This window comes from Streptomyces xiamenensis, from assembly GCF_000993785.3.
Lineage (GTDB): Bacteria > Actinomycetota > Actinomycetes > Streptomycetales > Streptomycetaceae > Streptomyces > Streptomyces xiamenensis.
Genome location: NZ_CP009922.3, coordinates 3,793,239 through 4,242,423, shown reverse-complemented (window position 1 = coordinate 4,242,423; position 449,185 = coordinate 3,793,239). Strand labels below are relative to the sequence as shown.

Genomic DNA, 449,185 nt, shown 5'->3' with positions numbered 1-449,185 from the left:
GGGCGACTCGATCGTGGCCAACAACCTGGTGCTCACGCTCTACAAGCACATCAACTCCCCCGAGGCGCGGCTGTACCTGTCGCGGCAGCTGTTCGAGGAGGCGGTGCATGTCCAGTTCTATCTGACGCTGCTGGACACGTACCTGCCCGACCCGGACGACCGGGCCGAAGCCTTCGCGGCGGTCGAGAACATCCCGTCCATCCGGGAGAAGGCGCAGTTCTGCTTCCGCTGGATGGACTCGGTGGAGAACATCGACCGGCTGGAGAACCAGGCCGACCGCCGGCGCTTCCTGCTGAACCTGATCTGCTTCGCGGCCTGCATCGAAGGGCTGTTCTTCTACGGGGCGTTCGCCTACGTGTACTGGTTCCGCTCGCGCGGTCTGCTGCACGGCCTGGCGACGGGCACCAACTGGGTGTTCCGTGACGAGACCATGCACATGAACTTCGCGTTCGAGGTCGTCGACACGGTGCGCCGGGAGGAGCCCGAGCTCTTCGACGACGAGCTGGAGCGCCAGGTCACCGACATGCTGAAGGAGGCCGTCGAGGCGGAACTCCAGTTCGCGCGGGACCTGTGCGGCGACGGCCTGCCGGGCATGAACACCGAGTCGATGCGCCAGTACCTGGAGTGCGTCGCCGACCAGCGGCTGCTGCGGCTCGGGATCAAGCCGGTGTTCGGCTCGGAGAACCCGTTCGCGTTCATGGAGCTCCAGGACGTCCAGGAACTGACCAACTTCTTCGAGCGCCGGGCCTCCGCCTACCAGGTGGCGGTCGAGGGGAACGTGTCGTTCGACGACGACTTCTGATCCGGATACGAGAGCGCCGGACCGGCGCTTTCGTATACAAGAGGCCGTCTGGCGCTAATTGATCGCCGCACCACAAGACGGTTTGTGCTCGCTCCGGCTGCTCCTCTCGGATGAGGACTCATCTCATCATCCGAGAGGAGCAGACCCATGATGATCGTGCGATGGCACATCAGCAGCTACAGCAGCACGGGCAACAACTGCCTGGAACACGCCCCCCTGCCGACCGGCCTCCAGGCCGTACGCGACACGAAGGCGCGCACCTGCGCCACGTTGCTGCTGCCTGCGGCGTCCTGGCAGTCCTTCGTCACGGCCACCAGGACCGACTCCTTACGCCCCCGCGGACGCTGACCGCCGCCGGATCACCACCCATCCGGTCACGGCGACGACCAGGACGACGGCGGTGCCACCGAGGATCCACGGCAGCGGGCCGCTGTTCTCACCGGTGGCGGCGGCTTCCGCCTCGGGTCCGGGGGCGGGCTCGGCACCGTCCGCCGGACCGGTCTCGGCCTCCGGTTCGGGAGCGGGGGTGGCAGCAGGATCGAGGGCCGCTTCCCAGTCGCGGAAGATGGGCGGGCTGTCGGGGTCGCCGGGGTCGCCTTCCCCGTCGATGACGACGCGGTCGGGCCGGACGATGCCGTACCCGGTGTAGTCATCGCGTCGCTGGTCATCGGGGCGTTCGGCGGTGTTGAGCATCACGCGCAGGACCTGGTTCTTGGTCCAGTTCGGGTGCTGCGACCAGATCAGCGCGGCGGAGGCGGAAGCGAGAGCGGTGGCGGAACTGGTACCACCCTCCTCACGGATACAAGCCGGGCTGGCAGGACCATCGCAATGGCCAGGGACGTTGCCACCCGGGGCTGCAATGGCGACCTGAGAGCCGTGAGTCGAGTATCCCTCTCGCTCGCCATCACCGTTCACGGCTCCAACTCCCACGATTCCGTCGAGAGCCGCCGGGAACTTGGCCGTGTTGTAAGTGTCACCGTCGTTTCCGGTGCCGGCAAAGATCAAGACGCCTTGACGCGTTGCCTCAGCAATGGAATCACCCATGCTGGTGGCCGCAGTTCCGTTGTCCGTGGCTGCCAGCGATATGTTGATGATCTGGGCGCCCTCGGCCACCGCGAAGTCGATGGCCTCGGCCCAACGATCTCCTCCATCAAAATCAAGTTGATTGGTACTGGCGCGAATGGGGAGGATCTTTGCCCCCGGGGCCAACCCCTGTACTCCGTTCCCCCCTGATCCAGCGATCAAGGAAGCCATGTCGGTCCCGTGCCCGTCATCATCCGCGTGGGATCCCCTGGCATCTCTCATGACGTCGGTGCCGTCGAGGACTTGGCCTTGGAGTTCGGGGAGGGTCGGGTCGACGCCGGTGTCGATGACGGCGACAGTGATGCCTTCGCCGGTGGTGTGTTCCCAGATTTCTTCGACGCGGAGGGTGTCGAAGTACCAGGGGTGTTGGGGGGTGTCAGCTGCCTGGGCGGTGGGTGCGGTGGCGAGTAGGGCGGTGAGGGCAAGGGTGGTGGCGAGGGCCCGGCGGGTGGGGGTCATGGCTGCCTGTCGTCCTTGCTCTCGTTCTTCTTTTTCTTCTTCTTGCCGTTCTTCCTGCCCTGACCGGGCAGGCCGATCACACCGGTGGGTTTGGGCAGGGACCGCCCGCGCTCCCCACGGCCTGTGGGACGTCCGTCGACCTTCGCCTTCCCATACGTGGGACGCGGCGTGGTGTTGGGCTGGTCGTTCCTGGTCGGAGTGAGACGTGAGTTGGCGGCGTTCATACCGGGCTGGATCACCCCACCCGGAGGGATACGTGACGCCACCGTGGGTTTCGCGTTCGGTACCGGCTTGCCCCCGAGAAGGCCGTAGTTGTTCGCCCTGCCCCAGGGATTACCCCCACCCGGGCCACCACCTCCCGTAGACGGACGCCCCACGGGAGGCTGCTGACCACCCGGCATCCCAGGCCCGGCAGGGCGCCCCACCGGTGGCTGTGAACCCGGACCGGACGGCGGACCAAAGGGCCGCACCACAGGCGCCTCACCCGGACGCAGACCCGGGCCACGCACCAGCGGCACCTGACCCCCACCCCCACGCCCCTGACCGGGCTGGGCCGGTGACGGCCAGCCCGGCACCGGACCCACCACCGGCTGCTGTGGCGGACCGCCACCCACAGGACGCTCCACCACCACCGGCGGAGGAGACCCGGACGGAGCCACCGGAGGAACCCCACCATTCGGCACCACCCCCACCGAATCCAACGACGTCCCCACACGATCACCCTCAACGCCCAGGCCCGGCGCTGTAGGCGTCGTAGGAACCGCCAGGGACGCCTGTGACACATGCCCCGGCTCGGGGAAAGGCGTCTCCGGACGTGACGTCGGACCGGCCACCGGCGGCATGGACCGGTGCTTTTCGCCACCGTATGGCTGCCCGGTAAGGGATGGCTGATCAGGACCGACGATGCCTTCCCCCTCCAGGGGGACGAATCGAGGCTCGGGCAGAATCCTGATCGTCGTCGCCGCGACCTGGTACACCTGCCCCACCCGGGAGATGACACCGATCGCTTCCTGGCGCAGCTGCTCGTGCTCGCTCGTCGCGGCGGGACCCAGGTAGGCACCGAATGCCTGCTGCGAGGCGGAGTCCGGAAGCCCCGTGTCCGCAGGAACCGGCGGCATGCTGCTGACCGCCTCCTTCAGTGCCTGACCGGCTCCCTTCATCGCCTGGCCGATGACCTTCGTGTAGCTCTTGAAGTGGTCGGAATCCTGCTCGAAGCGGGTCACCCACTCCCGCAGCGCCGTCGCGGACTCGCCTTCCCACTCCAGGTTCCGCATGTGGTGGGCGACCGCCGCGCCCACCTGGGACACTGCCCGGGCTGCGTTCTGGAGCGTGTCCCCGCGCTGAATCAACGCGTCCGGGTTCGCCCCGGCCAGCAGCGCAGCGAGCTGTTCGTGCGACGCGTTCTCCAGGTCCTCGAATTGCATCGTCGGCCTTCCCCGTACCCCTCCCGGCCAAGTGCATACCAGAACAGGATACTTACCGCCTGCAGCGCCCGATCAACAGGTTGCTACCGTGTGCATCCGGACACCAACAAGCGGGGGGTCATGTCCATTCCAGAAGACTCCGTGTCGACCCGGCTGAACAGCACGGTGGTGCCGGACGGTGAAACCATGCAGGACTGGGATCAGCCACAGGCGGACCTGGTGGTCGATCCCGAGGAGTTGCGGGCCATGGGCGAGGACGCCCACGCGCTGTCCCGCATTCTGACGGCCGGCCCCCAGGCCTCCGGCACCACCTACTCCGCCGCCGCGGCGCTCAGCAACGACGGATTCGCCACCGGCTCCGCGCTGCACAACACCATGGCGCGCTTCTTCCGGCAGTCGATGAATCTGCACAACGACTGTGTGCGCGTCGGAGATCATCTCACCGGCACCAGCACGGCACATGCCACCCTTGAGGAAGACATCTCGACCCAGCTCCGGTCGGCCACCCAGGACCTGCAGTATCCGGGCACTCCGTCGATCGTTGCTCTCGCCGATGTCCAGCCCACGGAGATCGCCGGCGTATGGGGCGGCGAAGGCGGTGCCGATGCCCGGGTATGAGCAGTTGAACAACGTCGACTTCCGCTCGCTGGACGCGGCGATCGAGGACTGGCGGCAGACGAAGGGGGACCTGGACGCGCTGGCCGCCGAGGCGGCCCAGGGGCTGCTGTCCAAGATCGAGGCATCACAGTGGAGGGGCGAGAACGCCACCGTCAGCCGGGAGTTCATCATCCGCGCCGGCTCCGAGTTCGAGTACGCCCATCAGCAGGCCCAGGCCGTTTTCACGATTCTCACGGACTTCCGCGCCGTCCTGGCGGCTCACCAGCGGTCTCTTCAGGAACTCGCGCAAGAGGCGAGGCAGCAGGGTCTGTACGTCCAGGCCAACGGCACGGTCATCGAGCAGCCGGACGGACCGTACAGCGACCTGGGCCTGGAGCAGTCCGGCCCGTTGCTCGGCCCCGGGACCTCCTCCCGCCAGGCTGACATCGACCACTTCGCCGCCCGGATCCAGGCCGTGCTGGCCGAGGCGGCCACACAGGACGAGACCACCGCTCGCGCGCTGCGCGAGAACATCGGTGAAGAACGGGAACACTTCGCCCCCGTCACGGCGGAGAGCCTGTTCGACGGTGCACGGGCCCAGGGCATAGCGGATGCCCAGGAGTATCTGGACCTCATCGAGTCGGAGGCGTACAACACCCAGGAGGGCATCGACCGTCTCAACGAACTGGCGGCGGCCCAGAGCCACAATGAGCACTTCGCCACCTATCTCGCGACGGGTCTCGGGGCGGAGGGAACGCTGGAGTTCTGGGCGGACGTGCTGGACGGCCCCGAATCCGGCGAGGTCAGTGACGCCTACCGGGAGTCGGTGCTCCAACTCCGGGAGAACCTTGGCGTGACGTTCGGCACCGCGTCGGAAAGTCATCGCGATGGGATGGATGCGTGGCGGAACGACATGATCGCTCTGGGATCCGAGCGGATCGGCACCGGCGCCGCCATGAATCCTTACGGGTTCCAGATCATGAGTGATCTCATGATGCACGGAAACTACAACAAGGACTGGCTGGTCGACTACGGTGCCGGCCTGGTGAATGCCGAGCAGGAAATGGCCTTTGACACGGCGCAGTTCTGGGCCAATGCGGCACCCGTCGAGGAGTATCGCCGGGTCATCGGTGATGAGTACCGCGCTGACCCGTTCACAGGCTTCATGCGCGCCCTGGGCAACAATCCGGACGCGGCGACCGCGTTTGTCCTGACTGAGGAACCGCAGGACTACGCCGAGTACATCGTCACGGTGCGGGAGACTCCGAGGACTGACGGGGACGCTGTCCACGAGGAGACCGGTCAGGCCCTGTTCGCCGCCGCCACCGGTATCAACCCGCATGATCCGGCCGCCCTGTACGTCGAACACACCGCCGACCACGACGCGGCCCGCGACCGCGTACTCGCACTGGGCTCCGGCCTCGGCGACGACTTCCCGCCGGAGTTCCGCTCCCCCATGGCCAAGATGCTGGTCAACCATGGGGACGCCGTCATCGACACAGCCGGAACCCAGTGGGAGCACCCGCCCCTGGACGACCGCCACCTGTCGAATGTGGCTACTCAGATATCCCGCGATCAGGAATCTTACGGGTACTTGAGCGAAGGGATCAATTACCTTCTCGCTGACTCCTTCGCTGACACCGAGACCACCTTCGGGCAAGAACTGAGCCCCAGTGACACTCTCAACCGCGCGGGACAGACCTTGGGATTTCTTGAGCAGGCACGATACGACGCACTGGTCGGCGAGAGAGCCGACGAGGAATCACAGGCCGTTTGGGACGCTCGGTGGCAGTACCATGCGGTCGGCTCGCTGGCGAATTTCATTCCGCAGGCCGGCGACCTGACGCAGCGCGGAGTGGATGTCTATACACAGGCGTGGCTGGACGATGAAATGAATAGAATTGGCGATAAATACTCCGAAGAGGAATACGATCTTTCGAAAGTGAGAAAGAGTCAGCTGGGGGCCCTTTCGGACGCTTGGTACGAAGTGCATCGCGATTGGGCCGATGCAACGACTGGATACGACACGGTACTCGGACGCAGAACACAGATAGCCGGAGATGCGATGTTGGGCGGGCACTCCAAGTAGGAGCTGCCACAGAGAGACAGGGCGAGATCACATGAGAACCTCTTGGCGCACGCCCCTGTGCATGCTTCTCACTTCCAGTGCACTTCTCTTCGGGTGCAGTGGGGGGCCACCGGAGCAGAACTACAGAGTCCCTGACAATGCCTGCGGAATATCCGTGGATCGATCCGTCTTCAAAGGTCTCCTACCTCCCGGGGAGGAATATTCTGAAGATGTGGACGAATCCATTGAGGGAATTCACCAGTGCACGCTCATCGTCGATTCCGAGGCGACCGCCTATTTCGACATATACATGCTGTCGCATCTTGAGTCCCCACGCAGGCCGGACAAGGCGACGACCTTCCTCAAAGAAGCAGACTTCGAGGGAGAATTCCTGGTCTGGGAAAAAGGTGCCGGGATTTCCTTCCGGTGTGCAGCGGACGAGGACAACATCTACGCTTACCCGAGAATATCCATCAGGTTCTCCCACGCGCCGATAACAGACGACGAGGAACGTCGGGACGCCATCGAAGCCTTCGCCCGCAGCTACGTCGAAGGCGTCAAGGAGTACCAGCAGTGTGACTACGTCTGAGGGGCGGACCGGGGGGCGGTCCGCCCCTCAGGGGTGCGCTGGGTGGCGGGAGGTCAGGCGTTGGGGACCGTCTCGTAGCGGGGGGTCCCCTCCTCCATCATCTTCAGGGCCTTCTTCCGCTCCCGCTTGGAGAGGCGGTCGATGTACAGGCGGCCGTACAGGTGGTCCGTCTCGTGCTGGAGGCAGCGCGCGAAGTAGCCGGTGCCCTGGACGCGGATCGGCTCGCCCGCCGCGTTCTGGCCGGTGACCACCGCGTAGTCGGGGCGGGCCAGCTCCGCGTAGGCGGTCGGGACGGACAGGCAGCCCTCGTTGTTGTCGTCCAGCACCCGCGACTCGGCCGGCAGTTCCTCCAGGACGGGGTTGCACACCACCCCGACGTGCCGCACGCCCTCGTCGTCGTGGCAGTCGTACACGAACACCTTCAGATCGACACCGATCTGGTTCGCCGCGAGACCGACACCCTCCGCAGCCCGCTGGCTGGCGAACATGTCGTCGATCAGCGCCGCGAGACCGTCGTCGAACTCGGTGACGTTCCGGCACTCGGAGTGCAGTACGGGGTTCCCGACGACCGTGATGGGGCGGGCGGTGCCGCGCGCCCGGTACGCCTGCTCCCGCTCCTCGCAGTCCTGCGTGTCATCGATGAACTCATCCACACGCTGATCGATCTCTTGCGTCATGTCTTACAGCTTACGGTCCGATCCGGACAGCCTCAGCAGACCTCTTCCAGGTCCCGCCATTCCCGGGTGTCCGGGCTGTCCGCGACCCAGCCGTCCAGCAGGCCGCGCACCAGTGGCTCGGGGGCCGCCAGGCCGCACTCGCGCTCCGGGGTCCACAGGCCGTCCGGGGCCACGTGCCCCAGCGGCCCGGGGCTGCCCGGCACGCTGTGGTCGTGCGGGTCGTGCCGCACCGCTCCGTCTCCGTCCTCGGTGGGCATCCGCGACTCGGAGCAGGCCCGGCACAGCAGCCGCACCGAGGAGGACCAGTCCTCCGCCGCGTACCCGGCGTCCGCGGCCAGCCGCTCCAGGGCGTCCCGGTCCCGCGCCGAGGCGGCCTCGATCAGCACCACCCAGGTGGGGATCGCCGAGGGCGCCCACAGCTCTATCTCGTCGAAGACCGGGAACACCGCGTCACCGGTGCTGCGCTCCCCGTGCGGGACGCCGTCGTGCAGCACGACCTCGCCCCAGCGCCGCCCGGAGGACGGCAGCGGGATGTTCTGCACCTCGATCCGCGCCGGGTCCAGCCGCCGGCCCCACACCACCTCGGCCTCGCCCTCGGGGGACAGCCGTACGGCCGCCCCGCCCAGGTCCATGCCCAGCGGTTCGTCGGCGACGGTGCCCGCGCCGGGGACGGCGAGCCCGTACGCCTGCCACGCCCGGCGGGCCAGTGGCCAGTCCTGGAGGGCGGTGGCGGCGATGCCGACGTTCCACCAGTCCGGGGCCCCGGTGTCCCGCTCCAGCAGCGCGACGGCCCGCAGCCCGGCGGAGCGCGCCTGTTCCCAGTCGTGCCGGAACTTGTGCAGCAGCGCCAGGTTGAACCAGGACTCGGACAGCCATGGCTCCAGGTCGGCGGCGCGGGTGAGGAGCGCGCCGGCGTCCTCGTAACGGCCGTCGTCGATGAGGGTGAAAGCCCGGTTGGTGGCCAGCCGCCAGTCGGTGGACGGCCGCTGCCGGACCCTGCCGAAGATCCTCACGATGTCCTGCCCGATTCCCGCTTCGTGGTGTGCACGTCGTCGTTCTCCTGTCCGCCCTAGGCCGCATCCAACCATGCACGGGCCAAGGCCTGCTCACAGCATGGGTCAGCCGACCGTCCCGCGCGAGACGATCTGTTGCAGGGCCCGGACGACCTCGGGGTCGTACTCCGTGCCCGTATCGCGTTCCAGCGCGCTCAGGGCCTGCCCCGGGCCGGGGCGGTCCGGGGGGCTCAGATCGGCGTACGCGTTGGCCGTGCGCACGATGCGGGCCGCTATCGGCTGGTCCCGGTACGGCTCGGCCTGCAGCTCCAGGGTGTGCGCGATGGCCTCGCCCGCCCCGGCCTCGCGGGCCACCCCCGCCCCCAGCGCGGCGATGGCGCGGCGCCGGGCGGCCGGCAGGGCGGTGGTGGCTCCGTCGGGCAGTGGTTCGAAGAGGGAGAGCTGTCCGATGTCATGGAGCAGGGCGGCGTACTCCAGTGCGGTGAGTTCACGGCCGGGCAGCCGCAGCGCGCGGCCGGTGGCGCGGGCGAGCGCGGCGACCCGCTGGGCGTGGCCGGGCGGGGTGTAGCCGGCGACCTCGGTGGCGAGGGCCAGCGCGGTGACCGTCTGGCGGTAGGTGGCGCGGACCACCGCGTAGCGGCGGAAGACGAGGGTGGTCAGCAGCAGCGGCACGCAGGAGATCGGGAGTGCCCACCAGTGCAGGTACGCGGCGCCCAGGGCCAGCGCGATGACGCCGCCCGCCACGGCCGCGGCCAGGGCGGTGGCGGCGGGCGGGTCGGCGCGCAGCAGCCGTAACGCCGTCCCGTTCATGTGCGCGCGCCCGGCTGCTCGTCGGGTACCTGCCGGTCGGCACTGGACCGGGTGGCGGGGATGTCCCGGCTCGTCGCCTCGGGCGCCGGGGGCTCGGTGTACGGCCAGCCGTACCGTTCCAGGGCGGTGTCCAGGGCCGCCACCATCCGCGGGTCGAACTGGGTGCCGGCGCAGCGGCGCAGTTCGGCGAGGGCCTCGGGCACCGGGCGGGCGCGCCGGTAGCTGCGGGTGGAGGTCATGGCGTCGAAGGCGTCGGCGACCGCCACGACCCGGGCGGCCTCGGGGATCCGCGGGCCCGCGAGCCCGGCCGGGTAGCCACTGCCGTCGTAGCTCTCGTGGTGGTGGAGGGCGGCGTCCACGGCTTCGCCCAGGACGCGGATGCCGCGCACGATCTGGTACCCGTACTCGGGGTGCCGGCGGATCTGGTGCCACTCCTCGTCGCTGAGCGGGCCCTCCTTGCGCAGGGTACGGGTGGGCACGGCGAGTTTGCCGATGTCGTGCAGGGCGCCCGCGGTGCGCAGGGCGTGGACACGCTCCGTGTCCAGGCCGAGTTCGCGGGCGATGAGGGCGGCGGCGTGGCCGACGCGTTCGCTGTGGCCGCGGGTGTAGCGGTCCTTGAGGTCGACGGCCTGGACGAGCGCGGCGACGGTGGCGCGATGCGCGGCGTCCAGTTGCCGGGAGCGGGCCATGATCCAGCAGCAGATGTAGCCGGGGGCCAGCACGGGGAGCGCGCCGAGCAGTCCGGGCCCGGGGACGGCGTGCCACAGGGTGGCGGCGAGCAGCCCGAGCAGACCGTAGGGCAGGTGCCCGAGCAGGACGGCGGCGGCGCTGCGGCTGCCGCCCAGCGCCCGGTCGGCGGCGGCGCAGGTGAGCACGGCGATGAGGGCGGGCAGCAGCGTGATGGTCAGCGGCGCGGCGGCGGGCTGCGCGTGCCCGGGGTCGGCACCGGTGGCGGGCAGCGCGTCGCCGAGCAGCCCTTCGGTGAGCAGCCGGAAGCAGTACGCGGCGGCCGCGGCGGTGACCATGAGGCGGATGGCGTGCCGGGTCCTGCCCTCGGCGGGGCGGGGGCCGAGCAGGGCGCCGGGCAGCGGGGCGAGCGCGGCCAGACCGGGGGGCAGCAGGAACACGCCGGTGAACAGCAGTGCCCCGTAGGCGCCGGTCTCCCGTGGTACGCGGTGGCCCAGGAAGCGGCAGCGGGGCAGGTAGGCGCACAGGGCGCCGAGCAGGGCGAGCGGAAGGAACTGGGTCCACGGCAGGGCCGCGACGGCCTCCCCGAATTCCCGCATGGTGATCCTCCTCCCCTGGGTGTCCCGGGGAGGATAGAGCGCGCGCCGGAGGACGCGGGGGGAGTTTGCGGGTCAGTCCTGGCAGAACGCCGCCATACTCACCCGATCGAGTGAAAGGGGGGTGAAGGAAGTGAAAGTAGGGCGGAGGGCGCGAGGGGCGCGCCCTCGGGATGCGTGCGGCGGACGGGCCGCACGGCGCGGGCGCGTCAGTCCGCGGTCGCCGCCGGCGGAGCGGTGGCCCCACCCGGCTGCCCCGTACCCGCGACCGAGCCGGCGGCGCCCGTGCCCGTACCCCTGATCAGATCGATCCGGTCCAGCACCTTGGCCCGCAGGTCGGCGGGTACCTCGTCCTGGCCGCAGCAGCGCTTGACCAGCTTCTTCACCGACTCCTCGAGGCCGTACTCGGCCAGGCACGGCCGGCACTCCTCGATGTGCTCCTGGAACTTCGCGGAGTCGACATCGGGCATCTCCTTGTCGAGATACTCGTACAGATGGCCCAGGACCTCCGAACAGTCCGTGGGGCGCGACGGGTCGCCACTCATGAGCCTGAGCCTTCCTGTGCCCCGCCCGTGCCGGCCGGGACAAGGCCACGCTCACGGGCGTAATCACTGAGCATGTCGCGCAGCTGCCGACGGCCGCGGTGCAGCCGGGACATCACCGTGCCGATGGGGGTACCCATGATGTCGGCGATCTCCTTGTAGGCAAAGCCCTCGACATCCGCGAGATAGACGGCGATGCGGAATTCCTCCGGGATCGCCTGGAGTGCCTGCTTCACGTCGGAGTCGGGCAGGTGATCCAGCGCCTGCGACTCGGCCGAGCGCAGCCCGGTCGACATGTGCGACTCCGCCCGCGCCAGCTGCCAGTCCTCGATGTCCTCGGCGGCGCTGCGCTGCGGTTCCCGCTGCTTCTTGCGGTACGAGTTGATGAAGGTGTTGGTGAGGATGCGGTACATCCACGCCTTGAGGTTGGTGCCTTCACGGAACTGGTGGAACGAGCCGTACGCCTTCGCGTAGGTCTCCTGCACCAGGTCCTCGGCATCGGCGGGGTTGCGCGTCATGCGCAGCGCGGCCGAGTACATCTGGTCGAGGAAGCCCAGGGCGTCCCGCTCGAAGCGCGCGTTGCGCTCCGCGTCCGTCTCCCGCGCGGCCTCGTCCCGCGACGAATCGTCCGTACCGGTGACCTGACCCACCTCCTCCTTCCGAAAGGCGACGAACCCGGGCATGGGCCCGTCCGTTTCGGAGGATAGACGACGGAAGGGCCCGTCCGCCGGTCGGGAGGACCGCTCGGAGGCCAGTGCCAGCGTCGCCCAGTCCACCTCGGCGGCGGCCGGCCGCCGCGGTCGGGTCGGGCAGCTGATGGATCCCATGGGGGACGTCTCCGCTCTCTCGTCTGCAGTGCGTGCTGTACAGCCCGTACGCATGGCACAACACGGCGGGTGCGCGCCGCATTCCTGCGCGCCGCGGTGATCACGCTCACGTGGGCGGAGCGGGCCCCGCGGGGCCCGGCGCGCCGCGCGCCCCGGCTCAGAAGAGCGTCTCCTCCTCGGGGGCCGGCAGGGCGGCGACCAGCTCGGGGCCGTTGTTCCGTACGTTGCTGACGTCCGTGGTGACCGGGTACGCACGCACCGTGCCCGGCGGGGGCGGCGCCAGCAGCTCCCGGATGTCCTCGGGGTCGGTGCGCGAGGGGTCCAGCCAGGCGTCCCAGCGGTCGGGCAGCAGCATGAGCGGCATCCGGGGGTGGATGTCGGCCAGCGACCTGGGCCCCTTGGCGGCGGCTCCCACCGCGGGGCCCGCGGGCTGCGGATTCCCTTGCGGCGCGTCCGCCAGCGGGGTGTCCTCCGCGTCGGTGGTGAGGACCGTGCAGGTCACCCACCAGGCGCGCGGATGGTCCTCGGGAAGGGTGCTGTCGCGCCAGAACTCGTACAGTCCGGCCAGCGCCATCACCGAGCCGTCGGCCGGGGTGACGAAGTAGGGCTGCTTGCGCTGCCGCTTGCGTTTGCCCTTCTCCTCCTCGGCGCGCTCGTCGCCTCCGGTGGCCCATTCGTAGTAGCCGTCGGCGGGGAGCAGGCAGCGGCGGGCGGCGAAGGCCCGGCGGTAGGAGGCGCGCTCGTGGACGGTCTCCGAGCGGGCGTTGATCATCTTGGCAGCGGATTCCGGGGACTTGGCCCAGGAGGGCACCAGGCCCCAGCGCAGCACCCGCAGCTGGCGCACCGGCTCGGGGCCGCCGCCCTTGAGGGGGCGGTCGAGGACCGCGTACACCTCTTTGGTGGGGGCCACGTTCCAGTCGGCGGGCAGCGCCTCGGACGGCTCCCAGCGCTCGATGTCGAAGATCGTCGCGAGATCCTCCGGGCTTCTGCTGGCCGCGTACCGTCCACACATGTGATCAAGCGTAGTGCGCCGGGGCCCGTGCGGTGACGGGCCCCGGCGGCATCGTGGTGCGGTGGTCGGAGCGGACCGGGGGCGGACGCTCCCGGCCCGGTCAGACCGGGTCGGGCCGCGTCACGGGGTCGGTCACAGGGGCGGGTAGGCGTTGGCCATCAGCTGCTGGAACTGGGCGGAGAACCAGTGTCCGGAGACCGGGGCGTCCGGCAGGGCACCGGACATGTTGTTGTTGTTGCGGGGGTTGCCCTCGTAGGTCGGGTCGCACATGCGGTCGAAGCCCTTGCCCTCGTCGTTCGGGATCTCGGTGCTCGAGCCGTCGGACTCGCCCGGGGGCTTCATCCACACGTACGCGTCGATCCCGGTGGCGGGAGCGGCGGTCGGGCGCTCACCGAGGCCGGCGCCGGCCTGGTTGCACCAGTTGCCCTGGTGGATACGGCCATCGACGCGGCTGCCCTCGACGAAGGCGTCCAGGCTGGTGCGCGGACCGGGGCCGGAGGGCCGGTCGGAGCCGCCCCAGCCGCTGCGGGAGGTGTCGATCAGCATGCCGATGCCGGAGTTGAAGCCCTGCCGGACCAGCTCGGTGCGGAAGGCCTGGGCGAAGCCCTGGTTGTCGACGTAGCGGTTCCAGTCGACCCACTTCGACTCACGGACCGAGGCGCCGTTGATGGAGTCACTGATGGAGTAGTACGGCTCGACCGCCGGCCCGAAGTTGGCCGTGTTCACGATGAAGCCGTGGACATCGTCGACGGAGGCGCCGGCGGTGGTGGCGGCCGTCTTGAACAGCTGGGCCGAGGCGGTGAAGTTGTCGTCCCAGCCGATCCAGCCGTAGTGCCCGGCGTCGACGTAGTTGTAGACGTTCGGGATGGCACCGAGCTTGCCCAGCGCGTACCCCACGCCCTCGACATAGTTGCCGTTGGCCTTCATCACGTCGCACTCGGGGGTGGCCGTGGGCCGCGGGGTGACGTTGGTGACGAGGTTGGGCAGCGAGTCGATCTCGATCGTCGTCACGATCCGCAGATCCGCGTAGGCCGGATCGGCGAGGATCTCCGCGATCGGATCGATGAACTCGGACTTGTACCGGTCGATCTCGGTCGGGCCCAGCTCACCGTTGGACGCCAGAGCCGAACAGTCACGGCCCGGCAGGTTGTAGACGACGACCTGGAACACGAACTCGCTGTGGCTGCGGGCCTGGACCACGGCGGCGTCGAGGTGGTCGCGCAGACCCATCGTGCGGCCGGCGCCCTGACCCGTGCCGTTGATGGCGGCGGTCCGGTCCAGCCACACACCGGTCGGCTGGTTGGCGATCCGGCTGCCACCCGGTTCGGCGGCGGCGTTGGCCGACCACTCCGGATTCACATACACACCGGCGCCCACGTACGGGTTGTCGACGCGGTCACCGGGCGGGTTGCCCGGCTCACCGGGTCCGCCCGGCCCACCCGGGTCCTCGCCGCAGGTGACACCGTTGACCGCGAAGCTGGTGGGCGCCGCGTTGGAGCCGCTGTAGGTGAACTGCGCGCCGGTGCTGACACTGCCGCCGTTGGCGGCGATGCCTGCATTGTGGGCGGCGTTGCGGACGGTGATGTTGCGTCCGGACTGCGACCACTGGCCGTTCCAGCCCCCGCTGAGGGTCTGGTTGCCGGCGTAGGCGTAGCTGAGGGTCCAGCCGTTGACGGCCGTGGTCCCGGAGTTGGTGATGGTGACATCGGCGGTGAAGCCCGAGCCCCAGTCATTGGTGCGGTAGTCGACGGAGCAGCCCACGGCGGCGGCGGAGGCCGTGCCCTGGAGCATGCCGCCGGTGCCCAGCGCAGTGGCGATCAGCGCCCCTGCTGCCAGCAGGGCACGGCCGCGTCTGCGCCGGCGGGGAAGTGGGGAGGTGCTGCGGCTCATCGGAGTCCCTTCGTCCTTGAAAGGTCCACACCCCACGGCCGGTGGCCCGGAGTGCGGTGCGATGCGATGCGGTGCATGGAAGCGCTCCCACTAGCTGAGGGGAAGGTAGCGCCTCCGACTCCGGTGCGCCAGATGTCTGTTCAGAAATTGTGCCCATGAAGTCACCAGAAGGTCAGATACTGCAAGGAAATCACCGGACAGTCATGACCTGGCGTCCAAAGTCTTGACACATACGCGTCATAGACACATCGTTGGGAGCGCTCCCACTAGCTACGGAGCTCGCGTCACTTTGCTCCCACAGAACCGCCCGTACCGCCCGGCACGTCCACGTCGCTAAGGTGTCTCGCGCACCACCCACCCCCCTCGCACGAAGCCGGGTAAGCCCGTGGACTACTGCATAACCTGCCGTCGGCACCTCAACGGAGCTTTGACATGTCCAGGATGCGGCGAAGTGACCTCTTGGCAGCAGCCGCACCAGGACCCTCCCGCGTCACCGATGGCGGTCGGCGGACGCGGCAGTGACCACGCCACGCCCGGCGGACACTCCGGCTCGGCCCCCGGCTCCGGCTCGCGGGGCCGGCGCGTACCGGAAGACGGCCACGACGGGGGCGACGATCCGGCACGCCCCGGACAACTGGACGACTCCCCCGCCCCTCCTCCCGCCGGCGGCGGGCGCGCCGACCGGCGCGGCAAACGCCACGCCTCCCGCCCCCGCAAGGGCCGCCGCTACGTGCTCGGCGCCGTCCTGGGCATCGTCGCCGTCGGCGTGCTGGTCGCCGAGGTCGGTGAAGTACGGCTGCCCCTGCAGCGCGAACAGCCGGCCGACTCCGGCCGCGCCACCGATGCCGCCTCCGAGTCCTCGGGCACGGAGGAGGACGGGGAGACCACGGACGACGCCGCCGAGGGCGGCGACACGGCGGCCGGCCCGAGCGGCGACGCCACCGTCACCGCGGGCGAGAGCGGCTCCCCGTCGGAGGGGGACGACGGCGACGCCGCGGGCGGGGACGAGGACGACCCGGACGCGGACGAGGACGCGCGGGACGGTGACGAGGAGAGCGCGGGTGAATCCCCACCCCCGGACGCCTCCAGCTCGGGCAGGGTGAGCCCTCCTCCCAGTGACACCGGTGCCCCTACCGAAGGGGCCTCCCCCGATCCGACCGAGACCGCGCCGGGCGAGGAGGAACCCTCCTCGCCGCCGCCCCCGGACGACAGCGCCGGCGGTGGTGACGGCGACGGAGACGACGGAGACGACGGCAACAACGGGGGTGGCGGCAGCTGCTGGCTGTGGTGGTGCTCCTGACCCCGGCCCGGGCCCCGGAACCACCCTCGATGGGCCCCCGGCCACGGCACCGCCCCCGCACCCCGCCGCACACGCCGGAAGCCCCGGCCGGCGCTGTGGCGCCGACCGGGGCTCCGGGCGTGGGTGCGTGGGTGGGTCTCCCGTGGTGATCCTGCCCGCTACGCGCCGTCCCCGAACAGTTCGGAGTACGTGGCCATCGCGATGGCGATGTCCGCCTGTGCCCAGAAGCGGTGGTACTCGAAGGTCGGCGCGGGACCCCCGTCCAGGTGGGCCTGCACCTTCGCCCAGTCCGGGTCGTCCTGGTAGAAGGACCGGATCGACTCGAAGGTGGCGCCGGACTCGATGACGTCCCCGTTGGGCATCTCACCGCTCCAGCCGGACGGGATGTACACCGGATCGTCGAAGCGCGAGAAGTCGCCGCGCTCCTCGGGCACCGCGATGCCCAGACCGTCGGAGTTCTCCCACAGCGCGTCCAGCAACCCGGCCGCCGTGTCCCGCGCGGCCGTGTCACCGCTGGCCGCAGCGTAGTACGACAGGGCGTTGGCCAGCGAACCGGTCACCCCGACGTCCTGGGTGTACTCGGTGACCGTCACGTGCAGCCCGGAGTTGCTGCCCGGGTTGGAGGGGTTCCAGGTGTCGGGGCTGCCCGACCACGACAGGGTGGACGGGATCTGGAAGTCCCCTCCGCTGCCGATGGTCACATGGTCCAGCACCCAGCCGACCCACTTGTCGAGCACTTCGCCCGCCATCGTGTCACCGGACTCGTGGTAGTACTCGGCGAGCCGCTGCATCGACCAGGCCTGCATGCCGAACCACTGGTTCGACGGCGGGTCCCGGTAGACGGGCGCCTCGTCGTAGAACAGCCCGTAGAAGGTGGGGGTGCCGGCCGGCGGGGTCGCGTAGGAACCCTCCCAGCTGTTCGTGGCACCGCCCGCGATGCCGCCCTCGGCCGACTGGAGCCAGCGGTAGAACTCCACCATCCGGTCCAGTGACTGCCCCCAGTCCTGCCCGGCGCTCGGGGAGTTGGGGATGAGCGCGGCGTCGGTGCTCAGCGCGTAGGCGGCCAGCGGGTTCTGGTACCCGAAGTGGGAGTGGCTGCTGCCGATGCGGTACGCCCAGCCCGCGTTCGGGTCCAGCGCGCCGCCCCAGCTGTAGTACCAGGACATCAGGTAGTGGGCACTGTTCTTGCCGCTGCCCGCCGGGCAGGAGGTGGCGCCGACGCAGTTACCCGCCCGCTTGAAGTACTTGTCGTACATCGAGTAGCGCAGGTAGTCGCCCATCTTGGACGCCTTGTCGACCGTGCCCGCCACGGCCGAGGCGTTGCCCTGCTCGGCAGCCCACTGGTTGGCCCAGTACGCGGCCTGCACGGCGCGGGCGTCGGCGTCGGGGGCGTTGGTGTAGCGCCACTGCTCGGCGTACCCCTGGTCATCGATGAACAGATCGAGGTAGCCGTTCTGCCCGCCGTAGGTGAAGTCCTCGCAGGAGGGGTGAGGCACGGTTTCCCATACCGATTCCTGCGAGCCGCGCTGGAAGGTGTTGATGAACGACGGCCCCTCGGTCTCCGGGCCGCCGCCGCAGGGATTGCCGGGGCTGTTGCCGAACCCGTAGACGTTGTCCACGTCCTGGAGCCAGTGCATCCCGTAGATGTCGGCGGTGCCGTACGTGTTGGTCAGCTCGCCGGCGATCGGATCCTGCCCCACGGACACGCCCTGGTTCATGGGGGACGGGTACGCCGAGGGGTCGGTGTGCTCCGCGGCGTACGTGGCCGGGCTCGACGCGTTGTAGAAGCTGTTCGTCGGCTGGTCGACGGAGCCGGGGATCATGTACTGCTCCATCAGCTCCCAGGCGTCGTTGAACGGGGCCCAGTCGCCGGTGACCTTGCCGTACTGCGCCTCCAGCCAGATCAGGTACGAGTACGCCTCGGAGGTCGTCTCGTGCCCGTGGTCCGGCGCCTCGACGATCAGCGTCTCCACGGAGTGGTACGGGATCCCCTCCGGTGAGAAGTACCCGTTCGCGGGGTCCTTGATCGTGGCGTAGAGGTCGAGGAACTGGCTCTCGAAGCGCAGCGCGCCGGGGCCGTCCGCGAGCGGGACGGGCGCGGCGCTGCTCTGCGCGGCGGTGGCGGTCAGCCCCAGGGGAAGGGACAGCGCCACCAGGCCGGCGATCCACAGCCGGCGGGTTCTGCGCGCGGCTCGGGTCGGGTGGGGGTCTTGTGGTCTCGCTCTGGTCGGGGTCCCGATGGGTGATCCGGTCCGGATACGCATCGTGCCTCCTCGCGGCTCGGTGGGGGGTGAGAGGCCGTGCTGTTCGTACGGAGGTGCTTGATCGAACCAAACCAGTGGGAGCGCTCCCAAGGATTCTGTCTACGAGGTGTGCACGTCAACCCCCTGGAGTACCGCCTCTGACGGTTATTTCTCGAACGCCCCCTTGGCGAATGGGGGCTTCGTGTCCTACGGTCCCTTCAACCAGTGGGAGCGGTTCCAAGCCCAAGGGCGCTCTGGACGACGCGTCACGAGGCAGCGGACACCGTTCCGTATCCCCATCCCACCCCCACGACCCCACACGCCCCCACGACCCACCCGCCGCACCCGTCACACCCACACCGGCCCCGCGCACCGCGGGGCCACCGGCGGCGGGCCGGCCACCGGGTACGACCCTCGTGGTCGCGCCACCGGCCGAACCGGCACAGGCACACCTTTCAGCAGAACACTCCAACCCCCACAACGGAGGAAGACTGCGATGAGCCGCACCATGAACCCCCCGCACGAGCATCCGCCGCACCGCCGCGGACGCCGGATCGCCCTGGCGGCGGGCGCCCTTCTCGGCGCCGGCGCACTGACCGTCGGCACCCTGGGTGCCGCCTCGGCCAACGAGGAGCCCAGCACTCTGGACCGGGTGGACAACCCGTATGTCGGTGCTGGTGTGTATGTGAATCCGGAGTGGTCGGCCAACGCCGCCGCCGAACCGGGTGGCAGTCAGATCGCGGATCAGCCGACGGGTGTGTGGCTGGACCGGACGGCTGCGATCGAGGGTGATGGTCAGGGCGGGGGCCGCACGATGGGTCTGCGCGACCACCTCGATACGGCGGTGGAGCAGGCGGCCGGGAGCGACGCGTTCGTCTTCCAGGTCGTCGTCTACAACCTGCCGGGCCGTGACTGTTCGGCTCTGGCGTCCAACGGTGAGCTGGGCCCGACCGAGATCGACCGGTACAAGTCCGAGTTCATCGATCCGATCGCGGAGATCCTCGCCGATCCGGCCTACGCGGATCTGCGGATCGTGACGACGATCGAGATCGACTCGCTGCCCAACCTCGTCACCAACGTCACCCCGCGGCCCACGGCCACCCCCGAGTGCGACGTGATGAAGGCCAACGGCAACTATGTCGAGGGCGTGGCCTATGCCCTTGACCAGCTCGGTGCCATCCCGAACGTCTACAACTACATTGACGCCGGGCACTACGGCTGGATCGGCTGGGACGACAACTTCACCGCCTCCGCCGAGCTGTTCAAGACGGCCGCCACCACCGGCGGCGCCACCGTCGACGACGTCCACGGCTTCATCGTCAACACGGCCAACTTCGGGCCGGCGGTCGAGCCGTACTACTCCATCAGTGACTCCATCAACGGCGCCTCGGTCCGTGAGTCGAAGTGGGTCGACTGGAACCGCTACGTCGACAACCAGGGCTTCGCCCAGGCCTTCCGCACCGAGCTGGTCCGGCAGGGCTTCAACTCCGGCATCGGCATGCTGATCGACACCTCCCGCAGCGGCTGGGGCGGCTCCGACCGGCCCTCCGGCCCCGGTCCGCGCACCAGCCTGGACGCCTTCGTCGAGGGCAGCCGCGTCGATGGCCGTATCCACCAGGGCAACTGGTGCAACCAGGCCGGCGCCGGCCTCGGTGAGCGCCCGACCGCCGCTCCCGCCACCGGGATCGACGCGTACGTGTGGATGAAGCCCCCGGGCGAGTCCGACGGCTCGAGCACCGAGATCCCGAACGACGAGGGCAAGGGCTTCGACCGCATGTGCGACCCGACCTACGAGGGCAACCCCCGCAACAACAACAACATGTCCGGTGCCCTGCCGGACGCCCCGGTCTCCGGACACTGGTTCTCCGCCCAGTTCCAGGAGCTCCTGGCGAACGCCTACCCGCCCCTGTGACCTGACCGCACAACGCACCACCGGTTTCACCCCCTCCTGAACGCACCCGCCCCCGGCGCCCCCTGCGGCCCGGGGGCGGGTTGCTGCCCGCCTATCCGGGCGGCGTACCGACCCGCACGCGATTTCCGTCCGGATCGGTCAGCTCCATCTCGCGCCCCCACGGCTGTTCCGTGACATCGACCGCGAACTCGGCGGCCACGGCGTCGATGTCCCGCAGCCGCAGATGCACGAGCCCGCCGGGCGGGGCGTCACCGGTGTGCTCGGACAGAAACACCTTCACCCGCCCGCGCACCACCTCCACGAAGGCCGGAAATCCCGGCTCGAACCGGTGCTCCCACACCTTCGCGAAGCCCAGCCGCCCCCACCACTCCACCGCGAGACCGGCATCGGCCACCCGCAGCACCGGCACGATCTCTTCCGCCACCTCGTCCATGCTCCGATGGTGTCACCGGCCACTGACAATCCGTGACGAACGGCAGCCGCGCGGGTTCCCGCGGCGGGTACGGCACACGCATCCGAGCCGGCCCACCGGCAGCTGTGCCCCGAGGCGGGTGGACCGGAGGGCGGCCGGCCGCACGCGAGCGATCGGGGTGGACGGTTTCCCGGTGACGACGCGGAGTCGCTCACGTCCCCGGGCCGAGCCCGCACACCGCCCGCTCGCGTTCACTTCTTGAACAGTGACCCCCCCACGCATCCCGGAAATGGCAACAGAAGTTGTCGCTGACGCATCGCGCTTCGCATGCTCGGTCGCGGAGGTGGTCAGGATGACCGACGACGCGTACGACACGCTGATCATGGGCGGCGGTGCGGCCGGGCTCAGTGCCGCGCTGGTGCTGGGGCGGGCCCGCCGGCGGGTGGCCGTGGTGGACGGCGGGGCACCCCGCAATGCCCCCGCCGCCCATATGCACGGCTTCCTGTCCCGGGACGGCCTGCCCCCGGGTGAGCTCCTGGCGATCGGCCGGACCGAGGTCGCCGGGTACGGCGTGAATCTGATCGATGCCCTGGTGGAGGACGTGCGGGCCGCGGGTGACGGGTTCGCGGTGCGGCTCGGGGACGGGCGGCGGCTCACCGCGCGCCGGCTCATCCTGGCGACCGGCTTGCGCGACGAACTGCCCGGCATCCCCGGTGTGCGGGAGCGCTGGGGCAAGGAGGTGGCGGCCTGCCCGTACTGCCACGGGTACGAGGTCAGGGACCGCCCGATCGGCGTCATCGGCAGCGTGCACCTGGCGCTGCTGCTCGGTCAGTGGTCGGGCGACATCGCCTACTTCCCGCACGACGTGCCCGTCGCGCCCCAGGAGCGGGAGCAGTTGGAGGCGCGCGGGGTCCGGATCGTCACGGGCCGGGTCAACCGGCTGGCCGTCGAGGACGACCGGCTGCGCGGAGTGGAGGTGGACGGCACAGGTTCGGTGGTACGGGAGGCCGTGTTCGTGGCGCCGGCCTTCGTTCCCCGGGACGAGGTCCTGGTCGCACTCGGCGCGCGGCGCCGGCCGAACGGCTTCATGGCGGTCGACGCGAACGGCCGCACCGACGTGCCGGGGGTGTGGGCGGCGGGCAATGTCGTCGACCCGCGCGCCCAGGTCATCACGGCCGCCGGGCAGGGCTCGGTGGCGGCGGCGCAGGTCAACGCCGATCTGCTCGCCGAGGACATCGCCGCGGCCGTGGCCTCCCGGCGCGCCGCCGGCGCGCTGTCCGGGGCGGGCGAACGCGCGGCCCACGCGGCACGCCACCACGCCGCCGATCCGCTCGGGTAGCCCGCCGGAGGATCGCGCAGGCCGTACGGCGCCGTACCGCCGGGCGGCCCGGTGGTGCCCATCCGGGCACCGCCGGGCAGTGGACGCGGTCAACCGGGCAGCCGGAGAAGGCAGAAGCGGGCTTCCCCCCACGCCACGCCACAGCGGGCCACCGGACTCTCCCCGGTCCGGCGCCCCTGCCACAAGAGGCCCCTTCGGCCCCGCTTTCCCGCCTGCGGTTGCGCCGCGAGCCTGTCCGCGCGGTCTGACAGCACAGCGCGCGGTGCCCGGAAGGACCATCGGCCGCTGCCCACGCGCTTGCCCGGAACGGTCATTCGGCCACCACTGGATGTCTCGTACGGGCATCCGTCCACGCTCCCCCACGGCCTGTCGTCAAGGCATCCCAGTCCGACCGAAGGGCGCGCCCGTTGCGTCTGGTGCTGGGGAGCGCCCAGGCCGAAGACTGGGGGGAGCACCGCACGGCGGAGGGTCGCCCTCGTAGCGGGCTGGTCGGGCAGTTCGACAACACAGCGAGGTGGCGGGCCGCGGGCCGGGCGGATCCGTCGGACAGGACTCAGGACGACGAGCGGCGCACCAGTTCGGTCGGCAGGACCGTGTGCGCCCGCTCCGGGCCGCCCTCCGTGATCTCCGCGAGCAGCGCCCGGGTCATCGCCCGCCCCATGCCTTCCATCGGCTGCCGGACGCTGGTCAGCGGCGGGTCCATGTGCCGCGCCATGGAGGAGTCGTCGAACCCGACGAGGGCGACGTCCCCCGGCACCGTACGGCCCACCTCCCGCAGCGCCCGGCGGGCACCGATCGCCATCAGGTCGGAGGCGCAGAACACCGCGTCGAGGCCGGGGCGCCGGCGCAGCAGCGCGCGCATCGCCGCGTGCCCGCTCTCCTCGGTGAAGTCGCCGTGCGCGATCAGCTCGTCGTCGGCCTCGCGCCCGGCGGCCCGCAGGGCCTCCTGGTAGCCGGACAGCCGGCACTGGGCCGCGTACATGTCCAGCGGTCCGGTGATGGTGGCGACCGTGCCCCGGCCGCGACCCAGCAGGTGTTCGACGGCGAGCTGGGCGCCGCCGAGGTTGTCGCAGTCGACGTGCGGGAAGGTCTCCTGGGCCGAGCGGCGGCCGTTCATGACCGCGGGCATACCGATCTCGGTGAGCAGGTCGGGCAGGGGGTCATCGCCGTGCACGGAAACCAGCAGGACGCCGTCCACCCGACGGCTGGAGGCGTACTGGCCGAAGCGCTGGCGTTCCTTCGGGGTGCGGATCAGGGTGAGCAGCAGCTGGATGTCGGTGTCGGCGAGTTCGGCGGTGACGCCGCGGATGATGCCGGAGAAGTACGGTTCGGCGAACAGCCGGGCCTCGGCCTCGGGGATGACGAGCGCGATGGCGTCGGCGCGGTTCGCGGCGAGGGCACGGGCCGCGCGGTGCGGCACGTAGCCCAGGTCGGCGATCGCCGCCTCCACCGTGGCACGGGTGCGGTCACTCACCCGTGGGGAGCCGTTGATCACACGGGACACCGTGCCCCGGCCGACGCCCGCGCGGGCGGCGACCTGTTCCAGGGTCGGTCTGCCGTCGCGGCCACTGCCGCGTCCTGTACGAACCATCGCTTTTCCTCCCGTTCGCCCGCCCCGTTCCAACTACATCACGGAAACCGAGTCGTCGTGTCCGATGCCTTGACACCCGCCAAGGGCTCGGGGAGCCTTCAACCCATCACAACTGGGAGCGCTCCCACACATCAGAAACCCTACAGACCCCGTACGTTCCGAACCCAGGCCCCACCCCCACACACGCGCGCCGCACCACCCCGGCCGGGAAGGCAACGTCAGTGCGCCAGGAGGACGACCCGCTATGCGCAACACACCCCAAGTCCAAGTGTCATACCGCCGGCGCGGCCGGACCGCCAGAGCGATGGCGATCGGTCTTGCCGCGACCCTCGCCACCGGCCTGCTCGGCGCGTGTTCGAGCAGTGGCGACGGAGGTGACGACGGCCAGGTCACGCTGACCGTGGGCGTCTTCGGCCAGTTCGGATACGAAGAGGCCGGCCTGTACCAGGAGTACATGGACGCCAACCCCCACATCAAGATCCAGCAGGACTCGATCACCGAGAACAAGGACTACATAGCCCAGCTGCTCACCCGCCTCTCGCAGGGCAGCGGCCTGGCCGACATCCAGGCCATCGAGGTCGCCAACATCGCCGACATGGCGGGCGACCTGAACACCCGCTGGGTGGACTTCAACGAGTACGAGGACGTCGACACCAGCCACTTCGCCCCGTGGAAGCTGGTGCAGTCCACCAGTGCGGACGGCCGTCTCATCGGGCTCGGCACCGACATCGGCCCCACCGCCATCTGCTACCGCAAGGACCTCCTGGAGGAGGCCGGGCTGCCCACCGACCGGGACGAACTCGGCGCGCTGTGGGCCGGCGACTGGACCGCCTACATCGAGGCCGGTGAGCAGTTCCAGGAGAACGCCCCCGACGGCGTCTCCTGGGTGGACTCCCCCGGCGGCGTGTACAACGGTGTCGTCTCCAGCTACGAGGAGCGCTACTACGACGGCTCGGGCGAACTGGTCTACGAGACCAGCGAAGCCGTGCAGGCCGCCTGGGAGCTGGGGGTGCGCACCGAGGAGAGCGGCCTGAGCACCCGGCAGAAGCAGTTCACCCCCGAGTGGGAACGCGCCATGGCCAACGGCGACTTCGCCACCATCTCCTGCCCCGCCTGGATGCTCGGCTACATCCAGGAGAAGGCCGGGGACGCCGCCGAGGGCCTGTGGGACGCGGCGCCCGCGCCCGTGCCGTCCAACTGGGGCGGCGCCTTCGTCGGCGTGCCCGAGGCCGGCAAGAACCACGAAGAGGCCGTCAAGCTCGCCGCCTGGCTGACCGCCCCGGAGCAGCAGGCCAAGCTCTTCACCGAGCGCGGCAGCTTCCCCTCCTCCCTGGAGGCGCAGAGCACGCCCGAGGTCCAGGACGCCACGCACCCCTACTTCGAGGGCATGCCGATGGGAGAGATCTTCTCCGGCGCCGCCGCGGAGATCCCGCCCACCATCATCGGTCCGCGTGACCAGCTGATCCAGGAGGCCTTCGCTGACGGTCTGCTCCAGATCGCGCAGCAGGGCGAGTCGCCGGACTCCGCGTGGAGCAACACCCTCAGCAGGATCCAGAACGCCCTCGACGAGTAATCGGAACAGGTGCGGATCAATGACGACCGATAACGTCCCGGCCGCGCCCCCCGTTTCCACGGGGGGCGCGGCCCCGCCCGGCGACGCTGCCAAGGAGCAGCGCCGGGCCAACCGCCGTTCCCGCCGCTATCAGCGGGACACCAAATGGAGCCCGTACGGCTTCATCGCGCCCTTCTTCGTCTTCTTCGCCGCCTTCGGGCTCTTCCCTCTGCTGTACACGGGCTGGTCCGCCCTGCACCGGGTGTCCCTTCACAACCCGAACGAGCTGGAGTGGGTGGGGTTCCAGAACTTCACCCGGCTGTGGGAGGACGAGTTCTTCTGGAACGCCCTGGGCAACACCTTCACCATCGGCGTCATCTCCACGGTGCCGCAGCTGCTGATGGCCCTGGGTATCGCCCATCTGCTCAACTACAAGCTGCGCGGCTCGATGATGTTCCGGGTCGCGATGCTCACGCCGTACGCCACCTCCATCGCCGCCGCCACCCTGGTCTTCGCGATGCTGTACGGCCGGGACTACGGGTTGATCAACTGGGCGCTCGGCCTGGTGGGCATCGACCCGGTCTCCTGGGAAGCGGGCAGCTGGAGCAGCCAGTTCGCGGTCTCCACCATCGTGATCTGGCGCTGGACCGGCTACAACGCGCTGATCTACCTGGCCGCGATGCAGGCGGTCCCGCACGATCTGTACGAGTCGGCCGCGCTGGACGGGGCCAGTCGCTGGAAGCAGTTCATCCATGTGACGATCCCGTCGCTGCGCCCGACCATCATCTTCACCGTCGTGGTCTCGACCATCGGCGCGACCCAACTGTTCGGTGAGCCACTGCTGTTCGCCGGGTCGCCCGCGGGTGGTTCGCAGTCCCAGTACCAGACGCTCGGTCTGTACATGTACCAGATGGGCTGGTTCAACTTCCATCTCGGCCGGGCGGCGGCGATCGCCTGGACCATGTTCATGCTGCTGATCCTCATCGGCCTGGTCTATTGGGCGATCACCCGCTGGGTGAACCGCGACACCGCCGGCAAGGAGGCGTGACCGTGCCAATCACTGAGGTCGAGGCGGGCGCCAAGCCGGCGTCGCCGGCCACGGACGCGAAGAGCCCGGGCGGGAACGGCACGGGCCGTTCCGCCGGGCGCGGGCGCGGGCGCCGGGCGGGCAGCGCCGGCCGGCAGATGCACGGCGGCTGGCTCACGTACACCATCCTGGCCATCTTCACGGTGGGCTCGCTGATCCCGCTGGTGTGGCAGATCATCGCGGCGTCGCACTCCTCGGGCAGGCTGGCGCAGACCCCGCCCCCGCTGTGGTTCGGGGACCGGCTCTTCGACAACCTGGGCAGCGCCTGGACCGATGCCAATCTCGGTCTGGCGCTGCTCAACACCACCTTCGTGGCGGGCACCATCACCTTCTCCACGGTGCTGTTCGCGACGCTGGCCGGGTTCTCCTTCGCCAAACTCCGCTTCCGGGCGAAGAATCTGCTGTTCCTGCTGGTGATCGGCACCATGATGGTGCCGCCGCAGCTGACGGTGGTGCCGCTGTTCATGGCGGTCTCGGAGGTGGGGTGGACGGATCACCTCCAGGCCGTCATCCTGCCGATGATGGTGAGTGCCTTCGGGGTGTTCTTCATGCGGCAGTACCTGTCGCAGGCGCTGCCCACCGAGCTGATCGAGGCGGCTCGGGTGGACGGCGCGCACAGCCTGCGGGTGGTGTGGCACGTGGTCTTCCCCGTGGCGCGGCCGGCGATGGCCGTGCTGGGGATGCTCACCTTCGTGGCGGCCTGGAACGAGTTCTTCTGGCCGATCATCGCCCTCACCCAGCGCAATCCCACCGTTCAGGTGGCGTTGACGAACCTGGGGCGTGGGTATGTCCCCGATCAGGGCGTGATCATGGCGGGCGCGCTGCTGGGCACGCTGCCGCTGCTGATCGCGTTCGTGCTGTTCGGCAAGCAGATCGTGGGCGGCATCATGCACGGCGCGATCAAGGGCTGAGCATCGGCCGCGTACGCGGTCGGGCGGCGGCGCCGGTCCCTCCGGCGCCGCCGCATCAGCACCGTCCGGCGAGGTCAGTTACCCTCTGAACAAGCAAAAATGGGAGCGCTTCCATGACTGAAAACAAACCACGAGTGTTTCCACCGGACTTCCTGTGGGGGTCGGCCACGGCCGCCTATCAGATCGAGGGAGCCGCTCGCGAGGGCGGTCGCACGCCCTCGATCTGGGACACCTTCAGCCATACGCCCGGCAAGGTCCTGGCCGGCGACACGGGGGACGTGGCCTGCGACCACTACCACCGCTGGCGCGACGACCTGGCGCTCATGTCCGAGCTGAACCTGCGTTCGTACCGGTTCTCCGTCTCCTGGCCCCGGGTCCAGCCCACCGGGCGCGGCCCGGCCGTGCAGGCCGGGCTCGACTTCTACCGCGAGCTGGTGGACGGCCTGCTGGAGCGGGACATCACCCCCATCGTCACCCTCTACCACTGGGATCTGCCCCAGGAGCTGGAGGACGCGGGTGGCTGGCCGGAGCGGGAGACGGCCGAGCGGTTCGCCGAGTACGCGGGGATCGTCGGCGAGACGCTCGGCGACCGGGTGCAGCTGTGGACCACGCTCAACGAGCCGTTCTGCAGCGCGTTCCTCGGCTACGGCTCCGGCGTGCACGCCCCGGGGCGCACCGACCAGGAGTCGGTGCTGCGCGCCTCGCACCACCTCAACCTCGCGCACGGTCTGGGGACCCAGGCGCTGCGCTCGGTGCTGCCGCGCTCCGCCGAGGTGTCGATCAGCTTCAACCCGGGCGTGGTCCGTCCGCTGGACCCCTCCTCGGAGGCGGACCGCGACGCGGCGCGCCGGATCGACAACCTGCACACCCGGATCTTCTCCGACCCGGTGCTGCACGGTTCGTACCCCGAGGACCTGAAGCAGGACACCGCGCGGGTGAGCGACTGGTCCTTCGTGCGCGACGGCGACGAGGCGATCATCCACCAGCCGCTGGACTCGATCGGGATCAACTACTACACGACGACCATCGTGTCGGGTCCGCTGAACGAGGAACTGCCGGAGAGCAAGCTCTCCAGCAACCACGGCAAGTCCGAGCACTCCATGTGGGTGGGCGCGGAGGACGTGGTCTTCCACCGGCCGCCGGGCGAGGTCACCGAGATGGGCTGGACGGTCGACCCCTCGGGACTGACCGATCTGCTGCTGCGCTTCTCCCGCGAGGCTCCGAAGCTGGGTCTGTACGTGACCGAGAACGGCGCGGCGTACGACGACAAGCCCGACGCCACCGGAGCGGTGCACGACCCGGAGCGCATCGCCTACCTCCACCAGCACTTCGCCGCCGTGCACGAGGCGATGGAGCAGGGCGCGGACGTCCGCGGCTACCAGGTGTGGTCGCTGCTGGACAACTTCGAGTGGGCCTTCGGGTACAGCAAGCGGTTCGGGATCGTGCACGTGGACTTCGACACCCTGGCGCGCACCCCGAAGTCCAGTGCCCGCTGGTACGCCGGGGTGATCGCCGCCGGTGAGCTGAGCGCGGAGCCCGCCACAGGCGCCCCCCAAAGCGACTAGCCGCCGCCCGTCGTCTGGCGTCGCTTTCCCGGAAGGGGGGACGGGGGAGCCTGGTGCCTGGTCCGCCGCCGTGTTGCCGCACGGCGCCGGGCCGGGCCCGGGTTCGTCCCGGCGCCGCCGGCCGGGCCGTCCAGCGCCAGCCACAGCCGGATCTCGGTGCCGCCCAGCACCGAGCGGCCGATCCGCAGATCGCCGCCGGTGGACTCCGCCAGCCGGCGCACGATGTCCAGGCCCAGCCCGGTGGATCCGGGCCCGCCGTGGCCGTGGCCGCGGCGCAGCGCCGCGTCCGGGTCGGCGATCCCCTCCCCCGCGTCGGAGACCAGCACGATCACGGCGTCGTCGGTGCTGGCGTGGTGCACGTCCACGGCGAAGGCGGTGCCCTCGGGGGTGTGCCGGAAGACATTGCCGAGCATCGCGTCCAGAGCCGCGGTGAGTTCGGCGCGCGGCACCGGTACCCGTACGGGCTCCTCCGCCCCGGACAGCCGTACCTCGCGGCCCTCGTCCTCGGCCAGCGCCGACCAGAACGCCATCCGGTCCCGGATCACCTCCGCCGCGTCGACCTCGCCGCGCTCGGCCGCGGTGCCTCCCGCGGGCTGGTGGGCGCGCTGTTCGCGGACGGTGCGGATGATCTGGTCGATCTCCGCCTCCAGCTGGTCCACCGCGTGCCGGGTCTGGTCGGCGGCGTCGCCCTCGCCGAGGGTGGCGGTGTTCAGGCGCAGGACGGTGAGCGGGGTGCGCAGCCGGTGCGAGAGGTCGGCGGCCAGTTCGCGCTCGTTGGCGAGCAGGCGGGCGACCTGGTCGGCCATGGAGTTGAACGCCACGGCTGCCTCGCGCAGTTCGGCGGGCCCGGCCTCGGGCACCCGTACCTCCAGGCGACCCTGGCCCAGTTCGCGGGCGGCGCCGGCGAGTTCCTCGGCGGGGCGCACGGTGCGGCGGCCGAGCCGGTCGGCGATCACGAGGGAGCCGGCCACCAGGGCGATGCCGACGGCGGCGAGCACCAGCCAGGCGGTGGTGACGCCGGTGGCGAGTTCGGCGTCGGGGACGAACACCTCGACGACGGCGATGCGCTCGCCGGAGACGGCGGTGGGCTGGAGCAGGATGACACCGCCGGGGATCTCCAGGGTGGCGGCGCGGGCGAATTCGGTGAAGGAGCGGAACTCCTCGTCGCTGGTGTGCGGTTCGCCGATGACGATGGCCTCGTCGGGCGATTCGGTGGCGGCGGGCAGCCAGATGGCGATGCGGCCGGCGGCGCCCGCCTCCGTGCTGGCGACGGCTCGTTCCAGCTGGTCGCGGTCGCCGGTGATGGCGAGGACGGGGCCGATGGCGGCGGCCTGCCGTTCCGCGTTGCCGATGGCCCGGTCACCGGCCATCTCCTGGACGACCAGGCCGAGCGGGACGGCGAAGGCCAGCACCACCATGGAGGTGACGGCGAGCGAGATGCGCACCAGCGCCCATCTCATAGGGGCGCTTCCAGCTTCACTCCGACGCCGCGCAGGGTGTGCAGGTAGCGGGGCTTGGCGGCGGTCTCGCCCAGCTTGCGGCGCAGCCAGGACAGATGGACGTCGATGGTCTGGTCGTCGCCGTAGGACTGCCGCCACACCTGGGTGAGCAGCTCCTTGCGCGGGACGACGACGCCGGGGCGCTGGGCGAGGAAGGCCAGCAGGTCGAACTCGCGCCGGGTGAGGTCGAGTTCCATGCCATCGAGACGGGCCCGGCGGCGCAGCGGGTCCACCGACAGGCCGCCGACGCGCAGTTCGGCGTCCTGGGGTGCGCCGGGGCGCCCGCCCCCGGCGCGGACTCGGCGCAATACCGCCGCCATCCGGGCCGAAAGATGCTCTGCGGAGAAGGGTTTGACGAGATAGTCGTCGGCGCCGTCGTTGAGGAGCCGTACGATCTCGGTCTCGTCGTCCCGGGCTGTGGCGATGATCACGGGCACGTCGGTGATGCCGCGCAGCATCTTCAGGGCTTCCCGGCCGTCCAGGTCCGGCAGGCCGAGGTCGAGAATCACCAGATCGAAGCCGATCTGGGCCACTTCCCGCAGCGCTTCGAGCGCGGTACCCACGCTGCGCACGGTGTGTGCGGCATCGGTGAGCTGACGGATTAAGGCTGACCGTACGAAGGGGTCGTCTTCCACCACGAGCACATGCGCCATGCGCGGCACCGTACGCCATTAGGGTGATGCTGATGCAACGTCTCCTGGTGCGCGCGGGTGTATGGGCGGTCGCGACCGGCTTGGCCGTCACGTTCTCCTGGTTCGGGGTGTATTCGGTGCTGCGCGGGACGGTGTACGACCCGCCGCGGGCCGTTCCGGTGCGGGACGCCTCGGTGTGGACGGAGCCGGCCGCGTCCTCCACGCACCGGCCGCCGCAGGAGCCGGCCGGAACGGCGGGAGCGGAGGGATCACCGCCCGACGCGTCGCCGGACCCGGAGCCGGATCCCACTGCGGATCGCGCTCCCGGGTCGGGGGAGGAGTCCGGATCCGACCCCGGTCAGGGAGGCGAGGGGGAACCGCCGCCGGCGGTGGACCCGGAGCCGGTGGATCCGCCACCGGCCGGGGGCGGGGTGGAGACGGTGACGCTGGACGGCGGGCGGGTGGTCTACGAGCTGACGCCGGACCGCTGCGAGTTGGTGTCGGCGACTCCGGAGGCCGGCTGGGAGATGCAGGTGTGGACCACCGAGTCGTATCTGCGGGTGACCTTCGCCGGGCACGGCCGGGAGCTGTCGGCGTTCTGCACCTGGCACGGGTACGAGCCGGTGATCGAGGTCCACGAGCAGTGACACGCCACGAGGGGCCCCGGGCGCGCGGTGTCCCGCTCAGTCGAACAGGCCCTCCGGCGGGGCCGGGGACGGTTGGGCCGTGGCGTCGGTGACCACCGCGGCGCCGGCGGTGAAGTCGGTCAGCGCGGTGTCGGTGAGCAGCCGGGTGGGCTGGGGCTCGCGGGCCAGGCGCTGACGCAGGGCCTCCAGGGGCAGCGGTCCGTCGGCGGCGAGCAGGATGCCGTTGCCGTAACGGCGGCCGCGCAGCACGGCGGGTGCGATGCTGAGGGCGGCGGTGCCGAAGCGGCTGAGCGCGGTGGCGGTCTGGCCGCGCAGATGGGTCAGCGGGCCGCCGTCGGTGATGTTGGCCGCGTACGTTCCGCCGGGGGCGAGCACCCGGCGTACGGCGTCGAGGAATTCGGCGCTGGCGCAGTGGGCGGGGGTGCGGGCGTGGGCGAAGATGTCGGCGATCACGAGGTCGGCGGAGTGCTCCGGCAGCCGGTCGAGCGCCTCGCGTGCGTCCAGGGCGCGCACTTTGACGCGCGCGCCGGCGGGCAGCGGCAGGTGCCGGCGTACGAACTCGGTGAGCGCCGCGTCGGGCTCGGCCACCTGCTGTCCGGAACGCGGCCGGGTGACGGCGACATAGCGGGCCAGAGTGAGCGCGCCACCGCCGAGGTGCACGACCCGGAGCGGGGCGCGGGGCGGGGCCAGTACGTCGATCACATGGCCGAGCCGGCGCTGGTACTCGAAACCGAGCCGGGTGGGCTCGGCCAGGTCGACGTGCGATTGCGGCGCGCCGTCCAGCAGCAGTTCCCACGCCTCGGCGCGATCGGCGTCGGGCAGCAGTTCCGCGCGCCCGCCCGCCACCTGCGCGGTGGTCGTCTCCGCCGCCTGCCGTCCTCGTCGTGCCATCCGACCAGTATCGCCCGGGTACCGGTCAGGGCTGACAGCGGTCGGCCGCGGCGAGCAGCCGGGCCGCGTGCCGCAGCGCGGTACGCAGCCGCTCGGGCGGGGTGGCGTGCGGGACGGAGCCGTCCGGCGGGACCAGCCAGCCGGTGCCGGTGACCGGCGGGCGCCCCACGCCCTGCGGCTGGCCGTAGGTGGGAGTGCAGGCGCTGCCGGGCAGATCCCAGCGCTCCGCGGTGCCCGGCGGTACGAGAAAGCCCAGGGTGTCGCCATTCCTGTCGTGCAGGACGGGTCCGGTGCCGTTCAGCAGCCGCACCATCAGGTCCACGGCTTCCAGGCCCTCCCTGGCCGGTACCGTGACCAGATCGCACGGCTGTGCTCCGCCGCCGTTCACCATGGGGATTCACTCCTCACGTCACATCGGTGTGTGAGGTACAACGCCGCACAGGCGTCAATGGCTACGGGCATGTGCCGCTGAAACGAGTGGCAGTTCATGGCAGATCGCGGGCGGAATATCCGATCTGTACGTACATCGACGCCCCTTGCGCGCTATGCGGCGGGTACGGTCCCGATATGGCCATGTCACCGAACCGAGCCTTCCGGGCGCTGCGCGGCACCCGTTCGGCCGCGGAGTTCGCCACGGCGGTACGGCGGGCGGCTCGGGAGATCGGCGAGACCGTCAGCTGCGACGCCCGGTACATCGGGCGGGTGGAGTCGGGCGTCATCCGCTGTCCGAACTACGCCTATGAGCGGGTATTCCGCCATATGTTTCCCGGCCGCACCCTCGCCGACCTGGGCTTCGCCCCCCGGGACACCGTGCGCGGGCGCGGGGCGCGCGCCGGAGTAAGTACATCAGTACGAATCAGTGGGTACACCACCAGGGACCGCACCGGCACCGACCACCGTGAGGAGAGCGACGTGTTGCGCCGAGTGTTCATGGCCGGTGGCCCGGCCGCCGTGGCGTCCCTCACCCCCCTCGCCGTCCTGACCACCGCGGCGGCCGCCGGCCCGGCCACCGCGACCGCGACGCCGCATCACGTCGGCGCCACCGAGGCCGCGGCGGTGGAGCAAGCGGTCACCGACATCCGGGACTTCGACGACCGTTACGGCGCGGACGAGCTGTACGGCCCGGCCGGTGAAACGCTGCGCGCCGCCCAGGAACTGCTGGACGCGGGCACGGCCCGCGCCTCCGTCAGCGCCCGGCTGCACGCCGCCGCCGGCGAACTGGCGCTGTCGGTGGGCTGGCTGGCGCACGACTCGGGGCGCCACGCGGACGCGCGCTCGCACTACGCCGAGGCCCTGGCCACGGCGCGCATGAGCGATGACCGCGCGCTGGAGGCGCACGCCTTCTGCAACACGGCATTCCTCGCCCGCGACACCGGCCGCCACCGGGAGGCGGTCCGCGCCGCACAGGCCGGCCAGCAGGCCGCCCGTGCGGCCGGCTCGCACCGGCTGCACTCGCTGCTGGCGCTGCGCGAGGCCGGCGGCTGGGCCGGCCTCGGCGATCGCCGCGGCTGCGAACTCGCCCTGGCCCGGGCCCACACCGCGTTCGGACACGGTCCGGACGACACGGACCCGGCCTGGATGACCTTCTTCAACGAGGCGGAACTGGCCAGCCAGGAGGCGCACTGCTGGGCGGCGCTGGAGGACTGGGAGCGCGCGGGCGACGCGGCACGCCGGGCGCTCACGGCGCGGGAACCCCACCTGGTACGCAACCGGGCGCTGTACCTCGCCGAACTGGCGGACCACCTGACGCACGGCGGCCGGCCCGAAGAGGCCGCCTCGGCCGGCCGCCAGGCGCTCGACCTCCTGGACCGCGTCCGTTCCTCCCGCATCAGCACCCTCCTGCGCCGCACGGCGCAACGCCTGGCCCCGTACGAAAACACCCCGGAGGTAGCCACCTTCACCGCCCGCGCGGCGTAGCCCGCGCGGGCGGGCGGCCGTCAACGGCCGGCACCACCGAAGGCCGGCCCAGCGCACAGGGAGCAGGAACCCAAGCACCTCCACGCATGTGGAGGTGCCGGACCATCCCCGCGTGTGCGGGGAGCACTCTTTTTGACCGGTGGCTTTGTCCTGGCGTCGGCCGGACTTCGTTCACCTCGTGCAGTGCGCCCCCGCGCGGGGACGGCCCGAACGCGCGGGTGCGCGGGTGCGCGGGTGCGCGCTCAGTGTTCCAGGTGGCCCGTGTCGTTCCAGCGGGCCAGGACCGGTTCGCCGTGGGCCCAGCCCAGTTCGGACAGCGAGGCAGGCGCGAGGCGGATGCGGGAGGCGAAGCGCACGTCCTGACCCAGCCAGCGGGCCGCCACCGAGCGCAGGATGTGGCCGTGCGCGAACAGCACCGCGTCACCCTCGGCCTCCCGTGCCCATGCCACCACCTCGTCGGCCCGCGCCGACAACTGCGCGAAGGTCTCGCCGCCGCGCACCCCGTCGCGCCACAGCACCCACTCACCGCCCCGGGCCTCGGCCATCTGTTCGCCGGTGCGGCCCTCGGCGTCGCCGTAGTCCCACTCCTTGAGCGCGTCCCAGTCGCTCGCCCGGTCGCCGAATCCGGCCAGCTCGCAGGTCTCCTTGGCGCGCGACAGGGGCGAGGTGCGCACCTGCGCGCCGTGCAGCCCGTCCCACGGCGCGCGGTGCAGCCGCGCGCCCAGCGCCTTGGCGTCCGCCCGGCCCTCGTCGAGCAGCGGGACGTCGGTGTGCCCGGTGTGCCGTCCATCCACCGACCAGGCGGTCTGCCCGTGCCGTACCAGCAGAATGCGCGCGGTCATGATTCTCACTTCTCTCACGGTGTACCGGGTGATACGTGGCTGATTTTCCCATCCTCCCGCATGGAACCATGGGCACCGACCGAGCGTCTGTTCCCTTACGTCCCGCTGTCCGCGGGGTGAACTGTCCCTGCCCGAACACTGGAGTCCGACCCCATGCCCCGAGTCCGGCCCCGCTGGTGGACCGAGCTGCTGCTGATCGTGGTTGTCTACGGGGCGTATTCCGGCGCCCGCCTGCTGGCCAGGGGTGATGTCAGTACGGCGGTGGAGAACGGACTGGCGATCCTGCGTCTGGAACGGTCCCTGTTCCTCAATCCGGAGGAGCCGCTCAACGACCTGTTCACGCAGGAGGCGTGGCTGGGGATACCGTCCTCCTTCGCGTACGCGTCCCTGCACTATCTGGTCACGCCGGCGATCCTGGTCTGGCTGTTCAGGCGCCGCGCCGCGCACTACCGGCTGATGCGGACCTGGCTGATGGGGTCGACCCTGATGGGGCTGATCGGGTTCACCCTGATGCCCACCTCGCCGCCCCGGCTGCTGCACGACCGGCACGGTTTCACCGACAGCCTCTCCCAGTACAGCGAGTACGGGTGGTGGGGTGACGAGGCGAGCGCGCCCAGCGGGATGGGCGACATGACGAACCAGTACGCGGCGATGCCGAGCCTGCACGTCGGCTGGGCGGTGTGGTGCGGGGTCGCGCTGTGGTACTTCGGGCCGCGCACCTGGTGGATGCGCTCCCTCGCGGTCGGCTACCCGCTGATCACCGTGATGGTGGTGATGGGCACCGCCAACCACTACTTCATCGACGCGCTGGCCGGCATCGCGGTGATGATCGCCGGGCTGCTGCTGACCCGGCCCCTCATGCGGCTGGCCGAGCGGTTCCAGGAGCGCCTGGGGCTGGTACGGAGCGTGTCGGCGTCCCGCGACGGGTCCGTGCCTGCGGGGCCGTACGCCCCGGAGCGTACGGACGGCGCGCGGAGTGGCGACCGGAGCGAAGCGGAACTGGCCCGGACCTCGGGTGGCTCGCGGACGTAACCTGGGGAGGATTCCCGCGTCCCCACGTCCCCGATCCGCACGCGCATCCGATCGCGCGTCCCAGCACCTCTCGCGTCCCAGCACCCCCGCACCCGCCGCTCAGCAGCCGTGGAGGCTCCCGCATGACCGATTCCGGACCGGCACCCGAGTCGCCCCGCTTCCGCCGCCCCGCCGGGCTGTTCTTCGAACCGCCCACGGATGCCCCGGAGGAGGAGCACTTCTTCGATCTGGAGTCCATCTCCGAGCCGGATCTGCTCCTGTCGCGCGCCACCGAACTCGCCGTGGCCTTCCAGGCCGCGGCGGACCGCGCGGTGGAGTACCAGGCCGTCGCGGCCGCCCAGCTGGCGGACCCGCGCCGCTTCGACCGGCTGTCGGCGGCCCAGATCGCCGAGCGGGCGGAGTGGACCGAGGACTACGCGGTGAAGATGATCGAGTTCGGCCGGCGGCTCCAGCGGCGGCAGGCGCCGCACGGTACCGGAGGCCACCCCCCGCTGTCCTGATTTCCCGGAGATGCAGCGGGGGCGGCACCCGATCCCGTACATCTGGGTGTCATGACGGAACCCGCGGTTCTCCCGACACCCACCCCGGCGCCTGTGCCCGCACCGACACCGACCCCCTCCGGGGCCCGGTGGCTGGCCTCGGCGCGCTGCGGCACGGACTTCGATGTGATCAGCGCGCCGGGTCTGTTCGGGCGGCGCGTGCTGGAGCAGCTGTGGTCGGCGGGTCCGGGCCGGGGTCCGGTGGCGGCGTACCGGGGCCGGCTGCTGCTGTTCGCGGCGCCCGGCACCGCGGCCAGGCTGCCGGCGCTGCTGCGCTGGGAGGAGTGGAGCCGCGGCACCCGGCTGATCCCTCCGCTGCTGTGTCACGGCGTGGGGGACGTGGTGACGGTGCCGGAGGGCACGACGGCGGCGGACGGTCACTGGCTGGTGGCGCCGGAGAGCCGTCATCCCTGGCTGCCGGGCCCCGAGGTGCTGCTGTGGGCCTGTGTCCGGGCGGCCAGGGAAGGGGCCGGGTGGGGGCGGGAGGAAGCGATTTTTGCTGATGACCGGCGGGGTGCTAATGTCTATGACGTCAGCAGGCGCCGCTAGCTCAGTTGGTTAGAGCAGCTGACTCTTAATCAGCGGGTCCGGGGTTCGAGTCCCTGGCGGCGCACCGACACGGAAGGCCCCTCGCAGCAGCGGGGGCCTTTTCCGTACCCCCCGAACCGGCGGCTCCTACCGCATCCCGGGGTGGTTCGGAAGGGGGCGCGCGGGGTGCTAATCTTTACGACGTCAGCAGGCGCCGCTAGCTCAGTTGGTTAGAGCAGCTGACTCTTAATCAGCGGGTCCGGGGTTCGAGTCCCTGGCGGCGCACCGACACGGAAGGCCCCTCGCAGCAGCGGGGGGCCTTTTCCGTACCCCCCGAACCGGCGGCTCCCCCACCCCGCGGCCCTTCCCCCACCCACACCTCACCCCCTCACTCCTTGACGATCTTGAGATTCCAGCCGCCCGCGGGCGTCCGGTCCCCCACCTCCACCCGTACGCCGTGTTCCCTGTCGTGGTAGCTCTCCCCGGTCCCCAGCGGGGCGTCCGCCAGCCGTGGGTGCACGGAGCTGCCGTGGCAGGCGCCGGTGCCCGGGTGGCCGTCGATGACCTGGATCGGGCCGTCGGCGGAGGCCACGTCACTGCGCACCTTGTAGAGCAGGACACCCTGGGTGCAGGCCCGCTTGTCGTTGCCCTCCCGGGTGCGCGCCTCGGCGACCAGGACCTCGGTGCGGCCGAGGCGGATGACGGCCAGACGGGTGTCGGCGGCGGGGTTGGCGGCGTCCAGGGGCGCGGTGAGCGGCTGGAGCGTGTGCCGGGTGGTGCCGGGGGACCGTACGCAGTCGACGTGCTCGGTGGTGAGCCAGCCGAGTTTCCACTTGTGCCAGGCGAAGGGCTCGGGGGCGAGTCCGAACTGGCTGCCCATGAGGTCCCAGTCCCCCACGTGGGTGTCCCAGTCGCCGTGGTCGCCGACGGGCCGGTTGTACAGGTCGGGCAGGTCGAAGATGTGCCCGGTCTCGTGGGCGAGGACGTTGCGGTCCGGCGGCCGCTTCTCGAAGACGGTGACGACCCGGCTGATCTCCGTGTCGCCGACCCGCAGCGGCTCGTGGAAGTTGACGACCTTGGTGGCGTCGGAGTCCACACCGGGCGCATGGGGGTCGGCGACCAGGTAGATGACGTCGTACGCGCCGAGGTCCTCGACGACCGGGGCGAGGACGGTCAGGGCGTCGCGCAGGTAGGCGGTGCGCAGCTGAGCGTCCCAGTCGCGCTGGACGGCGTAGTGGGTGGACGGGGCGGGCATCTCGGTCCACCGGGGCACCACGTCCATCGCCAGTTCGAATTGGCCGTAGGAGGCGCGCCGGAAGAAGTCGTCGGTGGCGGGGGTGTGGTCGGCGGCGATGACGGCCGGGTCGAGCAGGTCGCCGGAGTCGGGGAAGGAGAGGAAGACCATCACCGCGTCGAGGGCGCCCACCGGGCGCGGGTATGCCTCGTTCCAGGTGTCGATGCCTTCGGAGTGGTGGTGCGCGGAGCGCGGCAGGCCGCACGGCTCGTCGGCGAGCGCGGCCGTGCCGGGTCCCGCGGTGAGAGTGCTCCCCATGAGGGCGGTCAGCGCGGTGAGGACGGCGGCGGGCCGCAGGAGGGCGCTCCGTGACACGTCTGCCTCCCATGGGGTCTGCGGGAGCGGGGAGATGCCCTCACCACTGTGTTCACTTCTGTCCCGCTGTGCCCCATGGGGTTGGGCCGGCCGGCGTAACGAGCAGTACGATTACCCTGCGTATATGTCTTTCGGGAACGATCGCTACCTTGCCCCGGGTGGGCAGAATCGATCAGCTCCTCGCAAACGTGTGCGGGGCGGTGGAGTCGGGGATCGAGACAGGCCCGGAAGGAGCTGGCTCCGGCCACGGATCAGCCTCTATGATCGGCACATTTCCAGCGGATTCCCCCGGCCGGCAGCCCAGGAGCGATCGGTGAACGGACCCATCCCAGGACCGGGCGGCCCACCCGGCGGCGCCCAGGACATCCCCCGGCCGGTCATCACGGAGCGTGATGTTCAGGCCGGCTACCGGGCCGACCAGCAGACCGATTCCCGGGCCGGTCACCGGGCCGATCATCGGGCCGACTACCGAGCCGCGTTCCGGATCGCCTCCGCGCCGATGGCGCTGATCGCCCCCTCCGGCCGGATCACCGCCGCCAACACGGCGCTGGAGACCTTGCTCGGACACGGCCCCGGCGAACTGGCGGGCCTCCCCGCCGACGCCGCCACCGGGCTCGACCTCGGCCTGGACGGCGACACCCGGGGCCCGTACCACGCGGTGCTCAGCGGGCGGCGCGAGCAACTGCGCTGCACCCGGCGGCTGAAACACGCCGACGGGCACACCGTCTGGGCGGAGGTCACCGTACGGCCGTCCGGGCCGGACGGCGGCGCCCTGCTCTCGGTGCTCGACATCACCGAACGGCGCGAACTGCGCGAGAAGCTGTGGCACCTCCAGATGCACGACCCGGTCACCCGGCTGCCCAACCGCTCGCTGTTCGTGGAACGCCTCACCGCCGCCCTGAACGACTCCGCCACCGGCCGCATCGGCCTGTGCTACCTGGACCTGGACGGCTTCAAAGCCATCAACGACACCCACGGCCACCGGGTCGGCGACGAACTGCTGAGCGCCGCCGCCCGGCGGCTGAGCCAGTGCACGAACGGCACCACCGGGACCGGCACCCTGGTGGCACGGCTGGGCGGCGACGAGTTCGCCGTACTGGTGGAGAGTTCCGCCGGCACGGATCAGCTCACCGGGCTCGCCCAGGCGATGCTGGCCGCCCTCCAGCGCCCCTTCGACGTGGCGGGACAGCGGCTGTCCGTCTCCGCGAGCATCGGCGTCGTGGAGCGCGAATGCGCCGGCGTCAACGCCACCTCCCTCATGCAGGCCGCCGACACCACGCTCTACTGGGCCAAGGCGGACGGCCGGGCCCGCTGGACCGTCTTCGACCCCGAGCGCAACGCGCACCGCATGACCCGCCAGTCGCTCACCGCCACGCTGCGCCCCGCCATCGAACGCGGCGAGTTCGTCCTCGAATATCAGCCGATCGTGGCACTCGCGGACGACACCCTGCGCGGCGTCGAGGCGCTGGTGCGCTGGCAGCACCCGCAGTTCGGGCGGCTCACCCCGGACCGTTTCATCGGCCTCGCCGAGGAGAACGGCGCCATCGTGCCGCTGGGCCGCTGGGTGCTCACCGAGGCATGCCGGCAGGCCCGCGCCTGGCAGCTCAGCCACCAGCACCGCCCGCCGCCGTTCGTCAGCGTCAATGTGGCGGTGCGGCAGATGTGGGACTCGGACGTCGTCGCGGACGTCACCCGGGTGCTCGCCGAGACCGGGCTGCCCGCCGGGCTCCTCCAGCTGGAACTCACCGAATCCGCCGTCATGGGCCCGGCCGGGCGACCCCTCCAGGCACTCCAGGAACTGTCCGAGATGGGGGTACGGATCGCCATCGACGACTTCGGCACCGGCTACTCCAACCTCGCCTACCTCTCCCAGCTGCCGGTACGCGCCCTCAAGCTCGACGGGACGTTCGTCAAGGGGTTCAGGACCGCCCGCCACCTCAATCCGGCGGACGAGACCATCGTGACCGCCCTGGTGGACCTCGCGCACAAGCTGGGCCTGACCGTCACCGCCGAATGCGTGGAGGGCCAGGCCCAGGCCGACCGGCTGCGCCGTATCGGCTGCGACACCGGTCAGGGCTGGCTGTACGCGAAGCCGCTGCCGCCGGAGCGGATCACCGCCATGATCGGCGGGACGACGGGGTTCGCGGACGGTTCCTGACCGTCCGATCGGCCGGGGCCGGGCTTCGGGCGCCCGGTAGCCGGACCTGCCGTCGGTGCCGACGGATACCGGCGCCGGACGCCGGGCGGTCAGGCCCGGTCGAACAGCGCGCCGAGCGCGGGCACCCGTACCGTACGGCCCAGCAGCCGCAGGCCCTCCCACGCCGTCACCTGGTTCGCGGTGAGCACCGGCTTGCCCAGCTCCGACTCCAACTCCGCCACCCACGCCGCCGTGTGCAGCGCCGTGTCCGGCAGCAGCACCGCCTGCGCCGCCGGGTCATCGCCCTCGCGGGCGATCCGCAGCACGTCCTCGCGCCCCCAGGTGCCGACCTCGGCGGCGGTGATGATGCCGCTGCCCCGGGTACCGACCACCTCGGCGCCCGCCACCTTCAGGAACTCGGCGAACAGCCCGGCCACGTCCTCCGGGTACGTCGCCGCGATCGCCACCCGGCTCACCCCCAGCTCGGCCACCGCGTGCGCGAAGGCGAAGGAGGTACTGGAGGCGGGCAGCCCGGCCGCCTCGGAGAGCGCCGTCACCTGCTGGCCCGCGCCCTCCCAGCCGTAGACGAAACTGGCGCTTGTGCAGGCCCACACCACCGCCCGCGCGCCCGCGCGCTTCAGCTCGCCGACCCCCGCCGCCAGCCGGGGCACCGCGCCCATCTCCAGCAGTGCGTCCACGCGGTGGGCGTCCGTCCCCATGTCGGTGTGGACCAGCGGCAGCCGCACCCCCGCGGCGCGGGGGTCGCCGCTGTCCCGCAGCAGGGCCTCCATCCGGGGGTAGTCGTCCTCCGCCGAGTAACCGGGGTAGAGGAATCCGACGTGGCCGTCGGCCGTCGTGTCCGTGCCGTCCCTGCTGTCGTCCATACGGCGCTCGCTTCCTGCTCGTGCTCGTCGTGGTCACCCTCAGCCGGGCGGCCGGCCACCGCCGAGGTCGTCCGGGAAGACCATCCCGCCGGTCGTCTCCAGCGGGCTCTCCTCCCCCGCCGTCGCCGCCGCGGCGGTCGGCTCCGGCGCGGTGACCGTGGGCAGCGGCGGGATGGCGGACAGCGCCTCCAGCGAGGCCCGCGCGGCCGGGTCGAGCAGCGCCTGGTACGGGCCCACCGCTTCCTTGCCGATCATCCGCAGCGCCTTCCAGACCGTGACCTGGTTCGCCGACAGCACCGGAATCCGCAGTTCCGCCTCCAGCTGCGGGATCACATCGTAGGTGGCGAGGTTGGTGCAGCTGATGAACAGCGCGTCCGGGGCGTCGGCCGCCGTCGCCTCGCGGGCCATGTTCACCACGTCGCGGTAGCCGACCCGCCAGATCTCCCGGGTGAGGCCCAGATAGCTGCGTCCGCTGACCTCGACCCCGGCCGCGTGCACGAAGTCCTCGAGGGAGTCGGTGACCGAGCGGGTGTACGGGGTGATCACCGCGACCCGCCGCACCCGCAGCTCGCGCAGCGCCTCCAGCAGCGCCCCGGAGGTGGTCATGGCGGGGGCTTCGCCCGCCTGGGTCATCGCGGTGGTCATGGCCATCTCGCCGGCCACCCCGCCGACGAAGCTGCCGGAGGTGCAGGCGTAGGCGATGACCTCGGGGGACACGGCGGACAGCGCGCGTACCGCCTCCCGCAGGGTCTCGTGCTCGGAGACCATCCGGGCCAGGTCGAGACTCACCTCCACCGGCACGAACGGGGTCCGTGTCACATGCAGGGAGATGTCGTCGGGCACCCACCGCCACAGTTCGCGATCGAGCGCGAAGTCGAACGGCGCCACGACTCCGATCCCACGCTGCGGCTGCGGGCCGCCCAGGAAGGAGACATCCATTTCACACCCCATATTCAAACGCAGGGGCGGCGCAGAACCAGTCTGGCCGGACGATGACATATACAGAAACGCACTACCGGTCGGCGAATCTTCCGGTACCGGGACGCCGGGAGTCGATGGCCTTCGTTGACGAAGGTAGTTTCTTCTCCCTACCGTGGTCAATCCTCGACCGCACCTCCATTGGCACCACCTTCTCCCCAGCCAAACACGCCCTCGTTTCGAAACGGTTTCGCCGGATGCCCGAATCCTGTGTCCTGGTCCTTGACGCCGACCCTCTCCCCCGCCTCGACCGGCTCGCCGGGCGGGCACGCGTCCTGCACGCCGACGGCGCCGCGGCCCTTGCCCGGCAGCTGCCCCAAGCGGATGTACTTCTCGTGTGGGACTTCGGCTCCGACGCGGTGCGGGAGGCCTGGCCAGGCGCCGGAGCGCACCCGGCGTGGGTGCACACCGCGAGCGCCGGCGTGGACCGGTTGCTCTTTCCCGAACTGCTGTCCGCCCCGACGATCATTACCAATGCTCGGGGCGTCTTCGACCGGCCGATCGCCGAATATGTTGCGGGCCTGGTCCTGGCCATGGCAAAGGATTTCCCGGGCAGCTGGAAATTGCAGCAGGAGCGCCGCTGGCGGCACCGGGAGACATTCAAGGTGTACGGAAGCCGGGCGGTTGTCATCGGATCGGGTCCGATCGGCCGGAGAATCGGTTCGACGCTCATGGCACTGGGTGTCGATGTGACACTCACCGGCCGCCGGGAACACCCCGGCGACCCGGAATTCGGCCGGGTGCGGGCCGCCGACGACCTGCCCGTTCTGCTGCCGGAGGCCGACTGGGTGGTGTGCGCGGCACCGCTGACCGAGGCGACGAGGGGTCTGTTCGACGCGGACGCGTTCGCCCGGATGAAACCGACCGCGCACTTCATCAACATCGGACGGGGCGGCCATGTGGTGGAACCGGACCTGGCGGCGGCCCTGCACGCCGGGGCGCTGGCGGGCGCGGCGCTGGATGTCTTCGCCACCGAACCGCTGCCAGCCGACAGCCCGCTGTGGGACGCGCCGGGGCTGATCGTCTCGCCGCACATGAGCGGGGACACCTTCGGGTGGCGCGATGACCTGGCGGAGCAGTTCCTGGACAACTTCGACCGCTGGGCGGCGGGGGCACCGCTGTTCAACGTGGTCGACAAGCGGCTGGGCTATGTGTCGGGCGACAGCCCGGGCACCGGCGCGGCCACCGACGGAGGGGAAGGGAAGCCCACGTGACGGCGGACGAGGAACTGACCGGCTGGACGGCGACGGAACTCACGCGGGCGTACGCGGCGGGCGAGGTCTCCCCCGTGGACGCGACGCGCGCCACGCTCGCCCGGGCCGAGGCCGTACAGCCCGAGCTCAACGCGTTCGTCCTGCTCGATCACGACGGCGCCCTGGAGCAGGCGCGGGCCGCCGAGGACCGCTGGCGGCGCGGCGCGGCGGCCGGCCCGGTGGACGGCGTGCCCGTCACGGTGAAGGACATCCTGCTGATGCGCGGCCACCCCACGCTGCGCGGCTCGGCCGCACTGTCGGCCGAGGGCGTGTGGGACGAGGACGCGCCGGCGGTGGCCCGGCTGCGGGAGTCGGGGGCGGTGTTCATCGGGAAGACGACCACGCCCGAGTTCGGCTGGAAGGGTGTGACCGACTCGCCGCGACACGGCGCGACGGGCAATCCGTACGCCCCGGAGCGTACGGCCGGCGGATCCAGCGGGGGCAGTGCTGCGGCGGTACGGGCCGGGGCCGGGCCGCTGAGTCTGGGCACGGACGGGGGCGGCTCGGTGCGCATCCCGGGGTCCTTCTGCGGGGTCTTCGCGCTGAAGCCGACGTACGGACGGGTCGCGATCTATCCGGCGAGCGCGTTCGGGACGCTGGCCCACGTCGGCCCGATCACCCGGGACGCCCGCGACGCGGCGCTGCTGATGGATGTGATCGCCCGCCCCGACCCGCGCGACTGGTCGGCGCTGCCCGCCACGGGCGGCGCCCACGGCTTCCGTACGGCGGTGGCCGAGGCCGGGGACACCGTCCGGGGACTGCGGGTCGCCTACTCGCCACGGCTCGGCTTCGACGGGGTGCGGGTCGAACCGGCCATCGCGGCGTCCGTGCGGCGAGTGGCCGAGCGGCTGGCCGACCTGGGCGCGGTGGTCGAGGAGACCGACCCGCCGCTGCCGTCGCTGGACCAGCTGCGGGAGGCGTTCCACGTGCTGTGGTTCGCGGGCGCAGCCCGGGTGATCCAGCCCTTCGACGAACGGCGGCGGGCGCTGCTCGACCCGGGGCTGCGGGAGATCTGCGGTCAGGGCGCCGGGTACGGGTCGCTGGACTACCTGGCGGCGGTGGACGTGCGGATGGGCCTGGGCAAGGCGATGGGGGGCTTCCACGAGGCGTACGACCTGCTGCTGACGCCGACGATGCCGATCGCGCCGTTCGCGGCGGGGGCGGAGGTGCCGGCGGCCTCCGGTATGACGCGGTGGACGGAGTGGACGCCGTTCACCTACCCCTTCAACATGACGCAGCAGCCCGCCGCGACCGTGCCGTGCGGCACGGACGCGGGCGGACTGCCGATCGGCGCCCAGCTGGTCGGGGCGCGGCACACGGACGAACGGGTGCTGGCGGTCGCCCACGCGCTGGACGCCTCGGGCGCCACCCGGATCGAGGACCCCTACGCGCGCCGGAAGTTGAGCGACTCACCGAGCGCGCCGGCCCGCCACAGGTCCTGACAGGCGTCGGCCATCCGGTCGAGCCCGTCGACCACGGTCCCCCACACGATGCCGGGCACCCAGCCGGCGTCGCCGTTGATGAGGAGGTTGTTGCGCTCGTAGAAGAGCGCGAGATCGACGACGGTCGCCTTGCCCTGGTGGGCGGCGTGCGTCTCGTACCCGTAGGCCTTGGTGCCCAGCTGGGTGTCGGAGAAGGTGAAGTAGCACAGGTCGCCGGGGATCGGCGTGATGGTGGGGTTCTCCAGCGGCGGCTCCTCGGGGGCGAAGGGCGGCACGAGGGTGTAGATCTCATTGCGGGCGTACTTGGCGTGATAGACGTCGCCACCCAACGGCAAGGCGTCCCACACGGCATGGCAGGTGATGGGCGCCCGGTCACTGAGCAGCTTGGCGGTACAGCTGACCCCGCGCTTGTCCAGCGAGACGGTGATGAACCGCTCCGAGTCCGACATGGGACATCCCTCCTGATCCGCACAATGTTCTGCTGCTGGCATGGTGGCACACCGGAGCGTGTCGGCAGCGGAACGTATCCTGAGGCCCGAACGTCTTGGCGGGGAGAGGCCGACGGGGAGGGGATCGGGCCGTGGAGGATCGTGGGACGTATCGGGGCACGTACAGGGGTCACGGCTCCGAGGACTACGCGGCGGAGCAGTTACAGGCGATGACCCACAGGGAGTTGGAGGGTCTGCTGGCGGGGGCACGGCCGGACATGCTGATCCAGCGGGGGGAGACGCTGGAGGCCGTGGCCGAGGCCGTGGAGTGGATGGGCGAGCAGATCTGGTCGCGGGCCGGTGAGTTGGAGTGGCAGGGTCAGACGGCGGACGAGTTCCGCGAATGGATCCGCCACTTCCATCACGCGTCGGTGGATCTGAAGACGTACGCCAGTTTCATGGCGAGCGCGATCACCAACGCGGGCGTTGCTCTGCGCCAGGCCCAGAGTGAGATACCACCCGCCCCGCCCCAGGAGATGCCGGCGACCGCTCTCGACGTGGCCTACGACACGGGCGACGGGGAACGCCCCATGACGATGACCGAAGCGGAATCCAGCCGCCAGGAAGCGATCGCCGTCATCAACCGCCTGGGCTCGGTGTACAAGACATCGGCGGGGACGATCCAGTACGTGAACGAGCGGGAACCGCTCTTCCAGCAATTCGGAACAGATCCGGGTGTGCTTCCCTTCCCTGAGCTGCACAGCCCCGCGCCGAACCCTCCGGGAGCATTTCCACCGGCCGCTGCGGCGACGCATCCCCCTATTCAACAGGAGATGCCGGCATGGAACAGCTCAGCGATCGCCCCCTCCTCCCATCAACCACCGCAGCAACCCTCGGGGGTAACCCCTCAGCCTGACTTCGGTGATGACGGTACGAGGACGTCGTTGGATTCGGTGGGGGTGGTGCCGAATGGTGGGGTTCCTCCGGTGGCTCCGTCCGGGTCTCCTCCGCCGGTGGTGGTGGAGCGTCCTGTGGGTGGCGGTCCGCCGCAGCAGCCGGTGGTGGGTCCGGTGCCGGGATGGCCGTCACCAGCCCAGCCCGGTCAGGGGCGTGGGGGTGGGGGTCAGGTGCCGCTGGTGCGTGGCCCGGGTCTGCGTCCGGGTGAGGCGCCTGTGGTGCGGCCCTTGGGTCCGCCGTCCGGTCCGGGTTCACAGCCACCGGTGGGGCGACCCGCCGGGCCTGGGATGCCGGGTGGTCAGCAGCCTCCCGTGGGCCGTCCGCCTACGGGAGGTGGTGGCCCGGGTGGGGGTAATCCCTGGGGCAGGGCGAACAACTACGGCCTCCTCGGGGGCAAGCCGGTACCGAACGCGAAACCCACCGTGGCGTCACGTATCCCTCCGGGTGGGGTGATCCAGCCCGGTATGAACGCCGCCAACTCACGTCTCACTCCGACCAGGAACGACCAGCCCAACACCACGCCGCGTCCCATGTATGGGAAGGCGACGGTCGACGGACGGCCGGCCACCGGTCGTGGGGAGCGCGGGCGGTCCCTGCCCAAACCCACCGGTGTCATCGGCCTGCCCGGTCAGGGCCGCAAGAACGGCAAGAAGAAGCAAAAGAAGAACGAGAGCAAGGACGACAGGCAGCAGCCATGACCCCCACCCGCCGGGCCCTCGCCACCACCCTTGCCCTCACCGCAGCCCTGGCCACCGCACCCACCGCCCAGGCAGCTGACACCCCCCAACACCCCTGGTACTTCGACACCCTCCGCGTCGAAGAAATGTGGCAACACACCACCGGCGAAGGCATCACCGTCGCCGTCATCGACAGCGGAGTCGACCCCACCCTCCCCGAACTCCAAGGCCAAGTGCTGGAAGGTGCCGACTTCACAGCGGGAGCAGAAGGCGCACACGTCGACTCCGATGGACACGGCACCGACATGGCCGCACTCATCGCAGGAACCGGAGCAGGTGAGGGAATCCAGGGGCTGGCCCCAGGTACAAAGATTCTTCCCATCCGAGTCACCAGCGGCGGCATCACAGCTAATATCTCCAGCCGATGGGCCACAGCGGTAGGCCATGCAATTGATTCGGGTGCCAAGGTCATCAATATCTCCCAGACCGATGCCCAGGTCGAGGCAGCCAGACAAGAGATGACTGAGGCGCTCTCCCTGGCCGCCCGCCACGATGTGCTCATCTTTGCCGGAAGTGGAAATGACGGTGCTACCTCCAACATTTCCACTGCACCAAACTCACTGGACGGCGTCGTAGGAATCGGTGCGGCGGACAAGGCAGGCGAGCGGATTCCTTATTCAACCTTCGGCCCGCAGGTATCTCTGGCTGCACCCGGTAACGATGTGCCCGGCCACTGCGACGGCCTCTCCGGCCCCGCCTGCCTCCGTGAGGAGGGCGGTACCAGTTCCGCCACCGCTCTCGCCTCCGCCTCCGCCGCGCTGATCTGGTCGCAGCACCCCGACTGGACCAAGAACCAGGTCCTGCGCGTGATGCTCAACACCGCCGAACGCCCCGATGACCAGCGACGGGATGACTACACCGGGTACGGCGTCGTCCGGCCCGACCGCGTCGTCATCGACGGGGAAGGCGACCCCGGCGACCCCGACAGCCCGCCCATCTTCCGCGACTGGGAAGCGGGCCTTGTGCCGCCCGTCACACCCGGGCCGACGCCCGAAACGACTCCGGACGACAGCGCCGAGCCCGCCCCCGGACCCGAGGCGGAAGCCGCCGCCACCAGCGAGAACGGCGGTTCGCTGCCGTGGATCCTCGGCGGCACCACCGCCGTCCTGCTCGTCGCCGTGACCGGATGGGTTCTGTACCGGCGACGCGTCTGATCGGATGATGTACCGAAATGGAGTCGCATAAGTTCGTTGAGGCTGGGTAGCCGCGCCGCCATGGCTCCACCGCAACGGACAAAATCGACACCTTACGAAAGACGGACGTCAAACGGCATCAGTCGGCGATCACTCCTCGCCGGTGCCGCCGCCTTCGGCGCCTTCGGCGCCCTGGCTGCCGCGTGCAGCCGGATCCCCCCGGAGGGCAGCGTCGAGGGCGGCGATCTGCTGGAGCGGCTCCGCTCCCGTGGCTCCGTCAAGGTCGGCATCGCGAGCGAGCCGCCGTTCGGCTACATCAACAAGGACGGTGAGCCCGACGGCGAGGCCCCGGCCATCGCCAAGGTGATCTTCACCAGGCTCGGGATCGACAACGTCACCCCGGTGCCCGTCGAATTCGGCGCACTCATTCCCGGGCTCAAGGCGCAACAGTTCGATGTGGTCTCCGCCGGGATGTACATCAATCCCACCCGGTGCGCCCAGGTCCTGTTCTCGGACCCGGACTACCTCATGCTGGACTCGTTCATCGTGCCCGCCGGAAACCCGCACAACATCCAGCGGTACGAGGACATCGCCGAGCAGAACCTGGTGCTCGCCACCGGCACCGCGTACGCCGAGATCGACTACGCGCTCGCCGCCGGCATCCCGGACAGCAGGCTGCTGATCCTCCCCGACCAGGTCGCCGGCCTCGACGCCGTCGTCCAGGGGCGGGCCGCCGCGTTCGCCGGGACCAATGTCACCGTCACCGGCGTCGTGGAGAATTCCCCCCGGGCCGAGGCCACCGAACCGTTCCAGCCCTATGTGAACGGCGAGCCGGCCTACGGCGCGGGCGGCTTCGCCTTCCGTCGCTCCGAAAAGAACTTCCGCGACGCCTTCAATGTGGAACTGCACAAACTCAAGGACAGTGGCGAGCTGCTCGACATCGTCAGCCCCTTCGGTTTCACCGAGGCCGAGATGACGGACCTCACGGCCGAGGAGCTTTGCTGATGATGACCTCAGGAATGTTCCAGAACTATTTCCTCCCGGGGATCTGGATCACCATTCAGGTGACCCTCTACAGCGCCGCGCTCGCCGCAGTCGTCGCGTTCACCATCGGCACGCTGCGCACCTCGCGCCTGTGGATCGTCCGTTTTCTCGCCGGCGCCTATTTCGAGATCTTCCGCGGGATGTCCGCGCTCGTGATGCTGTTCTGGCTGGCGTTCTCCCTGCCGCTGATCCTCCAGTGGCAGCTCGTCCCGATGTACGCCGGCGTGCTCGCGCTCGGCCTCACGTACGGGGCGTACGGGTCCGAGGTAGTACGCGGAGCGCTCGCCGCCGTGCCCGTCGCCCAGCGCGAGGCGGGGGTCGCGCTGGGCTTCTCCCGGGCCCAGCGGCTGCGCCGTATCGAGATTCCGCAGGCCTGGCCCGAGATGGTCCCACCGTTCAACAACCTGCTGATCGAGCTGCTCAAGGGCACCGCGCTGGTCTCCGTGATCGGCGTCGCCGACATGACGTACGCCGGCAACCTGGTCCGGCTCGGCAGCAATGAAAGCGCGCCCGTGTACACCCTGCTGCTGGTTCTCTACTTCGCGATGGCGTTCGTCCTCACCCGCGGCATGCGGGTCGTGGAGCGGGCCGCCAAGGCGGGGGTGGGCCAGGCGCCCGCCCTGAAGTTCCCGCTGCGTGTGGGGGGCGGTGCCCGATGAGCTGGAGCTGGGACGTCGTCTCCGACTTCATGCCCGACTTCTGGAAGGGCCTGCTGGTCACCCTCCAGGCACTCGCCCTGGGGACCCTGATCGCCTTCTCCCTCGGCCTGGTGTGGGCGATAGCGCAACGTTCGCGCTTCCGCGCCGTGCGCTGGCCGGTGAACGCGGTCACCGAGTTCATCCGCAACACGCCTCTGCTGGTGCAGTTGTTCTTCCTGTACTTCGTGGTGCCCGAGTGGGGTCCGTCCATGTCGGCGCTGACCACCGGCATCGTGGGCCTGGGGCTGCACTACTCGACGTACACGGCCGAGGTGTACCGCTCCGGCATCGGCGGCGTGCCGCCCGGCCAGTGGGAGGCGGCCACCGCGCTCAGCCTGCCGCGGGTGCGCACCTGGACCGCGGTCATCCTGCCGCAGGCCATCCGGCGGGTGGTCCCGGCGCTGGGCAACTACGTCATCGCCATGCTCAAGGACTCGCCCATGATCGCGGTCATCGGCGCCCTGGAGATGCTCGGCGAGGCACGCAGCTTCAGCAACGCCACCTTCACCTCCGAGGCGTACACCATCGTCGGCATCGCGTTCCTGGTGATCGCCTACCCGGCCTCGCTGCTGATCCGCGCCCTCGAACGCCGGCTCGCGCTCACCACCTGATCCGACTGCATTGAGAGACCCCAAGCCATGAGCAACGATCCCAGCCGTGCGAACGGCACCGAACTCGTCCGGTTCGACAAGGTCACCAAACGCTTCGGCGAGGTGACTGTCCTCGACGAACTCGACTTCTCCGTCGCCACGGGCAAGCACGTCACCCTCATCGGCCCCTCCGGATCCGGCAAGACCACGATCCTGCGGCTGCTGATGACCCTGCTGCGGCCCGAAGAGGGCACCATCACCGTCGACGGCGACCTGCTCACCCACGAGGAGAAGAACGGGAAGCTGGTACGCGCCGGGGAGCGGCACACCCGCGAGGTCCGCAAGAAGATCGGCATGGTCTTCCAGCAGTTCAACCTCTTCCCCAACATGAAGGTGCAGCGCAATGTGATGGAGGCGCCGGTCCATGTCCTGGGCATGGACAAGGACGAGGCGGCGCAGCGGGCCAGGGAATTGATCGAGCTGGTCGGGCTGACCGAGCATCTCGACAAGTACCCCAGTCAGCTCTCCGGCGGTCAGCAGCAGCGGGTGGCGATCGCCCGCGCGCTGGCGATGCGCCCGCAGGTGCTGCTGCTGGACGAGGTCACCTCCGCCCTCGACCCGGAGCTGGTGGCCGGTGTGCTGGACGTGCTGAGCGACATCGCGCACAGCACCGACATCACGATGATCTGTGTGACGCACGAGATGAGCTTCGCGCGCGACATCTCCGACCGTGTGCTGATGTTCGACAAGGGCAAGATCGTGGAGTCGGGGTCGCCGGAGAAGATCTTCAGCGATCCTGAGAACGACCGGACCCGGGAGTTCCTGAGCACCGTGCTGTGATCGCGGGGTGGTCCGGCACCGGAGGAGTCACTTGTGCCGGACCGCCTCCCTGGTGGCCGCATCGTCGCTACCCTGGGTCCGAGCTGGCACAACTCCCCCTCCAGGAGGACGAAGTGGCGATCACACCCGGGCTGACCGCCCCCTTCCACTCCGTGCAGTACGCGCTGCGGCTGCTGGAGACCGTCGCGGGCCATCCCGACGGCATCCCGGAGAACGAGATCGCCGAACATATCGATCTGCCGCCCGGTCAGCTCTCCCACCTGCTGCTGATGCTGACCCGCGAGGGGTACGTGCACCAGCTGCGGGACGGCGCGTACCTTCCCGGCGAGGCGCTGATCCTGCTGAGCCGGGGCGGGGACCGGCAGCGGGTGCGGCACGAGAAGCTCCAGGAGGCGCTGGACGCGCTGCGCGTGGCGCTGGGCGCCGCCGTGTACATCGGGCTCTACCGGGACGGCGAGCTGGAGGTGCCGCACGTCTCGGACGCGCCGGAGACGCCCCCGGTGCACCAGTGGGTGGACTTCCGGTCGGCGGCACACGCGACGGCCATCGGCAAGTGCCTGCTGAGCCAGCTCGATCACGACGGGCGGCAGGACCACTTCTCGCGGCACCGGGCGGCGCGGCTGACCTCGCGGACGATCACCGACGCCCGGGTCCTGCTGAACTCGCTGGAGCGGCAGCCGGCCACCATGCCGGTGCTGGATCTCCAGGAGTACGCGGTGGGTACGCTGTGCGCCGCGGTGCCGTTGACGGCCGGGGCGACGGTGGGCTGTCTGGCGCTGTCGCTGCCGGTCGGTGAGGCGCACCGGCTGCGGCAGGCGGCGGAGACGCTCAACCGCAAGGCGGCTCCGGCGCTGCTGTCACTCGCGCTGTAGCCCGGCGGCGCGTTCGCCACTGCCGCCTTCTCTCCCCGCGACTCTCCCACGGCCCGCACCGAGACGGGTGAGGGCGCCGCCGGCCCGGTACCGGCCCTGGCCGCGGCACGGCACACCAACTCGTCATGACCGTGCACCTCCAGGTCGGCGAGGGCTACACCCCGCTTCGCACCGGCCTCACCATGGTCGCCTTCACCGTGGGCGTCGGCATCGGCTCCGGATTCGCGCCCGGACTGATGCCGCTGGGCCGCCGGGGCGTCCTCCTGGGCTGCTCCTTCATGGCCGCCGGGATGGTGCCCATCACCGCCACCGTCGACCGGTACGCCGGCACGCTGGAGCCGTGGCATCCCGTCCCCGGCATGGTCGTCTCCGGGCTCGGCATGGCGATGATGGCCGGCACGCTGGTGAACATCGTGCTCGCCAAGGTCCCGCGCTCGGCCTCCGGTTCGGCCTCCTCACTGGTGAACACCGCCATCCAGGTGGGTGTCGCCACCGGCATCGCCATCGTCGCCACCGTCTACTTCTCGGCGCTGGACGGTGGCGACCCGCCCGCCGACGCGGCCGTCACCGGACTGTGGAGCGTCGTGGCGCTGTACGCCCTGGCCGGCCTGTCCGCCTTCGTCCTGCCGCCCGGGAGAGTCGAACCGGCCGGGGACGACCGCGAGGACGACCAGGACAACGGAAACGCCGGACGCACCACCTCCGCCGGGGGACGGCTTCGCCCGCTCCCCCGGACACGGGCCACGCTCCGGCCCCGGGCACGCGGAGAACCGCAGGGCACGTGACCGGCCCGCGCCCCTCTCCGCACCACCGGCCCCGTCACCACCGGGGGCGGCAGCGTCCCGGCGGAACACACCCGCACGTACGCAGCCGTTCCCGCGTCATCAAGCGGGACGATCCCCGCTGACCGGCGCCGCCTGCTGGACCACCTCGAAGGACCACAGCTCTGAACCGGAGGCGGCGGGCCTGCGACCCTCACCGCCGGAGCCACCAGAGCCACCGGAACCGCCGTGTGCCTGCCGCATGGACCCCTTCATCCAGTTCTGGAAGTCCTCCTCACTGCGCCAGCGCGTGTACACGAGGTACGTGTCCGTACCCTCCACCGGCCGCAGCAGCTCGAACCACTCGAACCCGTCCTGCCCCTCCACCGCACCGGCCCGCGCGGCGAACCGGCGCTCCAGCTCCTCGCGCTGCTCGGCGGGAACGGTCAGAACATTGATCTTCACCACGCTGGCCATCGGCGCGCCTCTCTCCGGGGGTACGAACCACCGCCCAGCGTACGGCGGCCCCGGCATCCTGGAATGCCGGGGCCGCACGCGTCGGATCAGGCCAGCAGCTCGGCTTCCAGGGTGATCGTGACACCGGCCAGCGCCTTGCTGACCGGGCAGTTCTCCTTGGCGGTGGTGGCCGCCTCCTGGAACGCCTCCGCCGACAGGCCGGGCACGCGCGCCTTGACGTTCAGCACGATGCCGGTGATCCCCTCACCCGGCTGGAAGGTGACGGACGCCTGCGTCTGCACGGTCTCCGGCGGCGTGCCGGCACCGGCCAGGCCGTGCGAGAGGGCCATGGAGAAGCAGGAGGAGTGCGCGGCGGCGATCAGTTCCTCGGGGGAGGTCCGCCCGTTGGGCGTCTCGGCCCGCGAGGGCCAGTTCACCTCGAACGTCCCGATCCCCGAGGACTCCAGCGCGACGGTCCCCGACCCCTCCATGAGAGAGCCGGCCCAATTGGTCGTGGCGACACGGGTGGTTGCCATGGTCGATCCTCCAGAGAATCAGCTGAAAGCAATACCCCCACACGCTATCGGGGCACACAGCTGATGGCCCGGATCGACCCCGGACACGATGACGGCCCGGCTCTTCGGGGAGCCGGGCCGGGTCGATTGCGCGGAGTGCGGCCGGAGGGAGTCGAACCCTCACGCGCGTGAGCGCACCGGGACCTAAACCCGGCGTGACTGCCATTCCACCACGGCCGCAAGGTGCACCAATCCTACGGCCCGAAGCGGGCTCCCCTCACTCCCCCCGTCGCTCCGCCCTGCCGCCCCGGCACCAGGTGTCCGTCACCGCATGGCAGTTCGGACACAGCAACCGCAGGTTCTCCGCGCGGTCGTCGCGCCAGTCGCCGTTCCTGTGATCCACCTCCAGCGTCATGGGTTCCCCGAGCCAGACCGGCCCCGTGCCACACTCCGCACAGATCTCCGGGCGGCCGATGTCGGCCAGCGCGCGGCGCAGCAGTACGGTCGTGGTCCGGCGGGCACCCGAGTGCTTGACCAGAGTCTGCTCGGCCGGGCGGCGTGCCGGACTGCGGCGCCCACGACCGTGGGCCTGACCGAGCAATCGCGAGGTGTCGCAGCCCGAATCCGTGAGTGCCCGTCGGAAGCGGGCCCTCGATCGGGCGGTGTCGGGCTGTTTCAGCCTGCGCATGACGGCCGCGATGGAGGGGGACATCTGTGCGGCCAGCGCCCATTCCAGCGTCGTGGGTTCCGGACGCTTCCCGGAACTGCGGGAGCCTTGGCCCGCGAAATGCGAGATGTCGATCCCGAAGTGGGCGAACCGCTTCCTCAGGTAGGTCTTCTGTTTCTGATAGCGCCGTGCACCGAAGAAGACAATGACCTCGTCCATGTTCCGGCAACGCGCCGCCGCCTCGGCCAGCCGTTCGCGTGAGTAGGTCCGCGCGCTCATGCGGCCCGCTTGCCCCGGCCCCGGTAGGCCGCCGTAGTCGCGTGGCAATTGGGGCACAGCAGACGGAGATTGGCCGCCTCGTTGTTCCGGCGGTCGCCGTCCACGTGATCCACCTCCAATGTCAGCGGCTTGCCGCGCCACTGCGGCGGGGTTCCGCACCGGGCGCACCGGTGGGGGACGCCCACCGCAAGCAGAGCGCGGCGGAGCCGCTCACCCGGGCAGCGGCGGGTGTCAGCGGCATCCTGGCGGACGAGGATCTCCTGCGGCGTCCGGCGCCTGGCGGCTCCGGGAGAAGCCTGGCGCCCGGTGAAGTGTGAGGTGTCGATGCCCAGTGCCTTGACCGTGCGGCTGAGATGCGTGTGCTGGCCGCCCACCAGTGGCACGCCGAGGTGGTAAAGCACCTCGGCCATGTTCCGGGAGTCCGCCACGGCGGCCGTCAGCGCGTGTACCGTCCAGCGCCGACCCTCACGCGCGAAGTGCGAGGTGTCCACCCCCAGGGCGCGCATCCGCTCGCGGAGGTAACGCCGTGATCCGCTCCTCGGGTCGGCGCCCAGTTTGGTGATCGCCTCCGTCAGCGTCGTCGAACCCGCGGCTGCCTCCGCGAGGCGCTCCCGTGTGTACCGGCTGGCCATGCACGCTCCCCTTCGACCGTCCGTCCTGGTCTCGCACGGATCAACGATCCGGGTGCCCGGCGGTTACGCCGGTCAGGTGAGGAGCTGGGTCACCGTGTGGATCACCAGGCCGGCCAGGGAGCCGATGATCGTGCCGTTCAGGCGGATGAACTGAAGGTCCCGGCCGATGTGGAGTTCGATCTTGCGGGAGGTGGTGCGGGCGTCCCAGGAGGCGACCGTGTCGGTGATCAGCGAGGTGATCTCGCTCCGGTAGCCGGACACCACGTGCAGCGCCGCGTCCGTCACCCAGCCGTCCAGCTTGGCGCCCAGGCGGTCGTCCGTCGCCAGGCGCTCGCCCAGTGAGAGCAGCGCCGCCCGCGCCCGCAGCCGCAGCGCGCTGTTCTCGTCCTCCGCCGCCGCCATGATCATCGCCCGGACCGCCGCCCAGGCGGAGGCGATCAGGTCCTGGACCTCGGGCCGGCGCAGCAGGTCCGCCTTCAGGCGTTCCACCCGCGCCCGGGTGTCCGGGTCGTCCTTCAGCTGCTGGGCGAAGTCCGCGAGGAAGCGGTCCAGTGCGCCGCGTGCCGGGTGCTGGGGGCTGTCGCGCATCTCGGTGACGAAGCGGAGCAGCTCGCGGTAGACACGTTCGCCGATTCTGCGGTCCACGAACCGGGGTGTCCAGCCGGGGGCGCCGCCCTCCACCGCTTCCATGACCGCGTCGCGGTGCAGGATCAGCCAGTCGGCGGCGCGGGCGCACACCAGGTCGACCATGCGGTGGTGGGCGCCGGCCGCGACGGTGCGGCCCAGCAGGTCGCCCAGCTGCGGGGAGATCTCGCGGCGGCCGGCCTGGCGGGTGATGGCTTCCCCTATCACGGCCTGGACGTCGGCGTCGCGCAGCACGGTCAGTCCGCCGCGTACGGCGGTGGCCAGTTCCGCGGTGACCCGGTCGGCGCTCTCCGGGCGGGCCAGCCAGATACCGGCGCGCCGGGACAGGCCCAGGGAGCGGAGTTTGTCGCGCACCACGCTCTCGGAGAGGAAGTTGTCGCCGACGAAGTCGCCCAGGGACTGGCCGAGCTGGTCCTTCTTGGTCGGGATGATGGCGGTGTGCGGGATGGGCAGGCCCAGCGGGTGGCGGAAGAGGGCGGTGACCGCGAACCAGTCGGCGAGCGCGCCCACCATGCCGGCCTCCGCCGCGGCGGCCACGTAGCCCGCCCAGGCGCCCGCTCCGCTGTGCTCGGCCCAGGTGGCGAGCGCGTACACGACGGCGACGGCCACCAGCAGGCCGGTGGCCACTCCCTTCATGCGGCGTAGGGAGCGCTGTTTCGCCACATCTGCTGCCGTGAAGCTCATGTCCCCCATTGTCGGGGGTGGGGTGATCCGAACGGACGAGCCCGTGCCGTCCGATCGTGGGATCATGTGCGGGTGGGTGTGGGAGTGGTGGGTGTACGGCGGGCTCCGGCATGGTGGGCGGCCGGGGTGGTGGCGTTGCTGGTGATCGTGTCGGCGGTGCTGTCGGGGCTGCCGGGTGATGACGGCCGGGCGGTACGGGCCGCCCCGGGTCCGCCGGGCGCGGTGGTGCCGGCGTCGCAGGGCGCGTGGGTGGGTGCCTGGTCGGCGGCGCCGACGGGGTCCGAGCCGGGCACCCGGGACGGTCTGGGCGGGCAGTCGCTGCGCAATGCGGTGCAGGTGTCGGCGGGTGGCACGGCGGTGCGCGTGGAGTTGTCCAACCGGTACGGGAGCCAGCCGGTGACGTTCACGCGTGCCTCGGTCGGGCTCGCGGTCGGGCCGGGCAGCGCGGAGGCGGTGGCGCACAGCGTGGTGCCGCTCGCGTTCGGCGGCGGGGCCGCGGTGACCATACCGGTGGGGGGCGTGGTGTTGAGCGACGCGGTGTCGCTGGCGGTGGAGCCGGCGACGCGGCTGCTGGTGTCGGTGTACGCGCCGGGCCCGTCGGGGCCCGTGACGTACCACCGGCACGCGCGGGAGACGAACTTCGCGGCGCGCGGTGAGCACACGGCGGAGGTGTCGGGGGCGACGTACACGGCGACGACCGAGCACTGGCGTTATCTGACGGGGGTGCAGGTGTTCTCCCCCGCGTCGCCGGGTGCGGTGGTGGTGCTGGGCGATTCGCTGACGGACGGCATCTCCTCGACGCCGGGGGCGGGGCATCGCTGGACGGATTTCCTGGCCGCGCGGCTGGAGGGGACGCCGGTGCTCAATCTGGGGATCAGCGGCAACCGGCTGCTGCGCGACGGTTCGCCCGGCAGGTCGTACAACGGGGCGAGCGGGCTGAGCCGGCTGCACTCGGACGTGCTGCGCCAGGAGGGCGCGACGGTGCTGGTCGTGCAGTTGGGGATCAATGACATTCTGCGGGCGCCGCGCGAGCCGGACGCCGGGGAGATCGTGGCGGGTCTGGAGCGGCTGGCCGCCGAGGCGCGGGAGAACGGGCTGCGGGTGGTCGGGGCGACGCTGATGCCGTACGAGGGGCACTACGCGTGGAGCGACCGGGGTGAGGCGGTCCGGCAGGAGGTCAACGAGCGGCTGCGGGCGGGCGGTGTCTTCGACGGGCTGATCGATCTGGATGCCGCGCTGCGCGATCCGGCGGACCCGTCGCGACTGCTGCCCGCGTACGACTCGGGTGATGCTCTGCATCCGACGGACGCGGGGTTCCGGGCGATGGCGGAGGCGGTGGATCCGGCGCTGCTCATGGGGGTGGAGCCGGCCGCGGTGCTGTAGGGCCGTTCGGGGGAGGCCGGGGGCGTACCGGTGGTGTGCGGGGGGCGTGCGGGGGTCGGGTTGCGACAGTGTGGCCCATGGGCGTTGACCGATGGCCGGGGTGGCCGGCGAAGAGCGCGGGGGCGCGCCGGCCGCGCCGCAGGGGTCTGCGGCGGCTGCTGCCCACCTGGCGGGTGCTGCTGGGCGGGCTGATGGGCGCTACGGTGCTCGGGCTCGGCGCCCTGGTGGCGGGCTACCTGCTGGTGGAGATCCCGGAGCCGAAGTCGGCGGCCGCCGCGCAGGCGAATGTCTATCTGTACGCGGACGGTTCGCAGCTGGCGGCGGTCGGTGAGGTGAACCGGGCGAACGTGTCGCTGGATCAGGTGCCGGAGCCGGTGCGGCACGCGGTGCTGGCGGCGGAGGACCGGGATTTCTACGACTCCTCGGCGGTGGATCTGTCGGCGATGGTGCGGGCGGGCTGGAACATGCTGCGCGGCGGGGGCCGGCAGTCGGGTTCCACGATCACTCAGCAGTTCGTGAAGAACTACTACCTGGATCAGCGGCAGACGGTGACCCGCAAGGTCAAGGAGCTGTTCATCGCGGTGAAGCTGGGGCGGGAGACCAGCAAGGAGGAGATTCTCCAGGGGTATCTGAACACCAGTTACTTCGGCCGCAACGCGTACGGCGTCCAGGCGGCGGCGCAGGCGTACTACGGGAAGGACGCCGCGCGTCTGGACGTGGCGGAGGGCGCGTATCTGGCGGCGCTGCTCCAGGCGCCGAGCGCGTACGACGTGGTGGCGGATCCGGGCAGTGCCGGGCGGGCGGTGGCCCGCTGGGAGTACGTGCTGGACGGCATGGTGTCGCAGGGGTGGCTGGACGCGTCGGAGCGGGCGGGTCTGGTGTTCCCGTGGCCGGGCCCGTACGAGCCGTCGGATCTGCTGTCGGGCGAGCGGGGTTATCTGGTGGAGGCGGTGAAGGGGCATCTGACCGGGCGGGGCATCGTGGGCGAGGACGAACTGGCTGCGGGCGGGTACCGGATCACCACGACGATCGATCCGGTGCGGCAGGAGGCGCTGACCCGGGCGGTGGGCGAGCAGTTGCTGGACGGTCTGGGGACGGAGCCGCCGGACGCCTTCGTGCGGGTGGGGGCGACGTCGGTGGAGGTGGCCACGGGCGAGGTGGTGGCGATGTACGGGGGCCGGGACTACACGGAGCAGTTCGTCAACAACGCGACGCGCCGGGACTATCAGGCGGCTTCGACGTTCAAGCCGATCGTGTACGCGGCGGCCCTGGAGCACGCGGCGCTGACGGTGGACGGGGAGCGGATCGGTCCCGCGACGGTGTACGAGGGGGACAGCGGCCGGGAGGTGGTGAACCGGGACGGTACGGGTTCGGGCTGGTCGCCGCAGAACGAGGGCGGGAAGGACTTCGGCACGGTGACGGTGGCCGAGGCGATGGATCAGTCGGTGAACGCGGTGTTCGCGCAGCTGGGGCAGGACGTGGGGGCGGACCGGGTGCGGGAGACGGCGGTGGCGCTGGGTATTCCGGGGGACGTGCCGGGGCTGGCGGAGGCGCGCGGTTCGATCTCGCTGGGGACGGCGACGCCGAGCACGCTGGATGTGGCGCAGGTGTACGCGGCGCTGGCGGGGCGGGGGACGTACCGGGAGGCGGTGCTGGTGCGGGAGGTGAGCCGGGACGGGGAGCCGGTGCCGGTGCCGGGGGCGGTGGAGCGGCGGGCGGTGTCGCCGGAGGCGGCGGACGGGGTGACGGCGGTGCTGCGCGGGGTGGTGGAGCGGGGTACGGGGACGGCGGCACGGTCGGCGGGGCGGCCGGCGGCGGGGAAGACGGGGACGGCGGAGGAGGACCGGGCGGCGTGGTTCGCTGGGTTCACGCCGGAGTTGGCGACGGTGGTGGCGGTGTTCGGCCAGGACTCGGAGAGCGGGGAGCAGCAGTCGCTGTACGGGGCGGCGGGGCAGGAGCGGATCAGTGGTGGGGGGTTTCCGGCGCGGATCTGGGGTCAGTACACGGCGGCGGCGTTGGAGGGGCGGCCGGTGGTGGAGTTCGAGGGGGCGGCGGAGCCGGTGCCGCCGGCGACCCCGGACGGGGAGCGCGATCCGGAGCCGGACCGGGAGCCGGGGCCGGTGCCGGATGGGGAGCGGGAGCGGGAGGACGGCGGGCGGGAGGGGTCCGGGGAGCCGGAGGCCGAGCCGGGTGGGTCGGCGGTGCCGTCCGCGCCGGGTTCGGCGGCGCCGTCGACGGGGCCGCCGCCGGCCGATCCGTCTCCCTCCGCGCCGCCCGGGGAGCCCTCGGTGGTGCCGTCGGGGACGGGAGAGCCGGACCGGGAGCCGGCGCCGGGCCGCTGAGTGGAGTCAGCGGCCCGGGTCGGCGGCGGTGATCGGCGGTGCGGGTCGGTGGCCCTGACCTGCGCTGCGGCAGGTGGCGCGGTCGGAGCGTGGGCCGGGTGCCCGGGTCAGAGGTAGAGCCCGGTGGAGTCGTCGGACCCCTGGAGCCGTTCGGCGGCCACCGCGTGCAGGTCGCGTTCGCGCATCAGGATGTAGGCGACGCCGCGTACTTCCACCTCGGCGCGGTCCTCGGGGTCGTACAGCACCCGGTCGCCGACTTCGACGGTGCGGACGTTCTGTCCCACGGCCACCACCTCGGCCCAGTCGAGCCGGCGGCCGACCTGGGCGGTCGCGGGGATGACGATGCCGCCCGAGGAACGGCGTTCGCCGCCCTCGCCGTCCGCCCGGACCAGGATCCGGTCGTGGAGCATGCGGATCGGCAGTTTGTCGTGGGTGGGGTTCGAGCTCACGGGGATGACCGTATCTCAGGTGGTTGAACGTTCGGCTACCGGTTCCGCCGCCGGCCCTTGGGGCGCTCGGCCTCGGAGGAGCGGGAGGAGGTGACCAGCAGGCCCACCACGACCACTGCCATGGCGAGCGGGATGATCCGGCCCATCCGGTAGCTGCCGTCCTCGTGGGTCAGCTTCTCGCGGAAGCCGCCGACCGTGCGGTCCACGCTGGCGGCGGCGCGGGCCTTGGCGTCGCCGACGATGGTGCTGGGGTGGACCCGGACACCGATCTCTTCGAGGGTGCCCCGCAGGCTCTCCCGCCGCCTGTGGATCCGCGCCTCGATCGCCGCGGGGTTCTCGGCTGCTTGCGACACGCTCACGCCTCCATCGTCCAATCCCGGATCGGGTTCACGGGACAGTGTGTCAGCTCCGCCGGGCCACTGCCTGTCGCAGGCCACGATTAGGCTGGGTGGCGCAGTGCTGGAAATGACCGAACCGTGAGGATCCGCGATGAGTGAGCGCCTTCAGCCGGGGGATCCCGCCCCCGCCTTCTCCCTGCCCGACGCCGATGGCAAGCGGGTGTCGCTGGCCGATCACGCCGGGCGCAAGGTCATCGTCTACTTCTACCCGGCGGCGCTGACCCCGGGCTGTACCAAGCAGGCGTGCGACTTCACCGACAATCTCCAGCTGCTGGCCGGCGCCGGCTACGACGTCATCGGGATCTCGCCCGACAAGCCGGAGAAGCTGGCGAAGTTCCGGGAGAAGGAGAGCCTGGGCATCACGCTGCTGAGCGACCCGGACAAGGCGGTGCTGGAGGCCTACGGGGCGTTCGGCGAGAAGAAGCTGTACGGCAAGACGGTGACCGGGGTGATCCGTTCCACGGTGATCGTGGGCGAGGACGGCAAGGTCGAGCGGGCGCTGTACAACGTGAAGGCGACCGGCCATGTCGCGAAGCTGATCCGTGACCTGGAGCTGGCTGCGGGGGGCGAGCAGGGTGAGTGAGCGCAAGCCGATCGAGTCGTGGCTGACCGACATGGATGGGGTGCTCATCCATGAGGGCGTGCCGATTCCGGGCGCGGACCGTTTCCTGAAGCGGCTGCGGGAGTCGGGCCGGCCGTTCCTGGTGCTGACGAACAATTCGATGTACACCCGGCGGGATCTGCACGCGCGGCTGTCCCGGATGGGTCTTGAGGTGCCGGTGGAGAGCATCTGGACCTCGGCGCTGGCCACCGCGCAGTTCCTGTCGGAGCAGCGGCCCGGCGGCAGCGCGTACGTCATCGGTGAGGCCGGGCTGACGACGGCGCTCCACGATGTGGGCTATGTCCTGTCGGACTCGGGGCCGGACTACGTGGTGCTGGGTGAGACGCGGACGTACAGCTTCGAGTCGCTGACGAAGGCGATCCGGCTGATCAACGACGGTGCGCGGTTCATCGCGACCAACCCGGACCACACGGGTCCCTCGACGGAGGGGGCGCTGCCGGCGACGGGTTCGGTGGCGGCGCTGATCACCAAGGCGACGGGGCGTGAGCCGTACTTCGTGGGCAAGCCGAATCCGCTGATGATGCGGGCCGGGCTGAACGAGATCGGGGCGCACTCGGAGACGAGCGCGATGATCGGTGACCGGATGGACACCGATGTGCTGGCGGGTCTGGAGGCGGGGATGGAGACGTTCCTGGTGCTGACGGGGCTGACGCGGCCCGAGGAGATCGACCGGTATCCGTTCCGGCCCTCCACGGTGGTGGACTCGATCGCGGATCTGGTGGACCGGGTCTGAGTCCTCGGTGACGCGTCCGGGTGATCCGGGTCCCCCAACGGCGTAAGGGGCGGGGCCTGCGGGTGCGGCGGTGCGGGTGGCGGGTGACCTTCGGAGGGAGCGATCCGGAGGTTCCGCCATGAGCATCGTCAGGCCCGCGGGGCTCGCCCTGTGCACGTTGTCGATGACGCTGGCCGTGCTGGCGCCGGCCGGCGCGGCGTTCGCGGCCGGTGGGGGTGCTGAGGGGGAACGGGAGCGGGGGCACGGCGAGGTGCGGATCTCGCCGGCCGCGCCGCGCCCGGGTGAGGAAGTGGTGCTGCGGGTGACGGGGTGCCGGGGGAAGAGCGGCACGGCGCACTCGGAGGCGTTCGTGGCGGAGGCGGTGCTGGCGCCGTCGACCGAGGGCGGGCTGTTCGGCGAGGCGCGGGTCTCTTCGACGGTCGCGGCCGGTACGTACCGGGTGGATGTGTCGTGTGACGGCGAGGACCGGGCGGTCACGGGTGAGCTGACGGTCGCGGGGAGCGGCGGGGGCGGCCACGACAAGGAACGCGAGCACGAGCGGGAACACGAGCGGGAGCAGGGCCGCGAGCACGAACGCGAGCGTGACCACGAGCAGGAGGCCGCCCCCTCGCTGCCGTCGCGCCCCTCGGCGCCGGTGCGGGCGGGTGGCGGCGGTACGGCGACGGCGGTGGCGGGCGAGCAGGACCGGGTGCCGACCGCGCCCACGGCGCTGACCGTGCTGTCGGGGGTGCTGGCGGCGGCGGCCGCGCTGACCGTGCGGCGGCTGCGCGCCCGGGAGAGGTGATGGAGGACGAGCCGAGCGCTTCGGGCACCGGCCGTCTCGTCTCCTGTGTCGCCTGGACGCTGCTGCTGGCGGGTCTGTGGCTGTGGGGCCGTCAGCTGACGGAGGGCGGCGGCTGGTTGCCGGGGTCCTCCCCCGGTGCGGCGCAGGCCCAGGCGGCGGGGGCGCGCGGGTCGCTGCCGCCGGCCGCCGATCCGCTGGCCGCGGGGGTGGATCCGGCGGTGCTGGAGATCGAGGCGATCGGGGTGCGCGCGGACATCATGGCGCGCGGGATCGACGAGGGCGGCGGGGTGGCGCCGCCGCCGTACGGTGAGCCGGGTCTGGTGGGGTGGTACGCGGGCGGCCCGGTTCCGGGCGCGGAGGGGGCGGCGGTGCTGGTGGGGCATGTGGACACGGAGACGGATCCGGCCGTGTTCTACGCGCTCAGCTCCGTGGAGCCGGGTGACGGGGTGCGGGTGGTGCGGGACGACGGCTCGGTGGCGGCGTTCACGGTGAGCGGCACCGAGGTGGTGGAGCGGGCGGACTTCGACCCCGAGCGGGTGTACGGCCCGCGGCAGGACGGGGCGGCGGAGCTGCGGCTGATCACCTGTGGCGGGACGTACGACGCGGAGCGCCGGGAGTACTCGGCGAATGTGGTGGTGTCGGCGTATCTGACGGACAGCGCCGGCGGCCGGGGCGGCGCTGTGGACGGCGCCGGCCCGGCCTGACGGCTCAGCCGGCCTGCCGGGCGGCCCGGCGCTGCCGCTTGCCCAGTGGCGCCTGGGAGAGGTCCTGGGCCTGGGAGCGCAGGTTCTTGTATCCGTAGCCCCGGTCGGACAGCCACTGGCGGAGCACCGTCTCGGCGTCCTCGGTGGCGGTGAGGATGTCCTCCTCAGCCTCGCCCTCGCGCGCGATCCGGAAGGTGAAGGCGTCGCGGGCGGCGATGTCGTAGCTGAGGTGCCCCTGGGGGGTGAAGGCGGCGCGCAGCACGTCGTGCTCGGGGGCGCGGGCGAGGAGTTCGGCGCGCTGTTCTCCGGTGAGGCCGGAGAAGGCGCCCCGGACCGTGACACGGAAGGTGCGGGTGCTCATCGGGGGACCGTAGCCGCCCGGTCCGGGGCGTTGCCAGGGGTTTTCAGCGCAGCAGTTCGGCGATGACGGGGGCGAGTGCCTGGAAGGCGTGGGCGCGGTGGCTGATGCGGTTCTTCTCCTCGGGGGTGAGCTCGGCGACGGAGCGGGTGTCGCCGTCGGGGGTGAGGATCGGGTCGTAGCCGAAGCCGCCGTCGCCGGCCGGGGTGTGCCGCAGTGTGCCGCGCAGCCGGCCCTCCACGACGCGTTCGGTGCCGTCGGGGAGGGCCAGTGCGGCGGCGCACGCGAAGTGCGCCGCGCGGTGCGGGTCGGCGATGTCGGCGAGCTGGGCCAGCAGGAGTTCCAGGTTGGCCCGGTCGTCGCCGTGCCGGCCGGCCCAGCGGGCGGAGAAGATGCCGGGTGCGCCGCCGAGGACGTCCACGCACAGCCCGGAGTCGTCGGCGACGGCGGGCAGTTGGGTGGCCCGGGCCAGGGCGTGTGCCTTGAGCAGCGCGTTCTCGGCGAAGGTGACGCCGGTTTCCTTCACGTCGGGGATGTCGGGGTAGGCGTCGGCTCCGATGAGTTCGACGTCGAGTCCGGCTCCGGTGAGGATGGCGCGCAGCTCGGTGACCTTGTGGGCGTTGCGGGTGGCGAGGACGAGACGGTGCATGGCGGTGATTATCCGTGTTCGGCGAGGACGCGGACGTCCCAGGGGCCGAGGTCCAGTGCGGTGCCGGCGGCCAGTTCCTGCCCGGAGAGCACGTCGCGGGCGGCGGCGGGCAGCGGGAAGGTGCTGGGGGTGAAGGACCAGTTGTGGACGAACCGCAGCCGGGTGCCGTCGCCGGCGGTGGCCGCGGTGACGGTCTGGCTTTCGGCGGCCGGGCGCCAGGCGCCGTGGGGGCCGGGGCTTTCGGCGGCGGCCCATTCCAGGACGGCGGCGGCCAGCGCCGGGTCGGGCACGGTACCGACGTAGGTGACGCGTCCGGCGCCGTGGGCGCGGGTGGTGACGGCGGGCCAGCGGGAGAAGTGCGGGTGCCGGTAGGCGGCGAGCACCTGGGCGTCGTCCACGTGCAGGCCGTCGGCCCAGCGGGTGGCGGTGGCGTGTTCGGGCAGCCGCAGCGGGGAGTCGTCGGGGGCGTGGACGGGCAGCGGGCGGCGCAGGGTGGAGAACTCGTCGTAGCGCACGCCGGCCGCCTCGCCGAGGTGGGCGGGTTTGCGTTCGGTGCGGGCGCGGGCCTCCTCGTCGCCGTAGCCGGTGTGGATGCCGAGCACCAGGTGGCCGCCGGCCGCCGCGTATGCGCGCAGCCAGCGCAGTTGGTCGTCGTCGGCGGTCATCAGGGCGGCGGCGACCAGGAGCGGCTGGGTGCGCGCGTACGCGGCGGGGTCCTGGGTGAACAGCTGGCCGGGGTGGATGAGCCGGGCCTGGAGGCCGCTGTCGAAGGCGCCGCGCTGGAAGGACTCCAGGACGGTCTGGTACGAGCGCCGGTCGGGGCCGCCGTCCTCGGCGGCGAGCATGGGGTGTTCGGTGAGCGCCCATTTGCTGTCGACGCTGTAGAGGAGGGCGAGGTCGGCGTCCGGGGTGAGGGCGGCGACGAGTTCCCCGGCGCGGTCGAACTCGGCGCCGAGCGCGGCGAGCTGTTCGTAGGTGCGGCCGGGTTCCTGGCTGTGCGGGAGGATGCCGCCCCAGAAGGTCTCGGCGCCGTAGTGCAGGGTGTGCCAGTGCCAGTACTCGATCATGGTGGCGCCGCGGGAGACGAGGGCCCAGGCGGCCTGCCGCCACTGGCCGTCGTAGGCGGGTTCGTTGATCCAGGTGGGGCCGATGGCCTGGGCGTTGGTCTCGGTGACCAGGAAGGGTTCCTGGCGGGAGGCGTACATGCGGTCGGCGGTGGCGTACAGCGCCCAGGTGCCGTGGGTGGTCCAGGTCTGGCCGGGCTCCTGGGGGTCCGGTGGCAGCTGGAGGCTGTCCTGCATGCGGTAGTAGGGGTTGCCGGCGGTGACGTCGAGGCGCGCGGTGAGGGCGTCGTCGCGGACGCCGGGGCGTTCGTAGGAGATGCAGGTGGTGACGAACTGGCCGGGGTGGGCGTACTCGCGCACGATGTCGGCCTGCCAGCCGATGAACTCGGTGGTGAGGCTGTCCTGGAAGCGCCGCCAGGCGAGGGCGTACTGGGGCTGGGCGTTGCCGTCGGGGGTCCACAGGTCGGCCCAGGTGGACAGCCGGTGGGACCAGTAGGTGAGGCCCCAGGCGCGGTTGAGTTCCTCGACGGTGCCGTACTGGTGGCGCAGGTGGTCGGTGAAGCGCTGGAAGACGCCGTGGTTGTGGAAGATCTCGTTGCCGGGCTCGTTGTCGACCTGGTAGCCGATGACGGCGGGGTGGTCGGCGTAGCGCTGGATGATCTTGCGGATGACGCGTTCGGCGTGGAAGAGGAACGCGGGGTGGGTGTAGTCGATCTCCTGGCGGGCGCCCCAGCCGGCGCGCTGTCCGGTGCGGCGTTCGGTGTTGATCTCGGGGTAGGCGCGGGCGAGCCAGGGCGGGGCGGCGTAGGTGGGGGTGCCGAGGATGACCTGGATGCCGCGCCGGTGGGCGCCGTCGAGGACGGGCTGGAGCCAGTCGAGGTCGAAGACGCCGTTCTCCGGTTCCCAGGTGGACCAGACGGATTCGCCGACGCGGATGACGGTGAAGTGGGCCGCGGCCATCAGGTCGAGGTCCTCGTCCAGGCGCGGGGTGGGCTGGTACTCGTGGTAGTACGCGGCGCCGAAGAGGACCCGGTGGGGCAGGACGGACATGCGGAACCTTTCTGGGGTGCGGGCGGTGCGGGAGGTGCGGTGCCAGTGGCGTGGCGTCAGCCTTTGACCGCGCCGGCGGAGAGTCCTTCGAGCAGTTGTTTGCGCAGCAGCAGGAAGACGGCGATGGTCGGTACGGAGGCGAGGACGGCGCCGGGGAGGACCAGGTCGAAGGCGCGGGATTCGGCGCGGAAGAGGATGTTGAGGCCGAGCGGCAGGGTGTACTGGTCCGTGTCGGAGATGAGGACCAGGGGCCACAGGAAGCTGTTGTAGCTCTGGAGGAACTGCCATACGCCGAGGGCGCCGAGGGAGGGCCGCAGCAGTGGCAGGACGACGCGGCGGAAGATGCCGAACTCGCTGTTGCCGTCGAGGCGGGCGGCTTCGAGGATCTCGTCCGGGATGGACTGGATGATGTACTGCTGCATCATGAAGATCCCGAAGGCGGGGGCGACCCAGGGGACGATCAGTGCGAACCAGGGGTTGGCGAGTCCTGACTTGACCACCAGGATGAACAGCGGGACCAGGATCACCGCGAACGGCACGGACAGCGAGCTGAACATCACGTTGAACAGCACCTTCTTGCCGGCGAACCGGTATTTGGCGAAGGCGAAGCCGGCCAGGGCGCAGACGAAGACGGCGATGGTGGTGGCGGTCAGGGCGGTGACGACGGAGATGGCGAACCAGTTCCAGAAGGGCTGGCCGCCGAGCAGGTTGCGGTAGTTCTCGGTGGTGGCGGGGTCGGGGACGAGGGTGGGTGGGTAGTCGAAGATGTCGCCGCGCGGCTTGAAGGAGCCGGACAGTGCCCACAGCAGGGGCGCGGCGAAGACCAGCAGGAGCAGGCCCAGGGTGCCGTACAGGGCGATCCGGGCGGGCAGGGAGCGGCGGCGGCGCGGCCGGTGGGGCGGAGTGGGGCGGGTGGCGGCGGGGCCGGGTGCGGTGGTGGTGCGGGTGGCGCTCATGCGGTCCTCCCGATGCGCAGCAGCCGGTTGAGGAGCTGGCTGAGGCCGAACACGATGACGAACAGGACGAGACCGGCCGCCGCCGCGTAGCCGAACTGCTGGCGTTCGAAGGCGGCGCGGTACACGAACTGGGCCACGGTCAGGGTTTCCTCGCCGGGTCCGCCGCCGGTGATCAGGTAGGGCTCGTCGAAGAGCTGGGCGGCGCCGATGAAGGAGGTCACCACGACGAAGGCGGTGACGGGGCGGATGGAGGGCAGCGTGACGGTGGTGAACTGCCGCACTGTGCCCGCGCCGTCCAGTTCGGCGGATTCGTACAGTTCGCGGGGCACGGCCTGGAGGGCGGCGAGGAAGAAGATGGTGAGGTAGCCGGTCCAGCGCCACAGCAGGACGAAGCCGATGGAGACCTTGGCGAGGGTGGGGTCGCCGAGCCAGTCGGCGCCGCCGAAGCCGAACAGGGCCCGCAGTACGGAGTTGACCAGGCCGTACTCGCGGTCGAGCAGCAGGCTGTACAGCAGCGCGATCACGATGGGTGACAGCACCATGGGGAGGAAGAAGGTGACCCGGAACAGATCGCGGGCCCGCAGTCCCCTGGTGTTGAGGAGTTGGGCGATGAGCAGGGCGCAGGGCACCACGAGGAAGAGCGAGACGAGGATGAAGATCAGGGAATTGCCGAGTGCTTTGTGGAAACTCGTGTCGCGGGCGAGATCGGTGAAATTGTCGAATCCGATGAAGGTGGGTGTGCCGAGCCCGACCCATTCGGTGAGGCTGAGATAACAGGCGACGCCGATCGGCACGACCATGAACAGGCCGTAGAGCACGTAGAAGGGGGCGATGAACGCGTACGGCGCGAGGTTTCTGCGGGAGGTCATCGGGATCCTCCCCGGGTTCGGGTCTGGCCGGCGAAATCGCGTGCGGCGGAGCGCAGCGCTTCACGCGGTGAGGTGCGGCCCTGATAGGCGCGCAGCAGATATCCGCTGAGGACGGTGTCGAGTATGGAGCGGTCGGCGCTGAGGTAGAGCACGGGCGCTTCGTCGATGACGTCCCGGTAGACCTCGAACATGCGCTGGCCGCCGCAGTATTCGTCCTCGATGAGGGAGAGCGCCGGGTCGTTGAAGACGGAGCGGAGGCTGGGGAGGTAGCCGAGCACCTGGTAGCGGCGGACCTGTTCGGCGGGGTTGAGGTAGGCGGCCTTGACGAGTTCGACGCCGGCGAGGGTGTTGCGCTTGCCGCGCAGGGCGGCGAATCCGGTGCCGCCGGCGAAGGAGGTCCGGCCGCCGCCGCCCGTGAAGACGGGCAGCGGGCGGATCCGCCACTGCCCCGACTGTTCGGGCACGTTGGCGATGAGCCCGTACACCTTGTACCAGCTGGCCATCCACTGGCCGATGACCTTTCCTGTCTTCAGGGCGGCCTGCATGCTGGGGCCGTAGTAGTCGGAGACGGTGGTGAGGTAGCCGCGCTGGACGCCCTCGGCGAGGAAGCGCAGGGTGTCCTCGGCCTCGGGGGTGTCCAGGGTGAGGGTGCCGTCGGCGTCGAAGAGCCGCCCGCCGCGCTGGAGCAGCAGCATTTCGAAGGACTGGAGGATCTGCGGCAGGTCGCTGCCGGTGGGGACGGCGGCCAGCGCGATGCCGTGCCGGTCGGCGAGGCGGGTGCCGGCTTCGGCGAACTCCTCCCAGCTGCCGAGGTCGGTGGGTATCCCGTAGCGGGCGAACTCCGGCTCGCGGTAGTAGTACACGACCAGCGGGGCGTCGGAGTCCAGCGCGTACAGGGCGCCGTCCTTGCTGAACGGTTCGGTGCGCACCGTCAGCAGGTCCTCGCGGACGGCGGGGTCGAGGTGTCCGGTGAGGTCTTCGAGGAGTTCGGGGGCGATGTCGCCGCGCAGCAGGCGGGTGAAGGCGCCGAGTTCGAAGCCCGCGACGTCGGGGGTGCCGCGTCCGGCGATGGCCTGGGCGATGGTCTTGGTGACCACGTCGGCGGCGCCGGCCCGGGTGGGCCGCAGGTTCCAGGTGAAGGGGGAGCCGGTGGCGGCGTCGGCGGCGGCGCGGAAGAAGTCGACGTAGGCGTCGTCGTGGGTCCAGAAGGAGATGTCGGCGCGGCCCGAGGTGAGGGGTTCGGCGGTGGGCGTGGCGGCGGCGCAGGCGCCGAGGGCGGGGGCGAGCGCGGCGGCGGCGCCCAGGCCGCCGGCGGCGCGCAGCAGGTGGCGGCGGGAGATGCCGGGGGGTTGTGGGTGGGGGCCGGGGGTCGGGGCGGGCCGCCGGCCAGGGGTTGGGGTCATCGTCGTCCCTGTTCCTGGTGTGCTGTGCTCAGGCCGGGCCGGCCGCGGGCGGGGGCGCGGTGGAGGCACGGTGGATGAGCTGGGCGGGGATGGTGGCGCCGGCGGGGCCGGGGTCGGCGGGTCGGGCCGTGGTGCCGAGGGCGGCGACCAGCCGGTGCATGCCCTCGGCGGCGATCCGGGCGAAGTCCTGCCGGACGGTGGTCAGCGGGACGGAGAGGTAGGCGGCCTCGGGGATGTCGTCGAAGCCGATGACGCTGACGTCCTCGGGGACCCGCCGGCCGCTGCGTTCGATGGCGTGGACCGCGCCGATGGCCATCTGGTCGTTGGCGGCGAACAGAGCGGTGAGGGTGCCGTCCCTGAGCAGTTCGCGGGTGGCGTGGTAGCCGGAGGCGGGGCTCCAGTCGCCGCGGCGTACGTCGGGGCAGGGGGCGCCGGCCAGCTCCAGGGCGGTGCGCCAGCCGCGTTCGCGGTAGCCGGTGACGGCCCAGCGGGGCGGTCCGGCGAGGTGGTGCACGGTGCGGTGGCCCAGGCGCAGCAGGTGGGAGGTGGCTTCGGTGGCGGCGGAGATGTCGTCGTTGCCGACGAAGAGCACGTGGTGTCCGTCGGTGCCGGTGCCGGCCGGGCTCTCGGGGAGGTCGACGCGCAGGACGGGAATGTCGTGGGGAATGTGCCGGGCGATTTCGGCGGAGCCGATCGGGCCGCACAGCGCGATGGCGTCGATGCCCTGGCCGACCAATTGCCATACGGCGCGGCCGGCTTCTTCCGGGTCGTGTTCGTCGGCGTGGATGACGCTGACGTCATAGCCTTCGGCGTGGGCGGCGCGCTGCAGTCCGCTGAGGAGTGACGCGGGGCCGAAATAGCCGCTGCCGGTGGAGATGAGGCCGATTCTGCGGGACCTTCTGGTGACCAGCGCGCGGGCGAACGTATTGGGCCGGTAACCGAGTTGTTCTATCTCCTGGCGGACGCGCTCCCGCAGTTCCGGGGAGACGTGGGGTTCGTCGTTGACGACACGGGAAACGGTTTTCTGGGACACCCCGGCCCGGCGGGCGACATCCCTCATGGATATGCGGCTCGACATGCACCAGCTCCTTTGCCAGCGACCCCCGTTGACTGCGTAGTCAAGCGGTGCCGGATACGCTAGGGAGAGCCGATGGGGGCGTCAAGACTTTCTGCCGGATTGTGTTCGGAATCCTGAAATCCGTTCGGAATACCGGACAACGGAAAGGGGCGGCCACCTCACCATCACTGTGGGTAGCCGCCCCTTCGGCGGAGCGCGCGCTCGCCGTGCGCTCAGTCGGCGGCCAGCGCCGCCCGCTGCGCCGTGTCCAGCTCGGCGCAGCCGGCCACCGCGAGATCCAGCAGCGCGTCCAGCTCGTGCCGGGCGAACGGGACCCCCTCGGCGGTGCCCTGCACCTCGATGAACCGGCCGTCCCCGGTGCACACCACGTTCATGTCGGTGCCCGCCCGCACGTCCTCCTCGTAGGCCAGGTCCAGCATCGGCACCCCGCCGATGATGCCGACGCTCACCGCGGAGACGGTGCCGGTCAGCGGCTGCCCCTTGCCCTTGACGAGCTTGCGGGTGCGCCCCCACGCGATCGCGTCCGCCAGCGCCACGTAGGCGCCGGTGATGGCGGCGGTACGGGTCCCGCCGTCGGCCTGGAGCACGTCGCAGTCCAGCACGATGGTGTTCTCGCCCAGGGCCTTGAAGTCGACGACGGCGCGCAGCGAGCGGCCGATCAGCCGGGAGATCTCGTGGGTGCGTCCGCCGATCTTGCCGCGGACCGACTCACGGTCGCCCCGGGTGTTGGTGGCCCGGGGCAGCATCGCGTACTCGCCGGTGACCCAGCCCTCGCCACTGCCGCGCCGCCAGCGCGGCACGCCCTCGGTGAAGCTGGCGGTGCACAGCACCTTGGTGTCCCCGAAGGACACCAGCACGGAACCCTCGGCGTGCTTGCTCCAGCCGCGCTCGATGCTGACGGGTCGGAGCTGGTCGGCCTGGCGGCCGTCGATACGAGACATGCGGCGAGCCTAGTGTGCGGCCTCAGATCCGGTAGACCGCCCCTGGCCTGGCCAGTTCCACCGGCCCCTCGAAGACCTCCCGGGCGTCGCGCAGATTGGTCAGCGGGTCCGTCCACGGCGGGATGTGGGTGAGCACCAGTTGCCCGGCCCCGGCGCGCCGCGCGCACTCCCCGGCCTGCCGGCCGTTGAGATGCAGTTCGCCGATGTCCTCCTTGCCGTGGGTGAAGGACGCCTCGCACAGGAAGAGATCGGCGTCCCTGGCCAGCTCGGTGAGGTTGCCGCACTCCCCGGTGTCACCCGAATAGCACAACGCGCGGCCGCGGTGTTCGATGCGGAAGCCGTAGGTCTCCACCGGGTGCGTCACCCGGTCGGTGCGCACGGTCAGCGGGCCGAGCTGATAGGTGCCGCCCGCGCTGAGGGAGCGGAAGTCGAAGACCTCGCTCATCGACTTCTCCGACGGCGTGTCGTCGTACGCCGTGGTCAGCCGCCGCTCGGTGTTCTCCGGCCCGTAGACCGGGATCGGCTCGCAGCGACCGCCCTCGTAGCGGTAGTAACGGGCGACGAAGTACGCGCACATGTCGATGCAGTGGTCCGGATGCAGATGACTGATCGCGATCGCGTCGATGTCATACAGACCCGTGTATTTCTGCAGCTCGCCGAGGGCGCCATTGCCCAGATCAAGGAGCAGCCGGTAGCCCTCGGCCTCGATGAGGTAGCTGGAACAGGCCGAGTCCGCGGACGGGAACGACCCCGAGCAGCCGACGACGGTGAGCTTCATGGACGGGGGAACCTCCGTGGTGGGGTTCGAATGACTGTAAGTCGCACGGGGGCCGCCCGCTCCCCGGCCGCAGCGCGGTGTGGGCGGAATCACCGTGGCGGGGTACGGTCGGAGTGTGGACGTCTTGTGGTGGATTGTCCTGTTGGTGATCGCCGGCGTGGCGCTGGTCGCCGCGCTCGTCGACGGTGTCGCCCGGCTCGGCACGCACGGCTCCGGCCGGGCGCGCCGGCGGCGGCCGTGGGGCCGCGGCGGACGCCGGGACGACGGGAACGACGGGGGCGACGGGGGCGACGGGCCCGCCGGCCGGGGCCGAGCGCGCTAGTTCAGTTTCGTCTTGCGGCGCACCTGGATGGCCAGCAGCAGCCCCACCGCGATCCAGATCGCGAAGGTGGAGGAGCCCCCGTAGGACAGGAACGGCAGCGGCACCCCGGTGACCGGCATGATGCCCAGGGCCATACCCATGTTCTCGAAGGACTGGAAGGCGATCCAGGTGACGATGCCGCCGGCCACGATCGTGCCGTACACGTCCGGGGACTTCATGGCGATCACGCAGCCGCGCCACATGATGACGCCGAACAGGCCGATGACCGCCGCCCCGCCCACGAAGCCGAGCTCCTCCCCCACCACCGTGAAGATGAAGTCGGTGTGCTGCTCGGGCACGAACTGACCCAGCGTCTGGCTCCCGTGGAACAGGCCCTGTCCGAACAGTCCGCCCGAACCGATCGCGATCCGCGCCTGGTTGGTGTTGTACCCGACCCCCGCCGGGTCCAGGGCGGGGTTGGCGAACGCCGCGAACCGGTTGATCTGGTACTGGTCGAGCACGCCCAGCAGCCACACCGCGACGGCCAGCAGCAGCCCGGCCGTCACCAGGCCGATGATCCAGCGGCGCGCGGCGCCGGAGGACATCAGCACGCCGAGCGCGATGGCCGCCAGCACCAGGGTCGTCCCCACGTCGGGGGTGGCCAGGATGAGCACCGCGGGGACCGCGACCAGGCCCAGCGCCCGCAGCACGGCGGGGGTGTCGGGCACCGAGTTGTTGTCCCCCTCCACCCCGGCGGCCAGCAGGGTGGCCATGGCCAGGATGACGGACACCTTCACCAGTTCGGAGGGCTGGAACGCGAAGCCGCCGCCCAGCTGGATCCAGCTCTGGGAGCCGTTCACATTGCTGCCCAGCGGGCTGAGCACCAGCAGGCACAGCAGCAGGGTGCCCGCGTACAGCACGGGGACCAGGTCGCGCAGTCTGCTGTGCCCCAGCCAGACCACGAGGGCGGCCAGGCCGCAGCCGATGCAGATGTTCAGCAGGTGCCGCATCAGGAAGAAGTACGGGTCGTCGCCGGTGAGGTCGGTACGGGCGCGGGTGGCCGAGTAGACCACGGTGGCGCCGAGCAGGGACAGGGCCAGCGCGGCGCCCAGCAGCGGCCAGTCCAGGCGCCGCGCGATCGAGTCCCGGTCCGTGAACCAGCGCCACATGGGCCGCTGGGCCTCGCTCTGCCGGCCGGTATAGCTGTGCACACTCACGTCATGGACTGTACGTGAGCATACCGACACTCAGCGTGAACCGAGCGCGGGGGCGGCTGTCAGGCCCAGAGCTGGCCCTTGAGCAGTTCCACGGCCTCCTCGGTGCTGGCTGCCGTGTAGATGCCGGTGGACAGGTACTTCCAGCCGCCGTCCGCGACGACGAAGACGATGTCGGCCTCGTCCCCGGCCCGTACCGCCTTGCGGGCGACGCCCAGCGCGGCGTGCAGCACCGCGCCGGTGGAGACCCCGGCGAAGATGCCCTCCTGCTCCAGCAGCTCACGGGTGCGGCGCACCGCGTCCTCGGAGCCGACCGAGAAACGGGTGGTGAGGACGGAGGCGTCGTACAGCTCGGGGATGAAGCCCTCGTCCAGGTTGCGCAGCCCGTACACCAGGTCGTCGTAGCGCGGCTCGGCGGCCACGATCCGCACGTCCGGGCGCTGCTCGCGCAGATAGCGGCCGACGCCCATCAGGGTGCCGGTGGTGCCCAGACCGGCAACGAAGTGGGTCACGGAGGACAGGTCGGCGAGGATCTCCGGGCCGGTGGTGGCGTAGTGCGCGCCGGCGTTGTCCGGGTTGCCGTACTGGTAGAGCATCACCCACTCGGGGTGCTCGGCGGCCAGTTCCTTGGCGACCCGCACGGCCGTGTTGGAGCCGCCGGCCGCCGGGGAGGAGATGATCTCGGCGCCCCACATGGCGAGCAGCTGGCGGCGTTCGGCGGAGGTGTTCTCCGGCATGACGCACACCATCGAGTAGCCCTTGAGCTTGGCGGCCATGGCCAGGGAGATCCCGGTGTTGCCCGAGGTGGGCTCCAGGATGGTGCAGCCCGGGGTGAGCCGGCCCGCCTTCTCCGCCTGCTCGATCATGTGGAGGGCGGGCCGGTCCTTGACGGAGCCGGTCGGGTTGCGGTCCTCCAGCTTGGCCCAGACCCGGACCGTGTCGGAGGGGGAGAGCCTCGGCAGCCGCACCAGGGGGGTGTTGCCGACCGAGGCCAGCGGGGAGTCGAAGCGCATCAGCGCGCGCCCCCGGCGACGGCGGGCAGGATGGTGACCTGGTCCCCGTCGCCCAGCTCGGTGGAGATGCCGGACAGGAAGCGGACGTCCTCGTCGTTCAGATAGACGTTGACGAAGCGGCGCAGTTCGCCCTTGTCGTCGATCAGCCGGGCCTCGATGCCGGGGTGCCGGGACTCCAGGTCCGTGATCAGCTCGGCCAGGTTCGCACCGGCCCCGTTCACGGCCTTCTCGCCGTCGGTGTAGGTGCGCAGGATGGTCGGGATGCGGACCTCGATGGCCATGAAAGCTCCAGATCAGATGGTACGGCGGGCCGTGTGCGCGCCCGGTCGGGGCCCGCGCACGCCTGGGACAACCATGCGGTCATCGTATCGATTCCCGGTCAGCCGCCGTAGGCGTCCACGATGCGGACCTCCTCCTCGGTGACCTGCTCGTCCACGATGCGGAAGGAGCGGAAGGAGAAGGGGCCTTCGTCGTTGCCGCACTCGGCGGTGGAGACCAGCACGTAGTGGGCGCCGGGCTCGCCGGCGTAGGAGATGTCGGTGCGGGAGGGATACGCCTCGGTGGCGGTGTGCGAGTGGTAGATGACCACCGGCTCCTCGTCGCGGTCGTCCAGCTCCCGGTACAGGCGCAGCAGATCACCGGAGTCGAACTCGTAGAACGTGGGCGAGCGGGCCGCGTTGAGCATCGGGATGAAGCGCTCAGGGCGGTCGCCGCCGGCCGGTCCGGCGATGACGCCGCAGGCCTCGTCCGGGTGGTCCCTGCGGGCGTGGGCGAGGATCGCGTCGTGCAGCTCCTGGGTGATGGTCAGCATGCGGCCCACCATACGACCGCCCCCGGCCGCCGTGGCGGGCCGGGGGCGGGTGGTGCATGCCCGGGGTCAGTCCTTGACCAGGGAGTCCTTGCCGGCGGTGCGGGCGGCGGCCTCGGCGGCTTCCGCGGCGCGCTCGTCGGCCTCGATCTCCTCCTCGGTGTGCCCGGCGTCGCGGCGCCGGACGTACTCCAGGACCTTCTTCAGCTCCCGCTTCACGACCGGGGCCAGCAGGTAGAGCCCGATGATGTTGAAGACGGCGGCCAGGAACAGCGCGCTGTCGGAGAGGTCCACCAGGGAGCCCAGCGACATCATGGCGCCGATGATGACGAAGAAGCAGAACACCAGCTTGTAGAGGGTGTCGCTGACCTTGGAGGCGCCGAAGAGGTAGTGCCAGGACTTCTGTCCGTAGTACGACCAGGTGATCAGCGTGGAGAAGGCGAACAGCAGCACCGCGACGGTGAGGATGTTCGGGAACCAGGGCAGCGCGGTGGCGAACGCGTCGGAGGTGATGGAGATACCCACCGGCTCGTCGGACTGCCGGGCGGCCTCGTAGACCGGGCCGCTGGCGATGATGATGGTCAGGGCGGTCATGGTGCAGATGATGACCGTGTCGACGAACGGCTCGATCATCGCCACCAGGCCCTCGGTGGCGGGACGCTTGGTCTTGACCGCCGCGTGGGCGATGGGGGCGGAGCCCACGCCCGCCTCGTTGGAGAAGGCGGCCCGCCGGAAGCCCTGGATCAGCGCGCCGATCACACCGCCGGTGACGCCCTCGGGGCTGAAGGCGCCCGTGATGATGGCGTTGATCGCGTCGGGCACCTGGCCGATGTTGAACAGGATGACGATCAGACAGGCGGTGACGTACAGGATCGCCATGCCGGGCACGAGCCGGGAGGTGAGCGCGCCGATGGACTTGATGCCACCGATCAGCACCAGGGCGACCAGCGCGGCCATCAGCACGCCGAAGAGCAGCGAGCCGGCGGAACCGGCGAAGAAGTCGGTGGAGTCCTGGGTGACCGAGACGATCTGCTCCAGGGACTGGTTGACCTGGAGGACGTTGCCGCCGAAGAGCGCGAAGAGCAGCACCATCAGCGCGGCGGGAGCAGCTATCAGCCGGCCGAGCTGGGGCAGGCCACGCTCGGCGAGGCCCTTGCGCAGGTAGAGCATGGGGCCGCCGGTGACCCGGCCGTTCTCATCGATCTCGCGGTATTTCACCCCAAGGGTGCATTCGACGAATTTCGTCGCCATGCCGAGGAAGCCGCACAGAATCATCCAGAAGGTGGCACCCGGGCCACCCAGGGAGACGGCGACGGCCACACCGGCGATATTGCCGAGGCCGACGGTGCCGGAGACCGCAGAGGTCAGCGCCTGGAAGTGACTGATTTCGCCGGGTGCATCCTTTTGCTCATACTTCCCGCTGACAAACTTGAGGGCGAGCTTGATGTAGCGGATCTGGGCGAAGCCGAAGTAGATGGTGAAGACGAAGCCGGCGATCGCCAGCCAGGCCACGATCACCGGGAATTCGGCCCCGAAGACCGGGACGTTGTAGAAGACGATGTCCGACAGCGTGCTGCTGAGCGGATCGAAGAAGTCGCTGATCGCCTTGTCGACGTCATCAGTCCAGGACATGGGTGGGGATTCCTCTGGCTGCTGGTGGGGAAGAAAGGCACTGCGCGTCGTGCGCCGGGGCCATTTCAGATGGGGAATTTCCTACCACGCAACACTGTGAACACGATGTGGCACACATCACACGGTGGGCAATGGTCACATTACCCACACTCAATGCCGGAACCTCTCAGGGCAACAGAGTGGCGATCAGCGATTCCTGAAGGCCCCCCAGCCACAGATAGGCCATCACCAGAGGCTTGTCCGGGTCCTCGTCGGGGAGGTGGAACAGCCGGTCGCTGTCGTCGTCCTTGCTGATGTCCAGCCGCACACCGATGGCCAGCCGGAGATCGTTCAGGGCGCGCAGCCACGCCTGCGATTCCTCCGGCGTGAGAGTGAGAACTGCCCCGCCGGGCCCGTTTTCCTGCCCGGAGAGACCGTCCAGTGCCCGGATGACGGTCAGCAGATTCTCCCGCTTGCCCGCCCGCAGATCGTCCTCGGTGAAGCGGCGGAACTCCGCCGAGTGCTCCCGGGAACGCTCGTCCTGATCGCCGTCGTCGGGGCCGTGATAGGCGTCCGGGAACAGCCGGGCGAGAGCGGGATCCGTGGGCGCTTCGCTCGGCCCCTCGGAAAACAGCGCGTCGAGTTCGTCACCGACGCTCTCGGCCCGCCCGCCGGGACCGATCAGTTCCACCAGCTGGACGGCGAGGCTGCGCAGAATGGAGATCTCGATCTCGTCCAGCGCGACCGCCGCGCCGCCGTCCGGACCACCCGCGCGTTCGAAGTAACCCGTCATCACCGGTCCTGGGAGAGCGTCGCCCACAGGCCGTAGCCGTGCATCGCCTGCACGTCCCGCTCCATTTCCTCGCGGCTCCCTTCGGAGACCACGGCCCGGCCCTTGTGATGTACGTCGAGCATCAGCTTCTTGGCCTTGTCCTTCGAATAGCCGAAATACGCCTGGAAGACGTAGGTCACATAACTCATCAGGTTAACGGGGTCGTTGTGCACGATCGTCACCCACGGCACCTCGGGCTCGGGCACCTGCACCGGAGCTTCCTCGGACTGGGTGCGCTCGACCTCCATGGGGATGGCACTCACAGGTCCCATGCTGCCACACACCCCAATATCGTCACTCTGACGAGATGGGGGGTACGCTGTCCCCATGGATGACTTGGAGCTGGGACTGCCGGTGGCGGTGCCCTCGACCGCGCTGTTCACCGATCAGTACGAGCTGACCATGCTGCAGGCCGCGCTGCGCGCCGGAACCGCGCACCGCCGCACCGTCTTCGAGGTCTTCACCCGGCGCCTTCCCGAAGGCCGCCGCTACGGTGTGCTGGCCGGCACCGGCCGCGTGCTGGACGCCGTGGAGAACTTCCGCTTCGACCCACCCCTGCTGGACTATCTGCGCGAGGCGCGGGTCGTGGACGAGCCCACGCTGCGCTGGCTGGCCGACTACCGCTTCACCGGCACCGTGCGCGGCTACCCCGAGGGGGAGGTGTACTTCCCCGGCTCGCCCGTCCTGCAGGTCTCCGGCACCTTCGCCGAGTGCGTCCTGCTGGAGACGGTGATCCTGTCGATCCTCAACCACGACTCGGCCATCGCCGCCGCCGCCTCCCGGATGGACGTGGCCGCCGCCGGCCGCCCGCTGATCGAGATGGGTGCCCGGCGCACCCACGAGCTGGCCGCCGTCGCCGCCTCGCGCGCCGCGTACGTCGGCGGCTTCTCCTCCACCTCAGACCTGGCCGCCGGCTTCCGCTACGGCATCCCCACCGTGGGCACCAGCGCGCACGCCTTCACCCTGCTGCACGACAGCGAGCGGGACGCCTTCGTCGCCCAGGTCGACGCGCTGGGCACCGGGACCACCCTGCTCGTGGACACCTACGACGTGACCGAGGCGGTGCGCACCGCCGTGGAGGTGGCCGGGCCCGGTCTCGGCGCGGTCCGCATCGACTCCGGCGACCTGCTGCTGGTCGCCCACCGGGTGCGCCGCCAGCTGGACGAGCTGGGCGCCCGGGACACCCGGATCGTGGTCACCAGCGATCTGGACGAGTACGCGATCGCCTCGCTGGCCGCCGCACCGGTGGACGCGTACGGGGTCGGCACCCGGCTGGTGACCGGCAGCGGGCACCCGACCTGCTCCATGGTGTACAAGATGGTCGCCCGCGCCACCGGGGACGGGCCCCACGCGCCCCTGGAGCCGGTGGCCAAGAAGTCCTCCGGCGGGAAGCTGTCCATCGGCGGGGTGAAGTGGGCGGCGCGCCGCCCGGACGCGGACGGGATCGCCGAGGCCGAGGTCATCGGCACCGGCGAGGTGCCGCCCGAGCTGTCCGGACGGCTGCTGAGCGTGGACCTGATGCGGGAGGGGCGCGCGGTCGCGCGCGAGCGGCTGGACGCCGCCCGTGACCGGCACCGGGCGGCCCGTGACCTGCTGCCCCTGTCGGCCACCCAGCTGTCCCAGGGGGAGCCCGTCCTGCGCACGGAGTACATCTGAGGCCAAAGCACGACCGCAGGCTGTGACCGTGCCCCCGGCGTGAGCCCTCGCCCCCGGCACGCCTGGAGCCTTAGCCTCGGAAGTGGTCGGCCTTGCACCCGATACCGTTCGAGACCGGAACCAGCGAAAGGGTGTTCGTCATGCACCGCGCACTCATCGTCGTCGACGTACAGAACGACTTCTGCGAAGGGGGTGCCCTGCCGGTCGCCGGCGGAGCCGACGTGGCGGCCGCCATCACGGATCTGATCGGGGACAGCACTCCCGGCTACCGGCACGTGGTGGCCACGCGTGATCACCACATCGATCCCGGTGGCCACTTCTCCGACACCCCGGACTTCCGGGACTCCTGGCCGCGGCACTGCGTGGCGGGCACGGAGGGGATCGGTTTCCACCCGAACTTCGCCCCCGCCGTCGCCTCCGGCGCGATCGACGCCTGTTTCGACAAGGGGGCCTACGAGGCGGCGTACAGCGGCTTCGAGGGCGCCGACGCCGATGGCAACACGCTCGCGGACTGGCTGCGCGCCCACCAGGTGACCGAGGTCGACGTGGTGGGGATCGCCACCGACCACTGTGTGAAGGCCACCGCGCTGGACGCGGTGCGCGCCGGGTTCCGCACCCACGTGCTGCTGGACCTGACCGCCGGGGTCAGCCAGGAGACCGTGGAGGCGGCGCTGCGGGAGCTGGAGAACGCCGGGGTGGAACTGTCCGGCAAGGCGATCGTCGCCGGCTGAGCCGCGCCCTCAGGGGCGCGCGGGGGTGCGGGGGCGGGGTGAGCGGCGTGCGGGGCGGGCGCGGGCTCACGCCGCCCAGATGTGTGCCTCCTGCGAGGTACGGGCCCGGGTGGCGCCCCACAGCGCCGCCATCGGGCGCCAGCGCTCCGTCTCGTGGTGCGGGCTGCAGCGCCACAGAGCCCCGTCGGGGTGGTGCAGCACGGCGGTGATCTCGTCCGGGGTCGGCGGGGCCATGTTGCCGCGCAGATACACGGCGCGCAGCCCCAGGTTCCGCAGCCTGGTCAGCGCCCTGGCCCGGTTCGCGGCGTGCACCAGCACCCGGATCCGGTCGTGGGTCGCCGGGCGCGGCAGCTGCAGCGCGACCACGACGCTGCCGTCGGGCAGCCGGACAAAGCCTCCGTCGGCCATGAGACACCTTTCTTCGAGGTCCCGGTGAGTGGGGGGGACCCCGCCATACTCACCCGACCGGCCGCCGCCCTACAAGGGGCGACGGCCGGAAGACATCAGGTGATCGTGCGACTACGCGGGGTCATCGGGTGCTGGGTGCCACCTGGAGGACCATCGGGATCTTGCCGCTGCCGGTGGGCGACTGCGTCAAGATGGTGATCTTGGTGTTGGTGTCCGGCACGACCACGCTGTTCCACGGGTTCGCCGGGTCCCAGTAGTCGCCCTTGCGGTCGTCGAAGACCGGCACGCCGCGGTGCCCGGGCAGCGTGGTGGCCACGCTGTCCTTGTGCAGCGTCAGCTTCGGCGTCGAGTACAGGCTGAAGGTGGCGTCCCGGGACTGGATGCGGTTGCGCAACAGCGTGCCGTCCGACCACTTCTCGGCCACCGGGGAGGCGTCGACGGGCAGGATCAGGCCCTCGCCCGGGTGCTGGCGGGTGTTGTTGTTGCTCTGCGAGGTGTCCCACAGCCACACCAGCAGGCCCGACTGGTAGGCGTAGTGCTCGACCCAGTCGTCCTTCGTGTCCAGGAAGCCGAAGTTGTACGGGCCGTGCTTCAGCGTCCGGTCGAAGCCGGTGTACTGGCGGTTCTCCGCGATGTAGAACTGCGGGTAGTCGTCGGTGATCGAGGCTCCCACGAGGGAGAAGCCGTTCACCTTCCAGTCGCCCTCGCCGTTCTCGGCGTCGTCGGAGAAGACGGTGGCGCCGTCGGCGGTGATGGTGATCTCGTCGGCGGTGAAGCCGAGTTCGGCCAGCGCACCGTCGGTGAGGTAGCGGAAGCGCAGTTCGATGGTCTGCCCGGCGAAGGCGTCCAGCGGGTAGGACAGGGCCACCTGGCCGCCCGACTCACCGTGCAGCGCGGTGCGTCCGGCGCTGTCGGTGGGCAGCGGCGCGCCGTCGCCCGTACCGGCCAGCGGGGTGAAGGTGGCGCCGCCGTCGGTGGAGGCCTCCACGTACAGGAAGTCGTAGTCCTCCTCGATGCTCCACCAGCCGCTGAGGTCCAGGGAGGCGGTGGACGCGCCGGTCAGGTCGACGGTGCGGGTGAGGGTGTTGGACAGGCTGTCGCCGCTGCCGCTCCACCACTGGGTCTCGCCCTGGGCGGGGGCGACCAGGTCGGTGGTGACGGTCTTGGCGGGCAGCTCGACCACCAGCGCCTGGGAGTCGAAGCGGCGGTTGCCCTCGGGGAACTGGTCCGCGGAGGCGCCCAGGACGTGGGTGGAGCGGGTCGCGGCCCGGGCCACGTCGTAGTCCAGCCAGCCCAGTTGCAGCTTCTCCCACGGGCCCATGTCGTTGGGCAGGGTGCCGATCGCGCCGTCGTTCTTGTCGCTCAGCCACGAACCGGAGGACATCGCCGACCAGAAGCCGGTGCCGTTCTCGCCGCCCGAGGTGTCGTACAGGTCGGGCAGGCCCAGGTCGTGCGCGTACTCGTGGGCGAAGACGCCGACGCCGCCGTTCTCGGGCTGGATGGTGTAGTCGCCGACCCAGATGCCGCTGTCGCCGATCTCCACGCCGCCGGCGAGGTTCTGCGGCGGCCCGGTCAGGCCGACCTGGTCGGCGTAGGCGTACCAGCGGTGTGCCCAGATGGCGTCGTCACCCTGCGCCCCGCCGCCGGCCGAGGCGTCCTCACCGGCGTGCACGATCTGGAAGTGGTCGAGGTAGCCGTCCGGCTCGTTGAAGTTGCCGTCGTTGTTGTAGTCGTAGCGGTCGTACTGGTCGTACTCGGAGAGGATCTCGCGGACCTCGTCCGGGGAGAGACCGCGGGCGATCTGGTCGTCGTACCAGGCGTTGACGCCGTCGGTGACGACCTCCCACACGGAACGGCAGACGTTGGAGCCGCAGGCGCTGTTGCCGTACCGCGCCTCGTTGTAGTCGACCTTGACCCAGTCGGTGACGGTGCCGTCGATGGAGTAGCGGCCCGAGGACTGGCTCTCGAAGTACTGCTTGACCGACGGGACGGCGGGGTCCGTGCCGTAGTACAGCTCCTGGTAGTGCTCCCGGCTGAAGTCCTTCTGCCAGATGGTGCTGTTGTCCACCGAACGGTCCGGCTCGGCGATCTCGTTGGCCAGCGGGCCCCGGGTGCCGCCGAACTCCGGGTGGATCTCGTCGCCGAACTCGACCAGGATGGTGAAGATCTTGTCCGTGCCGGTGGTGGCCACCTCGACGAACTCGCCGTCGCTCAGCTCGACCACCTCGGAGCCGTGCTGCGCGCGGGGGCGGGCCTGACCGGTGATCAGCTGCTGGTGGGCCTCCTGCTTGAGCGCTTCGCGCTTCTCGCCGAGCGGGTTCTCCAGATGCGGTTCCGCGGCGAAGAGTTGCTGGTCGGCGGGGACTCCGGTGGCGTCGTCAGCGCTGGTGGCGGCCGCCTGGGCGGTGCCGGCGGGGACGAGGACGGCGGCGGTCAGGGCAGCGATGGCCGTAGCCGCGGCGAGGGTGGTAGATCTTGTGGATCTGCCTCGAATGTTCACTCTGATGTCTGTCCTTTGTCGCGAACATGGTCTGTGATCACAGGCATTGGACACGAGGTCACGTCAAAAAGACAGATCCTGCCGAGAACGATCACGGAATCTCATGTTCATTTCACGATCTGTTGATATATGACTCCGTGCGCCCCCCATGCTCCGGTCCGACGGCACCTGCCGGAGGCATCAAGCTCGTAGCGTGCGGGCATGCACGCCCGTAGCACCCCGACCCACGAACGGCACCCCAGGCACCAGCACCCCACCCTCAGGACGGACTTCGCCATGCCGCTTCCGCATCCGACCCCCGTGCAGATCGCCTACGGTTCGGGCACGGTCCTGGTCACCACCCTCGTCCTGCTCCTGACCACCGGAGCGGAGACCATCCCGGCGCTCGTGGCGATCGCCGCGCTGGCACTGGTGCTCGGCATCAGCGTGACGATGATCGCGCGGGCCCGCTCCGGGCCCCGGTCGCAGCCGTCGGCTGCCCGTTCCGAGCCCGGGCCCCCGCCTGCCGAACGAGCCGCGGAGCGCCCGGCGCACCGGCCCGTGGAGCGGTCGCACGCGCGCGTCTGAGCCGGCCACCCGGGCGACCCCCGCCCACCAACGGCGCCCGCACCGGCATCGGCACGACCCGATCAGGCGGTCGAGACCACAACGGTCCTGGCCGCCTTGTCGTGCAGACACTGCCGGTAGGGCTTGTCCCAGGTGCAGTTGAGCACGTTGACCAGCCAGAAGATGAAGCCGAAGCAGGGCAGCAGCTCCGGCAGGGAGTACACCGCGGCCCGGAACCACCCGGGACTGCCGTGCGGCACAGCCCCGTTCTCCAGCATCGCCACCCGGATCCGCATGGCCATCTTGCCGAGCGTCTGCCCCCGCGCGCTGAGCATCGCGCCCTCGTATACGAAGTACACGATGATGATGGCGGCCTGCTGGAGGTAGTTGCTGCTGGAGGCGGTGTCGTAGTTGCGGTCGCCGGTGATCGCCCACAGCAGCAGGGACATCGGGATGCCGATGATCAGCGCGTCGATGATCCGCGCCACCAGCCGCCGCCCCCGGGAGGGCAACGGCGGCATCCCCGCCAGCGGATCGGCCTCGCCGTACGGGCCCGGGCCGCCCGCCGAACCGGGCACCTCACCCGATGGCGGCGGCGCACTGGGAAAGCCGGGCCCGGAGGGCGGAGGAGGCTCGGCGGGCCCGGAGGGCGGCGACGCCCCGGACCCCGGACCGCTGGGGGGCTGCGCCCCGGTACCCGGACCACTCGGGGACTGTCCCCCGGACCCCGGACCGGCGGCCGGTTCGCCCGTACCGCCACCGCTGGGGGGCGGCACCGCGGAAGGGCCCTCGGCCCCCTCCTGAGGTGACGCGCCACCGGCCGGCCCGTGCTCCGGAGGACCGCCGTCACGCCCCTCCGGCCGGTCCGGCGGACGGGGCTCGCCGGCGGACTCCCGGCCGTCGTCGGCCGGCGGGTCCGGCTCGTCACCGGGCGGTGGCTGGGGCTGGTCAGTGTTCATGGCCCGAGTCGACCCCGGCCGTGCGCCCCACGCATCCGGCGTGGGGCGTTCGGGGGACACATTGCGCCGTGGGGGTACCCGCGGACCGGTACGGGCCCGGGCGTGAGCGGCCCCACCGACGAGCACCGGTCGTACCGGTCCCGCACACGGGAGGGCCCCCGATGACCTCCGCCCGGAGGTCATCGGGGGCCGCGACCGGGTCAGCGTGCGACGAAGGTGCCCGCCGCCTTGTCGTGCCAGCACTGGTGCCAGGGGCGATCGCGCACACCCCACAGCACGTTGACGATCCCGATCACCAGGATCCCCAGGACGCTGTACAGGAACCAGCGCGACAGCGCGGCCCCGAAGGTGGGCTTGACCTGGCTCTGGAGGTCCAGCACCCGCAGCTTGCACAGGGCCTTGCCCGGGGAACGGCTCCACAGCGCCGTGGGCAGCGCCTCGAAGAGGAAACCCGCCACCAGGAAGACGCCCAGCACCATGGCCAGGTAGCCGCCCGTGGTGCCGTCGATCAGCCAGATCTCCCGGGTCACCCCGGCCTCGTTGGCCGCGTCGATCTGCTGCTGGATGTGGTCCCTGGCGTCTCCGATGACCATGGCCGCCATCGCGGCGGCGGCACCCACCGGGAGCAGGGAATCGATCAGCCGGGCCAGCAGCCGGCGGCCGAGACCGGCCGGGTACAGCTGGTCGCCCGCGCCGAAGATCGCGTCCTTGCTGAAGGGCAGCGGGGTGAGCGGGTCCGCCTGGTGCGACCGCAGGAACGGCGACTGGGCGGACGCGGCCTGGAGTTGCGGTGCTGCCTGCTGCGGCTGGGGCTGCGGCTGGGCCACCGGCAGGTGCTGTTGTTGCTGCTGCTGCGGGACCGGGAGGGGCGGCAGCGGCTGCGGGGCCTGCTGCTGCGGTGCCTGCTGGGCGAGTTCGCGCACCTGGTGCTGCCAGGACTCCCCCTTGGGCAGCCGCAGTTGGGCGGTCTGCTCGTGCGGCCGCTCCGGCGGCACCGAACGGGCCTGCGCGGGCTGCACCGGCCGGGCCTGCTGCTCGGGCACGGCGGGCAGCGCGGCCGGCGCGGCGGCGGCCGGCCGCTGCTGTTCCGGCACCCGCTCCGGTTCGGCCCGGGCCTGCTGCCGCGGCTGCGGTTCCGGCTGGGCCTGCGCCTGCAGCTGGGGCTCACGCCCCGGCGTCGCACGCAGGAACTGGCCCCGGGGGTCGATGCGAGGGTCGGGCTTCTGCGCGGGCGCCACGGGCGCGGCCTGCGCGTCCTCCTCCCCGGCCCGGCGCGCGGGCTCCAGCTCGGGCAGCGCCCGTGCCTCGGGAGCCGGCTCCGGAAGGGCGGGCGCGGGTGCCCCGGGCGGCGGTGCGGGCAGCTGCTCCCCGTCCCGTGGCTCCGGGCGGCTGGTGCCGGGCATCCAGGCGGCGCCGTTCCAGTACCGGATGTAGCCGGGAATCGACGGGTCCGGATACCAGTTGGGCCCCGGGCTTCCGCCGGCGCTTCCTGCGGGTGGGGAGCTCATGAGCGGTCCTGAATCTCCTCGTCCTACTGGGCTGTCTGCGGGCCGTCGCCGGGTATGCATGGTACGTCCCCCGGCGGGGCGGCAGATACAGCTACGTCGACGACAGTGTCCCGTACGGCAGGCCACCGGCGGTGCGGCGGCCTGCCGACACGCACCCTTCGCAGAAAAATCTCCAAAGCGGCGTAAGGATCGGCCCGCTGCTCCCTCTCCCCCTGTGCCTGACTGACAGGAACGCATGTGAAGGGGCGACGCAGCGCATGAACACCACCGTCGAACGGGACGTCGAACTCCAGCTGGTGCTCTCGCCGGAGCGCAGCATCCCGGTACCGGCCCGCTTCGTGTACAGGTCCGATGACCCGTACGCCGTCCACATCACCTTCCACTTCGGCTCGGACACCCCCGTGTACTGGACGTTCTCCCGCGAGTTGCTGGTGGAAGGTGTCTTCCGGCCCTCCGGGCACGGCGATGTGCGGGTGTGGCCGACGAAGATCGACACGCGCAGCGTCATCTGTGTGGCGCTGAGTTCACCCGACGGCGACGCGCTGATCCAGGCGCCCGCGGTGGCGGTGTCGGCGTGGTTGGAGCGCACGCTGCGCCTCGTACCGCCGGGCACCGAGTCCGAGAACACCGATCTGGAGGAGGAGTTGTTCGCCCTGCTGACCCCGGCGCCGGGTGACGACTGCTACCCGGGCGGCGGCGACCTGTGGGGGCCGCTCGACGGGCTGTCCGACGGTGACAGGTGAGCCTGCGGCCGGGGACGCGGGTACGGGTGCGGGTGCGCGGCGTGCCGCACGAGCGGGGTGGTGCGGTAGGGCACCGGGTTCTCCATGACGATGGCGGTGGCGGAGCGGACGATGCCGTCGAAGCCCACGACCTCGTCGATGACGCGCTGGAGATCGGCGTTGGAGCGGGCGACGAGGCGGCACAGCATGTCGCCCTGGCCGGTGATGGTGTGCAGTTCCAACACCTCGGGAACGGAGGCGAGATGGGCGCGCACCTCTCCCCCGCGTCCCTGCTTGATCTCCAGGGTGGCGAAGGCCGTCACCGGGAAGCCGATGGCCGCCGGGTCCACCTCGGGTCCGAAGCCCCGGATCACCCCGGTGGCGCGGAGCTTGTCCAGACGCGCCTGGGCGGTGCCGCGTGCGACCCCCAGCCGTCTGGATGCCTCCAGTACACCGATGCGCGGCTCGCGCGCGAGCAGTTCCAGCAGCCGGCCGTCCAGTTCGTCGATCGCCATGCGGGGCTCCTCTCCACTGGGCAACCTGTACACACCGTACGGAGCTACGCGCGTGGGGCTGTACGGGATGTCCAGCACTCGCGACAACTATTGCGCACCTTGCGGAGGGGGCGCACCCTGCGCATATGACTGAGCACACTCCGGCCGATCCGTTCCCGGTACAGGGGATGGATGCGGTCGTCTTCGCGGTGGGCAATGCCAAACAGGCAGCGCATTACTACTCGACGGCGTTCGGGATGACCCTCGTCGCCTATCAGGGCCCGGAGAACGGCAGCCGGGAGACCGCTTCGTACGTGCTGGAATCCGGAAGCGCCCGGTTTGTCTTCACCTCGGTCATCACTCCGACGGGCGAACGCGGGAAGGAGCTGGCGCGGCATGTCGCCGAGCACGGGGACGGGGTGATCGATCTGGCGATCGAGGTACCCGACGCCCGGGCGGCGTACGCGCACGCGGTGGCGCGGGGCGCGCACGGTCTCGCGGAGCCGTACGAGCTGTCGGACGACGACGGGACGGTGGTCCTGGCGGCGATCTCGACCTACGGGGAGACCCGGCACACGCTGGTGGAGCGCTCCGGCTACAAGGGGGCTTACCTGCCGGGGTTCACGCCGGCGCGCCCGATGGTCGCGCCGGCGGAGGGGCGGCGCCGGGTGTTCCAGGCGATCGACCACTGTGTGGGAAATGTGGAACTCGGCCGGATGAACGAGTGGGTCGAGTTCTACAACAACGTCATGGGCTTCACGAATATGAAGGAGTTCGTGGGCGACGACATCGCGACGGAGTACTCGGCGCTGATGTCCAAGGTGGTGGCGGACGGCACCCGCAAGGTGAAGTTCCCGATCAACGAGCCGGCGCCGGGCAAGAAGAAGTCGCAGATCGACGAGTACCTGGAGTTCTACGGCGGCCCCGGCGTCCAGCACATCGCCCTGAACACCGGGGACATCATCCACACCGTGCGCACCATGCGGGCGGCGGGCGTGGAGTTCCTCGACGTGCCGGACTCGTACTACGACACACTCGGCGAGTGGGTCGGCGAGACGCGGGTCCCGGTGGACACGCTGCGGGAGCTGAAGATCCTGGCCGACCGCGACGAGGACGGCTACCTGTTGCAGATCTTCACGAAGCCGGTACAGGATCGGCCAACGGTCTTCTTCGAGATGATCGAGCGGCACGGATCGCTGGGATTTGGCAAAGGGAACTTCAAAGCTCTCTTCGAGGCAATCGAGCGTGAACAGGCGCGGCGGGGGAATCTGTAAGAACACCACCCCCCACAACCGCCCCCGCGACCTGCACTCGCGGGGGCGGTTTTTTGCCGCCGGGGCTCGTGCGGGGTCGCCAGGCGCCCCCCGGGCCCTGGGCTAGCAACCCGGTACGGACTCCCCCGCCGCGAGCGCGCGCAGATCGTCGATGGCGCCGGACAGGGTGGTCACCGGGATGAGGCGCAGTCCGTCGGGGAGGTTGGCGGTGGCGGCGTCGCACTCGTCCCGCGGGACGAGGAAGACGGTGGCGCCGTCGCGCTTGGCCGCCTGGGTCTTCAGCGGCACGCCGCCGACCGGGCCGACGGTGCCGTCCGCGTCGATGGTGCCGGTCCCGGCGATGACCGCGCCGCCGGTGAGGTCGCCGCCGTGACCGTCGCCGTCCAGCAGGTCGACGATGCCGAGCGAGAACAGCAGTCCGGCGCTGGGGCCGCCGACCGAGTCCAGGCTGAGGGCGATGTCGATGCCCTCGTCGGCGCGGCCGAGGTGGCCCAGGGCGGCGGTGACGGCGGAGTGCTGGGACTGGGTCATCTGTTCGCGGTTGTGCTGCTGGATCTCCTGGACCGAGTCACCCACCGGGTAGACCGCTTCGGTGGGCAGCACCGCCTGGTCGGAGGCGAAGTAGCCGCCGAGGACATCGGTGAGATGTACGGAGGCGTCCGGTGCGGTGGCGGTGATGGTCGTCATCCGCAGCTCGCCCTCGGGTTCGCGCACCGGGGCGCCGGTGATGGTGATGACGGGCTTGCCGTCGCTGTCGCCCAGCACGTCGGCGGTGGGGCCGGGGTGCGCGACGGCGAACGGCAGCGGCGCGAAGGCGGCGACCGCGAGCAGCGCGGCGAACAGCGCGCCGCACGCGGCGAGCGCCCAGGTACGGCGCCGGCCGGTCAGCGACTTGGTGAGGGCGGACATGCCGCCGAATCTAACGCACGCGGCGGGCCCCCTCCCGCCGAGGGCCGGGACGGTGGCGGCACCGGCGTGCGGCGGGCCGTGGACGGCGCCGGGCCCGGCGGGTACGGCCGGACCGGCGGACGAGGGTCGCCGCTGGGCGGCGCCGGGTGGTCCTGCCCGCGCCCGGCGCGGGCGGTCAGCGCAGCACGGCGGCGACTTCGAGGGCGGCGCGGACGACGCGGGGGCCGACGTCCGGCGGGACGGATTCGTTCAGCATGACGACCCCGACGCTCCCCTCGATGCCGCAGTCGCGCGGCAGCGGGGCGGCGGCACCGCTGGCGCCCGCCTCCAGTTCGCCGTGGGTGAGGACGAACCCCTCCTCGTCCTGGATGTCCTTGCAGCGGCCGGTCAGTATGGCGCGCCCGGCCGCGCCCCGGTCCAGGGGGTGACGGAAGCCGGCCCGGTACGCCACGTGGTAGTCGGTCCAGCTCGGTTCGACGACGGCGACGGCGAGGGCGTCACTGCCGTCGACCACGGTGAGATGGGCGGTGGCTCCGACGTCCTCGGCCAGGGCGCGCAGCGCGGGCAGCGCGGCTTCCCGTACCAGCGGGTGCACTTGGCGGGTGAGTCCCAGGACGCCGACGCCGACCCGGGCCCGGCCGCTGGTGTCGCGGCGGACCAGGGCGTGCTGTTCGAGGGTGGCCAGCAGGCGGTAGACCACGGTGCGGTTGACGCCGAGCTGTTTGGACAGTTCGGTCACGGTCAGACCGTGATCGGTCTCGGCGAGCAGTTTGAGAACCCGTAGTCCACGGTCGAGCGTCTGAGAGGTCTCCGCAGTCACGACGCCCCCCTTTCGGCTGCCAACGCGTGACCGGGAACTTATCCAGCGTTACCGCTCAGCGGAAGGGGTTGTCCAGTATTCGAGCACCGAACCACCCTTTTTCGACCAGTTTTGCGCCACGTCCGGTCCACGGCCGAGGCCGAACCGCCGGATCACCGCCGCCGCGCCCCGTCCGGTCCTCACCGGGCCGGGACCGGGCAGGGACCGGGCAAGGCCGGGCAGATCCTCAGCGCATCCGGGTGGCCCACTCCTTCACCTTGGCCATCCGCTGACGCAACTGCCCCGCCGTCGCCTCCGCCGTCGCCGGCCCGCCACACACCCGGCGCAGCTCGGTGTGGATCACCCCGTGCGGCTTGCCCGACTGGTGCACGTACGCCCCCACCAGCGCGTTCAGTTCGCGCCGCAGGTCCATCATCTCCTTGTGGGTCACCACCGGGCGCCGCTCGGCCGGCACCTCCAGCAGGTCGGCCTCCTCGTCCGGCCGCTTCTTGCTGTGCGCGATCTGCCGCGCCTGCCGCTTCTGGAGCAGCATCTGCACCTGATCCGGTTCCAGCAGACCGGGGATGCCGAGATAGTCCTGCTCCTCGGCGCTCCCCGGGTGCGCCTGCATCCCGAACTCGGCTCCGTCGTACATCACCCGGTCGAAGACGGCTTCCGACTCCAGTGCCTCGAAGGGCAGTTGGTCATCCGTTCCGTCGGGCTCGTTCTGCTCGCGCTCCGCCTCGGCGAGGAGGTCGGCCTCCTCCGCGTACGGGTCCTCGTCCTCGCCGCCCTTCTTGGGCTTGTCCAGGATGTGGTCGCGTTCGACCTCCATCTCGTGCGCGAAGCCGAGCAGGGTGGGGATGGTGGGCAGGAAGACGGACGCGGTCTCGCCGCGCCGCCGCGAGCGCACGAAGCGGCCCACCGCCTGCGCGAAGAACAGCGGCGTGGAGATGGTGGTGGCGTACACGCCGACCGCCAGCCGCGGGACGTCCACCCCCTCGGAGACCATGCGCACCGCCACCATCCAGCGGTCGTCCGACGTCCGGAAGTCGTCGATGCGCTGCGAGGCGCCGCCGTCGTCCGACAGCACGAGCGTGGCGCCCTCCCCCGTGATCTCGCGGATCAGCTTGGCGTACGCGCGCGCCGACTCCTGGTCGGTGGCGATGACCAGGCCCCCGGCGTCCGGGATGGCCCGCCGCACCTCCGTCAGCCGCCGGTCGGCGGCGCTCAGCACGGCCGGCATCCAGGCGCCCTTGGGGTCGAGCGCGGTGCGCCACGCCTGCGAGGTGGCGTCCTTGGTCATGGGTTCGCCGAGCTTGGCGGCGAGTTCGTCGCCCGCCTTGGTGCGCCAGCGCATGCTGCCGCTGTAGGAGAGGAAGATGACGGGCCGCACCACGCCGTCGGCCAGCGCGCTGCCGTAGCCGTACGTGTAGTCGGCGACGGAGCGGCGGATGCCGTCCCCGTTGTCCCCGTAGGCGACGAACGGGATGGGGTTGGTGTCGGAGCGGAAGGGCGTACCGGTGAGGGCGAGCCGGCGGGTGGCGGGCTCGAACGCCTCCAGGCACGCCTCGCCCCAGGAGCGGGAGTCACCGGCGTGGTGGATCTCGTCGAGGATGACGAGGGTCTTGCGCTGCTCGCAGCGGTTGCGGTGCAGCATCGGCTTCACGCCGACGCCCGCGTACGTGATGGCCACGCCGTGGTACTCCGCGCCGAGCCGCCCGGAGCTGTACTCGGGGTCCAGCCTGATGCCTATCCGGGCGGCGGCCTCGGCCCACTGCTTCTTCAGGTGCTCGGTGGGGGCCACCACGGTCACCTGCTGCACGACGTGGTGGTGCAGCAGCCAGGAGGCGAGGGTCAGCGCGAAGGTGGTCTTGCCGGCGCCGGGGGTGGCGACGGCGAGGAAGTCCTGGGGCTGGGCCTGCACATAGGCGTCCATCGCCGCCTGCTGCCAGGCGCGCAGCTTGCTCGCGGTGCCCCAGGGGGCACGGCCGGGGAAGGCCGGGGAGAGGTGGGAGGACGCGGTGGTTGTGGCGGAAGCGGCGGTGGTAGTCACGGTCTCCGGGGCTGGGACGGTGGGCGGATGTGGTGGGAACCGCGCCAGCGTACCCGGCCCGCCGGCCGCTCCGGAGTCCGGTATTCAGTTCGCTATGTCCCCCTTTGCCGTCACTCGCCCGCCGGTGATGACGGCCAGCACGGCGACGATGGTGGCCGCCGCGTAGACCACCACGAAGGCGCCGGGGCCCACCGCTGCGGTGTCCTCGGCCGCGGTGGTGCTGCCGCCGAGGGCGGCGAAGGCGCTTCCGACGGCAGTGAGCATCACCACATTCGACAGCGCGTCACAGACCTGGAGCGAGGCCACGTTTCCGCCCGCCTCCTCGGGGCGGGAGAGCCGCAGCACGAGCACGCCGACCGAGGAGACGACCATGCCCATGCCGAAGCAGCCGACGGACAGGGTGAGGGCGGGCGTCCACACCGGTACCGCGTCGATGAGGACGAGCGGGGTGGTGAGCACGGCGAACAGGATCAGCACCGTGCCGGAGCGCACCATCGTGAACCGGTACGGCTCAAGGCGCGGCCGGGACTGCGCGTAGGAGCCCAGGGCCCACACCGCGCCGGAGACGGCCAGGGCGAGCCCGGCCTGGGTGACGGACAGGCCGCGCTGGGTCACCAGCATCAGCGGCAGGAAGGTCTGGGTGGCCATGAAGGCGCCGGAGATCAGTCCGCGCAGCATGATGACGGACGGCAGGCCCCGGGCGGCGCGGAACGTCCCGGCGGGCAGCAGCCGGCGGGCGGAGGGCGCGACGAGGGCGAGTCCGGCGACGACCGGGAGCACGGAGATCCACCGCAGCTCCTGGCCGCCGAACTGGAGCAGCCCGGCGCCGATGGCGACGGCCGCGGCCAGCCGCAGGGTGCGGGCGTCGAACTTCTTCGCGCCGGTGTCGGGCGGCCCGGACGCCTCGCGGCGCAGCGGCGGCAGCATGATCAGCAGCGGCAGCACCACCAGGACGGTGATGCCCAGGAACACCCAGCGCCAGCCGAAGTGTTCGGTGACGACGCCGGCGATGACCGGGCCCAGCAGCGAGGGCACCACCCAGGCGGCGGAGAACGCGGCGAGGGCGGCCGGGCGCAGATGTTCGGGGTAGGCGCGGCGCACGGTGACGTACAGCGCGACGATGACCAGGCCCCCGCCGGTGCCCTGTGCGGCGCGGCCGGCCACGAAGGTGAGCATGTTCTGGGCGACGCCGGAGAGCAGCAGTCCGGTGGAGAAGACGGCGATCCCGCCCACCACGGGCCCCATCGGCCCGCTGCGGTCGCACCACTGCCCGGCCACCACCATGCCCAGCAGGGAGGTGGTGAAGTACGCGGAGAAGGCGAACGCGTACAGCGCGACCCCGTCCAGGGCCTCGGCGGCGGCGGGCATCGCGGTGCCGACGGCCATGGCCTCGAAGGCGATGAGCAGGATGGTGCTCACGCATCCGAGGGTCAGCGCCCGGTGGGGCCGGCTGAGCACGCCCCCGGGCGGGGGCGGGGTGGACGCGGGCGGGGCCGGGGCGGATGGCGACGGCGTTGTCGCCGGTACGGGGTCGGTCATACGTCACACGGTAAGGAACGACCGGCCCCGGGCCCATACCCGATACGGCCGAGGACCGGGGAAGGAGAGGCGACCGGTCAGGCCGGTACGCGCGGCGGCGCCAGCCGGCGGGCCGCGACGATCTCGGCCAGGTCCGCCGGGGCCCGGGCGAAGTCGGGGAGGGCCAGCATCGCGAGCCGGGCGGCACGCGACCGGGCCGTGGTGGCCCGGTCCTCCAGGACGGTCCGGCACGCCCGCGCGAGGAGCTCCGGGGCGGGGGTGCCGGTGAGGTGCCGGCCCAGGCCCAGCTCGGTCACCCGGCGCGCGTTGTGCGGCTGGTCGCCGAAGTTGGGCACGACCACCATGGGGGTGGCGGTGCGCACCGCCTCCCGGATGCTGTTGTACCCGCCGTGGGTCACGAACAGGTCGGCGCACTCCAGCAGCAGCGGCTGCGGAACGCGGTCGGTGAGCAGGACGTTGGGGCCCGGCTCGGCGCCCTCCAGCGGGATGCCGCCGGTGGCCACGACCGCCGTGACGTCCAGCAGGGACAGTCCGGTGACGATGGTGCGCAGCATGGCCGCCGGATCGCTCGCCTCGGGCGGCAGCGGCACTTTCCACCCGGCCTCGCGGAAGGTGGGCAGGACGGTGCCGAGGGCGGCGAGTACGAGGGGCCGGTCGCCCGGCAGCCGGGCGGCCCAGGGCGGGAGTTCGCCGCTCACCTCGACCGCCGTGGTCTGCCGGTAGGCGAGCGCGGCGGTGGGGTGGCGGGCGAAGCCGTACGCGGGCGGCATGTAGTCGAACCGGCCGTACGGGTACAGGCTCGCCGGGTCCTCGCGGGCGGGCACGCCGGCGGCGGTCCGCAGGGCGTTGAGCGGCGGCAGCAGCGGTGCGGGGTCGATCAGGTTGAGGAAGCCGCTGGGGAAGGGGAGTTGCGGGATGTCCCGGTCCTCGGCGAGGACGACGGCGGCGAAGTCCATGCCGTCCCGGACGACGGCCTCGGGCCGTACCTCCCGTGCCACCTCCCGCAGAACGGCCAGCACGGTGTGGGCGTACGGGCCGGCCAGCAGCGCCGTCAGCGGGTGGTCGGGCGAGGACATGTCCTGCGCGGGGTCGAACACCACGTCCCGGCCCGGCCGGGGAACGTCCGGCAGGACGGCGCGGACGGCGAGCCGGTCGGCGGCGAACACCGGGGCGACGGCCTCGGTGGTGAGGACCGTGACCTCGTGCCCGGCCGTGGCGAGTGCGCGGGCCAGGGGCAGCAGGGCCCGGCCGTGCGAGGGGGAGGCCATGGCGGTGCACAGGACGCGCATGGGGTTCCTTCCGGGAGGGGCGGGTGGCGGGTGACCTGTGCAGATGTACCCCGGCCGGCGGCGTCGGATGGGCGTCCGGCCGCGAACTCACCCGTTCCGGTGGACGTTTGTCCCGCCATCCGCGCGATGCCCCGGGCGCGGTGCGCCGTTGTGCGGTCGTGCACGCGCGCGCCGGGCCACCGTCTCGCCGTGCCGTTGGCCGCGCTGTCCGCCGTGGCGTCAACACCGGGAGCGTCATGCGTACTCCAGCCGTCGCCCTCGCGCTCACCCTCGCGGTATCGCCGCCGGGGGCCGGGTCAGCTCAGCGGCTGCTTGAAGCGCAGCAGGTTGCCGGCCGGGTCGCGGAAGGCGCAGTCGCGGACGCCGTAGGGCTGGTCCATCGGCTCCTGGAGCACCTCGCCCCCCGCCGCGCTGATGCGCTCGAACGTCGCGTCGCAGTCGTCGGTCGCGAAGATCACGCCGCCCAGCATCCCCTTGGCCATCAGTTCGGCCATGGCCTGCCGGTCCTCGGGCGAGGCGTTGGGGTCGGCGAGCGGGGGTTCCAGGACGATGGAGACGCCCGGCTGGGCGGGCGAGCCGACGGTCACCCAGCGCATCCCCTCGAAGCTGACATCGTTGCGTACTTCGAGGCCGAGCGCGTCGCGGTAGAAGGCGATCGCCTGATCGTGATCGTCGACGGCGATGAAGCACTGGGAGATCGTGACATCCATGCCGCCCACGCTACGGGCGGGCGGCGCCGGTGGCTTCTCCGTCCCTGACCGGCCGGGTGTGGATCTTCGCCATGCAGGCGGGGATGGCGGCGCCCGCCTCGTGGCCACGGGCCCGGTAGGCGCTGGGGCTCTCGCCGACCAGCTGGGTGAAGCGCGTGCTGAAGGACCCCAGCGACGTACAGCCGACCGCCATGCACACCTCGGTCACCGACAGGTCGCCGCGCCGCAGGAGCGCCTTGGCGCGTTCGATGCGGCGGGTCATCAGATAGCTGTACGGGGTCTCGCCGTACGCGGCGCGGAAGCTGCGGGAGAAGTGGCCAGGCGACATGAGGGCTCCGCGCGCGAGCGCGGGCACGTCCAGCGGCTCGGCGTAGTCGCGGTCCATCCGGTCGCGGGCCCGCCGCAGCCGGACGAGGTCGTCGAGGTCGGGCTGTCTCACCCGTTCAGTGTCCCAGACGGGTCAGGTATGGAGAAGCGGCGGCGACGGGGCCCGACTAGCGTGACAGACCAGACAATACCGATCAGAAATGATCAGAACCATCAGCTCAGGAGTGATCATGTCCGCCGCACCGCACATCGCCGACCTCCACGGACTCATCCGGGTGCACGGAGCGCGCGAGAACAACCTGCGCGACGTCAGCGTCGAGATCCCCAAGCGCCGGTTGACGGTGTTCACCGGGGTCTCGGGTTCGGGCAAGAGCTCGCTGGTCTTCGACACGATCGCCGCCGAGTCGCAGCGGCTGATCAACGAGACCTACAGCGCGTTCGTCCAGGGCTTCATGCCGGCCCAGGCGCGGCCCGAGGTCGACGTGCTCGAAGGGCTGACCACCGCGATCATCGTCGACCAGCAGCGGATGGGCGCCGACCCGCGCTCCACGGTCGGCACCGCCACCGACGCCAACGCGATGCTGCGCGTCCTCTTCAGCCGGCTCGGGCAGCCGCACATCGGCCCGCCCGGTGCGTACGCCTTCAACGTGCCCTCGGTCCGGGCGAGCGGGGCGATCACCGTGGAGCGCGGCGCCAAGAAGGCCGTGAAGGCCACCTTCACCCGCACCGGCGGCATGTGCCCGCGCTGCGAGGGCCGCGGCACCGTCTCCGACATCGACCTCACCCAGCTCTACGACGCGGACAAATCCCTCAACGAGGGGGCGCTCACCATCCCCGGTTTCACGGCCGGCGGCTGGAACCACCGGCTGTACGCGTCCTCCGGCTTCTACGACCCGGACCGGCCGATCCGCGCGTTCACCACGACCGAGCTGCACGACTTCCTCCACCGCGAGCCGACCCGGATGAAGATCGAGGGCATCAACATGACCTACGAGGGGCTCGTCCCCCGGGTCCGGAAGTCGATGCTCGCCAAGGACCCGGAGGCGATGCAGCCGCACATCCGGGAGTTCGTGGAACGGGCCGTCACCTTCACCGCCTGCCCCGAGTGCCACGGCACCCGGCTCAGCGAGGCCGCCCGCTCCTCCACGATCGGCGGCGTCAGCATCGCCGACGCCTGCGCGCTGCAGATCAGCGACCTGGCGCAGTGGGTGGGCGGCCTCACCGAACCCTCGGTGGCGCCCCTGCTCACCGCGCTGCGGCACACCCTGGACTCCTTCGTGGAGATCGGCCTGGGCTACCTCTCCCTCGACCGGTCCTCGGGCACCCTGTCGGGCGGCGAGGCGCAGCGCGTGAAGATGATCCGCCAGCTCGGCTCCTCGCTCACCGACGTCACCTACGTCTTCGACGAGCCCACCACCGGACTGCACCCGCACGACATCCAGCGCATGAACGACCTGCTGATGCGGCTGCGCGACAAGGGCAACACCGTCCTGGTCGTCGAGCACAAACCAGAGGTCATCCGCATCGCCGACCACATCATCGACCTGGGCCCCGGCGCCGGCACCGCCGGCGGCACGGTCTGCTTCGAGGGCACCGTGGCGGGGCTGCGGGCCAGTGACACGGTCACCGGGCGCCACCTGGAGGACCGGGCCGCGCTCAAGGAGCGGGTGCGCACCCCGAGCGGGACGCTGGAGATCCGCGGCGCGGACGCGCACAACCTGCGGGACGTGGACGTCGACATCCCGCTCGGGGTGCTCACGGTCGTCACCGGCGTGGCGGGTTCCGGCAAGAGCTCCCTCGTGCACGGCTCGCTGCCGCCGCGCTCGGGCGCGGCCGGCGAGGGCGTGGTCTCCATCGACCAGAGCCCGATCCGCGGCTCGCGGCGCTCCAACCCGGCCACGTACACCGGGCTGCTCGAACCGGTCCGCAAGGCGTTCGCCAAGGCCAACGGCGTCAAGCCCGCCCTGTTCAGCGCCAATTCGGAGGGTGCCTGCCCGAACTGCAACGGCGCCGGGGTGATCTACACCGACCTCGGCATGATGCGCGGCGTCTCGACCACCTGCGAGGAGTGCGAGGGCAAGCGCTACCAGGCGGCGGTGCTGGAGTACCACCTGGGCGGCCGGGACATCAGCCAGGTACTGGCCATGCCGGTGGCCGAGGCGCGGACGTTCTTCGGCGGCGACGGGGAGGCCCCGCTCCCGGCCGCGCACCGGATCCTGGACCGGCTGGCCGCGGTGGGGCTCGGCTATCTGACCCTGGGCCAGCCGCTGACGACCCTGTCGGGCGGCGAACGGCAGCGGCTCAAGCTCGCCACCCACATGGGCGACAAGGGCGGGGTGTACGTCCTGGACGAGCCCACGGCCGGGCTGCACCTGGCGGATGTCGAGCAGCTGCTCGGCCTGCTCGACCATCTCGTGGACTCCGGGAAGTCGGTGATCGTCGTCGAGCATCACCAGGCGGTGATGGCGCACGCGGACTGGATCATCGACCTGGGACCCGGCGCCGGACACGACGGCGGCCGGATCGTCTTCGAGGGCACCCCGGCGGAGCTGGTCGCCGCGCGTTCGACCCTCACCGGCGAGCACCTGGCGGCGTACGTCGGCGCCTGAGCCGGGCCCGGTGGGGCGGGCGCCGGGCCCGCCCCACCCGTCCGTCCGCGCGGGGGTCCGCGCCGTTACGCGGGGACGCCGGCCGGTCCCGGCACCGCGCCCGCCGCACCGGCGGCGCCCGCCTGGCCCGCGGTGACCACCGCCGACTGCGGGCGGATCGGCAGCCGGTTCACCGGCCGCCCGGTGGCCGCCCGTACGGCCGCGGCCACCGCCGCCGGGGACACCACGACGGGCGCCGCGCCCGCCGCCTTGGCCCCGAACGGCGCGACCACGTCCCGCTCCTCCAGCAGCTTCACGATCCGGATCTCCGGCACGTCCAGCGCGGTCGGCAGCGCGTAGTCGGCGAAGTCCGGGCGCCGCACCACGCCGCGCGCCACCCGCAGATGCTCCATCAGCGCGGTGCCCACGCCCTGCGTGACGCCCGCCTCGATGCGGGCCCTCAGCTGCGCCGGGTTGAGGATGCGGCCCACGTCCTGCGCGATGGCCATCTCCACCACCCGCACCGAACCCAGCTCGACATCCACGTCCACCACGGCCCGTACCGCCGCGAACGCCAGGCCCACGAAGGCGTCGCCCTGACCGGCGGCGTTCAGCGGCTCGGTGGGGTGCGGGCGGCACTGCGCCGTCGCCCACAGCTCCTTGCCCTCCAGGGCCTCCGCCACCGTCGTGCTCAACACCCCGTCATAGGAGGTGATCTTGCCGTCCGCGATGGTCAGCAGCTCGGCCGACATCCCGAAGGTCGCGGCCAGCGGCTGGAGCAGCTGGGTGCGGACCATCTTCGCCGCCCGCTCCACCGCCCCGCCCGAGACCCAGGTGTTGCGGCCGCGCAGCCCGGGACCGGCCGGCGGCTGATCGGTGTCGACCGGTGCGACATGCACCTCCTCGACCCCCAGCACCTCCTGCACGATCTGCCGCGCCAGCGTGGCGAACCCCTGCCCCGTCTCCACCGCCGCGCACAGCACGGTGGCCACCGAACCCTCCACCTTGACGGTGGCCGTGGACACCTCGTCGGCGCCCTCCGCGCCGAGCATGTGCACCATGCCCAGGGCGTAGCCCACGCCACGGCGCACCGCCCCCGGATCGGCGGCGCCGTCCGGGCCGCCGGGCAGCACCCAGTCCTCGTCGGGCGGCGGCGGGAGCGGGGACTCCCGTACCGCGCGCAGCAGTTCGGCGACCGGCGCCGGGCAGGTGACGGCCTGCCCGGTGGGCAGCGGGTCACCCGTACTCAGCACGTTGCGGGCCCGCACCTCGGCCGGGTCCAGGCCGAGCCGGGCGGCCAGCTTGTCCATCTGGCCCTCGTACGCGGCGCACACCTGGAGGGCGCCCTCGCCCCGCAGATGGCCGGAGGGCGGGTTGTTGGTGCGCACCGCCCAGCCGTCGACGACGGCGTTCGGGACGCGGTACGGGCCGGCGGCGAACGACACGGCCGCCGCCAGCGCTTCGGCAGAGCCGTCGGCGTACGCGCCCGCGTCCATGAGCAGTTGCGCCTCGACCTTCACCAGCTTGCCCTCGCGGTCGGCGTGGTGCCAGTAGCGCAGCATGGTGGGGTGCCGGTGCGGGTGGCCCAGGAACGACTCCTCGCGGGTGGCCGCCAGCTTCACCGGGGACGCGGTGCGGATGGCGAGCAGGGCCAGGGGCAGTTCGAAGCCGAGGTCCTCACGATCGCCGAACGCGCCCGGCACACCCGTCACATAGACCTTGACCTGCTCCTGTTCCAGCCCCAGGCAGGCGGCCAGCCGGTCGCGGTCGCCGTGCGGGTCGGTGCTGCCGGTGTACACCTCGACGCCGCCGTCGGGGCGGGGCACCGCGAGGCCGGCCTCGGCCCCTATGGGGGCGGGGTCCTGGCGCCCGATGCGGTAGACGCCCTCGACGACGATCTCGCCGTTCATGTTCGGGTCGCCGTGGCGCAGCGGGATGTGCCGGATGATGTTGCCGTCCGGGTGGAGCGGTTCGGCCTCGAACACCTTCTCCGGGTCGGTGACGGGCGGCAGTACCTCGTACTCGACGGCGATCGCGGCGGCGGCCAGCCGGGCCGTCTCGGGGTGATCGGCGGCGACGGCGGCCACCGGCTCACCGTGGTAGCGGACTTCGTCGGCGGCCAGCGGCGGCCGGTCGCCCGGGGGTGTGCCGCCCACGTCGAGGTGCGTGACGACGGCGCGCACGCCGGGCAGGGCGGCGGCCTCGGACGTGTCGATGCCCCGGATCCTCGCCCGCGGGTGCGGGGCCCGCAGCACCGCCGCCCACAGCAGCCCTTCGGCCCACAGGTCGGCGGTGTACGGGTAGACGCCGGTGGTCTTGGCGGCGGCGTCGGCCGGCGGAACGGAGGCGCCGAGGCCGAGCGCCGGGGCACCCTCGGCAGGGCCCGGCGCGGGCTCGGCACCGGCGACGGTGACGGCGGTGATGCCGTCGATGGGCTGCTCGCTCATCGTGTCAGGCGTCTCCCTCGGACGGACCGGACTGCTGCGGAATACGAGGCGGCTCGGCGGCGGTCCTGGCGGCCCGTTCGATGTGCTCGGCCCGTTCGGCCCGCTCGTCGATCACGGTGCGGACGGCGTCCAGCACGCCACGGTAGCCGGAGCAGCGGCACAGGTTGCCGCACAGCGCCTGGCGGGTCTGGAGCTCGGTGGGCTGGTGGTTGCCCTCCAGGAGATCGTGCACCGTCATGGCCATGCCGGGCAGGCAGAAACCGCACTGCACCGCGCACGAGGAGAGGGCGCGCTGCACGTCGGAGGGTTCCTCCTCGGTACCGAGCCCTTCGACCGTGCGGATCTCGCACCCGGCGGCGGTCGCGGCCGGAACCAGGCAGGCCGCGACGAGGCGCCCGTCGACCTGCACGGAGCAGGCCCCGCACTCGCCCTGCGAGCAGCCGTCCTTGGCCCCGGCGAGGCCGAGGCGCTCGCGCAGGACGTAGAGCAGGGACTCGCCGATCCAGGCGCTGCTGACGGCACGGTCGATGCCGTTGACGCGCAGCACGTAGGAGGTCTCGGGGTGCTCGCTGTCGGTGGGGGGCGGCGGGGGCGCGATCTCGCTCTCGCCGTGGGTGGGGTCGGTGACCTCGGAGGGGATCACCCAGGACCCGGACTCGTCCCCGCCTCCGCTGCCGCCGAAGGTGGCGGGCCGCTGCACGGGGCCGCTCTCGGCGGCCGGGGGCGGCGTGGAGGTGAGGTGGGCGTCCGGGCCGGGGCCCGGGGCGATGGGCCCGGCGGCGCCGCCGTCCGGCGGGGGGGCGGAACCCTCCGGGGCCGGGGCGTGCGCGCCGGCCTCCGCTGCCGCCGGGGCGTCGCCGCCCGGCGCCGCGTGGACGGCCGCGCCGGGTGCCTCGGGGCCGGCCCCGGTGGCGCCGGGAGCGGCTTCGGCGTCCGGGCCGGCCGCCACGTCGACCCCTGCGGGTGCGGGCGGCGAACCGGCGGGGGCGGCGGGCGCCTGGGCGTGGCCGTGTTCCGGCCCGGCGGCGCCGGAAGCGGCAACGGCTGCGGCCGGTACGGGAATCGCCTCGGCCTCCGGCCGGGCGGCGTCGGCCGGACCGGCCCCGCCGGGCCCCGGTTCACCGGGGAAAGAAACCGTTTCCGCTGAAGGCGCGCCCGGGGATTCCGGTCCTGCCCAGGCACCGCCGCCCGCTCCGGGCTGCCCCGGTACTGGGCCCCGGTCGGTCGCCGCGTCGCCGTCCCGGGCACCGGCGTGCGGTGCTCCGTCCTGACCGTGCTGGGCGTGCTGGCCGTGCTGCTGCCAACCGGCGTCCGGTGCGGCCCCGTTCTCGACGCCGGGCTGCGGACCCCGTCCTGCGGTGTCGCCCGCGTCGGGCGCCACTGGTCCGTCCCAGCCGGCCTGCGGAGCGTGCTCCGCGCCCGGCGGCAGCGGGACACCTCGCCCGTCGGTGCCATCCGGCACCGGACCGCCCTGAGCGGGAACCCCCGCCACCGCAGGCCCATTCCGGTCGGAGGGCGCGGCGCTCGGGGCGCCGGGGTCGGCGGCGTCCGCCGCCTCGCCGTGAGCGGACGCGGGCACCGTCGCGGGCACACCGTTCGGCGCCTCGGCCGTACGGACGTCGCCCGGCGCCGCGTTGCCCGAGGCGTCGGTCCACGCCGCCGGTGGCGCGCCATGCTGCGTCGCGCCGGCAGCAGCGTCCAGCGGCGCGGGGGCGCCCGATGACGCCTCCGGCCATGTCCCCTGCGGGACTCCGTTGTGCGTGGCGTTTCCACCGGCTTCCGGCCGCACGCCCTCGGGCGCACCGTGCCCGCCCGCAGCACCGTGGGCTTCGGACGCGGGGGCGGCACCGGCCGGCACGTCGGACCGCGCCGCCTGCGGCGCGCTGTCTCCGGCGGAGGCGTCGGTCCACTCGGCATGTGGGGCGCCACCGCCCACGGGGCCGGCTCCGGCGGTCGGCTGCACGCCGTGCGCCGCTCCGGCCGTCCCTTCGGGCGCACCGTGTTCACCCGCGCCACCCGGTGTTTCCGGCGCTGGGGCGCCACCCGCCGAAGCGTCGGACCGCGCCGCCTCCGGCGCACCGTCTCCGGTGGAGGCAGCGGGCACGCCGCCCGTCGCCGCAGGCCCTGTGGTGTCGGGCCACTGCGCGGGAGGCGCGCCGCCCTCCACGGGGGCGGCCCCGGCCGCCGGCTGTAGGTGGTGCGCCGGTGCTGCCGCACCGTGAGGCCCGCCGGGCACGTCGGCGCCGTTCTGCGCCCCGGCCCCACGGGCACCGCTCGTCGCGGGGTTGCCCGGTGTGTCGGGCCACGCCGCCTGCGGAACCGCCCCGTCCGGGGCGTCGCCGTGGGCGACGCCCGCTCCCGTGGTGCCAGGAGTGTGCGGCCAGGTGCCCTGCGGGGCATGGCCGTTCGTGGCGTCGTCACCGGCGGCCGACCGCGTGTCGGCGACCGGACCGGCGGGACGCGCGGCGGAGCTGTCCGCGCTCGCCACGTCGGACGGAGCGGGCACGCCTGAGCCGCCGGCACCCGGCCAACCCGCCTGGGACGCACCGTCGTGCGGGCCACCGCTCACGCCGGACGGAACCGGTACCCCGGCACCGTCGGACCAGTCCGCCGGCGGTGGGCCACCCGGCACGACCTCACCCGGACCGGCGGGACCCGCAGCCGCACTCGGGGCGCCGGTCGGCGTGGTCACACCACCGTGTGTCTCCGGCCATCCCGCCGGAGGCGCGGCACCGGTCTCCGGCGCCATCGAACCGTGCTGAGCGGGGAGTTCGCTTCCCCCGGTGGCCGGCCAGCCGGCCTGCGGCGCGCCGCCCGCGGGCTGGGCGCCGCTCACCGGGGTACCTCCCGTGTCCGGTGCGGCGGACGGGCCACCGGAGGCACTGTCGGACCAGGACTGCCGCTGTGCGTCGCCGTGGCCAGCCTGGACAGCGTTGGCACCGCCGGCAGTGCCGGAGGGCGCGTCGAACCAGCTGGGGCGCCTGGCCTCGCCGGCCTGGGCGTTCGGCGCCCCGGACGGGGCGGGCGCTCCGTTGCCGTGCGCCTCGGTCCAGGGGGCAGCCGCGTTGTCGCCGCCGTCCACAGGCTGTGGGGATGCGGCCGGACCGTGCCCCGTGTCAGGCGCGACAGCGGTGGCCCGGTGCGGCCATGATGTCTGGCCCGTGGCCTCGTTCGGGGCCGCGTCCCCGGGGTTCCCTGCCGGGGCCGCCCCGTTGGCGCCGTTGTGGGGCCATGTCGGCTGGGCCTCTTGGCCGTTCGTGGCGGCCGGTGCCTGCGTTCCCGGGTCGTTCCAGCCCGTGCCGTGCGGTGGTGTCGCTCCGCCGGCCTGCTCGGGCCAGCCCGGCTGCGCGGCCCGGTCCATGGCGACGTCGGTGGGCACCGCGCCGGTGGCGGCGAGGGTGGCCGCCGCGCCCGGCCAGCTGCCGGTGCGTCCGTTCTCCGTCGTGTCCGGCCAATCGTTGTGCGGCGCGGCACCGTTGGCCGCGCCGGGCGCCTCGGCCCCCGGCCCGGCACCGGTGGATGCGGCGGCGTCCTGCCAGCCCTCCCGCAGCGTGGCGCCGCCGGTGTGCACGTCGCCCTCTGCGCCCGTCCCCGCGCCGGCCGCGGCCGGCCAGCGGGCGGCTGCCGCGCCGGGCCAGGAGGCGGTGCCGCCGCCGGTCTGCTGCGCGCCCGGCCAGCTCGTCTGCTGGGGGGCGGTCCAGGGGCCGGACTCCGGCAGTTCGCCCTGACCGCCCTGCTGCGCCGGCGGCGCCTGCTGCATCTGCTGCGTGTGTTGCGTCTGTTGCGTCTGCTGTGCGAAGGGCAGGGACCACGCCCCGGTCGCACCGGGGTCGGTGACCGGGGAGCCGCCCCCACTCACCGAGAGCGGGTCCGCCCCCGGCACCGGCTGGGGCGGCAACTGCACGAACGCCGTCGCGTCCGCGTCGTAGTCGCCGCCGTACTCCCCCGCGGCCCAGCCACTCTGTGGCCGTGGCCGCCGCTGATCGTCGTTCATCGCAGCGCCCTTCCGAGTCCACGGCGGGCCAGTGTCGCCACGGTTCGCCTCACATGCAGCACAGCAGCCGGCAGTTGCGCCTCCCCCGGCTGCGGATCGGGAACGCAGGCCAGGCCCACGTAGTCGCCGAACGCGGTCAGCGCCTCGGGCGCCAGCGCCCGCCCGTGTTCGCCGTCCCAGTCGACCAGCGACGCCACCCACCGCTCGGCGTCCAGCGGGCGCAGTGGCATCGGCGCGACGCCGCCCACCGCGCACCGCACCTCGCGCCGTATCGGGTCGAGCACCACCGCCACCGATGCCAGCGCCCGCCCGGGGCCGCTGCGCGCGGTCGCCTTCAGGAAGGTCTGGGGAGCGTGCAGCAGCGGAACCCTGACGTGGGCGAGCAGTTCGGCGGGGCGCAGGTGGTCCATGCCGGCCAGCAGGTTGCTGACGGGGATCTGCCGGCCCTGACCCTCGGGACCGGCCACCAGCAGCGTCGCCTCCAGTGCGGCGAGCACCGGCAGGGTGTCGCCGGAGGCCGCCGCGGAGATGATGTTGCCGCCCAGCGTCCCGGCGTTGCGCACCTGGGGCGGCCCCGCCGAGCGGGATGCCGCGGCCAGGGCCGGGATGAGGGCGGCGAAGTCGGGGCGGCTCATGCGCGCGTGCGTGAGGCACGCGCCGAGCAGCGCGTGCCCGTCCTGGTACTCCCAGCCGCGCAGTTCACCGAGCCGGCCGAGACTGACCAGGGCGGCGGGCCGCAGCAGCCCGGCGTTGACCCCGGCCATCAGGTCGGTGCCGCCCGCCACGGGTACGGCGGCCGGGGTGTCCACCAGCGCTGCCACGGCGTCGTCCAGGGTGGCGGGCAGCGCGACGAGTTGGGCGCCCTGGTTCCGCGGCGCTTGCGCCCGAGAGGCCTGAGGTGCGTGCGTGCTCAATCCAGCTGCCCCTTTCCGGCTGTCCCGGCTGCCCAGCCGTACGGTCTGCGAGGCAACTCTGGCACATTTTCCCGCTCCACCGGTGCCGGGGTCACCCTCATTCCGGAAGCGCGTCACGCCCGTTGCGAACTCAGCCGGGCTCGCCGTCGACGGGACGCCCGAGTTGTCCGGAGTGCCCGGCGGGCATCGGCCGCCGCTGCCAGGGGTGCGGGCCGCCCGGCGGCCGGTACGCGACACCCAGCGCGTCGAGCCGCGCGTAGTGCGCGCGTGTCATCCGCTGTGCGAAGTCGGGCCACGAGCGCCGCCCGGGCGCGCTCCACGCCACCTCCGCGAGCGCGCACAGCCGCGGGTAGGTCTGGTAGTCGGCGCGGGCCTCGCTGTCGACGAGTTCGGTCCACAGGTTGGCCTGGGTGCCGATGACGTGCCGCTCCGCCTCCTGCCCTGCCAGTGCGGGCGGCACCGGCTCGAACTCGTATACGTCGCGCAGCGTGCGGACCCAGCCGACCGGCATCGGCTCGTCCTCCCCCGGTGCCTGCCGGTGGTCGAGGTAGACGAACTGTTCGGGGCACATCACCACGTCGTGCCCCGCCGAGGCCGCCGCGATGCCGCCCTCGTAGCCGCGCCAGGAGGAGACCGCGGCGCCCGGCGCCAGTCCGCCCTCCAGGATCTCGTCCCAGCCGATCAGCCGCCGTCCGCGCTCGCTCAGCCAGCGGTCGAAGTGCCGGATGAACCACGACTGGAGCCCGTCCTCGTCCCGCAGTCCCTCCCGGGCGATCCGCTCCTGGGCCACCGGTGAGGTGCGCCACTGGTCCTTGGGGCATTCGTCGCCGCCGATGTGGATGAAGCGCGAGGGGAAGATCTCCAGGACCTCGGCCAGGACGTTCTCGTAGAAGCGCAGCACCTCGTCCGTGGGGGCGAGCACGTGCGGGCTGATGCCCCAGTCGGTCCACACCCCGGGGGAACCGTGCCCCTCGTTGCCCAGCCAGGGGTACGCGGCGATGGCGGCCTGCGAGTGCCCCGGCAGTTCGATCTCGGGGACGACGGTGATGTGCCGCCCGGCGGCGTAGGCGACGATCTCCCGCAGGTCCTCGCGGGTGTAGAAGCCGCCGTGCGGCCGTTCGTCCCACAGCGGGGAGTGGCGGTGCCCGTAGCGGGAGCGGGGCCGCCAGGCGCCCGTCGCGGTCAGTTCGGGGTAGCGGTCGATCTGGACGCGCCAGCCCTGGTCGTCGGTGAGATGCAGATGGAGCACGTTGAGCTTGTGGGCGGCCATCAGGTCCAGCTGGCGCAGCACGCCCGCCTTGGGCAGGAAATGGCGGGAGACGTCCAGCATGAAGCCGCGCCAGGCGAAGCGCGGGGCGTCCTCGACGGTGACGGCCGGCAGCCGCCACTCACGTCCGGTGAGCGGGGCGTGACGGTAGGCGTCGGATCCGGCGAGCTGGCGCAGCGTCTGGGCGCCCCAGAAGACCCCGGCCGGGCCGCCGCCCGTGATGAGCACCCCGTCCTCGTTCGCGATCAGCCGGTACGCCTCGGGGCCGCCGGCCAGCTCCGGGTCCACGGTCAGCCGCACCCGTGGCCCATGCTCGGCGCCGGACGGCTCCAGGCCCAGGAAAGCCCGCAGCAGGCGGGCCGTCCCTTCCGTACCGGGGGCGGCGTGGAGTACGGCCCCCGGCCCCAGTGCGGGCCCGGCCCCCGGGCCCGGCGTGTACGTCAGCGGTGCCGGTACGAGATCGGCGCCCGTGGTCCCGGGAGCCCCGGCGGTCTCGGCGTTCTCAGCAGTCATGGAGGGATGGTTCCCGCCACGGCGGCGGCCTACTTCTTGCCGCCGCCCTTGCCGTCCTTGCCGCCCTTGCCACCGCCGCCGAAGGCGCCCATGGACTCGTAGATCTCCTTGCACATGGGGCAGACGGGGTACTTCTTCGGGTCCCGGCCCGGTACCCACACCTTGCCGCAGAGCGCCACGACGGGCGTGCCGTCCAGCGCGCTCGCCATGATCTTGTCCTTCTGGACATAGTGGGCGAAGCGCTCATGGTCGCCATCGCCGTGCGATGTCTGCGGGACGGGCTCGACGAGGGTGCCGGTGCCCTCCCCCAGCCTCCGGCCGGGGGTGCCCCCATCGCTCTCTAGCCGCTGCTCTGGTTCAAGGGTGCTCATGACCACCAAGCCTAATTGAGCGAGGGGTCATCCGGGTAAGTGGCGAGCAGCGCCAGTTTGCCGCGCTGGCGGCGGAGCACCGCCCGCCACAGGCCCTCGGGGCGCGGGGCGGACACGTCCCCCGGTTCGGACTCCACCACGTACCAGGCGCCCTCCTCCAGCTCGGCCTCCAGTTGCTCGGGCCCCCATCCGGCGTAGCCGGCGAAGACCCGCAGGGAGCCGACCTCGGCGGCCAGCACCTGGGGCGGCGCCTCCAGGTCCACCAGGCCGATCGAACCGTGCACCCGACGCCAGCCCAGCGGCCCGGTGCCGGGCACGACGGCGAGGGCGAGGGCGGCGTCCAGGGCGACGGGGCCGCCCTGGAAGACGACGCCGGGATCGCCCGCCAGCTCGGCCCAGCCCTCCAGCACCTCGGAGACGCCGACCGGGGTGGGACGGTTGAGGACGACCCCGAGGGCTCCGTCGGAGTCGTGGTCGAGCATCAGCACCACGGCGCGCTCGAAGTTGGGGTCGGACAGCGCGGGGGTGGCCACCAGCAGCCGCCCGGTGAGCGAGGACACCTCGGTCATGAGGACATGATTCCCCATCGGGAGGGCGGTGGGGAGTGCCGGGTGCGGACCGTGTGGAGCATTACCATTTCGATTACCTCCGCTCGATTCCCCCGGCCCTCTTGGAGATCGCGAGTTCCATGACTGACGACGTCCTGATTGTTCATGGCGGCACCCCGATCGAGGGCGAGATCAAGGTGCGGGGCGCCAAGAACCTCGTGCCGAAAGCCATGGTGGCGGCGCTGCTCGGCAGCAGTCCGTCCCGGCTGCGCAATGTCCCCGATATCCGTGATGTCCGTGTTGTGCGCGGGCTGTTGCAGCTGCACGGTGTGACCGTGCGCACCGGCGAGGAGCCCGGCGAGCTGTACATGGACCCCTCGCGGGTCGAACGCGCCAACGTGGCCGACATCGACGCGCACGCCGGCTCGTCCCGCATCCCGATCCTGCTCTGCGGCCCGCTGCTGCACCGGCTCGGGCACGCGTTCATCCCCGGCCTCGGCGGCTGCGACATCGGCGGCCGCCCGGTCGACTTCCACTTCGACGTGCTGCGCCAGTTCGGCGCCACCATCGACAAGCGCGCCGACGGCCAGTACCTGGAGGCACCGCGCGGGCTGCGCGGCTGCAAGATCCGGCTGCCGTACCCCTCCGTGGGCTCCACCGAACAGGTGCTGCTGACCGCCGTGCTGGCCGAGGGTGTGACGGAACTCTCCAACGCCGCGGTCGAACCGGAGATCGAGGACCTCATCTGCGTGCTCCAGAAGATGGGCGCGATGATCTCCATGGACACCGACCGCACCATCCGCATCACCGGCGTGGACCGTCTGGAGGGGTACACCCACCGGGCCCTCCCGGACCGCCTGGAGACCGCCTCGTGGGCGAGCGCCGCCCTGGCGACCAAGGGCAGCGTCTACGTACGCGGGGCCGCCCAGCGGGAGATGATGACGTTCCTGAACGTCTACCGGAAGGTGGGCGGTGCCTTCGAGATCGACGACGAGGGCATCCGCTTCTGGCACCCGGGCGGCCCGCTCAACGCGATCGCGCTGGAGACGGACGTCCACCCCGGGTTCCAGACCGACTGGCAGCAGCCGCTGGTGGTCGCCCTGACCCAGGCGTCGGGGCTGTCCATCGTGCACGAGACGGTGTACGAGTCGCGGCTCGGATTCACCAGCGCGCTCAACCAGATGGGCGCGCACATCCAGTTGTACCGCGAGTGCCTGGGCGGCTCGGCCTGCCGGTTCGGGCAGCGCAACTTCCTGCACTCGGCCGTGGTGTCGGGGCCGACCACACTCCAGGGCGCGGATCTGGTGATTCCCGATCTGCGCGGCGGGTTCTCTTATCTGATCGCGGCGTTGGCGGCGCAGGGCACCTCGCGGGTGCACGGCATCGACCTGATCAACCGCGGCTACGAGAACTTCATCAAGAAACTGGAGGATCTGGGCGCGAAGGTCGAGCGCCCCGCGTAACCCGGCGCCCCGCGGCGCCCGTCCCGCGTCCCGCCCCCGGCCGCACGGCCAACCGTCATCCGGGGGTGGGACGCGGGACACGCGCCGTACACGGACGACGAAGAGGGTGGCCCCCTGGCTGGGGGCCACCCTCATACGTTCACCACCACGGTCAGCGGCTCCTCGCGGTGCCTACTGCCGGTGGTACTGCCCAGAGCCTGCGCTCAGGGTCACTTGCCCTTGGCGGCTTCCTTGAGCTTGGAGCCCGCGGAGACCTTGACGCTGTACCCGGCGGGGATCTGGATCGGCTCGCCGGTCTGCGGGTTGCGGGCGGTACGCGCCGCGCGGTGGGTCCGCTCGAAGGTCAGGAAGCCGGGGATGGTGACCTTCTCGTCGCCCTTGGACACGATCTCCCCGGTGATCTCCGCGAAGGCCGCCAGTACAGCGTCGGCGTCCTTCCGGGTCACCTCGGCACGCTCGGACAGAGCGGCCACCAGCTCACTGCGGTTCATATTTCGTACTCCCGTGTTCTTCCTTGCCGATGAGGCGTGAGATCGAAGCCGATGCTGCCAGGACCCTCGGACAGTTCCCGGACCCGGGTCAGCTTTGGTGACCCTCGCGCCCGGATACGCATCCTGCCCCCACCAGTGGTGTGAAGGCCAATCCGGCGCCCGCGGTGTCACACGAAGAGTCCTGGCGTCCGTCCCGGGGCTCAGCCTCCGCATCACCCTACGGGGGGCGCCGGTGGCCCCGGCAACCGACTCGCCGGGGGCGGGCCGGTGCCGGGGCCGTACGGAGCCGTGTGCGGGCCGCTGCGGGCCGCGCGGTGTGGCCTACGCCTCGGCGGCGTGGGTGGCCTGGGCGGCCTCGCGGACGGCGCCGGAGACCGCGCCGGAGACCTTCTCGTTGAACACCGACGGCACGATGTAGTTGGCGTTCAGCTCGTCCTCGCCCACGACATCGGCCAGCGCGCGGGCGGCGGCCAGCATCATCGCGGTGTTGACGGTGCGTGACTGCGCGTCGAGCAGACCGCGGAAGACCCCGGGGAAGACCAGCACGTTGTTGATCTGGTTGGGGAAGTCCGAGCGGCCGGTGGCCACCACGGCGGCGGTCTGCCGCGCGATGGCCGGGTCGATCTCCGGGTCGGGGTTGGCGAGCGCGAACACGATGGAGTCGTCGGCCATGGCCGCGACGTCGTCGGCGTCCAGCACGTTGGGGGCCGAGACCCCGACGAAGACGTCGGCGCCGACGATGGCGTCCTTGAGGGTGCCGGTGACGCCGTCGGGGTTGGTGTTGTCGGCGATCCAGCGCAGCGGGGTGCCGGGTTCGGCGTCCACCAGGTCGGTGCGGCCCGCGTGCACGACGCCGTGGATGTCGGTGACGACGGCGTGCTTGACGCCGGCCGCCAGCAGCAGCTTGAGGATCGCGGTGCCGGCCGCGCCGGCGCCGGACATCACCACGCGGACGTCGGCGAGTTCCTTGTCGACGACGCGCAGCGCGTTGTGCAGCGCGGCGAGTACGACGATGGCGGTGCCGTGCTGGTCGTCGTGGAAGACCGGGATGTCCAGGGCCTCGCGCAGCCGCGCCTCGATCTCGAAGCAGCGCGGGGCGGAGATGTCTTCGAGGTTGATGCCCGCGAAACCGGGGGCGATCGCCTTGACGACCTCGACGATGGCGTCGGTGTCCTGGGTGTCCAGGCAGATCGGCCAGGCGTCGATGCCGGCGAACCGCTTGAAGAGGGCCGCCTTGCCCTCCATGACGGGCAGCGCGGCCTGCGGGCCGATGTTGCCCAGGCCCAGGACGGCGGAGCCGTCGGTGACCACGGCGACGCTGTTGCGCTTGATGGTCAGGCGCCGGGCGTCCTCGGGGTGGGCGGCGATCTGGGTGCACACCCGGGCCACGCCGGGGGTGTAGATCATCGAGAGGTCGTCGCGATTGCGAATCGGGTGTTTCGACGTCATCTCGATCTTGCCGCCGAGGTGCATCAGAAACGTACGGTCGGAGACCTTGCCGAGCGCGACGCCCTCGATGCCCCGGAGCTTTTGCACGATCTCGTCCGCGTGCGCCGTGGAGGAGGCGGCGATCGTGACGTCGATACGCAGCTTCTCGTGGCCGGACGCGGTGACGTCGAGACCGGTGACGGAACCCCCGGAGGACTCCACGACCGTGGTGAGCTGACTGACCGCCGTGCCGCTGGCCGGAACTTCCAGCCGAACGGTCATCGAGTACGAGACGCTGGGCGCCGTTGCCATGAGCCGACTTCCTTCACTTTCACCTTCACGCGTGCCCCCGAATGGTCGCACCTACCGTGGAGTAGCCGGTAACCCAGGGGGATCGACCTATATGACCGTAACAACGCAAGGGGTGCGTACGGCACCGGGGTGAGGGAGAGAGTGTGAGAAAAGTCTTGACACCGACCCGCCAGCTCGCCTCGCGGCAAGTGGTCGCTCGTAGCGACAATGGTTGGGCCCGGGGGCATGGATCGGGCCGGTGCCACCTAAAGCGTAACAAACCACAGCAGAACACAACTAGAGCGTTCCGCCGCCGAATCGCTCGTTCCTCGTTCTACCTCATACGCGCGGCGCATATGCCTGTCAGGTCTCCCTGAGCAGATCGGGCACCCCGTCCCCGTCGGGGTCGTCCGCGGCACCGGCCAGGACGGTCAGCCGCTGCGTCGCCCGGGTGAGCGCCACGTACAGCACCCGCAGCCCCACCGGGGACTCGTCCGCGATCTCCGCCGGGCTCACCACCAGCGTGGCGTCGTACTCCAGCCCCTTGGCCTCCAGGGAGCCGAGCACCAGCAGCCGCTCCCCCGCGCCCGCCAGCCAGCCACGCACCTGCGCGCGGCGGCCCATCGCCACCACCACGCCGACGGTGCCCTCCACCTCCGCCAGCAGCCGCTCGGCCGCCGCCCGCACGGCCGCCTCGCCCGGGCTGCGCTCCGGCGCGCCGTCCCGGCCCACCGCCACCTCGTACACCGGGCGCACCCCGGTGGCGCGCACCGCGCGGGGCGGCACCGTGCCCGGCATGGCCAGCGCCAGCACCCGGTCGGCGACCTGGGCGATCTCGGCCGGGTTGCGGTAGTTCACGGTCAGCTCGAAGCGGCGCCGCGGGCGGGTGCCCAGCGCGCCGTCCTTCTCGGCCGCCGCCTCCTCGGGCGCCGACCACGAGCTCTGCGCCGGGTCGCCGACGATCGTCCAGGTCGCCTGGCGGCCCCGGCGGCCCACCATCCGCCACTGCATCGGGGTGAGGTCCTGCGCCTCGTCCACGATGATGTGCGCGTAGTCGGCGCGCTCCCCCTCCTGCTCGCGGCGCTCGCGCCGCTCCCGGCGTGAGGGGCCGAGCCGGTCGGCGTACGTGCTCAGCTCCTCCAGGCCGGTGAGCAGGTCCAGCGGGTCGGCCTCGCGCCGCTCCCGTTCCCTGGGCCGGGAGGGGGTGCCCAGCAGCTGCCGCAGTTCGTCCAGCAGCGCGATGTCGTGGACGGAGAGGCCGCCGCCGTCGGGGGTGACGCGGCGCAGCGAGCGCGCCAGCTGGCGCACCTCGCGCGGGCGCAGCAGGCGGCGTGCCCAGCGGCCGAGCCGGGACTCGTCCGCCATGGCGCGCAGCACCTGCAGCGGGGTGACCTCGGGCCACCAGGCGTCGAGGAAGTCGGTGAAGGCGTCCTCGGTGGAGATGTCCTCGTTGAAGCCGTCGCGGGCCTCCTGGGCGAGTTCGGCGTCGCCGTAGCGGCGGGCGGCGGCGCCCGACTTGTGCCACAGGGCGTCCAGCAGGAGACGGCGGGCGCGGGGCCGGAGCAGGTTGACGGGGGCGGTGCCGCCGAGGGCCTGCTGCCGTACGCGGTCGAGGTCGGCGGCGTCGAGTTCGACGCGGGCGTTGAAGGCGACGACGCGGAGCCGCTCGGGCGCCTTGGGCGTGTCCACGGCGCCGCGCGCCGCGCGGGACAGCACGCGCGCCATGGCGGCGGAGCCCTTGACCCGGGCGACGGGCGGCTCGTCGTACGCCTGCGCCTCGACGCCCTCCACCAGCGAGCCCAGCGCCCGGATGACGACCTGGCCCTCCTCACCGAGCGCGGGCAGCACGCCCTCGGTGTACGAGACCAGCAGCGGAGTGGGCGAGACGATCAGGATGCCGCCCGCGTAGCGGCGCCGGTCCTGGTACAGCAGGTAGGCGGCGCGGTGCAGGGCGACGGCGGTCTTGCCGGTGCCGGGGCCGCCGGTCACCTCGGTGACGGAGACGGCGGGGGCGCGGATCACCTCGTCCTGCTCGGCCTGGATGGAGGCCACGATGTCGGTCATCCGGTGGCCCCTGGTGCGCCCCAGGGCCGCCATCAGCGCGCCGTCGCCGACCACCGGCAGTTCCTCGCCGGCCAGGGTGGCGCGCAGCTCGGGGCGGAGCAGGTCGTCCTCGACGCCCAGGACGCGGCGGCCCTTGCTGCGGATGACGCGGCGCCGCACGACGCGGCCGGGGGCGACCGGGGTGGCGCGGTAGAACGGGGCGGCGGCGGGGGCGCGCCAGTCGATGACCAGCGGGACGTACTCGGCGTCGAGCACGCCCAGCCGTCCGATGTGCAGGGTCTCGGCGATTTCGGCGGCCGGCTCACCGTCGGGGCCCGGGCGGACGGCGTCCTCGGCGGGGTCCACCGAGGTCAGCGCCCCGTCGGGGCCGCGCCGTCCGTCCTGGCCGGCGAGCAGGTCGATGCGGCCGAAGAGGAAGTCCTCGAACTCGTTGTTCAGCCGGGACAGGTGCATCCCGGCCTGGAAGACCTGCGCGTCGCGCTCGGCCAGCGCGCCCGGGGTGCCGACCTGCACGCGCTTGGCGGCATCCGCCATCAGGAACTCGGCCTCGTGGATCTTCTCCTCAAGCCGCCCGTACACGGTGTCGAGGTGCCGTTGCTCGCCAAGGACCTCCCGTTCCCGTACGTCCACGACCTCGGCCCCCTTCTGACCTGCGCACTGGCATATGCACTGCACTGAAGAACGGCGCACTACGGTACGCGAAGCCTGCGGCGCGCTTGTCTCAGGCCGCCCCCAGAAGCACCGGATTGCTCAGCGCCGCCATCGCGCCGTCCGCGTCGCGCACCTCGGCCCGCACGAACCCCGACTCCCGTGGCCCGGTGTGCCATTCGACGGTGCCGGTCCCCGAGGCGGGCAGTGTGGCACGGTGCGCGGCGCCCAGCTCGGTGTGGAAGGTGACCGTCGCGTGCGGCACGCCGTGTATCGCCGCCCTGACCAGGCAGGGCTCATCGACGGCCGCCGTCAGCCGGTCGCCGGGGCCCGCGCGGCGTGCCGTGTCCCCGGCCCCCGCCACGGCCGAGAAGTCCAGCGTGACCGCCGCGGAGGCGGCGATCCAGCTGTGCCCGGCACGCAGCCCGGCCAGCAGCGCTGCCTGGCCGGGCGACTCGGCGCGTACGACGGTGTGCGGGATGCCGAGCTGCCCCTCCAGGTGGGTGTCGCTGCCGCCCAGCGCGGGCCGCCACCGGCCGCCGTGCACGCCGGCCGCCAGCCCCCGGCCCCATTCGGCCAGCGCCGCCTCGTTGTCGGCCTGCCACGGCACCCGCGAGGTCCACGGCCCGTTCCACACCTCGACGGCGTCGAAGCCCTCGTAGGGATACATGAACGTGCCGGAGGGGTAGGGCGCGTGGGGGTGGGCGGCCACGCACAGGCCGCCGACGGCGTGCACCTCGTCCAGGTGCCGGTGCAGGACGCCGTCGCGCACGCCGTAGCGCCAGTCGATGAGCCGGCCGGGCGGCAGGCCGAGTGCCAGCCAGTGGCCGGTGGCGGTGGTGACCTCCTCCCCCGGGATCACGAGCGGGTCGCCGGGGGTGCGCGGCCAGGCGCCGTGCGCGTCCGCGGTGTTGTGGTCGGTGCCGGCCAGGAAGTCGAGTCCGGCGGCGCGGGCGGCGGCCAGCAGCAGCCGGGGGGTCAGCGTGCCGTCCGAGTACACCGAGTGCACATGGCAGTCGCCCCGGTACCAGCGGTGCCCCATGGTCCCTCCCGCGTCCCTCGTGCCGCCGCCTCGCGCCGCACTGCACCGCGCTGCGCTGCGCCGCGCTGCCATGGTGATGGCCTCGGCCTGTGCCCGGGCAAACATGGCGGGTGTGGAGCGGGCGGTTCGGTGTGCCCGGCCGCCGGGCCGCGCTGCGGTCATCCGGCGTACTTGTCGCCGTCCCCCGCCGTGGGGTCGAGCGCCAGGCGGTACCCGCGCTTGACGACCGTCTGAATGATCGTCGGGGCACCGAGCGCGGTGCGCAGCCGGGCCATCGCCGTCTCCACCGCGTGCTCGTCGCGGCCCGCGCCCGGCAGGGCCCGCAGCAGTTCACCGCGCGGCACCACCCAGCCGGGGCGCCTGGCCAGGGCCCGCAGCAGCGCCATCCCGGCGGGCGGCACCGGCCGCAGTTCGCCGTCGATCACCGCCGCGTGGCCGCGTACCTCCATCCGCCGTCCGGCCACCGGCAGCACCCGTGCGCGGGTGGGGAGTTCGGTGCACAGCAGTTGCACCAGGGGGCCCAGCCGGAAGCGTTCGGGGTGCCGTACCGGTACGTCCCGTGATTCCAGCGGCAGTGCGGTGACCGGGCCCACGCAGGCCGCCAGCACGTCCCGGCGAAGGGACTCCAACAGGGGTTCCAGCAGCCCGCGTTCCTCCGCCCGGCGCAGCAGGGAGGCCGCCGCCGGGGCGCTGGTGAAGGTCAGGGCGTCCAGGCCGCCCGCCAGGGCCACGTCGATGAGCCGGTCCACGGGGGCGATGTCCTGCGGCGGCATCCAGCGGTAGACGGGGACCTCCACCACCTGTGCCCCGGCCTCGCGCAGCGCCTCGATGAAGCCGGGCAGCGGCTCGCCGTGCAGCTGGAGCGCGATCCGGCGGCCCTGGACGCCGCCGTCCAGCAGCCGCGCGAGGACCTCGGCCATCGATTCGGAGGCGGGTGACCACTCCTCGGTGAGCCCGGCCGCCCGGATGGCGCCGCGCACCTTGGGGCCGCGCGCCAGCACCTCGGAGCGTCCCAGGGTGGCGAGCAGTTCCTGCCCGACGCCCCAGCCCTCGGCGGCCTCCACCCACCCCCGGAAGCCGATCGCGGTGGTGGCGATCACCACGTCCGGCGGGTGGGTGGTCAGCTCCCGGGTGGCGTGCAGCAGTTCGTCGTCGTCGGAGAGCGGGACGATCCGCAGCGCCGGGGCGTGCACCACCTCGGCGCCGCGCCGCCGCAGCAGGGCGATCAGTTCCTCCGCCCGTCGTGCGGCGGTCACCCCGACCGTGAATCCGGCCAGGGGGTCGATCGGCTGGGGGTCTCGCTGCATCTGGTGGTTCCCAAGGGGCAAGAGGGTGTCGAGCCTGGCGGACCAGCCTGTCAACGGCCGGTGACAGGGCTGCTCCCGTCAGGTTTCCCGGGTGTAACGCCGCGGGCCGCCGTCACACCCCCGCGTAGGCGGGTTGTGCGCGCTGTCCGCCGGTATCGGCCGTCCCGCCGTCCTGCGGGCGGCCGGTGCCCGTGCCGCGCAGGTATACGACCCAGGTGACCACGCAGCATGCCACGTAGAAGGCGAGGAAGGACACGAACGCGGCGGTGCCGGTGCCGGTGGACAGGAAGGACTGGCGGAAGGCGAGGTTGATGCCGAGGCCGCCGAGCGCGCCCACCGCGCCGATCAGCCCGATGGCCGCGCCGGACAGCCGCCGCCCGTAGGCCGCCGCGGCCTCGCCGGTGAGGCCGAGCGCGTGCGCCTTGGCGTGGTAGATGCCGGGGATCATCTTGTACGTCGAGCCGTTGCCGAGTCCGGTGAGGACGAACAGGGCGATGAAGCCGACCAGGAAGACCGGCAGCGACTCACTCCCCGAGGCCAGGATCACCACGCCGGTGGCCGCCGCCATGCCACAGAAGGTGTACAGGGTGATGCGCGCCCCGCCGAACCGGTCCGCCAACGCGCCGCCGACGGGCCGGATGAGCGAGCCGAGCAGCGGGCCGAGGAAGGTGATGGAGGCGGCCTGGAGCGGGGTGCGGTCGAACTGGTTCTGGAGCACGAGCCCGAAGGCGAAGCTGTAGCCGATGAACGAGCCGAAGGTGCCGATGTACAGGAACGACATGATCCAGGTGTGGCCGTCGCGCACCGATTCGCGCGCGGCGCCGGTGTCGTTGGTGACGGTCTCCAGGTTGTCCATGTGGCGCCAGGCGAGGACGGCGGCGAGCACGATGAGCGGGGCGTAGACGGCGAGCAGCACGCGCGGGCTGCCGTCCCCCGCGGTGGCGATGACCAGCAGGCCGGCGAGCTGGATGACGGGCACGCCGATGTTGCCCCCGCCCGCGTTGAGGCCGAGCGCCCAGCCCTTCTTCCGCAGCGGGAAGAAGGAGTTGATGTTGGTCATGGAGGAGGCGAAGTTGCCGCCGCCGACGCCGGTGAGGACTGCCACCAGCAGGAAGGTGGTGTACGAGGTGCCCGGTTCCATCACGATCCAGGCGGCGGCGGTGGGCAGCAGCAGCATGGCGGCGGAGACCACCGTCCAGTTGCGGCCCCCGAACCGGGCGACGGCGAAGGTGTACGGGACGCGGACGATCGCGCCGACGAGGGTGGCGACCGAGACGAGGAAGAACTTGCCGGCCGCGTCGATGCCGTACTCCGGGCCCATGAACAGCACCAGGACCGACCACAGGGTCCAGATGGAGAAGCCGATGTGCTCGGAGAGGATGGAGAAGGCGAGGTTGCGGCGGGCGATGCGTTCGCCCTTCTCGGCCCAGAACCGCTCGTCCTCGGGGTCCCAGTCCTGGATCCAGCGCCCGCCGGGGCGACGGGTGCGGGCTCCGGCGGCCGGGGCCGGCCCGGCTCCCGCCTGTGGTGCTGGTCCTGTCATGGCGCCTCCCTCGGGGGTGTGTCTGCACGGGCACCGTAGACGGGCCGGATGTCCGTGGCGATTGCCTCAGATGTCACGCAGGCAACCGCGCACTCACGGCGGGCCCGCTGGCCCGGTGAGCGGCCCCGGCCCGCCTGTCTGCTAAGCATGGAGGGGTCCGAACTCCCGTACTGCACAAGGCGACAAGGACCTTTACATGCCCGAATCCCCCACATCCCCCACACCCCCGCCTCCCACCGGCCCGCCTCGCGGGTCACCCGCCGGGCGCTGATCGGCACCGCCGGCGCGGTGGCGGCGGGCGCCGTGGTGACCCCGGCGGTCATCGCGGCGACGGGCGGCTCCGGTGACGGCGACGGCGACGGCGCCGGCAAGGCCGGTGACGCGGCACCGGCCGGTACGACGCCGCAGTCGTTCCCGAAGACCCGCAGCGCGGCGGCCACCGGCGAGGAGGCGGTGCGCACCGCCTTCCCGATCGGCTTCGTCGGTGTCGCCTGGGCCGGCGCCCGTCACGCCACCGGCGGCGGCATACGGTTCACCGGCGCGGACGGTGACGAGGCCGGCGCGACGTGGACGCCGCTGAGCGGCGGCGGCTGTTCCGACAGCAACGGCGGCCGGCTGCTGGTGGCCGCCCGGCAGGCCACCGGTTACGAACTGCGGGCGCCACAGGGGGCCACCGACCTGGTGTCGGTGGCCCTGGACACCGCGCGCGGCCCGCGCCACGAGATCCCGGTGCCCACGGACCCGACCCGGGTGCGCGGCGTGGAGTACCTCTCCCGGGCGGCCTGGGGCGCGGACGAGTCGCTGCGTTTCCTGCCGGACGGCAGCGAGAACACCCCCACCGCGTTCTACGCGTTCCAGACCCTGACGGTGCACCACACCGTCACGCCGAACGACGACCCGGACCCGGCGGCCACGGTGCGCGGGATCTACGAGTTCCACGCGATCACCAACGACTGGGGCGACATCGGCTACCACTTCCTCATCGACGAGGAGGGCCGGATCTACGAGGGCCGTTACTCGGGCGAGGGCGGCCTTCCGGCGCACAACGAGGACGGCGACCTGGTGACCGCCTTCCACGTGGGCGGCTTCAACTCCGGGAACCTGGGCATCGCGCTGCTCGGCGACCTGACGGAGCGGCCTCCGACGGACGCGGCGCGCGCCTCTCTCACGCGCCTGGTGCGCACGGCGTTCCGGCTGCACGGCCGTGACCCGCTGGCGGACGTCACCTACGTGAACCCGGTCAACGGTGTCGAGAAGGACGTCGCGGAGATCAGCGGGCACCGTGACTGGCTGGAGACGGACTGCCCCGGTGAGGTGATGTACGCGGAGCTGGCGGCGCTGCGCGAGGCGGTCGCCTCGCAGCGCTGACCGCCGCCCGCGACCAGGGCCCGGCCGGCCCCCCGTAGGACCCGTAGTGCCCTACGGCCCGCACCCCGGTGACGCCCAGCGTGCCGCCCTCGCGTGTTCACGCGGGCGTCGCCGGGGGCCGGCCGCTGCGGCGCGCCGTGTTCATCCCCGCTCCCCAGGATCGGGATGTCGCGGTACAACGTGTCCGAGGAGGCCCCCATGATGCGAAAGCTCGCCGTCCTTGCCGTACTGTCCGGGCTGCTGTTGACCACCGTCACACCGGCGGTGGCGGCGGTGGCCGAGGAGGATCGGGGCAGGCCGCCGCTGCCCGCGCTCCCGAACGAGATCAACGGCGGTGCCTGGCCCACCTCCCACCTCCAGGGAGTGGCGGTGGACCGGGAGAAGGGCTTCATGTACTGGTCCTTCACGCAGATGCTGGTGAAGACGGATCTGCGCGGCGACGTCATCGGCACGGTGGAGGGCCTGACCGGGCACCTCGGGGATCTCGACCTGAACCCCCGGGACGGCCGGGTCTACGGCTCGCTGGAGTACAAGGCGGAAGAGGCGTTCTACATCGCCATCTTCGACGTGCGCAAGGTCGACCGCGTCGGCATGAACGCCGAGCGGGACGGCGTGATGACGGCCGTGTATCTGCCCGAGGTGGTCGAGGACTTCACCGCCGACATGGATGGTGACGGCCATTTCGACGGTGACACGGGCGACACCGCCGACCACCGGTACGGGTGCAGCGGCATCGACGGGGTGGCGTTCGGGCCGGGGTTCGGCAAGCGGTCCGGGCAGGGCCGGGACACCCTGAAGGTGGCGTACGGGGTCTACTCGAACACGGAGCGGACCGACAACGACCACCAGGTGATCCTGGAGTACGACGTGCGCGACTGGCGGCGGTACGAGCGCCCGCTGTCGCAGGCGGCCCCGCACCACAGCGGCCCGTCCCGTACGGACGGCAAGTTCTTCGCGTACACCGGCAACACCCGGTACGGGGTGCAGAACCTGGAGTACGACCCCCACACCGGCGACTGGTTCCTGGCGGTGTACGAGGGGGCGAAGGCCGGTTTCCCGAACTACTCGTTCTTCGTGGTCGACGGCACGGCGCGGCCGGTGCGCGGGGAGATCAAGGGGCAGCCCGAGCGTGAGCGCGGTGAACTGCTGAAGGTGAGTGACGGCTTCGACTTCCACGGCCAGTACGGCTTCGAGGCGCTGGGCGACGGCACGTACTACGTGGCCGACAGCGTCCGGGTGGTCGGCCCGGACGGGGTGGCCCGGCAGGAGGGCTTCGCCGAGAAGTACCGCTGGACGGGGCGTTCGGCGGGCGCGGAGCGCGACCGGCCGCCGTTCTCACCGGTGGCCGCGGGCTGATTCGGCCTTCCGCCGGCTGCGGGCACGGTGCCGGGCGACGTTGGCGCGGTTGCCGCACAGCTCCGGCATGCAGTAGCGGCGGCGCCCGGCACGGCTGGTGTCCACGAACAGACCGTCGCAGGTGGGCGAGGCGCAGGGCCGGAAGCGGGTGTGGCCCAGGGTGCGCAGGGTGCCGAGCAGGCCGGTGCCGGTGAGCACGGCGAGCCGGTCGGCGAGGGGAGTGGCGGGGTCGGTGGCCACGTACCACTGCCACTCCCGGTCGGCGTCGCGTTCCAGCACGGGGGCGGTGGTGGCGCGGGTGAGCAGGGCGTTGGCGCCGGCGGCGGTCGCGTCCTCGGTGCCGGCTTCCAGGACGGCGCGCAGGTCATCGCGCAGGTGGTGGACCTGGCGGAGGTCGGCGGCGGTGGGGGTGGGGTGGTCGATGCCGTGTTCGTTGAGGAAGTCGGCCAGCCCGGCGGGGTCGCCGAGCATCTCGCCGGCGCTCTTCCACACCAGGGGCGAGGTGTTGACGAGGTCGGTGGCGAGTCCCGCCCCGGCGGCGTAATCGGAAAAAGAGACTTTCATGCCTTACCTCGTCCTGGTACGGTAACCGCTGTAACTCCTCTACACACCTTAACGCGGAGGTGGCGGTTTCCCATGCGGACCTCGACTCGGGCTCAGGCACGGATACGGCACGGCTGGCGCTGGCTGCGCCGGGTCGGCGCGGACGCGGCGTACGGCATCGACGCCGGCAACGCGATCCGGCACGGCCATCAGCCCACCCAGCGGCGGCGCCCCGCGTAGCCTGGGGCAGCATGATCGTCTGGCTGAACGGCACCTTCGGGGCCGGCAAGACCACCACCACCCGGCACCTGGCCGGCCTGCTCCCGGGGTCGTACGTCTTCGACGCCGAGCAGGTCGGCTATCTGCTGCGAGGTGTCCTGGCCGGCCGGCACCCGGCACGGAACTTCCAGGAGTGGCACCCGTGGCGTTCGCTGGTCGTGGCGACCGCCCGGGAGCTGCTCGGCTTCACCGGCGGCGGGCCGCTGATCATCCCGCAGACGGTGCTGACCCGGGCGTACTGGGACGAGCTGGCGAACGGCTTCGCCACCGAACCCGCCGTCCCCGTGCACCACTTCGTTCTGCACACCGACCCCGGCACGCTCGCCCACCGGATCAACGCCGACACCGCCCCGGAGACCAGCACCCCCGAGGCCAGACAGTGGCGGCTGGCCCACATCGAGCGGTACACGGCGGCCCTGCCCTGGCTGCGGACCGAGGCACACGTCCTGGACACCACCCGCACACCCCCGGCGGAGGTCGCGCGCACCATCGCCGGACGGCTCTAAAACGTTCGACGCCCGGGGCCTGACCCGGGCAGCATCACACGATGGAACCGCACCAGATCTGGCCGCTGTACGGCCTGCGCCTGACCACCCCCCGCCTTGAACTGCGCCTGCCCGGCCTGGAGGAGCTGGCCGAGCTCGCGGCCGTGGCGGGGAACGGGGTGCACGAGGACGGCGCCATGCCGTTCAGCTTCCCCTGGAGCGACGCCGCCCCGCAGCAGCGGGCGCGCGCCACCTTCCAGCATCTGCTGGGCACCGTCGCCGCCTGGCGCCCGGAGGCGTGGGCGCTGAGCCTGGCGGTACGGCACGAGGGCCGCGTCATCGGCCGCCAGGACCTCATGGCCACCGACTTCGCGGTGACCGGGGAGGCCGAGACCGGCTCCTGGCTGGGCCTGCCGCACCAGGGCCGGGGCCTGGGCACCGAGATGCGGGCGGCGGCTCTGCACCTGGCCTTCGAGGGTCTGGGCGCGCGCTCGATGACCTCCGCGGCGATGACCGACAACCCGCGTTCACTCGGCGTCTCGCGCCGGCTCGGCTACCGCGACGACGGCATCACCACCGCGTCCGTGCAGGGCCGCCCGCGTACCCTCCAGAGGCTGCGGGTGGACCGCGCCGACTGGCAGGCGCACCGTACGGTCCCGGTGACGGTGCACGGGCTCACGGACGGCTGCCGGGAGCTGTTCGGCCTCAGCCTTCCCTGACCGCCAGCAGATAGCCCTGGTGGCGGCGGGAGTCGGCACCGGGCTCGCGCAGCGAACGCAGGCCGACGGTGAACCCGGCGGCGGTCAGCGCGTCCGCGAAGGTGTCCACCGGCCACAGCCAGCCGGGCGTCACCTTGTGATCGAAGGGCACCGGCTCGGGCGCCGCACCGGCCGCCGTGGACTGGAAGCCCAGCAGCAGCTGCCCGCCCGGGGCCAGCACCCGGTGGAACTCGGCCAGCGCGCGCGGCACCTGCGCGGGCGGGAGGTGGATGAGCGAGTACCAGCCCAGCACGCCGGCCAGCGAACCTCCCGCGGGAACGTGCGAGCGCAGGTCCAGCATGGTGCCGGTCTCGAACCGCAGCCCCGGGTACGCGGCGCGGGCCAGCGCGATGAACTCCGGGGTCAGGTCGACCCCGAAGGCGCGGACGCCGAGCCCGTCCAGATGCGCCGTCACATGACCGGGCCCGCACCCGATGTCGGCCACCGGACCGGCGTCCCGGACCAGATCGGCGAAGACGGAGAGCAGGGCGAGGTCGTACGCCTGCCGGGGGAACTGCTCCTGGACGAACTCCAGGTAGCGGCCGGACATCGCCCCGTAGGCGTCCCGGGCGGCGGCGGCGGTGGCTTCTTCTGAGGTGGCCATGGCCGCGGACTTTACGCGTCCGGGCGAGGCGATGCCGGAAGAGGTCCTGATGTTTTGCGGATGAGTGTCTAACCTGACGATCAGGACTGACCGTTCATTGAGTGGGGGCCCATGCACGGCAACGAAACGGGGGCGGGAAGCGGCGACGCCGAAGAGACCAGACGGCTGCGCCACGAGCCCGACCCCGACACGTACAAGCTGCCCGGCCGAACCCGGCCGGACCAGCCGGAACCCGTCGAGACCCCCACCACCGCCACCCAGCCCCTGCCACCACCCGGCCCGTACCCGGTGATCGCCGGCCGCTACCAGCTGCGCAGACAGCTCGGCCGCGGCGGGATGGGCGTGGTGTGGGAGGCCATGGACACCCGGCTGGGGCGGCCGGTCGCGGTCAAGGGCGTGCTGCTGCGCGGCGGTATCGACCCGTCCACCCAGGCCGAGCTGGTCGAACGCGCCCGCCGCGAGGCCCAGGCCATCGCCCGCATCGGCCACCAGAACGTCATCGCCGTCCACGACATCATCGAGGGCGCGGCCGAGATGGTGGAGGCGGAGGACGGCACCGGCGCCGAGGGCGAGGTGTGGATCGTCATGGAACTGCTCGACCCCCGCTCGCTCGCCGACATCCTGCGCGAGGAGGACCGCCTCCCGGTGCACCGCGCGGCCCGGATCGCGCTCCAGGTGCTGCGCGGCCTGCGCGCCGTACACGCGGCCGGAGTGCTGCACCGCGACGTCAAACCGCACAACATCCTCTTCCGGCGGGGCGGCAGGGCGCTGCTGATGGACTTCGGCATAGCCACCTTCGAGGGGGCGGCCCAGGTCACCCGCTCGCACTCGGTCATCGGCACGCCGCGCTATCTCGCCCCCGAACTGGGCCACTTCTCGCCCGGGCCCGAACGCAGGGCCTCACAGGCCTCCGACCTGTGGTCGCTGGGCGTCACGCTGTACGAAATGGTGGAGGGCCGACCGCCGTTCGGCGGCCTGGACGCCCTGGAGATCCAGCAGGCGGCGCTCAACTCCCCGACCCCGCCCATGCGGTACGCGGGTCCGCTGGCACCGCTGATCGAGGGCCTGCTGCGCAAGCTGCCCCGGCACCGGATATCGGCGCAGGAGGCGGAGGACGGGCTGCGCCGGATCGCCCGCGAGGAACCGCCCGCGATCCCCGGACCGCCGAAGGAGCCGCCACCGGAACTCCCGCCGCCGGTGGGCTCCCGCCGCCGGTGGGCGCCGGCCGCGGCGATCGCCCTGGTCCTCGCGCTGCTGGCGGGCGGCGGCTGGCTGCTGTGGGGCCCCGGAGGCGGGGGCGGGCTGTCCCACACCTCGCCCACCATCCAGGGCGCGGAGACCCGGGGTCTGCTGCGGATCGGCGTGAAGTCGGGGCAGCCCGGTATGAGCGAGCTGGTCGACGGCGAATGGCGCGGCTTCGACATCGAGTTCGCCAAACTGATCGCCACGGACCTGGGCTTCGACCCGGACACCGAGGTGCAGTTCGTGCCCGTGTCGAGCGTGAACCGGGAGAAGCTGCTGGGCCAGCGGCAGCTGGACCTGGTCGTCGCCACGTACAGCATCACGCCCGAACGCCAGGCGGAGGGCGTCACGTTCGCCGGCCCGTACTTCATCACCGGCCAGACGATGCTCATGCGACAGGGCATGTACGAGGACGTCTCGGGTCCGGCGGACTTCCCGCAGGGCACCCGGGTGTGCACCGGCGACAACTCGACATCGGTGGGCGCCCTGGAACAGGACTGGCCGGGGAGGTTCGTGGTGGACACCCGGTCGGACTACGACACGTGTGTGAACCTGCTCCTGGACCGCACCTACGACGCGGTGATCACGGACGATCTCATCCTGGCCGGATTCCAGGCCCAGCACCCGGACGAACTGGAGATGCTCCCCCGCTCCTTCACCACGGAACGCTACGGCGTCGGCCTCCAGTCCGACGAGGGCGCACTGCGCGACACGGTGTGCGGGGTGATCCGCGACGTGATCCGGGACGGGCGCTGGCAGCAGCTCTACCAGAACGAATTGCAGGACCTCCTGGGCGGCGAATCCCGCGACAGCCCGTCCCTCCAGGACCTGGAGCGGTGCGAGGACGGTTAGCGCTCCGGAGGTCCGCAGGGTCATGGCACCGTCGGCTCGCCGCCGCCCAGGCGCCAGCCCGGGGGCGGGGCGAGCCGGGCGGTGCGCACGGCGTCCTGATCGAGGACGAACTCGCACCACACCACCTTGCCGGGGTCCCGGGTCCCCACCCCCCAGCAGTCCGACAGCGCCTCCACCAGCCACAGCCCGCGTCCGGTCTCCCCGCCCTCGTCCAGGTCGCGCACCCGTGGCCGCCCGTCGCCGCTGTCGTGCACCTCCAGGCGCAGGACGGCGTCGGTGGTGAGCCAGAGATGGAGGGAGAAGCCACGGCCCGGTGGCACGCCGTGCGTGATCGCGTTCGTCGCCAACTCGCTCACACACACCAGTACCTCGTCGGCCCGCCGCTCGATCCGCCAGTCGCTCAATGCTTTTCGGACAAACCGACGAGCCGCGAAGACGTTGCGCTTGTCGCGCCGGAAGAACCGCTCGCGTACACAGATCTGATGAAAGTCCTCATCCACGCCCCCAACGGTGGTGTTGCGTGCATAAGCTCCAACAGTGCGTGAAGCCGTACGGCGTGAGCGTACGGGCGGATTTCGGTCAGGTACGGAACCCGGTGGGGAGTGGGATCACATGGCCCCGAGGAGCAGTCAGCGCAAGAAGCACACCACGACGATGAAGACGGTCGGCGCCGTCCTCAGCCGACTCCGCACGCACGCCGGCCTCTCCCAGAGCGCCCTCGCGGAGAGGGCGTGCGTGGCCCAGGAAACCATCGCCTCCGTCGAACAGGGAAGAAGGCCCCTGCTCCCGCACCTGGCGGAGCGGCTGGACGATGTCCTGGAGACCAAGGGGGTGCTCTGGGTGATGGTGGACAACCTGCCGGACGAGGCCAAGTTTCCGATCTGGGTCCTGGAGTTCGTGGCCCACGAGCAGGAGGCCGTCTCCCTTTCCACGTACGAGAACCAGGTGGTTCCCGGACTGCTCCAGACCGGGGCTTACGCGAGGGCCGTCTTCCAGAATGCCCTCCCCACATTGACCGACGAGGACATCGAGACCAAGGTCGCTGCCCGACTGCAGCGGCAAGCAGTACTTCGCCGTGACACGGATCCGCTGTACGCCAGCTTCATCCTCTCGGAAGCGGTGCTGAGCGACAGGATCGGTGGCCAGGAGGTATACCGCGACCTGATCCGTCATTTGCGGGAGTGTGCTGATCTGCCCGGGGTGGCGATCCAGATCATGCCGCTTGGCCGAGAGCACCATGCGGGCCTGGACGGCCCGTTCGTTCTGCTGGAAACACCTGATCACCAGCACCTCGGCTACACCGAGACACAGCGCGGCAGCCATCTCTTCCAAGATCCCTATGAGGTGAGCATCCTGTCGCAGAAATATGCAATGCTGCGGTCACAGGCTCTCAACCCGGAGGAGAGCAAGCGCCTGTTGGACCGGTTGCTAGGAGAGTCATGAACAGCACACTGACCTGGTTCAAGAGCAGCTACAGCGGCACTGAGGGCGGCAACTGCCTGGAGGTGGCCTACACCTGGCAGAAGTCCAGCTACAGCGGCGACAACGGCGGCGCCTGCGTCGAGGTGGCCCGCTGCCCGGGTGACACCGTGCACATCCGTGATTCCAAGAACCTCACTGGCCCCATCCTCACCGTAAGTCCGGACTCATGGTCGCACTTCACCGCATCCGTAGCGCGCATCAGCGACTGAAGCCGATGTTCGGCGGTGTGGGGATTCTGATCGCGGTCAGTCTCATCGCCCTCGCCGCCGTTCTCGGTTACCGGACCGGACGTGACCAGGAGCAGGGGCCGACCGTTGCCTCGCTCATGCGTGAGCGCGCGCAGGCGACGGCCGAGGAGTACCGGTCCGTGTACCCGGACGACGAACTGGCGCAGAAGGTGGCCCGTATTCACGTCACCCTGGACAACTCGGGTGCCCCGTACTTCATCGCCGTGCTGAGCGACAGCAGGGACGTCGACTCCGAGGCGCTGTGCGCGCAGGTGACGGACTTCCTCTCCCACCAGCGCGGGCTCGACTTCTCCCCCGGCCACACGGAGTTGGTGTTCACCGCCGAGGGCGAGATGCTGCGCAACTTCACCACCGTTCTGTCCAGGGTGACCGTCGAGACCGGCGGCGACTCCTAGCCCTGGACCGTCACCAGGTAACGGCGGCCGGTCAGTCCACTGCCGGGGGCTGCTCGGCGGCAGCCCGCGTGAACCCATGGCTCCGCTCCACCTTCGCCACATGCAGGGTGTCGCTCTGATTCCACGCTCGGCGCACCGCACGAGTACGGGTCCGCGCAGGTCCGGGCGGTGTCGCACCGGGGTGTTAGGGTCCGGCCATGCCGCGCACGGACACAGCGTCACGAGTCATCACCGCCCCGCTCGATCGCGTCTGGGACGCCCTTGTCGACCCGGCGGCGCTCGCGGTGTGGCTCCCACCGGCCGGAATGACGGGCAGGTTCGAGCGGTTCGACGCCCGGCCGGGCGGGTCGTACCGGCTGGTGCTGACCTACGCCGACGCGTCCGGCGCGCCGGGCAAGGCGACCGCGGACTCCGACATCGTCGAGGCGCGGTTCGTCGACATCGTCCCCGGGGTGCGGGTGGTGCAGGCGGTGGACTTCGTCTCCGACGATCCCGCCAACGCGGGCACCATGACCATGACCTGGCAGGTCACCGCGGTCGCGGCGGGAACACGGGTCGACATCGTGGCAACGGATGTCCCGGACGGCATCACGGCGGAGGATCACGCCGAGGGCCTCGCCTCCTCGCTGGCGAACCTCGCCGCCCACACGGAGCGGTAGCCCTCCACCGGGGCGCCCGTGGCGCCTCGGCCGAACAGCCGTGCCGCGACCGTGAAGGCGCATCGCATCGATCACGAATGCCGCCGCCCGGCGCCAGCTGCCCCCGGAAGGTCGCCGACAGCGCGGTAACGGTGCTCCGTGTCCGTTGGTCCACCGGAGCTTTGGCAAAGGTTCATGCCCTGCACCCTTCGGGCGGCGGGCCCCGGCCTCCTGATCGGCTAGCTTCTGCGGAAACCCTCGCCCCGGCCGGAAGGTCCGTCATGAGCCCGTCCCCGTCCCCCTCCCCAGACACCGGGCTCCGGCGGCGGCTCGGAGTGTTCGACGCCGTCGTGATCGGACTCGGGTCGATGATCGGGGCGGGGATCTTCGCGGCGCTCGCCCCGGCCGCCCGTGCGGCCGGGGGCTGGCTGCTGCTGGGGCTTGGGCTGGCGGCCGTGGTCGCGTACTGCAACGCGATGTCGTCGGCGCGGCTGGCGGCGAGGTACCCGGCCTCCGGGGGACGTATGTCTACGGGCGCGAGCGGCTCGGACCGTTCTGGGGCTATCTGGCCGGCTGGGGGTTCGTGGTCGGCAAGACCGCGTCCTGCGCGGCGATGGCCCTGACGGTGGGTGTCTACGCGTGGCCGGGACAGGCGCACGCGGTGGCGGTGGCGGCCGTGGTGGCGGTGACGGCCGTCAACTGTCTCGGGGTGCGGAAGTCGGCGCTGGTCACCCGCGTGGTGGTGGCCGTGGTGCTGGCGGTGCTCGCGGCGGTGGTGACGGCGTGTCTGGTGCCGGGGCGCGGTCCGAACGTGGCGGGCGGGGTCCCGGCGGCGGCGGTCGGTTGGGGCGGGGTGCTGGAGGCGGCGGGGCTGCTGTTCTTCGCCTTCGCGGGGTACGCGCGCATCGCGACGCTCGGGGAGGAGGTGCGGGATCCGGCGCGGACGATTCCGCGCGCGATCCCGGTGGCGCTGGGGATCACGCTGGTGGTGTACGTGCTGGTGGCGGTGGCGGTGTTGACGGCGCTGGGGGCGGGTGGTCTCGGCGCGTCCGGCGCGCCGCTGGCGGACGCGGTGCGGGCGGCGGGGTCCGGCTGGCTGGCGCCGGTGGTGCGGGTGGGGGCGGTGCTGGCCGCGCTCGGTTCGCTGCTGGCGCTGCTGCTCGGGGTCTCGCGCACGGTGCTGGCGATGGCGCGGGACCGGCATCTGCCTTCGGGCCTGGCGGCGGTGCACCCGCGGTTCGGGGTGCCGCAGCGGGCGGAGCTGGCGATCGGCGCCGTGGTGGCGGTGGCCGCGGCGACGGCGGATGTGCTGGGGGTGATCGGGTTCTCGTCGTTCGCGGTGCTGGTGTACTACGCGATCGCCAACGCCTCGGCGTGGACGCTGAGCCCGGCGGAGGGGCGGCCGGTGCCGCTGATTCCGGTGGTCGGCTTCGTGGGCTGCGCGCTGCTGGCTGCGGCGCTGCCGGTGGCCTCGGTGGTGACGGGGGCGGCGGTGCTGACGGCGGGGGCGGTGGCGTACGCGGTACGGGGCCGGTGGCGCTGACGGCGCGCGCCCGGCCGTTGTCAGTGGCGCGTGCGAGGGTGACGGCATGCTGGGGATCAGGGTGCGGACCGAGGACGGGCGGTCGCGGGACCGGCTGACGGCCGGTGAGCTGGCCGCGCTGGTGCGGCGGATCGGCGGCGCGGGGGACCGCTTCGTGGTGGTGGAGCGTCTTCCCGATGTGCCGGATGTCTACGTCCAGGTGTGGCACGAGGAGGGCGGGGCGTACACGCTGGAGCACCGGGACGGGGATCCGGAGCGGCACTTCACGACGACGGTGGACGCGCCCGGTCCGGTGGCGAAGGCGCTCACGGGCTGGGCGCGGTCGGCCGGGGGCTGGGACGCCGGGCTGGCGTGGGAGCGGCTGACGTTCCCGCAGGAGGCGACGGACGGCGAGGGCTCGCAGGAGATGGAGGACGCGCAGGCATCGCCGCTGACCCTGGCGTTCGCCGAGCTGGAGGCGGCGGGCATCACGGCGCGGGAGAACTTCGCCTGCTGCCGCGCCTGCGGCCTCGCGGAGATCGGCGGGGCGGGCGAGCCGGACGCCCGGGGGTTCGTCTTCCTCACCTCCGAGCCGTACCGCGACGCGTCGCTGCTGTACGGCGGGTTCGACGGCTCGGCGCAGACCACGGCCGCCATCGGCCGGGAGGTGGTGGCCGGGCTGGAACGGCGGGGGCTGAGCGTGGTGTGGGACGGGGATCCGGGCTCGGCGATCACCGTGCGCACGCCCGCCGCGAACGGCGCCCCCGGCGGCGCGTGAGGCGCCGGGGGCACCGGGGGCACCGGGGGCACCGGGGGCACCGGGGGCACCGGGGGTCCCTTTGCCGGGGTGCGAGGGGATTCCGCTGCGACGGTCCGGCCGGGACGAGTGGTCCATCGGCGGTGAGGGCGGCCGGACGCACGGGGCGATCCGGACGGAGGCGCTGCGCGCGGGCGCTCTCAGTCGCGCGGTGCCGACACCTGGCCTCTGGTGACGAGCCACCACAGGGCGAACGCGCCCAGCGCCGCCGTCTTGAGCGCCGGCCACCAGTCCCACTCCTGTGGCCAGGCGCTCAGGGTGAGCCCGGCGACGACAGCGGCGGAGGCGAGCGGCAGTTGGGCGGTGGCGGCGAAGGTGGTGCGGGTGCCGAGGTCACCCGCACCCATGGCGCGGGCGGCGGCCCACGGCAGCGGGGCGGTGGCGAGCAGCAGAACGGTCACCCACGGGGTCACCAGGCCGCACAGGCCGAGCGCGGCGACCGCGCCGTACACGCCTGCCTGGCCGGCCGCGTAGAGCCGGACGGTGCGGCGCGGGCCGAGCAGTCCGGTGACGGTGAGTTTGCCGACGGCGCGGTCACCGTCCAGGTCGGCCAGGTTGAGCACGAGCAGTTGCAGGAACTGCAGGGCCGCCAGGACGGCGACGCAGGCCCATGCCTGGGCGGTGACGCCCCCGAGCTGGGCGAGGCAGGCGAGCAGCGGCAGCAGCCCGTGCAGTGAGAGCGCGCAGGCGAGTTCGCCGCCGGCCCGGTAGTTGAGGCGGAACGGGGGCGCGGTGTAGAACCACGCGAGCAGCAGGAAGCCGACCGCCAGCAGCCGGGTGCCGGGGGTGGGCAGCAGGGCGAGCAGGAACACCGTGCCCAGCAGCAGCACGAACGCGGCGGCCAGCCCGGTGGTGGGGGCGAGGGTCCGCTCGGTGAGCACGCGGCTGCCGCCGGACCAGGCGGTGGGGGCGGGGTTGGCGCGGTCGGCGTCCAGGTCGAAGTAGTCGTTGCAGTAGTACGTCATGAGGTGGGCGCCGCAGCCGAAGGCGAGCACCAGGGTGAACAGGCCGGCGTCGAACCGTGCCCCGGCGTGCACCGCGAGTTCCGTTCCGGCGCACAGCACCAGCAGGCTGTGGAAGAGGAACTTCGGCCTGCCGAGCCGGATCAGTGCCCCCAGCCGCCGTCCGGTTCCCCGTTCTGGCCGCGCGGGTGCCTGTGGGACCGCTGTCACCGTCAACTCCTCTGTTCCTCGGGTGTGTTGAGGCCCAGTGAAGCCGGGTGGGACGGGTGTCGAGCAGGGGGCACGCAGGGGCGCCTGGGGTGGGAGGGGCCTGAGTTACGCGCGGGTGCGCCGCGCGCGTTACGGCGTGCGCCGGTCGATCAGGGCGGCGAGGCCGTCCAGGACCCGGGCCAGGCCGAAGGCGTAGCCGTGGTCGGGGGCGTTCGCGCTGCGGTACGCCTGACCTGCGGCCGTGCCGACCCGGCCGGCGAGCGGGAAGCGTTCGGGGTCGTGGATCTTGGCCAGGACGGGGGCGTGGGCGTCCCACCACTGCTGGTCTGTGAGGGCGCTCCCCGCTTCGGTGGCGCGCTGGTCGAGGGCGGCGCGGGCGGTGCTCTGGACGAAGGCGAGGAGGTGGGTGAGCGCGGCGTCCATGTCGAGGTCGTCCAGCCCCAGACCGTCGAGGGCGCGCAGTTCGTGCTCGTACTTGGCGATCACTCCGGGGCCCAGGGGCGGGCGGCTGGTGGGGAGCCGGGCGACCCAGGGGTGGCGCTCGAAGAGGTCGCGGTTGGCGTCGGCGACGGCGGTGACCCGGTCGCGCCAGGGGGTGTCCGGCGGCCACGGCGGGCGGGGCATGTCCTGGTAGACGGTGTCGAGCATGAGGTCGAGGAGGACGGCCTTGCCCGGGATGTAGGTGTAGAGCGTCATGGGGGTGACACCGAGTTCCTGGGCGACGCGGCGCATGGTGACGGCGTCCAGGCCGGCCGGGTCGGCGTCGGCCACGGCGATGGCGGCGCGGATCACCCCCTCGACGCTGCGTGCCGGGCGGGGGCCGCGGCCGACCGGCCCGGAGCCGGGTTCGCGCCACAGCAGCCGGAGGGCGCGGCCGGCGTCGGTCTCCCTGTCGGTGTCCATGGCCGTCATTTTCTCCCGCCCGCGCGCGCACTGCGTACAGCGTACTTTGTACTGTGTATAGAGTACGCTGTACGCGCGCCGTGTCCCCCCGCGCCCACCCCTGCACCGTCCCCGCGCCGTACCACCCACTCACCGAGGAGACCGCCCGCCATGCACCACGCCACCACGCCCGCGGACAGCCATGACGTCATCCAGGTCCGCGGCGCCCGGGAGAACAATCTGCGCGGCGTGGACGTCGACATACCCAAGCGCCGGCTGACCGTCTTCACCGGCGTCTCCGGCTCCGGGAAGTCCTCACTCGTCTTCGGCACCATCGCCGCCGAGTCCCAACGGCTGATCAACGAGACGTACACGGCGTTCGTCCAGTCCTACATGCCGAGCCTGGGCCGCCCCGATGTCGACGGGCTGCACCACCTCACCGCCGCGATCGTCGTCGACCAGGAGCGGATGGGCGCCAACTCCCGTTCCACGGTGGGCACCGCCACCGACGCGTACACCATGCTGCGGATCGTCTTCAGCCGCCTCGGCGCCCCGTACGTGGGCACCTCCAGCGCCTTCAGCTTCAACAGCGCCGAGGGCATGTGCCAGCGCTGCGAAGGGCTCGGCGAGGTCTCCGAGATCGACATCGACCAGCTCGTGAACCGCGAACTCTCCCTCAACCAGGGCGCCATCACCGTCCCGAACTTCACCGTCGACTCCTGGTACTGGCAGACGATGGTGCTGTCCGGGTTCTACGACCCGGACGTCCCGCTCAAGGACTTCACCGCTCAACAGTGGGAGGACTTCCTCCACAAGCCCGCGACCAAGGTGAAGATCAGCACCAACAACATCACCTACGAGGGCCTGCTGGTGAAGGTCCAGCGGGTGATCCTGGCCAAGGACCGCGACGCGATGCAGCCGCACCTGCGGGCGTTCGTGGACCGGGCCGTGCGGTTCGCCCCCTGTCCCGGGTGCGGCGGTGCCCGGCTGAACGCCGCCGCGCTGGGCGCCCGGATCAACGGCTGGAACATCGCCGACTGCTCCTCCGCCCAGATCAGCGAACTCGCGAAGTTCCTGCGCGACGTGCGGGACCCCTCCGTCACCCCGCTGCTGGAGAGCCTGCGCCATCTGCTCGACTCACTCGTGGAGATCGGCCTGGGCTACCTCTCCCTCGACCGCCCCTCCGGCACCCTCTCCGGCGGCGAGGCGCAGCGCGTGAAGATGGTGCGGCATCTGGGGTCGAGCATCACCGATGTCACCTACGTCTTCGACGAGCCCACCACCGGGCTCCACCCGCACGACATCCAGCGCATGAACGACCTGCTGCTGCGGCTGCGCGACAAGGGCAACACCGTCCTGGTCGTCGAGCACAAACCAGAGGTCATCCGCATCGCCGACCACATCATCGACCTGGGCCCCGGCGCCGGCACCGCCGGCGGCGAGATCTGCTACACCGGGGACGTGCCGGGGCTGCGGGCCTCGGGGGCGCTGACCGGGCGGCACCTGGAGCACCGGACGCGGCTGCGCGAGCCGGGACGGCTGCGCACCCCGCGCGGGCACATCGCGGTGCGCGGCGCCGACCGGCACAATCTGCGCGGGGTGGACGTGGACGTGCCGCTGGGCGTGCTGACCGTGGTCACCGGGGTGGCCGGGTCGGGGAAGAGCTCGCTGGTCCACGGGTACGTGTCGGGCCGGGAGGGGGTGGCGGTCGCCGACCAGTCGCCGATCCGCGGCTCGCGGCGCTCCAACCCGGCCACGTACACCGGGCTGCTCGGCCCGATCCGTACCGCTTTCGCCAAGGCGAACGGGGTGAAGGCCGCGCTGTTCAGCGCCAATTCGGAGGGCGCCTGCCCGAACTGCAACGGTCTGGGGCTGGTGTACACCGACCTCGCGATGATGGCCGGGGTGGCGTCGGTGTGCGAGCGGTGCGAGGGGCGCCGGTTCACGGACGAGGTGCTCACGTACACGCTGCGCGGCAAGAACATCAGCGAGGTGCTGGGGATGTCGGTCGCCGAGGCGTACGACTTCTTCCCCGGCGGGCAGGCGCACGCCGTGCTGGGCCGGCTGGCCGATGTGGGGCTGGGCTATCTGCGGCTGGGGCAGCCGCTGAACACCCTGTCGGGCGGGGAGCGGCAGCGGCTGAAGCTGGCGATCCACATGGCGGAGAAGTCGGCGGTGTACGTCCTGGACGAGCCGACGACCGGGCTGCACATGGCGGATGTGGACAAGCTGCTCGCGCTGCTGGACCGGCTGGTGGACAACGGGAACACGGTGGTGTGCGTCGAACACCACCAGGCGGTGATGGCGCACGCGGACTGGATCATCGACCTGGGGCCGGGCGCGGGTTCGGACGGCGGGCAGGTGGTTTTCACGGGAACGCCGGCGGAGCTGGTGGCGGCGGCCGACGGGGAGCGGGCGTCGCTGACCGGACGGCATCTGCGGGAGTACGCCGGGCGGTAGCGGCCGGCGTTCACGCGGGTGGGGCGGGGCGGGGCCGCCCGGCCCCACCCCGCCCCACCGCACAGCGGTCCGCCCTCAGCCGAGGTGCTGCGTCACCCGGTTGAGGGTCTCGGCCAGCACGACCTGGCCGTCCCGCGACCACAGGACGTCGTTGAACAGCTCGACCTCGGTCCAGCCGGTGTAGCCGGCCTTGCCGACCTCGTCCGCGAACCAGCGCATGTCCACCGAACCGTCGCCGATCTGGCCCCGGCCGGTGAGCACACCCGCCGGCAGCGGGGTCACCCAGTCGGCCAGCTGGAAGCTGTGGATGCGGCCACCGGCCCCGGCCCGCGCGATGCCCTGCGCGATCCGGTCGTCCCACCACAGGTGGTAGGTGTCCACAACCACGCCCACCTGCTCGGCGGGGAAGCGCTCCGCGAGGTCCAGCGCCTGGTCCAGCGTGGAGACGACGCAGCGGTCCGCCGCGTACATGGGGTGCAGCGGCTCGATGGCCAGCCGCACACCGCGCTCCGCCCCGTACGGGCCCAGCTCGGCGAGCGCGTCGGCGACCCGCTCGCGGGCCGCGACCAGATCACGGTCCCCGGCCGGCAGCCCGCCGGAGACCAGCACCACCGTGTCGGTGCCCAGCTCGGCCGCCTCGTCGATCGCCCGCCGGTTGTCGTCCAGCGCGGCGGCCCGCTCGGCCCGGTCGGTGGCGGTGAAGAACCCGCCCCGGCACAGCGTGGTGACCGTCAGCCCGGCCTCGCGCACCAGGCGCGCGGCGGCGGCCACCCCGTACTCCCGCACCGGCTCGCGCCACAGGCCCACGCCCTCGATGCCCAGGTCGGTGCAGCCCTTGACCAGCTCGGGCAGGCTGAGCTGCTTGACGGTCATCTGGTTGATCGAGAACTTCACGGCTGCTCCACCCCGTAGACCGACAGCAGGGACTTCATCCGGGCCTGCGCGAGCGCCGGGTCCGGGAACAGGCCCAGGCCGTCTGCCAGTTCGTAGGCGCGGGCGAAGTGCGGCAGGGAGCGCGCCGACTGGAGCCCGCCGACCATGGTGAAGTGCTCCTGGTGGCCCGAGAGCCAGGCCAGGAAGACCACGCCGGTCTTGTAGTAGCGGGTCGGGGTCTGGAACAGGTGCCGGGACAGCTCCACGGTCGGGTCCAGCAGCGCCCGGAACCCGGCCGTGTCGCCGGTGTCCAGGGTGCGCACGGCCTGCGCCGCCACCGGGCCCAGCGGGTCGAAGATGCCCAGCAGCGCGTGGGAGAAGCCCTGTTCGTCGCCGGCGATCAGCTCGGGGTAGTGGAAGTCGTCGCCCGTGTAGCAGCGCACGCCCTGGGGGAGGCGGCGGCGCAGCGCGACCTCGCGGCCCGCGTCCAGCAGCGACACCTTGACGCCGTCCACCTTGTCGGGGTGGTCGGCGATGATCTCCAGGAAGGTCTCGGTGGCCACGTCCAGGTCCTCGCTGCCCCAGTAACCGGTCAGCGCGGGGTCGAACATCGGGCCCAGCCAGTGCAGGACGACCGGCTCGGCGGCCTGCCGCAGCAGCTCGCCATAGATCTTCAGATAGTCGTCCGGACCGGTGGCGGAGGCGGCCAGCGCGCGCGAGGCCATCAGGATGGCCTGCGCGCCGGTCTCCTCCACGACGGCCAGCTGTTCCTCGTAGGCCGCGCGCACCTGGTCCAGGGTGTACGGGCCCACGCCTTCCCCCGGGCTCCGCCCGGGAGGTGCCCCCAGCTGGTCGGTGCCCACGCCGCAGGCGATCCGGCCGCCCACGGCCTTGGCCTCGGCGCCGGAGCGGCGGATCAGCTCGGCGGCACCGGCCCAGTCCAGGCCCATGCCGCGCTGCGCGGTGTCCATCGCCTCGGCCACGCCGAGCCCGTGCGACCACAGGTGGCGGCGGAAGGCGAGGGTGGCGTCCCAGTCCACGGCGGCCGGGCCGTCGGGGGTGGTGTCCGCGAACGGGTCGGCGACGACATGCGCGGCCGAGAAGACGATGCGGGAGGTCAGCGGGCCCTCACCGGCGGCGGGGAGAGCGGGGGCGGTACGGGGCGTGTAGTCCCGTACGGTGCCCGTCGCGTCGGGGAGTCGGATCATCGGTTCGGTCTCCCCGTCCTTACAGGCTCAGCTCGGGAACGTCCAGGCGGCGGCCCTCGGCGGAGGACTTCAGGCCCAGCTCGGCCAGCTGCACACCGCGCGCGCCGGCCAGCAGGTCCCAGCTGTAGGGCTCGTCCAGCACCACGTGGCGCAGGAACAGCTCCCACTGGGCCTTGAACCCGTTGTCGAACTCGGCGTTGTCCGGCACCTCCTGCCACTGCTCGCGGAAGGTCTCGGTGGCGGGCAGGTCCGGGTTCCACACCGGCTTGGGGGTGGCGGAGCGGTGCTGCACGCGGCAGTTGCGCAGCCCGGCGACGGCGGAGCCGTGCGTGCCGTCCACCTGGAACTCCACCAGCTCGTCGCGGTTGACGCGCACCGACCAGGAGGAGTTGATCTGGGCGACGGCGCCGCCGGCCAGCTGGAAGATGCCGTACGCGGAGTCGTCGGCGGTGGCCTCGTACGCCTGGCCGTTCTCGTCCCAGCGGCGCGGGATGTGGGTGGCGGTCAGCGCCTGGACGGTCTCGACGCGGCCGAACAGCTCGTGCAGCACGTACTCCCAGTGCGGGAACATGTCCACGACGATGCCGCCGCCGTCCTCGGAGCGGTAGTTCCAGGACGGGCGCTGGGCGGGCTGCCAGTCGCCCTCGAAGACCCAGTAGCCGAACTCGCCGCGCACCGAGAGGATCTCGCCGAAGAAGCCGCCGTCGATGAGCCGCTTGAGCTTGAGCAGGCCGGGGAGGAACAGCTTGTCCTGGACCACGCCGTGCTTGATGCCCGCGTCGCGCGCCTGGCGGGCCAGCGCGAGGGCGCCGTCGAGGCCGGTGGCGGTGGGCTTCTCGGTGTAGATGTGCTTGCCGGCGGCGATGGCCTTCTTCAGGGCCTCCTCGCGGGCGAGGGTGATCTGGGCGTCGAAGTAGATGTCGACGCTGTCGTCGGCCAGGACGGAGTCCAGGTCGGTGGAGATGTTGGAGGCGTCCAGGCCGTGCTGGTCGGCGAGCGCCTTGAGGGCGTGCTCGCGGCGGCCGACGAGGATCGGCTCGGGCCAGATCACGGTGCCGTCGGCGAGCGGGAGGCCGCCCTGTTCGCGCAGGGCGAGGATCGAACGGACCAGGTGCTGGCGGTATCCCATGCGCCCGGTGACGCCGTTCATGGCGATGCGGACGGTCCTGCGGTTCGGCGTGTCGGTCATGGGCCGGATTCCCTCCCGGAGTGGCAGCGCGGCGGCGGCACCGTTAGTAAGCGCTTTCTATCAGGGGAGACGCTAACCTGCCCACAGCGGATGGGACAAGTGGCAGCACGGAAAGCGGGGCGGAGCATGTCGGTGACGCTGGCGGATGTGGCGGCGCGGGCGGGGGTGTCCGCGGCAACGGTCTCCCGGGTGCTCAACGGCAACTACCCGGTGGCCGGTTCCACCCGCTCCCGGGTGCTGCGCGCCGTGGACGAGCTGGAGTACGTGGTCAACGGCCCCGCCAGCGCGCTCGCCGCCGCCACCTCGGACCTGGTGGGGGTGCTGGTCAACGACATCGCCGACCCCTTCTTCGGGGTGATGGCCTCCGCGATCCAGTCCCAGATCGGGCCGGACGGGGAACACGACGCGCCGCACAGCCAGAAGATGGCCATCATCTGCAACACCGGCGGCTCCCCGAGCGCGAACTCACCTACCTCACGCTGCTGCTGCGCCAGCGCGCCGCGGCCGTGGTGCTCACCGGCGGCACGGTCGAGGACCCCGAACACCTGGCCGCCCTGGCCACCCGGCTGCGGCGGCTGGAGGCCGGGGCACCCGGGTGGTGCTGTGCGGCCGGCAGCCGCTGGGGCCGGTGGCGGCCGGCGGGGGCCCGGCGGGCGCCCGGGAGACGGAGCGGGAGACCGCGCGGGAACCGGAGCAGGATGCGTCCTGGGGCCCCTCCCCCGTGGCGCTCACCTTCGACAACTTCGGCGGCGCGCGCCGCCTCACCGCGCACCTGCTCTCCCTGGGCCACCGCCGGATCGGCTACCTCGCCGGGCCGGCCGCCCGCACCACCACCCGGCACCGGCTGGAGGGCCACCGCGCGGCGCTGGCCGAAGCGGCCGGGGCGGGCGCGGGAGGCCCGCAGGACACGGACCGGCTCACCGTGCACGGCGGCTACGACCGGTCGTCCGGCTACGACGGCGCGCTGGAACTGCTGCGCCGCGAGCCGGAGCTGACCGCCGTGGTGGCCGCCAACGACACGGTCGCCCTGGGCGCCTGCGCGGCGCTGCGCGACCGGGGACTGCGCATCCCCGAGGACATCTCGGTGGCCGGCTTCGACGACCTCCCGTTCGCGATCGACGCGGCGCCCGCGCTGACGACGGTACGGATCCCGCTGCACGAGGCCGGGGCGCGCGCCGGCCGGCTGGCGCTCGGCCGCGAGGACGCCCCCGCCGGCCGGGTCGCCACGCTCCCGGCCGATCTGATGGTCCGCGCCTCCACCGCGCCGCCCCGCGCCACCGCCTGATCCGGCCGCACCCTGCGGCGGGCTCCGGCCCTCCCGCACCGAAGGTGCGGCATTCCGCATCCACGCTACGGTGGATGCGGAGGGTGACCACATGGCTTCCTTTCGACCCCGTTTCCGTCGCCTCCAGGGCGCCTCCGTCCTGGTCCTGCTGCTCGTCTACATCGGCGCCATCACCGTGGTGCAGTACCAGACGTCCTCCGGCCACCTCGCCCGCTGGGCCAGCTTCTCGCTGCTCGCCCCGCTCGCCGCCGCCGGCCTGCTCGCCTTCCGGCAGGCACTCGTCATCGCCGTGGTCACCTTCGGTGCCGCCCTCACCGTGTACGGGTTCCACGTCCCCAACCTGTCCATCGGCGGTCGGGTCACCGTGCTGGTCTCGGTGGCACTCGCCTGCCTGTTGTCGCTGCTGGTCACCCGCATCCGGGAGGACCGCGAGCGGCGCGTCGCCCGGCTGACGGTGGCCAGGGAACGGCTGACCCTGCTCAGTGACGCCAGCAGCCGGATCGGCAGCACCCTGGACGTGCGCCGCACCGCCGACGAGCTGACCGAGGTCGCGGTCCCCCGACTGGCGGATCTGGTGACGGTGGATCTGTACGACTCGGTGCTGCGCGGCGAGGAACCCCGCACCCAGCGTTTCCCCGGCCCGGTCACGCTGCGCCGGGTGGCGCAGCGGTCGGTGCTGGACGGGATCCCCGAGGTCATGCTGGACATCGGCGAGTCGCTGGAGTACCCGTCGGAATCGCCGCACGGGCGCGCCGTGGCGGCCAGCGGGGAGTACCGGGCGCGGGTGCTGGACGCGGAGGCGGTCGCCGACTGGTTCGCGAGGGATCCGGAGCGGGCGGAGCGGGTGCGCGAGTACGGCGTGCACTCCGGCGTGGTGGTACCGCTGCGCGCCCGGGGCGCGACGCTGGGCGTGGCGATGTTCGTACGGCACCGCCGTCCGGAGGACTTCGACCAGGCCGATCTGCTGCTCGCGGAGGAGATCGGCGCACGGGCGGCCGTATGCCTGGACAACGCGCGCCGCTACACGCACGAGCGGTCCACCTCGCTGACGCTCCAGCGCAGTCTGCTGCCGCGCGGCCGGCCCGATCTGGCCGCCGTGGAGGTGGCCTCGCGCTATCTGCCGGCCGACTCGATGGCGGGGGTGGGCGGTGACTGGTTCGATGTCATCCCGCTCTCGGGGGCACGGGTGGCCCTGGTGGTGGGCGATGTGGTGGGGCACGGGCTGCACGCCTCCGCCACCATGGGGCGACTGCGGGCCACGGTGCGGACCCTGGCCGACATCGACCTGCCGCCCGACGAACTGCTCACCCACCTCGACGATGTCGTGATCCGGATGCGCGGCGAGAACGAGCAGCCGGACGACTGGCCGGAGGAGCCGGGGGGGCCGGGTGAACCGGGCGGTGTGGTGACCCCGGAGACCGGCGCCACCTGCCTGTACGCGGTGTACGACCCGGTGTCGCGGATCTGCGCCCTCGCCAGGGCGGGGCACCCGGCCCCCGCCCTGGTCCGTCCCGATGGCGCGGTGGAGATGATCGATCTGCCGGCCGGGCCGCCGCTCGGGCTCGGCGGCCTGCCGTTCGAGTCGGTGGAGATCACGCTGCCCGAGGGCAGCGTGCTGGCCCTGTACACGGACGGCCTGCTGGAGTCGTACCGCCAGGATCTCGATCAGGGCCTGGCCGAGCTGAGCCAGCTGCTGGCCCGGCCCGCCGCCTCCCTGGACGCGACCTGCGACATGGTGCTGAAGTCCCTGGTGGACGAACACCACACCGACGACATCGCGCTGCTGCTGGCCCGCACCCGCGCCCTGTCCCCGGCCCAGGTCTCCACATGGGAGGTCCCGGCTGAGCCCACGGCCGTGGGCCGGGCCCGCGAACTGGCGGCCCGGCAGCTGACCAGCTGGGGCCTGGAGGACGCGGTGTTCACCACCGAACTCGTCGTCAGTGAGCTGGTCACCAACGCCATACGGCACGCGGGCGGCCCGATCCAGCTGCGGGTGATCCGCGAGCGCGGCGTGATCTGCGAGGTGTCGGACGGCAGCAGCACCTCGCCCCATTTGCGCCGGGCGCGGGCGTACGACGAGAACGGCCGCGGGCTGTTCATCGTCGCCCACCTCGCGCAGCGGTGGGGCAGCCGGCAGAGCAGTACCGGCAAGACGATCTGGGCCGAGGTGCCCGAGGAGCCGGACGACTTCCCGGGCGTCGCCGGGGTACCGGCCCTGTGAGGGCCGCGGCGCGGAGGTGACGAACTCCGGCTGCGCCGTACCCGTCGGCCTTCGCTCCCCCGCGGTCCGGGCCGGTGCCCTGACCCGCGCCTCCCTGCGGGCCCCGGCGCCCGCACGGGGGCTCCGCCGTTGTCCGTGCCCGGCAGTAGGGTCGGCGGCATGACGGAGGATCAGCGCGAGACCCTGCCCGAGCCCTTGGCGACCGGCCCCCTGGACGTACGGCTGCTCGCGCTCGAACAGGTGCCGGAGGAGACCACGTTCGACGACGCGCCGATCACGTACAGCCTGGTGGCGCTGTGGCACGGGGAACGGCTGCTGCTGGTCCTGGAACGCAAGCGCGGGACGTGGGAGCTGCCGGGCGGCGGCATCGACCCGGGCGAGACCCCGCGCGTGGCGGCGGCCCGCGAACTGCGCGAGGAGGCCGGCCAGCTGATCGCGCCCGAGGCGCTGCGTTTCGTGGGCTTCGCCAAGACCGCCTTCGGGGACCGTCCCATGGCGTACGGGGCGGTGTACGAGGCGGAGACGGCGGCACCGCAGCCGTTCGCGCCGAACGAGGAGATTGAGGCGATCCACTGGTGGTCGGGCGAACCCACCCTCCCCGGCGGCTCCCTGCAGACGGTGGACACCTATCTGGGCGAGCGCAGCCGGGCACCGGGCCCGGCACGGCCCTGATCCTCAGCCGGCCTTGCGCGGTTCCCCGTCGTCGAAGCTGACGCGTCCGCTCACTGCCCGTTCTCCCTCTTCCGCTCCGCGAGGTACTCCGGGTACCGCCGCTCCGGATCTCTCCTGCGTTCAGCAGGAGTCGACCATGCCGAGTGGCCCGCTCCACGCCCTTCGGCTGTCACCACGCGCGGGAGTGACGGCGTACGCTGCCGCCCATGGGGAGAGCAGAGGGTTTCACCTATCGCGAGCTGGGCGACGGGACGGTGCGGATCACGCACCGGGAGCGGCCCGCGGGGACGCTGCGGGGGGAGCGGGCCGCCGCGTTCCTCGCCGAGATCGCCGGCGGCGCCGACCCACAGCTGGTGATGGCGCGCTGGACCGGCAACTACCGGCGCGGCAACGAGCGCACGGCGAAACAGCACCCGCGCAACCGCTGACCGACGTCCCGGTGACCGGCGCCGCTAGCCCGCCACCGGCGCCGTTTCCTCCTCGCCCGCGTAGGTGCGCCACAGCGCCGCGTACCGGCCGCCGCGTGCCAGGAGTTCGGCGTGGGTGCCGTCCTCCACCACCGCGCCGTGGTCCAGCACCACCACCCGGTCGGCGCGGGCGGCGGTGGTCAGCCGGTGGGCGACGACCAGGGTGGTGCGGCGCACCGCCAGCCGGTCGGTGGCCTGGTTGACCAGGGCCTCGGTCGCCAGGTCCAGGGCCGCCGTGGCCTCGTCGAGCAGCAGGATGTCCGGGCGTACCAGCTCGGCGCGGGCGAGCGCGATCAGCTGCCGCTGACCCGCCGACAGGGCGCGGCCCCGCTCCCCCACCTGCTGCCGGAAGCCGCCGGGCAGCGCGGCGATCATGTGGTGGGCGCCGACCGCGCGGGCCGCCGCCTCCACCTCGGCGTCGCTCGCGTCGGGGCGGCCGTACGCGATGGCGTCCCGCACCGTCCCCTCGAACAGGTACGGCTCCTGCGGGACGACGCCGAGCCGGTGCCGGTAGCCGGGGAGGTCGAGGGTGCGCAGGTCGGCGCCGTCCACCCGGACCGCGCCCGCGGTCGGGTCGTAGTAGCGGGCGACGAGCTTCACCAGCGTGGACTTGCCGGCGCCGGTCTCGCCGACGAAGGCGACGGTCTGGCCGGCCGGGATGGTGAGGTTCACCCCGCGCAGGGCCTCCTCGCCCGCCTCGGTCCCCCGGTAGGCGAACCGGACGTTGTCGAACTCCACCTCCCCGCGCAGCCGCTCGGCCACCGCACGGGGCCGTTCGGCGGCCGGGGTGGTGGTGGGCTCGGCGAGCAGTTCCTGGATGCGGCCCAGCGAGACCACGGCCTGCTGGTAGCCGTCGAAGACCTGGGAGAGCTGCTGCACGGGGGCGAAGAACAGCTCGATGTACAGCAGGTACGCCACCAGCGCGCCCGCCGTGAGCGTCCCGGCGCCGACCCGGCCGGCGCCCACCAGCAGCACTCCGGCGGTGGCCAGGGTGGCCAGCAGCTGCACGAAGGGGAAGTACACGGAGATCAGCCACTGGCCGCGCAGCCGCGCCCGGCGGTAGCCGTCCGAGCGGTCGGTGAACCGCTCGTACCCGTCGCTCTCGCGCCGGAACGCCTGCACCATCCGCAGCCCGGCGACGGACTCCTGGAGGTCGGCGTTGACGCCGCTGACACGCTCGCGGGCCAGCTCGTACGCCTTGACGCTGTGCCGCCGGAAGACGACGGTGCCCACGGTCAGCGGGATCAGGGTGGCCAGGACGACGAGGGCGAGCTGGAGGTCGATGGCGACGAGGACGCCCATGATGCCGAAGAACGTCATCACGGCCACCAGCGCCTGCACCAGGCCGGTCTGGAGGAAGGAGGTGAGGGCGTCGACATCGGTGGTCATCCGGGTCATGACCCGGCCGGTCAGCTCGCGCTCGTAGTAGTCCAGGCCCAGCCGCTGGAGGTGGGCGAAGATCTTGACGCGCAGGGAGTACAGGGCGCGTTCACCGGTGCGGCCCACCGCGCGGATGGCACCGGCCTGAGCGGCCCACTGGGTGAGCACGACCAGCAGCGCGAGGACGGCGGCGGTCCACACCGCGCCGTAGGCGGCCTTCTCCACGCCCTGGTCGATGCCGTGCCGGATGAGGACGGGCAGCAGCAGCGCGGCGGCGGCGTCGGCGACCACCAGCAGGAGGGCCAGGAGCAGCGGGACGCGCAGTCCGGCCAGCAGACGGCGCAGTCCGTAGCCGCCGGTCTCGGCGCGGGCGGCGGCGTCCTCGTCGATGTCGGGGGTGTCGGTGGCGGGCGGCAGGGCGGCGACCTGGGCGAGCAGTTCGGGGTCGGCGGCGGTGCCGCCCATCAGGGCGGTTGCGGCGGTGTCGGGGCCGCCCGCCGTGCGCTGCCACAGGCCGGGGGTGGTGCCGTCCGCGCCGGGGCTCTCGTCCGCCCGGCCGTCGTCGGCGCCGTCGTCGTCACCATCGGCGAGCGGGGCGGCCGGGGCGAGCCCGGCCGGGTCGCGGGGGGCCGTGCCCCACTCGTCGGGGTCGCTCAGCAGCCGGCGGTACAGCTCGCTGCGGGCGGAGAGTTCGGCGTGGGTGCCGGTGTCGGCGAGGCGTCCGCCGTCGAGGACGGCGATGCGGTCGGCGAGCTGGAGGGTGGATTGCCGGTGGGCGATGAGCAGGGTGGTGCGCCCGGCCATCACGGAGCGCAGCGCGTCGTGGATCTCGCGCTCCACGCGGGCGTCGACGGCGGAGGTGGCGTCGTCGAGGATGAGCAGCCGGGGGTCGGTGAGGATGGCGCGGGCGAGTGCGACGCGCTGGCGCTGGCCGCCGGACAGGGTCATGCCCTGTTCGCCGACGACGGTGTCGTAGCCGTCGGGCAGGGCGCGGATGAAGTCGTCGGCCTGGGCGGCGCGGGCGGCGGCGGTGATCTGCTCGTCGGTGGCCTCGGGGTGACCGTAGGCGAGGTTGGCGCGGATGGTGTCGGAGAACAGGAAGCTGTCCTCGGGGACGAGACCGATGGCCGCGCGCAGCGAGTCGTAGGTCAGCTCGCGGGTGTCGTGGCCGCCGACCCTGATGGTGCCGCTGTCGGGGTCGTAGAAGCGGGGCAGCAGCAGCGAGACGGTGGATTTGCCGCTGCCGGAGGGGCCGATGACGGCGAGGGTCTCGCCGGGTTCGATGCGCAGGCTGAGGTCGGTGAGGACGGGGTTGGCCTCCCCGTAGCCGAAGCCGACGCGGTCGAACTCGACGCTGGCGGGGGCGTCGGCGGGCAGCGCGCGGGCGTCGGGGGCCTCGGTGATCTCGGGTTCGGCGTCGATGAGTTCCAGGACGCGTTCGACGCCGGCGCGGGCCTGCTGGCCGACGGTGAGGACCATGGTGAGCATCCGGACCGGGCCGACCAGCTGGGCGAGGTAGGTGGAGAAGGCGACGAAGGTGCCCAGGGTGATCTCGCCGCGGGTGGCGAGCCAGCCGCCGAGGGCGAGCATAGCGACCTGGCCGAGTGAGGGGATGGCCTGGAAGGCGGGGACGTAGCGGGCGTTGAGCCGTACGGTGCGCAGCCGGGCGGCGAACAGTTCGCGGCTGATGGCGCGCAGTTTGCCGCTCTCCTGCTCCTCCTGGCCGAAGCCCTTGACGACGCGGACGCCGGTGATGGCGCCGTCGACGACGCCCGCGACGGCGCCGGCCCGGTTCTGGGCGTGCCAGGTGGCGGGGTAGAGCCGGCGGCGGCTGATGCTCGCGATCCAGGCGAGGAGGGGGATGACGGCGAGGGAGACGAGGGTCAGCAGGGGGGACAGGACGAGCATCACCGCGAGGGAGACGGCGAAGAGCATGAAGTTGCCGATGACCATCGGCATCATGAAGAGCAGGCCCTGGATGAGGCTGAGGTCGCTGGTGGCGCGGCCGACGACCTGCCCGGTGGAGAGCTGGTCCTGGCGGCGGCCGTCCAGGCGGGTGAGGGAGCGGAACATCGCGGTGCGCAGGTCGTGCTGCACGTCGATGCCGAGGCGTCCGCCGTAGTAGCGGCGGGCGAAGGTGAGGCCGTAGATCACGGCGGCCGCGGCGAGGAGCAGGCCGATCCACAGGCCGAGTCCGCCCTGGCCGCCGACGACGATGTCATCGATGATGATCTTGGTGATGAGCGGCATGAGGGCCATGACGCCCATGCCGGCCAGGGAAGCGCCGAGGGACAGCAGCATGTTGCGGCGGTGACGCCAGCAGTACGCGGTGAGCCGTCGTATCCAGCCCCTGGTGCCGCTGTGGTCGGTGTCCGCCACGTGATGCCTCCCGTTGATCAGTGCCGGAGTGCTCAACACCAGCGTCGGGTCATTTCATCCCACCGCAACAGTGTGAAGAAAGGGATTTGCACGCTCCGCGCGACGATCCGTATCGTCTTACTCATGTCAGCTTCCCAGGCAATCACGAAGGGGCTGTGCGCCGCCGCGCGGCAGTTCCAGCTCAGCCCCCGCCCGCGCGTGCGGCGTCCGGCCCTGGTCCGCCAGGACTCGCCCGACGTCCCGACCGTCTGACCACAGCTTTTCCGAGTCCTCACGCCACCAGGGCCGTCCGGTGTCAGCTCATCGACACGGACAGGCCCGCCGCCTTGGCGCTGCCTGTCCTCACACCCGAGGACCTCACCCGTGGCACGCCGTCGTCTCGCCCTTTCACAGAACTTTCTGCATCACGCCCCCAGCATTCGTACGATCGTGCACGCCTCCGGCGTGCGCCCCGGCGAACTGGTCGTGGAACCCGGCGCCGGGGAGGGTCACCTCTCGCGCGCGCTGGCCGCCGCCACCGGCCGGGTCATCGCCTACGAGATCGACCGGACACTGGCCGGCCGGTTCCCCGACCACCCCCGCATCCGCCTCGTCCAGGGAGACTTCCTGCGCGCCACGCCACCCCGCGAACCGTTCGCGGTGGTCGGCAACATCCCGTACTCACGGACCACCGACATCGTCCGCTGGTGCCTGGCCGCGCCCCGGCTGACCTCGGCCACCCTCCTCACCCAGCTGGAGTACGCGCGCAGGCGCACCGGGGACTTCGGCAGCTGGCCGCTGCTGACCGTCCGCAGCTGGCCCCGGTACGCGTGGCGGCTCGGGCCGCGCGTCCACCGGCGGCACTTCGTCCCGGTACCGCGCGCCGACTCGGCCGTGCTGCGCCTGGAACGCCGCCCCGAACCGCTGCTGCCGGCGGCGGACCTGGGACCGTACGGCGCGTTCGTCGACCTGGGATTCACCGGCCGGGGCGGCTCCCTGCACGCGACCCTGACCCACCACTACGGCCGCCGCCGTACCCGCGCCCTGGACCTGGACCGCTCCCTGCCGTGCGGTCTGGTGCCGCCGGAGGTCTGGGTGCGGCTGTACCGGGAGCTACGCTGCCGGGCATGACGGACGAGGGGCGGACGGACGAACGGCTCGCGGGCGGACTCGGCAGCGGCGGAGAGGTGATCCGCCGGGGCCCGGTGGTGAACCGCCCCGCCCCGCCGAACGCGCCCGACCTGCACCGGTACCTGCGCGCCCTGCGCCGGGCCGGGTTCACCGGGGCGCCGGAGCCGGTGCGGCTCACCCCGGACGGCCGGGAGGAGGTCACCTTCCTGCCGGGCGAGGTGGCCGTGCCGCCCTTCCCCGCCTGGTCGTGGACGGCGGGCGCGCTGCGTTCGGTGGGCGCGCTGCTGCGCGCGTTCCACGAGGCGAGCGCGACCCTCCCGACCGCCCCGGACGCCGGATGGTCGCGGGAACTGGCCGACCCCGAGGGCGGCCCGCTGCTGTGCCACAACGACGTCTGCCGGGAGAACGTCGTCTTCCGCGACGGCCGGGCCGCCGCCCTCATCGATTTCGATCTCGCCGCGCCCGGCCGGCCGCTGTGGGACGTGGCGATGACCGCCCGCTACTGGATCCCGATGCGGCCCGGCGAGACCTCCGACGCACCGGCCCGGCTGCGCGTGCTCGCGGACGGCTACGGCCTGGCGGCGGAACGCGCCCAGCTCCCCACCGTGATCGAGCAGGCCACAGCCGTGGGCCGGGCCTTCGTGACCGGCAGGGTGACGGCGGGCGAGCAGGGTTTCGTCCGGCTGGTGGCCGACCGGGGCGGCTGGCCCTACTGGGACCACCTCCAGGAATGGCTCGTCACCCACCGCGCCGCCTTCACCACCGCCCTCACCCGCGACACCTGAGGGCCGGCCCGCGCCGGCGCCCGCGCCGGGTCAGCGCGCCCGCAGCGCGCGGCCCAGGGCGGCCATGCCCTCCGCGATCCGGTCCTGACCACTGGCCGCGTAGCCCAGCACCAGGCCGGGCGGCCCGGCATGGCGCCGGTGCCAGGCCAGCGGCTGCACCTTCACCCCGTGCGCGAGCGCGAGCGAGGCCAGCTCCAGGTCGCAGCGGCCCCGCACCAGCGGCGCGTCCGGCGGGAAGGTGATCATCAGATGGACGCCGGCCGCCGCGCCGTGCACCACCGCGCCCGGCAGGTGCCGCCGGATGCCCTCGATCATGGTGTCCCGGCGCCGCTGGTGCCGCCGCCGCAGCATCCGCAGCTGCCGCTCCAGTTCCCCCGACTCCATGAGGCGGGCCAGCACCAGCTGCGCCAGCACCCCGTTGCCCAGATCCGTGAACCGCTTCGCCGCCACCAGCGCCTCGCGGTACGCGGGCGGCGGCAGCAGCCAGCCGATCCGCAGCGCCGGGGCCAGCAGCTTGGAGACACTGCCGGTGTACGCGACGGCCTCCGGCAGCATCGCCCGCACCGCGGGCACCGGCGGCCGGTCGTAACGGTGCTCGGCGTCGTAGTCGTCCTCCACGATCAGCCCGCCGCTCTCCCGCGCCCAGGCCATCAGCTCCCGCCGCCGCTCCCCACTGAGCACCACCCCGGTGGGGAACTGGTGCGCCGGGGTGAGCAGTACGGCTCGGGCGCCGCTGGCCCGCAGCGCGTCCACCCGTATCCCCTCCCCGTCCACCGGCACCGCGGGCATCGCCATCCCGCCGTACCGCAGATGCTGCCGGGCGCCCAGTGACCCCGGCTCCTCGACGGCGAGATCGCCGATGCCGCGCGCCCGCAGCACGTGGGCCAGCAGGATCAGCGCCTGGGAGACCCCGGCCACGATCAGGATGTCGGCCGGGTCGGCGGCGATGCCCCGGTTCCTGGCCAGCCAGTGCGCGACGGCGGCACGCAGCGCGGGCGCACCGCGCGGATCGCCGTACCCGAGATCGGAGGCGCACAGTCCGGCGAGCACGGCACGCTCGGCGCGCAGCCAGGCGGCGCGCGGGAAGGCAGCCAGATCGGGGACGCCCGGGGTGAAGTCGAACGGAGCCTCGACGGCCCGCAGCGAGTCGAAGACGTCGGTGCCGGGCGCCGCCCCGAACAGCGCGCCCTCCGGCAGCGCGCCGCACGGCCGGGCCGGGTCCCGGGCCGCCCCGGACTCCGGCACCGGTACGGGGGCCGCGACCACCACGGTGCCCGCCCGCCCCCGGCCCGCGACATGGCCGTCCTCGGTGAGGCACTGGTACGCCTCGGTCACCACCCCCGCGAGACCCGCAGTTCGGCGGCGAGCACCCGGCTGGCGGGCAGCTTGCTGCCGATGGGCAGCCGGCCGTCCGCGATGGCGGCCCGGATCTCCCGGGACAGCCAGTCGGCCCGGCCGCCCGGCGGGGCTTCCTCGATGCGCAGCTGAAGGAAGTCGGAACCCGTTTTGGCCCTGCCAACCGGCCCTTCATTGGCTCTGTCCACCGGGCCATTGTGCGTCCGACGCTGGGGCCATGAACAGTACGACCGTCACAGCCCGTTATCTGCACGGCTATTCGGCCGGCGAGACCCGCCGGCTCGGCGACCAGGCGAACAGCCTCGCGGACCTGCTGCACCACGACACCCGCTACCCGGCCGGCAGCCGCGTACTGGAGGCGGGCTGCGGGGTGGGTGCCCAGACCGTGCACCTGCTGGCCGGCAGCCCCGGCATCCGGCTGACGGCGGTGGACATCTCCGCCGAGTCGCTGGCCACCGCCGGGAGCCGGGTCGCGGCCGGATTCCCCGACGCCCGGGTGGCCTGGCTCCAGGCCGATCTGCACGAGCTGCCCTTCCCGCCGGACACCTTCGACCACGTCTTCGTGTGCTTCGTCCTGGAGCACCAGAGCGATCCGGGACGCACCCTGGCCGCGCTGCGCCGGGTGCTGCGCCCCGGCGGCACCCTCACCGTGATCGAGGGGGACCACGGCACCATCGTGGCGCACCCGGAGAGCGCCGCGGCCCGGGCCGTGATCGGCCATCTCGTCCGCCTCCAGGCGGCGGCCGGCGGGAACGCGCTGCTGGGGCGCACGCTCCAGCCGCTGCTGACCGCCGCCGGCTTCACCGGGGTCGAGGTCACCCCGCGCACCCTGTACGCCGACAGCACCCGGCCGCGGCTGGTGGACTCCTTCACCCGCGACACCTTCATCGCGATGGCCGGCTCCTTCCGGGCCGACGCCCTCGCGGCCGGTCTGACCACCGGGGCGCGGTGGGACCGGGGCATCACGGAGCTGCACCGCTGCGCGACGGAGGGCGGAACGTTCCAGTACTCCTTCTTCAAGGCCACCGCGACCGGCCCGGCATGCTGATCACCGCCGCCGCCGTCCTGCTGGCCTGGGCCGCCCTGGAACGCAACCACCGCCGCCACCGGCGCCCCACCCGCGACCTGGCGGGCAGCACCGACCTCCGCGACCGCGACGCCGAACGCACCACGGCGGACCTGCGGGTCGCCAAGGAGTGTCCGACCCATGGCGCGCGACCCGGGCCGGGTGGGCCGTCCAGACCCTAGGCGGCCACCGGAGCCGGCTCCGGCTCGGCGCAGCGTGCCACCACCTGATCCAGCGGCAGCTCCAGCGCCTGCGCCAGCGCCGCGACGGTGAAGAAGGCGGGGGTGGGGGCGCGGCCGGTCTCGATCTTGCGCAGGGTCTCGGGGGAGATTCCGGCGGCCGCCGCCACCTCCGCCATGCTGCGCGGGCCGCGCGCGGCGCGCAGCAGCAGCCCGAGCCGCCGGCCGCGTTCGCGCTCTTCGGGGGTCAGAGGAGTACGTACCATGCCTGTGATACTAATACCGGTATAAGAATTGGGCACGCGTGTGCAGCGCCCGGCCGGCGGAGATCACAGCTCGGCGACAGGAGCCCCGTACCGGACCGCCGGGGGCGATACTGGGCCCTATGCCGTCCCTGTCCTTGGTGCCCTCCCGTCCGGAACTGATCGAACACCTCATACGCTCCCGGATCGCCGGGGAGGTGGCCACGCCGCGGGAGAACAATCTCGCCCACTACCGCGAACTGGCCAACGGCAACCGGCACTACTGGCTCGGCCTGGAACTCGGCGACCGCTGGGTGGACGAACAGGACGTGCTCGCGGTCATGACCGAGCGCTGCGGCGTCAACGAGGACCCCGAGCACCGGCAGGGCCAGGACACCATCGACCCCGAGCTGACCCTCGACGCCCTGGAGCGCGCCGCCGACACCCTGCGCAAGGCGGCCGACGGACGCTCCCGGGTGCTGCTGGCCACCGGGCACCCGGGCGGCCTGCTGGATGTCCACGCCCGCACCGGCTTCGCTCTGGCGGCGGCCGGCTGCGACATCGTCAAGGTGCCGATCGGGCTCACCGCCGACGAGGGCGTGGTGGCCCAGATGGCCGGGGTGGCGATGTACGAGCGCGGCGCGACCCTGTGGCACACCCACTCGCCGCACCCGATGGCCACCATCCTCGACGCGCTGGCGGCGGACGGCCAGGCCCCGCCCGATCTGGTGGTCGCCGACCACGGGTGGGCGGGCTGCGCGGCGCAGTACGGCATCGACACCATCGGGTACGCCGACTGCAACGACCCGGCGCTGTTCCTCGCGGAGGCCGAGGGCACCCTCTCGGTCTGCGTACCACTGGACGATCACGTGACCAATCCCCGCTATTACGAGCCGATGACCGCTTATCTCCTCCACGCCGCGGGGCTGCTGCCGTAGGCTCCGGCCGTGACGCCCGTGACCCGTACGAGCACGAACACGACCACCCCCATGGAGACCCGGCTGCGGGTCCTGGACCCCCTGCTGCCCTCCGTGCACGCGCTGCCAGCACCCGTCGAGGGCGACATCACCTTCACCCTCCCGGGCGCCGAGGGCCGCTACCGGCGGCGGCGCGTCGATCCGCAGGCGTACGAGGCCAGCTGGGCGGCGCTCGATCAGCATCAGCTGTACGCCCGGCTCACCGGCCCCGACCCGGCCCGCGCCCTGGACACGCTGCTGACCGCCTGGGACCGGCGGATGGCCGCCGCCCGCCCGGCGCCGGGCGACAGCGAGGCCGTGTTCACCTGGCCCAGCCGCGACACCGAGGTCACCGCCACCCTGCTCGCCCACGGCTTCACCCCGAAGACCGTCACCGCCGTGCGCGCCGCCACCACCGGACCGCCGCCGGGCCGCGCCGCACGGGCCGGCGATCTCCTGGTGCGCCCGCTGGCGCCGGCCGACGCCGGCGATCTCGACCGGGCGGTGGCCCTGTGGCTGGACGAGCTGCGCTGGGACGCGCAGTTCGGCTCGACGATGCCGCGCGAGTCCTCAGCGCACCACGCCCGGCAGCGGCTGGCCGCTCCCGGCGCCTGGGTGTGGCTGGCCGAGCGCAACCGCCGGATCACCGGACTGCTCTCGGTCGAACCGCCCGAGGAGGCCGCCTGGGCCGCCCGGCAGGTCGCCGCCCGGCGTGTGGGCTATCTCTCCACCCTCATGGTCGAGGCGGCCGAGCGCGGCTGCGGCACGGGTACGGCGCTGGTCCGCACCGCGCACCTGGCCCTGGCCGAGGCGGGTGCCACCCACACCCTGCTGCACTACGCCGCGCTCAGCCCGCTCTCGGGCCCGTTCTGGCACCGGGCGGGCTACCGACCGCTGTGGACCACCTGGGCCCGGCGCCCGCCGGCCCACTGAGAGGCCGCCGGGCACACACGTGCCCGGGCGATCACTCCTGCTCGCGCCGGGGCACCCGGACGACGCCCTCCTGGATCACCGAGACCGCCAGCCGGCCGTCCCGGGTGAAGATCCGGCCCCTGGCCAGCCCGCGCCCGCCGCCCGAGGTCGGCGATTCCGTGTCGTACAGCAGCCACTCGTCGGCCCGGAACGGCCGGTGGAACCACATCGCGTGGTCCAGGCTCGCGCCCACCACGTCGCCCACCGCCCAGCCGCCGCGCCCGTGCGCCAGCAGCACCGAGTCCAGCAGCGTCATGTCCGAGACGTACGTGGCCAGGCAGATGTGCAGCATCGGGTCGTCGCGCTCGCCGTCCAGCTTCCCGTTGGTGCGGAACCACACCTGCGAGCGCGGCTCGCGCCGCTCCCCCGCCGTCGCGAACGGCGGCTCCGCCACGTACCGCAGGTCCACCGCCCGCCGCGCCTCCAGCAGCAGCTCGGCCACCGCCGGGTGCGCGAACCGGTCCGCGTACCGGTGCAGCACCTCTTCCCCGCCCGGCAGCGTCTCGGGGTCCGGGGCCTCGGGCATCGGCTCCTGGTGTTCGAGCCCGGTCTCCGGGAGCTGGAAGGACGCCGACAGATGGAAGATCGGCTGCCCGTGCTGGATCGCCACCACACGCCGGGTGGTGAAGGAGCGGCCGTCCCGGATGCGGTCCACGGTGTAGACGATGGGCGCGCCGGGATCCCCGCCGCGCAGGAAGTAGGAGTGCAGCGAGTGCGGCAGCCGGTCCGGCGGCACCGTGCGGCAGGCGGCGACCAGGGCCTGCGCCGCGACCTGCCCGCCGAAGACCCGGGGGATGACCGAGGGGTGGCTGGCGCCCCGGAAGATGTCCTGCTCGATCGGCTCAAGGTCGAGCAGGTCCAGAAGATACTGAAGAGTAGCGTCCATGGCGTTGATTCTCCCCGTTCGCTCCCGGAACGTGCGAAGGGCCCGGATCCTGATCGGATCCGGGCCCTTCGGCTTCCGTAGCGGGGACAGGATTTGAACCTGCGACCTCTGGGTTATGAGCCCAGCGAGCTACCGAGCTGCTCCACCCCGCGGCGATGGCTTAACTCTAACCCCACGCTGCCGAGCAGGGCAAATCAGCTGCGAACAGGGTTCGAACAGCTCGGGCAGCGCCCGTAGTACGTGACCGCGACCTCCGAGACAGTGAAGCCGAACCGCTCGTCCTCCGGCAGCGCCCGCAGCGGATCGGTAGCAAGCCGGACATCGCGGATGGTGCCGCAGCCGGAGCAGACCAGGTGCTGATGGGGGTGGTGCGCGTTGGGGTCGTACCGCTTCGCGCGCCCGTCCGTGGTGACCTCGATGATCTCCCCGAGGGCGACCAGCTCACCGAGGGTGTTGTAGACGGAGGCGCGCGAGATCTCCGGCAGGCGCGCGACGGCGCGGGCGTGCACCTCTTCCGCCGTGTAGTGCACATGCTCACCGTCCAGCACCTCGGCGATGACACGCCGCTGCGCGGTGAGCCGCCAGCCACGGTCCCGGAGTCGTTGTAGCAGGTCACTCATGGTTCCACCCTAGCGCGAGCCTCCCGGTGGCCCGACTTCGTATGACTTCGGGCCACGTCTTGACTTGGACTAAGTCCAATATAGGATCGGATTCAGCGGAGGCCAAGAGTCCGCACCGAAGCCGCTTGAGGATGCATGAACGAAGGGCGTGAAGAGGGATGACCGACCAGACCGCGGCGGGACCGCTCACCACGGAGGCCGGCGCACCGGTAGCCGACAACCAGAACAGCCAGACGGCGGGCGCGGGCGGCCCCGGCCTGATCCAGGACCAGCACCTCATCGAGAAGCTGGCCCACTTCAACCGGGAGCGCATCCCCGAGCGCATCGTGCACGCGCGCGGCGCCGGCGCCTACGGCACCTTCACCGTCACCGCGGACGTCACCCCGTACACCCGGGCGAAGTTCCTGTCGGAGATCGGCAAGGAGACCGAGGTCTTCCTGCGCTTCTCCACCGTGGCCGGCAACCTCGGCTCCGCCGACGCCGTCCGCGACCCGCGCGGCTTCGCGCTGAAGTTCTACACCGAGGAAGGCAACTACGACCTCGTCGGGAACAACACCCCGGTGTTCTTCATCAGGGACGCCATCAAGTTCCCGGACTTCATCCACACCCAGAAGCGCGACCCGTACACCGGCTCCCAGGAGGCGGACAACGTCTGGGACTTCTGGGGCCTGTCGCCCGAGTCCACCCACCAGGTGACCTGGCTGTTCGGCGACCGGGGCATCCCGGCCTCCTACCGCCACCTGGACGGGTTCGGTTCGCACACCTTCCAGTGGGCGAACGAGGACGGCGAGGTCTTCTGGGTCAAGTACCACTTCAAGACCGACCAGGGCATCAAGAACCTCACCTCCGAGGAGGCGGCGGTGCTCGCGGGCCAGGACCCCGACAGCCACCAGCGCGACCTGCGCGTCTCCATCGAGAACGGTGACTTCCCGAGCTGGACCGTGCAGGTGCAGATCATGCCGGCGAACGAGGCGGCCACCTACCGCTTCAACCCGTTCGACCTCACCAAGGTGTGGCCGCACGCGGACTATCCGCCGATCACGATCGGCAAGCTGGAGCTGAACCGCAACCCGCAGAACATCTTCGCCGAGGTCGAGCAGTCGATCTTCTCCCCGCACCACTTCGTGCCGGGCATCGGCCCGTCCCCCGACAAGATGCTCCAGGGCCGGCTGTTCGGGTACGGCGACGCCCACCGCTACCGCGTCGGCATCAACGCCGACCACCTGCCGGTGAACCGTCCGCACGCCACCGAGGCCCGCACCCACGGCCGGGACGGCGTCATGTACGACGGCCGGCACGGCGGCGCGAAGAACTACGAGCCGAACTCCTTCGGCGGCCCGGCCGAGACCGGCCGCCCGCTGTGGGAGCCGGTCACCGTCACCGGCACCACCGACGGGCACGCGACGCCCTCGCACGCCGAGGACGACGACTTCGTGCAGGCCGGCAACCTCTACCGGCTGATGTCGGAGGAGGAGAAGGAACGCCTGATCAACAACCTGGCCGGCTTCATCGCCCAGGTGTCGCGGGACGACATCGCCGAGCGGGCGATCGAGAACTTCCGCCGGGCGGACGAGGATTACGGCAAGCGGCTGCAGACCGCGGTACAGGCCCTCCGTGGCTGACCGGCGCCTGCCGTAACAAAACCGGAGCGGCCGGACCCCGTGGGCGGGGACGGCCGCTCCGGCCTGTGCGGAGAACGGAACGGACGCGGCGTGGCTACGCGGCGCCCGGCACGTACCCCAGGTGCGCCAGCAGCGCGTCGTGCAGCAGCCCGTTGGAGGCCGCGCCGTCCGCGCCGAGGGGACCGTCCGTGCCGTCCAGCGCGGTGAACCGGCCCCCGGCCTCGGTGACGATGATCGCGTTGGCCGCCATGTCCCACACCGACAGCTCCGGCTCGGCACACAGATCGACCGAGCCCTCGGCGACCATCATGTACGGCCAGAAATCCCCGTAGGCGCGGGTGCGCCACACCTTGCGGGACAGTTCCAGGAAGCTGCCCAGCTTGCCGCGCTCCTGCCAGCCGGTGAGCGAGGAGTAGGCGAACGAGGCGTCCGCCACCTCCCCCACCTGCGAGACCCGCATCCGGGTCGCGGAGGCCAGGTTGCGCCCGGTGTACGCGCCGGACCCCAGCGCCGCCCACCAGCGGCGGTGCAGCGCCGGGGCGGAGACCAGGCCGACGACGGGACGTTCCACGCCGTCCGCGTCCCGCTCCAGCAGCGCGATCAGGGTGGCCCACACCGGGACACCGCGCACATAGTTCTTGGTGCCGTCGATGGGATCGATGATCCAGCGCCGGGCGGTGTCCGCCCCCTGGCTGGTGCCGTACTCCTCGCCCAGGACGCTGTCGCGCGGCCGGGCCCGGCCCAGCTGGGAGCGGATCAGCTCCTCCACCGCGCGGTCCGCCTCGGTGACGGGCGTCATGTCGGGCTTGGTGGCCACCTGGAGGTCGATCGCCTTGAAGCGGTCCATGGTGAGCGCGTCGGCGGCGTCCGCCAGCACATGGGCCAGCCGCAGATCGTCGTGGTAGTCGGCCATACGGACCAGTATCCCCGGCGGATCAGTACACCTGAGCGTCGCCCCGGTCGCGCAGCATCCACAGGCCGATGCCCGAACCGATGAGCACCACCCCGGAACAGACGCTCAGCAGAATCTGCAACGCCCCCTCGTCGACGACGAAGTTGACGCTCAGATTGACGGTCAGGGAAAGGAGAAGCACACACCAGAGCAGCGGTTTCATGGGCCCCAGTCTGGTTTGCACACCGCGGCGTGCCGAGCGTGCGGACCCCCCGGAGCATGGTGGAGCGGGCTCCACCGCGCCCGCGCCGTCCGCTCCCCTACGCTGTGCGGGTGCCTGAGCTGCTCCGGACGACCTGGCGGGCCTCGATCCATCTGCTGATCGGCGGCGCGCTCGGTCTGTTCAACTATCTGATGGTCGGCGTGGGGCTGACGGCGGCCGGCGCCTCCCTGCTGGTGATCGGCGCGGCGGCACTGCCGGAGTTCGTCCTGCTGCTGCGCCGGGTGGCGCACTTCGAGCGCACCCGCAGCGCGCGGTGGAGCGGCGTCCCGGTCCCCGAGCACTACCCGCCGCTGACCGGCAACCTGTACGAACGGGTACGGCTGTCCGTCACCGACCCCAGCACCCACCGCGACCTGCGCTGGCTGGGCGCTCACCTGCTGTACGGGCCCGCCCTGAGCTACGCGGTCCTGCTGCTGTGGCCCATCGGGCTGCTGGCGGACGGCGTCTGGCACGGCCTGCTGCGCCGCCCGCCCCTGGTCCTGCCCCTGATCACCCGGCTCGCCGACCTCTCCGCGCGCTGGTCCCGGATCCTGCTGCTGCCCTCGCCCACCGTCCGGCTCGCCGAACGCGTGGAACAGCTGACCGCGACCCGCGCCGGCGCGATCACGGCGCACGGCGCCGAACTGCGCCGGATCGAGCGCGACCTGCACGACGGCGCGCAGGCCCATCTGGTGGCGCTGTCCATGCGCCTGGGGCTGGCCCGCCGCGCCTACGACCGCGACCCGGAGACCGCGCGGCGGCTGCTGGACGAGGCACAGGACCAGGCGGAGGAGGCACTGGGCGAACTGCGGCACGTCGTCCGCGGCATCCACCCGCCGGTGCTCACCGACCGCGGCCTGGCCGGCGCCGTGCGGGCGCTGGCGGCCGGCAGCGGCCTGGAGGTCGCCGTCACGGTCGCCGACGCCCTGGAGACCGGGCCGCGCGCCCCGGCCTCGGTGGAGACCGCCGCGTACTTCACCGTCGCCGAATCGCTGACCAACGCCGCCAAGCACAGCGGTGCGCAGCACGCCACCGTGGACCTGGACCTCACCGGGGACGCCGGGCGTACCGTGCTGCGGGTGCGGGTGCGCGACACCGGCCGGGGCGGCGCCGACGAGACACGGGGCACCGGCCTGAGCGGCATCCGCCGCCGGGTGGCAGCCCTGGACGGAACCGTGCGGGTGCAGTCGCCGGCCGGAGGACCGACCGAGATCGAAGTGGAGCTGCCGTGCGTGTGGTGATCGCCGAGGACAACGCCCTGCTGCGGGAGGGCATGGTCCTGCTGCTGCGCTCGGCCGGTCACGAGGTGGCCGGGGTTGCGGCCACCGGGCCCGAGGTGCTGCCCCTCCTCCTGGAACACCGCCCGGACGTGGCGGTCCTGGACGTGCGGCTGCCGCCCGGCTTCCGCGACGAGGGCCTGCGGGCGGCGCTGGCGGCCCGCGAACAGCTGCCGGGGCTGCCGGTGCTGGTGCTGTCGCAGTACGTGGAGCAGACCTACGCCGCCGAACTGCTCGGCGGCGGCGCACGCGGCGTGGGCTATCTGCTCAAGGACCGGGTGGGCCGGGTCGACGACTTCCTGGACGCCCTGGACCGGGTGGTGGCGGGCGGCACCGCGCTGGACCCCGAGGTCGTCACCGAGCTGATGTCCCGGCAGCGGCGCGGCGACCCGCTGGGCGAACTGACCCCGCGCGAGCGGGAGGTCCTCCACCTGATGGCGGAGGGCCACGACAACGCGACCATCGCCGCCGCCCTCGTCATCACCGAACGCTCGGTCCACAAGCACATCGGCAACGTCTTCGTGAAGCTGAATCTGCCGCCCACCGACTCCGGACACCGCCGGGTCAGGGCGGTGCTCGCCTATCTCAACGCCTGACCCGCAGCGCCCGCCGGGCCGGCAGCAGCGCCCCGGCGGCCGTGGTGAGGAGCACCGCCGTGCCGATCAGCGCCGCCTGGAGCGGCGGCAGCCACGGCAGCGTGTGCAGCACGGCCCAGCTGAAGCCCAGCAGCGGCACGGCGGCCACGGCGACCCCGAGCAGCGTCCCGGTCAGGGCCACCAGGGCGGCTTCCAACACCAGCATCGTCCACAGCTGCCCGCGCCCGGCACCCAGCCGGTGCAGCAGTTCCAGCTCGGGGCGGCGGCCCACGGCGGAGACCGCGAGGGTGGAGAACACGGCGAGCAGCGCCAGCGCGCACAGCCCGGCCACGGCGGTGGCCGAGAGCCCGCTCTCCAGCGCGGCGCCCTCCAGGGCCACCGGGGTGCGTACGGCTGCCGCCGGTGCGGCCGGGTCCGCGACATGGGCGGCGAGTTGCGCGCGGTCGAAGAGGAAATCGCCCACCGCGAGGGAGCGCGTGTAGAGGGCCACGATCCGCAGGCTCTCCTCCACACCGTCGCCGTACCGCAGCGTGACGGTGTCCCCGACCCCGGCGCCGAGCGTGCGGGCCCGGTCCGCGCCGACCGCGACCGTCCCCGTCCCCAGACCGGCGAGGTCACCGTCGCGCACCCCGGGGTCGAAGGCCGGGTCCCCGGGGGTGACCCCGAGCACCGGCAGCCGGTCGAGCACGGCCTCCCCCAGCTCGCTGCGCGCGACCAGCACGGTGCTGTGGATCCCTTCGGCCGGGCCGGTGGCGCGGGCCTGTTGCTCCCCGGCGCGCTGCGCGGTGGCACCGGCCGCGAGCTGGACGACGGCGAAGGCCGTCACCAGCACGATGGACACGACGGCGGCGCCGAGCCGGGGGGCGCCGGCCCGCCCCTGCGCGGCGGCCAGCCGGCCGCCCACTCCGCCGAACCTGCGCAGCGCCCCGCCGGTGACCGCCACCATCCACGCCGCGATCCACGGCCCGAGCAGCGCGCAGCCGATGACCATGACCACCACGGCGGCACCGGCCGCGGCGGCGGCTCCCTCCCCCGGCAGCACGGCACCACCGGCGGCGGACATCAGCCCCATCCCCAGCAGCACCAGCCCACCGGCCTTCCGCCCACCGGGGCCGGGGGGCGGGACGGGCGAGGCGGCGGAGCCGACGAGCCGGGCCGCCGGGGCGGGAACCGCCGGACCGGCCTCGCCGAGCCGGGGGCCGGCCTGTCGGCCGGTGGCGGCGGGTATCGGTCGGGGGGCACCGGCCGGGCGCGCGGTCCGGGAGCGCGGGGCCCCGGTCGCCCCGCCGGTGGCGGGCAGCGTGGCCAGGACGGCCGTCGCCACGGTCAGGCCCGCCGTGATCAGTGGTGCCGGGAGCGTCCAGGGGAGGACCGGCAGCGCCAGACCGTACGGCGCGGCCTCCGCCGTGACCAGCGGCCACAGCACCACGAACAGCGGTACGGAGGCCACCGCCCCCAGCAGCGCGGCGCGCGCCGCGACGACGGCCACCTCACGGGCCACCGCACCACGCAGCTGCCCGGCGGTGGCCCCCACCGCGTGCAACAGCGCCAGCTCCCCGGCGCGTTGCCGCAGCGCCCGCGCCACCAGCGTCGCCAGGACCAGTCCTGCGATCAGCAGCACCGATCCGCCGATCGCGCCGAACAGCGCCAGCAGCCCCGTCCGCACCGGCTGCGCCGTCAAGAACTCCGCCGCGCCGCGTCCGTCGCCGATCAGGGCCCGCAGCGTGCCGGAATCCCCGGCCGGGCGCACCTCCTGCGGCCGGGCGTCGACCGCGCCCGCCGCGTCCAGTGCCTGCCGCACCGCCGTGCGCACCGCGCCCGCGCCCACGCCCGGTTCGGCGAGCAGCCCGATCGCGTCGACGGAGTCCGGGTGGCCCGCCAGCGCGGCGGCCTCCGGCGCCGTGAACCACAGCGCCGCCGGGCCCTCGGCCAGGCCCACCACCCGGCGTACGGACGTGTCCTGCCCGACCCGCACGTCCAACTCGGCGCCGAGCGGCACCCCCAGCCCGGCCGAGGCGACGACCTCGTCCGCGGCGACCGGCTCCCGCCCCGCCACCAGCCCCCAGGGGGCCAGCGCGGCGGCCGGCCACGGCCGGCCCGGCAGCTGGGCCACGGTGTCCGTCCGTACCGTGAACTCCTCGTCCGCGACGGCACGCGCCACCCCCGGTACGGACTCCAGCAGGTCCACCACCGTCCGCGGCACCCGCACCCGTTCCGTCAGCGGCGCCGTCGCGCCGCGGTGGCGGGTGTGCTGATCCGCCGCCACCACGACCTCGGCGCCCGCATAGCGTTCGGGTTCCGGGTGCCCGAACGCGGTGGTCAGCGCGGCGAGCGCGAAGCAGCCGAGCAGCAGCGAGGTCGCCGCCAGCGCGAGGGACACCGCGCGCCACGACCGCCGGTGGTACCGCCCGGACGCCCGGGCCAGCAGCGCGAGGGACTCCTTCACGCGGCCACCGTCCGCAGCGCGCCCAGCACCTGGCCGGCGGACGGCCGTTCCAGCCGCCGTACGATCCGGCCCCCGTCCAGGACGATCGCCTCGTCCGCGTGCCCGGCGGCGACCGGGTCGTGCGTCACCATCACCACGGTGTGCCCGTGCGCGTCCACCGCCCGGCGCAGCAGCGCGAGGACTCCCTCGGCCGTCACCGGGTCCAGCGCGCCGGTGGGTTCGTCCGCGAAGATGATGTCCGGCTCGGTGATCAGGGCGCGGGCGATGGCGACCCGCTGCCGCTGTCCGCCCGAGAGCCGGCCCGGTGGTTCGGCGGCGCGGTCCGCCAGCCCAACCTCCTCCAGCACCCGCAGCGCCCGCGCCCGCGTGGCCTCCCCCTCGCCCGCCCCGGCCAGCAGCAGGGGCAGCGCGGTGTTCTGGAGGACCGTCAGCGAGTCCACCAGGTTGAGTTCCTGGAAGACGAAGCCGATCCGGTCGCGGCGCAGCCGGGTCAGCGCTGTCGCGCGGAGCCCGGCCAGCGGCACCCCGCCCAGGTGGACCGCGCCGCCGGTGGGGCGTTCCAGACCGGCCGCGCACCGCAGCAGCGTGGACTTGCCCGAGCCCGAGCGGCCCAGCACGGCGAGGAACCGGGCGCGCGGCACCTCCAGGTCGATCCCGTTCAGCGCGGGGGCCCGCCCGCCCGGGTACGTCCGGCTCACCCGGTCGAGCCGCAGCGCCGGTTCCCCGGGCGCCGCGCTCACCGTTCTGTCGTCCTCTCGCATAACCGGCACGCTACGAGCGGCGGATGCCCGGCCACGAGCGTGCTGCCACCCCTGCCGGGGTGGAGCCCGCTCCACCGTGCGGGGCGGCGGCTACGCTGCCGCCATGTTCTCCGTACTCCGGTTGCCCGTCCCGATCGTCCAGGCCCCGATGGCGGGAGGGCCGGGCACCCCGGAGCTGGTGGCGGCGGTGGTCCGGGCGGGCGGGCTCGGTTTTCTCGCGGCCGGCTATCTGAGCCCCGGGGCGCTGGGGGAACGGATCGCGCGGACCCGGGAGCTGGTGGGCCCGGGGCCGTTCGGCGTCAACGTGTTCGTGCCCCGCCCGCTGCCGGGCGATCTCGCCCCGGTGTACCGCTACCGCGCCGAACTGGCGGTGGAGGCCGAGCGGTACGGGGTGGCGCTGCCCGAACCCGATGTCCAGGACACCGATCACTGGGAGCGCAAGCTGGAGCTGCTGCTCGCCGACCCGGTGCCGGTGGTGTCCTTCACCTTCGGCCCGCCGCCGGCCGCGACGGTGGAGGCGCTGCACGCCGCCGGGACGGCCGTGGTCGCCACCGTCACCTCACCGCGGGAGGCGGCGGAGGCGGCCGGGCTGGGGGTGGACGCGCTGTGTGTGCAGGGCCCGGAGGCCGGGGGTCACCGGGGCTGCTTCGATCCGGAGGCCGACCCGGACGACACCCCGTTGCCGCTGCTGCTGGCACGGGTGCGGGAGCGGACCGGCCTGCCGCTGATCGCCGCCGGTGGCCTGGCCACGGGCGCGGACATCGCGGCTGTGCTGCGCGGCGACACCACGGCGGCGGCTCAGCTGGGCACGGCGTATCTGCGGACCCCGGAGGCGGGTACGGGCGCGGCGTACCGGGCGGCGCTCGCCGATCCCGGCGCGTTCGGGCGGACCACGGTCACCCGGGCCTTCTCGGGCCGCCCGGCGCGGGGCCTGCGCAACCGTTTCATCGAGGACCACAGCGCCACCGCCCCGGCCGGCTACCCGCTGCTGCACCAGCTGACGAAGCCGCTGCGCGCCGCTGCGGCCGCCGCGGGTGACCCGCACGGGCTGAGTCTGTGGGCGGGCACCGGGCACCGGCACACCACGCGGGAGGGCGCGGAGGAGCTGACGCGCCGGCTGTGGCGGGAGGCGGAGGGTGTACGTGGCACCACCCCCTCCTGACGCCCCAGGCCGCTGTTGAACTGCGGTTCGCGGCAAGAGGATTGGTCCCATGAGCACACCGACTTCCTCCGCCCGTGGCCGTTTTCCGCGCGAACTGTCGTTTCTGCTGCGCGGGTTGCCGGTCGGCATCGTGGCCTTCACCGTCGCCGTCACCGGCTTCGTCCTGGGCGTCGGCACGCTGGTGATCGTGTGCGGCGTCCCGGTCCTGGCGGGTACGCTGCGGGCCGCCCGGGGCATGGCCCGCGTGGAGCGGCGCGAGCTGGAGGCCCTGGCCGGGCGCCCGCTGCCGCCGCACCACTACCGGGTCGCGGGCGGTACCGGCTTCGCCCGGACGGCCCGTTCGCTGGCGGACCCGCAGTCGTGGCGCGACCTGGCGCACATGGTGGTGTCGTTCCCGCTGCGCGTGGTGAGCTTCTGTCTGGCCCTGGTCTGGACGGTGGGCGGGGCCGGCGGGCTGCTGTACGTCGCCTGGGCCTGGGCGCTGCCGCGCGGCGAGGACAACCAGGGCCTGTACGAGCTGATCACGGGCAACGACTCCTTCGCCGCCGATGTCGCCTTCACCACCGCCGTAGGGGTGTTCCTGCTGGTGACCGCGGTTCCGCTGGTCCGTGCGCTGGCCGCGCTGCACCGCTCGCTGGCCAGTGTGCTGCTGACCAACCGGACCGCCGCCGCCCGCGCCGCCGCTGTGGCGACGGCCGGCTCCGGTACCGCAGCGCAGCCCACCGAGCCGCTGACAGCCGCTTTGTGAGGGCGGCGTTCCGCGCGGGAGCGGTGCGTCAGTCCCCGGCGGTCCGCTCCCGGGTGGCCAGCAGCCGGCGCAGCGAGTACAGCCGGGCCGGGTCCGCGTGGCCCTCGGCCACCCACGCGTCCAGGGCGCAGTCCGGTTCGTCGTGACTGCACGCCCGGGGGCAGTTGGCCGCGCCCGGCTCCAGGTCGGGGAAGGCACCGATGACCCGCGAGGGGTCGACGTGGTGGAGGCCGAAGGACCGCACGCCCGGGGTGTCGATGACCCAGCCCGCCGAGTCGGGCAGCGGCAGGGCCAGGGCGGAGACGGTGGTGTGCCGGCCCCGTCCGGTGACCGCGTTGACGTGGCCCGTCGCCCGCTGCCGTTCCGGCACCAGGGCGTTGACCAGCGTCGTCTTGCCGACGCCGCTGTGCCCCACGAACGCGGTGGTCCGGTCCGCGAGCAGTTCCAGGACCGGCTCCACCGATTCCGCGTCCTCGAACCGTTCGGCGCTGGTCACCACATGGCGCACCCCCAGCGGCGCGTACGTCTCCAGCAGCGGCCCGGCCGGGGCCAGGTCCGCCTTCGTCAGGATCAGCAGCGGCTGAAGCCCGGCGTCGTAGGCGGCCACCAGGCAGCGGTCGATCAGCCGCGGGCGGGGCTCGGGGTCGGCGAGGGCCGTGACGACGGCCAGTTGGTCGGCGTTGGCGACCACCACCCGCTCGAACGGATCGTCGTCGTCGGCCGTACGCCGCAGCACCGACGTGCGTTCCTCCACCCGCACGATCCGTGCCAGGGTGTCGCGCTTGCCCGACAGGTCGCCGACCACCGCGACCCGGTCGCCCACGACCACGGCCTTGCGGCCCAGTTCGCGGGCCTTCATCGCGGTGACGGTCACCTCGCCCACCAGGCAGGTGATCCGGCCCCTGTCCACCGTCAGAACGAATCCCTCGGCCGCGTCCTCGTGCGCGGGGCGCCGGTGGGTGCGGGGGCGGCTGCCGTGCCGGGAAGGCCGGACCCGTACATCGTCCTCATCACTGTGCTTGCCGTACCGGCGCATCGCGGTGCCGCCCGGCCCTAGCCGCGTCCCGCCAGCATGCCGTGCCACAGTTCGGGGAAGTCGGGCATGGTCTTGCCGGTGGTGGCGATGTCCTCCACCTCCAGGTCCTTCACCGCCAGCCCCAGAACGGCGCCCGCGGTCGCCAGCCGGTGGTCCTCGTACGTGTGGAACACGCCGCCGTGCAGCGGGCGCGGCCTGATCCGCAGCCCGTCCTCGGTCTCGGTGACATCGCCGCCCAGCGCGTTGATCTCCCGGGTGAGGGCCGCGAGCCGGTCGGTCTCGTGCAGCCGCAGATGGGCCACTCCGCGCAGCACCGACTCGCTCTCCGCCAGCGCCGCGACGGCCGCGATGCCCGGGGTGAGTTCGCCGACCTCGCCGAGGTCGATGTCGATACCGAGGATCCGGCCGCTGCCGGTCAGGGTGAGACCGCGGTCGTCCAGCACGCAGTCGCCGCCCATCGCGGAGAAGATCTCCCGCAGGGCGTCGCCGGCCTGGGTGGTGTGGAAGGGCCAGTCGGGGATGGTCACGCTGCCGCCGGTGACCAGCGCGGCGGCCAGGAACGGCTGGGCGTTGGACAGGTCGGGCTCGATGACCAGGTCGCGGCCGAGCAGCGCGCCGGGTGCGACCCGCCACAGGTGGGGCTCGCCCCCGATTCGGGGGAGTCCACCTGGGCGCCGGCCCGGCGCAGCATGTCCACCGTCATCCGGATGTGCGGCAGCGAGGGCAGGACGGCACCGGTGTGCCGCACCTCCACGCCCTGGTTGAAGCGCGGCGCCGACAGCAGCAGGGCGCTGATGAACTGGGAGGACGAGGAGGCGTCCACCTCCACCCGTCCGCCGTCCAGCGAGCCGGCGCCGTGCACGGTCAGCGGCAGCGCGCCGCGCCCGTCGTCGTCGATGCGGGCGCCCAGCACGCGCAGCGCGTCGATGACGCCGTGCAGCGGGCGTTCGTGCGAACGGGGGTCGCCGTCGAAGCGCACCGGCCCCTCGGCGAGGGTGGCCAGCGGCGGCAGGAAGCGCATCACGGTGCCGGCGTTGCCGACATCGACGGTGGCCGGGGCCTGCGGGGTGGCGGGGATGATCCGCCAGGATTCGCCGCCGGCCGCGGGGGTGCCGGTGACGGCGGAGCTGGAGGAGGAGGTGATGGTCTCCTCGATGCCGATGCCCAGCGAGCGCAGCGCCTCCGCCATCAGCAGGGTGTCGCGGGACCGCAGCGGGCGGCGTACCCAACTGGGGTCGGCGGCGAGCGAGGCGAGGATCAGCGCCCGGTTGGTGACCGACTTGGAGCCGGGCACCGTGACGGTCGCCTCGACCGCGCCGGAGGCGAGCGGGGCGGGCCAGTGGTCGGCGGTCAGACTGTGGTCGGTCATGGTTCTCACTTTAGTGCGCGACGGAGGGTGATCGGCGGGGACGGGGCCCGGTCAGGGGGCGGCGGCGTCCAGCAGGCTGCCACCGCCGGCTATCAGGCAGGCGAGCACGACGGCGTGGAAGAACAGCAGCCAGATCAGCGCGGGCATCCTGGTCAGCCGGGCCAGCTGGTCGGCGTCGGAGTCCCCCGCTCCGCCGCGCCGCCGTTTGGCCTGGAGCTCCCACACCGGGCGGACCCCGCCCAGCAGCAGGAACCACACCACGCCATAGGCGAAGGCGGCCTGCACCTCGGGGTCGGTGAGCCAGGAAACCAGGATGAACAGCGCGCCGGTGAGCAGCACGGTGAGCATCCCGTACGCGTTGCGCACCATGACGAGCAGGGCGAGCAGCAGCGCGGTGGCGCCCCACAGCAGGGCGGTGATGCGGCCCGAGGCCAGCAGCGCGGCGCCGCCCAGGCCCAGCAGGGAGGGGGCCGTGTACCCGGCGGCGGCGGTCAGGATCATGCCGAGGCCGGTGGGCCGGCCCCGGGAGACGGTGAGCCCCGAGGTGTCGGAGTGCAGCCGGATGCCTTCGAGCTTGCGGCCGGTGAGCAGCGCGACCAGTCCGTGACCGCCCTCGTGGGCGATGGTGATGGTGTTCCGGGCGACCCGCCACACCCCGTACGGGGTGACAACGGCCAGTGCCACGGCGGCGGTCGCCAGCACCAGCCACAGCTCGGGCGCGGGCTGCGTCCCGGTGACCCGGTCCCACAGCTCCCCGATGTCAGCGATCTCCACGGCTTCCCGTCCCCTCTCCTCGGTCTCCGCCCGAATCCCCCGGCCTTGCGGAGCGATCCTATGGGAGGCTGCCCCCAGCCCGTCCGGGCCTGTGGACAACGCGTGAACGTGTGAAAACGCACGAGGGGGAGCGGAACTCATGGTGATAGTGATCGGCGTGGTGCTGGTGCTCGTGGTGGGATCCATCGCGCTCCGGGCCTTCCGGAGCGGTTTCAGCGCGCCCCGGGGTGGGCGCGGGGGCGGATCACCGGCGCACACGGACCACCACGGCGGTAACGGTGGTGACAGCGGAAGCGGCTGGGGCTGGGGTGGCGGCGACAGCGACAGCGGGAGCGGCGGAAGCAGCGGCGACAGTGGGGGCGGCGGAGGCGACGGCGGCGGGGGCGGCGGCGACTGAGCCCACCGGACGCCTCACCGCCCAGGCCTGCGGCGTTCGCGGATCCGGGTCCCGACGAGGCTGCCACCGCCGATGGCCGCGATCCCGAGCACGGCCTGCCGCGGCCCGTCCTCCAGCAGCAGGGCGATCACTCCGACGACCAGCAGAATCCCCGCCAGCAGCAGAGCGTCCGACCACCTCGCGCCCACGCCCATGCCCGCACACCGGCCCTTCTCTTCCCGCCGGACAACACCCCGAACGCCCCCGGTGCGCCCGGGAGCAGGACCATGATGCGCCCTCTCCCGGCGGGGACGGACCGCCGGGCAGCGCCGAGCGGTCCGCCCGGCCGGGGCGGACCGCTCGGCACGGTCGGTCAGGGCAGGTAGTTGGCGAACCGCTTGAACGCGGCCTGGGTTCCGGAGCCCGCGATCCCGTCGATCGCACCGGTGTAGCCCCAGCCCGCCTTCAGCCAGCGCTGCATGGCCTTCACCGTGTTGGGACCGACGATCCCGTCGATGGCGTCGTTGTAGTTCCAGCCTCCCCGCAGCATGCGCTGCAGGGCCTTCCAGCTCTCGGTGCCGAGCTGCCCGTCGATGGCGCCCCGGTAACCCCAGGTGTCCCTCAGCCACCGCTGGACGCTCTGGGCCTGGCTCGTGCTCAGGCCGAGGTTGACCACGGCGAGCGAGGCGACGGACTCGGAGGCCACCACCTGCTGCTTACCGGACGGTGCCGCCACCGCCGTACCCGCGGTCACCAGACTCCCCGCACCGACCGCGCAGATCGCGGTCATCGTGACGAATGTCCTGGTCATGTTCTTCGTACGCACGTCCTTCTCCTTCTTCGTCGTGCGGGGCGGCACCCGACGCCGTCGCGGCGCCGCCCCCTCATGAAGGGCACACGCCGGGGCGGCCCCGGCCAGGGGCCGCCCCGTTCCCCGCGCGCGGGCAGAAATCTCCCCCGGAGCACTTCTGCCGTCCCTCGCGGCCCGCCCGTGGCACCCCCCGGTCCCGGGCGCGCCCCTCCCGGCGGACCGTCAGGAAAGCCCGTTGGCGAACCGCTTGAACGCCGCCTGGGTGCCGGAACCCGCGATCCCGTCGATCGCACCGGTGTAGCCCCAGGCCGACTTCAGCCAGCGCTGGAGTGCCTTCACCGTGTTGGGACCGACGATCCCGTCGATCGCGTCGGTGTAACCGGAGCTCTGCCGCAGGAACCGCTGCAGGGCCTTCCAGCTCTCGGTACCCAGCTGCCCGTCGATCGCGCCGGTGTAGCCGAAGTACGTCTTCAGCCAGCGCTGGAGCTTCTGGGCCTCGGCGGAGGTCAGACCCAGGTTGACCACGGCGAGCGGGGCGACGGACTCGGCAGCCACCACCTGCTGCTTCCCGGACGGCGCGGCCACCGCCGTACCCGCGGTCACCAGACTCCCCGCACCGATCCCCGCGACCGCCACCAGGGCGACCAGGGGCTTCGTGAACGTCATCGATCGCATGCTTCTCTCCTCTTGAGTCAGCCGAGTCCGTTGGCGAACCGCTTGAACGCGGCCTGGGTTCCGGCACCGGCGATCCCGTCGATGGCACCGGTGTAGCCGTTCGCCTGTCGCAGCCAGTACTGCAGCGCCCGGATGGTGTTGGGCCCGACGATCCCGTCGATCGCGTCGGTGTAACCGGCCTGCTGCCGCAGGAAGCGCTGCATGGCCTTCCAGCTCTCGGTGCCCAGCTGCCCGTCGATCGCACCGGTGTAGTTGAAGTACGTCCTCAGCCAGCGCTGGACCTTCTGGGCCTCGGCGGAGGTCAGACCCAGGTTGACCACGGCGAGCGGGGCGACGGACTCGGAAGCCGCCGCCTGCTGCTTCCCGGACGGCGCCGCCGCGGCGGTGCCCGTGGTCACCAGGCCGGCCGCACCGACAGCGCAGATCACGGTCGCCGTGACGAGGGTCCTCGCCATGCTCTTCGAGCGCATTCTTTCCCCCTTTTTCCGACACGGGGAGCAGCACCGCGCGGCTCGCAACGCCTCCCCCTCGTGAGCGCCGCGCTCTGGTCGGCGCGCCGCTCACCTGCTGATACGTGTCATTCCACCGGCGCGCGCCCTGATCCGCCAGAGCCTTGGGGCCGGTTGGCGGGGAGAGTCAAGATCCCGGGCACTGCGGGTCAAGAACGAGCCGTCTGGCCTCGCTGGGGGTGCGGCCGAACTGCCGCGCGTAGGCCCGGGTGAAGTGCGCGTGCGAGGCGAAGCCCCAGCGGCGGGCGACGGCGTGCACGGGGACGCGGGTGCGCGTCGGGTCGGTCAGCTCACCGTGGGCGCGTTCGAGACGACGGCGCCGGATGTGGGCGGCGGGCGTCGTGCCCTGCCGCTCAAAGATCCGGTGCAACTGGCGTACGGAGACATGGTGCTGGGCCGCGACTACGGCGGGCTTCAGAGTGGGGTCGGTGAGATGCCGCTCGATGAACATCTTGACGGCGAGCAGCAGGGTGCGCTCCGCGCTCTCCTCGTCCCGCGGCGGGGCGCTGTCGAGCGTGTGGGTGATCAGCCCGGTGACCAGGTCGGCGAGCGTGGTGGCGAGCCGGGGAACGTCGGCCGGGCGGTAGGTGCGGTACTGCTGCCGCAGATGGATGACGTAGTGGGCGAGCAGCGCGCCGAAGCCGTGCCGGGAGGACAGCGCGTGCCCCAGGATTTCGCCGGTCGGGGTGTTCGGGGGCAAGCTCAGCCGGCTCTTGGGAATCTCGACGCAGTCCCCGCCGAACGGCAGGTCGGGGGTGGTGGCGCCGACGGTGAAGGGCCGCGAGGTGTCCACCAGATACAGCTCGCCCGGGCCGGTGACGTGCTGCCCGCCGCTCTGGCTGACGACCAGCGGAGAGGCCCCGGGGGTGGGCAGCGCGATGTGCAGGAGTTCGGGGTCGGAGTGCCGGATGAGGCGGGGAGTACGGCGCGCCTCGACGGCCCGCATGGTGATCGGCAGCACCCGGATGTCCTCCAGCGTGATCAGCCGCGACCGGCCCTGGAAGTCGGTGGTGATGTCGCTGGTGATCTCCATCGGGGCGATGAGCGAGATGAGGGTCTGGCGCCAGTACTCGAAGCGGTCGTGGGGCGCGAGGTGACGACTGTCGAGCACGGTCGTGGGCAGCATGCGGCTCTCCTGGGCTGGTCGGGCGTGGAGTCGCGGTGGGTGATGCGCCATGTACGGCGCGGGGCCGGACCCGTCCGGTGGCCCGCCCCCGTCCCCGGCCCCCCGGAGCGGCCCGCGGGTGGGCCCCGTCCGGCGGCATGCCGGCCCACCCCCACGGCACCCACCCCCGGTGCGCCGAAAATCGTCTTCATCCTCCCCGCCCCGCCCACCGGGGATGCTGTGGCACGCGTCTCCCGCCTCCGTGCCCGTGATCCGCCCGCTTCGCGGAACCACCGCCCGGGCTGCTGCAGCGGCCGGCGGCCCGCATAATCCGGCCGGGGCGAGGCGCCGCGGAGGGCGCCCACCCGCGCCCTGCGGGCCCCACTCGCGACGGACGGCGGGGCGAGGACCACCGACACCGGCCCCGGGGGGAACGCCCGGGTGACCAAGGCGACTTGCCAGCCGAACGGTCGCTGCGCCCCGGTCCGCCCGTGATGCGCCCGTTCCCGGACCGGCCACGGGCCCCACCGCATCCGCACGACAAAGGGCCCGACCCGCGTTTCCGCAGGTCAGGCCCTTAATCTAGAGGGTGAGTGACGGGACTTGAACCCGCGGCCACCTGGACCACAACCAGGTGCTCTACCAACTGAGCTACACCCACCATGACCGACTCGGGAGGCTTTTTACGGCTCTCCCCGCTCGGCCGTATTGAGTGTACAGGGTGCGCGGGGCACTTCGCTCCCGCGTTCCCCGCGGCCCACCCGGGTCACTGCGCGGCGTGCCGCGCCGCGATCCTCTTGGCCGTGTCGGAGTCGGGTCCCGGCTGCGGCACGAAGAGCGCCTCGCGGTAGTAACGCAGCTCCGCGATGGACTCCTTGATGTCCGCCAGCGCCCGGTGCTGTCCGCCCTTGGGGGGGCTGTTGAAGTAGACCCGCGGGTACCAGCGGCGGGCCAGCTCCTTCACCGAGGAGACGTCCACGATCCGGTAGTGCAGGTGCCCCTCCAGGGCCGGCATGTCCCGGGCGAGGAATCCCCGGTCGGTGCCGACGGAGTTGCCGCACAGCGGGGTGCGGCCGGCCTCCGGCGCGTACGTGCGGACGTACTCCAGCACCTGCCGCTCGGCGTCCTCCAGCGTCGTGCCGTCGTCCAGCTCGTCCAGCAGCCCCGAGGTGGTGTGCATGGTGCGCACCACCTCCGGCATGGTGGCCAGCGCGGCGGCGGGCGGGCGGATCACGATGTCCACGCCCTCCCCGAGTACGTTCAGCTCAGAGTCGGTGACCAGCGCGGCCACCTCGATGAGCGCGTCGTCGATCAGCGAGAGACCTGTCATCTCGCAGTCGATCCACACCATCCGGTCGTTCATGCGGGCAACCCTACGCCGGGCGTTCGGGGCCCACGGGACGGCCCGCCTCCCGGTGTCCCGGGCGGCGGGCCGCCGTGTACCTGTGGGTGGTGCTCCCGTTCAGGCCACCGGCCGGCCCCGCTGCCCCGGCACTCGGGGCGAGAAGCCGTCGGTGACGGGCTTGGCGCGCCCGGCCGCCGACTCCTGCTGCCGGGCCCGGTAGGCGGCCCGGTAGGCCGCCGGGGAGGCCCCCAGCTGGCGCCGGAAGTGCCCGCGCAGGGCGACGGGGGAACGGAAGCCGCAGCGGCCCGCCACCTCGTCCACCGAGTAGTCGGAGACCTCCAGCAGGCGCTGCGCCTGGAGCACCCGCTGCGTGATCAGCCACTGCAGGGGAGCGCTCCCAGTAAGGGACCGGAAGCGCCGGTCGAACGTGCGGCGGCTCATGTACGCGCGGGCCGCCAGGGTCTCCACGTCGAACTGCTCGTGGAGGTGCTCCAGCGCCCAGGCCACCACCTCGGCCAGCGGATCCGCGCCGATGTCCTCTGGTAAAGAGCGGTCCAGGTGGCGCGGCTGGCCGCTCTCGGCGCCGTTGCCGGCACCCCCTCTCCTGGTGGGCAGCACCAGCCGTCTGGCCAGGGCCGCCGCGGCTTCGGGGCCGTGGTCCATGCGGACGATGTGCAGACACAGATCGATCCCCGCGGCCGTGCCGGCCGAGGTGAGGATGTCACCGTCGTCGACGAACAGCTCCCGCGGGTCCACATGGACCGACGGATAGCGCTTGGCCAGCGTGGGGGCGTACATCCAGTGGGTTGTCGCCGGCCTGCCGTCCAGCAGGCCGGCCGCTCCGAGCGCGAACGCACCGGTGCACAACCCGACAATGCGGGCACCCTCACTGTGCGCCCGGCGCAGCGCGGCGAGCGCGGCGGCGGGCGGCGGTCCGGTGATCGACCGCCAGGCGGGGACGATGACGGTACCGGCCCGGGAGATCGCCCCCAGACCGTAGGGCGCGCGCAGTTCCAGTCCGCCCGTGGTGCGCAGCGGTCCTTCCTCCCCCGCGCACGCCAGCAGGCGGTAGCGCGGTACTCCGGCGTCCTGACGATCGACGCCGAAGACGGAGAGCGGGATGGAACTTTCGAACATGGGGCTGCCACTGAACAGCAACACCGCGACGATCTCGCGGCGGCGCCGGGCAGCGAGCTTGACGGCGGGCTCGGGGCCGTGCGTTGGGTCCTGGCTCATGCTCCTCAGTTCCCTCGGTCGTCGCATCCTCTCGGTCCTGCACGTTTCCCCCGACGTGATTGCCAAGATCGAATCTACTGTGTCGGATGAGGTCGGCGGGACAAGTTCATCACTCGGCGCTAAATCGACATGACAACGTGGCGCGAAGCAGTCGATCAGGAAGCGTTACACGTACGAGCAGTTGGGGGAAGTGCGCCTTCTCGTCGTGCTCCGCACCGCCGGTGGCCGGGCCCCCCGGTGCCTCGCCGTTTCCCCGTGGGGCCGTGGGGTTGGCGGGGCGGGTGGGCAAGGTGTTTCAGCAGTGGGGAAGTTGGCTGAAAATAAAAGTCGTCAACAAGACTCCCGGCCGGTGATCGGACGTTCCGGCGGGTCGCCGGCAACGCCACAGACACCGTATCGTTACGCTCCGGCATCGGTCGCACACAAGGGCGCGGCGACCATTGCGCCCCGCCCCGCGGTGCGGCATGCTGCTCGGTCACGGTTCGCGGGGTTGACAACGCCGTCAGCGGGAACCAGCAATGTACGACGTCATCTGGAGGTGGGCTTGTGGCTGACGAAACAGCCTTGACGTGGGCCCTTCCGTGTCCCACACCCGTCCCTGCCGTGCTCACGAGGTCTCCTCGCTGACCGCCCGCCGAGGCACTGATGGCTGGATACGAGCTCCCAGAACCCACGGACCGCAAGCGTCTCGCGGATCCGTCCACTCCCCCCGCGCCCGCCGACGATGAGCGGTACGCACGCGACCCCGCATTTCAGCATGGTGTCGTAGTCGGATTCGACGGATCGACCACCAGTGAGCGTGCTCTCGCATACGCCATTGGCATGGCTCACCGCGCCGGCTCCGGGCTGATCATCGTTCATGTGGCGAACCGACTGCCGACCACCGTATGGGCGGGATGCGAACCCCCCGCCCTGGTGGACATCCCCGATCACCGCACCGAGGTCATCGGTCTGGAGCTGGCGTGCTCGGACCTGCTGGCCGACCTCCCCTGGGTCCTGCTGGAGCGTGGCGGCGACATCTGCCACGAACTGGAGGAGGTGGGCCAGGAGTACGAGGCGGACGCCATCGTCGTGGGCACCACCCAGGGGCTGCTGGGGCGGCTGTTCGGCTCGGTGTCCGGGCGGCTGGCCCGCCGGGCCCGGCGGCCGGTCATCGTCATCCCGTAGCCTCCGGGGCACCGCGCGCGACCGCCGGCGCGCGCCGTCGTGCTCCCGTGCGCCCCGCTGCCTCCGCCGGCCGCACGGCAGGGGTCGTCTGCCCGCTTTTCACCCGGCCACTCCCCCGGGGGTCGTTCCCCGGCCACCGGCGCCCGCCCCGGCGCGCCCGGTCGCGCGCCGCCGGGACACCGCCGCAAATTGCTGCCCCTCGCGGGGTGGATTGTGCGCTTGTGAGGGGCATACAGGGAGCAAGACCTCTGGCTGCCGCCGGGAGGTGACGGACCCGGCGGCGGCTGTCCCCGACGCCGGCGTAATGGGCGACGCCGGCGCGAGATGGCGGCCCCCGGGGGTGCGTATGGTGGCACGCACCCCGTCCGGGGGCCGCCGCTCTGTCCGCTTCGCCGCGAGGACGCCGCGGTGAGCGCGCCTACTCCACGGTGACGGACTTGGCCAGGTTGCGCGGCTTGTCGATGTCCCGGCCCAGCGCCAGCGCCGTGTGGTACGCCAGCAGCTGCAGGGGGATGCCCATCAGCACCGGGTCCAGCTCGGGCTCGTTGCGCGGCACCACGATGGTGTCGTCGGCCTTCTCCTGCTCGCTGTGCGCCACCGCCAGGATCCGCCCGCTGCGGGCCTTGATCTCCTCCAGGGTGGCCCGGTTCTTCTCCAGCAGGTCATCGTCCGGGATGATCGCGACGGTCGGGGTCGCGGGCTCGATGAGCGCCAGCGGGCCGTGCTTCAGCTCGGAGGCCGGGTACGCCTCGGCGTGGATGTAGGAGACCTCCTTGAGCTTCAGGGACGCCTCCTTGGCCACCGGGTAGCCGCGCACCCGCCCGACGAACATCATGCTCTTGGCATCGGCGAAGTCGGCCGCCAGCTTGGCGATGCGCGGCTCGTCCGCGAGGACCTCGGCGATCTGGGCGGGCAGCTTGCGCAGCCCCTCGATGATCCGCTTGCCGTCGGAGACCGACAGGTCCCTGATCCGGCCCAGGTGCAGCGCCAGCAGCGCGAAGGCCACCGCCGTGTTGGTGAAGCACTTGGTGGACACCACGCACACCTCGGGCCCGGCGTGCACGTACACGCCGCCGTCCGTCTCGCGGGCGATGGCCGAGCCGACCACGTTCACCACGCCCAGCACCCGGGCGCCCTTGCGCTTGAGCTCCTGCACGGCGGCGAGGGTGTCGTACGTCTCGCCGGACTGGCTGACCGCGATGTACAGGGTGTCGGGGTCCACCACCGCGTTGCGGTAGCGGAACTCGCTGGCCGGCTCGGCGTCCGCGGGGATGCGGGCCAGCTCCTCGATCAGCTGGGCGCCGATCTGACCGGCGTGGTAGGCGGAGCCGCAGCCCAGGATCTTCACCCGGCGCATGGTGCGCGCCTCGCGGGCGTCGAGGTTGAGGCCACCGAGCCGCACGGTCGCGAAGCGGTCGTCGATCCGGCCGCGCAGCACGCGGTCCACGGCGTCCGCCTGCTCGGCGATCTCCTTGTGCATGTACGTGTCGTGGCCGCCCATGTCGTAGCTCTCGGCCTCCCACTCGACGGTGGTGGGCGCGGCGGAGGTACGGGAGCCGTCCGTGGTGTACGTGCGGTAGTCGTCGGCCTTGAGGGTGGCCATCTCGCCGTCGTCCAGGGTGATCACCTGGCGGGTGTGGCTGATGAGCGCGGCCACGTCGGAGGCGACGAACATCTCCTTCTCGCCGATGCCCAGGACCACCGGGGATCCGTTGCGGGCGACCACGATGCGGTCGGGGAAGTCGGCGTGCAGCACGGCGATGCCGTAGGTGCCCTCGACGTAGCGCAGCGCCTCGCGGACCTTCTCCTCCAGCGTCTGCGACTGGGCGCGGGCGATGAGGTGGGCGAGGACCTCGGTGTCGGTGTCGGAGATCAGCTCGACGCCGTCCGCGGTGAGCTTGGCGCGCAGGTCGCCGGAGTTGTCGATGATGCCGTTGTGGACGACGGCGACGCGCTGTGCGGCGTCGGTGTGCGGGTGGGCGTTGATGTCGTTGGGGGCGCCGTGGGTGGCCCAGCGGGTGTGGGCGATACCGGTGGTGCCGGCGAACCGGGCGGGGACCTTGGCCTCCAGGTCGCGGACCCGGCCCTTGTTCTTGACCGTCTTGAGGCCGCCGCCCTTGCCGCTGCTGTGGATGGCGATGCCGGCGGAGTCGTACCCCCGGTATTCGAGGCGCTGCAGCCCCTCCAGGAGGAGGGGGGCGACATCCCGCTTCCCGATGTATCCGACGATTCCACACATAAGGGGTGTCCTCCTGGCTGGTTGGTTCCGTGCTGGGCGGGCGGGTGAGCGGCACGTACGGTGTACGGGGCCCGGCGGGCGCGATACGGCGGCGGTCAGCCGTACACGATCCGCCGCAGCTGTCGTATCGACAGTCGCGGCGGGGCCACCGCCCGGTGCGTCAGCTCCTCGGCGATCCGCTCGAAGATCACCGGATTGGTCAGTCCGTGTCCCTGGAGCTCGCGGTGCCGACGGCGCGTGTACTCCTCGATGGTCTCGTCGAAGTACGCGAGCACATCGAGGACGACACGCGCGGCCTCACCCCTGGCGAGCGGCGTGCTGCGCACCAGGTGATCCACGAGGTCCTCGTGCGAGGACGTCCGACGTTCGAGCACCCCTCGATAGTGCGGATCAAGGACGGTTTCCGCAACAAATCTGCCCGATATCGGGCAGGGAGGTGGCGTTTCTCATTCCCGGGCGGCCAGCTCGGGGATGACCAGCGGGGTTCCGGCGACCGGGCACGCGATCACGGCGGCCCGCAGCCCGAACACCTCCCGCACCAGCTCGGGGGTGACCACCTCGGCCGGCGGGCCGGCCGCCGCCACCTTCCCGTCCCGCATGGCGATCACATGATCGGCGTACCGGCAGGCGAGGTTCAGCTCGTGCAGCACCATCACCACGGTGCGTCCGCGCTCCCGGTTGAGCCGGGCGACCAGCTCCAGCACATCCACCTGGTGGGCGAGGTCCAGATAGGTGGTGGGTTCGTCCAACAGGAGCACCCCGGTGTCCTGGGCCAGCGCCATCGCGATCCACACCCGCTGCCGCTGGCCCCCGGACAGGGCGTCGAGGGAGCGCTCGGCCAGCGCCGTCGCCCCGGTGGCCGCCAGCGCCGCGTCCACCGCCTCCTCGTCGGCCGCCGACCACTGCCGCCACCAGCGCTGGTGCGGGGTACGGCCGCGGGCCACCAGGTCCCGTACGGTGATGCCGTCCGGGGCGGCCGGGGACTGCGGCAGCAGCGCCAGGCGCAGCGCCACCTCCCGGGCGCCCAGGGCGGCGATGTCCCGGCCGTCCAGGTGCACCGCCCCGGCGGCCGGCTTCAGCAGCCTGGCCAGGGCGCGCAGGGCGGTGGACTTGCCGCAGGCGTTCGGCCCGACCAGCACCGTCACCTTGCCGTCCGGGATCCGCAGATCGAGGTCCTCGGCGACGACGTGGTCCCCGTACTCCAGGCGCAGCCCGGTCGCACCGAGGTGCGCCGCCCCGGTGTCCGCGGCGTCCGTCGTGGTGGTCTCGGCGGGCATCTCAGCCTCCCCTTCCGGCCCGGTTGGAGCGGGCGAGCAAGAACAGCAGGTACGGGGCGCCCACGGCGCCGGTGACGATGCCGACCGGCAGTTCGGTCGGGGCGAGCACCAGCCGCCCGGCGAGGTCGGCGGCCAGCATCAGGACGGCGCCCATCAGCCCGGAGGTGAGCAGCGGCACCCCGGCGGTGCCGGCGACCCGGCGGGCGATCTGCGGGGCGCCCAGGGCCACGAACGCGACCGGGCCCGCCACCGCGGTCGCCACCGCGGCCAGGCAGGTCGCGGCGATCAGCAGCACGACGCGCGCCCGGTGCAGCCGCATGCCCAGGCTCAGCGCGGTGGAGTCGTCGAACTGGAGCAGCTGGTAGGGACGGGCCAGCGCGAAGGTGAGCGGCACCAGGATCAGCAGCGCCCAGCCGACCCACGCGACGTGCGACCAGCTGCGGCCGTTGAGCGAACCGGTGAGCCAGACCATGGCGCGCGCGGCCTGATCGATGTCGGCGCGGGCCAGCATCCAGCGGGTGAGCGCGGCCAGCGCCCCGGCGGCGGCGATGCCCACCAGGACGAAGCGGTAGCCGGTGATGGTGCCGCCCCGGTAGGCGAAGGCGTAGATCACGGCGGCGGTGAGCAGCGCGCCGCCCAGCGCCCCGAAGGGCACGGCGCCGAAGGTTCCGGCGCCCGCCGCGGTGACCCCGCCGAACAGGATGGTGGCCACCGCGCCGGCCCCGGCTCCGGCCGAGATCCCGATGAGGTCGGGGGAGGCCAGCGGGTTGCGGGTGACGGCCTGGTAGACGGCGCCCGCCATGCCGAAGGCGAGCCCGGCCAGTACGGCGGTCAGGGCACGGGGCAGCCGCAGCTTGTGCACGACGAGATCGGCGGCCCCGTCCCCGTACCCGAACAGCGCGCCCAGCACGTCGCCGGGCGGGATGGCGTAGGTGCCCAGGGAGACGGAGGCGGTGAAGGCGGCGAAGCCGGCGAGCAGCAGCGCCAGGACGGTGGTGGCCACCCTCACCGGTACGCGCAGCCCGAGGGGCCCGGCCTCGGCGGTCAGCGCGGTACGCGGGCCGGTACGGGTCCAGGGCTTCGGCGGGGCGCCGGTGCGGCTCATCGGGTGTGCTCCCGCAGCTTGCCGCGCTTGACCATGACGGCCAGGAAGGGGGCGCCGATGACGGCGGTGATCACTCCGGCCTCCAGTTCTCCGGGCCTGGCCACCACCCGGCCGATGACGTCGGCGGTCAGCAGCAGGACGCCGCCGCCCAGCGCCGAGCAGGGGATCAGCCAGCGGGCGTCCGGGCCGGTGACGGCGCGGACCAGATGCGGGATGACGAGGCCGACGAAGGTGACGGGGCCGGCGGCGGCCACCGCGGCGCCGGTCAGCACGATCACGGCGACCGCGCCCAGCGCGCGGGTGGTGCGCACCTTGGCGCCGAGGGTGGTGGCGAGGTCGTCGCCGAGCGCGAGGGCGTTGAGCCGCCCGCTGAGCGCGATGGCCAGCACCAGACCGATGACGACGAACGGCGCGAGCTGCGGACCGAGTGCGGCGTCGCGCCCGGCGAGCGAGCCGACGGCCCAGGAGCGGTACTGGTCCAGGGTGTTGACGTCGAGCAGGACCAGCGCGCTGGTGAACGAGCCGAGGAAGAGCGTCACGGCTGCGCCGGCCAGGGCGAGTTTGGCGGGGGTGGCGCCTCCGTAGCCGGTGCCGCCGACGGTGTAGGCGAGCAGTCCGGCGAGGGCGCCGCCGAGAAAGGCGAACCAGATGTACTGGTAGGAGTGGGTGAGCGAGAACAGTCCGATGCCGGCCGCGACGGCGAAGGCCGCCCCGGCGCTGACCCCGATCAGGCCCGGGTCGCCCAGCGGGTTGCGGGTGATGTCCTGGGCCACGGCCCCGGCGGCGCCGAGCGCGAGACCCACCAGCAGGCCCAGCACGGTACGCGGGAGACGCAGGTCGCGCACCACCACGGCGTCGCCCTCGCGGCTTCCGGTGAGCGCGGCCAGCACATCGCCGAGCGCGACCGGTTTGCTGCCGATGGCGAGGGAGGCGAACACGGCGGCGACCAGGGCGAGCAGCAGCACGAGCAGCGCGACCGTGCGGGCCGGGCGGCCGCGGCCGGGCGGGGGCGGGGCCGGCGGCGCCTGGACGGCGTCGGCGGTACTGGCGGAGGTGTCGGACACGCCCACAAGGTAAGGCAAGCCTGACTTGTGCGGTTCGCCACCCCCGTCTTCCGCCGGTCACCGAACGCTGGCTATGCTCACACCGCCCTTACCAAGGCAAGCCTTACCTAAAACGAAAGAGGGACCCGTGACCACCCCCCTGCGGCGCCGCTGGCGCCTCCGCGTCGGCGCCTTCGCGCTGATGACCGCGCTGGCCGCCGGGCTGGCCGGCTGCGGGTCCGACGGCGGATCCTCGCCGGCCGACAGTGACGACAGCGCCACCGGCGCCGGCTCCGGCGACGCGTCGTTCCCGCGCACCATCACCCACGACAAGGGCAGCACCGAGATCCCGGCCGCACCGCAGCGGATCGTGGCGCTGGACAACAGCCTGGTCGAGGCGGTCGTAGCCCTGGACGGCAACCTCGTGGCCGGCGTCGGCGGCTACCGCAACCTGGACGGCTTCCCCGCGTACCTGGGCGACGCCGTCAAGGACACCGTGGACGTGGGCCCGCTGGAGAGCCCCAACCTGGAGCAGATCATGCTCCTGGAGCCCGATCTGATCATCTCCGCGACGGTGCGCCACGACGAGCTGTACGACACGCTCTCCGACATCGCGCCCACCGTGTTCGTCGCCACCACCGGGCCGACCTGGAAGGACAACATCGCCCTGGTCGGCGAGGCGCTGGGGGCGGAGGACCGGGCGGCGGAACAGATCACCGCGTACGAGACCCGGGCGGCGGCGATCGGCGAGGCGGTCAACGCCGCGCACGACAATCCGACCGTCTCGGTCATCCGGTTCCTCGACGGCCCCACCCGGATCTATCTGCCGCACACCTTCTCCGGCATCATCCTGGCCGACATGGGGCTGACCCGGCCGGAGAACCAGCGCGATCCCGAGGAGTTCACCCTGGAGATCAGCGAGGAGCAGATCGAGCAGGCCGAGGCCGATGTGATCTTCTACACCACGTACGCGGGGGGCGAGGACCGCAAGGAGCGGTTCCTGGCGAACCCGCTGTGGGAACGGCTGAGCGCGGTACAGAACGGCGCCGTGTACGAGGTCGAGGACGCCATCTGGATGACCTCGGTGTCCCTGCAGGGCGCGGACCAGGTGCTGGACAACATGGCGGAGATCTTCGGCGTCGACGCGGCGAAGTAGTCCCGGGGACGGACGGCGGGCGGAGAATACGGGCATGATCCCCCAGCGCTCGGCCCGCCGCCGTCTGACCACGACCGTTCTGCTGCTTCCGCTGCTCGCGCTGCCGCTCACCGCCTGCGGCAGCGAGGGCTCGGCCGCCCCCGCCGCCGAGGCCGCCGACCCGACGCCGGCCGACACCTCCGCCGCGCCCGACGCTCCGGACCCGTCCGAGCCCGCCGACCCGGCGGACCCCTCCGCCCCCGCGGAGTTCCCCGGCGTGGCCCCGGAGCTGATCTACCTGACCGAGATCCCCGGCCACACTCTGGCGCCGCAGTCGGCGGGGGTCATCGGGGAGGACGGCTGGGGCTGCTCCTACGTCTCCGCCACGGGCGGGACGATCGAACTGCGGGTGGAACGGGCCGAGCCCGGCGCGGCCGACACGGACATCACCGCCGACCGGGCGGCGGGCATCACCGAGTTCCACCGGATCCGCGACGGCGTGCGGATCTCGGTTGTCACGACCGACCCGGACGCCGACCCCGACCTGCTGCGCGCCGCACTGGAGGCCGCGCATCCCGCCGACGCCGCCGAACTGGCCGAGGCGCTGCCGCAGGAGGACGGCGGCGCCCCGGTACGGCGCGGCGATCTCCCGCCCAACGGCGACGGCGCCCCCCTGGATCCGGAGGGCGCCGCCGGCTGAGTCACCGGCCCGCCGGGGCCGCTCGGCCGGAACGGCCGCACGTCCCGGCGGTCGGCCGGATGGTGCTGTCCTACAACCGGTTGAGCAGGGCCTTCTTCGCCGCGCCGAACTCCTCGTCGGTCAGGACCCCGGTGTCGTGCAGTTCCCCCAGCTCCCACAGCCGGCGCAGCACCGCGTCCTGCTCGCCGCCCGCGTCCCCGCTCGCCACCAGCGGCGGCTCGGGCTGCGCGGGCACCGGCACGGGGACGGTCCCCTCCCCGGTGGAGGGGTGCGGCAGCCGGGCGGCCAGCGCGGCCACGAACAGCGCCGACTCGGTGACGTCCTTCACCTCGCGCCAGCCCCACATCACCACGCAGTTGGGGTCGTGGGAGGGCTTGGAGGTGGAGTGCGCGCCCTTGGGGTGCAGCCGGACGAAGCCGTTCTCTATCCGCGGCGGCGCCCACTCGACGGCGGCCAGATCGCTCAGCGCGATGACCCGGGCGCCGCTGTTCTTCTTGATGTCGTCCGCGCCCCAGCCCCAGTCGATGCGGATCTGTGCGCCGTCGAAGGTGGCCTCACCGTCCGAGGCGTGCAGCGTGATGGGCACCTGGGGCCCCGGCAGCAGATAGCGGTCGGTGGCGGTCGCGGGCACCTGCGCGGTCCGCACTGCCTCGGTGATCTCGGCCGCCAGTTCCCGGGCGGCGTCCGCCCGGTCGTGCGGCACCTCCAGCAGGTACGGATCGGCCACGGCCGGCAGCTTGCCGCCGGTCGCCTGTGTCAGCGGATCCGCGCCCTCCCTCAGGCGCAGCCGCAGTCTGTCGTGCTTGCGCCCGGGCTCGAAGGAAACCTCCGCCACCGCCTCCAGCGGCACGGTCAGCTCCCCCAGAGCGGTGCGGAGCGCATGCACCCCCTTCCCTTGCCCGGGCACGATGCGCAGCACCGAGCCGTCGAAATACCAGTTACCGGCTCGCTGGGTGATCTCAGCCATGTCACCAGATTGTGCCAGCAGGCCGCGAACGCCAAATTCCCCCCACCACCTACCCCACGGACCCCGCCGTGGGGCAGGCGCACCACCGTCCCGCGAAGGGTCAGACAAGCCCGAGTTCCCGGGCGATCAGCATGCGCTGGACCTCGCTCGTGCCCTCCCCGATCTCCAGGATCTTCGCGTCGCGCCACATCCTGGCGACCGGGTACTCGTTCATGAAGCCGTAGCCGCCGTGGATCTGGGTGGCCTCCCTGGCGTTGACCACGGCCACGTCCGAGGAGTGCAGCTTGGCCATCGCCGCCTCCTTCTTGAACGGCTCGCCCGCCATCAGCCGGGCCGCCGCGTCCCGCCAGGCCAGCCGCGCCGTGTGCGCCCGCATCTCCATGTCGGCCAGCTTGAACTGGATGGCCTGGTTGGCGCCGATCGGGCGGCCGAACGCCTCCCGCTCCCCCGCGTACCGCACCGACTCGTCCACGCAGCCCTGCGCGAGCCCGGTGCCCAGCGCCGAGATGGCGATCCGGCCCTCGTCCAGGATCCGCAGGAACTGGGCGTACCCGCGGCCCTCCTCCCCCAGCAGGTTCTCCACCGGCACCCGGACGTCGGAGAAGGACAGCTCCCGGGTGTCGGAGGCGTTCCAGCCGACCTTGGAGTAGGCGGGGGCCACCGTGAAGCCGGGGGTGCCGGAGGGCACGATGATGGTGGAGATCAGCGGGGAGCCGTCCGGCTTGCGGCCGGTGACGGCGGTGACCGTGACGAGCCCGGTGATGTCGGTCCCGGAGTTGGTGATGAAGCTCTTGGTTCCGTTGATCACCCACATGTCCCCGTCCCGCACCGCAGTGGTACGGGTGCCCCCAGCGTCGGAGCCGACGCCGGGCTCGGTCAGCCCGAAGGCGCCCAGCATCTCGCCCGAGCACAGCTTCGGCAGCCAGCGTTCCTTCTGGTCGGCGGTGCCGTAGCGGTAAATCGGCATGGCCCCCAGCGAGACCCCCGCCTCCAGGGTGATGGCCACCGAGGAGTCCACCCGCGCCAGCTCCTCCAGGGCCAGGCACAGCGCCAGGTAATCGCCGCCCATGCCGCCGTACTCCTCGGGGAACGGCAGCCCGAACAGCCCCATGGCGGCCATCTCGCGGACGATCTCGTACGGGAAGGCGTGGCGTTCGTAGAACTCCCCGATCCTCGGGGCCACCACGTCGTGGGCGAACGCCTCCACGGTGCGGCGCAGTTCTTCGTGCTCCGGGGTCAGGCGGTGGTCCAGTGCCATGGGTCAGGACTCCTTGTGGGAGAGCGCGCGTACGGTGCGCGAAGGGCTGGGCCGGCCGAGGTGTGAGGCCAGCCAGTCGCTGGTGGCGACGAGTCGCCGCAGGTCGACGCCGGTGTCGATGCCCAGGCCCTGGAGCATCCACAGCAGGTCCTCGGTGGCGAGGTTGCCCGTGGCGCTCTTGGCGAACGGGCAGCCGCCGAGACCGCCCGCGGAGGCGTCGACGGTGGTGACGCCGTGCCGCAGGGCGGTGAGGGTGTTCGACAGGGCCTGGCCGTAGGTGTCGTGGAAGTGGACGGCGAGCCGGCCGGGCGGCACCCCGGCCTCCCCCAGCGCGCCGAGCAGCGCGGTGACCTGCCCCGGGGTGGCGACCCCGATGGTGTCCCCGAGACTGATCTCCTCGCACCCCAGGTCGAGCAGGCGCAGCACCACGCGCACCACCTGCGCGGCCGGTACCGGCCCCTCCCAGGGGTCGCCGAAGCACATGGAGAGGTAGCCGCGCACCGGGACCTCGGCGCGCAGCGCGCGGCTCACCACCGGCTCGAACATGGTGAGGGTCTCGTCCACCGTGCGGTTGAGGTTGGCCTGGGCGAAGGACTCGGTGGCGCTGGCGAACACCGCGATCTCGCGGACTCCGAGCGACAGTGCGCGGTCCAGGCCGCGTTCGTTGGGGACCAGTACGGGCAGCCGGACGGCGCGGTCGCCGAGGTCCTCCAGCAGTGGCATCAGCTCCGCCGCGTCCGCGAGCTGAGGGACCCAGGCGGGGTGGACGAAGCTGGTGGCCTCGACGGTGGTGAGCCCGGCGTCGGCCAGCCGGTGGATGAACTCGGCCTTGACGGCGACGGGGACGATCGTCTTCTCGTTCTGCAGGCCGTCCCGGGGGCCCACCTCGTGGATGCGGACCCGGGCGGGCAGACCCGCGTCGGGGACGCGCATGGGGAGTTCGCCGGTCACGGGGCCTCCTCGTCCTGGTGGGCGGCGACGACGGCCAGCACCTGGTCCATGGCGACGGTGCTGCCGGCGGTGACGTCGAGGGCGGTGACGGTGCCGGCGTGCGGGGCGGTGATGAGGTGTTCCATCTTCATGGCCTCGACGACCAGCAGGGTCTGCCCGGCGCTCACCTGGTCGCCGGCCGCCGCCTTGACGACGGTGACGGTGCCGGGCATCGGCGCGGTGAGGGCGTCGGCGCCGGCCTCGGTGCCGCCGCGCGCCGCGGCGGCCAGCGCGTCGTAGGGGCGCGGCTGCCAGCTGTCCCCGTCCCGGCCGAGCCATCCGTCGGCGTGCGCGAAGTGATACGTGTACCCCTCATATTCGAGGTGGACGTCCGGCTCGCCGGGCGCCGACAGCAGCCGGGCGGGTACGGGGTCGGCGTCCCCGATCCGTACCTCCCCGGGGCGCACGCACACCGTGACGGGCTCCCGCCCCGGCACCCGCAGCGGATGCGGTGTCCAGGCGGGTTCGGCGCCCAGCCGCCACCCGGACGGCGCGGCGAACGGGTCGCTCCAGCCGGTGTCGGGATCCGGGGCCGGCTCCAGCGCGGCGTGCGCCAGCAGCGCCGCCGCCGCGTACACCTCCCGCGGCACCTCCTGCGGTACGAGCGCCGCAGCGTCCGCGTCCACCAGCCCGGTGTCCAGGGCGCCCGCCACCACCCGCTCGTCGGCCAGCAGCCGGCGCAGGAAGCCCGCGTTGGTGTCCACGCCCAGCACCACCGTGGCGCCCAGGGCGGCCCGCAGCCGGCCCAGCGCGGTGGCCCGGTCGGGAGCGTACGCGATGATCTTGGCGAGCAGCGGGTCGTACGCCGTGCCGACCTCGCCGCCGGCGCCCGCGCGCAGCCCGGAGTCCACCCGTACCCCCTCCCCCGCCGGCTCGCGCAGCAGCAGCACCCGCCCGGCCGAGGGCAGGAAGTCCACGTGCCGCCGCCCGTCCGCGTCCTGCGCGACGCGCGGCGTCTCCGCGCACAGCCGCGCCTCCACCGCGTGCCCGGTGAGCGTGATCCGGTCCTGGCCCAGCGGCAGCGGCTGCCCGGCGGCGACCCGCAGCTGCCACTCCACCAGGTCGATCCCGGTGACGAGTTCGGTGACGGGGTGCTCGACCTGCAGGCGGGTGTTCATCTCCATGAAGCAGTACGCGCCGGGGTCGGCGCCGGGGACGATGAACTCCACCGTGCCCGCGCCCCGGTAGCCGCAGGAGCGGGCGGCGGCGACGGCGGCCTCGCCCATGGCGGCGCGGGTGGCTTCGTCCAGCAGCGGGCTGGGCGCCTCCTCGATGATCTTCTGGTGGCGGCGCTGGAGGGAGCACTCGCGTTCGCCGAGGTGGACGACGTTGCCGTGGTCGTCCGCGAACACCTGGATCTCGATGTGGCGGGGCCGGTCGATCCAGCGTTCCACCAGCAGGGTGTCGTCGCCGAAGGCGGCCAGCGCCTGCCGCCGGGCGGCGCCGATCTCCTCCTCCAGGCGGGCCTCGTCGCGCACCAGCCGCATGCCTTTGCCGCCGCCGCCCGCCGACGGTTTCAGCAGCACCGGCATGCCCAGCTTGCGGGCGGCGGCGGCCAGTTCGGCTCCCGAGGCACCGGGTACCACCGGGACCCCGGCCGCCGCGACCGTCTCCTTGGCGCGGATCTTGTCGCCCATCAGCGCGATCGCCTCGGCCGGCGGGCCCACGAAGGTGAGCCCGGCGGCGGTCACGGCCCGCGCGAAGGCGGCGTTCTCGGCCAGGAAGCCGTAGCCGGGGTGGACAGCCGCGGCCCCGGTGCGGCGCGCCGCCGCCAGCAGCGCCTCGATCGACAGATAGCTGTCCGCGGCCGGGGCCGGGCCGATGCGGACGGCCGTGTCCGCCTCCCGCACGTGCCGGGCGCCGGCGTCCGCGTCGCTGTACACGGCGATGGCGCGGATGCCCAGCCGGCGCAGGGTGCGGATGATCCGCACCGCGATCTCGCCCCGGTTGGCGACCAGCACGCTCTCCATCATCACGTTCGCTGCCACTGCTGCTCCCTCACTCACATCCGGAAGACGCCGTAGCCGGGCTCGCCCAGCGGGGCACCCGCGCACACGGTGAGCGCCAGGCCGAGGACCGTACGGGTCTGCAGCGGGTCGATGACGCCGTCGTCCCACAGCCGGGCGGTGGCGTAGTAGGCGTTGCCCTGGGCCTCGTAGCCGGCCCGGATGGGCTCCTTGAACGCCTCCTCCTCGGCGTCCGGCCATTCCTCGCCGCGCGCGGCCAGCTGGTCGCGCTTGACGGTGGCCAGGACGGAGGCGGCCTGTTCGCCGCCCATCACGGAGATCTTGGCGCCGGGCCACATCCACAGGAAGCGCGGGCTGTACGCCCGGCCGCACATCGAGTAGTTGCCGGCCCCGTAGCTGCCGCCGATGACGACGGTGAGCTTGGGGACGCGGGCGCAGGAGACGGCGGTGACCATCTTGGCGCCGTGCTTGGCGATGCCGCCGGCCTCGTACGCCCGCCCCACCATGAAGCCGGAGATGTTCTGCAGGAACAGCAGCGGGATGCCGCGCTGGTCGCACAGCTCGATGAAGTGGGCGCCCTTCTGGGCGGATTCGGAGAACAGGATGCCGTTGTTGGCGATGACGCCGACCGGGTGGCCGTGGATGCGGGCGAATCCGGTGACCAGGGTGGGGCCGTAGCGTTCCTTGAACTCGTGGAAGCGGGAGCCGTCCACCAGCCGGGCGATGACCTCGCGCACGTCGTAGGGGGTGCGCGGGTCGGCGGGGACCACCCCGTACAGGCCCTCCTCGTCGGCGGCCGGCGGCTCGGGCGCGGTGACCTCCCAGGGCGGCGCGGGCGCGGCGGGGAGGGTGGAGACGATGCTGCGGACGATGCGCAGCGCGTGGGCGTCGTTCTCGGCGAGGTGGTCGGTGACGCCGGAGGTCTTGGTGTGGACGTCGCCGCCGCCCAGTTCCTCGGCGGTGACGACCTCGCCGGTGGCGGCCTTCACCAGGGGCGGGCCGCCCAGGAAGATGGTGCCCTGGTCGCGGACGATGACGGCCTCGTCGCTCATGGCGGGGACGTAGGCGCCGCCGGCCGTGCAGGAGCCGAGCACGGCGGCGATCTGCGGGATGCCCGCGCCCGACAGCCTGGCCTGGTGGTAGAAGATCCGGCCGAAGTGGTCGCGGTCGGGGAAGACCTCGTCCTGCATCGGCAGGAACGCGCCGCCGGAGTCGACGAGGTACAGGCACGGGAGCCGGTTCTCCAGGGCGATCTCCTGGGCGCGCAGATGCTTCTTGACCGTCATCGGGAAGTACGCGCCGCCCTTGACGGTCGCGTCGTTGGCAACGATGACGGCCAGCCGTCCCGAGACCCGGCCGATGCCGGCGATCACCCCGGCGGCGGGGGCCTGGCCGTCGTACATGCCGTCGGCGGCGAGCGGGGCCAGTTCCAGGAAGGGCGAGCCGGGGTCCAGGAGGGCGTCCACCCGGTCGCGGGGCAGCAGCTTGCCGCGGGCGGTGTGCCGGGCGCGGGCGCGTTCGCCGCCGCCGAGCCGGGCGGTGGCCAGTTTCTCGCGGAGCCGGGCGGCCAGTTCCCGGTGGGCGGCCTCGTTGGCGCCGTACGCCGCCGAGGCGGGGTCTGCGGCGCTGGTGAGCACCGGTGCCTGCGGAGTCTGTGCCTGCCGCATGATCGCTCGGCCTCCCTTACCAGCTGTGCGGAGCGGTGTGCCGAGCGTCAGGTTAACGCTCGCTAACCGGACTGTCTACAATCGGACCCATGAACACGCACGCCGGACCCGCCGGAACCCGCAGAGAACAGATCCTGCGCGAGGCGTCCCGGCTCTTCGCCGAGCACGGCTTCCTCGGCATCGGGGTCGACCAGATAGGGGCGGCAGTCGGCATCAGCGGACCGGCCCTGTACCGGCACTTCGCCGGCAAGGAGGCCATGCTCACCGAGCTGCTGGTGGGCATCAGCAGCCGGCTGCGGGACGGCGGACGGCAGCGGGTGGCCGAGGCCAGAGCGGCCGGGCTGCCGCCGCGCGAGGCGCTGGACGCGCTGATCGCCGGGCACATCGACTTCGCGCTGGACGACCGCGCGCTGATCACCCTGCACGACCGGGAGCTGAACCGGGTGCCGGAGGCGGACCGCAAGCAGGTGCGGCAGCTTCAGCGGCAGTACGTGGAACTGTGGGTGGAGATCGTGCGCGAGGTGCACCCCGGACTGGCCGAGGCGGAGGCGCGGACAGCCGTCCACGCGGTCTTCGGCCTGCTGAACTCCACCCCGCGCCTGGTGCGGCCGGGTGCCGCTCCGGACCGCGAGACGACAGCGGCCCTGCTGCACCGGCTGGCGTCGGGCGCCTTCGAGGCGGCGGGCGGGGCCGCCGCCTCGCGCTGATCGCGGCGGCGTGAGCCGCGGCGCGTCAGAGCCGCAACAGTTCCAGGGAAAGCTTGCGGGCCGCCTCCGCGAGCTCCTCGTCCGTCGCGTCCAGGTCCCGGCCCGCGATCATGCTCATCTGCACGGTCAGCAGCGCGAGCCGGGCGCGCAGCTTCTCCTCCAGCGGGGCGTCCGGGTCGGTGACCGCGTCGAACAGCAGCTGGAAGCGCTGGAACATACCCTCCCGGCCCGGCTTCAACTCGCGCAGGGTGTGCTGGTTGGCCATGGCGAAGCGGAACATCCGCACACCCTGCCGGGCGGTCAGCGCGCTCCAGCGCTCGATGACCTCGCGGCGCAGCTCGGGGCCGCGCGGCTGCTTGCCCGCCCAGTCGATGAGCTCGTCGACGGCGGCCAGCTGCCGGCTGAGGAGCGAGACGACGATGTCCTCTTTGTTCGTGAAGTGGTAGTACAGGGCGGCCTTGGTGATGCCGAGCCGTTCGGCGATCTCCCGCATCGAGGTGGCCTCGTAGCCCCGCTCGGTGAAGAGGTCCAGGGCGACCTCCTGGATCCTGGCCTTGGTGTCCTGCCCCGACCGGCGCCCCGCGCCTGCCATGACTACCGCCCTTCGCCGCTTCTTTACCGGCACCTTGCCCGAACGCCTGTTGCACACCCTATCGGCCTCGGCTAACTTACTGACCGACCGGTAAGTGCGAGTCAGCTGGACGGACCACCCTCATGGCTTCACCCACGCCCCAGGAAACCCCCGCGCCTCCCTCCTTCACGCCCCGCGAGATCATGCTCACGATGAGTGGTCTGATCATCGCCATGACGCTGGCGATGCTCGACAACATGATCGTCGCCCCGGCGCTGCCCACCATCGTCGGCGACCTCGGCGGGCTCAACCACCTCGCCTGGGTCACCACCGGCTACCTGCTGGCCTCGACCGCCGCCACCCCCCTGTGGGGCAAGCTCGGCGACCTCTACGGCCGCCGGATCACCTTCGTCACCGCCGTGGTGATCTTCCTCATCGGTTCCGTACTGGCCGGCGCCGCCCAGAACATGGCCGAGCTGATCGCCTTCCGCGCCCTCCAGGGCCTGGGCGCCGGCGGCCTGATGGTGGGCGTCCTGGCCGTCATCGCCGAGATCGTGCCGCCGCGCGAACGCGGCAAGTACCAGGGCATGATGATGGCCGTCATGCCGGTGGCCATGATCGGCGGCCCGCTGGTCGGCGGCTTCATCACCGACAACTTCAGCTGGCGCTGGGCCTTCTACGTGAACCTCCCGCTGGGCCTCGTCGCCCTCGTGGTCTGCTGGCTCACCCTGGCCCGGCTGCCGCGCGGCGCCGCCGCCACCGGCGCGGCCCGCCCCCGCATCGACTGGAGCGGCGCGGCGCTGCTCACCACCTGGATCACGGCCCTGGTGCTCATCACCAGCTGGGGCGGCACCGAGTACGCCTGGGGCTCCCCGCAGATCCTCGGCCTCGCGGCGCTGACCGTGCTCGCCTTCGCCGCTTTCGTCACGGTGGAACGCCGGGCCGCCGAGCCGGTGATGCCGCTGTCGGTGTTCACCAGCCGCAACTTCTCCCTCGCCGGAACACTCGCCCTGGTCGTCGGCTTCGTGATGTTCGGCGGGGTGACCTTCCTGCCGCAGTACCAGCAGTTCGTCCAGGGCTCCTCCGCCACCAACAGCGGGCTGCTGCTCATGCCGATGATGATCGCCGCGATGGTGATGTCCCTGGCCGGCGGCCAGCTCATCAGCAGAACCGGCCGCTACCGCGCGCTGCCGATCGCGGGCACCGCCCTGATGGCGGTGGCCCTGCTGCTGTTCACCACCATCGGCACGGACACCTCCAAGACCACCGTCGCCCTGTACATGGTGCTGATGGGCCTGGGCATGGGCTGCCTGATGCAGACCACCACGCTGATCGCCCAGAACAGCGCCCCCGCGAAGGACGTCGGCGCGGCGACCGGCGCGGTGACCTTCCTGCGCAACATGGGCGGTTCGCTCGGTGTCTCGCTGCTCGGTGCCGTCTACACCTCGCACGTCACCGGCAACGCCGGAGAACTCGGCTCCGACGTCACCCAGATGACCCCCGACCTGCTGAAGTCCCTCCCGGAGCAGTCCCGCGAGGTCTTCCAGCGGGCGGTGACGGACGGCGTGACCGCCACCTTCTGGTGGGCGGCGGTGATCGCGGCGGCCGGCTTCGTGCTCGCCTGGTTCATCCGCCAGGTGCCGCTGCGCGGTTACGACGCGCCCGCGTCGTCCCCGGAGCGCAGGAAGTCCAGCACCAGGGGCGAGGAGATGGCCGAGAACTCCTCGAAGTAGGCATGCCGCGCCCCCTCGATCAGCTCCAGGTGGGCCCCGGGGATCCGGCCGGCGAGCAACGGGGCGTTGGCCACGGGGTTGAACCGGTCCTCGGTGCCGTGCAGGACGAGCGTGTGCGCGCCGATGGCGGGCAGCACGTCCCAGGCGTCGTGCCCGTTGCTGGCCAGCAGATGGCGCCGCCTGGCGTACCCGGGCATGGCGCCGTCGCCGAGCGTCGCGTACGGACCGGGGTGGGCGGCCGTCCAGCCGGGGGTGTACATCAGGTCGATGAGCGCGCGCCGGATCTCGGCGGGGGTGCCCTGAGCCAGCGAGCGGCGTACGTCGTTGCCGCGTTCCACGGCGTGCGGCCCGCCGGGCGAGGTGCAGCCCAGCACCAGCGACCGCACCCGGTCCGGGTACGCCGCCGCCACCCACTGGGCCACCCGGCCGCCCATGGACGTCCCGTAGACGTGGGCCCGTCCGATGCCGAGTGCGTCCAGCACGGCGATCACATCGCCGGCGAACCCCCGGGTGCTGTACGGCACATCGGGCTTGTCACTGTCACCCGTCCCGCGCCAGTCGAGGGTGACGGTACGGTGCGCGGCGGCGAAGTCCGCGCGCACCGGGTCCCACCACCCGTGGCTGTTGGACTGCCCGGCGAGCAGTACCAGCGGCTCCCCGGCGCCGGACACCTGATACGCGATCCGGACCTCGTCTGCGGCAACGGCGAACTCACCCACTCCGCCATTCTCCCGCACCGGTGAGGATGAGCGGTATGACGATCACCGGCGAGGCCGATGCCGCGCAGCCGGCCGGGCCTGCGCCGGACCACCGTACGGGGCCCGGCCCAGGGCGTCAGGCCGTCAGCTCCTGGCGCAGCGCCTCCCGCAGGCGGGCGGCGCGCTCCGCGACCTCCGGCGGGCCCAGCTCCATCGCGCGGGTGCACCAGATGCCGCCCGCGTCCAGGTCGCCCCTGCGCGACGCCAGCAGGGCCAGGCGCAGCGCGGCACGGCCGTGGCCGGCCTCCGCCGCCCGCGTCCACCACAGCGCCGCCTCCGGCTCGCTGCCCTCCCTGGCCAGCAACAGGCCCAGGTTGAACGCGCCGTTGCGGCTGCCGGCCTCCGCCGCCGCCCGGTACCAGCGGGCCGCCGTCACCACGTCGCCCCGCCCCGCCGCGCACATGCCCAGCCGCACCTGCGCACGCCGGTGGCCGCGCTCGGCCGCCCGCTCGTACCACTCCTCGTGCTCGGTGCCCGGCCGCGCACCCGGCTCGGCAGGGCCCGGCTCCGCGTCCTGCTCCGGTCCGGCGGCGCGCAGCGCGCGCCGCTCCAGCAGCACCGCCAGCCGGAACGCGCCCTCCACGCTCCCGCCGTCCGCCGCCACCCGCAGCTGCTCCTCGGCCCGCCGCAGGTCGGCCTCCGAGGAGCCGGGACGCAGCAGACCGACCGCGATCTGCAGCGCCGCCTCCGCGTGCCCGGCCGCCGCCGCCTGCTCGTACCAGCGCCGCGCCAGGGCCGTCTCGCCGCGCCCGGCGTGCAGGATGCCCAGGTTGAACGCGGCGTCGACGCTGCCCGCCTCGGCCGCCTTGGAGAACCACGGCTCCGCGCCGGCCGCGTCGCCGCGCTGCAGCAGCAGCACGGCCAGCGCGTTGGCCGCCTCCCGGTGGCCCGCGTACGCGGCCCGCCGGTACCACTGCTCGGCCTGCGCCATCCGGTTGGCCTCGACGCTCAGCAGCGCCAGGTTGAAGGCGCCGTTCATGTCGCCGGCCTCGACCGCCGCCCGGTACCAGCGCTGCGCCTCCTGGCGCTCGCCACGCTCGGCGTGCAGCGCGCCCAGCGCGTTGGCCGCCGGGCCGTCACCGTCGCGGGCCGCGCGCCGCCACCAGTGCTCGGCACCGTCCGCCTCGTCGGCGTCCCGCAGCAGGAAGCCCAGCGCACTGGCCGCCTTCGCCTCGCCGGCCTCGGCCGCCTCCTGGTACCAGCGGCCCGCCTCGGCGAGCGCGCCGTCCGCCTCCAGCAGCGCGCCCAGACGCAGCGCCGCGCCCCGGTGCCCGCGCGCCGCCGCCTGCCGGAACCACGGCTCGGCGGCCGGGCCGCCTTCGGCCCGCGCCAGCAGCGTGGCGTAGCGGTACGCGCCCTCCCGGTGCCCGCGCTCGGCGGCCATCCGGAACCAGCGCGCGGCCTCCGCGGCGCCCCGGTGGTCCAGCAGCGCGGCCAGCGCGAACGCGCCCGAGGCGTGGCCGCTCTCGGCCGCCTGCCGCAGCCAGAACTCGGCCGCCGTCTCGTCGCCGCGCTCGCGGTGGTGCCGGCCCAGCGCGTGCGCGGCCGGTGCCGAACCCGCGACGGCCGCGATCCGCCACCACTCGGCGGCCTCGTCCACCCGCCCGGACTGGGCGAGCAGCACGCCGAGATTGTTGGCGGCCGATCGCTCCCCCTCCGCCGCCGCGGCCCGCAGGCGCGGCTCGGCGGTTTCCAGCTCGCCCAAGCGCAGCAGCCGCGCGCCCTCCAGCGCGGCCGCATGGCTGCTCTCGAACCCTGCCTTGTCCCCCATAAGGTCCATAATCGCACCACCTGAAACCTGCGTACACCTGGTATACCGCAGCCAGTGAAGTCACTTGAGCGTTTTGTCGACTTCCCGATATGGATACATCCAAACGCCTCAGCAGGAGTGGAGTTGGGAGCGAATCCGGATGCATCGGTCCGTCGCCACGCAGTATGCCGTCAAGCACTGACAGAACGGCCGCAACGACACAGCGAGTTGACCAGCCTTGACCAGCCATGGAGGAACAACTGGCGTACGACGCGCGCCGGTCGCACCCGCACGCGCCCCAAGTGCCGCCGCACGACAACGAAGAGGGCCCGGGAACCATTTCTGGTTCCCGGGCCCTCAGGCAGTAGCGGGGACAGGATTTGAACCTGCGACCTCTGGGTTATGAGCCCAGCGAGCTACCGAGCTGCTCCACCCCGCGCCGTTTTGTGTTTCTTTGCCCCCTTGCGGGAACAAGTAGAACACTACCACGGGGTGGAGACGCTCCTTCACCGCCGACTAGCCGTCGGTCTGCTCCTCGTCCTCGTTCCGCGCCGCGGAGTCGCCGGACTGCAGCTGCTCCAGCTCGTTCAGCGCCTCCTCCAGGCGCGCCTGCGCCTCGCCGTACGCCGCCCAGTCGCCGTTCTGGAGCGCCGTCTGGCCCTCCTCATAGGCGTCCTGAGCCTGCTGCACCAGCTCCTCGGCGGTCCCGCCACTGGGCGGCGGAGGCGTCTCCTCGCCCTCCTCCGGCGGCGGCTCCTCCGACGGCGGTGTGGGCTCGGCGACCCCGAACACCACGTCCAGCGCCTCGTCCAGCGTGTCCTCGAACGCGGTCTGCTCGCCGTAGGTCACCAGCACCTTCCGCAGCAGCGGATAGTTGGTGCCGGCACCGCGCACGTACACCGGCTCGGCGTACAGCAGCCCGCCTTCCAGCGGCACGGTCAGCAGGTTGCCGTACTCGATCTCCGAGTCACCGCGCTGGAGCAGGTTGATCTCCTGCGCGATGGTCGGGTCCGAGTTGAAGCGGCTCTGCACCTGTTGCGGACCCCACACCGTCGTGTTCGACGGCAGCGTGAGGATTCTCATCGTCCCGTACTCGTCGCTCCTGGTGTCGGCGTCCACCGCCATGTACGCCGCGAGCGTGTCACGGCCGAGCGGCGTGAAGGTGGTGGTCAGGGAGAACGTCTGCTCGTCCTGGTCCGGCATCTTCATGCTCAGGTAGTACGGCGGCACCGACTGACCGCGGTGGGTCGGGTCGTCCGGCACCTGCCAGCGCTCGGAACCGCTGTAGAACTGCGAGGCGGTGTCCACGTGGAAGCGCTGGAGCAGATCGCGCTGGACCTTGAACAGATCCTGCGGGTACCGCAGGTGGTCCATCAGGTCGTCACTGATCTCCGAACGCGGCTCCACCGTGCCCGGGAAGGACTTCATCCAGGTCTTGAGCACCGGGTCGTCCTGGTCCCACTCGTACATGGTGACCTCACCGTTGTACGCGTCGACCGTGGCCTTGACCGAGTTGCGGATGTAGTTGACCCGGTTCTCCTGGGCGACGACCTGACCGCGCTCGTCGGTCAGCGAGGTCTCCGTGGCCTCACCCAGGGTGGTGCGCGAGGCGTACGGGTAGCCGTTGGTCGTGGTGTACGCGTCCACGATCCACATGACCCGGCCGTCGACGACCGCGGGATACGGGTCGCCGTCGATCGTCAGCCACGGCGCGACCGCCTGGACGCGCTCCTTGGGCGTGCGGTTGTACAGGATGCGCGAGCCGTCGCCGATCGCCCCGGAGTACAGGATCTGCGGCTCGCTCATGGTCAGCGCGTACGCGGCACGCTTGAAGTAGTTGTCCAGCGGCACACCGGAGTCCCCGCTGTAGCTGTACTCGACCTCGCCGTCCTCGCCGGCGTAGTCGATCTCCTGCTGCGGGCCGCCCACGATCGAGTACTGGGTGGTGTACTCGCCGTAGTAGATGCGCGGCTCGTACTCACCGAGGTCACCCTGCGGGGGCAGGTCCTGCTCGATGAAGTCCGGCTGACCGTTGCTGAGCACGTCGGTGCCGCTGGCGGCCACCACGCCGAAGCCGTGGGTGTAGCGGAAGTGGTCGTTGATCCAGTTCCGCTCCGGAACGTTGTTGACGTTCATCTCACGCAGACCGATGACGGTGTCCGTCTCGCCGCCGTCCGCGTTCGGGTAGCGGTCCACGTCCAGGGTCGCCGGGAACTGGTAGTACCCGCGGACCTGCTGGATCTGCTGGAACGCGGGCGAGACGACGCTCGGGTCCAGCAGCCGGATGCTGGCCGTGGCGGACACGGCGCCGCGCAGCGTCTCCGGCTCGGCGTCGCTGATGCCGGTGTAGTCCTGCATCTGCGCGTCGTCGATGTCGTAGGACTGCTTGGTGGCATCCAGATGCTTCTGGATGTACGGCATCTCCTTGGCCTGCTCGTTCGGCTTGACCTGGAACTGCTGCACCAGTGCCGGGTAGACGCCGCCGATCAGCACGGCGCACAGCACCAGCAGACCCAGGCCCAGCACCGGCAGCTGCCACACCCGGCGCCACAGGGTGGCGAAGAACAGCACCGCGCAGATGGCGGCGATGATCGTCAGGATGGTCTTGGCCGGCAGGTACGCGTTGGCGTCGACGTAGCGCAGGCCCGTCCAGCCGGCGTTGTCCCGGAAGTCGCCGCCCTTGAGCGCCAGACCGTAGCGGTCGAACCAGTACGCGACCGCCTTCAGCGACACGAACAGGCCCAGCAGCACGGACAGGTGCCCGGTGGCCGCCGGGGTGATCCGGTTGCCCGGGGTGGTCACCCGCAGCCCGCCGTACAGGTAGTGCACGAGAGCGGCGGCGATCAGCGACACCACGACGACGGCGAAGCCGAAGCCGATCAGGAAGCGGTAGAACGGCAGGTCGAACGCGAAGAACGACACGTCCTTGTTGAACTGCGGGTCGGTGACCCCGAAGGAGGTGCCGTTGACGAACTGCAGCCAGGTGCGCCACTGTCCGGATGCCGAACCGCCCGCGATCAGACCCACCAGGATCGCGACCCCGAGCAGCACCCACTTCTTGTAGGGGGCGATACTCATCCGGTAGCGGTCGAGGTTCTGCTGCTCCATCGACATCGCGCTCAGCGGCGGGCGCAGCCGGTGGGCCAGCCAGATGTTCAGCCCCACCGCCAGCGCCATGAGGATCCCGAAGGCCGCGAACATCACGACCCGGGTGACCAGCTGGGTACGGAAGACGCTGGTGTAGTCGACGGACCTATACCACAGCCAATCCGTCCAGAACCCCGCGAACATCGCGAAGAGAATGGCCAGACCGGCCAGGATGGCGGCGGTGATCAGCAGGCTCCGGGCGCCCTTGGAGGGGCGATTGAACCCCCGTCCGCCCGGACCTCGGGGGCCTCTGGGCCCGTTCGGACCGCTGGGGCGGCCCGAGCCCCGGTCCGGCATCTGGAAAGCCAAGGTGCGCACCTCAAAGATTCGCGGGTGGATGAAGCCGGGCAACCCAGGGGTTGCCCACTGAACTAACTTACTCAAGCTTTACTCGGTTCCCGTTTCCGGGGCCCGGGAAGGCACGATATGCCCATGGACAACACGCCCCACATGCCCGCGGCCGCGAACCCCCTGACGCGGGCCGTACTGGAGATCGATCAATACAGCGCAGGACTGGGGTGGGACCGGCCCGCGGTGCTCTTCGCCCTCGTCGACACCGCCCGGCTGCGTGCCAGCGAACCGGGCCTCGCCGACCGCCTCGAACTCGCGGAGGGCGCCGAACTCACCCCCATTGAGCAGGAAGAACTTCCGGACGGCGTGCCGCTGGACGAGTTCTTGGCGACCATCGCCTGGCCCGGGGCGGTGGCCGGATGCGCACTGACGCTGGAGCGGCTCATGCTGCCGGCCTCGGCCGAGGCGAAGGTGCCCGAGGAGCTGTCCGGGGAAGAGCTGACGCGCTGGGTGGCCGAACACCCCGAGCGCAAGGAGGTCCGGATGACGGTCGCGGTGCTGCGCGACGGCGGCCGTGAATCGGCGCTGCGATTCCGGGAGAAGGACAGCGACACCGAGGTCCTGACCGGCGCCGATCTCGTACCGGGCCTGGCGGAGGCGCTGTCGGCGACGTTCGAGGAGTGAGCCCGGCGCCCGGCGTCATAACAAAGCCGTAACAACACCGGGCGGGTGGCACGGCCCGCGGGGGCGTAGGGGGGCGTCAGCCCTTCGCGCACCGCGGCAGCGCGTCCGTGTCGCCCGTCCTGATCAGCTCCAGGGCGTCCAACGCGCCCTGGAGGTTCTCGACCTCCACGAGGGTGAGCCCGCCCGGCGTGTCGGCGGCGGCCGCCGCGCAGTTGTCCTTCGGGGTCAGGAAGTACTCCGCGCCCGCGTCCCGGGCCGCGATGGTCTTCATGGTGACGCCGCCGATCGGGCCGACCGTCCCCACGTCGTCGATGGTCCCGGTGCCGGCCACGAACGCGCCGCCGGTGAGGTCCTCGGGGGACAGCTTGTCGATGAGGCCCAGGCTGAACATCAGCCCGGCGCTCGGACCGCCGACATCGGCCAGCTCGATGTCGATGGTGAAGGGGAAGGTGTGCGCGACCCCGGCCACGATCCCGACGATGGCGCGCCCGTCGTCCTGCGCCCCGCCGGTGGTGATGGTGACGTCCCGCGTCTGCGAGGGCAGCTCCCGCCCGGCGTCGCGGGCGGCTTCCGCCTCGTCCGCGGGAACGATGGTGAACACCACGTCCTCGCCCGCCGTGTGCTTGGTGACCTCCTCGGCGACCTGCCCCGGGTCGCTGATCTTCGTACCGTCCACGGCCACGATCGCGTCGCCCGCGTGCAGTTTGCCCTCGGAAGGGCTGTCCTTGACCACCGAGTCCACGATGGTCTGGGTGGTGAAGTCGATACCCAGTTCGTTGAGGGCGGCGACCTTGGCGCTCTCCTGGGAGCGGCTGAACTGCTCGGCGTTCTCCTGCTCCACCTCGTCCGCGCTGACATCGTCCGGATACAGGGTGCGGTGCGGGACGACGGCGCGGTCGTCGGCGAACCAGCCGGCCATGGCCTCCAGCAGGTTCATCCGGTAGTTGATCCCGGTGACCCGGACGGTGGTCATGTTGAGGTGACCGGTGGCCTCGTACGTCTCGTGGCCGTCGATGCTGAGCACCGGCTCGTCCGAGTAGTCGCCCAGCGTGTTGACGGTCGGCCCCGGAGACAGCTCCGAGTAGGGCACCTTGGCCAGCACTCCGGCGGTCAGCAGAGCTATCAGCAGCAGAGTGGACGTCAGCAGCGTCGCGGTGCGGCGTGGCATGCCTTGACAGTACGTGAGGGACCGCTCAGCCGTCGGCCGGGGCCCGCTCCCCGGAGGCCGGGCGGAACGTGGACACCGGGATCGGGGAGCGCTCCATGGCGGAACGGAACCGGTCATAGCGGCGGACGCCGGCGGCGTCCGCGATACCCCCGACGCCGGTCTGGCGGCGGGTGGCCCAGGTGCCCCACACACCGGCCACCAGCCCACCGGCGACCGGGATCAGCAGCCACACCAGCACGGCCACGACCGACCACCTCCCACCTCGGCGAGCGCTGAATGCTTCGGCAAGACAACGCTCGGGGGAGCGCGGGGGTTACGCAACTGGAGCAGCGCACGCCCCCAGGCGTGTGATCATCCGCACGCGCCCACCCAGTCGTCGGTGCCGTCGTCGAACGTCTGACGCTTCCAGATCGGCACCTCCCGCTTCAGATCGTCGATCAGCCGGCGGCAGGCGGCGAACGCCTCGGCCCGGTGCGGACAGGCGACCGCCACCACCACGGCGATGTCACCGACCTCCAGCGCACCGGTGCGGTGCACGGCGGCCAGCGCCCGCACCGGGAAGTCGGCCACCACCTTCTCGGCGACGGCGCGCAGGGCCGCCTCGGCACCGGGGTGGGCGGAGTACTCCAGAGCGGTGACGGCTGCGCCGGACGGGTGACCGTCGTGGTCGCGGACCGTCCCCACGAACAGCGCGGTCCCGCCGGCGGCGTCGTCCCCCACCGCCCCGAACACCTCGTCGACGGACAGCGGCGCCTCGCGTACCGCGAGCAGCCGCACCGGATCGGACCGGCTCATGATGGCTTCGCCTGCCTTCCTGGATCCGCGCGCGCGTGCGCACGCGCTTCCGGCCCCCACCCAACACCAAGGCTCCCGCGCCACACCACCGCCCCACTCGTACCGGGGCGGACGACGCGGCGGCGGACGGCGGAGCGGCGGGGCGCGGCGGGCCGCCGTACCCCGGCCCGCCGCGGGCGGTCAGCGTCTGCGGGCCTTGCGGGCCCGGCGGACCAGCGCGGCCGTACCGACCAGCGCCACGGTGGCGCCGGCCGCGCCCAGTGTGGTCGCCGCGTCCTTGCGGCCCAGCCGCCGGCCGGCCACCGTGTGCCGGCCCGCCACCTCGGTGAGCAGTTCGGCCAGCACCTCCTCGTTGGTCCATTCGGGCCGCCAGCCCGCCTCGTGCAGCTTGCTGCCGCTGACCACCCACGGATGCATGGTGTACGCCAGGTCCCCGGCCGGGGACGGGGTCAGGCCCAGCCGGTGCAGCCGGCCCGCCGCGCCCAGGGCGACGGCCGGGGGCAGCTCCATGCGGCGGATGCCGGACAGCTCCTCGACCTCCTCCTGTTCCAGCCAGCCGTCACAGCCCACCGCCAGCTCACCCTCGACCCGCTCCAGCGCCGCGTACTCCAGCGCGCCCACCAGGTCCTGCACGTGGCAGAACTGCCAGCGCGGCCGGGAGCCGGCCACCACCAGCAGCCGGGGCGACTCGAAGTACCGGGTGAGGGCCGTGTCCATGCCGCCCACCAGGACGGCGGGACGCAGCACGGTGACGTTGAGCCCGGGGTGGGCACGCGGCGCGCGGCGGGCCAGGTCCTCGATCTCCAGGAAGTCCCCGACACAGGTGGCCTCGGCCGTGGCCCGCAGTTCGGCGTCCTCGGCGAGCGGCAGATCGTTGTCCGGCAGCGCCCCGTAGACCATGGCGGAGGTGACCAGCACCACCCGCCGCACCCCCGCCGCGGCGGCCGCGGTGAGCACGGTCTGGGTGCCGCGCACGTTGTACGCGGTACGGATCGCGGGGTCCGACTCCAGGTCGAGGTCGAGCGCGAGGTGGACCACGACGTCCACCGGGCTTTCGTGCTCGGCGGACTCGCGCGAGATGCCACGGGTGCGCAGCAGCTCGGCGATGGCCGGGTCGCGGACGTCGAGGGTGTGCCATTCGGCGCCCTTGGCGTCCCCGAGGCGCTCATCGAGCGCCAGCACACGGTGGACGTCCGGCGTGGCCAGCAGCCGCTCGGTGAGCAGCGCCCCGACCCCGCCTGCGGCGCCGGTGACCGCGACGGTCAGCGGCGCCTTGGGGCCGTTTCGCGCTGCGCGAACGGTTGGCTCCGGGGAACTCACAGGACTTCTCCAGCGGTTGTTTCAGTACGACGTGCGCAGGCCCCATCCTGCCTGAGAGGTGTCTAGGCTGGAGGCAGAGACCAGCGATTCAGGCACGTTGGTTCCGTCCGACGACACAGAGCCGAGGATTCCCGTGAGTAACTTCCCCTTCGGATTCGGCCTCCCGGATGACCCCGACGACGACCCCGGCAAGAAGAAGGACGGCCAGGGCGGCGGCGAGCTGCCGGGCGGCGATCCGCTGTCGGCGATGTTCGGGTCGCTGGGCGCGGGCGGCCAGATGAGCCCGCAGGATCTGGGCGCCGCGTTCCAGCAGCTGGGACAGCTGCTGTCCTACGAGGGCGGCCCGGTCAACTGGGAGCTGGCCCAGAACGTGGCGCGCCAGACGGTCGCGCAGGGCGCGGCCGACGGTTCGAAGGACACCAGCGTGGGCCGGCACGAGCGTGAGCAGGTCGAGGAGGCCATGCGGCTGGCCGACCTGTGGCTGGACGGGGTCACGGCGCTGCCCTCGGGGGCCGGCACGGCGGTGGCGTGGAGCCGCGCCGAGTGGGTCGAGGCGACCCTGCCGGTGTGGAAGGAGCTGGTGGACCCGGTCGCGGAGCGCGTGGGCGCGGCGATGAGCGATGTCCTGCCCGAGGAGATGCGGGCCATGGCGGGCCCGCTGCTGGGCATGATGCGCTCGATGGGCGGGGCGATGTTCGGCACCCAGATCGGGCAGGCGGTGGGGGTGCTGGCCGGTGAGGTGGTGGGTTCCACCGACATCGGGCTGCCGCTGGCGCCGGCGGGCAAGGCGGCTCTGCTGCCGGTCAATGTGACGGCGTTCGGTGCGGGCCTGGGGGTCCCGCAGGACGAGGTACGGCTGTATCTGGCGCTGCGGGAGGCCGCACACCAGCGGCTGTTCGCGCATGTGCCGTGGCTGCGCTCGCACCTGTTCGGCGCGGTGGACGGGTACGCGCGCGGTATCCAGGTCGACACGGAGAAGCTGGAGGGCCTGGTCGGGCAGCTGGACCCGAGCCGGCCCGAGGAATTGCAGGAGAAGCTCCAGCAGGGTCTCTTCCAGCCGGAGGACACGCCGCAGCAGAAGGCGGCGCTGGCCCGGCTGGAGACGGCGCTGGCGCTGGTGGAGGGCTGGGTGGACGCGGTGGTGCACGCCGCCGCCGAGCCGCACCTGCCGGCCGCCTCCGCGCTGCGCGAGACGCTGCGGCGGCGCCGGGCGACCGGCGGCCCGGCGGAGCAGACGTTCGCCACCCTGATCGGTCTGGAGCTGCGGCCCCGCCGGCTGCGGGACGCGGCCCGGCTGTGGGCGTCGCTCACGGACGCGCGCGGGGTGTCGGGGCGGGAGGCGCTGTGGGCGCACCCGGACCTGCTGCCCACGGCGGAGGACCTGAACGACCCGGACGGTTTCGTCCACCACGAGCAGCCGGACTTCTCCGAGCTGGACCGGATGCTGGGCGAGGCCTCGCAGGACGGCCAGGAGTCGCGGGACGGCCAGGAGTCGCAGGACCGCCCGCGTCTGGAGAAGGACGGCGACGACGGGGACGGCGACAAGGACAAGGGCGGGGACGACACCAAGTGAGTTCCCTGCACCAGGACGCGGCGCGGGTGCTTGAGGCGTGGCCCGCGCCGGACGGCGCACAGGACAAGCTGCGCGCCGAGTACGCCGCCCATCTCGCGGCGCACCCGGACGGCATGTGGAAGGCGTGCGCCGCCGGTCATCTCACCGCGAGCGCGTTGATCATCGACCCGGAACGGCGGCAGGTGCTGCTCACCTTGCACCGCAAGCTGCGGATGTGGCTGCAGACCGGCGGCCACTGCGAGCCGGGCGACCCGACCCTGGCGGACGCGGCGCTGCGCGAGGCGACGGAGGAATCGGGTGTCCCGGGCCTGCGGCTGCTGCCCCAGCCGGTCGGTCTGGACCGGCACAGCACGCCGTGCGCCGTCCATCTGGATGTGCAGTACGCGGCTCTGGCCCCGTCCGGCGCGCGTGAGTCCATCAGTGAGGAATCACTGGAGCTGCGCTGGTTCGACTACGAAGAGGTCCAGGAGATCGCGGACGCCTCGGTGGTCCGCCTGCTGGACCGCACCCGCGCCGCCCTGCGCTAGACCGTGGCCGGCCCCGCCGCGACGCCCCCGGCCCACCCGGCGCCGTGGCCGTCGTGGCAGTGCCGGCCGTGAGGGGCGCTAACGCGGCCCCCAGGCGCCGCCCTGGTGCAGGCCGGGGCCCGCCCCGACGCGGCCGGCCGTCGGGAGACGCTGGCCGAAGGAGGTGTGCTGGGGCGGCAGCAGTTCGCTGGGCTGCACCACCGCGTACCCCGCCCCCATGAAGCTCAGCTCCCAGCCCTCGCCGGTCGCCCCGCGCCGCCGCCAGATGGAGCGGGAGGCGGTCTGCGCCTGCATCTGCACCCGCAGCCCGGTGCTCCAGGCCACCACGGCGTCCGCGTCGGCGCTCACGTAGCGGTCGGGGGTCACCGGCATCACCAGCGGCGCGTCCGAGGTGGTGATGGCGACCTTGCCCTGCCCGCTGATGACGAGGTTGTACGCGCCGGCCCCGGCGATGCCGTGCTGGCTCTCCACCGAGATGATCTCCCAGTGCAGATGGGAGTCGAAGGCCAGCACGTAGGCGCTGTCCACGGTGAGCCCGTCGTGGCCGACGTCCAGGACGTGGATGTGCTGGGCGAGGTTGGCGAGGTAGACGGTGCCCTGCCCGAAGCAGCGCATGAGCGGCAGCACCTCACCGGTGGCCCACTGCGCGTACTGCTGGTGGCGGCTCAGGTATTCGCCGTCGAACTCGACCATGCCCTCGAAGGCCACCATGGAGCCGGCCCTGGCCACCAGGTCCTCGCCCTCGCTCAGGTTCACCCGCAGCATCCGGGCGTTCTGCGAGGCGAAGCGCTCGGCGGACTGCGTCACCGTGTGGTTGAAGATCGTGCTCTGCATGTCCCGCTCTCCCCGTTAGGACGGCTGCTGCTGCTCGGTGAGCCGCTCGGTGCTGTCCTCACTGGGCTGGACGACGACGAAGCCCTCGCCGCTGAACCCCAGCTGGTACGCCTCGCCGCTGCCCCGGCCGATCAGTGAGGACGCCTTGAAGCTGCGTCTGCCCTTCATCTCCAGGCCGGTGGACCAGGCGACGAGCGCGTCGGGGTCCACGAAGATCTCGCCGTCCCGCGCGCAGTCGATGACCACCGGGACGCCGCGGCTGGTGACGGCGACCCACCCCGTACCGGAGATCCCGAAGTTGAACAGGCCCTGCCCGGCGAACTTGGCCATGCCCTTGACCCGCTGCACGCCCCAGGTGAGATGGGCGTCGAAGGCGAGGACGTTCGTGGCGTTGACGGACAGGTTCTCGTCGTTGAGGGGGACGCAGACCACGTTGGCGCCGTAGTCGGCCAGGTAGAGGATGCCGTCGCCGTGGCAGCGCATCAGCGGGACGCTCTCGCCGCTGAGCCACTGCGAGGCGACCCGGCGCAGCGCTGCCGGGTTGGACTCGTACTGGATGAAGCCCTCGTAGGCGACCATGGAGCCGGTCCTGGCGAGGAGTTCCGCGCCGGTCCGCATGGCGATCTTGGCCATGGTGGGGCCGTGGTTCTCCATCCGCGCGGTCGGCGGGGTCGGGGCGTGGCCCGACACCATGTGCTGATCCATCATCGCTCCGTCAGATCTCGAACGGCTGGACGATCACAAAGTTCCCCGGGGCACCGCGGAACTGGAGCTGGGTGGTCTCCCCGCTGTCGCCGGGGTAGGCGTGGCGGCGCAGGCGGACCTGATGGGCCACCAGCACCTGGGCGGCCGCCGACCAGGCGATGGTGGCGTTGGCGTCGGTGAAGGTCATGGGGGTGACGGGCAGGACGAGGGGTTCGCCGCGCGTGGTGATGACGACGGTGCCGTGGCCGTGGAACTGGAGGGCGTAGAGCGAGCCGCCCGGGATGCCGTGGCCGTCGATGCGGCGTACCTCGTGGTCGAGGGTCTCGTCGAAGGCGAGGACGTGCTGGGAGGCCACGCACAGGGCGTCGCCCTGGAGCTCGACGGGGTGCAGGCGGGTGGCTTCCTCGGCGAGGTAGACCTGGCCGGTGCCGCTGACCCGCATGAGGGAGCCGAAGCCCTCGCCGGTCATGCCGCTGACCAGGCGGCGCTTGATACCACCGCCCTTGTAGGCGAAGTCGACGTCGCCCTGGTAGAGCACCATGGAGCCGAGCCTGGCCATGATGGGGCGGCCCTCGTCGGCGGCGAGGTCGATGCGGACGAGCTGGGGGTTCTGGAGGCTCCAGCGGCCGGCCTCGGAGCCGAGCGCGCCGTAGGCGTCGAGGGCCGTGCGTATCCCGCCGGCGGGTGGGGCGGGCAGCGGTTCCTGCGGCTGCGGCGGTGCCTGCCCGAACCCGGCGGCCGGAGCCGCGGCCGGGGGTGGCCCGGTGGGGACGGGGGCGGGTGGCGGTACGGGCGCGGGTGGTCCGACCGGTGCGGCCGGCGGGGGGACGGCCGGTGCGGGTGCGGGCGGTGCGGGTGCGGGCTGCGGCGGGGCGGGCGCCGCGACCGGAGCGGCCGGGGCCGGGGCCGGGGCCGCGAACGTGACGGGCGCCGGCGCGGGTGCGGGCGCGGATCCGGGTGGTGGCGCGAAGCCGGGCACGGCGGCGGGCTGCTGCGGCTCGGGCGCCGCCTCCGCCTCCGGCTCCTCCTCGACCTCGCCGCCGAAGTGCCGCAGCAGCGCCTCCAGTCCACCGTCGAAGCCCTGGCCGACCGCGGCGAAGCGCCAGCCGTCCTTGCGGTAGAAGTCGCCCAGCATCACGGCCCGCTCGGTGGTGAACTCCGAGCCCTCGAACGCGTACCGGACCACCTCCTCGCCACCCGCCACGATGCGCAGATAGCCGGGCGCCGCCTGCGCCATGGTGCCGTCGCCGTCGATGGTGGCGGTGAAGGCGAGCCGGTCGATGGCAGGAGGCACCCGGTCCAGGGTGATCCGGAAGGACTCGGTGTCCCCGGCCTGCGCGCCCAGCAGTTGCAGGGACTCCTCGGGCGAGGCGATCTGGTTGTAGAAGATGAAGTACCGGTCGTCACTGAGGCGTTCGTCGGCGTCGAGGCCGAAGCAGCTGATGTCGAAGGTCATCCCCGGACCGGAGATCTGGACGCCGACGTAGAGGTCCGTCCCCAGGGTGAGGTCACTGAGTCTGGCCTTCTGGCCGCGTTGGAATTGCCTGACCATGCGTATCCGACCGTCCCCCGGTCCCGATCCGAACGAACTGTGTCGATCAGCCTAGTCGTTGCCGCCGACAGCGGGACGGCGGAGTGTCAGTCGGGGGCACCGCAGGGGATGTACGGCAACCGCTCGGCGGCCACCACCCCCTCCAGGAACCCGCGGGCCCGCTCGGTGCGCGGGTAGGCGTCCAGCAGCCGCCAGAAGCCCTCGCCGTGACCGGGCACCAGGAGATGCGCCAGCTCGTGGAGGATGACGTAGTCGATGACGTACTCGGGCATGCCCTGGAGCCGGTGGGAGAGCCGGATACTGCCCATGGCGGGGGTGCACGAGCCCCAGCGGGAGTTCTGGTTGGTCACCCAGCGCACACTGTCGGGGCGGGCCCGGCCGCGCAGATAACGGGCGGAGAGCTCGGCGGCGCGCTGCCCGAGCGCGTCGTCGTCGAGCATCCGGCGGTCTTCCTGGGCGGCGAGCTTCTCCAGCATGACCGAGACCCAGCGTCGCTCCTCGTCGGCCGACATCCGGGCGGGGATGAGGACCACGGTGCGGTCGCCCTCGCGGTAGGCGGAGACCGTACGCCGGCGGCGGGTGGAGCGGCGCACCTCGACCGCCCGGTCCACCGGGGGGCTGATCCGCGGCGGGCCGGCGCTGCTGTTCAGCGGATCGGCGGTCACCCTTCGACGTTACCCGCTGACAGGCGGAAATGTCCCCCCTGGCGGCTCCGGAGCGGGCAAGCGGCGTGGAGCAGGGCCGCTTATCGGACCATATCCCTCACATGTGGATAACTTTTCGCTCCGCCGTCGCCTGATCGTGCACTCTGAGTCACGAACGGAGTGCGACAGGTGAAAGTGACAGTGAAAGCGGGGATGACCCACATGCATCCGATGATCAAGCCGGCCCTGCGCCGTGGCTGGCGGGACGGACACACCCTGCGCTTCGGGGTGACCCCCGCCCACGCGGTACTGCTGGGGCCGGTGGACACGGCCACCCAGAGCTTTCTGACCCTGCTGGACGGCACCCGGGGGCTGCCCGCGTTGCGGGACGCGGCGGCGGCACTGGGGCTGGGCCGCGCCGCCGCCGACCGGATCGCGCACCGGCTCACCGACCTGGGCGTGCTCGACGACGCGGCGGCCGACCGTACGGCGGCCTCCCGGGTCACCGAGGCCGCGCGGCCGGACCTCGCCTCGCTGTCCCTGGTGCATCGCGAACCCGGCCGGGGGCTGCGCCGGCTGCTGGAACGCCGCCGGGCCTGGGTGCGGGTGCGCGGCGCCGGCCGGGTGGGCGCGGCGGTGGCGGTCACGCTGGCCCAGGCGGGCGTGGGCCGGGTAGAGGTGGTCGACGGTGGCCGGGTGTCGGCCGCCGACACCTCGCCGGGCGGGGTACGCGCCGACCGCAAGGGGGAGCGCCGCGCCGAGGCGGCGGCCTCGGCGGTGAGCGCCGCCGTCCCCTGGCAACGCGAGGGTGGGCCGCCCCCGCCCGGGGAACGGCGGGAAGGGCCGCATCTGGTGGTGCTCGCCCCGCGCGACGGCATCACCGCCTACGCCCCCGACCCGGCGGCGGCCGCTCAACTGCTCGCGGCCGGCACACCGCATCTGTACGCGGGGGTGGTGGAAGCCACCGGCTTCACCGGTCCCCTGGTACGGCCCGGGCGCACAGCCTGTGCGGAATGTCTGCTGCACACCAGGGCCCGGGGCGAACCGGGCTGGCCACTGCTGGTGGCCCAGTGGCGCAACGCCCGTCCCGGTACCACCCCGTCCTGCGACGCCGCCCTGGCCCAGACGATCGCGGGACTGACGGCGGCCACCGTGCTCTCCTACCTGGACGGCACGGCCCCGCCCCCGCTGAGCACCCGGACGGAACTCTCCCTGCCCGACCTCTCCTTCACCACGACCACCCATCCGCCGCACCCCGACTGCCCCTGCGGAGCCTTCAGGTCCGGTACCCATCCCGCGCCCTCACCCGCACCCGACGCGGAAGACGTCTCCGGCTCACCGGCCCAGGGCCGCGCCGCCTCCCCGGCAGGGGCTCCCCCGTGAAGGTCGGGACGAGGCCGGGCGATGGTCCGGCGGCCGGAGGCCGGTCCGCCGCACGGCCCCCGGAACGCGGGCCGCAGGCCCACCGGATCACACCGCCCCGTACGCGACGGGAAGGCACCGTGCCCCGTCGGGGCGGGGCGGCCCGCTAAAGCCGACCCCCTGATCGTGTACCCGGGCCGACCGCGCGCCGCGGGAACGCGGGAACGCGGGAACACGGGAACGCGGGAACACGGGAACACGGAAGCCCCCGCCGGGGCGGGGGCTTCGGTCGAAGGTGGACGGCCGCTGACGAGGTCAGCGCTGGTGGAGCACCGCCTGGGCCAGAGCCCGGCGGGCCCGGTTGGAGGCCCGCTCCGCACGGGCCTGGAGGCGGCGGGACTTGCGGTGCAGCCGGTCGGCGATGGCCACCTGCCGCGACATGCGTTGGGATTCGGCTTCGCGCACGCGTTCGCTCATATGGGAGCGGGCCAGCGCTTCTGGGATGAGATACAACTCGGTGATCCTGTTCTGGTCCTGGCGCGGTGCGACCGCGGCCAGATCTGCGGTGTTGTCGTTCAGTGGACGGATCCGTGAGATCCGCCGGGGGCCATGGGCGGCCGGGTTTCCGATGGTGCCGTTGGTGTTCATGAGGCGAGGACCGGGTTCTTGCGCGGGCGGCCACGGGGCCGCTTCCTCGGCACCACCACACCCTGGACGAAGAGCTCGCCGCCCCAGACGCCCCACGGCTCACGCCGCTCCTTGGCGCCGGCCAGACATGCCTCGCGCAGCGGACAGGCGCCGCACAGCGACTTGGCGTATTCGACGTCCTCCGGGGACTCGGCGAAGAACACCTCGGGGTCGTAGGAACGGCACGGCACGGTGGCGTCGAGTCGCTCGATGGCCTCGTCGAGTTCGTTGAGGCTGTACAGCGGGGTCACAGAAGTCTCCGGATCGGGTGGTGAGTTCAGGTCAGGTCGGGCGGACGGCGCGATGGGCACGGTCATGTCTTCGTTCTTTTCTGTTGTCGTGGGCAAAACAGAAGGGCCGCGGATCCCGAAGTGGGTTCCGCGGCCCTGGAAGGTGCCGACCTGATCTGTGCCGATCAGGCTGGGTGCGTCCAGGGTTTGAGCCCGCGGAGGGCCCACATCGTGTGGAGCTGGGTCTTCTGCTGTCCGAACAGCTGATTCGCTGCCACTGCTGCCGCGCCGGCACCGTTGGCTGCTGCTGCTGCGATCGCGTCATAGGCATCCGATGCCTGTGCCGCTGCCACTGCCGCTACCGCGGGCGCCTGGGTCGGTCGCTCACTGCGCTCGACGCGCTCAATGCGCACCTCACGCACGGCTTCGGCACCAGAGACACCGGTGGCGAAGAACAGGTGGGAACCGCCCGGCAGGCAGGAGGAGACGACGTCATGGCCGGACAGCCCGGACAGTTTCGTCAGAGTGATGGTCGCCACTGGAATCGCCTCCCCTAAGGAGTCTCGGCGGGTACAGGAATCACATCCTGACCCGAGGCATACAGAATCGGTACAACTCAGTACAGCACGGCTCGTCCGGAAGCGAAAGCCTCCCTCGACGCCGTGTGCAGCACGCTATGCGTATCGCTCGGGGCCGCGCAAACTATTTTCCCGAGGTTTCCCCGTCGGGGTGATCGGCGGCCTCCTCCGCCGCCTCCCCGTCCCGCTCGGGAAGCTCCTGACCTGCGCACAGGGCCAGTACGTCGTCGCCGAACTGAGCCAGTTTGTGGGCTCCGACACCCGAGATCCGCGACAACTGGGCCCGGTCGCCCGGCACCGACTCGGCGATCGCCATCAAGGTGACATCGGTGAACACCGCGTACGCCGGGCGTCCCAGCTCCTTCGCCTGCTCCAGGCGCCACTCCCGCAGCCGCTCGTACAGCGCCTCGTCCATGGTGGAGGGGCAGTCCACGCAGCGCCGCAGCTTCATCTCGGTGGCCTCGGTCAGCGTCCGCCCGCACACCCGGCACGGCACCGGGCCGCGCGGCTTGCGGCGGCGTCCGCCCTCGCCACCGCCCTCGACGCCGCCCGCCCCGCCCTTGCGGCGGGCACCGGCGGGACCCGAGCCGGGCCGCAGCCCGTCCAGGAAGCGGCTGGGCCGCCGGGAGGCCCGGCCGCCCGGGGCGCGCGCCAGCGACCACGACAGCGTCAGATGCAGCCGGGCCCGGGTCACCCCCACGTACAGCAGCCGCCGTTCCTCCTCGATCTGCTCGGCCGTCTTGGCGTGCGTGATGGGCAGCATCCCGTCGGTGAGCCCGACCAGGAACACCGCGTCCCACTCCAGGCCCTTGGCGGTGTGCAGGGAGGTGAGGGTGACCCCCTCCACGGTCGGGGCGTGCTGGGCGTTGGCCCGCTCGTCCAGTTCGGCGACGAAGGCGACCAGCGTGGCGCCCGGGGTGGCGCGCTGGAAGTCCTCGGCAAGCCGCACCAGGGCCGCCAGGGACTCCCACCGGTCCCGGGCAGCGCCCGAGCCGGCCGGCGGCTCCGGCGTCCAGCCGGTGGTGGCCAGCACCGCGCCCACCTCGGCGGCCAGGCCGTCCGCCCCCACCAGGGCCTGGTCGTTGCCGCTGCCGGCCCGCGCCGCCCCGCGCAGCGCCATCCCGGCCTGCCGGATCTCGGGGCGTTCGAAGAACCGCTCGGCGCCCTTGAGCTGGTAGGGCACCCCGGCCTCCGCCATGGCGGCCTCATAGCTCTCGGACTGGGAGTTGGCCCGGTACAGCACAGCGATCTCGCTGGCGGGCACGCCCTCCCCGCCCTGCTCGACCGGGGTCATCAGCTGCCGGATCCGGCGGGCGGTCGCGGCGGCCTCGGTCGGCTCGTCCGGGTGCTCGGAGAACTCCGGCTCGGGCCCGGCCGGACGCTGCGAGATCAGCTGGAGCCGGGACTCGGCGGCCCGGCCCTTCGCCTGGTCCAGCAGACCGTTGGCCAGCTGCACCACCTGCGGGGTGGAGCGGTAGTCCCGCACCAGCTTCACCACGGTGGCGTTGGGGTGCAGGGTGCGGAAGTTCAGCAGGTGGTCCGGGGTGGCCCCGGTGAAGGAGTAGATGGTCTGGCTGGCGTCCCCGACCACGCACAGGCTCTCCCGGTCCCCCAGCCACAGCTGGAGCAGCCGCTGCTGGAGCGGGCTGACGTCCTGGTACTCGTCGACGACGAAGTGCTGGTACTGGCGGCGCACGGTCTCGGCGATGTCGGCGCGGTCCTGGAGGATGCCGACGGTGAGCAGCAGCACATCCTCGAAGTCGATGGCGCCCCGGTCCTGCTTGAGCTGTTCGTAGGTGGCGTAGATGCGGCTGGTCTGCGCGGGGTCGCGCGGCGCGTCCTTGCCTGCCTTGACGACGGCCGCCGGATAGTCGTCCGGAGTGGTCTGGGTCACCTTGGCCCACTCGATCTCGCCGGTGACATCGCGCAGCTCGTGGCCGTTGAGGGAGATCCGGCAGCGCCCCGCCGCCTCCGAGATCAGTTTGATCTTGCGGTCCAGCAGGCGGGGCACCTCGCCGCCCACCGCCCTGGGCCAGAAGTACTGGAGCTGGCGCAGCGCGGCCGAGTGGAACGTCCGGGCCTGGACCCCGCCCGCGCCCAGGCCGCGCAGCCGGCCGCGCATCTCGCCCGCCGCCCGGTGGGTGAAGGTGACCGCCAGCACCGTGCTGGGCTGGAAGACCCCCGAGCGCACCCCGTAGGCGATGCGGTGGGTGATCGCCCGGGTCTTGCCGGTGCCGGCCCCGGCGAGCACGCACACCGGGCCGTGCAGGGTGGTGGCCACCGCGCGCTGTTCGGGGTCGAGCCCGTCGAGCACGGCGTCGGCGGAGTCCGGAACGGTCGGGAAACCGGAGGAGCCGGGGAGGCCGGGGGAGCCGGGGAGTCCTGGGGGCGGGGTTGCTGCTGTCACGCCCGTCATGCTGCCAGGTCCCGCGCCGGGATGCGGGTCACTTGTCCACAGGCTCGGTCATACCGTCACACCATTCCTGGGGATTACGCACCCCACCGTCGGCGTTGTCCCTTCAGCGATGATGGGATCGCCACCGAGACGCACATCCGCACACGACCAAGGAGCGCACACGATGCTGGGCACCGTGACGATGTACAGCACCACCTGGTGCGGCTACTGCCGCCGCCTGAAGAGCCAGCTGGACCGCGAGGGGATCGCCTACACGGAGATCAACATCGAGGAGAACCCGGAGGCAGCCACCCTGGTGGAGAAGGCCAACGACGGCAACCAGACCGTGCCCACGGTCGTCGTCGCCCCCAACGGCGGGGCCGAGGTCACCATGACCAACCCCTCCCTCGCCCAGGTCAAGCAGGCCCTGGTCCCGGTCTCCTGACCGCACCCGGTCAGGCCAGATCGGCCAGCGGTTCGCCGTACCACATCTCGATCAGCCGGGCCGCGATGGAGACGCCGGACGGGGGCAGTACCTCGCCGGCCTCGATCGCGGCCCGCAGCTCGTCCCGCGAGAACCAGCGGGCCTCCTCGATCTCCTCGCCGTCCACCTTGACGGCCGAGGTGACGGCCCGCGCCATGAAGCCCAGCATCAGGCTGGAGGGGAAGGGCCACGGCTGGCTGGCGACGTACTCCACCTCGCCCACCACGATCCCGGCCTCCTCGGCGACCTCCCGGATCACCGCCCGCTCCACCGACTCCCCCGGCTCCACGAAGCCGGCCAGCGTCGAGTAGCGCCCCTCCGGCCAGTGCATCTGCCGCCCCAGCAGTGCCCGGTCCTCCCCGTCGGTGACCAGCATGATCACCGCCGGATCGGTGCGCGGATAGTGTTCTCCGCCACACGCCGGGCAGCGCCGGATGTGCCCGGCCGCCGCGATCACCGTGCGCTCCCCGCACCGCGAGCAGAAGCGGTGCGAGCGCTGCCAGTTCTCCAGCGCCACGGCGTGCACCAGCAGTTCGTTGTCGCGTTCCGACAGCAGCGGGGCGGCCTCGCGCAGCCCGGCCGGGCGCGCGGCGTCGTCCATCCGGCCCGGCAGCGCGTCCTTCTGGAGCGCGAAGTAGCGCACCCCGTCCGGGTCGGTGCCCAGGAAGTAGCGGTGCGCCTCGGTGAACGGCGCGTCGAAGGACGGCATCATCACCAGCTCGGTGCGGCCGTCCTCGGTCTCCTCGATCAGTGCTTGCCCGCCCGACACCACGAACACCCTGGTGGTGGGGTGGCTCCAGGCCGCCCCCAGCCAGGCCTCGTCGAGACGGTGCTCGCCGCCCCGGTCGATGCCGCCGTTGCCGGTGAGCGCGATCGGCTGGACGCCGTTGTCCGAGGTGCTTGCCATACCGGAAGCCTATCCGGGGTCGTTCGGCTCCCAGGACTCCTCCCCCAGCAGCAGCCGCTCAAGGCCGGCCCGCCCCGGCAGCACGGTGGGCCGTACGACCTCCCCGCTGCGTACGTACAGGAACGCCGCCGTCACCCGGTTCAGCGGCAGACCGCGCCGCTCCGCCCACGCCAGCCGGTAGATCGCCAGCTGGAGCGGGTCCGCGTCCTGCCGCCTGGCGGTCTTCCAGTCGATGATCTCGTACCGCTCGCCGCCCTGGTCGTCGGTGCGGTAGACGGCGTCGATCCGGCCCCTGATCACCCGGCCGGCCAGGGTCAGCTGGAACGGCGCCTCGATGCGGTACGGGGTGCGGCGCGCGTACGGGGTGCGGCCGAACGCCTCCTTCAGCGCCGCCAGCTCCCGCTCGTCCGCGATCACGTCCGCGTCGCCGCCCTCCTCCGCGGCGCCCGGCAGCTCGTCCGGGCCCAGCATCGGCAGCGGAAGCTCCTCGAAGCGCGACTCGACCCAGGCGTGGAAGCGGGTGCCGCGGCGGGCCGCCGGCTGCGGCGGGCGCGGCATCGGGCGGGCCAGCTCGCGCGCGAACCCCTCCGGGTCGGACGCCAGCCGCTGCACCTGGGTCGCGGACAGCGACACCGGCAGCGGCACCTCCCGTACGCCCTCCCTGGCCCGGCGCAGCTCGCCGGCGAGGGCGTCCAGGTCGCGGTCCCAGGACTCGACGGCGCGCCGTTCCTCCGCCGTGAGCTGCGGGGGCGGCCCCGGAACGGCGGCGGGCCGCTCCTCGAAGCCCTCGCGCAGCAGGTCGAGCACCCGGTCGGCGGCACTGCGGCGGCGCGCCAGCGCGACCGGCTCCAGCGGCAGCGGCCAGGCGCGCTCCTCGGTGGGCTCGGCGAGTGCCGGGTTCTCCTCGTCGTCCTCGGGGATCTCCGCCCACTGCTCGACCTCGCCGTGCGCGGGGTCGCTCTCGCAATGCGCGCGCAGCGCCTCCAGATAGGCGGAGGGGCCGCGTTTCTTCTTCTGGCTGGGCCCCCACCAGTGGCCCGAGCCCAGCAGCAGGCTGCGGGGGCGGGTGAAGGCGACGTAGCCCAGGCGCAGTTCCTCGTGCAGCTGGTGCTCTGCCACCAGCCCGGAGTACGCCTTGTAGGCGGCGGCCGTCCAGCCCTCGATGGCGGGCAGGGTGGCGGCGTCGCCGCGCAGCGGATGCGGCAGGGTGCGCGGGTGTTTGAGCCAGGAGTCGCGCGCCTGCGCGGAAGGGAAGCCGCCCTGCCCCGCGCAGAGTCCGGGGACGGCGACCACGTCCCACTCCAGGCCCTTGGACTGGTGGACGGTGAGCACCTTGACGGTGTTCTCGGCGCTGGGCAGGGAGCCGTCCAGGCCCCTGTCGTACTGGGCGGCGGAGCGCAGGAAGGCGAGGAAGGCGGTGAGGCCGCCGCCCAGCCGTTCCCCGTCGACGGCGACGCCGGTGCGGCCGGCGGCGAAGGCGGCGGCCACATCGAGGAAGGCGGTGAGGGTCTCGCGGCGGCGCGCCGCCAGCGCCTGCGGGGAGGCGGAGAGTTCGACCTCGAGCCCGGTGACGGCCAGCACCCGGTGCAGCACGTCCATGAGGGGGTCGGCCAGCGAGCGGCGCAGTTCCCGGATCTCGGCGGCCAGGTGCGCGAACCGCACCCGGGCCTCGGCGGAGAACGGCAGCCCGTCCTCGTCCGGGTCCTCGCCGATGAAGGTGTCCAGCGCGTCGGCGAGCGAGGTGGTCTCGGCGGGGTCGGTGCCTTCGACGGCGGCGGCCAGCCGGTCCTGGTCCGCGCCGGGGGCGGCGCGGCGCACCAGGATCCGCGCCCGGCGCCCGAGCAGCGCCAGATCGCGGGGGCCGACCCGCCAGCGGGGCCCGGTGAGCAGCCGGACCAGCGCGGCGTTGGCGGTGGGGTCGGCCAGCACCTCGCAGACGGCGACCAGGTCGGCGATCTCGGGCAGGTAGAGCAGCCCGGAGAGCCCGACGACCTCGACGGGGACGCCGCGTTCGACGAGTTCGCGCTGGATCTCGGCGAAGTCGTTGCGGGTGCGGCACAGCACGGCGATCTCGCCGGGGGCCGTGCCGGTGCGCACGAGATGGGCGAGGGAGTCGGCGAGCCACTCCAGTTCGGCGGCGTGGGTGGGCAGCAGGGCGCAGTGGACCCGGCCCGCCCGCTCGGCGCCCTCGGCCGGGCGCAGCGGTACGACGGCGGGGTGCAGGGCGCGCAGCGGTGCGGCGAGGTCGTTGGCGAGCTGGAGGAGGTGCCCGCCGCTGCGCCGGTTCTCGCTGAGCGAGTGACGGCGGGCGGAGGTGCCTTCCCCATGCTCTTCGAGCAGGGGAGACCCCAAGGCGGCCGGGAAGTGGTCGGGGAAGTCGTCGAGGTTGGCGACGGAGGCACCGCGCCAGCCGTAGATGGCCTGGCAGGGGTCGCCGACGGCGGTGACGGGGTGGCCGGCGCCCGCGCCGGCGCCGAACAGCCCGGCGAGCATGATGCGCTGGGCGACGGAGGTGTCCTGGTACTCGTCGAGGAGGACCACGCCGTACTCCTCGCGCAGCGCCCGGCCGACCTCGGGGACGTCGCGGGCGAGGGTGGCGGCCAGCGCGATCTGGTCGCCGAAGTCGATGAGGTCGCGGGCGCGTTTGCGGGCCCGGTAATCCAGGACGACATCGAGGAGGTGGCCGCGGCCCTGCGCGGCCTCGCGGATGCGCCGCAGATCGTTGTTGGTGAGGGCGGTGGCGTCGAGTTCGGCGAGGAGCGCGCGGTCGAAGTCGCGCAGCCGCTCGGGCGGTACGAGGTGTTCGGCGAGTTCGCCGTCGAGCGCGATGAGGTCGGTGACCAGGGTGGTGAACCCGGCGGCCGGCGCCTCGAAGGAGGCGGGCGCCGCGCGCAGGACCTCGGCGGCGAGCTGGAACCGTCCGGCGTCGGCGAGCAGCCGGGAGGCGGGCTCGATGCCCAGCCGCAGCCCGTGCTCCTTGAGGAGGCGGCCGGCGAAGGCGTGGTAGGTGGAGATCTGCGGCTCGCCGCCGGGCTCCCCCGTCTCGGTGGTCTCCTGGCCGATGCCCGCCTTGGCGAGGGACTTCCGGACGCGTTCGGCGAGTTCGCCGGCGGCCTTGTTGGTGAAGGTGAGGCCGAGAACGCGCTCGGGGGCGACCTGCCCGGTGCCGGTGAGCCACACCACGCGGGCGGCCATGACGGTGGTCTTGCCGGACCCGGCCCCGGCGACGATGGCCTGTGGTGCGGGGGGCGCGGTGATGCACGCCAGCTGTTCGGGTGTGAAGGGGATCCCGAGCAGCTCACAGAGCTGTCCGGGATGCGTCAGTCGTGCGGCCACCCGGAAGAGGCTATCGGCGACCGCCGACAGCGGAGGCCGCGGGCCCTACCGGGTGGGGCGGCGCGGCGGATAGATCTTGAACCCGGTGGTGTCGAGGGCGAAGCCGAAGGGCTGCGGCAGTTCGATGGGGCGACCGAACTCCGTGGTGGTACGGGTGCGGTAGCCCTGGCCGTACGGCTGTGCATGCAGGTGGCTCGGGTGATCTTGACTCGCTGAGGCTGACGCGTGCCCGCCTCGCGTCACTCCACCACTTGGCGGCCCTCCGTGCGGCCCGAGCAGGAGGCGCGGAAGTGGCAGGTGCCGCACTGCTGGCCCGGGGTGGGGGTGAAGCGTTCGTCCAGGACACGCCCGGCCGCCGTGGCGAGCAGGTCGCCGACCCAGTCGCCCTCCAGGGGCGGCTGTTTCTGGACGGCCGGCAGCGTGTCGCCGCCCTCCTTCTTCGGAGCACCCTGGCGCAGATGCACCAGCGAGGCACCGCCGATCTCGGCCTCCCCGTGCCGTACGGCGAGCTGGTAGACGGCCAGCTGCGGGTGCCGTTCCACCTCGGCCCTGGACGGTTTGTTGCGGCCGGTCTTGAAGTCGACGACGTACGCGCGGCCGTCCGCGTCCCGCTCGACGCGGTCCAGGGTGCCCCTGATCCGGATGCGGTGCTCGCCCGCTGCCAGCGTGACGTCGAAGTCCTCCTCCGAGGCGGCCGGCTCGAAGCCGGTCTGCCCCTGGAGGACGTGCCAGCGCACGAACCGTTCCAGAGCGGCGCGCGCCTCGTCGCGTTCCCTGCGCGACTGCCAGGGCGCTTCGAAGGCGAGCCCTTCCCACACCACGTCCAGGCGTTCCATCAGGACGGCGAGGTCGGCCGGGGTGGTGCCGGAGGCCACCTCGTCGGCCAGGACGTGCAGCACGTTCCCGAAGCCCTGGGCGGTCGTCGCCGGGGCGTCCGCGTGCACCTCGCGTCCCAGGAACCACTTGAGCGCGCAGGAGTTCACCAGCTCGCCCAGCGCGCTGGCGGACAGCGCCACCGGGCGCTCCGGGTCGCGCACCGGGGCCGCCGACAGCGTCTGCTCGCGCAGTCCCCACCAGCGCTGCGGGTGCGCGGCGGGCACCAGCGCGTGGCCGTCGCCGTCGCGGAGCGCCGCCAGCTTCGCCAGCCGGCGCGCCGCCGCCTCGCGCAGCGCGGGCGTCGCCGCGGGGTCGACGGTGCACGCCCGCAGTTCGGCGATCAGCGCGGACAGGGCCAGCGGACGGCGCGGGCGGCTGCTCACATCCTGCGGCTCCACGCCCAGTTCGGTCACGAACCGCGACGGCTGGTCGCCCTCGTCCGCGCCGCGCACCGCCGTCACCACGAGGCGGTCCCTGGCCCGGGTGGCCGCCACGTAGAACAGCCGGCGTTCCTCGGCGAGCAGCGCGCCGGGGGTCAGGGGTTCGGCGAGACCGTCGCGCCCGATGCGGTCCGCCTCCAGCAGGGAGCCGCGCCGCCGCAGGTCGGGCCACAGCCCCTCCTGCACCCCGGCCACCACCACCAGGGACCACTCCAGGCCCTTGGCACGGTGCGCGGTCATCAGCCGTACGGCGTCGGGCCGTACCGCCCGCGCGGCCAGGGTGTCGGCGGCGATGTCGTGGGCGTCCAGTTCGTCGAGGAAGATCAGCGCGCCGCGTCCGCCGCCGCGTTCCTCGGCGCGGGCCGCCGCCTCGAACAGCGCGCAGATGGCGTCCAGGTCACGGTCGGCGTTGCGGCCGGCCGCGCCGCCGCGCCGGGCGGCCCGCTCCAGCCGGTCGGGCCAGGTGGTGCCGGACCACAGCTCCCACAGCGCCTCCTCGGGGCTGCCGCCGCCCGCCAGCAGTTCGCGGGTCTTGCGCAGCAGCAGGCCCAGCTGCCGCGCGCCTCCCGCGTACCCCTGGTCGTGGGCGACCAGTCGCTCCGGCTCGGCCAGGGCCCGCGCCAGCAGTTCCCCCGAGGGGCTGGGGACGGCGACCCCGGCGGTGCGTTCCTCGTGGCGCAGTGCCCGCCCCAGGCGCCGCAGGTCGGCGGCGTCCAGGCCGCCCAGCGGGGAGGTCAGCAGGGCGGCGGCGGTCTCCGGGTCGAAGCGGGCGGCGGGCTCGGCGACGGCGCGCAGCGCGGTGAGCAGCGGCGCCACGGCCGGTTCCTGGCGCAGCGGCAGGTCGGCGCCGTCCACCTCCAGCGGTACTCCGGCGGAGGTGAGCGCACGGCGCACGGCGGGCAGCGAGCGCCCCCCGGCGCGGACGAGGACGGCCATCTCGCCCCAGGGCAGGCCGTCCTCCAGATGGGCGCGGCGCAGCAGATCGGCGATGTTCTCCAGCTCGGCGCCGGGCGTGGGGTAGGTGTACACCTCCACCGAGCCGCCTTCGCGCACGGCGGTCAGCGCGCGGTGCCGCCGTACCGCCTCGGCCGGCAGCCGGGCCAGCGGCATCCGCTGGGTCAGCAGCCGGGTGGCGTCCTGCACGGTCGCGGCCGAGCGCCGTCCGGTGGTGAGGACCGCGACCGGCGCCGGGTCGCCCGCCGCCGTGCGGAAGGCGTCCGGAAAGCCGAGGATGCCGCCCACATCGGCGCCCCGGAACGCGTAGATCGACTGGTCCGGGTCGCCGAACACGATCAGGTCGCGCCCGCCTCCCCCTCCCCCGGCGAGCGCCCCGAGCAGCGCGGCCTGGGCCGGGTCGGTGTCCTGGAACTCGTCCACGAACACCGCGTCGTACCGGGCCCGCACCCGGGCCGCGACTTCCTCGCGCTCCGTCAGCCGCACGGCCCCGCGCACCAGGCCCGCGTAGTCGAGCACGCCCTGTGCCTCGGTGACGTCCAGATACTCGGCCAGGAAGTGCGCCGCCGCCTCCCAGTCGGGCCGTTCGGTGCGGCGCGCGAAGTCGGCGAGCGTGCCGGGGCCCAGGCCCAGCTCGCGGGTCCGGGCGAGCACCGCGCGCAGTTCGTCGGCGAACCCGCGCGTCGTCAGGCAGGCGCGCAGCTCGGCCGGCCACGGCACGCGCGGCGGCAGCTCCAGCTGGCCGGCCAGCAGCTCCCGCAGGTACACATCCTGTTCGGGGCCCGACAACAGGCGCAGCGGCTCGGCGTACAGCTCCCGGTCCTGGTGCGCGCGCACCAGCGCGTAGGCGAAGGAGTGGAAGGTGGTCGCCTGCGGCGCGCCGCCGCCCATCCGGGCCGTCATGCGGTCGCGCAGCTCGGCGGCGGCCTTGCGGCTGAAGGTGAGCACCAGCACCCGCTCGGGGTCCGTGCCGGCCGCGACCCGGGCGGCGACCGACTCCACCAGCGTGGTCGTCTTGCCGGTGCCGGGCCCGGCGAGCACCAGAAGCGGTCCGCCCGGATGCTCAACCACAGCGCGCTGGCTTGCGTCCAGTACAGGGGGGTGCGTGGTCAGGACCGGATCGCGCACCAGTCGGTACGCTCCGGAGGCCGGGGCGTTCGGGGGCACCTCACGGACGGAGTCCGGGGGCGGGACAGAGAGGCTCACGTGCATAGCGGATTCTCGCGGGGGGTCCCCTTGGGGATGGGATCGGGCGGCGGAGCGATGGGGAAGACGCTACGCCAGTCGGCGCGGTGCGCGCAGGGGAACCCCACGCCGCGCGACGGCGCGCGCCACGGGCGTACGGAGTGCCGCACGGTCCGTGAGGTCCCCCGTACGGACGGCACCGGGCATACCGCCGACGGCTTTGATGACGGAAGCTGGTGCCTGTGACCCGCCTGCCCGTACAGCTGCCCGTACAGCCCTCAGCGTGTTTCGCGCGGACCGTCCTCCCGCGGCGTCCAGCGGGCCGCGGCCATGTCCAGGCGCGGTACGCCGGCGCCGTCGTACCGCAGCGGGGTGCCCTCGGTGCGGTAGTGCTCCAGCGCCCGCTTCTCGTGGCCGGGCAGCAGCCGCCCGTCGGCGCGCACCACGCGCCACCACGGGGCGGCGCCGCCGTACAGGGCCATCGCCCGGCCGACCTGGCGGGGGCCGCCGGAGCCGAGCACGCCGGCGATGTCGCCGTACGTCATGACGCGGCCCGACGGTACGCGTTCGGCGGCGGTGAGCACCCGGTCGGCGTAGTCCGGAAGGCGGTGGGCGGGGCTGGTCATGGCGCCCATGGTGCCGTATGTCACGGACAGTCCCCGGCCGGGCGTCACTCGTGCCACTATCGTCACAGTGACGAGGACCGAGGAAACGGCCAGTGATACGGGGCGAAGAAGAGGCGGAACGGCTGCCGTCGGAGCAGGCGCCGGGAGCTGACCAGGGGGAAGGGTCGCACGACGCCATGAGTGGCCTGAACGGACAGTCACCGGCGCCCGCGCTGCGGCAGCCCCCGAAGAGCGGCAAGCGGGCGAAGGCGGCCCGGCGGGCGAACACGGAGCGGCGCCGGGAGGCCAAGCGGCAGGCGTCCTCGGCGGACGGGCCGCCGGCCGACGCGCGCACCGCGCAGCAGGCACCGCACGCGCCCACCGGCGCGCCCGCGGCACCGGCGCCGCCCGCGCACGCGTCGGCGCCGGCGGCGGCACCCGCGCCGGCCCCGCTCTCCGACCGCCTGGAGATCGACGAGCCGATCCTCGCCGCCCGCGTCCACCGCCCCGGCGACCTCATCCGCTCCCTGCTCGGCCTGCTCGGCATCGCCCTCGTCCTGCTCACCGCGACGTTCGCGGTGGGCACCACCGCGGGCATCGAGAAGGACATCAACGACAGCGCGGTCGGCGCCCCGCCGCTCCTCATCTCCTTCGCCGGCTTCGCCTCCTCCATCGCCGTCCTCATCGTCCCGGTCGCCTTCGCCGTCGAGCGGCTGATCCGCCGCGACGGCCTGCGCATCGCGGACGGGGTGCTCGCCGCCGTCCTGGCGCACGGCGTGTCCCTGTCCTTCAGCCTGTGGGTGGCCCGGGTCGCCCCCGAATCCATCCAGGACGCCCTCACCCGCGACGCGCCGGCCGGGGCCGGCCTCACCGACCCCGTGCACGGCTACCTCGCCCCCGTCATCGCCTACGCCACCGCCGTCGGCATGACCCACCGCCCCCGCTGGCGGCTGATCATGGGCGCGGTGCTCGTCCTGGACGCGGTGTCCGTGCTGGTCGCCGGGTACACCACGCTCTTCTCCATCCTGGTCACCGTCCTCATCGGCTGGACCATCGCGTACGGCACTCTCTACGCGGTGGGCACCCCCAACGTGCGTCCCACCGGCCAGCAACTCCTGGCCGGGCTGCGCAACGTCGGCTTCCGCCCGGTGAGCGCGCTGCGCACCGAGGAGACGGTGGGCGCGGGGACCGCCGGGAGCGGCGACAACGACAGTGACGGCGACCGCGGACAGCTCACCCGCCGCTATCTCGTCACCCTGGAGGCGGGGCCACCGCTGGACATCACCGTGGTGGACCGCGCCCAGCAGGCCCAGGGCTTCTTCTACCGCGCCTGGCGCCGGCTCACCGTCCGGGGCATCACCCAGCGCCGCAGCCTGCCCTCGCTGCGGCAGGCGCTGGAGCAGGAGGCGCTGCTCGCGTACGCGGCGATCGCCGCCGGCGCCAACGCCCCGAAGCTGATCGCCACCTCCGAGCTGGGCCCGGACGCCGTGATGCTGGTGTACGAGCACATCGGCGGCCGTTCGCTGGAGTCGGTGCCCTCCGACGAGATCACCGACGACCTGATGGAGGCGTCCTGGCAGCAGGTCGTCGCGCTCCAGTCGCGGCGCATCGCGCACCGCCGGCTGGACGGGCACTCGCTGCTGGTGGGGCGCGCCGGTGAGGTTTATCTGACGAACCTGCGCGGCGGGGAGATCGCGGCCGGCGACATCCCGCTGCGCATGGACATCGCCCAGCTGCTGACGACCTTCGGCCTGCGCGTCGGCGCCGAGCGGGCGGTGGCCTCGGCCGTGTCCGTACTCGGCCCGGACGCGGTGGCCGACAGCCTCCCCATGCTGCAGCCGATCGCGCTGTCCCGCTCCACCCGCACCACGCTGCGTCAGCTGAGCAAGGAGCGCTCCGCGCGCGAACGGCAGGCCGTGCTCGACGCGGTCCGCGCCTACCGGGAGGCGCGCGGCGCGCTGCCCGAGGACGCCGACCGCAAGACCGTCAAGGCCGCCAAGCAGGCCGAGAAGCAGGTCATGGAGCAGGCGCTGGAGAACTCCAAGGAGACCGACCTGCTGTCGCTGATCCGGCAGGAGGTGCTGCTGGTACGGCCCGAGGCCGCCATAGAGCCGGCCCGGATGGAACGGGTCCGGCCCCGCACCCTGGTGTCGCTGATCGCCGCCGCCTTCGCCGGCTACTTCCTCATCACCCAGCTCGCCGAGCTGAAGGTGGACACGGTCATCAACAACGCCAACTGGTGGTGGGTGATAGCGGCTGCCTGCTTCTCGGCGCTGACGTACTTCGCGGCGGCCGTGAGCCTGCTGGGCTTCGTCCCGGAGAAGGTGCGCTATCTGCGGACCGTGGTGGCGCAGGTGGCCGGCTCGTTCGTGAAGCTGGTGGCGCCCGCCGCGATCGGCGGGGTGGCGCTGAACACCCGCTACCTGCAACGTCAGGGGCTGCGCCCCGGGCACGCGGTGGCCAGTGTGGGGGCGTCCCAGCTGTTCGGTCTGGGCAGCCACATCACCTTGCTGCTGACCTTCGGCTACCTGACCGGCACCGAGCACACCACGAATCTCTCTTCGCCTTCCCGCACGGTGATCGCGGGGCTGCTGACGGCGGCGGTGCTGGTGCTGATAGTGACCGCGATCCCGGCACTGCGCAAAGCGATCTCGGAGCGGGTGCAGACCCTGTTCGCCGGTGTCGTCCCGCGCATGCTGGACGTGGTGCAGCAGCCGAAGAAGCTGCTCAGCGGCATCGGCGGGATGCTGCTGATGACGATGGCATTCGTGCTGTGCCTGGATGCCTCGCTGCAGGCGTTCGGGGTGGAGCTGAGCTATCCGACGGTGGCGGTCATCTTCCTGGCGGGCAACGCGCTGGGCTCGGCCGCCCCGACACCGGGTGGTATCGGGGCGGTGGAGCTGGCGCTGACCGGTGCGCTGGCGGCGTTCCGGGTTCCGACCGACTCCGCGCTGGCGGCCGTCCTGCTGTTCCGCCTGATGACATTCTGGCTGCCGGTGCTGCCGGGCTGGCTGGCGTTCACGCACCTGACCCGTAAAGAGGCGATCTGACCGGGCTGACCGGGGCTCAGTCCCCGGGGCGCAGCACCATGCAGGTGGTGGTGGCGTGTGCGATCAGCTTGCCGCGCTCGTCGAGGACCTGGCCCTCGGCGGTGGCGGTGCGGCGCCCGGCGTGCAGGACGCTGCCCCGCGCGGTGAGGGTCTGGCCGTCGGTGCGTCCGGCCCGGATGTAGTTGACCTTGAGTTCCAGGGTCGTGTACGTGACACCGGCCGGGAGCGTGGAGTGCACGGCGCAGGCCATCACGCTGTCCAGCAGGGTGGCCGCGATGCCGCCGTGCAGGGTGCCCAGGGGGTTGGCGAAGTCCGGGCGGGTGTCGAGGGAGACGGTGACCCGGCCGTGCTCGACCTCGTCGAAGCGCATGCCGAGGAGCCGCCCGATGTGCGGCAGGTCGGTGGGCTGTTCGCGCTGCACCCAGCGCATCAGGTCGAGCCCTGACAGGGCGGCGAGGTCGATGGTGGACACGGGCTCTCCTCGGGTGGGTGGCGCGGACGGGAAACTACCCGTCGGTAACGTACGGCGCCGATCGCCCGGCCGACAAGTCCCCGCCGCTTCCCCGTCGCACCGCAGTTGCGATCCTATGGCCCAGCCTGACCTTGCCCATGCCAACCCATTCGGCCTAACGTGCCGCACATGCGTTCTTATACGATCGGCCGGGCCGCCCGGCTGCTCGGGGTCAGCCCCGACACCGTCCGCCGCTGGGCGGACGCCGGCCGGCTGCCGACCCGCCGCGACGAGGCCGGCAAACGGCTGATCGAGGGCCCCGACCTGGCGGCGTTCGCGGTGGCGCTGGCCACCGCGGGCGCGGACGACGACGGCGCGGACGAGCCGTACAGCAGCACCCGCAACGCCTTCCCCGGCATCATCACCGCCGTCAAGCTCGGCGATGTCGCCGCCCAGGTGGACATCCAGGCCGGACCGCACCGGCTGGTCTCCCTGCTCACCCGGGAAGCCGTCGAGGAACTCGGCCTCGCCGTGGGCATGGAGGCCACCGCCCGGGTCAAGGCGACCAACGTCCACATCGACCGGGGGGAATGACCGTGAAGAAGATCCGGCCGCTGGCCGGCGCGGCCCTGTCCGCCGTGCTCCTGGCCGGCTGCGGCAGCGGCGACGCCGACAGCGCGAACGGCACCGGCGACACCAGCCTGACCGTCCTGGCCGCCGCCTCCCTCACCGACGTCTTCACCGAGGCCGCCGACCGCTTCGCGCGGGAACACGAGGGCGTCACCGTGGAGTTCTCCTTCGCCGGCTCCCAGGAGCTCGCCGCCCAGATCCGGCAGGGCGTCCCCGCCGACGCCGTGGTCACCGCCGACACCGCCACCATGGAGTCGGTCGCCGAGGAGACCGGCGAACCCGCCGTCATCGCCCACAACGAACTCGTCATCGTCACCCCGCCCGGCAACCCCGCCGGTGTCGAGGACCTCACCGACCTCGCCCAGGACGGGCTGCGCCTGGTGCTTGCCGCCCCCGAGGTCCCGGCCGGCCGCTACGGCGAGGAGATCCTGGACCGCGCGGGCGTGAACGTCACCCCCGTCTCCCAGGAACCGAACGTCCGCGCCGTCCTCGGCAAGGTCCGGCTCGGCGAGGCCGACGCCGGGCTCGTCTACGCCACCGACGCCGCCTCGGCGGGCGAGGACGTGCTCACCTTCCCCATCCCCGCCGAGCAGAACGTCATCGCCGCCTACCCCGCCGCCGTGCTCAACACCTCGGAACACCCCGACGAGGCCGCCGCCTTCGTCGCCTGGCTCGGCACGGAACCGGCCCGCGAACTGCTCACGGCGGCCGGCTTTCTCACCCCATGAACAAGCGCGCGGTCCCGCTGACCCTGCTCATCCCGGCCCTGCTGGCGGTGGCCTTCCTGCTGATCCCACTCCTGGGGATCATCACCGGCGCACCGTGGTCGGGCCTCACCGAACGCCTCACCGACCCCGCCGTCATCCAGGCGCTGCGGCTGTCCCTGGTGGTGTCGCTGTGGGCACTGGTCATCTCGCTGCTGCTGGGCGTCCCGCTCGCCTGGCTGCTGGCCCGGGTACCGCTGCCCGGCAAGCCGCTCATCCGCTCCCTGGTGCTGCTGCCCATGGTCCTGCCGCCCACCGTGGCGGGTGTGGCCCTGCTCCAGGGCTTCGGACGGCGCGGCCTGCTCGGCGACCGGCTGGAAGCCCTGGGCGTCACCCTCCCCTTCAGCACGGCGGGCGCGGTGGTGGCAGCGGCGTTCGTCGCCATGCCGTTCCTGGTCATCAGCCTGGAGGGGGCGCTCACCGGCATCGACCCGCTGTACGAGGAGGCCGCCGCCACCATGGGCGCCGGGACGCTGCGCACGCTGTGGCTGGTGACGCTCCCCATGGCGCGGCCGGCCCTGGTGGCCGGCGCGGCGCTGGCCTGGGCGCGGGCACTGGGCGAGTTCGGCGCGACCATCACCTTCGCCGGGAACCTGCCGGGCACCACCCAGACCCTTCCGCTCCAGGTCTACCTGCTCCTCCAGAACGACCCGGCGGGCGCGACCGCCCTGTCGCTGCTGCTGCTGGTGGTGGCGGCGACGATCCTGTTCGCGCTGCGCGGCCGCTGGCTGCCGGTGGGCGGCGGGGGTGGTGGAGGCGGTGGGGGCGGCAGCCACTGAGGGTCACCCACATGCGCCCCACCACATGCGGGTGGGGCCGGCGGCGCCGGAAGATGGGCGTCCCTGCCGGACGGTATCCGGGAGGGACGCCGACCCGATGGGAGCCGTCCGATGATGCGTGTCCGCCTGGCAGCCGTCCTCACCACGCTGGCGGTGCTGCCGGCGGCGGGCTGCTCCGCCGGCGGCAGCCCCGAACGGGTCGCGGACACCACCACCCCACCCCCCTCGGGCAGCCCCGTCCCCACCGACAGCCTCCCCGACTCGCTCACCGCCCAGAAACTGGAGTGGTCGGAGTGCAAGACGCCCGACTCCTCCCAGGGCGACAGCGGGGGCTCGCCCTCCCCGCTGCCGGACGGCGCGCCCTGGGAGTGCGCCACGATGAAGGCCCCCGTCAACTACGCGGACCCGGAGGGTGACACCCTCGACCTCGCCCTGATCCGCGCCCGCAGCACCGGGGGCGAGGGCGAACGCATCGGCTCCCTCCTCTTCAACTTCGGCGGTCCCGGCGGCTCCGGCGTCGTCACCCTGCCGGCCTTCGGCAGCGACTACACCGAACTCGCCAAGCGCTACGACCTGGTGAGCTTCGACCCGCGCGGCGTCGGGGACAGCGACGGCCTGGTGTGCATGAGCGACAAACAGCTCGACGACTACTTCGCCGCCGACCCGGTGCCATCCGGCGAGGCGGAGGAACGGGACTTCACCAACCGGCTGCGCGCCTTCGACAACGCCTGCGAGGCCGCCGCGGGACCGCTGCTCCCCCACCTCACCACCGTGAACACGGCCCGCGACATGGACCTCATGCGCCAGGTGCTCGGCGACAACAAGCTGCACTACTTCGGGATCTCGTACGGTACGCAGCTGGGCGGCGTGTACGCGCACCTCTTCCCGCAGCGGGTGGGCCGGGCGGCCCTGGACGCCGTGGTGGACCCGACAGCGGATGCGCGCGAGGGCGCCCTGGCGCAGACCAAGGGCTTCCAGCAGGCCCTCACCACCTACATGGAGAGCTGCGCCCAGAGCGAGAACTGCCCGCTGGGCAGCACCCCGCAGGAGGGCGAACAGAAACTGAAGGACTTCCTGGAGAACCTCAGGTCCCACCCGCTGCCCACCCAGGACCCGGACGGCCGGCCGCTCACCGAATCCCTGGCCTGGAGCGGGATCGCCCAGTCGCTGTACTCCGAGGACTTCTGGCCCTTCCTCACCCAGGGCCTGGAGGAGGCGATGGCCTCCGAGAACCCGGACGGCACCATCCTGCTGACCCTCGGCGACTCGATGAACGGCCGCAACCAGAACGGCACCTACTCCACGCTCCAGTCCTCCCTGGTGGCGATCAACTGCGCCGACACCGACCAGCGTTACGACGTGGCGGACGTCCACGACGCGCTCCCCGAATTCACCGACGCCTCCCCGGTCTTCGGCCCCGGCATGGCCTGGTCCCTGCTCAGCTGCACCGACTGGCCCGTGACCGGGACCCAGTCGCACCCGGACGTCAGCACCACGACGGACGCGACGCTCCTGCTGATCGGCACCACCGGCGACCCGGCCACCCCGTACGCGGGCACCCAGAACATGAAGGAGGCCCTGGGCAAGGACAAGGCGGTGGAACTCACCTACGAGGGCGAGGGCCACGGCGCCTACAACAGCGGCGACACCTGCGTGAAGGACACCGTCAACGCCTACCTCCTGGACGGCGACGTCCCCACGGACGGCAAGACCTGCCCCTGAGCGCGGCACCCGGCAGCCGGAAGGCGCACGAGGCGTTCGCACACGGAACGCGGGGCCGGTGCGCACACGTCCCACCCCCGCTTCCGTCGCGGTGTTCGGCCCGCCGGGTAGCCTCCCCCGGGGAGGTGGTCGTGTGCGGCGCGTTGTCGGGTCGGTGGTGGTGGGGAGCGTGCTGCTCGCGGGGTGCACCGCCGGGCCGGGGGTGGACGACGGCGGGCCGATACCCGGCGTGAACCAGCCCTCGCCCGCCCAGCAGGACCCCGAAGGGCCGGAGTTGCCCGATGCCCTCACCCGGCAGGTGCTCGCCTGGGGCGACTGCCCGGCTCCCACCGCCGCACAGGGCGCGGGCCCCGCACCGAGAGCGCTCGCCGACGGTGCGCCGTGGGAGTGCGCCGAGCTGACGGTGCCGCTCGACTACGCCGCGCCGGAGGGCGAGACCCTGGGCATCGCGCTGATCCGGGTGGCGGCCGTGGAGGGGGCGGAGCGGATCGGGTCGCTGGTGTTCAACTTCGGCGGGCCGGGCGGGTCCGGGGTGGCCACGCTGCCCCGGGTGGCCGGCGGATACGACACGCTGCGGCAGGGGTTCGACCTGGTCAGCTTCGACCCCCGCGGGGTGGGGGCGAGTTCGCCCGTGGTGTGCCGGGACGGCGCCGGCATCGACGCCGCGGAGCAGGCAGATCCGGGGGTGCCGCGCGACCGCCGGGAGGGCGAGGAACTGGCCGCCAGGGTCCGGGAGCTCGCCGCCGACTGCGAGGCCGCGGCCGGGGCGCTCCTGCCCCATCTGCGCACCGTCGACGCCGCGCGGGATCTGGATCTGCTGCGCCAGGTTCTCGGCGACTCCCAACTGCACTACTACGGTGTCTCCTACGGCACCAAGCTCGGCGCCGTGTACGCGCATCTGTATCCCGGGCGGGTCGGGCGTACGGTCCTGGACGCCGTGGTCGACCCGACCCGGGACGTGGTGCGGCGGGCGCTGCTCCAGACCGAGGGGTTCCAGCTCGCGCTCGGCAACTACCTCGCGGCCTGCGGGCCCACCGGCGACTGCCCCTCCGAGGAGGAGATCGCCGCCCTGCTCGACCGGCTGCGGGAGCAGCCGCTGCCGGCCGCCGGGCCACGACGGCTCACCCAGTCCCTCGCCTTCACCGGCGTCATGTCCGCGCTGTACGCGGAGGGTTCCTGGCCCTATCTCACCCGCGCGCTGCGGCAGGCCCTGGACGAGGGGAACGGGGAGCTGCTGCTGGCCGCCGCCGAGCAGTACAACGGGCGCGGCGGTGACGGCGCGTACCGCAATCTGCACGCCGCCAACCGGGCCGTGAACTGCGCCGACTTCGCCTCCCGGCCCACGGTGGGCGACGTGCTCGGCCACCTGGCGGAGTTCGAGGATGCCTCGCCCGTCTTCGGCCCGTACTTCGCCTGGGGGCTGCTGTCCTGCGCGGGCTGGCCGGTCACCGGGGAGCGCGATCAGCCCCAGGTGCGTGCCGAGGGAGCCCGGCCGATCCTCCTGCTGGCCACCACCGGCGATCCGGCGACCCCGTACGCGGGCGCCGAGCGGATGCGGGAGGCGCTGGGCCAGGGGGTCGGGGTGCTGCTGACCTACGAGGGCGAGGGGCACGGGGCGTACGGGTCCGGCGACGCCTGTGTCAGTGCCGCCGTGCACGCCCATCTGCTGGCCGGGGCCACACCGGAGGACGGGGCCGGGTGCCCGTGAGCACCCGGCCCCGCCCGCCGCGCCCGGCGGGAGTGCCGCCAGTAGAGGGGCTCGTCAGTAGACGGGCTTCTCCGGCTCGATCTGGTTCACCCAGCCGATCACGCCGCCGCCCACGTGCACGGCGTCCGCGAAGCCGGCGTTCTTCAGGACCGCCAGCACTTCCGCACTGCGGACACCCGTCTTGCAGTGCAGGACGATCCGCCGGTCCTGCGGCAGGTCCCCGAGGGCGCTGCCCATCAGGAACTCGTTCTTCGGGATCAGCCGCGCGCCCGGGATGGACACGATCTCGTACTCGTTCTGCTCACGGACATCGATGATCTCGATCTTCTCGTCCGCGTCGATCCAGTCCTTCAGCTGCCGGGGCGTGATCGTCGAGTCCTTCGCCGCCGCCTGCGCCTCGTCCGAGACGACCCCGCAGAACGCCTCGTAGTCGATCAGCTCGGTCACCGTCGGGTTCTCGCCGCACACCGCGCAGTCCGGGTCCTTGCGGACCTTGACCTGCCGGTAGGTCATCTCCAGGGCGTCGTAGATCATCAGCCGCCCGACCAGCGGGTCGCCCGTCCCGGTCAGCACCTTGATCGCCTCGGTCACCTGGATGGAGCCGATGGACGCGCACAGCACGCCCAGCACGCCGCCCTCGGCGCACGAGGGGACCATGCCCGGCGGCGGCGGCTCGGGGTACAGGCAGCGGTAGCACGGACCGTGCTCGGACCAGAAGACCGACGCCTGTCCGTCGAAGCGGTAGATGGAGCCCCACACGTACGGCTTGCCGAGCAGCACGCACGCGTCGTTCACGAGGTAGCGGGTGGCGAAGTTGTCCGTGCCGTCGACGATCAGGTCGTACTGGCTGAACAGCTCCATCACGTTGGAGGAGTCGAGGCGCTCGTCGTGGATGTTGACCTGGACGTACGGGTTGATGCCCTGCACCGTCTCCATGGCCGAGACGGCCTTGGGACGGCCGATGTCCGCCTGGCTGTGGATGATCTGCCGCTGGAGGTTCGACTCGTCGACCTCGTCGAACTCGACGATGCCGAGGGTGCCGACACCCGCCGCCGCCAGGTACATCAGCGCGGGCGAGCCGAGGCCGCCGGCTCCCACCGCGAGCACCTTGGCGTTCTTCAGCCGTTTCTGCCCCGCCATCCCCACATCCGGGATGATCAGATGGCGGGAGTACCTGCGGACCTCGTCGACGGTGAGCTCGGCGGCCGGCTCGACCAGGGGTGGCAGCGACACGGGGACTCCGATGGTCATAGGGACAGACGTTCTGCGTACAACAGTGCCACGGTGCCGGGCATTCCGAGACGGGCGTCCTGGTACGTGAGACGCCCGTCCCGGAACCGCTTTCCTACAGGCGGCAGGCGGCCTCCATCCAGATGTCGGCGAGTGATTCCTCCAGGCCGATCCGGGCCCGCCAGCCGAGCCGGTCGCGGGCGGTGCGCACATCCGCCTGCTGCCAGGCCCCGCACCCGTCGGGGTACGGGCCGGGCTGCGGCGGCGGCACCGGCAGGGCCGCCGACTCGGGGCCGCGCTGCGCGGGCGGGCCCAGCGGCGCGTCCAGTTCGTGCAGCGCGCCGCCGTACCCGGAGATCCGGGCCAGCGCCGTGGCCGCCTCGCGCAGCCGTACCGCGTGGCCGGTACCGATGTTGACGACGCCCTGCGCCGCCGAGAGCGTGGCGGCGTGCACGGCGCGCGCGACGTCGCGGACGTCCACGAAGTCCCGCTGGACGCCGAGCCCGGTCAGCTTCAGCTCGTTGTCGCCGTGCTGCATCGCGCGCCGCAGCGAGTCCGCGAGCCGGCCGAGCGGCGAACCCGCCGGGGTGCCGGGCCCGGTCGGCGAGAACACCCGCAGCACGATCGCGTCCAGACCCGAGCCGAGGACGAGTTCGGTGGCGGCGAGCTTGCTGACGCCGTACGGGCCGCCCGGGCGGGCCAGGGCGTCCTCGGCGATCGACGAACCGGGCTGGGAGGGCCCGTACTCGGCCGCGCAGCCGATGTGCACCAGCCGCGAGCGGCAGTTGCTGCGCCGCACCGCCTCGCACAGGGTGGCGGTGGCCACCGTGTTCTGCCGGGTCAGCTCGCTGGCGGTGCCCCGGATGGCGCCGGCGCAGTTGATGACGACGCCCGGGTGCACGGCGTCCAGGAAACGGGTCAGGGCTCCGGGGCTGCCGGTGGCGAGGTCGAACCGCACGTCGGCCTCGTCGCCGCGGCCCAGCGCGGTGAGGTGGACGGCGGGGTCGGCGAGGAGCCGTTCGGCGACGAAGCGGCCGACGTAGCCGCTGGCGCCCAGCAGGAGGACTCTCATCGGCTCGTCTCCCCTGCGGTGAGGTGACGGGTGAGGGGGGGTGTGGTCATGGGGGGATTGCTCCTCTTGCTTCCGCGGGTGCGTGGGGTCGGGGGGATGAGGGGGACGTACGGGCCGGCCGTCAGTGGTGCGTGCGTGGCCGCGGCGGCCGGCCGCGGGGGTGGGGGTGATCGTGGTGATGGGCGGAGGCCGCCACCAGCGCGCGGCCGGCCGGGATGAGCAGGAGGGCCGCCGTCGCGCCGCTGGCGGCGGCATGCAGGAGGGCCTCGGCCGGCGGGGCCGTGACGGCGATCAGCAGATGGACGGCGCAGGCCGCCAGTGGCCCGGCCGCCGCCGCACGGTGGAAGCCGTGCGCGGCCAGCAGGACGGACAGGAACAGCAGCACGCCCAGCGCGAGGCTCTGCCCGGTGACCGTCCAGGTGGTCGCCGCCGGGGGAAGCAGCGGCCACAGGGCGGCCCGCAGAGCGGCCAGGCAGAGGGTGAACAGCAGCAGCGCCGCGCCGACCAGGTGCCGCACCGCGGCGGCGAACTCCTTCAGGCTGCGGCTGGCCGCCAGCCGGCGCCGGGCGCGGGCCGCGAACCAGTCGCGGCACCACACCGCCGGGGCGACCGCGGCCACCGGCGGCAGCAGCGCGCCGGGGCCCGCCCGGTGCCACAGCAGGGCCAGCAGGGGCAGGACGCACAGTGCGGCGATCCGGGGCCTGCCGCGCCCGTAGAGCAGGAATCCGGCGGCCAGTACGGCGGCCGCGGTGAGTGCGGCCTGGGCCCTGGCGTCCGCCGCCACCACACCCGCCGAGACCAGCGCGGCGGGGAACAGCGGCAGCAGCGGACGGACGGGGCCGCCCGGGGCGTGCGCCCTCGCGCGGCGCGGGGGCCGGAAGGGCTCGGCCGGCCGGGCCGCGTCACGGTGACGGCGGTGGCGGGACCGGCGGGGAGGGAGGCCGGGGGCGGGGCCCTGGGGGTGCTCCCCGGGGCGTGGGGTACGCGCATACAGCTCCTCTGCCAGGGAGAACACATCGCGGTGCCGGAACCGGGCGGCCCCGGCGTCGGTCAGGCCGTACGCCTCCAGCGCGGCGGCGATCTCCAGTGGGTCGGTGGCGTGCTCGCACAGTTCGCGGTGGCGGTGCAGCAGCACCCGTACGGGGTCGGCCGGGGCGGTCACGCGGGATCACCGGGGCCCTGGCCGGGACCGGGGCAGTGGCCGGGGCCCCGCTCGGTCATGGCGCCCAGGGCCGGTATGGCCCAGCCGGGCGGTGCGGCCGGGACCGGCGCGGCGAGATGACTCTCGGCGGGGCGGGCGAACGGGACGTCCGGGTCGGCGGCCGGCTCGGCGACGGAACGGCGCACCGGACCGGTCGAGATCATTTCCAGATAGATCTGATCGAATGCCGCCACGTTCCGCTCAATGGTGAACAGCTCCAGGGCGCGGGCTCGCGCCGCGGCCCCCAGTCGCGCCCTGCGCGCCGGGTCACGCAACAGCGCGACACACGCGTCCGCCAGCGCACGCGGGTTGTGCGGCGGCACCACCAGTCCGGTGCCCCCGATCACCTCGCACACCGAGCCCACCTCGGTGCACACCGCCACCCGCCCGCTGAACATCGCCTCGATGAGCGGAACGGGGAAACCCTCTACCGAACTGGAGAGGACGAATACGCTCCCGGCGGCGTACGCGGCGGCCGGTGCCGGCAGCTCGGGGCCGCCGGTCTCCTCGAAGGAGACGGGGCTGACGCCCGCCGCGTACGGGTCGGGCGACTCGGCGGGGAACAGCTGTGCCGCCATCGCGCGGCAGTGCGCCAGATACCCCGCGTCCCCCGGCGCCGCGCTCACGATCCGCAGCCGCGCCGCGGGCTCGGCCCGGCGCACCTCGGCGAACGCGTGCAGCAGCCCCACCAGGTCCTTGGCGGGCGCGACCCGGCCCACCCACACCAGGGTCGGCGCCGGTGCGGGCTCGCGCTCCGGTGTGCCGCGGCGCGCCGCCCGCTCGGCATCGCCCTCCTCCACCTTCAGGAACGGCCGGGCGTCCAGGCCCGGGTAGACGGTGCGCAGCCGGTCCCGGTCGGCGCCGCAGCGCTCCTGCCACCGCCGCACATGGGTGTTGCCGGGGGTGATCAGGGTGGCCCGGGCGTACGCCTCGCGGGCCAGCCGGGCCTGGAAGGACGTCAGCAGGGCGCGTACGGGGGCGCCCGCCGCCGTGGGCGGCACCGCGTGAGCGGCGCGCGCGGCGCTCGCCGCGCTGCTCAGATAGTGCTCGCGCAACCGCACCCCGTACTCGGTGATCAGCAGCGGGGTGTCGAAGAAGTGCCGCGCCAGCAGGCCGGGCAGGGCCGCGGGGCCGCCGCCCACCGCATGGCACAGATCGATGGCCGCGAGCCCCTCGTCGCCGTCCGCGCCCGAGCCGTACCAGTCGAGCGAGAGCGGACGCAGCGCCCGCTCCAGCCGCTCGGTGACCGCCAGCAGATCCGGCACCTGCGCGGCGTGCACCGCGCGCGGCGCCCCCGGTGCCCGGCACGCCGCCTCCAGGACGCGTACCGCCTCCTCCGAGCGCAGCCAGCCGCTCAGCCCGCCGAACTCGACGGCGGTGCCGGCCATGCCGTACAGCCCGGCGGCGAAACGGTCCGCCTGCCCGCTCGGCAGCCGGTCGGGGCCCGGCCCGCCCCAGCACAGCGCCGCGGTCAGCTCGGCGAAGTGCTCGGCGTATCGGCGCCCCAGCCGGCGCGAGGGCCGCCCGCCCGCGCCGTTGCCGCGCGGGGGCTGGCCCCAGAGCGGGGCGGTGCGCACCTGCCGTACGTTCGGCGGCAGTTCGCGCCACGGCCCGGAACTCTGGCTCCTGCTGCGGCTGAGCGCGCAGATCTCGAACTCGTGGGTGGCCAGTCCGCGCAGCAACTGGTCGCACCAGACCACGGATTCGCCCTGTGCGAAGGGGTAACCACCCTCGGTCAGCAGTGCGATACGCACCGGCGCACCTCCCCTGGATGCCTGGGACTCGGTTGGACATCAGCGGGAAGACGGTATGTCCGGATGAGCCAGGCACGACGGACGGTTGTCCGCCACACCACCAGAAGGGGTGAAGAAACGTGACTTTGGATGGAGTTCAGTCGTTAAGGCGCGGAGCCCGGGTCAGTTTTCCGGGTGCGGCCACGGATTGGGCCGGCAGGTCAGCCCGTTCGTCCAGGTCAGGAACTTCGTCTGCTGCATCATCACCGGGGCGGGCGCCCCCTCGGCGGTACAGCCCACATGGCCGTAGCCGATCCGGTGCCCCACCTCGTGGTTGATCAGCATCTGCCGGTACGCGTGCATGTCGTCGCCGTAGGTCTCGGCGCCCTGGGCCCAGCGCCAGGCGTTGATCATCACCCGCTCGGTGCTGGCGGAGTCGCAGGAGACATTGGTCTGCCGGATGTCCAGCCCCGACTTGTCGCACCACTCGGCGGTGGTGCCGGGCGAGGCGAGCGTGATCACGAAGTCGTGGTCGCCCGAGGAGACCCGGGCGAAGGAGCGCTCCCCGTTGTTGCCCCAGCTGCGCTGGTCGTTGAGGGTGCGGTGCACCGCCTGCGCGAACAGCTCGGGGTCCAGCCCGATGTCCGCCTCCACGTCCACCCGGTAGCGCAGCACGGTCATCGCGTCGGGATCGGCGGCCGGGTCGCTGCCGCTGACCGGCACCAGTTCACCGTCGCCCGTCAGATCGGGGTCGAGCGGGAAACGGGTCTCCATGAGTTCGTCGTACGTCGGCCCGGGATCCGGCTCGGGGGCCTCCCCGGCCTCGCCCTCCGGCACCGAGCGCGCCCCCTCGTCGTCCCCCGACAGGTCCTGCTGTCCCAGATGCGGGCGCCGGTCGGCCGCGTCGCCGTTCGCCGACGACACCCCGCCGTGCATCTCCCCGGCGACGACCACCGTCATCACGACCGCCACCGCGGCGGCCGCGGTCCCGGTGACCGTACGGCCCCAGCCGCCGCGCCGCGCCGCCCGCCCGCGGACCGCGCGGTGCCGTCTGCGGCCCGGCCGCGGCTCCGGCGTACGGTGCCCGGCCCCGGCCCCGGTCTCCGCCCCGGGCTCCGGCTCCGTCCCTGCCTCCCGGTCCCGGCCGGCCTGCTCCTGCGCGTCCGCCGACCCGGTGGATGCCCCGGTGGAGGCCCCGCCCTCCGGCTCACCGCGGCGCGGCCCGGGGACCGGCAGCGGCTGCCCGTACTGCTCGTCGCTGAAGGCGTCGACGTACTCCTGCCGCGGCGTGCCGCCGGTCGCGTCCCGTCCCACCCGGTGCGGGGACGCGGATCCTGCGGCGTCATGGCGGTTCATGCGGCTCCTCAGTGGTGGCCGTCTTCGTGATCGGTGGTCCCGGTTTCGGCCAGCAGTTCCCGGAAGACATCCGCCACCACGTCCGGGAATTCCATCATGGCCACGTGTCCTGCCTCCGGCAGCAGCACGAACCGGGCGTCCGGGAAGGTCTGCTCCGCACGCCGCGCCGAGCGTACCGACACCAGCTTGTCCCGCCCCCCGTAGACCAGCAGCGTGGGCGCCAGTACCCGCTCCGCCTGCTTCCACAGCGACTGCTGCCCGCCCAGCGTATAGGCGTTGACCAGGCCCCGCGCGCTGCGGCTGAGCGACTCCCAGAAGTACGGCAGGGCCTGCCGCCGCTCGAACTCGGCCGCCGCCGCGGCGAGTTCCTCGGGGGCGATGCGCTGCGGATCGCCGTACGTCAGCGCCAGGACATCCCTGGCCCGGTTCGCCGGCGGCAGATCGCGCGCCAGCCGGCGCAACAAGTGCGCCACCCCGGGGGCGGCGAGCAGCGCGGTGGGCAACGCGGTACGCGGCACCCGCACTTCGGGCAGCGCGGGAGAGATGAGGGTGAGCGTCCGCACCAGGTCGGGGCGGAGCGCGGCGACCCGGGTGGCGACCGCGCCACCGAGGGACTGGCCCACCAGATGCACCGGGCCGCGCCCGCCGGCCGCCACCGCCCGGATGACGGCCCGGGTGTGCGCGTACAGCGAGTAGTCGCCGTCGGCGGGCGGCGGTGAGGCGCCGTGCCCCGGCAGGTCGACGGCCAGCGGGGCGACATCGCCGCCGACCCGGGCCATCACCGCGGACCAGTTGCGCGAGGAGCCGCCCAGGCCGTGGACGAAGAAGGCGGGTTCGAGCCCCTCCCGCTCCGGTACGCGGCCACGCAGGGCCAGGGTGATGCCGCCCACCGGCCCGGGACCGGGCGCCGGGAGTTCGAGGAACCCCGAGGTCTCACCGTCGCGCAGTTCCATGGAGACATCGGTGCCCCGCTCCGGCGGCCAGGGCGCGGGGGAGGACGGTGACGCCGCCGGGGACGACGGGTCCGAAGTGTTCCGTGCCCGGGGCTCTTCGGTGGATGGCATGGCGCAATATTACGAGTCCGCATCGTGGACCTTCGCGGGCCCCGTTCGCCATCGCCGCGTCCGGCTCCTACGCTGGGAGACACCCAACCGGTCCTCCGGGAGGTGGAGCGCCATGACTGCTGATCCACGGGAGCCCGAAGGGCTCGACGAGTTCCTCGCGCAGGAGGCGGAACAGGACGAGGACGAGGCCTCCGGGCGCGGGCGCGGTTCCGAGGACCCCGAGGCCCCGGAGGCGGACGCCGTCGAACAGCGCCTCGAACTGCTGCAGCGCCGTGACTCCCCGCTCACCGGGCGTCACCATGACGAGGTGGACCCGGCCGACGAGGCCGAGCAGGCGCGGGTGGTGGATCCTGGTGACGAGGAGTACCGGTCCTGACCGGGTCGGACGGACCGGGTGTCCACCCAGTGAAATCCTGCGCTGAGAGTACGCGGCGGCCCTGGCCCCGAACGTACGATGGCGAGTCGGACCCGGTCGACGCGATCGGACGGGACGACATCGACCACTCACCGGGAGGCGGCGTGAGCGCCATCGAGCACACAGAGGCTCGGCCCCGCGGCACCCGCCTGCCGCGCAGGGCCCGTCGCAACCAGTTGCTGGGCGCGGCCCAGGAGGTGTTCGTCGCCCAGGGTTACCACGCCGCGGCGATGGACGACATCGCCGACCGCGCCGGCGTGAGCAAGCCGGTCCTGTACCAGCACTTCCCGGGCAAGCTCGATCTGTATCTGGCACTCCTCGATCAGCACTGCGAGGCGCTGCTGCGCTCGGTACGCCAGGCCCTGGCCTCCACCCACGACAACAAGGCGCGGGTGGCCGCCACCATGAACGCCTACTTCGACTACGTCGAGCACGAGGGCGGCGCGTTCCGGCTGGTCTTCGAGTCGGACCTCACCAACGAGCCGCAGGTGCGCGAGCGGGTGGACCAGGTCTCCCTCGACTGCGCGAAGCTGGTCGGCGCCGTGATCGCGGAGGACACCGACCTGCCCGAGGAGGAGTCCATGCTGCTGGCGGTGAGCCTGTGCGGGATGGCGCAGGTCACCGCCAGGCACTGGCTCAGCTCCGGGCAGCCGGTGCCGCGCGAGGTGGCGAAGTCGCTGATCGGCGCCCTGGCCTGGCGCGGTATCGCGGGCTTCCCGATGCAGGGCGACACGGCCCCTGTTCGCTGAGGGCGTGGCCCACCGCGGACCGGGCACGAGAGCGCCCGGATAACCTGTGCAGGGTACGTACCACGTACACGGCGCGGGCCATCGCGCACGTCAGCACGTCAGTGACCAGCGGAGGGACAAGCCGTGGAGATCAAGATCGGCGTTCAGCACACGCCGCGCGAGATCGCTCTCGAAAGCGGGCAGTCTGCCAAGGAAGTGGAGACCGCGGTTGCCGAGGCGCTCTCCGGCGAGAGCAAGCTCCTGAGCCTGACCGATGAGCACGGGCGCAAAATCCTGGTCCCCGCCGACCGGATCGCGTACGTGGAGATCGGCGAGCCGGCGGTGCGCCGGGTGGGCTTCGGAGCCCTGTGACGCTCCCCCGGCACACGCGCTCGGTGAGCATGCGGTGAACGCACGCTGAACAGCGGAAACGGCGGCCCGGTGAACTCCTGGGCCGCCGTTTCGCCGTTCCTCGCCGGTGGTAGGAGGCGGGTGTGATCGTGCTGACACTGCTGTCGATGATGGTCGGGCTCGCGGTCGCGGGAGCGGCCACCGGCCGCCGCCCGCGCGCGGACTTCCCGCACCGTGCGCTGACCCTGGCCACCGGCGCGGTGGCGGGACTGGTGGGCTGGGGGATCGTGCACGCGGTGCTGGGCCCCGGCGCCCCACTGGCGACGCTCGCCGGCGCGGCGACCGTCTCCGCCGTTCTCGTCTCCCTGCTGGCCCGTCCGCGCACCCGTCCACTCCCCGGACCGTCAGCACCAACGCTTTAGTCGGCACTTACAGTGGGGGAATGCCCGCCTCCGGTACGCGCGCCACCGCCGGCGCTCCCCCCACCCGCCCCGTCCCGGCGGTTCCCGGCGGCACCGGCCTCGCCACCGCTCCGCGCCTCGACATCGCCCTGCTGGTCCTCGCCGTCCTCGGCATCGGCCTGTCCGGCCCGCTGATCACCGCCATCGCCGCCCCCGCCCTGGCCATCGCCTTCTGGCGCAACGCCCTGGCCACCGCCGCGCTCGTCCCCGCCGTTCTGCTGCGCCCCGCGCTCCGCCGCGAACTGCGCCGCGCCTGGGGGAGCCGCACCCTCGTCCTCTCGGCCCTGGCCGGAGCCGTCCTGGCCGCGCACTTCGCCCTGTGGCTGCCCAGCCTCGGAATGACCTCGGTCGCCTCCTCCGTCGCGCTGGTCACCACCACCCCCATCTGGACCATCCTGCTGCTGCGGCTGCGCGGCCACCGCCCGCCGGCCGCGGTGTGGCTGGGCGTGTGCGTCGCCTTCACCGGCGCGCTGCTGCTGACCGGCGTGGACCTGACCATCTCCGCCCGCGCGCTGGCCGGCGACGCCCTCGCCCTGGCCGGCGGCATGGCCGGAGCCGTGTACGTCCTGATCGGCGCGGAGGTACGCCGTACCACCAGCACCACCACGTACACCTTCCTGTGCTACTCCACCACCGCCGCGCTGCTGCTGCCCGTGTGCCTGATCGCCGGCGCCGGTCTCGGCGGGTACTCGGGCGAGACCTGGCTGAAACTGCTGCTGCTGACCGCGACCGCCCAACTGCTCGGTCACTCCCTCATGAACCGCGTGGTCCGCGGCCTGGGCCCCTCCGTGACCTCCACCGCGATCCTGCTGGAGGCACCGATCGCGGCGCTGATCGCCGCCGTCTGGCTGAGCCAGCGCCCGGAACCGGCCGCCTACCCGGCGCTCGCGATGATCCTCGCCGGCCTGGCCCTGGTCATCCGGGCCGAGAACGGCCGCGCCCCGGTCACCTAGGGCCTGTCGTCAAAGTAGCGCCGTCCGCCCGAAGGGCGGGCCCCGCGGTGTCTGGTGCGGTACATCGCAAGGCGGAGGGTCGCCCTCATAGCGGGTTATTCGGGCGATGCGACAACGCAGCGAGGTGCCGTGCCTGGGGGCACCTCCCGGCCGAAGGCTGGGGGAGCGCCCTGGGGCAGGCGGGACTTTGACGACAGGCCCTAGGCTCACCCCCATGCTCCAGCTGACCGAGACCGCGCTGACCTCGGCCCTCGGCGAGGTCGACGCCCGCGCCGCCGTGACCTTCCTCGGTGCGGACCGCATCGAGGTGCTGCGCTTCGCCGACCGGGAACGCGGCCTCGTGCGGTACGCGACGCTCGGCATGTCGGCGTCCGCGATGACCGACCCCACCGCGAGCGTCGCCGACCCCGAGCGCGGCCCGCGCGCCGAACTCGTCCTCACCCTGCACGCCGGTCACCCCGCGACCGACCAGGTGCTGCGCCCGCTGGCGGTGCTGGCCGCCGCACCGCAGGTCGAGGGCCTGGTGGTGGTCCCCGACGCCTGTCTCGACCTGGGCGAGCCGCTGTGGCCCGGCGCCCCCTTCCAGGCGGTCCTGGTCGCCGAGCCCGGCGGCCTGGTCCCCGACCTGACGCTCCCCGAGCCGCGGGACCCGGTGCGCTTCTACCCCCTGCTGCCCATGACGCCCGCCGAAACCGCCTGGCAGCGGGCCCGCGGCCCGCAGGCCCTGCGCGAGGCGTGGCTGGCCCACGGGACCGACCTGCGCGCCCCGGACCGTGGCGCCGTACCCCTGTCCGGGTGACGCTCCTTGACGGATGAGGGCGACACGGGGACTGTTGGGTGGCATGAGGGGCGAATTCAGTTGCCCGAAGTGTGGGAGCCGGGTACGCGCACCCGGGCTCTTCTCCGACTCCTGGCAGTGCTCCGCCCATGGCCCGGTCTATCCGCTGCAGCCCATCATCCCGCCCAGCGTGGATGCCCTCGCGGTGGTCGTGGGGCGTACCGAGGTCCCGGTGTGGATGCCCTGGCCGCTGCCGGTGGGCTGGCTGTTCACGGGGGTCGCCGCCGCCGGGGACGAACGCAGCGGGGGACGCGCCTCCGTCGTGGCCTGCTCGGGCCCCGGGCCGCTGGGCGGCGCCAGTGATCTGCTGCTGATCGCCGAGGAACTGGGCGTGGGGCTCGGTGCCCGGTACGCGGGGGTGCCGGGGCCCGATCCGGGGCCGCATCTGAAGACGGACACCCAGCCGCAGGTCAAGATGCTGGCGGCCGGGCGGCCCACCCCCCTGTGGCAGGTGGCGGACGCCCCGGAGGACCGGGCGGTGTTCGCCGGTGAGGCGATGGGCATCTGGCTGTGGGCGGTGGTGTGGCCGCAGCAGTCGGGGCTGCTGATGTACGACGAACTGCTGCTCACCGATCTGCGGGACGCCGGCTCCGAGTTCGACCTGCTGCCGTGCGGGGCGCTCTCCCCGCGGATACTGACCCGGCCCTCGGCCGATCAGTGAGTAGGCTGAACGGGTGCTCATCGACCTGCACACGCATTCCACCGCCTCCGACGGCACGGACTCCCCCGCCGCGCTGATGCGGGCGGCCGCCGCCCGCCTCGACGTGGTGGCGCTGACCGACCACGACACGATGGGCGGCCACGCCGAGGCGCTGGCCGCGCTGCCCGCCGGGCTGACGCTGGTGAGCGGTACCGAGTTCTCCTGCCGGCTGGGGGACGTCAGCCTGCATCTGCTGGGCTATCTGTACGACCCGGCCGAGCCCGAGCTGGCCCACGAGCGCGAACTGGTGCGCGACGACCGGGTGCCGCGCGCCCGGGCGATGGTGGCCCGGCTGCGCGAGCTGGGGGTGGACATCACCTGGGAGCGGGTGCGGCAGCTGGCGCACGGCGCCGTGGGGCGTCCGCACATCGCGGCGGCGATGGTGGAGGCGGGCGTGATCGACACGGTCTCGGACGCGTTCACCCCGCAGTGGATCGCCGACGGCGGCCGGGCCCACGTCGGCAAGCACGAACTGGACGTGGTCACCGCGATCCGGCTGATCAAGGCGGCGGGCGGGGTGTCGGTCTTCGCGCACCCGGCGGCGGCGCACCGCGGAGCGGTGGTCTCCCACCGGGCGATCGCCGAGCTGGCGGCGGCCGGCCTGGACGGCATCGAGGTGGACCACATGGACCACGACGCGGCGACCCGGGCGACGCTGCGCTCCCTCGCGGCGGACGTGGGGCTGCTGCCCACCGGCTCCAGCGACTACCACGGCGAGCGCAAGCTGTGCCGCCTCGGCGAGAACACCACCGCCCCCGAGGTCTACGAGGAGCTGGTGGCCCGGGCATCCGGCGCCAAGCCGGTCACCGGCTGACGCCCGTCCGCCCGCTCCCCGGTCCGGGGCCGTCGCTCAGAGCCCCGAGCGCCAGAAGTCGATCAGCTCGGCCGCCGTGGCGGCGGGCTGTTCGGAGTTCGGGGAGTGCTCCGACCCCCTGATGATGGTGCGGCGGGCCCCCAGCCGGGCCGCCATCGCGTCCAGCTGGGCGATCGGCCACACCCCGTCCCGTACGCCGGACAGCACGTGCACCGGCACCCCGGTGGCGGCGAGTTGCTCCACCCGGTCCGGCTCGTGCCGCAGGGTGCGCCCGGTGGCGATCAGCTGGGCCGGAGTGGTGGCCAGCCAGCGGCGGCGCAGGAAGCCGTCCACGCCCAGGTCGGAGACCACGCCCCCGGTACCCGCCGTCCCGGCCTCGACCGCGGCGTCCGGCAGCGCCTCCTTGGTGCGTCGGGTGACCCGCCACACGCCGGTGGTGCCCAGCACCGGGAGTCCGGCCGTCAGGAAGCGGGTCTTCCAGCGCTGCCACGGGGCGACCTTGCCGGGGCCCGAGGCGATCAGGGTCAGCGAGGCGAACGGCGTCGCGCCGCCCTCGGCCGCCCGCAGCACCGCGCCCCGGGCGATCAGGCCGCCGAGCGAGTGCCCGGCCAGATGCAGCGGGGAGGTGTCCCCGTCCGCCGTCAGCGCGTCGGCCTGCGCCAGGACGTCCTCGGCGAGCGCACCGAGCCGGTAGGAGTCCCAGCCGTGCCCGCCGGGCGTCTCGTACTGCCCGCGCCCGTCGACGGCCACCGCCCGGTAGCCGGCCGCCGCCAGCGGCCCGAGCAGGCCGATGAAGTCCTCCTTGCTGCCCGTGTATCCGGGCACCAGCAGAACGGTCCCGGCCGGCTCGCCCACGGGCGCGGCGTCCAGCGCGGCGAACGCTCCGCGCCGCGTACGCAACCGGTGGACCCGTACCCCGGGCGGCATCTCAACAAAAGGCGGCCTGCTCACGCCGACCAGCCTAGTCGTGCCCCGACACCGGCCGGTCACCCGGACGAAACCGCCAAGGTCTGTCATTCGTACGACTTCTGGGCCAGAATCTACGCGCGTTACGCCCGTACCACCCCACCGAGGAGTCATCCACATGTCGCTGAACCGCCGAAAGTTCCTGGGCGGAACCGCCGTCACCTCCGCCGGGGTGGTGCTCGCCGGGGGCGCCGCCGGCACGGCCTCGGCCACCCCCCAGCCGCAGGGCCACGGAAACGGCAACGGCAACGGCAACACCAAGCGGCACACCTTCTCCGTGCTCGGCACCACCGACCTGCACGGCCACGTCTTCAACTGGGACTACTTCACCGACGCCGAGTTCGAGGACGCCGGCGGCAACGATGTCGGGCTGGCCAAGCTCTCCACCCTCATCGACGAGGTCCGCACCGAGAAGGGCGGCCGCCGCAACACCGTGCTGATCGACGCGGGCGACACCCTCCAGGGAACCCAACTCGCTTACTACTACGCCAAGGTCGACCCGATCACCGCCCGCCGCGGCCCGGTGCACCCAATGGCGCGGGCCATGAACGCCATCGGCTACGACGCCGCGGCACTGGGCAACCACGAGTTCAACTACGGCATCCCGCTGCTGCGGAAGTTCGAGCAGCAGTGCGACTTCCCGCTGCTGGGCGCCAACGCCCTGGACGCCCGCACCGAACGCCCCGCCTTTCCCCCGTACCACATGATCAAGGTCCCCACCCCGCGCGGCCGGGACGTCAAGGTCGCCGTGCTGGGCCTGACCAACCCCGGCATCGCCATCTGGGACCGGGCCCATGTGGAAGGGAAGATGACGTTCCCCAGCCTGGAGCAGCAGGCCGCCCTGTACGTCCCCCGGCTGCGCTCGATGGGCGCCGACGTGGTCATCGTCTCCGCCCACTCCGGCACCAGCGGCACCTCCTCCTACGGCGACCAGCTGCCGCACATCGAGAACGCCGCCGCGATCGTCGCCGAGCGGGTCCCGGGCATCGACGCGATCCTGGTGGGCCACGCGCACGCCGAGATCCCCGAGCACCGGGTCACCAACGCCGAGACCGGCAAGGACGTGGTGCTCTCCGAACCGCTGTTCTGGGGCAAGCGGCTCACGGTGTTCGACATCTCCGTCACCTGGGAACGGGGCCGCTGGGTGGTGGAGTCGGTCTCCTCGGAGGTGCGCAACACCAACACCGTCGCCGAGGACCCGCGCATCACGCGGCTGCTGTCGCGGGAGCACGAGCGGGTCATCGCGTACGTGAACCAGGTCATCGGCACCGCGACCGAGGCGATGTCGGCCTCCGAGGCCGCGTACAAGGACGCCCCGATCATCGACTTCATCAACTTCGTGCAGGCCGAGACGGTGACGGCGGCGCTGGCCGGCGGCGCGTACGCGGACCTGCCGGTGCTCTCCCAGGCCGCGTGCTTCTCGCGCTCCGCGGCGATCCCGTCCGGGGACGTCACGATCCGGGACGTGGCGGGGATGTACGTCTTCGAGAACACTCTGGAGGCGCGGCTGATCACGGGGGCGCAACTGCGGGAGTATCTGGAGTTCTCGGCGCGCTACTTCGTGCGGACGCCCGCGGGGGCGGCGATCGACCCGGCGAAGCTGACGAACGCCGAGGGCATTCCCGACTACAACTACGACGCGGTCAGCGGCGTCACGTACGACATCGACATCGCGGAGCCGGCCGGCTCACGGATCGTCGATCTGCGCTTCGCGGGCGAACCGGTCGCGGACGACGCGCGGTTCGTGCTCGCGGTCAACAACTACCGGGCCAGCGGCGGCGGAAACTTCCCGCACATCGCCGCGGCCGATCAGTTGTGGGCGAACTCGGACGAGATCCGCAACACGATCATCACCTGGGTTCAGGACAACGGTGAGATCGATCCGGCCCGGTTCGCCTCCGTGGACTGGCGGCTGACCCGTGCGGGCCAGCCCGTCTTCGACTGACAGCCAGTCCGTCCGTCCCTCGCCTCAGCTCTCGGCGGTGCCGCTGGTGGTACGGCGGCGCCGCCGGCGACGGCGCGGGGTGCGCGGCCCGGCCGCGTCATCGGCCGCCGGAGCGTCCGACACGTCCGCCGCGCCCTGCTCCGGCAGCGCTCCGGCAGCGGCGGCGGCAGCCGCGGCCTCGGCGGTCACGGTGACCCCGCCCCGGGTACGGCGCCGCTGCCGCGTCGCGGTACGGGTCCGCTGGGGCCGCTCGGCGTCCCCGTCGGCGGACTGCTTGGCGCGGCCACCACCCCCGGAACGCTTGCTCTCGCGCCCGCCCAGGTCCTCGACCTCTTCGGCCGCCAGGCCCGCCCGGGTGCGCTCGGCCCGGGGCAGTATGCCCTTGGTCCCCTCGGGGATCTTCAGCGCCTCGAACAGGTGCGGTGACGTCGAGTACGTCTCCACCGGGTCGGGGAGGTTCAGCTCCAGCGCCTTGTTGATCAGCTGCCAGCGCGGGATGTCGTCCCAGTCGACCAGCGTGACGGCCGTACCGGTGGCCCCGGCCCGCCCGGTACGCCCGATGCGGTGCAGGTACGTCTTCTCGTCCTCCGGCGTCTGGTAGTTGATCACATGCGTGACCCCCTCCACATCGATGCCGCGCGCCGCGACATCGGTGCACACCAGCACGTCGACCTTGCCGTTGCGGAACGCCCGCAGCGCCTGCTCGCGCGCGCCCTGCCCCAGGTCACCGTGGACCGAGCCGGAGGCGAACCCGCGCCGCGCCAGCTGGTCGGCGACATCGGCGGCGGTGCGCTTCGTGCGGCAGAACACCATCGCGAGCCCGCGCCCGTTCGCCTGCAGGATGCGGGCCACCATCTCCGGCTTGTCCATGGAGTGCGCCCGGAACACGTGCTGTGTGGTGTTGGCCACGGTCGCGCCCGCGTCGTCCGGGTCGGTGGCCCGGATGTGGGTGGGCTGGCTCATGTAGCGCCGCGCCAGGCCGATGACCTGCCCCGGCATCGTCGCGGAGAACAGCATCGTCTGCCGCTTGGCGGGCAGCTGCTGCATGATCTTCTCGACGTCCGGCAGGAAGCCCAGGTCGAGCATCTCGTCGGCCTCGTCCAGCACCAGGGTGCGGATCTCCGACAGCCGCAGCTTGCGCTGGCCGGCCAGGTCGAGCAGTCGGCCCGGGGTGCCCACGACCACGTCGACACCGCGGTTCAGCGCCTCGACCTGCGGCTCGTAGGCACGGCCGCCGTAGATCGCCAGCACGCGGACGTTGCGGACCTTGCCGGCCGTCTGCAGATCGTTGGTCACCTGCTGGCACAGCTCGCGGGTGGGGACGACCACGAGTGCCTGCGGGGCGTCGGTCAGCTCCTCGGGACGGGCCCGGCCCGCCTCGACGTCCGCCGGGACGGTCACGGTCTCCAGGAGGGGAAGCCCGAAGCCGAGGGTCTTGCCGGTACCGGTCTTCGCCTGCCCGATGACATCGGTACCGGCGAGCGCGACGGGGAGGGTGAGTTCCTGGATGGGGAACGGATGGACGATGCCGACGGCCTCGAGCGCCTCGGCGGTCTCGGGAAGAATCCCGAGATCTCGGAATGTCGTGGTGGCGGACAGGGTGATTGCCTCTTCTGTGTGTCGCGGCGCACGTGGCGGCGAGGCGGGTCATCAGTACCGCGCCGTACGACGGTGGCCCGCCTTGGGGCCGCCTGTGGCGCAGGACCCGGTCGTCTCGCTCAAGCGCACGCACCGCGCGAGCGGGCCCCTCATACCGTGGTGGCTGCGGGGCGCACCCACCACGCGGAGGGCTGGTCAGGTCGGAGCCGATCGGCCTACCGACCGGACATCCTCGGAGGTCATGGAACCCGGGCTGGTCCCGGATCCATCAGACTCCGGCATGGGAAGGCCCCACCCCTCCGGGCGGGCCTCTATAGCACTGTACCCCGGAACCGTGCATATGTGTCAGGGCTCGGTCCCCCGGGGCCCTGGCCGGGGACTATTGTGCGGACCATGCAGACGCCGCAGAGCCCCGAGCAACCCGCCGTTTCCGACGCCCCCGCGCCCGTCAAGGACTGGGCCGAGGCATCCGCAGACCCGCGGTACCGGGCGGCCGTGGTCGATCTGCTGGGGGCACTTGCGTACGGGGAACTCGCCGCCTTCGAAAGACTGGCCGAGGACGCCAAGCTGGCGCCCGGTCTGGCGGACAAGGCGGCCCTGGCGCGGATGGCGTCGGCCGAGTTCCAGCACTTCGAGCAGGTCTCCGAGCACCTGGCGTCGATCGCGGAGGAGCCGGTCGCCGCGATGCAGCCGTTCGTCGTACCCCTGGACGAGTTCCACCGCCTGACCGCCCCGTCCGACTGGCTGGAGGGCCTGGTCAAGGCGTACGTGGGCGACGCGATCGCCGCCGACTTCTACCGCGAGATCGCCTCCCGGCTCGACGCGGACACCCGGGGCCTGGTGCTGCGGGTGCTGGACGACACGGGCCACGCCTCGTTCGCGGTGGAGAAGGTACGGGCGGCCATCGAGGCGGACCCGCGGGTGGGCGGCCGGCTCGCGCTGTGGGCGCGGCGGCTGATGGGCGAGGCCCTGTCGCAGGCGCAGCGGGTGGTGGCGGACCGGGACGCGCTGTCCACGATGCTGGTGGGCGGGGTGGCCGACGGCTTCGACCTGGCCGAGATCGGCCGGATGTTCTCGCGGATCACCGAGGCCCACACGAAGCGGATGGCGGCCCTGGGCCTGTCGGCCTGAGGCACCGCGGGCGACGGGGCCGGGAACGGGACGCACCGCACGGCCCCGCCGGTCGCGCGCCCCGCCGACCGGCCGCGCTCGCCGCCCGTCCCGGATCCGCCCGCTACGCCTCGCGCGCGCGCCGGCCGCGCCGTACCGGAAGGCCGCTGGGGGCCGCCACCCTGGTGGCCGCCGGGGTCGGCAGCGGCGGCGCTGCCCCGCCCCCGTCCGGCATCGCGCCGGGACGCTGCTCGGCCGGGCCCGCCGGCTCCAGCCGCAGCACCCGGCACGCGCGCGCCCAGCGCTCCAGCAGTCCGTCCTGATCCGGGGCGTTGAGCCGCTTGCCCTTGAGCTCCCCCGCGGTCGCCTCCCACAGCTCACCGCCGGGCTCGGGCTCGCTCACCCGGGCCGGCCACACGATGAGCCGGCCGCCCTTGTCCTTGCTGCGGCAGGTCACCGTCGCGGAACCGCCGTCCGTCAGCCCGAGCCCGTCCAGCGGCTGCTCACCGCCCTCGGCGGCGGCCCCGCCGCTCACGCCGACCAGGCACACCGCACCCTCGTGCCACACGTGCCACAGCCCCCGGGCCGGCCCCTGCGGGCCCCGCACCCACACCAGGGCGGACTTCTTCGCGCTCTCCTCGATCAGCGCCCGGTCGAAAACCCGCGGATCCATCCGTCCTCGCCCCTCAGTCCTTGCCGGTGACCATCTCGTCGCCGTAGTCGAGGATCTCCTCCTCGGGCGGCGCGTGCAGCGTGAACTCCTTGTTCCAGTCCGTCAGCGTCAGCTCCCCGGCCGCGCCGCCCCGCTCGAAGCGCAGCGGATACGGCGTACCGATCAGCGAGACCTCCATGGCACCGCCGGCGCCCTCCGCCGCCTCAAGACGGATGGTCTGCACCCCGCCGATCTCGCCCCGCTCCCCTGTCGCCCGCTCGCCGTCCAGCGCGAGCAGCCCCTCCAGCAGCACCAGACGGTCCGTGAAGCCGCTCAGCTGCTCGTACGCCGGGTCATCGGGCGCGACCCGTACGTACTTCCCCTCCAGCTTGTACGCCGGGTCGGGATCCTCGCTGGCGTCCTCGTCCTCGTCCTCACCGCCCTGGGCCTGCCAGAAACCCACGTCGGCCTTGATGTACAGGTCCTCGCCTACCCGCAGCAGCTCGAAGGTGCTGCCCTCGGTGGAGACCTCCCCCACCCCGCCCTCCTCGCCGATCCGCATGTCGAGGCGGTACGTCGTTCCCTCGGTGATCACCGTGCCGGACAGGCGCACGGCGGTGGCGCCCTCGACCGCGCCGCGCGCCTCCCGCTCGATCTCCTCGGCCGTCAGCTTCGCCAGGCCGTTGGTGCCCTCGTCGGGGTCCTCCTCGCCGCCTCCGCACGCGGTGAGCGTCACGCTCGCCATCGCGCACACCAGCGCCAGCACAGCCCTGCGCCACCTGGGCCATCCGGGGACCGCTGCCCTCACGTCGGCTGCCTTTCCTCGAAGGGGTCGGGGAGTTGAGGCGCAGCGTACCCGCACCCGGCCATCACCCCTCAAGGCAGTAGCTCTTGGGCTCCGGCACCGCCGTACCATCGGTGGCATGGCTACCGACATCCCCCAGCCCACGGACAGCGCCGTTCGGGCCGCGCTCGCCACGGTGAACGATCCGGAGATCCACCGGCCGATCACCGATCTGGGCATGGTCAAATCCGTAGAGATCGCCCAGGACGGCTCCGTGACCGTCGGCATCTACCTCACGGTCCAGGGTTGCCCGATGCGGGAGACGATCCACTCCTCCGTGGTGACGGCGGTGCGCTCCGTACCGGGCGTGAGCGAGGTGCACGTCGAGCTGGACGTGATGAGCGACGCGCAGCGCAAGGAACTGGCGACCACCCTGCGCGGCGGGCAGGCCGAGCGCGAGGTGCCGTTCGCCCAGCCCGGATCGCTCACCCGTGTCTACTGCGTGGCCTCCGGCAAGGGCGGGGTCGGCAAGTCCTCGGTGACGGTCAACCTCGCCGCGGCGCTGGCGGCGCGCGGACAGAAGGTGGGCGTCGTGGACGCCGACATCTACGGCCACTCGGTGCCCCGGATGCTGGGGACGGACGGCCGGCCCACCCAGGTCGAGAACATGATCATGCCGCCGTCCGCGCACGGCGTGAAGGTGATCTCCATCGGGATGTTCACCCCGGGCAACGCCCCGGTGGTGTGGCGCGGCCCGATGCTGCACCGCGCGCTGCAGCAGTTCCTCGCCGACGTGTACTGGGGCGACCTGGACGTCCTGCTGCTCGACCTGCCGCCCGGCACCGGCGACATCGCCATCTCGGTGGCGCAGCTGGTCCCCAACGCCGAGATCCTCGTCGTCACCACCCCGCAGCAGGCCGCCGCCGAGGTCGCCGAGCGGGCCGGGTCGATCGCCGTGCAGACCCACCAGAAGATCGTCGGCGTGGTCGAGAACATGTCGGGGCTGCCCTGCCCGCACTGCGACGAGATGGTGGACGTCTTCGGCAGCGGCGGCGGACAGCGGGTGGCGGACGGGCTGACGAAGACCACCGGCGCCGAGGTTCCGGTGCTGGGCAGCATCCCCATCGACGTCCGCCTGCGCGAGGGCGGCGACGAGGGCAAGCCGGTGGTGCTGAGCGACCCGGACTCCCCGGCGGGGGCGGCGCTGCTCAAGATCGCCGACGCGCTCGGCGGGCGGCAGCGCGGGCTGTCCGGCCTGTCCCTGGGGATCACCCCGCGCAACAAGTTCTGACCGACGGATGTGAGGGTGGGCGGTCGGCCCACCCTCGGGGCGTACGGTCTAGGTGTAGCTCTCCAGGTCCTTGATCACGGAGAAGCCGAGGCCGTACGCGCTCATCCCCCGCCCGTAGGCGCCGATGTGCACGCCGTCCGCCGCCGCGGCGGCCAGCACCCACCCGTACTCCGACTCCCGGTAGTGGAAGTCGGTCTGCACCCCGTCCACCGGCAGCTGCAGGATCGACCAGGCGCCGCCGTCCAGATCGTCCGCCAGCTCCCAGGCGATCGCGGTCTGCTGGTCCAGCCAGTCCTGCCGGAGCGCACGTTCCATCTGGGCCGGCCAGGTACCGGCGAGCAGCCCCGCACCGGCCAGCCAGGCGGCCGAGGAGACCGAGGTGGCCTCCAGGACGCCGGTGCCGTCCGGACTGCGCCGCACGGGCCGCGACGCGACCGTCACGACCACCGTGAAACGCTGCTCCTCCTGGCCCAGCTCGGTCAGCAGCGACGGCTCGTCGCCGTGCCCGGTGGATCCGTGCTCGACCGTGCCGTCCGTGGCGGCACCGACCTGCATCAGCCAGCGACGGCCCGTGAAGGCCTCATCGAGCCCGTACCAGGGGAACCCCGCCAGCAGATATCCGTCCACCGCCGCGCGGCGCGCACCGGGGACCGCCTGGGGCGTGTCCTGTCCCCCGGACCCGGACGGCCCGGGCTCCCCCATGGCGTCCTGCGGCTCTGCCCGACTCGTCGTCTCCATCTGCGCGACGCCTCCTCATTGCCCTCGTCCTGGGCACACCCCGGACATAGGGAGGATAGCCATCAGCGTCCTGGCAGGTGGGCAGGGCCGATCGACCGGTGGGCCCATATGACCCACAAGCAGGCTGAATCCACCCGGTCAGGTGGCGTCGGCGTCGAACGGGGGCGGGGCCTCCTGCGCGACGCGCGCGGCGTCACCCGGCTTGCCGAGGTCCACCGGGGTGCCGCCGGTCTTGGCCAGCTCCACCTTGCCCGAGGCGTCGGACGCGATGGCCCGGCGCGGGGCGCGGCCGTTCACGGAGTCGGTGACCTCGGTCAGCTCCTTGCGGATGTCGAGGTTCTCGCGCAGTTCCTTCAGCCCGTAGGTGTCGTCCTTGTCGAGCAGGTGCTTCTGCGCGAACCGCTTGGGGTTCAGGTCCTCGAACTCGAAGTCCTTGAACTCGGGGCCCAGCTCCGAGCGGATGTCCTGCTTGGCGTTGTCCGAGAAGTCCCGGACCTTGCGGATGAGCCGGGCGGCGTCCTGGATCATCTTCGGCAGTTTCTCGGGCCCGAAGACCAGGATGGCCAGCACGATGATCACCAGGAATTCCAGTGATCCGATATCGAAGAACACCTGGCTGCTCCCTCACACGTCTGGACCACGCCACGGTACCGGCCGGGGGCCGGAGGCGGGAGGCGTGGGGCGCCATCGAACGGTAAACAGCGGACCACATCACTCTCAGCCCCCGGATGCCTCACCGAGAGTCACCGGAATCCGCAGCTCCTCCGCGTCCCGCTCCACGGTGAGGACGAGTTCGTCGCCCGGCCGGTGGCTGCGGATCTTGACGATCAGCTCGTCGCCGCTGCGGACCCGCTCGCCGTTGACGGCGGTGATCACATCGCCCTCCCGGAGCCCGGCGCGGTCCCCGGGACCGCCGGGCTCGACGGCGATGCCGCCGTCGTTGCCGGCCGCGGTGCCGACCTTGGCACCGGTGCCCCGGTAGCTGAGGTCGAGCGTCACCCCGATGACGGGGTGGGTGGCCCGGCCGGTGTTGATCAGCTGCTCGGCGATGTCCTTGCCCTGGTTGATCGGTATGGCGAACCCGAGCCCGACGCTGCCGGCCTGGCCACCGTCCGCGCCCATCGGTTCCGGGGCGCGGATCGCGCTGTTGATCCCGATGACGTGGCCGTTGAGATCGACGAGCGGGCCGCCGGAGTTCCCCGGGTTGATGGGGGCGTCGGTCTGCAGGGCGTTCACGTACGACACGTCGGAGCCGTCGGACTCCTCGCCCCCGGCGGTGATCGGCCGGTTCACGGCGCTGATGATGCCGGAGGTGACGGTGCCCGCCAGATCGAAGGGGGCGCCGATGGCGACCACCGGGTCACCGACCCGGACGCCGTCGGAGTCGCCCAGCGGCAGCGGGGTCAGCCCGGAGACGCCGGTGACCTTCACCACGGCCAGGTCGTAGCCGGCGTCCTGGCCGACGATCTCGGCACTCGCGGTGTCACCGCTGTGGAAGGTGACCTGTATCGCGCCGTTGCGGCCGGCCGCGGGGCGCACCACGTGCGCGTTGGTGAGGATGTGGCCCCGATCGTCGAGGACGAAGCCGGTCCCGGTCCCGGCGGCGCCGCCGCCCTGGACGTGCAGGGTGACCACACCGGGGAGGGCGGCCTCGGCGATCCCGGCGATGCTTCCGGCGGGCGCGGACCCGCGCTCGGACCCCGCCTGCGGCAGGCGCACCGCGCTGAACTGGCCCTCGCGTTCGAGGTACACCCCGACGCCGCCGCCGATGAGGCCCGCGACGAGCGCGATGACGACCGCCCCGAACACGAGCGTGCCGCGGCGCGGCCGGGTGGCGTCGGCGGTGTCGGCCGCTTCAGCGGCGGCGGGAGCGGAGACGCCCCACGGGTCGTACCGCCGCAGCCCGTCACCGGGCGGCGCCTGCGGATAGCTGCCGGGGGCACCGGGGGTGCCGGGGGTGCCGGCCTGACCGGCGGGGAGGTGGGCGTCGCCGTCCTGGGTACCCGCCGGTCCCGGCCCGGTCCCGGCGGCACCGCTGTGCCCGTACCCACCCGGCGCGGGCGCGGGGCCGTAGCCGTAGCCACCCCCGGTGGGGGTGCCTTGCGGTGGCGTGGTCCCACCGGTGCCGGGCGCGGGCGTTCCGGCCGCCGGGGTCTGCCCCGCCGGGGCCGCCGGACCGGCGCCGTAGCCGTGTCCCGCCGCGGAGGGTGTCCCGGGCGGCGGGGTCTGCCCCGCTGGGGCGCCGCGCCCGGGGCCGTGGGCGCCCGCGTCGGCCGCCGGGGGCTGACCGCCGCTCGGGCCGGGCGGCGGGCCGAAGCCGTCGGCGGGTGACGGCGTGCCGGGGTGCTCGTGCGCCTGCGCGCCGGTGGTCGCGGGGCCCGGCGTGCCCGCCGGGGGTGTGGCGGCGCTCGCGGCGGGCGGCTCGGGCGGGCGCGTCGTCGTGCCCGTGGCGGGTGTGTGCTTCGTCAGCCCCACCCCGGCCGGCCGGCTCGCGGGCGGCGGGCTCGCGGGCGGCGGCGGTGCCTGGGGCGCGGGGGCGCTCGCCCCAGGCGGCATCGCCGTGCCCGACGCCGGGGTACCGGTCGGGGTGCCCGACGCGGGGGTGGGGTGCTGGACGGGAGGCGCCGGGGCCCAGGGGCCGGGCTGCCCGTAGGGGGGCGTCCCGTACGGGTCCTGACCGCTCTCGTCCTCCGGGCCCCACGACGTGCTGCCCTGCCCTGTGTCCATCGCAGTCCCCATCGTGTCCGCACCGCCAAGTTCCGGCAATGGATTCAACCAGGTCCGTCCGGCGGATTCAGCGCGGGCTCACTGCTCCGAGCGCGGTGGTCGGTGAAGGTCCTGGGGAGGCGGCGAGGGGCCAGACGATCGGTTCGGTGTTCCACAACGGTATGGGGTACTGCTGGCCGCTCAGGGCGACCGGCCCCAGCGCCCCCGACAGCACCGGGCCCGGTGCTCCCACCGTGCGGGAGCCGGGGGCCTCCACGGTCTGCTCGGTGTCCCCCTCCGCCACCCGGCCGGAGGTGCGGGCGGTGGCCATGGCCGCGGTCGTACCGGCGGAGGACGGGTGGGCCGTGCCCGGGGAGCCCGCCGTGGGAGGGGTGCCGAGACCGGCGCTGCTGACGGCACCCGCGATGGCGAGGGCCGCCACCGAGACCGCTCCCGCCGCCGCGAAGGCGAAACGGTGGCCCGAGGACGGCCGGCTGTCGCGCGCCGTCGCACGGGCGGCGCGGGCCGGCTGGTGGATGCGGAAGCCCCGGTCGGGGCCGAGCCCCGATCTGCTGAGCAGCGATTCGCCGTCCGCTCCCCCGGGCAGCGCGGAACCGCGGCCCAGGCCGAAGGGCCCGGGCCGCGGTCCTGCCGAAGCGCCGGGCGGGCCCGGCGGCGCGGACCCCGTACCCGCCACGCCCGCGGCGGGCAGGCCCTGGAGCCGTGCCAGCAGCCCGGAGGACAGGGTGGGCAGCGGGCTCTCGGCGAACACGCTCTTGAGCCGGCGCTGCGCGTCGGCCTCCGCCTTGCAGTCGGCACAGGTGGCCAGGTGCGCGAGCACCCGGTCCCGGCTGTCGTGGGACAGCTCTCCGTCGATCAGCGCGGCCAGGCTCTCCCCGAGATGGCGATCCGCCTGGCCCGCGCCCGGTTCCGGCGCGACGCTCACTCCGCCGCACCCCCGGCGGCCAGCGCGGGCTCCGGCTCGGGCGCCCGTACCGCCTTGCCACGCGGCGAACGGTGCTTGAGCGCCTTGCGCAGGTGCGAACGCCCCCGGTGGATACGGCTGCGGACCGTCCCGAGCTTCACGCCCAGCGTGGTGGCGATCTCCTCGTAGCTGAGACCCTCGATGTCGCACAGCACCACCGCGGCCCGGAAGTCCGGGGCCAGCGTGTCGAGCGCCTGCTGGACGTCCGCGTCGAAGTGGGTGTCGTGGAAGTGCTGCTGCGGGGTGGGCTCGCGGCTGGGCAGCCGCTCGGCGGCGTCGTCGCCCAGTGCGTCGAAGCGGATCCGCTGCTTGCGGCGGACCATGTCCAGGAAGAGGTTCGTGGTGATCCGGTGCAGCCACCCCTCGAACGTGCCGGGGGTGTACGTGGAGAGCGAACGGAATACCCGCACGAAGACCTCCTGGGTGAGGTCCTCCGCGTCGTGCTGGTTACCGGTGAGCCGGTAGGCGAGCCGGTAGACGCGGGCACTGTGGGTACTGACGATCTCGTCCCAGCTGGGCGGTGCCCAGGTCTGGCCGTCGGGCCCCGCACTGAAGGTCGCGGTGGCGGCGGGGGCGCCGTCAGCGGATCCGGTGTCGGCGTGAGCTCCGTCAACGATGTCAGTCACAGAATTCGGCCCGCCGGAAGAGCGCCGGAAGCGTTTGAGCACTCCCCTGCCCTCAGACGCGGCCGCACCTCCCCTGTCGGCTCTGGTGGTGTCCAGTGGAGTGCCTACCATAGCCACCTCGCCCGTTAACTCCGGATAAGTATTTATGACCGGCTTTCGGCCACACGTCCGCCGAACCCCTGCGAGAGATCAAACGTCCGGACCGCCGATCCGGTTCCCGCCCGGAGTCGCTACAGTCAAAGCGCGCGAAAGACGGGGGACAGGAGAAGGCCATTACCGGCAACCGGCTGACGAGCTGGGCGTTCGCTGAGGCGTACGGGTCTCCGGACGCCGAGAGCCCCGAGGGGACCGCTCTGCGCTGGGCCCACGACCGGTCGGTAGAGGGTGGAGTACGGCCCGTTTCCCCGGGTGCGGGCGACACCCTGCGGCTGCTCGCCGCGGCCTGCGGGGCCCGCGCGGTGGTGGAGATCGGCACCGGCACCGGGGTCTCCGGCATCCATCTTCTCCAGGGGATGCGCCCGGACGGCGTGCTGACCACCGTGGACATCGAGCCCGAGCGGCTCCAGTTCGCGCGCCAGGCGTTCCGTACGGCCGGGTTCGCCGCGAACCGGGCACGCTTCATCCCCGGGCACGCCCTGGATGTACTGCCGCGGCTCACCGACGGCGGCTACGACCTGGTGTTCTGCGACGCGGACCGGCTCGAGTACCTCGCCTACCTCGCAGAATCGTTGCGGCTCCTGCGCCCCGGAGGGCTGGTCTGCTTCGCGGGGGTCTTCGCCGGCGGCCGGACCGTCGGCTCGGGGCCGCAGCCCACCGAGGTGCTCAAGCTGCGCGAGCTGCTGCGCGCGGTGCGGGAGAGCGAGGAGCTCATGCCCGCGCTGCTGCCGGCCGGCGACGGCCTGCTGTGCGCCGCCCGCAGATGACCCCCCTGCGGTGGATCACGCACAGTGCGTGAACACCAGCGCTGCCCCGGACCGTCACCGGCCGGGGCAGCGCCAAAGGATGTACAGCACGTGGTGCTCGCCGGCTCAGCCGGTCACCTTCTTCAGCTCCTCATCGAGAGCGACCGCTTCGTCCGGGGTCAGCTCGACAACGAGCCGGCCGCCGCCTTCGAGCGGGACGCGCATGATGATGCCCCGCCCCTCCTTGGTCACCTCGAGCGGGCCATCGCCCGTCCGCGGCTTCATGGCCGCCATGCTCGTTCCCCTTCCTGAAACCGCTACATCGCAGCCGACAACCCGAGCGTCACCGGCATCGAACACATTGCTTCTCGGCCATTATCCCGCATCGAGTGACCCTCTGACCAACATCGGAGGATCTCCCTTCGGCAACGCATACTCACATATCCGCCCAATTCGGCATCAGGGGCCGGGGATCGCCTCCCTATGCTGTGCAGCATGGCCGACACTGTGCTCTACCACGTCACCGAGAGTCTCGCGACCATTACGCTGAACCGTCCCGAGGCGATGAACGCCCTTGATCTCGTCACCAAGGAGGCCCTGCGCGACGCCCTGCGCACGGCCGCCGCGGAACCCGCCGTACGGGCGGTTCTGCTCACCGGGAACGGCCGCGCGTTCTGCGTGGGCCAGGATCTGAAGGAACACATCGGGATTCTGCGGAACACCGGCCCCGACGCGCCCCCCATGAACACCGTCACCGAGCATTACAACCCCATCACCGAAGCCATCACGGACATGCCCAAACCCGTGCTGGCCGCGGTGAACGGCGTGGCGGCCGGCGCCGGATTCGGATTCGCGCTCGCCGCCGACTACCGGCTGGTCGCCGAGAGCGCGTCCTTCAACACCTCCTTCGCCCAGGTCGGACTCGGCGCCGACTCCGGTCTCTCCTGGACCCTGCCGCGCCTCGTGGGCCCGGGCCGGGCCGCCGATCTGCTGCTCTTCCCGCGTTCCATCGACGCCGCGGAGGCGCTGCGCCTGGGCATCGCCCAACGCGTGGTGCCCGACGCCGAATTCGCGGACGAGGCCCGGAAACTGGCCCACCGGCTCGCCGAGGGCCCCACCCTCGCCTACGCCGCGATCAAGTCGGCGCTGGCACGCGGCGCCACCCACACCCTGCCGCAGTCGCTGGCCCACGAGGCCGAGTTGCAGCAGCGCGCCGGGGCGTCCGCCGATCACCGCGCCGCCGTGGCCGCCTTCGTCGCCAAGGAACGGCCCCGCTTCCGGGGCGAGTGACCGCGCGGCCCTCAGGCCCCCGGCTCCGCCTCGGCGCCGGCCGGGGGCCGGCCGTCCTCGCGCACCCGTCCCAGTTCGTACTCCAGCGCCGCGATCCGCGCGTCCCGCTCGGCCAGTTCGGCCGCGAGCCGGTCCAGTACGTCGTCGGTCTCCGCCATCCGGTAGCCGCGTGCCGCCACCGGCAGCCGTACCGCCACCACGTCCGCCGCGCTCAGCGGCCGGTCCACCGGCAGCGGATCGTCCGCCCGGTCCGGCTGCGCCTCCGGCAGCCCACCCGTCACCGGCCCGCCCGAGCCGTCCCCACTGCCCAGCACCGCCAGCGCGACCGCCGCGACGACCGCCACCATGGCCGCCATCAGAAACCAGAACACCGCGCCCGACCGCCTCTCACTTGGGGGTACCGATCGTGCCATGCCCCGCCCGGGACAGGCGCCAGGTAGGTTCATGACGGAGTGGAACCGCCGCTCATGGGAGGGCTGACCCGACAATGCTGCGCCTGGGGAACCGAGAGTTCGCCGCCGACGAGCCGGTGATCATGGCGATCGTGAACCGTACGCCCGACTCCTTCTACGACCGGGGCGCCACCTTCGGCGACGGCCCCGCGCTGGAGCGGGTCGGCCAAGCGGTGGCCGAGGGCGCGGCGATCATCGACATCGGCGGAGTCAAGGCGGGCCCGGGTCAGGAAGTGGACGCGGCGGAGGAGATCCGGCGCACGGCCGGCTTCGTCGCCGAGGTGCGCCGCCGCCACCCGGACATCGTGATCAGCGTGGACACCTGGCGGCACGAGGTGGGCGAGGCGGTGTGCGCGGAGGGCGCCGACCTGCTCAACGACGCCTGGGGCGGGGTCGATCCGAAGCTGGCCGAGGTCGCCGCCCGGCACGGGGTGGGCCTGGTGTGCACCCACGCGGGCGGTGCCCAGCCGCGTACCCGCCCGCACCGGGTCACCTACGACGACGTCATGGCGGACATCCTGCGCACCACCGTGGGCCTGGCGGAGCGGGCGGTGGGGCTGGGGGTGCGGCGGGACGCCGTGCTCATCGACCCGGGGCACGACTTCGGGAAGTCCACCCGGCATTCGCTGGAGGCGACCCGGCGGCTGGAGGAGATGACGGCCACCGGCTGGCCGGTGCTGGTGTCGCTGTCCAACAAGGACTTCGTGGGCGAGACGCTCGACCGGCCGGTCAAGGAGCGGCTGATCGGGACGCTGGCCACCACGGCGGTGTCCGCCTGGCTGGGGGCCCGCGTCTACCGGGTGCACGAAGTCGCCGAGACCCGGCAGGTGCTGGAGATGGTGGCCTCGATCGCCGGCCACCGGCCCCCGGCGGTCGCCCGCCGCGGGCTGGCGTAGCCGGTGCGCGGCGCGGTGGCCGCTACGGCTTGGTGACCAGGGCGATCGCCTCGTCCTCGTCGTCCGTGACGTGGAAGAGGTCGAGGTCCTTCTCGGACGCCTTGCCGCCGGCGATCATGGTGTGGCGCAGCCAGTCGGCGAGGCCCTGCCAGTAGTCGCGGCCCACCAGCACGATGGGGAAGCGGGTCACCTTCTGGGTCTGGACGAGGGTGAGCGCCTCGAACAGCTCGTCCATCGTGCCCATGCCGCCGGGCAGCACCAGGAAGCCCTGGGCGTACTTCACGAACATCGTCTTGCGGACGAAGAAGTAGCGGAAGTTGACGCCGATGTTCACGTACTCGTTGAGCCCTTGCTCGAAGGGCAGTTCGATGCCGAGGCCGACGGAGACCCCGCCGTGCTCGGCGGCGCCCTTGTTGGCGGCCTCCATCGCGCCGGGGCCGCCGCCGGTGACCACCGCGAAGCCTGCCTCGGCGAGCCCGCGCCCGATGCGCACCCCGGCCTCGTACTCGGGCGATCCGGGCGGCGTCCTGGCCGATCCGAAGACGCTGACGGCGGGGCCGAGTTCGGCCAGCGCGCCGAAGCCCTCGACGAACTCGGACTGGATGCGCAGCACCCGCCACGGGTCTCCGTGCACCCAGTCGGAGGGGCCACGGGTGTCCAGCAGCCGCTGGTCGGCCGTCCCGGGCACCACCTGTTCGCGGCGGCGCACCACCGGGCCCAGGCGCTGCTCACGGCGGCCGTCGATGGCCGGCCGGGACTCCGGGCTGCTGCTCATGCGTTGCTCCTTACGACGATCCGTACTCCTCACTCAGCGTACGGTCAAATTCTCGGCCCTGAAGGGACCGAGCTTGTCACCCGGTCCTGTGGGGCTGGGATTGCAGGTGGAGCGCGGCTGGCTGCCGCGTTGGTCCCCTGCGTCCGGTGCGGCGTCAGGCCGTACTGGGGCGTTTGACAGCGCCCCGCTGCCACGCGGCATCGCCCCGGTGGGCGATGTTGCGGGAGCCGTTGTGGTCCGCGTGCAAGATCACTCCGCAGGAGCGGCAGGCGAACCGTGCTTGGTCGATCCGGTTGGACCGGTGGGTGTGCCAGCACCGCGAGCACTGCCGGGAGGTGTTGCGCGGGTCCACACGGACCACGGGCACACCTGCCCGGCGGGCCTTGTACTCGACGAAGGCGCCGAGCTGGGCGAACGCCCAGGAGTGCAGTCGTGCCCGCTGGTCTTTCCTGGCCGTAACCCTCGCCCGGATGCCGCCCAGGTCTTCCAGGGCGATCCCGCGCGAGGTGCGTTCAGCGGTGGCGACGAGCTTCTTGGCGATGATGTGATTGGTGTTCGCGGAGTGGCGGGCCTCGCGGCGGCGGATGCGCTTCAGCACCCGCTTCGCACTCTTGGTGCGCTTGGCCTGGAGCTTGCGGCGCAGTTCCAGGTGCCGTTTCCGGTAGCGGTTGAGGCGGCGTCCGGCCATGATCTCGCCATCCGAGGTGGTGGCGATGTTGACGATCCCCAAATCCACCCCCAGCCAACCGGCCGGCTCGTACGGGTCGGGTTCGGGGATGTCGATGGTGGCGATCAGGAAGAACATGCCGTCTCGCATCACCAGATCGGACTCGCCCTTGCACGAGGCCAGCAGCTTCATCGCCTCGGGCGAGCAGACGAACGGGATGCCCTTGATCCGCCCGGCCAGCGTCCAGATCGACACGGTGCGCTGATCAAGGTTCCACGTCAGGATCCGGTCATCGAACGGCTGCGCCGCGTCCTCACGGAACCGGATCGGCTTCGACTCCACCTTGAGACGGCGCTTCGACCCTTCCGGACCGTAGTTCCCGGCCTTCAGGTTCGCCCTCAGCGTCGCGTACGCGTCGCACACCTTCTTCACGACGCGTACAGCGGGCTGCGCCCCAAGGTCGAAGTCGGCCCGCAACGCGTAATAGACCTTCTCCTGCAACACATCGCGCCGCTTGAGATCCTTCGCGAACGCCACCTCGGACGCCCGGTTCGCCGCCCGGTTACACGCACGCAACGTCGCCGCCAACGCGTCCACGTCATACGCGGACGCGGGCAGCAACTTCACCTGCGCCACAACCTTCACACAAAAAACGCTAATACCGAAAGTGACTGCACGTCAACTCAGCGTCCCTGCTCGCGAAGAGGACTCCACCACTGCGCGGCTCGGCCCAAAAGAAGCCATTCGCCCCCGCAAGCGGGAGGTACCCCCGCCCAGGGCTGAAGCCCCAGGCTTCCTGGCTAGATCGCGGTGAAGCGCCGATGAAAGGCGCGGGACAGTGCATTACCTCGGCTGTCACCTGCCGTTACGCGCCGAGCCAGGCGCGCAGCCGCTCCTCGCAGCGGGTGATCAGCGCGGTGTCCACCCGTTCGTCGCGGCGGTGCGCCAGGCTGGCCTCGCCGGGGCCGTAGTTGACCGCGGGGATGCCGAGCGCGCTGAACCGGGAGACGTCCGTCCAGCCGAACTTGGGCCGGGCCTCGCCGCCGACGGCCGCCATGAACGCCCGGGCGGCCGGGTGGGAGAGTCCGGGCAGGGCGCCGGGGGCGTGGTCGGTGACCTCGATGTCCAGGGCGCCGCAGTCGGCGAAGACCTCGCGGACGTGGGCGATGGCCTGGTCCTCGCTGCGGTCGGGGGCGTAGCGGTAGTTCACGGTGACGACGCAGGCGTCGGGGATGACGTTGCCGGCGACGCCGCCCTCGATGCCGACGGCGTTGAGGCCCTCGTGGTACTCCAGGCCGTCGATGACCGGGCGGCGCGGCTCGTAGGCGGCGAGGGCGGCCAGCACGGGGGCGGCGGCGTGGATGGCGTTGGAGCCCATCCAGGAGCGGGCGGAGTGGGCGCGCACGCCGGGCAGCTTCACCTGGACGCGCAGGGTGCCCTGGCAGCCGCCCTCGACCTCACCGGTGGAGGGCTCCAGCAGGACGGCGAAGTCGGCGGCCAGCCACTCGGGGTGGACGGCGGCGAGGTGCCGCAGGCCGTTGCGCTCGGACTCGACCTCCTCGTTGTCGTAGAAGACGAAGGTGAGATCGCGGTTGGGCGCGGGCACGGTGGCGGCGATGCGCAGCTGGACGGCGACGCCGGCCTTCATGTCGGTGGTGCCGCAACCCCACAGCAGCCCTTCCTCGTCCAGCCGGGAGGGCAGGTTGCCGGCGATCGGCACGGTGTCGAGGTGGCCGGCGAGCAGGACGCGTTCGGCGCGGCCGGCGTCGGTGCGGGCGACGACATTGTTGCCGTAGCGGTCCACCCGCAGGTGCGGCAGTGCGCGCAGGGCGCTTTCGACGGCGTCGGCCAGGGACTTCTCCGAACCGCTCACCGAGGGGATGTCCACGAGCTGGGCGGTGAGAGCGGGGGCGTCGAGAGCGAGATCAAGTGCGGGTGGTTCCATGCGGACGAGGGTACCGGTGGGTGATCCGGCGGTGACGAGACCCGTTACCGTATGCGCGTGCCCGAACCCACCGCTTCTTCCCGACGTCGCAGGCTGGTCCGCGGCGGGTCCGCCGTCCTGGTGCTGTCGGCCGTGGCCGGCTATGGCGTGATCCAGTACACGTCCTCGCCCGGCCCGGCCCAGCCCCCGCACTGCACGGTGGCGGGCGAGGGGGAGACCGCCTCGTTCACCATGCGCCCGCAGCAGGCCGCGAACGCCGCCACGATCCAGGCCGTCGGCACCGCGCGCGGCCTGCCGGAGCGGGCGATCACGATAGCGATCGCGACCGCGATGCAGGAGTCCAGTCTCTACAACATCGACTACGGGGACCGGGATTCGGTGGGTCTGTTCCAGCAGCGCCCCAGCCAGGGCTGGGGCACGGTGGAGGAGATCATGGATCCGGTGTACTCGGCCGGGCAGTTCTACGACCACCTGGTCGAGATCCCGGACTATCTGACGAAGCCGCTGACCGTGGCCGCGCAGGAGGTGCAGCGCAGTGCCTTCCCCGACGAGTACGCGAAGCACGAGCCGCGGGCGGCGCTGCTGGCCGCCGCGTTCACCGGCCGTTCGCCGGCCGCGCTGAACTGCACGGTGGGCGAGGAGGGGGTGTCCCCCTTCCCGCCCGTGGAGGTGGGGGACCGGATCCGGGCGGAGTTCGGCGATCAGGTGCCGGTCGGCGGGGACGGCGAGCTGGTGACGGTGGGCCTCGCCCCGGTGGAGAACACGCAGCGCGGCTGGGAGCTGGCGCACTGGTCGGTGGCGCACGCGGCCGAGCTGGGGATCGAGCGGATCGAGCTGGGCAACCGGGTGTGGGAGGCCAAGCGGTCCACGGAGGGCTGGCGGGAGGCCGAGGAGCGTTCGGACACGGCTCTGGAGGGGGGCGGGGGCGCCCGTACCGGCGACGAGCTGGTGCTGAGCATTCTGCCCGGTCCGCCTGCGGCGGAGGGGGCGCCGGAGACCTCGGGGACCCCGGGGTCCGGGGCGGAGACGTCGGAGACGGAATGACCGGGTGACGGACGGGCCCCGCCGGGGTCCGGCCGTTCGCCGTCCCGCACACCTGCGTAACTTTACCTTCCGGATGGTAAAGTTATGAGCATGCGACCCAGCTCCCGCCATCTGATCCTGGACGCCGCCATCCGTGTCACCGAGCGCGACGGCATCACGGGCCTGACCCTGGACGCCGCCGCCCGCGAGGCCGGGGTGACCAAGGCCGGCCTGATGTACCACTTCCCCAGCCGCGAAGAACTGCTGATCGCCATCCAGAAACACCTGATCACGCAGTGGGAGGAGCGGCTGGCGGACACCCTCGGCAAGCCGCAGGCACAGGCGACCACCCGGGAGACCACCGTCGCCTACACCATCGAGGGCGCGGCTCACACCGCCAGCAAGGCCGACCTGACCTTCATGCTCGAATCCGTGGCCCAGCCCGCGCTCTCCCAGCTGTGGGACGAACTCATGCACCGCTGGGCACCGCTGCCCGAGCACGTGGAGGACCCGGCGGACCTCGATCTGCTGCTGGCCCGGATGGCGTCCGACGGCATGTGGCTGTACGAGGCCACCACCGGCGCCGCGCTGCCCGCCCCCCTGAAGGCGGCCCTGCTGCGGCGGATCACCGAGCTGAGCGACCCCGCCGCCGGCTGACCGCCACCCCCTGCGGGACCCCCGTACCAACCGAGAACGACAGGAGAACGACGTGCACAGCGCCAAGCGCTGGTGGATGCTGGTGACCGTATCGGCGGGACTGCTGCTGATCGCGGTGGACATGACCGTCCTGTACACCGCTCTGCCGACGCTGACCGAAGAACTGTCGGCCGATGCCTCCCAGAAGCTGTGGATCATCAACGCCTACCCCCTGGTGATGGCCGGCCTGCTGCTGGGGGCCGGCACCCTGGGCGACCGCATCGGCCACAAGCGGATGTTCCTGATCGGCCTGGTCCTGTTCGGCACGGCCTCCGTCCTGGCCGCCTTCGCGCCCAACGCCGCGGTCCTGATCGGCGCCCGCGCCTTCCTGGCGGTCGGCGCCGCCGCGATGATGCCCGCCACCCTCTCCCTCATCCGCATCACCTTCGAGGACGAGCGCGAACGCGGCATCGCCATCGGCGTGTGGGGCACCATGTCCGTCTTCGGCATGGCGCTCGGCCCGATCGTGGGCGGGCTGCTGCTGGAGCACTTCTGGTGGGGCTCGGTCTTCCTGATCAACGTCCCCGTGGTGCTGATCGCCCTGGTGGCCGCCGCCTTCCTCGCTCCGGGCGGCTCCGGCAACCCGGACAAGCCCTGGGATCTGCTCGCCTCCACCCAGATCATGGTCGGTCTGGTCGGCGTCGTGTACGCGATCAAGGAGATCACCAAGCCGGACCCGCAGCCGCTGCACGTCGTGCTCGCCCTGCTGGCCGCCACCGTCGGCCTCCTGCTGTTCGTCCGCCGACAGCGCGGCATGGCGCACCCGCTGATCGACTTCGCCCTGCTGCGCGACCCGCGCATCATGGCCGGCATCGCGGCGGCCGCTCTGGCGATGTTCGCGGACGCCGGGATCCAGCTGGTGCTCACCCAGCGCCTTCAGCTCGTCCTCGGCCTCACCCCGTTGGAGGCCGGGGTGCTGGTGGCGGCCCTGGCCGTGGGCGCGCTGCCCGCCGGCATCATCGGCGGCGCCGTGCTGCACCGGGTCGGCACCCGTCCGCTGATCGTCGGCGGACTGCTCCTCACCGGCGCCGGTGCCCTGCTGACCCTCACCCTGACCCCCGAGATGGTGCCGTTCCTGTCCCTGCACCCGGACCACTCGGCCTGGATCGCGCCCGGTCTCGTGGTGGTGGGCGCCGGATCGGGTCTGGCGATGACCGCCGCCTCGGCCGCCATCATCGGCAACGCCCCCGCGCACCGGGCCGGCATGGCCGCCTCCGTCGAGGAAGTCTCCTACGAGCTGGGCTCGCTGTCCGGCGTCGCGATCCTGGGCAGCATGCTCAGCGCGCTGTACACCGCGACCGTACGGCTGCCCGCCGACGCCCCGGACTCCGCGCGCGAGGGCCTGGACCAGGCCATCGCCGCCGCCGGTGAACTCCCGGACGGCACAACGGCCGGCGCGCTGCTGTCGGCGGCCCACCAGGCTTTCGACCATGGCTATACGGCGACCCTCCTCATCGCTACGGTGGTCCTGGTGGGCGGCGCCGCCCTCACCGCCCGGCTGCTGTCCCGGCCCGCCCCGACCCTCAGCACGACCGAGATACTCGACGGCGAACTGGCCGGAACGACCGGGCACCTGGTCACGAAGGGGGACCCCGCGGAGTGAGCCTCAGTCTCCTCCTGCTCACGGCCACCGCCCTGAGCGCCGCGGTGCTGCTGCCGCGTGCGCTGACCCGTGCCACCTGGCCGGGCCGGGAACCGGTGGTGGCCCTGTGGGTGTGGCAATGCCTGGTCGGCACCGTGCTGTTGTGCTGCCTGGCGGCGCTGCTGCTGGGCGCGGCGGCCGTGTTCGACACCGTACGGGCGCAGGTGTTCGCCCCCGCGCCCGAGGCCGTCACCGCCGCGTACGACCTGCACGAGGTCTCCACCTGGACGGCCGCCCTCACCCTGCTGCTGGCCTGCGGCGCGGCCTGGACCGCCGCCATGCTGGCCCGCGAGATCACCGACGCCTACCGGCTACGGGCGGTGCGCCGCGCCCGGCTGCGCGAGCGCGCCCCCGATCTCCCGGCCGAGCTGCTGCCCGCCGCGCCCGGTCCGCTCCTGGTGCTGGAGGACGAGTACCCGGACGCCTGGTGGCTGCCCGGCACCGGCCAGCTGGTGATCACCACGGGGGCGCTGCGGCGGCTCACCGGGCGGCGGCTCGACGCCGTGCTCGCCCATGAACGCGGTCACGCCAGGGCCCGGCACGACTGGCTGCTCCAGTTGTCCAGTGCCCTGGCGAGCGGCTTCCCGCGGGTTCCGCTGTTCGCGCACTTCTGCGAGCAGACCCACCGGCTGGTCGAGCTCGCCGCCGACGACACCGCCTCACGCCGCTGCGGGCACCTCGACACGGCGCTGGCCCTGATCGAACTGAATGAGCACCGGGGCGTCCTGTCCTGCGCGTCCAGCCGACGGCAGCTCGGCGATCGGGTGGCACGGCTGCTCGAACCGCCCGTACGGCTGACCCCCGCACGGCGTCGTACAGCCGCCACGGCGGCGGGCCTCGCGCCCTTACTGCCGCTGCTGATCACCTTCGGCCCGGGCCTGTTCGCCCTGGCCACGCTGCAATAACCCGCTGCTGAAGCGTTTTTGCACCGAAATGATCATGCGACGCATTAACAATCCTTTACCTGGCGAGACCGCAACCTCCAAGCCCTTCCAAGCGATAGGCACGGCAACGCACCACAACGCACCACTTCTCGCCAGAAGGAGCATCATGTCCAACCCCCTCCAGCGCCGTGTGACCAAGGCCGCGATCGTCCTCGCGGCGGCCGCTCCCCTCGTCGGCGCCGCCGGCCAGGCCAGCGCCCTGGGGCTGCCCACCAACGGGGAACTGAACGGGATCACCAACCTGGACCCGGCCACCCTGGGCAACACGGTCGAGGGCGTCACCAAGACCGCGGGCGGGCTGACCGGCGAGGAGAACCGTACGCTCCCGGCCCTCGGCGAGACCGCCAACACCGCCATCCAGGGCACCGTCCCGGCCGCCCAGCAGGTCGTTGGCGAGCTGGCCGCCGAGGTCGCCACCGAGGGCGCCGGCGCGCTCGGCAAGACCCTCACCTCCGCCGCCCCGGTCAACCCCACCTCCGCCACCCAGCTGCTCGGCGGCCTGCCCATCGGCTGACCCGGCTCCCGACGCACACCTGAGCCCCCGGGGTATCTCCCGCCCCGGGGGCTCACGGCTGTGCTCACAACCCGGTACGGCCGCCGAGCGTCAGCTCGATCTCGCTGCCCGCCCGGCGGACCTCCCGGATCACCCAGGTACGGCCGTCGATCTCGGTGCCGGCGCCGGTGGTGTGCGCCTGGACCGTGAGCGCGGGGCCCATCGGGTCACCGGTGCGCAGCTCCGCCTCGGTGACCACATCGTCGGAGAACCGCAGCATCAGATCCAGCGGCCGCGGGAGCGCCGCGAAGGCCCTGGCGTCGGGGAGACCCTGGACGCGGCAGCGCGCGCCGGGGAAGAGGTGGGTGTGGCCGCACACGGCCAGGAAGGCATCCGGCTGGGACATGAGGGCTCCCCGGAAGGCGTGGTGACGGGCAGGCCCTGGGCAGTCTGGCGGCACCGGCACGCGCACGCGGTGTCCCACCGCCGCGCGGCTCCCTCCGTCACCCGGTCGGAGCCGCACTCACCGCACCGGGCGGACCACCGCGGTCCGACAGGCGCCATCCGTCGGACGGACCCAGGCCAAGCGCCGCACGGCCTCCGCCACCCCCACCCCAGCCTCCGGCCGGGGGGGGACGCCACGGCTACCCCAGGCGCCGCACGGCCTCCGCGACTCGCTCATCCGTTGCGGTGAAGGCGACCCGCACGAAGTGTTCGCCCGGCGCTCCGTAGAACGCGCCGGGGGCCACCAGGATCCCGTCCTTGGCCAGGCCCGCCACGGTTTCCCAGCACGGCTCGTCCCGCGTCGCCCACAGGTACAGCGACGCCTCGCTGTGCTCGATCCGGAAGCCGCGCCCCTCCAGGGCCGCCCGCAGCGCCGTGCGCCGCGCCGCGTACCTCTCCCGCTGGACGGCCACATGCGCGTCGTCCCCCAGCGCCACCGCCATCGCGGCCTGGACCGGGGCCGGCAGCATCATCCCGCCGTGCTTGCGGATCTGGAGCAACTCGCCCAGTACCGTGGCGTCCCCGGCCAGGAACGCCGCCCGGTAGCCGGCCAGGTTGGAGCGCTTGGACAGCGAGTGCACCGCGATCAGCCCGTCCACCGGGCCGCCGCACACCGCCGGGTCGAGCACCGAGACCGGCTCGGCCTCCCAGCCCAGTTCCAGGTAGCACTCGTCGCTCAGCAGCAGGATCCCGTGTGCGCGCGCCCAGGCCACCGCCGCCCGCAGCTCGTCCACGCCCAGCACCCGGCCGCTCGGGTTCCCCGGGGAGTTCAGCCAGACCAGCTTCAGACCGGCCGGATCCAGCTCGGTGACGGACCCGGTGTAGGGCACCGGTTCGGCGCCGGCCAGCCGGGCGCCCACCTCGTAGGTGGGGTACGCGGGCTGCGGGTACGCCACCTTGTCGCCCGGGCCGAGCCCCAGCTGGGTCGGCAGCCAGGCCACCAGTTCCTTGGAGCCGACCACCGGCAGCACGTTGACATGGTCCAGGCCGGCCGCCTTCGTCCGGCGGGCCAGCCAGCCGAGGATGGCCTCGCGCAGCGCCGTGGTGCCCCACACCGTGGGGTAGCCGGGGCTGTTGGCGGCGGCCGTCAGCGCCTCCCGGACCAGCTCCGGCACCGGGTCCACCGGGGTGCCGACCGACAGGTCGACGATGCCGCCGGGGTGCGCGGCGGCGGTGGCCTTGTACGGCTCCAGGCTGTCCCAGGGGAAGGCGGGCAGCCGGGCGAAGAGGGACGGCACGGGGTGGCTCACTTTCTGGGGGGAACGCGACGGTCCCGCACGGCTGGTGCTGCCGCGCGGGACCGGACGTCAGGTGTACGAGTTGTACGACGGCTCGTTCACCGTCTCACTCGTCGTGCTCCTGCGGGGGCAGCGCGGCGATGAAGGGGTGGTCGCGCTCGATGAGCCCCAGCTTGCTGGCGCCACCGGGCGAACCCAGCTCGTCGAAGAACTCCACGTTGGCCTTGTAGAAGTCCTTCCACTCCTCCGGGGTGTCGTCCTCGTAGAAGATCGCCTCGACGGGGCACACCGGCTCGCAGGCACCGCAGTCGACGCACTCATCCGGGTGGATGTACAAGGAACGCTGGCCCTCGTAAATGCAGTCGACCGGGCATTCCTCGATGCATGCCTTGTCCTTCAGGTCGACACACGGCTGCGCGATGACGTAGGTCACGCTGTCAGTCCTCCTCGGTAAGGGGCGGCAATCAGCCGCTGGGCGCGCGGGAGCGCGGCGTCGTCGATGCTCACCCTCTAGTATCGCGGGTCGAACGGACAAGAAGTAATCCGAGGGGCGGACAAGACGGTGGAGTTCACCATGGGCGGACGCCTGGAGGTCCACATCACCCCGGATGACGTGGGGAAACGCGTCTCTGTTCGGACGATCGCCACCCAGGGTGAGGGAACGGCCCGGTTCACCGACACCGTGGGAGTACTGACTTCCTGGGCCGGAGGCGTGCTGAGCATCACACGGCGGAACGGGGAGATGATCCGGCACGAAGAGGCCACCGTGGTGGCCGGAAAGACCGTCCCCGCCGCCCCGGCGCGACGCCGGGGCACTCCCGCGGCGGGTGTCGCGGAGCTGGTCGCCGTCGCCGGGCGCGGCTGGCCGGGGGTGGAGACGGAGCGGATCGGGGACTGGCGGCTCAACGCCGCGGCCGGGTGGACGGCGCGCGCCAACTCGGCGTACCGGGTCGGCCCCGGGGCGCCGGAGGTGGACCGGATCCGGGAGTGGTACGCGGCGCGCGGGCTGCCCGCCCGGCTCCAGGTGACGACGGGCGCGGGCGACAGCGATGAACTGCTGGACGCCGCGCTGGAGCGGGCCGGCTGGCGGGCGGAGAAGTCCGCCCTGCTGCGGGTGGCGCCGCTGGCCCCGCTGGCGGACCGGCAGCCGGACCCCCGGGTCCAGGTGCACCGGGAGCTGTCCGGCACCTGGCTGGCCGGCTATCCCCGGCACCGGGAGGCCCCGGACACGGTGCGGGAGGTGCTGACCGGCGGCCCCTCGGTGTGGTTCGCCACGGTGCCGGGGGCCGCGGTGGCGCGGTGCGTGGTGGACGGCCGCTGGGCCGGGTTCGCGGCGGTGGAGGTGGGCGCCGCCCACCGGCGGCGGGGACTGGCGACGGCACTGATGGCCGAGCTGGCCCGTACGGCGCTGGCGGAGGGTGCGAGCGCGGCGTATCTCCAGGTGGAGACCGGCAACAGCGCGGCCCGCGCGGTGTATGACCGGCTCGGCTTCACGGATCACCACCACTACCACTACCGCACGGCGCCCTGAGGGGCGACGGCCGCGAGACGGTCCCGCGCGCGGTGGGCGCGGGCACCCGGGGCGGCACGGTCGTCAACGCCGCGCCGCCCCGGGCTACGGCACCCGCACGGCCGTACCGCCACAGTCTGGGGCGTCCGCATATCGGTGCCGGGTCCGGCAGGTTGCTGACGTGTTAAGCCAACGGTAGCTATTTTTCGGCACATTTCCGGAAGATGAAAGTGCAGTCAAGGGGGCCGCCCCGCCCATCCGCATAAAGATGATCTCCCGAATTATCATCATAGGTTTATACCATTGCTTTCTCTTGACGAGCCCATGTCGACCTTGCGACAGTCCCGCTCTACACGCGTATTGATTCCGGGCGGGGGGAAGTCATGTGATGGCGGGTCAGTCGAAGGCTGCCGTTGCCGCTGCCGAATCCGAGCTGACCGGGCGCTCCCCGGGACAGCTGATGTGGCGCCGTTTCCGCCGCGACAAGGTCGGGGTCGCCGCCGCCTGCGTCGTCCTGTTCTTCTTCGCGATCGGACTGCTGGCGCCGGTCATCTCCTGGCTCTACGGCAAGGACCCGTACACCCGTTACGGCCAGATCGATCCGACCCTGCTCAATGAGTACGGCTATCCGGTCAAGCCCAATGGCGGTATCGACGGCGAGTTCTGGTTCGGACTCGAACCCCTCATGGGCCGCGACGTTCTCACCCAGCTCGTGTACGGCATCCGCACCTCGCTGTTCATCGCGCTGGCGGTCACCGTCCTGGCCACCGTCACCGCGATCGTGCTGGGCATCGCCGCCGGATATCTCGGCGGCAAGTGGGACTACGCCATCAGCCGGCTCATCGATCTGCTGATGGCCTTTCCCAACCAGCTGTTCTTCGTCGCCTTCCTCCCCATCGTCACCAGCCTGTTCGTCGACCCGCGGCAGGAAACCCCCACCTACATACGGGTGGTGTCGGTCGTCGTGGTGCTGTGGATCCTGGGCTGGATGACCCTCGCCCGCATTCTGCGCGGGGCCACCCTCTCCCTGCGCGACCGGGAGTTCGTCGAGGCCGCCAAGGTCTCCGGCGCCTCCCCCTGGCGCATCATCCGCAAGGAACTGCTGCCCAACGTGGTCTCCCCGACCCTGGTGCAGACGACCTACATGCTGCCCAGCTTCGTCACCACCGCCGCCGCGCTCTCCTACCTCGGGGTCGGGATGACCGAACCCACCCCCGACTGGGGCCGGATGTTCGCCACCGGCGCCCGGGTCTACAAGAGCGACATCACCTACATGTTCTTCCCCGGCATCGCGATGGTGATCTTCGTGGTCGCCTTCAACCTGCTCGGGGACTCCGTCCGGGACGCCTTCGACCCGAAGTCCGACCGCTGACCCAGTGAGGTGCGACCACAGCCATGACCATCTCGACGCGACGCAGATCCATAACCGGGCGGGGCACCGTGGCCGCCTCCCTCGCCCTGGCCGGTGCCCTGGTCCTCAGCGCGTGCAGCAGCGGCGGCGGGGGCGGCGCGGACAACGGGGACGGCGGCAAGGACCCCGGCCCCGAGACCCTCCAGACCATCGAGTTCGCCGACGCGGCCGGCTCGACGGGACCGGCCGAGGAGGTACCGGGCGCGCAGCCCGGCGGCACCATCCGGGTCCTCCAGGAGACCTCCCCCGACCACCTCGACCCGGCGCAGGTCTACGTCGCGCACGAGATGACCATCGCCCGGCTGCTGCACCGCGGCCTGACCACCACCCGGCTGCACAACGACGGCACGTACGCGGTGGTCGGCGACCTCGCCACCGACGCGGGCACCGTCGCCGACGAGGGCCGCACCTGGACGTACACCCTCAAGGACGACATCTACTTCAACGACGGCAGCCCGATCACCTCCGCCGACATCCGGCACACCTTCGAGCGCCAGTTCGCGGACTTCATCACCCAGGGCCCGACGTTCATCCAGTCCTGGCTGGCCGACGCCGAGGGCGCCGCCTACCGCGAGCTGCTGCCCGGCGGCCCGTACGAGGGCGACCACCTGCCGGACACCGTGCTGGAGACCCCGGACGAGAAGACCATCGTCTTCCACTTCGCCCAGCCGCAGAACGACCTGCCGTACGCGCTGACCCAGCCCGGCTACTTCGCCGTCTCGCTGGAGGGCGACACCCAGGAGCGGTACGACCAGGACCCGCTGACCTCCGGCCCGTACCAGATCGAGGACTTCCGCCCCGGGCGCTCCATGACGCTCACCCGCAACGAGCACTGGGTGCCGGAGACGGACGCCGCGCGCAACGCCTACCCGGACCGGTACGAGATCACCTTCGGCCACAGCCAGGACGACTCCACCGGCCGGCTGGTCGCGGACAACGGCGACAACCAGTACGCCATCAGCTTCAACAACGGCATCGACGCCGGATCGGCGGAGGTCGTCCAGGACCCGGCCGTCCAGGAGCGGCTGGTCAGCGGCTACCAGGTGTTCGTGGCCTCCCTCGTCATCAACCAGGAGACGGTGCCCGACAAGCGCGTCCGCGAGGCCATCGCCCACGCCGTGCCGCTCAACGGGGTGCTCAACGCGTACGGCGGCGCCATCGGCGGCGACTACGCGGGCGGCTTCATCTCCCCGCTGCTGCCCGGCTACGAGGAGGGCTACGACCCGTACGGCAAGCTCGCCCTGCCGCAGGGCGACACCGAGCGGGCCAGGGAACTGCTGGAGGAGGCCGACGCGGTCGGCTACGAGCTGAACTACCTGCACCACGTGGCCCCCGAGGACCAGCAGGCGGCGGTGGCCATCGCCGACGCCCTGGAGACGGCCGGCTTCGAGGTCAACCGCAGCGAGGTCCCCACCGAGCAGTACTACGACACCATCGGCCAGGTCGACAACGGCTACGACATCTACCGCAGCAACTGGGGCCATGACTGGCTGTCGGCCGCCACGGTGATCCCGGCGCAGTACGACGGCCGCACCATCCAGGACGGCGCGTCCAACTACAGCCACATCAACCAGGACTACATCAACGAGGAGATCGACCGGATCCTGCTGCTGTCGGACGCCGAGGAGGCGGCCACCGCCTGGTTCGCGCTCCAGAAGCGGATTCTGGAGGAGGACCTGCCGGGCGTCCCGCTCTTCTACTACAAGCAGAACATCCTGCACGGGTCGCGGATCGGCGGCGCGGTCTTCAACAACGACTTCAGCACCGTCGACATGCACCGCCTGTTCGTCGTCCAGGACTGACCCGCGACGCGATCGGCCGCCGGCGGCCGGGGGCGCCCACCCACCCGGGGTGCGCACCCCGGTCGCCGGCCCCGGCGCCGGCTGTCACCGAAAGCTGCCTACCAGATGCTCCGATTCCTCTTCCGGCGCTCGCTGGGTGCCGTCGCCATCCTGCTGATCATCAGCGCCGTCACCTTCTTCCTCTTCTACGCGATCCCCCGCAACCCCGCGCTGCTCGCCTGCGGCAAGGTCTGCACCCCCGACCAGCTGGCCATCGTGGAGCGGAACCTGGGCATCGACCAGCCCGTCCCCGTGCAGTACTGGGAGTACATGGTCGGCATCTTCGCCGGCCGCGACTTCGCCGCCGGGCCCTGCCCCGCGCCCTGCCTCGGCTTCTCCTTCGCCGACAACCGCCCGGTCCTGGACACCATCCTGGACCGGCTGCCCACCACCGTCTCGCTGACCCTCGGCGGCGCGGTCGTCTTCCTGGTGCTGGGCCTGGGCCTGGGCATGCTGGCCGCCTGGCGGCGCGGCACGCTGCTGGACAAGGTGATGAGCTCCACCTCGCTGGTGCTCTCCTCGATGCAGATCTACTTCCTGGGCCCGCTCGCCCTGGCGCTGTTCGTCTACCAGACGCAGCTGCTGCCGCAGCCCCAGTACGTCCCCCTCACCGAGGACCCACTGGGCTGGCTGAAGGGGCTGCTGCTGCCCTGGCTGGTGCTGTCCACCATCTTCACCGCGAACTACACCCGCATGGCGCGGGCCACCCTCATCGAACAGCTCCAGGAGGAACACGTGCGCACCGCGCGGGCCAAGGGCATGTCCCGGCCCACCGTGTTCTTCCGGTACGCCTGGCGCGGCTCGCTGATCCCCATCGTCACGATCATCGGCGTGGACATGGGCTCGCTGTTCGGCGGGGCGATGGTCACCGAGTACACGTTCGCGCTCCCGGGCCTGGGCCGGCTCGCCGTCGATTCGGTCACCAAGTCCAACCTCCCCATGCTGATGGGGGTGATGCTGTTCGCCGCCCTCATGATCGTCGTCTTCAACATCATCGTCGACGCCGCCTACGCCCTCATCGACCCGCGCGTGCGGCTGTCCTAGGAGCCGGGAGCCATCCGTGAGCTATCTGTCGGTACGCGATCTGCGCGTGCACTTCGGCACCGAGGACGGCGTGGTCAAGGCCGTGGACGGGCTCTCCTTCGAGCTGGAGCGCGGCCGGACGCTGGGCATCGTCGGTGAGTCGGGGTCCGGCAAGTCGGTCGCAAACCAGGCGATCCTGGGGCTGCACAACCCACGCACCGCCACCATCGGCGGCGAGATCGAGCTGGACGGACAGGAGCTGACCGGCGCCGGGGAACGGCAGTTGCAGCGGCTGCGCGGCAACAAGGCCGCGATGATCTTCCAGGACCCGCTCACCGCGCTCTCCCCCTACTACACGATCGGCCGGCAGATCGCCGAGCCGTTCCGCAAGCACCGGGGCGCCGGCAAGCGCGAGGCGCGCGAGCGGGCCATCGAGATGCTCGGCAAGGTCGGCATCCCGCACCCGCGGCAGCGGGTGGACGACTACCCCCACCAGTTCTCCGGCGGCATGCGGCAGCGCGCGATGATCGCGATGGCGCTGGTGTGCGACCCCGATCTGCTGATCGCCGACGAGCCGACCACCGCACTGGACGTCACCGTCCAGGCGCAGATCCTGGATCTGCTGCTCGACCTCCAGCAGGAGTTCGGCTCCGCGATCATCCTGATCACCCACGACCTGGGGGTGGTCTCGCAGGTCAGCGACGACGTCCTGGTGATGTACGCGGGCCGGGCCGTGGAGCGCGGCACCGTGCGGGAGGTCCTGCGGCGGCCCCAGCACCCGTACACCTGGGGGCTGCTGGGCTCCATGCCGCGCCTCGGCGGCGACACCGAGCAGGAGCTGCTGCCGATCCCCGGCTCCCCGCCCTCCCTGCTCAGCCCCCCGGACGGCTGCCCGTTCGCGCCGCGCTGCGCCCACCGCGACGCGGTGACGCCCGCCGAACGCTGCACGGGTGAACGGCCCGCGCTGCCCGCCGGGCGCGGGGCGGCCTGCCACCTGGACGACGGGCAGCGGCGCACGCTGTTCGACGCACGCGTACGACCCCGCCTGGAAGGACAGAGCCGATGAGCGCGGAAACCGGCGCCCCCCTGATGACGGTCGAGGGGCTGACCAAGCACTTCCCGGTCAAGGGCGGCTTCCCCTTCCGCCGCACCGTGGGTGCGGTCCGGGCGGTGGACGGCCTCGACTTCACCGTGCACGCGGGCGAGAGTTTCGGCCTGGTCGGCGAGTCGGGCTGCGGCAAGTCCACCACGGGGCGGCTGCTGGCACGGCTGCTGGACCCGACGGCGGGCACCATCACCTACCGGGGCCGGGACATCACCCGGGCCGGAAGGCGCGCGATGGCGCCGGTGCGCTCCGAGATCCAGATGATCTTCCAGGACCCGTACTCCTCGCTGAACCCCCGGCAGACGGTGGGCACCATCATCGGCGGACCGATGGAGATCAACGGCCTCGTGCCTCCCGGGGGACGGGAGGCCCGGGTACGGGAGCTGCTGGAGACGGTCGGCCTCAACCCCGAGCACTACAACCGCTTCCCGCACGAGTTCTCCGGCGGGCAGCGGCAGCGCATCGGGGTGGCCCGGGCGCTGGCCCTGGAGCCGAAGCTGATCATCGCGGACGAGCCGGTCTCCGCCCTGGACGTGTCCATCCAGGCGCAGGTGGTGAATCTGCTGCGCCGGGTGCAGCGCGAGCTGGGCATCGCGTTCCTGTTCATCGCGCACGACCTGGCGGTGGTGCGGCACTTCTCGCAGCGGGTGGCGGTGATGTACCTGGGCCGGATCGTGGAGGTCGGTGACCGGGAGGCGATCTACGAGCGCCCACGTCATCCGTACACGCACGCCCTGCTGTCGGCCGTACCCGAGGTGGACCTGTCGGACGAGGAGCCGGCCGCCGCCGAAGGGGGCCCGGCCGGACGGGGGCGGCGGGAGCGCATCAGGCTGGCGGGGGACGTCCCCTCCCCGGCCGGCCCGCCCTCGGGCTGCCGCTTCCGTACCCGCTGCTGGAAGGCACGGGAGCGGTGCGCCGCCGAGGAGCCCCCGCTGGTGCGGATCGAGGGCAACGGGCCGGGCCATCTGACCGCCTGCCACTACCCGGAAGAGGGGTCCACCGTTGCCAGGGAGCACGACATCGTGATGCGCGAGCCGTCGTGAGACGGGGGCGTGCGCCCCTCTTCTGCTCCTGTGCACCGAGTCATGCCGCCTGACTGATCGTTATGATCCGTTGCGCACGATGGGTAGGAAATCCTCTGGGCAACCCCCGCTCAGGGGCCGCTCCCCCTGCCCGGAACCGGTCACGACATGGAGGTGATCCCGGTGGCGCTCTCCGTCTCCGCAGTGCTGCTCTTCGCGATCATTGTCTTCTTGCTGATCAAGAAGGCAGGTCTCAAAGGCATCCACGCCCTGGTGTGTGTGCTGTTCGGCTTCTATCTCGCCAGCTCGAACATCGCACCGACCATCAATGATGTGACCTCCAGTGTGGCCGGGATGATCAGCAATCTCTCCTTCTGACCGGACTGTCGGCACGGCGTCGTAAGCTCAGGGGCATGAGTAGGTCCCTGCTGCTGGTGCACGCGCACCCCGACGACGAGTCGATCGGCAACGGCGTCACCATGGCGGCCGCCGTGGCCGCCGGTGTCCGGGTCACCGTGGTCACCTGCACCCTCGGCGAGGAGGGTGAGGTGATCCCGCCGGAGCTGGCGCACCTGGCCGCCGACCGCGACAACACCCTGGGCCCGTACCGCGAGCGGGAGCTGTCCGCCGCGATGCGGGCCCTCGGCGTGCGTGACCACCGGCTGCTGGGGGGCGCGGGCCGCTGGCGCGACTCGGGCATGATGGGCCTGGCGACGAACCGGGCGCCCGGGGCGTTCTGGTCCGCCGCCCCCGACGAGCCGGCCCGGGAGCTGGCGCGGGTGATCACCGAGGTCCGCCCGGACGTGCTGATCACCTACGACCCGCAGGGCGGTTACGGGCACCCCGATCACATCCAGGCCCACCGGGTGGCCCTGCGCGGCGCGGAACTGGCCGCCGGGGAGCACCGGATCGGGCGGGTGCTGTACAACTGCCTTCCCGAGCGGGAGGCCGCCCGCCGGCTGGCCTCGCTCGGGGCACCGCGAGGACGGCCGCCCTGGCGGATCTGCCCGGCGTGGTGCCCGAGGAGGCGGTGGCGATCACCGTGACCGGCACCGCCGCCCAGCTGGCCGCCAAGCGGGCCGCGATGGCGGCCCACGCCACCCAGATCACGGTGGCTGCCGACGGCATCTCCTTCACCCTGTCGAACGATCTGGCCCAGCCGCTGTGGGAGACCGAGTACTACCTGCCGGCGGCGGGCGCCCCCGTACCCCCCGGCGCGACGGACGTCTTCGCCGGTCTGGAAGAGGCACCATGAAAATCGCGGCATACGCGGCGCTGGCCGTCCTCGGAGCGCTGGGCGGGATCGCCGGTTCGCTGATCCAGGCCGGCTGGTCACCGCTGGGCCTGTTGCTGTCACTCGCGGGAGCGGCGGCGTTGTTCTGGGGTGGCGCGCTGCTGACCCGTTCGCGCGCCGGGGCGGGGGCTCCGGCGGCCGGCTGGGTCCTGGCCGTGCTCGCCCTCACCGCGTCCCGTCCGCAGGGAGACTTCATCTTCGCGTCGGGGGCGACGAGTTACGTGTTCCTGCTGGGCGGTATGGTCCTGGCCGGAGTCTGTTGGGCACTCGCGCCGGCCGGCCGCCCGATGTTCTGGGTGCCGCCGGAACGACTGACCGGTGGACGTTCATGAACCCCGGAGCACGGATGTGCCAATCCTGTGCTGAGGCCGTACGTTCGCGCCGACCCCAGTATGGTGGGGCTGCCGCCCGGCCCCGGCCAGTGAATCCGGGCCGGCCGGTGGAAGCCAACCGGGAGATCCTGCCTTGAGTCGTGAAACTGACAGTCCGTACCCCAGTCCCCGGGGGAACGACGGTACTCCGCCGGGTGCGGCGCAGCCGGAGGAGAAGAAGACCGAGACCACGATGACGACCCGGATCCGGATCAACATCCCCGGATCCCGGCCGATTCCGCCCGTCGTCGTGCGGGAGACACTCGACGACGACGTGGCAGGGGACGAGACACCGGCACCGCCCGCGCCGGCACCGGGCCTGCCGGTCCGGCCCAAGCCCGCCTCCGGTGCCACCTCCAGCGGCCTGGGCGAGCAGGCTCCCTCGGCCGGCAAGAAGAAGACCAGCTCGTGGTTCGAGCCGCGCAAGGCGCCGCAGGCGGAGGACGAGCACACCGGCGCGCTCTCGCTGGGCGACACGACGTTCGACGCCCCGCCCGCCCCGCGCAAGCCGCTGGAAGAGACCGGGAGCAACCCGTCCTGGTTCTCCGAGACCCCGGCGGAGGGCATGGGGCTGCCCCCGCGCCCGGTGGGCGCCTCCGCGCCGGCGGGCCCCACCACCGGGCCGATGACCGGGGAGCTGACGCTTCCTCCCGGCGAACGGGACGAGCCGGGCGGCCCCACCCTGGACCTGGGGGGCCCGTTCCCGCCCCCGCCGCCCCCCGGGCACGGTGACACCGCCGCCATCCCCACGTTCTCCGAGCCGGCCTCCGGCCGGCCGGTGCCGCCCCCGGCGCTGGACTTCGACGAGATGGCGGAGCAGCCCAAGCCCGCCCCGGCGGCGGCCCCCGCGGCACCGAAGAAGCGCAAGAGCAAGGTGGGCAAGCTCGGCAAGCTCGCCGCCGTCGCCGTCGTGCTGGTGGCGGTGGCCGCCTACGGCACCGGCCTGGTGCTCAACCAGGAGGATGTCCCCAAGGGCACCACTGTCCTGGGCCAGGACATCGGTGGCCGCAACACCCCGGAGGCCGTCGCCCTGCTGGACGCGGCGCTGGACGACGCCAACAACGCCCCGCTGCTGCTCCAGGTCGGCGACGAGGAGATGGAGCTCAAGCCGAGCGTGGCCGGTCTCTCGGTGGACACCGAGGCGACCGTGCGCGCCGCCGCCGAGCCGGACTACGCGCCGATGGCCGTCTTCGGCTCGCTGCTGGGCAGCGAGCGGGCGATGGACGCGGTCTTCTCCGTGGACCGGGAGAAGCTGACGGTGGCGCTGGAGGACCTGACGGCGGGCGTCGGTTCCGGCGCCCCGGTGGAGGGCTCCATCACCTTCAGCAGCGCGGGCGCCGAGGCCCAGCCGGGCACGCCGGGCGAGGGCATCAACGTGCAGGCCGCCGCCGACGCGGTGGAGTCGGCGTTCCGCACCCGCGCGGCGACCGGTGAGAACACCGTGATCACCCTGCCCACGACCACGGTGGAGCCGGAGATCACCGAGGAGGAAGTGGCCCGCGCGATGGCGGAGTTCGCCGAACCGGCGATGTCCGACATGGTCTACATCGAGGCGGGCGGCATCTCCCTCCCGATGAGCCCGGAGAACTCCATCCACCAGTTCCTGTCGATGCAGCCCTCCAACGGCTCGCTGGTGGACGTGTACGACCTGGAGGTCCTGGCGTCCCTCTACGGCTCCCAGTTCGACGGCGTCCTCGTGACGCGGGGCGACGGCAGCCAGACCCCGGTCGAACCGACGGACGTGGCGGGCGCCCTGCGCGACGCCCTGCGCGAGACGGACCCGGCCAAGCGCGTCGCGGTCATCGACCTCGGCACGGACTGACCGCTCCGCGCCCCACCGGCCCGCGAGCCCGGCCCCGCCCACGGCGGGTCCGGGCTGCTTGCTGACGCGGGCCGGCCGGATCCGGCAGACGCCGGAAAAGACCGTCCAGGTCGTCGGTCGTCGCCCTCCGGTGATTCCAGGCGCTTCGCCGGACGCGGCCCCTGTCACATCGCAGACCAGGCAAGCGCCGGGTACCTGTTCCACCGCGAGCCGCTTCCGGAGTCGGCGGCCGGTGGGCCGTGCCACAGCGGGATCCCGGCGTGGGGCGAACGGGGGACGCGCAGATCATTCAGGTCCATCCGCACGCGCGGCACCGGGGACGGCCGGCGGTGCGCCCGGCGTCGCGGCCCCGATCAGCCGGTCTCCGTCAAGGCGGCGTGCGCGGTGGCCAGGATCTCCTCGGAGAGGGGGGAGCCCTTGGTCGCGCGAGCCAGGACGAGGGCGCCGAGCATCGTGCACAGCTGGATGATGCCGTCCTGGTCGTCGGTGGTGAGCACCCGGGCGAAGTCGCCCACTCCCTCGGTGTAGACGCGGCGGGCCTCGCGGTCCTCCGGTTCGCGGGCCATGTCGGTGGCGAGTGCGGCGACGGGGCAGCCGTCCGCCGCGCTGTCGCGGTGCTCGACGGAGAGGTAGGAGTCGATCACCGCCCGCCGGGCGGCGTCGCGCTGTCCGTCGTGCTGGTCGAGGCCGTCCCGGTGGAGCCGGGTGAGCTCGCCGAACGCGTGGGCGGTGGCCTCGTCGACGAGAGCCTCCTTGGAGGCGAACTGCTTGTAGAAGCCGCCATGGGTCAGCCCGGACGCCTTCATCAGGTCGGCGACGCTGACCTGCGTGCCCTGTTCCCTGAACAGCCGGGAAGCGGTTTCCACCACTCGCCGGCGGTTCTCCTGCGCCTGTGCCCGCGACACGCGGCCCATCCGCCACCTCCCGATGGGATGTCGACTGGCATCTATCCTAGTCGAGTGTTTAGATTGCAGTCATAATCTAATGAACCGGGAGCTGACATGGAACTGAAGGACGCGGTCGCGGTGGTCACCGGCGCCAACCGGGGGCTCGGGCGACAGCTGGCCACCCAGCTCGTGGCGCGCGGAGCGAAGGTGTACGCGGCGGCCCGCCGCCCCGAGACGGTGGACCTGCCGTGCGTCACCGCGCTGCGGCTGGACGTGACGGACGAGGAGTCGATCCGGGCCGCGGCGCGCGCCGCGTCCGACGCGACACTGCTGGTGAACAACGCCGGCATCTCGACCGGCACCCCGCTGATCGCGGGCGGCCCGGAAGCGGTGCGCCTGGAGATGGAGACGAACTTCTTCGGCCCCCTCGCCGTGACCCGCGCCTTCGCCCCCGTCATCGAGGGCAACGGCGGCGGCGCCGTTCTCAACGTCCTGTCCGTGCTGTCCTGGCTGCATCCGGCCGGCCTCGGGGCCTACGCCGCGGCCAAGGCCGCCGCCTGGGCACTGACCGACGCGGCCCGGGAGGAACTGGCGCCGCGCGGCATCGGAGTCTCGGCGCTGCACGTCGGATACATGGACACCGACATGGCCACGAGTGTCCCCGCCGATCAGAAGAGCGACCCCGCCGAGGTCGCCACACAGGCCCTGGACGGCGTCGAGTCGGGCCGGCCGGAGATCCTCGCCGACGAGATCACCCGCCAGGTCCGGCGGAGCCTGGCCACCGCGCCGCCAGTGGCCTGACACACCCGCCATCGAGCCCCCGGGGCAGGCCCCTCGCACGGGGAGGCCGGGCCCGGGGTGTCGACTCCACTCGGGCCATCGCCCCGTCCGCGCCGGTGGACTGACGCGAGAAAAGCGTTACAAATACCGCAAAGGTTTCATCATGGCAGTAGTCCAGGATCAGTGGGAAGCGGAGAGCACGATGAGGGCCTTCACGGTTCAGCGGTACGGCGACAAGGCCGGGGCGCGCCCCACTGAGATGCCCGAGCCGCAGGTGGGCGCCGACGACATCCTGGTGCGGATCCACGCGGCGGGCGTCAACCCGCTGGATCTCAAGATCCGTGACGGAGAGTTCAAGGCGATCCTGCCGTACCGTTTCCCGCTCATCCTGGGCAATGACCTCGCCGGGGTGGTGGACCGGGTGGGATCGGCCGTCACCCGGTTCGCTCCGGGCGACGAGGTGTACGCGCGCCCCGACAAGAGCCGCATCGGTACGTTCGCCGAACTCATCGCCGTCCACCAGGACGACCTGGCGCCCAAACCGGCCACCCTCACCATGACCGAGGCCGCGTCCCTTCCCCTGGTCGCCCTCACCGCGTGGCAGGCCCTGGTCGAACGGGCGCACGTCCAGCCCGGCCAGCAGGTCCTCATCCACGCCGGCGCCGGCGGCCTCGGCAGCATCGCCATCCAGCTGGCCAAGCACCTGGGCGCGCACGTGGCCACCACCGCGAGCACGGCCAAGGCCGACCTGGTGAAGGGGTTCGGCGCGGATGTCGTCGTCGACTACAGGCAACAGGACTTCGAGACGGTCCTCTCCGGCTACGATGTCGTCCTGGACAGCCTCGGCGGCGAGAATCTCACCAAGTCCCTGCGGGTGCTCAAGCCCGGCGGAACAGCCATCAGCGTCGCCGGTCCCCCCGACCCGGCCTTCGCCCGCGAGCTGGGCGCGAACCCCCTCCTCCGGCTGGCGACGACCGTGCTCAGCCTCCCGGTGAGGCGCCGCGCAAAGCGTCGCGGTGTGCGGTACTCCTTCCTGTTTATGAAAGCCAGCGGCGCCCAGCTGCGCGAACTCACTCCGCTCATCGACACCGGGAAGATCCGGCCCGTCATCGACCGGGTCTTCCCGTTCGAGGAGACCCGGCAGGCCCTGGAGTACGTCGAGCGGGGCCGCCCGAAGGCCGGCAAGGTCGTCGTCGAGATGACGTGACGGAATCCCGCACCCCCACCTCACCCCCCAAGGACCCGGTCATGAACGCACCTGCCCCGTCCTCCCACCAGAACGCGCCCACCCGCTCCGTTCCCCTGCACGGCGTCGACTTCGTCTACCGGGAGCTGGGACCCGAGGGCGGCGTACCACTGATCCTCCTCAACCACCTGGCGGCGGTCCTGGACAACTGGGACCCGCGGGTCATCGACGGACTCGCCGCCCGGCGCCGGGTGATCACCTTCGACAACCGCGGCGTCGGCGCGTCGGGCGGCGCCACGCCCGACACCGTCGAGGCCATGGCCCACGACGCGGTGCGCTTCATCCGGGCCCTGGGATTCGACCGGGTCGATCTGCTCGGCCTGTCGATGGGCGGCTTCATCACCCAGGTCATCGCGGCGGAGGAGCCGGACCTCGTGCGCAGGATCATCCTGGCGGGCACCGGCCCGGCCGGTGGCCCCGGCATCGACAAGGTGACGCCGCTCACCATCCGGGCCACGCTGAAGGGCCTGGTGACCCGCAACGATCCCAAGCGGTTCCTCTTCTTCACCGATACCGAGAACGGCCGGCGCGCGGCGGATGCCTTCCTTGAACGGCTGAAGGAGCGCACGGACCGCCGCGACAAGGCCATCACCCTGTCCTCGTTCCGCGCCCAGCTGAAGGCCATCCACCGATGGGGCGGCCAGATGCCCGCCGACCTGTCGCGGATCCGGCAACCCGCACTGGTGGCGAACGGGGAGAGCGACCGGATGGTGCCCAGCGAGAACACCCTCGACCTGGCCGACCGGCTGCCCCACGCCGAACTCATCCCCCTCTACCCCGACGCCGGGCACGGGGGGATCTTCCAGTACCACGACGCGTTCGTCGCGCGGGCGCTGGAATTCCTCGACGCGTAGCCCGCTACGCCCCCGCCACCGTGCGTTTCTCCTCCGCGAAGTGGCAGGCCGAAGGGTGGTGGGCCCCGGTCGTGGGGTCGGTGAAGACCTCGGGGACCGTCAGCGGCGGCTCCACCTGGGTGCACAGCTCCTGGGCCTTCCAGCAGCGGGTGCGGAAGCGGCAGCCCGAGGGCGGGTTGGCCGGGGAGGGGACGTCACCGGAGAGGATGATGCGCTCGCGCAGCCCGCTCTGCGCCGGGTCGGGCACCGGAACGGCGGACAGCAGCGCCTGGGTGTACGGGTGCGTGGGGTGGTCGTAGATCTCGGTCTCGGTGCCGGTCTCCACGATCTTCCCGAGGTACATCACGCCGATCCGGTCGGAGATGTGCCGCACGATCGACAGATCGTGGGCGATGACGATGTAGGACAGGCCGAACTCGTTCTGCAGCCGGTCCAGCAGGTTCACCACCTGGGCCTGGACGGAGACGTCCAGGGCGGAGACGGGTTCGTCCGCCACGATGATCTCGGGGTTGAGCGCCAGACCGCGCGCGATGCCGATGCGCTGCCGCTGGCCGCCGGAGAACTGGTGGGGGTAGCGGTTGATGTACTCCGGGTTCAGGCCGACCACGTCCAGCAGGTCCTGGACCTTGCGGCGCCGGTCGCCCTTGGGGGCCACCTCGGGGTGGATCTCGTAGGGCTCGCCGATGATGTCGCCGACCGTCATGCGGGGGTTGAGCGAGGTGTACGGGTCCTGGAACACCATCTGGATGTTCCGCCGCACCGCCTTCAGGGCCCGCCCGGACAGCTGGGTGATGTCCTCGCCCTTGTAGCGGATGTGGCCCGCGGTGGGCTGTTCCAGGCTCATCACCAGCTTGGCCACGGTGGACTTGCCGCAGCCCGACTCCCCCACGATGCCCAGGGTCTCCCCCGGCGCCAGCGTGAACGAGACGCCGTCCACCGCCTGGACCGCGCCGATCTGGCGCTGGAACAGGATGCCCTGGGTCAGCGGGAAGTGTTTGACCAGACCCTCCACTTCCAGCAGCGGCTCAGTCACCGATCGTCTCCTTCCAGTAGTGGCAGGCGCTGGAGCGGTCGGCGGAGACCTCGTACAGCGGGGGCACATCCACCGCGCACCGGTCGCGGGCGATCGGGCAGCGGGGATGGAAGGAGCAGCCGGCGGGGATCTTCGCCAGGTTGGGGGGCAGCCCCGAGATCGCGTACAGGTCCTGGCCCTTGCGGTCCAGGCGGGGGATCGAGTCGAGCAGGCCCTTGGTGTACGGGTGGGCCGGCCGCCGGTACAGGGCGTCCACCGGGGCGTGTTCCACGATCTTGCCCGCGTACATGACGGCGATGACGTCGGCGGTGTCCGCGACGACGCCCAGGTCGTGGGTGATGAGGATGAGCCCCATCCGGTACTCCTGCTGGAGTTCGGCGAGCAGGTCCATCACCTGTGCCTGCACGGTGACGTCCAGGGCGGTGGTCGGCTCGTCCGCGATGATCAGGTCGGGTTCCAGGGCGAGCGCCATCGCGATCATGATGCGCTGCCGCATGCCGCCGGAGAACTGGTGCGGGTAGTCGCCCACCCGTTCCTTCGCCGCCGGGATGCGGACCCGGTCCATCAGCTCGATGGCCTTGGCCCTGGCCTCCTTGCGCGAGGCGCCCCGGTGCACCTGGAACATCTCGCCCAGCTGGTAGCCCACCGGGAGCACGGGGTTGAGGGAGGACAGCGCGTCCTGGAAGATCATCGCCATCTTCTCGCCGCGGATCCTGCGCCGGTCATCGCGGCCCATGGTCAGCAGGTCCTGGCCCTGGAAGCGGATGGAGCCGCCGGCGATGCGGCCGGGCGGTGAGTCGAGGATGCCCATGATGGCCTGGGCGGTCACCGACTTGCCGGAGCCCGACTCGCCGAGCACGGCCAGGGTCTGGCCGGCGTCCACCGCGTAGGTGACGCCGTTGACGGCCTTCACCACGCCGTCGCGGGTGGCGAATTCGACCTGGAGGTCCTGGACTTCCAGCAGCATGACGGTCAGCCTCCGGTCAGCGCAGCTTGGGGTCGAGGGCGTCGCGGACCGCGTCGCCGAGCATGATGAAGGCCAGGACCGTCAGCGACAGCGCGGCGGCCGGGTAGAGCAGGATGTGCGGGGCGTTGCGGAACTGCATGCCGGTGGAGGCGGCCGAGATGTCCACGCCCCACGAGACGGTGGGCGGGCGCAGGCCGACGCCGAGGTAGCTGAGTGTCGCCTCCAGCGCGATGAAGGTGCCCAGCATGATGGTCGCCATGACGATCACCGGGGCGATGGCGTTGGGCAGGATGTGCCGCAGCAGGATGCGGGAGCTGGAGGCGCCCAGCGCCCTGGCCGCCTGCACGTAGTCGTTCTGTTTGGCGGTGATGACGGCGCCGCGCGCGATGCGGGCGATCTGGGGCCAGCTGAGCGCGGCGATCACCAGGACCACCGGCCAGATCCCGGAGAGCTTGATCATGCTGAGGAAGACGATGGCGCCCAGGATCAGCGGGATGCCGAAGAACATGTCCGTCACCCGGGACAGCAGCGCGTCCCAGAAGCCGCCGAAGAAGCCGGCGAGGCCGCCGACGACGGTCCCGACCAGGGCGACGCCCAGGGTGGCGCAGACGCCGACCGCGATCGAGGCGCGGGCCCCGTACACCGTGCGGGTGTAGACGTCGCAGCCCTGGGTGTCGAAGCCGAACCAGTGCCCGGCGGAGGCGCCCTCCAGGGAACGGGAGAGCTGGCAGCGCAGCGGGGACTCGGTGGCGATCAGCGAGGGCCAGATGGAGATCAGCACCAGGAAGCAGATCAGCAGCGCGGAGACGATGAAGACCGGGTTGCGGCGCAGATCGTGCCAGGCGTCCGACCACAGGCTGCGGGGGCGGCCGGGTTCGGTTCCGGTGACGGGCGGGGGCTCGCCCCGGCCGTCGCCCGCCGCGATGGCGATGGGCCCTTCGGGCGGTCCGACCGGTGGGGGTTCAGTCATAGCGAATCCTCGGGTCGAGCACGGCGTACAGGAGGTCGACCAGCAGATTGGCGAGCAGGAAGATCAGCACCAGGACCACCACGAAGCCCACCACCGTGGGCGAGTTCTGCCGCAGGATGCCCTGGTAGAGCTGGAAGCCGACGCCCTGGATGTTGAAGATCCGTTCGGTGACGATGGCGCCGGCCATCAGGGTGCCGATGTCGGCGCCGAGGTAGGTGACCACCGGGATGAGGGAGTTGCGCAGCAGGTGGCGGACGGTCACCCGGCGGCGCGGCAGGCCCTTGGCGACGGCGGTGCGGATGTAGTCGGCGCGGGTGTTCTCGGCGACCGAGGTGCGGGTGAGGCGGGTGACGTACGCCAGCGAGACCAGGGCGAGGATGCAGCCGGGCACGATGAGTTCGCCGAAGCGGCCCTCGGGGCTGACGGCGGGGTTGATCCAGCCGAGTTGGACACCGAGGAAGAACTGGGCGGTGGTGCCCAGGACGAAGGTGGGGATGGCGATGACGACGAGGGTGGCCATCAGCACGGAGGTGTCGAAGACCCGGCCCCGGCGCAGCCCGGTGATGACGCCGAGGAGGATGCCCAGCACCAGTTCGATGACCAGGGCGGTGAGCATCAGCCGGAAGCTGATGGGGAAGGCGCGGCCCATCAGGTCGGTGACCTTCTCGCCGTTGAAGGCGGTGCCGAAGTCCCCGGAGAGGATGTTGCCCATGTAGAGCAGGTATTGCTGCCACACGGGCTTGTCGAGGTGGAACTCGGCGCGCAGTTGGCGTGCGGTGGCGGGGTCGGGGGCCCGGTCGCCGAACAGGGCGGCGACCGGGTCGCCGAGCGCGTACACCATCACGAAGATGAGGAAGGTGGCGCCGATGAACACCGGGATCATCTGGAGCAGGCGTCGTACGACGTAGCGCCCCATGTGGGGGGACCTCCGCTGCGGTGGCTGGTGTCTGTCAGCTGACCTTGATGTCCGTGTAGACGGGGACGGAGAAGGGGTTGAGCTTCACGTCGCTGACGCGGGTGGAGTAGCCGGCGGTCCCGTTCTGGTACCACAGCGGGATGGCGGGCATGTCCTGCACGAGGACCTTCTCGGCGTCGCGGAACTTGCCGATGGCCTCGGCCTCGTCGGAGGCGGAGTTGGCCTCGTTGATGAGCCGGTCGAACTCGGGGCTGCTGTAACGGGAGTCGTTGGAGGAGGCGTTGGTGTAGTACAGCGGCTGGAGGAAGTTCTGGATGAGCGGGTAGTCCATCTGCCAGCCGCTGCGGAACATGCCGCTGATGCGGCCCTCGGTGATCTGGTTGCGGAAGTCGGCGAAGGTGGGCACCGGGTTGACGGTGCAGGCCCCGGTGTCGTCCAGGGCGTTGTTGATGCTGTTGCAGGCGGCGTCCATCCACTGCCGGTGCGATCCGGTGTCCACGTTGGAGCTGAGGGTGATCTTGCCTCCGGGCAGTCCGCCGCCCTCCTCGATCAGCTGCTTGGCCCGCTCGGGGTCATAGGTGCAGTACTCGCCGCACAGCCCTTCCTGGTAGCCGCCGGCGTCGCCCAGGACGGGTGAGGTGAAGTCGGTGGCGGGGGTGCGGGTGTCGAAGTAGATCTTGGAGGTGATCTCCTGGCGGTCGATCGCCATGGACAGGCCCTGGCGCACCTTGGCGGATTCGGGGCTGGTCCAGCCGTCCTGGGTGACGGGGAAGGCGACGGTCTGGATGATGCCGGCCGGCTGGTTGATGTAGCGGTCGCCGAGGTCCTTCTGGGCGTTCTTGAGCTGGGAGGCGGGCACGTCGTCGATGACGTCGAGGTTGCCGGCCTGCAGATCGGTGTACGCCGTGTTGTTGTCGGTGTAGACGCGCAGCTCCACGCCCTCGTTCTGGGCCTTGTCGGGGCCGGCGTACTCCTCGTACTTCACCAGTTTCATGCTCTGGCTCTTGGTGTACGTGTCGATCTTGTACGGGCCGTTGCCGATCGGCTTGTTGAGCCAGGTGGCGTGGTCGTCGAAGAAGGCCCGCGGGAGCGGGGAGTAGGCGGCGTAGCCGAGCGTCTCGGGCCACAGGGAGAACGGCTCGTTGAGCTTGACGGTGAAGGTGTGGTCGTCGACGACCTTCAGGCCGCTCATGGTGTCCGCGGAGGGGGTGGCGTTCTCGTCGGCGGGGTGGACGGCGTCATAGCCCTCGATGAACTGGAAGAAGTAGCTGCTGATCTGCGCGTTCTTCAGATTGGCGCCGTAGTTCCAGGCATCGACGTAGGACGCGGCGGTGACCGGGGTGCCGTCGGAGAAGGTCCAGCCGGACTTGATCTTGACGGTGAAGTTCTGCTGGTCGGTGGTCTCGATGGACTCGGCCATCTCGTCCTTGGCCTCGCCGGTCTCCGGGTCGTAGCGCTTGAGACCGCGGAAGATCATGTCGAGGACCTTGCCGCCCTGTACCTCGTTGGTGTTGGCGGGCTCCAGGGGGTGCTGGGGGTCTCCCCAGGAGGCGCGGACGACCCCGGCACTGCCGCTCGCGGTGCCGTTGCCGCCACAGGCGGTCGCGGTCAGGGCGAGGGCCGTCGTGGCGGCGATGGCCCAGGTCAGTCGGGTGGCTGCACGCATGGGATGGCCTCCTTGGACTACCGAAAGTCGCATTAAGGCAATATAGGACCTTTCATCACAAGATCCTCTTTATGGGCGCGCCGACACGCCCTCATCCCTCACATGCCGACGGCCGCCGGACATCCGAGATGCCCGGCGGCCGTGGCCGTCCTCCTGGTCAGCGCGGTGACAAGGTCACGAGGCGCCCACCACGTCCTTCTCCTCCGCGAAGTGACAGGCCGACTCGTGCGCCGCCCCGCCGCCCGCCTCGCGGAACCGCTCGGGCACCGCCAGCAGCGGCAGCTCCTGCGCGCACCGGTCCTGCGCCTTCCAGCACCGGGTACGGAAGCGGCAGCCCGAGGGCGGGTTCGCCGGCGAGGGAACGTCCCCGGTGAGGATGATCCGCTCCCGCGACTCCCGGCCCTCCGGATCGGCCTGCGGCACCGCCGACAGCAGCGCCTGGGTGTACGGGTGGGTCGGGTGGTCGTAGATCTCGGTGTCGCTCCCGATCTCCGCCATCTTCCCCAGGTACATCACGCCGACCCGGTCGGAGATGTGCCGCACGATCGACAGGTCGTGCGCGATGAACAGGTACGACAGCTCGAACTCGTTCTGGAGCTTGTCCATCAGGTTGATGACCTGCGCCTGCACCGACACGTCCAGCGCCGAGACGGGCTCGTCGCACACGATGATCTCCGGGTTGAGCGCCAGGCCCCGGGCGATCCCGATGCGCTGCCGCTGGCCGCCGGAGAACTGGTGGGCGTACCGGTTGATGTACTCCGGGTTCAGCCCCACGACCTCCAGCAGCTCCTGCACCTTGCGGCGCCGGTCGCCCTTGGGCGCCACCTCGGGGTGGATCTCGAACGGCTCGCCGATGATGTCACCGACCGTCATCCGGGGGTTGAGCGAGGTGTACGGGTCCTGGAACACCATCTGGATGTTCCGCCGCACCGCCTTCAGCGCCCGCCCGGACAGCTTGCTGATGTCCTCGCCCTTGTAGAAGATCTCCCCCGAGGTGGGCTTCTCCAAGTTCATCAGCAGCTTCGCCACGGTGGACTTGCCGCAGCCCGACTCGCCGACGATCCCCAGCGTCTCTCCCCGGTACAGGGCGAAGGAGATGTCGTCGACGGCCTTGACCGCGCCGATCTGCTTCTTGAAGAGGATGCCCTGGGTGAGCGGGAAGTGCTTGACGAGATTGCGCACTTCCAGGATCGGCTCGCGCTCGCTCGCGGCCTTGCCGAGGTCAGCCATGGAGCGTCTCCTTCCACAGGTGGCAGGCGCTGGACCGCCCGGTGATCGGGATGCCGTCCCGCTCGGTGACCTGCACCAGCGGCGGAACGTCCGTACGGCACTGGTCGGTGGCCAGCGGGCAGCGCGGGTTGAAGGCACAGCCGCCCGGCACGGCGGTCAGGCTCGGCGGCAGACCGGAGATCGCGTACAGCTCCTGGCCCTTGAGGTCAAGACGCGGTATCGACTCCAGCAGGCCCTTGGCGTACGGGTGCGCAGGCCGCTTGTACAGCTCGTGCACCGGGGCGTTCTCCACGATCCGGCCCGCGTACATCACCGCGATCTTGTCGGCGACGTCCGCGACCACACCCAGGTCGTGGGTGATGAGGATGAGCCCCATGTTGTGCTCGCGCTGGAGCTCGGCCAGCAGGTCCATGACCTGCGCCTGGACGGTGACGTCCAGGGCCGTGGTCGGCTCGTCCGCGATGATCACGTCGGGCTCCAGGGCGAGCGCCATCGCGATCATGATGCGCTGGCGCATACCGCCGGAGAACTGGTGCGGGTAGTCGTTCACCCGCTCCTTGGCCGCCGGGATGCGCACCCGGTCCATCAGCTCGATGGCCTTGGCCTTGGCCTCCTTGCGCGAGGCGCCCCGGTGCACCCGGAACATCTCGCCCAGCTGGAAGCCCACCGAGAGCACCGGGTTCAGGGAGGACAGCGCGTCCTGGAAGATCATCGCGATCTGGTTGCCGCGGATCTTCCGGCGCTGGGCCTCGGACATCTTGAGCATGTCCTGGCCCTTGAAGAGGATCTCCCCACCGGTGATCTTCCCGGGCGGCATGTCGAGGATGCCCATGATGGTCTGGGCGGTCACCGACTTGCCGGAGCCGGACTCACCGAGGACGGCCAGCGTCTCGCCGGCGTCCACGGTGTAGCTCACGCCGTTGACGGCGTGGGCCGCGCCCTCCCGGGTGTGGAACTCCACATGGAGGTCACGGACCTCCAGCAGCGGTACGCCGGGGGCGTCCGCCGGGGTGATTTCGACCGGTTCGATCGACACGCGCGTCAACTCCCTCAGCGCAGCTTGGGATCGAGGGCATCGCGCACGGCGTCACCCAACATCAGGAAGGACAGGATGGTCACGCTCAGCGCGATCGAGGGGAAGATCAGGATGTGCTCGGCCACCCGGATCTGGTCCCGAGCGGAGTTGATGTCCCCGCCCCAGGAGATCGCCGGGTCGGAAAGACCGATGCCCAGGTACGAGAGCGTGGCCTCGGCGGTGATGTACCCGCCCAGCGCCACCATGGCCACCACGATCACCGGGGCGGCGGCGTTCGGCAGGATGTGTCGCAGCAGGATCCGGCCGGTACCGGCGCCCAGCGAACGGGCGGCCTGCACGTAGTCGGCCTGCTTGATGGTGATCACCGAACCGCGCATCACCCGGGCCACGGTGGTCCAGCCCAGGAAGGCCAGGGCCAGGATCACCACCCACTCGGTGCGGGCGTTGAAGGAGACCAGCACGACCATGGCGCCCAGCATGAAGGGGATGCCCATGAAGGTGTCGGTGACCCGGGAGAGCACCGCGTCGATCCAGCCGCCGAAGTAGCCGGCCAGCATGCCGATGAGCCCGCCGGCCACCAGCACCAGCGCGGTCACCGAGATACCGATGATCACCGAGGCCCGCGTGCCGTACACCACGCGGGCGTAGATGCTGCGGCCCTGCTGGTCGTAACCGAACCAGTCGGGCTGGAAGAAGTGGGTCAGTTCCGGCTTCTGCAGGTAGTGCTGGGTCAGGTCGCCCAGCCGCGGGGTCTCTGAGGTGAACACCGAGGGGAACGCCGCGACGAACAGCAGGAACAGGATGATGATCGCCGGGATCACGAACTTGGGCTTGCGCCGCAGATCGCGCCAGGCGTCCGACCACAGGCTGCTCGGCCTGCCCGGCGGCGGGCCGGCCTCGGCGACCAGCACCCCGTCGGGGGTCTTGACCGTCTCGCCGCCCTTGGTGGTCGCCGTGGTGTCAGGAGCCTCAGGCATAGCGAATCCTCGGGTCCAGGACCGCGTAGAGCAGGTCGACGAGCAGGGAGACAACGAGATAGACGACGATCATGAAGGTCACGATGCCGACGACCGTGGAGCCCTCACGGGTGTTGAGCGCCCGGAAGACCGCCCGGCCGATGCCGTTCACGTTGAAGATGCCCTCGGTGACGATCGCACCGGTCATCAGGTTGCCGAGGTCCACGCCCAGGAAGGTGACGACCGGGATCATGGAGTTGCGCATCAGATGGACACTGACGGCCCGGCGCTGAGTGAGGCCCTTGGCGCGGGCGGTGCGCATGTAGTCAGAGCGCTTGTTCTCCGCGACCGAGGTACGCGTCAGCCGCGCGACATAGGCGAGGGAGAGCGCGGCCAGCACCATCGCGGGGAGCAGCAGTTCGCCCCAGTTCTCCGAGTCCTGCACGGAGGGGGTGATCCAGCCGAGCTTCACACCGAAGTAGGTCTGCACCAGGTAACCGAGCACGAAGCTGGGGACCGAGATCAGTAGCAGGGTGACGAAGAGGACGCCGCTGTCGGTCTTCTTGCCGGCCCGCAGCCCGGCGATCAGGCCCATGGCGATGCCGACGACGGCCGTGAAGACGAACGCCATCAGGGTGAGTCTGAGGGTGGCGGGGAGCGCGTCACCGATCACATCCATGACCGGGCGTCTGCTGGCGATCTGGACGCCGAAATCACCCTGGAAGACCCCGATGAGGTAGTTCCAGTACTGCTGCATGATCGGCAGGTCCAGGCCCAGTTCCTTCTTCATCTGGGCCATCTGAGCCGGGTCGGGGGCACGCTCGCCCCACAGTGCGGCTATCGGGTCACCCGGCAGGGCGTACATCATCATGAAGATGATGAAGGTCGCCCCCACGAACACCGGGATCATCTGGAGCAGTCGCCGCGCGACGTAGCGCCCCATCGTTCCTCCATGTCAGTCGGCAGGGCCGGTGGCCGCTCCGGGTCACGGAAGCGGCCACCGGCCCCCTTGCAGCAGCGGTCTTACTTGACCGTGATGTCCTCGATCACCGGCTGGCCGGCGACGTCGAAGTGGACGTTCTCGACGTTCTCCGAGTAGCCACCGTTCACGTTCTGGTACCAGAGCGGAATGGCGGGCATGTCCTCCCAGAGGACCTTCTCGGCCTCCTGGTAGGCGGCGACCGTCTCGTCGAAGGAACCGGCCTGGTCACCCTGCTTGAAGAGGTTGTCGACCTCTTCGTTGCTGTAGCGGCCGTAGTTGGACGGCGCGGTGGAGCTGTACAGGTCCCGCAGGAAGTTGACGTTCAGCGGGTAGTCCTGCAGCCAGCCACCCCGGTACATGCTCTTGACCTTGTCGGCGCGGCGGTCGGCCAGGTCGGTCGCGAAGTCCGGCTTGGTGTCCAGGACGCACTCGACGTCCAGGTTCTTGATGATGTCGTTGCAGACCGCGGTGGCCCACTCGGCGTGACCGCCGTCACCGTTGATCTGCAGGGTGATCTTGTCGCCGGGGACGCCGCCACCCTCCTCGACCAGACGGCGGGCCTCCTCCGGGTTGAAGTCGGTCTTGCCGTCGGCGGCGTTCTCCAGGTGACCGAAGACGCCGGGCGGGGTGAAGCTGTCGGCCGGGGTCCGCGAGCCGTTGAGGACCGTCTGGGTGATGGTCTCCCGGTCGATCGCCATCGAGACACCCTGGAGGACCTTGGACGGGTCGTCCAGGTCGCCCCAGCCGGCGTAGAAGGCCGGGACGATGGACTGGGTGGCGTTGTACGGCTGCGCGATGGCGCGGTCGCCCAGGTCGTCCTGGTAGACCGGCAGGTCCTTGGGGTCGACCTGACGGAGCACGTCCAGGTTGCCGGACTGGAGGTCCTGGTAGGCGGTGCTCAGGTTGTCGTACGCGATGATCTCCACGCCGCCGTTCTGCGCCTTGTTCGGACCGGCGTAGTCGGCGTAGGTGGTGAGGGTGATCTTCTCGTTGTGCGTCCAGCTGGTGAACTCGTACGGGCCCTGGCCGATCGGCGCCTGGCCGAAGCCATCCGGGTCCTCGTAGAAGCTGGAGGGCAGCGGCGCGAAGACGTGGTAGCCCAGCTTGTACTCGTAGTACGAGACCGGGTTCGCCAGCGTGATCTCGAAGGTGCTGTCGTCGACGACCTTCAGACCGGACATGGTGTCGGCGGTGGGCTCAGCGCCCTCCTCCGACGGGTGGACATCGGCGTAGCCCTCGATGTCCTCGAACCAGGCGCTCTGGCTCTGGCCGTTGTCCACGTTGGCGGCCCAGTTCCAGGCGTCCACGTAGTGCTGGGCGGTGACCTTCTCACCGTCATGGAAGGTGAAGCCGTCCTTCAGCTTCACGGTCCACACGGAGGCGTCGTCGTTCGACTCGATGGACTCGGCCGCGACGTACTTGATGGAGCCGTCGTCCTCGAAGTCCAGCAGGTTGGCGAAGACGTTCTTGATCACCAGTGAGCCGAACTGCTCATTGGTGCTGGTGGGGACCAGAGCGGACTGGGGCTCGCCGCCGTCCACCTTGACGATGCCCGAGGCGTTGCCGGACGCGTTGCCGCCGTCGCCGCTGCCGCCCTTGTCGTCATCGCTACCACAGGCGGTCGCGGCCAGGGCCACAACGATCGCCACTGCGGCCCACTTGGCGCTGCGCGCACCACGCATGGGCTTGCCTCCTTGGGAGTCCGGTTCGTTGCTGGAAAACCGCAGACTCGGAGGTTGTCAACACGCGTTGAATACCCAAAGCGTCCTGCGGCCGCGCTCGGCGAAAGCCTGAGCGCAATGCCCCCAACTATTGGGCATAAAACTTCGGTGAACCACCGATCGCCGATTTCATTTTGATGAAGATAGGGAGGTGAGATCAGACAATAAGGACATACCCACCCCCTGGAGTCACCGATATGCGGACTCATGTGACGAAGGTCGCCCCATTCCGTTCGCATAACGAACACAACTCAGCGCGGACGACCGGATCGAACCTTGACAGAATTCGATACATCCGGTAGCCCGCGCTGAACGGAGAGCTACTGCCGGGTAGAGCCCGGGTCGTTACTGACGCTTCGCCCGCGACGCGGCGCGCGCCCGATCCCGCTGGTCGAGCTGCACCTTGCGGATCCGCACCTCGGTCGGGGTGACCTCGACGCACTCGTCCTCACGGCAGAACTCCAGCGACTGCTCCAGGGAGAGCTTGCGCGGCGGAACGAGATTCTCGGTCGTGTCCGAGGACGCCGCCCGCATGTTGGTGAGCTTCTTCTCCTTGGTGATGTTGACGTCCATGTCATCGGCGCGCGAGTTCTCGCCGACGAGCATGCCCTCGTACACCTCGGTGCCCGGCTCGATGAAGATCGTGCCGCGCTCCTGGAGGTTCATCATCGCGAAGGGGGTGGCCTTGCCGGCGCGGTCGGCCACCAGGGAGCCGCTCTGCCGGGTGCGCAGCTCGCCCACCCACGGCTCGTGGCCCTCGAAGATGCTGTGCGCGATGCCGGTGCCCTTGGTGTCGGTCAGGAACTCGGTGCGGAACCCGATGAGCCCGCGCGAGGGCACCAGGAACTCCATCCGCACCCAGCCGGAGCCGTGGTTGGTCATGGTCTCCATGCGGCCCTTGCGCGACGCCATCAGCTGGGTGATGGCACCCAGGAACTCCTCCGGGGCGTCGATGGTCATCCGCTCGACCGGCTCGTGGGTCTTGCCGTCGATCTCCCGGGTGACCACCTCGGGCTTGCCGACCGTCAGCTCGAAGCCCTCACGGCGCATCTGCTCCACCAGGATGGCCAGCGCCAGCTCACCGCGGCCCTGCACCTCCCAGGCGTCGGGACGCTCGGTGGGCAGCACCCGCAGCGAGACGTTACCGACCAGCTCCCGGTCCAGGCGGTCCTTGACCAGGCGCGCGGTGACCTTGTGGCCCTTGCCGCCCTTGCCGACCAGCGGCGAGGTGTTGGTGCCGATGGTCATGGAGATGGCCGGCTCGTCCACCGTGATCAGCGGCAGCGCCACCGGGTTCTCCGGGTCGGCGAGGGTCTCGCCGATCATGATGTCCGGGATGCCGGCCACGGCGCAGATGTCGCCGGGGCCCGCCACCTCGGCCGGCTTGCGGGTGAGGCCGTCCGTCATCAGCAGCTCGGAGATGCGCACCTGCTGCTGCGAGCCGTCCCGCTTGAGCCAGGCCACCGACTGGCCCTTGCGCAGCTCGCCCTGCTTGACACGGCACAGCGCGATCCGGCCCAGGAAGTTGTCCGCGTCCAGGTTGGTGACGTGCGCCTGGAGCGGGGCCTCCTCCTCGTACACCGGGGCGGGCACGGCGGACAGCAGGGTGGAGAAGAAGGGCTCCAGGCTGTCGCTGTCGGCCGGGACCGTGCCGTCGGCGGGCTGGGTCAGCGAGGCGATGCCGTCGCGGGCGCAGGCGTAGACGATGGGGAACTCGATCTGGTTCTCGTCGGCGTCCAGGTCGAGGAAGAGGTCGTAGGTCTCGTCGAGGACCTCGGCGATCCGGGCGTCGGACCGGTCGGTCTTGTTCACACACAGGATGACGGGCAGCTTCGCGGACAGCGCCTTGCGCAGCACGAAGCGGGTCTGCGGCAGCGGGCCCTCGGAGGCGTCCACGAGCAGGACGACGGCGTCGACCATGGACAGGCCGCGCTCGACCTCACCGCCGAAGTCGGCGTGGCCGGGGGTGTCGATGATGTTGATGACGATCGGGGTGCCGCCGCCCTTGGGGTGGTACTTGACGGCGGTGTTCTTCGCGAGAATGGTGATGCCCTTCTCGCGCTCCAGATCGCCGGAGTCCATCACCCGGTCGTCGACCTGCTGGTGGGCGGCGAAGGCTCCCGCCTGCTTGAGCATGGCGTCGACCAGCGTCGTCTTGCCGTGATCGACGTGGGCGACGATGGCGACGTTGCGGATGTCATGGCGCGTGGGCATGGCTGACGGTGCTTCTTCCGAGACGAGGGAGTGAGACGGCTCGGCAGATATGTACACCGGCCTGTCCCGCTATCGTACGGGGCCCGGCGTGCCGCCGCGCTCGCGCCGGGGATCCGGGGCGAGCGCGGCGGGGGCGTGGTGACGCTCAGGCGCGGTAGCCGATGTCCTGGTAACGGGGGGTGGCCAGGCCGAAGGCGCCCACCCCGGCCAGCGCCGGGTCGACGGCGACGAGCTGCGGGCGCTGGAAGAGCGGGATGGATCCGGCGGTCGCCCACAGCCGGGCGTCGGCCTCGTTGAGCAGCCGGTGGTGCTCCTCCTCGTCCAGCTCACCCGCCGCCTGGGCCAGCAGCTGGTCGATGTGGTCGGTGCCGATGCGGGTGTAGTTCTGCTGGACGGTGAGGCCGCCGTCCGGCTCCTGGTACGGCTTGGCGAACAGCGGGGCGGCGTCGGTGGCCGGGTAACCGCTGGCGGGCCAGGAGTACAGGGCGAGGTCGAAGTCGCCGGTGCTGATGTGGTCGGTGAAGAAGGTGTGCGCCGGGACCTCGGTGATCACGGCGCGGACCCCGGTGGCGGCGAGCATGGCCGTGATGCGGTCCGCGATCTGCCGCTGGCGGGCGCCGGCCTCCCCGTCCGGGACGACGAAGCGCAGGCTGAGTGCCGTGCCGTTCTGGTCGGTGCGGACGGCGCCGGCCGAGCGGTCGGCGAGGTCGTCGGCCGCCGCCTCGGTGCGGGCGGCCTCCTCCTCCAGCTGAACGGCCTGCTTCTCGGCGTCCTCGGCGCCGTCGGCGTCGGCGTCGGCGTCGGCCTCAGCCAGTTCGCGCTGGGCGCCGGCGGCCTGGCGCAGCAGGGCGGCCTGCTGCCGGGCGGCGGGCTGGGCGGCGGGCAGCGGCCCGGAGACGAGGGCGGACGGCGGGCCGGCTGCCGGGTCCGCGGCGGCGTTCTGTTCGTCCTGCTCGGCTGCGGCGCCGTCCTCGCCCTCGGAGCCGGGCCCGCCCTCCCAGCCGGCGTCGTCCAGCAGGGAGCCGGCGATCTTCGTGCCGAAGGTGCCGAGCGCCTCGCTGTTGTCCTCGTACCCGATCTGGTCCAGGGTCCGCAGATGGCTGCCGAGCGAGCGGACGGGCAGTCCGGCCGGTTCGTGCACGGCGGCGGCGAGCGCCTCGCGGTCGATGGCGCGGGCCACCGCCCAGCGGACCCGTTCGTCCTTCAGCGGCCCGGAGCGGCCGTTGAGGGCGAGCTGGGTGTAGGCGGGGGCGTAGGCGCGGTGCACGGAGTACGCGCCGTCGTCCGCCTCGGTGACGCGGTCGGCGTCGTCGGGGTCGATCTCCAGCACGTCCAGGGAGCCGGCCTCCAGGGCGGCGCCGCGTTCGGCGTCGGGCACCACGGTCAGGACCAGTTCGTCCAGCAGCGCCGGATCGCCCCACCAGGTGTCGTCGCGCACCAGGGCCAGGGTGCCGGCCTCGCGGTCCGCCTTCCCCAGTGCGAACGGTCCCGCGGTGGCGGGCAGTGCCTCGCGCGAGCCGGTGCCGAACACGGCGGCGTCCTCGGTGACGGCCTTCGGGTACAGCGGGGTGAACAGCGATTTCCAGTCCGCGTAGGGCTTGGCGAAGGTGACCTGCACCTGGTGCTCGCCGGGTCCGGCGGTGACGTTCTCCACCCGGTCGTAGCCGGCGTTGCGGGCCGCCGGGTGGCTGCCCTCGCCGCCGCCGAGCGCCCGCCACTGGGCGATGAAGTCCTCGGCGCCGATCGCCCGTCCGTCGCTCCAGGTGGCCTCGGGATGCAGGGTGTAGACGACGGTCTGGCGCGGCTCGCGCGTGGTGATCTCGGCCGACCTGAGGTAGTCGGTGTTCAGCTGTGGCCGGCCCCGCTCGTCGAGCGTGAACAGCGCCGGCAGAACGGCGGCGGCCACCTGGTCGGTGACCGGCCCGGCCTCCGGCGCGAAGGCGTTGAAGGTGGCGGGCAGTTCGGCGACCCCCCAGCGCACGGTGCCGCCGGTGCGCAGTTCGGTGCGGTCGGCGAGGGCGAGCGACTGTGCGGCGCCGGAGGCCCCGGAGCGGGTGGGTCCGGTGTCGCTGCCGCAGCCGGTGAGGGCGGCGGCCAGGGACAGGGCCCCGGCGAGCAGCAAGGCCAGCGGCCTCGGCCCGTGGCGGCGGGTCACTGGGGGGCGCATGCCGTACCTCCGGTCAGCTCATCACACGTATCAACGGCAGATGTCCCACTGAAGGCGACGTGAGGGGCGCGATGGCGGCGACACGGCGTACGCCGGGCGCCCGCCCACCCGAGCGGCGTACCGGATCCGGCGCGGCCGCGGCGGCCCGCATAGCGTCAAGGGGTGCTGCTGCGATGCCTCACCGCGCTGGCCGGGACCGCGGCGCTGCTGCTGCCGGCCGAGCACCCCGTCGAGCTGACCGGCGAGGGCGGGGTCACCGACCGGGCGGACGCCCTGGGCGGCCGGGCCGCCCAGGTGCGCGAGGCGATCGGCGAGGCGGCCTCCGGGGAGGGCCTTCAGGTGTACGCCGCCTATGTCCGTGACTTCTCCGGTCTCGACGCCCAGACGTGGGCCGACGCCACGGCGGAGCGGAACCAGCTGGACGCCCACGCGGTGCTGCTCGCGGTGGCGACCGCGCAGCGCGCGTACGCCTTCTCGGTGGACGCCGCCTCGGGGCTGACGCGGGAACAGATCGAGGAGATCGGACGGATGGCGGTGGCGCCCGCGGTCGGGCGCCGCGACTGGGCGGGCGCGGCGATCGGCGCGGCGCGGGGGCTCGCGGCGGTGCGTGAGGGGGAGCGCATCCCCGTCCCCGCGCCGTCCACCGGGGCCCCCGAGGCGGGAGAGCCTCCGGCGGGCGGCGGCATCGAGACGGTACTGCCGCTCGCGCTGCTCGCCGCGGGGGTCGCGGTGATCTGTTATCTGGTGGTACGCGGTACCCAGGGCCGTCGCGGCCCGCCCGGCACGTGACGACAACCGGCCATTGGGCGGAGGTTGTTGGCCGGTCCCTCGGCCAATCCGTGTGCGCGGGGTGAGGCACAGGCGTATGGTCTGGCATATGCAGACCGGGGGTGAGGAATGAACGACAGCAACCTGCGCCCGTGGCAGGTGATCCGGCAGGATGAAAACGGCAGTCGCTATCGCATAGGGCATTGCGCCACCCGCGCCGAAGCGCAACGCCTCATCAGACGGCTGGAATCCGGCGCCGGCGTACGCCCCGTCACCGAGCCCGGCCGGTATCTGGTCGAACGGGTGGAAGCCGGGGTCCGCGCCCGCCGCTGAGCGGCACCAGACACGCCACCACCACGCCGCACCGCTGGGCCATACCGGGGAGCGCGCCGCCCTCCCCGATCAACCCGATGGGTATCGGACGATTGGTCCGATTTATCCGGATACCGTTATCATCCGGAGAAGACGTACCCGAGCGGGGGCAGGAGCGTGTGACGACCAACCCGTCCGAGCCGTCCGGACTGACCCCGGTCCCCTCGGCCCGGAGCGACGAGCGCTCACTGCTCGATGTGCTGCGCGTGGCGATCATCATGCTGGACGAGCGCGGCACCATCCGGCTGTGGAGCCCCATGGCCCGTGAGCTGCTGGGCTGGCCCGACCGCGACGCGGTGGGCCGCCGCCTCACCGACATGCTCGCCCCCGGCCACACCCCCGCCACCGTCGCGCGCATCCACGCCACCCTGCGCAACCGCAGACACTGGCGCGGCCGGCTGCCGCTGCGCCACCGCGACGGGCACATCATCCAGCTGGAGGGCCGCGCCGCCCTGCTGCTGGACGCCGGCGGCACCCCGTTCATCCTGGCCAACCTGGTGGAGACCACCCGGATGACCGGCATCGAACAGGACCTGGCCGCCTTCGACGCCCTGTTCACCGCCTCCCCGCTGGGCATCGGCGTCTTCGACACCGAACAGCGGCTGGTACGCGTCAACGAGGCGCTCGCCCGCATGCACGACGCCACCCCCGCCGAACTGCTCGGCAAGACCCTGCTGGACATCCTCCCCGCCCCCATGGCCCAGAAGGTGTACGCCGTCCAGGGCGATGTCCTGCGCAGCGGCCACTCGGTCACCGACCTGATCACCCCCGCGCCCGACGGAGTACGGGCCCACTCCCTGTCCTTCGGACGGCTCACCGACCGCGACGGGCGCACCGTCGGCGTCAGCTCCACCGTCACGGACATCACCGAACGCCGCGAGGCCCTGGACCGCATCGAACGGGCCAGGCAGCGGCTCGCCATGCTGGACGACATCGGCAGCTCGCTCGGCGACCTGCTGGACGTACGCCTGATCGCCGGCTCACTCGCCCAGCTGCTGGTGCCCCGGTTCGCCGACTACGCCGCCGTGGAACTGCTCGCCCCCGTCGCGCACGGCGGCGAGCTGCCCACCGCCGAACAGCTTCCGGACACACCCGTCCTCCAGCTGGGCACCGCCGCCAAGCAGCACAGCACCCACACCGACACCGCCCTGGAGGCCGGCGAGCGCATCACCTTCGAGCCCGGCTCCCCGTTCAGCACCGTGCTGCGCACCGGCAACCCGCTGCTGATCGGCTCACCGGACGAGCTGGGCGCCCAGTCCGCCAAGGTGCGCGCCGCCATGGACCTCGGCATCCACTCGATGCTGATCCTGCCGCTGCGCGCCCGCGGCACCGTACTGGGGCTGATCATCCTCACCCGGGCGGGCCGCCGCTCCGCCTTCGACCGGGAGGACCAGGCCCTGGCCATGGAGGTGGCCGGACGGGCCGGCATCTCCATGGACAACGCCCGTCTGTACGCCCGGGAGCGGGAGTCCGCCCTCACCCTCCAGCGCAGCCTGCTGCCGCAGAACGTGCCGCAGCCGCCCGGCGTGTCCGTCAGCCACCGCTATGTGCCCGGCAGCGTGGGCACCGAGGTGGGCGGCGACTGGTTCGACGTCATCCCGCTGGCCGGCGGACGGGTCGCCTTCGTGGTCGGCGACGTGATGGGCCACGGGCTGCGCGCCGCCGCCACCATGGGCCGGCTGCGCACCGCCGTGCGCACCCTGGCCGGCCTGGAGCTGGCCCCGGCCGAACTGCTGCGCCGGGTGGACGACCTCAGCGAGGACCTGGCCCAGGCCCCGGACGACCAGCTGTGGGCGACCTGCCTGTACGCCGTGTACGACCCGGCCTCGCGCGCGTGCGTCCTGGCCAAGGCCGGGCATCTGCCGCCCGTGCTGGTGACCCGGGACGACGCCACGGGCCTGTGGTCGGCCGACGCCCTGGACCTGCCCTCCGGCGCCCCGCTCGGCGTGGGCGGGGTGCCCTTCGAGGAACGGCGGATCACCGTCCCGGAGGACTCGACGCTCGTGCTGTACACCGACGGCCTGATCGAGACCCGCGGTGAGTCCATCACGGCGGGCCTGGAGCGGCTGTGCGCGCTGCTGGCGGCCAGGGGCACCCCGGGGGCGCCGCTGGAGGAGATGTGCGACCGGATCATCGAGGGCCTGAGCCCCGCTGCGGGCCCCGGCGGCGGGGCACCCGGCCCCTCCGACGACATCGCGCTGCTGGCCGCCCGGCTGAGCGGCCTGCCGGAGGGCAACTCCGCGGAATGGATCTTCGCCCCCGAACCGCACGCCCCGCGCAAGGCCCGGCGCGCGGTGCGCCGGGCGCTGCTCGACTGGAACCTCGAACCCCTGGTGGACACCACGGTGCTGCTGGTGAGCGAGCTGGTCACCAACTCCCTGCGGTACGCGCACGGCCCGGTCGAGGTGCGGATGGTGCGCGGCACGTCCCTGCTGGTGGAGGTCTCCGACCGGCTCCCCGACCCGCCGCACGAGCGCACCGCCTCCCTGCTGGAGGAGGGCGGCCGGGGCCTGCACCTGGTGGCCCGTCAGTCCCGGCGCTGGGGCACCCGGCAGGCCGCCCGGGGCAAGACGGTGTGGTTCGAGCTGCTGCTGCCGTAGCGGGGCTCATCTCACCGGCAGGTGGTAAGCGATCCGGAACCGGTCGGCGGGGATCACCACGTCGGCGGTCTCCACCGGCAGCCCGCCCGCCCGGTAGGTGCGGGTGATGACGAGCACCGAATGCCCGGCGAGACCGCCCAGCACCCGCGCCTCGGCGGCCAGCGCCGGCCGGGCTCCGACCTCCTCGGCGACGTTGTCCACCTGGATGTCGATGGCCGCCATCCGCTCCACCACCCCGCGCCCCGCCAGCGGGCCCTCCTCGGGCAGCATCACCGGTGTCCGGCCGGTGACGGCCAGCGGCTCCCAGGAGGTGGACAGCATCACCGGCTCATTGCCGGAACGGAACACATAACGGGTGCACATCACCGCGTCCCGGGGCGAGATCGCCAGCCGCTCGGCCACCGCCTCCCCGGCGGCGACCCGCTCGCTGCGCCCCTCCCAGGTGCCGCGCACCCGTTCGTCGGTCTGCTCCTGCCGGAACGGCGAGCACTCCCCCATCGTCCGGTACCCGCTGCGCGAGATCCGCCGGGGCGCCGGCCGCTCCCGCACATAGGTCCCCGAACCGGAGCGCCCCTCGACCAGCCCCTCGGCCATCAGCACCTTCCGCGCCTCCAGGGCGACGGTGTCCGAGACCCCGTACTGCGCCCGGATGCTCGCCTGCGAGGGGAGGCGGGTGTGCGGCGGCAGCGTCCCATCGGCGATCTGCTGCCGCAGATCATCGGCCACCTTCAGATACGCGGGCTGCTCACCGAATGGCATAAGCCCTCCCCGGCGTTGATCCGTCTGCTGATTTCACAAACAGCAACAGCTTGACAACGGAGGGTTGCCGTCCGCAAGAGCTGGCCACCGAATCACCCGAAGTGATGACACGTCCGTGACCAGCACGGATCGCCGACGTTCCGTTCCGCCGCAGCCCGTTCACACCCATACCGCCCTGCCGCGCCCCATGGCACACTGGGCCGCCTTCTCCCGAAGGAGCTTCCGTTGCCGACACGGGACACGACACGCGGCATCCACCTCGTCGACATCCCGGGAAGCGGGGTGTCCGAGATCCGGGCGCACCCGGAAGGCACCATCGGCCACCTGGGCCTGACGGCACCCACGACGGCCGGCTCCGCCGGAGGCCGGATCGACACCCTGCGGATCACCCGCCCCGACCCCGGCCTTCACTGGGCCCGCGCGGCGATCACCGCGGCCGGGGAACGCCTCGTCGCCCGCGGCTGCGGCTACGCCCAGGTGACCCTGCCCACCGCCGACCACCCCCTGCTGCCCGCGTTCCGGGCGCTGGGCTACCGCGAACTGGCCCGCACCCTCAGCACACCGCTGGGCGGCCAGCAGCCGGTGGACGGCGCGTACGCCCTCCACGCCCTGACCGAACGCGGCTTCCTGGCCTGGCTGCCGCTCTTCCGCGCGGACTACCGCGACGCCCTGCGCCGGGGCGGCATCCCGGCCGCCGAGGCGGAGGCGGGAGCCGGCCGCTGGGCGGCGGACCTGACCGCGAACCGCCTCGACTCGCACCGGCACGTCCTCCGTTCGCTCTCCCACCGGGGCGTGCCGGTCGGACACCTGTGGGCCGCTGTGACCCGTGGCCCGCAGACCAGGGCGTTCGTCCTCGACGTACGGATCGCGCCGGCCCACCGCGGCCGGGGGCACGGCCGCGCCCTGCTGCGGGCCACCGAGAACGAGGCGCTGTCCCTGGGGTGTTCCACCCTGGGCCTCAGCGTCTTCGCCGACAACCGGCCCGCCCTGCGGCTCTACGACGCCCTCGGCTACCCGGTGAGCGGCGTGGTGCTCCTGCGGCGGCTCACGGGCTGACCGCGACGGGGAACGAGGCGAAGCGCCGGATCGGGAAGCTCTGCCCGCGCACCGGCTCGTCGGTGGTCAGCAGATCGGGGAAGCGCCGGCACAGCCGGTGCAGCGCCTCCTGCGTCTCCAGCCGTGCGAGACCGGTGCCCAGGCAGTAGTGCGGTCCCGCGCTGAAGGCGATGGAGGGGCCGCCGCCGCGGGCGGGAACGAAGCGGTCGGGGTCGGGGTACCGCGCCGGGTCCCGGTTCGCCGCCCCCAGGCACACCGACACGGCCGAGCCCTCGGGAACGCGGTGTCCGGCCAGCGAGAGGTCCCGGCTCGCCCAGCGCAGATTGGCCAGCTGGGAGGGCGGGTCGAAGCGGATGACCTCATCGGTGAAGCCCACCGCGGCCGCCGCGTTCGCGGCGATGGCCGCCCGCTCCTTCGGGCGGTCGCGCAGGAGGAAGACGCTGTTGGCGATGGCGTAGGAGGTGGTCTCGAACCCGGCGACGTACAGGAAGACCACGTTCGCCAGCAGTTCCCGGTCGCTGAGGCCCCGGCCGTCGCCGCCCTGCGCCAGGATCAGCTCGCTGATGAGGTCGTCCGCCGGCTTCCGGCGCCGTTCGGCGATGAGCGCGGCGAAGTACTCCTCCACGGCGCCGGACGACGCCGCGGCCTCCTCCGGCGCGGACGGGGCGAGCACGTTCTCCAGGTGCCGGTGCAGTTCCCCGCGGAACCAGTCCCGGTCCGCGCGCGGCACGCCGACCAGTTCGCTGATCACCGCGATCGGCAGCGGGTAGGCGAACTCGCGCAGGAAGTCGATGCTTCCGCCGCCGCGCCCGAGCTCGTCGAGACGGTCCAGCAGCAGCCCCGCGTTGCGGGAGATCATGGGCCGCAGCTCCTCCAGCCGCCGGGGCGAGAACGGCTGGGAGAGCAGCCGCCGCATCCAGGCGTGCGAACCTGGCCGGACGTAGAGCAGGGAGCTGGCGAACAGGTGCTGGTCCTCCGCCGCTTCCCCCGCCGCGTCGTCCGCGCCGGACGGGGGCTGTGTCGCCAGCCGGAACCGCGGGTCGCGCAGGGCCTCGTACGCCTCGGCGTGGCCCAGCACCCAGAACCGGTTCCCGGTGCGGTGGACCGGGCCCGCCGCCAGGAGCGCGCGGTAGGCGGGGTAGGGGTCGGCCTGCCCGGCCGGGGAGAAGAGCCCCGTCAGGAGCGTCTGGGCGTCCGTCATTCCGCCTCCGGTCGCAGGGCGAAGAACGGGGACGCGTGCAGGAACTTGGGCGCGATGGCGGTCTCGTAGCCGCCGCTCTCGCAGATCAGGAACTGGCAGCGGCGTCCGTCCGCGGGCGTCTCGGGGTCCATCAGGGCCGCCTGCCGGACGAACGCGCGCAGCATCCGGTCGGGGACGCCGTCGCGCACCGCCTCCTGGCCGCCCGCCAACAGGTCCGTCACCAGCTCCGCGCACACCGCGAGCACCGACTTCTCGCCGCGGCGGCCCGGTGACCACACCACCGAGGACCAGGAGCGCTTCTGCCGCTCCATGGCGCGGCGCCACGGAGTGACCTGGCCGTCGTCCCCGGCCACCCGGTAGAGCAGCACATAGTCGTGCTGGATGGGGAAGGGGGCGAAGAAGCGCCAGTTCGGGATCGCCCCGACCTTGTCGTACCGGCGCAGCGCGTCGAAGGAGCGCTGCGGGTGCTGGCTCAGCACGGTCACCGCGAGCCATCCGGCGAGCAGCAGCTGGACGCCTCGTTCACCCGGCGTGGTGCGGTGCGGCATACCGTCCTCCTGATTCCTCGACAGCTGTTCCGGTGAACTCCTCGATGACGCGGGCCAGGGCGGTCACGCACTCCGGTGTCAGCGGCACCTGGTCCCGCTGCACCCGCTCCAGCACGGTGTGCCCGCCGTGCTCCACCGAGGCCAGCAGCTCCGCGCCGAACTCCTCGTAGGCGCGGCTCTGGGCGCTGCGCGGTCCGGAGGTCACCAGGTGGACGGGGGCGGTCACCTTCGGCGGGGCGCCCGAGGTGAGTTCGGTGTGCGCGGCCCGCCATTCCCGCAGCGCCGCCCGCCACAGGCCGGCGTCGCGGTACTGGTCCAGGCACAGCCGCCGTGCTTCGGCGGTGAGGAGCCGCTCCCAGGGCGGGGCGGCCAGGAGCGGGGCCAGGCCCAGTTCGCAGGAGAGCGGAATGTGGCTCATGTTGTGGCCCACCTGCTCCGAGCCGCTGTGCAGCAGCGCGGACCGGCCCAGCTCGGACGGGTAACGCGGGTCGAGCAGCACCAGCCCCGCCACGGGCCGCCGGGATGTCTCCTGGGCGGTCATGGCCAGCAGGCCGCCGAGCCCGTGACCGACCAGGATCACAGGTCTGCCGGGCGGGACCGCGGCGATGACGTCGACCAGGTCGGCGCGCGCCGCGTCGAGGGTGAAGGGGGCGCGGCTGCGGTAGCGGCTTCTGCCGTAGCCGGCGCGGTCATGGGTGAGGACGGAGAACCCGGGGTTCAGGGCCTCGCGCAGCACGCTCCAGCGGGCCACCGGCGTGCCCAGGCCGGGCACGAACACCAGGACGGGGTCCTGGGGGAACCGGGGCCGGGCGGCCCGGTGGAGCGTGTACGCGATGAGGTTCCCCGCGCCGGTCTCCAGGAACTCCTCGTCGCCCGCGCCGCGTTCGACACGGCGCCGGCGTGCCGACCGCATGCCCAGGCCGCAGGCCAGGGCCCCGGCGAGCAGCCCGCCGGTCAGCCGGGGCAGGACGTCGCTTCTACCGGCCACGGACATCCGCACCACCCGTTCCGCTCGCTCGCCCGGTCGACTGTGTGACGTAGAGAACCGCCGGATAGGTGGACAGGAACGCCCACACGAAGCGGGACAGGCCCATGACCCGGCCGTTCACGACGTGGAAGGTGGCGGTGGTCGCCAGCATCGGCACCGTCAGCCGGCCCTTCCCGGCGAACACCAGCGGGAAGGCGCACTCCACGACGATGACGCCGGCGCCGACGGCCCGGGTGACGCGTGGGTAGCGCTTCGCCAGGGCGTAGGAGGCGCCGTCACCGTACGCCTCGGTGCGCAGCACCAGCGGCAGCGCCTCACCGTTGCGCCACTGCGGCCCGGCGAGTTTGGCCACCCCGGCGGTGGCGTACGACAGGGCCGACTGGACCCCGACGAACCACAGGCACGCGTCGACGATCGCCGGCCGGGTGTCCTGGGAGCGCGCGAGGGCCGCGACGCCCTGCACCATGAAGGCGACCTGGTCCGAGCCGTCCGTACCGAAGTACTGGCGCGGGTTGGTGACGGCGGAACTCAGGGACAGGAACGCCCCGGTGGCCACCCGGTGCCGGCGCGGGGTGCCGGGGATCAGCAGGGAGACGGCCGCCGCCGCCCGCGCCAGGTGGATGGCGCGGCTGACTCCGGGCCTGGCGACCAGGCCCAGGGCCCGCTGGACGGGTCGCGGCGCCCAGGCGTAACGCTCGCGCAGCAGGTCCCAGTCGGCCAGGACGGCGTTGCGCGGGTCGCGTTCGTTGGCGAGCACCTCCAGGCTGTTGACGAGGTGGGTGAGCGCGCTCACCTGCTCGGTCGTGGTGAGTGCTCTCTGCCTGCCGATCCGCGGAGACCGGAACGCCTTCTTCATCAGGTGCGACACACGGCGCACTCTCATCACCTCTTCGCAGGAACGGTGTTCGGTCAGGCCAGCAGGAGCGCGGCGTCCCAGGCGGCCGGTGCCGTGTCGCCGCGGGTGTGGGCGTCCAGCGCGAGGGCCACGCCGGCGGCGCCGTCGAGGAATCCGGGAGCGTCGATGGGCCGGCCGCTGCCCTGCTCCGGGTACCGGTAGCCGAACGCGGATCCCGGCTCGAAGTGCCGCACGATCCGCTCGGCCAGGTGCTCCCTGGTCCGGGCGACCGCGGTGGCGTGCTCCCCGGTGGCGAAGAACTTCAGGCAGTTCAGCGCCCCGGCCCAGCCGTGGCACAGGGAGGCGTCCGTGATCCCCCACTCCCCGGCCGGCACGCGGATCATCGCCGCCACGGCCTGTGCCGCCAGCTCCGCCAGGTCCGCGCGGCCGGTGGCGCGGGCGGCGAGCCGCAGGGCGCAGGCGATGCCCAGACCGCCGTAGCACCAGGCGACCCGGCCCCGGCCGGCTCCCGCCCCGGCGTGGTGCCAGTCGTCCCAGGTCAGCAGGTTGGGCCAGTGGAGGCCGTACGGGTCGGCGCGGTGCCGCTCCACGTACACCCGCGCGATCCGCTCGATGGCCTCCCGCTGCCCCGGTACGCGCACGCCCGCCTCCAGGGCGAGGGACAGCAGGGCGAGCGGGCCGGCGATCCCGTGCGAGAGCCCCAGGTTGAGATGGCCCTCCCGCGCGCGGGTCACGGGCTCCCCGCGGGGGCGGCTCAGGCTCCAGTACCCGGGGACGGAACCGCCCTCGGTGGCCACGGGTTCCGTCAGCCGGACCAGCGCGGCGAGGACGCTCTCCAGCACCGGGCGCAGGGGGGCGCCGCGCAGCAGGGCGTACCGTCCGGTGCCGGTCAGGCCGACGATGATGTCGTGCCCGGCCAGGGTGGACAGCGGGGCCGCCGCGGCCTCGTGCTGGGAGGCGGCCATGGCGGTCAGCGCCCGGTCCAGCCGGTCCAGGAAGGTGGTGTAGCCACCGGTCCGGGCGGCGCGGCCGTGGGCGGCGAGGCCGATGCCGGCGAGGCCCGTGTGCAGGCCGGCGTTGAGCGCGGGGATCCGGCCCAGCCAGCGGGCGACGGCCGTCAGGTGGGCGTGCGCGGCGGCGCCGGTGTCCTGGCCGCCCGCCTCTGTGTGGTCCAGGAACAGCGCCGTCCCCGCCAGGCCCCTGCCGAGGGTGTGCCGGGTCTGGGGCGTCCACAGGGCGGTGTCGGGCGAGGCGGTGAAGTGGTCCAGGATCCGGCCGGGCTCGCGCAGCCGGCGGACGACCTCCGCCGTGATTCCGGCTGCCCCGGTGTGCGGATCGGCTCGGGTGGGCGTCGGGTTCACTCCGTTCCCCCCTGTCCCGGCCCGCCGGGATGCGCGAGCCCCCGGGCCACGTGCCCCAGCAGCGTGAGCGCGCGCCGCTCGCTGTGCTCGTCGCTGCCGATGAGCCGGTTGTGCTGCATGTGCAGCAGGCTGAGGACGGCGTGATCGCGCTGCACCGGGGTGAGGGCGGAGGACGGGTGCCACAGCAGCTCGCCGTACTCCTTGGCCGCCACGTTCCCGGTCCAGGCCTGTTCGAGGTTGGCGGCCGGCAGGACCTCGGCGACCCGGCGCGCGGTGCCGTGCGCGGTGATCAGGTCGCGGGCGGCGTCGATCTCCGCGCGCGAGACCTCTCCGTCCCGGCTGCGCGGGAACTGCTTCGCGGCCCACGCGGGCCAGTCGAAGCCCAGGGCGGTCAGCAGGCAGGCGTGGTTGGCGGCCAGCAGGGTCACCGGCCCCATGGCCGCGCCCGCGCCGCCCTCCAGCAGGCCGATCTGGTTGACGGCGGTCTGGCTGTCGGTGCAGAAGACACGCTCGGCCAGTGGCAGCGCCTCGGGCCCGCCGTACCGGCTGATCTCCGGCTCGTAGGTGTGGACGGTCACCTCCCGGAAGGCGTGGGAGGCGCGCACCGTGCTCAGCGCGGTCAGCAGCGAGTCCAGCAGCCGGGTGCCGACCTCGGGGGATCTGCGGAGGAAACGCAGCCGCAGGTGCGGGCCCGGGGAGCCGAACCGCAGGAAGAACCACCGGTCGGTGTCCGCCGCGACCGCCCTTACGACCTGGGGCAGATGGCGGGAGAGGAACGTGCTGTGGGCCGAGGTGTCGGCGTGGACCTGGACGTAGGCCCACTCCCCGCCCGGTTCGTGGCGCGGCTGCGCGAACACCGTACGGGCCAGGTCACGGGTGAAGGCACGGGTGGGCGCGGGGCGGCGCGCGCTGCGCAGCGGGACCACGATCTCGTTGCTGCGGCCGTCCAGCCAGCCGCTGTCCCGCTCCTTCGCACCGGTGGTCTCGGTGACCATGACGCCGCCCTTGAGCACGTCGCGCCGGAACATCTCGCCGTGGAAGGCGTTGTCGAGGTCGATGGGGTAGACCCGGTCCACGCGCGCCACGCTCACCGCGCCGGGGATCTGTGCCCGCTCCCGCCAGGCGCGCAGGCCGCGCTCCCAGGTGTCCTTGTGCTGTGCGGCCTGCCGCAGTGCGGCGGTGGGGCGCCAGGTGCGGGGGAAGGCGATGACGCGCCCGACGCGGACCCGCGGCAGGTCGGGCATGGCCTCGAAGCCCGCCCAGGACCAGGGGGTCCAGGGCTTGGTGCCACTGGTGTACCGGAGTTCGCTGAGGAACCGGGCGAGGTTCGGGGCGCGTTCGGCGAGGGCCAGCATGTGCGGGACGAAGGGCTGGACATGACGGCCGGCCCGTTCCCAGTACAGCCGCAGGGCGCGCCCGTCGCAGTACACGATCAGCTCGCGCCAGTCGATGGCGCCCGCGTCGCGGCCGGGGAAGGTGCCGACCGGCAGGGTGTGGGGAGAGAGCCGCGGGGTGCGCATGACGTTGCGGGCGCGGAGGTTGCTGGGCCGGAACATGACCTGCGCGTACAGGGTGTCCGGCGGCGCGGAGCGGGCGTCCGTGCACAGCGCGGCGATCGCCTCGGTGTGTCCGGTCAGCTCGGCGAAGCGTCCCAGGGTGGCGCCGATGACGCGGGAGCCGACGAGGGGGGAGGCGACGAGGGTGAAGTCGCCTGCGGTGAGTTCCGCCAGGCCCGGCGACAGCAGCTGGAAGCACAGGTCCATGGAGGAGGGCGGGGCCTCGCTCGTGGAGTGCCGGGCCAGCCGCTCGATCTCGGCCGGGCCGAGGGTGACTTCGCCCCGTCCGCCGCGCAGTGCGCGGTGCAGGAGTTCGGCGGTGACCTCGTACCGTTCCCGGTTCTCCTCCTCGGGGACGGGCCGTTGGTACGCGCCGAGGCCGCTGGGCTCCACGCGGGGGTGGAGGTAGCCGGTGGGGAAGCCCAGTCCCCGGTGGGAGTCGACCAGGGTCTCCAGGCGCTCCGCGCCGTACCGGCCGTAGCGGTCGACGAAAGCGTCGAAGTACGCCGTCATGTGCGGGTGCGAGGGCACCTCGGGCGCGATGCGCCACAGCGTGGAGGCGTAGCTCTCGACCTCGCGCAGGACCTGGTGGGGCAGGGTGGCTTCGATGTCCGTCCCGAGGTCCACCTGGAGCGGGTTCTCCGCCGCGCCGACCGCGTCGCGAGCCGTGGCGGCGGCGTGTTCGAAGGCGGCGCGGCCCCGGCCCAGGTCCTGCTCCGTGTAGCGCCGCACGGCCTCCGCGACCCCGGGCAGGGCGGCGGGCAGCCCGGTGCCGGCCGCGCCGGGGATCGCGCCGCCGAAGTCCAGGGTGTCGAGGGAGGTCAGCAGCACCTCGCGGCCGATCAGTTCCCGCAGATAGCCGTCGACACGCTCCCCCGTCAGTTCGGGGAAGTCCCGGACGGTGTCGCGCACCAGGTCGCGGTAGGTCGCGGGGGTCCTGGTGGCGGCCAGGACGGCGGACAGCAGCCGGGTCACCCGTACCGAGACGCTGCCGTTCCGGCTCGTGGCGGCCTGGTCGCCGGTGGTGTCGGCACCGCGCGCGTAGGGCAGCACGAGCCGGCCGCCGCGCAGCAGGCACAGGTCGTTGGCGACGACGGTCAGCGCGTTCCGTACCCCGTCGTCCGCCAGGAGCAGCCCGGTGGCCCGCTCCGCCCAGCGCGCGTCGTGACTCACCCGCTTGGTGGGGACGGTGCGGCGGACGGCGGCCCGCTCGGCGGCGGTCGCGATCGACACTCCGGCCTGAATCCCGAAGGGGGTGGGGCGTCCGGTCAGGCGCAGCGCGTACTTGGTGAGCGAGATGGCCGTGCCGAGCAGCTTCTTGCGGGAAGGGAGCGCGCCGTGCTCGATCTTGTCCAGTGTGTGGCTCAGCGATCCGCTGGAGATCGCGACGGATTCTCGGAGAACGGCGTGGGACGCCAATTGCCGGACATAGGAAACGAGCTGTTCTTCCGACATTTCACCGGAGACCGCCGTCTGCGGCAGCAGCCCGGAAATCCCTTCGCGCGGAAGGGTGGAGACGCGCAGAAGCATGGGTTCTTCTGCGGTGAAATACGTTCCCGTCATGTGTTCCCGCTCTTACCTCTCCCCGCCCGGAATCAGTGGGCGGGCCCACGGGCCCGGAGAGTTTCCTCTCCTTTCCGCCCGTGGGCCGACCCTGTCTGTCGGTCAGGCGCAGCAGACCGGCGCCTGGGGGATGATCCCCCGGGACGTGTTGACGTTGTTGCCCATGCTGTCGACGGCGCAGGCCAGCATGACATGCGTGTTTTCGTCGTTCGGGGCGAACGTGAGGTCGAGGTCGAGGTCGGACAGTTCCTCATTCGCCGCCGCGGTGATGAGGTCAGCACCCATGGATCTGACTCCTTCGTTGACTTGTAAGCGAACGCTGTATCAATTCCCTTTACCCGGCGATAAAGCCAGGGAAATGAACAACAGTGCGGGAGCCTACGGATGCGTAACGAGTGGTGTCAAGAGGTGCACCGGGGACGGAAATCACTGTTTACCGCCCACCATGACAACTTGTTGCTAGGTACACGGGGTTTAACGACTGACCGGAGCGTGTACCGCCGGTTGATCCGGGGTGCGCAGCAGGAACCGGAAAAGAAAGAGATACGAGGGGCCACGGAATCCCCACACATGCGTCGGCCGGGTCACCCGCTTCCGCAGCGGGTGACCCGGCCGTCGGGGCCGGTCGGCGTCAGACGCCGGCCGGGGTCTTCTCCCGGTCACCGGCCGCGTCCGCCGCGCCGCCGGGGCGGGCCGGCCACCACGAGCGGGGGCCGATGTCCCGCACCAGGGCGGGTACCAGCAGCGAGCGGACCACGAGCGTGTCCATCAGCACCCCGAACGCCACGATGAAGGCCAGCTGGGCGAGGAACGCGAGCGGGATGACGAGCAGCGCCGCGAAGGTCGCCGCCAGCACCACTCCGGCGGAGGTGATGACCCCGCCGGTGGAGATCAGCCCGCGCAGCAGCCCCTGCCGCGTACCGTGCAGGACCGTCTCCTGGCGGACCCGGGACATCAGGAAGATGTTGTAGTCCACCCCCAGCGCCACCAGGAAGACGAAGCCGTACAGCGGGACGGAGGCGTCCGTGCCGCTGAAACCGAACAGGTACTGGAAGACCAGCGCAGAGATGCCCAGCGTGGCGAGGTAGTTCAGCGCCACGGTGGCCACCAGCAGCACCGGCATCAGCAGCGAGCGCAGCAGCCCCACCAGGACCAGCACGATGATCACCAGGACGACCGGGACGATCAGCAGCCGGTCCGAGGCGGCGGTGGCCTGGGTGTCGTACTGCTGCGCCGTGTAGCCGCCGACCAGCGCGTCGGCCCCGGGCACCTCGCCCAGCGTGTCACGCAGCCGCTCGACGGTCTGCTCCGCCGCCCGGCTGTCGGCCGGGTCCGCCAGGGTGACGTTGATCCGCACCCGGCCGTCGACGACCAGCGGCTCGCCGCCGGGGGCACCGGAGGCGGTCACGGGCGTGGCCGAGTCCACCCCGGCGGTGGCGGTGGCGGCCTGGGTCACCTCTGTCACGGCGTCGGCCGCGGCGATGACCACGGCCGGGTTCCCGGAGCCGCCGGGGAAGTGCTCACTCAGCACCGCCTGGGCGGTCACCGAGGGGGCGTCACGGATGAAGGTCTCCTCCAGCGGCACCCCGCGCGAGTCCAGCAGCGGGGCGAACGCGGCGCAGGCCACGAGCAGGGCGAGGGTCGTCGCCCACACCTTCCTGGGCGCGCGGTCGACCAGGGCGGCGACGCGCTGCCACACGCCCGCGCCGCCCGCCGGTTCCGGAACCTCGGTGGTGGCGGCGGGCTCGTTCCCGGCGGCGGGGGCGGCCGTACGGGGCAGCCGGGCCGGCCAGTACGCGGAGCGGCCCAGCAGGATGAGCACGGCGGGCAGGAAGGTCAGGGTGCTGAGCACGGCGCAGGCGATGCCGATGGCGCCGACCGGGCCCAGGGCCTGGTTGTTGGTGAGGTCGCTCAGCAGCAGGGCCAGCAGTCCGAGGGCGACGGTGGCGGCGCTGGCGACGATGGCCCCGGCCGAGTTGCGCGCGGCCCGCAGCGCCGCCGGGAAACGGTCCCGGCCGGCGACCAGCTCCTCGCGGAACCGGGCGGTGTACAGCAGCGCGTAGTCGGTGGCCGCGCCGATCACCAGGATCGACAGGATGCCCTGCACCTGGCCGTCCACCCGCACGATGTCGCGGTCGGCGAGCGCGTAGACCACGGCGCAGGCCAGGGCCAGGGCGAGAACCGCGCCGGTGATGATGGCCAGCGGGAGCAGCACACTGCGGTAGACGAGCAGCAGGATGAGCAGCACGGTGATCACGGCCACCCCCAGCAGCAGGCCGTCGATGCCGGCGAAGGCGCCGGAGAGATCGACCTGGCTGGCCGCGGGACCGCCGATCAGTGCCGTCAGTCCGCCGGGTACGGTGACGGCCTCCCGGACGGATTCGAGGACCGGTTCCAGCTCCTCCCCGAGGTCGGGGGGCAGCTGGACGACGCCCTGCAGGGCCTCGCCGTCCTCCGAGGGCAGGGCGGGTGAGACACCGAGCACCCCGGGCTCACCCTCCAGGGCGGCCAGGGCCGCCCCGGCGACGGCCGCGGCGCCCTCGGGCAGCGGACCGCCGTCGGTGGCGGTCCACACCACGATCGCCGGCAGGGTGCCGTCCTGGTCGAAGGCCCGCTGCTCCTCGATGACCCGGGTGGATTCCGCGCTCTGCGGCAGGAAGGCGGCCTGGTCGTTGGTGGAGACCTCGCCCAGCCGCCCGGCGAACGGGCCGAGCACCCCGCCGATGCCCAGCCACAGGGCGAGCAGGATCAGGGGGATACCCCATCTGGTGGCACGTGACGGCCCGTTCATGCTGCTCCTCGTCATGGCGAATCTATCTTTGCCGTGAACTATCTCGGCCATTGAGAGATATTACGCTGGGGGCATGCCGCCGCCGAACCAGCCCCCGTCCCCTTCCGCCTCCCCCGCGGATCCGGGCACGCTGCGCAGCTACGCCGTACTGCTGCGGCGGATGACGGGCGAGTTCAACCGGCTCATCCACGCGTTCGCCCACGACCAGGGCCTGCATCCCACCGATGTCCAGGCACTGATCAGCATCCTGGACGAGGGCCCGGACAACGGCGGCGAGCCGATGACCCCCGGGCGGCTGCGGGCCCGGCTCAACCTCACCTCCGGCGCCATGACCGCGTGCCTGGACCGCCTGGAACGCGCCGGCCACATCCGGCGCACCCGCGACGCCCAGGACCGGCGCGTGGTCCACCTCCACTACGCGCCCGAGGGCAAACGCGTAGCCCGCGAGTTCTTCCAGCCCCTGGCCACCGTCACGGCCACGGCGATGACCCCGTTCTCCGACGCCGAACGGCGCGCCATCGGCGGCTTCCTGTCCTCCCTCAACGAAGAACTCGTCGGCATCCGCGACCAGCGGCCCTGACCCCCCGCCCGCGTACCCGTCGGGCCGCACGAGGCTTTGACCTCCCCCCTCTCCCCCTCTCGCCCTCAGCAGACCAAGCCACCGGGCGCACGGCCTCGGATCATCCGTGGACCGGCGCTCCTGTCAGGATCGGCTCCAGGACGAAAGAGGTACAGGCATGGCACGACAGGCTCACTCCCCCGCTCCCGGAGGAGCATCCGCGCACAGGCCGGCCCTGCTGATCCGCCGCGCACCCGCCGGCCCCGGGGCCGCCGTCCTCTTCCTGCACGGCGGCCGGACCGACAGCAGGGACCGGTCACGCCCCTGGCACCTGGCAGCCCTGCGGATGCGCCCCTTCATCCGTACGGTGGCGGGCGCAGCCCGGGACGATGTCCTCATCGGCAGCGTCCGCTACCGGGTGCGGGGCTGGAACGGCCGGGAAGAAGACCCGCTGCGGGACACCCGCCGGGCGCTGGCGGAACTCTCCGAGCGCTTCCCGGGCCTCCCCACGATCCTCGTGGGCCACTCGATGGGCGGCCGTGCCGCACTGCGCGCCGCGGACACACCACAGGTCACGGACGTCCTGGCACTGGCACCCTGGTGCCCCGACGGCGAACCGGTCGAGCACCTGAAGGGGAAGCACGTCGTCGTGCTGCACGGCGACCGCGACCGGATCACCGACCCCCGTGCGTCCGCGTCCTTCGTCGACCGGGCCCGCGCCGCGGGCGCACGGGCCGAGTTCACCCCGGTGACCGGTGGGGACCACGCGATGCTCCGCCGCAGCGACCACTGGCACCGCACCGTGGCCTGCACCGTCACGAACCTCCTGGCCGGCCTGCCGACGGCTCCCCGCCCCCCGGATTCCAGCCCGGACCCGACACGATGAACCCGGCATCGACACCGCAGAGTTGGTGCTCTGGGTCGTGCACGTAGGACACCGGTCAACTGTCCACGACACCTGATCGCCGCCCCGTACCCCTCCGGCACGGCGACGACGAAGGGGGCGGACTCGACCGAGCCCGACCCCCATGCCATCCGGTCAGACGTTGAAGCGGAAGTCCACCACGTCGCCGTCGCGCATCACGTAGTCCTTGCCCTCCACCCGGGCCTTGCCCTGGGCGCGGGCCTCGGCCGTGGAGCCGGTGGCGATCAGGTCCTCGTAGGAGATGACCTCCGCCTTGATGAAGCCCTTCTGGAAGTCGGTGTGGATGACACCGGCCGCCTCCGGGGCGGTGGCGCCCTTGGGGATGGTCCAGGCGCGGGCTTCCTTGGGGCCGGCCGTCAGGTAGGTCTGCAGGCCCAGCGTCTCGAAGCCGACCCGGGCCAGCTTCGCCAGGCCCGGCTCGTCCTGGCCCACCGACTCCAGCAGCTCCAGCGCGTCCTCGTCGGACAGCTCGGCGAGGTCGGCCTCCAGCTTGGCGTTCAGGAAGACCGCCTCGGCCGGGGCCACCAGCGCCCGCTGCTCGTCCTTGAAGGTCTCGTCGGTCAGCTCGTCCTCGTCCACGTTGAAGACGTACAGGAACGGCTTGACGGTCAGCAGGTGCAGCTCGCGCAGCGGCTCGGCGCGCTCGCTGCCCTGGATGATGCCGGCCGAGAACAGGGTGCGGCCGTCCTCCAGGATGGCCTGGGCCTCCTCGACCGCCTTGACCACCGGCAGCCGGTCCTTCTTGATCCGCGACTCCTTCTGGAGGCGGGGCAGCACCTTCTCCACGGTCTGGAGGTCGGCCAGGATCAGCTCGGTGTCGATCGTCTCGATGTCGCTCTTGGGCGAGACCTTGCCGTCCACATGGATGACGTTCTCGTCCTTGAAGGCCCGGATGACCTGGCAGATGGCGTCCGACTCGCGGATGTTCGCCAGGAACTTGTTGCCCAGGCCCTCGCCCTCGCTGGCGCCGCGCACGATCCCGGCGATGTCGACGAAGTCCACCGTGGCCGGCAGCTGGCGCTGGGAGCCGAAGACCTTGGCCAGCTCGCCCAGCCGGGCGTCCGGCACGCCGACCACGCCGATGTTCGGCTCGATGGTGGCGAACGGATAGTTGGCCGCCAGCACGTCGTTCTTGGTCAGGGCGTTGAACAGGGTCGACTTGCCGACATTCGGCAGACCGACGATTCCGATCGTGAGCGACACGTGACGACTTCCCGTAGCGAGGAGAAAAGGGCCGTCGTCCAGTCTACGGGCGCGGGCACGAGGGCTACCGCGACTCCGGGCGCACAGTCATATGGAACGTCAAGCGTGTCCATACCCGCCTGGCCCCTGTCCGGCGGCTTACGTTGGACCCGTGGAATACAGTACGCACACAACCGAGCACCCTCGGCAGTATCCCGCCGTGGTGCGGACGAGTGTGCCCCGGCCCGCCGGGCAGGCGGCGATGCGGAACCGCCCGCGTACCCGCCCCGTGCCCCCCGTGCTGGCGGCACTCTCCCGACTCCCCCGTCCCCGGCTGACCGGACTCGGCTGCGGGGTGCTGGCCACCGTCGCGATGGTCGGCGCCGCCTGGCTGTGCGAGCCGATGGGCGGCGCCCCTTCCCTGTACGGGGTGCTGTTCATCCTCGCCTGTGCCGTCGCGGCGCTGTGGGTACGGCCGGCCGATCTCATCTGTGCCCCGGTGGCCGCCCCCATCGCCTTCGCGATCGGGCTGGTCACCACCCTGGGGCCGATGGCCGCCGTCACCGAGCTGGCGCTGCGCGCGCCGTGGCTGTTCGGCGGGACGGCCACCGCCGCCGGTCTGGCGCTGCTGCGCGCGATCGGGGTGGCCGTCGGCCGGATCAGGAGGCGGCGGCGCCGGGCCGCCGCCTCGCGCTAGTCAGCCCGCGGCCTTCGCGGCGGCCTCGGCGCGCAGGTCGCGGCGCAGTTCCTTGGGGAGCGAGAACTGGATGTGCTCCTCGGTGGGCTGCACCAGCTCGACGTCGGCGTAGCCACGCTCGGAGAGCCACTCCAGCACGCCCTCGACCAGCACCTCGGGCACCGAGGCGCCGGAGGACAGGCCCACGGTGGTGACGCCGCTCAGCCATGCCTCGTCGATCTCGGAGGCGTTGTCCACCAGGTGCGCGGCGCCGGCGCCCGCGCCGAGGGCGACCTCCACCATCCGGACGGAGTTCGAGGAGTTCTTCGAGCCGACCACCAGCACCAGGTCGGCGTCGGCCGCCACCTGCTTGATGGCCAGCTGGCGGTTCTGCGTGGCGTAGCAGATGTCGTCGCTGGGCGGGCTGAGCAGGTTGGGGAAGCGCCCCTTGAGGGCGTCCACCGTCTCCATCGTCTCGTCGACCGACAGGGTGGTCTGGGAGAGCCACACGACCTTGTCGGGGTCGGGCACCTGGACCGTGGCGGCGTCGGCGGGACCGTCGACCAGGGTGATGTGCTCGGGGGCCTCGCCACTGGTGCCGATGACCTCCTCGTGGCCCTCGTGGCCGATGAGCAGGATCTGGTAGTTGTCCTGGGCGAACCGCACCGCTTCCTTGTGCACCTTGGTGACCAGCGGGCAGGTGGCGTCGATGGTGGCGAGCTTGCCGCGCTCGGCCTCCCGGTGCACCTCGGGGGCGACTCCGTGCGCGGAGAAGATCACGATGGAGCCCTCGGGGACCTCGGCGGTCTCCTCGACGAAGACGGCGCCTTTGCGCTCCAGCGTCTGTACCACGTACTTGTTGTGGACGATCTCGTGCCGGACGTATATCGGGGCGCCGTACTGTTCGAGGGCCGCTTCCACGGCGAGGACGGCGCGGTCCACGCCCGCGCAGTAGCCCCGGGGGGCGGCGAGCAGGACGCGGCGGGCGGGCTCGGCGGTGGCGGGAAGTGCTGGGTCGGCCATGTCTCCCATCGTACGCAGGGCCCCGCGGGCGGGCGGCGGTGCGGGCGCTCCGGGGGCGGTGGGCGGGAACTGTCGGTGGGCGGCGCTAGCGTTGCGGGCATGGCGGTACAGACGACGGCGGAGCAGCCGATGCCGGTCGGCGAGGTGTCCCGGCTGATCGGCGGGTGGATCGACCGGCTGGGCGCGGTGTGGGTGGAGGGGCAGATCACCCAGATCTCGCGCAGGCCGGGAGCGGGCGTGGTGTTCCTCACGTTGCGCGACCCGTCCCACGACATCTCGCTGACGGTCACCTGTTTCCGAGGTGTGTTCGATCGTGTGGCGGATGTCATCGGCGAGGGCGCGCGGGTGGTGGTGTTCGGCAAGCCGGAGTGGTACGCCCCGCGTGGGCAGTTGTCGCTGCGGGCGACCGATCTGCGGGCGGTGGGCGTCGGGGAGTTGCTGGCGCGGCTCGAAGCACTGAAGAAGTCGCTGGCGTCCGAGGGTCTGTTCGCGCCCGAGCGCAAGCGCCCGCTGCCGTTTCTGCCCGGGTGCGTGGGGCTGGTCACCGGGCGGGCGTCGGCGGCCGAGCGCGATGTGCTGCAGAACGCCCGGCTGCGGTGGCCGGCGGTGCGGTTCGCGGTGCGCAATGTGGCGGTGCAGGGGGTGCACGCCGTTCCGCAGGTCATCGAGGCGCTCCAGGGGCTGGACGCCGACCCCGAGGTCGATGTGATCATCGTGGCGCGGGGCGGCGGGAGTGTGGAGGATCTGCTGCCGTTCTCGGACGAGGCGCTGATCCGGGCGGTTTCCGCGGCCCGTACGCCGGTGGTCTCGGCTATCGGGCACGAGCCGGACTCGCCGCTGCTGGACCTGGTGGCGGACCTGCGGGCCTCCACGCCCACCGACGCCGCCAAGCGGACGGTGCCCGATGTGGGCGAGGAGCAGTCCCGGGTGCGGCAGTTGCGCGAGCGCGGGCGGTGGGTGCTGGAGACGTACCTGGACCGTGAGGAGCGGGGTCTGGCGGCGGCGGTCAGCCGGCCGGTGCTGGCCGAGCCGCAGCGGATGATCGCCGGGCGGGCGGAGGAGATCGAGGCCCTGGTGGCCAGGTCACGGCGCACCCTGGGGCATCTCCTGGAGCGGGCGGAGGCCGATCTGACGCACACCAGGGCGCGGGTGGTGGCGCTGTCGCCGGCGGCCACCCTGCGGCGCGGCTACGCCGTGCTCCAGCGCGCGGACGGCGCGGCGGTGCGGGACCCGGCCGAGGTGGCGTCCGGTGAGACGCTGCGGGCACGGGTGGCCGAGGGAGCGTTCACGGTGACGGTGGACGAACCGGATCAGGAGCAGGGACGGGCGGGACAGCGATGACGGACGGCGGACACGAGGTGGCGGACATGGCGGAAGCGGGCACGGACCCGGCGCTCAGCTACGAGCAGGCGCGGGACGAGCTGATCGATGTGGTCCGCCGGCTGGAAGCGGGCGGGGTCACTCTGGAGGAGTCCCTGGCGCTGTGGGAGCGCGGCGAGGAACTGGCGAAGATCTGCGCCGGCTGGCTGGCCGGCGCCCGGGCCAGGCTCGACCAGGCCCTGCGGGCGGAGGAGGCGGCGGAGGCCGCCGGAGGGGGCGCGGAGCGGGAGGAATGACGGACACGAGGGAATAGCGGACGGACGCGTCGGGGTTGGCGGGGCGGGGAAGTCTCCCCCGGCCCGGTGGCACGGCCCCGGGTCCCGTACTCCCGATGAAAGGCGCCGTCCCGATGACCCTCGCCCTGGACCCCACCGCGCAGGATCTGCTGTTCCGCGAGGCGCACACCGCCAACACGTTCACCGGGGAGCCGGTGAGCGAGGAGCAGATCCAGGCGGTGTACGACCTGATCAAGCTGGCGCCGACCGCGTTCAACCAGTCGCCGCTGCGGATCACCCTGCTGCGCTCGCGCGAGGCCAGGGAGCGGCTGCTGCCGCTGATGTCGCGGGGCAACCGGGACAAGACCGGCAGCGCGCCGCTGACGGCCATCCTCTCGGTGGACCTGGACTTCCACGAGAAGCTGCCCCGGCTGCTGCCGGCGCGGCCCACCCTCAAGGACGACATGTACGGGGAGGCGGAGCTGCGCGAGCGGCACGGCAGCTTCAACGCGACGCTCCAGGCCGGGTACTTCCTGCTGGGCGTGCGGGCGGCGGGACTGGCGGCCGGCCCGATGAGCGGCTTCGACGCGCAGGGCGTCGACAAGGAGTTCTTCGGCGACGGCCGGCAGAAGGCGCTGCTGGTGGTGAACATCGGCCGCCCCGGCCCCGACGCGTTCCTCCCGCGCAAGCCGCGTCTGGAGTACGCCGAGGCGGTCAGCGTGCTGTGAGTCCCTTGCGGCTCACTGCCCGGCGGACCTGACCCGCAGCGATCCGGCCAGCTCCGTCAGCTGTGCGCGGGGGGCGGTGCCGGTGACCACGGTGGTCACCTCCGCCCCCTCCAGCACGAGGGCGTCGTACCGGGTCCCCTCGTACCAGGCCCACTCCTCGCCGCCCACGGACACGGTCTCACCGGTGTCCTCGGCGCCCTGGGTGGCGTCGGCGACGAAGGGGGCGGGGTCGCCGTTGGCCTGGACGAGTCCGGCGTACTCGTTGTCCGGGTCCACGAAGCCGAGCTTCCAGGTGGCGCCGAACGGGTCGGTGGCCCGGTACCGCACCGAGGTGGCACGCCAGTCGTCCGGCAGCCCCTCGGGGGCGAGCAGTGCGTAGGGGGCGGCGCGGGCCGCGAGATCGGCCTCGGCCTCGTAGCTGATGGGCTTGACCGGGTCCGCGCCGGCGTCACCGCCGGGGGCGAACAGGTACAGCCCGAAGGACACGGCCGTGATCACCGCCATGGACAGCACCATGTCGCGGGCCGTCTTCAGCTTGGGCCGCTTGGGCGGCGCCTGCGCCTCCGCCACCGGGGCCCCGTCCGCCGGGCCGGTCTGCTCGCTCTTCTCGGTCACGTCCGCATCGCTCGCCACCCGTCCATCGTCCCGTATGCCCCGGACGGGCGCGGAACCACCCCCGGGGTCGCTCATCAGATGGGCACTCTGCTCAGGTGTACGAATCCCGGCTAAAGTCATGAGCACCCTCATCCAGCGGCCAAGCCGCGCAGAAAGGTGCGTACCGATGCCCGACCATCATCTTCCGCAGCCGCTCGAAGTGGCTCCCGAGGCACCCGACCGCAACCTGGCCCTGGAGCTGGTTCGGGTCACCGAGGCCGGGGCGATGGCCTCGGGCCGCTGGGTGGGCCGGGGCGACAAGAACGGCGCGGACGGCGCCGCCGTGAAGGCCATGCGGGCGCTGGTCTCCACCGTGTCGATGAACGGCGTGGTCGTCATCGGCGAGGGGGAGAAGGACGAGGCCCCGATGCTGTACAACGGCGAGCGGGTGGGCGACGGCACCGGCCCCGAGTGCGATGTGGCCGTGGACCCGGTGGACGGGACGACGCTGACCGCCAAGGGCATGGGCAACGCGGTCTCGGTGCTGGCGGTGGCCGAGCGCGGCGCGATGTTCGACCCGAGCGCGGTGTTCTACATGGACAAGCTGGCGACCGGGCCCGAGGCCGCCGAGTTCGTGGACATCGACGCGCCGCCCGCCGTGAACGTACGCCGGGTCGCCAAGGCGAAGGGCGGTGCGCCGGGCGATGTGACCGTGGTGATCCTGGACCGGCCGCGCCACGACGACCTGGTGCGGCAGGTCCGTGAGGCGGGTGCCCGGGTGAAGCTGATCTCGGACGGGGACGTGGCCGGCGCCATCATGAGTGTGCGCGAGGGCACCGGGGCCGACCTGCTGCTGGGCATCGGCGGGACCCCGGAGGGCATCATCGCGGCCTGTGCCATCAAGTGCCTGGGCGGCACCATCCAGGGCAAGCTGTGGCCCAAGGACGAGACGGAGAAGCGGGCGGCGCTGGACGCCGGACACGATCTGGACCGGGTGCTGCACACGGACGACCTGGTGCGCGGGGAGAACGTCTTCTTCGTGGCGACCGGCATCACGGACGGCGAGTTGCTGCGCGGGGTGCGCTACCGGCCCGAGACGGCCACCACCCAGTCGCTGGTGATGCGTTCGCGCTCGGGCACCATCCGGCAGATCGACTCCACGCACCGGCTGTCCAAGCTGCGCGCGTACAGCGCGGTGGACTTCGACCGGGGCAAGTGAGCCCGTACGGAAGGAGCGGGCCGGGGTGGGACGGCCGGCTCCCGGGGGCCGGCCCGCGCACGGGTGCGGGCCGGCCGGCGGGTGGCGTGCCCGGCCGGTGCGGGGGACCGGTCAGGCGACGCGCGTGCTGCTGCCGCTGGTGGCCTCGCGGCGGCGGCGCCTGCTGAGCACCACGCGGCGTTCGGCGGCGGTCAGGCCGCCCCACACCCCGTACGGCTCGGGCTGGAGCAGCGCGTGCTCCCGGCATTCGAGCAGCACCGGACAGCGCGCGCACACGGCCTTGGCGGCCTGTTCACGGGAGAGCCGGGCCGCGGTGGGCTCCTGGGAGGGGGCGAAGAAGAGTCCTGCCTCATCCCGCCGGCACGCTGCCTCGGAGTGCCATGGCCCCGCCAGGTCTCTCGAACTGCGCTGAGCCGGGACGGCCGGTGACCACTGGGACTCTTGGGGCGGTGACGATTGCAGCACAGTCAAACTCCTGACGACGGCTACCGGGGGTCGCTCATGGCTGGCTAAGAGACCCTCACCCGGACCGGACCAGTCCCCAACTGAATGGAGAGTGCCTTTCCCACCTCGCGCGGCCATACGAGTGACGGTCCCCCGAGCCCTACCCGCTGTACGCGTGCTTATGCACGGAGCAACCACACGGGCGTCCGCATCCGTCACATCAGCCGGACATATCAGGCATGACGGAGATTACGCACCGCTTTGCCCGGCACCGGCCGCGCCTCGACGGATCCGAAGACGGCCGCGCCCTTGACCATGATCACCGGGGCGCCCGGGTCACCGGAGACCATCTCCACCACTTCGAAGCTGCCCAGCACCCCGGTGCCACCGGTGCGCACGGTGACGTTCTCCGGGACCTTGATCTCCACGCTGCCGAAGACGGCGGTGGCGTCGATGGTCACGTAGGGCTGGTCGAAGATCGCCTCGGTCAGGTCGAGTTCGACGCTGCCGAAGACCGCGGAGGCCACCGTGCGCAGTCCGATCCGCCAGCGGCCGGCCCGGTTGGCGGCGCTGAAGACAGCGACCACGTTGCGCGGACCCTCCGGCACCATCACCTGGCGGCCGTGCGGCGGGGAATGGTGCGGGGCGGGGCCCGGGGGCGGCGGGGCGGTGCGCTGCCCGGCGGGCAGATCGCGGATCAGCGGCTCCAGTTCGCCCAGGGTCTTGGCCCGGTAGACGGACTCGATGCGCTCGGAATGCTCCTCCGCGTCCAGCCGGCCCTCGGCCAGCGCCTCGCGCAGGATGTCCGCGATCCGGTCCCGGTCCGCGTCGGAGGCACGTACGGAATCGGGCCCGGCGTGCGGCACGGGGGCGGGTGCGGCGGGCTTGGCCAGCGGCACGGCGGGGGGCTTTTCGGAAGTCACCCCCTCAGGCTACCGATTCGCGATACATCGCGACCACCCCCTTGCCATAAAGTGCTATCACATTGCTAATGTTGGCCACGGCCGCACCGGCCGCCGTGACAGGAACGGGGACACCATGACCACTGGCAGTGAACTCATCGTCGACACACCCGAGATGCCCGAACCCCGGGTCAGGGAGACGCCCGCGCACAGCATTCCGGGCGGGCTCGCCCTGCTGCTCACCTTCCTGGGCACCGTGGCGAGCATCGGCACGGGCATCGGCGGCGTCGTCCTCGCCAACAACGAATCCGTCGGTGTGGGCGTGCTGCTCATCGTCGGGGGCTCGCTGCTCTTCCTGGTCTCGGTGTTCATGATGAGCGGGCTCAACATGGTCGCCCCCGGTGAGGCGCGGGTGGTGCAGTTCTTCGGCCGCTACTCGGGCACCATCCGCAAGGACGGGCTGCGCTGGGTCAACCCGCTGACCACCCGCACCAAGATCTCCACCCGGGTGCGCAACCACGAGACCGCGGTCCTGAAGGTCAACGACGCGCACGGCAACCCGATCGAACTCGCCGGGGTCATCGTCTGGAAGGTCGAGGACACCGCGCAGGCCAGCTTCGAGGTGGACGACTTCGTGGAGTTCGTCTCCACCCAGACCGAGTCCGCGCTGCGGCACATCGCCATCGAGTACCCCTACGACGCGCACGGCGAGGACGAACTGTCGCTGCGCGGCAACGCCGAGGAGATCACCGAGAAGCTGGCCGTGGAGCTGACGGCGCGGGTGCAGGCCGCCGGGGTACGGATCATCGAGGCCCGGTTCACGCACCTCGCCTACGCCCCCGAGATCGCCTCCGCGATGCTCCAGCGCCAGCAGGCCGGTGCCGTGGTCGCGGCCCGGGAGACGATCGTGGAGGGCGCCTGCGGCATGGTCGAGACGGCGCTCGCCCGCATCACCGACCTCGACATCGTCGAGCTGGACGAGGAGCGCAAGGCCGCGATGGTCTCCAATCTGCTGGTCGTGCTGTGCGGCAACCACTCGCCCCAGCCCGTACTGAACGCCGGGTCCCTCTACCAGTGACGGACCCCGCGGAGCCCTCCGAGCCACCCGAGCCACCCGGGCCGCCCGAACGCCCCGCGCGGACCGCGCGCCCCGCTCGCAAGCAGGTGCTGCTGCGGCTCGACCCGGCCGTCCACGACGCGCTCGCGCGCTGGGCCGCGGACGAGCTGCGCAGCACCAACGCGCAGATCGACTATCTGCTGCGGCAGGCGATGCGGGAGGCCGGGCGGCTGCCGGGCGACGCCCGCCCGCCCGCACGGCGCGGCCGGCCGCCCCGGCAGAGCCGCAGGCTCGCGGGCGAGGACGAGGGCAAGGGCGACGGGGCGGGCGCTAAGGACGGCTGATGCGCACCGGCAGCGGGCGCAGTGCCCGGCGCAGGGCGCGCGCCAGCGTCTCGAACTCCTCCGCACGCGCCGTCCCGGTGCGCATCACCAGCGCTATCCGCCGGGTGGGCGCCGGATCGGCGAAGAACCCGGTGGCCAGCTCCTCGCTGCGCGCCGTCTCCACCTTCAGGGCGGTGCGCGGCAGCAGGGTCACCCCCAGGCCGCCCGCCACCAGCTGCACCAGCGTGGAGAGCCCGGCCGCGCCGGCCGCCATGGTGGCCCCCGCCTCGCGCCCCGCCTCCTGGCAGATCTCCAGTGCCTGATCGCGCAGGCAGTGCCCCTCGTCCAGCAGGATCAGGTCGAGGTCGCGCAGCGCGGCGCGCGGGATGTCGCGGCGCCCGGCCAGCGGATGGCCGTGCGGCAGGACGAGCGCGAAGTCCTCGTCATACAGCGGCAGTTCAGTCACTCCCGGATGCCCCAGGGGAACGGCGAGCAGCAGTGCGTCCAGCCGCCCGCGGGTGAGCCCCTCCAGCAGCTCCGCGGTGCGCTCCTCGTGCACCCGTGGCTCCAGGTCGGGGAACTCCTCGCGGATCAGCCGCAGCACGGTCGGCAGCAGATACGGCGCGCAGGTGGGGATGACTCCCAGCCGCAGCGCCCCGGTGAACGGCGCCCTGGCGGCCTCGGCCTCCTCCACCAGCTCCCGTACGGTCTCCAGCACGGAGCGGGCCCGTACGGCCAGCCGTTCGCCGGCCGGGGAGAGCAGCACCTTGCGGGTGGTGCGCTCCAAGAGGGTGATATCGAGGGTTTCCTCCAGCGCGGCGACGGCGCCGGAAAGCGCCGGCTGGCTCATCCCGATGGCGGCTGCCGCCTCCCGGAAGTGCAGGTGCTCCGCCACCGCGGCGAACGCTCTCAGCTGCGCGAATGTGGGCTGTCTCGGCATGCCCGCGGGACCCGTCGTACCGGCCACTGATAACTACCTCCGATTAATCACGACGAGTCTAGCTATTTCTGAGATCAATGGCCGATATGGCAGCGTAGTGCCCGCCCAGACCGTCAGGGAAGCCCCCCGGCAGCCCCGGCAGCACACCCTCAGCACCACAAGGAGACCGAGTTGCTCACCGTCGGCGACAAGTTCCCCGAGTACGACCTCACCGCCTGCGTCAGCCTCGACGCCGAGAGCGCGTTCGCGCAGATCGACCACAAGACCTACGAGGGCAAGTGGCGCGTCGTGTTCTTCTGGCCGAAGGACTTCACCTTCGTGTGCCCCACCGAGATCGCCGCCTTCGGGCAGCTGGAGGAGGAGTTCGCGGACCGCGACGCCCAGATCCTCGGCGTCTCCGGTGACTCCGAGTTCGTGCACCACGCCTGGCGCAAGGACCACGCCGACCTGCGCGACCTGCCCTTCCCGATGCTCGCCGACTCCAAGCACGAGCTCATGCGTGCCGCCGGTGTGCAGGGCGAGGACGGCTTCGCCCAGCGGGCCGTCTTCATCGTCGACCCGAACAACGAGATCCAGTTCACCATGGTCACCGCGGGCTCCGTCGGCCGGAACCCCAAGGAGGTCCTGCGGGTGCTGGACGCGCTGCAGACCGACGAGCTGTGCCCCTGCAACTGGACCAAGGGCGAGACCACCCTGGACCCGGTCGCGCTGCTCGCGGGCGCGTGAGGCACACCTCATGGCTCTCGACGAACTGAAGGCGTCCGTCCCGGCGTACGCCAAGGATCTGAAGCTGAACCTCGGCTCCGTCATAGGCAACTCGCCCCTGCCCCAGCAGCAGCTGTGGGGCACCGTGCTCGCCTGCGCCATCGCCGCCCGCTCGGCGCTCGTGCTGCGTGAGCTGGAGCCGCAGGCGCGCGAGAACCTGTCGGAGGAGGCGTACACCGCCGCCAAGTCGGCCGCCGCCGTCATGGCGATGAACAACGTCTTCTACCGCACCCGCCACCTGCTGAGCGACCCGGAGTACGGCACCCTGCGCGCCGGGCTGCGGATGAACGTCATCGGCAACCCGGGCGTGGAGAAGGTCGACTTCGAGCTGTGGTCGCTCGCGGTCTCCGCCATCAACGGCTGCGGCCAGTGCCTGGACTCGCACGAGCAGGTGCTGCGCAAGGCCGGCGTCGACCGGGAGACCATCCAGGAGGCGTTCAAGATCGCTGCCGTCGTCCAGGCGGTCGCCACCACCCTGGACGCCGAGGCCGCCCTCGCCTGAGCGGCCCCGTGCCACGGCCTGCCCGGCCGGTCCTGATCAGGACCGGCCGGGCAGCGTCATCTCGAACCACACCAGCTTGCCGGTGGACAGCCGCGTCGCGCCCCACTTGCGGGCCAGCCGCTGCACCAGGTACAGCCCGCGCCCGCCCTCGTCGGCCGGGCCCGCCTGCCGCAGGCGCGGCAGCTGCGGCACGTCGTCGCCCACCTCGCAGCGCAGCACGTCGGTGCGCAGCAGCCGTACGCTCACGGGGCGTTCCGCGTACCGCACGGCGTTGGTGACCACCTCGGACACCAGCAGCTCGACGGCGTCCTCCAGCTCGGTCAGGTCCCAGCCGGCGAGCGAATCGCGCACCAGGCGGCGGGCGTGCCGCACCGACTCGGGGCGCGGCTCCAGCTCCAGGGACGCCTCGTTGCCGGGCGCGATGCCCTCGAAGCGGGCGGCCAGCAGGGCGATGTCGTCGTCACGGTCGCCGGGCCCCACGATGTCCAGGATGGCGTCGCACAGCGGCTCCAGCGGGGCCGAGTGATCGGGCCGGGTGAGCGAGCACGTCTCCGTGAGCTTCTCGCGCAGGTCCTCCACACCCGTCCACACGTCGCGGGTACGGGACTCCACCAGGCCGTCCGTGTACAGCACCAGGGTGGAGCCGGGCGGGGCGGGCAGCTCGACGGTCTGGAAGTCCACGCCGCCGACGCCGATGGGGGCGTTGGGCTCCAGGTTGACGACCTCGGTGGTGCCGTCGCGGTGCAGCAGCACCGACGGCGGGTGGCCCGCGTTGGCGGCGGTGATGCGGTGCGCGACCGGGTCGTACACCGCGTAGAGGCAGGTCGCCATGCGGTCATCCCCCAGGCGCTGGGCCTGCTCGTCCAGGTGGTGCAGCACCTCCTGGGGCGGCAGGTCGAGCCCGGCGAGGGTCTGCACGGTGGTGCGCAGCTGCCCCATGATGGCGGCCGAGGTGGTGGAGTGGCCCATCACATCGCCGACCACCAGCGCCACCCGGCTGCCGGGCAGCGGGATCGCGTCGTACCAGTCACCGCCGACCCGGGCGGTCTTCCCGGCGGGGAGATAGCGGCTGGCCAGGCGCACGCCGGTGGGCTGGGGCAGGTCGTCCGGCAGCATGGTGCGCTGGAGTTCGTCGGCGATCGACGCCTCGCGGCCGTGCAGGATCGCCTTGTCCACGCCGAGCGCGGAGTGGGTGGACAGCTGCTGGGCGACCTGGAGGTCGTCCTTCTCGAACGCGTCGTTGTCCGGGCGGCGCAGGAAGACGGCCGCGCCGATGACGCGGCGCTGCCCGCGCAGCGGGGCGAGGATGGCGTGCCGCTCCTCGGGCAGGGTCTCGGCGCCGGTCAGTTCGGACAGTGCCTGCTGGGAGACCTGCGTGTCGGTGAACACGGGGCGCACCCCGCGCAGCACCTCGGCGAGCGGGCCGTTGCCGCGCAGTTCCACCCGGGCGAGGGCGCCCGACAGCAGCGGCAGTACGGCGGCCGACCCCGTACCCCCGCCGCCATCGGCCGCCAGACCGCCCGAGACGTCGCGGAAGGCCAGCTCGTCCGGGATGCGGTCGGTGCGGCGCAGCACGAACACCCACGGGTTCTGGGGCTGTTCGTCGCCGACCGGCAGCGGGTTGAGCAGGTAGACGAGGATGGCGTCCGCGAAGGTGGGCACGGTGGCCCGGCAAAGGCCCAGGATGATCTCGTCGGCGTCGGAGCCGCGGGCGATGCGCCGGGTGGCGACGCCGACGAACCGCAGCCGGTCGATGGATCCCGAGCCACTGCCCACGGTGCCCGCGCCGCCGCCACCGCCCCCGGCGTCCGGTCGGACCGGTGGATGTTCGGCCGGGTCGGGCTCGGAGCGCGCGTGGGGCAGCGCCGCGGAGCCGGCGTGGGAGGGTACGTCCGCCGTGCGAGCCACGGGCTGCGGTGAGGTCGGGTCCGTCACGAGGGGATGTCCATCCATCCGGGCGAGGAACTGGCGTGCGAAGTGGGGATGTTGTGCGGTGGAGCGGTCGTGGGGGTCGATCCTACGTTTGACGCCGGGGGGTGCATCAAGAGGCTCTGGGTTGCTGCGGCACCGGGTGCGCGTCCCGCAACGGGGCGGGGAGCACCGCGGTCCGGTCCCAGTCGTGGGGCAGCGCGGGGTTCCGCCAGCGCGGATCCGGGCGCCAGGACTCCCAGTTCTCACTGAACGGCCGCCCCCAGGTCCCGATCACGCGCGTCGCCGCCTGGCCGGCCGCACGGATCCGCTCCGCCTGACCGGCGTCCAGCAGTCCTGCCAGCTGCGCCTGGGCGAATTCGTCCTCGTCCCGCCACTCCCAGCTGCGGTCGGGATAGACCGCGATATCGAGAAAGTGATCCTCCGAATCGACCCCGCCCGACCACCGGTGCAGGGGCTCTTCAAGATTGACGTACCAGTTCTTGAAGCGCCACCCCCGATCCCAGAAAAGCCACACGGACCAGGGCTCGCCGGGACGGGCCAGTTTGAGCACCCCGGTGCCCGACCAGCGGTCGCGCACCGTGATGCGCGGCTTGGTGTAGCGGGTCGCCAGCGGCTCCTGGTGGACCGGGGAGCCGTCGGCGAGCGCCGGGCGCACGCATTCGGTACCCGGTGCCACCCAGACGGCGAGCAGATCCGGCGCATCGCGGACCACGGTGACGGGGCGGCAGATATGAATACCCGGCGCCGCGTTCGCCCGGTAACGCCACAGAATGTGTTCCCCTGGTCGCCAAGCGTGCACTGGTTCTGTCATCGGCACATGATATTCGGGGCGACCGGGACAAGGCGCCACCCTCAAGGATGAGTCATGCGCAGTACATCCAGCGCCTCGTCGAGCTGCGCGAGGGTCAGCTCACCGCGCTCCACGTAGCCGCCGTCCAGCACCGCCTCCCGGATGGTCTTGCGTTCGGCGAGCGCCCGCTTGGCGATCCGGGCGGCCTCCTCGTACCCGAGATAGCGGTTGAGGGGGGTCACGACGGACGGCGAGGACTCGGCGTACTCGCGGGCGCGTTCGGCGTTGGCGGTGATTCCGGCCACGGTGCGTTCGGCGAGCAGGGTGGACGCGTTGGCCAGCAGCCGGATGGACTCCAGCAGATTCCTGGCCATCACGGGCAGCATCACGTTCAGCTCGAAGTTCCCCGCCGCGCCGGCCGCGGCGACGGCGGCGTCCGCGCCGGTGACCTGGGCACACACCATCAGCACGGCCTCCGGGATCACCGGGTTGACCTTGCCCGGCATGATCGAGGAACCCGGCTGCAGATCGGGGAGGTTGATCTCCGCCAGCCCGGCGCGCGGGCCCGACCCCATCCAGCGCAGGTCGTTGCAGATCTTGGTGAGCGAGACGGCGACGGTACGCAGCTGGCCCGAGGTCTCCACCAGGCCGTCGCGGGCGCCCTGTGCCTCGAAATGGTCCCGCGCCTCGGTCAGCGGCAGCCCGGTGGTACGGGCCACCTCCTCGATGACGGCGGCCGAGAAGCCTGCCGGGGTGTTGATCCCGGTGCCCACCGCCGTACCCCCCAGCGGCAGTTCGGCCAGTCGCGGCAGCGCGGTGCGCAACCGCTCCTGGCCGTAGCGGAGCTGCGCCGCGTATCCCCCGAACTCCTGCCCCAGAGTGACCGGGGTGGCGTCCATCAGATGGGTGCGCCCCGATTTCACCACCCCGGCGAATTCCGCGCCCTTGTCCTCGAACGCGGCGGCCAGCACGCCGAGCGCCGGGATCAGGTCCTCCAGCACGGCGGCCGTGGCGGCGATGTGGATCGAGGAGGGGAAGACGTCGTTGGAGGACTGGCTGGCGTTCACGTGGTCATTGGGGTGAACGGGCCGGCCGAGCCGCTCGGTGGCGAGCGTGGCGAGCACCTCGTTCATGTTCATGTTCGACGAGGTGCCGGAGCCGGTCTGGAAGACATCCACCGGAAAATGGTCGTCCCACGTTCCGGCCGTCACCTCGTCGGCGGCGGCGCAGATCGCCGCGCCGATGTCCGGATCCAGCACCCCGAGCCGTACGTTCACGGTGGCGGCCGCCGCCTTGATCCGGGCCAGCGCCGCGATGTGCCCCCGCTCCAGACGGTGCCCGGAGATCGGGAAGTTCTCCACCGCCCGCTGCGTCTGGGCCCGCCACTTCGCCCCGGCCGGGACCCGCACCTCCCCCATGGAATCGTGCTCGACCCGGAACTCACCGCTGAAGTCGCTCATGCCCCCAAGCTAACGCGCCCAGCAGGAACCCCTGGTGCGTCGGGCAGCCCCCGGATCGTGTCGCCGAGCCGGCCCGGGGAGGGGGCGGTACCGGTGCGCACCCGGGGCGCGCACCGGAATTCCCGCCCGGCGGGGTCAGCCGCGCGGGCCGCCCACCGGGATGCTCGTGATGAACGGCTGGTCCGGGGTCGGGTCGGTGAAGAAGTCGTTGCCCTTGTCGTCCACCACGATGAACGCCGGGAAGTCCTCCACCTCGATCTTCCAGATCGCCTCCATGCCCAGCTCCGCGTACTCCAGGACCTCCACCGCCTTGATGCAGTCCTGCGCCAGACGCGCGGCCGGGCCACCGATGGAGCCGAGGTAGAAACCGCCGTGCGCGGCACACGCCTTCGTCACCTGGGCCGAGCGGTTGCCCTTGGCCAGCATCACGTGGCTGCCGCCCGCCGCCTGGAACTGCGCCACGTAGGAGTCCATGCGGCCGGCCGTGGTCGGACCGAAGGAGCCCGAGGCGTACCCCTCGGGGGTCTTGGCCGGGCCCGCGTAGTACACGGCGTGGTCGCGCAGGTACTGCGGCATCTCCTCGCCCGCGTCCAGCCGCTCCTTGATCTTGGCGTGCGCGATGTCCCGCGCCACCACCAGCGGCCCGGTCAGCGAGAGGCGGGTCTTCACCGGGTGCTTGCTGAGTTCGGCGCGGATCTCGTCCATCGGCCGGGTGAGGTCGATCCGTACCACCTCGTCCTCGGTGAGGTGCTCGTCCGTGGTCTCCGGCAGGAAGCGCGCCGGGTCGGTCTCCAACTGCTCCAGGAAGACGCCCTCGGCGGTGATCTTGGCCTTGGCCTGGCGGTCGGCGGAGCAGGAGACCGCGATGGCCACCGGAAGGGAGGCGCCGTGCCGGGGCAGCCGCACCACGCGCACGTCGTGGCAGAAGTACTTGCCGCCGAACTGCGCCCCGATGCCGATCTTCTGGGTCAGCTCGAAGACCTTCTCCTCCAGGTCACGGTCACGGAAGCCGTGGCCGGTGGGCGAACCCTCGGCCGGCAGCTCGTCCAGGTAGTGCGCGGAGGCGTACTTGGCGGTCTTCAGCGCGTACTCGGCGGAGGTGCCGCCGACCACGATGGCCAGGTGGTACGGGGGGCAGGCGGCGGTGCCCAGGGAGCGGATCTTCTCCTCCAGGAACTTCATCATCGATGCCTCGTTCAGCACCGCCTTGGTCTCCTGGTAGAGGAACGACTTGTTCGCCGAGCCGCCGCCCTTGGCCATGAACAGGAACTTGTACGCGTCGCCGTCCTCGGCGTACAGCTCGATCTGGGCCGGCAGGTTGGAGCCGGTGTTCTTCTCGTCCCACATGGTCAGCGGCGCCATCTGGGAGTAGCGCAGGTTCAGCTTGGTGTAGGCGTCGAAGATGCCCCGGGAGAGCGCGCGGGCGTCCTCGCCCTCGGTGAGGACCTGCTGGCCGCGCTTGCCCATGACGATCGCGGTGCCGGTGTCCTGGCACATGGGCAGCACGCCGGCGGCGGCGATGTTGGCGTTCTTCAGCAGGTCGAGCGCCACGAAGCGGTCGTTCGGCGACGCCTCGGGGTCCTCCAGGATCTTCCGCAGCTGGGCCAGGTGCTCCGGGCGCAGATAGTGCGAGATGTCGTGCATGGCCTCGGCGGCGAGCCGCCGCAGCGCCTCCGGCTCGACCTGGAGGAAGGTGCGCCCACCGGCCTCGAAGGTGCTGACCCCCTCCGCGGTGACCAGACGGTACGGGGTGTCGTCCGCGCCGACCGGGAGCAGGTCGGTGTATTGGAACGCGGGACTGGCAGACATCGTCATCTCCACAGGGCCGGGGCGGTACAGCCTTTCCAGGGTACGGGGCCCGGTTCTCACTCCAGGGGGATGGGTCGTCCTGCCAGGGCCTTGCGGGCCCGGCGGGTGCGGCGGGAGCCGTAGCGGCCCTCCAGGTCCCGGGCGATGGCGGTGGTGGTGTGGTGGCCGATGAGGCCGAGCTGGACGCAGGCGCGTTCGGTGGGCCAGCCGTCGGGGCCGTAGTACTCGGCGAGGCGGGGTATGAGGGCGGCCCACAGTTCCGCGGCGGCTGCCGAGTTGCCGGTCTGCTGGGCGGCCTGGGCCTCGCGGGTGCGGGCGCGCAGCTCGTCGGCGGGGCGCGGCGGGGAGGCCTCCGGCTGCGGCTCCGGCACGTCCTCGCGCGGGGAGCTCGCGGGCGGGGTGTCCTGGACGGAGGGGGCGGGCGAGTGGGGCGGGGTGGTCGGCGGGGTGGCGGGTGCGTCCCGGTCGTACCCCGTGGGCACCCGGTCGGTGGGCTCGGAGGGGGCCGGTGCGGGCGGGGTGAGCCGGACGGTGTGCGGGGTGCTCACCCGCGGGTCGGGCTTCGGCTCGGGGGTCCTCTGGGGGCGGGCCAGCTCGCGCAGCCGGTCGCGTACGGCGGCGGCGCCCTTGGGGCGGTCGGCCGGGTCCTTGGCCAGCAGGGCGAGCACCAGCGCGTCGACGTCCGCCGGCAGCCCGGGGCGCAGCTCGCCGGGCCGCTGCGGGGGCGCCTCGTTGACCTGCCGGTACATCACCTGCATCACGGTGCCGCCGGGCGGGAAGACGGTGCGCCCGGTGAGCATGGTGAACAGCACACAGCCCAGCGCGTACACGTCGGTGGCGGCGGTGATCTCGGCGCCGGTGCACTGTTCGGGGGCCATGTAGTCGGGGGTGCCGATGGCGGTGCCGGTGGCGGTCAGGGAGGTGCGCCGGCCCTCGTCGATGCCCTCGGCGAGGTGGGCGATGCCGAAGTCCAGCAGCTTGACCCGCTGGTGGGTGATCATCACGTTGGCCGGCTTGAGGTCGCGGTGCACGATGCCGACGCCCGGGGCGTGCGCCGCCGAGAGCGCGTCGGCGATCTGCGCGCCCCACTCCAGGGCCAGGTCCAGCGGCAGCGGGCCGTTCGCCAGCGTGCGGTCCAGGGACTCCCCCGGCACCAGTTCCATCACCAGCATGACGGCCGAGCCGCCCTCGAACTCGCCGGTGAGCATGTCGTGCACAGTGACGATGTGCGGGTGGGCGAGCCGGGCGATGGCCATCGCCTCCCGCTCCAGGCGGCGCACCAGCGCGCTGTCCGCGCCGTCGGTGGCGGTCTTGATGGCGACATCGCGCCGCAGCCGCTCGTCGTGGGCCTGCCACACCTGGCCCATGCCGCCCTCGCCGAGCTTGCGCACCAGCCGGTACCGGCCGTCCAGAAGATCCCCGACCGCCATACGGTTCCCGTCCCCCGTCCGTGCCCTGCTGTCAGTTGGCGGGCATAGCATTCCACAGGACATCGCGGACAGGGGGACGGGGATGAGGACCACCGCCGGGCGCAGAGCGCGGCTCGCGGGCCTGCTGGGCGTGCTGATGCTGTTCGGGTTGCTCACCGCGCCGCCGGCCAGGGCGGCAGGGCAGCTGGAGGAGGCCATCGCGGCGCTCGCGGACGGCGAGACGGTGTGGGTGGCCGAGGACTACCAGGGCGCCGACCCACAGCTGGTCGAGCTGTTGCGGGCCCGCTACGAGCGGACGGACACCACCTTCCGGATCGCCTTCGTGACCGAGGAGATCGGCGAGGACGGGGCGGCGGCGCAGCAGTTGGCGGCGGAGATCGGCGAGCCCGGCGTGTACATGGTGCACAGCGAGACGCGGAGCGCCACCAGCGACAGCCCCGACCGCAGTGAGCAGCGCACCACGGTGGGCATCTCCCTGGACGAGTGGGACCTGTTCGACGAGGAGATGGCCCGGGTCGGGATCGGCAACGGAAATGTGCTGCTGAGCCTGCCCGACGCGCTGGACGGCGACGTGTCGACCGGGGTGCACGCACTGGCGGACGGCGACACACGGTTCTTCGTGGACCCGGCGGTGACCGAGGCGTTCCCCTCGCTGGACGAGGCAATGCTGGAGTCGGTGTTCGCCGGGGTGCCGCAGCTGCGGGTGGCCCTGGTGTCGGGGGTCAGCGGGCGGACCGAGGACACCATGGCGGCCCTGGCCGAGGACCTCCCGGACGACGGGGCGGCGCTGCTGCTCCAGTGGCAGGACGACGACTTCTCGGCGGTGATGGCCACCGGTCCCGGCGTGCCGTACACGATCAGCGATCTGGTGAGCGTGGTGGGATCGAGTGCCATCACCTCGGTCCCGGTGGCGGAGATGCCGGGGCGGCTGGCGCTGCTCGCCTCGGTGCTGTCGGACACCGACCTGCTGACGGAGGCGGCCGGCGTGCTCGGGGAGCAGGCGCTGTACGTGCATCCGGGGATCCCCGGCTTCGACGCGGAGGCGGAGTACGCGGCGGCGCTGTCCGGGGCGGGCACCCCGGTCCGGGTGGCGTTCCTGCCGGAGAGCGTGCTGGAACTGCAACTCGGCGAGGACACGCCGTGGTCGGGTGACGACGCCGAGCCGGCGGGGATGCTGGCCGGGCAGGTCGACTGGGCGGACGCGCCGGAGCAGCGGATGGTGGTGTACCGGGTCGACACGTACAACGGGGGACGCGTCTCGGCCGTGTCGGTGTCCGGTGACGACGGCCTCGCCCAGCGGGCGTGGGGGACACAGCAGTCCGGGGAAGGATTCGTGGCGGCCTCGCTGGACGCGCTGCTGGAACTGGTGGACGCTCCGGCGGCCGCCGTGCCCGGGGCGGACGAGGCCGATGAGGGGGCGGACGCCGAGACCGGCGAGGGGGGCGGCTGGAGCCCGACCACCTGGGTGGTGCTGGCCGTCGTCGCGCTGAGCGTGCTGTCCACGGCCAACCTGCTGGTCCGGGTGCTGTTCCCGCGCCGCCGCCGGATACGCGCCGCGGCGGCGCGCGCCAGGAAGGTCGCCCGGATGACACCGGAGCAACTGGCGAGGGAGCGGGAGCGGGCGGAGATCCCCGCGCGCGCGGCGCGGAACGATCTGGAGCGGCTGGACGAGGTGCTGGCCGGGCTGCCGATGCCCCGTACCTCACCGCGGCAGGTGCGGGTGCTGCAGCGCATCCGCGCCGATCACGAACGGCTGCTCCAGGCTCACGCGGACGCGGTGACCTGGGACGACGTCGCGGCGATACGGGAACGGGCGCGGCGGCTGAACGCGGCCGTCGAGCTGTGGCGCCAGATGGAGTCCCGGGCCCCGGCGGCCCACTGAGCGGCGCGGGCGTCGGGCTTCAGTCCGTCAGCGGTTCGGGCCACGCGTGGGCGGGGAGCAGGTCGCGCAGCGGCGCCGAGCGGTCGGGGCCGAGGATGACCCGGGTGTCGATGTTGGCGGGGTCGATCTGCCGGATGAACTCGCGGCAGCGCCCGCACGGGGGCAGCACGTGCGGGCGGCCGGTGGTCTCGTCGCGCCACACGGCGACAATGTCGGCGATGCGGTACTCGCCGGCCGTCACCATGGCGGCGATGGCGGCGTGTTCGGCGCAGAAGCCGGTGCCGCACGGGGTGTCGATACACACGCCCCGGTGGTGCGCTCCGGTGTCGGTGACCAGCACGCTGGCCACATTGCCGAAGAGCCGGTCCCCTGCCCGGTGCGGGCGCAGGGCGGCCAGGGCCTCGTCGATCAGCTCGCGGTGCATGGCCGGCACCGTACCGGCGGCACGGGCCGGGCCACCACGCGTTTTCGGTGTGCTCGCACGCGTGGTGGCCCGGCCCGGCGCGGGGTTCAGCCGGTCACTCCGTCCGGAGCCCCTCGGGCCGCATCAGCCGCCACAGCAGCGGCATGCTGGCCAGGGTGACCACGGCGATCACCACGAGTCCGGCCGCCGCCATGGGCAGGAAGCCGAACCAGTCGGTGACCCGCAGGCCCACCATCCGCATCAGGACGAAGCCCAGCACCGTACCGGCGACGCTGGCCACGGTCAGGCCCAGGGCCACCGGGACGGCGGTCTGCCACAGCACGGAGGCGCTCAGCGTGGTGCGTTTGGTGCCGAAGGCCACCAGGGAGGCCAGCAGCCGCTTGCGCTCGCGCAGTTGTTCCAGCTGGGAGACGATCATGCTGGCCCCGATCAGGGCGAGCACGGCGATCGAGCCGATGAGCAGCCCGCGCTGGATAGAGGCGAACTCGTCGGAGGTCCACGCCGACTGGATCTCCCACAGCGCGGGGCGCTCGGGCATCCCGAACAGGACGGTGCGCAGCCGCTCGACGGTGTCGACCCGGTCGTCCGGGTCCACGTTGATCAGCACTTCGGTGAAGCCGCCGCCGAAGCGTGAGCCGTCCAGCGCGCCGGGGGTGGCCAGGATGCCGTGGGCCCAGCGGCCCAGCGGGTCGCCGACGGAATCGACACGGAGGGCGTCGTCCGGGACGGTCCACAGGTCGGGCCCGGCGCGGTCCGGGTCCCAGGCCGCGCCGTCGGCGTCGACGCTCACGTCGACGGTGTCGCCGGGGCCGGGCAGCGGGAAGGTCCCCTCCCCCGGGTCGTCGGGGTCGGCGGCGAGGAAGACGTCGCCGTTGGCGCAGTCGGGGAGGTCGGCCATCTTCCGCAGGGTGGTGCAGTCGGCGATGTACACGCCGGGGGCCACCAGTTCGCCGGGCAGTTGGCGGTCCTCGGGCCGGACCGCGTAGCCGGAGTAGCTGCCGAAGATGTCCAGCACGCCCTGGGTGCCGGAGAGTTCGCCGAGCATCCCGGTGCTGCTCTCGGCGGTCATGCCGGAGGAGACGACCTGGATCTGGGCCTCGTCGGTGTCGTAACCGGTGGGGCCGCTCTCCTCGGCCTGTACGCCGCCGAACAGCATCTGCAGGGCGATGGCCCCGGCGACGGCGACGGTGATGCCGCTGACCGCGCGGGAGGCGGAGCCGCTGCCCAGCTGGAGCCGGCGGACGGCCAGCTGCCAGGAGACGGGGCCGCCGCGGAAGGCGGCGACGCCGCGTTCCACGAGCCACGGCAGGAAGGCGGTGGCGCCGACCAGGACCAGGACGATGCCCGCGCCGGCCTGGAGTTCGCGGGCCCCGCCGCTGCCGGCGGAGTAGGCACCGGCCAGCGGGAGCAGCAGCATGAGGCCCAGTGCGGCCGGCACCAGCCGCCACCACAGCCGCCGGGGGCGGTCGGCCGACTCCCGGACGACGCCCAGGGGTTCGATGGCGACGCCGCGCAGTGCGAACAGCGTGACCAGGACGGCGGACAGCGGCACGGCGGCCAGGATGAGGACGGCCAGCGGCGCGCTGGGCACGAAGTCGGCGGGGAAGGCGCTCGTCCCGGCGAGGGTGATGTGGGAGGCGGCCTGGCGCAGCAGCAGGAAGAACAGCAGGCCGACCGCGAGGCCGAGCAGAGCACCGGCCAGCGCCTCCCCCGCGGCGATGCGGCGGGTGCCGGAGCGGTCGGCGCCGACCAGGCGCAGGGCGGCCAGACGCTGGTCGCGGCGTTCGCCGCCGAACCGTACGGCGGTGGCGATGAAGACGGCCACCGGCATGAGCAGCACCACGCAGATCACCAGGATGAGCAGGATCAGCATGGGGCTCAGGGGTGTGGGCGGGTAGCTGGCGCCGAAGGCGTCGGTGCGGTTGTGGTGCGGCGTGCCGTCGGCGGCGGCGTCGGTGAGGGTGTCGGTGCCCATGTAGAAGACGAGTTCGGCCGGGCCCCGCAGTCCGGCGTCGCCGATGGTGCCGGTGATCTCGTACCCGGCGAGCCGTTCCCGCAGGACCTCGTGGCCGGAGGAGTCCAGGAGGCGCTTCAGGGCCGGGGAGACCACCATCTCGCCGGGTGCCGGGAAGGCGGCGACGCCCGGGGGCGGGGTGGCCGTGGTGGCCTCGCCCGCGTCGGGCTGCAGGAGCATGCCGGTGACCTGCGCCCCGTGGTAGACGGTGGGGATGCTCTCGTAGCGCAGGGTGTCGGGACCGGGCGCCAGGTCCTCGTACCAGATCGGTACGCGGGCGTCGGCGCGGCTGTCCACGTTCTGGAGCACGCTGGGCGCGGAGGCGGCGAACAGCAGCAGGGCGACGCCGAGGCCGACGCCTATGGCGGTGAGGGTGGTGCGGGCCCAGCCGGGCCGGCCGCCGGCGACGGCGAACCGGACGCCCATGAGCAGATCCCGTGTCCACACGGAGACCGGCGTTGTCATGCCGCCCCCGCCATGTCGCGCGCCTTGCCGTCACGGACGACGACCTCGCGGTCGGAGAAGGCGGCGACCCGTGATTCGTGGGTGACCAGGACGATGGCGGCGGCCGACTCCTGGGCGGCCTCGACGAGCAGTTGCATGACACGTTCGCCGTTGAGGGAGTCGAGAGCGCCGGTGGGCTCGTCGGCGAAGACCACCCGCGGGTTGTTGACGAGGGCACGGGCGACGGCGACGCGCTGGCCCTGGCCGCCGGAGACCTGCCCGGGGCGGTGGTGGCGTACGTCGTCCACTTCCAGGCGGGCGAGCCATTCGGTGGCGCGGGCCTCGGCCTCCTTGCGCTTGGTGCCGGTGAGGCGCAGCGGGAGGGCGACGTTCTCGACGCAGCTCAGTTCGGGGACGAGCCGGCCGAACTGGAAGACGAAGCCGAAGTCGGCGCGGCGCAGGGCGCTGCGTTCGGCGTCCGAGAGGGCGGCCAGGTCGCGGCCCTGGTAGCGGACGGTGCCCTGGTCGGGCGGGACCAGGCCGGCCAGGCAGTGCAGCAGGGTGGACTTGCCGGATCCGGAGGGGCCCATGACGGCGACGACTTCGCCGGCGTCGATGGAGAAGTCGGCGCCGGCGAGGGCGGGGGTGCTGGCGTAGGACTTGTGCAGGTCGTTCGCGGTGAGCAGGGCTGTCACGGGTGGATCTCCTTGGCGAGCCGTTCCAGGCGTGCGGCGGCCATTTCGAGCCAGCGCAGATCGGCTTCGAGATGGAACAGGGCGTGGTCGCAGATGAGCTGGTCGGCGAGGTCGCCGCTGCTCTTGCGCCGGGTGAGCTGCCGCATCAGCCGCAGGTGTTCGGCACGCTGGGTGTCCAGGATCCGGTTGGCGTCGCGCCGGGTGAGCAGAGCGAGGACGACCTTGGTGTAGAGCGTGGACTGGAGGTAGGGCTCGGGCTTCTCGGGGGTGCCGAGCCAGGCGTCGACGTCGGTGATGCCGGCGTCGGTGATGGCGTAGCGCTTGCGCTCGGGTCCGCCACCCGCCTCGATGCCGTCGACCTCGACCAGGCCGTTCTTCAGCAGCCGGGACATCGTGGAGTAGACCTGCCCGTAGTGCAGCGGGCGGTCCTGGCCGAAGTGATCGTCGAAGGTGCGCTTGAGGTCGTAGCCGTGTCTGGGGCCGGCTTCCAGGAGCGCGAGCAGGGTGTGACCGATGGACATGGCCGTCACTATACACACCACGTATAAACCGCGTGTATACCCAGATTGCATAGCCCTTGACCTGCATCAATGATCAAGGGCCCTGCGCAGCACCAACCCCGAATGGGCTAAGCGCCGTTGACTTCCGCCGCGATGCGGTCCCCGATGGCGGCGTCGACGCTGCGCCAGTAGTCCAGCGCGCGGCGCAGCACCGGCGGGCTCACGTCCTCCTTCAGATGGCCGGCCACATTGCTCACCAGACGCGTCCTGGCCGCGTCGTCCAGCACGGTGCGCACCATCGTCCCGGCCTGCCCGAAGTCGTCGTCCTCGGAGTGCAGCGTGTACGCGGCCCGCACCATCTCGCCCGCCGTCCGCCAGCCGGCCGGCTCCCCGTACCGGGCGGTGTCGGCGGCCGGGCCACCGTAGGAGTTCGGCGCGTACGGTGCCGCCGTCCTGGCCGGCTCGTAGCGCATCGGGCCGTCCTTGGCGTACGAGCGCACCGGGACGACCGGACGGTTCGGCGGCAGCTGGGCGTAGTTGGGGCCGATGCGGTAGCGGTGGGTGTCCGGATAGGAGAACAGCCGGCCCAGCAGCATCTTGTCCGGCGAGGGCCCGATCCCCGGCACCAGCGAGGACGGCTCGAAGGCGGCCTGCTCGATGTGGACGAAGTAGTCCTCCGGGTTCTCCTCCAGCCGCATCCGGCCCACCTCGATCAGCGGGTAGTCGCCGTGCGGCCACACCTTGGTGAGGTCGAAGGGGTTGAAGCGGTAGTCGGGCGCGTCCTCGAACGGCATCGCCTGCACGTACATCGTCCAGGTCGGCGCCTCGCCGCGGTCGATCGCCGTGTACAGGTCGCGGCGGTGCGCGTCCGCGTCCTGGCCCGCCAGCTCGTCCGCCTCCGTCTGGGTGAGGAAGTCGATGCCCTGGTCCGTCTTCAGGTGGTACTTCACCCAGTGCCGCTCGCCGGCCGCGTTCACCCACAGGTAGGTGTGGGAGCCGTACCCGTTCATGTGCCGCCAGGTGCGCGGGATGCCCCGGTCGCCCATCAGCCACGTGACCATGTGCGCCGACTCCGGCGACAGGGTCCAGAAGTCCCACTGCATGTCGTGGTCGCGCAATCCACTGCCCGGGTGACGCTTCTGCGAGCGGATGAAGTCCTGGAACTTCTGCGGGTCGCGGACGAAGAACACCGGAGTGTTGTTCCCGACCAGGTCGTAGTTCCCCTCCTGGGTGTAGAACTTCAGCGCGAAGCCGCGCGGGTCCCGCCAGCTGTCCGGGCTGCCCTGCTCCCCCGCCACCGTCGAGAACCGCGCCAGCATCCGGGTGCGCCGCCCCGGCTGGAACAGGTCGGCCCGGGTCAGCTCGCTCACGTCCCCGGTCACCGTGAAGGTGCCGTACGCGCCGCCGCCCTTGGCGTGCACCACCCGTTCCGGCACCCGCTCCCGGTTGAACTGCGCCATCTTCTCGATCAGATAGTGGTCCTGGAGCAGGACGGGACCGTCCGGCGAAACCGTCAGTGAGTGCTCGTCGCTCTCCACCGGTACGCCGGCGTTGTTGGTGGTGTGGTCCATGGCGAAGCCTCCTCCCGACTGCGGGTCCCGACCAGCGAATCGCGGTCCCGTCGCATCGGCAACCGATTGGACTCCGTCAAGACCTGTAGTTTGTTCAACGCGGAAGCAAGCAACTCGGCCCATTACCGCTGCGTCTGTCCCACTGGCGCGTGGACACGGGGAGTCACGCCATAGGGAGCGGTCGGAGACAGACAATGCAGCACACCTCGGGGGACGGCGACGACGGGGGCACCCCGCAGCCCGCAGCCCCAGCGGACCCGGCCACCTCTCCCGCCCCTCCCGCACCCCCATTCACCGTGGCCGAACGCGCCGGCGCCGCGCTGCACACCGCCACCCGCCGCACCACGGACCTGGCCCTCGGCTACGCCCGCAAGCCCTACTGGGACCGGCCCAGCTCCGAATGGCTGATGCGCCGCTGGCCCGACCTCACCGCCTGCCTGGTCGCCACCTTCTTCTTCTGGCTCTCCCTCACCCCCTCCCTGGTGCCGCGCCCCTGGTACTACCAGGGCGCCATCGGCGGCATCACCGCCGCCATCGGCTACGGCCTGGGCTCCACCGTCTCCTCGCTCTACCGGCTACTGCCCTGGCAGCCCAGCCCCCGCCTTCGTGCCCGCGCCTGGCTGGGGTACGAACTGCTGCTCCCGTTCGCGGTCGCGATCATGCTCGGCCGCAGCGCCGACATGCAGCGCGAACTGCGCCGGCTCCAGGAACTGCCACCCACCCTGACCTGGCACTCCCTCATGATCGCGCTGATCTCGCTCGGTGTGCTGGTGCTCTTCGTGGCCGTCGCCCGCGCCATCCGGCTGCTGACCCGCCTGATCACCCGCTGGCTCAACCGCTTCGTGCCCTGGCCGCTGGCCGTCGCCCTCGGCCTGGCCCTCACCAGCCTCATCGTGGTCTACGGCACCCGCGACGTGGTGTGGGACCGCGGCGTACTCACCATCGCCGACCGGCTCTCCGCGGCCAAGGACCGCAGCACCGACGACGGCGTGATGCGCCCGTACTCCCCCATGGTCTCCGGCAGCCCCGACTCGCTGATCTCCTGGGAGGACCTCGGCAACAAGGGCCGCACCTTCACCGGAACGGTGCTGTCCACCGAGGAGATCACCCAGTTCACCGGGCGCCCCGCCCAGCCGCCCATCCGGGTGTACGTGGGCCGCGCCGCCTACGGCGCGTACCCGGACGGCGCCGCGCTGGCCGTGCGGGAACTGGAGCGCACCGGGGCCTTCGACCGCGAGGTGCTCGCCATCGCCGGCACCACCGGCACCGGCTGGATCAACCCCACCACGGTGGAGGCGCTGGAGTTCATGCACGGCGGCGACACCGCGGTCGTCACCATGCAGTACTCCTACCTCCCCAGCTGGGCCTCGTTCGTGGTGGACCGCGAGGAGGCCGGCAACGCCACCCGCGAACTGGTGGACGCCGTGTGGGAGCACTGGTCACAGCTGCCCGAGGACAACCGCCCCAAGCTCGTCGTCTTCGGCGAGTCCCTCGCCGTCACCGCCATCGAGGACGCCTTCGACGGCCTGGAGGATCTGCTCGCCCGCACCGACGGCGCGCTGCTGGTCGGCCCGCCCGACTTCTCCCCGCTCCACAGCGAACTCACCGCCGGCCGCGACCCCGGCAGCCCCGTGTGGCGCCCGGTGTACGACGGCGGGAGGCACGTACGGTTCGCCCAGTTCCCCGAGCGGGACCTGCTGCTGGAACCGGGCCCCTGGGAGGAACCGCGGGTGATCTACCTCCAGAACGCCTCCGACCCGGTCGTGTGGTGGTCACCCGATCTGCTCTTCCAGCGGCCCGAATGGATGAACGAGCCGCTGGGCCCGGACGTCACCTCGCAGATCGACTGGTTCCCGTTCGTCACCTTCTGGCAGACGACGGTCGACATGGCCGTCTCGTACGGGTCGCCCGCGCCGCACGGCCACCGCTACGGCTCCAACCCGGTCGACGCCTGGGCGTACATCGCGCCCTCGGAAGGATGGAGCCAGCCGCTGACGGACGCCCTGAGCGTCCTGCTCGAAGCGCGCCACCCACCCCAGCACGGCTGGGCCGGGTAGCGGGTCTCCCCGGCGCGCCCGCGGCCGGCCCCGGCACCCGGGCCGGAGCACTGTGCGGTCAACGCCGCACGGTGCCGCTCACTCCCACCGGAGCTGGGCGACCACCGGCAGATGGTCACTGCCGACAGCGGGCAGCGTGTGAATACGGGAGACCGTCGCGGAGCGCGCCATGACCTGGTCGATCCTGGCCACGGGGAAGGACGCGGGGAAGCTGAAGGCGAAGCCGCTCTCCGGAACGTTCAGCCGGGACGTCAGCGGCGCCAGGCCACGGTCCTCGACCGTGCCGTTGAGGTCGCCCAGCAGGACCACCCGGGCCTGCTCCTCGGCCTCGATGGCCCGCGCCAGCCGTTCGGCGCTCTCGTCACGCCGGGCGGACGCGAACCCGCCGCCCCCCAGACGCACCGACGGCAGATGCGCGACATACGCCGCGAACTCGCCCTGTGGCGCGTGGACCACGGTCCGCATCCCCCGGCTCCAGTACTCCTCGATGTCCCGGGGCTTGATGTCCACGACCCGGGTGCCGCTCAGCGGGTGGACGGACCAGAGCCCCACGGTGCCCCGGACCTCGTGGTACGGATACCGCGCGGCCAGCTCCTCCCGATAGACGGGCAACGCCGAGGGCAACAGCTCCTGGAGCGCGATGAGATCGGCCCCCGCGTCCACCAGGGCGCGGGCGGCGCCCGCCGGGTCCTCGTTCTCGTCGCTCACGTTGTGCTGCACCACGACGAGATCGGCGTCACCGGCCTGCGCCGACCGGACCAGCCCGCCGAAGAGAGAGGCCCAGGCGACCACCGGCAGCAGCACAGCGATCAGCGCGGTGGCAGAACGCCGCAGCACCGCGAGACCGAACAGCACCACGATCACCAGGCCGAGCCAGGGCAGGAAGGACTCCAGCAGACTGCCAAGACGGCCCGGTGTGTTGGGGACGGCGCCGGGGAACGCCAACAGTCCGCCCGTCAGCACCGCCAGCGCCGCGAGCACCCGCCCCCGGCCCCAGACCGACCGGCCCCGGGCATCCTCGCCCAGCCACCACGTCAGCGGGCGCCAGGTCTTCTTCGGCGTCGGCGTATCCGCCCCGGTCTCCTCCGGCACGGTCATCCCTTCGTCCGGTCCCGCGCGTGAGCGGGCGCCACCGCACCGGTGTCTGCCGTGGCAGGCGGGGTCTGCGCCGGGTGACGCGCGGAGCGTGCTTGATCATCGGTCCTGTGGTGCAGGGGCTGACGTGATCCGCCGCCCGCGGCCGTGGGGACAGGCCGACGCGATGCCGCCCGGTCCGGGCCGGGCGGCCCGGAGACGGAGCCGGGACCGCTCCCCCCAGCCTTCGGCGGGGGAAGCGGGTGATCCACCCATCCGGGAGAGAGGGGCCGTCGCACCCCGTCCCAAGTCCGTCCCGGGTCAGTCCCGGGTCAGTCCCGGGGCCGGTCGCCGTCGCGTCCGGCGCCGCCGAGCTCGTCCCCCGGAGCGCTCACCGGTGGGGCCGGCCGCACCGGCGCCAGCGGCGCTATGGTCGCCCCCGACGGACCGTTCCGCAGATCGGCCTCCGCCTGATAGGCACGCAGATAGCCGACCACCGTGTTGGCCACCGCGACCAGCGGCACGGCCACCACCGCGCCCGGGATACCGGCCAGCAGCGTGCCCGCGGTCACCGCGAGCACCACGGCCAGCGGATGCACCTTCACCAGCCGGCCCAGGATGAACGGCTGGAGGATGTGCCCCTCGACCTGCTGCACCAGCAGCACCACGCACAGCACCATCAGCGCCGTGAACAGGCCGTTGGTCACCAGCGCCACCACCACGGCCAGCGCGCCCGAGGCGATGGCGCCGACCAGCGGCACGAACGCCGACAGGAACACGATGACGGCCAGCGGCACCGCCATCGGCACCTCCAGCACGAACAGCCCGATGCCGATGCCCAGCGCGTCGATCAGCGCCACCAGCACCGTGCCGCGCACATAGCCGGTGAGCGTGATCCACGCCCGCGGCCCGGCGCCCGCCACACCCTCGCGCGCCTGGGCCGGCACCAGCTTCAGGAACCAGTACCACACCCCGCGTCCGTCGTAGAGCAGGAACAGCGTCACGAACAGCGCCACACCGGCGCCGGACAGGAACTGGGTGAGGTAGTTGATGCCCTCCAGACCGGCCGAGGTCAGCTCGTCACTGTGATCGGTGATCCAGCTGTTGAGATTGTCGACGGTCTCGTTGATGTTCTCCTCGGTCACCCCGAACGGCAGCTGCAGCACCCAGTCGCGCAGCTGGTCGATGCCGTCCTGGACCTGCTCCACCAGCCGGTCGGTGTTCTCGATGACCTGCCAGACCACGAACCAGCCGACGCCGCCCATCACCAGGAAGCCGCCGATGGAGACGATCGCGGTGGACAGCCCGCGCCCCACCCCGAGCCTTTTCAGCCGCCCCACGAACGGCTGGAGCAGCGCGGTGACCAGCAGCCCGGCGGCGAACGCGATCACCAGCAGGCTGATCGCCGACACCACCTGGATCAGCACCCACACCACGGCCGCCAGCACCAGGATCCGCCAGCCGGCCTCGGCCGCGACCCGGACGCCCCACGGGATCACGGCATCGGGCGCCGGACGCTCAGGGGTGGCCGGCGGCTGCGCGTCGCCCGGCCCGGCTCCCCCGCCGTGGCCGCCCGCGCTCGCCCCCGCACCGCTCCCGGCGGAGGCCCCGCCCTCACCGGCCGGCGGGCCCTCGACGAGCCCCGGCACATCCGGGGCCACGGTCCGCCGGACCCGCGCCTCCAGATGTTCGTACCCACCCCCGCCGTCCTCGGCGCGCCCCGCGACCCGCTCCTCCGCCTCCCGCTCCCGGCGCTGAATCTCGCGCTCCGCGGCGGCCCGATAGGCCGACACGCGCGAGTTCAGCCGCGCCAGGCCGGTCTTGAACCGGCTCACTCCAGACATCCCGTTTCCCTCTTCCCCCAGTTTTCGCACCGCGGTCCGCGCCCTGACGTTACCCTGCGCGCCCGCCGGAAGGAGGGTCCCCTCACGAAAGCGGAAATCCCCGCACCGAAGCCGGTGCGGGGATCCCGTGAACGCTGTTCGCCGGGGACTGACGGAAGGGTCAGTACCAGTGATTGACCTGCCAGAACTCCCATGCGCCACACGGGCTGCCGTAGCGCTCGTTCATGTAGTTCAGACCCCAGCGGATCTGGGTGGCGGGGTTGGTCTGCCAGTCGGCGCCGGCCGAGGCCATCTTCGTGCCCGGCAGCGCCTGCATCAGGCCGTACGCGCCGGAGGAGGGGTTGGTGGCGGTGTGGTTCCAGCCGCTCTCGCGCTCCACGATCGTGGAGAAGCACTGGAACTGGTCGGCCGCCACGATGTCCCGGGCGATCGCCTGGATCTCCGCCTTGCTGTACGAGGACTGGACGGGCGCGGAAGCCCGTGAGGCGGCCCTGCTGGCGGCCTCCGCCGCCTCGCGCTGGCGCTCTTCCTCCGCCTCGCGCTCCGCCTGCTCCCTGGCCTCCTGCTCGGCACGCTCGCGCCGCTCCTGGGCATCCGAGGCGGCCTGCACCCGGGCGGCCTCCTCGGCCGCCTTACGGGTCTGGACGTCGGCGACGTCCGCCTGCGACTCCGCCTGCTGGACCAGCGACGCGGTGTGCAGCTGGGCATTCGGGGCAGCGGGTATGTCCGCCAGCAGCGTCGCGTCGGCGGCGGCGAACTCGATGTCGCTGACGCCGCCCTGCTCGTCTCCCGAGGCAACACCGACGGCAGCACCGACGGTTGTGACCGCGGTAGCAGACGCCACGGCGAATCCCCGGACCGAAATCCGGCTCACACGGTTTCCTTCCACCATCGCCCGCGTGGGTGACCCCCACGGGCGCAATCGTGCCCCTGACGCGGGCCTTCACCGCTGAACGGACCAGCGGGTCACAGAAGGCACGGGCCCGGCGGAATCCCCCGCCCTTGCTGGCACGGGACCCCGCGTGGTGCTGCGGGCGGCATACGGCTGACGGCTGTTCAGTTGTCAAACTCTGTACTGCGCCGCTCCGATGGCGGTGCGGCAGTGCCGTATGCGGGGCCTGACAGACGCACACACTGCCGGAAACGGGGAGCGGTAAGCAATTCAGCTCGATGTGGGAAAGGTCACACGCACTCCAGTCGAACGGGGGCTTGCGTTCCGCCCGGCGGCCGGTGAACAACAGCGGCCGCACGGACGGAACACCCAGCGTGGCCGGGGGCTAAACCCGCCCCTCCTCCAGCATTTCGGTCACCAGCGCGGCGATCGGGGAGCGCTCGGAGCGCGTCAGGGTGACGTGCGCGAACAGCGGGTGCCCCTTGAGCTTCTCCACCACCGCCACCACACCGTCGTACCGCCCCACCCGCAGGTTGTCACGCTGCGCCACGTCGTGGGTGAGCACCACCCGGGAGTCCTGACCGATCCGGGAGAGCACCGTCAGCAGCACGTTGCGCTCCAGCGACTGGGCCTCGTCGACGATGACGAACGCGTCGTGCAGCGAACGGCCCCTGATGTGGGTGAGCGGCAGCACCTCCAGCATCCCGCGCGCCACCACCTCCTCGATGACCTCACGGGTCGTCACCGCCGAGAGGGTGTCGAAGACGGCCTGCGCCCAGGGGTTCATCTTCTCGGCCTCGGTGCCCGGCAGGTAGCCGAGATCCTGGCCGCCCACCGCGTACAGCGGCCGGAACACCATCACCTTGCGGTGCTGGCGGCGCTCCAGGACCGCCTCCAGGCCCGCGCACAGCGCCAGCGCCGACTTGCCGGTGCCGGCCCGGCCGCCCATCGACACGATGCCGACGTCCGGGTCGAGCAGCAGATCCAGGGCGACCCGCTGCTCGGCGCTGCGGCCGTGGATACCGAACGCCTCCCGGTCCCCGCGCACCAGCTTCACCCGGCCCTCGGGCGCCACCCGGCCCAGCGCCCGGCCGCGCTCGGAGGAGATCACCAGACCGGTGTGCACCGGCAGCTCGGCGGCCTGCGGATCGAAGACGCTCTCGGAGGCGAACAGTTCGTCCACGCTCTCGCCGGGCATCGTGATGTCCATCATCCCGGTCCAGCCGGAATCGGTGATGGCCAGTTCCGCGCGGTACTCCTCGGCGGCCAGACCGACCGAGGACGCCTTGATGCGCAGCGGCAGGTCCTTGGAGACCACCGTCACATCGTGACCCTCCGCCTGGAGATTGCGGGCCACGGCCAGGATGCGGGTGTCGTTGTCCAGCAACTGCCCGCGGCCGGTCAGCATGGCCGGCGGCAGAATGGCCGGATCCGAGTGGTTCAGCTCCACCCGCAGGGTACCGCCGAGGTCACCGATGGGCAGGGGATGGTCGAGGCGGCCGTACCGCACCCGGTACTCGTCCAGCCGACGCAGCACCTGGCGGGCGAAGTACCCCAGCTCCGGGTGGTGGCGCTTGGCCTCCAGTTCGGTGATGACGACCACCGGGAGCACCACTTCGTGCTCGTCGAAACGGGTCATCGCTGATGGGTCGGCCAGGAGGACACTGGTGTCGAGGACGTACATGCGCCGCTCGCTGAGGCGCTTCTTGCTGGTCACCACGTGTGGACGAACCCCCTCGGGAGAGGTGTGGAAGACGCGGCGCCGCTGGTACGTGCGACGCCGGGCGTCTGCTGGCCGGCTGACGGCCCGTGGCCTCCATGGGAGCCATGCACGCACGGGCCGGGCACCGGCCCTGGTCCATGTCCGTGGTACGCAAACGGGCCTCCCGGCGGACGGGGCTGACGCCCGGTCCGCGATGAATATGCCCGCTGCCTCCGCATCTCATGCGGACAACCCCTCGGACGGCACCACCCCATGCCCGCTCGGCGGACATGGGGTGGTGAACGAAGGTACGAGAGGGTAATACCGGATGAACCGCCCGGATCAGACGCCGTAGCGGCGGTGCCGGGCGGCGTAGTCACGCAGCGCCCGCAGAAAGTCGACCTTGCGGAAGGCCGGCCAGTACGCCTCGCAGAAGAAGTACTCCGAGTGGGCCGACTGCCAGAGCATGAAGCCGGAGAGCCGCTGCTCGCCGCTGGTACGGATGACCAGGTCGGGGTCGGGCTGGCCGCGGGTGTACAGATGTTCGGAGATGTCCTCGACGCCCAGCGACTCGGCGACCTGGGCCAGGTCCTGGCCCTCCGCGGCCCGCTTGGCCAGCAGCGAACGGACCGCGTCGGTGATCTCCTGCCGGCCGCCGTAGCCGACGGCCACGTTGACCAGTATTCCCTCGCGCTTTCCGGCCAGTTCCTCGGCCTCCTGGAGCACGCTGCGGGTGCGCTCGGGCAGCACGTCCAGGGCACCGACATGGTGCACCCGCCAGCGCCCGTCGGCGGCCAGGTCACGCACCGCGCCCTCGACCACGGTCAGCAGCGGGTCGAGCTGGTCGGCGGGGCGGGCGAGGTTGTCGGTGGACAGCATCCACAGGGTGACCACCTCGACGTCGGTCTCGGCGCACCAGCCCAGGAGCTCCTGGATCTTGGCGGCGCCCGCCTCGTGCCCCTCCTTGGTGGTGCCGCCAGCGGCCTTGGCCCAGCGGCGGTTGCCGTCCAGGATGACGCCGATGTGCTTGGGCACGCCCTCCGCGTTGCCGAGCTTGCCCTCCACCCGGTGGGCGTACAGCCGTACGAACCCGCGGCGGATCTTGTTCCGGACCCTGCCGAAGATCCCTCCTCGGCCCTGTTCCTGCTTTGCCACGCCGCATCCCCTCGCACACCCTGCCCCGTCGGAACCAGCACTGTAGGACAGCTCGGCGCCGGAACAGAAAGCGGGCCGGTCCGTGGGGGGGATACGGACCGGCCCGAGGGGGGGTATTCCACCGTAACGCATGGAAGAGGCCGCTGTGTGCCAGTGGGCCGGATTCAGGCGTGGCGCGGTGATCCGTCCCGGTCGGCGGGCCGACGGGCGCCGGGCCGGGTCAGGCGGCGGCAAGGGCGCCCAGGAGGAGGGCGACGAGGGCGCCCAGGGCCATGAAGGGCCCGAAGGGCACGGCCGTCTTGCGGGTGGCCCGGCGGGCGACGATCAGGATCAGGCCGTATCCGGCGGCGCACAGGAAGCCGGTGAAGGTGCCGAAGAAGATCACGTCCCAGCCGTACCAGCCCATGGCGACCCCGAGCGGGACGGCGAGCTTGACGTCGCCGAAGCCCATGCCGCGCGGATTGATCAGGAAGAGCACGAAGTAGACGGCGCCCAGGACGAGCCCGCCGAGCAGGGCACGGGGCCAACTGCCGGTGGCGGAACCGGACAGCGCGGCCACGCCGAGGGCCACGGGCAGGGCGGCGGCCAGCGGGAGGGTGAGCGGGTCGGGCAGCCGCTGGACGGAGAGGTCGACGGCGGCCAGCAGCACGACGGCCGGCGCGGCGAGCAGCCAGACGACGAGCTCGGGGTGCGGCCCGGTGGCGGCGGCCAGGGCGGCGCAGACCAGCGCGGTCCAGACAGTGAGCGCCCCGGCGCCCGTCCCGTAGCGGCGAGTGGCGGGCGGGCAGTGCGGGCAGCGTGCGGTGCCGAGCCAGCCGCCTTGGGCCGCGGGCGGCAGGGGGTGGCCGGCCGGGCAGGCGGAGCGCCAGGGTTCCTCCGGCTCGACGGACAGCCGGTAGCGGGGCCGGGCGAGCAGCGGTCCGGTGAGGGCTCCGTACGCGGCGGCGGCGAGGATCAACAGCGGGTGCACCCGGCTGAGCGTACGGGCCGGCCACACGGAAGCGGCAGGGGTGCGGACGTACTGCGGGCCGGTCTGCCCGAGTGGGGGGGAGGGCAGACCGGCCCGCTTGTATGGGGGGACCGGAGCGGGGGGGGTGGCTCACGGTCCGCCCCGCCAGACGTCGCCGGGGTGGGAGTGACGACGCTGGCAGTTATGGATGTCAGCGTGACTGACTGAGGGAACCCTACCGTACGTGACACTGGACTGTGACCCCCTTGGCACAAGCCCTTCCGCCACACTACCCACGGTCATCCACTGGCCTCATTTCGCGGTCACGGGGGCGCAGGTGGGAGACACGCGCCGGGCGCACGGGGCCCGGAACAGCCCGGCGGAGGGACACCCGTTCGAGGGGGCACGGCCGGCGCGGTCCCCGGCGGGCGGAGCGGGGCGACTGGGGACGGAAACCGGCGCCCACTACGATGCCTGCGGTACGCCGGTACGCCGTAACCGCCAGGGGGGAACCATGGCCGCGCACGACGAACACGCCCCACCCCAGCCACAGTTCAGTCCGCTGGGGCCCAACGATCCACGCGAGATGGCCGGTTACGAGCTGCTCGCCCGCATCGGATCGGGCGGCATGGGCAGTGTCTACCTCTCCTACACCCGGGGTGGACAGCCCGTCGCGCTGAAGGTGGTACGCGGTGAGTTCGCCGAGGACCCCGACTTCCGCCGCCGCTTCGCCGCCGAGGTACGGGCCGCCCGCCGGGTACAGGGCCTCTACACCGTCCCCGTCCTGGACAGCAACACCGAGGGCGCCGCGCCCTGGCTGGCCACCGCCTACGTACCCGGCCTCTCGCTGGCCGAGGCGCTGCGGCGGCACGGCCCACTGCCGCTGGAGACGGTGCTGCTGCTGGTCGCCGGGGTGGCGGAGGCGCTGATCTCCATCCACGCGGTGGGCGTGGTGCACCGCGACCTGAAACCGGGCAACGTGCTACTGGCCACCGAGGGCCCGAAGGTGATCGACTTCGGCATCGCGCAGGCCGCCGACAGCACCGCCCTGACCGGCACCGACGTACGCGTCGGGACCCCGGCGTACATGGCCCCCGAACAGATCATGGGCAACCCGCCGGCCGGGCCCGGCACCGATGTCTTCGCCCTCGGTATCATCGCCCACTTCGCCGCGACCGGCGGCCACCCCTTCGGGGAGGGCGGGGCGCACGGGCTGATGTACCGGATCGTGCAGGAGGACCCCTACCTGGCCCGCGCCCCCGAGGCCCTGCGGCCCATGATCGCGGCCTGCCTCGCCAAGAACCCGGCACAGCGGCCGGAACCGGCGCAGGTCGTGGAGATGTGCCGGTCCCTGTCCCCCGGCCAGACCCTGCAGCGGCGCGACAGCTGGCTCCCGGCGGGCCTGGCCACCCAGGTCTCGCAGCGCCACGGCACCCAGCCCCCCACCCCGCCGCCCCTCCCGGCCACGGCCCCGACGGTTCCGCCGCCCACGGCACCGAAGCCCCGCCGCACGATGGCGATCGCGCTGGCCACGACGGCCGTCCTGGCGGCGGTCGCGGGCGGGGCGACGGCGGCCCTGCTGCTGACGGACGGGGACGACGACACTCCCCGGGCGGGCGGCCCGACATCGCCGTCGGGGGAGGCTCCGGAGGCGGAGCGGGAATTCATCCCCGAGTCCACCGAGACCAACAAGGAGCCCCCCGGAGACGAGGAGGCGGCGGAGCAGGACCCGAACGCCGAGTACCACGTGGACAAGAGCGGCGTGAAACTGAACATCAGGGCCCCCCTTTTCACGGAGGACGTCAACGTCCAGCTGGGAAGCTGCCTCGGTGCCAACCTCACCCGGATCAATCTTGAAGAGCTCACCGTGGCCACCGGCGTCGGTTTCGGCAGCATGGACTACTACTCCGACGAAGCCCAGATCGACTACCAGTACTGCGGCCAGGAGCGGGCGAACGGCGACGGAATCGCCTTCGACCCCGACCTCTTCACCGGCACCGTCGATGCTCCCGATCCCACGCCGGAGGAGTGCTCGGCCGCAGCCCGCTCAGCGACCCTGCCCAACCCCATCACCATCGACGACGTACTGAGCGACACCAGCCTGCGCGAGGACATGGGGATCTGTATCGAGGCTCCGGACGGCAGCATCGTCCATCTGTGGATCGACACCGTCCAGCCGGAACCTCACAACAAGGAGCTCCGCACCTATCTCACCACCGCCACCCGCTGGATCCCGAACGACTGAGGGACCTTCCGGCCCGGCGGCTCAGTTGCCGCTGGGCCAGGAGATCTCCACCCGCCGGTTCTTCTGCCGGCCCTCCTCGGTCTCGTTGTCGTACAGCGGATAGTCCTCGCTGTAGCCGCGGACGTTGAAGGAGATGCCGGACGGGTCCGCGATGAGTTCCAGGAGCACCGTCTGGGTGTTCCGCGCGCGGTTGGCGGAGAGCGTCACGCCGTTCTCGTACGAGCCCAGGTTGTCCGTGAAGCCGAAGACGTTCACCTGCTCGGGCTGGTACTCGTCGATCGCGGCAGCCACCTCGGCGAGGGCGGCGCGGGACTCCTCGCTGATCTCGTCGCTGTTCTTGCCGAAGACCACATCGGTCTGGAGCGTGAACTTGTGCTGCCCGCCGGTGCGTTCCTCACGCTGCTCACCCGCGGGGCCCGATCCCGGATCCGGGTCCGGCTCGGAATCCGGCGGGGCTGGGGACTCGTCGTTGTTGCCGCCACTGTTCGGCGGTGGGTCCTGTGTGCCACCACCGGTGTCCTCGGTAATGAACTTGATGTCCAGCACCCGCGGCTCGGCGAGGGAGGCACCGTCCCCCAGCATCAGGCCGGGAGCGTTGGCATCGATATCGGGTGTGGCGGGGGCCTCATAGCCCGGTGGTTGCTCGAAGTCCTCGTCGCCCTCATCCGCGAGGGCGGGGGCGGGGAACATCAGCACGGCCACACCCGTGAGGGCGGTGGCCGCCATGACCTGGAGGGAGTAGCGCTTCGAATGTTCAGTCATCACCATCAACCGGCCGAGATCTCAAAGGAGGCAGGGGGCATGTTGCCGATGTTGAAGTCGAGTTCGGTGGCGCCGTCCGGAGGGGCCGGGAACTGCGCGAACCACTCGACGGAGTCACCCGGGTTCAGGCCGCCGCCGAACTGCGTGCACAGGCAGCGCCCCGAAGTGTCGCGCAGGATCAGATAGCGCTTCCCCTCCGTCTTGTCGACGACCGAGGAACCGGCCATCGAGAAACCGTTGTTCGTCAGTTCACGCTCGTCTCCTCGCCAGCCGATCTCCAGAAAGCGTTCCGCGCCGTCGTTGGTCAGGGTCCCGGACACCGTCAGGAAGCCGCCCGTATCACGCTGTGCGGAGTCGATGGTGAGCCGCATCCCGCCTTCTCCGGTCACCTCGGACAACGGTCCGCGGTCCTCGGGTGCGGTGCCGTCGTCGCCGGTGTCTTCACCCTCGGACGGCTTGTCATCGGTGTCGTCGGAGCCGCCACCGCCGGTGCTCTCGCCGGACCCCGCGCTGCCGTCTCCTCCCCCGTCGCCGTCGCCGCCGGAACAACTGGCGACCGCGATCACCAGGGCGGCGCCCAGCGCTATCACAATCAGGATCAGACGGGACTTGCTGTCTCGGAGGTCCATTTCGGATGGGTGTCCTTTGCGCTCAACTCATAGCAGGTCAGTCGTCCAGATACACCTGGAACAGGTCCCGGGCCTCCGGCACTTCGCCGTCATCCCGTGGATCGAAGGACCAGTCCCGCTCATCACAGCTCAGGCCGATCTCCTCCTCTTCCTGCGAGGTCGGCTCACACCGTGCCGCGACGACGGCGGTGGCCGTGGCACGGGCCGTCTGGTTCTCGGTGCCGGGGATGAAGGAATCACCCACCGTGTCCAGGGTTTCGACCTCCACCGTGTAGCCGAAACGGCTCACGTCCGGTTCGCACGCCGTCACGACGGCGTTGTTCCGTGCGGCGAGCCGGGGCGCGGCCTCCGTGCAGGCCGCGCCCGTGCGGAAGTCGACCCCGGCCAGTACATCGCCCAGGTCTTCGTCCTCCAGGATGGCGTCCCGAAAGAGCTCGTAGAGGTGGTCACGGGACTCCCTCGCCGCGGCCAGGGCGGCGGCGTCGGCGGCCGACTGGCCACCGCTGCGGGTGACGGCGGCCTGCGCGAAGACGAAGAGGGTGAAGGCTGCCACCAATACCGTGGTGACGATCGCTATGTAGAGCGGAAAGATCGCTCCTCGATCGCCGCCGTCGCCTCGCCCGTGTCTCAGCGTCCTGTCACACTCTGCACCGCACGGTCCACCGCATTGGCAATGGTGTTGTCTATGCCCAGAGAGAATACCGCCCCAACGATCAAGGCGATCAGCAACAGCAGCCCCGCATACTCCACGAAGCCCGCGCCCCGGTCGCTGTGGCGGCGGGTCGTCAGATGAGTGACGACCGTCTTTCTCCAGTTCAGCAGCATCCTGCTCATGGCGTCCTTTTCCCCCGGCCAGCCCCGTTCCAGCCGGCATGCTCATGCCCCGAAGTGGTGTGTGCCCGGTATCGGGGCTCGGGGAGTGACTCTGCCCGGGCGACGCCTGGTTGAAGCGTGGACGCAGCATGTCTGACCCCCTCCCGCTCCCTGCGGGCCAACCCCTTCACACACCTGTTGGCACTGACTGTGCCACACCCGGGGGCACTTGGGCAGAGAGACCTTGGTGAAGGGACGTTTTCGTGGCCCTTGGACGCGGTCGCCCTGATCAGCCGGGATTCAGAATATCCGTAATGTTCACCCCTGAACCGAGGACCATTCCCACGACGATCACGATCATCGTCGCCGGCACCATGAAGACCAGGGTCGCCAGCGTCGCCTTGGGGATCGCCTTCGCGGCCCGGCGGCGGGAGTTCTGGGCGTCGGTGCGGCGCATGTCCGTGGCGATCTGTATGAGCGTCTCGGCGATCGGCGCGCCCAGTTCCTCGCCCTGCTGGAGCGCCGTGACGAACTGGTTCACCGGCTCGGAGTCGTTGCGCCGCCGCAGGTCGTCGAACGCCTGCCGGCGCGACACCCCCATGTCCATCTGCCGCAGGGTGATGCGCACTTCATCGGCCCACGGGCCCTCGTACCGTCCGGCCACCCGCTCCAGTGCCTGCCGGAAGCCCAGGCCGGCCGAGACGACCACGGCGAGCACGTCCAGGAAGTCCGGCAGGGTGCGGTCGATGACGTCCCGGCGTTCCCTGATGCTCTGCCAGATCACCGCGTCGGCCGCGAACGCACCGAACGCGAGGGCGAACAGGGCGAAGAAGGGCCAGCCATTGGCGATGAAGCTCAGGGTCGCCAGCGCGCCGAAGATGCCGTACACGGCCCGCCGCGCCGCGTAGCGTTCCACCGTCAGGCCCTGGGGGTTGCCCGCCTGGTCGATGCGGCGGCGTTTGCGGTCCACGCCCTTGGGGCCCATCAGCCGCAGCACCAGCGGTGCGAACCGCATTCCGAGGCGGTCGACGGCCGAGCCGGTCGCCGTCACCCGGGTGGAGCCGATCTCAAGCGCCAGCGCCAGGTCGGGCGGCAGCGGGGTGGCCGTGCGCAGCAGCCGCAGCGCCATCACGATGCCGAAGACCGCGGCACCCATGGCCAGGCCCAGCAGCAGAGCGAGCATGCCGGTGTTCCTCTCGGATCAGACGTCGATGCGGCCGAAGCGGCGCACGACCACGAAGCCCACGGCGTACATCACGAGCGCGATCACCATGGCGATCTGTCCGCCGGGGCTCGCCGTCACCCGGCCCAGCGCGCCCGGTGACATGCCGTTGATCATCAGCAGCGCACCCAGGCCCAGCAGCGGCACGGTGACCGCGGTGGCGTTGACCTCGGCGAGCATGGTGCGTACCTCGCGGCGGGTCTCCTTGCGCTCCTCCAGGGTGGCGGTGAGGTTCCGCAGGGAACCCACCATGGAGCCGCCGGCCCGGTTGGCCAGTATCAACGTGGTGACGAGTACGTTCAGTTCGCGCGACGGGAGGCGTTCGCCGAGTTCGCCCAGTGCCTCATCCAGCGAGCGGCCCACGGTGAGCTGGTTGGCGACCAGGGCGAGTTCGGCGCCGGCCGGGTCGTCCATCTCCTCGGCCGCCATGGACAGCGCGGTGCGCAGGGCGAGGCCGGCCGCCGTGCCGTTGGCGATCAGGCGTGCCAGTTCGGGGAGTTGGCCGATGAACTTCTCGGTGCGCTTGGCGCGCTGCCAGCCCAGGAAGGCGTTGCCGCCCCAGATCGCGACCAGGGCGAAGACGGGGCCGAAGAACGGTGCGAGCAGCACGTGGCCGACCGCCCACAGCACCGCCATCGCGCCCAGCACGTACGCGACGTACTCGCCGGCCGTCAGTTCCAGGCCGGTGGAGTGGAGCTTGACCCGGATCGCGCGGCCCACGGCCGTCCGGCGCAGCCGCTGGTCGAGCGCCGCGAACGGGCGGTCCCTGGCCGGGTCCCCGGGGTCGGCGGTGCCGGCCCCGGCGGGTCCGGCGTCCGGGCCGGTCAGCCGGTGCAGCAGCGCACGGCGCGCGGCGCGGCCGGTGGCGTACACGTACAGTCCGGCCACCGCCAGCACCAGCGCGCCCAGTGCCAGGCTCAGGGTGGCCCGCGCCGCGCCGCTCTCCAGTGCGATGGGTACCACTACTGCGCCTCCCGGGTGGACAGTTGGCTGTCGTCCAGGTGGACCCCGAACGCCTGCGGGATCTGCTCGCCCGCCAGGTAGAGCCGGTCGGCGACGGCGCGCGGTATCGGATAGTGCCGGAACCTGCCGTGCACCGTGCCGCCCGGGGTGAGCGGCTCGGCGGTGAACTCGGCGATGGTGGCGATCCGGAACGATTCGCGGCCGTGCGAGGCGAGCACCGCGATCTCGGTCAGCCGGCGGGTGCCGTCCGGGTGCCGTACGAGCTGGACGACCACGTCCACCGCGCTGTTGATCTGGTCGCGCAGCGCCTCGAAGGGCACCTTGATCTCGGACATGGACGCCAGCGTCTGGAGGCGCAGCAGGGCGTCCTCGGCGCTGTTGGCGTGCACGGTGGCGAGCGAGCCGTCGTGGCCGGTGGACATGGCCTGGAGCATGTCGAGGGTCTCGCCGCCGCGCACCTCGCCGACGATGACGCGGTCGGGGCGCATCCGCAGCGAGTTGCGGACCAGGTCGCGGATGGTGACCTCGCCCTTGCCCTCGATGTTGGGCGGCCGGGATTCCAGGCTCAGGACATGGCTCTGCTGGAGCTGGAGTTCGGCGGCGTCCTCGACTGTGACGATGCGCTCGCCGTCGGGGATGAGACCGGAGAGGGCGTTGAGCAGGGTGGTCTTGCCGGACCCGGTGCCGCCGGAGACGATGATGTTGAGCTTGGCGCGCACCAGTCCGGCGAGCAGCAGCACGAGGTGCTGGTCCAGGGTGCCGAAGTCGACGAGTTCGGCGAGGGTGTACGCGCGGGGGAATCGGCGGATGGTGAGCGCGGGGCCGCTGAGGGACAGCGGGGGGATGATGACGTTGACCCGCTCGCCGGTGGGCAGCCGGGCGTCGACCATCGGATTGGACTCGTCCACGCGGCGGTTGACGGTGGAGACGATGCGCTCGATGGTCTGCATGAGCTGGTCCTCGGAGGCGAAGCGCAGCGGGAGCTGCTCCACGCGCCCGGAGCGTTCGACGAAGATCTGGTCGGGTCCGTTGACCATGATCTCGGTGATGGAGGCGTCCTCCAGCAGGGGTTCGAGGATGCCCAGGCCGAGGGCCTCGTCGACCACCCGGCGGATGAGCAGGGAGCGTTGCTGGGTGGAGAGCACCGGGCCCTCGCGGCTGAGGATGTGGCCCAGCACCCGCTCCAGGCGGTCGCGGCGGTCGGCGGTGGACAGCGCGGACATCTCCGCGAGGTCGATCTCCTCCAGGAGTTTGCCGCGGTAGACGGCGACCAGCCGGTTGTTGTCACCGGGTCCGGCGCCGGGCCCTGGCTCCTCCTGGGCGTGGATGCGTGATCTCAGGCCCATCGCCGGCCTCCCTTCGTCAGTCGCATGGCATGGTCACCGTCTTGCTGGCCCGGCCGAGGTCGCTCATGAACGGCAGGACGGAGGGCACCGTGACGCGGGCGGTGACGGTGGCCTCGTCGCCGCACGCGGACAGTTCGAAGTCGGTGTTCGCGGCCAGCCAGCCGCTCATCGCGGCCCGCCCGCTGGTCTGGTACTGGTCGGCGATCTCCTCCTGGGAGGCGGTGCGGGCGGCGGCCCGGGCGGCGGAGCCGGCCTGGAGCGCCGTGTAGCCGGCGACGCCGAGCTGGAGCGCGGCGAGTGAGACGAGTACGAGGAGGGGGAGCCAGCCGGCGAACTCGACGGCGGTGACGCCCCGGTCCCCGTACGCCGTCGCGCTGTCGCTCCCGTCGTGTCTCGCCCCGGTGTTCTCCGTCCGCGTGCTCATCGGTCCTCCTCCACCGCGCCGGCGGTGCCGGAGATGGTGATGGGGAGGTTGAACGCGCCGGGGAACAGTACCGGCACCTGGAGTTCGACGCGGGCGGTGCGGACCACGCCCTCCAGCGGGCAGGAGACGCTCATCGACCAGGAGGCGGGGATGTGCTCGCGGGCCGCCGTGCCGCAGGCCCCTTCACCGCCGCCCGCCGCCGCGGCGGCGCGGGCGGCCTCGTCCGCCGCGTTGCCGGCGAGATGGAAGCCGTAGCCGATGACGGCGCACTGCCAGGCGACGGCGAAGAGCAGCAGGATCAGCGGGAAGATGCCGGCGAACTCCACCATCACCGCGCCGCGGTCGCGGCGCACGGCTGGGCCGGCGCCCGCAGAACGTACGGGGGAGACGGAGCCCGGGGCGTCCGCGTGCTCGGTGGCCCCGGCGGTGCGCCCGGCTCCGGCCGGTGCCGGGTGCGCACGGGCCGACCGGACCGGGCGTGCTGTACGGCCGGCCCGTCCGGGCCCGGAGCGGCCTCGCGGCGCCCCGGCCGGGAAGGCCGTCCTCATCCCCGGCGTCCCTTGCGCCGGCTGCCGCCGCCCCCGCCCGCGGGCTGCGGGGCCGCCAGGCCGAGTTCGGTGGCCAGCGCCCACATGGCGCGGCGCACCGGCCCCTTGACGTCCAGGTCCTGGATGCGGCCGGCGTCCTGCGCCTCCTGCAGTTCCTTGAAGTTGGCGGGCACGGTCTGCCGGGCGACCTGGGTGCCGGTGATCCGGGAGATCAGCTGCGGCTGGATGGCGCTGGAGCGGGTGAGCCTGTTGACGACGGTGGTCACGCCCTCCGCCTTGCGGATCTGCAGCCGGTCCCACATCCGCACCATGCGGTTGACGGCCCGCACCGAGATCACGTCGGGGGTGGTGACCAGCAGCGCGGTGTCGGCCAGTTCCACGGCGGCGGCGGTGGCGGCGTTCATCTGCGAGCCGCAGTCCACCACCACCGTGTCGTACCGGGCGCGTACGGCCGCCAGCAACTGCCGTGCGGTGGTGTCGGTGACGTCCTCGCCGCGTTCCCCCTCCGCCGGGGCGATCAGCATCGACAGGCCCGTACGGTGGGTGAACACCGCCTCGGCCAGCACCTGCGGGGAGATGTCGCTGATGCCCGCCAGGTCGGCCAGCGAGCGGCGGAACTGCACGTCGAAGAACGAGCCGACGTCCCCGCTGAGCAGGTCCAGGTCGACCAGCACCACCCCGCGGCCCTCCGGCCGCTGCGCCGCCAGCGCCAGCTGGGTGGACAGCAGGGTCGCGCCCACTCCGCCCTTCGCGCCGGAGACCGTGATCAGCGTGCCGCCGGGGCCGGTGCCGAAGCTCTCGCCCGCGCCGAGGTGGCGGCGCATGCCCGCGGCCCACTGGGCGGCGGCGGCCAGCCGGGTGGACAGTTCCTCGAAGGACACCGGCAGCCCGGCCAGACCGCGCGCGCCCGCGTCCATCGCCGCCGAGTAGAGGCCGGCGGTCGGGTCGGCGGAGATCAGCACCACGCCCACCGCGGGGAAGCGCAGCGCGACCTCCCGGATCAGCTCCAGCGCGGGCAGCGGCCCGATGCGCTCGTGGACGACCACGACCTCGGGCAGCCCGGCCACCGACTCGTGGGAGAGCGCGGCCAGGGTCTCCAGCAGGGTCGCCGAATCGGGCACCGCGCGCATCGGCTCGGTGCCGGGCAGCTGGCTCAGCAGCGTGATCAGTGAGCGCGCGGTGTCCGGGTCGCCCACCGCCGGGAGAATGCGCGTCGTCATCCCTGCCACCCCAACCCCATGCTCATCACGGAACCATCCCCAACGGTGCGCCGCTGTGCGGGTTGCCGCTCATGTCGCCCACGATGGTGTACGTGCGCTCGTCCTCGGGATCTCCTGCTCCTCCCCGGGGGCGACCAGCGCCAACCGCACCTGCTCGGCGAAGGCCTCGGCGAAGGTGACCCGTTCGGCGTCCAGGTGGTCCAGGGCGAAGGTGATCGGCACCGCCTGCGTCGTACGGCGGTCCTCCTCGACCTCCGTCAGGTCGCCGACCTCGATCACCTCGGCGTTGTTGACCATCAGCCGGACGAACTCCATCTCCTCGCTGTCGTCGGCCGAGGTGTCGCGGGCCCGGAACGCCGCGTACAGGTTGATCTTCGCGCCGGGGTAGATCTTCCCGGCGACCCCGGTGGAGGCGTCGATGAGCACCGCGATCTCCTGCTGTCCCGGCGCGAGTTCCGGCCGGTCGGAGATCATGTCCTGCTGGAGCAGCGAACCCTCGCGCAGCGGCGAGACAGCGACCTTGCCCTCGATCTGGGACAGCTCGGTCACCGCCGAGTCGGGTATGTACCGCTCGGGGATGGTGACTTCGCGCAGCTGGGCGGCGCGCAGCTCGGTGTACGGCTCGACGTCCTCGCTCAGCTCGTACGCCGTGACCTCGGGGCCGACCTTCGACTCCACGTCGTTGATCACCGCCACCACCCCGGCGAACGCGCCGAGGGCGAGCAGGACCGAGACGATCAGCAGAAGCGAACCGCGGCGCTGTCGAGCGTTCATGGGGTCTTTCTACCTTCTGCTTCTGACAGCGCGTCGGCCGTTGTGGATATCGGTGCGAAAAAACCGCTCACCGCGCGAGTGCCTTGCGCTGCCCGCCGCCGCTCGCGCCGCCTATCGCTCTCGGTACCCGGTCCCGCGCCGCCGGAACCGGCGCGGAGCAGAACGCGCAGCGGTCCCCGATGAGGGTGAACCCGCACCAGTGGCACGCTTCCTGACGCATCGAGGACACCATCTGGTACAGCACCGAGGCGTCCTGGATGGCGGCGGCGAACTCCACCAGCTTGTTGGTGCGCCACCAGGACGGCGACTGCTCGGGCAACGGCACCGGATGCACCCCCTGGACCTGCCACTGCCGGGCGAGTTGCCCGGTGACCCACTCACTGTCGAGCTGACCGGGGGCGTAGGTGAGGGTGGTGGCGAACTGCGGTCCGGCCAGGCCGACTCCGGAGGCACGTACGAGCTGGGCGGTGGGCCTGGCCAGTACGGCGTGCGGCCCCGAGGCCGAGGAACGCGGCCCGGTGACGGGGGGCAGCGCGATCGGCAGCCGGTCGGTGCGGGACGCCGAGCCGAGCAGCGCGCCCGCGTAGATGTAGTGGGACAGCAGCCGGGCGGCGGCGCCCAGCACCCCGGGGCTGAAGTCGCACACCGACAACTGCCGTAGCTGGCGCACCAGGACGGCCGCACCCAGCGGCGGCAGGGAGGTCGGCAGCAGGGCTATCCGGTCGCTCTCCAGCATGGCGCGCACGGCGTGCAGCCGCTGGACGTAGCCGCGCGGGGTGGTGGCCGGGTAGACGGCGATCACGTAGCCGTGGCGTTCCAGCAGCCCGGCCGCCTCCGCCAGGGCGGTGGGAAAGTCCTGCCCGCCGGGCGGGGTGAGGACATGGGCGGCCGGGGTGTGCGGATCCGTGGCCGGCAGCACCAGATCGGCGCTGGTCACGGCGATGGCAATCGGCATACCGCCCCCTCCCGTCGGGGCGAAGCCTAGCGGCAGCCGGGCGTGCTCCGGTAGCTGAGGGCGTAGGCCACCTTGCCGGGCTTGTCGGCGGACAGGGGGGCGGAGAGCGAGGTGAACTCCTTGGCGCCGAAGGCGTCCAGGCGTCCCAGCTGCTGCGCGGTGCGTCCGCTGCCGGGCAGTTCGGTGCCGGGGTCGAGGGCGACCATGGCGCGCGAGGCGTCCTCGATGAGCGCGAGGTAGCCGCTCAGGTCGGTGCGGTCGTACCCGGCCGGGTCGAGATCGCTCTGGGTGCGCAGCCAGCCGGCCCAGAAGAACTCCAGGAACTCCGGACTCGGTCCGTCCTCGGGCTTGGCGTAGCCGATGTCGCGGGTGAAGTAGACCAGGGAGCGGTACGGGTCGTCCGCCATCGCGCGCAGGCCGAGCCGGGTGGGCAGCTGGGCGGGGGTGATGGGCCGGTTGTCGGCGTCGCGCAGCCACACGTAGCCGCGGCCCTCCATCTCGCGCCAGAACGCGCGTTCGCCGAGCGCGCTCAGATTGTCCGTGACGCGCACCCGGATCGTCATCCTGGCGCCGCCGTCGGGCATTTCGAGGAAGCTGGTGAAGGTGTGGTGGCCGTCGGTGAGGTAGAGCCTGCCGCGCGGGCCGACGACGACGGTCTTCATGGCGGCCAGCGACTCGGCCGTCTCCCGGCCGAGCGGGATGGTGCAGGTGAAACGCCGGGGCTTGTCCAGCCGGGCGTTGGCCTTGACGGTGGCGGCCTCGCCCTGGCCGTTGGCCTCGCACCAGTCGTCGTACTTCTTGTTGGGCTTGCCGCGTTCCTCGTCCTTGGTGCTGGTGTAGCGGCCCAGCTTGTAGCGGATCTGGTCGTGGCCGAGCACGGCCTGGGTGGGCATCAGGTCGCCGAGCCTGACGGTGATCAGTTCCCCGGCCCGCGGCTTCGCGGCAGGCTGGGCACCGGCACCGGGCGCGGCGGTCGCGGTGCCGGCCGAGCCCAGCGCGGTCAGTACGGTCACTACGGTGAGCAGCAGCGCGAGGCGCCGCGGTGTCCGGGAGGGGGTCATAGCGGACAACATCACAGCCCGGCATGACCGACGGGTGGCCCCCGGGTGGCGGCCGGGCGAACCGGAACCGCATTCCGGTGCGGGTGCGGCTTCGGGTGCGGGTGCGGACGGCCGCACCCCGGCGGTCAGAAAAAGGTGCGGATGTAGTCGGTGACGGTGCCGTCGCCCGCCACCAGCGGAATCAGCGGCCACTTCTCGAAGATGGTGCACGGGTGCGACAGCCCGAGACCCACCCAGTCGCCTACCTCCGGCGGCTCGGCGCCACCGTCCGTCCCGGCCTCCGGGTCCGGCACGACGAAGGCGTGCTGGTCGGCGAGCCGGGACACCACCAGGCCCGCACCGCCGCGCACCGCGCCCCGGGCGTCGCGGATCACCTGGACCTCGGGCAGCCCCAGGTCGTAGGAGAGGTCCCGCTTGCCCGCGTTGATCAGGGCCAGACCCGGTTCGGGACGGGAGACGACCTGGGCCCACAGCCGGAACGCGGGCAGCAGCGACCCTTCCTGCGGGACACGGCGAAAGGGGGTGACCCCGCGGTAGCGGCCGTCGTCGTGGCTGATGTACGCGCCGGAGCGGAGCATCTTGCACACCGGCCGGGACAGATCGGGCAGTTCCTCGAAGACCTCGGCCACCGCGTCGAACCAGGCGCTGCCGCCCGCGCTGATGATGATCTCGGGGGTGTCGGCGAAGCGCCCTTCCTTGTCGAACTCCACCACCAGCGAGGACAGTGCGTTCAGCCACTCACGCACCGTGTCGCCGTCCGCGTCCGGCAGCTCCCCCTCGTAGCCGCCGACCCCCACCAGCAGCAGCGACTCCGTACCCTCCACCGCGTCGGCGACGGCCGCCGCCTGCCGGGCGTCGCGCACGCCGCTGCGCGCGCCGGGCGCACCCAGTTCGACCACGACCTCCACCGGCCGGTTCCCGCCGACGGCGCGCAGGGTGTCGTCCATCAGCTCCACGCCGCGCACCGAGTCCACGTAGCACACGCACCGGAACTCGGCGTCCTCCTCCAGCTCCCCGGAGAGCCAGGTCAGCGCCGCCGGATCGACGAGCTCGTTGGCGAGGAAGACGCGGCGGACGCCGAAGGCGCGGGCCACCCGTACCTGGTGCGGCACGGCCAGGGTGATGCCCCAGGCCCCGGCGTCCAGCTGGCGCTGGAAGAGCTGCGGCGCCATGGACGTCTTGCCGTGCGGGGCGAGCACCAGGCCGTGCCGGGAGGCGAAGCGGTCCAGGGAGCGCACATTGTGCTCGACGGCCTCGGCGGACAGCGTCAGGACGGGCGTGGTGAAGCCGCCGGTGTACAGATCACGCCGCTGGGCCCGCAGCCGCCCCACGGTGGCCCCGGCGGCGTCGGGCGGCAGGCCCTTGAACCGGTGGTCGACGACCTCGTCCGCGAGCTGGTCCAGGGCGGCGGTGCTCATGGCGACTCCAGGGGGCGGGGCGAGCGCGGGGGGCCTCACCTGATTAGCACCGTGTACGTCACGGGTCAACGCAGTGCGATCGCCCGAGGCCATCGCGTGCTCGCTCCGGTGGGGGAAAACACAAGGCGCCGTCCGTCGCACGGTCGTAGGGTGGCGGACATGCAGGTGATCCAGTCGGCGAAGCTCGCCAATGTCTGTTACGAAATCCGCGGCCCGGTGCTCGAGGAGGCCATGCGGCTCGAAGCAGCGGGTCACCGGATCCTCAAGCTGAACACGGGGAACCCGGCGGCGTTCGGGTTCGAGTGCCCGCCGGAGATCCTCGAGGACATCCTGCGCAATGTCTCCAGCGCGCACGGGTACGGCGACGCGAAGGGGCTGCTGTCGGCGCGCCGCGCGGTGATGCAGCACTACCAGACCAAGGGCATCCAGCTGTCGGTGGAGGACATCTACCTGGGCAACGGGGTCTCCGAGCTGATCCAGATGTCGATGCAGGCGCTGCTGGACGACGGGGACGAGGTGCTGGTCCCGGCGCCCGACTATCCGCTGTGGACGGCGTCGGTGTCGCTGGCCGGCGGTACGGCGGTGCACTACCGGTGCGACGAGCAGGCCGAGTGGATGCCGGACATCGCCGACATCGAGCGGAAGATCACCGACCGCACCAAGGCGCTGGTGGTGATCAATCCCAACAATCCGACCGGGGCCGTCTACAGCGACGAGATGCTGCGGCAGCTGGCGGATGTGGCGCGGCGGCACCGGCTCGTGCTGTGCTCGGACGAGATCTACGACAAGATCCTGTACGACGGCACCACGCACACCCCGATGGCGGCGATCGCGCCGGACGTGCTGACCCTGACCTTCAACGGTCTGTCCAAGAACTACCGCGTGGCGGGTTTCCGCAGCGGCTGGATGGCGGTGTGCGGGCCCAAGGAGAACGCGGGCAACTACATCGAGGGTCTGACGATCCTGGCCAATATGCGACTGTGCGCCAATATGCCGGCGCAGCACGCGGTGGCGGCGGCGCTGTTCGGCCGGCAGTCGATCGAGAAGCTGGTGCTGCCGGGCGGGCGGATCAAGGAGCAGCGGGACGTCGCGTACGACCTGCTGACCCAGATCCCGGGGGTGACCTGCGTCAAGCCGAAGGGCGCGCTGTACGCGTTCCCCCGGCTCGACCCCAAGGTGTACAAGATCAAGGACGACCGGCAGATGGTGCTGGATCTGCTGCGCGCCGAGAAGATCATGATTGTGCACGGCACGGGCTTCAACTGGCCGGAGCCGGATCACTTCCGCATCGTGACGCTGCCGTCGGTGACCCAGCTGACGGACGCGGTCACCCGGATCGGGAAGTTCCTGGACGGCTATCAGCAGCAGTTCTGATCAGGGCTGGTCCTCGGCCGGCTCCTCGCCGGCGTCCTCGTCGCCGCCCTTCTCCTCCTCGTCCTGGTTCTGCGGGTTGTCCAGGGCGGGGAGGCAGAACGGCCAGTCGCGGAAGTCCTCGTTCTGCGACCACAGCTGGTAGGCGGCCTGGATGTTGAACTCCGGGTCGAAGGCGTCCAGCGTGGTGCCTCCGGCCTGGCGCACCCGGAAGTCGGTGAGCTGGAACAGGCCCCAGTTGCGGGTCCCGTTCTCGTTGGCGAGCACGTAGAACGGGTCGAGGCGGGACTGGCAGCGGGAGATCAGCACCGCCTGATCGCCCGCCTCGCCGGGGAAGACCTCGCGGATGCGGTCGGTGATCTCCTCCTCGCTCCAGGTGGTCACCCGCAGGTCGGACTCGTACAGCGCGTTCTTGGTCTCGTCCCCCACGACCCCGTTGACGGGGAGGTCGGAGAGCACCTGGAAGGCGGTGACCCGGCGCAGCGTCTCGGGGCCGTACTGGGCGTCGACGACCAGGGGCAGGCCCCGTTCGACGAGCAGTTTCTGGAGTTCCTCGACGCAGCCGTCGTGCCGGCCCATGGCGAGGGGCTCGTCGCAGACGCCGCTGAACAGCGGACGGTCGTCGGCCTGCTTGCCGGCGCTGCTCTCGCCGGATGGGCCCTCCCTGTCCCACAGCACTAAGGCACCGGCGAGGGCGATCAGCGCCGCGGCCGCTCCCGCCACCAGCCAGCGGCGGGAACGGCGCGACCCTGCCGCCGCGTCCGTCGCCGGATCCGGGCCCGGGTCGGGGGCCCGGTCCTGCGGCGGTGCGGCGGACTGGGGGGTGATGGCCGCTACCGGGCTCGGGTCGGGGACCTGCGCCGGCTCGGGCGACGGCTGTACGTCTTCCCCCGCCGTCGCCTCGGCCGGTGCGGGTACGTCCCCGCGCCGGTATTCCTCATCGGCCAGCACCCACAACCGGTGCAGTTCGGTCAGGACTACCCGGTCGGCCTTGCAGGCCCGCGCGAAGCGTTCCACGGTCGCGAACTCGCCCGGGACGCCCTTGCCCTGGCAGTAGCGGTGCAGTGTGGAACGGCTCACCCCGATGCGGCGGGCCAGTGACTCAAAGCTGTGACTGGTACCGTCCTTCAGTTCGCGCAGCCGCCCGGCGAATGCCTCGATAGCGACGGCGCGTTCGCGTCCTTCGGGCATCTCTCCCCCAGTGGTCCAAGTGCCTGTCACCGGCAGCTTAGTGACCAGCGGGGGATTTGGCTACCCTGCGTGATGGTTCCGATTACTCTCGGCCAACTTTGGATCGTTCAAGAGCGATCACCTTGGCTTGTTCGTAGCGTTCCAGCTCCAGCCGCGCTTCGACCCCGACCGCTTGTTCGACTTCTTGCTGGGCACGTTCCACCTCCTCGTGAAGTCCTGTCTCCAGCTGGCATTCCAGATCCGTGCGGGCCAGCTCCAGCTCCCGTTCCCCCGCCGCCTCGGGGGTCACCCCCTCCGACAGCAGATCCTGGATCTCCCGGCGGGGGTCCTCCAGCGACTCGTAGGCGAGCCCCCGCTCCGCCATGCACCCCGCCCACAGGGCCTCGGCCCCCCGGAAGCCCCCCGACTCCCGGGTCAGCTCGATGACCTCGTTGCTCAGCTGCTCCATCGGGTAATAGAGATCCGGCCATTCCGCGCCGTAGACCCCCGCCCGTGCCACACCGACACAGGAGTCCGGGTCGTAGCCGATGGTCGGTCCGTCCGCCAGCACGATCTCCCGGAAGTTCTCCTCGTCCCCGAGCAGCGCCCGCCGCCAGTCCGCCGCCTCCTCCTCGGTGAGGCCCGCCAGATGGCCCTCGTTGGGGTCGGACGGCGGTCCGGCGAACACCTCTGCGGTCATGCCGTAGCCGTCGTCCTCCGACCAGCCGGGGCGCAGCAGTCCGTAGGGGCTGGCCGCGGCCGTGCGGCGGGTGTCCTGCTCCTCCACCGAGACGTAGCGGTGCCCCCGTTCGCGCATGCAGGCCCGCACTCCCTCCTCCTCCGCCTGCCACAGCGCGCTCTCCTGCGTGGCGGTGAAGTGGACGACGCCGTTCAGCGGCCGGGGATCGGGCGGCTCGTCCGGGGCCTCGCGGCCGGATGACTGGCATCCGGCCGCGAGGATCGCCACCCCGGCGAGCAGAAGAGGTGTGCCGCGGCGCCGTATCAGCACCACTTGTTGGCGCCGACGCCGTTGCGGAACATCCCGTTGTTCCACGTCTGCGTGTTGGAGATGACGTGGCCGCGGGTCAGGCGGTGGTTGTCCCCGGTGAACCCGGTCCCCACCCACAGCCGGACGTTGCACTGGTTCCCGTTGTTCTTCAGCGACTTCGCCCGGGCGAACTTGTCGTACTGGCGCAGGTTGCTGTTGTCGCCGAAGACCTGGCCCGGGCTGCCGCCACCGCTGGTGGACAGGTACGCGCACAGTGCGCCGGCCGAGCAGTCGGAATAGGCGGCCTGGGCCGGCGTCGCCATCGCGCCGATCCCCACCCCCGCCAGGACCGTGGCCCCCGCGGCGATGCCGATCTTCGTGCGCAGGGCCTTGATGCGGTTCTTCATCCTTCTTCACCCTCCACTGTGTGTGGTCGCTGCGGCCGTCCGCCGCGTGCTGGGAGAACACTGCCCGCCACCCTCCCCCCGCGGTCAACGCAGCACCGGGGGTACGGGACGATGGGACGCCGAAGCACCTCTGACCTGCCATTTTGTCGCACCGTGGGATGGCGTGCGGGACGGGCCGCAGGCACGCACGAAGCCGGCCCCCGCACGTCGTCGGGCGGGGGCCGGCTTGCCGGTGGGGTCACGGAGGGTGTTCGCCTCCGTCACCGGTGTCAGTCGCGGGCGGGCAGCTTCACCAGCCGCCCCACCAGCGCGTGGTACTCGTCCCACAGGGCGCGCGGCGTGTGGTCGCCGAAGGTGTCCAGATGGGCCGGGATCAGGGCCGCCTCCCGGCGCCACACCTCACGGTCGACCTCCAGCAGGAACTCCAGCTCGCTCTCGCTCAGCCCCAGACCCTCCACGTCCAGCGAGCCGGGCGCCGGCAGCACGCCGATCGCCGACTCCACCCCGGCGGCCTCGCCGTTGAGCCGCTGCACGATCCACTTCAGCACCCGGCTGTTCTCGCCGAAGCCCGGCCACACGAAGCGGCCCGCGGCGTCCTTCTTGAACCAGTTGACGTAGTAGATCTTCGGCAGCTTCGCCGGGTCGGCGCTCTGCCCGATCTTCAGCCAGTGGGCGAAGTAGTCGCCCATGTTGTAGCCGCAGAACGGCAGCATCGCGAACGGGTCGTGGCGCAGCTCGCCCACCGTGCCCTCGGCGGCGGCGGTCTTCTCGGAGGCGACGTTCGCGCCCAGGAAGACACCGTGCTGCCAGTCGAAGGACTCGGTCACCAGCGGCACGGCGGTCGCCCGGCGCCCGCCGAACAGGATCGCCGAGATCGGCACCCCGGCCGGGTCCTCCCACTCGGGGGCGATCGTCGGGCACTGCGCGGCGGGCACCGTGAAGCGGGCGTTGGGGTGCGCGGCGGGGGTGCCGGACTCCGGTGTCCAGTCGTTGCCGCGCCAGTCCGTCAGATGGGCCGGCGGCTCGTCCGTCATGCCCTCCCACCACACGTCCCCGTCGTCGGTGAGGGCGACATTGGTGAAGACGGAGTTGCCCCACAGCGTCTTCATGGCGTTGGCGTTGGTCTGCTCTCCGGTGCCGGGGGCCACGCCGAAGAAGCCCGCCTCCGGGTTGATGGCGTACAGCTGGCCGTCCGCGCCGAACCGCATCCAGGCGATGTCGTCGCCGATGGTCTCCACCGTCCAGCCGGGGATGGTGGGCTGGAGCATGGCGAGGTTGGTCTTGCCGCACGCGGAGGGGAACGCCGCGGCGATGTACCGGGCCTCACCGGTGGGCGGGGTGAGCTTGAGGATGAGCATGTGCTCGGCCAGCCAGCCCTCGTCCCTGGCCATGACGGAGGCGATGCGCAGCGCGTAGCACTTCTTGCCCAGCAGCGCGTTGCCGCCGTACCCGGAGCCGTAGGACCAGATCTCGCGGGTCTCGGGGAAGTGGGAGATGTACTTGGTGGCGTTGCAGGGCCAGGGCACGTCCTGCTGCCCGGGGCCCAGCGGGGCGCCGACCGAGTGCACGGCGCGGACGAACTCCCCGTCCGTACCGAGCTGCTCCAGGACGGCGCTGCCCATGCGGGTCATGGTGCGCATGGCGACGGCGACGTACGCGGAGTCGGTGATCTCGACGCCGAGGGCGGACAGCGGGGAGCCGAGCGGGCCCATGCAGAACGGGACGACGTACATGGTGCGCCCGCGCATCGAGCCGCGGAAGAGGCCGCGCTCGCCACCGAAGATGTCCCGCATCTCGGCGGGGTCCTTCCAGTGGTTGGTGGGCCCGGCGTCCTGCTCGCGCTCGGAGCAGATGTAGGTGCGGTCCTCGACCCGGGCGACGTCGGTCGGGTCGGAGGCGGCGTAGTAGGAGTGCGGCCTCTTGACGGGGTCGAGTGCGGTGAAGGTGCCTCGCTGGACCAGTTCCGCGCACAGCCGGTCGTACTCGGCCTGGGAGCCGTCGCACCATACGACCCGGTCGGGCTGGGTGAGGTCCGCGATCTCGCTCACCCAGGCGAGGAGCTCGCGGTGGCGGGTGGGGGCGGAGTCCGTGCTGTGGGTGGTGACGGGACTGGCTGACGTCAGCGCCACGATCACTCCTGAGGGTTTCGAGGGTCTGAGGGTTTTGGGGTGCTGCAAGGTGAGCGTTCCCGGTGAGTACGTGCTCTGCTCATCCGGAAGCCATCGCGCTCATCTGTTCCAATGATTCTGCGTCGTCTTCTCGTCTGTGTCCAGAGCAGCTCAAGTGAGCAGGCGCACGCCCCGCCGCGTACGCACCCTCCCGGCCGCTCGCCTCCAATGGCCCAGGCGCCCTCGGTAGCATCGGCGGCATGACTGCTGCCGCGGCCCAGGCCGCCGAAGGGACCGAAGCGCCCGCACCCCCGCTGTCCCCGCCGACCTCAGCCCCGGTCAAGCCGCGGCTGCGCGGCTGGCTGCACGCGATGATGTTCCCGGCGGTGCTGATCGCCGGGGTCTTCCTGACGGCTCTCGCCGGCAGCCCCCGGGGCCGTGTCGCCTGCGCCGTCTACACGCTGACCGCATGCCTGCTCTTCGGCGTCAGCGCGCTCTACCACCGCGGCAACTGGCCGCCGCGGGTCGCCGCGGTGCTGCGCCGCCTCGATCACGCCAACATCTTCCTGATCATCGCGGGCACCTACACGCCGCTGACGATCCTGCTGCTGGAGGGCGCACGGGGGCAGATCCTGCTGTGGGGCATCTGGGCGGCGGCCGTGGCCGGCATCGCCTTCCGGGTCTTCTGGGTCGGCGCGCCGCGCTGGCTGTACACCCCGTGCTACATCGCCATGGGCTGGGCAGCGGTCTTCTTCCTGCCGGACTTTCTGCGCACAGGCGGCGTCGTGGTCATGACGCTGGTGGTCATCGGCGGGCTGCTGTACAGCGCGGGCGGTGTCATCTACGGGATGAAGCGGCCCAACCCGTCGCCGCGCTGGTTCGGCTTCCACGAGGTGTTCCACTCGCTGACGCTGGCGGCGTTCGCGGTGCACTACGTCGGCATCTCGATCGTCGCCTATCAGCACGCATAGCGTGGCAGCAGCTTCCTTGTGAGAGCCCCTCCGCCCGTACCGGCCACGCCGCCGACGGCCCGGAACCGCGGTTCTTCGCCGGCTCCCTCGTCGGCGGCCTGACCGAGGCCGTCAGGTACCGGGCGGAGCGGGCGGGCGGGCCGCCGCGGCCCGCACGTCACCCCGTGGCGTCCTCCGCGCGGCCGGTGCGCAGTTGGTGGGCCAGTTCGACCGGATCCGTCGTCGGCAGGGCGCAGACGAAGTCGCGGCACACGTACGCCGTGGGCAGGCCGTCCCGCAGCGCGCGGTCGCTCAGCAGCGGCGCGTCCGGCGTGTCGGGGGCGCCCATCGAGACCACCGCACCCGGCGCGGTCGAGCGCAGTGCCGTACGGTGCAGTTCCTGCGTCGCCGGGTCCCCGGGCGGACCCGCCACCGCCACCTCGCGCGGGCCGTCGAGCGCCGCCTCCGCCACCGCCAGGCCCCAGCCGATGAAGCGCGGGGCGCGCTCCCCCAGCGCCGTCACGATGCCCAGCGCCCGCCGCGCCGCCTCCCGGTGCAGCCCCGAGCCGGTGTACGCGGCGTACGACAGCAGCGCTCCGGCCGCCGCCGTCCAGCCGGCCGGGCTGGCCCCGTCGCTGGGGTCCTGCGGCCGGCGGATCAGGCGCTCCGCGTCGTCCGCCGTGTCGTACAGCGCCCCGTCGGGGGTCGCGAAGTGCGCCAGCACCGTCTCCAGCAGCTCCCCGGCGCCGGTCAGCCAGCGGGTCTCGCCGGTCACCGCGTACAGCGCGAGATAGCCCTCCGCCACATCCGCGTAGTCCTCCAGCACCCCTGCGCTCGGCCCGGCCGTGCCGTCCCGCGAGGTGCGGGATAGCCGTACGCCGTCACCGTCCGCGTCCCGCCGGGTGTGCACGTCCGTCAGCAGCAGCGCGGCATCCCGTGCCGCGTCCACCAGGTCCGGCCGGTCGAAGCACGCCCCGGTCTCCGCGAGCGCCGCGATCGCCAGACCGCACCAGGCCGCGACCACCTTCTCGTCCCGCCCGGGGCGGGCGCGCTCACCGCGCGCCGCCAGCAGGGCGGCCCGCAGCGCCGGATCGTGGTCGGTGCCCGGCAGCAGCCGCAGGACGGAGGCGCCCTCCTCGAAGTTCCCGGCCGGCGTCACCCCGTACAGCCGGGCCGCGCGGTCGCCGTCCTCTTCTCCCAGCGCCGCCCGCACCTGGTCCGGGGTCCAGACGTAGAACGCTCCCTCGCGGTGCCGCCCGTGCTCGTCGTCGCTGTCCGCGTCCAGGCCGGAGGCGAAACCGCCCTGCGCGGTACGCAGCTCGCGCACCATGAACTCCGCCGTCTCCAGCGCGATCCGGCGCGCCAGCGGGGACGCGGTGGCCCGCCACCAGTGCGTGTACACCCGGGCCAGCAGCGCGTTGTCGTACAGCATCTTCTCGAAGTGCGGTACGGCCCACGCGTTGTCCACCGCGTACCGGGAGAAGCCGCCGCCCAGTTGGTCGTACAGTCCGCCCAGCGCCATGGCCTGGGCGGTGCGCTCCACCATCTCCAGCGCCTCGGGCGCCCCCGTACGCGCGTGGTGGCGCAGCAGGAACTCCAGCACCATCGACGGCGGGAACTTCGGCGCACCGCCGAAGCCGCCCCGTTCGGCGTCGAAGTCCCCGCGCACGCCGCCCAGCGCCATCGCCAGCTCGGCCTCCCCCGGTGCGCGCGGGGCGCTGTACTCCAGCTCCCGCCCCGCCAGCTCCCGCCCGATCCGGGCGGCCACTTCGGTGACCTCGCCGCGCCGCTCGCTCCACGCCGTGTGCACTCCGGCCAGCAACTGACGGAACGACGGCAGGCCCTCGCGCGGCTGCGGCGGGAAGTAGGTGCCGAAGTAGAACGGCTCCCCGGCCGCCGTCATGAACACCGTCATCGGCCAGCCGCCCTGCCCGGTCGCGGCCTGCACCGCGTCCATGTAGACGGAGTCCACGTCCGGGCGTTCCTCGCGGTCGACCTTCACGGCGACGAAATGCTCATTGAGATAGTCGGCGGTCTCCTGATCCTCGAAACTCTCGCGCGCCATCACATGGCACCAGTGAACTAGGAGAAGCTAAGTGGCAGGACGCATAGCCCACACTCAAGAGAATGGGCACGTCCCGCCGCTCGGCTTCCGTCATCGCCTCCTCTCCCCATGGCCACCAATCCACCGGATTGGAGGCGTGCTGGAGGAGGTAGGGCGACTGGGAATCTGCCAGTCGGTTCATAGCGGCATCGTCGCACGGGCGTGGCCGCTACGGGTTCAGCAGCCAGGCCGAGTCGTGCCGGGTGAAGCCGATGTGCGGGTAGTAGCCGGTGGCGGCGGGCGCCGAGAGCAGCACGATCTTGGCCGTCGGCGCCTCCTCGCGGGTCGCCTCGATCAGTGCCCGGCCGATGCCCGAGCGCTGGTGCGCGGCGCTCACCGCGATGTCGGACAGATAGGTCACGTAGGAGAAGTCCGAGACACTGCGCGCGATGCCCACCAGTGCGCCGTCGATCCGGCAGGTGACCACCAGATTGGCGTTGCGGACCATGTCCGCCATCCGCTCGGTGTCGGCGACCGGCCGGCGTTCGCCGAGCCCGGAGGACCGGTACACCTCCAGCACCTCCGCCAGGTCCAGGGCGGCGCCTTCCTCACGCTTGATGTCCACGCAGGGTTTCCAATCGCTTGAAGAGCACGTCGTGATGGCCGAGAAAACGCTCCGGCTCCAGCGGACCGATGTCAATTCCCCCGGAGGCGAGGGCGGTGGCGAGATCCCCGTCGCCGGACGCCACGGTGTCGGCGGCGGACTGGATCGCCCGGTAGGCCCGTTCGCGTTCGGTGCCGCCCTCCAGCAGGTCGGCGAGCACCGCCGAGCTGTACACCAGACCGCCGGTGTGGTCGATCGCGGCGCGCATCCGCTCCTTGTCGACCTGAAGCCCCGTCACCAGGTCGGCCGCGGCGGTGGCCTGGTAGTGCGCGACGGTCATCGCGTCCGGCACCGCGACCCGCTCGACGGACGAGTGGGACAGGTCGCGCTCGTGCCACAGCGCCACGTTCTCCAGCGCCATCCCGGCGTAGCCGCGCAGCAGCCGGGCGAGCCCGGTCAGCCGCTCGCCGGTGGTCGGGTTGCGCTTGTGCGGCATGGCGCTGGAGCCCTGGTAGGCGGAGGTCCGCGGCTCCTCCACCTCACGCACCTCGGTGCGGGAGAGCAACCGCGTCTCCACCGCGAGCTGCTCCACGCAGGCACCGAGTACGGCCACCGCCTGCAGCAGCTGGGCGTGCCGGTCGCGCGCCACCACCTGGGAGGGCATCTCCTCCACCCCCAGGCCCAGTTCGCCGCACACATACCGCTCCACGTACGGGTCGATCAGCCCGTACGTGCCCACCGATCCGGAGATGGTGCCCACCGCCACCGCGGCGCGCGCGTCCGTCAGCCGGCGGGCGCAGCGGTCGATGGCGAAGGCGAACCCGGCGAGCTTGTGGCCGAAGGTGGTGGGCTCCGCGTGCATCCCGTGGGTGCGGCCGACGCAGGGGGTGTCCCAGTGCGCGACGGCCTGGTCCACCAGGGCGGCGCGCAGCCGGGTCACGGCCGTGTGCAGCACGTCGCAGGCGCGTCCCAAGGTGTGGCCGAAGGCGGTGTCCACCAGGTCGTAGCTGGTCATGCCCAGGTGGACCCAGCGGGCCGAGTCGTCGGGGATGTCCTCGCAGTACGCCGCGAGGAAGGACAGGATCTCGTGGTCGCGGGCGCGCTCCAGCTCAGCGACCCGGGCGGCGGCCGGCACCCGGGCCCGCTCGATGTCCGCCAGCGCACTCGCGGGGACCGTGCCGAGCCGCGCCTGGGCCCGGGAGACCAGGACCTCCACCCTCGTCCACGTGGCATAGCGGGCCTGGTCCGTCCACAGCTCCGCCATTTCGGGAAGCGCATAGCGGGATATCATCACCGTACTCCTTCCGCAGGCAATTGTTGCCGGCCGCAGAATAGCGGGGCGCACTGCGGGAGTCGCAGGTCCGGGGCGGGAAGGGGCCGTTTTTTCTCCGTGGTTGCTCTTGTTCAACCGTCGATTTTCCGCAGTTGAACGGGGGGATTCCGGCCCCGCCGCAGCGTTTTTCTCCGCGATTGCGGTCCGGGAATCCGCCCCGGGGAGAACACTGGTTGCCCGGTATTCCTTCCAGGCCCTGTAGTAGTGCCGTGTCACTCACCAGCACCGCGACAACCCGGCCCGAGCGGCCCGGTATTCGCGACACCAGGAACGCACTGCTGCGGGACCGCACCACGGTCGCCGGGCAGGTCAGGTCCGCGCTGGCCGCCATCCGTGCCGCCGAGCCCGCCCTCGGGGCGTTCGTGGCGGTGGCCGGCGACCGCGCGCTCGCCGAGGCCGAGGACGCCGACCGGCTGCTCGCCCGCCTCGGCGAGGCAGCGTTCCGCGACCGCCCGCTGCTCGGGGTCACGGTCGCGGTGAAGGACCTCGTCCAGACCCGGCATCTGCCCACCACCCGCGGCTCGCTGCTGCCCAACCGCCGTCCCGACACCGACCCGCCGGCCGTGGCCCGGCTGCGCGCGGCCGGCGCGATCGTGGTGGGGAAGACCCGCACCTCCGAGTACGGGTGGAGCGCCAGCACGGTCAGCCGGGTGGCGCCGCCCACCCGTAACCCCTGGGCGCCGGACCTGACCGCCGGGGGCTCCAGCGGGGGCTCCGCCGCCGCGGTGGCCGCCGGGCTGTGCACCGCCGCCCTGGGCACCGACGGTGCGGGCTCGATCCGGATCCCCGCCTCGTTCTGCGGCGTGGTCGGCTTCAAACCGACCTTCGGCCGCGTCCCCTATCTGCCGCCGGGCGGGGACCGGCTGGCCCACCTGGGGCCATTGGCCCGCAGCGTCGCCGACGCCGCCGTGCTGACCGCGGTGATGGCGGGCCCCGACCCCCGCGACCCCGACTCGGCGGCCGTGCCGCCCGCCCGGCCCGCCGGGAGCGGGCCGCTGCGCATCGGCTGGATCGAATTCCCTTACACAGACGGGGCGGTGCGCCGGGTCACCGAGGACGCCCTGCCGGCGCTGTCCGCCCAGGGTCACCGGATCGAACGCCTGGACCTGCCTTTCGCCGACCCGTACGCGGCGCTGGTGGACATCCTGGCCGCCGCCGAGGCCGCCGGTACCGCCCCGGGGGACGAGGACCGGTGCGACCCGGGACGGCTGGCGCTCGTGCGGTACGGGCGGACCCTCAGCGGCGCCGCGGTGATCCGCGCCGAGGAGGCCCGGATAGCGCTGCGGGCCCGGTTGGCCGGGCTGATGGAGGACTACGACCTGCTGGCCATGGCGACGGTGCCCGCCGAGCCGTTCTCCGCCCACGCCATCGCCCCGCCCTGGGCCGCCGAGCCGGAGGACCTGCTGTGGCTCGCGTGGACGCCCGCCACCTACCCGTTCAACCTCACCGGCCAGCCCGCCCTGTCCCTGCCCGTCGGCCACACTGCGCGCGGGCTGCCCGTCGGGCTGCAACTCGTCGGCCGGGTCGGCGAGGACGACCTGGTGCTCTCGACCGCCGGCCGGATCGAGGCGGAACTCGGCCTGGCGATGGTGCCGCCCGGCCCGCGACCGAAAGGGGAATGATCGTGATATCGAGGCCATGGTCCCTGCCAGGCGAGGACAGCGGCGTCGGACGCCCCTCGTTCGTGGCCGAGTTCGGCCTGTGGGACGAGCGGCAGGCGGCCGCCGCGGAGCGGATCGCGGTGGCGCTCGCGGAGGTCGAGCTGGTGCGGGTCGTCTTCTGCGACCCGCACGGGCTGGCCCGCTCGAAGACGGTGCCCGCCGAGGTGTTCCGCACGGTGCTGCGCAACGGCATGGACTTCAGCGCCGGTCCCTTCCTCTTCGACACCGGGCACGCGGTCGCCGTGGACTTCCGCACGGACTCCGGGGTGGGCGTGGACGAACTGCGCGGCGCGGGCGACTTCGTGCTCGTGCCCGACCCGTGCACCTTCCAGGTGCTGCCAGGACCCGGGCCGCGGACCGCCTGGGTACTCGGGGACGAGTACCTGCGCGACGGCTCGCCGCACCCGCTGTCCACCCGCGGCGTGCTGCGCCGGGTCCTGGCCGAGTACGCCCGGCAGGACCTGGCGCCGGTCATCGGGCTGGAGATCGAGTGGTACCTGACCCGCCTGCTGGAGGGGCCGCCCGGCAACGCGGGCAACGGCTTCGGGCTCCAGGGCGACGCCCCGGCCGTCGCGGCCATGAACCCCGGCTACCAGTTCAACCTGGACGCGTACTACGACTCGGTGGCCCATGTCGCCGACCCGCTGGCCGCCCTGCTGAGCGGGCTGGGCCTGCCGCTGCGCACCATCGAGCACGAGTCGGGGCCGGGACAGCTGGAGACCACCTTCGGGCCGATGCTGGCCCAGGACGCGGCGGACGCCATGCTGCTGTTCCGTACCCAGGTCAAGCGGTTCTGCCGGAGCGTGGGACATCACGCGTCGTTCATGACACTGCCCCGGCTGGACGGCGCGGACTCCAGCGGCTGGCATCTGCACCAGTCCGTGACCAGCACCAAGACGGGCGGCAACGTGTTCCCCGGCGGCGCGCAGGACACCCTGTCGCCCGCCGGGGTGGCCTACGTCGAGGGACTGCTGGCGCGGGGACGGGAGTTCTGTCTGCTGTCGGTGCCGACCGTCAACGGATACCGGCGGCTGGCACCGGAGTTCACCCTCTCCCCCACCACCGCCGACTGGCGCTTCGAGGACCGCGGCGCCATGGTCAGGGTGCTCGGCGGGGACGCCTCGACGCACGCCGAGAACCGGATCGGGGAGCCGTGCGCCAACCCCTATCTGGCCATCGCCTCCCAGCTGTGCGCGGGGCTGGAAGGCCTGAACGCCGGGAGCCCCCGGGCAGGCTCGGCCACCGGACCCGGGTACCCGGAGCTGCCGGCGTCCCTGCGCGAGGCACTGGACGCGTTCCGCGCGAGCGAGCGCGTCACCCGGCTGCTCGGCGCACCGCTGAAGACCTGTCTGACGAGCCTGAAGGAAAGCGAACTCGCCCGGTACGACGCCTGGCGCGCGGCCGAGCGGCCCGCCGGTGGCGGGGTCACCGACTGGGAGCACCGCGAGTACTTCGGCGCCTACTGACCCGCACGGCCACCACGGCCCGACAGTGAGGAGAACGCCATGTCACGCTACGACTGGGGCAAGACGAACCCCGGCATCGAACGGCTCAAGCAGGCCATCGAGCCGGCCCGGCGCAAGGTGATCGGACACCCGATCTACCACCAGCTCAACACCAAGGACGCGGTCGTCACCTTCATGGAGCACCATGCCTACGCGGTGTGGGACTTCATGTCGCTGCTGAAGTCCCTGCAGCGCGACCTGACCTGTGTGGACGTGCCGTGGCTGCCGGAGGGCCCCACCGGCAGCCGGCGGCTGATCAACGACATCGTCCTGGTGGAGGAGAGCGACGAGCTGGGCAACGGATTCATCAGCCACTTCGAGCTGTATCTGGACGGGATGCGGCAGGCGGGCGCCGACACCGCGCGGATCGACACCTTCATCGGGCTGCTGCGCGGCGGACGGCCGCCGCTGGCCGCGCTGAAGGAGGCGGACGTGCCGGGCCCCGCGGCCGAGTTCGTGGCCACCACGTGGGACTTCATCGAGAACGCCCCGGTGCACCAGCGGGCCGCGGCCTTCGCGTTCAGCCGCGAGGACCTGATCCCCGACATGTTCGACCAGGTCGCCGCGCTGGGGGCCGAGCACGCCGAACTGTCCACGTTCGTCGACTATCTGCGCCGGCACATCCAGGTGGACAGCGAGGAACACACCCCGATGGCCATGCAGATGCTCGCCGATCTGTGCGGTGACGACGACCGCAAGTGGGCGGAGTGCGAGGAGACCGTCACCACGGCGCTCGCGGCCCGCACCCGGCTGTGGGACGGCATCCTCGGCACGATCCTCGAACGCGCGCGCTGACCGGACCACCCCCGTACGTCCCGGGCCCGAGGCGGCATGGGCCCGGGACCCGCCCCGAAACCGAGGTGAGAGCACGACATGCCGTTGCCCAAGGAGACTTCCCCCGTACCGAACGCCGGGCGCGACGAGCGGATCGCCCGGCGTGCGCGCGGTGACAACTGGAGAAAGCCGCCGCGTCGTATCGAGGCGTCGGAGTGCATCACCTGCGATCTGTGCCTGCGCAACTGCCCCGAGGAGTTCGGCGCGATCTTCGACCGCGGGCTCGATGTGGTCATCGTCCCCGAGCTGTGCTCGGGCTGCCCGGCCTGTGTGCTGGTCTGCCCCATGGACTGCATCTATGTGGACGAGGAGTGGGCGCCCACCGGGGACGTGCTGTGGGACCACGTCGGGCTGACGGCCGGGGAGGCGGCGTCATGACGGTGCCCGCCGGCCGGGACACCGGGACCTCCCGCAGGGCCGCGCTGGCCAAGGCGCGGATCAGCCGCCGTCCCAGCAGGCTCGGGCAGCGGGCGGGCGCGGCGGCCGGGCCGGACTACCCGGTGGCCGACGACGCCGGGTTCCCCGGCCTGCTGAAGCGGACCTGGCAGCGGGCGCTCGCCGCCCCCGGCGGGGACGAAGCCGTGGACATCCTGCTCACCCTGGACGGACACGTACCGGCCGATGTCCAGCTGCGGGCGCTGCCCGCCGCCGAGGAGACCGCGCTGCGGGTGCTGTACGGCAGAACGTGGCGCGAGCCGGAGCCGCAGGACGCGGCCGGATCCCGGGTGGCCGGGCCGGATCCGGACGCGGTGGCGTTCTCCGGCGAGATCGGCCTGAACACCAGCGGACGGGTCCTCCTGCGCGTTCCCTCGCAGCCCCCGCTGTCCGGCCGCGAGGACCTGGTGGGCGGCGTCCTGCGGGTGCCCTGGTCGGCACGTCAGCTGGAGTGCTACCGCGCCGAGTCGGCGCGGGACACCGCGCGGGAGGCGGAGGCGGTCGGGGACGCCCGGCGGTGGCTGGAGAACGCCGGACCCGCGGGCCGCGCCGGGATGCTGGCGCTGCTGACGGAGGCGGCCCGCCGAACGGCACCGTTCGCGCTGTACTCAGGTGAGCGGCAGTACACCAACTTCCGGGACCGCAACACGCTCACCGGCAAGACGCTGTGGCCCGGACATCCCGACTGCGCGCTCAGCGCCCTGGAGCGGGTCCCGGTGGACCTGTGGTCGGACAGCGACGTGCTGATGGTGGTCTGTCTCACGCTGCTGGTGCGCTCGGCCGGGTTCGGCCGGATCGAGGAGGCCAACGGCACCCAGCTCACCCCCGGCCACGTGGCGCATCTGCTGGAGCGCACCCGCCGCGCGTACGAGGGCGTGCCCGGCGGGACACCGGTGCCGCCGGCCGCCTCGCAGCGGGTGGCCGATCTGGCCGCCCTCGCGGAGGCGATCGGCCGACGGCGCCGGGAGATCACCGGTCGCGTGCAGCTGTACCGGGAGATCCACGGGCCGTTGATGCACAAGGTCGAGCGGATCGCCGGGCCTCCCGGCGAGGAGGTCCGCCGGATCGAGGCGGAGCTGTGCGCCCGGCTGTGCGAAGGGCTCCCGGCCGCCACCGGTGACACGCTCGCGGCGCTGGCCGACTCGATCGCCGCGGCGCCCGGCTGGCTGGCGGAACCGCACGGCGCCTTCGCGACCGGTCTGGAGTCGCTCGTCCACACCACGGTGGTGGCGGCGACGCAGGCGTTCGGGGCCGACTTCGCGATGAGCCGGGGCATGCGCTCGCTGACCGCGCTGGTCGCGGCGCTGCGCGCGGAGGACTGGTCCACGATCGCGGACTGGGATCTGCCGGACTTCTTCTGCTGCGTGGTGCCGGCGCCGCACGCCCGCCGGTACTTCGGGGACTCCGCCGCGGAACTGGCCGACCGGGCGTGGGCCATGTCCGCGCGGATGCAGTACAACTCGTGGCACTTCCTGGTCGGCAATCTGCCGAAGACGCCGGAGGTGGTGGCGAGGGACTACTTCGTGCCGCCCACGATCCCGGACATCGCGCACCACTCCGACCAGCACCACCACGGCCATGTCGCCGCGAAGGTGCGCTACAGCATCCGCAGCCCGCAGGACGTGGAGGTGCTGGGCCGGACGTTCCAGGGGTTCGCGGATCTGCGGCTGCTGCGCTGCGAGGGGCGGCCGTTCGGCGAGGCGGAGCTGCTGGCGGCGCACCGGGCCTCGGGGTTCCTCGCGCGGGCCACCGGCCTGGCCGCCGCGCTGGTCGCCGGTGGCGCGGACGTCGCGGTGCGGGCGTTCGACAGCCAGTGGCACTGGGACACCATCGCCGGTTAGCGCGGGGCGCGGACACACCAACGCCCGGGTTCCGCCGGCCGATACGGCCGGCGGACCCCGGGCGGACGCGTTGCCGGGGACGGCGCCCGGGTCCGGGTCAGGCCGTCACGGGCTGCGGGGCCGAGCGGGTGTGCACCACCCGGTAGGAGTTCCAGTCGGCGGCGGTGATCAGCGCGTCACGCTTCGCCCGGCCGGCACGCCGGGCCGCGGACTGCTCGGCCTCGGGCAGGTTGCGGTAGGCCTCGAACGCCTCCCGGCCGTCCCACTGGGAGTAGACGACCACGAAGTCGTTGTCCTTGCCGAACGCCGTCAGGGAGCCGTCCTCGGTGCCCCGGGAGCGGACCCCGCGCAGCACGCTCTGGGAGCGGTAACCGGGCACGTCCACCAGCCAGCTGTGCGCCGCGCCCACCGTCTCGATCAGGCTCTTCTGGTCGCCCGGCGCCACCCCCAGGACCTCGATGACCGTGTAGTCGTCCCGGTCCGGGGAGAGTTCGGTGGCGTCGCCGAGCGCCGGGTGCCGCTGGGCGATCTCCACCTCGGTCTGCATCAGCCGGATGAAGGTGGTGATCTCGTGGAACACCGGCACCGTACGGTGCTTGAACTCGGCTCCGTCGTAGCGCGATTCCAGGTCCTGCTTGCCGCGCCACTGAATGAAGTTCGCGGTCCCCATCTTCTGCTGTCCCCGGTGCACGGTGCTGGAGATCCAGCCGGGGAAGTCGGCGGTGTCGACGATGGACCGCATCTCGCGGACGAGGGTGTCCACCCGTTCCGGCGCGTCCGTCTTGAACAGGTTGATCACGGTCAGATGACCGAGTTCGGGATCGATGAAGGGCATGCTCTCCTCGCACTCCTTGTGGTGGTGTCGCCGCCGGTGGGTGGCCGCCGGTGGTGTGGCCGCGGGCTCGTCCCGCTACCCGCGCCCGCTCTTTGCGGGCACGCCGAACCAGCGCCCGAGGGCCTCACCGAGACCGGCCGTGCCCGACCCGCCGGAGCCGATCCAGGCGACGTAGCCGTCCGGCCGCACCAGCGCGGCCTCGACGTCGGCGAGCGCGCCTGCCGCGGCCTTGCCGGTGACGATGCCGATCCGGTCCTGCCACGGTGCGGCAGCGGCGCGCACCGTCTCGTCGCCCCGCAGGTCGAGCAGCACGCCGCGTCCCTCGTGCAGCAGCTGGAAGGCGGTGGAGGTGCCCGCGGGCAGGTCGCCGGTCAGTTCGGTGTCCGGCAGCCGCCGGCCGAGCAGCGGGTGGTCCCCGTCCCCGGCCGGGTAGCGGATGTCCAGGCCGGTGACCATGCCGACCAGCAGCTTCTGGGCCTCCTCGTGAGCCAGCAGCTCGGTCATCACCTCGCGCAGCGGGTCCAGTTCGTCGCCGCTCAGGTACAGGACGCGCTGGGCCAGGGTGTTGGCCAGGATGCGCGCGCCGACCGGGTGCCGCTCGGCGTGGTAGGTGTCCAGCAGGCCGTCCGGCGCGTGGCCGTGCAGGGTCGCGGCGAGCTTCCAGCCCAGGTTCATGGCGTCGCCGATGCCCGCGCTCATGCCCTGGGCGCCGACCGGCAGATGGATGTGCGCGGCGTCGCCGGCCAGGAAGACCCGGTCCTTGCGGTACTCGGCGGCCTGGCGGCTGGCGTCGGTGGTGAAGCTGGTCCACAGCGGCTTGCCGGCGCTGATGTCCTCGCCGGTGAGCCGGTTCCAGGCGGCGGCGACCTCGGCGAACTCCGGGGCGCCCTCGCCCTTGCGGACGCCGTCACGCTCGTAGACGACAACCCGGTTCATGTGCGGGCCCATCGGCAGCACCATGACCATGCCGCCCGGCACCCGTTCACCGGAGAACCGCGGGCGCAGCTCGCAGCCGGCCACGTCCGCGAACCACAGCTCGATGGTCGGGTCGGTGCCGGGGAAGTCCACGCCGGCCAGCTTGCGGACGCTGCTGCGCCCGCCGTCGCAGCCGGCGACGTAGCGGGCGCGCAGTTGCCTGGGGCCCTGTGGGGTGGTGACGTCGAGGGTGACGCCGTCCTCGTCCTGGGTGAGCCCTGTGACCTCGTGCTCGCGGTACACCTCGGCGCCGTGCTCGGCGGCCCAGCCGGCCAGGACCCCCTCGGTGAGGGACTGGGGCTTGCCCCGCGCGCCGTACGAACCGCCCTCCACCACCCGGAAGTCGATGGGCAGTCCGCCGAAGTGGCCCATCGGGATGGTGTGCAGCTCGCCGAAGCGCGGCAGCAGACCGCGCTGGTCGAACTCCTCGATGGCGCGGGCGGAGAACCCCAGGGCACGCGACTGCTTCATGGGTTCGGCCAGCCGGTCCAGCACGATGGTGCGGACGTTGGCCAGGCGCAGTTCTCCGGCGAGCATGAGCCCGGTGGGGCCGCCCCCCACCACGATGACATCGGCGTCAAAGGCTTGCATTTCGCTTCCTACCTTCCGCGTCCAGCAGTGTGGCCACTGCCTGGTCCAGGTCTTCCTCGCTGTCGTCGGCCCAGGCGACGTAGCCGTCGGGACGCAGGAGGAGGGTGGTGATTCCGGGGAGGGAACCGTCTTCGTCGATCGCGTGCTCCACCGGTACGCCGTACCGGCCGAGCCCGTCCGTGTCCGGCCCGTACGTGTCGGGGCCGGGTGTGTCGGGGCCGGGTGCCGCGGGTGTCAGCCGGACCAGGACCGGTCGCGGGCCCGTGGTCCGCAGGGGCCCCGTGCCGGTGCGCAGCCGCAGGTGGGCGAGGCGCCGGCCGGCGATCCGGGTGCAGGTCCGGCCGTACCGGTCCTCAAGGTTGGCGGCGGTGGCGGCCAGCTGGGCGTGGACGCCCGGCAGTCCGGTCAGTTCGGTCAGGACGGCGAGCAGCGGCTCGGCCGCGGCGCCGCCGAGCAGCAGGAGTTCCTGGGCCGTCACATGGGTCAGGACACGGGCCGCGACCGGGTGCCGCTCCGCGTGGTAGCTGTCGAGCAGGCCGGGCGCGGCCCAGCCGTTGACCGTCGCGGCCAGCTTCCAGCCCAGGTTGACCGCGTCCTGGAGGCCGGTGTTCAGGGCCTGGCCGCCGATCGGCAGGTGCCAGTGTGCGGCGTCGCCGGCCAGCAGCACCCGGCCGCGGCGGTAACGGTCCGCCTGGCCGCGGGCGTTGTCGAAGGCGTCCAGCCACACGGGCGTCCCGCCGGAGATGTCCTCGCCGGTCACCTCGGCCCAGCGCCGCACCACTTCGTCGAAGCGGGGCGGTTCGGTGCGCGCTGTCACCGGCCGGCCGGCCGCGTGCATCATGACGCGGGTCACCCCCTCGCGGGTCGCGGCCACCGCGAGGCCGCCGGGCAGCCGCTCGAACCGGCGGTCCCGGATCCGCACTCCGGTCACATCGGCCCGCAGCAGTTCCCGGGTCGCGGCGGTGGCCGTGACGGGGAATCCGGCCAGCCGGCGCACGGTGCTGTCGGCACCGTCGCAGCCGACCACGTACCGGGCCGCGATCCGGCGTACTCCGCCGGGATCCCTGACCTCGCACATCAGCGGGCCCTCGTCGCCCTCCGGGGCGTCCAGCCCGGTGAGTTCGGTCTCCCGCAGCACCGTGGCGCCCCGTTCCCGGGCCCGTTCGCCCAGCGCGGCCTCGGTCCGGTACTGGGGCACCTTCCACTGGCCGGCGAACGGGCTGTCCAGGCCGGACAGGTCGAGTCCCACCCCGCCGAAGTGGGCGCGTGGCTCGTGTCCGGCACTGTCGAGCAGCGCGCCGAAGCCGCGTTCGTGCAGCAGCTCGGCGGTGAGCGAGGAGAGCTGCCCGGCCCGCGATTCCGTCATCGGGCGGGCCAGCCGTTCCAGCAGGACCACCGGCACCCCGGCCGCCCGCAGTTCGCAGGCGAGCAGCAGTCCGACCGGCCCGGCTCCGACGACGACGACCGGTGCGGCCGTCCCGGGCCGGGTCACGACCTCGGGTGCCCGGTGGCCGAGCCCTCGGCGAAGGACTTCGCGGCGTGCAGGGTGGCCAGGCTGTTGCCGCTCAGGGCCTTGCGGACCATGGTGCGCGCCGTGTCCGCGTCGGCGTCGCGGCCGAGAACCTCGGCGACGCGGGCCGTGTTGATCCGTACGGTGTGCCGCGAGGTGACGGTCACCGCGCCCGCGGCGTGTTCCTCGATCAGCCAGCGTCCGGTGTGCAGGCTCAGCAGCGCGGGCAGGACGTGCTGCTTGTAGACGATGCCGCTGTGCGGACGGCACACCCGGACGGAGCTGGTGGTGTGCACCGAGCCGTCCTTGGTGCTGGTGTCCATCTCCAGGGTCTGCAGGCCCGGGGTGTCCTCGGTGAGCCGCACCCGGGCGACGTGCGGCAGCCGACGCGGCCACTCCCGGGCCTCGTTGAGGAAGTCGTAGACGTCCTTGGCGCCGCCGTTCACGGTCACCGTGTCCTCGAAGGTGATCAGCTGGTCGGGTCCGGCGAGTTCGGCCCGGTCGCGCAGGGCCGCCAGTTCGGAGCCGCTGTTGCGGTCGACGGCCCGGCTGATCCAGTCCAGGTCGGCCGGGTCCTCGCTCGCCGCGAAGAAGTCGTGCAGCAGGCGGACCCGGCAGCTGGTGGCGGAGAGCGGTTCCACGATCCACTCCCCGCCCATGCCGCCGACCGGGTGCTGCGAGCGTTCCTGGCGGAAGGTGATGCTGCCGCGCTCCGGGGTGTGCACGCGCTGGGAGGTCCAGGTCTTGGGGGTGCCGTTGGCGGTCGCCCAGAGCCGGATCAGTTCCGTGTTCCCGTTCCGCTCGACGCACTCGGCGTGCACGGTCGGGGGGAAGATCTCGGGCCACTGGTCCACGTCCGCGAGCAGCGCGTACACCTGCTGTGCGGGGGCCGCGACGTCCACCGTGTGTTCCGTTGTGCGCACCGCGCTCGTGGTCACGTTTCTTCTCCTCTGCGTTGCGGAACGGCTAACGGGTGGAGGCGAGGTGCCCGGCGTCGCGGGGTTCTTCGCTGGGCGCGGCCGGTCCGAACCAGCGCTCCAGTGCCTCGGTCAGCCGGCTGTCGCCCGGCGCGGCCCAGGCGATGTAGCCGTCGGGGCGGACGAGCACCGACTCGGTGGCGGCGCCGTGTTCCTCGGGCCCGGCGGGGAAGGCCGTCACCCGCACCACGTCGACCCGGTCGGACCACGGTGCGGCCCGGCGGGCGGTGCGGCCGGAGGCGTCGGCGGTGATGAGGACGCCGCGGGCGGTGTGCAGCAGGCTCGCGCTCCGCTCCCGGCCGCCGTCGGTGAGGGTCAGTTCACGGTCGGGCATTCGGCCGCCGGCCAGCGGGTGGCGGCGCTCGCCGACCTCGTAGCGGATGTCGAACCCGCTGACCATGCCGGACAGATGCCGGGCCACCGCCGGCAGGGCGAGCAGCTCGGCCATCACGGTCCGCAGCGGCTCGGCGGGCTTGCCGGTGAGGTTGAGCGTCCCCTGGGCGCGGGTGTTGCGCAACACCCGCTCGCCCACCGGGTGCCGTTCGCTGTGGTAGGTGTCCAGGAGGCCGGCCGGGGCGTGGCCGCGGAGCGTGGCGGCCAGCTTCCAGCCGAGGTTGACGGCGTCCTGCACGCCGATGCTCAGCCCCTGCCCGCCGGCCGGGAGATGGATGTGGGCGGCGTCCCCCGCCAGCAGCACCCGGCCGCGCCGGTACGCGTCGGCCTGGCGGGTGGCGTCGGTGAAGCTGCTGACCCAGCGGGCCCGGCCGCCGTGGATGGAGTCGCCGGTCAGCCGCTGCCAGGCGTCCGCCACATCGCCGAACCCGGCCCGGCGTTCCTTGTCCGGGGGGTTGCCGTTCTCGCACACGATGATGCGGAACCAGTCCTCCTCCACCGGCGCGGCCATGACCATGCCGTTGGGGAGCAGTTCGCCGATCGGCCGCGGCCGGATGTCGCAGCCGGTGACATCGGCCAGGTACATCTCGCGGGTGGCGTCGGAACCGGGGAAGCCGAAGCCGCCGAGCTTCCTGACGGTGCTGTGGCCACCGTCGCAGCCCACCAGATAGCGGGCGGCGACCTCGGCGCGGCCGTCCGGGCCCTCGACGGTGACGGTCACGCCGTCACCGGTGGCGGCCAGACCGGTCATCTCGTAGCCGCGGCGCACCGAGGCGCCCAGTTCCAGCGCCCGTTCCTCCAGCATCTCCTCGATGCGGTACTGGGGCGCGCCGCGGACGCCGAAGTGGGAGCCCTCCAGGATCCCGTAGTCGATGGGGATGCCGCCGAAGTGTCCCTGCCGGGTGATCTCGGTGTTCTCCAGCCGCTCCAGCAGTCCGCGCTGCTGGAGGATCTCGGCGGCGCGGGCGGTGAACCCGATGCCGCGCGATTCCCAGCTGCGCTCGGCGCGCCGCTCGACGACGACGACCTCGGCGCCGCCGAGCCTGAGTTCGGCGGCGAGCATCAGACCGGTGGGCCCTGCGCCCACCACGATCACATCTGTATCCACGTGCTGTCCTTCACTACGAGTGCGGCCGGCGGGCGGCGGTGAACGGGGTGGGGCGCCGGGCGCCGGGCGCTCGGCCGCGGGGCGCCCGGCGCGGGGCGGCGTCAGACCGGGACGGCCTCGATGACGGAGACGGGCGAGCTGGTGCTCACCGAACCGGTGACCTTCAGGCCGGCCTTGGCGAACAGTTCGGTGTACTGCGGCAGGGTGCGCTCCTTGGCGCCGAGCAGCAGCAGGAGCCACAGGTCGATGATGTTGCCCAGGTGCCGCTCGTTGTTCTCGGTCAGCACGTACTCGATGACCAGCATCTTGCCGCCGGGGGCGATGGCCTCCCGGACGTTCTTCAGCATCGTGACGCAGTCGGACTCCGAGAAGTCGTGCAGGATGTGCTTGAGGACATAGGCGTCCGCGCCCGCCGGGAGTTTGTCGAAATAGCCGCCGGTCTCGACCGTGATCCGGTCCGCCACGCCCGCGTCCTGGAACACCGCCGGGGCGTCCGCGGTGGCGACTTCGGAGTCGAACAGGATGCCGCGCGCATCGGTGGCCTGCTTCAGGATTGCGGAAAGCAGGGTGCCGCGTCCGCCGACGACGTCCACGATGGTCCCGAACGAGGAGAAGTCATAGGCGGCGACGATCGGATCGCATTCCGATTCGGACATGCTGCGCATGCCGCCGAAGAACTCGGCGGCATACTCGGGATTCGACATCAGAAATTCGTAGGCGCCCTGACCGCGCAGCTTCGGCAGGTTGGCCTCACCGGTGCGCACCGAGGACATCAGATGTCCGAATTCCTCCCAGTGCAGCGGGTTGCTCATCAGCATCGCCAGTCCGCGCATGGAATCCGGGGCGTCCTCGCGCAGCGCCTGACCCATCGGGGTCAGGGCGTAGGCACCGTCGGGCTGGAAAGTGAAGACCGAATAGCCGGAGAGCGCGCGCAGCAGCCGGTGGGTCGCCTCCGGGTCGGAACCGACCCGCTTGGCGATTTCCGTGGCCGGCAGCGGACCTTCGGCGAGGACGTCGGCAATGCCGAGCCGGGCCGCGACGGAGATCGCCTGGGTTATCACCGATCCCTGAATCAGATCGAGCAGCGAGTAGGCGGCGGTCAGGTCACGCGCAGCGGGCCCTGTGGGCATGGGATTACCTCCGGAATTCGTGTCCTCGGGATGCCCGACGATAGGACGGCCCCCTGCCGCCCACAACTTTCCGTTTTGCCGCCGCTCCACAGTTGAACGCGCTTTCTGGGATTCAGTGGTGGGGCCGCCATAACGCTCTCTACTGTCTTGACAGGGCACGCCCCAATGACCCTGGAGGTATCGAGTGTCGGACAATGTGGATCTGTGGGCGCTGAGTGACTTGGCGACCCCCTGGAGCCTGCGCGTGGCGGTGACCCTGGGCGTCGCCGAGCACATGGCACAGGGCGTCACGGAGGTGGGCGAACTGGCCCGGAAGGTGGGCTGTCACGGCGAGTCCCTGGCCCGGGTGCTGCGTCACCTGGCCGGTAAGGGCCTGTTCGATGAGCCGGCCGAGAACCGGTTCACCCTGAATGAGGCGTCCCGGATCTTCCTTGAGCCGGGCCCGCTGCGCGGCGGTCTCAACCTCGACGGCCACGGCGGCCGGATCGCCGGGGCCTGGACCGGTCTGCTGGAGGCGGTGCGCACCGGACGCCCCACCTACGGGTCGGTGTACGGGCTGCCGTTCTGGGAGGACCTGGACGCCCATCCCGGTCTCGCGGACAGCTATGACGCGATGATGGTCGAGGGCCGCCATGTGCCGGACCCGGCGATCCTGGTCCACGACGACTGGGAGGACGTCGGTCATGTGGTCGATGTCGGCGGCGGCACCGGCGCGATGCTGGCCGGCATCCTGCGCGCGCGCCCCGGGGTACGCGGCACGCTGGTCGATCTGCCCCGCACCGTGGCCCGTTCGGCGGAGATCTTCGGGCCGGCGGGGGTGGCCGACCGGGTCACCGTCAGCCCGCAGAGCTTCTTCGAGCCGCTGCCGGCCGGGGCCGATGTGTATCTGATCCAGTCGGTGCTGCTGGACTGGCCGGACGAGGAGGCCACGCGGCTGCTGCGCAGGTGCGCCGAGGCCGCGGCTCCGCACGGGCGGGTCGTGGTGGTCGGCGGGGTCTCCGCGGACCGGGCGGCCGGCAAGGGCGGGCTGCTGCTGATGGTGATGACCGGCGGGCGCCCGCGCAGCCTGGAGGAGTTCCGGGTGCTGGCGGCCGAGGCCGGTCTGACGGTCTCGGCTCACGGCGAGGGCCCCTCGGGGCACTTCATCATCGAGAGCCGTCCCAGCTGAACACCCGGCGGGCGGGCCCCGGTTCGTTCGACTGCTCATCGGACGCAGTCGAACGGACCGGGCCCGCCCGTCCCTGTCCGCGACCGCCCTCTCACGGGAAGCGCCCGCAGTCATGAAGATCCTGTTCCTCATCACCGGCAGCCATGTGACGCTGTCCGCCGTCGCGCCGCTGGTGACCGCCGCACAGAACGCCGGCCATCAGGTCCTGCTGGCCACCAACGAGCCGCTCATGCCGGCCGCCGAGGCCATCGGGGTGCCCACGGTCTGCGTCATGGCCGAACCCATCCGGCACTTCATGCCGGCCGCCGGCCCCGAGGGCCACGACCCCGATCCGCAGGACGAGTTGACCACCACCGGACACGGGCTGGCCACCTTGGCCACCACCGTGCTGCCCACCCTGCTGGAGCTGGCCGCGCACTGGCCGCCCGACCTGGTCGTGGGCAGTTCGATGAGTTACGCGGCGGGGCTGCTCGCCGCCCGGCTGAAGGTGCCCTGGGTCCGGCACGCCGAGTATCTGGCGATCCCGGTCGCCGGCATCGACCGGGGGGCGGCCGAGGGCCTGCGGCCCGCTCTGGAGGGGCTGGGGCTGACCGGCCTGCCGGAGCCGGACCTGTTCGTGGACGTCTGCCCGCCGTCCCTGAGCCCGCCCGCGGTGACCGCCGCGCGCCCGCTCCCGATGCGCTACATCCCGCGCAACCCCCAACGCCGCCTGGAGAGCTGGATGTACACCCGTCCGGTGGGACGGCCGCGGGTGCTGATCACCTCGGGCACCCACTTCCGGATGCTGCCGGGTGACGCGGTGCGCCGGCTGGTGGCCGGTCTGGCCGGGGAGGGGGCGGAGGTGCTGATCGCGGCACCCGAGGACGCGGCCCGTGAGCTGGCCGACGGGCTGCGGGACGTCCGCATCGGGTGGCTTCCGCTGGACGCCGTGGCCCCCACCTGCGATCTCGCGGTGACCCATGGCGGTGCCACCACCGCCATGACGATGATGGCCTGCGGCGTTCCGCAGCTGCTCATGCCACCCAACACCCATACCCGGCTGATCGCGAGGGCGTTGTCGGACTACGGCGCCGCCCGCACCGTGATGCCGGACGAACACCCCGGACGCGATGCGGGTGACCTGGTCGCCGACGGCTGCCGGGACATCCTCGCCACGCCGGGGTTCGCCCAGCGTGCGCGGGCCCTGGCCGGGGAGATGGCGGGGCTCCCCTCGCCCGCCGATGTGGTGCGCACCCTGGAGGTGTTGCCGCAACAGGCTTGAAATTAAACGGACTTGATGAGTCCATCCGTGCAGGGGGAGTGGACACGCCCGGTTCCGCCGTGGTTGTGTTCCGGCCAACCCCCCACACCGATATTCCGATCTTCGGGCCCTTTGCCGGGCCCGCGCTCGATGACGGGGGCACGGATGAAGAAACTTGTCGTGACGTCGGCGGCCGTGGCGGTCGTCCTGGCGGGGGCGTCGGTGGTGATCGCCCAGACCGACCGCTCCGGACCGCCGGCCGCCACCATGACCTGGTCGCCCTGTCCCGAGGACGACCCGATCATGGAGGACTACCTCGCCGGCCTGGAATGCGGCTCGCTCCAGGTGCCGCTGGACCACTCCGACCCCGGGGGCGAGCAGATCACCCTGGAACTCACCCGGGCGTCCCACACCGTGCCGCCCGAGGAGTACCAGGGAGTCGTCCTGGTCAACCGCGGCCTGTGGCCCGGCGCCATCGGGCGGGACCTGCCCACCCGGTTCGCCGACGGCTCCACCGGGCTGCCGCAGGAGGTGGGCGCCGCCTACGACTGGATCGGCTTCGACCCGCGCGGGGTCGGGGCCAGCGAACCGCGGGTCACCTGCGACCCCGACTACCTCTACCCGGAACAGGCGAGGCCGGACTACGTCCCGCACACCGCCGCCCAGCAGCAGCAGTGGCTGGACCGGGCCGAGGCGTTCGCCGACAGCTGCGGGAGCGCGTACGGCGATGTCCTGGAGCACCTCGGCACCAAGGACACCGCACATGATCTGGACCTGGTCCGCCAGGCGCTGGGCGAGGAGCGGATCAGCTACCTCGGCTACTCGTACGGCACCTATCTGGGCTCCGTCTACGCCTCGCTGTACCCGGATCGGGTGCACCGGATGGTGCTGGACAGCGTGATGGGCCCCGGCAGCATCGGCTACCAGGGCTCCCTGGAACAGAACGTCGCCTTCCAGGAGCGCGCCGGGATCTGGTTCGACTGGATAGCCGGGTACGACGACGTCTACCAGCTGGGCAGCACCCGCGAGGAAGTCGAGGCCAACTACTACCGGGGCATGGACATGCTCCGTGACGCACCGATCGACGGGCTGATCGGCGCGGCCGAGTACAACGACGTCTTCATCGTCAACGCGTACCGCACCTACATCTGGAGCTACCACGCCGGCGTGCTCGCCGACTGGGTGCTGCGCGAGGACCCCTCCGGGCTGCGGGACAACTACATGCCCGGGGACTACCCCGCGCAGAACACCTACGCCATGCAGGCGGCGATCCAGTGCCGTGACTCGGCCTGGCCGCGCGAGTGGCAGCAGTGGCAGGACGATCACACCAGCCAGTACGAGGCGGGCGACCGGTTCATGACCTGGCACAACGCCTGGTACAACGCCCCCTGCGCGTTCTGGCCCGTGCCCGCCGACACACCGCAGGAGATCGGCGCCGACGGCGTGGGCATGCTGCTGCTCCAGGCGGAGAACGACGCGGCCACCCCGGTCGCCGGCGCACACGAGGTGCACGAGCTGTTCCCGGACTCCCGGTTCGTCCTGGAACGCGGCGGCAACTTCCACGGCACGTCCCTGACCGCCAACGCCAACGCCTGCATGAACGACTGGGTGGCAGGCTATCTGCGGGACGGCACCCTGCCGGACGCGGCGGACGGCCCCGACGCGTACTGCGAGGCGAGCGCGCCCCCGGAGCCGGACCCGGAAACCTCCTGAGGGGCGCACGACGGCAGCGGCCGGGGCCGCGGCGGGCACCATCCGCCGCGGCCCCGGCCGTCCGGCGGAGACGGTCAGCCGGTGCCCTTGCCGTCGACAGTGGCCTCGGGGAATTCCAGCTCGGGGTCGCCGGAGAGCACCGCCCGGTGCAGCCGCCGCAGATTCGGCGACGGCTCCAGGCCCAGCTCGTTCACCAGCGTCTCGCGCAGCCGCTGGTAGGCCTCCAGCGCCCGCCAGGCACCGCCCGAACGGTGCAGGGCCAGCATGAGCTGGGCGCAGAAGTTCTCGTGCATCGGATGGCGTGCGGTCAGCACATGCAACTCGGGGACGAGTTCACGATGCCGGCCCAGCCGCAGATCGGCGTCGATGCGCCGCTCCAGGGCCGCCATCCGGTTCTCCTCCAGGCGCAGCACCTCCAGTTCGAGCACGCTGCCGACCCGCACGTCCACCAGCGCGGGACCGCGCCACAGGCCCAGAGCCCGGCCCAGGAGGTCGGACGCGGAGCCGAAGTCCTCGTCCGCGAAGGCGGACCTGCCCGATCTCAGCAGGGTGTCGAACTCCTGGGCGTCGACCAGGCCGGTGCCCACGTCGAGCAGGTATCCACCGTGCTGCGTCACCAGCACGTCCTTGGGACATCGGCCCGGCTGGCCGACGAGACCGGCCGCGATGTGGCGGCGCAACTGCAGGATGTACGTCTGAAGCGTGGTGGCCGCGCTGCGCGGGACCTCGGAGCCCCACACCTCCTCCACCAGGGTGGGTACCGTCACCACATGGCCCGCCTGGAGGGCGAGCACCGCCAGGATCTGCCGCGGCTTGGTGGCGCTCGGCACCAAGGACACCCCGCGTTCATGGGCGGTCAGCGGCCCTAGTACGTTGATCTCCATCTCGCCCAGTCCCCCTTCGCTCCCGCCGACCGGAGACCGGCCGACGGGTGTCATCGCTTGAGCCGTGGTGATCCTGCGCCCGGCGCGCCGGGGGCGCCCAGGGATCTCGTCACGATTACAACCATGAAGGTTTCATGGTCGAGGCGTGCACTTCTCACTGCCCGTTCCGGAGCGATACGGCCCAGAATCGAGCAGCGGCCCCGCCCTCGGAGCACCTGCCGCACGAAACCGGAAGGGAAGCCTCCGATGACCACGTTCCGCGGCACGCCGTTCCGCCTCCCACCCCCCGCCGCACCGTCCGCGCCGGCACCCGGCGACCCGTCCGGGAGCCCTCGGCGCCGGAGCCCGCTTCCCTGTCGGCAGACCGATTAATCGCCTTCTTCCTTCTTCCTTCGGTTCGAGACAGCTCGTTACTCTGGACGAGGCCTACGCACATGGGCCCACCTGAACCACCGGTTCGGCGCGGTCTCATTGGGGGGAAGCTTGGTGAACGGGGAAGTTGACCATGCCGTCGGCTCGGCCGGCGGCCACGGGGACACTTTCTGGACCGGGTGCAAGGCCCGCGGTCCCGCCACGAACCGGCCGATTCCGACCCTGCCGTTGCCCGCTCCGAGGACGGCGCGTGCCTTCACCGCCTTCGCCCTGTTCAGTCTGGCCACCGTCGCCTTCATGAACGTGTACTGGGCAGGCGCGTCCAACGGCACCTACGTCATCTGTGTGGTGCTCGCCCTGATCGCCATCGGGGTGTCCTTCCTGGTCACCTCACCCCAGGCACCGGGCTGGCCACCGGCCCACCGCTATCTCGCCCTCGGTGTGCAGGCCGTGGCGACCCATCTGCCCTTCGCCATTTTCGAACTCAGCTGGGGCAGCATGGGCGGACCGCTGGCGGGGGCCGTCCTGTACCTGCTGCCGCTGCGGATCGCCCTGCCGCTGTTCGGTCTGATCGTCTCCGCCCAGGTGGCGATGGGGATCATCGGCGGGCACGGCATCCTGCGCACCGTCTATCTGGGGCTCGTCACCGCGTACATCGGGGTCCTCCTCTACGGCCTCGCCCGGCTCACCTCCCTGGTGATCTGGCTCGACTCCTCCCGGGACGAGCGCGCCCACGCGGCGGTGCGCAGGGAACGGCAGCGCTTCTCCCGGGATCTGCACGATCTGCTGGGGTGCAGCCTGTCCGCCATCACCCTCAAGGCGGAGCTGGTGCGCCGGCTGCTGCCCGAACGCCCCGACCGGGCGGGGCAGGAGGTCGCGGGCGTCCTCACCATCGCCCGCCAGGCACTGACCGATGTCCGGCTGGTGGCCAGCGGCTACGGGGAGCTCACCGTCAGGTCCGAGATGGCGTCGGTGGAGGACATCCTCGTCACCGCCGATGTCCGCGCCCGTACCCGGGTGGACTGCGGCCCGCTGCACCCGCTCCTGGACACCGTGCTCGCCACGGCACTGCGCGAGGGCATCACCAACATCCTGCGGTACAGCCGTCCCCGGGAGGTCAGCATCACGGCCACCCGGCAGGGCGGAACGGTGCGGCTGACCATGGTCAACGACGGAGTGGGCGGCAGGGCCCACATCCTGGGCACCGGACCCGGCGGTCACGGCCTGAGCAATCTGCGGGCGCGTCTGGAGTCGATCGGCGGCAGCTTCCGGGCCGGGCTCGCCGCCGACGGCAGGTTCATCCTCTGCGCGGAGGCGCCGGCCGATCCGGTCCTCGCCCGACCACCCGGCGACCACCTCTCGGTGCGGGCCGCCCCGTGACACAGACGATCCATTCCCATCTGCACGCCGCACGACGGACGGCACCAACGGGGGGCACATGCTGTCGGTGAGCATTCTTCTGGCCGAAGACGTCCACATGATCAGAGGAGCGCTGGCCGCGCTGCTCGAACTGGAGCCGGGACTCAAGGTGGTCGCCTCGGTCGAGCGGGGTGACGCCATTCTCGAAACGGCCCTCGACGTACGGCCCGATGTCGCCGTCATCGATGTCAATCTGCCCGGCAAGGACGGGCTCACCGCCGCGGGCGAGCTGCACGAACGGCTCCCCACCTGCGGCACGCTCATCCTCACCAGTCTGAACCGGCCCGGCATCTTCCGACGGGCCATGACCACCCGTGTCTCGGGCTTCCTGCTGAAGGACGCTCCCCCGGACCGGCTGGCGCAGGCGGTGCGCACCATCGCCGCCGGGCAGCGCGTCATCGACCCCCAACTGGCCGTGGCGGCCTGGAACTCACCGGTGTGCCCGCTCTCCCCCCGGGAACTCCAGGTGCTGCGGCACGCCGCTCAGGGAGACGCCGCGTCCGAGATCGCGAGCACGCTGTACCTGTCGGCCGGCACCGTCCGCAACTACCTCACGGCCATCGTCTCCAAGCTCAACGCCCGCAACCGGATCGACGCCATCCGTATCGCCGAACACAGCGGCTGGCTGCCCTGACGCACCGGCCTCCCCCGGGCAGCCGTGCGCGCCCCCACCCGCTCAGGACCGCACCGAGCCGTCCTGGCCGGGCGCCGGCACCGGTGGGGTCTCCTCCTCGTAGGGCGTGAACGCGTCGGCCCACCAAGAGCGATGACCTTCGTACCAGGACACCACCCCGGCGAGCCCGTCCCCGAACGGCACCCGCGGCACATATCCCAGCTCCCGGCGAGCCTTGCCGTCATCCAGTGCGTACCGGCGGTCGTGGCCCTTGCGGTCGGTGACGAAACGCACCGCTTCCCACCCGGCGCCGCAGCGCTCCAGCAACTGGGCGGTCAGCTCCCGGTTGGACAGCTCGACGCCGCCGCCGAAGTGGTAGATCTCGCCCTCCCGCCCTTTCTCCAGGGCCAGTTGCACCCCACGGCAGTGGTCGGCCACGTGCACCCACTCGCGGACGTGATGGCCGTCCCCGTACAGCGGCACCCGCCCCCCGCCGAGCAGGGTGGCGACGAAGCGTGGGATCAGCTTCTCGACGTGCTGGTAGGGGCCGTAGTTGTTGGAACAGCGGGTGATCACCACCGGCAGCCCGTGCGAGCGGTGATAGGAGCGGGCCAGCAGATCGGCCGCCGCCTTGGAGGCGGCGTACGGGGAGTTCGGCCGCAGCGGCTGGCTCTCGGTCCACGAGCCCGTGTCGATGCTGCCGTAGACCTCGTCGGTGGAGATCTGCACGATCCGCCCGATGCCCAGCCGCAGACAGCACTCCAGCAGCGTGTGGGTGCCCAGCACATTGGTGACGGTGAACGGGGTGGCGTCCCGCAGCGACCGGTCCACATGGCTCTCGGCGGCGAAATGGACGACCGCGTCGTGGCCGGGCAGCAGGTCGAGCAGCAGTCCGGCGTCGCAGATGTCACCCCGCACGAACGTCAGCCGCTCGTGGTCCAGCGGCAGGTTCGCCGTGTTGCCGGCGTAGGTGAGTTTGTCGAGGACGGTGACCGCGGTGTCCTCGTGGCCCGGATAGGAACCGTCGAGGACACTGCGCACGTATTGCGAGCCGACGAATCCGGCTCCACCGGTGACGAGGATTCTCATGAACCGATCAGCGCTCCGATTTCTCCGGCCGTGCGGACAGCGATTCCGGGCCGAGTGTCGCGGCGCACGGAAGATCTCCGGTGGAGCGGCGGTGGAACGGTGAACGGCCCCAGCCGCTCTCGACCGGGGTGCGAGGAAGATGGGGAAAGCTGCCGCCGGTTGTGAAACCGGACCGCGATACCCACGGCCACGATGGAGATCCCGGCGTGAAGCAGAAATTCGATGACCTAGCCCTTTTCGGCGGCCCGGCGGAATTCTCGCAGCCACTGTCCGTGGGACGGCCCACTGTCGGTGACAGGAAGCGTTTCCTGGAGCGGCTGAACGGGGCCCTCGACCGGCAATGGCTGACCAACGGCGGCCCTTTGGTGCACGAGTTCGAGGACCGCGTGGCGGAGGTGGCCGGCACCCGCCACTGCGTGGCCACCAGCAACGCCACCATGGCACTGCATCTGCTGTACATGGCCACCGGGTTGTCCGGCGAGGTCATCATGCCGGCGATGACCTACGTGGCCACCGCCCACGCGGCCCGGGCACTCGGGCTCACCCCGGTGTTCTGCGACGTCGACCCGGACACCGGCTGCATCGACCCGCGCCGGGCGGAGGAGGCCGTGACCGCGCGCACCTCCGGGATCGTCGGGGTGCATCTGTGGGGCAGGCCCAGTGCGATCGACGACCTGGGGAAGGTGGCGGAACGGCACGGTCTGCGCCTGCTGTTCGACGCGGCCCACGCCCTGGGCTGCTCGTACCGGGGCCGGCCCGTCGGCGGCTTCGGCGCCGCCGAGGTGTTCAGCTTCCACGCGACGAAAGTGGTCAACAGCTTCGAGGGAGGCGCCGTCGTCACCGACGACGGTGACCTCGCCGAACGGCTGCGGTCCCTGCGCTCCTTCGGCTTCGGCCCCGACGGCACCAGCCAGCGGGTCGGCATCAACGCCAAGATGAGCGAGGCCGCCGCGGCGATGGGGCTCACCTCGCTGGAGGCGTTCGAGGAGACCCGGCGGCACAACCGCGTCAACCTCGACCACTACGCCGCCGGACTGGCGGGAGTGGACGGCGTCGAAGTCGTCACCTACGACGCCGCGCAGAACCCCAACTGCCAGTACGTGGTGATCCGCGTCGACGAGGCCGTCACCGGAATCCACCGCGATCTGCTGATGCGGGTGCTGAAGGAGGAGAACATCACCACCCAGCGCTACTTCTCCCCCGCGTGCCACCAGGTCGAGCCGTACCGCACGGAGCGCCCCGTTGTACTCCCGCACACCGAACGGCTCGCGGAGCAGGTACTGGCCCTGCCGACCGGACCCACGGTCGCGACGGCGGACATCCACCGGGTGTGCGAGGTCCTACGGTGCGCGGTCGGCGCGGGGCCGCAGGTGACCGAGCGGTTCCGAGGCTGTGAGGAGACGGCATGAAACGTGAGTCAAGACTGTTGAGCGTGGGGCTGCTCGGCCCGCTCTCCCCGCGGCTGGGCCGCAAGCCGGTGCGCACCAGCGCCCCCAAGCAGCGGCAGGTGCTGGCGCTGCTCGCGCTGAACGCGGGCCGGGTGGTCACGGTGCCCACCCTCGTCGACGAGCTGTGGGGGGACCACCCGCCGCGCAGCTACGCCACCACCCTGCAGACCTACATCCTGCAACTGCGCAACGCGCTGGCCGCCGTGGACCGCGGCGACCTCGGCGCCCGCCAGTTGCTCAGCACCGGCCGCCACGGCTACCAGCTGGAGGCGGACACCTGTGAGACGGACGTCGAGGTGTTCCACCGCCGGGTACGCGCCGGCCGTGCGGCGGCCGAGGCGGGCGACCACGGCCGCGCCTCGGCCGAGCTGGACCGTGCGCTGGGTCTGTGGCGCGGCTCGGCCCTGGTGGATGTCCGGCTGGGCCGGGTGCTGGAGATCGAGGCCTCGTCGCTGGAGGAACACCGGCTCAGGGCCCTGGAGTCGCGGATCGAGGCCGACCTGCGGCTGGGGCGGCACGCCGACCTGCTGGGTGAGCTGACGTTCGTGGCGGCCAAGCACCCGATGAACGAAACACTGTGCGCGTACCTGATGACGGCCCTGTACCGCGCGGGCCATGTCGGGCGCTCGCTCCAGGCGTTCCACCGGCTGCGGGCGGCCCTCAACCGTGAGCTGGGCATCGAGCCCTGCCAGCGGCTCCAGCGGCTCCAGGCGGCCATCGTGTCGGGGACCGGGCGCTGAGCCGCCTCTCGCGGACCTCGCGAGGACGGAACGGCACGGGCGGACCGCCGGGACCGGCGGGACGGAAGGAGCTGACGTGCACGGAATACGGACGGACGATCCGGTCGGGCGGGCGGTGGCGTGCGTCCGGGAGCGTTACGCAGACCCGCTGACGCTCGCGGACCTCGCGGACAGCGCGGGGCTCAGCCGCTTCCACTTCGCCCGGCTGTTCAAAGAAACCACCGGGATCACGCCCGGCCGGTTCCTGGCGGCGGTGCGCCTGCACCGGGCCAAGCGGCTGTTGCTGAGCACCTCGCTGAACATCGCCGACGTCTCGGCCGCCGTCGGGTACGTGAGCCTTGGCTCGTTCACCACGAGCTTCACGGTCGGGGTGGGGATCTCTCCCGGCCGGTTCCGGCGGGTGTCCCGGGCCGGGGGGCCGGCGCTGCCCGCGGTCCGGGCGTCCTCCGCAGCGGGACGCGGGGCGGTCGCCGGGACGGTCAGCCTGCCGGACGGGCACGGCAACGCCCGGGTGTACATCGGCGCGTTCGGCACCCCGATCGTCGAACACCCCTCGCTCGCCGGGGTCCTGGTGGACGTGCCCGGCGGGCGGCCGTCCTGCTATCACCTGCCGGACGTACCCGCGGGCACCTGGTACGTGCACGCGGTCGCGGTGGCCGACGGGGTGGGGCCCGATCCGCGTGCCCACCGGACGCCGCTGATCGGCGGCCAGCCCTCGGTGACCGTGGCCGCGGGCAGCGTCACCAGCAGCGCGGTGCGGCTGCGCCGGGTGCGTCCCACCGACCCGCCGGTGCTGCTCGCGCTGCCCGACCTCGTCCCGCCGCGGGTGCCCGCCGTGTCCATCGGCTGCCCCGCCCTGACCCCGCGCCCGGCGGCATCCCCGCCCGGAGCCAGGCCACTGGCCGCCGTGGGAGCGCCGCAGCCGTCCTGAGCGGAGGGCGCCGCGCCCCGGAACGCCCCCGGCGCTGCCCGTGGGAAGGCGGCCCCGCCCACGGTGCCGTGCGCCAGGCCGGGTTCGCGGTGCGCCGTGCGCCCCGTGGGGCTCCGGGCGTTCCCGCCGTCCGGTCGTTGCGGGCGCCGTGGCGTGGCCGCCGCCGGGCGGCGGCCACGGCCCGGGGTTACACGGCCTCCTGCGTGGCCTTCAGCCGTTCGGCGAAGGTGCTCCACTCGCGGCCGATGCTCTCGGCGATCGGGGCGATCACGCACTGCCAGTGTGCGGGGATGGAGCTGACGAACTCCCGCCAGCCGTCCGGGTCACTGGCGTGCAGCGCCATCCACTGAAGGAACTCCTTGCCGGCCTCGGTGTACCGGATGGTCGGGTCCTTGGCCATCTTGGCCGCCACCCCGGGCCAGGTGACCGGAGCGTCGATGTGGTTCCTGCGGCGCGGAGCGACGTCGGCGGCGGCCGTCAGCGCGTCGGCCCGTTCCGCCGGTTCCCGTGGGGTGGCGTACGGCACGGGCGGGCCGGCCGGACCGGGGGCGGGTACGGCCACGGGAGCGGGGGCCCGTGCCGGGGCGCGGTGGCCGTCCAGCTCGGGGCTGATGCCCCGGCGCAGCCGCGAACTCACATCGTGCACCGTGCCGAGGGAGACATCGGTGTCCCGGGCCACCTGCCGGAGGGGGGCGTCGGGGTGGGCGCGGATGTACTCGGCGGCCCGCTGTCTGCCCTCGCCCGAGGCCACCGGCCGGCGTCTGCCGTCGCGGCCCAGGCGCTTGCCGCCGGCTGCCGCCGCCCCCGTGGAGCGGCCGCGCAGGGACGCGATGGTCTTGGCGCTCAACCCGGTGATGCCGGCGATGGCCCGGTCGGACCAGTCGGCGTGTGCGGACAGCACGCGCTGGGCCCCCGAGACCCGGTCGGCCTTGGACAGCGGCAGCCCGTGCGAACTGTTCGCCTTCATGGCGAGAACGAGCGCTTCCGAATCCGTGCAGTCGAGAAAGCGCGCCTCGATGAAATGGTCACCGCGCAATTTCGCCGCTTCCAGCCGGTGCAGTCCGTCGATGACGCGCCAGCCGTCCTCCTGGACGAGAATGGGCGGGAGTTTGGACGTTCCGGCGGCGTCGACGAGCAGACGTACATGTGTGGCGCTGGTACCAGCCTTGCGCAGGTATTGTTCGGGGGACACCTCGCTGACCGGGACGTCCCGTATCGGCAGTTGCTCGAAGTTTTTCAGGTCGAATCCGTCCTGGGTCACCGATGCGTCCGCGTCCGGCGTGACAGAGCCGAAGTCGCCCGCTATCAGAACGGTCCGCCCGTGGTCCAGAGCCATCCGGTGTGCTCCTTTCTTCTGCCGTGTCCCGAAGCGTGGCAGAAGGGTCTTTAGCCGGAGTCGAGGGCGACTGACGCCTCGGTGGAGCGCGGACCCCGTGGCAGGCGGACGCGGTGGGCGGCTCAGTTCCGCGCCGCGTTCACGGGGCCGGCGGGGCCGAACCAGCGCCCCAGCGCGTCCTCCAGACCACCGCCGCCACCCGGCGCGGTCCAGGCCACATAGCCGTCCGGCCGGATCAGCACCGCCTGCGGCAGCCCGTCCGCCCCCGGCGTCCACTCACCCGTGACGGTGTCCACCCGGTCCGCCCAGCCCGCCGCCACCGACACCAACCGCTCCCCGCCACCACCGGTCAGCACCAGCACGCCCCGCGCCGCACGCAACAACTCCGCGACCCTGACCCGGGAACCATCCCGACCGAGCACCGTACGGTCCGGCGGCATCCGCAACCCCAGCAGCGGATGATCACCACCCCCCATCGCATACCGGATGGTCAGTCCGCTCAGCATCCCGGCGAGATACCCGGCTGCTCCCTCGTCCCGCACCATCCGCCGCAGCACCTCGCGGACCGGGTCCATCTCCTCACCGCTCAGCCGCAGTTCGATGGCGGCACGGGCGTTGCGGGCCAACTGCCGTCCGACCGGAAGGCGTTCGTCCTCGTAGGTGTCGAGCAGCGCCTCCGGGGCCGTGCCGCGGATCACCGCCGCCAGCTTCCACCCCAGGTTCACCGCGTCCTGGACCCCCACGCTCAGTCCCTGCGCCATGGCCGGGGGCTGCACATGGGTGGCGTCCCCGGCGAGGAACACCCGGCCGCGCCGGTACGCGTCGGCCACCCGGGAGGCGTCGCTGAAGCAGCTGATCCAGCGGCAGTCCCCGTCGTGGATCGACTCGCCGGTCAGCCGCTGCCAGGCGTCGGCCAGTTCGCTGTAGCGCAGGGATTCCCGGTCGCGCGGCCTCATGCCCCGCTCGTGCACGACGACCCGGGTCACACCGTTCTCCAGGTCCATGGCCATGACCATGCTGCCGCCTGGCAGGTCCTCGCCGATGCGCCGGCGGCGGGTGGTGAGCCCGGTGACATCGGCGGTGTAGAAACCGCGGGTGGGTTCCGGGCCGGGGAAGCCGATGCCGGCCAGCGTACGGACAGTGCTGCGGCCGCCGTCGCAGCCCACCAGGTATCCGGCGTGCTCCTGCCCCGGACCGTCGGGTCCCTCGAAGGCGACCACGACACCACCGGCCGTCTCCTCGAACCCGGTCACCGCGTACCCGCGCCGCACCGGCACCCCCAGGCCGGTCACCCATCCCTCCAGCATCCGCTCCGTGCGGTACTGGGGAATGCCCCGGGCGCTGTAGTGGTCCTCCTCGAACATGTCCAGGTCGATGGGGACCCCGCCGAAGTGGCTGTCGGCGCGCTCGGTGGTGCCCAGCAGGCCGAGCAGTCCGCGCTGGTCGAAGCTCTCCGCCGTGCGGCGGGTGAAGCTGGCGCCGCGTGATTCGCGCGACGGTTCCGGCAGCCGCTCGTAGACCACGACATCGGCGCCGCCGAGGCGCAGTTCACCGGCGAGCATCAGCCCGACCGGGCCCGCACCGACAACGATCACATCCCGTGCCATGTCCGTCCTCCTCATCGCTCGCCGACCGTGCCGCGGGCGGGGCCGAACCAGCGCCCCAGCGCGTCCTCCAGACCACCGCCGCCACCCGGCGCGGTCCAGGCCACATAGCCGTCCGGCCGGATCAGCACCGCCTGCGGCAGCCCGTCCGCCCCCGGCGACCACTCACCCGTGACGGTGTCCACCCGGTCCGCCCAGCCCGCCGCCACCGACACCAACCGCTCCCCGCCACCACCGGTCAGCACCAGCACGCCCCGCGCCGCACGCAACAACTCCGCGACCCTGACCCCGGATCCGTCCCGACGCAGCACCGTACGGTCCGGCGGCATCCGCAACCCCAGCAGCGGATGATCACCACCCCCCACCGGATACCGGATGGTCAGTCCGCTCACGATCCCGGCCAGCCGGGCCGCCGTGTCCCGGTGCCCGGCCAGCTCACCCAGCACATCGCGCAGCGGAGTCATCGCGGCGTCGCCGAGATAGACCGCGGACGCCGCGCGCGCGTCGCGCAGCAACCGCTCCCCGACCGGGTGACGTTCGGCGTGGTAGGTGTCGAGCAGCGCCTCCGGGGCCGTGCCGCGGATCACCGCCGCCAGCTTCCACCCCAGGTTCACCGCGTCCTGGATGCCTGCGCTCAGCCCCCAGGCTGCCAGCGGCGGCAGATCGTGGGCGGCGTCGCCGGCCAGGAACACCCGGCCGCGCCGGTAGCTGTCGGCGAGCGCGGCGTCGTTGCCCCGGGCCCACACCCAGTGCGGCCGCGCCGCGTGCACGGACTCGCCGGTCAGCCGCTGCCATGCGTCGGCGACCGTGGCGAAGGTGAGGGTGCGCGTGTCCGGCCGCGCCGGCAGGCGGCGGTCGTGGATGACGATGCGGCAGCGGCCCTCACCCAGCGGCGTGCACACCACCATGGCGCCGCCGGGCAGCCGCTCGCCGATGGGCCGCGGGCGCGGCATGGCCCCGGTGATCTCGGCGGTGTACATGCCCCGGGTGGATTCCGTTCCCCGGGCCGTGATGCCGGCCAGCGTGCGGACGGTGCTCCCGGCGCCGTCGCAGCCCACCAGGTATCCGGCGTGCTCCTGCCCCGGACCGTCGGGTCCCTCGAAGGCGACCACGACACCACCGGCCGTCTCCTCGAACCCGGTCACCGCGTACCCGCGCCGCACCGGCACCCCGAGACCGGTCACCCAGCCCTCCAGCGCGGCCTCGGTCCTGGCCTGGGACAGGCCCAGGACCCCGCTGTGGTCCTCGTCCAGCATCCCGAGGTCGAACCGGACGCCGCCGAAGTGCCCCATCGGCCCCCACCGGATCTCTCCCAGCCGGGGCAGCAGGCCGCGCTGGTCCAGGGATTCGGCGGCCCGCCGGTTGAAGCCCAGCGCGCGGGACTCGCCGGCCGGGGCGGTCAGCCGGTCGTACACGGTGACCTCCGCCCCGCCCAGCCGGAGTTCGCCGGCCAGCATCAATCCGACCGGCCCGGCACCCACAATGATGACGCCAGACTTCATTTTCCGGCCCTTCGCGCGACGGCTGTGGAATCGGCGCCGACAAACTACACCGGCCCGTTGTTCGACTGCTGACATCTCACGGACGAACGCCCGGGACACACGTGCCGTGAACGGACGGCCTTGCGGACCGGCGCGGCTGACGGTTCATTTGATGACCCGGGTGACGCCGACCCCCGACGGCGAAAGACGACGGAAAGGGAATCCGACGTGACGGTGGAGCGGGTCGCGCTTATCACGGGCGCCAACAAAGGCATGGGATTCGAGACGGCGCGGCAACTGGGCGAGCGCGGCGTCGTCGTGCTGCTCGGCGCCCGGGACGAGGGCCGCGGCGAACAGGCCGCCGACACGCTGGCCCAGCAGGGCGTCACGGCGCTGCCGCTGCACCTGGACGTGACGGATCCGGCCTCGGTGGCCGCCGCCGCGGCCGAGGTGGACCGGCGGTACGGCCGGCTGGACATTCTGGTGAACAACGCGGGCGTCGCCGGGGGCTTCTCGGGCCCGCCCAGCGAAGCCGCGGTCACCGATCTGTGGGAGGTGTACGAGACCAATGTCTTCGGCGTGCTCTCGGTGACCAATGCGATGCTGCCGCTGCTGCGCCGTTCACCGGCCGGACGCATCGTCAACATGTCCAGTCATCTGGGTTCCCTGACCCTGAATTCTGATCCCGAACTGCCCTTCGCGGGCATCAACATGGTCGCCTACCAGTCCTCGAAAACCGCGCTGAACGCCCTCACCGTCGCCTATGCGAAAGAGCTGCACGGAACTCCGGTGAAAATCAACGCGGCCCTGCCCGGAATCGTGGCCACGGATCTCAACGGCCGTCAGGGACAGCGCACCGCGGCCGAGGGCGCCGCGATCGCGGTGGAACTCGCCCTGCTGGACGACGCGGGCCCCTCCGGCGCCTGTCTGTCCGACCGGGGGCCCGTCCCCTGGTGACCATCCCGGCCCGCCCGGCACACGGCGCGGCCCACGACCCCTGTGGCGCCGGTCGCTCCGGCGCCGCACGGCACACACCGACCGTCCCGGCGGGGCACCTTCCCCGCCGGGACATCAGACATGGAGGAACGCGGTGACGGTAGACGGGACGATCCTGGTGCTGGGCGGGACCGGCCGGCAGGGCGGGGCGGTGACCCGCGAGTTGCTGCGCCGCGGGCGCACCGTGCACGCCCTGGTGCGCGATCCGGCGGCGCCGGGGGCGCGGGCGCTCGCGGACCGGGGCGCGGTGCTGGTGCCGGGCGACCTGGACGACGAGGCGTCGCTGCGGGCGGCGATGGAGAAGGTCCACGGGGTGTTCAGCGTCCAGCCGTTCCGCACGCCCGGCGGGGTGGAGGCCGAGGAGCGGTGGGGCAGGACCGTGGGCGACATCGCGGTGGCGTCCGGGGTGGGCCACCTCGTGTACAGCTCGGTGGGTGGTGCCGAACGCTCCAGCGGCATCCCGCACTTCGAGAGCAAGTGGGTGGTCGAGCAGCACCTGCGGTCACTGGATCTGCCGCTGACCGTGCTGCGTCCGACCATGTTCTACGACGTGTTCGACGAGATCGGCCCGCGCCGCACGGACGACGGCCTGGTGCTGGGCATGTGGCTGCGCCCGGAGGTGCCGGTCCAGATCATCTCCACCGAGGACATCGCCGCGTTCACCGCGGACGCGTTCGACGACCCGGCCGGCTGGGTCGGCCGACAGCTGGAGATCGCCGGTGACGAGCTGACCGGGCCGCAGATGGCCGCGGCGTTCGAGCGCGTCTCGGGCATCCCCACCCGGTACCGGTACCTGCCGATCGAGAAGCTGCGCGCGGCACGGGAGGATCTGGCCATCATGTTCGACTGGTTCGACCGCGAGGGGTACCGCGCCGATCTGCCCGCGCTGCGCAGCACCCGGCCGGACCTGGTGAATCTGGAGACCTGGCTGCGCACCCACTGGACGGCGCCCGCGCCGCAGGGGTGACCCGGTGCGGCGCACCGCCGCACGGTACGGCCGAGGCCGCCCGGGAGCCGCGAAAGCGGCGCTCAGGCGGCCTCGGTCACGTTGGCGTCGCGGTCGACCAGGGCCGCGTAGTGGCCGCCCAGGGCGAGCAGTTCACCGTGGGTGCCGCGCTCGACGATCTCACCGCCGTCGAGCACGATGATCTCGTCGGCGTCCCGGACGGTGGACAGCCGGTGCGCGATGGTGATGGTGGTGCGGCCCGCGCTCACCGCGTCGATGGCCTGCTGCACGGCCTGCTCGGTCTGAGTGTCCAGGGCGCTGGTGGCCTCGTCGAGGACCAGCACGGGCGGGTCGCGCAGCACCGCGCGGGCGATCGCCAGGCGCTGCTTCTCCCCGCCGGAGAATCGGTAGCCGCGCTCGCCGACCACCGTGTCGTACCCGTCGGGCAGCGCGGCCACGTGGTCGTGGATGTGCGCGATCCGCGCGGCTGCCTCCAGTTCCGCGTCGGTGGCGTCCGGTTTGGCGAACCGCAGGTTCTCGGCGACCGTCGTGTGGAACAGGTACGTCTCCTGGAAGACGATGCCGACCGCGGCGGCGAGCGTCTCGAAGGACATCTCCCGCACGTCGACACCGTCGATCGTGACGCTGCCGGCGTCCACGTCGTACAGCCTCGGGATCAGATAGCTGAGCGTGGTCTTGCCGGAGCCGGTCTCCCCGACGATCGCCAGGCTCTTGCCGGCCGGGACGGTCACCTCGATGCCGCTCAGCGTTGGTTCCGGCAGCCCGCGGTAGGAGAAGCGGGCGTCCCGGATCCGTACCTCGCCGCGCAGCCGGTCGGGTGCGCGGGGGTGTTCCGGCTCGGGGACCTCGACGGGCAGATCGAGGTACTCGAAGATGCGGCCGAACAGTTCGAGCGAGGTCTGGATCTCCACCCCCACTTCCAGCAGGGAGACCGCCGGCCGCAGCAGGTTCTGCTGGAGGGTGGTGAAGGCGACCAGGGTTCCGATGGAGATCGCCGTGTTCTCGCCCCGGCCCGCCATTCCGGCCACCCAGTAGATCACCGCGGGCATGGAGGCCAGCACGATCCAGGTGGTCGACTGGGCCCAGCGGCCCGCCATGGTGGAGCGCAGTTCCAGGTCGGACAGCTTGGCCGACTCGTGCGAGAACCCGTCGGCCAGGGACCGCGAGCGGCCCATGGTGTGGCCGAGCAGCACACCGCTGACCGACAGCGATTCGTGCACCATCGTGGAGATGGTGGCGTGCTGGCGCTGCCGGGCGCGGGTGATGCGCCGGCGCTGGGTGCCCACCCGGCGGCTCACCCAGATGAAGAAGGGCACCATGATCAGCGACGCGATCGTCAGCCGCCAGTCCAGGACGGCCATGGCCGTGACCGTGGCGATCACGATGGTCACGTCGGAGACCAGTGAGGTGGCGCTGGTGGTGACGGTGGCCTGCATGTCACCGATGTCGTTGGCGATGCGCGACTGCACCTCGCCGGTGCGGGTCCTGGTGAAGAAGTCCAGCGACATCCGCTGGAGATGGCGGTACACGGCGCTGCGCAGCTCGTGCATCACGCGCTGGCCGAGCTTGGTGGAGACATAGCTCTGCCAGACGTTGAACGAGCTGTTGGCGATCGCCACCACCACCATGCCCGCGGCCAGTGCGCTCAGCAGGCCGGTGCGCTGTTCGGGCAGCGCCACATCCATGATCTCGCGGATCAGGAACGGGTTGACCAGCGAGATCAGCGCGGAGATGACCACGAGGGCCCCGACGAGCAGCAGGGCGGACCGGTGGGGCAGGAACAGCCCCAGGACCCGCCGCAGCGGCACCCGGGGGTTGGCGTCCTCCGCCGTGGCGGACTCCCCGGTGTCACCGGCTTCCCCGGTGCTCCCGGCCTCCCCCGTCCGCGTGTCCTCGGTACTCAATAACGCCTCTCCCCCGCCGGGCGCCCGGCCGCGGTGCGGGCGCGGTGCCCGTACCTCACGCGGACTCCCAGCTGTAGAAGCGCTGCGCCATGGCGTCGGCCGGCGTCCGCCAGGTCGCCGGGTCGAAGGCGTCGATGTACGGCTTCAGGTCCTGGCTGACGCGGATGAACCGCGGGTCGGTCTTGGCCTCTTCGATGAGCGTCCCGCCGTTGTCGCCGTCGAAGTCCTGGAGATGGAAGTACAGGCCGTGGAAGGAGAACAGCTGACGCCGCCGGGTTCCCATCCGGTGCGGCATGTCGGTGCTGTCGAACGCGCTGAAGATCCGGGCCACATCGGCGGTGGACTCCGGGGCCATCCTGGCCACGATCAGATTGCTGTGCATGTGCGGCGATGCCTCCGTGTCGGGTGTGCGCGCCGTCCCGGCCCGCTATCGCAGGCGTTCGAGCAGCGCCGCCCACGCGGCGTGCTCCGCACTGGACAACGGTGCGCCGGGCGGCGCTCCGGGGTGTTCGTCCGCTCCGCCCGGCGCGGTCGCCGGGTCGGGCGGGGATGTCGGGTCGGGGTCGGGGGCGGCCGCCGGCGTCGGGACGCAGGGCACGCCCGTCCACAGCTGTCCGCTCCACATGAATCCGTCGCCCAGGAAGGCCACGAAGGACCTCAGGGCGGCCTTCAACCGCGCCGCCACTAGCGGGTGTGGGCGAACCCGGTCAGCACCCGGCCGAGGATGTCCGTCTCCACCCGGTGCCAGGAGCCGGGCAGCTGCATCCCCCAGCCGTTGGGCAGGGCCTGTGCGGTGGCACGGGCCGCCGCGCTCAGCCAGTCGCTGGTGCCGTCGCTGCTGACCACCAGCGCGGGCGTGCGCACATCGGCCAGCCGCTCGACGGGGACCTTGAAGTCGCCGCAGATGGCGGTGTCGTAGGGGAGGGTGTGGGCGTTGGCCTCATTGGTCGCCCACAGCGGGGTGCCGCGCCACTGCTCGATGGTCTCGGGAGCGAACCCGACCAGCTCGGCGAGGAAGTACTCGGCAGCCTCACCGCGCCGGTCACGCGCCAGCAGGTCCTTGAGCCGCTCCAGGAAGTCGGCCGGCGGCTGCGGGTACCCCTCGATGCGGAAGTACGGTTCGTGCAGGGCGAGTTTGGTGATGGGTGCGCCCGCGATGACCGCTTCCAGGGCCAGATTGGCGCCGGAGGACCCGGCGAACACCACCGCCTGCCCGCCGGCTTCCCCGATGACGGCCGTGAGGTCCTCGATCTCCCGCTCCACGGCGTACTCGGGGGAGTCGCCGCTCTGCCCGCGGCCCCGGCGGTCATAGACGTACGTGGTGCAGTGCGGCGCCAGTTCGGGCACCAGCGAGTCGAAGATGGTGTGATCGCGGAATCCGCCGTTCAGCAGCACGATCGGCGGGCCCTCACCCGCCTTCTCGTAGGCGATCGTCGTGCCGTCCCGCGAAACGACCTTGCGCATTCCGCACTCCTCACCGCGACTGGACGTGTGCTCCCGCCGCCAATGTCGGGCAGCGCGGTTGACCGCCGGTCGAGCCTCGGTCAAGGCACTGCGGCGGGGCGGCCTGTCGGTGACCCGCGTCCGACGCGCGGGTCGGCCGTACCTCGCCTGGCTCCTTCGGCTCGCGCCGCCCCGAACGGGAGCGCGAGATCCCGAGCGCCCAGCACGCCAGGTCGCACCGGGCCAGAGCCGTCATCACCGCCTGTGTCGTCAGGATCCACCCGCGCCCGGTGCGGAACGGACAGGCCAAGGTGACACCCCGCGCATAACATGTCACGCATGAGCATCAATCTCTCGCAGTGCTTCATCGCCGTGGACGACCACGACAAGGCCCTCGCGTTCTACCGTGACGTGCTGGGGCTGGAGGTCCGCAACGACGTCGGTTTCGAGGGCATGCGGTGGGTGACCGTCGGCTCTCCGGACCAGCCGGACGTGGACATCGTGCTGGAGCCGCCGCTGGCGGACCCCAACGCCTCGCCCGCCGACAAGGACGCGATGGCCCAGCTGCTGGCCAAGGGCCAGCTGCGCGGCGTCATCTTCTCCACGGACGACTGCGACGCCACCTTCGAGCGCATCCGCGCCGCGGGCGGCGAGGTGCTCCAGGAGCCGGTCGATCAGCCGTACGGGGTGCGCGACTGCGCCTTCCGCGACCCGTCGGGGAACATGCTGCGTTTCAGTCAGCCCCGTACGTCCTGACCTCGGGCGCGGGGCCGGATCCGGTCGCCTCGGGACCGGTCAGGATCGGAGAAGCGCCCGGCGCCGTCCGCCGCCTAGCGTGGTCGCATGGACATCGCCATTCACGCGAGCTTCCTCCCCCACAGCGACCCGGATGCCTCGCTCGCCTTCTACCGCGACGTTCTCGGCTTCGAGGTCCGCAACGACACGGGGTACGACGGGCTGCGCTGGATCACGGTCGGCCCGGTGGGCCAGCCCGGCACGTCCATCGTCCTGGAGCCGCCGGCCGTCGATCCGGGGATCACTCCGGCGGAACGCCGCACCATCGCCGAGATGATGGCCAAGGGCACCTACGCCGGTGTCCTGCTGGCCACCTCCGACCTCGACGGCCTCTTCGGCCGGCTGAAGGACCGGGGCGCCGAGATCGTCCAGGAACCCACCGAGCAGTCGTACGGCGGACGTGACTGCGCCGTCCGCGACCCCGCGGGCAACTACGTCCGCATCAAAGAGATCCGCTAGGTCCTCGCGAGCGGCAACTGAGTCGGCGTCAGGCCCAGGTGTACGTTCACGCACAACCCCACACCCGTGCCTTTGGAGGCAGAAGATGACCCTCTCACTCGATGTCATGAGTCTCGGCGTTCCCGAGGTGAAGGACGCGCGGGAGTTCTACACCGCGACCTTCGCGCCCACCGCCGAGGAACACGGCGGGCATGTGAACCTCGACCTGCACGGCACCGGGCAGCTCGCCCTGTACGGCAACGAGGCGCTGGCCGCCGACGCGAAGAAGGACACCCCGGCCCCGGACGCCGGGTTCCGCGGCTATGTCATGACCTTCATCGTCAAGCAGCCCACCGAGGTCAAGAACGTGGTGGACGCCGCGGTCCAGGGCGGCGCGACGGTGCTGAAGCCGGCCAAGAAGTCGCTGTTCGGGGCGTTCTCCGCGGTGTACCGGGCGCCCGACGGTTCGATCTGGAAGGTGGCGGCGCCGCACAAGAAGGACAAGGGCCCGGTGTCGGAGCCGGCCGTGCCGACCGAGACGGCGGCCCTGCTGGGCGTCGCCGACATGAAGGCCGCCAAGTCCTTCTACGAGGCGCTGGGCATGAAGGTCGACAAGGACTACAAGCACTACGCCGACTTCCACCCGGACTCCGGCACCTGCCGGCTGGGCCTGATGCCGCGCGGCACCCTGGCCAAGGACGCGGGCGTCGAGGACGGCGGCGCCACCGGCTTCGCGGCGGCGGTGCTGCACCGCCGCGCCGGATCGCGTGAGGAGGTCGACGCGACGCTGACGGCCGCCGCCTCCGCCGGGGGCGGGATCGCCGTCGAGGCCGGCGAGAGCGAGGACGGGTACAGCGGCCACTTCACCGACCCCGACGGCTTCCTGTGGAAGGTGACCGCCGCGTAGGGTCCGAGCCCCCGGGGCCGGGCGGCCCACCCCGACCGGGGAGCACCCGGCCCCGGGCGCACCGGGGCGCCGCCGCGACGGGAGCGGCGTGGGCGACCGCACCGATGGATGGAGAGACGATGCCGAAGGCCACGAGGACCGACGCGCTGCACACCGCCGACCGCCACGATGTGATCCGGGTGCGGGGCGCGCGCGAGAACAACCTCCGGGACGTCAGCATCGACCTCCCCAAGCGCCGGTTGACGGTGTTCACCGGGGTCTCCGGCTCCGGCAAGAGTTCGCTGGTGTTCGCGACGATCGCCGCCGAGTCGCAGCGGATGATCAACGAGACCTACAGCGCCTTCGTGCAGGGCTTCATGCCCACCATGGCGCGACCGGACGTCGATGTCCTCAGCGGGCTGACCAGCGCGATCATCGTCGACCAGGAGCGTCTGGGGGCCAATCCGCGCTCCACCGTCGGCACCGTCACCGACGCCAGCGCACTGCTGCGCATCCTGTTCAGCCGGCTCGGGACGCCCCATCTGGGCTCCCCGCAGTCGTTCTCCTTCAACGTCCCCTCGGTGAAGGCCGCCGGGGCCGTCACCGTCGAACGCGGTGACAAGAAGACGGTGAAGGCGACGTACACGCTCACCGGCGGTATGTGCCCGCAGTGCGAGGGGCGGGGCACGGCGTCCGCCATCGACCTCACCCAGCTCTACGACGCGGACAAGTCGCTGAACGGGGGCGCGATCACGGTGCCCGGCTACAAGGCGGGCGGCTGGTCGGTGCGGTACTTCAGCGAGTCGGGATTCCTCGACCCGGACAAGCCGATCCGCGACTACTCCGAACAGGAGCTGCACGACTTCCTCCACCGGGAGCCGGCCAAGGTGAAGATCGGGGGTACGAACATGACCTACGAGGGTCTGGTGCTCCAGGTGAAGCGGTCGTTCCTGGCGAAGGACAAGGAGGCGATGCAGCCGCACATCCGGGCGTTCGTGGACCGGGCGGTCACCTTCACCGCCTGTCCCGGGTGCGAGGGCACCCGGCTCAGCGAGGCGGCCCGCTCCTCGAAGATCCGGGGCAAGAACATCGCCGACCTGTGCGCGATGCAGATCAGCGATCTCGCCCGGTGGGTGCGGGAGCTGGACGAGCCCTCGGTGGGGCCGCTGCTGTCCTCCCTCCAGCACCTGCTGGACAAGTTCACGGAGATCGGCCTGGGCTACCTCTCCCTGGACCGGTCATCGGGGACCCTGTCCGGAGGTGAGGCGCAGCGCACCAAGATGATCCGTCATCTCGGCTCCTCGCTCACCGACGTCACCTACGTCTTCGACGAACCCACCACCGGACTGCACCCGCACGACATCCAGCGCATGAACGACCTGCTGCTCCAGCTGCGCGACAAGGGCAACACCGTGCTGGTGGTGGAGCACAAGCCGGAGGCGATCGCGATCGCCGACCACGTCGTGGACCTGGGCCCCGGCGCGGGCGCCGACGGCGGGACCATCTGTTTCGAGGGCACCGCCGACGCGCTGCGCGCCGGCGACACCCTCACCGGCCGGCACCTGGACGACAAGGCCGCGCTCAAGGACACGGTGCGCGAACCGTCCGGGGCGCTGGAGATCCGGGGGGCGAACGCGCACAACCTCAAAGATGTCGATGTCGACATCCCGCTGGGCGTGCTCACGGTCGTCACCGGGGTGGCCGGCTCCGGGAAGAGCTCGCTCATCCACGGCTCGCTGGTCCAGGGGCCGGGTGCGGCCGGTGCGGGGGTGGTGGCGGTGGACCAGAGCCCGATCCGCGGCTCGCGGCGCTCCAACCCGGCCACGTACACGGGGCTGCTCGAACCGGTCCGCAAGGCGTTCGCCAAGGCCAACGGCGTCAAGCCCGCCCTGTTCAGCGCCAATTCGGAGGGCGCCTGCCCGGCCTGCAACGGCGCCGGGGTGATCTACACCGACCTCGGCATGATGGACGGCGTCTCGACCACCTGCGAGGAGTGCGAGGGCAAGCGGTTCCAGGCGGCGGTGCTGGAGTACCGCCTGGGCGGCCGGGACATCAGCCAGGTACTGGCCATGCCGGTGGCCGAGGCGCGGACGTTCTTCGGGGAGGGCGAGGCCCGGATCCCCGCGGTCCGCACCGTCCTGGACCGGCTGGTCGATGTCGGCCTCGGCTATCTGAGCCTGGGCCAGCCGCTCACCACGCTGTCCGGCGGCGAACGGCAGCGGCTCAAGCTCGCCACCCACATGGGCGACAAGGGCGGCGTCTACGTCCTGGACGAGCCCACCACCGGCCTGCACCTCGCCGATGTGGAGCAGCTGCTGGGGCTGCTCGACAGGCTGGTCGACGCCGGCAAGAGCGTCGTCGTCATCGCCCACCACCAGGCCGTCATGGCGCACGCCGACTGGATCATCGACCTCGGCCCGGGCGCCGGACACGACGGCGGCCAGGTCGTCTTCCAGGGCACCCCGGCGCAGTTGGTCGCCGAACGCTCCACCCTCACCGGCGAGCACCTGGCCGCGTACGTCGGCGCCTGACGGCGCCCCCACCAGCCCCGCCGGCCCCGTTCGACTGTCTCCCCCCGTGCGGTTGAACCGGGGCCGGCGGCCTTCCCGCCGCCGGCTCCCTCCCGGCGCGAACGGTGAGGATGGCGAACGGACGGCGTGGTCGGGGACGATGCGAAGCGCCGCGACATCGGCCCGCCGTCTCACGGGAAGCGAATGCCTCGCCATGAAATTTCTGTTCACCGCCGGGGGAAGCCACTCGACCGTCTTCTCCATGGCCCCGCTCGCCACGGCCGCGCGCACCGCGGGACACGACGTCCTGCTCACCGTCGACGAGCCGGTGCTGGAGGCCGCCGAGGCCATCGGTGTCCCCGCGGTCCCGGTCCCCCATCCCGGGGAGGCCGCGGCCCGGCTGGACGCGCTGCTGGACCTCTCCCGGGACTGGACGCCCGATGTGGTGGTGGGCGGCCTGTCCTACGTTCCCGGGCTGCTCGCCGCGCATCTGGGCGTTCCCTACGTACGCCAGTACTGGGACATCGTGCCGCTGCGCCCGGAGCCCGCGCTCCCCGAGCTGCTGGAGCGCGTGGGCCTGGACGCGCCGCCGGAGCACGCCCTGTTCATCGATGTGTGCCCGCCGGCCCTGCGGCCCTCGCCCACCCCGGGCGCCCGGCCCATGCGCTGGGTTCCCCGCAACCGCCAGCTGCGCCTCGAACCGTGGATGTACACCCGGCCCAAGGGGCGCCCCCGGGTGCTGATCACCGCCGGGACCCGCGCTGCCAAGCTGCGCAACACCGGCGACTCCACGCGGCGGCTGGTGGACGGGCTGCGGCTGACCGGGGCCGAGGTGCTGGTCGCGGCGCCCCCCGGGGCGGCCGAGCAGTTCGGCACGGAACTCGGCGATGTCCGGGTCGGCTGGCTGCCGCTGGACGTGGTGGCCCCCACCTGCGATCTGATGGTGCACCACGGCGGCGCGGCCACCGCCATGACCGGGGCCGCCGCGGGGACACCGCAGCTCATCACCCCCGAGAACAACTACGCGAAGGAGATCGCCCGCGCGTTCACCGGTTTCGGCGGCGCCCGCACGGTGGTGCCGGACGACCGGCCGCAAGAGGACCCGGGCGAGGTCATCGCCGAGAGCTGCCGGGAGATCCTCGCCGATCCGGCCTACGCGGAGCGGGCCGCGGCCCTGCGTCAGGAGATCGCCGCGCTGCCCACGCCGTACGAGATGGTCGCCGAGCTGGAGGGCCTGGCCGCCGGATGAACCCGGGGAGCCCCGCCGGCCCGGTGGTGCCGGGCCGGCGGGGCCGCGCGCCGCGCGCGGTCAGGCGGTGACCCGTACCGCGTTCGAGCGCACCCGGTCGACGAGCTCGGCCTGGTGGGTGATGGCGCGAGCCTGGGGTTCGTAGTGCGCGCCCGTGAGGATGGAGCGGGCGAAGAACTCGGCGATGTTCTTGAACTGGTGGTCGGCCGGCAGAGTCAGCTCCTCCGCGTGGTCCTGCGACTCGATGCGGATCAGCGGCTGCCGGGCCGGTGGCGGGGTGAACGCCCGGTCCAGGGTGAGCCGGCCGCGGTCGCCCCACAGTCCGTACCAGGACCGGTAGGAGTGCTCGAAGCCGAAGGAGAGTTCGGCGGTGACCCCCGCCGGGGTGGCCAGCAGGATGTGCCCCGCCACATCGACACCCCGGTCCGGGTGCAGCCGCAGCACCGAGCCGATGACATCCAGTTCGGGGCCCAGGAAGTAGGAGGCGGCCCGGATCGGGTAGACGCCCACGTCCAGCAGGGCACCGCCGCCCAGTCCGGGGTCGTAGCGCACATCGGCCGGGGCCAGCGGGGGGATGCCGAAGCTGGCGGAGAACACCCGGGGGGCGCCGATCCGGCCTTCGGCGACGAGCCCGCGCACCGTCTCGTGCTGGCTGTGGTGGAGGAACATGTAGTTCTCCATCAGCCACAGCCCGGCCTTCTGGGCCTGGTCCACGAGGTCGAGCGCGGTGGAGCGGTCCCAGGTGAGGGGTTTCTCCGACAGGACGTGCTTGCCGGCCTCCAGCGCGCGGCTGACCCAGTACGCGTGCAGGCCGGTGGGCAGTGGCACGTACACCGCGTCGATGTCCTCGCGCGCCAGCAGGTCCTCGTATCCGGCGGCCGCCGCGCAGCCGAAGTGCTCGGCGAAGACGCGGGCCTTGGCCGGGTCGCGGCTGGCCACCGCCCTCAGTTCGATGCCCTTGGCCTCCTGCATCGCCGGCAGGACCCGGCGGAACGCGATGCTCGCGCACCCCAGGACTCCCATGCGGACCACGTGCATGCGGTACTTCCTTTCACCAGAGACTGTGCAGACAGGCGACGAGAGTGCGTGCCTGCACGCTCAGGTAGTGGCTGTGCCGCAGCAGCCCGCTCAGCTGCCCCAGGGTCACCCAGCGGTAGTCCTGCGGGCAGTGCGCCGGGAAGTCCTCGTCCACCTCGACCACCAGATAGCGGTTCTGGGCGTCGAGGAAGCGTCCGCCCTCCTCCGAGAGCAGCGCGTCGAAGCGGATGCGGGAGGGGTCGGCGCCCAGGACGTCGTCGAGGTAACGGGGCTGCGGGAGGCCGGTGTAGTTCTCCCGCAGGAGCTGGACGGTGGGGCCGAGTTCGACGGTGTCGACGAATCCTGGCTCGACGCGGGCGTGCGTGAGCACATGCGCCACCCCGTCGATCCGCTTGGCGAGGAACGCGATGACACCGCGGCCCACCGGTTCCAGCAGCGGCTGCCGCCAGGAGGGCACCTCCCGCGAACTCGCCTCGACCCGGACCCCGATCACCCGGAAGTGCTTGCCCTCCTCGTGGGCGATCTCGTGCGGGGTGCGCCGCCAGCCGCTGATGCCGGCGGCCGGGATCAGCCGGGCCGTCATCTCGTGCCGGGTCCGTTCGCCGGTGAACCAGCTCAGGAGTTCGGTCAGATCGTGCGCGGATCCGGCCGCCGGGTCCAGGGAGCGGGCCAGCGCCGCGCGGAACTCCGGCGGGGCGTGGCGCGAACCGCTGTCGCCGCCGGGTGCGGCGAAGGGCATGCAGGACAGCACCGTGCGCGCGTCCATGTTCACGATGTTGTCGGTGTGCAGCAGATCGAGCACGTCACGCAGCGCGAGCCACCGGAAGTCGTCGTGCACCGGGATGTCTCCGGTGACCTCCACGACCATGTTGCGGTTGCGCTTGCGGTAGAACCAGGAGCCCTGTTCGGACTGGAGGACGTCGACCAGGACCCGGCCGCGCTCCTCGCCGACGAAGTGCTCCAGATAGCGGGTCCGGCCGCCCCGGTGCACCCGGGTGTAGTTGCTGCGGGTCGCCTGGACGGTGGGCGACAGCTGGAGGGTGTTGATGTTGCCGGGCTCCATCTTGGCCTGCATCAGGCAGTGCGGGACACCGTCGAACTCCTTGACCAGGATGCCCAGGATGCCGATCTCCGGCTGATGGATGATGGGCTGGTCCCACTCCCGCACCGGCCCGTGGTCGCTGCGCACCCGCAGGCCCTCGATGGTGAAGAACTTCCCGCTGGTGTGCCCGAGGTTGCCCGTTGCCGGGTCGAACCGCCAGTCGACGAGCTCCCCGAAGGGGATCGGTGTCACGTCGAAGCGGTGCGAGCGGGACCGCTGCCGCCACCACGGCCAGAACCGGCGGTCGGCCGCGGCCGGGGCGAGCGCCGAGGCGGTGAACGACCGGCCGGCCCGCTCGTACACCGCCGTCACGGAGGTCATGCGAGATTCCTTTCGAGGGCCAGGCACTCCTCGTAGCGGGGCAGCAGCCCGGCCTCGGCCGCCTCGGCCAGGGTGGGGGCGGCGGCGTCCCGTTCGGACAGGACGGGCTCGATGTCGGGCGGGATGGGCAGTCCCAGTTCCGTGTCCAGCACCGACAGGCCCAGCTCGTACTCGGCGACGTACGGGGCGGCCAGCATGTACGACATGACGGTGTCGTCCGCCAGCGCGATGAACGCGTGGCCGACCCCGACGGGGAAGTACACGGCACGGAACTCGCGCGGGTTGACCCGCACGGCGTCCCAGCGGCCGAAGGTGGGCGAGCCCACCCGGATGTCCACGACGATGTCGATCGCCTCACCCGCCGCGCAGTACACGTACTTCGCGGTGCCGGGCGGGGTCAGGGTGTAGTGGACGCCGCGCACCACGCCGCGCCGCGATCTGCTGTGATTGGTCTGCGCCACCCGGAACAGCGGCGCCCCGTGCGCCTGGGTGAACGCCTCCTGCTGGTACGGGGACACGAACAGTCCGCGCTGGTCGGGGAACACCTGCGGGGTGAACACCAGCGCACCCTCGACCGCGAGCTCTTCCGCCTTCACCTGATCTCCCTTCGGCTCGAACCGCTCACAGCGCGCCGAGGACTTCCCGCAGCGCGCTGATGGTCTTCTCCTGGATCCCGGCCGGGAGCGAGGGATACATCGGCAGGGAGAAGATCTCCCCGGCCAGCCGCTCGGTGACCGGCAGGTCGCCCCGCCGGTAGCCGAGGTGCGCGAACCCGGACATGGTGTGCACCGGCCACGGATAGCTGATGTTCAGCTCGATGCCGTGGGCGCGCAGCCCTTCGAGGACGGCGTCGCGCCGCGGATGCCGCACGACGTAGACGTAGTGGACGTGGTCGTTGCCCTCGGCGAGCCGGGGCAGCGTCAGACCTGTGTCGGCCAGCCCTTCCGCGTAACGCCGGGCGACGGCGCGGCGGTCGGCGATGTAGGTGTCGAGGCGGCGCAGCTTGCGGCGCAGGATCTCGGCGTGCACCTCGTCAAGCCGGCTGTTGTGGGCGGGGGTCTGCACCACGTAGTAGCGGTCCGCCATGCCGTAGTACCGCAGCCGCCGCAGCCGCTCGGCCACCTCGTCGCTGGCGGTGACGGTGGCGCCGCCGTCGCCGTAGGCGCCCAGCACCTTGGTGGGGTAGAAGGAGAAGGCGGCGGCGTCGCCCAAGGTGCCGGCGAGGGCACCGTGGTGGCGTGCCCCGTGGGCCTGGGCGCAGTCCTCCAGGATGCGCAGTCCGTGCTCGCGGGCCAGCGCGCGCAGCGGGCCCATCTCGACGCACTGGCCGTACAGATGGACCGGCAGCAGGGCGCGGGTGCGGTCGGTGACGGCCGCCGCGACCTGGGTGGTGTCCATGAGGAAGTCCTGCTCGCGGACATCGACGAACACCGGTGTGGCGCCGACCGAGTCGATGGCGACGATGGTGGGCGCGGCCGTGTTGGACACGGTGATCACCTCGTCGCCCGGCCCCACGCCCAGGGCCTGGAGGCCGAGTTTGATGGCGTTGGTGCCGTTGTCGAGGCCGACGCAGTGCGCGGTGCCGTGATAGGCGGCGAACTCCTCCTCGAAGCCGCGCACGCTGTCGCCCATCACCAGGCGGCCGGAGGCGAACACGGTGTTCACCGCGTCGAGGATGTCCTCGCGTTCCTTCTCGTACTCGGCCAGGTAGTCCCACACTCGAATGGTCACGATCGCTCCTCGCGCACGACGGCGGCGAAGAGGCCCCGGCCGCCCTGGACGTCCTCGGTGTACCGGGCCTCCAGGCCGGCCGCGGCGAAGGCGGACGCGTACTGGTCCCGGCGGAAGAGCCGGTGCTCGTAGGTCTCCTCGAAGTGCCGCACCCCGTTCTCCCGGTCGGCGACCAGGAAGTGCACCCGCATGGTGGAGGAGTCCCCGGAGCCGACGGTGTGGGAGACCCGGGCGATGGTGCGGCTGCCCGTCTTCACCACGTCGCCCGAGACGTAGCCGTCCAGGAACCGGTCCCGGAACCACCACGGTTCGACGAGGATGACGCCGCCCGGGGTGAGGTGCCGGGCGAAGCAGGCGAAGGTGTCGCGCAGTTCGTCCTCGGTGCGGGTGTGGCCGACCGAGCCGAACAGGCAGACGACCGCGTCGAACCGCCGCTCCAGGCGGAAGTCGCGCATGTCACCGGGGTGCAGCGGCACGGCGGGCAGTTTGGCGTGTGCGGCGGCGAGCATGTCCTGGGACAACTCCAGGCCCTCGACGTGCTCGAAGAGCTCGGCGAAGTGCTCCAGGTGGCCGCCCGCGCCGCAGCCGACGTCGAGCAGGGAGCGGGCTCCCGGCCGGTGGCGGCGGACGACTTCGGCGAGGTACTCGGCTTCCGACCGGTAGTCCTTGCCCCGGCTGCTGTTCAGGTCGTCGTGGATCTCGGCGACTTCACGTCCGTACACTGGGCTCCTTCCCTGTGGCCCCGCTCCCGTCGAGCAGGGCGGCCACGGTGCGGTCCACGGCGTCCCGCAGCCCGGTGCGCGCGCTCCATCCCGAAGCGGTGCGGAACGGCGCCGGGTTGACCGTCGTGCTGAGGAAATCGATGACTGGGGCGTCCTGGGGCGGCTGAACGGAGGTCACCGGTACCGGCGGCCGTCCGGTGCGCGCGGCGACCGCGTCCGCCACCGTCCGGAAGACCTCGCCCAGGGTGTCGTGGCGCCCGGTGCCCACCAGCCAGTGCCGGCCGGCGAGGCCCGTGGGGTGGCGCATGGCGGCCGTGAACGCGTCGGCCGCGTCCTCGACGTAGACCAGGTCGCGCTTGACGGTGCCGTCGTGCCACATGGTCAGCGGCTGACCGGCCAGCGCGCGGCGGACCATGGTGGACACCACGCCCTGGTCGGGTACCGGGGACAGCGGGCTGCGGCCGAAGACGGTGGGCAGCCGCAGGCTGATCCCGCGCAGGACGCCCTCGGTGGTGGCGGTCTTCAGCAGCTGCTCGGCGGCGAGCTTCTGCTGGTCGTAGGCGGTCTCGGGGCGGTCGGGTTCGCTGCCGTCCATGGGGTGGTCGGGCGGCAGGCCGATCTGCGAGGTGGTGGCGGCGAACACCACCACCGGGGGCGGGCCGGCCGGCCGCCGTGCGCGCAGCACGGTGACGAGGTCGCGCATCACCCCGACGTTGATCCGCTCGCTGTCCGGGTCCCGCTCGGCGTCGCGCCAGCCGCCGCTGTGCTTGCCCAGGTGCAGGACGATGTCCGCGTCCGCCACGGCGGGCGCCAGCGCGCCGGGTGCGGTGAGGTCGGCGGTGTGCACCTCGATGGCGGCGGCGTGCCGGGGGACCGGCGTGGGACGGCGGGCCACGGCGCGCAGCCGGACCGGCTGGGCGGCGAGCCGGGCGGTGAGCACGGAGCCGAGATATCCGGAGGCGCCCAGCACGGTCACCAGCGGCGCGTCCCCGGCGGCGGTCACGAGGCGCCCGCCGGGGTGGGGTCCGCGGTGCCGTTCTTGCGGTAGAGGACCTGCCAGTAGAAGCTCCAGGGCACGGCCCAGGCGTCGGCGGCCGGGCTCCAGCCGGGGCCCGGCCGGTACGCGGTGAGGAAGGCGGGGACCGCGGCACGCACCGCGCGGCTGTCGTGGACGTCGAGCACCTGCCGCATGAGCCCGGTCTCCAGGGCCGCCCGCAGCAGTTCGTCCTCGCCCTCGGGGCGACCGTCCAGGGAGGGGTCCAGGTACTTGCCGACCGGGTTCTTGGTGTAGAAGGCGGTGCAGCAGCGGTCGATGAGGTCGAGGTAGCCGCGGGCGGTGCGCGGCAGCATCTCGGCGAACGAGTCGATGTTGAGGGCGAGATCGAAGCGCTGTCCGTCGAGCGCGCTCTCCACCTCGTCCACGGTGACGAACCGGATCTTCGCGTACTGGGCGTCGTCCAGGACCTCGGCGAGGTACCGCTTGCTGAACCGCATGGTGGTCGGCAGGTCGACGATGCAGTACGAGGCGATGTCGTGGTTGGAGAGCAGGGTGTGGCAGGTGCGTCCGTAGCCGGCGCCGATCTCCAGGACCGCGGCGCCGTCCAGGGCGGTGCGCGGGGCGAGGAAGCCGAGTTCGAGGACGGCCTGGAGGTAGTCGAGGCAGATGTCCTCGCCCTCCCAGCGCACGGCGTGCGGACGGCCCACGTGCCGGTTGCGGGTGTTGCGCAGCCGATCCCAGTCGGCGGGCTCCAGCCGGGTGGCCAGGTTGTGGACCATCGTCTTGAGGTAGCGGACGCCGTTCGAGCCGGGGTCCCACAGGGATATCTTGTGGTTGGGCCGGCCGGATTTGAAGTCGGTCAGATCGACGGCGGCCTCGGCGGTGACCCAGTCCCGGCTGATCCGCTGCCACTGCCGGCTGGCCTGATAGATGTCTGCCATCGTGTTCTTTTCCTCGCCATCGGAATGCGGTCGCAACGGGAATGTTCCGGGTGTTCAGCCGGCCTCGGAGATCGCCATGATGTAGCGGCCGTACGGTGATGTGGCGTACTGCCTGCCGAGCCGGTAGCAGTCCTCCCGGCCGATGTATCCCATGCGCCAGGCGATTTCCTCCAGGCAGGCGATGCGTACGCCCTGTCTGCGCTGGAGAACCTGCACATACTGCCCGGCTTCCATGAGGGCGTCGTGTGTTCCGGTGTCCAGCCAGGCGAAACCCCGGCCGAGCGGAATCAGCCGGGCGGTGCCGCGTTCCAGATACACCTTGTTGACATCGGTGATCTCCAGTTCGCCGCGCGCGGACGGGGTGAGGCCCCGGGCGATATCGACCACGTCGTTGTCGTAGAGATAGAGCCCGGTGATCGCCATATTGGTCCGCGGGCTGGCCGGTTTCTCCTCGATCGCCACGAGGTTGCCGTGCTCGTCCACCTCGCCGACCCCGTAGCGTTCCGGATCGCGCACCGGGTGGCCGAACAGGACGCAGCCCTTGACCTGGCGGGTGGCCTCCTGGAGGACCCCCGCGAACCCGGCCCCGTGGAAGACGTTGTCGCCCAGCGCCAGGGCGACGGAGTCGTCCCCGATGTGTTCGGCGGAGATCAGGAAGGCGTCCGCGAGGCCGCGCGGTGTGTCCTGCCGCGCGTAGCTCAGCCGGATGCCGAGCGGTGATCCGTCGCCCAGCAGCCGCCGGAACGCGGGCAGTTGGTCCGGGGCGGAGATGATCTGGATGTCGGTGATGCCGGCCAGCATCAGCACCGACAGCGGGTAGTAGATCATCGGCTTGTCGTAGACCGGCAGGAGTTGCTTGGATACCCCCAGCGTGACCGGGTGCACCCGTGTGCCGTGACCACCCGCCAGGATGATTCCCTTCACCAGCGCACCCCCGGCCCTCAGTAGTTCCCGAGGCCGCCGCAGACGTTGATCGCCTGCGCGGTCATGGGCGCCGCCGCGTCGGTGGTCAGATAGCCGACCAGCGAGGCCACCTCCTCGGCGGTGGAGTAGCGGCCGAGCGGGATCTTTCCCTGGAAGCGCTCCAGGATCGCCTCCTCGGTGGTCTCGAAGTGGGCGGCGTAGCCGGCGCGCACCCGCTGGGCCATCGGGGTCTCGACATAGCCGGGGCAGACGGCGTTGACCGTGATGCCGGTCTTCGCCAGTTCCAGGCCCAGGGCCTTGGTGAATCCGATGACGCCGTGCTTGGAAGCGGAGTAGGGGGCGCCGAGCACCACACCCTGCTTGCCCCCGGTGGAGGCGATGTTGATGATCCGGCCCCAGCCGCGCTCGCGCAGCTTCCCGGCCGAGAGCACCTCCCGGGTCACCAGGAAGACGCTGTTCAGGTTGGTGTCGATGACGTCGTACCACAGCTCGTCGCTGATGCCCTCGGTGACGCCGCCGCCGTTGCGGCCGGCGTTGTTCACCAGGATGTCGACGGGCCCGTACCGCTCCACGGCGGTGGCCACCAGCCGCTTGACGTCCTGTGGGCGGCGGACGTCCGCCGCCACACCGTCGGCCCGGCCGCCGTTGGACCGCAGCTTGCCGACGGTCTCCGCGACCGCGTCGGCGTTCCGCGAGCAGAGGAAAACCGTGTGCCCCCGGTCCGCGAGGGTCTCGGCCACCGCGAGGCCGATTCCGCTCGTACCGCCGGTGATGAGTGCGACGCGCTCTCCGTTGTCCGCCATCCCTGCCCCTTCGTGGATACGGTGTCCGGGCAGCGTCGCAGCGATTCCCACAATCTCGGTCGAGTGCCGCTGGACCAGCCCGACCGCGTCACGGCGGATTCCCCGGTGACCGTTCACGGCGGATATCCGCACCGTCCCGGAGTTGATTTCCCGTAATGCGCCGACCTACCGTCGGGCACCGCCGTCACCCTGCGCTCCACCGAACGGCAGGGTCCCATGGGAAGGAGCCTCCATGGCATCCGGGGAATTCACCGTCACCGACCTCAGACGCATCCTGCACGCGGCCGCCGGCGAAAGCGACGGGGCCGATCTCGATCTCAGCACCCTGGACACCGATTTCACCCAGCTCGGCTATGACTCACTGGCCCGGCTGGAAACCGGAAGCCGCATCGAGCGGGAATTCGGTATCAAGCTGGATGACACCACACTGCTCGAAGCGGAAACCCCGGGCGCCCTGATCGAGGCCGTGAACGCCCAACTCGCCGTTTCCGGGACCCCCTGACCCGGGGGCGGAAACCGGCACCGCCCGGACGCGCGGCACTCCGCGCGTCCGGACAAACCGAAGAACAGCACAAGTCCGACCCGGCACACCTTCTGGAAGGAAGAATATGGGGGCAATCGAGGTCCCGGTTCTGATTGTGGGCGGTGGGGGATGCGGACTGTCCGCCTCCACCTTCCTGTCCGACCACGGCGTCGACCACCTGCTGGTGGAACGGCACGCGGACACCTCGCGGATACCCAAGGCGCACTACCTCAACCAGCGCACGATGGGGATCTACCGCCAGCACGGGCTCGACGCCCCGATCGCCGAACAGGGCGCGACGCTGGAGGAGTTCGGGCAGGTTCGCTGGCTGACCACGCTCGCCGGGGACGGGCCGCTGGACGGCCGGGTGGTCCATGAGATGGACGCGTTCGGCGGTGGCGCGCTGCGCGCGTCCTACGCGGCCGCCGGCCCGGTGCTGCCCGTCAAGCTGCCCCAGGTCCGGCTGGAGCCGATCCTGCGACAGTACGCGGAGCAGCGCAATCCCGGCCGGATCCGCTTCCGCCACGAGATGGTCGGATTCCGCGACGAGGGCGACCGGGTCGTCGCCGAGATCCGCGCGACCGACACCGGCGAGACCACCACCGTCACGGCCCAGTACCTCATCGCTGCCGACGGCGGACGCACCGTGGGGGCCGCACTCGGGGTGGCGATGCAGGGCCGGCCCAAGCTGCTGCACGTCAAGACCGCCTACTTCTCCGCGGATCTGTCGCCGTGGTGGCACGAGGGCACGCTCATCACGCACTTCCTCAACCCCCACCACCCCGACCTCTCCGGAAACCTCATCGAGATGGGGCCGAAGTGGGGGAAGGAGTGCGCGGAGTGGGTGCTGCACTTCCACCCGGGCGACCCCGGCCAGTTCGACGAGGAGCAGATCGCCCCGAAGATCCGTGAGGTGCTGGGCATCCCCGACCTGGAGCTGACACTCCACCACGTGACCAACTGGACCGTGGAGGCGCTGCTCGCCGAGCGCTACCGCGTCGGCCGGGTGCTGCTCGCCGGGGACGCGGCGCACCGCCAGCCGCCGACCGTCGGGCTCGGCCTGAACTCCGGAATCCAGGACGCGCACAACCTCGCCTGGAAGCTGTCCGCCGTGCTGTCCGGGCGCGCGCCCGACAGCCTGCTCGACAGCTACGAGGCGGAACGCCGGCCGGTGTGCGGGCTCAACGTCGAGTGGGCGGTGTCCGCGGCCACTCACCATCAGGCGATCATGAACGCGACCGGCCTCGGCCAGCGCGTGCCGGCGCAGCGCCGGGAGCGGGCGTTCACCGAGTACTTCGAGACCTCGCCGATGGGCGAGCTGGCCAGGGCCCGGGCCGGGGAGATGTTCGAGACCCACCGGGGCGGCTGTCAGGCGCACGACCTGGAGATCGGCTTCGGCTACGAAGAGGGCGCGGTCGTGCCCGACGGCAGCGGGCCACCGCCCCGGGCTCCCATGCGCGACGAGCACCATCCCACCACCCGCCCCGGCCATGTGCTGCCGCACGCCTGGCTGGAGCACGAGGGCCGCCGGCTGTCGACCCACGACCTGACCGGCGACGCCACGGCCTTCGCGCTGCTCACCGGGCCGGCCGGGACGGCGTGGTGTGAGGCTGCCGTGCGGCTCGCGCAGACGTTCTCCCTCCCGGTGGTCACCGCCCGGATCGGGGAGGGCGCCGAGTACACCGACGCGGACGGCCGGTGGGCCGCCGTGCGGGAGATCACGGATGAGGGCGCGGTGCTGGTGCGGCCCGACAACCATGTCGCATGGCGCAGTGCGGCCGGTGCCGGGAACCCGGAAGAGGCGCTGGCCGACGCGCTCGCCCAGGTCCTCGGCCGCGCCGGCGTCCCCGCCCCCGCCCGGGGGGAGTGAGCCGCCGCGGGCGAAAGCCGGATCACGTGAGGGCGCCCACCCGGTCGGCACGACCGACCGGGTGGGCGCACTCGGCGTCCCGCCTTCCGTGCGCAGGCACGGGGCGGGCCGGACACCGACGAGGACACCGACGAACAGAGCCCTGGTGTCCCGAGTGGAGATGATGAGGTAGATCGTCGCTCTGGTGCGCGCCGCGGGATCCGGTGGCGTCCACGAACATCGCCGGTGCTGACTTTCCGCGGTCGCCAACAGCCCACTGGCCGTCCGCGAGGAACGGCCCGGGGATCGTTGGCTCAGGACGCTAGGAGCCCTTCCTGCGCAGTTCTCCGGCGATCTGACGGGCCGCCTTGCGGGCGCTGGCGATGCAGTTGCCGACGCCCACCCCGTCGTAGGCGGCGCCGCACACCGCCAGGCCCGGCATCCCGGCCACCGAGGCGCGGATCCGCTCCACCCGCTCCAGATGCCCGACCGTGTACTGCGGCAGCGCGTCCTCCCACCGGTTGACCCGGGTCGCCACCGGCCCGCCGGACAACCCGGTGGCCTCGGCGACCTCGGCCGCCGCCACGGCGACCAGGTCACCGTCGTCGCGGCGCAGCGCGTCCTCCTCGCCGACCCGGCCGAGCGTGCAGCGCACCAGGTCCACGTCGTCGGCCATGTGCGGCCACTTGACCGTCGAGAAGGTGACGGCCTTGACCAGCTTGCCGTCCACCGCCGGCACCCGGTAGCCGCACACGCCCTGTTCGGCGAGGGAGGCGGGCAGCGCGCCGCGGCGGTAGGCGAGGGTGACCACGGTACGGCCGGTGTAGGGGATGTCGGCGAGCGAGGCGACGGCGGCCGAGGTGCCGGGCGTCGTGGCCAGCAACTTCGCGGTGGGGCCCGCGGGCGTGGCGACGATGACGGCGTCCGCGTCGAGGGACTCCGGGCCGGCCGCGGAGTCGACGGTCACCCGCCAGCCGTCCGCGGTACGCGCCAGAGCGGTGACCGTCGTGCCGGTCCGTACCGCGGATCCGGGCGCGGCGGCCCGGACCGCCTCGGCGAGCACCGGGGGCAGGGTGCCCAGGCCGCCGGCGATGGTGGCGATGCCGGGCGGGCGCTCCTCACCCGGCGCGGGCGGCGGCGGGATCAGCGATCCGGCCGCACCGGCGAGTGAGGCGTGGCTGCGGGAGGCGTTGGCCAGCGGCGCCAGCATGGCCTCGAACGACAGGTCCTCGGAGCGGCCGGAGCACACCTCGCTCAGGAACGGGTCGACGAGCCGGTCCACCACCTCCTGGCCCAGCCGCCCGGCGACGAACGAGGCGACCGACACATCCCCCCCGCGTTCGGCCGCGGGCCGCAGCGCGTCCTCCCTGGCCCTGGCGACCCCGACGCCGGAGAGCAGCCCGGAACCGGCGAGTTCGTCCAGGTCGGAGGGCACACCCATGAACTGGCCGGTGGGCAGTGGCCGCAGCGCGCCCCTGGTCCAGATCGCCGTCGAGGTGGCGGAGGCCGTCACGACCTTCTCGCCCAGCCCCGCGTCCGCGATCAGCCCGGTGGTCCGGGGACGGTAGATGTACAGCCCCTCGGCTCCCTCGTCGACGGCGGCCCCGGCCACCTCCGAGACGGAGAGTTTCCCGCCCAGCCGGGAGGACCCCTCCAAGACCGTCACCCGCACCGGCTCGTCCCGCAGGAAGAACGCCGCCGCGAGACCCGCGATGCCACCCCCGACGACGACCACGTGCGGCGCTTCGCCCGCCCGATCACGTCCGCTGTCCGCCATGCCACCCGCTCCTTCGTAGTCCGGTGTCGCCGCAGTGTGCGGGGGGCCGCGAGAGTCTCGGTCGAGCGGGAGTCGACCGGTCAGGATTCGAGAAGCCCGGCCGGCCCCCGCCGCCTAGCATCGAACGCATGAGCCTCAACCTCTCGCAGTGCTTCATCGCCGTGGACGACCACGACAAGGCCCTCACGTTCTACCGCGACGTCCTGGGGCTGGAGGTCCGCAACGACGTCGGCTTCGAGGGCATGCGCTGGGTGACCGTCGGTTCCCCGGACCAGCCGGGCGTGGACATCGTGCTGGAGCCGCCGCTGGCGGACCCCAACGCCTCGCCCGCCGACAAGGACGCCATGGCCCAGCTGCTGGCCAAGGGCCAGCTGCGCGGCGTCATCTTCGACACCGACGACTGCGACGCCACCTTCGAGCGCATCCGCGCCGCCGGTGCCGAGGTGCTCCAGGAGCCCGTGGACCAGCCGTACGGGGTGCGCGACTGCGCCTTCCGCGACCCGGCGGGGAACATGCTGCGTTTCAGCCAGTCACAGCCGTAGCCGTAGCCGTAGCCGGACCCACGCGCCGCACGCCGCGCCCCTCCCCCGCACCGCCCCGGTCGCCGCCAGCCAGGTGACCGGGGTGTCGGCGTGCCCGCCACCGTCCCGTTCCGACTGCGCGCCTTCCCCGGTTGAACGCTCCCGGGACGGTTCACGCGTTCGTTGCGACCCGTCACGGCGCGGACCTACGCTCGCCCCGAATCCGGGAATCCAGCAGCACGGACCGCCGTCACCCATGCCTGCGGACCGCTGGAACGGCCCGGTCCGGGGCAGTTCGACGGGAATGACGAGGGTGTCCATGAACTCGGCGTCGCAGGATGCGGCAGGTGCGCGGAACAACACCCCAGGGCCCGTGATCGGCATCAGCGCACGGCGCGCGCCGGTCACCCTGCGCGGGCTCGACATCACCGTCAGTCTCGCCATCCAGCCGCATGTGGAACTGCTCGCCGCGGCGGGCTGCGTCCCCGTGGTCATCCCTCCGCTGCCCGGCGCCGCACACCTCGTCGCCCGGCTCGACGGCCTGCTGATCCCCGGCGGTCCCGACGTGGACCCCGCACTGTACGGCCAGCGGGCCCACCCCACCACGCACGCCGTCGGCGGGGCCCTGGACACCGGGGAACTCGCCCTGCTGGACGCCGCGTACCGGGCCGGCCTGCCGGTCCTGGCGATCTGCCGCGGCATGCAGTTGCTCAACGTCCGGCACGGCGGCACCCTGCACCAGCATCTGCCCGAGATCACCGGCGATGACGGCCACCAGCCGCGCACCACCGCCCACGACTTCGGCAGACAGCCGCTGAAGGCCGCGCCCGGCAGCCGGATCGCCGCCGTCTACGGCGACGACCCGCCGGAGACCGCCTGTCACCACCACCAGGCCGTCGACCGGATCGGCACCGGGCTGACCGCCACCGCCTGGACACCGGACGGCGTGGTCGAGGCGCTGGAGGCGCCCGATCTCCCGTTCGTGGTCGGCGTGCAGTGGGAGGCGGGTCAGGTGGCGGACGAGCCGCTGCACCGGGCGTTCGCCGCGGCGGCGGCCACCCACGCCACCGCGCGCCGCCGCGGCCCGGAGCCAAGGAACCATCCCGACCCCCAGGAGACGAAGCGATGACGGCACGGATGACCAACCCCTCGTTGATCGTTCCCGACGCCCTGCGGCCCCTGCTCGATGTGACCAAGGTCCTCAACAACGCCGGGGTGCCGCAGCTGACGCTCGACCTCATCCGGCTGTGCGTCAGCCAGGTCAACGGCCGCCCCATCGACATCCCCTCGCACACCGGCGAGGGCGCGGAACGCCGGCCCACCGACGCACGCCTGCTGCGGATGGACCGGTGGCGGCAGGACCCCTGCTACAGCGCGGCCGAACGCGCCGCGCTGGCCCTGGCCGAGAGCGCCAGCCGGCTCAGCGAGGGCGAGCACACGGTCCCGGACGCCGTGTGGGACGAGGCGGCCCGGCACTACGACGAACGGGAACTGGGCGTCCTGGTCCTGCAGATCGGCCTCGTCAACCTCTGGAACTGCGTCAACGTCACCACCCGGCAGGTCCCCGGGGACTACAGCTGAACGCCGGGCGGGCCACCCGCGTCCCCGCACCGACCGGCCGGTCCCGACCCGGGTGGCCGGCACCCGAAGGAAACGGAGATCGCCTTGCTGAAGCTCATCAACGCCGGCCTGGGCCGCACCGGAACGACCTCGCTCCAGGTGGCCCTGGAGAAGCTGGGGTTCGGGGCCTGCTTCCACATGTTCGACATCGTCGGCAGCGAAGAACGTCTCGCCCAGTGGGAGAGGATCGTCTGCGACGGGCAGCCCGCCGACTGGACGGCCGTGTTCGACGGCTACACCTCCGCCGTCGACGGCCCCTGCGCGCTCTACTACCCGGACATCGCCGCGGCCTTCCCCGACGCGAAGATCATGCTCACCGTCCGGGACCCCGACAGCTGGTACCGCAGCACCTACGACACCCTGTACCAGTTCGCGGTGCGAGGCGCGCGGAACCCGGCGCCACCCGGCTCCCGGCCGGCCCGCATGGGACGGCTGACGAACACCCTCGTGTGGCAGGGCCTGTTCGAGGGCCGCTTCGAGGACAAGGCGTTCGCCATCGACGTCTACCACCGCCACAACCAGCGCGTCATCGACACCGTCGGCGCCGACAACCTCCTGGTGTGGGACGTGACGCAGGGCTGGGAGCCGCTGTGCGCCTTCCTCGGCGTTCCCGCGCCCCGGGGCGAGGACTTCCCGCACGTCAACGACACGGCGTCGATGCTCAAGGTGATCCGCGGCATGGGCGGGAGCGCGGGCTGAACTCCGTCCGGCTTCGAGCGGCTCTCCAGGACAGGACCGCACGCTCGGAGAAGAAGTCGGCCCAGGCGTCGACCGCGGACATCCGTACCGACCACGAAGGGCAGGAGCCGGTGAGCATGCGGGTTGTGAGGTCCAGCGTGGCGGGGTCACGGTGAGCGGGCGCGGCGTGGTCATCACCGGTCTGGGAGTGGTGGCGCCCGGCGGGGTGGGCACCAAGGCGTTCTGGCAGACGATCACCTCCGGGCGCACCGCCACCCGGCGGATCACCGCCTTCGACGCGGCGGCCTTCCGGTCGCGGATCGCCGCCGAGGTCGACTTCGACCCGGTGCAGGCCGAGTTGTCGCACCGCGAGATCCGGCGGCTGGACCGGGCCGCCCAGTTCGCGCTGGCCGGCACCCGGGAGTCGGTCACCGACAGCGGCCTTGAGCCGGGGCGGTTCGACCCCACCCGGGTCGGCGTCAGCCTCGGCACCGCCACCGGCGCCACCTGCAAGCTGGAGTCGGAGTACCTGGTACTCAGCGACACCGGCCGGGAGTGGGTCCTGGACCACACCTACGCCGACCCGCATCTGTACGACCACTACATGCCCGGCTCCATGGCCGCCGAGATCGCCCGCGAGGTCAACGCCCAGGGCCCGGTCACCGTGGTCTCGGCCGGCTGCACCTCGGGCCTGGACGCGGTGGGCCACGCCGCCGACCTCATCCGGGAGGGCTCCGCCGACATCATGCTGGCCGGCGGCACCGACGCCCCCATCTCCCCCATCACCGTGGCGTGTTTCGACGCGATCAAGGCGACCTCGCCCAACAACGGCGACGCCGCTCACGCGCTGCGCCCCTTCGACCGCAACCGCAACGGCTTCGTCCTCGGCGAGGGCGCCGCGGTGCTGGTGCTGGAGTCCGAGGAGCACGCCAGGAAGCGCGATGCCAGGATCTACGCGGAGATCACCGGCTACGCCTCCCGCACCAACGCGTACCACATGACCGGTCTGAAGCCCGACGGCGCGGAGATGGCCGCCGCCATCGACGCGGCGCTCGCGGAGAGCCGGCTGCCCGCCGACGCCGTCGACTACGTCAGCGCGCACGGCACCGCCACCAAACAGAACGACCGGCACGAGACCGCGGCGCTGAAGCGGGCCCTGGGCCCGCACGCGTACGACACCCCGGTCAGCTCCATCAAGTCGATGATCGGGCACTCGCTCGGCGCCATCGGCTCCATCGAGATCGCCGCCTGCGCGCTCGCCATCGACCAGGGCGTCATCCCCCCGACCGCCAACCTCACCGACCCCGATCCCGAACTCGACCTGGACTACGTGCCGCTGCACGCGCGCGAACGCCGGCTCGGCGCCGTCCTCAACATCGGCAGCGGCTTCGGCGGCTTCCAGAGCGCCATGATCCTCACCCGACCCGGGAGACGCCCGCTATGACCACCACAGCCATCACCGGGATCGGCGTCGCGGCGCCCAACGGCCTGGGCACGGAGGACTTCTGGTCGGCGACCCTGCGCGGGGAGTCGGGCATCGGCACCGTCAGCCGGTTCGACGTGAGCGGCTACCCCTCCCGGCTCGGCGGCGAGCTGCCCGGCTTCGACCCCGCCGACCATCTGCCCAGCCGGCTCATCCCGCAGACCGACCGGATGACCCAGATCGCCCTGGCGGCCTCCGACTGGGCACTGGCGGACGCCCGGCTGGAGCCGGACGCGTACCAGAGCACCGAGATGGGGGTGACGACGGCCGGGGCGTTCGGCGGCTTCGAGTACGGGCAGCGGGAGCTGGACCAGCTGTGGACCGCGGGCCCCGAACACGTCAGCGTCTACATGTCCTTCGCCTGGTTCTACGCCGTCAACACGGGGCAGATCTCCATCCGGCACGGCCTGCGCGGCCCGGCCGGGGTCGTGGTCGGCGACCAGGCGGGCGGGCTGGACGCCGTGGCCCAGGCCCGGCGGAACATCCGCAAGGGTGCCCGGCTCATCGTCTCCGGGGGCGTCGACAGCTCCTTCTGCCCCTACGGCTGGGTCTCGCGCATCAGCGGCAGGGGATTGAGCACCGGGGACGACCCGGACACCGCCTACGTGCCCTTCGACACCCGGGCCCAGGGCCATGTGCCCGGCGAGGGCGGCGCCATCCTCGTCATCGAGGAGGCCGGAGCGGCCCGCGCCCGCGGCGCCCGGGTGTACGGCGAGATCGCCGGGTACGGGGCGACGTTCGACGCCGCCGCCCGGCACGGCGGCGAACCGGGCCTGCGCCGCGCCGTCGAGACGGCACTCGCGGACGCCGCCGTGGATCCGTCCGACATCCGCGTGGTCTTCGCCGACGGCGCGGGCACCCTCCGGGAGGACCGGGTCGAGGCCGAGGCGATCGAGGCCGTCTTCGGGCCCGGTGCGGTGCCCGTCACCGCCCCCAAGACGATGACCGGCCGGATGAGTTCCGGCGGCGCCCCCGCCGATCTGGCGTGCGCCCTGCTGGCGATCCGCGACGGGCTCATCCCGCCCACCATCAACGTCCGTACCCCGGCCGCCGCCTCGCTCGACCTGGTCCTCGACGCACCCCGGCCCTGGCAGCCGGGGGCGGCGCTGGTGATCGCCCGGGGCCGGGGCGGCTTCAACTCCGCGATGGTGCTGCGCCCCCCGGGAAGAGGCGCGGTAGCGGCCGTCCGGGGACCGGGGGCGACCCGGCGCCGGACCCCGGCACCAGCCGACCACTGACCGCTTGGGAGAAAGGCCCGTCATGGCCGCTGGTGACACCCCGCAAGCCGGCCGCCCCGGCCATCCGCCGGCCCGGCAGGGGCCCCCGGCGCCCCACCGTACGGCTGCCCGGCCCGCGCTGCTGCTGCCCGGGCAGGGCGCCCAGTACCCGGGCATGGGCACCGGCCTGTACCGGGACCTGCCGGCGTTCACGGCAGCCGTCGACACGGTGTTCGCGGCCATGGGCGCCGCCGGTGACGCGCTGCGCTCGGACTGGCTGGCCGCCGAACCTGCCCTGTCCATCCACCACTTCCACCGCTCCCAGCCGCTGCTGTTCGCTCTCGACCACGCGCTGGGCCGGGTGCTCATCGACCTCGGGCTGCGACCGGCCGCCCTGCTCGGCCACAGCGTCGGCGAGCTGGCCGCCGCCGCCCTGGCCGGGGTCTTCGGCCTGACCGACGCGGTACGGATCGTGCTGGACCGGATCGGACGGCTGAACGGCGCCCCGGCGGGCGGCATGGCGGCCGTCGCGGCCTCCCGGGCGGAGATCACCCCGCATCTGCGCCCGGGGGTTGACATCGGGGCCCTCAACGCGCCCCGGCAGACGGTGATCGCCGGCGCCCGGGAGCCGCTGGCCGCGGTGCTGGACGCGCTGGGCGCGGCCGGGCTCCGGTGGGCGCCGGTGCACTCGAAGGCGCCGTTCCACAGCACGGTGCTCCGGCCGCTGGCCGACGCCTCCCTCCCGATGCTGGCCGCGCTGCCCGCGCGCCCGCCCCGGATTCCCATGGTCTCCGGATACACCGCCGCCCGCCTCACCGACACCGAAGCGGTGGACCCGGCGTACTGGGCCCGGCAGCCGGTGGATCCCGTGCTCTTCTGGCCGGCGCTCGGCGAACTGGTCGCGGACGGACCCGATCTGCTGATCGAGTGCGGTCCGGGACAGGGCCTGACGACGCTCGCCCGGCAGCTGCCGAAGGTCCGCTCGGGCGGGTGCGCGGTGCTGTCGCTGCTCGGCCCGCCGTCGGCGGGACCCGGCGCGGAGGCCGGGCACTTCGCGGCGGCGGTCGCCCGGCTGGGGCTGGCCGGGCTCTGACCTCCCCTCCCGGTGGCGGCGGCCCGGCCGGAGCTTCCGCCGGGCTTCGAGCGCCCCTCCAGCAACGGGCCGCAGGCTCGGGGTGACCCGACCGGCCAGGAGAGAAGAGGCAGTCGTGCAGCGGATCACTCTGCGGGAACTTGAGGGCATCATGCGCCAGTACGTGTGGGAGGGCGACTGGCAGTCGTTCGAGGCCGCGCCGGACCTGGCCTTCGACGCACTCGGCTACGACTCGCTGGCGCAGCTGGAGACGCACACACGGATCCGGCGGGAATACGGCGTCGTGATCCCCGAGGCCGATCTGGAGCGGGTCCTGACCCCGCGAAACCTGGTGGACTTCGTCAACGCCCGGATCCCGGCGGCCTGATCCGGGCCGCCGGGAGAGCGTTCACCCGCGGCCCGTACCGTCCGGGCCGCGGTCCACGCGCTGGCGCGCCACGGCCAGCAGTCCGCCGTCCCGCAGCCGCAGCGTCACATCGACCACCTGCGCGCCGGCGGCGTCCCGGTGGGTGGTCACCTCGACGTCCAGCAGGTCGTCGGCGTTGGCGTTGGCGAGGTAGCACAGCTGCCGGTCCAGCACGCGGCGGCGCAGGAAGTCGGCCGATTCCAGACCGAGGTGGTGCCACAGGGACAGCACGGCCCAGTCGACGATCGAGAAGTAGGACGCGAAGTAGAGCAGTCCGACCCCGTTCAGATCCCGGCTCGCGCTCACCCGGTAGGTGAGGGAGAGCCGGGCCCGCGGTGCCGGTTCCGCCGGGGTGCGCAGCGACGCGCTCTGCCGTGCCTGTGCCCAGATCCGCCGCGGGGTGTGCGCGTCGGGGACCTGTGGCAGGTGGTCCGCGCGGAAGCCGGCCGGAGTCGCCCGGCGCAGGCCGTGGTTGGTGTCGTGCCCCGAACGCTTCACCCAGCGGTTGAAGTTCTCCACATGGATGCAGCCGGGTGTGTCGTAGCGGAAGAACCCGTCCACCCCGTCGGCGTCCGACGGCCCGGTGGCGGGGGCCGCGCCCGCGCCGTCACGCGTCACCCGGTGCACCGTCAGCAGCGAGTCCCCGCCGCCGGAGAGCACCTTGGACCGGACCCGCAGCCGGTCGCCGAAGGTCAGTTCATCGGCGCTCAGTCCGGTGTCGGACCGGACCCGGAAGTAGGCGAAGGACAGATAGACCGGCTCGCCGTCGGGGTCGGCCGCGGTGTACGGGTCGACGCCGCAGGAGGCGCCCACCGCGTCCCAGGTCCAGTCCCCGAGCTGGCCGACGAACAGCGCGTTGGGCCCGCACATGGCGGGGGTGATCAGCTCGACACGGTCCAGCCAGCCGTCCCGGCCCCGGGTGACCGGCGGCCGGCCGGGGCCCGCGAGCGGGGCGACATCGGTGGTCATGAGTCCGCCATTCCGTGGCTCCTTCGTGGCTGCGGTGCTCTGGCAGCGTGCCGGGGCCGCCCACAGCTGCGGTCGAGCGCCGGTGGACCCGCCCCGCACACCCGCCGGAAGCGCGGCAGCCGGTCAGGAACGGAGAAGCCCGGCACGGTACTTCGCCCGTAGCGTGATGCCCCTGGGCGGCGAAGTCCGGGTTCAGCGTGCGCGATGTGCTGCCACGCACTTCTCCCCTCGACCTCTAGTGGCACTAGCCGGGATGAGACGGATGATTGAAGCCAAGAACCTGACCAAGCGCTACGGCGAGAAGACCGCCGTGGCCGATCTTTCCTTCTCGGTCGAACCGGGCAAGGTGACCGGCTTCCTGGGCCCCAACGGCGCCGGGAAGTCGACCACCATGCGGCTGCTGCTGGGGCTGGACCGCCCCGACAGCGGTGACGCCACCATCGGCGGCCGGCACTACCAGGACCTGCCGCAGCCGCTGCGGGTGGCCGGGGCCCTGCTGGAGGCCAAGGCCGTGCACACCGGCCGCAGCGCCTACAACCATCTGCTGTGCCTGGCCCAGACCCAGGGCCTGGGCACCAAGCGGGTGGACGAGGTGCTGGAACTGGTCGGTCTGAAGGAGGTCGCGCGCAAGCGCGCCGGGGGCTTCTCCCTGGGCATGGGGCAGCGGCTGGGCATCGCCGCCGCGCTGCTGGGCGACCCGTCGGTGCTCATCCTGGACGAGCCGGTCAACGGGCTCGACCCGGAGGGCATCCTGTGGATCCGCACCCTGATGAAGGACCTCGCGGCCGAGGGCAGGACCGTCCTGGTCTCCAGCCATCTGATGAACGAGATGGCGGTGACCGCCGAACACCTCATCGTCATCGGCCGGGGCCGGCTGGTGGCGGACTGCTCGATGGACGAGTTCATCGAACGCAGCGGGGCCCTGTCGGTGCTGGTGCGCAGCCCCGACGCCGAGGCGCTCAAGGAGGACATCGCGCGGGCCGGCGGCACGGTGACGCAGAGCGGCGCCGGTGAACTGACCGTCGAGAACCTGGAGACCGGCCGGATCGGCGAGATCGCGGCGGCCGGCGGACATGTGCTCCACGAGGTCGTGCCGCGGCGCGGCTCGCTGGAGGAGGCGTTCATGGAACTGACGCGCGACAGCGTGGAGTACGGGGCGACCGGCGGCACCGGTGCCACCAACGGGAAGCGGGGAGGTACCGCATGAGCACCGTCACCGCCGTGACCGTCGCCGATCCGGAGACCCGGCAGGCCGGCTTCGGCCGGCTGATGCAGTCGGAGTGGACCAAGATCCGCTCGGTACGGTCGACGATCTGGTCTCTCGCGCTGCTGCTCATCCTCTTCCCCGGCTTCACGGCCGGGCTCGTCGCCCTGGCCGTGAGCGAGTGGGACAACACCAGCGAGGCGGACCTCGCGCTGATCGTGGCGGACCCCGCCGGGGTCATCCTGGCCAGCGGGTTCCTGGTGGGCCAGCTCGCCATCTGTGTGCTGGGCGTGCTGGTGATCGCCTCCGAGTACTCCACCGGCATGATCCGGGCCAGCCTGCTGGCCGTGCCCCGCCGGGTGCCGATGCTGGCCGCCAAGGCGACGGTGTTCTCGCTGCTGGTGCTGGCGGTGAGTGTGGTCGCCGCGTTCGCCTCGTTCTTCATAGGCGCCGCCATGCTGGAGGAGAAGGCCCCGGTCTCTCTCGGTGACCCCGGCGTGTTCCGGGCCGTGGTGGGCAGCGGACTGTATCTGGCCGTACTCGGACTGTTCGCGCTCGCCATCGGGGCGATCTTCCGGCACCCGGCGGCCGGGATCACCGGGGTGATCGCGTTCGTCTTCGTGGTGGCGCCGATGGCCCAGCTGCTGCCCGGGAAGCTCGGCGAGTACCTCAACGCCTACCTCCCCACCGAGGCCGGCCCGCTGATCGGGCAGGCGGTGCAGGGTCCGGACGATCTGCTCTCGCCCTGGCAGGGCTTCGGGGTGTTGTGCCTGTGGACGGCCGCCCTGCTCGCC

At 72.2% G+C, this 449,185-nt stretch carries 404 protein-coding genes, 6 tRNA genes and 10 pseudogenes (2 of these 420 only partly in view); 174 read left to right on the top strand and 246 right to left on the bottom strand.

Going from position 1 to position 449,185, the window contains the following annotated elements:
* Together SXIM_RS19715 and SXIM_RS19710 are read left to right on the top strand one after the other, a co-directional pair.
* Positions 1-802: the 3' portion of a ribonucleotide-diphosphate reductase subunit beta gene (locus tag SXIM_RS19715; RefSeq protein ID WP_174864329.1), read on the top strand. 221 nt of this gene lie to the left of the window's left edge; 802 of the gene's 1,023 nt are visible here — the last part of the coding sequence; its start codon lies beyond the left edge, outside the window; it ends in the stop codon at positions 800-802.
* A gap of 147 nt (positions 803-949) precedes the next feature.
* Positions 950-1,150, top strand: a complete 201-nt coding sequence (locus SXIM_RS19710; protein ID WP_107047023.1) for a DUF397 domain-containing protein — start codon at positions 950-952, stop codon at positions 1,148-1,150.
* Here SXIM_RS19710 and SXIM_RS19705 read toward each other — a convergent pair.
* Complete coding sequence (locus SXIM_RS19705; protein WP_046724786.1) at positions 1,130-2,344, bottom strand: S8 family serine peptidase; 1,215 nt, start codon at positions 2,342-2,344, stop codon at positions 1,130-1,132. The genes SXIM_RS19710 and SXIM_RS19705 overlap by 21 nt on opposite strands.
* Complete coding sequence (locus tag SXIM_RS19700) at positions 2,341-3,768, bottom strand: WXG100 family type VII secretion target (RefSeq protein ID WP_148236141.1); 1,428 nt, start codon at positions 3,766-3,768, stop codon at positions 2,341-2,343. Before SXIM_RS19700 ends, SXIM_RS19705 begins: the two co-directional genes overlap by 4 nt.
* Before the next feature lie 90 nt (positions 3,769-3,858).
* On the opposite strand from SXIM_RS19700, the gene SXIM_RS19695 reads away from it, so the two are divergent.
* The 3 genes from SXIM_RS19695 (at position 3,859) to SXIM_RS19685 (ending at position 7,022) form a co-directional block, all read left to right on the top strand.
* Entirely contained in the window at positions 3,859-4,386 is a 528-nt protein-coding gene (locus tag SXIM_RS19695) for a hypothetical protein (RefSeq protein ID WP_053116259.1), read from the top strand.
* A complete protein-coding gene (locus SXIM_RS19690) occupies positions 4,373-6,454 on the top strand; it encodes a DUF6571 family protein (RefSeq protein ID WP_148236140.1) in 2,082 nt (693 codons plus the stop codon). Before SXIM_RS19695 ends, SXIM_RS19690 begins: the two co-directional genes overlap by 14 nt.
* A 211-nt stretch (positions 6,455-6,665) precedes the next feature.
* Complete coding sequence (locus SXIM_RS19685) at positions 6,666-7,022, top strand: hypothetical protein (protein ID WP_030733331.1); 357 nt, start codon at positions 6,666-6,668, stop codon at positions 7,020-7,022.
* A 53-nt stretch (positions 7,023-7,075) separates the two neighbouring features.
* On the opposite strand, the gene def is transcribed toward SXIM_RS19685, so the two are convergent.
* From def to SXIM_RS19645, 8 genes are all read right to left on the bottom strand, one after another.
* Positions 7,076-7,699, bottom strand: coding sequence for a peptide deformylase (def, locus tag SXIM_RS19680; protein ID WP_030733328.1), 624 nt, complete (start codon positions 7,697-7,699; stop codon positions 7,076-7,078).
* Positions 7,700-7,731: 32 nt separating this feature from the next.
* Positions 7,732-8,712 (bottom strand): tetratricopeptide repeat protein, encoded by a 981-nt coding sequence (locus SXIM_RS19675; RefSeq protein ID WP_030733325.1) that lies wholly within the window; start codon positions 8,710-8,712, stop codon positions 7,732-7,734.
* 105 nt (positions 8,713-8,817) lie between these two features.
* Positions 8,818-9,522, bottom strand: coding sequence for an HD-GYP domain-containing protein (locus tag SXIM_RS19670; RefSeq protein WP_053116258.1), 705 nt, complete (start codon positions 9,520-9,522; stop codon positions 8,818-8,820).
* Positions 9,519-10,808 (bottom strand): HD-GYP domain-containing protein, encoded by a 1,290-nt coding sequence (locus SXIM_RS19665; protein ID WP_053116257.1) that lies wholly within the window; start codon positions 10,806-10,808, stop codon positions 9,519-9,521. Before SXIM_RS19665 ends, SXIM_RS19670 begins: the two co-directional genes overlap by 4 nt.
* A gap of 206 nt (positions 10,809-11,014) precedes the next feature.
* The gene (gene rsrA / locus SXIM_RS19660) at positions 11,015-11,350 is read right to left on the bottom strand and encodes a mycothiol system anti-sigma-R factor (protein ID WP_030733319.1); all 336 of its coding nucleotides are present in this window, start codon (positions 11,348-11,350) and stop codon (positions 11,015-11,017) included.
* A complete protein-coding gene (locus tag SXIM_RS19655; protein WP_030733316.1) occupies positions 11,347-11,997 on the bottom strand; it encodes a sigma-70 family RNA polymerase sigma factor in 651 nt (216 codons plus the stop codon). Before SXIM_RS19655 ends, rsrA begins: the two co-directional genes overlap by 4 nt.
* Before the next feature lie 334 nt (positions 11,998-12,331).
* Positions 12,332-13,186 (bottom strand): SOS response-associated peptidase, encoded by an 855-nt coding sequence (locus SXIM_RS19650; RefSeq protein WP_046724783.1) that lies wholly within the window; start codon positions 13,184-13,186, stop codon positions 12,332-12,334.
* A gap of 132 nt (positions 13,187-13,318) precedes the next feature.
* Entirely contained in the window at positions 13,319-15,076 is a 1,758-nt protein-coding gene (locus SXIM_RS19645; protein WP_046724782.1) for a glycoside hydrolase family 6 protein, read from the bottom strand.
* Between the two features lie 385 nt (positions 15,077-15,461).
* Between SXIM_RS19645 and SXIM_RS27520 the strand changes: the two genes are divergently transcribed.
* A complete protein-coding gene (locus tag SXIM_RS27520) occupies positions 15,462-16,376 on the top strand; it encodes an SCO2400 family protein (RefSeq protein WP_425473472.1) in 915 nt (304 codons plus the stop codon).
* A 158-nt stretch (positions 16,377-16,534) separates the two neighbouring features.
* Here SXIM_RS27520 and SXIM_RS19635 read toward each other — a convergent pair.
* Positions 16,535-18,499 (bottom strand): annotated as a pseudogene (locus SXIM_RS19635) (glycoside hydrolase family 48 protein); the annotation flags it as partial.
* A gap of 616 nt (positions 18,500-19,115) precedes the next feature.
* Between SXIM_RS19635 and SXIM_RS19630 the strand changes: the two are divergent.
* Complete coding sequence (locus SXIM_RS19630; RefSeq protein WP_046724780.1) at positions 19,116-20,531, top strand: glycoside hydrolase family 6 protein; 1,416 nt, start codon at positions 19,116-19,118, stop codon at positions 20,529-20,531.
* Between the two features lie 91 nt (positions 20,532-20,622).
* On the opposite strand, the gene SXIM_RS19625 is transcribed toward SXIM_RS19630, so the two are convergent.
* Positions 20,623-20,964, bottom strand: coding sequence for a glyoxalase superfamily protein (locus tag SXIM_RS19625; RefSeq protein WP_425473471.1), 342 nt, complete (start codon positions 20,962-20,964; stop codon positions 20,623-20,625).
* A 331-nt stretch (positions 20,965-21,295) separates the two neighbouring features.
* Between SXIM_RS19625 and SXIM_RS19620 the strand changes: the two genes are divergently transcribed.
* Positions 21,296-22,282, top strand: coding sequence for an NAD(P)/FAD-dependent oxidoreductase (locus tag SXIM_RS19620; RefSeq protein WP_046724779.1), 987 nt, complete (start codon positions 21,296-21,298; stop codon positions 22,280-22,282).
* A 553-nt stretch (positions 22,283-22,835) separates the two neighbouring features.
* On the opposite strand, the gene SXIM_RS19615 is transcribed toward SXIM_RS19620, so the two are convergent.
* The gene (locus tag SXIM_RS19615; protein ID WP_030736744.1) at positions 22,836-23,873 is read right to left on the bottom strand and encodes a LacI family DNA-binding transcriptional regulator; all 1,038 of its coding nucleotides are present in this window, start codon (positions 23,871-23,873) and stop codon (positions 22,836-22,838) included.
* A gap of 304 nt (positions 23,874-24,177) precedes the next feature.
* On the opposite strand from SXIM_RS19615, the gene SXIM_RS19610 reads away from it, so the two are divergent.
* The 4 genes from SXIM_RS19610 (at position 24,178) to SXIM_RS19595 (ending at position 28,988) form a co-directional block, all read left to right on the top strand.
* Positions 24,178-25,446 carry an ABC transporter substrate-binding protein gene (locus tag SXIM_RS19610; protein WP_030736747.1) on the top strand — a complete coding sequence of 423 codons (1,269 nt, stop codon included), beginning with the start codon at positions 24,178-24,180 and terminating at the stop codon, positions 25,444-25,446.
* A gap of 19 nt (positions 25,447-25,465) precedes the next feature.
* Positions 25,466-26,473, top strand: coding sequence for a carbohydrate ABC transporter permease (locus tag SXIM_RS19605; protein WP_030736750.1), 1,008 nt, complete (start codon positions 25,466-25,468; stop codon positions 26,471-26,473).
* 137 nt (positions 26,474-26,610) lie between these two features.
* Positions 26,611-27,423 carry a carbohydrate ABC transporter permease gene (locus SXIM_RS19600; protein ID WP_046725792.1) on the top strand — a complete coding sequence of 271 codons (813 nt, stop codon included), beginning with the start codon at positions 26,611-26,613 and terminating at the stop codon, positions 27,421-27,423.
* A 113-nt stretch (positions 27,424-27,536) separates the two neighbouring features.
* On the top strand, positions 27,537-28,988 hold the full coding sequence (locus tag SXIM_RS19595) for a GH1 family beta-glucosidase (protein ID WP_030736756.1): 1,452 nt from the start codon (positions 27,537-27,539) through the stop codon (positions 28,986-28,988).
* Here the strand turns inward: SXIM_RS19595 and SXIM_RS19590 are convergent.
* Both SXIM_RS19590 and SXIM_RS19585 read right to left on the bottom strand, forming a co-directional pair.
* Positions 28,985-30,448, bottom strand: coding sequence for a sensor histidine kinase (locus SXIM_RS19590; RefSeq protein WP_030736759.1), 1,464 nt, complete (start codon positions 30,446-30,448; stop codon positions 28,985-28,987). The genes SXIM_RS19595 and SXIM_RS19590 overlap by 4 nt on opposite strands.
* Positions 30,445-31,140 (bottom strand): response regulator transcription factor, encoded by a 696-nt coding sequence (locus SXIM_RS19585; RefSeq protein ID WP_030736762.1) that lies wholly within the window; start codon positions 31,138-31,140, stop codon positions 30,445-30,447. The genes SXIM_RS19590 and SXIM_RS19585 overlap by 4 nt, the downstream gene beginning before the upstream one ends.
* A 32-nt stretch (positions 31,141-31,172) precedes the next feature.
* Here SXIM_RS19585 and SXIM_RS19580 point away from each other — a divergent pair, with 32 nt between their 5' ends.
* Positions 31,173-31,766 (top strand): hypothetical protein, encoded by a 594-nt coding sequence (locus SXIM_RS19580; protein WP_030736765.1) that lies wholly within the window; start codon positions 31,173-31,175, stop codon positions 31,764-31,766.
* Between the two features lie 36 nt (positions 31,767-31,802).
* On the opposite strand, the gene SXIM_RS19575 is transcribed toward SXIM_RS19580, so the two are convergent.
* Together SXIM_RS19575 and SXIM_RS19570 are read right to left on the bottom strand one after the other, a co-directional pair.
* Positions 31,803-32,657 (bottom strand): spermidine synthase, encoded by an 855-nt coding sequence (locus SXIM_RS19575; RefSeq protein ID WP_046724777.1) that lies wholly within the window; start codon positions 32,655-32,657, stop codon positions 31,803-31,805.
* A 25-nt stretch (positions 32,658-32,682) separates the two neighbouring features.
* The gene (locus SXIM_RS19570) at positions 32,683-33,048 is read right to left on the bottom strand and encodes a hypothetical protein (protein ID WP_030736770.1); all 366 of its coding nucleotides are present in this window, start codon (positions 33,046-33,048) and stop codon (positions 32,683-32,685) included.
* A 176-nt stretch (positions 33,049-33,224) separates the two neighbouring features.
* Between SXIM_RS19570 and SXIM_RS19565 the strand changes: the two genes are divergently transcribed.
* Positions 33,225-34,574 (top strand): NsdA family TPR-like regulatory protein, encoded by a 1,350-nt coding sequence (locus SXIM_RS19565; RefSeq protein ID WP_030736772.1) that lies wholly within the window; start codon positions 33,225-33,227, stop codon positions 34,572-34,574.
* A gap of 242 nt (positions 34,575-34,816) precedes the next feature.
* On the opposite strand, the gene SXIM_RS19560 is transcribed toward SXIM_RS19565, so the two are convergent.
* Positions 34,817-35,416, bottom strand: coding sequence for a histidine phosphatase family protein (locus SXIM_RS19560; protein ID WP_030736774.1), 600 nt, complete (start codon positions 35,414-35,416; stop codon positions 34,817-34,819).
* A 153-nt stretch (positions 35,417-35,569) separates the two neighbouring features.
* On the opposite strand from SXIM_RS19560, the gene SXIM_RS19555 reads away from it, so the two are divergent.
* The 5 genes from SXIM_RS19555 to SXIM_RS19535 all read left to right on the top strand — a co-directional run bounded on the left by SXIM_RS19555 (position 35,570) and on the right by SXIM_RS19535 (position 37,800).
* Positions 35,570-36,448 carry a phosphatase PAP2 family protein gene (locus SXIM_RS19555; RefSeq protein ID WP_043178471.1) on the top strand — a complete coding sequence of 293 codons (879 nt, stop codon included), beginning with the start codon at positions 35,570-35,572 and terminating at the stop codon, positions 36,446-36,448.
* Positions 36,449-36,570: 122 nt separating this feature from the next.
* A complete protein-coding gene (locus SXIM_RS19550; RefSeq protein ID WP_030736780.1) occupies positions 36,571-36,948 on the top strand; it encodes a hypothetical protein in 378 nt (125 codons plus the stop codon).
* A gap of 51 nt (positions 36,949-36,999) precedes the next feature.
* The gene (locus SXIM_RS19545; RefSeq protein ID WP_420707233.1) at positions 37,000-37,536 is read left to right on the top strand and encodes a hypothetical protein; all 537 of its coding nucleotides are present in this window, start codon (positions 37,000-37,002) and stop codon (positions 37,534-37,536) included.
* A tRNA-Lys gene (locus SXIM_RS19540) sits at positions 37,527-37,600 on the top strand. Before SXIM_RS19545 ends, SXIM_RS19540 begins: the two co-directional genes overlap by 10 nt.
* A gap of 126 nt (positions 37,601-37,726) precedes the next feature.
* A tRNA-Lys gene (locus tag SXIM_RS19535) sits at positions 37,727-37,800 on the top strand.
* A 103-nt stretch (positions 37,801-37,903) separates the two neighbouring features.
* Here the strand turns inward: SXIM_RS19535 and SXIM_RS19530 are convergent.
* Positions 37,904-39,124: a M6 family metalloprotease domain-containing protein gene (locus SXIM_RS19530; protein ID WP_078846985.1), complete on the bottom strand. Its 1,221-nt coding sequence runs from the start codon at positions 39,122-39,124 to the stop codon at positions 37,904-37,906.
* Between the two features lie 313 nt (positions 39,125-39,437).
* Here SXIM_RS19530 and SXIM_RS19525 point away from each other — a divergent pair, with 313 nt between their 5' ends.
* Positions 39,438-41,282 (top strand): putative bifunctional diguanylate cyclase/phosphodiesterase, encoded by a 1,845-nt coding sequence (locus SXIM_RS19525; RefSeq protein WP_078846984.1) that lies wholly within the window; start codon positions 39,438-39,440, stop codon positions 41,280-41,282.
* 89 nt (positions 41,283-41,371) lie between these two features.
* Here SXIM_RS19525 and SXIM_RS19520 read toward each other — a convergent pair whose 3' ends face one another.
* Positions 41,372-42,145, bottom strand: a complete 774-nt coding sequence (locus SXIM_RS19520; protein ID WP_030736798.1) for a maleate cis-trans isomerase family protein — start codon at positions 42,143-42,145, stop codon at positions 41,372-41,374.
* Between the two features lie 39 nt (positions 42,146-42,184).
* The gene (locus SXIM_RS19515; RefSeq protein WP_030736801.1) at positions 42,185-43,084 is read right to left on the bottom strand and encodes a maleate cis-trans isomerase family protein; all 900 of its coding nucleotides are present in this window, start codon (positions 43,082-43,084) and stop codon (positions 42,185-42,187) included.
* A 236-nt stretch (positions 43,085-43,320) separates the two neighbouring features.
* Between SXIM_RS19515 and SXIM_RS19510 the strand changes: the two genes are divergently transcribed.
* Positions 43,321-44,337: a D-2-hydroxyacid dehydrogenase gene (locus SXIM_RS19510; RefSeq protein ID WP_046724776.1), complete on the top strand. Its 1,017-nt coding sequence runs from the start codon at positions 43,321-43,323 to the stop codon at positions 44,335-44,337.
* Positions 44,334-45,818: an amidase gene (locus SXIM_RS19505; RefSeq protein WP_046724775.1), complete on the top strand. Its 1,485-nt coding sequence runs from the start codon at positions 44,334-44,336 to the stop codon at positions 45,816-45,818. Before SXIM_RS19510 ends, SXIM_RS19505 begins: the two co-directional genes overlap by 4 nt.
* Here SXIM_RS19505 and SXIM_RS19500 read toward each other — a convergent pair.
* On the bottom strand, positions 45,761-46,267 hold the full coding sequence (locus SXIM_RS19500; protein WP_046724774.1) for a DUF3830 family protein: 507 nt from the start codon (positions 46,265-46,267) through the stop codon (positions 45,761-45,763). The two genes, SXIM_RS19505 and SXIM_RS19500, sit on opposite strands and share 58 nt — an antisense overlap.
* A 257-nt stretch (positions 46,268-46,524) precedes the next feature.
* On the opposite strand from SXIM_RS19500, the gene SXIM_RS27515 reads away from it, so the two are divergent.
* From SXIM_RS27515 to SXIM_RS19465, 8 genes are all read left to right on the top strand, one after another.
* The gene (locus SXIM_RS27515; protein ID WP_168222777.1) at positions 46,525-47,901 is read left to right on the top strand and encodes a WXG100 family type VII secretion target; all 1,377 of its coding nucleotides are present in this window, start codon (positions 46,525-46,527) and stop codon (positions 47,899-47,901) included.
* Positions 47,898-49,094: a S8 family serine peptidase gene (locus SXIM_RS19495; protein WP_046724773.1), complete on the top strand. Its 1,197-nt coding sequence runs from the start codon at positions 47,898-47,900 to the stop codon at positions 49,092-49,094. Before SXIM_RS27515 ends, SXIM_RS19495 begins: the two co-directional genes overlap by 4 nt.
* Positions 49,095-49,154: 60 nt before the next feature.
* Positions 49,155-50,078: an ectoine/hydroxyectoine ABC transporter substrate-binding protein EhuB gene (ehuB, locus tag SXIM_RS19490; protein WP_046724772.1), complete on the top strand. Its 924-nt coding sequence runs from the start codon at positions 49,155-49,157 to the stop codon at positions 50,076-50,078.
* Entirely contained in the window at positions 50,078-50,776 is a 699-nt protein-coding gene (gene ehuC / locus SXIM_RS19485) for an ectoine/hydroxyectoine ABC transporter permease subunit EhuC (RefSeq protein ID WP_043178476.1), read from the top strand. The genes ehuB and ehuC overlap by 1 nt, the downstream gene beginning before the upstream one ends.
* On the top strand, positions 50,773-51,426 hold the full coding sequence (gene ehuD / locus SXIM_RS19480) for an ectoine/hydroxyectoine ABC transporter permease subunit EhuD (protein ID WP_030736826.1): 654 nt from the start codon (positions 50,773-50,775) through the stop codon (positions 51,424-51,426). Before ehuC ends, ehuD begins: the two co-directional genes overlap by 4 nt.
* A gap of 27 nt (positions 51,427-51,453) precedes the next feature.
* Positions 51,454-52,245 (top strand): ectoine/hydroxyectoine ABC transporter ATP-binding protein EhuA, encoded by a 792-nt coding sequence (gene ehuA / locus SXIM_RS19475; protein WP_030736829.1) that lies wholly within the window; start codon positions 51,454-51,456, stop codon positions 52,243-52,245.
* A gap of 113 nt (positions 52,246-52,358) precedes the next feature.
* Positions 52,359-53,117: an IclR family transcriptional regulator gene (locus SXIM_RS19470; RefSeq protein WP_030736832.1), complete on the top strand. Its 759-nt coding sequence runs from the start codon at positions 52,359-52,361 to the stop codon at positions 53,115-53,117.
* A gap of 125 nt (positions 53,118-53,242) precedes the next feature.
* On the top strand, positions 53,243-53,902 hold the full coding sequence (locus SXIM_RS19465; protein WP_030736835.1) for an MFS transporter: 660 nt from the start codon (positions 53,243-53,245) through the stop codon (positions 53,900-53,902).
* Between the two features lie 99 nt (positions 53,903-54,001).
* On the opposite strand, the gene SXIM_RS19460 is transcribed toward SXIM_RS19465, so the two are convergent.
* The 6 genes from SXIM_RS19460 to SXIM_RS19435 all read right to left on the bottom strand — a co-directional run bounded on the left by SXIM_RS19460 (position 54,002) and on the right by SXIM_RS19435 (position 57,822).
* Complete coding sequence (locus SXIM_RS19460; RefSeq protein WP_046724770.1) at positions 54,002-54,355, bottom strand: antibiotic biosynthesis monooxygenase family protein; 354 nt, start codon at positions 54,353-54,355, stop codon at positions 54,002-54,004.
* Positions 54,356-54,441: 86 nt separating this feature from the next.
* Entirely contained in the window at positions 54,442-54,870 is a 429-nt protein-coding gene (locus tag SXIM_RS19455) for an OsmC family peroxiredoxin (protein WP_030736841.1), read from the bottom strand.
* Positions 54,871-55,006: 136 nt separating this feature from the next.
* Positions 55,007-55,089, bottom strand: a tRNA-Leu gene (locus SXIM_RS19450).
* A gap of 37 nt (positions 55,090-55,126) precedes the next feature.
* Positions 55,127-55,795, bottom strand: a complete 669-nt coding sequence (locus tag SXIM_RS19445; protein WP_046724769.1) for an HNH endonuclease signature motif containing protein — start codon at positions 55,793-55,795, stop codon at positions 55,127-55,129.
* Positions 55,792-56,427, bottom strand: coding sequence for an HNH endonuclease signature motif containing protein (locus SXIM_RS19440; protein ID WP_030736847.1), 636 nt, complete (start codon positions 56,425-56,427; stop codon positions 55,792-55,794). The genes SXIM_RS19445 and SXIM_RS19440 overlap by 4 nt, the downstream gene beginning before the upstream one ends.
* Positions 56,428-56,499: 72 nt before the next feature.
* Complete coding sequence (locus SXIM_RS19435) at positions 56,500-57,822, bottom strand: DUF445 domain-containing protein (RefSeq protein WP_425473470.1); 1,323 nt, start codon at positions 57,820-57,822, stop codon at positions 56,500-56,502.
* Between the two features lie 12 nt (positions 57,823-57,834).
* Here SXIM_RS19435 and SXIM_RS19430 point away from each other — a divergent pair, with 12 nt between their 5' ends.
* Together SXIM_RS19430 and SXIM_RS28590 are read left to right on the top strand one after the other, a co-directional pair.
* The gene (locus tag SXIM_RS19430) at positions 57,835-59,139 is read left to right on the top strand and encodes an SGNH/GDSL hydrolase family protein (protein WP_425473486.1); all 1,305 of its coding nucleotides are present in this window, start codon (positions 57,835-57,837) and stop codon (positions 59,137-59,139) included.
* A 77-nt stretch (positions 59,140-59,216) separates the two neighbouring features.
* Complete coding sequence (locus tag SXIM_RS28590; RefSeq protein ID WP_046724767.1) at positions 59,217-61,481, top strand: transglycosylase domain-containing protein; 2,265 nt, start codon at positions 59,217-59,219, stop codon at positions 61,479-61,481.
* A gap of 107 nt (positions 61,482-61,588) precedes the next feature.
* On the opposite strand, the gene SXIM_RS19420 is transcribed toward SXIM_RS28590, so the two are convergent.
* Positions 61,589-61,891 (bottom strand): GroES family chaperonin, encoded by a 303-nt coding sequence (locus tag SXIM_RS19420; RefSeq protein ID WP_046725788.1) that lies wholly within the window; start codon positions 61,889-61,891, stop codon positions 61,589-61,591.
* A 74-nt stretch (positions 61,892-61,965) separates the two neighbouring features.
* On the bottom strand, positions 61,966-62,283 hold the full coding sequence (locus SXIM_RS19415) for a DUF3618 domain-containing protein (RefSeq protein WP_030736862.1): 318 nt from the start codon (positions 62,281-62,283) through the stop codon (positions 61,966-61,968).
* 136 nt (positions 62,284-62,419) lie between these two features.
* Between SXIM_RS19415 and bcp the strand changes: the two genes are divergently transcribed.
* From bcp to SXIM_RS19395, 4 genes are all read left to right on the top strand, one after another.
* Positions 62,420-62,911 carry a thioredoxin-dependent thiol peroxidase gene (gene bcp / locus SXIM_RS19410; RefSeq protein ID WP_046724766.1) on the top strand — a complete coding sequence of 164 codons (492 nt, stop codon included), beginning with the start codon at positions 62,420-62,422 and terminating at the stop codon, positions 62,909-62,911.
* Entirely contained in the window at positions 62,904-63,683 is a 780-nt protein-coding gene (locus SXIM_RS19405; protein ID WP_030736868.1) for an HAD-IIA family hydrolase, read from the top strand. The genes bcp and SXIM_RS19405 overlap by 8 nt, the downstream gene beginning before the upstream one ends.
* A 118-nt stretch (positions 63,684-63,801) precedes the next feature.
* On the top strand, positions 63,802-64,467 hold the full coding sequence (locus SXIM_RS19400) for a hypothetical protein (protein WP_053116254.1): 666 nt from the start codon (positions 63,802-63,804) through the stop codon (positions 64,465-64,467).
* Entirely contained in the window at positions 64,467-65,171 is a 705-nt protein-coding gene (locus SXIM_RS19395) for a class F sortase (RefSeq protein WP_046724765.1), read from the top strand. The genes SXIM_RS19400 and SXIM_RS19395 overlap by 1 nt, the downstream gene beginning before the upstream one ends.
* A 4-nt stretch (positions 65,172-65,175) precedes the next feature.
* Here SXIM_RS19395 and SXIM_RS19390 read toward each other — a convergent pair whose 3' ends face one another.
* From SXIM_RS19390 to SXIM_RS19350, 9 genes are all read right to left on the bottom strand, one after another.
* Positions 65,176-65,532, bottom strand: a complete 357-nt coding sequence (locus SXIM_RS19390; RefSeq protein ID WP_030736877.1) for a DUF6204 family protein — start codon at positions 65,530-65,532, stop codon at positions 65,176-65,178.
* A 43-nt stretch (positions 65,533-65,575) separates the two neighbouring features.
* On the bottom strand, positions 65,576-66,178 hold the full coding sequence (rdgB, locus tag SXIM_RS19385) for an RdgB/HAM1 family non-canonical purine NTP pyrophosphatase (protein ID WP_046724764.1): 603 nt from the start codon (positions 66,176-66,178) through the stop codon (positions 65,576-65,578).
* A gap of 8 nt (positions 66,179-66,186) precedes the next feature.
* A complete protein-coding gene (locus tag SXIM_RS19380; protein ID WP_046724763.1) occupies positions 66,187-68,292 on the bottom strand; it encodes a beta-galactosidase in 2,106 nt (701 codons plus the stop codon).
* Between the two features lie 56 nt (positions 68,293-68,348).
* Positions 68,349-69,248, bottom strand: a complete 900-nt coding sequence (locus tag SXIM_RS19375; RefSeq protein ID WP_052385426.1) for a carbohydrate ABC transporter permease — start codon at positions 69,246-69,248, stop codon at positions 68,349-68,351.
* Positions 69,245-70,117, bottom strand: a complete 873-nt coding sequence (locus SXIM_RS19370; protein ID WP_030736888.1) for a carbohydrate ABC transporter permease — start codon at positions 70,115-70,117, stop codon at positions 69,245-69,247. Before SXIM_RS19370 ends, SXIM_RS19375 begins: the two co-directional genes overlap by 4 nt.
* Positions 70,114-71,520, bottom strand: a complete 1,407-nt coding sequence (locus SXIM_RS19365; RefSeq protein WP_234306964.1) for an ABC transporter substrate-binding protein — start codon at positions 71,518-71,520, stop codon at positions 70,114-70,116. Before SXIM_RS19365 ends, SXIM_RS19370 begins: the two co-directional genes overlap by 4 nt.
* A 28-nt stretch (positions 71,521-71,548) precedes the next feature.
* Complete coding sequence (locus SXIM_RS19360) at positions 71,549-72,598, bottom strand: LacI family DNA-binding transcriptional regulator (protein WP_043178483.1); 1,050 nt, start codon at positions 72,596-72,598, stop codon at positions 71,549-71,551.
* Between the two features lie 212 nt (positions 72,599-72,810).
* Positions 72,811-73,539, bottom strand: a complete 729-nt coding sequence (gene rph, locus SXIM_RS19355; protein ID WP_030736896.1) for a ribonuclease PH — start codon at positions 73,537-73,539, stop codon at positions 72,811-72,813.
* Between the two features lie 22 nt (positions 73,540-73,561).
* Positions 73,562-74,317, bottom strand: a complete 756-nt coding sequence (locus SXIM_RS19350; protein WP_030736899.1) for an MBL fold metallo-hydrolase — start codon at positions 74,315-74,317, stop codon at positions 73,562-73,564.
* 115 nt (positions 74,318-74,432) lie between these two features.
* Here SXIM_RS19350 and SXIM_RS19345 point away from each other — a divergent pair, with 115 nt between their 5' ends.
* Positions 74,433-74,639 carry a hypothetical protein gene (locus tag SXIM_RS19345; RefSeq protein WP_148236139.1) on the top strand — a complete coding sequence of 69 codons (207 nt, stop codon included), beginning with the start codon at positions 74,433-74,435 and terminating at the stop codon, positions 74,637-74,639.
* Here the strand turns inward: SXIM_RS19345 and rodA are convergent.
* From rodA to clpS, 7 genes are all read right to left on the bottom strand, one after another.
* Positions 74,636-75,787 carry a rod shape-determining protein RodA gene (gene rodA / locus SXIM_RS19340; RefSeq protein ID WP_030736904.1) on the bottom strand — a complete coding sequence of 384 codons (1,152 nt, stop codon included), beginning with the start codon at positions 75,785-75,787 and terminating at the stop codon, positions 74,636-74,638. The two genes, SXIM_RS19345 and rodA, sit on opposite strands and share 4 nt — an antisense overlap.
* 107 nt (positions 75,788-75,894) lie before the next feature.
* Positions 75,895-76,845: a PLP-dependent cysteine synthase family protein gene (locus SXIM_RS19335; protein WP_046724762.1), complete on the bottom strand. Its 951-nt coding sequence runs from the start codon at positions 76,843-76,845 to the stop codon at positions 75,895-75,897.
* On the bottom strand, positions 76,845-77,126 hold the full coding sequence (locus SXIM_RS19330; RefSeq protein ID WP_030736910.1) for a MoaD/ThiS family protein: 282 nt from the start codon (positions 77,124-77,126) through the stop codon (positions 76,845-76,847). The genes SXIM_RS19335 and SXIM_RS19330 overlap by 1 nt, the downstream gene beginning before the upstream one ends.
* 98 nt (positions 77,127-77,224) lie before the next feature.
* Positions 77,225-77,656, bottom strand: coding sequence for a M67 family metallopeptidase (locus SXIM_RS19325; RefSeq protein WP_030736913.1), 432 nt, complete (start codon positions 77,654-77,656; stop codon positions 77,225-77,227).
* 66 nt (positions 77,657-77,722) lie between these two features.
* A complete protein-coding gene (locus SXIM_RS19320) occupies positions 77,723-79,285 on the bottom strand; it encodes an alanine/glycine:cation symporter family protein (protein ID WP_030736915.1) in 1,563 nt (520 codons plus the stop codon).
* 166 nt (positions 79,286-79,451) lie between these two features.
* Positions 79,452-80,057, bottom strand: a complete 606-nt coding sequence (locus tag SXIM_RS19315; RefSeq protein WP_030736918.1) for a DUF2017 domain-containing protein — start codon at positions 80,055-80,057, stop codon at positions 79,452-79,454.
* On the bottom strand, positions 80,057-80,368 hold the full coding sequence (clpS, locus tag SXIM_RS19310; protein WP_046725786.1) for an ATP-dependent Clp protease adapter ClpS: 312 nt from the start codon (positions 80,366-80,368) through the stop codon (positions 80,057-80,059). The genes SXIM_RS19315 and clpS overlap by 1 nt, the downstream gene beginning before the upstream one ends.
* A 55-nt stretch (positions 80,369-80,423) precedes the next feature.
* Here clpS and SXIM_RS19305 point away from each other — a divergent pair, with 55 nt between their 5' ends.
* Positions 80,424-81,752: a nicotinate phosphoribosyltransferase gene (locus SXIM_RS19305; protein WP_030736923.1), complete on the top strand. Its 1,329-nt coding sequence runs from the start codon at positions 80,424-80,426 to the stop codon at positions 81,750-81,752.
* 140 nt (positions 81,753-81,892) lie between these two features.
* Positions 81,893-82,483: an isochorismatase family protein gene (locus SXIM_RS19300; RefSeq protein WP_030736925.1), complete on the top strand. Its 591-nt coding sequence runs from the start codon at positions 81,893-81,895 to the stop codon at positions 82,481-82,483.
* 66 nt (positions 82,484-82,549) lie between these two features.
* Here SXIM_RS19300 and SXIM_RS19295 read toward each other — a convergent pair whose 3' ends face one another.
* Positions 82,550-82,891: a hypothetical protein gene (locus SXIM_RS19295; RefSeq protein WP_030736927.1), complete on the bottom strand. Its 342-nt coding sequence runs from the start codon at positions 82,889-82,891 to the stop codon at positions 82,550-82,552.
* 121 nt (positions 82,892-83,012) lie between these two features.
* A complete protein-coding gene (locus SXIM_RS19290; protein WP_030736930.1) occupies positions 83,013-85,391 on the bottom strand; it encodes an immune inhibitor A domain-containing protein in 2,379 nt (792 codons plus the stop codon).
* Between the two features lie 201 nt (positions 85,392-85,592).
* On the opposite strand from SXIM_RS19290, the gene SXIM_RS19285 reads away from it, so the two are divergent.
* Positions 85,593-85,958 carry a hypothetical protein gene (locus tag SXIM_RS19285; RefSeq protein WP_148236138.1) on the top strand — a complete coding sequence of 122 codons (366 nt, stop codon included), beginning with the start codon at positions 85,593-85,595 and terminating at the stop codon, positions 85,956-85,958.
* A gap of 62 nt (positions 85,959-86,020) precedes the next feature.
* On the opposite strand, the gene SXIM_RS19280 is transcribed toward SXIM_RS19285, so the two are convergent.
* Positions 86,021-86,515: an RDD family protein gene (locus tag SXIM_RS19280; protein WP_078635765.1), complete on the bottom strand. Its 495-nt coding sequence runs from the start codon at positions 86,513-86,515 to the stop codon at positions 86,021-86,023.
* Between the two features lie 581 nt (positions 86,516-87,096).
* Positions 87,097-88,404: an RDD family protein gene (locus SXIM_RS19275; RefSeq protein WP_053116253.1), complete on the bottom strand. Its 1,308-nt coding sequence runs from the start codon at positions 88,402-88,404 to the stop codon at positions 87,097-87,099.
* 257 nt (positions 88,405-88,661) lie between these two features.
* Between SXIM_RS19275 and SXIM_RS19270 the strand changes: the two genes are divergently transcribed.
* Positions 88,662-89,147 (top strand): SsgA family sporulation/cell division regulator, encoded by a 486-nt coding sequence (locus SXIM_RS19270; protein WP_030736939.1) that lies wholly within the window; start codon positions 88,662-88,664, stop codon positions 89,145-89,147.
* Here the strand turns inward: SXIM_RS19270 and SXIM_RS19265 are convergent.
* The gene (locus SXIM_RS19265; RefSeq protein ID WP_046724761.1) at positions 89,087-89,641 is read right to left on the bottom strand and encodes an Lrp/AsnC family transcriptional regulator; all 555 of its coding nucleotides are present in this window, start codon (positions 89,639-89,641) and stop codon (positions 89,087-89,089) included. The two genes, SXIM_RS19270 and SXIM_RS19265, sit on opposite strands and share 61 nt — an antisense overlap.
* Before the next feature lie 125 nt (positions 89,642-89,766).
* Between SXIM_RS19265 and hppD the strand changes: the two genes are divergently transcribed.
* A complete protein-coding gene (gene hppD / locus SXIM_RS19260; protein WP_030736944.1) occupies positions 89,767-90,894 on the top strand; it encodes a 4-hydroxyphenylpyruvate dioxygenase in 1,128 nt (375 codons plus the stop codon).
* A 102-nt stretch (positions 90,895-90,996) separates the two neighbouring features.
* Here hppD and SXIM_RS19255 read toward each other — a convergent pair whose 3' ends face one another.
* The 7 genes from SXIM_RS19255 to SXIM_RS19225 form a co-directional block, all read right to left on the bottom strand.
* A complete protein-coding gene (locus SXIM_RS19255) occupies positions 90,997-91,803 on the bottom strand; it encodes a S16 family serine protease (protein ID WP_046724760.1) in 807 nt (268 codons plus the stop codon).
* A 175-nt stretch (positions 91,804-91,978) separates the two neighbouring features.
* Positions 91,979-92,623 carry an IclR family transcriptional regulator gene (locus SXIM_RS19250; protein ID WP_030736950.1) on the bottom strand — a complete coding sequence of 215 codons (645 nt, stop codon included), beginning with the start codon at positions 92,621-92,623 and terminating at the stop codon, positions 91,979-91,981.
* Positions 92,624-92,849: 226 nt separating this feature from the next.
* On the bottom strand, positions 92,850-94,658 hold the full coding sequence (locus SXIM_RS19245) for a DEAD/DEAH box helicase (RefSeq protein WP_030736953.1): 1,809 nt from the start codon (positions 94,656-94,658) through the stop codon (positions 92,850-92,852).
* Between the two features lie 84 nt (positions 94,659-94,742).
* Positions 94,743-96,197 carry an MFS transporter gene (locus SXIM_RS19240; RefSeq protein WP_046724759.1) on the bottom strand — a complete coding sequence of 485 codons (1,455 nt, stop codon included), beginning with the start codon at positions 96,195-96,197 and terminating at the stop codon, positions 94,743-94,745.
* 77 nt (positions 96,198-96,274) lie between these two features.
* Positions 96,275-97,486: a glycosyltransferase gene (locus SXIM_RS19235; RefSeq protein ID WP_046724758.1), complete on the bottom strand. Its 1,212-nt coding sequence runs from the start codon at positions 97,484-97,486 to the stop codon at positions 96,275-96,277.
* 296 nt (positions 97,487-97,782) lie between these two features.
* A complete protein-coding gene (locus tag SXIM_RS19230) occupies positions 97,783-98,196 on the bottom strand; it encodes a VOC family protein (protein WP_046725785.1) in 414 nt (137 codons plus the stop codon).
* Positions 98,197-98,206: 10 nt separating this feature from the next.
* Positions 98,207-98,635 carry a helix-turn-helix transcriptional regulator gene (locus SXIM_RS19225; protein WP_030736965.1) on the bottom strand — a complete coding sequence of 143 codons (429 nt, stop codon included), beginning with the start codon at positions 98,633-98,635 and terminating at the stop codon, positions 98,207-98,209.
* 118 nt (positions 98,636-98,753) lie between these two features.
* Here SXIM_RS19225 and SXIM_RS19220 point away from each other — a divergent pair, with 118 nt between their 5' ends.
* The gene (locus tag SXIM_RS19220) at positions 98,754-101,132 is read left to right on the top strand and encodes an ATP-binding cassette domain-containing protein (RefSeq protein ID WP_107073947.1); all 2,379 of its coding nucleotides are present in this window, start codon (positions 98,754-98,756) and stop codon (positions 101,130-101,132) included.
* Between the two features lie 65 nt (positions 101,133-101,197).
* Here SXIM_RS19220 and SXIM_RS19215 read toward each other — a convergent pair whose 3' ends face one another.
* The 6 genes from SXIM_RS19215 to SXIM_RS19190 all read right to left on the bottom strand — a co-directional run bounded on the left by SXIM_RS19215 (position 101,198) and on the right by SXIM_RS19190 (position 111,186).
* Positions 101,198-103,558, bottom strand: a complete 2,361-nt coding sequence (locus SXIM_RS19215; protein WP_046724756.1) for a xanthine dehydrogenase family protein molybdopterin-binding subunit — start codon at positions 103,556-103,558, stop codon at positions 101,198-101,200.
* Between the two features lie 4 nt (positions 103,559-103,562).
* Complete coding sequence (locus SXIM_RS28215; RefSeq protein WP_246156902.1) at positions 103,563-107,552, bottom strand: 2Fe-2S iron-sulfur cluster-binding protein; 3,990 nt, start codon at positions 107,550-107,552, stop codon at positions 103,563-103,565.
* Complete coding sequence (locus tag SXIM_RS19205) at positions 107,549-108,466, bottom strand: FAD binding domain-containing protein (RefSeq protein ID WP_030736973.1); 918 nt, start codon at positions 108,464-108,466, stop codon at positions 107,549-107,551. Before SXIM_RS19205 ends, SXIM_RS28215 begins: the two co-directional genes overlap by 4 nt.
* A 130-nt stretch (positions 108,467-108,596) precedes the next feature.
* Positions 108,597-110,246: a beta-N-acetylhexosaminidase gene (locus SXIM_RS19200; RefSeq protein WP_053116252.1), complete on the bottom strand. Its 1,650-nt coding sequence runs from the start codon at positions 110,244-110,246 to the stop codon at positions 108,597-108,599.
* A gap of 29 nt (positions 110,247-110,275) precedes the next feature.
* Positions 110,276-110,617 carry a DUF3039 domain-containing protein gene (locus SXIM_RS19195; protein WP_030736979.1) on the bottom strand — a complete coding sequence of 114 codons (342 nt, stop codon included), beginning with the start codon at positions 110,615-110,617 and terminating at the stop codon, positions 110,276-110,278.
* Positions 110,618-110,628: 11 nt separating this feature from the next.
* Positions 110,629-111,186, bottom strand: a complete 558-nt coding sequence (locus tag SXIM_RS19190) for a YqgE/AlgH family protein (RefSeq protein ID WP_030736982.1) — start codon at positions 111,184-111,186, stop codon at positions 110,629-110,631.
* Between the two features lie 119 nt (positions 111,187-111,305).
* Here SXIM_RS19190 and murA point away from each other — a divergent pair, with 119 nt between their 5' ends.
* Positions 111,306-112,628, top strand: a complete 1,323-nt coding sequence (gene murA, locus SXIM_RS19185) for a UDP-N-acetylglucosamine 1-carboxyvinyltransferase (RefSeq protein ID WP_030736985.1) — start codon at positions 111,306-111,308, stop codon at positions 112,626-112,628.
* A gap of 209 nt (positions 112,629-112,837) precedes the next feature.
* Here murA and SXIM_RS19180 read toward each other — a convergent pair whose 3' ends face one another.
* The 6 genes from SXIM_RS19180 to SXIM_RS19155 all read right to left on the bottom strand — a co-directional run bounded on the left by SXIM_RS19180 (position 112,838) and on the right by SXIM_RS19155 (position 121,442).
* Positions 112,838-113,119: an HU family DNA-binding protein gene (locus SXIM_RS19180; RefSeq protein ID WP_019433197.1), complete on the bottom strand. Its 282-nt coding sequence runs from the start codon at positions 113,117-113,119 to the stop codon at positions 112,838-112,840.
* Between the two features lie 321 nt (positions 113,120-113,440).
* Positions 113,441-114,859, bottom strand: a complete 1,419-nt coding sequence (locus tag SXIM_RS19175; protein WP_030736988.1) for an NAD-dependent malic enzyme — start codon at positions 114,857-114,859, stop codon at positions 113,441-113,443.
* A gap of 342 nt (positions 114,860-115,201) precedes the next feature.
* Positions 115,202-117,532 (bottom strand): HelD family protein, encoded by a 2,331-nt coding sequence (locus SXIM_RS19170; RefSeq protein ID WP_174864328.1) that lies wholly within the window; start codon positions 117,530-117,532, stop codon positions 115,202-115,204.
* 91 nt (positions 117,533-117,623) lie between these two features.
* Positions 117,624-118,592 (bottom strand): CehA/McbA family metallohydrolase, encoded by a 969-nt coding sequence (locus SXIM_RS19165; protein WP_078635767.1) that lies wholly within the window; start codon positions 118,590-118,592, stop codon positions 117,624-117,626.
* 158 nt (positions 118,593-118,750) lie between these two features.
* A complete protein-coding gene (locus SXIM_RS19160) occupies positions 118,751-119,899 on the bottom strand; it encodes a uroporphyrinogen-III synthase (RefSeq protein ID WP_030736994.1) in 1,149 nt (382 codons plus the stop codon).
* Between the two features lie 112 nt (positions 119,900-120,011).
* Positions 120,012-121,442: a nitrate/nitrite transporter gene (locus SXIM_RS19155; RefSeq protein ID WP_030737010.1), complete on the bottom strand. Its 1,431-nt coding sequence runs from the start codon at positions 121,440-121,442 to the stop codon at positions 120,012-120,014.
* A 147-nt stretch (positions 121,443-121,589) separates the two neighbouring features.
* Between SXIM_RS19155 and SXIM_RS19150 the strand changes: the two genes are divergently transcribed.
* Both SXIM_RS19150 and SXIM_RS19145 read left to right on the top strand, forming a co-directional pair.
* On the top strand, positions 121,590-122,810 hold the full coding sequence (locus SXIM_RS19150; protein WP_078846980.1) for a peptidoglycan recognition protein family protein: 1,221 nt from the start codon (positions 121,590-121,592) through the stop codon (positions 122,808-122,810).
* 201 nt (positions 122,811-123,011) lie between these two features.
* Positions 123,012-124,166 (top strand): hypothetical protein, encoded by a 1,155-nt coding sequence (locus SXIM_RS19145; RefSeq protein WP_046725783.1) that lies wholly within the window; start codon positions 123,012-123,014, stop codon positions 124,164-124,166.
* On the opposite strand, the gene SXIM_RS19140 is transcribed toward SXIM_RS19145, so the two are convergent.
* A complete protein-coding gene (locus SXIM_RS19140; protein ID WP_030737016.1) occupies positions 124,146-124,730 on the bottom strand; it encodes a CGNR zinc finger domain-containing protein in 585 nt (194 codons plus the stop codon). The two genes, SXIM_RS19145 and SXIM_RS19140, sit on opposite strands and share 21 nt — an antisense overlap.
* 72 nt (positions 124,731-124,802) lie before the next feature.
* Here SXIM_RS19140 and SXIM_RS27510 point away from each other — a divergent pair, with 72 nt between their 5' ends.
* From SXIM_RS27510 to SXIM_RS19130, 3 genes are read left to right on the top strand one after another with little or no spacing between them, the layout of a single operon-like run.
* The gene (locus tag SXIM_RS27510) at positions 124,803-124,949 is read left to right on the top strand and encodes a hypothetical protein (RefSeq protein ID WP_158708079.1); all 147 of its coding nucleotides are present in this window, start codon (positions 124,803-124,805) and stop codon (positions 124,947-124,949) included.
* Positions 124,950-124,960: 11 nt separating this feature from the next.
* On the top strand, positions 124,961-125,494 hold the full coding sequence (locus SXIM_RS19135; RefSeq protein WP_046724753.1) for an AAA family ATPase: 534 nt from the start codon (positions 124,961-124,963) through the stop codon (positions 125,492-125,494).
* Between the two features lie 41 nt (positions 125,495-125,535).
* Complete coding sequence (locus SXIM_RS19130) at positions 125,536-126,192, top strand: GNAT family N-acetyltransferase (RefSeq protein WP_030737020.1); 657 nt, start codon at positions 125,536-125,538, stop codon at positions 126,190-126,192.
* On the opposite strand, the gene SXIM_RS19125 is transcribed toward SXIM_RS19130, so the two are convergent.
* A complete protein-coding gene (locus SXIM_RS19125; protein WP_046724752.1) occupies positions 126,179-126,835 on the bottom strand; it encodes a class I SAM-dependent methyltransferase in 657 nt (218 codons plus the stop codon). The two genes, SXIM_RS19130 and SXIM_RS19125, sit on opposite strands and share 14 nt — an antisense overlap.
* Before the next feature lie 111 nt (positions 126,836-126,946).
* Here SXIM_RS19125 and SXIM_RS19120 point away from each other — a divergent pair, with 111 nt between their 5' ends.
* A complete protein-coding gene (locus tag SXIM_RS19120; RefSeq protein ID WP_052385428.1) occupies positions 126,947-128,929 on the top strand; it encodes a bifunctional serine/threonine-protein kinase/glutamate ABC transporter substrate-binding protein in 1,983 nt (660 codons plus the stop codon).
* Between the two features lie 20 nt (positions 128,930-128,949).
* Here SXIM_RS19120 and SXIM_RS19115 read toward each other — a convergent pair whose 3' ends face one another.
* Positions 128,950-129,429 (bottom strand): ATP-binding protein, encoded by a 480-nt coding sequence (locus tag SXIM_RS19115; protein WP_107073946.1) that lies wholly within the window; start codon positions 129,427-129,429, stop codon positions 128,950-128,952.
* A gap of 154 nt (positions 129,430-129,583) precedes the next feature.
* Here SXIM_RS19115 and SXIM_RS19110 point away from each other — a divergent pair, with 154 nt between their 5' ends.
* The 6 genes and pseudogenes from SXIM_RS19110 (at position 129,584) to SXIM_RS19080 (ending at position 133,992) form a co-directional block, all read left to right on the top strand.
* Positions 129,584-130,372, top strand: a complete 789-nt coding sequence (locus SXIM_RS19110; protein ID WP_046725781.1) for a helix-turn-helix domain-containing protein — start codon at positions 129,584-129,586, stop codon at positions 130,370-130,372.
* Positions 130,369-130,620 (top strand): DUF397 domain-containing protein, encoded by a 252-nt coding sequence (locus tag SXIM_RS19105; RefSeq protein ID WP_030737033.1) that lies wholly within the window; start codon positions 130,369-130,371, stop codon positions 130,618-130,620. The genes SXIM_RS19110 and SXIM_RS19105 overlap by 4 nt, the downstream gene beginning before the upstream one ends.
* A 17-nt stretch (positions 130,621-130,637) precedes the next feature.
* A complete protein-coding gene (locus SXIM_RS19100) occupies positions 130,638-131,054 on the top strand; it encodes a hypothetical protein (protein WP_148236137.1) in 417 nt (138 codons plus the stop codon).
* Between the two features lie 197 nt (positions 131,055-131,251).
* Positions 131,252-131,713, top strand: a complete 462-nt coding sequence (locus SXIM_RS19090) for an SRPBCC family protein (RefSeq protein WP_030737039.1) — start codon at positions 131,252-131,254, stop codon at positions 131,711-131,713.
* A 260-nt stretch (positions 131,714-131,973) separates the two neighbouring features.
* Positions 131,974-133,235 (top strand): annotated as a pseudogene (locus tag SXIM_RS19085) (APC family permease).
* A gap of 46 nt (positions 133,236-133,281) precedes the next feature.
* A complete protein-coding gene (locus SXIM_RS19080) occupies positions 133,282-133,992 on the top strand; it encodes a DUF6891 domain-containing protein (RefSeq protein WP_046724751.1) in 711 nt (236 codons plus the stop codon).
* Between the two features lie 179 nt (positions 133,993-134,171).
* Here the strand turns inward: SXIM_RS19080 and SXIM_RS19075 are convergent, their stop codons facing one another.
* Positions 134,172-135,203, bottom strand: coding sequence for a prenyltransferase (locus tag SXIM_RS19075; RefSeq protein WP_052385429.1), 1,032 nt, complete (start codon positions 135,201-135,203; stop codon positions 134,172-134,174).
* Positions 135,204-135,332: 129 nt separating this feature from the next.
* On the bottom strand, positions 135,333-136,106 hold the full coding sequence (locus tag SXIM_RS19070) for a TetR/AcrR family transcriptional regulator (RefSeq protein WP_046724750.1): 774 nt from the start codon (positions 136,104-136,106) through the stop codon (positions 135,333-135,335).
* A gap of 150 nt (positions 136,107-136,256) precedes the next feature.
* Here SXIM_RS19070 and SXIM_RS19065 point away from each other — a divergent pair, with 150 nt between their 5' ends.
* Positions 136,257-138,545 (top strand): ATP-binding cassette domain-containing protein, encoded by a 2,289-nt coding sequence (locus tag SXIM_RS19065; RefSeq protein ID WP_046724749.1) that lies wholly within the window; start codon positions 136,257-136,259, stop codon positions 138,543-138,545.
* Positions 138,546-138,620: 75 nt separating this feature from the next.
* On the opposite strand, the gene SXIM_RS19060 is transcribed toward SXIM_RS19065, so the two are convergent.
* Genes SXIM_RS19060 through SXIM_RS19050 form a run of 3 tightly spaced genes read right to left on the bottom strand, consistent with a single transcriptional unit; the run spans position 138,621 to position 141,815 of the window.
* Positions 138,621-139,418 carry a sugar phosphate isomerase/epimerase family protein gene (locus SXIM_RS19060; RefSeq protein WP_046725779.1) on the bottom strand — a complete coding sequence of 266 codons (798 nt, stop codon included), beginning with the start codon at positions 139,416-139,418 and terminating at the stop codon, positions 138,621-138,623.
* 17 nt (positions 139,419-139,435) lie between these two features.
* Entirely contained in the window at positions 139,436-140,626 is a 1,191-nt protein-coding gene (locus SXIM_RS19055) for a dihydrodipicolinate synthase family protein (RefSeq protein ID WP_046724748.1), read from the bottom strand.
* A 19-nt stretch (positions 140,627-140,645) separates the two neighbouring features.
* Entirely contained in the window at positions 140,646-141,815 is a 1,170-nt protein-coding gene (locus SXIM_RS19050; protein ID WP_046724747.1) for a Gfo/Idh/MocA family protein, read from the bottom strand.
* Between the two features lie 126 nt (positions 141,816-141,941).
* On the opposite strand from SXIM_RS19050, the pseudogene SXIM_RS19045 reads away from it, so the two are divergent.
* The 4 genes and pseudogenes from SXIM_RS19045 to SXIM_RS19030 all read left to right on the top strand — a co-directional run bounded on the left by SXIM_RS19045 (position 141,942) and on the right by SXIM_RS19030 (position 146,421).
* A pseudogene (locus SXIM_RS19045) lies at positions 141,942-143,100 on the top strand (LacI family DNA-binding transcriptional regulator).
* A gap of 91 nt (positions 143,101-143,191) precedes the next feature.
* Entirely contained in the window at positions 143,192-145,321 is a 2,130-nt protein-coding gene (locus SXIM_RS19040; RefSeq protein WP_046724746.1) for an ATP-binding SpoIIE family protein phosphatase, read from the top strand.
* Between the two features lie 159 nt (positions 145,322-145,480).
* Complete coding sequence (locus SXIM_RS19035) at positions 145,481-145,993, top strand: NUDIX hydrolase (RefSeq protein WP_030737065.1); 513 nt, start codon at positions 145,481-145,483, stop codon at positions 145,991-145,993.
* A gap of 206 nt (positions 145,994-146,199) precedes the next feature.
* Positions 146,200-146,421 carry a hypothetical protein gene (locus SXIM_RS19030; RefSeq protein WP_030737068.1) on the top strand — a complete coding sequence of 74 codons (222 nt, stop codon included), beginning with the start codon at positions 146,200-146,202 and terminating at the stop codon, positions 146,419-146,421.
* Between the two features lie 24 nt (positions 146,422-146,445).
* Here SXIM_RS19030 and SXIM_RS19025 read toward each other — a convergent pair whose 3' ends face one another.
* On the bottom strand, positions 146,446-150,141 hold the full coding sequence (locus tag SXIM_RS19025; protein WP_425473485.1) for an ABC transporter ATP-binding protein: 3,696 nt from the start codon (positions 150,139-150,141) through the stop codon (positions 146,446-146,448).
* A 201-nt stretch (positions 150,142-150,342) separates the two neighbouring features.
* Here SXIM_RS19025 and SXIM_RS28585 point away from each other — a divergent pair, with 201 nt between their 5' ends.
* From SXIM_RS28585 to SXIM_RS19015, 3 genes are all read left to right on the top strand, one after another.
* A complete protein-coding gene (locus SXIM_RS28585) occupies positions 150,343-150,471 on the top strand; it encodes a hypothetical protein (RefSeq protein ID WP_267881002.1) in 129 nt (42 codons plus the stop codon).
* A gap of 84 nt (positions 150,472-150,555) precedes the next feature.
* Positions 150,556-151,329: a ribosomal RNA small subunit methyltransferase A gene (locus SXIM_RS19020; RefSeq protein ID WP_046724745.1), complete on the top strand. Its 774-nt coding sequence runs from the start codon at positions 150,556-150,558 to the stop codon at positions 151,327-151,329.
* The gene (locus SXIM_RS19015; protein WP_046724744.1) at positions 151,326-152,114 is read left to right on the top strand and encodes a phosphotransferase; all 789 of its coding nucleotides are present in this window, start codon (positions 151,326-151,328) and stop codon (positions 152,112-152,114) included. Before SXIM_RS19020 ends, SXIM_RS19015 begins: the two co-directional genes overlap by 4 nt.
* Positions 152,115-152,144: 30 nt before the next feature.
* On the opposite strand, the pseudogene pdxR reads toward SXIM_RS19015, so the two are convergent.
* Positions 152,145-153,658, bottom strand: a pseudogene (gene pdxR / locus SXIM_RS19010) (MocR-like pyridoxine biosynthesis transcription factor PdxR).
* A gap of 29 nt (positions 153,659-153,687) precedes the next feature.
* Between pdxR and SXIM_RS19005 the strand changes: the two are divergent.
* Both SXIM_RS19005 and SXIM_RS19000 read left to right on the top strand, forming a co-directional pair.
* Positions 153,688-154,518: a methyltransferase domain-containing protein gene (locus tag SXIM_RS19005; protein WP_046724743.1), complete on the top strand. Its 831-nt coding sequence runs from the start codon at positions 153,688-153,690 to the stop codon at positions 154,516-154,518.
* Positions 154,512-154,718, top strand: a complete 207-nt coding sequence (locus SXIM_RS19000) for a hypothetical protein (RefSeq protein ID WP_046724742.1) — start codon at positions 154,512-154,514, stop codon at positions 154,716-154,718. Before SXIM_RS19005 ends, SXIM_RS19000 begins: the two co-directional genes overlap by 7 nt.
* Here the strand turns inward: SXIM_RS19000 and SXIM_RS18995 are convergent.
* Positions 154,715-154,981 (bottom strand): helix-turn-helix domain-containing protein, encoded by a 267-nt coding sequence (locus tag SXIM_RS18995; RefSeq protein ID WP_030737089.1) that lies wholly within the window; start codon positions 154,979-154,981, stop codon positions 154,715-154,717. The genes SXIM_RS19000 and SXIM_RS18995 overlap by 4 nt on opposite strands.
* A 119-nt stretch (positions 154,982-155,100) precedes the next feature.
* Between SXIM_RS18995 and SXIM_RS18990 the strand changes: the two genes are divergently transcribed.
* Both SXIM_RS18990 and SXIM_RS18985 read left to right on the top strand, forming a co-directional pair.
* Positions 155,101-155,895 (top strand): phosphatase, encoded by a 795-nt coding sequence (locus tag SXIM_RS18990; RefSeq protein WP_030737093.1) that lies wholly within the window; start codon positions 155,101-155,103, stop codon positions 155,893-155,895.
* A 9-nt stretch (positions 155,896-155,904) separates the two neighbouring features.
* Entirely contained in the window at positions 155,905-156,846 is a 942-nt protein-coding gene (locus SXIM_RS18985; protein ID WP_148236136.1) for a GNAT family N-acetyltransferase, read from the top strand.
* Between the two features lie 31 nt (positions 156,847-156,877).
* Here SXIM_RS18985 and tesB read toward each other — a convergent pair whose 3' ends face one another.
* The 3 genes from tesB to SXIM_RS18970 form a co-directional block, all read right to left on the bottom strand.
* Positions 156,878-157,771, bottom strand: a complete 894-nt coding sequence (gene tesB / locus SXIM_RS18980; protein WP_030737098.1) for an acyl-CoA thioesterase II — start codon at positions 157,769-157,771, stop codon at positions 156,878-156,880.
* 78 nt (positions 157,772-157,849) lie between these two features.
* Positions 157,850-157,923, bottom strand: a tRNA-Met gene (locus SXIM_RS18975).
* 42 nt (positions 157,924-157,965) lie between these two features.
* On the bottom strand, positions 157,966-158,391 hold the full coding sequence (locus SXIM_RS18970) for a Fur family transcriptional regulator (protein WP_046724741.1): 426 nt from the start codon (positions 158,389-158,391) through the stop codon (positions 157,966-157,968).
* 158 nt (positions 158,392-158,549) lie between these two features.
* Between SXIM_RS18970 and SXIM_RS18965 the strand changes: the two genes are divergently transcribed.
* On the top strand, positions 158,550-160,013 hold the full coding sequence (locus SXIM_RS18965; protein WP_046724740.1) for a catalase: 1,464 nt from the start codon (positions 158,550-158,552) through the stop codon (positions 160,011-160,013).
* A gap of 94 nt (positions 160,014-160,107) precedes the next feature.
* Here SXIM_RS18965 and hisN read toward each other — a convergent pair whose 3' ends face one another.
* Positions 160,108-160,926: a histidinol-phosphatase gene (gene hisN / locus SXIM_RS18960; RefSeq protein WP_046724739.1), complete on the bottom strand. Its 819-nt coding sequence runs from the start codon at positions 160,924-160,926 to the stop codon at positions 160,108-160,110.
* Between the two features lie 22 nt (positions 160,927-160,948).
* Complete coding sequence (locus tag SXIM_RS18955; RefSeq protein WP_046724738.1) at positions 160,949-161,128, bottom strand: hypothetical protein; 180 nt, start codon at positions 161,126-161,128, stop codon at positions 160,949-160,951.
* A 110-nt stretch (positions 161,129-161,238) separates the two neighbouring features.
* Between SXIM_RS18955 and SXIM_RS18950 the strand changes: the two genes are divergently transcribed.
* Positions 161,239-162,408, top strand: coding sequence for a sensor histidine kinase (locus SXIM_RS18950; protein WP_046724737.1), 1,170 nt, complete (start codon positions 161,239-161,241; stop codon positions 162,406-162,408).
* Positions 162,396-163,040 carry a response regulator transcription factor gene (locus tag SXIM_RS18945; protein ID WP_046724736.1) on the top strand — a complete coding sequence of 215 codons (645 nt, stop codon included), beginning with the start codon at positions 162,396-162,398 and terminating at the stop codon, positions 163,038-163,040. Before SXIM_RS18950 ends, SXIM_RS18945 begins: the two co-directional genes overlap by 13 nt.
* Here the strand turns inward: SXIM_RS18945 and SXIM_RS18940 are convergent.
* Both SXIM_RS18940 and SXIM_RS18935 read right to left on the bottom strand, forming a co-directional pair.
* Positions 163,030-165,486: an ABC transporter permease gene (locus tag SXIM_RS18940; RefSeq protein ID WP_046724735.1), complete on the bottom strand. Its 2,457-nt coding sequence runs from the start codon at positions 165,484-165,486 to the stop codon at positions 163,030-163,032. The genes SXIM_RS18945 and SXIM_RS18940 overlap by 11 nt on opposite strands.
* Complete coding sequence (locus SXIM_RS18935; RefSeq protein ID WP_046724734.1) at positions 165,483-166,247, bottom strand: ABC transporter ATP-binding protein; 765 nt, start codon at positions 166,245-166,247, stop codon at positions 165,483-165,485. The genes SXIM_RS18940 and SXIM_RS18935 overlap by 4 nt, the downstream gene beginning before the upstream one ends.
* 103 nt (positions 166,248-166,350) lie before the next feature.
* Between SXIM_RS18935 and SXIM_RS18930 the strand changes: the two genes are divergently transcribed.
* Positions 166,351-167,409 carry an NAD(P)H-dependent flavin oxidoreductase gene (locus SXIM_RS18930; RefSeq protein ID WP_046725777.1) on the top strand — a complete coding sequence of 353 codons (1,059 nt, stop codon included), beginning with the start codon at positions 166,351-166,353 and terminating at the stop codon, positions 167,407-167,409.
* A 49-nt stretch (positions 167,410-167,458) separates the two neighbouring features.
* Entirely contained in the window at positions 167,459-168,157 is a 699-nt protein-coding gene (locus tag SXIM_RS18925) for a sensor domain-containing protein (RefSeq protein ID WP_078846977.1), read from the top strand.
* Between the two features lie 28 nt (positions 168,158-168,185).
* On the opposite strand, the gene rsgA is transcribed toward SXIM_RS18925, so the two are convergent.
* From rsgA to SXIM_RS18910, 3 genes and pseudogenes are all read right to left on the bottom strand, one after another.
* Entirely contained in the window at positions 168,186-169,193 is a 1,008-nt protein-coding gene (gene rsgA, locus SXIM_RS18920; protein ID WP_030737131.1) for a ribosome small subunit-dependent GTPase A, read from the bottom strand.
* Positions 169,194-169,210: 17 nt separating this feature from the next.
* Positions 169,211-170,562 (bottom strand): annotated as a pseudogene (gene aroA / locus SXIM_RS18915) (3-phosphoshikimate 1-carboxyvinyltransferase).
* Positions 170,563-170,613: 51 nt separating this feature from the next.
* Positions 170,614-171,336 carry a M50 family metallopeptidase gene (locus tag SXIM_RS18910; RefSeq protein ID WP_030737137.1) on the bottom strand — a complete coding sequence of 241 codons (723 nt, stop codon included), beginning with the start codon at positions 171,334-171,336 and terminating at the stop codon, positions 170,614-170,616.
* A 139-nt stretch (positions 171,337-171,475) separates the two neighbouring features.
* Between SXIM_RS18910 and SXIM_RS18905 the strand changes: the two genes are divergently transcribed.
* A complete protein-coding gene (locus SXIM_RS18905) occupies positions 171,476-171,733 on the top strand; it encodes a hypothetical protein (protein ID WP_053116251.1) in 258 nt (85 codons plus the stop codon).
* 14 nt (positions 171,734-171,747) lie between these two features.
* On the opposite strand, the gene SXIM_RS18900 is transcribed toward SXIM_RS18905, so the two are convergent.
* The 8 genes from SXIM_RS18900 to SXIM_RS18865 form a co-directional block, all read right to left on the bottom strand.
* Entirely contained in the window at positions 171,748-171,927 is a 180-nt protein-coding gene (locus tag SXIM_RS18900; RefSeq protein ID WP_046724733.1) for a hypothetical protein, read from the bottom strand.
* A 158-nt stretch (positions 171,928-172,085) separates the two neighbouring features.
* Complete coding sequence (locus SXIM_RS18895) at positions 172,086-172,502, bottom strand: peptidoglycan-binding domain-containing protein (RefSeq protein ID WP_078847105.1); 417 nt, start codon at positions 172,500-172,502, stop codon at positions 172,086-172,088.
* 243 nt (positions 172,503-172,745) lie between these two features.
* A complete protein-coding gene (locus SXIM_RS18890) occupies positions 172,746-173,198 on the bottom strand; it encodes a peptidoglycan-binding domain-containing protein (RefSeq protein WP_046724732.1) in 453 nt (150 codons plus the stop codon).
* A 17-nt stretch (positions 173,199-173,215) separates the two neighbouring features.
* Positions 173,216-173,668 carry a peptidoglycan-binding domain-containing protein gene (locus tag SXIM_RS18885; protein ID WP_046724731.1) on the bottom strand — a complete coding sequence of 151 codons (453 nt, stop codon included), beginning with the start codon at positions 173,666-173,668 and terminating at the stop codon, positions 173,216-173,218.
* Positions 173,669-173,834: 166 nt separating this feature from the next.
* Positions 173,835-174,833: a helix-turn-helix domain-containing protein gene (locus SXIM_RS18880; protein WP_046724730.1), complete on the bottom strand. Its 999-nt coding sequence runs from the start codon at positions 174,831-174,833 to the stop codon at positions 173,835-173,837.
* Between the two features lie 567 nt (positions 174,834-175,400).
* A tRNA-His gene (locus tag SXIM_RS18875) sits at positions 175,401-175,473 on the bottom strand.
* A gap of 105 nt (positions 175,474-175,578) precedes the next feature.
* The gene (orn, locus tag SXIM_RS18870) at positions 175,579-176,175 is read right to left on the bottom strand and encodes an oligoribonuclease (RefSeq protein ID WP_030737149.1); all 597 of its coding nucleotides are present in this window, start codon (positions 176,173-176,175) and stop codon (positions 175,579-175,581) included.
* Positions 176,176-176,274: 99 nt separating this feature from the next.
* Positions 176,275-177,393 carry a GlxA family transcriptional regulator gene (locus SXIM_RS18865; RefSeq protein ID WP_030737153.1) on the bottom strand — a complete coding sequence of 373 codons (1,119 nt, stop codon included), beginning with the start codon at positions 177,391-177,393 and terminating at the stop codon, positions 176,275-176,277.
* Between the two features lie 645 nt (positions 177,394-178,038).
* On the opposite strand from SXIM_RS18865, the gene SXIM_RS18860 reads away from it, so the two are divergent.
* Positions 178,039-178,560 carry a universal stress protein gene (locus SXIM_RS18860; RefSeq protein WP_030737156.1) on the top strand — a complete coding sequence of 174 codons (522 nt, stop codon included), beginning with the start codon at positions 178,039-178,041 and terminating at the stop codon, positions 178,558-178,560.
* Between the two features lie 418 nt (positions 178,561-178,978).
* Here SXIM_RS18860 and glmS read toward each other — a convergent pair whose 3' ends face one another.
* The 5 genes from glmS to SXIM_RS18835 form a co-directional block, all read right to left on the bottom strand.
* On the bottom strand, positions 178,979-180,799 hold the full coding sequence (gene glmS, locus SXIM_RS18855) for a glutamine--fructose-6-phosphate transaminase (isomerizing) (protein ID WP_030737159.1): 1,821 nt from the start codon (positions 180,797-180,799) through the stop codon (positions 178,979-178,981).
* A 95-nt stretch (positions 180,800-180,894) separates the two neighbouring features.
* Positions 180,895-181,173, bottom strand: coding sequence for a hypothetical protein (locus tag SXIM_RS18850; protein ID WP_030737162.1), 279 nt, complete (start codon positions 181,171-181,173; stop codon positions 180,895-180,897).
* Positions 181,174-181,245: 72 nt separating this feature from the next.
* The gene (locus SXIM_RS18845) at positions 181,246-182,076 is read right to left on the bottom strand and encodes an ABC transporter ATP-binding protein (RefSeq protein WP_030737165.1); all 831 of its coding nucleotides are present in this window, start codon (positions 182,074-182,076) and stop codon (positions 181,246-181,248) included.
* Between the two features lies 1 nt (position 182,077).
* Positions 182,078-183,181 (bottom strand): FecCD family ABC transporter permease, encoded by a 1,104-nt coding sequence (locus SXIM_RS18840; protein ID WP_030737167.1) that lies wholly within the window; start codon positions 183,179-183,181, stop codon positions 182,078-182,080.
* Entirely contained in the window at positions 183,178-184,251 is a 1,074-nt protein-coding gene (locus tag SXIM_RS18835; protein ID WP_030737170.1) for a FecCD family ABC transporter permease, read from the bottom strand. The genes SXIM_RS18840 and SXIM_RS18835 overlap by 4 nt, the downstream gene beginning before the upstream one ends.
* A gap of 121 nt (positions 184,252-184,372) precedes the next feature.
* Between SXIM_RS18835 and SXIM_RS18830 the strand changes: the two genes are divergently transcribed.
* Together SXIM_RS18830 and SXIM_RS18825 are read left to right on the top strand one after the other, a co-directional pair.
* Positions 184,373-185,380, top strand: coding sequence for an ABC transporter substrate-binding protein (locus SXIM_RS18830; protein ID WP_218941164.1), 1,008 nt, complete (start codon positions 184,373-184,375; stop codon positions 185,378-185,380).
* 34 nt (positions 185,381-185,414) lie between these two features.
* Positions 185,415-186,059, top strand: a complete 645-nt coding sequence (locus tag SXIM_RS18825) for a hypothetical protein (protein WP_053116250.1) — start codon at positions 185,415-185,417, stop codon at positions 186,057-186,059.
* A 70-nt stretch (positions 186,060-186,129) separates the two neighbouring features.
* On the opposite strand, the gene SXIM_RS18820 is transcribed toward SXIM_RS18825, so the two are convergent.
* From SXIM_RS18820 to SXIM_RS18800, 5 genes are all read right to left on the bottom strand, one after another.
* A complete protein-coding gene (locus tag SXIM_RS18820; RefSeq protein WP_030737178.1) occupies positions 186,130-187,026 on the bottom strand; it encodes a DUF4429 domain-containing protein in 897 nt (298 codons plus the stop codon).
* Positions 187,027-187,126: 100 nt separating this feature from the next.
* Positions 187,127-188,284: an acyl-CoA dehydrogenase family protein gene (locus SXIM_RS18815; RefSeq protein WP_030737181.1), complete on the bottom strand. Its 1,158-nt coding sequence runs from the start codon at positions 188,282-188,284 to the stop codon at positions 187,127-187,129.
* A gap of 3 nt (positions 188,285-188,287) precedes the next feature.
* Positions 188,288-189,217, bottom strand: coding sequence for a hydroxymethylglutaryl-CoA lyase (locus tag SXIM_RS18810; RefSeq protein ID WP_046725771.1), 930 nt, complete (start codon positions 189,215-189,217; stop codon positions 188,288-188,290).
* Between the two features lie 14 nt (positions 189,218-189,231).
* On the bottom strand, positions 189,232-191,247 hold the full coding sequence (locus SXIM_RS18805; protein ID WP_046724729.1) for an acetyl/propionyl/methylcrotonyl-CoA carboxylase subunit alpha: 2,016 nt from the start codon (positions 191,245-191,247) through the stop codon (positions 189,232-189,234).
* A 29-nt stretch (positions 191,248-191,276) separates the two neighbouring features.
* A complete protein-coding gene (locus tag SXIM_RS18800; protein WP_046724728.1) occupies positions 191,277-192,908 on the bottom strand; it encodes a carboxyl transferase domain-containing protein in 1,632 nt (543 codons plus the stop codon).
* Between the two features lie 89 nt (positions 192,909-192,997).
* Between SXIM_RS18800 and SXIM_RS18795 the strand changes: the two genes are divergently transcribed.
* Positions 192,998-193,615: an SACE_7040 family transcriptional regulator gene (locus tag SXIM_RS18795; protein WP_046724727.1), complete on the top strand. Its 618-nt coding sequence runs from the start codon at positions 192,998-193,000 to the stop codon at positions 193,613-193,615.
* Between the two features lie 25 nt (positions 193,616-193,640).
* Here SXIM_RS18795 and SXIM_RS18790 read toward each other — a convergent pair whose 3' ends face one another.
* A complete protein-coding gene (locus SXIM_RS18790; protein ID WP_046724726.1) occupies positions 193,641-194,207 on the bottom strand; it encodes a TetR/AcrR family transcriptional regulator in 567 nt (188 codons plus the stop codon).
* Positions 194,208-194,398: 191 nt separating this feature from the next.
* On the opposite strand from SXIM_RS18790, the gene SXIM_RS18785 reads away from it, so the two are divergent.
* Positions 194,399-195,919: an MDR family MFS transporter gene (locus tag SXIM_RS18785; protein ID WP_078847104.1), complete on the top strand. Its 1,521-nt coding sequence runs from the start codon at positions 194,399-194,401 to the stop codon at positions 195,917-195,919.
* Here SXIM_RS18785 and SXIM_RS18780 read toward each other — a convergent pair.
* From SXIM_RS18780 to SXIM_RS18765, 4 genes are all read right to left on the bottom strand, one after another.
* Complete coding sequence (locus tag SXIM_RS18780; protein ID WP_046724725.1) at positions 195,838-196,638, bottom strand: alpha/beta fold hydrolase; 801 nt, start codon at positions 196,636-196,638, stop codon at positions 195,838-195,840. The genes SXIM_RS18785 and SXIM_RS18780 overlap by 82 nt on opposite strands.
* Positions 196,639-196,753: 115 nt before the next feature.
* Positions 196,754-198,448: a tetratricopeptide repeat protein gene (locus SXIM_RS18775; RefSeq protein ID WP_053116249.1), complete on the bottom strand. Its 1,695-nt coding sequence runs from the start codon at positions 198,446-198,448 to the stop codon at positions 196,754-196,756.
* 344 nt (positions 198,449-198,792) lie between these two features.
* Positions 198,793-198,866: transfer RNA gene (locus tag SXIM_RS18770), tRNA-Met, on the bottom strand.
* Between the two features lie 77 nt (positions 198,867-198,943).
* Positions 198,944-201,892, bottom strand: a complete 2,949-nt coding sequence (locus SXIM_RS18765; protein WP_246156901.1) for a UPF0182 family membrane protein — start codon at positions 201,890-201,892, stop codon at positions 198,944-198,946.
* 114 nt (positions 201,893-202,006) lie between these two features.
* Between SXIM_RS18765 and SXIM_RS18760 the strand changes: the two genes are divergently transcribed.
* Positions 202,007-202,549 (top strand): PPA1309 family protein, encoded by a 543-nt coding sequence (locus SXIM_RS18760; protein WP_046725768.1) that lies wholly within the window; start codon positions 202,007-202,009, stop codon positions 202,547-202,549.
* Between the two features lie 76 nt (positions 202,550-202,625).
* On the opposite strand, the gene SXIM_RS18755 is transcribed toward SXIM_RS18760, so the two are convergent.
* The 4 genes from SXIM_RS18755 to SXIM_RS18740 form a co-directional block, all read right to left on the bottom strand.
* Positions 202,626-203,717: a YlbL family protein gene (locus SXIM_RS18755; protein ID WP_046724723.1), complete on the bottom strand. Its 1,092-nt coding sequence runs from the start codon at positions 203,715-203,717 to the stop codon at positions 202,626-202,628.
* Positions 203,718-203,742: 25 nt separating this feature from the next.
* Positions 203,743-203,961, bottom strand: coding sequence for a hypothetical protein (locus SXIM_RS18750; RefSeq protein ID WP_030737215.1), 219 nt, complete (start codon positions 203,959-203,961; stop codon positions 203,743-203,745).
* A 107-nt stretch (positions 203,962-204,068) separates the two neighbouring features.
* Complete coding sequence (locus tag SXIM_RS18745) at positions 204,069-204,512, bottom strand: molybdenum cofactor biosynthesis protein MoaE (RefSeq protein ID WP_030737217.1); 444 nt, start codon at positions 204,510-204,512, stop codon at positions 204,069-204,071.
* A 180-nt stretch (positions 204,513-204,692) separates the two neighbouring features.
* Positions 204,693-205,832: an SDR family oxidoreductase gene (locus tag SXIM_RS18740; protein ID WP_030737221.1), complete on the bottom strand. Its 1,140-nt coding sequence runs from the start codon at positions 205,830-205,832 to the stop codon at positions 204,693-204,695.
* Positions 205,833-205,965: 133 nt separating this feature from the next.
* On the opposite strand from SXIM_RS18740, the gene SXIM_RS18735 reads away from it, so the two are divergent.
* The gene (locus SXIM_RS18735) at positions 205,966-207,405 is read left to right on the top strand and encodes a zinc-dependent metalloprotease (RefSeq protein ID WP_030737224.1); all 1,440 of its coding nucleotides are present in this window, start codon (positions 205,966-205,968) and stop codon (positions 207,403-207,405) included.
* The gene (locus tag SXIM_RS18730) at positions 207,402-207,932 is read left to right on the top strand and encodes an NUDIX hydrolase (protein ID WP_030737227.1); all 531 of its coding nucleotides are present in this window, start codon (positions 207,402-207,404) and stop codon (positions 207,930-207,932) included. Before SXIM_RS18735 ends, SXIM_RS18730 begins: the two co-directional genes overlap by 4 nt.
* 78 nt (positions 207,933-208,010) lie before the next feature.
* On the opposite strand, the gene SXIM_RS18725 is transcribed toward SXIM_RS18730, so the two are convergent.
* From SXIM_RS18725 to SXIM_RS18710, 4 genes are all read right to left on the bottom strand, one after another.
* A complete protein-coding gene (locus SXIM_RS18725) occupies positions 208,011-208,766 on the bottom strand; it encodes an AIM24 family protein (protein ID WP_046724722.1) in 756 nt (251 codons plus the stop codon).
* 15 nt (positions 208,767-208,781) lie between these two features.
* Positions 208,782-209,471, bottom strand: a complete 690-nt coding sequence (locus tag SXIM_RS18720) for an AIM24 family protein (RefSeq protein WP_030737232.1) — start codon at positions 209,469-209,471, stop codon at positions 208,782-208,784.
* 10 nt (positions 209,472-209,481) lie between these two features.
* Positions 209,482-211,023, bottom strand: coding sequence for a TerD family protein (locus SXIM_RS18715; RefSeq protein WP_030737235.1), 1,542 nt, complete (start codon positions 211,021-211,023; stop codon positions 209,482-209,484).
* Positions 211,024-211,109: 86 nt separating this feature from the next.
* Positions 211,110-211,688, bottom strand: a complete 579-nt coding sequence (locus SXIM_RS18710; protein WP_030737240.1) for a M48 metallopeptidase family protein — start codon at positions 211,686-211,688, stop codon at positions 211,110-211,112.
* Positions 211,689-211,889: 201 nt separating this feature from the next.
* Between SXIM_RS18710 and SXIM_RS18705 the strand changes: the two genes are divergently transcribed.
* Positions 211,890-213,050, top strand: coding sequence for a TOMM precursor leader peptide-binding protein (locus tag SXIM_RS18705; protein WP_107073990.1), 1,161 nt, complete (start codon positions 211,890-211,892; stop codon positions 213,048-213,050).
* 294 nt (positions 213,051-213,344) lie between these two features.
* On the opposite strand, the gene SXIM_RS18700 is transcribed toward SXIM_RS18705, so the two are convergent.
* From SXIM_RS18700 to SXIM_RS18685, 4 genes are all read right to left on the bottom strand, one after another.
* A complete protein-coding gene (locus tag SXIM_RS18700) occupies positions 213,345-213,677 on the bottom strand; it encodes a hypothetical protein (RefSeq protein WP_030737246.1) in 333 nt (110 codons plus the stop codon).
* Entirely contained in the window at positions 213,674-214,033 is a 360-nt protein-coding gene (locus SXIM_RS18695; RefSeq protein ID WP_030737249.1) for a WhiB family transcriptional regulator, read from the bottom strand. The genes SXIM_RS18700 and SXIM_RS18695 overlap by 4 nt, the downstream gene beginning before the upstream one ends.
* A gap of 98 nt (positions 214,034-214,131) precedes the next feature.
* Complete coding sequence (locus SXIM_RS18690) at positions 214,132-214,485, bottom strand: hypothetical protein (protein ID WP_078635779.1); 354 nt, start codon at positions 214,483-214,485, stop codon at positions 214,132-214,134.
* 163 nt (positions 214,486-214,648) lie between these two features.
* Entirely contained in the window at positions 214,649-216,940 is a 2,292-nt protein-coding gene (locus tag SXIM_RS18685) for an ATP-dependent DNA helicase UvrD2 (RefSeq protein WP_425473469.1), read from the bottom strand.
* 163 nt (positions 216,941-217,103) lie between these two features.
* Here SXIM_RS18685 and SXIM_RS18680 point away from each other — a divergent pair, with 163 nt between their 5' ends.
* On the top strand, positions 217,104-217,364 hold the full coding sequence (locus SXIM_RS18680) for a mycoredoxin (protein WP_030737254.1): 261 nt from the start codon (positions 217,104-217,106) through the stop codon (positions 217,362-217,364).
* A 10-nt stretch (positions 217,365-217,374) separates the two neighbouring features.
* Here SXIM_RS18680 and nudC read toward each other — a convergent pair whose 3' ends face one another.
* The 5 genes from nudC to SXIM_RS18660 form a co-directional block, all read right to left on the bottom strand.
* Positions 217,375-218,310, bottom strand: coding sequence for an NAD(+) diphosphatase (nudC, locus tag SXIM_RS18675; RefSeq protein ID WP_030737259.1), 936 nt, complete (start codon positions 218,308-218,310; stop codon positions 217,375-217,377).
* A gap of 9 nt (positions 218,311-218,319) precedes the next feature.
* Positions 218,320-221,646 (bottom strand): ATP-dependent helicase, encoded by a 3,327-nt coding sequence (locus SXIM_RS18670; RefSeq protein ID WP_046724720.1) that lies wholly within the window; start codon positions 221,644-221,646, stop codon positions 218,320-218,322.
* A 45-nt stretch (positions 221,647-221,691) separates the two neighbouring features.
* The gene (locus SXIM_RS27505) at positions 221,692-221,889 is read right to left on the bottom strand and encodes a hypothetical protein (RefSeq protein ID WP_168222776.1); all 198 of its coding nucleotides are present in this window, start codon (positions 221,887-221,889) and stop codon (positions 221,692-221,694) included.
* A complete protein-coding gene (locus tag SXIM_RS18665; protein ID WP_078846973.1) occupies positions 221,886-225,128 on the bottom strand; it encodes an ATP-dependent helicase in 3,243 nt (1,080 codons plus the stop codon). Before SXIM_RS18665 ends, SXIM_RS27505 begins: the two co-directional genes overlap by 4 nt.
* Positions 225,129-225,379: 251 nt before the next feature.
* On the bottom strand, positions 225,380-225,727 hold the full coding sequence (locus SXIM_RS18660) for an MGMT family protein (protein ID WP_324604842.1): 348 nt from the start codon (positions 225,725-225,727) through the stop codon (positions 225,380-225,382).
* 176 nt (positions 225,728-225,903) lie between these two features.
* Here SXIM_RS18660 and SXIM_RS18655 point away from each other — a divergent pair, with 176 nt between their 5' ends.
* Positions 225,904-228,756 carry a lysylphosphatidylglycerol synthase transmembrane domain-containing protein gene (locus tag SXIM_RS18655; RefSeq protein WP_246156900.1) on the top strand — a complete coding sequence of 951 codons (2,853 nt, stop codon included), beginning with the start codon at positions 225,904-225,906 and terminating at the stop codon, positions 228,754-228,756.
* Positions 228,757-228,772: 16 nt separating this feature from the next.
* Here the strand turns inward: SXIM_RS18655 and SXIM_RS18650 are convergent, their stop codons facing one another.
* Positions 228,773-229,228 carry a PaaI family thioesterase gene (locus SXIM_RS18650; RefSeq protein ID WP_046724718.1) on the bottom strand — a complete coding sequence of 152 codons (456 nt, stop codon included), beginning with the start codon at positions 229,226-229,228 and terminating at the stop codon, positions 228,773-228,775.
* A gap of 168 nt (positions 229,229-229,396) precedes the next feature.
* Here SXIM_RS18650 and SXIM_RS18645 point away from each other — a divergent pair, with 168 nt between their 5' ends.
* The 5 genes and pseudogenes from SXIM_RS18645 (at position 229,397) to SXIM_RS18625 (ending at position 234,810) form a co-directional block, all read left to right on the top strand.
* Positions 229,397-229,801 carry a TOBE domain-containing protein gene (locus SXIM_RS18645; protein WP_046724717.1) on the top strand — a complete coding sequence of 135 codons (405 nt, stop codon included), beginning with the start codon at positions 229,397-229,399 and terminating at the stop codon, positions 229,799-229,801.
* On the top strand, positions 229,798-230,565 hold the full coding sequence (gene modA, locus SXIM_RS18640) for a molybdate ABC transporter substrate-binding protein (protein WP_046724716.1): 768 nt from the start codon (positions 229,798-229,800) through the stop codon (positions 230,563-230,565). The genes SXIM_RS18645 and modA overlap by 4 nt, the downstream gene beginning before the upstream one ends.
* Positions 230,562-231,329, top strand: a pseudogene (locus SXIM_RS18635) (ABC transporter permease); the annotation flags it as partial. The gene modA and the pseudogene SXIM_RS18635, both read left to right, overlap by 4 nt.
* A 162-nt stretch (positions 231,330-231,491) precedes the next feature.
* Complete coding sequence (locus tag SXIM_RS18630) at positions 231,492-233,102, top strand: alpha/beta hydrolase (RefSeq protein ID WP_043178505.1); 1,611 nt, start codon at positions 231,492-231,494, stop codon at positions 233,100-233,102.
* Between the two features lie 133 nt (positions 233,103-233,235).
* Positions 233,236-234,810 carry an alpha/beta hydrolase gene (locus SXIM_RS18625; RefSeq protein WP_046724715.1) on the top strand — a complete coding sequence of 525 codons (1,575 nt, stop codon included), beginning with the start codon at positions 233,236-233,238 and terminating at the stop codon, positions 234,808-234,810.
* Between the two features lie 54 nt (positions 234,811-234,864).
* Here SXIM_RS18625 and moeZ read toward each other — a convergent pair whose 3' ends face one another.
* The 6 genes from moeZ to SXIM_RS18595 all read right to left on the bottom strand — a co-directional run bounded on the left by moeZ (position 234,865) and on the right by SXIM_RS18595 (position 242,466).
* Positions 234,865-236,043 (bottom strand): adenylyltransferase/sulfurtransferase MoeZ, encoded by a 1,179-nt coding sequence (moeZ, locus tag SXIM_RS18620; RefSeq protein ID WP_030737285.1) that lies wholly within the window; start codon positions 236,041-236,043, stop codon positions 234,865-234,867.
* Between the two features lie 112 nt (positions 236,044-236,155).
* The gene (locus SXIM_RS18615; RefSeq protein WP_046724714.1) at positions 236,156-237,112 is read right to left on the bottom strand and encodes an NAD-dependent epimerase/dehydratase family protein; all 957 of its coding nucleotides are present in this window, start codon (positions 237,110-237,112) and stop codon (positions 236,156-236,158) included.
* A gap of 121 nt (positions 237,113-237,233) precedes the next feature.
* Positions 237,234-238,274 (bottom strand): hypothetical protein, encoded by a 1,041-nt coding sequence (locus tag SXIM_RS18610; RefSeq protein WP_046724713.1) that lies wholly within the window; start codon positions 238,272-238,274, stop codon positions 237,234-237,236.
* Positions 238,271-240,067 (bottom strand): DUF3492 domain-containing protein, encoded by a 1,797-nt coding sequence (locus tag SXIM_RS18605; RefSeq protein ID WP_046724712.1) that lies wholly within the window; start codon positions 240,065-240,067, stop codon positions 238,271-238,273. The genes SXIM_RS18610 and SXIM_RS18605 overlap by 4 nt, the downstream gene beginning before the upstream one ends.
* Before the next feature lie 162 nt (positions 240,068-240,229).
* Positions 240,230-241,402 carry a DUF3152 domain-containing protein gene (locus tag SXIM_RS18600; protein WP_053116248.1) on the bottom strand — a complete coding sequence of 391 codons (1,173 nt, stop codon included), beginning with the start codon at positions 241,400-241,402 and terminating at the stop codon, positions 240,230-240,232.
* Between the two features lie 8 nt (positions 241,403-241,410).
* Positions 241,411-242,466, bottom strand: a complete 1,056-nt coding sequence (locus SXIM_RS18595) for an alpha/beta fold hydrolase (protein WP_030737298.1) — start codon at positions 242,464-242,466, stop codon at positions 241,411-241,413.
* A 112-nt stretch (positions 242,467-242,578) separates the two neighbouring features.
* On the opposite strand from SXIM_RS18595, the gene SXIM_RS18590 reads away from it, so the two are divergent.
* The 8 genes from SXIM_RS18590 to SXIM_RS18555 all read left to right on the top strand — a co-directional run bounded on the left by SXIM_RS18590 (position 242,579) and on the right by SXIM_RS18555 (position 247,726).
* The gene (locus SXIM_RS18590; protein ID WP_030737303.1) at positions 242,579-242,842 is read left to right on the top strand and encodes a hypothetical protein; all 264 of its coding nucleotides are present in this window, start codon (positions 242,579-242,581) and stop codon (positions 242,840-242,842) included.
* A 143-nt stretch (positions 242,843-242,985) separates the two neighbouring features.
* Complete coding sequence (locus SXIM_RS18585) at positions 242,986-243,630, top strand: TetR/AcrR family transcriptional regulator (protein WP_030737306.1); 645 nt, start codon at positions 242,986-242,988, stop codon at positions 243,628-243,630.
* Positions 243,631-243,753: 123 nt separating this feature from the next.
* Complete coding sequence (locus SXIM_RS18580; RefSeq protein WP_030737309.1) at positions 243,754-243,981, top strand: DUF3107 domain-containing protein; 228 nt, start codon at positions 243,754-243,756, stop codon at positions 243,979-243,981.
* A 122-nt stretch (positions 243,982-244,103) separates the two neighbouring features.
* Entirely contained in the window at positions 244,104-244,382 is a 279-nt protein-coding gene (locus tag SXIM_RS18575; RefSeq protein ID WP_046724711.1) for a hypothetical protein, read from the top strand.
* 20 nt (positions 244,383-244,402) lie between these two features.
* Positions 244,403-245,374 carry a DMT family transporter gene (locus tag SXIM_RS18570; protein WP_030737314.1) on the top strand — a complete coding sequence of 324 codons (972 nt, stop codon included), beginning with the start codon at positions 244,403-244,405 and terminating at the stop codon, positions 245,372-245,374.
* 214 nt (positions 245,375-245,588) lie between these two features.
* Entirely contained in the window at positions 245,589-246,173 is a 585-nt protein-coding gene (locus tag SXIM_RS18565; protein WP_030737316.1) for a suppressor of fused domain protein, read from the top strand.
* Between the two features lie 43 nt (positions 246,174-246,216).
* Complete coding sequence (locus SXIM_RS18560; RefSeq protein ID WP_030737318.1) at positions 246,217-246,873, top strand: DUF6758 family protein; 657 nt, start codon at positions 246,217-246,219, stop codon at positions 246,871-246,873.
* Between the two features lie 13 nt (positions 246,874-246,886).
* Entirely contained in the window at positions 246,887-247,726 is an 840-nt protein-coding gene (locus SXIM_RS18555) for a PHP domain-containing protein (protein ID WP_046724710.1), read from the top strand.
* Positions 247,727-247,762: 36 nt separating this feature from the next.
* On the opposite strand, the gene SXIM_RS18550 is transcribed toward SXIM_RS18555, so the two are convergent.
* Complete coding sequence (locus tag SXIM_RS18550) at positions 247,763-248,677, bottom strand: alpha/beta fold hydrolase (protein WP_030737322.1); 915 nt, start codon at positions 248,675-248,677, stop codon at positions 247,763-247,765.
* Between the two features lie 133 nt (positions 248,678-248,810).
* On the opposite strand from SXIM_RS18550, the gene SXIM_RS18545 reads away from it, so the two are divergent.
* On the top strand, positions 248,811-250,637 hold the full coding sequence (locus SXIM_RS18545; protein WP_030737324.1) for a bifunctional metallophosphatase/5'-nucleotidase: 1,827 nt from the start codon (positions 248,811-248,813) through the stop codon (positions 250,635-250,637).
* Positions 250,638-250,828: 191 nt separating this feature from the next.
* Here the strand turns inward: SXIM_RS18545 and SXIM_RS18540 are convergent.
* Positions 250,829-252,242: pseudogene (locus tag SXIM_RS18540) on the bottom strand (DEAD/DEAH box helicase); the annotation flags it as partial.
* 387 nt (positions 252,243-252,629) lie between these two features.
* Between SXIM_RS18540 and SXIM_RS18535 the strand changes: the two are divergent.
* Positions 252,630-253,367 carry a ferritin-like fold-containing protein gene (locus SXIM_RS18535; protein ID WP_030737329.1) on the top strand — a complete coding sequence of 246 codons (738 nt, stop codon included), beginning with the start codon at positions 252,630-252,632 and terminating at the stop codon, positions 253,365-253,367.
* 103 nt (positions 253,368-253,470) lie between these two features.
* On the opposite strand, the gene SXIM_RS18530 is transcribed toward SXIM_RS18535, so the two are convergent.
* Positions 253,471-254,019, bottom strand: a complete 549-nt coding sequence (locus SXIM_RS18530) for a hypothetical protein (RefSeq protein WP_030737331.1) — start codon at positions 254,017-254,019, stop codon at positions 253,471-253,473.
* A 13-nt stretch (positions 254,020-254,032) separates the two neighbouring features.
* Positions 254,033-254,743: a hypothetical protein gene (locus SXIM_RS18525; RefSeq protein WP_246156899.1), complete on the bottom strand. Its 711-nt coding sequence runs from the start codon at positions 254,741-254,743 to the stop codon at positions 254,033-254,035.
* A gap of 178 nt (positions 254,744-254,921) precedes the next feature.
* On the opposite strand from SXIM_RS18525, the gene SXIM_RS18520 reads away from it, so the two are divergent.
* Entirely contained in the window at positions 254,922-256,073 is a 1,152-nt protein-coding gene (locus SXIM_RS18520) for an Mrp/NBP35 family ATP-binding protein (RefSeq protein ID WP_046724707.1), read from the top strand.
* Positions 256,074-256,121: 48 nt separating this feature from the next.
* Here the strand turns inward: SXIM_RS18520 and SXIM_RS18515 are convergent, their stop codons facing one another.
* The 5 genes from SXIM_RS18515 to sigE form a co-directional block, all read right to left on the bottom strand.
* Positions 256,122-256,811: a hypothetical protein gene (locus SXIM_RS18515; RefSeq protein ID WP_030737337.1), complete on the bottom strand. Its 690-nt coding sequence runs from the start codon at positions 256,809-256,811 to the stop codon at positions 256,122-256,124.
* Positions 256,812-256,949: 138 nt separating this feature from the next.
* Entirely contained in the window at positions 256,950-257,423 is a 474-nt protein-coding gene (locus tag SXIM_RS18510; RefSeq protein ID WP_030737338.1) for a sec-independent translocase, read from the bottom strand.
* Between the two features lie 105 nt (positions 257,424-257,528).
* Entirely contained in the window at positions 257,529-259,538 is a 2,010-nt protein-coding gene (locus SXIM_RS28210) for a trypsin-like peptidase domain-containing protein (RefSeq protein WP_246156898.1), read from the bottom strand.
* Between the two features lie 67 nt (positions 259,539-259,605).
* Positions 259,606-260,463, bottom strand: a complete 858-nt coding sequence (locus SXIM_RS18500; protein WP_030737342.1) for an anti-sigma factor family protein — start codon at positions 260,461-260,463, stop codon at positions 259,606-259,608.
* Complete coding sequence (sigE, locus tag SXIM_RS18495; RefSeq protein ID WP_078635783.1) at positions 260,460-261,239, bottom strand: RNA polymerase sigma factor SigE; 780 nt, start codon at positions 261,237-261,239, stop codon at positions 260,460-260,462. The genes SXIM_RS18500 and sigE overlap by 4 nt, the downstream gene beginning before the upstream one ends.
* Positions 261,240-261,400: 161 nt before the next feature.
* Here sigE and SXIM_RS18490 point away from each other — a divergent pair, with 161 nt between their 5' ends.
* Positions 261,401-262,051: an O-methyltransferase gene (locus SXIM_RS18490; protein WP_078635784.1), complete on the top strand. Its 651-nt coding sequence runs from the start codon at positions 261,401-261,403 to the stop codon at positions 262,049-262,051.
* 105 nt (positions 262,052-262,156) lie between these two features.
* Here SXIM_RS18490 and SXIM_RS18485 read toward each other — a convergent pair whose 3' ends face one another.
* Positions 262,157-262,324 (bottom strand): DUF3117 domain-containing protein, encoded by a 168-nt coding sequence (locus SXIM_RS18485; protein WP_019434894.1) that lies wholly within the window; start codon positions 262,322-262,324, stop codon positions 262,157-262,159.
* Between the two features lie 201 nt (positions 262,325-262,525).
* Between SXIM_RS18485 and SXIM_RS18480 the strand changes: the two genes are divergently transcribed.
* Positions 262,526-263,320 carry an enoyl-CoA hydratase/isomerase family protein gene (locus SXIM_RS18480; RefSeq protein ID WP_046725760.1) on the top strand — a complete coding sequence of 265 codons (795 nt, stop codon included), beginning with the start codon at positions 262,526-262,528 and terminating at the stop codon, positions 263,318-263,320.
* An 11-nt stretch (positions 263,321-263,331) separates the two neighbouring features.
* Here the strand turns inward: SXIM_RS18480 and SXIM_RS18475 are convergent, their stop codons facing one another.
* Positions 263,332-263,691, bottom strand: coding sequence for a DivIVA domain-containing protein (locus SXIM_RS18475; protein WP_030737353.1), 360 nt, complete (start codon positions 263,689-263,691; stop codon positions 263,332-263,334).
* Positions 263,692-263,807: 116 nt separating this feature from the next.
* Between SXIM_RS18475 and folP the strand changes: the two genes are divergently transcribed.
* Complete coding sequence (gene folP, locus SXIM_RS18470; RefSeq protein ID WP_030737355.1) at positions 263,808-264,668, top strand: dihydropteroate synthase; 861 nt, start codon at positions 263,808-263,810, stop codon at positions 264,666-264,668.
* Positions 264,669-264,690: 22 nt separating this feature from the next.
* Here the strand turns inward: folP and SXIM_RS18465 are convergent, their stop codons facing one another.
* The 3 genes from SXIM_RS18465 to dapE all read right to left on the bottom strand — a co-directional run bounded on the left by SXIM_RS18465 (position 264,691) and on the right by dapE (position 268,055).
* Positions 264,691-265,443, bottom strand: coding sequence for an LOG family protein (locus SXIM_RS18465; RefSeq protein ID WP_030737357.1), 753 nt, complete (start codon positions 265,441-265,443; stop codon positions 264,691-264,693).
* A gap of 154 nt (positions 265,444-265,597) precedes the next feature.
* Positions 265,598-266,755 carry an RNA-guided endonuclease InsQ/TnpB family protein gene (locus SXIM_RS18460; protein WP_043178516.1) on the bottom strand — a complete coding sequence of 386 codons (1,158 nt, stop codon included), beginning with the start codon at positions 266,753-266,755 and terminating at the stop codon, positions 265,598-265,600.
* 220 nt (positions 266,756-266,975) lie between these two features.
* Positions 266,976-268,055 (bottom strand): succinyl-diaminopimelate desuccinylase, encoded by a 1,080-nt coding sequence (gene dapE / locus SXIM_RS18455; protein WP_046724704.1) that lies wholly within the window; start codon positions 268,053-268,055, stop codon positions 266,976-266,978.
* A gap of 51 nt (positions 268,056-268,106) precedes the next feature.
* Between dapE and SXIM_RS18450 the strand changes: the two genes are divergently transcribed.
* The 5 genes from SXIM_RS18450 (at position 268,107) to SXIM_RS18430 (ending at position 272,874) form a co-directional block, all read left to right on the top strand.
* On the top strand, positions 268,107-269,099 hold the full coding sequence (locus SXIM_RS18450; RefSeq protein ID WP_246156897.1) for a VldE C-terminal domain-containing protein: 993 nt from the start codon (positions 268,107-268,109) through the stop codon (positions 269,097-269,099).
* A 90-nt stretch (positions 269,100-269,189) separates the two neighbouring features.
* A complete protein-coding gene (locus SXIM_RS18445; RefSeq protein ID WP_046725758.1) occupies positions 269,190-269,735 on the top strand; it encodes a TetR/AcrR family transcriptional regulator in 546 nt (181 codons plus the stop codon).
* Positions 269,736-269,787: 52 nt separating this feature from the next.
* The gene (locus SXIM_RS18440; protein WP_107073943.1) at positions 269,788-271,377 is read left to right on the top strand and encodes an MFS transporter; all 1,590 of its coding nucleotides are present in this window, start codon (positions 269,788-269,790) and stop codon (positions 271,375-271,377) included.
* Positions 271,374-272,321: a M56 family metallopeptidase gene (locus SXIM_RS18435; protein ID WP_030737374.1), complete on the top strand. Its 948-nt coding sequence runs from the start codon at positions 271,374-271,376 to the stop codon at positions 272,319-272,321. Before SXIM_RS18440 ends, SXIM_RS18435 begins: the two co-directional genes overlap by 4 nt.
* A 145-nt stretch (positions 272,322-272,466) precedes the next feature.
* Complete coding sequence (locus SXIM_RS18430; protein WP_019434884.1) at positions 272,467-272,874, top strand: hypothetical protein; 408 nt, start codon at positions 272,467-272,469, stop codon at positions 272,872-272,874.
* Positions 272,875-272,938: 64 nt separating this feature from the next.
* On the opposite strand, the gene SXIM_RS18425 is transcribed toward SXIM_RS18430, so the two are convergent.
* From SXIM_RS18425 to fdxA, 3 genes are all read right to left on the bottom strand, one after another.
* Entirely contained in the window at positions 272,939-273,259 is a 321-nt protein-coding gene (locus tag SXIM_RS18425; protein ID WP_030737377.1) for a hypothetical protein, read from the bottom strand.
* 238 nt (positions 273,260-273,497) lie between these two features.
* Positions 273,498-274,595 carry a succinyldiaminopimelate transaminase gene (dapC, locus tag SXIM_RS18420; protein ID WP_046724703.1) on the bottom strand — a complete coding sequence of 366 codons (1,098 nt, stop codon included), beginning with the start codon at positions 274,593-274,595 and terminating at the stop codon, positions 273,498-273,500.
* Positions 274,596-274,701: 106 nt separating this feature from the next.
* Positions 274,702-275,028, bottom strand: a complete 327-nt coding sequence (gene fdxA / locus SXIM_RS18415) for a ferredoxin (protein WP_019434882.1) — start codon at positions 275,026-275,028, stop codon at positions 274,702-274,704.
* 129 nt (positions 275,029-275,157) lie between these two features.
* Between fdxA and SXIM_RS18410 the strand changes: the two genes are divergently transcribed.
* The 10 genes and pseudogenes from SXIM_RS18410 to SXIM_RS27500 all read left to right on the top strand — a co-directional run bounded on the left by SXIM_RS18410 (position 275,158) and on the right by SXIM_RS27500 (position 285,994).
* The gene (locus SXIM_RS18410; RefSeq protein ID WP_046724702.1) at positions 275,158-276,126 is read left to right on the top strand and encodes a GNAT family N-acetyltransferase; all 969 of its coding nucleotides are present in this window, start codon (positions 275,158-275,160) and stop codon (positions 276,124-276,126) included.
* Between the two features lie 367 nt (positions 276,127-276,493).
* Positions 276,494-277,477, top strand: a complete 984-nt coding sequence (locus SXIM_RS18405; protein WP_078635786.1) for an ABC transporter permease — start codon at positions 276,494-276,496, stop codon at positions 277,475-277,477.
* Between the two features lie 23 nt (positions 277,478-277,500).
* Positions 277,501-279,318, top strand: coding sequence for an ABC transporter substrate-binding protein (locus tag SXIM_RS18400; protein WP_078635788.1), 1,818 nt, complete (start codon positions 277,501-277,503; stop codon positions 279,316-279,318).
* Positions 279,319-279,423: 105 nt separating this feature from the next.
* Positions 279,424-280,401, top strand: a complete 978-nt coding sequence (locus SXIM_RS18395) for an ABC transporter permease (protein WP_030737391.1) — start codon at positions 279,424-279,426, stop codon at positions 280,399-280,401.
* Between the two features lie 16 nt (positions 280,402-280,417).
* Positions 280,418-281,446, top strand: a complete 1,029-nt coding sequence (locus SXIM_RS18390; RefSeq protein WP_046724701.1) for an ABC transporter ATP-binding protein — start codon at positions 280,418-280,420, stop codon at positions 281,444-281,446.
* Entirely contained in the window at positions 281,443-282,528 is a 1,086-nt protein-coding gene (locus tag SXIM_RS18385; RefSeq protein WP_030737397.1) for an ABC transporter ATP-binding protein, read from the top strand. Before SXIM_RS18390 ends, SXIM_RS18385 begins: the two co-directional genes overlap by 4 nt.
* A gap of 162 nt (positions 282,529-282,690) precedes the next feature.
* Positions 282,691-282,885, top strand: a complete 195-nt coding sequence (locus SXIM_RS18380) for a hypothetical protein (RefSeq protein WP_026047610.1) — start codon at positions 282,691-282,693, stop codon at positions 282,883-282,885.
* Positions 282,886-282,920: 35 nt separating this feature from the next.
* Positions 282,921-283,762: pseudogene (gene mshB / locus SXIM_RS18375) on the top strand (N-acetyl-1-D-myo-inositol-2-amino-2-deoxy-alpha-D-glucopyranoside deacetylase).
* Positions 283,759-284,133: a DUF6113 family protein gene (locus SXIM_RS18370; protein WP_043178520.1), complete on the top strand. Its 375-nt coding sequence runs from the start codon at positions 283,759-283,761 to the stop codon at positions 284,131-284,133. The pseudogene mshB and the gene SXIM_RS18370 overlap by 4 nt, the downstream one beginning before the upstream one ends.
* Positions 284,134-284,365: 232 nt before the next feature.
* Positions 284,366-285,994 carry a hypothetical protein gene (locus SXIM_RS27500; protein WP_046724700.1) on the top strand — a complete coding sequence of 543 codons (1,629 nt, stop codon included), beginning with the start codon at positions 284,366-284,368 and terminating at the stop codon, positions 285,992-285,994.
* Between the two features lie 353 nt (positions 285,995-286,347).
* Here the strand turns inward: SXIM_RS27500 and SXIM_RS18360 are convergent, their stop codons facing one another.
* The gene (locus SXIM_RS18360; protein WP_046724699.1) at positions 286,348-286,908 is read right to left on the bottom strand and encodes a TetR/AcrR family transcriptional regulator; all 561 of its coding nucleotides are present in this window, start codon (positions 286,906-286,908) and stop codon (positions 286,348-286,350) included.
* 87 nt (positions 286,909-286,995) lie between these two features.
* Between SXIM_RS18360 and SXIM_RS18355 the strand changes: the two genes are divergently transcribed.
* The 3 genes from SXIM_RS18355 (at position 286,996) to SXIM_RS18345 (ending at position 289,761) form a co-directional block, all read left to right on the top strand.
* The gene (locus SXIM_RS18355; protein ID WP_030737414.1) at positions 286,996-287,682 is read left to right on the top strand and encodes an SDR family oxidoreductase; all 687 of its coding nucleotides are present in this window, start codon (positions 286,996-286,998) and stop codon (positions 287,680-287,682) included.
* A gap of 181 nt (positions 287,683-287,863) precedes the next feature.
* Positions 287,864-288,868 carry an NADP-dependent oxidoreductase gene (locus SXIM_RS18350; RefSeq protein WP_030737416.1) on the top strand — a complete coding sequence of 335 codons (1,005 nt, stop codon included), beginning with the start codon at positions 287,864-287,866 and terminating at the stop codon, positions 288,866-288,868.
* A gap of 41 nt (positions 288,869-288,909) precedes the next feature.
* Positions 288,910-289,761 carry an alpha/beta fold hydrolase gene (locus SXIM_RS18345; protein WP_030737419.1) on the top strand — a complete coding sequence of 284 codons (852 nt, stop codon included), beginning with the start codon at positions 288,910-288,912 and terminating at the stop codon, positions 289,759-289,761.
* A gap of 4 nt (positions 289,762-289,765) precedes the next feature.
* Here SXIM_RS18345 and SXIM_RS18340 read toward each other — a convergent pair whose 3' ends face one another.
* The 12 genes from SXIM_RS18340 to SXIM_RS18285 form a co-directional block, all read right to left on the bottom strand.
* A complete protein-coding gene (locus SXIM_RS18340; RefSeq protein ID WP_425473468.1) occupies positions 289,766-290,863 on the bottom strand; it encodes an ABC transporter ATP-binding protein in 1,098 nt (365 codons plus the stop codon).
* A complete protein-coding gene (locus tag SXIM_RS18335; RefSeq protein ID WP_030737424.1) occupies positions 290,787-291,761 on the bottom strand; it encodes an ABC transporter ATP-binding protein in 975 nt (324 codons plus the stop codon). The genes SXIM_RS18340 and SXIM_RS18335 overlap by 77 nt, the downstream gene beginning before the upstream one ends.
* A gap of 16 nt (positions 291,762-291,777) precedes the next feature.
* Positions 291,778-292,731, bottom strand: a complete 954-nt coding sequence (locus tag SXIM_RS18330) for an ABC transporter permease (protein WP_030737427.1) — start codon at positions 292,729-292,731, stop codon at positions 291,778-291,780.
* Positions 292,724-293,647 (bottom strand): ABC transporter permease, encoded by a 924-nt coding sequence (locus SXIM_RS18325; protein ID WP_030737430.1) that lies wholly within the window; start codon positions 293,645-293,647, stop codon positions 292,724-292,726. Before SXIM_RS18325 ends, SXIM_RS18330 begins: the two co-directional genes overlap by 8 nt.
* A gap of 34 nt (positions 293,648-293,681) precedes the next feature.
* Positions 293,682-295,313, bottom strand: a complete 1,632-nt coding sequence (locus SXIM_RS18320) for a peptide ABC transporter substrate-binding protein (protein ID WP_046724697.1) — start codon at positions 295,311-295,313, stop codon at positions 293,682-293,684.
* 174 nt (positions 295,314-295,487) lie between these two features.
* Positions 295,488-296,543 (bottom strand): ABC transporter ATP-binding protein, encoded by a 1,056-nt coding sequence (locus SXIM_RS18315; RefSeq protein WP_046724696.1) that lies wholly within the window; start codon positions 296,541-296,543, stop codon positions 295,488-295,490.
* Complete coding sequence (locus tag SXIM_RS18310) at positions 296,536-297,579, bottom strand: ABC transporter ATP-binding protein (protein WP_376045445.1); 1,044 nt, start codon at positions 297,577-297,579, stop codon at positions 296,536-296,538. Before SXIM_RS18310 ends, SXIM_RS18315 begins: the two co-directional genes overlap by 8 nt.
* Before the next feature lie 14 nt (positions 297,580-297,593).
* Positions 297,594-298,556, bottom strand: coding sequence for an ABC transporter permease (locus SXIM_RS18305; RefSeq protein WP_030737437.1), 963 nt, complete (start codon positions 298,554-298,556; stop codon positions 297,594-297,596).
* Complete coding sequence (locus SXIM_RS18300; RefSeq protein WP_030737440.1) at positions 298,549-299,478, bottom strand: ABC transporter permease; 930 nt, start codon at positions 299,476-299,478, stop codon at positions 298,549-298,551. Before SXIM_RS18300 ends, SXIM_RS18305 begins: the two co-directional genes overlap by 8 nt.
* 80 nt (positions 299,479-299,558) lie before the next feature.
* A complete protein-coding gene (locus SXIM_RS18295) occupies positions 299,559-301,199 on the bottom strand; it encodes a peptide ABC transporter substrate-binding protein (protein WP_030737443.1) in 1,641 nt (546 codons plus the stop codon).
* Positions 301,200-301,583: 384 nt separating this feature from the next.
* Positions 301,584-303,452, bottom strand: coding sequence for a translational GTPase TypA (gene typA, locus SXIM_RS18290; RefSeq protein ID WP_030737445.1), 1,869 nt, complete (start codon positions 303,450-303,452; stop codon positions 301,584-301,586).
* 145 nt (positions 303,453-303,597) lie between these two features.
* Entirely contained in the window at positions 303,598-305,619 is a 2,022-nt protein-coding gene (locus tag SXIM_RS18285; RefSeq protein WP_046724694.1) for an ABC transporter family substrate-binding protein, read from the bottom strand.
* A gap of 162 nt (positions 305,620-305,781) precedes the next feature.
* On the opposite strand from SXIM_RS18285, the gene SXIM_RS18280 reads away from it, so the two are divergent.
* The 3 genes from SXIM_RS18280 to SXIM_RS18270 all read left to right on the top strand — a co-directional run bounded on the left by SXIM_RS18280 (position 305,782) and on the right by SXIM_RS18270 (position 309,359).
* Positions 305,782-306,408: a TPM domain-containing protein gene (locus SXIM_RS18280; RefSeq protein WP_053116247.1), complete on the top strand. Its 627-nt coding sequence runs from the start codon at positions 305,782-305,784 to the stop codon at positions 306,406-306,408.
* A 108-nt stretch (positions 306,409-306,516) separates the two neighbouring features.
* Positions 306,517-306,720, top strand: coding sequence for a hypothetical protein (locus SXIM_RS27665; RefSeq protein ID WP_030737453.1), 204 nt, complete (start codon positions 306,517-306,519; stop codon positions 306,718-306,720).
* A 158-nt stretch (positions 306,721-306,878) separates the two neighbouring features.
* Positions 306,879-309,359, top strand: coding sequence for an ATP-binding SpoIIE family protein phosphatase (locus tag SXIM_RS18270; protein WP_046724693.1), 2,481 nt, complete (start codon positions 306,879-306,881; stop codon positions 309,357-309,359).
* Between the two features lie 6 nt (positions 309,360-309,365).
* Here the strand turns inward: SXIM_RS18270 and SXIM_RS18265 are convergent, their stop codons facing one another.
* Positions 309,366-310,118: a GntR family transcriptional regulator gene (locus tag SXIM_RS18265; RefSeq protein ID WP_030737458.1), complete on the bottom strand. Its 753-nt coding sequence runs from the start codon at positions 310,116-310,118 to the stop codon at positions 309,366-309,368.
* Positions 310,119-310,343: 225 nt separating this feature from the next.
* On the opposite strand from SXIM_RS18265, the gene SXIM_RS18260 reads away from it, so the two are divergent.
* The gene (locus tag SXIM_RS18260; protein ID WP_053116246.1) at positions 310,344-311,174 is read left to right on the top strand and encodes a GNAT family N-acetyltransferase; all 831 of its coding nucleotides are present in this window, start codon (positions 310,344-310,346) and stop codon (positions 311,172-311,174) included.
* Here the strand turns inward: SXIM_RS18260 and SXIM_RS18255 are convergent.
* From SXIM_RS18255 to SXIM_RS18220, 8 genes are all read right to left on the bottom strand, one after another.
* Positions 311,164-312,375 carry a cytochrome P450 gene (locus SXIM_RS18255; RefSeq protein ID WP_046724692.1) on the bottom strand — a complete coding sequence of 404 codons (1,212 nt, stop codon included), beginning with the start codon at positions 312,373-312,375 and terminating at the stop codon, positions 311,164-311,166. The two genes, SXIM_RS18260 and SXIM_RS18255, sit on opposite strands and share 11 nt — an antisense overlap.
* Complete coding sequence (locus tag SXIM_RS18250) at positions 312,372-312,923, bottom strand: hypothetical protein (protein ID WP_030737472.1); 552 nt, start codon at positions 312,921-312,923, stop codon at positions 312,372-312,374. Before SXIM_RS18250 ends, SXIM_RS18255 begins: the two co-directional genes overlap by 4 nt.
* Positions 312,898-313,911, bottom strand: coding sequence for an alpha/beta hydrolase (locus tag SXIM_RS18245; RefSeq protein ID WP_168222775.1), 1,014 nt, complete (start codon positions 313,909-313,911; stop codon positions 312,898-312,900). The genes SXIM_RS18250 and SXIM_RS18245 overlap by 26 nt, the downstream gene beginning before the upstream one ends.
* Entirely contained in the window at positions 313,901-314,779 is an 879-nt protein-coding gene (locus tag SXIM_RS18240; RefSeq protein WP_046724690.1) for a hypothetical protein, read from the bottom strand. The genes SXIM_RS18245 and SXIM_RS18240 overlap by 11 nt, the downstream gene beginning before the upstream one ends.
* Before the next feature lie 41 nt (positions 314,780-314,820).
* Entirely contained in the window at positions 314,821-316,128 is a 1,308-nt protein-coding gene (locus SXIM_RS18235) for a lanthionine synthetase C family protein (RefSeq protein WP_053116244.1), read from the bottom strand.
* Complete coding sequence (locus SXIM_RS18230; RefSeq protein WP_046724689.1) at positions 316,125-319,214, bottom strand: lantibiotic dehydratase; 3,090 nt, start codon at positions 319,212-319,214, stop codon at positions 316,125-316,127. Before SXIM_RS18230 ends, SXIM_RS18235 begins: the two co-directional genes overlap by 4 nt.
* Before the next feature lie 135 nt (positions 319,215-319,349).
* Positions 319,350-319,532 carry a hypothetical protein gene (locus tag SXIM_RS18225; RefSeq protein WP_030737486.1) on the bottom strand — a complete coding sequence of 61 codons (183 nt, stop codon included), beginning with the start codon at positions 319,530-319,532 and terminating at the stop codon, positions 319,350-319,352.
* Between the two features lie 346 nt (positions 319,533-319,878).
* Positions 319,879-322,038: an MMPL family transporter gene (locus SXIM_RS18220; RefSeq protein ID WP_030737488.1), complete on the bottom strand. Its 2,160-nt coding sequence runs from the start codon at positions 322,036-322,038 to the stop codon at positions 319,879-319,881.
* Between the two features lie 73 nt (positions 322,039-322,111).
* Here SXIM_RS18220 and SXIM_RS18215 point away from each other — a divergent pair, with 73 nt between their 5' ends.
* Positions 322,112-322,618 (top strand): MarR family winged helix-turn-helix transcriptional regulator, encoded by a 507-nt coding sequence (locus SXIM_RS18215; protein WP_030737490.1) that lies wholly within the window; start codon positions 322,112-322,114, stop codon positions 322,616-322,618.
* A 157-nt stretch (positions 322,619-322,775) separates the two neighbouring features.
* Complete coding sequence (locus SXIM_RS18210; protein ID WP_046724688.1) at positions 322,776-323,483, top strand: alpha/beta hydrolase; 708 nt, start codon at positions 322,776-322,778, stop codon at positions 323,481-323,483.
* A 153-nt stretch (positions 323,484-323,636) separates the two neighbouring features.
* Here SXIM_RS18210 and ychF read toward each other — a convergent pair whose 3' ends face one another.
* On the bottom strand, positions 323,637-324,725 hold the full coding sequence (gene ychF, locus SXIM_RS18205; RefSeq protein ID WP_030737494.1) for a redox-regulated ATPase YchF: 1,089 nt from the start codon (positions 324,723-324,725) through the stop codon (positions 323,637-323,639).
* Positions 324,726-324,924: 199 nt separating this feature from the next.
* Between ychF and SXIM_RS18200 the strand changes: the two genes are divergently transcribed.
* Positions 324,925-325,401, top strand: a complete 477-nt coding sequence (locus tag SXIM_RS18200) for a DUF6542 domain-containing protein (RefSeq protein WP_148236134.1) — start codon at positions 324,925-324,927, stop codon at positions 325,399-325,401.
* On the opposite strand, the gene SXIM_RS18195 is transcribed toward SXIM_RS18200, so the two are convergent.
* The gene (locus SXIM_RS18195) at positions 325,402-326,412 is read right to left on the bottom strand and encodes a 4-hydroxy-3-methylbut-2-enyl diphosphate reductase (RefSeq protein ID WP_030737500.1); all 1,011 of its coding nucleotides are present in this window, start codon (positions 326,410-326,412) and stop codon (positions 325,402-325,404) included.
* A 90-nt stretch (positions 326,413-326,502) separates the two neighbouring features.
* Here SXIM_RS18195 and xseA point away from each other — a divergent pair, with 90 nt between their 5' ends.
* The 3 genes from xseA (at position 326,503) to SXIM_RS18180 (ending at position 328,726) form a co-directional block, all read left to right on the top strand.
* Positions 326,503-327,744 carry an exodeoxyribonuclease VII large subunit gene (gene xseA / locus SXIM_RS18190; RefSeq protein WP_043178529.1) on the top strand — a complete coding sequence of 414 codons (1,242 nt, stop codon included), beginning with the start codon at positions 326,503-326,505 and terminating at the stop codon, positions 327,742-327,744.
* The gene (locus tag SXIM_RS18185) at positions 327,741-328,019 is read left to right on the top strand and encodes an exodeoxyribonuclease VII small subunit (protein ID WP_030737504.1); all 279 of its coding nucleotides are present in this window, start codon (positions 327,741-327,743) and stop codon (positions 328,017-328,019) included. The genes xseA and SXIM_RS18185 overlap by 4 nt, the downstream gene beginning before the upstream one ends.
* A 113-nt stretch (positions 328,020-328,132) precedes the next feature.
* A complete protein-coding gene (locus SXIM_RS18180) occupies positions 328,133-328,726 on the top strand; it encodes a malonic semialdehyde reductase (RefSeq protein WP_030737506.1) in 594 nt (197 codons plus the stop codon).
* Positions 328,727-328,738: 12 nt separating this feature from the next.
* Here SXIM_RS18180 and SXIM_RS18175 read toward each other — a convergent pair whose 3' ends face one another.
* A complete protein-coding gene (locus SXIM_RS18175) occupies positions 328,739-329,359 on the bottom strand; it encodes a DUF4245 domain-containing protein (protein ID WP_234306976.1) in 621 nt (206 codons plus the stop codon).
* Between the two features lie 148 nt (positions 329,360-329,507).
* Between SXIM_RS18175 and glpX the strand changes: the two genes are divergently transcribed.
* Entirely contained in the window at positions 329,508-330,539 is a 1,032-nt protein-coding gene (gene glpX / locus SXIM_RS18170; RefSeq protein ID WP_030737510.1) for a class II fructose-bisphosphatase, read from the top strand.
* Between the two features lie 111 nt (positions 330,540-330,650).
* On the opposite strand, the gene SXIM_RS18165 is transcribed toward glpX, so the two are convergent.
* Positions 330,651-331,004 carry a WhiB family transcriptional regulator gene (locus SXIM_RS18165; protein ID WP_030737511.1) on the bottom strand — a complete coding sequence of 118 codons (354 nt, stop codon included), beginning with the start codon at positions 331,002-331,004 and terminating at the stop codon, positions 330,651-330,653.
* A 212-nt stretch (positions 331,005-331,216) separates the two neighbouring features.
* Positions 331,217-331,906, bottom strand: coding sequence for a DUF1707 SHOCT-like domain-containing protein (locus SXIM_RS18160; protein WP_030737513.1), 690 nt, complete (start codon positions 331,904-331,906; stop codon positions 331,217-331,219).
* Between the two features lie 115 nt (positions 331,907-332,021).
* Between SXIM_RS18160 and SXIM_RS18155 the strand changes: the two genes are divergently transcribed.
* Positions 332,022-332,963, top strand: coding sequence for an SPFH domain-containing protein (locus tag SXIM_RS18155; protein ID WP_030737515.1), 942 nt, complete (start codon positions 332,022-332,024; stop codon positions 332,961-332,963).
* Positions 332,960-333,286, top strand: a complete 327-nt coding sequence (locus SXIM_RS18150) for a type II toxin-antitoxin system antitoxin (RefSeq protein ID WP_046724687.1) — start codon at positions 332,960-332,962, stop codon at positions 333,284-333,286. Before SXIM_RS18155 ends, SXIM_RS18150 begins: the two co-directional genes overlap by 4 nt.
* Here the strand turns inward: SXIM_RS18150 and SXIM_RS18145 are convergent.
* On the bottom strand, positions 333,273-334,205 hold the full coding sequence (locus SXIM_RS18145; protein ID WP_078635796.1) for a hydrogen peroxide-inducible genes activator: 933 nt from the start codon (positions 334,203-334,205) through the stop codon (positions 333,273-333,275). The genes SXIM_RS18150 and SXIM_RS18145 overlap by 14 nt on opposite strands.
* Before the next feature lie 171 nt (positions 334,206-334,376).
* On the opposite strand from SXIM_RS18145, the gene SXIM_RS18140 reads away from it, so the two are divergent.
* Together SXIM_RS18140 and SXIM_RS18135 are read left to right on the top strand one after the other, a co-directional pair.
* The gene (locus SXIM_RS18140; RefSeq protein ID WP_030737525.1) at positions 334,377-334,931 is read left to right on the top strand and encodes a peroxiredoxin; all 555 of its coding nucleotides are present in this window, start codon (positions 334,377-334,379) and stop codon (positions 334,929-334,931) included.
* 10 nt (positions 334,932-334,941) lie between these two features.
* Positions 334,942-335,472, top strand: coding sequence for an alkyl hydroperoxide reductase (locus SXIM_RS18135; RefSeq protein WP_030737528.1), 531 nt, complete (start codon positions 334,942-334,944; stop codon positions 335,470-335,472).
* 36 nt (positions 335,473-335,508) lie between these two features.
* Here SXIM_RS18135 and SXIM_RS18130 read toward each other — a convergent pair whose 3' ends face one another.
* The 5 genes from SXIM_RS18130 to SXIM_RS18110 form a co-directional block, all read right to left on the bottom strand.
* A complete protein-coding gene (locus SXIM_RS18130) occupies positions 335,509-337,407 on the bottom strand; it encodes an ATP-binding SpoIIE family protein phosphatase (RefSeq protein WP_078846969.1) in 1,899 nt (632 codons plus the stop codon).
* A gap of 106 nt (positions 337,408-337,513) precedes the next feature.
* Positions 337,514-338,215, bottom strand: coding sequence for a cytidylyl-2-hydroxypropylphosphonate hydrolase (fomD, locus tag SXIM_RS18125; RefSeq protein ID WP_046724685.1), 702 nt, complete (start codon positions 338,213-338,215; stop codon positions 337,514-337,516).
* Between the two features lie 41 nt (positions 338,216-338,256).
* On the bottom strand, positions 338,257-339,654 hold the full coding sequence (locus SXIM_RS18120) for a class II fumarate hydratase (protein WP_030737535.1): 1,398 nt from the start codon (positions 339,652-339,654) through the stop codon (positions 338,257-338,259).
* A gap of 135 nt (positions 339,655-339,789) precedes the next feature.
* Complete coding sequence (locus SXIM_RS18115; protein WP_030737537.1) at positions 339,790-341,469, bottom strand: fumarate hydratase; 1,680 nt, start codon at positions 341,467-341,469, stop codon at positions 339,790-339,792.
* Positions 341,470-341,519: 50 nt separating this feature from the next.
* Complete coding sequence (locus tag SXIM_RS18110) at positions 341,520-342,893, bottom strand: serine/threonine-protein kinase (RefSeq protein ID WP_053116242.1); 1,374 nt, start codon at positions 342,891-342,893, stop codon at positions 341,520-341,522.
* Between the two features lie 82 nt (positions 342,894-342,975).
* On the opposite strand from SXIM_RS18110, the gene SXIM_RS18105 reads away from it, so the two are divergent.
* A complete protein-coding gene (locus tag SXIM_RS18105) occupies positions 342,976-344,775 on the top strand; it encodes a hypothetical protein (RefSeq protein WP_030728270.1) in 1,800 nt (599 codons plus the stop codon).
* A 19-nt stretch (positions 344,776-344,794) separates the two neighbouring features.
* Here the strand turns inward: SXIM_RS18105 and SXIM_RS18100 are convergent, their stop codons facing one another.
* The 5 genes from SXIM_RS18100 to SXIM_RS18080 all read right to left on the bottom strand — a co-directional run bounded on the left by SXIM_RS18100 (position 344,795) and on the right by SXIM_RS18080 (position 350,423).
* Positions 344,795-345,199: a cytidine deaminase family protein gene (locus SXIM_RS18100; protein WP_030728273.1), complete on the bottom strand. Its 405-nt coding sequence runs from the start codon at positions 345,197-345,199 to the stop codon at positions 344,795-344,797.
* Between the two features lie 94 nt (positions 345,200-345,293).
* The gene (locus SXIM_RS18095; RefSeq protein ID WP_030728275.1) at positions 345,294-347,678 is read right to left on the bottom strand and encodes an FtsX-like permease family protein; all 2,385 of its coding nucleotides are present in this window, start codon (positions 347,676-347,678) and stop codon (positions 345,294-345,296) included.
* The gene (locus SXIM_RS18090) at positions 347,675-348,352 is read right to left on the bottom strand and encodes an ABC transporter ATP-binding protein (protein WP_046724684.1); all 678 of its coding nucleotides are present in this window, start codon (positions 348,350-348,352) and stop codon (positions 347,675-347,677) included. The genes SXIM_RS18095 and SXIM_RS18090 overlap by 4 nt, the downstream gene beginning before the upstream one ends.
* Positions 348,349-348,873, bottom strand: coding sequence for a PadR family transcriptional regulator (locus tag SXIM_RS18085; RefSeq protein WP_030728281.1), 525 nt, complete (start codon positions 348,871-348,873; stop codon positions 348,349-348,351). Before SXIM_RS18085 ends, SXIM_RS18090 begins: the two co-directional genes overlap by 4 nt.
* 107 nt (positions 348,874-348,980) lie before the next feature.
* Complete coding sequence (locus tag SXIM_RS18080; RefSeq protein ID WP_030728284.1) at positions 348,981-350,423, bottom strand: catalase; 1,443 nt, start codon at positions 350,421-350,423, stop codon at positions 348,981-348,983.
* Between the two features lie 296 nt (positions 350,424-350,719).
* Between SXIM_RS18080 and SXIM_RS18075 the strand changes: the two genes are divergently transcribed.
* Complete coding sequence (locus SXIM_RS18075) at positions 350,720-352,480, top strand: alpha/beta hydrolase (RefSeq protein WP_420707213.1); 1,761 nt, start codon at positions 350,720-350,722, stop codon at positions 352,478-352,480.
* 78 nt (positions 352,481-352,558) lie between these two features.
* Here the strand turns inward: SXIM_RS18075 and SXIM_RS18070 are convergent, their stop codons facing one another.
* The 6 genes from SXIM_RS18070 to SXIM_RS18045 all read right to left on the bottom strand — a co-directional run bounded on the left by SXIM_RS18070 (position 352,559) and on the right by SXIM_RS18045 (position 360,117).
* A complete protein-coding gene (locus SXIM_RS18070; protein WP_107073942.1) occupies positions 352,559-353,578 on the bottom strand; it encodes an endonuclease/exonuclease/phosphatase family protein in 1,020 nt (339 codons plus the stop codon).
* Between the two features lie 308 nt (positions 353,579-353,886).
* Entirely contained in the window at positions 353,887-355,398 is a 1,512-nt protein-coding gene (locus SXIM_RS18065; RefSeq protein WP_046724683.1) for an AI-2E family transporter, read from the bottom strand.
* 160 nt (positions 355,399-355,558) lie between these two features.
* Positions 355,559-356,272, bottom strand: coding sequence for an aggregation-promoting factor C-terminal-like domain-containing protein (locus SXIM_RS18060; RefSeq protein ID WP_030728296.1), 714 nt, complete (start codon positions 356,270-356,272; stop codon positions 355,559-355,561).
* 403 nt (positions 356,273-356,675) lie between these two features.
* On the bottom strand, positions 356,676-358,010 hold the full coding sequence (gene phoH2, locus SXIM_RS18055) for an RNA 5'-3' helicase PhoH2 (protein WP_030728297.1): 1,335 nt from the start codon (positions 358,008-358,010) through the stop codon (positions 356,676-356,678).
* Between the two features lie 324 nt (positions 358,011-358,334).
* On the bottom strand, positions 358,335-359,093 hold the full coding sequence (locus SXIM_RS18050) for an isoprenyl transferase (RefSeq protein WP_030728299.1): 759 nt from the start codon (positions 359,091-359,093) through the stop codon (positions 358,335-358,337).
* A 274-nt stretch (positions 359,094-359,367) separates the two neighbouring features.
* Positions 359,368-360,117, bottom strand: coding sequence for a prepilin peptidase (locus tag SXIM_RS18045; RefSeq protein WP_030728302.1), 750 nt, complete (start codon positions 360,115-360,117; stop codon positions 359,368-359,370).
* A gap of 493 nt (positions 360,118-360,610) precedes the next feature.
* On the opposite strand from SXIM_RS18045, the gene SXIM_RS28580 reads away from it, so the two are divergent.
* A complete protein-coding gene (locus tag SXIM_RS28580; protein WP_053116240.1) occupies positions 360,611-362,341 on the top strand; it encodes a serine/threonine-protein kinase in 1,731 nt (576 codons plus the stop codon).
* A gap of 21 nt (positions 362,342-362,362) precedes the next feature.
* Here the strand turns inward: SXIM_RS28580 and SXIM_RS18035 are convergent, their stop codons facing one another.
* The 14 genes and pseudogenes from SXIM_RS18035 to SXIM_RS17970 all read right to left on the bottom strand — a co-directional run bounded on the left by SXIM_RS18035 (position 362,363) and on the right by SXIM_RS17970 (position 374,476).
* On the bottom strand, positions 362,363-363,103 hold the full coding sequence (locus SXIM_RS18035; RefSeq protein ID WP_046724682.1) for an OmpA family protein: 741 nt from the start codon (positions 363,101-363,103) through the stop codon (positions 362,363-362,365).
* A 5-nt stretch (positions 363,104-363,108) separates the two neighbouring features.
* Positions 363,109-363,732, bottom strand: coding sequence for a hypothetical protein (locus tag SXIM_RS18030; protein ID WP_046724681.1), 624 nt, complete (start codon positions 363,730-363,732; stop codon positions 363,109-363,111).
* Positions 363,733-363,769: 37 nt separating this feature from the next.
* A complete protein-coding gene (locus SXIM_RS18025) occupies positions 363,770-364,285 on the bottom strand; it encodes a hypothetical protein (RefSeq protein ID WP_053116238.1) in 516 nt (171 codons plus the stop codon).
* Between the two features lie 74 nt (positions 364,286-364,359).
* Positions 364,360-364,566: a hypothetical protein gene (locus SXIM_RS18020; RefSeq protein ID WP_053116237.1), complete on the bottom strand. Its 207-nt coding sequence runs from the start codon at positions 364,564-364,566 to the stop codon at positions 364,360-364,362.
* A gap of 268 nt (positions 364,567-364,834) precedes the next feature.
* Positions 364,835-365,728: a DUF5936 domain-containing protein gene (locus SXIM_RS18015; RefSeq protein ID WP_046724680.1), complete on the bottom strand. Its 894-nt coding sequence runs from the start codon at positions 365,726-365,728 to the stop codon at positions 364,835-364,837.
* Between the two features lie 18 nt (positions 365,729-365,746).
* The gene (locus SXIM_RS18010; RefSeq protein ID WP_234306782.1) at positions 365,747-366,730 is read right to left on the bottom strand and encodes a type II secretion system F family protein; all 984 of its coding nucleotides are present in this window, start codon (positions 366,728-366,730) and stop codon (positions 365,747-365,749) included.
* Positions 366,730-368,076: a TadA family conjugal transfer-associated ATPase gene (locus tag SXIM_RS18005; RefSeq protein WP_046724679.1), complete on the bottom strand. Its 1,347-nt coding sequence runs from the start codon at positions 368,074-368,076 to the stop codon at positions 366,730-366,732. Before SXIM_RS18005 ends, SXIM_RS18010 begins: the two co-directional genes overlap by 1 nt.
* 16 nt (positions 368,077-368,092) lie before the next feature.
* On the bottom strand, positions 368,093-368,500 hold the full coding sequence (locus tag SXIM_RS18000) for a TadE/TadG family type IV pilus assembly protein (protein ID WP_046724678.1): 408 nt from the start codon (positions 368,498-368,500) through the stop codon (positions 368,093-368,095).
* The gene (locus SXIM_RS17995) at positions 368,497-368,853 is read right to left on the bottom strand and encodes a TadE/TadG family type IV pilus assembly protein (protein ID WP_030728330.1); all 357 of its coding nucleotides are present in this window, start codon (positions 368,851-368,853) and stop codon (positions 368,497-368,499) included. Before SXIM_RS17995 ends, SXIM_RS18000 begins: the two co-directional genes overlap by 4 nt.
* Before the next feature lie 191 nt (positions 368,854-369,044).
* On the bottom strand, positions 369,045-370,268 hold the full coding sequence (locus SXIM_RS17990) for a CpaE/TadZ family protein (RefSeq protein ID WP_030728333.1): 1,224 nt from the start codon (positions 370,266-370,268) through the stop codon (positions 369,045-369,047).
* 25 nt (positions 370,269-370,293) lie between these two features.
* Positions 370,294-371,042 (bottom strand): annotated as a pseudogene (gene cpaB, locus SXIM_RS17985) (Flp pilus assembly protein CpaB).
* 67 nt (positions 371,043-371,109) lie between these two features.
* Positions 371,110-371,997, bottom strand: a complete 888-nt coding sequence (locus tag SXIM_RS17980) for a hypothetical protein (protein ID WP_030728339.1) — start codon at positions 371,995-371,997, stop codon at positions 371,110-371,112.
* 26 nt (positions 371,998-372,023) lie between these two features.
* Complete coding sequence (locus tag SXIM_RS17975) at positions 372,024-373,058, bottom strand: ParB/Srx family N-terminal domain-containing protein (protein WP_053116236.1); 1,035 nt, start codon at positions 373,056-373,058, stop codon at positions 372,024-372,026.
* A gap of 125 nt (positions 373,059-373,183) precedes the next feature.
* Positions 373,184-374,476, bottom strand: coding sequence for an alanine racemase (locus SXIM_RS17970; RefSeq protein WP_030728345.1), 1,293 nt, complete (start codon positions 374,474-374,476; stop codon positions 373,184-373,186).
* Between the two features lie 159 nt (positions 374,477-374,635).
* Between SXIM_RS17970 and SXIM_RS17965 the strand changes: the two genes are divergently transcribed.
* Entirely contained in the window at positions 374,636-375,850 is a 1,215-nt protein-coding gene (locus SXIM_RS17965; protein WP_030728348.1) for a pyridoxal phosphate-dependent aminotransferase, read from the top strand.
* On the opposite strand, the gene SXIM_RS17960 is transcribed toward SXIM_RS17965, so the two are convergent.
* The 4 genes from SXIM_RS17960 to SXIM_RS17945 all read right to left on the bottom strand — a co-directional run bounded on the left by SXIM_RS17960 (position 375,851) and on the right by SXIM_RS17945 (position 380,541).
* Complete coding sequence (locus SXIM_RS17960; protein WP_053116235.1) at positions 375,851-377,038, bottom strand: helix-turn-helix domain-containing protein; 1,188 nt, start codon at positions 377,036-377,038, stop codon at positions 375,851-375,853.
* An 82-nt stretch (positions 377,039-377,120) separates the two neighbouring features.
* Positions 377,121-377,984, bottom strand: a complete 864-nt coding sequence (locus SXIM_RS17955; protein ID WP_148236133.1) for a hypothetical protein — start codon at positions 377,982-377,984, stop codon at positions 377,121-377,123.
* Positions 377,985-378,019: 35 nt separating this feature from the next.
* Positions 378,020-378,412 (bottom strand): peptidase inhibitor family I36 protein, encoded by a 393-nt coding sequence (locus SXIM_RS17950; protein WP_046724675.1) that lies wholly within the window; start codon positions 378,410-378,412, stop codon positions 378,020-378,022.
* A 269-nt stretch (positions 378,413-378,681) separates the two neighbouring features.
* Positions 378,682-380,541, bottom strand: coding sequence for a phosphoenolpyruvate carboxykinase (GTP) (locus SXIM_RS17945; protein WP_046724674.1), 1,860 nt, complete (start codon positions 380,539-380,541; stop codon positions 378,682-378,684).
* A 239-nt stretch (positions 380,542-380,780) separates the two neighbouring features.
* On the opposite strand from SXIM_RS17945, the gene trhA reads away from it, so the two are divergent.
* Positions 380,781-381,491, top strand: a complete 711-nt coding sequence (gene trhA, locus SXIM_RS17940; protein ID WP_046724673.1) for a PAQR family membrane homeostasis protein TrhA — start codon at positions 380,781-380,783, stop codon at positions 381,489-381,491.
* 157 nt (positions 381,492-381,648) lie between these two features.
* Here trhA and SXIM_RS17935 read toward each other — a convergent pair.
* From SXIM_RS17935 to purB, 3 genes and pseudogenes are all read right to left on the bottom strand, one after another.
* Positions 381,649-383,716: pseudogene (locus SXIM_RS17935) on the bottom strand (thioredoxin domain-containing protein).
* A gap of 27 nt (positions 383,717-383,743) precedes the next feature.
* Positions 383,744-384,139 (bottom strand): GNAT family N-acetyltransferase, encoded by a 396-nt coding sequence (locus SXIM_RS17930; protein WP_030728374.1) that lies wholly within the window; start codon positions 384,137-384,139, stop codon positions 383,744-383,746.
* Positions 384,123-385,409: an adenylosuccinate lyase gene (gene purB, locus SXIM_RS17925; RefSeq protein ID WP_078846964.1), complete on the bottom strand. Its 1,287-nt coding sequence runs from the start codon at positions 385,407-385,409 to the stop codon at positions 384,123-384,125. Before purB ends, SXIM_RS17930 begins: the two co-directional genes overlap by 17 nt.
* 251 nt (positions 385,410-385,660) lie before the next feature.
* On the opposite strand from purB, the gene SXIM_RS17920 reads away from it, so the two are divergent.
* The 5 genes from SXIM_RS17920 (at position 385,661) to SXIM_RS17900 (ending at position 391,727) form a co-directional block, all read left to right on the top strand.
* Positions 385,661-387,073, top strand: a complete 1,413-nt coding sequence (locus tag SXIM_RS17920) for an amidase (RefSeq protein ID WP_234306783.1) — start codon at positions 385,661-385,663, stop codon at positions 387,071-387,073.
* Positions 387,070-388,578, top strand: coding sequence for a type I glutamate--ammonia ligase (locus SXIM_RS17915; RefSeq protein WP_174864326.1), 1,509 nt, complete (start codon positions 387,070-387,072; stop codon positions 388,576-388,578). The genes SXIM_RS17920 and SXIM_RS17915 overlap by 4 nt, the downstream gene beginning before the upstream one ends.
* Before the next feature lie 39 nt (positions 388,579-388,617).
* Entirely contained in the window at positions 388,618-389,412 is a 795-nt protein-coding gene (locus SXIM_RS17910; protein WP_030728381.1) for a DUF3050 domain-containing protein, read from the top strand.
* 78 nt (positions 389,413-389,490) lie between these two features.
* A complete protein-coding gene (locus SXIM_RS17905) occupies positions 389,491-389,829 on the top strand; it encodes a 4Fe-4S dicluster domain-containing protein (RefSeq protein ID WP_030728383.1) in 339 nt (112 codons plus the stop codon).
* On the top strand, positions 389,826-391,727 hold the full coding sequence (locus SXIM_RS17900; protein WP_030728386.1) for a hypothetical protein: 1,902 nt from the start codon (positions 389,826-389,828) through the stop codon (positions 391,725-391,727). The genes SXIM_RS17905 and SXIM_RS17900 overlap by 4 nt, the downstream gene beginning before the upstream one ends.
* Positions 391,728-391,824: 97 nt before the next feature.
* Here the strand turns inward: SXIM_RS17900 and SXIM_RS17895 are convergent, their stop codons facing one another.
* The 6 genes from SXIM_RS17895 to SXIM_RS17870 all read right to left on the bottom strand — a co-directional run bounded on the left by SXIM_RS17895 (position 391,825) and on the right by SXIM_RS17870 (position 399,336).
* Positions 391,825-392,562 carry an antibiotic biosynthesis monooxygenase family protein gene (locus tag SXIM_RS17895; RefSeq protein ID WP_030728389.1) on the bottom strand — a complete coding sequence of 246 codons (738 nt, stop codon included), beginning with the start codon at positions 392,560-392,562 and terminating at the stop codon, positions 391,825-391,827.
* Between the two features lie 75 nt (positions 392,563-392,637).
* On the bottom strand, positions 392,638-394,128 hold the full coding sequence (locus SXIM_RS17890; RefSeq protein WP_046724670.1) for an FAD-dependent monooxygenase: 1,491 nt from the start codon (positions 394,126-394,128) through the stop codon (positions 392,638-392,640).
* Complete coding sequence (locus SXIM_RS17885; RefSeq protein ID WP_030728395.1) at positions 394,115-395,620, bottom strand: FAD-dependent monooxygenase; 1,506 nt, start codon at positions 395,618-395,620, stop codon at positions 394,115-394,117. The genes SXIM_RS17890 and SXIM_RS17885 overlap by 14 nt, the downstream gene beginning before the upstream one ends.
* Positions 395,617-396,576 carry an aromatase/cyclase gene (locus SXIM_RS17880; protein ID WP_046724669.1) on the bottom strand — a complete coding sequence of 320 codons (960 nt, stop codon included), beginning with the start codon at positions 396,574-396,576 and terminating at the stop codon, positions 395,617-395,619. The genes SXIM_RS17885 and SXIM_RS17880 overlap by 4 nt, the downstream gene beginning before the upstream one ends.
* Positions 396,577-396,604: 28 nt before the next feature.
* Positions 396,605-398,116 (bottom strand): FAD-dependent monooxygenase, encoded by a 1,512-nt coding sequence (locus SXIM_RS17875; RefSeq protein WP_030728401.1) that lies wholly within the window; start codon positions 398,114-398,116, stop codon positions 396,605-396,607.
* A 101-nt stretch (positions 398,117-398,217) separates the two neighbouring features.
* Positions 398,218-399,336, bottom strand: coding sequence for an acetylserotonin O-methyltransferase (locus tag SXIM_RS17870; RefSeq protein WP_234306784.1), 1,119 nt, complete (start codon positions 399,334-399,336; stop codon positions 398,218-398,220).
* A 94-nt stretch (positions 399,337-399,430) separates the two neighbouring features.
* On the opposite strand from SXIM_RS17870, the gene SXIM_RS17865 reads away from it, so the two are divergent.
* The 3 genes from SXIM_RS17865 (at position 399,431) to SXIM_RS17855 (ending at position 403,367) form a co-directional block, all read left to right on the top strand.
* The gene (locus SXIM_RS17865; RefSeq protein WP_199811770.1) at positions 399,431-400,414 is read left to right on the top strand and encodes a methyltransferase; all 984 of its coding nucleotides are present in this window, start codon (positions 399,431-399,433) and stop codon (positions 400,412-400,414) included.
* A gap of 112 nt (positions 400,415-400,526) precedes the next feature.
* Positions 400,527-401,675 carry a nucleotide disphospho-sugar-binding domain-containing protein gene (locus SXIM_RS17860; RefSeq protein WP_046724668.1) on the top strand — a complete coding sequence of 383 codons (1,149 nt, stop codon included), beginning with the start codon at positions 400,527-400,529 and terminating at the stop codon, positions 401,673-401,675.
* A gap of 159 nt (positions 401,676-401,834) precedes the next feature.
* The gene (locus tag SXIM_RS17855; protein ID WP_234306785.1) at positions 401,835-403,367 is read left to right on the top strand and encodes an alpha/beta hydrolase; all 1,533 of its coding nucleotides are present in this window, start codon (positions 401,835-401,837) and stop codon (positions 403,365-403,367) included.
* 74 nt (positions 403,368-403,441) lie between these two features.
* Here the strand turns inward: SXIM_RS17855 and SXIM_RS17850 are convergent, their stop codons facing one another.
* The gene (locus SXIM_RS17850; RefSeq protein WP_046724667.1) at positions 403,442-404,251 is read right to left on the bottom strand and encodes an AfsR/SARP family transcriptional regulator; all 810 of its coding nucleotides are present in this window, start codon (positions 404,249-404,251) and stop codon (positions 403,442-403,444) included.
* Between the two features lie 600 nt (positions 404,252-404,851).
* Between SXIM_RS17850 and SXIM_RS17845 the strand changes: the two genes are divergently transcribed.
* Complete coding sequence (locus SXIM_RS17845) at positions 404,852-406,003, top strand: histidine kinase (protein WP_148236132.1); 1,152 nt, start codon at positions 404,852-404,854, stop codon at positions 406,001-406,003.
* 58 nt (positions 406,004-406,061) lie between these two features.
* Positions 406,062-406,676 carry a response regulator transcription factor gene (locus tag SXIM_RS17840; protein ID WP_030728421.1) on the top strand — a complete coding sequence of 205 codons (615 nt, stop codon included), beginning with the start codon at positions 406,062-406,064 and terminating at the stop codon, positions 406,674-406,676.
* Between the two features lie 42 nt (positions 406,677-406,718).
* Here the strand turns inward: SXIM_RS17840 and rfbB are convergent, their stop codons facing one another.
* Positions 406,719-407,744 (bottom strand): dTDP-glucose 4,6-dehydratase, encoded by a 1,026-nt coding sequence (rfbB, locus tag SXIM_RS17835; RefSeq protein ID WP_078846963.1) that lies wholly within the window; start codon positions 407,742-407,744, stop codon positions 406,719-406,721.
* Between the two features lie 272 nt (positions 407,745-408,016).
* Between rfbB and SXIM_RS17830 the strand changes: the two genes are divergently transcribed.
* The 3 genes from SXIM_RS17830 (at position 408,017) to SXIM_RS17820 (ending at position 410,863) form a co-directional block, all read left to right on the top strand.
* Positions 408,017-409,153 (top strand): aminotransferase class I/II-fold pyridoxal phosphate-dependent enzyme, encoded by a 1,137-nt coding sequence (locus SXIM_RS17830; RefSeq protein ID WP_342783609.1) that lies wholly within the window; start codon positions 408,017-408,019, stop codon positions 409,151-409,153.
* Positions 409,150-409,932, top strand: coding sequence for an AfsR/SARP family transcriptional regulator (locus tag SXIM_RS17825; protein ID WP_052385081.1), 783 nt, complete (start codon positions 409,150-409,152; stop codon positions 409,930-409,932). Before SXIM_RS17830 ends, SXIM_RS17825 begins: the two co-directional genes overlap by 4 nt.
* A 76-nt stretch (positions 409,933-410,008) precedes the next feature.
* Positions 410,009-410,863 (top strand): helix-turn-helix domain-containing protein, encoded by an 855-nt coding sequence (locus SXIM_RS17820; protein WP_246156896.1) that lies wholly within the window; start codon positions 410,009-410,011, stop codon positions 410,861-410,863.
* A gap of 187 nt (positions 410,864-411,050) precedes the next feature.
* Here SXIM_RS17820 and SXIM_RS17815 read toward each other — a convergent pair whose 3' ends face one another.
* The 3 genes from SXIM_RS17815 to SXIM_RS17805 form a co-directional block, all read right to left on the bottom strand.
* Positions 411,051-412,199 carry a ParB/RepB/Spo0J family partition protein gene (locus SXIM_RS17815; protein WP_030728434.1) on the bottom strand — a complete coding sequence of 383 codons (1,149 nt, stop codon included), beginning with the start codon at positions 412,197-412,199 and terminating at the stop codon, positions 411,051-411,053.
* 122 nt (positions 412,200-412,321) lie between these two features.
* On the bottom strand, positions 412,322-413,806 hold the full coding sequence (locus SXIM_RS17810; RefSeq protein ID WP_046724665.1) for an FAD-dependent monooxygenase: 1,485 nt from the start codon (positions 413,804-413,806) through the stop codon (positions 412,322-412,324).
* A gap of 11 nt (positions 413,807-413,817) precedes the next feature.
* Complete coding sequence (locus SXIM_RS17805) at positions 413,818-415,305, bottom strand: FAD-dependent monooxygenase (protein ID WP_046724664.1); 1,488 nt, start codon at positions 415,303-415,305, stop codon at positions 413,818-413,820.
* A 207-nt stretch (positions 415,306-415,512) separates the two neighbouring features.
* Between SXIM_RS17805 and SXIM_RS17800 the strand changes: the two genes are divergently transcribed.
* Together SXIM_RS17800 and SXIM_RS17795 are read left to right on the top strand one after the other, a co-directional pair.
* The gene (locus SXIM_RS17800) at positions 415,513-416,241 is read left to right on the top strand and encodes an SDR family oxidoreductase (protein ID WP_046724663.1); all 729 of its coding nucleotides are present in this window, start codon (positions 415,513-415,515) and stop codon (positions 416,239-416,241) included.
* A gap of 133 nt (positions 416,242-416,374) precedes the next feature.
* Positions 416,375-417,247: an NmrA/HSCARG family protein gene (locus tag SXIM_RS17795; RefSeq protein ID WP_107046960.1), complete on the top strand. Its 873-nt coding sequence runs from the start codon at positions 416,375-416,377 to the stop codon at positions 417,245-417,247.
* Positions 417,248-417,309: 62 nt separating this feature from the next.
* Here the strand turns inward: SXIM_RS17795 and SXIM_RS17790 are convergent, their stop codons facing one another.
* The 4 genes from SXIM_RS17790 to SXIM_RS17775 all read right to left on the bottom strand — a co-directional run bounded on the left by SXIM_RS17790 (position 417,310) and on the right by SXIM_RS17775 (position 420,615).
* Entirely contained in the window at positions 417,310-419,055 is a 1,746-nt protein-coding gene (locus SXIM_RS17790; protein ID WP_030728446.1) for an ABC transporter ATP-binding protein, read from the bottom strand.
* Between the two features lie 151 nt (positions 419,056-419,206).
* Positions 419,207-419,533 (bottom strand): TcmI family type II polyketide cyclase, encoded by a 327-nt coding sequence (locus SXIM_RS17785; protein ID WP_030728449.1) that lies wholly within the window; start codon positions 419,531-419,533, stop codon positions 419,207-419,209.
* 45 nt (positions 419,534-419,578) lie between these two features.
* Positions 419,579-419,836 carry a hypothetical protein gene (locus SXIM_RS17780; protein ID WP_030728452.1) on the bottom strand — a complete coding sequence of 86 codons (258 nt, stop codon included), beginning with the start codon at positions 419,834-419,836 and terminating at the stop codon, positions 419,579-419,581.
* Positions 419,836-420,615 (bottom strand): alpha/beta fold hydrolase, encoded by a 780-nt coding sequence (locus SXIM_RS17775; protein WP_030728456.1) that lies wholly within the window; start codon positions 420,613-420,615, stop codon positions 419,836-419,838. Before SXIM_RS17775 ends, SXIM_RS17780 begins: the two co-directional genes overlap by 1 nt.
* A 318-nt stretch (positions 420,616-420,933) precedes the next feature.
* Here SXIM_RS17775 and SXIM_RS17770 point away from each other — a divergent pair, with 318 nt between their 5' ends.
* From SXIM_RS17770 to SXIM_RS17750, 5 genes are all read left to right on the top strand, one after another.
* Positions 420,934-421,350 carry a VOC family protein gene (locus SXIM_RS17770; protein ID WP_030728459.1) on the top strand — a complete coding sequence of 139 codons (417 nt, stop codon included), beginning with the start codon at positions 420,934-420,936 and terminating at the stop codon, positions 421,348-421,350.
* Positions 421,351-421,437: 87 nt separating this feature from the next.
* The gene (locus SXIM_RS17765) at positions 421,438-421,848 is read left to right on the top strand and encodes a VOC family protein (protein ID WP_030728462.1); all 411 of its coding nucleotides are present in this window, start codon (positions 421,438-421,440) and stop codon (positions 421,846-421,848) included.
* 85 nt (positions 421,849-421,933) lie between these two features.
* The gene (locus SXIM_RS17760; RefSeq protein ID WP_030728465.1) at positions 421,934-422,734 is read left to right on the top strand and encodes a VOC family protein; all 801 of its coding nucleotides are present in this window, start codon (positions 421,934-421,936) and stop codon (positions 422,732-422,734) included.
* A 119-nt stretch (positions 422,735-422,853) separates the two neighbouring features.
* On the top strand, positions 422,854-425,244 hold the full coding sequence (locus SXIM_RS17755; protein ID WP_030728468.1) for an ATP-binding cassette domain-containing protein: 2,391 nt from the start codon (positions 422,854-422,856) through the stop codon (positions 425,242-425,244).
* Positions 425,245-425,437: 193 nt separating this feature from the next.
* A complete protein-coding gene (locus SXIM_RS17750; protein WP_030728471.1) occupies positions 425,438-426,472 on the top strand; it encodes a glycosyltransferase in 1,035 nt (344 codons plus the stop codon).
* A 60-nt stretch (positions 426,473-426,532) separates the two neighbouring features.
* On the opposite strand, the gene SXIM_RS17745 is transcribed toward SXIM_RS17750, so the two are convergent.
* From SXIM_RS17745 to fabG, 9 genes are read right to left on the bottom strand one after another with little or no spacing between them, the layout of a single operon-like run.
* Positions 426,533-427,510, bottom strand: a complete 978-nt coding sequence (locus SXIM_RS17745; RefSeq protein ID WP_030728475.1) for a Gfo/Idh/MocA family protein — start codon at positions 427,508-427,510, stop codon at positions 426,533-426,535.
* Between the two features lie 13 nt (positions 427,511-427,523).
* The gene (locus SXIM_RS17740) at positions 427,524-428,933 is read right to left on the bottom strand and encodes an NDP-hexose 2,3-dehydratase family protein (protein ID WP_046724662.1); all 1,410 of its coding nucleotides are present in this window, start codon (positions 428,931-428,933) and stop codon (positions 427,524-427,526) included.
* The gene (locus SXIM_RS17735) at positions 428,930-429,529 is read right to left on the bottom strand and encodes a dTDP-4-dehydrorhamnose 3,5-epimerase family protein (protein ID WP_030728479.1); all 600 of its coding nucleotides are present in this window, start codon (positions 429,527-429,529) and stop codon (positions 428,930-428,932) included. The genes SXIM_RS17740 and SXIM_RS17735 overlap by 4 nt, the downstream gene beginning before the upstream one ends.
* A gap of 25 nt (positions 429,530-429,554) precedes the next feature.
* Positions 429,555-430,664 carry a DegT/DnrJ/EryC1/StrS family aminotransferase gene (locus SXIM_RS17730; protein ID WP_046724661.1) on the bottom strand — a complete coding sequence of 370 codons (1,110 nt, stop codon included), beginning with the start codon at positions 430,662-430,664 and terminating at the stop codon, positions 429,555-429,557.
* Entirely contained in the window at positions 430,661-431,386 is a 726-nt protein-coding gene (locus SXIM_RS17725; RefSeq protein ID WP_030728483.1) for a class I SAM-dependent DNA methyltransferase, read from the bottom strand. Before SXIM_RS17725 ends, SXIM_RS17730 begins: the two co-directional genes overlap by 4 nt.
* Positions 431,373-432,389: an NAD-dependent epimerase/dehydratase family protein gene (locus SXIM_RS17720; RefSeq protein ID WP_046724660.1), complete on the bottom strand. Its 1,017-nt coding sequence runs from the start codon at positions 432,387-432,389 to the stop codon at positions 431,373-431,375. Before SXIM_RS17720 ends, SXIM_RS17725 begins: the two co-directional genes overlap by 14 nt.
* Positions 432,386-433,324, bottom strand: coding sequence for a putative sugar O-methyltransferase (locus tag SXIM_RS17715; protein WP_030728486.1), 939 nt, complete (start codon positions 433,322-433,324; stop codon positions 432,386-432,388). The genes SXIM_RS17720 and SXIM_RS17715 overlap by 4 nt, the downstream gene beginning before the upstream one ends.
* 54 nt (positions 433,325-433,378) lie before the next feature.
* A complete protein-coding gene (gene rfbA, locus SXIM_RS17710) occupies positions 433,379-434,248 on the bottom strand; it encodes a glucose-1-phosphate thymidylyltransferase RfbA (RefSeq protein WP_046724659.1) in 870 nt (289 codons plus the stop codon).
* 17 nt (positions 434,249-434,265) lie between these two features.
* On the bottom strand, positions 434,266-435,051 hold the full coding sequence (gene fabG / locus SXIM_RS17705) for a 3-oxoacyl-ACP reductase FabG (protein WP_030728491.1): 786 nt from the start codon (positions 435,049-435,051) through the stop codon (positions 434,266-434,268).
* Positions 435,052-435,283: 232 nt separating this feature from the next.
* Here fabG and SXIM_RS17700 point away from each other — a divergent pair, with 232 nt between their 5' ends.
* A complete protein-coding gene (locus SXIM_RS17700; protein ID WP_030728494.1) occupies positions 435,284-435,553 on the top strand; it encodes an acyl carrier protein in 270 nt (89 codons plus the stop codon).
* A 106-nt stretch (positions 435,554-435,659) separates the two neighbouring features.
* Positions 435,660-437,444 carry an FAD-dependent monooxygenase gene (locus tag SXIM_RS17695; RefSeq protein WP_046724658.1) on the top strand — a complete coding sequence of 595 codons (1,785 nt, stop codon included), beginning with the start codon at positions 435,660-435,662 and terminating at the stop codon, positions 437,442-437,444.
* A 301-nt stretch (positions 437,445-437,745) separates the two neighbouring features.
* Here SXIM_RS17695 and hemG read toward each other — a convergent pair whose 3' ends face one another.
* On the bottom strand, positions 437,746-439,200 hold the full coding sequence (hemG, locus tag SXIM_RS17690; RefSeq protein ID WP_030728500.1) for a protoporphyrinogen oxidase: 1,455 nt from the start codon (positions 439,198-439,200) through the stop codon (positions 437,746-437,748).
* 128 nt (positions 439,201-439,328) lie between these two features.
* Between hemG and SXIM_RS17685 the strand changes: the two genes are divergently transcribed.
* From SXIM_RS17685 to SXIM_RS17650, 8 genes are all read left to right on the top strand, one after another.
* Positions 439,329-439,742: a VOC family protein gene (locus tag SXIM_RS17685; RefSeq protein WP_030728503.1), complete on the top strand. Its 414-nt coding sequence runs from the start codon at positions 439,329-439,331 to the stop codon at positions 439,740-439,742.
* Between the two features lie 352 nt (positions 439,743-440,094).
* Positions 440,095-440,850 carry a gamma-glutamyl-gamma-aminobutyrate hydrolase family protein gene (locus tag SXIM_RS17680; protein WP_234306787.1) on the top strand — a complete coding sequence of 252 codons (756 nt, stop codon included), beginning with the start codon at positions 440,095-440,097 and terminating at the stop codon, positions 440,848-440,850.
* Positions 440,847-441,302 carry a carboxymuconolactone decarboxylase family protein gene (locus tag SXIM_RS17675; protein WP_046724657.1) on the top strand — a complete coding sequence of 152 codons (456 nt, stop codon included), beginning with the start codon at positions 440,847-440,849 and terminating at the stop codon, positions 441,300-441,302. The genes SXIM_RS17680 and SXIM_RS17675 overlap by 4 nt, the downstream gene beginning before the upstream one ends.
* 84 nt (positions 441,303-441,386) lie before the next feature.
* Positions 441,387-442,040 (top strand): sulfotransferase family protein, encoded by a 654-nt coding sequence (locus SXIM_RS17670; RefSeq protein WP_030728510.1) that lies wholly within the window; start codon positions 441,387-441,389, stop codon positions 442,038-442,040.
* 151 nt (positions 442,041-442,191) lie between these two features.
* The gene (locus SXIM_RS17665) at positions 442,192-443,463 is read left to right on the top strand and encodes a beta-ketoacyl-[acyl-carrier-protein] synthase family protein (protein ID WP_043177048.1); all 1,272 of its coding nucleotides are present in this window, start codon (positions 442,192-442,194) and stop codon (positions 443,461-443,463) included.
* Positions 443,460-444,740: a ketosynthase chain-length factor gene (locus SXIM_RS17660; protein WP_046724656.1), complete on the top strand. Its 1,281-nt coding sequence runs from the start codon at positions 443,460-443,462 to the stop codon at positions 444,738-444,740. The genes SXIM_RS17665 and SXIM_RS17660 overlap by 4 nt, the downstream gene beginning before the upstream one ends.
* Positions 444,741-444,762: 22 nt before the next feature.
* Positions 444,763-445,812 (top strand): acyltransferase domain-containing protein, encoded by a 1,050-nt coding sequence (locus SXIM_RS17655; RefSeq protein WP_078635235.1) that lies wholly within the window; start codon positions 444,763-444,765, stop codon positions 445,810-445,812.
* Positions 445,813-445,927: 115 nt separating this feature from the next.
* Positions 445,928-446,179, top strand: a complete 252-nt coding sequence (locus tag SXIM_RS17650; RefSeq protein WP_234306788.1) for an acyl carrier protein — start codon at positions 445,928-445,930, stop codon at positions 446,177-446,179.
* Between the two features lie 21 nt (positions 446,180-446,200).
* Here SXIM_RS17650 and SXIM_RS17645 read toward each other — a convergent pair whose 3' ends face one another.
* Positions 446,201-447,187, bottom strand: a complete 987-nt coding sequence (locus SXIM_RS17645; protein WP_046724654.1) for an LnmK family bifunctional acyltransferase/decarboxylase — start codon at positions 447,185-447,187, stop codon at positions 446,201-446,203.
* A 262-nt stretch (positions 447,188-447,449) separates the two neighbouring features.
* On the opposite strand from SXIM_RS17645, the gene SXIM_RS17640 reads away from it, so the two are divergent.
* Together SXIM_RS17640 and SXIM_RS17635 are read left to right on the top strand one after the other, a co-directional pair.
* Positions 447,450-448,394 (top strand): ABC transporter ATP-binding protein, encoded by a 945-nt coding sequence (locus tag SXIM_RS17640; RefSeq protein ID WP_030728523.1) that lies wholly within the window; start codon positions 447,450-447,452, stop codon positions 448,392-448,394.
* A protein-coding gene (locus SXIM_RS17635; RefSeq protein ID WP_030728526.1) for an ABC transporter permease crosses the window boundary here: on the top strand, positions 448,391-449,185 show its 5' portion. It continues 36 nt past the right edge of the window; the window shows 795 of its 831 coding nt (coding positions 1-795); its start codon is at positions 448,391-448,393; the stop codon falls past the right edge of the window. Before SXIM_RS17640 ends, SXIM_RS17635 begins: the two co-directional genes overlap by 4 nt.

What these genes read in the sequence shown, in the direction of transcription:
- SXIM_RS19710 (WP_107047023.1), top strand. Translation starts at nt 950, where the DNA reads ATGATGATCGTGCGATGGCACATCAGCAGCTACAGCAGCACGGGCAAC.
- SXIM_RS19705 (WP_046724786.1), bottom strand. Translation starts at nt 2,344, where the DNA reads ATGACCCCCACCCGCCGGGCCCTCGCCACCACCCTTGCCCTCACCGCC.
- SXIM_RS19700 (WP_148236141.1), bottom strand. Translation starts at nt 3,768, where the DNA reads ATGCAATTCGAGGACCTGGAGAACGCGTCGCACGAACAGCTCGCTGCG.
- SXIM_RS19690 (WP_148236140.1), top strand. Translation starts at nt 4,373, where the DNA reads ATGCCCGGGTATGAGCAGTTGAACAACGTCGACTTCCGCTCGCTGGAC.
- def (WP_030733328.1), bottom strand. Translation starts at nt 7,699, where the DNA reads ATGACGCAAGAGATCGATCAGCGTGTGGATGAGTTCATCGATGACACG.
- SXIM_RS19670 (WP_053116258.1), bottom strand. Translation starts at nt 9,522, where the DNA reads ATGAACGGGACGGCGTTACGGCTGCTGCGCGCCGACCCGCCCGCCGCC.
- SXIM_RS19665 (WP_053116257.1), bottom strand. Translation starts at nt 10,808, where the DNA reads ATGCGGGAATTCGGGGAGGCCGTCGCGGCCCTGCCGTGGACCCAGTTC.
- rsrA (WP_030733319.1), bottom strand. Translation starts at nt 11,350, where the DNA reads ATGAGTGGCGACCCGTCGCGCCCCACGGACTGTTCGGAGGTCCTGGGC.
- SXIM_RS19650 (WP_046724783.1), bottom strand. Translation starts at nt 13,186, where the DNA reads ATGTGTGGACGGTACGCGGCCAGCAGAAGCCCGGAGGATCTCGCGACG.
- SXIM_RS19645 (WP_046724782.1), bottom strand. Translation starts at nt 15,076, where the DNA reads ATGAGCCGCAGCACCTCCCCACTTCCCCGCCGGCGCAGACGCGGCCGT.
- SXIM_RS19630 (WP_046724780.1), top strand. Translation starts at nt 19,116, where the DNA reads ATGAGCCGCACCATGAACCCCCCGCACGAGCATCCGCCGCACCGCCGC.
- SXIM_RS19625 (WP_425473471.1), bottom strand. Translation starts at nt 20,964, where the DNA reads ATGGACGAGGTGGCGGAAGAGATCGTGCCGGTGCTGCGGGTGGCCGAT.
- SXIM_RS19620 (WP_046724779.1), top strand. Translation starts at nt 21,296, where the DNA reads ATGACCGACGACGCGTACGACACGCTGATCATGGGCGGCGGTGCGGCC.
- SXIM_RS19615 (WP_030736744.1), bottom strand. Translation starts at nt 23,873, where the DNA reads ATGGTTCGTACAGGACGCGGCAGTGGCCGCGACGGCAGACCGACCCTG.
- SXIM_RS19610 (WP_030736747.1), top strand. Translation starts at nt 24,178, where the DNA reads ATGGCGATCGGTCTTGCCGCGACCCTCGCCACCGGCCTGCTCGGCGCG.
- SXIM_RS19605 (WP_030736750.1), top strand. Translation starts at nt 25,466, where the DNA reads ATGACGACCGATAACGTCCCGGCCGCGCCCCCCGTTTCCACGGGGGGC.
- SXIM_RS19600 (WP_046725792.1), top strand. Translation starts at nt 26,611, where the DNA reads ATGCACGGCGGCTGGCTCACGTACACCATCCTGGCCATCTTCACGGTG.
- SXIM_RS19595 (WP_030736756.1), top strand. Translation starts at nt 27,537, where the DNA reads ATGACTGAAAACAAACCACGAGTGTTTCCACCGGACTTCCTGTGGGGG.
- SXIM_RS19590 (WP_030736759.1), bottom strand. Translation starts at nt 30,448, where the DNA reads ATGAGATGGGCGCTGGTGCGCATCTCGCTCGCCGTCACCTCCATGGTG.
- SXIM_RS19585 (WP_030736762.1), bottom strand. Translation starts at nt 31,140, where the DNA reads ATGGCGCATGTGCTCGTGGTGGAAGACGACCCCTTCGTACGGTCAGCC.
- SXIM_RS19580 (WP_030736765.1), top strand. Translation starts at nt 31,173, where the DNA reads ATGCAACGTCTCCTGGTGCGCGCGGGTGTATGGGCGGTCGCGACCGGC.
- SXIM_RS19575 (WP_046724777.1), bottom strand. Translation starts at nt 32,657, where the DNA reads ATGGCACGACGAGGACGGCAGGCGGCGGAGACGACCACCGCGCAGGTG.
- SXIM_RS19570 (WP_030736770.1), bottom strand. Translation starts at nt 33,048, where the DNA reads ATGGTGAACGGCGGCGGAGCACAGCCGTGCGATCTGGTCACGGTACCG.
- SXIM_RS19565 (WP_030736772.1), top strand. Translation starts at nt 33,225, where the DNA reads ATGGCCATGTCACCGAACCGAGCCTTCCGGGCGCTGCGCGGCACCCGT.
- SXIM_RS19560 (WP_030736774.1), bottom strand. Translation starts at nt 35,416, where the DNA reads ATGACCGCGCGCATTCTGCTGGTACGGCACGGGCAGACCGCCTGGTCG.
- SXIM_RS19555 (WP_043178471.1), top strand. Translation starts at nt 35,570, where the DNA reads ATGCCCCGAGTCCGGCCCCGCTGGTGGACCGAGCTGCTGCTGATCGTG.
- SXIM_RS19550 (WP_030736780.1), top strand. Translation starts at nt 36,571, where the DNA reads ATGACCGATTCCGGACCGGCACCCGAGTCGCCCCGCTTCCGCCGCCCC.
- SXIM_RS19545 (WP_420707233.1), top strand. Translation starts at nt 37,000, where the DNA reads ATGACGGAACCCGCGGTTCTCCCGACACCCACCCCGGCGCCTGTGCCC.
- SXIM_RS19520 (WP_030736798.1), bottom strand. Translation starts at nt 42,145, where the DNA reads ATGGACGACAGCAGGGACGGCACGGACACGACGGCCGACGGCCACGTC.
- SXIM_RS19515 (WP_030736801.1), bottom strand. Translation starts at nt 43,084, where the DNA reads ATGGATGTCTCCTTCCTGGGCGGCCCGCAGCCGCAGCGTGGGATCGGA.
- SXIM_RS19510 (WP_046724776.1), top strand. Translation starts at nt 43,321, where the DNA reads ATGCCCGAATCCTGTGTCCTGGTCCTTGACGCCGACCCTCTCCCCCGC.
- SXIM_RS19500 (WP_046724774.1), bottom strand. Translation starts at nt 46,267, where the DNA reads ATGTCGGACTCGGAGCGGTTCATCACCGTCTCGCTGGACAAGCGCGGG.
- SXIM_RS27515 (WP_168222777.1), top strand. Translation starts at nt 46,525, where the DNA reads ATGCTGATCCAGCGGGGGGAGACGCTGGAGGCCGTGGCCGAGGCCGTG.
- SXIM_RS19495 (WP_046724773.1), top strand. Translation starts at nt 47,898, where the DNA reads ATGACCCCCACCCGCCGGGCCCTCGCCACCACCCTTGCCCTCACCGCA.
- ehuB (WP_046724772.1), top strand. Translation starts at nt 49,155, where the DNA reads ATGGCTCCACCGCAACGGACAAAATCGACACCTTACGAAAGACGGACG.
- ehuC (WP_043178476.1), top strand. Translation starts at nt 50,078, where the DNA reads ATGATGACCTCAGGAATGTTCCAGAACTATTTCCTCCCGGGGATCTGG.
- ehuD (WP_030736826.1), top strand. Translation starts at nt 50,773, where the DNA reads ATGAGCTGGAGCTGGGACGTCGTCTCCGACTTCATGCCCGACTTCTGG.
- ehuA (WP_030736829.1), top strand. Translation starts at nt 51,454, where the DNA reads ATGAGCAACGATCCCAGCCGTGCGAACGGCACCGAACTCGTCCGGTTC.
- SXIM_RS19465 (WP_030736835.1), top strand. Translation starts at nt 53,243, where the DNA reads ATGACCGTGCACCTCCAGGTCGGCGAGGGCTACACCCCGCTTCGCACC.
- SXIM_RS19460 (WP_046724770.1), bottom strand. Translation starts at nt 54,355, where the DNA reads ATGGCCAGCGTGGTGAAGATCAATGTTCTGACCGTTCCCGCCGAGCAG.
- SXIM_RS19455 (WP_030736841.1), bottom strand. Translation starts at nt 54,870, where the DNA reads ATGGCAACCACCCGTGTCGCCACGACCAATTGGGCCGGCTCTCTCATG.
- SXIM_RS19445 (WP_046724769.1), bottom strand. Translation starts at nt 55,795, where the DNA reads ATGAGCGCGCGGACCTACTCACGCGAACGGCTGGCCGAGGCGGCGGCG.
- SXIM_RS19440 (WP_030736847.1), bottom strand. Translation starts at nt 56,427, where the DNA reads ATGGCCAGCCGGTACACACGGGAGCGCCTCGCGGAGGCAGCCGCGGGT.
- SXIM_RS19435 (WP_425473470.1), bottom strand. Translation starts at nt 57,822, where the DNA reads ATGATCCCACGATCGGACGGCACGGGCTCGTCCGTTCGGATCACCCCA.
- SXIM_RS28590 (WP_046724767.1), top strand. Translation starts at nt 59,217, where the DNA reads ATGGGCGTTGACCGATGGCCGGGGTGGCCGGCGAAGAGCGCGGGGGCG.
- SXIM_RS19420 (WP_046725788.1), bottom strand. Translation starts at nt 61,891, where the DNA reads ATGCTCCACGACCGGATCCTGGTCCGGGCGGACGGCGAGGGCGGCGAA.
- bcp (WP_046724766.1), top strand. Translation starts at nt 62,420, where the DNA reads ATGAGTGAGCGCCTTCAGCCGGGGGATCCCGCCCCCGCCTTCTCCCTG.
- SXIM_RS19400 (WP_053116254.1), top strand. Translation starts at nt 63,802, where the DNA reads ATGAGCATCGTCAGGCCCGCGGGGCTCGCCCTGTGCACGTTGTCGATG.
- SXIM_RS19395 (WP_046724765.1), top strand. Translation starts at nt 64,467, where the DNA reads ATGGAGGACGAGCCGAGCGCTTCGGGCACCGGCCGTCTCGTCTCCTGT.
- SXIM_RS19390 (WP_030736877.1), bottom strand. Translation starts at nt 65,532, where the DNA reads ATGAGCACCCGCACCTTCCGTGTCACGGTCCGGGGCGCCTTCTCCGGC.
- rdgB (WP_046724764.1), bottom strand. Translation starts at nt 66,178, where the DNA reads ATGCACCGTCTCGTCCTCGCCACCCGCAACGCCCACAAGGTCACCGAG.
- SXIM_RS19380 (WP_046724763.1), bottom strand. Translation starts at nt 68,292, where the DNA reads ATGTCCGTCCTGCCCCACCGGGTCCTCTTCGGCGCCGCGTACTACCAC.
- SXIM_RS19375 (WP_052385426.1), bottom strand. Translation starts at nt 69,248, where the DNA reads ATGAGCGCCACCCGCACCACCACCGCACCCGGCCCCGCCGCCACCCGC.
- SXIM_RS19370 (WP_030736888.1), bottom strand. Translation starts at nt 70,117, where the DNA reads ATGACCTCCCGCAGAAACCTCGCGCCGTACGCGTTCATCGCCCCCTTC.
- SXIM_RS19365 (WP_234306964.1), bottom strand. Translation starts at nt 71,520, where the DNA reads ATGACCCCAACCCCTGGCCGGCGGCCCGCCCCGACCCCCGGCCCCCAC.
- SXIM_RS19360 (WP_043178483.1), bottom strand. Translation starts at nt 72,598, where the DNA reads ATGTCGAGCCGCATATCCATGAGGGATGTCGCCCGCCGGGCCGGGGTG.
- rph (WP_030736896.1), bottom strand. Translation starts at nt 73,539, where the DNA reads ATGTCTCGTATCGACGGCCGCCAGGCCGACCAGCTCCGACCCGTCAGC.
- SXIM_RS19350 (WP_030736899.1), bottom strand. Translation starts at nt 74,317, where the DNA reads ATGAAGCTCACCGTCGTCGGCTGCTCGGGGTCGTTCCCGTCCGCGGAC.
- rodA (WP_030736904.1), bottom strand. Translation starts at nt 75,787, where the DNA reads ATGTGGCGCTGGTTCACGGACCGGGACTCGATCGCGCGGCGCCTGGAC.
- SXIM_RS19335 (WP_046724762.1), bottom strand. Translation starts at nt 76,845, where the DNA reads ATGCGCTTCGACTCCCCGCTGGCCTCGGTCGGCAACACCCCCCTGGTG.
- SXIM_RS19330 (WP_030736910.1), bottom strand. Translation starts at nt 77,126, where the DNA reads ATGGCCATCGAGGTCCGCATCCCGACCATCCTGCGCACCTACACCGAC.
- SXIM_RS19325 (WP_030736913.1), bottom strand. Translation starts at nt 77,656, where the DNA reads ATGCTGACCATCACCCAGGAGCTGCACGACGCGATCCTCGCCCACGCC.
- SXIM_RS19320 (WP_030736915.1), bottom strand. Translation starts at nt 79,285, where the DNA reads ATGTCCTGGACTGATGACGTCGACAAGGCGATCAGCGACTTCTTCGAT.
- SXIM_RS19315 (WP_030736918.1), bottom strand. Translation starts at nt 80,057, where the DNA reads ATGACGGGTTACTTCGAACGCGCGGGTGGTCCGGACGGCGGCGCGGCG.
- clpS (WP_046725786.1), bottom strand. Translation starts at nt 80,368, where the DNA reads ATGGGACCTGTGAGTGCCATCCCCATGGAGGTCGAGCGCACCCAGTCC.
- SXIM_RS19305 (WP_030736923.1), top strand. Translation starts at nt 80,424, where the DNA reads ATGGATGACTTGGAGCTGGGACTGCCGGTGGCGGTGCCCTCGACCGCG.
- SXIM_RS19300 (WP_030736925.1), top strand. Translation starts at nt 81,893, where the DNA reads ATGCACCGCGCACTCATCGTCGTCGACGTACAGAACGACTTCTGCGAA.
- SXIM_RS19295 (WP_030736927.1), bottom strand. Translation starts at nt 82,891, where the DNA reads ATGGCCGACGGAGGCTTTGTCCGGCTGCCCGACGGCAGCGTCGTGGTC.
- SXIM_RS19285 (WP_148236138.1), top strand. Translation starts at nt 85,593, where the DNA reads ATGCACGCCCGTAGCACCCCGACCCACGAACGGCACCCCAGGCACCAG.
- SXIM_RS19275 (WP_053116253.1), bottom strand. Translation starts at nt 88,404, where the DNA reads ATGAGCTCCCCACCCGCAGGAAGCGCCGGCGGAAGCCCGGGGCCCAAC.
- SXIM_RS19270 (WP_030736939.1), top strand. Translation starts at nt 88,662, where the DNA reads ATGAACACCACCGTCGAACGGGACGTCGAACTCCAGCTGGTGCTCTCG.
- SXIM_RS19265 (WP_046724761.1), bottom strand. Translation starts at nt 89,641, where the DNA reads ATGGCGATCGACGAACTGGACGGCCGGCTGCTGGAACTGCTCGCGCGC.
- hppD (WP_030736944.1), top strand. Translation starts at nt 89,767, where the DNA reads ATGACTGAGCACACTCCGGCCGATCCGTTCCCGGTACAGGGGATGGAT.
- SXIM_RS19255 (WP_046724760.1), bottom strand. Translation starts at nt 91,803, where the DNA reads ATGTCCGCCCTCACCAAGTCGCTGACCGGCCGGCGCCGTACCTGGGCG.
- SXIM_RS19240 (WP_046724759.1), bottom strand. Translation starts at nt 96,197, where the DNA reads ATGACCGACCCCGTACCGGCGACAACGCCGTCGCCATCCGCCCCGGCC.
- SXIM_RS19235 (WP_046724758.1), bottom strand. Translation starts at nt 97,486, where the DNA reads ATGCGCGTCCTGTGCACCGCCATGGCCTCCCCCTCGCACGGCCGGGCC.
- SXIM_RS19230 (WP_046725785.1), bottom strand. Translation starts at nt 98,196, where the DNA reads ATGGATGTCACGATCTCCCAGTGCTTCATCGCCGTCGACGATCACGAT.
- SXIM_RS19220 (WP_107073947.1), top strand. Translation starts at nt 98,754, where the DNA reads ATGTCCGCCGCACCGCACATCGCCGACCTCCACGGACTCATCCGGGTG.
- SXIM_RS19215 (WP_046724756.1), bottom strand. Translation starts at nt 103,558, where the DNA reads ATGAGCGAGCAGCCCATCGACGGCATCACCGCCGTCACCGTCGCCGGT.
- SXIM_RS28215 (WP_246156902.1), bottom strand. Translation starts at nt 107,552, where the DNA reads ATGAACGACGATCAGCGGCGGCCACGGCCACAGAGTGGCTGGGCCGCG.
- SXIM_RS19200 (WP_053116252.1), bottom strand. Translation starts at nt 110,246, where the DNA reads ATGACTGCTGAGAACGCCGAGACCGCCGGGGCTCCCGGGACCACGGGC.
- SXIM_RS19195 (WP_030736979.1), bottom strand. Translation starts at nt 110,617, where the DNA reads ATGAGCACCCTTGAACCAGAGCAGCGGCTAGAGAGCGATGGGGGCACC.
- SXIM_RS19190 (WP_030736982.1), bottom strand. Translation starts at nt 111,186, where the DNA reads ATGACCGAGGTGTCCTCGCTCACCGGGCGGCTGCTGGTGGCCACCCCC.
- murA (WP_030736985.1), top strand. Translation starts at nt 111,306, where the DNA reads ATGACTGACGACGTCCTGATTGTTCATGGCGGCACCCCGATCGAGGGC.
- SXIM_RS19180 (WP_019433197.1), bottom strand. Translation starts at nt 113,119, where the DNA reads ATGAACCGCAGTGAGCTGGTGGCCGCTCTGTCCGAGCGTGCCGAGGTG.
- SXIM_RS19175 (WP_030736988.1), bottom strand. Translation starts at nt 114,859, where the DNA reads ATGGCAACGGCGCCCAGCGTCTCGTACTCGATGACCGTTCGGCTGGAA.
- SXIM_RS19165 (WP_078635767.1), bottom strand. Translation starts at nt 118,592, where the DNA reads ATGGGGCACCGCTGGTACCGGGGCGACTGCCATGTGCACTCGGTGTAC.
- SXIM_RS19160 (WP_030736994.1), bottom strand. Translation starts at nt 119,899, where the DNA reads ATGCAGCGAGACCCCCAGCCGATCGACCCCCTGGCCGGATTCACGGTC.
- SXIM_RS19155 (WP_030737010.1), bottom strand. Translation starts at nt 121,442, where the DNA reads ATGACAGGACCAGCACCACAGGCGGGAGCCGGGCCGGCCCCGGCCGCC.
- SXIM_RS19150 (WP_078846980.1), top strand. Translation starts at nt 121,590, where the DNA reads ATGGAGGGGTCCGAACTCCCGTACTGCACAAGGCGACAAGGACCTTTA.
- SXIM_RS19145 (WP_046725783.1), top strand. Translation starts at nt 123,012, where the DNA reads ATGCGAAAGCTCGCCGTCCTTGCCGTACTGTCCGGGCTGCTGTTGACC.
- SXIM_RS19140 (WP_030737016.1), bottom strand. Translation starts at nt 124,730, where the DNA reads ATGAAAGTCTCTTTTTCCGATTACGCCGCCGGGGCGGGACTCGCCACC.
- SXIM_RS27510 (WP_158708079.1), top strand. Translation starts at nt 124,803, where the DNA reads ATGCGGACCTCGACTCGGGCTCAGGCACGGATACGGCACGGCTGGCGC.
- SXIM_RS19135 (WP_046724753.1), top strand. Translation starts at nt 124,961, where the DNA reads ATGATCGTCTGGCTGAACGGCACCTTCGGGGCCGGCAAGACCACCACC.
- SXIM_RS19130 (WP_030737020.1), top strand. Translation starts at nt 125,536, where the DNA reads ATGGAACCGCACCAGATCTGGCCGCTGTACGGCCTGCGCCTGACCACC.
- SXIM_RS19125 (WP_046724752.1), bottom strand. Translation starts at nt 126,835, where the DNA reads ATGGCCACCTCAGAAGAAGCCACCGCCGCCGCCGCCCGGGACGCCTAC.
- SXIM_RS19120 (WP_052385428.1), top strand. Translation starts at nt 126,947, where the DNA reads ATGCACGGCAACGAAACGGGGGCGGGAAGCGGCGACGCCGAAGAGACC.
- SXIM_RS19110 (WP_046725781.1), top strand. Translation starts at nt 129,584, where the DNA reads ATGAAGACGGTCGGCGCCGTCCTCAGCCGACTCCGCACGCACGCCGGC.
- SXIM_RS19105 (WP_030737033.1), top strand. Translation starts at nt 130,369, where the DNA reads ATGAACAGCACACTGACCTGGTTCAAGAGCAGCTACAGCGGCACTGAG.
- SXIM_RS19090 (WP_030737039.1), top strand. Translation starts at nt 131,252, where the DNA reads ATGCCGCGCACGGACACAGCGTCACGAGTCATCACCGCCCCGCTCGAT.
- SXIM_RS19080 (WP_046724751.1), top strand. Translation starts at nt 133,282, where the DNA reads ATGCTGGGGATCAGGGTGCGGACCGAGGACGGGCGGTCGCGGGACCGG.
- SXIM_RS19070 (WP_046724750.1), bottom strand. Translation starts at nt 136,106, where the DNA reads ATGGACACCGACAGGGAGACCGACGCCGGCCGCGCCCTCCGGCTGCTG.
- SXIM_RS19065 (WP_046724749.1), top strand. Translation starts at nt 136,257, where the DNA reads ATGCACCACGCCACCACGCCCGCGGACAGCCATGACGTCATCCAGGTC.
- SXIM_RS19060 (WP_046725779.1), bottom strand. Translation starts at nt 139,418, where the DNA reads ATGACCGTCAAGCAGCTCAGCCTGCCCGAGCTGGTCAAGGGCTGCACC.
- SXIM_RS19055 (WP_046724748.1), bottom strand. Translation starts at nt 140,626, where the DNA reads ATGATCCGACTCCCCGACGCGACGGGCACCGTACGGGACTACACGCCC.
- SXIM_RS19050 (WP_046724747.1), bottom strand. Translation starts at nt 141,815, where the DNA reads ATGACCGACACGCCGAACCGCAGGACCGTCCGCATCGCCATGAACGGC.
- SXIM_RS19040 (WP_046724746.1), top strand. Translation starts at nt 143,192, where the DNA reads ATGGCTTCCTTTCGACCCCGTTTCCGTCGCCTCCAGGGCGCCTCCGTC.
- SXIM_RS19035 (WP_030737065.1), top strand. Translation starts at nt 145,481, where the DNA reads ATGACGGAGGATCAGCGCGAGACCCTGCCCGAGCCCTTGGCGACCGGC.
- SXIM_RS19030 (WP_030737068.1), top strand. Translation starts at nt 146,200, where the DNA reads ATGGGGAGAGCAGAGGGTTTCACCTATCGCGAGCTGGGCGACGGGACG.
- SXIM_RS19025 (WP_425473485.1), bottom strand. Translation starts at nt 150,141, where the DNA reads ATGCTGCTGTCCCTCGGCGCTTCCCTGGCCGGCATGGGCGTCATGGCC.
- SXIM_RS28585 (WP_267881002.1), top strand. Translation starts at nt 150,343, where the DNA reads ATGTCAGCTTCCCAGGCAATCACGAAGGGGCTGTGCGCCGCCGCGCGG.
- SXIM_RS19015 (WP_046724744.1), top strand. Translation starts at nt 151,326, where the DNA reads ATGACGGACGAGGGGCGGACGGACGAACGGCTCGCGGGCGGACTCGGC.
- SXIM_RS19005 (WP_046724743.1), top strand. Translation starts at nt 153,688, where the DNA reads ATGAACAGTACGACCGTCACAGCCCGTTATCTGCACGGCTATTCGGCC.
- SXIM_RS19000 (WP_046724742.1), top strand. Translation starts at nt 154,512, where the DNA reads ATGCTGATCACCGCCGCCGCCGTCCTGCTGGCCTGGGCCGCCCTGGAA.
- SXIM_RS18995 (WP_030737089.1), bottom strand. Translation starts at nt 154,981, where the DNA reads ATGGTACGTACTCCTCTGACCCCCGAAGAGCGCGAACGCGGCCGGCGG.
- SXIM_RS18990 (WP_030737093.1), top strand. Translation starts at nt 155,101, where the DNA reads ATGCCGTCCCTGTCCTTGGTGCCCTCCCGTCCGGAACTGATCGAACAC.
- tesB (WP_030737098.1), bottom strand. Translation starts at nt 157,771, where the DNA reads ATGGACGCTACTCTTCAGTATCTTCTGGACCTGCTCGACCTTGAGCCG.
- SXIM_RS18970 (WP_046724741.1), bottom strand. Translation starts at nt 158,391, where the DNA reads ATGAGTGACCTGCTACAACGACTCCGGGACCGTGGCTGGCGGCTCACC.
- SXIM_RS18965 (WP_046724740.1), top strand. Translation starts at nt 158,550, where the DNA reads ATGACCGACCAGACCGCGGCGGGACCGCTCACCACGGAGGCCGGCGCA.
- hisN (WP_046724739.1), bottom strand. Translation starts at nt 160,926, where the DNA reads ATGGCCGACTACCACGACGATCTGCGGCTGGCCCATGTGCTGGCGGAC.
- SXIM_RS18955 (WP_046724738.1), bottom strand. Translation starts at nt 161,128, where the DNA reads ATGAAACCGCTGCTCTGGTGTGTGCTTCTCCTTTCCCTGACCGTCAAT.
- SXIM_RS18935 (WP_046724734.1), bottom strand. Translation starts at nt 166,247, where the DNA reads ATGCGAGAGGACGACAGAACGGTGAGCGCGGCGCCCGGGGAACCGGCG.
- SXIM_RS18930 (WP_046725777.1), top strand. Translation starts at nt 166,351, where the DNA reads ATGTTCTCCGTACTCCGGTTGCCCGTCCCGATCGTCCAGGCCCCGATG.
- SXIM_RS18925 (WP_078846977.1), top strand. Translation starts at nt 167,459, where the DNA reads ATGAGCACACCGACTTCCTCCGCCCGTGGCCGTTTTCCGCGCGAACTG.
- rsgA (WP_030737131.1), bottom strand. Translation starts at nt 169,193, where the DNA reads ATGCGCCGGTACGGCAAGCACAGTGATGAGGACGATGTACGGGTCCGG.
- SXIM_RS18905 (WP_053116251.1), top strand. Translation starts at nt 171,476, where the DNA reads ATGGTGATAGTGATCGGCGTGGTGCTGGTGCTCGTGGTGGGATCCATC.
- SXIM_RS18900 (WP_046724733.1), bottom strand. Translation starts at nt 171,927, where the DNA reads ATGGGCGTGGGCGCGAGGTGGTCGGACGCTCTGCTGCTGGCGGGGATT.
- SXIM_RS18895 (WP_078847105.1), bottom strand. Translation starts at nt 172,502, where the DNA reads ATGACCGCGATCTGCGCGGTCGGTGCGGGGAGTCTGGTGACCGCGGGT.
- SXIM_RS18890 (WP_046724732.1), bottom strand. Translation starts at nt 173,198, where the DNA reads ATGCGATCGATGACGTTCACGAAGCCCCTGGTCGCCCTGGTGGCGGTC.
- SXIM_RS18885 (WP_046724731.1), bottom strand. Translation starts at nt 173,668, where the DNA reads ATGCGCTCGAAGAGCATGGCGAGGACCCTCGTCACGGCGACCGTGATC.
- SXIM_RS18880 (WP_046724730.1), bottom strand. Translation starts at nt 174,833, where the DNA reads ATGCTGCCCACGACCGTGCTCGACAGTCGTCACCTCGCGCCCCACGAC.
- orn (WP_030737149.1), bottom strand. Translation starts at nt 176,175, where the DNA reads ATGAACGACCGGATGGTGTGGATCGACTGCGAGATGACAGGTCTCTCG.
- SXIM_RS18865 (WP_030737153.1), bottom strand. Translation starts at nt 177,393, where the DNA reads ATGAGCCAGGACCCAACGCACGGCCCCGAGCCCGCCGTCAAGCTCGCT.
- SXIM_RS18860 (WP_030737156.1), top strand. Translation starts at nt 178,039, where the DNA reads ATGGCTGGATACGAGCTCCCAGAACCCACGGACCGCAAGCGTCTCGCG.
- glmS (WP_030737159.1), bottom strand. Translation starts at nt 180,799, where the DNA reads ATGTGTGGAATCGTCGGATACATCGGGAAGCGGGATGTCGCCCCCCTC.
- SXIM_RS18845 (WP_030737165.1), bottom strand. Translation starts at nt 182,076, where the DNA reads ATGCCCGCCGAGACCACCACGACGGACGCCGCGGACACCGGGGCGGCG.
- SXIM_RS18840 (WP_030737167.1), bottom strand. Translation starts at nt 183,181, where the DNA reads ATGAGCCGCACCGGCGCCCCGCCGAAGCCCTGGACCCGTACCGGCCCG.
- SXIM_RS18825 (WP_053116250.1), top strand. Translation starts at nt 185,415, where the DNA reads ATGATCCCCCAGCGCTCGGCCCGCCGCCGTCTGACCACGACCGTTCTG.
- SXIM_RS18820 (WP_030737178.1), bottom strand. Translation starts at nt 187,026, where the DNA reads ATGGCTGAGATCACCCAGCGAGCCGGTAACTGGTATTTCGACGGCTCG.
- SXIM_RS18815 (WP_030737181.1), bottom strand. Translation starts at nt 188,284, where the DNA reads ATGGCACTGGACCACCGCCTGACCCCGGAGCACGAAGAACTGCGCCGC.
- SXIM_RS18810 (WP_046725771.1), bottom strand. Translation starts at nt 189,217, where the DNA reads ATGCGCGTCCCCGACGCGGGTCTGCCCGCCCGGGTCCGCATCCACGAG.
- SXIM_RS18805 (WP_046724729.1), bottom strand. Translation starts at nt 191,247, where the DNA reads ATGATGGAGAGCGTGCTGGTCGCCAACCGGGGCGAGATCGCGGTGCGG.
- SXIM_RS18800 (WP_046724728.1), bottom strand. Translation starts at nt 192,908, where the DNA reads ATGCGGCAGGCACAGACTCCGCAGGCACCGGTGCTCACCAGCGCCGCA.
- SXIM_RS18795 (WP_046724727.1), top strand. Translation starts at nt 192,998, where the DNA reads ATGAACACGCACGCCGGACCCGCCGGAACCCGCAGAGAACAGATCCTG.
- SXIM_RS18790 (WP_046724726.1), bottom strand. Translation starts at nt 194,207, where the DNA reads ATGGCAGGCGCGGGGCGCCGGTCGGGGCAGGACACCAAGGCCAGGATC.
- SXIM_RS18785 (WP_078847104.1), top strand. Translation starts at nt 194,399, where the DNA reads ATGAGTGGTCTGATCATCGCCATGACGCTGGCGATGCTCGACAACATG.
- SXIM_RS18775 (WP_053116249.1), bottom strand. Translation starts at nt 198,448, where the DNA reads ATGGGGGACAAGGCAGGGTTCGAGAGCAGCCATGCGGCCGCGCTGGAG.
- SXIM_RS18760 (WP_046725768.1), top strand. Translation starts at nt 202,007, where the DNA reads ATGGACAACACGCCCCACATGCCCGCGGCCGCGAACCCCCTGACGCGG.
- SXIM_RS18755 (WP_046724723.1), bottom strand. Translation starts at nt 203,717, where the DNA reads ATGCCACGCCGCACCGCGACGCTGCTGACGTCCACTCTGCTGCTGATA.
- SXIM_RS18745 (WP_030737217.1), bottom strand. Translation starts at nt 204,512, where the DNA reads ATGAGCCGGTCCGATCCGGTGCGGCTGCTCGCGGTACGCGAGGCGCCG.
- SXIM_RS18725 (WP_046724722.1), bottom strand. Translation starts at nt 208,766, where the DNA reads ATGCAGAGCACGATCTTCAACCACACGGTGACGCAGTCCGCCGAGCGC.
- SXIM_RS18720 (WP_030737232.1), bottom strand. Translation starts at nt 209,471, where the DNA reads ATGGATCAGCACATGGTGTCGGGCCACGCCCCGACCCCGCCGACCGCG.
- SXIM_RS18715 (WP_030737235.1), bottom strand. Translation starts at nt 211,023, where the DNA reads ATGGTCAGGCAATTCCAACGCGGCCAGAAGGCCAGACTCAGTGACCTC.
- SXIM_RS18705 (WP_107073990.1), top strand. Translation starts at nt 211,890, where the DNA reads ATGCATCCGATGATCAAGCCGGCCCTGCGCCGTGGCTGGCGGGACGGA.
- SXIM_RS18700 (WP_030737246.1), bottom strand. Translation starts at nt 213,677, where the DNA reads ATGAACACCAACGGCACCATCGGAAACCCGGCCGCCCATGGCCCCCGG.
- SXIM_RS18695 (WP_030737249.1), bottom strand. Translation starts at nt 214,033, where the DNA reads ATGACCGTGCCCATCGCGCCGTCCGCCCGACCTGACCTGAACTCACCA.
- SXIM_RS18685 (WP_425473469.1), bottom strand. Translation starts at nt 216,940, where the DNA reads ATGACGGGCGTGACAGCAGCAACCCCGCCCCCAGGACTCCCCGGCTCC.
- SXIM_RS18680 (WP_030737254.1), top strand. Translation starts at nt 217,104, where the DNA reads ATGCTGGGCACCGTGACGATGTACAGCACCACCTGGTGCGGCTACTGC.
- nudC (WP_030737259.1), bottom strand. Translation starts at nt 218,310, where the DNA reads ATGGCAAGCACCTCGGACAACGGCGTCCAGCCGATCGCGCTCACCGGC.
- SXIM_RS18665 (WP_078846973.1), bottom strand. Translation starts at nt 225,128, where the DNA reads ATGCACGTGAGCCTCTCTGTCCCGCCCCCGGACTCCGTCCGTGAGGTG.
- SXIM_RS18660 (WP_324604842.1), bottom strand. Translation starts at nt 225,727, where the DNA reads ATGACCAGCCCCGCCCACCGCCTTCCGGACTACGCCGACCGGGTGCTC.
- SXIM_RS18655 (WP_246156900.1), top strand. Translation starts at nt 225,904, where the DNA reads ATGAGTGGCCTGAACGGACAGTCACCGGCGCCCGCGCTGCGGCAGCCC.
- SXIM_RS18645 (WP_046724717.1), top strand. Translation starts at nt 229,397, where the DNA reads ATGCGTTCTTATACGATCGGCCGGGCCGCCCGGCTGCTCGGGGTCAGC.
- modA (WP_046724716.1), top strand. Translation starts at nt 229,798, where the DNA reads ATGACCGTGAAGAAGATCCGGCCGCTGGCCGGCGCGGCCCTGTCCGCC.
- SXIM_RS18630 (WP_043178505.1), top strand. Translation starts at nt 231,492, where the DNA reads ATGATGCGTGTCCGCCTGGCAGCCGTCCTCACCACGCTGGCGGTGCTG.
- SXIM_RS18615 (WP_046724714.1), bottom strand. Translation starts at nt 237,112, where the DNA reads ATGAGAGTCCTCCTGCTGGGCGCCAGCGGCTACGTCGGCCGCTTCGTC.
- SXIM_RS18600 (WP_053116248.1), bottom strand. Translation starts at nt 241,402, where the DNA reads ATGAACCGCCATGACGCCGCAGGATCCGCGTCCCCGCACCGGGTGGGA.
- SXIM_RS18595 (WP_030737298.1), bottom strand. Translation starts at nt 242,466, where the DNA reads ATGCCATCCACCGAAGAGCCCCGGGCACGGAACACTTCGGACCCGTCG.
- SXIM_RS18590 (WP_030737303.1), top strand. Translation starts at nt 242,579, where the DNA reads ATGACTGCTGATCCACGGGAGCCCGAAGGGCTCGACGAGTTCCTCGCG.
- SXIM_RS18570 (WP_030737314.1), top strand. Translation starts at nt 244,403, where the DNA reads ATGCCCGCCTCCGGTACGCGCGCCACCGCCGGCGCTCCCCCCACCCGC.
- SXIM_RS18565 (WP_030737316.1), top strand. Translation starts at nt 245,589, where the DNA reads ATGCTCCAGCTGACCGAGACCGCGCTGACCTCGGCCCTCGGCGAGGTC.
- SXIM_RS18560 (WP_030737318.1), top strand. Translation starts at nt 246,217, where the DNA reads ATGAGGGGCGAATTCAGTTGCCCGAAGTGTGGGAGCCGGGTACGCGCA.
- SXIM_RS18545 (WP_030737324.1), top strand. Translation starts at nt 248,811, where the DNA reads ATGTCGCTGAACCGCCGAAAGTTCCTGGGCGGAACCGCCGTCACCTCC.
- SXIM_RS18535 (WP_030737329.1), top strand. Translation starts at nt 252,630, where the DNA reads ATGCAGACGCCGCAGAGCCCCGAGCAACCCGCCGTTTCCGACGCCCCC.
- SXIM_RS18530 (WP_030737331.1), bottom strand. Translation starts at nt 254,019, where the DNA reads ATGGATCCGCGGGTTTTCGACCGGGCGCTGATCGAGGAGAGCGCGAAG.
- SXIM_RS18525 (WP_246156899.1), bottom strand. Translation starts at nt 254,743, where the DNA reads ATGGCGAGCGTGACGCTCACCGCGTGCGGAGGCGGCGAGGAGGACCCC.
- SXIM_RS18520 (WP_046724707.1), top strand. Translation starts at nt 254,922, where the DNA reads ATGGCTACCGACATCCCCCAGCCCACGGACAGCGCCGTTCGGGCCGCG.
- SXIM_RS18515 (WP_030737337.1), bottom strand. Translation starts at nt 256,811, where the DNA reads ATGGAGACGACGAGTCGGGCAGAGCCGCAGGACGCCATGGGGGAGCCC.
- SXIM_RS28210 (WP_246156898.1), bottom strand. Translation starts at nt 259,538, where the DNA reads ATGGACACAGGGCAGGGCAGCACGTCGTGGGGCCCGGAGGACGAGAGC.
- sigE (WP_078635783.1), bottom strand. Translation starts at nt 261,239, where the DNA reads ATGGTAGGCACTCCACTGGACACCACCAGAGCCGACAGGGGAGGTGCG.
- SXIM_RS18485 (WP_019434894.1), bottom strand. Translation starts at nt 262,324, where the DNA reads ATGGCGGCCATGAAGCCGCGGACGGGCGATGGCCCGCTCGAGGTGACC.
- SXIM_RS18480 (WP_046725760.1), top strand. Translation starts at nt 262,526, where the DNA reads ATGGCCGACACTGTGCTCTACCACGTCACCGAGAGTCTCGCGACCATT.
- folP (WP_030737355.1), top strand. Translation starts at nt 263,808, where the DNA reads ATGCTGCGCCTGGGGAACCGAGAGTTCGCCGCCGACGAGCCGGTGATC.
- SXIM_RS18465 (WP_030737357.1), bottom strand. Translation starts at nt 265,443, where the DNA reads ATGAGCAGCAGCCCGGAGTCCCGGCCGGCCATCGACGGCCGCCGTGAG.
- dapE (WP_046724704.1), bottom strand. Translation starts at nt 268,055, where the DNA reads ATGGAACCACCCGCACTTGATCTCGCTCTCGACGCCCCCGCTCTCACC.
- SXIM_RS18450 (WP_246156897.1), top strand. Translation starts at nt 268,107, where the DNA reads ATGCGCGTGCCCGAACCCACCGCTTCTTCCCGACGTCGCAGGCTGGTC.
- SXIM_RS18445 (WP_046725758.1), top strand. Translation starts at nt 269,190, where the DNA reads ATGCGACCCAGCTCCCGCCATCTGATCCTGGACGCCGCCATCCGTGTC.
- SXIM_RS18430 (WP_019434884.1), top strand. Translation starts at nt 272,467, where the DNA reads ATGTCCAACCCCCTCCAGCGCCGTGTGACCAAGGCCGCGATCGTCCTC.
- SXIM_RS18425 (WP_030737377.1), bottom strand. Translation starts at nt 273,259, where the DNA reads ATGTCCCAGCCGGATGCCTTCCTGGCCGTGTGCGGCCACACCCACCTC.
- SXIM_RS18405 (WP_078635786.1), top strand. Translation starts at nt 276,494, where the DNA reads ATGGCGGGTCAGTCGAAGGCTGCCGTTGCCGCTGCCGAATCCGAGCTG.
- SXIM_RS18400 (WP_078635788.1), top strand. Translation starts at nt 277,501, where the DNA reads ATGACCATCTCGACGCGACGCAGATCCATAACCGGGCGGGGCACCGTG.
- SXIM_RS18395 (WP_030737391.1), top strand. Translation starts at nt 279,424, where the DNA reads ATGCTCCGATTCCTCTTCCGGCGCTCGCTGGGTGCCGTCGCCATCCTG.
- SXIM_RS18385 (WP_030737397.1), top strand. Translation starts at nt 281,443, where the DNA reads ATGAGCGCGGAAACCGGCGCCCCCCTGATGACGGTCGAGGGGCTGACC.
- SXIM_RS18370 (WP_043178520.1), top strand. Translation starts at nt 283,759, where the DNA reads ATGAAAATCGCGGCATACGCGGCGCTGGCCGTCCTCGGAGCGCTGGGC.
- SXIM_RS27500 (WP_046724700.1), top strand. Translation starts at nt 284,366, where the DNA reads ATGACGACCCGGATCCGGATCAACATCCCCGGATCCCGGCCGATTCCG.
- SXIM_RS18360 (WP_046724699.1), bottom strand. Translation starts at nt 286,908, where the DNA reads ATGGGCCGCGTGTCGCGGGCACAGGCGCAGGAGAACCGCCGGCGAGTG.
- SXIM_RS18355 (WP_030737414.1), top strand. Translation starts at nt 286,996, where the DNA reads ATGGAACTGAAGGACGCGGTCGCGGTGGTCACCGGCGCCAACCGGGGG.
- SXIM_RS18350 (WP_030737416.1), top strand. Translation starts at nt 287,864, where the DNA reads ATGAGGGCCTTCACGGTTCAGCGGTACGGCGACAAGGCCGGGGCGCGC.
- SXIM_RS18345 (WP_030737419.1), top strand. Translation starts at nt 288,910, where the DNA reads ATGAACGCACCTGCCCCGTCCTCCCACCAGAACGCGCCCACCCGCTCC.
- SXIM_RS18340 (WP_425473468.1), bottom strand. Translation starts at nt 290,863, where the DNA reads ATGTGCCCCCGCTGTACGAGGTCTCCGCCGACCGCTCCAGCGCCTGCC.
- SXIM_RS18335 (WP_030737424.1), bottom strand. Translation starts at nt 291,761, where the DNA reads ATGCTGCTGGAAGTCCAGGACCTCCAGGTCGAATTCGCCACCCGCGAC.
- SXIM_RS18330 (WP_030737427.1), bottom strand. Translation starts at nt 292,731, where the DNA reads ATGACTGAACCCCCACCGGTCGGACCGCCCGAAGGGCCCATCGCCATC.
- SXIM_RS18325 (WP_030737430.1), bottom strand. Translation starts at nt 293,647, where the DNA reads ATGGGGCGCTACGTCGTACGACGCCTGCTCCAGATGATCCCGGTGTTC.
- SXIM_RS18320 (WP_046724697.1), bottom strand. Translation starts at nt 295,313, where the DNA reads ATGCGTGCAGCCACCCGACTGACCTGGGCCATCGCCGCCACGACGGCC.
- SXIM_RS18315 (WP_046724696.1), bottom strand. Translation starts at nt 296,543, where the DNA reads ATGGCTGACCTCGGCAAGGCCGCGAGCGAGCGCGAGCCGATCCTGGAA.
- SXIM_RS18305 (WP_030737437.1), bottom strand. Translation starts at nt 298,556, where the DNA reads ATGCCTGAGGCTCCTGACACCACGGCGACCACCAAGGGCGGCGAGACG.
- SXIM_RS18300 (WP_030737440.1), bottom strand. Translation starts at nt 299,478, where the DNA reads ATGGGGCGCTACGTCGCGCGGCGACTGCTCCAGATGATCCCGGTGTTC.
- SXIM_RS18295 (WP_030737443.1), bottom strand. Translation starts at nt 301,199, where the DNA reads ATGCGTGGTGCGCGCAGCGCCAAGTGGGCCGCAGTGGCGATCGTTGTG.
- typA (WP_030737445.1), bottom strand. Translation starts at nt 303,452, where the DNA reads ATGCCCACGCGCCATGACATCCGCAACGTCGCCATCGTCGCCCACGTC.
- SXIM_RS18285 (WP_046724694.1), bottom strand. Translation starts at nt 305,619, where the DNA reads ATGCGCCCCCCAGTGACCCGCCGCCACGGGCCGAGGCCGCTGGCCTTG.
- SXIM_RS27665 (WP_030737453.1), top strand. Translation starts at nt 306,517, where the DNA reads ATGAACGACAGCAACCTGCGCCCGTGGCAGGTGATCCGGCAGGATGAA.
- SXIM_RS18265 (WP_030737458.1), bottom strand. Translation starts at nt 310,118, where the DNA reads ATGCCATTCGGTGAGCAGCCCGCGTATCTGAAGGTGGCCGATGATCTG.
- SXIM_RS18255 (WP_046724692.1), bottom strand. Translation starts at nt 312,375, where the DNA reads ATGACGGACGCCCAGACGCTCCTGACGGGGCTCTTCTCCCCGGCCGGG.
- SXIM_RS18250 (WP_030737472.1), bottom strand. Translation starts at nt 312,923, where the DNA reads ATGCCGCACCGCACCACGCCGGGTGAACGAGGCGTCCAGCTGCTGCTC.
- SXIM_RS18230 (WP_046724689.1), bottom strand. Translation starts at nt 319,214, where the DNA reads ATGCTTCTGCGCGTCTCCACCCTTCCGCGCGAAGGGATTTCCGGGCTG.
- SXIM_RS18225 (WP_030737486.1), bottom strand. Translation starts at nt 319,532, where the DNA reads ATGGGTGCTGACCTCATCACCGCGGCGGCGAATGAGGAACTGTCCGAC.
- SXIM_RS18220 (WP_030737488.1), bottom strand. Translation starts at nt 322,038, where the DNA reads ATGAACGGGCCGTCACGTGCCACCAGATGGGGTATCCCCCTGATCCTG.
- SXIM_RS18215 (WP_030737490.1), top strand. Translation starts at nt 322,112, where the DNA reads ATGCCGCCGCCGAACCAGCCCCCGTCCCCTTCCGCCTCCCCCGCGGAT.
- SXIM_RS18210 (WP_046724688.1), top strand. Translation starts at nt 322,776, where the DNA reads ATGGCACGACAGGCTCACTCCCCCGCTCCCGGAGGAGCATCCGCGCAC.
- SXIM_RS18195 (WP_030737500.1), bottom strand. Translation starts at nt 326,412, where the DNA reads ATGGGAGACATGGCCGACCCAGCACTTCCCGCCACCGCCGAGCCCGCC.
- xseA (WP_043178529.1), top strand. Translation starts at nt 326,503, where the DNA reads ATGGCGGTACAGACGACGGCGGAGCAGCCGATGCCGGTCGGCGAGGTG.
- SXIM_RS18185 (WP_030737504.1), top strand. Translation starts at nt 327,741, where the DNA reads ATGACGGACGGCGGACACGAGGTGGCGGACATGGCGGAAGCGGGCACG.
- SXIM_RS18180 (WP_030737506.1), top strand. Translation starts at nt 328,133, where the DNA reads ATGACCCTCGCCCTGGACCCCACCGCGCAGGATCTGCTGTTCCGCGAG.
- glpX (WP_030737510.1), top strand. Translation starts at nt 329,508, where the DNA reads ATGCCCGACCATCATCTTCCGCAGCCGCTCGAAGTGGCTCCCGAGGCA.
- SXIM_RS18155 (WP_030737515.1), top strand. Translation starts at nt 332,022, where the DNA reads ATGACCACTGGCAGTGAACTCATCGTCGACACACCCGAGATGCCCGAA.
- SXIM_RS18145 (WP_078635796.1), bottom strand. Translation starts at nt 334,205, where the DNA reads ATGCCGAGACAGCCCACATTCGCGCAGCTGAGAGCGTTCGCCGCGGTG.
- SXIM_RS18135 (WP_030737528.1), top strand. Translation starts at nt 334,942, where the DNA reads ATGGCTCTCGACGAACTGAAGGCGTCCGTCCCGGCGTACGCCAAGGAT.
- fomD (WP_046724685.1), bottom strand. Translation starts at nt 338,215, where the DNA reads ATGACAGAACCAGTGCACGCTTGGCGACCAGGGGAACACATTCTGTGG.
- SXIM_RS18120 (WP_030737535.1), bottom strand. Translation starts at nt 339,654, where the DNA reads ATGAGCGACTTCAGCGGTGAGTTCCGGGTCGAGCACGATTCCATGGGG.
- SXIM_RS18115 (WP_030737537.1), bottom strand. Translation starts at nt 341,469, where the DNA reads ATGACGATGTCTGCCAGTCCCGCGTTCCAATACACCGACCTGCTCCCG.
- SXIM_RS18110 (WP_053116242.1), bottom strand. Translation starts at nt 342,893, where the DNA reads ATGGCGGTCGGGGATCTTCTGGACGGCCGGTACCGGCTGGTGCGCAAG.
- SXIM_RS18105 (WP_030728270.1), top strand. Translation starts at nt 342,976, where the DNA reads ATGAGGACCACCGCCGGGCGCAGAGCGCGGCTCGCGGGCCTGCTGGGC.
- SXIM_RS18100 (WP_030728273.1), bottom strand. Translation starts at nt 345,199, where the DNA reads ATGCACCGCGAGCTGATCGACGAGGCCCTGGCCGCCCTGCGCCCGCAC.
- SXIM_RS18095 (WP_030728275.1), bottom strand. Translation starts at nt 347,678, where the DNA reads ATGACAACGCCGGTCTCCGTGTGGACACGGGATCTGCTCATGGGCGTC.
- SXIM_RS18085 (WP_030728281.1), bottom strand. Translation starts at nt 348,873, where the DNA reads ATGTCCATCGGTCACACCCTGCTCGCGCTCCTGGAAGCCGGCCCCAGA.
- SXIM_RS18080 (WP_030728284.1), bottom strand. Translation starts at nt 350,423, where the DNA reads ATGGACCACACCACCAACAACGCCGGCGTACCGGTGGAGAGCGACGAG.
- SXIM_RS18070 (WP_107073942.1), bottom strand. Translation starts at nt 353,578, where the DNA reads ATGACCGTGCCGGAGGAGACCGGGGCGGATACGCCGACGCCGAAGAAG.
- SXIM_RS18065 (WP_046724683.1), bottom strand. Translation starts at nt 355,398, where the DNA reads ATGTCTGGAGTGAGCCGGTTCAAGACCGGCCTGGCGCGGCTGAACTCG.
- SXIM_RS28580 (WP_053116240.1), top strand. Translation starts at nt 360,611, where the DNA reads ATGGCCGCGCACGACGAACACGCCCCACCCCAGCCACAGTTCAGTCCG.
- SXIM_RS18035 (WP_046724682.1), bottom strand. Translation starts at nt 363,103, where the DNA reads ATGACTGAACATTCGAAGCGCTACTCCCTCCAGGTCATGGCGGCCACC.
- SXIM_RS18030 (WP_046724681.1), bottom strand. Translation starts at nt 363,732, where the DNA reads ATGGACCTCCGAGACAGCAAGTCCCGTCTGATCCTGATTGTGATAGCG.
- SXIM_RS18020 (WP_053116237.1), bottom strand. Translation starts at nt 364,566, where the DNA reads ATGAGCAGGATGCTGCTGAACTGGAGAAAGACGGTCGTCACTCATCTG.
- SXIM_RS18015 (WP_046724680.1), bottom strand. Translation starts at nt 365,728, where the DNA reads ATGCTCGCTCTGCTGCTGGGCCTGGCCATGGGTGCCGCGGTCTTCGGC.
- SXIM_RS18005 (WP_046724679.1), bottom strand. Translation starts at nt 368,076, where the DNA reads ATGGGCCTGAGATCACGCATCCACGCCCAGGAGGAGCCAGGGCCCGGC.
- SXIM_RS18000 (WP_046724678.1), bottom strand. Translation starts at nt 368,500, where the DNA reads ATGAGCACGCGGACGGAGAACACCGGGGCGAGACACGACGGGAGCGAC.
- SXIM_RS17990 (WP_030728333.1), bottom strand. Translation starts at nt 370,268, where the DNA reads ATGACGACGCGCATTCTCCCGGCGGTGGGCGACCCGGACACCGCGCGC.
- SXIM_RS17980 (WP_030728339.1), bottom strand. Translation starts at nt 371,997, where the DNA reads ATGCCGATTGCCATCGCCGTGACCAGCGCCGATCTGGTGCTGCCGGCC.
- SXIM_RS17975 (WP_053116236.1), bottom strand. Translation starts at nt 373,058, where the DNA reads ATGACCCCCTCCCGGACACCGCGGCGCCTCGCGCTGCTGCTCACCGTA.
- SXIM_RS17970 (WP_030728345.1), bottom strand. Translation starts at nt 374,476, where the DNA reads ATGAGCACCGCCGCCCTGGACCAGCTCGCGGACGAGGTCGTCGACCAC.
- SXIM_RS17965 (WP_030728348.1), top strand. Translation starts at nt 374,636, where the DNA reads ATGCAGGTGATCCAGTCGGCGAAGCTCGCCAATGTCTGTTACGAAATC.
- SXIM_RS17960 (WP_053116235.1), bottom strand. Translation starts at nt 377,038, where the DNA reads ATGCCCGAAGGACGCGAACGCGCCGTCGCTATCGAGGCATTCGCCGGG.
- SXIM_RS17950 (WP_046724675.1), bottom strand. Translation starts at nt 378,412, where the DNA reads ATGAAGAACCGCATCAAGGCCCTGCGCACGAAGATCGGCATCGCCGCG.
- trhA (WP_046724673.1), top strand. Translation starts at nt 380,781, where the DNA reads ATGACTGCTGCCGCGGCCCAGGCCGCCGAAGGGACCGAAGCGCCCGCA.
- purB (WP_078846964.1), bottom strand. Translation starts at nt 385,409, where the DNA reads ATGATATCCCGCTATGCGCTTCCCGAAATGGCGGAGCTGTGGACGGAC.
- SXIM_RS17915 (WP_174864326.1), top strand. Translation starts at nt 387,070, where the DNA reads ATGATCGTGATATCGAGGCCATGGTCCCTGCCAGGCGAGGACAGCGGC.
- SXIM_RS17910 (WP_030728381.1), top strand. Translation starts at nt 388,618, where the DNA reads ATGTCACGCTACGACTGGGGCAAGACGAACCCCGGCATCGAACGGCTC.
- SXIM_RS17905 (WP_030728383.1), top strand. Translation starts at nt 389,491, where the DNA reads ATGCCGTTGCCCAAGGAGACTTCCCCCGTACCGAACGCCGGGCGCGAC.
- SXIM_RS17900 (WP_030728386.1), top strand. Translation starts at nt 389,826, where the DNA reads ATGACGGTGCCCGCCGGCCGGGACACCGGGACCTCCCGCAGGGCCGCG.
- SXIM_RS17895 (WP_030728389.1), bottom strand. Translation starts at nt 392,562, where the DNA reads ATGCCCTTCATCGATCCCGAACTCGGTCATCTGACCGTGATCAACCTG.
- SXIM_RS17890 (WP_046724670.1), bottom strand. Translation starts at nt 394,128, where the DNA reads ATGCAAGCCTTTGACGCCGATGTCATCGTGGTGGGGGGCGGCCCCACC.
- SXIM_RS17860 (WP_046724668.1), top strand. Translation starts at nt 400,527, where the DNA reads ATGAAGATCCTGTTCCTCATCACCGGCAGCCATGTGACGCTGTCCGCC.
- SXIM_RS17850 (WP_046724667.1), bottom strand. Translation starts at nt 404,251, where the DNA reads ATGGAGATCAACGTACTAGGGCCGCTGACCGCCCATGAACGCGGGGTG.
- SXIM_RS17840 (WP_030728421.1), top strand. Translation starts at nt 406,062, where the DNA reads ATGCTGTCGGTGAGCATTCTTCTGGCCGAAGACGTCCACATGATCAGA.
- rfbB (WP_078846963.1), bottom strand. Translation starts at nt 407,744, where the DNA reads ATGAGAATCCTCGTCACCGGTGGAGCCGGATTCGTCGGCTCGCAATAC.
- SXIM_RS17825 (WP_052385081.1), top strand. Translation starts at nt 409,150, where the DNA reads ATGAAACGTGAGTCAAGACTGTTGAGCGTGGGGCTGCTCGGCCCGCTC.
- SXIM_RS17815 (WP_030728434.1), bottom strand. Translation starts at nt 412,199, where the DNA reads ATGGCTCTGGACCACGGGCGGACCGTTCTGATAGCGGGCGACTTCGGC.
- SXIM_RS17810 (WP_046724665.1), bottom strand. Translation starts at nt 413,806, where the DNA reads ATGGCACGGGATGTGATCGTTGTCGGTGCGGGCCCGGTCGGGCTGATG.
- SXIM_RS17805 (WP_046724664.1), bottom strand. Translation starts at nt 415,305, where the DNA reads ATGAAGTCTGGCGTCATCATTGTGGGTGCCGGGCCGGTCGGATTGATG.
- SXIM_RS17785 (WP_030728449.1), bottom strand. Translation starts at nt 419,533, where the DNA reads ATGCACAGCAATCTGATCGTGGCCAGGATGGCCCCGGAGTCCACCGCC.
- SXIM_RS17775 (WP_030728456.1), bottom strand. Translation starts at nt 420,615, where the DNA reads ATGCGCAAGGTCGTTTCGCGGGACGGCACGACGATCGCCTACGAGAAG.
- SXIM_RS17770 (WP_030728459.1), top strand. Translation starts at nt 420,934, where the DNA reads ATGAGCATCAATCTCTCGCAGTGCTTCATCGCCGTGGACGACCACGAC.
- SXIM_RS17765 (WP_030728462.1), top strand. Translation starts at nt 421,438, where the DNA reads ATGGACATCGCCATTCACGCGAGCTTCCTCCCCCACAGCGACCCGGAT.
- SXIM_RS17760 (WP_030728465.1), top strand. Translation starts at nt 421,934, where the DNA reads ATGACCCTCTCACTCGATGTCATGAGTCTCGGCGTTCCCGAGGTGAAG.
- SXIM_RS17755 (WP_030728468.1), top strand. Translation starts at nt 422,854, where the DNA reads ATGCCGAAGGCCACGAGGACCGACGCGCTGCACACCGCCGACCGCCAC.
- SXIM_RS17750 (WP_030728471.1), top strand. Translation starts at nt 425,438, where the DNA reads ATGAAATTTCTGTTCACCGCCGGGGGAAGCCACTCGACCGTCTTCTCC.
- SXIM_RS17745 (WP_030728475.1), bottom strand. Translation starts at nt 427,510, where the DNA reads ATGCACGTGGTCCGCATGGGAGTCCTGGGGTGCGCGAGCATCGCGTTC.
- SXIM_RS17740 (WP_046724662.1), bottom strand. Translation starts at nt 428,933, where the DNA reads ATGACCTCCGTGACGGCGGTGTACGAGCGGGCCGGCCGGTCGTTCACC.
- SXIM_RS17715 (WP_030728486.1), bottom strand. Translation starts at nt 433,324, where the DNA reads ATGGCAGACATCTATCAGGCCAGCCGGCAGTGGCAGCGGATCAGCCGG.
- fabG (WP_030728491.1), bottom strand. Translation starts at nt 435,051, where the DNA reads ATGGCGGACAACGGAGAGCGCGTCGCACTCATCACCGGCGGTACGAGC.
- SXIM_RS17700 (WP_030728494.1), top strand. Translation starts at nt 435,284, where the DNA reads ATGGCATCCGGGGAATTCACCGTCACCGACCTCAGACGCATCCTGCAC.
- SXIM_RS17695 (WP_046724658.1), top strand. Translation starts at nt 435,660, where the DNA reads ATGGGGGCAATCGAGGTCCCGGTTCTGATTGTGGGCGGTGGGGGATGC.
- hemG (WP_030728500.1), bottom strand. Translation starts at nt 439,200, where the DNA reads ATGGCGGACAGCGGACGTGATCGGGCGGGCGAAGCGCCGCACGTGGTC.
- SXIM_RS17685 (WP_030728503.1), top strand. Translation starts at nt 439,329, where the DNA reads ATGAGCCTCAACCTCTCGCAGTGCTTCATCGCCGTGGACGACCACGAC.
- SXIM_RS17675 (WP_046724657.1), top strand. Translation starts at nt 440,847, where the DNA reads ATGACGGCACGGATGACCAACCCCTCGTTGATCGTTCCCGACGCCCTG.
- SXIM_RS17660 (WP_046724656.1), top strand. Translation starts at nt 443,460, where the DNA reads ATGACCACCACAGCCATCACCGGGATCGGCGTCGCGGCGCCCAACGGC.
- SXIM_RS17655 (WP_078635235.1), top strand. Translation starts at nt 444,763, where the DNA reads ATGGCCGCTGGTGACACCCCGCAAGCCGGCCGCCCCGGCCATCCGCCG.
- SXIM_RS17645 (WP_046724654.1), bottom strand. Translation starts at nt 447,187, where the DNA reads ATGACCACCGATGTCGCCCCGCTCGCGGGCCCCGGCCGGCCGCCGGTC.
- SXIM_RS17640 (WP_030728523.1), top strand. Translation starts at nt 447,450, where the DNA reads ATGATTGAAGCCAAGAACCTGACCAAGCGCTACGGCGAGAAGACCGCC.